Source organism: Chryseobacterium ginsenosidimutans (assembly GCF_024807225.1).
Taxonomy (GTDB): Bacteria; Bacteroidota; Bacteroidia; order Flavobacteriales; family Weeksellaceae; genus Chryseobacterium; species Chryseobacterium ginsenosidimutans.
Genome location: NZ_JANUCO010000001.1, coordinates 1,211,104 through 1,672,476 on the forward strand (window position 1 = coordinate 1,211,104; position 461,373 = coordinate 1,672,476).

Here is a 461,373-nt window from a genome sequence, read left to right on the forward strand (position 1 = left end):
TGGGTCATTTACTTTTACCCCGGCATCATCGAACCATCTCCATCTGTCGGCTACTTCTGCCAACATATTGTTGTCTTTGTATAAATATTGTGTTGAATATTCAATTTTGTTGGCGTTATACACTTTGTTTCCAACTGAGAAGTTGAATAGTAAGCTCATATCCCAGTTTTTGTAACGGAAAGTCTGGTTGAAACCACCGTAGAATTTAGGCTGGGCATTTCCTAAGTCGGTCATATCCTTATTGTCGATAATACCGTCACCATTCAGATCCTGAAGTTTAAGATCTCCCGGCTGTATAGCTTTTGCTCCGTTTGCTGCAGATGCAGAACTTGGAATACCTGCTTTTAATGTATAAACCTGTGTTGTCGTGTTATAATCAAAATCACTTATTTCATATCTTCCTGCTGTCACATATCCCCAGAAAGTTCCTACGGGTTTACCAACCTGTACTAAGAAATCATTTAAGCTGTTTTGCCATCCTGAAGGATATAAGTAAGAATAAGAACTTGGAGATGCATTATTTCCTAAGCTTTTGATGGTATTTTTGTTTGATGAAATATTGGCATCCATCTTCCATGTGAAGTTATCTTTGTTGATAATAGTCGTTCCTATGGAGAATTCAATCCCTTTATTTGTGGTACTTCCGGAATTTTGATATTGATATTCGTACCCTCTGTCTTTAGGGATTTGTGCTAAAAGCAACAAGTCTTTTGTATCTGTTTGATATACATCTAAACTACCGTAAACTCTTCCTTTAAACAACCCAAAATCTAAACCGATATTTTTAGAAGTTGCCGTTTCCCATTTTACGTTTTTATTGGCTAAGATATTTCCGGTTGTAGCACCCGGAGTTACATTAGTTCCGAACGCATATCCGTAGTCAGAAGATGTCGTAAAGAAGGTGTCGTATAAGAAAGATCCTATTCTGTTGTTTCCGGATAAACCATATCCTAAACGAAGTTTTAATTCGCTGATTGTTTTGCTGTCTTTTAAGAAATTTTCTTCAGTAATTTTCCATGCGGCAGAAGCTGCAGGGAAGTATCCCCATCTGTTTCCCGGTCCGAAAACACTAGAACCATCCGCTCTCATTGAAGCTGTAAGGATATATTTATTTTTGAAAATATAGTTGGCTCTACCAAAAAATGAAGCCAATCGATCTGGTAATCTTCCTGCTTTTGGAGCGTCTTGTACCAAACCGGATGGTGGAGAAGCCGACTGAATGTTGGCAAATGCTTCCTCAGCATTGATAGATTTTGGAAACCATTTAACCGTCATCGCCAATGATTCTCCATCTGTTTTCACAATTTCTTGTCCCGCCAGTAAGTCTAGCTTATGATTTCCAAATGTTTTTCTGAAATTTAAAGTATTGGTATTCGTAATTCTTCTCGTTTGAGCTTTACTTAAAAATACCACAGGCTGGTCATTATTCTGTCTTGCCAAAGTGGTTACAGTACCGGAAAATTGATTGACATATTCATCTCTCTGTACATAGCCGATGACACTTCTGAAGGTAAAATCTTTGTTGATTTTATATTCCAAAGTTCCATTTAGCAATAAGTCATTTCTTCCGTTTTCCTTGATCTCATTATTAGCTAAAAGAACAGGATTTACAAGATTGGTTTCATTGGCAAACAAAGGATCAAATTCATCCACATTTACGGTAGAACCTCCTTCAAATGGTTGATATCTTACCGCATTTCTTAATCTGTTAGTACCTTGTGAACCGGTAGAAGATGTTCCTGCTCCGAAGATGGTTTGTCGGCTGTATCTTGCATTCAATGTCATGCTTACTTTCTTTGAAAGTTCATAATCATATTTGAAGTTGGCCATATTTCTTTTAAACCCTGAACCTATCATAATTCCGTCTTCCTGTACATTATTCAATGATAATGAGAAAGATGAATTATCAGTTCCTCCTGTCACAGAAAGGTTATGGGTGAAGTTGAATGCTTCTCTGCCAAAAACCTCATCCTGCCAATCTCTTTTCTTGATATCTTTGTATTTACCCAATTCTTGGTAAGTACCATATCTTGTTGCAAAGGCATCGATATCCGTTTGTACACCGCCTTTGTTGTACAATTCGTACTGATAAAGCACGTATTGATACGGATCTAATACATCAATAGTATTCTGAATCTTTCTTACTCCTAAAAATGCATTGTAATTAATCGATGTTTTAGCCCTTTTACGACCTCCTTTTGTAGTGATCAAAACTACCCCGTTTGCTCCTCTGGCTCCATAAATATTGGTAGAAGATGCATCTTTTAAAACCTCAATAGATTCAATCTCTTTTGGTGATAAAATTGATAGGGCATTATCCATCTGAACACCGTCTACGATGTAGAGTGGGGCATTACTTCCCGTAATAGAATTTCCTCCTCTGATGACAATGTCTACATCTGCTCCGGGCGAACCTTCGCTTAGCGAAACCTGTACTCCGGCCATCCTTCCCTGAATAGCTTCTGCAGCATTGGTTGATGGCATATCCTTGATTGCATCTGCCTTTACGGAAGCAACAGAGTTGGTAACATCTTTTTTAGAAACCTTAGTATATCCCACCAAAACAACCTCGTCGATTTTGGTTTCTTTTTCCTTTTTAGTTTCTTTTTCTTGAGCCATTGCAAGGACAGGAAGTAGAAAAACAGTTAGATATAACCACTTTATTGAATGTACTTTTTTATCCATTTTGTATCCTTATAGTTTTAATTTTTGGTTGAAAGTTTTTTCTCAGTCTTTTGTTCTTTGTGTGGATTTTGTTAAGTATTCTAATGTTTTTTAGCGGCAAATATTTTTAGAAAGAGTTACGCTTTTTAGAGTGCAATCGATTGCGTAATTTTTCATTATAAATATCTTGGCTTCTAAACTAATATTATTTTCCAATATGCAAAGAAAAAAATATTATTTTTTCATTAATTTGATTACTCAATCTATTCATTTTCATAGAACATAAGTTTGTTGTTTTTGCTTAAAATATTGATAATTAATGATTTGTTTGTATTGATATCATTCCATAATCTTATAATAAAATTTAGCATTTTTTTATTATTTACCATTTTTAAACTTAAAATTTTCTTAAAATTACCCCTTTTTTGAGTTGAATAAATTCCCCAAATTGATGCTCAAGAATAAAAAATTTGTTCATTTCCTGATTTTTGTCATCTTTTTGAACTGATATTTAAGTAGTATTTTATACTTAATAAGGTTTGATCTTATTATCTATAATATATAGAATGAATTTTAGTTATTTTTATTAAATCAGTATTGAATTTTCAGGGTTTTGTTTTGGCACGATTTTATATTTAAATTAATGTTCAGTATTAATTTTGGTTAATTCAAAACACAAAATCGTATTAAATTTGCGTCTTATTTTACTCTTTTTTTAATTTTATTTTATTGTAAATCAGAGGAGTGTAAATAAAAATTAATTTTTTGTTAACTAATTGAAGAATAATTATATATTTATCACGTAAGTATTTCTATTAAAATTTAGTGTAATTTAATGCAATCGATTACGCAATGTTTAACAGGTTTGAGAAAACCGTAATTTATTTAAAAATCCAGAGTATGACAAAATCAGAATTTCGATACGCCCATCATCCTGAAGATGTAAAAAAATATACAACTGAAGAGCTGAGAAGGGAGTTTTTGATCAATGATTTATTTAATGAAGATCAGATCAATGTAGTGTATTCTATGTACGACAGAATGATCGTAGGTGGTGCAATGCCTGTAAAAAGTGCATTGAAACTGGAGCCTACTGATGATTTGAAAGCACAAAACTTCTTAGACAGAAGAGAATTGGGGATTATCAACGTGGGCGCTGCCGGAAAGGTAACCGTTGACGGAGAGGTTTTCGAGCTTGGAAATAAAGAAGCTTTATACATCGGAAAAGGTGCAAAAGATGTTGTTTTTGAAAACGGAAATGAAGGTCAGACTTTATTTTATTTCAATTCGGCTCCCGCGCATCACACTTTTCCTACAAAGAAAATCACTAAAAACGAAGCTGAAATTGTAGAATTAGGTGAAGCAAAATACGCAAACAGACGTACGATCAACAAATTGATTGTCAACAGCGTTTTAGAAACTTGCCAGCTACAAATGGGAATGACCGAGTTGCACGAAGGAAGTGTTTGGAACACGATGCCTTCTCATACTCACACCCGAAGAATGGAAGCATACTTTTATTTTGATTTGGAAGAAGGGCAGACTGTAAGTCATTTCTTAGGACAACCTCAGGAAACCCGTCATATTTTCATGCAAAATAATCAGGCGGTTTTGTCTCCGGAATGGTCTATTCACTCAGGAGTTGGTACTTCCAACTACACATTTATCTGGGGAATGGCAGGAGAAAATATGGATTATGGCGATATGGACGCTGTTAAAACTAACGAACTAAAGTAATTTTTTCTACATGAATTTATTCGATTTATCCGGAAAAGTAGCCGTTGTAACCGGCGGTACTCACGGATTAGGAATGGCAATGGCTGAAGGTCTTGCCGCTGCAGGTGCTGAACTGGCAATTACAAGTACAACTCCCTCAAAATTAGATGAAGCTTTAGCATATTATCACAGCAAAGGATATAGTGCGACAGGTTATCTTTTTGATGTGACAGACGAATTGGAAGCCGCTCAGAAAGTAGCATTAATGCTTGCTACACATGGGAAAATAGACATCCTGGTCAATAATGCAGGAATTATCAAGCGTGTTCCGGCTTTGGAGATGGATGTTGCAGACTTTAGAAAAGTAATCGATGTAGATCTTACCGGTCCTTTCATTATGTCTCAACTGGTTGGGAAACACATGATTAAAAGAAAATCCGGTAAAATTATCAATATTTGCTCTATGATGAGTGAGCTTGGCCGCGATAATGTAGTAGCATACGCTTCTGCAAAAGGCGGTCTGAAAATGCTTACCAAAAATTTAGCAACAGAATGGGCAAAACATAATATTCAGGTGAACGGAATCGGTCCCGGATATTTTGCAACGTCGCAGACAGAAACCAATCAGAGTAGACGGTCATCCGTTCAACGATTTTATCATTAGCAGAACTCCGGAAGGAAGATGGGGAAATCCCGAAGATCTTGCAGGTACGGCTATTTTCTTAGCTTCAGATGCGAGCAGATTTATCAACGGACAGATTATTTACGTTGATGGCGGAATTTTGGCGACCATCGGGAAACCGGCTAATGAATAACACAAGAATTTTACTAGAATGAAATCTTTTATTACAGATAATTTTTTATTACAAAATAAATACGCGGAAGAATTATATTTCAACTTCGCAGAAAAACAGCCGATCATCGATTATCATAATCATTTGATTCCTAAAGATATTGCTGAAGATACGGTTTTCGAAAATATTTCTAAAGTGTGGATTGCGGGCGATCATTACAAATGGCGTGCAATGCGTACGATGGGAGTGAACGAAAAGTTTATCACAGGTGATGCTTCTGACAAAGAAAAATTCGAGGCTTGGGCAAAAACGGTTCCTTATACGTTGAGAAATCCTTTGTACCACTGGACGCATTTAGAATTAAAGCGTTATTTCGGAATTGATGAATTGTTAAACGAAAAAAACGCATCAGATATTTACGACAACATCACGGCACAGCTTCAGACTCCGGAAAAGTCGACAAGAGGTTTGCTTAAAATGATGAACGTAGAATCTTTGTGCACCACAGAAGATCCGATTGATGTTTTAAATTACCATCAGGATTTGGCGAAAAGTGATTTCAGCATTAAAGTGAGCACCGCTTTCCGTCCTGATAAAGCAATTTTAATTGAAAACCACAACTTCGCAGATTATATTTCTAAATTGGGCGAATCGGCTGGACTTGAAATCAATTCTTACCAGACTTTGTGCGATGCTTTATTAAAAAGAGTAGAATATTTCCACGAAAACGGATGCAGATTATGCGACCACGGATTGAACAATATTTCTTTCGAAGAAGCTACAGAAGCAGAAATAATTGCGATTTTTAATGATAAAATTTCAGGAAAAGTAATTGCTGAAAAGCAGGTAAATCAGTTCAAAACTGCGATTTTGCTGTTCTTGGGAGAAACTTACCATAAATTCGGATGGGTTCAGCAGTTCCACTTGGGAGCTTTGAGAAACAACAACGAAAGAATGCACAGAATTTTAGGTCCGGATACGGGATGGGATTCTATCGGTGACTTCGTACAGGCTGAAACTTTGTCTAAATTGTTAAACGCTTTAGACGGAAAAGATAAACTGACCAAAACAATTCTATATAACTTAAATCCTGCCGACAACGAAATTTTCGCGACGATGATCGGGAATTTCAATGACGGAAGTATCAAAGGAAAAGTACAATTCGGTTCCGGATGGTGGTTTTTGGATCAAAAAGATGGAATGATCAAGCAGATGAATGCCCTTTCAAACATGGGATTAATCAGCTGTTTCGTTGGAATGTTGACAGATTCAAGAAGTTTCTTATCTTACCCAAGACACGAATACTTCAGAAGAGTATTGTGTAATCTTTTCGGAGAAGAAATGAAAAACGGCGAATTGCCGGATGATATGGAAACTGATCGGGAAAACCATTTCCGATATCTGTTATCATAATGCTAAAAATTATTTTGATTTTTAAATTTCGAATGATATAAAGGCTCTCTCAGATTGAGCTGATTACGCAGATCATTTTTAAATCTGCCAAATTTGCTCAATCTGAGAGAGATAAAAAAAAATTTGAAACATTAAGGAGTTAAGTTTTAAAGCTTAAAATTTTAATGGTTCAAAAAAACAATAATTTTCATATCTGCAATTTTTCTCAACTTGAAAATCTTTGTGAGCTTGGCTGAGTGAAACGCCTTTGCGCACTTAAAAATATACATCAAGTTTTAAAAAAATCTTAGCGCACTTTGCGTTTAAATAAAAACAGATATTAAACAGAGTATTTAAAATATGGCTAGCAAAATACTTACTTTCGGTGAAGTAATCATGAGGCTTTCACCTCCCGGAAACAAAACAATGAAACAGAGCCACGAGATGGAATTCTTTTTCGGCGGAACTGAACTCAACGTAGCTTCCTCATTGGCAACAATGGGTTGCGACGTAACGCACATCAGTAATGTTTCTGACGATTTTGTGGGAGAATCTGCATTGTCTTTCATCAAAAGCTTTGGGATTGATACAACTTTCATCAATAAAAACGAACATCCTTTAGGTTTATATTTCCTTGAAGTTGGGGCATCCGTTCGTGCGAGCAGAATTGCTTACAACAGACTGAACGGTTCTTTTGCCAACATCAAACCCGAGCAGATAGACTGGAAAAAAGCTTTGGAAGGTTGCGACTATTTCCACTGGACAGGCATCAGCCCGGGAATTTCGGAAGGTGCGTACGAAACTTTGAATGAAGGTTTGTTAACGGCTCGTGAAATGGGAATCGAGGTTACAACTGATCCTGCTTACCGCTCGAACCTTTGGAAATACGGCAAAAACGGAAATGAGGTTTTAAAAGAATTGGTTTCTTACTCAACGATTTTCATTGGTGGAGTGAATGAAATTAATGAAATTTTGGGAACTCAGTTTTCATCAGATCAACAAGGTTTCTTAGAAGCTTGTGAAGAATTAAAAAAACAATGTCCATCCGTTCATAAAATTTTCGACAAAATAAGAATCGGGGTTACAGCGAGTTCTCAGCAAACACAGGGAAGAGCTTTGATTAACGGAAATTATGTTGAAACTAAATTTATAGAAATAGACAACGTAGTCGATAGAATCGGAACGGGAGATGCCTTTGCCGCAGGTCTTATTTATGGTTTATTAAATTTCGATGACGAAAAAGCTTTAAATTTTGCCAACGCAGCCTGCGCCATCAAACACACTATTTTAGGCGACATCAATTACTGCAGCGCAGAAGATATTCTCGAAGTAATGGCCGGTAATTCCGGAGGAAGAATCAAAAGGTAGTTTTTCGCTTTTGGCTTCTTGCTGATGGCAATTAGCTTAAGATGTTTTTCAAAATAAAAGAAGTCATCATATAAACATTCGGTGTCTTATATAAGCGAAGCGGCTTTGTGAAACTAAAAAAAAGTAAGCAGAAAAAAAACTTTGTGAACTCTGTGTTCAAAAAATAAAGCATAAAAAGTCCCAAAGGGACGATTTAGCAAAGGATAGGATAAAATCCTATCAAATAAAATTTAAAAAAGAGAAAAATTCAATTTTCTTCTTTTCCCCAACCCTAATGGGTGGAAGAAAACCATATTTTAATAATGTCCTCAACAGGACAGTATACCAAAGGATGGATAAAACCCCATCAAAGATTATTTTAACAAAATAATTAAAACAAAATGACAAAAATTCAATTGGTTACAAACACCATCATCAATCAGGGAGCTTTGCCTCTGTATTACAATGCTGATGAAACGGTAACTTTAGAAATATTAAAATCGCTTTACAAAGCAGGAATCCGTGCGGTGGAATACACCAGCCGGGGAGAGGCTGCGTTGAGTAATTTTACAAAAATGGTAGAAGTCCGTAACGCCGAAATGCCTGAAATGCTTCTCGGAATCGGGACGATCAAAAATGTAAAGCAAGCAGAAGAATATTACAAAGCGGGTGCTGATTTTTTTATCAGTCCGGGTTTTGTAGCGGAAGTTGCAGCATTTTTAATTCCGAAAGATTTGTTGTACAGTCCGGGTTGTATGACACCTACAGAAATTATCGCAGCTGAAACTGCAGGCGTAACTTTCATTAAATTATTTCCGGGGAATGCTTTAGGACCAGGATTTATGAGTGCCATCAAAGATGTTTTCCCTAATCTGAAATTTATGCCGACCGGAGGCGTTGATACTACAAAAGAAAGCATCGACAGCTGGTTCAAAGCAGGTGTTTCTGCTGTGGGAATGGGAAGCAAGTTGGTAAGCAAAGAATTGATGCTTGCCAAAGACTATGCAACGATAGAAAGTGAAACTAAGAAAGTTCTGGATATCATTCAGACTTTAAAATAATAACTAAATTCTAAAAATTAATATGAGTTCAGTTAAATCTCTTAAGCCGACTACATACAGATGGACGATATGTTTGCTGCTATTTTTAGCTACAACGATCAATTATCTGGATCGTCAGGTTTTATCATTAACGTGGAAAGATTTTATCGCACCAGAATTTCATTGGAACAATAATGATTACGGAAATATCACTGCATTATTTTCTATATTTTATGCAGTAGGAATGCTTTTCGCAGGAAAATTCGTAGACTTTATGGATACCAAAAAAGGTTTCCTTTGGGCAATCGGAGTTTGGTCTATTGGTGCCGTTTTACATGCATTCTGTGGTGTTGCTACTTCAGGAATTCTTACAGGAAGTTGGACAGCTGGTTTTCATGGTTCTAAAGAATTGATAGGTACAGTTTCCAACACATCTGCAATTATTAGTACGAGTGTAACGCTATTCATTTTTGCACGTTTTGTACTGGCAATTGGTGAAGCAGGAAATTTTCCGGCAGCAATCAAAACCACAGCAGAATATTTTCCTAAAAAAGACAGAGCATTTTCTACAAGTATCTGGAATGCAGGAGCAACGGTGGGAGCTTTGGCAGCACCACTTACAATCCCTTTTATTGCAAAATCAATGGGTTGGGAATGGGCATTTATCATCATTGGTGCTTTAGGATTTATCTGGATGGGACTTTGGGTATTTGTTTACAAAAAACCTCATTTACATAAAAGAGTTAATGAACATGAATTAACGTATATCAATCAGGATCAGGACGATCTTCCGAATGAAGATACTTCAGTTCCGGAAAAAGTATTTACGTTCAGAGAATGTTTCAGCTACAGACAAACTTGGGCTTTTGCCTTTGGAAAGTTCATGACAGACGGAGTTTGGTGGTTCTTTTTATTCTGGACTCCCGCGTATTTAAGTTCGGTTTACGGGATGGATTCCACACAAAGTGCATTGCCATTATTCGTATTGTACATGATTACTTTGCTGTCAATCATTGGAGGATGGCTTCCAAAATATTTTGTTGAAAAGAAAGGAATGAACGCCTACAACGGAAGAATGAAAGCGATGTTGATTTTCGCATTTTTCCCTTTATTGGCACTTTTAGCGCAGCCTTTAGGAACAGCAACGTACTGGATTCCTGTTTTAATTATCGGCGTCGCAGGAGCAGCTCACCAAGCTTGGTCAGCAAATATTTTCTCTACAGTAGGAGATATGTTCCCGAAAAAAGCCATTGCCACTATCACAGGAATTGGCGGAATGGCAGGTGGAATCGGATCATTTTTAATTAATAAATCTTCAGGAGTTTTATTTGATCATGCACACAAAGCTTGGTCGACGGTTGATGGAGTTCCTTTGTTGGAAAAATATCCGCAATATATTGATGATCGTTTACCGGACGGTTTCTTTGAGCAGTTAGAAAAGTCAGGAGCAGTAGTTTCAGACGGAATTGATAAAGGATATATGATCATTTTCTCAGTTTGTGCAGTCGCTTATCTGATTGCTTGGGTCGTAATGAAGTCATTGGTTCCAAAATATAAAGTGATTAGTAAATAACAATAATAAAAATTTAAACCTTCAAAGTTTCAAAAACCTTGAAGGTTTGAAAATAACTTTGAGTTCTTTTTTAAGTGAAACGCCTTTGCGAACTTAAAAATATACAGCATTTTGTCCAAAAATCTTTGCGGACTTTGCGTTAAAAAAATCATCAAGAAGAAGATGGAAAATCAGACAAAACAGAAATTAAACCGCCAGAATAGCGGACTCGATACAAAATTACCAATCAAAATCGTACAGTTCGGTGGAGGAAACTTCATGCGCGGATTTACAGATTATGTGATTGATAAACTAAATAATGAAGCAGGTTTCAATGCAGGAATTGTCAATATACAACCTACTCCGAATGGCTCAGTTCATAAATTGGAAGAACAGGGGAATTTGTATACTTTATTTTCAAGAGGAATTAAAAAAGGAGAAATCATCGATGAGAAATGCGTGATTTCAGCGATTCAAAAATCGATTAATCCTTATGTAGATTACAGTGATTTTTTAGAATTAGCAAAAGAAGAAGAGCTTGAATTTGTTTTTTCAAATACAACCGAAACCGGAATTGCTTACGACGAAACTGAAAATACCTACGAAGGTCCGCACAAAAATTTCCCTGCGAAAGTAGCGGTTTTACTTCATGAAAGATATAAGTATTTTAATGGAGCAGCAGATAAAGGGTTGAGAATTATTCCTTGCGAACTGATCGAAGAAAATGCGATTGTTTTAAAAGGTATTATTTTAAAATATGCCCAACTTTGGAATTTAGAAGATGGTTTTGCGCAATGGATTGAACAAAGCAATTATTTTCATAATACATTGGTAGACAGAATCGTTCCGGGATATCCAAAAGATGATGCTGCAACATATGAAGACCAACTGGATTACGAAGATCCGATGATGGTGGTTTCTGAAACATTCCTTTTATGGGTGATTCAGGGAGGTGAAGATTTAAAACAGAGAATTCCATTCGATAAAATCAACGAACAGATTTTGGTGGTGGATGATATTCAGCCATACCGTTTGAGAAAAGTAAGAATTCTGAATGGCGGACATACTTTGATGTTGGCTCCGGCCATTTTAGCAGGAAAAGAAATCGTAAAAGAAGCAATCGATGACCAGTTTATCGGAACATTTTTGAGCGAATCGATATTCAATGAAGTCAATCAGACTTTAGGTTTAGATGAAACTGAACTGAAAGAATTTGCAGAAGAAGTTTTCGACCGTTTCAGAAACCCTTTCATCAAGCATCATTTGGCGAGCATCGCTTTATATTTTGTATCTAAATTTAAAGTAAGAGTGGTTCCGAGTTTGTTGACGTATGCTGAAAGAAATAACAGACTTCCGTTGAACTTAACGTTCTCTCTGGCAAGTTTAATTAGATTCTATCAGGGAAGTTTTGGTGAAAAATCTCTTCCTCTGAATGACGAAGAAGCGATCGTGAACAGATTCAAAGAAATCTGGAAAAACGAAGATTACGAAATAGTTTCAGAACAGGCATTGAGCGAAAAATTGTTCTGGGATACCGACCTTACACAAGTTGAAGGTCTGAAAGCCGCAGTTGCAAAAGCATTGTACGAAATCGACCACAATGATATGGAAACTGCCTACAAAAACTTTATTCAATTTTATTCTTAAAAAATCATGCAAAAGAAAGTACTGAAAGTAAATCCCAAAGACAACGTGATTGTAGCGCTGTTGGATTTGCCAGCCGGAGAATCGGTGCACTTAGACGGTACAGATTATACGATTCTTAAAGATATTAAAGCAAAACATAAATTCGCTGCCGTAGATTTTGAGGATGGCGACCATATTTTAATGTATGGCGTAATCGTTGGGAAAGCCAACCAGTCCATCAAAAAGGGCGAAGTGATTACCACCGAAAACGTAAAACACCAAAGTGCAAAAGTAGTCGGGAAAACCGAAACTTTGGGATGGACTCCACCCAATGTAGACAAGTGGAAAGACCGTACTTTTATGGGCTATCACCGTGAAGACGGACAGGTAGGTACAGAAAACGTGTGGCTGTTTTTCCCGTTGGTATTCTGCGAAAACAAAAATATTGAAACACTGAAAGATATTTTTGAAAAAGAATTGCTTCACGATAAAGCCAGCAAACATCAGTTATTACTGCGTTCGTTATTAAACGGCGGTGCAACTGTTGAAGTTGAAGAAGAAGAACCGGATACAAGAATATTTAAAAACATCGACGCAAGATTCATCACGCACCAAGGCGGTTGTGGCGGAATTCGTCAGGACGCTGAAGCATTGGGAAGATTGTTTGCAGGATATGTCAACAACCCGAATGTTGCAGGAGCTACGGTTCTCAGCTTAGGTTGTCAGAATCTTCAGGTTCAGATTTTCATGGATTCATTGCATGCATTGGCTCCAAATAATAAAAAACCGATCGTCGTTTACGAACAGCAAAAATCGGGTACTATCGATGAAATGTTGACAGGCGTTATCAAAGATTCTTATGAAGGCATTAAAAAAGCCAATGAAATAGAGAGAAAACCAGCTTCTATCACTAAACTGAACATAGGTTTGGAATGCGGTGGTTCAGACGGTTTCTCAGGAATTTCTGCAAACCCTGTTTTGGGTGAAGTTTCAGATATTATGGCGGCAGTTGGCGGAACAACCATGCTTGCTGAGTTCCCCGAATTGTGTGGAGTAGAGCAGGAGTTGGTCAACCGTTGCATCAACGATGAAGACGGTGTAAAATTCCTGAAACTGATGAAAGATTTTGAAGCCTCTGTTGTTGCGGCAGGATCAGGATTTGATATGAATCCGTCTCCCGGAAATATCAAGGATGGTTTAATTACCGACGCCATGAAATCTGCAGGAGCATCCAAAAAAGGAGGAGCAGCACCAATTGTGGAAGTTCTCGATTTTACAGAATACGCCACAAAACCAGGTCTGAATCTTTTGTGTACACCAGGAAATGATGCCGAATGTACAACGGCTTTAGTCGGTTCAGGTGCAACAGTGGTGCTTTTCACCACAGGTCTTGGAACTCCGATGGGAAATCCTATTACGCCGGTTGTGAAGATTTCTTCCAACACAATTTTGGCAGAAAAAATGTCAGACATCATTGATTTCAATGCAGGTACTGTCATCAGCGGAGAAAAAACTATTCCCGAAGCTGCAGACGAACTTCTGGAACTCATCATCAACGTAGCCAGCGGCGAAGTAAAAACCAAAGCGGACGTTCTTAATCAGAATGATTTCATTCCATGGAGACGAGGTGTCTCTTTGTAATGGGTTAATTATATTAAATATTAGGGTTGAAAATGCTTTCTACATCGTGTAGGGAGCATTTTCTTTTTTGTGGATAGCGCGGATTGGATAGCGCGGATTTACAATCCATGCTTATTCTTCGTCTTATAATAGGTTTACAATCAATAACTCTAACATGTTGATACCAGATTGGCGCTTAGAATATCGTCATAAAGTCACGGATTACAAATCCGCGACATCGGTTTTTTACATATATTTTAGATTTCGATAGCGCGGATTTGTAATCCGTGCTTATTATTTTCAATCCGTGACGGTAACACACAAGAAGTCACCCCATAAAAACCACAAACACATCCAAAGCATTATCTAATTCTGCATAATTTCTGGCGCTACTAAAATAGTAATGTTCAGGTTCTGCCACGATTTTTTGCTTTACAGGATTTTGATGAATGTAGTTAATTTTTTCTTTAATCCATTTATTAGAAAAAATTTCTTCTGCATGATAACCATCTTGCCATACTTTAAAATTTTGACCTCTGGAAAGATGTTCACAGGTCTTTTTAAAATAATCCAGCATCCATTCTTTGCGGCTTTCAGGTTCAGATTGTATTGTTTCAATAATTTTTTTTGAAGTGAATTTTTTTAAATCTCTCATGATCTCAGATAATGTATATTTTCCATCAGCTCGACAGAATAAATGGATATGATTTGACATGATGCAATATGCAAAAATTGAGAGACCTTTTTGAGACTGACAATATTTCAAAGAATCGATAATAACTATTTTTTGTGATAATCTTGTAAACACATCGATCCATCCTACAGTTGTAATGGTAATAAAGTATGCTTTGTCAATTTCTAACGCTTTATATTTTGTAGACATTTGTGTTTTTATTAAAAATACAAAATATTTTTATAATTGAATCATTAGAAGATTTGTAACCATACTTTGCATTCAATAAAAAAGTCACGGATTATAAATCCGCGACATCGGTTAATAAAATGGAGAGGTTTTAATGGTGGTTGCTGATTGTACTTTCAAAGGAGTTGCTGCCTGCAAATCTTTTAATCTTCATTAAAAAAGTAAAGTTGTCAGGAAGGGTAAAATTAAAGTTAGTATTGTGAAAAAAGCATCTCCTATGTGTAATCTTCTGTACTCGCCTTGTTCCCAGCTTGATTGCATATAACCTGTCATAAGAGGTTCGTTTCCGAAAATCATACGGAATAAATTTCTTAATATCCAGTAATAAATCATGAAAAATAACGGTAAGAAAGCCCATGTAGCAGCATTACCATTTGCCATTTTTAATGATTCACGGTTGATATTAAGACACCCAAGCAAGGCAATTAAGATTGTAAACACTAATATTATCAAATATATTTTTGTGTTTTTCAATGTTTTATAAAACAGCGATAAAATAATTTGACCTATACTGCCAAGAAGAATGTAAAGTGATTGATCGTCTAAATTCATTTTATATCACTTTAGTCATATTTATTTGTTATTAATTCCCCACTATCGCGAGCATCATGCTCGTGCTCATAAATATTCAATTTCAAAATACATCAGGAAAGACACAAGCAAGACGCTTGCGCCAGCAAATAGTTTTATTTCAAGACAAAATAAACTATCTCCTTTTCGATGACTTTCTAATATAAAGCTGCGGAGCCAATACCACTTTTTTCTCTGTAGAAACTCCGGAACCGTTTTCTTTTACACTTTGCAAAAAGACCTGTCCTGCCATTTTTCCCATTGTAACGGGAGTCTGGTCGACAGAACTTATCGGAAGCTCCATAAATTGAGTAAAAGGTTCATTAGAAAAGCCGATCACTGCTACTTCCTGCGGAATTTTAATCTTACGTTTTTTTAGTTCCTGACAAGCGCCTAAAGCTGCAAAGTCACTCGCAGAAAAGATGGCATCAGGAATAGATTTTTGATCCCAAAGTGTTTTAATCGCTTCTATTCCGGCATCAATCGAACTTCCGGTTGCAATAATGTTATCCTCTTTTACAGCCAGATTATGATCAATTAAAGCCTGTTTGTAGCCATTTAAACGATTCTGATAAATTTCAAGATTCAGGTCACCCGAAAAATGGCAGATATTTTTATAGCCTTCTTGAATTAAATGTTCAGTCGCCATATAACCGCCACGATAATCATCAATCGTCACAGTGCTGATTCCCGGAATATCTTTTTTACGGTCGAAAAAGATAATGGGAGTATTGGTCGTATCCAAAATATGCTGAATATGATCTGTATCTAAAGTCGTTTTTGAAACCGACATGAAAATCCCGTCAACCTGAGCGTTCAGCAAAGTATTAAGATGCTTTTTTTCAATAGTTACATCTTCATGACTTTGGCAGATGATCACATGATAGCCAAATGGCGAAAGCTCCTCTTCAATTCCGCGGATGACCGACGAAAAGAAATTGGTATTGACGAAAGGAACGATGATTCCTACGTTTTTTGTTTCACCGCTTTTTAAAGCTTTGGCAAGATTATTCTGCTTATAGTTCATTTCTTTAGCAGTTTTCTTCACCAAATCTTTTGTAGCCTGGCTTATTCTTGGATGATCGTTTAGCGCTCTGGAAACAGTAGCCACACTTACATTAATTTTTTTCGAAATATCGTATATCGTGGCACTTTTTTTATTCATACAAGTTGTTTTGAAGCTGTTGCTGTACATCAGAATGAAGTACATTATTGACGTAAATTTAATCAAATTATACCTATCAAAAACGAAATAATATGCATTTTATACAATATTATAGATGATTAAATTTAAATTAAATATTGAATTTATCTAAATAATTGATTTCATTATATTTAAGGTTAAAATTTACTTAAGATAAAAGGTAACAAGAGCTGAAAATCAAATTGATTTATACGGAAAAGTAAGCTTAATTATCATAAAAATAAGCGATTTATTCTACCAAAAAGGGCACCGAAAATCGATGCCCTTTATGTAACTAATTATTGAGATAAAAAATATTTACTTTTTCCAAAGTTTTTCAATTTCTTCTAAAGATTTTCCTTTGGTTTCGGGAACCATTTTCCAGACAAAGAATAATGACAAAACACTCATCACTCCGTAAAAACCATAGGTAAAAGCTCCACTGAATTCCATCATAAACGGATAAGTGGAAGAAATTAAATAATTTGCCGCCCATTGTGCCGCAACTGCAATCGCAATCGCCGATCCTCTGATTTTATTAGGGAAAAGTTCTGAGATTAAAACCCAGCAAATCGGTCCCCAAGACATCATAAAAGAGGCTGTATAAACGATAATGAAAACCAAAGTTGCAATCCCGATGATGTGTAAATATGAGAAAATTGCGATCGCAAACATACCGATTGCCATACCGACAGAACCGACAATCAGAAGTGGTTTTCTTCCCCATTTATCAACGGTAAAGATGGCTACAACCGTGAAAACTACATTCACCAATCCCATTACCACAGTCTGCAGCATGGAAGCGTCTTTGTGAACTCCCATACTTTCGAAAATTCTCGGCGCGTAATATAAAGCGACATTAATTCCCACAAACTGTTGAAAAACAGAGAGTAAAATTCCAATGACGATCACTGTTTTTCCGAAAGCGAAAATCTCACTTTTATGTTCGGCAACGGTTCCTTTTATTTCACTAAAAATCTGATGTCCACGAAGCTGTCCATTAATTTTGGTTAAAATTTTAAGCGCCTCATCATCTTTTTTAATTAAAGTTAAATATCTCGGAGTTTCCGGTACAAAGAACAACAAAATCCCGAATAATGCAGCAGGAATCGTTAACGATAAAAACATATAACGCCATCCGATTTCGTTGATCCATTCTACCGATTTTCCGTCGGCAATTCCCCAGTTTACAAAATACACGACGAGCATTCCGAAAATAATGGCAAACTGGTTCAGAGAAACCAATCTTCCACGAACTTCTGCAGGAGCAATTTCTCCAATATACATCGGACAAACCGCTGAAGCCAATCCGACTCCGATGCCGCCGATAATTCTGTAAAAATTAAATGCCAGTAAAACTCCCATTGAATGTTCACCTTGTTTAAAGAACAAAAATTCCGGATAAGCCGCTCCCAAAGCACTGATGAAAAATAAAAACGCCGAAACCATCAACGATTTTTTTCTTCCCAATCTGCTTGAAAAATATCCTGAAACAGCGCCACCAATGATACATCCGATCAATGCACTTGAAATGGTTGCTCCGTGAACGAGAGAGCTTAATCCCAACGGAATAATCAGATATTCCTGAAGAGATTTTTCTGCTCCGGAAATTACCGCGGTGTCATATCCGAACAATAGTCCGCCTAAAGTCGCTACCAAAGTCAATACCGTGACGTAGGTCATATTTATTTCTGCCTTTACTCCTGAGGAATGTTTCGGCCCGGAATCTATTATTTGCATAATTTCATGTAGTTTTAATTGTGTGAAAGGTTTTATATTAAACACAAATAGGACTAATTTTTTCACAACTATCACAATTGTTTATTCGTGTGATATTTGTGCTAATTATTAGTGTTATCAGTGTTTAAATTATAAATATTGATTAATCAAACTCTCCAGATACTCCTGTTTTCCGCTTTCTCTACCAACTTCTCCAAGTCCTTCTGCATGAGAAGCCAGATCTAAAAGTGATAATTTTCCTTCTTCGAAATCTTTTCCTTTTCCGTTGTCAAAAGAAGAATATCTGTTGGTTCTGATTTCTGTATATTTTGATTTTTCTAAAATAGCATCTGCAGCCATGAAAGCTCTTGCAAAATTGTCCATTCCGCTGATATGAGCTACAAAAATATCTTCCAGATCCGTTGAATTTCTTCTGATTTTAGCATCAAAATTTACTCCTCCTCCTTGGAAACCTCCAGCCTGAATGATGACCAACATCGCTTGTGTCATTTCATATAAATCTACCGGAAACTGATCTGTATCCCAACCATTTTGGTAGTCTCCGCGATTGGCGTCGATGCTTCCCAAAACGTTATTATCAGCAGCAACCTGAAGTTCGTGCTCAAAAGTATGCTGCGCTAAAGTAGCGTGATTAACTTCAATATTTAATTTAAAATCACCCAATAAATCGTATTGACGAAGGAAATTCAGACACGTTGCAGCATCAAAATCATACTGATGTTTTGTAGGTTCCATCGGTTTTGGTTCGATAAAGAAAGTTCCTTTGAAACCTTGTGAACGGGCGTAATCTTTAGCTACATGTAAAAATTTTGCCATATGTTCCTGCTCACGTTTCATATTGGTATTCAACAAAGACATATACCCTTCACGACCGCCCCAGAAAACGTAATTTTCGCCGCCTAATTTGATGGTGGCATCCAATGCATTTTTCACCTGACCTCCTGCATAAGCCAAAACATCAAAAGATGGATTGGTTGCCGCACCGTTCATGAATCTTGGATTGGAGAAACAGTTTGAAGTTCCCCAAAGTAATTTTACGCCTGAAGCTGCCTGTTTTTCTTTCGCATAATCTGTGATGAATTCCAGTCTTTTTGTAGATTCTGTGAAATTATTTGCTTCATCAATTAAGTCATAATCATGGAAGCAGTAATAAGGAACGCCTAATTTTGTGAAAAATTCGAAAGCGGCATCCATTTTTTCGGTAGCTCTTTGTTGGGCATCAGAAGATGACAACCAATCAAATTGTTGTGTGGGTGCTCCGAACGGATCTCCTCCTGTTGCGCAGAATGTATGCCAGTAAGCGGTCGCGAATTTGAAATATTCTTTCATTGTTTTTCCGCGGACTACTTTATTTTCGTCGTAGAATTTGAAAGCTAACGGATTATCGGATTCTCTGCCTTCAAACTGAATTTTTTCAATGCCTTTAAAATACTCTTTATTGCCAATTGTAACAGCCATTTTTTATTTATTTTTTGTTGATTAATGCAATCGATTGCGCTTTTGAATAAAAAATATTGATATAAATAGAAATTAGAATTCTATACTCTATTTTTTATAAATGATCGCTTCTAAATGTAATAATTTTACACAATATGAGATGAATTTTTATTAATATCTTATTATATATGATAAGGTAAGGTTTATCTATTTGTTTTTCATTGGTTTGAATGGATTTTTTAAGGTTGATTTTTACGATAAAATTCAATTAAAATTAATGGTTTTGAAAATTAACTTACCCAAAAAGTACTTCCGGAAAACAAAATCAGGACTAATGTTTCGAAAACAAAAAAGACCTTCCATGATGGAAAGCCAGATAATAAAAAATAATCAATTTAAATGTAGGAAAATAATTTTAATATGAGACTGTTTGTTTACATTTATTTTCGATTATTTTATAATATAATAGGAATAGTTCGTTAATTCTGAAAATATTTTAACAATTTGAAATCAAAAATTAAAATAATCTGCACAAAATCAATATTATAAGGTAGAGATAAAATTGACATTGAAATATCGAGTAATTTGCAGGCAAAATTATTATAATTATTCTGAAAAATAACTTCTACATTTGAGCATGAACAACAGAAACCGTGGAAAAAATACAGGCGATGACACATTATTTGGCTCTGAAAAGCAAATTGAGAAGCTGAAACTGGCAGTTCAGGATATGTATTATTTGTTGAGTAAGAATTATGCCGAAAAGGCTTCTTCGGAATTGGTTGGAAATCATTATCGTTTAAAAACCCGACAAATTCAGGTGATTCGTGGGGCTTCCGCTTCGGAAAATCAAATTCAGAACAGGAAATCGAAGCAACTTGCAATTTCAGATGTAAGAGATAAAACGGTGTATTTGGACGGTTTTAATGTTTTGATTCTATTGGAAAGCTTGCTTTCTGAAGCGTATATTTTTGAAGGTGTTGATGGTTGTTTTCGGGATCTTTCGGGTGTTCACGGAACGTATAAAAGAGTGAATCAGACTCAAACTTCCATTGAACTGGTTGCCACATTTTATCAAAAATCTAAAGCAGAAAAGTTAGTCTGGATTTTCGATAAACCTGTTTCCAACAGTGGAAGAATCAAACAAATTATTTTGGATTTTGCTACTGAAAATAGCCTTAATTGGGAAGTGGAATTAGAATTTAATCCGGATAAATATTTAGTCGAAAACAAAGGAATAATCGTTTCTTCCGATGCCTGGATTTTAGATCATTGTAAAAATTGGTTTAATCTTGTAGGATATTTAATTGGTGAAGAAAAGCTTTCTGGTAATCTGATAAAAATGGTTTAATCATGAACTTATTTGAGAGATATATTCCATTATTTTCGGATGAATGGAAAGAAAAATATCATGTAATTCTGGCTGAAGAACATTTAAAAAGTTTGAGTGAAAATATTCAGAAATTTAAAGATCAACATTTAGATTGGGAACTGCCTTTTTTTAATGAAGAACTCAACATCGACCGCGATGAAAGTTTTAATAAATTCATTGTCATTTTTGAAAGTCAAAGTTCAGATGAAGTTAGAACGAAAGAATTAGAAGAAATTCCCTTTGAACATTGGTTGAATATATTAGGACAAAGATTAACGTCTGCAAGTTTGCGTGATGAAACGGCAATTCCTCCGCTTCAAAATAAGCTGATGGAAGCTTGTCAAAAATCTTTTAATGATGAAATTACGATTGCGCAAAGAGCGTGGGAAAAGCACGTCGGAAGAATGGAAGATCAATTTTGGGGTGAAGTAAAAGGAAATAACCAACAGAAACAGCAAATCGTAATGGAAAAAATCAATTATATTTTCCAAAATAAAACATGGTGGAATGTTTTCTTTCATTACAAACACGAACTTGTCTACGAAATAAGGGAAAAAGGGGGGCACGGAATCCGATGGAGTCACGGTGGAAAGGAATTGATCGGGTTTCTGGAAGTTTTTATTAATGAATAATTTTAAAAAACTTTTCTCTGCGTAAAAACATTGCGCATTACGCAGGTAATTTTGTCAACGTAAAATAAAAAGCAATGGATTTTTCTAATCAAAACTTTACGCAAAACGAATGGGAATCATGTCTCAAGGTTCTACATGCCTTGAAAGACGAGCCATTTCTTAATCCTGACAATAAAACTTTTTCAGGATTAATTACGAAAATTCATAAGAACGCCAAAAAACAAAATCGTCTCGAAAGTTATTCCGAGATGAAGTCGCACGACTTAGAAATTAATGCTGAATCGGTATTAATGAAAAAGGCTTTGGCGGGAGTTTCTGCTTTTTATGACAATCAAAAAGACGAAACACAGCTTACAAAATTACAGATACCCAAGAAACTGCTACTGCTGTAACCAAAGCTATCAATATGCGCATTCTTTTTATACAAGATTATGCCCGAAATGTGCCGAAGAAAACTATGAAAAACGTTTTCTATCAACAGATTTAACGGGGCGAAACGTAATCTTAACGGGAGGACGTGTAAAGGTAGGATTTGCAACAGCATTAAAATTATTGAGAAACGGAGCCAATTTGGTTTTGACGACCCGTTTTCCGGCTTTGGCATTGGAAACTTTGCAGCAGGAAGCAGATTATGAAGACTGGAAAGACCGACTTTGGGTGTATGGTTTGGATCTTAGAAATTTAAAGGCAATTCAGGATTTTATAGATTTTTATCAATCGAATTTTGATACGCTTGATATTCTGATCAACAATGCAGCACAAACCATCAAATATCCTGATCAGTATTATCTTCCGATCATTAAACGTGAAAACGAAATGTTGGTTGAGTTTAAAAATAATCAAAAATTAATTCCGAATCAGACAGCAATTTCCAAAGAAGTAGGGAAATTGGAATATGCACAAAATGAAGAAACTAAAGTTGAATTAACACGTTTCGGACAACCTGTCGACAACCGTGATAAAACAAGCTGGAATTCTACGCTGGAAGAAGTTTCAATGTATGAATTGGTTGAGGTGAATTTAATTAATCACATCGCTCCTTATTTCTTAATTAAAGAATTGAAACCTTTAATGAAAAACTCATCTTTTAAAGAAAGATTTATCATTAATGTGACATCTTCGGAAGGTATTTTCAGTTACGATAATAAGACGATGTTCCATCCTCACACGAATATGACAAAAGCGGCTTTGAATATGATGACGCTTACTTCTGCGAAAGAATTTGAAGAAGATCAGATTTATATGAGTGCCGTTGATGTGGGCTGGATTTCTACGGGTGCGAAGGAAAGTTTAAGAAAAAAACAATTTGAACAGGGATATATTCCGCCATTGGATTCTGTGGATGGAGCTGCGAGAATTCTGCATCCGATTTTGGAAGGAATCAACGGAAATTATTTCAGTGGAGTTTTATTGAAAAATTATAAAATTAATAACTGGTAAAATATAGAAAGCGTTAGCTCAGCTGGAAGAGCACCTGTCTTACACGCAGGAGGTCGTGGGTTCGAGTCCCACATGCTTTCCAAAACGGAGATAATAGTAATAAATGGAAAAACACATTTTGCTAAGATGAGTTGCAGGTTCGATTCCTGCTTATCTCCCAAAATAGAAACGTTAGCTCAAAGGAAGAGTGCTGACCTTCCAAGTCAGAGGTTGCGGGTTCGAGTCCCGCACGTTTCACAAGGAGTACATAGTTCTAAATATGGAAGAACACTGACCTCACTGATCAGAGGTTGCAGGTTCGAGTCCTGCTGTACTCCCAAAACGGAAGCAGTAATTTAAATGGAAAAATGTCTCAAACCCAGAGAAATTGCGAGTTCAAATCTTGCCTGTTTCCCTTTTTTTTAATTAAAAATCATGGAAGAATTACAATCAATTTTAAAGACTATACTTAAAGAAAAACAAGGATATATCACTTTTCTTACCGGAGCCGGAATCTCTGCTGAAAGCGGACTTCCGACCTACAAATCTATCAACGGCACTTGCAAATTGGAAAATATGATGGAGGAAATATGAAATTAACAGTTAAATAAAACGACATAGGAAGCTGAAGCGTTAAGAAAATTCAAATTTGATCCGTTAAAAAATTCCCACTGTTCGAAGCGCGACATAAATGTTGAACCGAAGAGCAAATATTTAATTCGCGCAAGTTTTGGGGATTTTAGGATTAAATTTTAATTTTTAGCATTCAGATTCCAAGTCTTGAATTTTTGTTTCAAGACAAAAGAAAAATATATAAAAACAATTAAAAAATGAACACATTTATCGATATTGGTATCAATTTAACCAATAAACAATTCTACAACGAACACGAAGAAATCATCAATCGGGCTCTCGACAATGGAGTAGAACAAATGATCCTCACAGGAACGAGCGTGCGTGGAAGCAAAGAATCGGCTGAAATTGCAGAAGATTATCCTGAAATTTTATTTTCAACGGCGGGAATTCATCCTCATGATGCAAAATCTTTTAACAATGAAAGTATTGATGAGCTTCGAAAATTATTAAGGCAAGATCACGTCATTTCCGTCGGAGAATGCGGACTTGATTTTGACAGAGATTTTTCACCAAGACCAGTTCAGGAAAAATGTTATCGCGCTCAATTGGAATTAGCAATCGAAATTAATAAACCTCTTTTTCTCCACGAAAGATCGGCTTTTAAAAGGTTTAATGAAATTACGGATGAATATTTATCAGAACTTCCAAAAGCCGTTGTTCATTGTTTTACCGGAACTTTGGATGAAGCAAAAACATATCTGGATAAAGGATTTTATTTGGGATTTACCGGAGCAATTAGCGATCAAAATAGATTCAGGCATTTGGAAGAAGTTATAAAATACGTTCCGCTCGACAGAATGATGATCGAAACCGATGCGCCTTTTATGCTTCCGAAAAATATGCCACGAATGCAAAACCGCAGAAACGAACCGTCTTTTCTTCCTTATGTTGCACAAACGATCGCACATATAAAGAAAATAAGTATTTCCGAAGTCGCTGATGAAACAACAGAAGTTGCCAGAAATTTTTTCAGAATATAAAAAAGAGCTCTACTGATCAAGTAAAGCTCTTTTTAATTATATAAATTGATTCTTATTAAATCACTTTCAATGCCGATTCTAAAGCCAGCTCTATCATTGGTTTCAACGCTTTTTCTCTTTCGTCCGCCGAAATAAATTCTTTGGTAGGAATAATATCTGAAACCGTAAGAATAGTCGCAGCATTTTTACCCAAATGTTTAGCATTAGCAAACAATCCGAAGGCTTCCATTTCTACTGCAGGACAGTTGTATTTTGTTGCAATGGCAGGAACTGCAGGATCTTTTCTGTAAAAAATATCACTGCTGTGAATGTTGGTTGCATTAGCTTTTAAAGATAATTCTTCAGCCGTTTCGTTGATGATGTTAAAAATATTTCCCTGGTGAGGAAGCAGTTCTTCATCAAAACCCCATGCAAATTTTGCGTACGTACTTTCGCTGGCTGCGTTTTCTACATTTAAAATATCAAATAATTTCACGTCACTCGAATATCCGCCACAAGTTCCGATTCTGATGATCGTTTCCACTTCATATTCTGTATACAGCTCAAAAGAATAAATCCCGATGCTCGGAAAGCCCATTCCGCTTGCTCCCACAGAGATTTCTTTCCCTTTATAAAGACCTGTATAATAGAAAATCCCTCTTGTTTTACTTACTAATTTTGCATCTTCCAAAAAGTTTTCGGCAATATATTGTGCACGAAGTGGATCTCCCGGCTGCAACACAACTTTAGCAATTTCTCCTTTTTTTGCACTAATGTGGATACTCATAATTTTTTATTTGAAAGCGCAAAGATAATAAATATGTGAATAGTGAAAATTCGATCTGTTATGAGTATAAAATTTTATGGATAATTAACAACAATGGATTTGCAAAGCAAAACCGACATGATTACCTTTATTTAAAATTAAATAAAAATGAAGATAGAGCATATTGCCTTTTGGGTAAAAGATTTGGAGAAAATGAGAGCTTTTTACGAAAAATATTTCGGAGCAGTTTCCAACGAAAAATACCATAATCCGGTAAAGAATTTTGAATCTTATTTTTTGAGTTTTGAAGATGGAAGCAGATTAGAAATCATGACCAGACCAGATATTAAGGAAGGGAATAATTCTTTTGACGCTCAGAAATTCGGAATTATTCACCTTGCATTTTCAGCGGGAAGTAAAGAGAAAGTAGATGAATTAACCGAAACTTTAAGAAATGACGGCTACAAAGTAGCAGGAGAAACCTAGAACTTCCGGCGACGGATATTATGAAAGCGTAATTCTCGATCCGGAAAACAATATTATCGAGATTATAAGATAATTTTAATTCTCAAAGTGAAACTTATGTTTGCTTTGGCTCGGCTCAGATCGAAGATCTGAGCCGATTTTTTATTTAAAAAAGAACAAGTCCCGACTTAAATTAAAACTGGATGAAGTAGGATTAAAATCAACATAATTTTACCAATAATTAATCCCTTTCATAAGTTTCTTAATCAATTGTATTTAATTGACTTATTAACTTGCAAACAAAATTGAAAATTCACAAATAATATTTTTATTTTTGTTAGATGATGGAAAACAAATCCCCATTCTTAGACACGTTATTTTTACTTCGGAAGGATGAATGCATTACCATTTTCACAGATCTTCATGAGATCTCCAAAAAGGAAGAACAGGATGCGGCAGATTATTTTGAATCCGAATTTGAAAAAGAAAGATTAGAATTTCTGTCCGATCAAATCAACTGTGATCGTGAAACGGCAGTTTGGGCTGCAAAAGTTTTCTATCACAGTGCTCAATTATATTTGATCCGAAAAGATACCGCAAAGAATCTGGAGAAATTAATTCCACAATTTAATGGGAAAAGAAATGTTTCCTCCATATTGTCGGCAGATTTATCATTAAGATTTTTGCCGGAAATTATGAATGCCTTACAAAACGCAGATCCGGAAGATCCTTTGATTAAAATGCTGGAAAATATTCTACAACAGTTTCATTATTCGGGAATCGGCTTTGATCTGGATTTAGCAAAAATCAATTGGGAAGAAGAATTAAAAGACAAAACATACAGAAAACAATATCTCGAAAGAATTGTAGAAAAGAAAGCCTATCAATTGGCTGAAATTCCTTATATCAATCAACTATTGATCGCTGAATTTGGGATGTATAAAGATGTTTTTTGGAAAGAATTAAAAATTAATAACACGCAAGAAAATGAAAGAAAAGACAGTATTTGATTTTGTGGCAGACCCTACAAAAGAAAATTTTCTGAAACATAGAGAACTAATTATAACCAATCCTGATTATGATCCTTATTCTGATGATTTAGACATCATGGAAAAATTGTTTGAGGATAAAGAATATGATAAACTGAATTATTATGTTACGATTAATGTGCTGTTAAGTCCTAGAGCACATTTTATAAAATATTTTTCTTTAAAGCAGATTGGAAATACAAAAGCTGCAGAAAGTGTAATGTTTATCTGTCATAATATTCTGAGTTGTATGGAGAAAACGGGAGATGGAACAATACAGAATCCATATATTGTTATTAGAGTTTCTGATGAAAAGGATCTTATGGAACTTCATTTGAGAAAAAAATATATTCAACAAAGATTAATTCAACATGAAGATAAATATTTGGATGTTTTAACACTGGAAGACGGATCTGAATTGCATTTTGATATTACTGATGCTTACCAGAGGCTGATTTTTCTCTCTAAAAAAAGAGATGAAGAAGCTGGAAACAATGAAGAAGAAAAGCCGGAAAAGAAAAAATGGTGGAAATTTTAAAACTAAATTAATGACTCAAAATATAGAAAAATTAAACACAGTTCTTACCTACGTCAAAGACACATTTGTCGGAAAAAATGATGTAGTCGATTTGTTGGGAATCTGTTTATTGGCAAGAGAAAATGCTTTTTTATACGGACCTCCCGGAACAGCAAAATCTGCCATTGTAAGAACGTTGGCAAAAACTTTAAAAGACGGCAAAAATTTCGAATATTTGTTGACACGTTTTACAGAACCGAACGAGATTTTTGGTCCTTTCGACATCAGAAAATTAAAAGAAGGGGAATTGTTGACCAACACAGAAGGTATGATGCCTGAAGCGTCGATGGTTTTTCTGGATGAGATTTTTAATGCAAATTCGGCGATTTTGAATTCCCTTTTGATGGCTTTGAATGAAAAGATTTTCAAAAGAGGAAAAGAAACGAAAAACCTTCCTGCGTTGATGTTTGTGGGAGCGAGTAACGTTCTTCCCGAAGACGAAGCTTTGAATGCGCTGTTCGACCGTTTTCTAATCAGAATTAATGTAGATTACGTACATCCCGATCTTCTTCAGCAGGTACTTTTAGCCGGAAGAAAACTGGAAAATAATATCGAAACAGAAACTCCCGAAATCCTTTCAAACGAAATCAGAGAGCTTCAAAATTTGTGTAAAACGATCGACTTAAAACCGATTTACGAAGTATATTTAAATACAATTATCAATCTTCGAAATACAGGAATTGCGATTTCCGACCGTAGAGCTGTGAAATTGCAGAATCTTATCGCTGCAAGTGCTTTAATTTGTGGCAGAAACGAAGCCATTCTTTCGGATTTATGGGTGTTAAAACATATTTGGGATACGGAAGAGCAGATCGAAATTCTGGAAGGAATCATCAACAGAACGATTGAAAAAGACGATAACCCGAAGTCGCATCCACAAGCTTTACAAAACAAAACTCCGAATCCGGAAGAAGTGATGAAAGATGTGAAAATTCTGGTTGAAAAATGGAATAGCGAAACTTTGAGTTTTGAAGAGCAAAATGTAATCAAAGATAAATTGAGATACCTTCAAACCCGTTGCGACTGGATCAGAAATCCTGAACAAAAACAGTACATTCAACAAGAAATCGAAAGTCTATGGCAAAAGATTCTTCAAACGGTATAAAAGAATTTTGGGCAGAAATTCCCCGAATTGACGAAGATTTTTTAGGTTCGATTCGTGACTGGAAAAATGTTCAGATCACTTTGGAAGAAGATATAATCTGGCTGAAAAATTTTACTGATGAACAGGCTGTTTCGTCGGAAATTCAGCAGTTGCCGAATTTCTTATTGTATGAATTAAGAGAAGGACTTTTATTTCGAAAAGATGCGTTGGTTCCAAGTAAAAAAGTGAGAACGGCTTTGCTTTGGACGCCGATTGATAAAGCATTGCGATTAACTTTTCCTCCATCAAACCAAAATTTTTTCGGAATTGATGAAAAGATTGAAGTTCAGTTAAAACCAAGCGAAGAAGAGCAACCTGCAATTGCTTTATTAATTTCAATGACTGAAATTAAGGAAACGATTATTGCTTTACCAAAATTCAAAATAGAAAAATTGGATTGGATTGTCATTAATGATAAAGCATTATTTCTGGGAAACCCTTTATTAGGCTTTCCGGGAAAAACGTATTGGACGAAAGACGGACATCTTTTGCCGACAGGTTTTGATTTTGAGTTTAAAAATTTGAGTTCTTTATTGCAAAGAAAATATAATGCAAGTCAGGATCAATGGCTTTTATGGAATGAAAACGGAAGTGTTTTGCATCTTAATAAAGATGATTTCCGAAAATTGTCTGTAAGTTCATTTCGTCTGACTGAAAAATCACAAGAATGGATGTAAAAGATTATTTCCAATCATACGAAGATTATTTCTGGGAGTGGACAACTGATGAAGATGTTCCGGATGTTTCCGGATATAATGAAAATAATCTTATTTCGATTCCGAATGTAGGACCGATTGTTTACAGGTCTTACTTAATAGAAGTTTTAAAAGAATTTAGTCAGGATTTTCCGCATTTTGGTTCAATGCTTCTTGTTTTATATGCTCTTCAGGATGGACATTGTATTATAGAAGATGCCATTTTTTCTTTAAAGAAAGAAAAAAATAGAATGTTCGCAAGGAATATCAGTGATGATATTGAGTTGACATTAAAACTTTTAAAATCACTCAATGCTTTACCTAATTATTTTAAAAGAAAGCAAAATAAAATATTGCTTTTACAAACAATTTTTAAAAATTGTCACAATAGATTTTCATGGGAAACATCAGATTATATTCTAAGAAAATATGAAAGAAATCCACAGAAATTATCAGAATGTGCTGAAAAAAAACAGTTGACTCAATCCATAGTTAATTACGATTTTAAAACTTTAGCAGTAATTTGTAAGAAATTCCCGACAACAGAATCCATCATCGAAGCAATGAAAGGAATCGTTGATATTCCCGAACTGGAAGACGAAGTTGTACAGGAAGAAACGACCGTAGAAACCGACAAAGATTTTATTCAGGAATTAATTGAAGAACCAAAAACTTTCCAGATCGGAAGTTTAATTAAAAGAATCTGGAGCGGTCTGAAAATCCCGATGCGTCATCTTTCTCCCGGCGAACAGCCGATTGGAGGGATTTCTGATATGACCAATAAAGGCGATTTCAACAGAATGCTTTTGTCCGAATTTGCCAATGAAGATGAGGTTTTCATGAACCGTGTTGCGAATAATGAAGCGTTGTACATTCAACGTGAAATTCCGCCTGAAGAAAATATTTTTGAAAGAATTATTCTCATAGATACTTCCCTGAAAAACTGGGGAACTCCGAAGGTTTTGGCGTTTGCATCGGCGATTGCGGTAATTAAACATCCGAAAGCGCATTCCGAATGTAAGGTTTTTGCGTTGGGACAAACCAATATCCCGATTTCGTTGGATAAAGTAGATGAAGTGATAGAAAACCTGAATCAGGTGAGTCCGGTTTTGGAAGTTTCTCATGCACTGGAAAAGTTTTTTAATGAAGAACATACTGAAAAAGATCTGGAAGTTTTCTTTATCACGCATCAGGAAAATGTAGTCAACCAAAATCTTCAGAAAGTCATTCATGAAAACAGAGACCGACTGAAATTTTTGGTCACAACTTCTTCCGATGGCGAACTAAATTTCTACAAACATCATAAGGGAACAAGAAAACATATTCAAAAAATTATTCTTCCGTTAAAAGAATTGTGGGCAAATCCGCCGCAACGACGACAGAAAGGAGATAATAATTCATCAAAAAATTGGAAAAGGACAGATGTTCCTATTAATTATCCGATTCTATTTCCGACCCCGGTTAATAAAATGGCGACATTTTTATATGAAGGAGAGTTTTATATTTTAAGCAATAAAAAGCAATTATTGAGAACATATCTGTCTGATAATTATTACAATAAAAGCTATTATGATTATTATAAAATTCATCATGGCTGTGAGGTTTTAATTGAAGATATTTCCTTGAAACCGAAAGGACAATTTGCATTGGCGAGAAATAAGCAGCAGGAATTTATTCTGTGTCAGTATCAACCGGATAAAAAGTTGATTTCTAAATTAAATTTAAATACAAAAGAATATTCTGAGTTGAATTTGACGGGGAAAAGAGTTCCTAATGATTTTAAATTGACTTATTTTAATAAAAGTTTTTATTTATATAGTGCTTCTTCTGTTTGGATTCATGAAATTAATATAGAAGGAAATATTTCAGTTGAAGAATCAAAAAACGATCATGATATTGCAAAAAATGATTCAAAAGTTGAGACTGAAATTAAAAAACTATCCAACAGCGGAATCAAGATTCTAAACAATTTCAGCAATATAGGAATCAATGCAGAAAAAAATCTCGTGATTTCGAATAATGAATTGAATAAACTACACGATGATTCATTAACGTTATACAGAAACAGGCATCAGATAAAGATTTTTGCGAATCAGAATAAAAACAGGTTTACTTTTTCTGATGGAAGCGAGGTTATCACAGATTCTCGCGGAATGTTAACTTTCAAAAGCAGCAACAAAAATATCCCGGAATTCTATATTCCATCAACAGAATATGGGTTTTTGGCGTTGGCAACACATACGGAATTTGGAGGTTCAGAATATTATCTGCCGCAAAGCACATTATTAAAAATGAAAAAAATGGAAGATATGTATGCTGAATGTTTAAAAAGATTTATTGATCAAATCTGGGAATATGGAGCTTAGAATAAAACCTTTTCCGAAAAATAATTTTCCTAAAAAAGCACTTTTAATAAAAGGTTCTTCACCTTCGACGTGGCTTCATGAGATGGAAATGTTGGGGATAAATTTAGATCAGGTTCAATCTTTTCCGATTCCTTCCAACGAGCCGAATGTTTTGTACGGATGCTTTTTAATTTTTCAAAATAATTCTCCCAACGAAATAGGAAGAAATTCTTATTTTCAATGTGTTGACAATAAATTTTTTATTCCTGAAAACACTACTTTTTATCCAAAACTCAATCCTGAAGACTGGCAAAATGTTGAGGCCGAATTTCTGATTATGCATCCTGAATTTGGATTGGTAAAATTAAATGAAGAAATCGATTGGATCTCCATCATTCAAAATCCAAAACAATCAGAAGATAAAATCCGAAAGCCATCAAACGGAGTGAAAATCCCTCAGAAAATTGAGAGCTATACGGTGGAAATGGATGATGAAAAAGTTTTAGAATCACTTCAAAAGCCACAAACCGAAGAAGAATGGATGAAAAATCTTCCTTTTGATATGAAAAAGGTGATGGCGGGAAATAAAAAAGAGATCGAAAAATATCTAGATTATATCGAAAAATATCCTGACAGAGCAGTAGATCTTGGAGTTCCGCTTGATGTGATGGGAACTTCAAGAGGTGATGGTTTTGCAAAATTTAAGTTTGAAAATACCTGGCTCGGAAAATTTTTCAGTGGAAACTCTTCAGATGGAACAAATTCTACGTATTCTCAAAAATACCGATGGATATTCTGGGTGTTTTTAATTGCTATCGGATTGGTAAGATTATTCATGTTTTTGAATAAAAAAGAACCTGTACAAAACGCTCCGATGGCTTCATCCGGAAAGGTTTCGGATGTGGATAAAAATATGATGAAACCTATCGTTGCTTATCAATCCGGCGTTACGGATATTGATATGAAGATTGATTCGATGTATGGAAAAAAGAGGCGTGAACTGACGGACGAGCACATGAAAGCATCATTATATCTTAGCGATCGAGATAACGGGAAAAGCTATGAAGAATATATAAAGAAAGGCGGAAGACCGATTAATAAAATTCAGGAAGATATTTTTAAATTTAATGATAAAAAAGATATTGCAACAGATTCTTTAAAAACAGTTTACAGTAAAAAAATCGTAAAATATTTAGCTCAAAACGAAGAAAGATATAAGAAAAAAATTACAGATTCTCTTAATGAAATAAGTTCCGGAAAACCTGCAGATCAGGGAATTGTAAAAACCATCTTGAAAAAGAAACAGATGTTGATTGAAGATTCATTGGGACGTCTTTACGGAACAAAAGAATATATCGAACCGCCAATTGATCCGAATAAAGCAAAAAAAGTGGAAACACTGGAAAAGGAAAAACCTTACTCAAAACATAACATTTCTTTTTCGGAAATTATTTGGTTAATCATTTTCATGACAGGTGTTGTCGGACTGTATAATTTCATCATAAAAAGAAAATCTTTGAATATCGGAGGAAATAATGTTCCGAGTGGAATTAAAATTTTTCTTGTCATTGTACTTGTTGCCATGTTGGCGTATATTTTCTATCCTTTGATCGAAATGTTCGGCTACAACTGGTTTGTATGGATTCTTATTATCGGTGTTGTGTTGCTTCTTTACCGTCTTTTTAGCGAAGATAAAACCATTTTAAAAACAGATAAAGATGAATAGGCAGAAGTTTATAGACAAATTTATGGCGGCATTTTTTATTCTGGTGATCATAAAGGTTATCGGGATTTTGGCGCAGCTTTTTCATCAGAGTTTTTGGAGTGTTCTCGGTACGTTGGCGATTTTTGCTATCGTTGCTTTCATTATTTTTATGGTGCTTCTTCGCTTGGAAGACAAAGAAAAAACAGGAAATTCATCTGGAAGAAAAGGCAGCGGAGGAAGTTCTTATATTGAGACCTCACTTTTCGACAGAATCAGAAATAAATATGAAGATCTCGCCCAAAAGTATCTCGATGAAAAGGATTATAAAAAGGCAGCAAAAGTATATATGAATCTTCTTCGGGACAATTATCGTGGTGCAAAAACTCTGGAAGAAGGAGGTTTTTATAATGAAGCCGCTGTGATTTATCTTAAAAAATTAAAAAACAAATCTGAAGCAGCAAACTGTTACGAAAAAGCAAAACAATACAGAAAAGCAATTGATTTGTATAAAGAGCTCGAACAAAAAGAAAAAGTAGGAGATCTGTACAGACAAATTAATGATGCAAAAAACGCAAACACTTATTATCAAATGGTTGTAGACGATTATGTGAGCAATAATCAAATGGTAAAAGGCTCATTGATTTATCGTAAAAAAATGGAAATGCCGGAGGAAGCACAGAAGATTTTGTTGAAAGGTTGGGAAGAAGATCGGGATTCATTCAATTGTCTGAATAATTATTTTGCGAATATTTTTGATGTTAAAAAACTCGATCAGCAGATTCAGGAATTGTACGAGAAAACACCTTCGGATAAGAAGATCACTTATCTTGAAGCCATAAAATATGAATTTAAAAAAGATCCGAAACTTCAAAATACAACAAGAAATATCGCCTACGAAATCATCGCCGAAAAAGTAGCCACCCGTTCTGAAATTGTCAATGAATTAAAATATTTTAATCCCGATGATGAGGTGATTTTAAAAGATATTTCGCGGTATAAAACAGGGAGGAATAGGATGTTTCGGAATTGATTATAAAACTTATTTAAACTTTTTTTGGAGCAATTTCCCGCTTTCCACTGTATCTTTTTGGTTACGGCTTCACTTCGCTCCGCCGCAACCAAAAAGGATGTCGTTTCAATCGGGGCTATCGTTATTGTCGTCTATTTAAGCATTAAAAAATATTTACAGAGTTTGTCATTCCGTAGGAATCTAGACTCGAATCTTTCCTTCTTATTTTTTAATACTTTGCCTAGATTCCTACGGAATGACAAATTTTCAAAATAAAAATTTAAACAGATTTCTTCTAGATCTTGAGGAATTAGATAAATCAATAAATGAAGAAAACGGAAATAAAAAACTTTGAAAATGTTGATAACTAAGGTTCTCGAAGTCACCAATTTTTTCTTCATCACTCACAAAATATGTTAAAATTTAAGAAAAACATTTATCTTTGCACCAATATAATTATGACAATACAAAGAGCACATATCAGTTTAAATCTATGCGATCGCCCTGCAATAAAGGGATCGTTTGGATATGAATGGATGATATTGGATGAGGCGAAATGTGCTTGCTTTGAAAATTATTTACTGTAAACTCGTAAAAATTTAATCAAAATACTGCAGAAACGCCTCGATGATCGGGGCGTTTTTTGCGTTTTTAGGGCAGAAATTATTTAGAATGAAAAAAAATAACCATAAAAGTGAAAATTATTTAATCAATAATGAACAATTAATAAGAAAATAAAGCGTGATAAGTAACCCGATGAGAGACAGTCATTTAGGTAATTAAGATATCTGTAAAATATTACGGACAGAAATTCTCTATGCTGAAAATTAAACATAATTAATTTATTTTCAAATAGTTAATTAAAAAATAAATTTGTGAGTTAAAAAATTTCATACTTACTTTGCAACCGAAAATTAAAAGCAACACGTTTTTAATCTTTTCAAAAAAACAATTTTAAACAAGAATATAATGAAACAATTACATAACATATCTAATCAGTATTCAAGACGACACGGACAAGAGCCGATGGGACTTGCATGTGTTCTTGATAGTGAATTTGTGGATAAAAGGTGCTTATATAAATGGGGTCAGCTAATGTAGCGACACGTCAAAATATATAAAGCGCCTCCCGAAAAGAGGCGCTTTTTTTTATGGTTTCTTTAGCTTATTTGGTAAAGCGCCGGTCTGTGGAACCGGAGAACAGGGTTCGATCCCCGGAGATACCCAAAGTGAAAATCTCATAGCTCAAATGGTTAGAGCACCGGTCTTTTAAACCGGGGGTTGAAAGTTCAAATCTTTCTGGGGTTACAAAGATCTCGTAGCTCAATTGGATAGAGCATCGGTTTTCTAAACCGAGGGTTACGGGTTCGAACCCTGTCGAGGTCACAAAAGGAGAGTAGGCAAATATTGGTTTGTTGCGGCTTACTGCTAATGAGTTCTACGACAGTAGTGAAGGTTCGATTCCTTTGCTCTCCGCAAAAAAACGGTCTATTGAGGTAATGGTAACCTGTCCGACTGTCTCTTGGACACCGCGAGTTCGATTCTCGCATAGACCGCAACGATTCACGGAAAAATTTCCGATCCGACTGTCTCTCGGAAAAGAATTTTGAAGTGAATCTGCAAAACTGGAAAGATAACGGTGGTTGTTTCCCCGCCTTGGACGCGGGAGGTCGCAAGTTCGAATCTTGCTTTCCAGACAATTTGCTCCATTCGTCTAATGGTTTAGGACGGCTGCCTTTCGAGCAGTAAATAAGAGTTCGATTCTCTTATGGAGTGCAATAATGTGAATGGTCAATAGTGAATTTCACTTCGTAAGTGAATTTGAAAATTGATAGCAAAGGGAATTGATAATTGGCAGTTCACATAAAAGATTTCGTAGCTCAATGGGTTAGAGTATCGGTTTCATAAGCCGAAGGTTGAAGGTTCGAGTCCTTCCGAAATTACAAAAAATGATTCTGTAGCCCAATGGTAGAGCGCCGGTCTGTTAAACCGGAAGTTGAAAGTTCGAGCCTTTCCAGAATCGCAAAAAACTAAATGTTAATTGTTTCAAAGAGAAAGAAAAAGTTTGTCGAGAGCAGAAGATCTTTACGCCAAAAACACAATATAGACAGGCTTTTTCTTAACTCAAAAAATGAAAATTAATAGATGAAGGTTGGAAGAAGGAAGTTTTAAACATAATATAAATTTTTTAGGTGAAAATAAAGTTTGTCAAAGCGAAGAAGTTCTTATATCAAACAAAAAATTAAGACAGGCTTTATTTTTTTAATGAAAATTAAATATAAAAAATTAGGAGTTGGGAAATTGCTTATTACCAATTACTTATTATTCATAAAACTTGATGGTTCGCCGAAGTGGAAGAGTCGGGACGGTCTGCAAAACCGTTGTGAAAACTGAGTGGGTTTGACTCCCATAACCATCTCAAATAACTAAAATGAGATTAGTTCCGAAGAAAAAGTAAAAGTTTGTCGAGCGCAGAAGTTCTTATATCAAACTAAAAAAATAATGACAGGCTTTGTTTTTCTTCACAAAAGAAATTGGGTTAAAAATTAGTTGGAAAATTACTCATTACCAATTATTTATTACCCATGAAAAAAGGGAAGTACGCCGAAGTTGGAGAGTCGGGGCAGACTGTAAATCTGTTGCTTTATTGCTAAGTAGGTTCGAATCCTACTACTTCCACAACCGCTGATAATGTAATGGCAGCATGCAGGAAATGTACTCTTGTTGTTTAGGTTCGATTCCTAGTCAGTTTGTTTTTAATCGCTCTATTCGTCTAACGGTTCAGGACGCCTGCCTTTCGAGCAGAAAACAAGGGTTCGATTCCCTTATAGAGTACAAAATATGAGTAATGTGCAATGAGTAATTATTGTCAGCATAAATTATTAAGTATGAATTTATATTATTAATTACACATTACTTATTACTCATAAAAACTTGCGGGAATGGTGGAAATGGTAGACACACTTGATTTAGGCTCAAGGTTTTGGGGGTTCGACTCCCTCTTTCCGCACAAAATTGCCTCTCTATTCCAATTGGCAGAGAAAAGGGTCTTAAACTCCGTAAAGTCCCAGTTCGAATCTGGGAGAGGTACAAAATATAAATAATGGGTAATGAGCGATGAGTAATTATTGCAAATACTAATTGAAATATGATTTTAATATTACTAATTACCGATTATTCATTACTTATAAAATTGGAAGAGTGGTGTAGAAGGTCTGCACGTTAGTCTGAAAAACTAAAGGTACAGGTTCGATTCCTGTCTGTTCCACAAGAATATGGGTAATAAATAAATGTGCAATAAGTAATTATTACAGATGTAAATTATTAAGTACGATTTTAATATTACTAATTACCGATTATTCATTACTCATAAAACTGATTCATAGTGTAATTGGTCAGCACACAAGACTTTGACTCTTGTTGTTCAGGTTCGAGTCCTGATGAATCAACAAATTAATATTTAAACAAAACAAATTTAAAACATGTAGAAAAAATGGAAACGCAACAACAAACATGGCAAAACATGACCGGAAAAATTTTCCAACACTCTATCACACAGTTGGTAGAAGAAGCCATCATCCGCGAACAGGCAAATGGATACCGACTGAAAGTGTGTGTGGGATCAGACTCCCACGTTTATGGTGACGCCATTAATTATGCTACTGCAGTTGTCTTTATTCGTGAGGGAAAAGGAGCGTTTACCTTTATCAGAAAAGAAAGAGAAATACAGAATATCAGTATCAAAGAGCGAATGTTGAACGAAGTCAACAAATCCGTAGAAATTGCCTATGCCATTTGCTCTATTCTGGAAACATATGATGTGGAAATGGAGGTACACGCAGATATTAACACCGATCCGGATTTTAAATCCAACGTCGCTTTGAAAGACGCAATGGGATATATTCTGGGAATGGGTTATATATTTAAAGCAAAACCTTACGCATTCGCAAGTTCCAATTGTGCTGATATGATGGTGTAATAAAGAGGGAAGCGGGATGTAGGAAGATGAAAGTTTTTTGAAATACGTGTATAAACTTCCCGCATCCAGCTTCCAACTTCCATCCAAAAAAATAAAAACCTTTAAAAACCAATAACCATGTATTTTTTAGTTCAGGCTAATGTATATTTAGATCCCGATCATTACAAAATTTTTGATGCGTTGGAAGAATTAAATATTGATTATCATGTAATTAATATTCCGCCAACAGCAGAAAAAATAGACTTCGAAACAGACAGAAAAGATGTTTTCGTGTATGGTTCGGTGACGATTGCAAGATTGGCAAAACAAAATACCGACTGGTTTCCCGGTTCTTTTTACGGAGGAAATCACCTGTATGAAGTGTATTCTAAATATTATGGTGAAAACCTTTTGAATCCCAAAGTTTCCGTTCACAAAATTTCAGAAGAATTGATTTGGAAAAAAGATGAACTAAAATTCATTAAACCCTACAATGAAGCGAAAATTTTTACAGGAAAAGTTTTTAACGAAACAGAATGGAAAGATTTCGTTTTTGAATCATTAAAAAATCAATTAAACAGAATTACAGAAGATTCTTTGGTTCAGATTTCTGAAGCAAAACGAACGATAAAAGAAGCAAGACTTTGGATTGTTGGCGGACAAATTACCGATGCAGGATATTATAAATTTAATGATAATGCGCCTTTCGAAGAAAATGTGTCAGAAGACGGATTGAATTTCGCCAATGAAATGATCCAACTTTTCAATCTTGAACAAGCCTTTGTAATGGATATTTGTTTAACGGATGAAGGCTGGAAAATCGTTGAAATAAATTGTATCAACAGTTCTGGATTTTATCCGAACACCAACGTGAAAAGTATCATCAAAGCATTGAATATTTACTTTTCTAATTAAAATTTAAAAAAATGTAATGGATATTTTTAGATTAATTCAAGATATAAAAACGCATTTGAAACTCAGTTTTGTTGAGGTTGATAAATGGTTTGATAAAGATAAAGAAACGTTGAATTTTCAGCCTTCAAACGAAGGTTGGACGATTCAACAGATTTTAGAGCACATTTATCTGACGAACTTTTATTTGTTTATTCTCATTGAAAAAGGTTCAAAAAAAGCAATGCGAAATTATCTTAATCTTGATTTAAATCTTGAATTACAACATTACAGTTTCGATAAAGAAAAATTTGAAAAAGTAGGTGAGTACGGAGCTTTTAAATGGATAAGACCAGAACATATGGAGCCTAAAGGAGAATTAAATTTAAGTGAAATCAGAAATTTAATTTCTCAGCAATATCATGAATGTTTAAATTATTTAGACTTGATGAAAAACGGCGAAGGTCTCCTCTGCAAAACAACCATGACAGTGAATGGATTAGGAAAAATTAATGTGTATGAATACATTTATTTCCTTTCACTTCACGCGCAAAGACACGTTACTCAGATGAAGAATAGCGAATTAGAAACAATTAAAAAACTAAAAAAATGATTTTCAAAACATATAACTCTATAGAAAATGCTTACCAAACCCGCGTGATCGATCAGATCAGGTTGCAGGGTTTTGGGGATGAGGTTTTCATTGTACAGGAAAAGGTTCACGGTGCAAATTTCTCTTTCTTTACCGATGGAAAGGAAATTAAAATCGCAAAAAGAACCGCTTTCATCGAGAAGGATGAAAAATTCTATAACGCCCATCAAATGTTGGAACGTTACAGAAAAAAAGTAATTGATTTGTTCGAAAAAGTGAAAACTATCCATCCGGATTTAGAAACTGTAGTGATCTATGGTGAATTATTTGGTGGAGGTTACAAACATAAAGAAGTAGAGCCCGTAAAAGATGCGATAAAAGTTCAAAAAGGTGTTGAATATGCACCTTACAACGAATTTTACGGATTCGATATTAAGTTGAACGGCACTACTTATTTGGATACAGATTTGGTCAACCAGATTTTCGAGGAAACCAGATTTTTCTATGCGAAAATCTTATTTCAAGGAACTTTGGAAGAGGCTTTGAAATTCCCGAATGTTTTCGATTCTAAAATTCCGGCTTGGTTGGGATTACCGGAAATTGAAAATAATAGGTGTGAAGGAACGATCGTTAAAACTTTGAAAACCAAATATTTTGGAAACGGCTCAAGGGTCATTTTAAAAAATAAAAATGAAAAATGGGTCGAAAAATCTAAAATGGTTAAAAAAGATAGACCTATTCAGAAAGAAGTTCATTTCAGTGAAAATGCCAAAAATATTTGGGAAGAAATCCAAAAATATGCAACTGCAAACCGACTGAACAATGTTGTGAGCAAGATTGGTGAATTCGAACCCAAAATGATTGGGAAAGTGATCGGTCTTTTTTCACAGGATATTTTGGAGGATTGTGAAAAAGATTTCCCGAAAGTTTTCACAACCATAGAAAAAGAAGAACAAAAAAGAATCAACAAAAAGTTGAATTCTTTAGTCATTGACGTTGTAAAAGAAGAGTTGATGACTCTAAAAGTATAGTTTCGGTAATTTATTATCGAAACTTTTTTATATGTTTAATTAAACAACAAAAATCGCAAAAATTTTATTTATTAAACGCTCACTTTGTCTTCCCGTAGGGATCTAAGCAAAGCTTGTAGAAATAATGATTAAAAAAATACAAGCTTAGATTCTTTCAGAATGACAAACAGAGAGCAAAATTTTTGTGATTAAAAAAAAATTAGAAAAAATGTTACAGGCAGAAATAAAAAGTCTTTTAAAAGAAGACATCAGTATATTAATAAAAATTCCGAATTCAGCAAAGCATTATTTGTGTGATTGCGGGGAAGCTAGTTTATTGACGGTAAAAGAAGTACAGTCGGTTTCAACGATATTCATCAGTCATACCCACATTGATCATTTTTCAAATTTCGATGGAATTTTCAGACATCAAATTGGAAGCGGAGAAAAAATCGTGATTTGCGGACCGAAAAATATTCATCAACAAGTTGAATCCAGGTTAAAATCTTACACTTGGAATTTAATTGATGAAAATGCAATTGAATATGAAATTCGTGAGATTGTTTCAAAAGAAGAAATTAATGTCTATAAAATCCGACCACCACACTGGAAACTTGAATTGATAACCACTCAAAATTTCCTTTTTGAAGACGAAAATGTGAACGTTGATTTTGCGATTCTCGATCACAAAACAGATTCTATCGCTTATCTGTTTAAAGAAAAAGATTCGATCACTTTTAATGAAAACGCTTCCGAATTTAAAAAAGGAAAATGGATCAGTGAATTGAAATCAGCTTTTGAAAACAACGATTCAGACAAAGAAATTGAGATCGAAAATACAGTTTACAAAGCTTCGGATTTGTTTCATTTTTTAACAAGAAATGAAGGTTACAAATTAGGGATAATTATGGATCATGCCGTTTGTGAAAACAATTATGAAAAAATTAAAACTGTTTTCAACTCAGCAGATATGGTGTACATCGAAACATTTTACAAAGACGAAGATCAGGAATTTGCAAAGATCAATTATCACAGTTTTGCGTCTGCATCAGGAAAAATAATGAAGGATTGTGAGGTGAAAGAAGCCATCCCGATTCACTTTTCAAGAAGATATGTGGAAAGCGATAAACTGGAAATTCAAACGGCTTTTTATAAAGCATTTCGAGGAAATTAATTAAAAATATTTATTAAACTAAAACCAAAAGAGATTTAACACTTAAGTTATTTTTAAGTTTAAATATAGATGTGAAAAAGAACACTTAAGTTTTTGAAAATCTTTGATTTTCATCTCATGTGAACTAAAATGTTTTCAAAGAATTTAACTAAAAACTAATGTGTTCTTAAGTGTTAAAAAAAATGTCTTTTGTGGTTAAACAAAATCAAAAAAATGAAACCCAATATATTTTTCACAGCAGACCACCATTTTGGTCACGAAAATATTATAAAATTCTCCGAAAGGCCTTTTGAGTCTTTGGAACACATGAATGAAGAACTCATCAAAAGATGGAATGAGAAAATTGCAGATGGCGATACAGTCTACCATTTGGGTGATATCAGTTTGGGAAAACCAGACTGTACGAGAGAAATTTTGGATCGATTAAATGGAAATATTCATTTGATAAAAGGAAATCACGAAGGGGCAGCTTTGACGTATCCTAAAAGATTTGCTTCCATAAGAGATTATCATGAATTGAAAATTGATGAACCGGAAAATAGCAATGGAAAACAAAAAATCATCCTCTTTCATTACGCAATGCGCACCTGGAATGGTTCACATCGCGGAGTTTGGCAACTCTACGGTCATTCTCACGGAACTTTACCGGATGACGAAATGGCTTTAAGTATTGACGTTGGAGTAGATTGTCACAATTTTTGTCCAATCTCTTATGAGGAAGTTAAGGAATTAATGAAGAAGAAAAAATGGACGCCACCGTTTGCGCCGAGAAATTAGTATGATGGAAGCTGGATGCGGGAAGAAGGAAGTTTTGCAGTGTGTGATTTACTTCCATCCTCCAACTTCCTGCTTCCATCCTTTAAACCAAAAATCATGAAAACAACAAACAAAATAGTAATCATCGACTTAGAAGCTACGTGTTGGGAAAACGACAGAATTCCTGCCGGACAAAAAGTCGATATCATAGAAATAGGAATTTGCGAATTAAACAGAACAACAGGAGCAATTTCCAAGAAACAAAGCATTTACGTTATTCCGGAAAGGTCTAAAATCAGCAAATTTTGTACAGATCTTACAGGAATAACTCCAAAACTGATAAAAGAAAAAGGAATTAATTTCGAAGAAGCCTGCGAGAAAATAAGGGATGAATACGATTCAGCTTCGCTTACTTGGGCAGGTTTTGGAAATTTTGATAAAGAGCAGATCATGGAACAATGTGATTATCTCGGTATCGAAAATCCTTTTTCCGAAAATTATATTAACATTATGCATCAGTTCAAAGCCCATAATGGACTTTACAAAATGATGGGTTTAAAAAGAGCTCTTAAAGCTATGAATATGGATTTTGAAGGAAATCATCACAGCGGAGCAGACGATGCATATAATGCCGCCAAAATTTTAAGGAAGATTTTGGAATAATCTTGGACTGGAAGTCTGAAGCTGGAGGCTGGAAGGGAATGTACGACTGTGATAAACTTCCATCTTCCCGCTCCCCACTTCCAGCCCTTTAAAACATTTAAAAAAGTGAAAACAACAGACAACATATTAATTATAGACCTCGAAGCCACGTGTTGGGAAGACCAACCGCCGAGAGGTCAGGAAAGTGAAATCATAGAAATCGGAGTTTGTATTATGGATGCAAAAACTGGTAAGATTTCGCAAAATGAAGGGATCTTAGTGAAACCTCAATTTTCAAAAGTGAGTCCGTTTTGTACGGAACTTACTTCCATTACTCAACAAATGCTTGATGATGAGGGCGTTTTATTAGAAGATGCTTTAGATATTCTGAGAGCAGAATACGATTCCGAAGACATGACTTGGGCAAGTTATGGAAACTATGACTTGAATATGCTTCAGAATCAGGCAAGACGCTTCAATGTCGATTATCCTTTGAGTGACGATCATATCAATGTGAAAACGTTATTCGGAGAACTGCATCCGACCGTCAGAAAAAGTGTCGGAATGGCAAGAGCTTTAGGCGAACTGAATTTCAAACTTGAAGGAACGCATCACAGAGGTGTGGATGATGCGAAAAATATTGCGAAGATTTTGTATTGGTGTCTTCAAAAAGCCAAGTAAAAAAGTAGATAAATCCCTTTAGAATTCGTATATTTAAGAGTATTTGAATTTTATTTATGGATGAAAAATATAATGCTTTAACGCATATCAGAAGTCGACCTGGAATGTATATTGGTTCAATAGATCATTCTGGTTTTAATGAACTAATTTACTATTTGATTCAGGATTTTGTAAAAGCAGAGACTTATGAAATAGTTTTTTCATTAAAAGAGAATAATCGATTAATTATTGAATGTGTTACTCATGAAAACTCTTCTTTCGTTTTAGATGCAATCAACAACATTAATCATTATAATAATGAACATTTCTATTTATCAATTGCCGGTATTATTGCTTTGGCAGATACTTTAACAATTGAAATTAACGATGTGCCTATTTTACATTCTAAGAAAGGAGTATGTGAAATTGTTAGTCAAATTACTGATGATGTCAACAAAATAAAGCTCGATTTTACGGCGGATAAAGATATTTTTAAAGATTTAAACTTGAGCTATCAACATTTGAATAGTTTATTCAGGAGGTTTTCTTTTTTGAACGCTAAACTTAAAATCAAGAGTATTGATGCATCAACCGATGAATTACAAATCAATATTTTTCATTATCCAAAAGGGTTATCAGAGATAATTGACTTTGAATTAGTGAAAAACTTTAGATATGATTCTCCTTTTTTTAAGATAAATTTTAATAAAAAAACAAATTTTTCGTATTCACTATCATTAGCTTTTGTGGGAGGTTGGAGTCTAAAACCTAAAATTAAAGTTTATGCTAATTATAAAGAAACAATTTTAGGAGGATCTCTGTTGGATGGAATTTTACAAGGGTTCAAAAAATTCTTAAAAGAAGAAGCTTTAAAGAAAAATTTAAACTTAAATATTTCAAATGCTAAGCTTAAAAAACATCTTTTACTTTATGCTTCAGTCAACGGAGAGTTATCTTATTTAGGGTCAACTCGATGGAAATTAGGAACTCCAAAAGTTCAAAGTGAAATTAAAGAATTCATTTATCAGGAATTGAAATCCTATTTTACAGATAAGGAAAATACAATTACAGATATTTTAGATGTCTTACAAGATCAATAGTAAGCTCTCTTTTATAGGGGGCTTTTTTTATTTTAAATTATATTCTTCCGATAAATTTTCGGAGTAAGCTGTTGGTTTTTCTTAAAGAAATTAATAAAGTGAGAGAGATCCTCAAAACCAAGACTCCATGCGATTTCCGAAATATTCCAATTGGTGTGCTGAAGTAGGCTTCTTGCTTCCTGCATGATTCTTTCGCTGATTACCTGTGACGTTGTTTTTTCGGTCACCGATTTCATCACATGATTAAGATGATTGACGTGAATTGATAATTGGTTGGCAAATTCTGTAGGATGCTTCAATTCCATACGCTGCATGGTGGATTCAATCGGGAATTGTCTTTCCAATAACTCTAAAAAAATAGATACAATTCTCTGAGATCCGTTTGAATCTTTATATTGTTGATAAGCTGCAGGTTCCAGTTTTAATGCTTTAAAAATAAGTTGAAGAACAAGAGTTCGTAAAGTATCATATTTATAGTTAAATTCAAGCGTAATTTCATGAAGCATCTGATCAAAAATATCTTTGAAACTATCAAATTGTTCCGGATCTAAATGATATAAAGGAACACTTCCGGGTCTGAAAACAGGATATTCTTTAAAATTGTTCATAAAAGGATTAAAAAAATCTTCCGTAAAAACACAAAAATAGGCGGTTTGATCAGACTCCAGATGTTCCCAGGAATATGGAATATTCGGATTTGAAAAAAGCAAAGCACAATCAAATTCTATTGTTTTATCAGCATAATACAATTTTGTTTTTCCTTTTAACAGGCTTATTTTATAGAGTGCTTTACGATTAAAAGGCTTGCAGTTGAATCTTTCATCATTATTATGTTTTACATGAAAAACATTGAAGTTATTGATGTCTTTTTCTACGGTTCCGGGCATAAAAACTCGGGTGTCCGTTTTTAAATCTTCGTGCAAATTCATTTCAGGATTATTAAATATTTTACATTAATAATTAATACAATATTACATTAATTAAAGGCCAGAAATACTGCTTTTTTCAAACATAAAGTTGTAAAAATCAAACATTTTCTATTATAAATGTAAGGAATAATAATTATTCTATTCTTTGATTTTTACAGTTTTTGATTTGATAAATGCACATTCAATAATGTAATGTTGAGATAATTTTGTGCCAATAAATTATACTATTATGATAAAAGCTAAAGCGTATGCGGCGCAAAATCCAAACGAGACACTTGCACCGTGGGATTTTGCAAGAAGAGATGTTGGTAATCATGATGTGCAGATTGAAATTTTATATTGTGGAGTATGTCATTCTGATCTGGCACAAATTAATAATGAATGGTTTCCCGGAGTATTTCCAATGGTTCCCGGCCATGAAATTGTAGGTCGGGTGACAAAAGTGGGAGATCATGTAAAGAAATTTAAAGTTGGTGATCTTGCAGGTGTGGGAACTCTTGCGAATTCTTGCGGTCATTGTCAACATTGTGAAGATGGTCTTGAAGTGTACTGTGAAAATGGAGTTATCCCGACTTATAATGCGATTGACAAATACCGAGACAATTTGCCGACGTATGGAGGATATTCGAATACAATTGTTTCGGATGAATCATTCGCAGTAAGTATTCCTGAAAATTTAGATCTTGCAGCTACAGCTCCATTATTGTGTGCAGGAATCACGACTTATTCTCCGCTTAAACACTGGAAAGTAGGAAAAGGACATAAACTTGCAGTATTAGGATTGGGCGGTTTAGGACATATGGCGGTTAAATTCGCTGTGGCTTTAGGCGCTGAAGTCACTATTTTAAGTACTTCCCCTCATAAAGCTGCAGATGCGGAAAAATTGGGAGCTCATCATTTTGTAGTGACAAGCGATGCAGAAGCGGTGGAAAAAGTTAAAGCATCATTTGATTTCATTGTTGATACAGTAAGTGCAGAACATGACTTTGATTTTTATCTTTCTTTGTTAAAGCTTGACGGGATTCATATTGTTGTAGGAATTCCACCGGAAGGAATATTGCTGAAAAATGTTGGAATGCTTCAACTGGGTCGTAAAAGCATTGTAGGATCTGCTTCTGGAGGTATTGCTGAAACTCAGGAAATGTTAGATTTCTGCGCAGAACACCAGATTGTTGCCGATATTGAGATGATAGAGATGAAAAATATTCACTCCGCTTTTGATAGAATGGCAAAAGGAGACGTAAAGTATCGTTTTGTTATCGATATGTCTACTTTATAAACAAACAGGATCAGGAAAAATTATTAAATTTTTTATACAGGGAAATTAATACGGGCTGCCTTTCGAGGTAGCCTGTTTTTTATTTTAATTAAATTTTTTTAAATCTAAAACAACAACGCAAAAAGGTTGCGTAATAGTGTTATTACTTTGCATCATCAAAATGAAACAATACTAAAATTTTGAAAAATAGATTTTAGTCAAAATATCAGGCGAGTCTTGTTGGGTGTTTCTGTATATCACCATTGCAGAATATTTTGTTGAGAAACATGATATTATTCTGTTCAACTTGATCTGAAGGTTTCAGAGGTTTTCCAAAAAATCTCACACGGCTCTATCGGTTGGAGGTTCGAGTCCTCCTATCTCCAAAATGGGGATATAGTTCAAGTGGTAGAACAATAGATTTTTAGCACAGGTTCGAATCCTGTCTTCACTTCGGGTGAAGTAGCTCAGTTGGTTAGAGCACTACACTTTTAATGTAGTTTGAAAATAGACTCAAAATCTATTTTTTATTAGAGTTTGAATATCTCGTTAAAAATATTCTTCATGGAAAGTCTGGGATTTTTTCAGTTGTTGAATCAACATTTTGAAAAAGCCTGTAAGAAAAGTTTTTTCTGAAAATGAAATTCAGTTGATGAATACATGATTATTGGACAAATTTTTCTAAAAATGACGGTTTTCCGCGTGAGCGATGGTAATGGATATCCTTTTTTGTCACATTGAGCAGAGTCGAAATGTGAACAAAAAAGATAGAAATGAACGTAGCGACCCAAGCTGTTGCTTTCAGCGATGGAAAGGGACACGCCCAAAATCTGATTGATTAGAAAATAAGTTTATAGTATTCGGAAATGAATAGACTTTTTTGCAATACTTTACTTCCGCCATTTTTGGAAGAAAGAATCTTGGTTTTTCCTTTTTTAATTAAAATTAATAACACTAAAAATAAAATATGATGGTAAAAAATGTACAAATTAAAGCATATCAAGTGGGTTTGGTTTTTAAAAACCGAAACCTGATTACTATTTTGAAAGAAGGTAATTACTGGCTTTTCGGAAACAAATCTGTAGAAGTTTTTGAAACGAAAGCTCAGTTTAAAACCGGAGAAGATTTGAATCTTTTATTGAAAAATACAGATTTAGCTTCTATGATTGATGTTGTTGAGGTAAAAGACGGCGAAATTGTTTTGGTTTATGAAAACGGAATTTTTAAAGAAGTTCTAAATGTTGGTCAATATGCTTTCTGGAAAGGTGTTTTGAAAAGAGAATTTCAAAAAATCGACCTGACAAAAGTTGAGATTACAGAAAAAATTTCTAAAACAATTTTGGAAAATTTGAAACTCAAAAGCTTCGTAAGAAAGTTTGTTGTAGCTAATCAATATAAAGGTCTTTTGTTGATAGACGGTAAACTGACCCAGATTTTAGAAGCCGGAACCTATTATTTCTGGAACAACGAAACTTCTGTAGAAACCAAAACTATCGATACAAGAATGCAACAAATGGAAATTGCAGGTCAGGAACTTTTGACGAAAGATAAAGCGATGCTTCGTATCAACTTTTACGTGCGTTATCAGGTGGAAGATGTTGTGAAAGCTTTGATGGATAATAAAGAATACGACAAACAACTTTACATTTTAATGCAATTGGCTTTGCGTGAATTTGTTGGAGCTTTAACGTTGGATGAGTTGCTGTTGAAAAAAGATTCTGTAGGCAAAGAAATCCTTGAAAATCTTGGTCACAAAGCTGAAGACTTAGGTTTAAAAGCTTCCGATGCGGGAATCCGTGATGTGATTTTGACTGGAGAAATGAAGGAAATTATGAATCAGGTTTTGATTGCTGAGAAAAAAGCTCAGGCAAACAGTATTATGAGACGTGAAGAAACCGCTTCCACAAGAAGTTTACTGAATACGGCCAAATTAATGGAAGAAAATGAAACGCTTTGGAAACTGAAAGAAATGGAATATATGGAGAAAATCGCCGAAAAAATTGGAGATATCACCGTTTCCGGAAATAGCAATATCGTTTCTCAGCTAAAAGAGATTTTTACGAAATAATCAAAGACAGGTTTTCATTTTTGAAAATCTGTCTTTACTTGTTATAACCAAGAAAGAGTCCCGAAGGGACGATTTAGCAAAGGATTGGATAAAATCCAATTAAAATCAACATACAAATCGTAAGATTTTTTTAATTTTCTTTCAACCACTCCTCATAAGAAAGCACACCCAATTCAGGTTTTGCATCAGCTTCCAAAATCGAAATAAATTCCAGTTGATTTCCATCAGGATCATTAAAATAAATTGCCAAAGCGGGCATCCAAGCAAAAACCATCGGCTTATCAATTCCGTCTTTTAAAAAGTTGTAAGGTTTTAAATCTTTATCTTTCAAAAACTCAACCGAATAATTCAAAATGTCTTCTTTATCAGCCGTAAAAGCAAAATGTCTTGTCTGTAAATTTTCTTTCTGCTCCCACAAACCAAGCATGGATTCTTTATTTTTTCCAATCCATAAAAATGCAATCGGACGGTTTTCATCTTTGTGAGCAAATTCCAATCCTAAAACTTCAGTATAAAATTGAATAGCATTTTCCAGATTACTTACCTGGACGTGAGTTTCATATAATCCTTTAATCATAGTTTTAATTTTAATCAAAACAAAGCTAGAAAAGAGATTTTCAAAAATTTTACATTGTTGATTCCTTTATATTAAATGAATGATAGACAAATTGTATTTGGTTGTTAGTGATAGTTGTTTGTTATTAGATTTAACGTTATTTTTTGTCATTCAGAGCGGAACGCAGTGAAGCGTGGAATCTAAATTATCACTACCACTTTGCTTAGATTCCTACGGAATGACAAAATTCGTGGATATATCTTTTTAAAATCATTTCATTCCTCACAACGGCAACACAATCAATTTTTCGCAGATAAAATCCTTGCGTCTTAAAAACAGTTTGTAACAAAATAAAGCTTTGCGTCTTTGCGATTTTCCAACAAAAAATAAAAACTTTTTCAGAAATCTTTTCACTACGCAAAAACACTGCGCAACACCACTCTTACTTTGCATAAGAAATCAGAGAGGAAGTGATAATCCTCCAAAAATGTTTAACAATAAAAACAGTAACCATGAAATTTAATTTTTTAAGAAAATCAAATAACGTAGTAATGAATTACGAAGGTGCAAAAGCTTACAAAATGACACCTGCAGAAGAATTGTATAGTGCTGTTGTTACAACAGGATTATCAAACACAACTTATGAAAAAGGAAATGAAAGATTGGCGAGAATCCAGTCTCTGATTCAAAAAAACGATCCAGATTTCGTTGCAAAATTGGCAGTTTATGCGAGAAAAGAGATGTATTTGCGTTCAGTTCCATTGGTTTTGACGACCGAATTGGCAAAGCAGACTTCAGGTACAGACTTGGTAAGCAAAACAGTTGACGGAGTGATCCAAAGAGCTGATGAAATCACAGAATTGCTAGCGTATTACCAATTAGCAAACGAAAGAAAGGATATTAAAAAATTGAACAAACTTTCAAAACAAATCCAAAAAGGTTTGGTGAAGTCTTTCAATAAATTTGATGAATACCAGTTTGCAAAATACAATAGAAAAGCTGAGGTTACACTGAAAGACGCTTTGTTTTTGGTTCACCCAAAAGCAAAAGATGAAAATCAACAGGCAATTTTCAACAAAATCGTCAACGATGCGTTGGAAACTCCATACACTTGGGAAGTTGAACTTTCGGTTTTGGGTCAGACAAAATTTGCGGACGAAGCAGAAAGAAAATCAGCTTTCAAAAACAAATGGGAAGAATTGATTTTCAGTAACAAGTTGGGTTATATGGCAACGTTGAGAAACTTGCGAAACATCTTGGAAGCCAACGTTTCATCAGATGCAATGTACAAAGTGTGCAACTATTTGTCGGATGAAAAAGCGGTGAGGAACTCAAAACAATTGCCATTTAGATTTTTGTCGGCGTATAGAGAATTGAAAACGATCGATTCACCCTATTTGTCCTCAATTTTGGAAGCATTGGAAGATGCCGTGATGGTGAGTGCAAAAAATATCAAAGGTTTTGGTTTCGATACTTCGGTGGTGATTGCGGCAGACGTTTCGGGTTCGATGCAACAGCCGGTTTCTGCGAAATCTAAGGTCTTGTTGTACGATATCGGTTTGCTAATGTCGATGATGTTGCAGTCACAGTGCAAAAATGTGGTTTCAGGTATGTTTGGTGACACTTGGAAGAGAGTTCCGATGCCTAAAAACGGTATCCTGAGAAACGTAGATGCGTTCTACAAGCGGGAAGGTGAAGTGGGTTACTCCACAAACGGTTATTTGGTGATCGAAGATTTGCTGAACAGACGCGAAAAAGTGGATAAAGTCATGCTGTTCACCGATACTCAGCTTTGGGATAGCAACGGAGGTAGAAATTCCTTTGAAAATTCATGGAATCAATACAAAAGTTTCAACCCAAATGCAAAATTGTATATTTTTGATTTGGCAGGTTACGGAAAACAGCCGTTGGATGTCAGAAAAAATGATGTATATCTTATCGCAGGTTGGTCCGACAAAATTTTCGATGTACTGAATGCCTTGGAAGACCGAAAATCTGCAGTAGAAATGATTAAAAAAGTAGTGCTGTAAAAGACACTGCTTTAATTAATTATAAATTATAAGTGATTAATTATAAATGATTTTCATACCGAATATTACTATAATTTAGGAGCTATTTCCCGCTTTCCACTATATCTTTTTCGCCAACGCTTTTTTCAAGCCATTTCAGAAAAAGGATTTTCATTGCAATGGGCTAAGAAAAAACAAACTGCAGAAAATGATACAACTTTTTAATGTTATTGAAATTAATCCTTTTAGATATTCGAAGGAAGAATATGAATTACCCGAACTGTCAGATTCACCAAGCTCTGAAGCTCTGCATGAAAGATGGCAAAACGCTATAGCAACATTAAATCTGGACTTGAATCCAATTAAAAAAGGTTCTTATTTTGTGGATATTGAAACTGTGGATGATGAAAATTTGAAAATTATTTTAAAAGTAGTTTTTAATGATATTGAAACTGAAGACGAAGATTATCTGATGTTATTTAATGGTGGGTTGATTTTAAAAAAAGATGATGAGATTCTTCTTGAACCAACTTGCTGTGTAGATCTTGCAGATTTAAAGGATTGGGAGTATATTTTTGAAAACGATTCATTAGAATGGTCACAATTATGGATTGGGCATCCTTATGTTTTTTATAGAAAAAATAAAGGTAAAATTGAGTTTTCAGAATATACGGAGTTAATGTTGAGTGAATTAGAAAATATACAACCTGTTTTTGAAGTTGATGAATCAGAATTAAAAACTGAAGTTAATAAAATGAAAACACAACAAATAAATTTCAATCATAGAGTTATCGAACTTTTGAAAGAAATATAATTTAAACATTCTTATTGTCATTCAGAACGGAACGCAGTGAAGAATCTATTTACAAATTGCTTCGTCATTTCCTTCCTCGCAATGACTAAAAAATAACCGATGCCGTAAGAAAAGAAATCCTTCGACTTCCAATTGACACAGAGTCTTTTCGCTATATTGCTCGGTTTTATAAATCAATGTCGTGACCTTAAGAGTTTCATCGTCAAACTTCCAATTTGAATAACATTCAAAACTCTTATAAATTGTTACTTGGTTTTTAAAATAAATTTCAACTGCGTAAAAAGAATGCGCACTAACGTAATAATTTTGCAGTAACAAAAAAGTAATAACCATAAAAATTTAAAAAAAGTAAGTGTCGTAAAACAGAATTTCTTCGTTTAAGGGACAGCAATACAGGTTCGAGTCCTGTTCCCGAAAATCGGGATGGCGTAATTGGTATCGCTCTGTCAGTAAGTCTCTGTTTGATTTTTTACCTTACTTTAAAAAATAATCGATGCCGTAAGAAAGAGTTCCTTCGAATCCAAATTGAAAAAAGCCTCTTTCAAATTTTTTGCTCGATTTTAAAATTATTTAAAGATAAAAATCAAGTGTCGTCCTAGAATCATACTTCGATATTAAATCATTCGGTCGCAGGTTCGATTCCTGCCTTTTCTGTTGTAAACGAAATGTAGCTCAGTTGGTAGAGCAAATGAACTGAAAGATTCTGCAATTTTTACCTTGATTTAAAACAAAAGAGTGCCGTAGAGAAGGCTTACTTCGAGTCAGAATTTAGACCTCAAAAATCTAAGAAAAGTGCAATTTCCCGAATAATAGTAAGGAGCGGGTGCATGTCTGTCTTTTCGCCTTTTGCCTCTTTTTTATTTAAAAAATTTACAGATAAGTGTCGTAGAGAAGGGTTCCTTCGTATTAACGGTCCTAAGGTAGCGTAATTCGGGCGACCGAACTAGCGAGGTTGGGTTGAAAACCAACTGGGCAAAAGTTTTCGAAAGAAAATGTAAGTCTCTAGCAGATGTAGAATTGCCGGCTCACTGCCCAAAATGGGTAAGAGCGGCGCTCATGAAAATGAGCAAACTCTTTTTCGCCTGTTGCCTTATATTTGTATTAAAAATAAAAACAAGTGCCGTAGAATAGTGTTACTTCGCTCATTACGACGAGGTCGCGGGTTCGAGTCCCGCCTTTTCCACACTTTCAAAACACAAAATTTCTATAGGAAAAGTAGCTCAGTTGGTAGAGCACGACATACGCTTTTTGGTTATAGCCTTGTTTTAAAATATAAAGTGTCGTAGAGAAAAGTTACTTCGTCAACATTTGAAGGGGAGGAATAATGAAGCAGATCATTCCTGCAAGATTATCCGGTTCGATTCCGGCAAACGCTGCCCCGCTTTCTTTTCTCGCTTATTACCTTTAAAAAAAATCCGATGAACTTTTTGCTTCATCGGATTTTTTATTTTCAGAATATTTCATTCAAAAATTAATTCTTGGATGCTATTTTTTCGTATTCTTCTTCAAATGTCTTTTTCCATTTTGCAATGGTCGTTCTGCTTATTTTATATTTTTTAGACATATAATTGGTAGAAAGATTATGTTTTTGCTGATACTCAAGGAGCTTAAGCATTGTTTTCTTATCGTAGGTTTTTAATTTCTGATTGTTTTCTGAGCTTTCTTTGGATTGTTTAAAAACCAAATCATTAAAATTCAATACGTCTTCCGTCGTTTTTAAATTCTTTATAAGGCGTTGAACTTTAGGATCTTTTAATTTTTCAGGATCCTTCTCTTTCAACATATCCTGATAAATTTTTGTATAATTAGGGCGCATGAGATTCTTAATTTTAGATTTTTTGAAGCCAGCGATGCAGCGTACTTTTAGGAATTGAGTATTCGCTGATGATTTCATTGTGTGTCATTTCACCAGACTGGATTTTCTCAATAATAAAATCCTTAATTTCCTGTGTATAAATGTTTTTTCTGAAATAAGGAATTTTACCCGATTTTGGTTTCTTTTCCTTATCAACAGCCGAAGGTGGTGAGTACAAAATAAGGTGCGAACTGTAAAGCCTGAAAAAATCGTATTCCAGTAGCTTTGAGCATCTTAGAAGAATTTCTGTACTTACAGATTCACTTTTGTAAATCTCTTCCACAGCTTGTTCATCTTTCTTTAAAAAACTGCATACTCTATCGATGCTGATCTCCAGTTCGTCGACTCTATCTTTGATAAACTGCCCTATATGTATTTCTTTGTATAACATGTGATTAAATAACCTTAGTATTTAGTAAACAATTTGCATGCAAAACCCAACAGAAAGTATATTATTTGTCTGAAAATAAAAAATATATTAAAAAGACTTTTAATGAAAGTAAACGTGTGTGAAGTGTAAAAGAATGTATATAAGAATCAGAATTTCAGATTTTTATCTTCTTGATTCCTGTTTACATAAAGAGTTTTTGCATTCTCATTTTACATTTCATCATGTTTTCAGTGGTCATTTTGTTTCCTCCTTGTTATTTTGCCGAGTAACGTATTTTATTCCATGACTTTCTTTGCAGAAGTATGAATAATACCCTTACCTGTTAAAATTTTTCGTGCAATTCCTTATATAATTTTAATTGTTGTTTTAGATTTGATTTAAAATTTTAGTTAATTGTTATCAATTAGCTTAAAATTTTATAGAAATTAATTGGCTTCTCTAATCTCAAATATAGAAAAATTAGAAATAAAACCCAACAAAGGAATGAAAAAAAATTGTTAAATATGGTTTTTAATTAAAATTAAATCAAATAAACACGTTATGTGGCAGAATACTGTAATGTTTTATGTTTGGAAAACACACAACGTATATAAGAATGTATTGTGAAATACTAAATAGAGGTACCACAAAAATTGTGTAAAAAAATTCAAGTGCATACCTTTGCCACGAAATGAAAAATACTATTGCCTTATTCGATTTTTCAAAAAAAATCAACTACAAAAACGAACTTTTAGCCGGATTTACCGTTGCAATGACCATGATTCCAGAGTCGCTTTCGTTTGCAATTCTGGCAGGGCTTTCTCCGTTGACAGGGCTTTACGCAGCTTTTATGATGGGATTGGTTACTGCAATTTTAGGCGGTCGCCCCGGAATGGTTTCCGGTGGAGCAGGAGCTACGATTGTTGTTTTAATTGCTTTAATAAAAACTCACGGTATAGAATATCTGTTTGCAACTGTAGTTCTCGCAGGGATTTTTCAATTATTGGTTGGTGTTTTCAAGCTCGGAAAATTCGTAAGATTAATTCCGCAACCCGTAATGTATGGTTTCCTGAATGGTTTGGCGGTCATTATTTTTATGGCTCAGGTCGAACAGTTTAAAGTTACCGATGCAAACGGAGTTGTCGGCTGGCTTCAGGGAACATCCTTATATATAATGTCTGGTTTAACGGTTTTAACGATTGCGATTGTGTATTTCTTTCCAAAAATAACGAAAGTCATTCCGGCTTCTTTAGTCGCCATTTTAATCGTTTTCGGAATTGTTTTGGGATTTGGAATTAATACTAAAACTGTTGCAGATATTGCCCACATCAGCGGAAGTTTACCGAGTTTTCATGTTCCGATGATTCCTTTTTCTCTGGAAACCTTACAGATTATTTTTCCTTATGCTTTAATTATGGCTGGAGTTGGCTTAATTGAATCATTGTTGACATTATCAATGGTCGATGAAATCACCAATTCAAAAGGAAATGCCAACAAAGAATCTGTTGCTCAAGGTTTAGCGAATATTACCAATGGTTTTTTTGGTGGAATGGGAGGTTGTGCGATGGTTGCCCAAACTTTGGTGAACTTAAATGCCGGTTCAAGAGCCAGACTTTCGGGAATAATTGCATCAATAACAATTTTAATAATCATTCTGGTCGGTGCTCCTTTTATTGAAAGAATTCCAATGGCTGCTTTGGTTGGAGTAATGATGATGGTCGCAATCAGTACATTTCAATGGGTTTCGATTCGCATTATTAACAAAATGCCGAAATCTGATATTTTTGTCGGAATGACGGTGGCTTTAATTACCATTGTTCTTCACAATTTGGCTTTGGCAGTTTTGGTGGGAGTCATTATTGCAGCCTTAGTCTTTGCTTGGGATAATGCAAAAAGAATTCGTGCCAGAAAATATATTGATGAAAATGGTGTGAAATATTATGAGATTTTCGGACCTCTATTCTTCGGTTCAGTCACTGCTTTTACAGAAAAATTTGATCCTGCAAACGATCCCGAACAAGTGGTCATCGATTTCAAAGAAAGCCGAATCGTTGATATGAGCGCCATCGACGCGTTGGATAAATTATCAAAAAAATACAACGAACTCAATAAAAAGCTGCATTTAAAACATTTAAGTGAAGATTCTATAAAATTATTAAAAAACGCAGAAGCCGTAATCGAAATCAATATTCAAGACGATCCAACCTACAAAGTAATGCCGGAGAAGTAGGAGGGTTTTGAGTGAGAGAGTTTTAGAGTAGGAGTATTTTAGGGTTTAGCGTTGTGAAAAAAAATCTGTGCAAATTCGTGAAATCCGTGGGAAATAAAATCAATTCAAAGAATATAGCACACAATATGAGAAGAAAAGATCCGGGTAATCAGCAAAATCAGGGAGAAAAATAAAAAAATCCTCATTCATCATAAGCACTATAACCCAAACAAGGACCGCAAAATAAAATTCGCAGCCCTCGTTTTTTTAGGTCATTAATGTATTCGCAATGAAATCGGGCACTAAAGCATAGTGCGACAACTTCATGCTGATCGAAGCTCTACCGCTCGTCAACGTTCTCAGATCAGAAATATATCCGAAAGTAGAAGCCAAGGGAACTTCTGCCGCGAAGATTTTTCTACCTGATCTTTCATCAATCGAAGTAATAATTCCTCTTCTTTTATTGATGTCAGCAGTCACAGCTCCGGTATATTCTTCAATACTTTGAATCTCAACTTGCATAATGGGTTCCAATAATTTTGGTTTGCACTGTTTTGCAATTGCTCTGAAGCCATCTCTTGCAGCAATTTCAAAATCTAAAGCATGAGAATCATTACTGTGAGTCGATCCGTCGAGAAGTGTAATTTTCATACTTTCTAAAGGATTTCCGCTCAAAGCTCCATTTTCCATTGCCTCTCTGAAACCTTTTTCAATCGAAGGAATAAATTCATTTGGAATTACTCCGCCTTTAATTTGATTAATGAATTCCAAACCGATTTCGTTATTTTCACGAGGTCCGATTTCAAAAGTGATATCTGCAAATTGTCCGCTTCCACCGTTTTGTTTTGAAAGTTTTTCTCTGTGTCTTCTGGTTTCGGTTAAAATTTCTCTGTAAGAAACTTTAGGTTTTCCCTGATTGATTTCAATTCCGTGATTCAATCGGATCTTTTCTAACGTAACTTCAAGATGCAATTCTCCCAAACCACTCAACAAAGTTTCACCTGTTTGTCGGTCTCTTTCGACAACCAACGACGGATCTTCTTCCTGAATTTTCGCTAAAACCAAACCGAAAGATTTCTCATCAGCATTTGTTTTCGGCTCAATCGAAACTCGGATAACCGGAGCAGGAATCGTGATGGATTCAAGCAAGACAGGTTTTTCAATGGAAGATAAAGAATCGCCTGTTTTTGCGTCTTTTATTCCGGTTAAAGCGACGATATCACCCGCTTTTCCTTCTTCAATTGTTAACGTTTTGTCCGACTGCATCTGCAAAATCCTCGAAATTCGGAAATTTTCATTCGTTCTCACATTTAAAATTGTGTCTCCGGATTTTATCTTTCCTGAATAGATTCTAAGCATGGCAAGTTTTCCCATGTGTTTGTCAATCAACACTTTGAAAACCAATCCTGTAAAAGTTTCTTCTTCATTTCTTTCCAATTCAATGTTTTCTTCTGTTGCAGGATTTTTTCCTTTAATTGAAGTTAATTGATTTGGAGCGGGAAGATAACTTACAATTGCATCGAGTAAAGGCTGAACTCCTTTATTCTTAAAAGCAGAACCACATAAAACAGGAACTAAACTTCTGGATCCACAAGCTCTTTTTATCGCTTCAACAATCATTTCTTCAGAAATTTCAGTTTCAGCATTCATGAATTTTTCAAAGAAAGTTTCATCAAATTCGGCTAATGTTTCCATTAATTTGAGTCTGAATTCCTCAGCTTCGACTTTATAATTTTCAGGAATATCCTTTTCAATAATGGTTTCTCCGTTTTCATCGATCCAATACAACGCTTTTTGCTTAATTAAATCAATAACGCCTTCAAAATTATCTTCAGAACCAATAGGGATTTGCAAAGCCAAAGGAAACTGCATTCAACTTAGTTTTTATTTCATTTAAAACCGCAAAGAAATCAGCCCCGATTCTGTCCATTTTATTTATGAAACAGATCTTGGAAATCCCATGTTTTTCTGCTTGAAACCAGACGTTTTCCGTTTGTGGCTGAACTCCCGAAGAAGCACAGAAAACCGCAACAACGCTGTCTAAAACTCTTAAAGAACGTTCAACTTCCACCGCAAAATCAATGTGACCGGGAGTATCAATAATGTTGATATTAAAGACATTCTGATCTTTTTTCCATTGCGTGGAAATCGCTGCAGATGAAATGGTAATTCCTCGGTTTTTCTCCTGAATGTCTTTATCCATCGTGGTATTTCTTTCGTCTACGTTTCCTATTTTGTGGATCATCCCTGTGTAATAAAGCAGTCTTTCCGTGAGTGTTGTTTTTCCTGCATCGACGTGTGCTATGATCCCTATATTTCGTGTGTTGTATTTCATTTTTTTTAATTTAAATTGTTGATTTTTAAGGTTGTGCTGATATTTTAAACGCAAAGCTATTTTTAAAAACTGTTTTTATTTAAGAGCGCAAAGAGTTGCGACAAAGTCGCTGATGAAGCAAGCTTCTTACAATCAATTTATTGATTAGAACTTTGCTCACTCTCTTATTCAGTAAGAAAATTTTTCTTTGCGTTAAAAATTTAGGACAACCAACTTGAATTTTCGAAAGCTGGAAATAGGGTAGCAAAAAAGACCTATCTGAACAGATAGGCCTTCGTTATATTTTTGTTTTATAAAGGTCGATCGTTATTCAGATAAATATTGAGTGCTACCAAAGTACACCGCTCTGATAGGATTGCTTAAATTGATTATATTTATCATTTTTGTTGACATTGTTGATTGTTAATCGGTTGCGAAATTATAAAAAATATTTAAATGACCAAAATTTTTTTTAAACAATTGAGAATTTAAAAGACTTTGCTTGATTTATATTATTTTAACGCCAAAGCCGCAAAGTTTTATTTAATTCTTCGGAAATATTCATCCATTTAATCCAAAAAAAACTTGGCGATCATAGCTTTAAGAAAAAAGATTTTCTTTCACTGAATTGCGCTTAGTCATTAAATTCAAATTAGGGGAAATCATAAAAATATCTTAAAACATAAAACTACATTTATACATTAATTTAAAAATTCTATCTTTGGAAATAATAGATGAATTCGAACACAATTGATCATGAAAAAATTAAAGTCTTTTTCAAGAAAAAGCTAATGAAACTTTTAACTTGTAACCGTTTTGAAAACAGATATCGACATTCGCAACCATAGTCATTTTTCTTTTGATTTATGGCTTACCTTAATAAAATCTCACCCTGAATTTAAATCAAAAAGAGTTGAGCTGTTCTCCTCGTTTTTTGATGTCAACAAACCGATTGATGAAGTTACGAAAGTCGTAAAATATTACGATGATCTTTGTAATTCTATTAATGAAGTAATTGGTGGAAATGTAGATACTTTTGAAATTTATTTATTGATTTTAAATGCTTTAGAAGTAGATTTAAAACAATTAAATAGAGATCAATTAAATGAGTTTTATTTGAAAAGCGAAGAATTATTTCTGGAATATAAACCTGTTGTGATTTTCGAAAATTTGCATCAGTTTTTTGATGAAATTAAAAATCAAGGAAAAACGATTAATATTTTGAGTAATACTGGTTTTATCAAAGGGAAAACGATGAGAAAATTCCTGATGAATGAAAACTTGGATCAGTACATCGATTTTCATATTTATTCTGATGAAATTAATTGTTCAAAACCGAATCCTCAGATATTTCAGGAGGTGAAAAATTTAATTAAAAACCAAGATTTAGACTTAAAGCAGATTTTGCATATTGGTGACAATCCGATTGCTGATTACAAAGGGGCAAAAGATTTTGGTTTCAACGCACATTTACTTAAACACCAACTATAATTATGAATAAAAGGTACAGCTTACACCACATTCATTCGGCGGATGAGTTTACTTTTTCACCCGCAGAATACAGCTTTTTCAAGTATGGCGATAAGTCGTATGCTGAAAAATTTGCAAAAGAATTATTCGAAGGATTTATTTCCGGACATGAAGATATTTTAAATACAGATAAAGAAATTGTGATTCTTCCAAGTCCTTATATGGCGATTCCGACGGCTTCCAATTTTTTATGTTTTTATTTTAAGAAACAACTGGATTATTATTTGTTTCAGAAAGGAAAAAAATCAAGCATTTTATCGAAAATCAATAGAAATCATACCTATACAACAGATTATGGGAATCTAAGTTTTGAGGATCGTAAAAATTTAATTGCGAACGATACTTATTATCTGGATAAAGATTTTCTTAGAGGAAAACTTTGTATTTTTATAGACGATATAAAAATCACGGGAAGCCACGAATTTACAGTGAATAAAATCTTGAATGAATACGATGTAGAAGCAGATTTTTTGTTCATGTATTATGCTGAATTGATGAATTTTAACCTCGATCCAAAGATTGAAAACTATTTTAATTACTACGCTGTTAAAAATGTAGAACACATCGCAGAAGTAATGGTAAAGCCTAGTTTTCAATTCAATACGAGAATCGTGAAATATATTTTAGGCTTAGATTCAAGTAATTTTGAGTATATTACGTCTAAAGTAACAAAGGAGCATATGGATAATCTGCTGGAACTGGCAATCAGCAACAATTATCATTTAATAAAAGAATACGAAAACAATATAAACACTTTAACGCAAACCGAACTATATTATGGCTATTAACTTACAAAAAGGACAGAGAGAAAATATAAATGCACCTAAATTCACGGTAGGTTTAGGATGGGATACCAACAATACATCTACGGGAACAGGATTTGACTTAGATGCGTCTTTATTTTTATTGGGCGAGAACAAAAAGTTAGTTTCTGATAATCACTTTATTTTTTACAATAATCTTGAGTCTCCGGACAAAGCGGTGATTCATTCGGGTGATAATTTAACGGGTGACGGAGCAGGAGATGATGAGCAAATTAAAATCGATTTAACTAAAATTGATGACGCTATAAAAGAAATCACAGTTGTAGTAACGATTCACGATGCAGATGCAAGAAGACAAAACTTCGGACAGGTAAGAAATTCTTTTATCAGAATTTTCAATACAGATACCAATGAAGAAATTTTAAAATACGAATTAGACGAAGATTTCTCTATCGAAACAGCAGTAGAATTCGGAAGAATCTACAACAGAAACGGAGAATGGAAATTCGAAGCAGTAGGAGCAGGACAGAGAGACGGTCTTGAAAAATTTGTATCAATTTATCAATAATTTACCATGGATAATCAAGAAAATCAACCAATAGACCCTCTTGGATCGATCGAACCTTTAAAGACTTTCGAACCAACTCCGATGGCGGCACCGAGTCAGCCTGTTCAGAATGCAGCTCCGGCGGTTCTTGTGGACAGAGACGGAAATGTAAATTTGACGCAATTACAGGTAGAAGAACGTAAAAAATACGAAGTTCTTGCAGATTCTATCGATGAAACAAACCCGGGAGCGATCGTTAACTTTGGAGCAGATCTTCAGAGAACATTATCGAACCAGAGTGATAGTTTCTTAGGAAATGTAAGAAGATCAAATTCTGGTGAAGTAGGTGAATTGATTAATAATTTACTTGTCGAGCTTAATTATGTAGATGTTGAAGAATTAAATCAAAATAAATTCAAAAGTTTCTTAAGCAAATTGCCTTTCATGAAAGGGGTAATGACGCAGATTGAGAATTTATTTGCAAAATATGATAAGATCGTTAACAATATCGATCAGATCGCTTATAAAGTAAATGCAGGAATCATTACTTCCACGAAGGATAATGCTGTTTTACAGACGATTTTTGAAAGCAACGTAAACGCCATCAAACAAATCGAAGAATTAGTGATTGTCGGAAATCTGAGAATGGAAAAAGCAGGAGTAGAATTGGCTGAAATGGAAGCCGCTCCACAGAATTTCCAGGATTATCAGATTGCAGATAAGAGAGATTTTATCGCGAGATTAGACAGAAGATTGGCGGATCTTAAAGTGGTTCGTTTAATTATGATGCAGTCTCTTCCGCAGATCAGATTGGTTCAAAACAACAATGTTTCGATCGCTGAAAAAGCACAAACCATTTTGACGACAACGTTGCCACTTTGGAAAAACCAGCTTTCACTGGCGGTTGCGATGTACAGACAGCAGCAAAGTATTGAAATTCAGCAGAAAGTTTCGGCTACGACTGAGGAAATTTTAAGAAAAAATGCAGAACGTTTGGGTCAGAATTCTGTGAATGTAGCAAGAGCAAACGAGCAGACTATCGTTTCTGTTGATGTCTTGAGAGAAACGACGGCAAAACTGATCAGTACATTGAATGAAGTGAAACAAATCCAGAAACAAGGTGCAGAAGGAAGAAGAAAACTGGATCAGGATTTGATGACTTTGGAACACGAATTAAAAGCAAACGTAAGAGGATAATAACAGGATAAAAAGGTGAATGATGATGCTGTAAACATAATGTCCCAGAGCAAAAGAAGATTAACGAAACTTAAACTTCTGGCGAATTTTTTTGAAAATGTTGATATAATTTCGATCTACATTAAGACCGATATTATCCATAATCTTTTTCAGGAAAAAAATAATGGACTCGATTACAGTAAACTCGAACTTTTTCACCTTCAGTTCACCGACAGTCTCATCGAACTTTTAACTAAAATTAAAAGGCAAAAGGAAAATGATATGTTGGCTGTTATTAACGAAATTGATATCAACAGCAAATATATTTCCGGTTTCGAAGAAAAGCGTGTAGACGGTTTTGAAACAGACCGGAAAATGTACAGCAGTATTTTTTCAAATCAATTAAAAAGTCTGTATAAAGATCTTACGGAAGACAAATTCCGTTTGAATTGGGATAATGTTTTGTATTTCTATAAAAAATATGCAACAGAATTCTACAGATCGAATGTTGATGAGGAATTATTAAAATCAGGTTCGTTTCCGGCGTATCAATATCAGGAATATCAGATAGAAAGGAAATTGTTGGGAAGGCTTAATATTCAGAACTTTAAAGTTCGTTTTGTTTGCGGATACGTGATTACAGGAAATGAATATGAATTGTTTAAGATTTTTCAATCCGATGATCAGTTTATTTTTGATCTCGAAGGCAAAAAAATGTATTTAATTGATCCGAAAAAGTTGGAAAAACTTGATACGATGCCCAATGAATCGAATCAGGGAATGATTGTTAATCAGCTGAAAAAGAAGAATGAACAGCTGGAAGAAACAATGAACGAAAGGAAAAAAACGTTGCCGGATCAGGTAATTGGTGTTTTAAAAGATTATATTAAAAATCTTGAAAATACGGATGTCATGAGCAAAATGTTTGATATCAATGAAGAAACGAATATTCTTCGCGCAATGCTTAATTTAAATTTAAATAATAACTAAAAAGCAGAAAGCTAATTGCTGGTTTGCTAAACAAAATAATAATATTAAACATAAAAAGATGGCTATTAACTTACAAAAAGGTCAAAGAATAAATCTTACAAAAGAAAACGGAACAACGCTTTCACAAGCTTGCGTAGGAATCAACTGGGGAGCAATTGAGAAAAAAGGGTTCTTCGGCGGAGTTACAAAAGAAGCGGTAGACTTGGATGGAAGCTGTATTTTATATGATTCTAATAAAAATGCAACTGAAATCATCTATTTCGGAAACCTGAAATCTAAAAACGGTGCTGTAAAACACAGTGGAGATGATTTAACAGGTGACGTAAACGGAGATGACGGATTGGATAACGAAGTAATTACAATAGATTTCAGCAATCTGGAGTCAAATGTAGAACACGTTGCATTGGTTCTGAACAGCTATAAAGGTCAGGATTTCGGAACAATTCCTTTTGCTTCAATCAGAATTTATGAAGGAACTCCAACCAATGTAAGAGAAGTTTTTGCTAAATATGATATTGGAAACGATGCTTCTTTCAAAGGACACGTTGCCATGGTAATGGGAGTTTTTTACAAGAAAAACGGAGAATGGAAATTCAACGCAATCGGAGATCCTACCGCTGACAAAAAATTACAGGAAACAATCGAAACTGTAAAGCAAAAATATTTGTAAGAATTGATATTCAATAGGAACGGACTTTAGTCCGTTTACATAAAAAAATAGATTCCCATTCGGCTTTAGCCGAAACTTATCTATATTGAATAAAAATATAAAAAATTAGCAATAATTGTATTCTGTACAGCTATTGCTTTTATCATATAATAACACAAAATAAAAAGTGGACAAACATCAAAGTATTATAGATCTTCATCCCGGTTTGGTTTGGGGATTTGCCATTACGGTGGTTATCATGTTGCTCCTTGACTTAGGGGTTTTCAACAAAAAAAGTCACGAAGTTTCTTCCAAAGAAGCTACAATTTGGTCGATTGTCTGGATCTCGCTGTCTATGATCTTTTCCGGCGTTGTGTATTGGGTTTTCAATACAGACGGTACGGCGGGAAGTCATGCTATTGCAGTAGAAAAATTCACACAATATCAAGCGGCATATTGGGTGGAAAAAGCATTGTCGGTAGATAATTTATTTGTATTTATCCTGGTTTTCGGTTTCTTTAAAGTTCCGAAATATCTTCACCACAAAGTTCTTTTCTGGGGAATTATCGGAGCATTGATTTTCAGGGCAGTTTTCATTTTTGCAGGTGTTGGTTTGATTAATTTAACCTATTTACCTGAAATGAATGTCTTCGGAAAAGCTGTTCAGATCAATATTGTCATGGTTCTTTTCGGTTTGTTTCTCATTTACGCGGGGATCAAATCTTGGGGAGACGGCGACGGAGACGATGATGAAGACTACAGCAATACAGCCGGAGCAAGGTTGATCAAAAGATTCTGGAAAGTTTCTGATAATTACGTTGGAGACAAATTCTTCACCATTCAGAATGGGATCAAAATGGCAACTCCGCTTTTGGTGGTGGTGGCTGTAATTGAATTTACAGACGTACTTTTTGCGGTAGATTCTATTCCTGCAATTTTTGCGATTTCCGATGACCCGTTTATCCTTTATACATCGAATATTTTTGCCATTTTAGGGCTTAGATCTTTGTATTTCCTATTGGCGAACTTCATTCATATGTTTAGCAAATTACCTTACGGATTGGCGGTTATTCTGTCTTTTATCGGAGTGAAAATGTTGATCGCACCATGGATTCACATTTCATCACCACTTTCATTAGGAATTGTGGGTGGAGTATTGGTCATTTCGGTACTTTTATCCCTTATTTTCCCTGATAAAAAAGAGGAAGAAGGAAAAGATAAAATTGAAGAATAATATCAATTACACTTAAAAATAGAAAGGCTTTACAAATTGTAGAGCCTTTTTTATTTGATTTAAAATAAATTTTTATTTAATCATCATCATTTAACTTAGCTGAGTGAAACGCCTTAGCGACCGAAAAATATCCTCAATCAATTAAAAAAAGCTTAGCGCCCATTGCGTTAAAAATAAAATAGATTTCTCCTTTGTCAAAATAACAGAGAAGATTTCAAAGTCTTTTATTTGATTTAAAATGAATTTATCATCATCAATCATCATTGAACTTTGCTGAGTGAAACGCCTTAGCGCCCGAAAAATATTCTCAATCAATAAAAAAAACTTAGCGCCCATTGCGTTAAAAATAAAATAGATTTCCCCTTTCCTCAAAATGACAACAGAATAAAAAACTCAGAACACGAATCCCTAAACACGAAACACGAATCCCGAACCTCATCAAAACCTACTTATACTTCAGCAATTTGTTAATCTTAAGCCTCGTCTGCAGAGAAACCTTATACGCTTCATCGCGAAGTTTCTGAATCTTTCCTACAGGCTGAAAAAATAGTTTGTTTTCAAAAGGATTAAACGACAACATTTCATTATCACAGGCGGTTGGACTTAAAATTGAATCTTTTCCAATTTTTACTTCACCGATTTTAATGTAAGGTGAATTTTTCCACTCTACATTCAGTCTGTTAATCGGCTGGTCTTTTAGGTTATAACAAAGCTGAACCAGAACATCGGCGGTGAAATCATTTGTTTTAAAATAATTTCCAAGCGCAATTTTTGTATTTGATTTTTTACCGAAATGTTTGTCGACAGATTTTGGGCTCAGCTTTATTTTCATCATATTTTCTCCCAATCGGTAAGCTCCGACAGAATGATAATCGAATGATAAAAAGAAATCATTCCTTTTGCTGATTAATTTTACAATATTCATTAAAAAAGACCCCGTAAAAATGGATGGAGTAATTCTTAAAATTTGAATCATTAACGAAAATGAGCTCCATTTTTTCACAAAAAAGCGATTGACGGAAGTAAATAATTTCAAAAAAGTACTCACAGAATTAATAGGGAACAAAGGGAAATTAACCAAAGGATAATTCGCGAGCAGATCTCCGTTTTCATCTTTTATTTTTACAGAAAACCCATATGCAGGAACATCTTTCTTGCTTTTATTAATCTTTAAATGCGCATTTGAAAAACGAATCGTTAAATCATATTTCTCTTTATCAAAAAACTGCTGAAGCTCTTCGGGAACGCTTTTATTGATTAAAAATTCACCCTTTGCAACTGCATACGTTTTCGCATGAGCATTTCTGGTGGCGTAGTTGACATCGCTGATGGAAGTTGACTGTTCAACAAAGTCTGCAATGCTTTTTTTGTTGATCTCCAGAAGTTCTTTTTCTTCGTCGGTTAGCTTGTCGTATTTCTTATTATATTTTAGTGGACTTGGCATTTAGTTTTTAAAACCCAATTATAACGCCAAGTTGCGAGAATTGTGTTAACCCAACATTAAGGTTCTTTGAATTAATTTCATAGAAACAATTAAATGTTTGAATATATGATAAATGCGATTTGTTTTTAGGTTGAAAAATACTTCCTTATCCGATTTATGATCTTCCGGAAAGAAGAATTATCTTTGTAAAAAAATTAATTATGGGAGTAGCAGATATGTTATTTAAGCGTAAAAAAGAATTGGCAGAAAAGAACCTGAAAGACGGTAAAGAATACATGGAGGAATACGGGAAGAGAGAAAGCGTAGTTCAATTGCCAAGCGGTTTGCAGTACGAGATCATTACGGAAGGAGACGGTGAAAAACCAGGTCCAAAATCTACTGTAAAATGCCATTATCACGGAACTACAATTTCAGGAAAAGTTTTCGACAGCTCTGTAAAAAGAGGAACGCCGGCTTCATTTCCTTTAAACAGAGTAATTTCAGGATGGACAGAAGCGCTTCAGTTAATGCCTGTAGGAAGCAAATGGAGATTGATTCTTCCTCCAAATTTAGCTTACGGAGAACAGGAAGTAAGTAAAGAAATAGGACCAAACAGTACCCTTGTTTTCGAAGTGGAATTGTTGGGAATTAAATAATTTCCTCGTTAAAAATAGCTTAAAAATTTACCTGATTTTCGGGTAAATTTTTTTATTTGTACTATATTCGTGTTAATTAAAACATTCAATTGTGTACAAAGTTTGTCGTTCCGTAGGAATCTCAGCAAAGTTTTATAATTAACAGTTTAGATTCCTGCAGAATGACAAAAAGTGAGGCAATAATCAATCCATTTTTATTGAAAACGAATTCACAAAAAATGAAAAAACTACTTTACTTTTTCGCATTTTTAACAGTATTGACTTCCTGTGTTTCAAAGAAAAATCAGGTGATCAAACAAAATATATTGATATTAAAAGACAGCTATTGCAAAGCACCTTTTAAATACAATTACACCAACAAGCTTCCGTCTTACAATTCGGATTCCATTATTGCCGCGAATCGGGAATTGAGAGAAACATTTTCAGATCAGAGTATTTTGATTTTAAATGCATTGGATAATCTGGATGAAGTTCATCAGATCATGGAACTTAAAAAAGACACTTCCCTTGAATCTCAGGTGAAAGTTTTACAGTTAAAAAGTAAAATTAATAGTAAAATAACCATCGCTTTGACAGAATTGGATGCTGTTGCGGCTGAGTTTGATTGCGAAGGTGAAAGAGTGGCACAAATCGGAAATTATGTTGATAATTTAAACGATTCGAGAAATAATAAACTGATTTTATATTCGATTGTAACGGGAGCTGCAGCTTCTATTGCAGGAGGAATTATTAAAGATAATGCATGGAGCAATGCAGTGGATATCGGCGGTGGAGTTTTAGGAGCAGGTTTTGGTTTGTCAACTTTAAATCCTAAAGGAAAAAAAGTGGAATTTATTCATCAAAGAAATCTTTTGAGAGATGTCTGGAAAGAAAAACTGGAGTCTTCTAATTTTCCACCTTTCGTATGGTATATGTATACGGAGAAGAGATTTTCCAATAAAGAAGAGGTACCGGTGATCCAAAGTATTAAGAAAAGATGGCTTCATTTTCAGTTTGATAATAATTTGGAAGCTGCGGAGAAATCAGTCATCTTCAGTGATGGAGGGTTTTATCGCGCAGATGATCTTCACAATCGTGCTGCGATGCTGAATCAGATGCAGTCGGCAACGAGAACGATTAATCAGAATATTAACTATTTATTGTTGGATCTGGATAAATTAATTCTTTAAGAAAAATTTAACTGTAATAAAGTTTGTTACATTAAAAGGTTTATTTACCTTTGCCATGTAATTACGATGAACAATACAAGATTTGCTACGGCAATACATATCATGACTTTATTAGCGGAAAGTCCGCAGGATTGGCTCACTTCCGAATGGATGGCGGGAAGTATCAATATTAATCCTGTCGTTGTCCGTAAAGAATTGAGTGTTTTAAGAGAAGCAGGTTTAGTGACAAGCAGACAGGGAAAAGAAGGAGGAAGTCAGTTGGCAAAAAATGCAGATTCGATCAATATTTCAGATATCTATTTAGCGGTTAAAAACACGGAGGTTTTAGGTAAAAAAAATCAAAACCCGAATCCGGCTTGTAGCGTAGGAAGAGATATTAACGATCATTTGAATACCTTATTTGTAGAAACTGATCAATTGGTTTTAAATTTTTTAGGTGATAAATCATTAAAGGAATTTAGTGATCAATTCAAATAAAATTTTTTAACTATAAATGTAACAATATTTATTACAATTTAATTAAAAATAAAATAATATGAAAAAAGTAGCAGTAATCGGTGCGACAGGTTTTGTGGGAACACAATTGGTAAATGAATTATCAAACAGAGGATACAAAGTGGAAGCTATCGTAAGAGATGCTTCAAAAGTTCAGGAAAATGAAAAAGTAACAGCAAAAAGTGTTGATGTAAATAATGTTGAGGAATTGGCAGAAGCTTTACAGGGAAATGATGCGGTAATCAGTGCTTTCAACGCAGGATGGACAAACCCAAATCTGTATAATGATTTCTTAAACGGATCCATAAACATCGAAAAAGCGGTGGAAAAATCTGGCGTAAAAAGATTTATTACTGTTGGTGGAGCAGGAAGTTTATTTATCGAAGGAAATCAATTGGTTGATGGTCCTGATTTCCCCGCCGATTATAAAGCGGGTGCAACGGCGGCGAGAGATTATTTAAATAAAATTAAAGAAAACAACACATTAGATTGGACATTCTTTAGCCCCGCAATCGAAATGCACCAGGGAAACTGCAGGTGTAAGGGTTGGAAAATATAGGACAGCATTGGAAAATCCGGTGTTTAATGAAGAGGGAAGAAGCATTCTTTCTGTGGAAGATGTTGCAGTAGCTTTGGTGGATGAATTGGAACAAAATAATCATATCCGTCAACGTTTTACAGCGGCTTACTAATTTTTTTAGTATGGGTTAAAAAGTTTCGGCGGCACCAAAGATGCCGCCGAAACTCTATTATATTGTATAAAATTTACAGATTCATAAACAACTTCGGATTCACCGGAGTGTTATTTTTGTGTACTTCATAATGAAGGTGAGGTCCTGTAGAACGTCCTGTATTCCCGGATTTTGCAATTACCTGACCTACTTTTATCTTTTCATTCACTTTAGCAACCAATTGAGACAGATGTCCGTAAAGTGTTGCCAAACCATTTCCGTGAGAAACAATCACACAGTTTCCGTATCCACCTTTCTGACCTGAGAAAATGACGGTTCCTGCAGCAGTGGCAATCACATCAGATCCAAAAGGAACGGCAATGTCCAATCCTTTATGAAACTGCATCTGATCAGCTTCGGCAGGAGCATTATTTTTTTCTGTAGGTTTATTTGATGTATTGCTTGCGATAGATTTTGATGCTGTAGAAGATGTTGGAGTAGAAGCCGGAGCAGCTGAACTCGCAACTTTCGGTGTTACCATTACTTTTACCTGTCTTTTTTCGCCATAGCTGTCTGTCACCTCGATGATTCTTTCTACCGGCTCAGCTTTTACTTCGGGAGCAGCGGCTGCAACTGTCGGTTTTGCTGTACCTGCACTAGATTTTACAGAAGCGAAAACTGTTTTAAAAGGAATTGGGTTTTTTCTGATCCCGAAATTAGAAGAAATGTATCCTTCCGTCGGCATTCCCAGAGGAACCTGCATCAGTTTCTTTTGTAGATCATTTAAATATTGGCTGTATCTGTTCGATTGTTTTGCCAGATAAATAGAATTTGAAATACTGTCTTTGCTTAGAGCCACCACCTTTTCGCTTGCTACGTCTTTAGATTTTAAGAACGAATTCAGCTGTGCTACAGTTTGATCTACCAAGGTGAGATCTGTTTTCATTTTTAGATAATCTACACTATCTTTTTCGGTATTTATTTTTACAAGGTTCACTTCATAATTTTTGTCGTCCTTTGAAGAGTACAACTTTGCAATGAAAATGCCTTGTGCAAAAACGACTAGTAAAAGTGCTCCCAGAAGCAGGTTTACATTCTTTTTGCTGCTTAGAAAATTCTTCATTTTTCTTCTCTTAGTATAATTACAAAACGGTTTTGAAGGTGCAAATTTAAATTAAAAATAAACTTTATGGGATATTTTTAACAAAAAATTAGTTATTTCTGTAATTAACGGCTAATTAAACATTTAATTGTGTTGAAGTGTTAATTTTATCTAAAAATAGGCTTTATCATGTCTTGAAGGGCTTTGTTGAATCTTTGTTTTAATATATTTGCAGTTCACATTTCTATTATGGCTAAAAATAAAACGAATACAGAATCGAATCCGAAAAAAAGCAAAAATGATGTTGCAGTGGGCGTTGTTGGAAGCGGAAGTTTCGCAACTGCTATCGTGAAAATGCTTGTTGAAAACTGCAAAACAGTACATTGGTGCGTCAGAAGTGAGTTTGTAAAAGGAGCGATAGAACTTCGCGGACACAATCCCACTTATCTTACAGCAGTTAATTTTAACCTTAAAAATTTAAAGCTTACAACAGATATCAACGAATTGGTTTCTGCTTGTGATGTTATTGTTTTGGCAACTCCATCGATCTATCTTTCAGATACTTTGGAGAAAATGACGTGTGATTATAAAGATAAAATTTTCGTTTCTGCGATCAAAGGGATTATTCCTAAAGTGAATGATGTGGTGGCACATTATTTAAGAGACGAATTTAAAATAGGTTTTAGAAATCAGGCAGTAATTGCCGGACCTTGTCACGCTGAAGAAGTTGCCATGGAAAGACTTTCTTACCTTACTGTTGCTGCGGTTGAAGAAGAAACAGCTCAGAAATTGGTTGATATTTTCAATTCTGATTTTATTAAAATGCACTCCAGCAAAGATATTTTGGGAAATGAATATAGTGCCATTCTTAAAAATATTTTCGCCATCGGAGCCGGAATCGCAAGCGGTTTAGGATACGGCGATAACTTCACTGCCGTTTTTGTTTCCAATGCGATCCGTGAAATGGAAACTTTCCTCGAAGCAATTTATGAAGCACCGAGAGATGTTAATGAAAGCGCCTATTTAGGAGATTTATTGGTTACTGCGTATTCATTATTTTCAAGAAACAGAAACTTAGGAAACCTTATCGGAAAAGGATACACCGTGAAATCCGCAATCCAGTCGATGAATATGATTGCAGAAGGATATTACGCTGCAGATTCCATCTATAAAACCTCAAAAGAAAAAGGCTTAAAACTTCCAATCGTAGACACAATCTACGGAATTTTATACGAAGGAAAAAATGCAGAAAAACAGTTCAAAAAACTGACGACAAAATTGAATTAATTTTTAAATAAAATTATGCTTCGAGATCTTCAGCATAACACTCTAATACTATCTGCTTATTTTAACAGCATATTTTTAGTATTATCTGGTAAGGTTCTCGAAGCATCTTTCTTTATCATCTTATATTTTAACCGGGTTCTTAATAGTTTAATTTCAATTTTAAATCATACCCTCAATCAATCAAAATTGATAATTTCCATCACATTTTTTAGCTCAATAAAAACTTTGAATTTGACTAAAATTTAACCTGTTAAAATTCTCAAACCATTACTTATTGTAAGAACTTTTCCCGAACTTTGATATAATAAAATTTAAATTATGTCACAATCGCTTACAAGCAGAACGCCGAAACCAAAATACGACGTTGTTCTAATAGGTGGCGGAATTATGAGTGCCACTTTAGCTACATTATTACATGAATTTGATCCTAATCTCGAGATCGCAATTTTCGAAAGACTGGGCAGGTTTGCAAAAGAAAGTACAGCAGCCTGGAATAATGCGGGAACAGGTCACTCAGCGTTTTGTGAGCTCAATTATACTCCCGAAAAACCGGACGGAACCATCGAGATTTCCAAAGCGGAAAGTATTGCTGAACAGTTTGAAATTTCAAAGCAATTCTGGTCTTATTTAATCACAAAAGGATATATTAGCGAGCCTAAAGATTTCATTAATTCTTGTGCGCACATGAGTCTGGTTTTTGGTGAAAAAGATGCTGAATACTTAAGAAAGCGTCATGATACAATGTCAGAATCTGCTTTGTTCAAAGGCATGGAATTCTCTACAGACCACGAAAAACTGAAAGAATGGATTCCTTTGGTGATGAGCAAAAGAAATAAATCTGAAGTAATGGCTGCAACCAGAATGAAGTTGGGAACAGATGTGAATTTCGGGACTCTCACAAGAAAAATGGGAAGACATTTACTGGAAGATTCCAATGTTGAGGTTTTTCTTTATCATGAAGTGAAAGACGTTGATCCAAAAGAAGACGGAACTTGGGAAATGAAGGTGAAAGACAGAATTCATAATCATAAACAGGAAGTTGAGGCAGATTTTGTATTCATCGGAGCGGGAGGTTATGCGTTGCAGTTGCTGGAGAGTTCAGATATTAAAGAAAGTGAAGGTTACGGAGGTTTTCCGGTTTCCGGACAGTGGTTGGTCACTCACAATCAGGAATTGGTAGAAAAACATCACGCAAAAGTGTATACACAGGCGACTGTTGATGCGCCGCCAATGTCTGTGCCGCATTTGGATTTAAGAATTATTGATGGCGAAAAAGCACTTCTTTTCGGTCCTTTTGCAGGGTTTTCAACAAAATTTTTAAAAGAAGGAAGCTATCTTGATTTGCCGGAAAGTGTCAATACAAAAAATTTAAGATCACTTTTCGGAGCTTGGTGGCACAATATTCCTTTAACGAAATATCTGATTCAGCAGGTTGCCATGACGAAATCCCAAAGAATGCAGCATTTGAGAGAGTTTATTAAAGACGCAAAAGAAGAAGATTGGGAATTGAAAGTTGCAGGACAAAGAGTACAGGTCATCAAAAAAGATGAAAAAGACGGCGGAAAATTAGAATTCGGGACAGAAGTTGTTGTGAATAAAAATGGAACAATTGCTTCGTTATTGGGAGCTTCTCCGGGAGCTTCAACAGCAGTTTACGCCATGTTAAATGTTCTTGAAAAATGCTTTCCGGAAAAACTTCACGGTGAATGGAAAGACAAATTATTGGAAATGATTCCTTCTTACGGACAAAAACTGGCAGAACATCCCGAACTTACAGAGAAAGTAAGAAGTTATTCAAAAGAAAAATTAGAGCTGGAATATTAAACATAAATAATGAGATTGGGTAATGAGTAATATTAGATTATCTTTGCAAATTACTTATTACCCAATACTTATTACTCATCATTTGTATGTCAGAAACAATAGCAAAACCTGTTATCGTAAAAGAACTTTTAGAATCTCTTCAAACTAAAGTTGAGGAAGAAAAACAGGTGATTGTACATTGCTGCTTTCCCGCATCGCCGTTTTTGGGAAATCTGATCAGAATCTGGCATTCTACCTACCTTTTTGATAATCAGTCGGAGCATAAAAGCAAGTTGATTCACGCCGAAAATATCAGCATTTCTCCGAATTGGACAACCGTTCCTTTCATGAGAGATTTCTGGTTTACACTGGTGTTTTCCGGACTTCCCAGAGATTGCAAAAGTTTCGATTTAAAAGAAGTTATCCCCGAAGAAGGAGGTTTTTTTGTAGAATCAATCAAGAGAAATTCCTCAGACGTTTATCGCGTAAAAATTTCTGAATCTTATTAAATTAAATATTTTTTTCTCGCAGATTGAGCAGATTTAAAATTATGCAAAAACATCTGCGTGATTTGCTTAATCTGCGAGAGAAAAATATAATTGAATCTATTAGAAAATTTTTCGAAGCAATTTTAGAGCTTACAAAAAAGTTAAAAATCCATAATTTTAAAAATCAATGAAAAAATATATATTCATCTTTTTACTATTGCCTTTGCTGGTCTTTTCACAAAAGATTTCTAAAGAAGAATCAGACGTTAAAAAATTTCAGAAAGAGCTTAACGAAGAATATTTAAATCCTAAAGAAACACCTTTACGTGGAGATAATTTCACGAATTTTAAAGCGCATCCTTTCTTTCCGATTAATTCAAAATATAGAGTGACCGCGAAGTTTACAAAAACAGAAAACGCAGAAACCATTTGAATTACCCACATCTTCAGGAAAAACAAAATCTTACAAAGAATATGGTAAAGCAACTTTTGAATTAGACGGAAAATCTTACACTTTAACGCTGTATCAAAGTTTAACTTTAATCAAACAGAAAAAATATAAGGATTATTTATTCCTGCCTTTCCGTGATGCAACCAACGAAAAAGAAACCTACGGCGGCGGAAAATATATGGATTTAACAATTCCGAAGGGAAACACAATCATTCTCGATTTCAACAAATCTTACCAACCTTATTGTGCTTACAATGCGTACGATTACAACTGTCCCATTGTTCCGGAAGAAAATAAATTACCGATCGAAATTCGCGCCGGAGTAATGTATGAAGATATTTATCATCACTAAGCTAAATAAATATGACTCATTTACAATTTTACAAACCCGAAGATTTTCCGGAATTAGATTATGTTTTAGACGATATTCAGTCGCAATATACAGCAACGGCAAAACAATCGCTGGAAAAAATTGAAGAAAGAAACCAAAACGAAGACTTTTTTGCTTACCCGATTACGATTTTTCATGATGAAAAAGTAGCAGGTTTTTTTGTACTTGATTTTGGCGACGATAAATTGGAACTTACCGAAAATCCTGATTCCGTACTCATTCGCTCATTATCAGTAAACCCGGATTTTCAGGGAAAAGGAATCGGAAAATCGGCGATGATTGAAGTAGATCATTTTATAAAAGAACATTTTTCAGATTGTAACGAAATTGTTTTGGCGGTGAACGAGCAAAATACATCAGCTTTTCAGCTTTACAAAAACACAGGCTATATTTTCGATGGTAAAACAAGAGACTGGAGAAACGGATTACAATATTTAATGTACAAAAAATTGTAAAATTTATTTTCCGGCACTTATACAGGTTGATTTAAACGCAAACATCTGCGTAATCAGCAAAATCCGCGAGAGAAAATAAAAACTTTAAGAAATTTTTAATTAAAATTTTCATGTTTGGCGTGATACTTTCAACTAAATTTGGGTAACATCAAATCATAAAACATGGAAATATCACTTCGTAATCAGGTTGCTGTAGTCACAGGAGCGTCCAGCGGAATAGGTTCAGGAATCGCAAAATCTTTAGCTTCAGCGGGCGCGACAATCATTGTCAATCATTCTTCGGAAAGATCTACAGACGAAGCAAAGGCTGTTTTAAAAGAAATCACCGATGCAGGCGGAACCGGAATCACCTATCAATGCGATGTTTCCAAAGAAGATCAGGTGGTGAAAATGTTTCAGGACGTCGTTTCACAATTTGGAACAGTTGATATTCTCATCAATAACGCAGGAGTTCAAAAAGATTCAAAATTCACAGAAATGACGCTCGATCAATGGAATACCGTGATTGGGATCAATCTTACAGGGCAATTTCTTTGCGCGCGAGAAGCCATCAAAGAATTTCTCCGCCGAGGAATCGATACTTCACGTTCCGTTGCTTGTGGAAAAATCATTCATATCAGTTCGGTTCACGAGATTATTCCTTGGGCGGGTCACGCGAATTATGCGTCGAGCAAAGGAGCAATCAGAATGTTGATGCAGACATTGGCTCAGGAATACGGCGCAGACAAAATTCGTGTGAATTCTATTTGTCCGGGAGCGATTCAAACGCCGATCAACAAAGACGCTTGGAGCACTCCCGAAGCTTTAGATTCATTATTAAAACTGATTCCTTACAACAGAATCGGTCAACCTCAAGACATCGGAAATCTGGCTGCTTTTATCGCGAGCGATTTGGCGGATTACATTACCGGAACGAGTATTTTCGTCGATGGCGGAATGACAACTTTTGAAAGTTTTTCTACCGGAGGATAATTTTTGGGCGCACAATTCCGGCTTTCACTACTCGCTTTTTTGTGCCTTTGCTTATTCCAAAGCTTACAAAAAGAGCTCAGACATGCCGTTCAATCCGGGGCGCAAAACAGTCAAAGTACAAACGAAAGTCGTTTGAAACTCAGTTTATAAGTCGATTCAATAATTTGTATTTCAAAAATAAGCGAAGCGGCTTTGTTTATCTTAATTTAGAAGAAAATATCAAAAAAAACTTTGTCTGACTTTGCGATAAAATTTTTTAGTTTAAATAAGAAAGTCACAATTCACAATTAAAAAATAACCATGCAGTTTGTCATTCCGATTTCTATGACAAACTAGATGAAAAATTGGATTGTGAAATTTTTACGCATTCAAACCTATAAGGTTTATCCAGCCATTGTCGGCTTTTGACGATATTTATAAAATCATTATCAATCATCATTTATAAAAACATGAAAGAAAAAGAAAGATTATCCGACGTTACATGGAAAAAATGGGGCTCTTACGTCAGCAACCGTGAATGGGGATTGGTACGCGAAGATTACAGCGAAAATGGTGACGCTTGGAATTACACCACTCACGACACAGCCGAAGCAAAAACCTATCGTTGGGGCGAAGAAGGAATTTGCGGAATTTGTGACGATCTCCAAAAGCTAGTTTTTTCAGTCGGATTCTGGAATAAAAAAGATAAAATGGTGAAAGAGCGTTTCTTTGGTCTCACCAACGGACAAGGAAATCACGGGGAAGATGTAAAAGAATATTTTTATTATTTGGATTCCACACCGACGCATTCTTACATGAAGATGCTGTACAAATATCCTCAAAATGCTTTTCCTTACGAAGATCTCATAAAAACAAACGCACAAAAAAGCAAAGAAGAACCCGAATACGAATTAATAGACACCGGAATTTTCGATAAAAATGAATATTTCGATATCTTTATTGAATATGCCAAAGAAAGTCAGAATGATATTTTAATCAAATTGACAATCGTCAATAAATCTGAAACGGAAGCTCCGTTGATAATTCTACCGACAATTTGGTTTAGAAATATATGGAATTGGGGGTATGATGATTACAAACCTCAGATGAATTCTGAAGAATCGACTTCCATTACAATCAATCATAAAGAATTAGAAACAAAAAATATCTATGCAAAACAATCTGAAAAAGTTCTGTTTTGTGATAATGAAACCAATAACGAAAGGCTTTATCAATCTCCAAACAAATCAAACTATACCAAAGACGGAATCAATGATTTTGTAATTAACGGAAATTCTCAATCTATAAATCCAAAAGATTTCGGAACAAAAGCTTCGTTTTTTATCGACGAAAATTTTAACCCTAAAGAATCAAAAATCTTTGAGTTTAGGCTTTCTGACAAAGATTTAAAAGAACCTTTTAAAGATTTTAATGAAATTTTTAATTCAAGACAAAAAGAAGCCGACGAATTTTACGAAGAAATCCAGGACGGAATAAAAACGGATGATGAAAAATTGGTTCAGAGACAGGCTTTCGCAGGAATGCTCTGGAACAAAATGTTTTATCATTACAACGTAGAAAAATGGCTCAAAGGTGATCCTGCAGAAATAAAACCATCAAAATCTCGCGAAAAAATCCGCAATTACGAATGGAAACATCTCAATAATTACCATATTATTTCAATGCCCGATAAATGGGAATATCCGTGGTATGCGACTTGGGATCTGGCTTTTCATACGATAAGTTTTTCTTTAATTGATCCCGATTTTGCAAAGCATCAGTTAAAATTGTTCCTTTTTGAATGGTATATGCATCCGAACGGACAACTTCCTGCTTACGAATGGAATTTGAGCGATGTGAATCCGCCGGTTCATGCATGGGCGGTTTTCAGGGTTTTTAAAATCGATGAATATTTAAATGATAAACCAGATATTGAGTTTCTGGAAAGTGCTTTTCAAAAACTGTTGATGAATTTCACTTGGTGGGTCAACAAAAAAGATAACAACGGAAATAATATTTTTGAAGGAGGGTTTTTAGGACTCGATAATATTGGTGTTTTCGACAGAAATTTACCGCTTCCGAATGGCGAACATTTGGAACAGTCGGACGGAACAAGCTGGATGGCAATGTTTTCTCTGAATATGATGAGAATTGCCCTGGAATTGGCTCTTTATAACAAGGTGTATGAAGAAATGGCGATGAAATTTTTTGAACATTTTCTTGCAATTGCCAATTCTCTCGACAATATGGGTGACGAATGTTTCAGCTTGTGGGACGAGGAAGACGAATTCTTCTATGACGCCCTTTCTTCCAGCGACGGAAGCCACATGTATCTGAAATTGAGAACGGCGGTTGGATTAATTCCTATGTTTGCTGTTGAAGTGATCGATGATGAAATGATTGAGAAATTGCCTAATTTCAAAAAAAGAATGAAATGGGTGATGGAAAATAAACCTGAATTGGCGGCTTTGGTTTCCCATTGGGAAGTAAAAGGGGAGGATTCTAAACATTTGCTTTCGCTTTTGCGTGGTCATCGTTTAAAAAGATTATTAAGTCGAATGCTTGATCCTGAGCAGTTTTTGAGTGATTTCGGAGTTCGTGCTTTGTCGAAAGAGTATGAAAAGAATCCTTTTATGTTAAATTTAAACGAAATAAATTACACGGTAAAATATACTCCTGCAGAAAGTGATAGTGGGCTTTTTGGAGGAAACAGCAATTGGCGCGGTCCGATTTGGTTTCCTATTAATTTTTTAATTATTGAAAGTCTGCAACGGTTTTTCTTTTATTACAGCCCCGATTTTATGGTGGAATATCCTACAGGAAGCGGAAATTATTCAAATCTGGATGAGATTGCAGATGCTTTAAGTAAAAGATTATCTAAAATATTTTTGGAAGATGAAAACGGGAAACGTCCTGTCAACGGACAGTATCCAAGATTTCAAACTGATCCTGATTTTAAAGATTATGTTCCGTTCTACGAATATTTTCACGGTGACAGCGGACGTGGAGTAGGCGCTTCTCATCAAACGGGATGGACCGGTTTGATTGCGAAAATTCTTCAGCCAAGATTTACCAAAAAAGAAATTGCAGAATCAGAAACCGAAATGCCGGATGACACGAAGTAACAAAAGTATGTAACGGAGGTATTTATTTTAGATCAAAAGCTATAAAAGTAAACTGGATGTGTAATGAAAATCAATAATTTTTACTCAAATATCTGTTGTAGAACTTCCAATGAAGCGGGAGTTTTAAAATCTGTAATGTGATAATGATAATACACCAAAAGGCTGTCTAGAAAATCTTTCCGGAATGTTGAATGCACTTTTATCAGATAAGGATTTTCCACAGAAAGAACGGCTTTCCAAATGGTTGAAATGTCTTCGGTGAAAAGTTGATGAGTGATGTGGGGTGAAAAGGTTCCGGTTTCGGGATCGAGATAATTTCCATCATTAATTAATGGAGCAACTCCCTGAATTGTTAAAATTTTAATTAAAAATATTAAATGAGACTGGTAATTTTGGTTTTCCAGTTCATCTATAAATTCTTCAAGACAAAAGAAAATATTGTGATTTTTGTTCTCGTGTCTTAAGTTTTGATTCAAAAAATCTGAAACGAAAAAAACGACAGAATTACATTTAATATCACTGTAAATATCATTGCTTTTTACCATCTCAAATTTTGAAATGGTTTGTATTCCGTTTCCTTTTAATGGATTTAAAGAAAAACTAAGCTTACTCAACGGGAGAAGCAAGGCTTTTTTCTTATTTCTTTTGGCATAAATACCTTTTAAAAAATAAGACTGAAAGCCATCCTCTTCTGTGAAACAATGCAAAACTGCATCATTTTCTCCGTACTTTATGTATGATAATAGAAACCCGTTTTGTGAATTCATTAATTAACCACAGCTATCTTTGCAGTCGCTTTGTCAGAGCCGTCTTCGTTGGTCATTAGGACAAAATAAATCCCTGAAGCTACTCTTGTTCCTCTCATATTGTTTAGATCCCACTCATAATATCCACCTCTTGCGACAGCAGAATGAACTACGTTTCCAGCTGCATCTGCAATCCTGATATTGGTAACTTCTGCTAATCCTTTAATCGTAACTTTTCCTTTGAAATTAGAATAAACCACAGGATTTGGATACACTAAAACATTTCCAAAATCTGAAGTTACATCTGAAACATCACCTTGATAAGTCACAATTCCGTCATAAGAAACGAAATAGACTTTTCCTGTTTTTCTGTCTACTTTAATATCTGTAATGCTGTTTGTAGGAAGCGGAGAATTTTCTTTTGTAAAATGTTTGATGGTTTGCTGTCCGTCCGCAGAAAGGTAATAAACACCACCACCATCTACAGAAACCCACTTATGATCTCCTGCATCTACCTCAATCTGCAAAATCTGCCCATCTCTGAAAAGCTCTTCACCAAGACCATTTTGCTCAATGATAATGGGCTCAACGGTTACACTTGCAGGAGTTTTAATGGCTGAAACAGCATTTGGTAGAATTCTTAATCCGACATCTCCACCAATCCATGCGTCACCGGATTTATCAAATGCTACTGATAGGGTACCTCCGGAAGTCGCTGCAAAGCCGTTTGCCTGACTCAAAATATATGCTGTATCGTCGGACGTATTTACTGTATTTTTTGCGTCATAGGTTATAAAACCATTAATTCTTGGAATAGGTATCCATAGTAGACCTTCATAAAACAAAGGTTTTTGAGCACCTCCAAAACTTGAAGTTGTATTTTTTATAAGAAAATCATCAGTTGCTCTATCATATGCTCCTATTGCAGTGAAAGGACCTTGTGCTGCACCTTCTCCCGAAAATGGTATTGTTGCAAATAAATTGTTTGAATCATCAAAAGCAAAACCTACGGGGCGGCGTGTATTTAAATCATTAGTACCTAAATTATAACTTTTAGTAAACGTAAAGTCTTTACTACCTGCATTATATTTCATTTTATAAATACCTTGACCTGGAGCAAGAGTATAATTGGTAAAGAAAATATCATTAGGATTTACCGGGTCTGAAACTACATCTAAAACATTAAATCTTGTTGTACTCCCTACAAAGTATGAAGGATAGATCCATTCCACTCCGTTGAAATAATAGAACCCGGGATTCTTTGGATTAAGAGTTGCGGTATTAAATCTGTTTTCCCTTCCACCACTGGAAACTAATATTTGATTTTCACCATACAAACTTATTTTGTAAGCATAGTTAAAATAAGGTCCGTCTGGTTTGAAAGAATTACTGGCTTCATTTTTTATTCCGGATAAAATTGTTCCGCCATAAACGCTGCTTCCGACAGTTGTTGCAGTATTACATTCTTCTCCGAAACTAACGGTATTATTGAAATTTCCATTGGTGTTGAATGTATAAACTCTGTTGAGATCTGTTACCGTAATATTCGTACTGGTGACAACCAGATCATGAACGTTGGTAAACGTCTGTGAAAGAGCAACAGGAGCTCCTCCGTTATATAAATAACCTGTTGTTGCCGATGAAAAACTTAAAACGCCTTCAGAATCAATATGCTTAAAAGAACCTGCCATTTCATTAACCCATGTTGTGAAAACTGGGAAAGTGGTGTTCATATCATGAGTTTTCAAACCTGTATTGGTTACAGAATATACCTTGTTCCCAAAAATGGTCGCTTCATTACTTGCTTCGTAAACTCCACCTGATAAGAAAAATGCAGAATCTTTAAACTCTTTCTTTTTAAGATCAAAAATAGAAACTCCGTATCCTACAGAAATAACAGCCAGATCTCCTGTAATAGAGATATGATTAATTTTTTTACTTCCGTTATAGCCTGTTGCAATCGGGATATCCACCACATATTTTACGCCATCTGGAGAAATCACATCCAACGAACCGTTTTGATATCCTATAAGTCCTATTTTGTTTTGAGGATTATAATCGAAAGCTGAAATTTTCACCTCGTGCAAGCCGTTTGCTTTAGACAGCTTGGTAATTTCGCCTGTTGAAATTGTATAATAGAATATCCCATTTTCTGCGGCTGCCACTATTTTTCCATTATCTTCTTTCATAGCAAGAACGTTGTTGTAAGAAAACAGATCTGCCCATTTTTTTGAAGAAATAGTCTGTGCATTTGCTACTTGCAGGGATGCCAAAATACCAAGGGAAATTAAAGAGAGTTTTTTCATGCTTATGCTATTATGCTGCTGTCAATTGCCTGATTGTTCCAGGAAATATGTTTTACGTTTTTATTTGAGTCGAAGAAGAAATCTATTCTGCCTAAAAGAAGACCTGCCCAACCAACCTGATTCACCAGAACATTTTTACCTTGTCTGTTGGTAAATTTTTGAGGTTCCGGTAAGAAAGTATGAGTGTGACCACCCAGAATAATATCAATATTTTCTGTTTTGGCGGCTAAAATTTTATCACATACTTTATTGGGTTCATCTTTATATTCGTAGCCGATGTGTGAAAGGCAGATTACCAGATCACATTTTTGTTCGTTTTTAAGGAAGTTGGAATAATGCTGAGCAACATCAATCGGGTCAGAATACACCGTTTCTCCATATTGTTTTTTGCCAACCAATCCGTCTAATTGAATTCCTACCGCAAAAATCCCGACTTTGATTCCGTTTTTGTTGAAAATCTTGTATTGAGAAGTTTTTCCGTCAAGAATTGTATTTTTAAAATCATAATTCGAACAGATAAAAGGAAATTGCGCATTTGGCAAAACCTTTAAAAATCCATCTAAACTATTATCAAAATCATGGTTTCCCATAGTTGAAGCATCATACTTCATCATAGACATTAATTTAAACTCCAGTTCACCCCCAAAGAAGTTAAAATAAGGAGTTCCCTGAAAAATATCGCCTGAATCAAGAAGCAAAACATTAGATTCCTGACTTCTGATTTGCTGAATTAAACTTGCCCTTCTCGCAAAACCTCCTTGATTAGGATTTTTGGTATAACTTGCATCAAAAGGTTCTATTCTGCTGTGTTGATCGTTGGTATGAAGAATTGTCAGTTTGTTTTCGGATTTAAAATCTAAGATTTTTAATTCCTCCGCCATCATCATATTCGGAGCTAAAGCCATTGCTAAAGTTCCGCCACCTATTGCTTTTAAAAACTTTTTTCTATCCATTACTTCTTACCGATAAAATTTAAACGAACATCTGTATTTGCTACAACTTCAGGATTTTTCTTAAAATAATCGATGAAAAGATCTCTTAATTTAATTCCTGTAGAGATAGATTCTCCTTTTGCGAAGAATTTCATGTTGTCACCACCCAAAGCCAGATAATCAGACGTTGCGATGTAATAATCCTGAGTCGGATTTACTGCTTTTCCGTTAATTAAAGACTTTGTAAGTTGTCCGCCGTTTGTTTCAATGTATAAATGAGAAACGGGATTGTTCACCTGAGTTTTTGCATAATAATCAAAAAGCCCCTGCAAATCTGATCCTTTCATTTTAACAATAATCACTTCATTTTCGAACGGCATTACTTCAAACACACTTTTAAGTAAAATATCGCCTTGTCCGATTGTTGTACGGATTCCTCCGATATTAATCAATGCGGCATCTACATTTTTTTGAAGGTTTGCTTTCGTCCATTCATCAGCTCCATCGAATGTATAATCTGCTAAAAGATTGCCCAAATTACTATTGTCCCCCTGTTTTGTGAGGTCTACATTGGTGTGAGAGATCTTCTGATTCATCTCTTTATCCAGTTTTTGCTTATAAGGTTCAATAATTTTTACAAACTCCTCGTCATTCTTTAGCTCATTATTAATAGAAATATTCTTCTGAGTCTCCACATTCGCCACCTGCAACGGAGAAGCCGTCTTACAAGCGGAAAGTGTAGCCAGAACAATTCCTAGTAACAAGAATTTATTTTTCATATGCAACAAATTATCTTTTAGTATATGCAAATATAATTATATGTATAATAAAACATTATTATTTATTGTAAATTCTTAGCTTAAATTATTAAATTTGGCAAAAATAATTCTAACAGATGAGCATTTTAAAAGGAGTAGGTGTTGCGTTGGTAACGCCCTTTAATGAAGATTTATCCGTTGATTTCGAGAGTTTAACAAAACTTATTGACTACAATATCGAAAACGGAACCAATTATTTAGTTGTTTTGGGAACTACGGCAGAAGCTGCAACGCTTTCTGAAGAGGAGAAGAAACAGGTGATTGAGCATATCATTAAGGTTAATAATAAACGTCTTCCTTTAGTATTGGGAATTGGCGGCAATAATACTCTTGAAGTAAAGAAACAAATCGAAGAAGCAGATTTATCCGCATTTGAAGCGGTACTTTCTGTGTCTCCATATTATAATAAACCTAATCAGGAAGGGCTTTATCAGCATTATAAAATGTTGGCTTCTACAGGAAAAAATATCATTATTTATAACGTTCCAGGAAGAACGGGGCAAAATGTGGAAGCAGAAACTACTTTACGTTTGGCAAATGAATTCCCGAATTTGTTCTTAATTAAAGAAGCTGCACCCAATATTCTTCAGTATTTTGATATTTTAAGAAAAAAGCCGGAAGGTTTCAATTTGGTTTCTGGTGATGATGAATTCACGCTTCCTGTAACTTTAGCAGGTGGAAATGGGGTGATTTCTGTTATCGGACAAGGGTATCCGAAAGAATTTTCTACAATGGTTCAGTTGGCTTTTGACGGAAAAGTGAAAGAAGCATATGAAATCCACAACAAATTGGTTGAGATCACAAGATTGATTTTTGCAGAAGGAAACCCTTGCGGAATTAAAGTGATACTAACTGAAAAAGGAATCATTAAAAATTATTTAAGACTTCCTCTTGTTGCTGCTTCAGAAGGATTGTATGCTAAAATTAAAGCTGAAATGGCGAACATTTAAAAGTAAAATTTACAATACATATAAAGTGGAAAGTTTAGGCTTTTCACTTTTTTTAATCATAAAAATCAAAATATGAAATTCATAAAAGCCACAGAAAACGATATCCCCTTGATTCAGGATTTGGCGAGAAGATCCTGGGAAAATGCTTATGCAGAAATACTTTCCGGCGAACAGATGGAATATATGTTGTCGACAATGTATTCTCAGGAAGAAATTGCGGATCATTTAAAGAAATCAAATTATCATTATTTTTTAATTAAAGATGAAACCAACGATTCTTTTGAAGGATTTATCGGGTATGAAAATAACTATGAAGAAGGAACTACAAAACTTCACAGAATTTATCTGATTCCGGAAAGTAAAGGAAAAGGTTTCGGAAAAGGAGCATTAGAATTTTTAAATGAGAAAGTAAAAGAGAGTGGAGATGAAAGAATTATTTTAAATGTAAATAAGCATAATTCAGCAAAAAAATTCTACGAATCACAAGGTTACAGCGTATATGATGAAGGTATTTTTGATATAGGGAATAATTTTTTCATGGACGATTATTTAATGGAATTTTTAATTCACAAGTAAATGACTTAAAATTCTGTAACATTTACCTGTAATTCTATAAGAGGTGATGTATTTTTTTTCTTCATCTTTGCAATAGAACCAAATCACATAAATATAATACATTCATATGCTTGGTCTTAAGCTGTTTGGCTTTTTATCAGTATATTTTTTTTCATCCTTAGTGTTTAAATTCCTGTATTCATCAATACAGGGATTTTTTTGTATGTATGCTTTGAATAGAGAATTTGCACTATTTCACCTATAATTGAAATAAAAAAATTATATTTACATCAACATTAAATACATTAATAGGATGAAAATGTATGTGAAATTTGATTTCAATACGCTTTGTAAGAAGATATTGGATGAAAAACTAAAGGAACAGGGCTTGAAATACCGATTGGTAAACGTCGGTGAAGTAGAGTTTTACGAATCTTTTACGGAAGAACAGCATAAGACTTTTAAGAAAAGCCTTGAAGATTACGGGATAGAAATTATAGAGAGCCAGAAAACAGCGTTGGTGCAAAAAATCAAAGATGTGATTGTAGAATTGGTTTTCTCTAACGAAATTATTCCCGTAAAGGCATCGATCTATATTGCAGAAAAACTGAATCACAGCTACGGTTATCTGTCTAATCTTTTTTCTGAGGTTACGTATACTTCAATAGAAAATTTCATTATTATTCAAAAAATAGAACATGCGAAAGAACTGATGATCAGAAAAAAGCAAAATCTTACGGAAATTGCTCACCGACTGAATTATTCCAGTGTGGCTCATTTAAGCACTCAATTTAAAAACACAACAGGAATTACACCTTCCCAGTTTCAGAAAATCGTGATGATGAGAAGGAAAACCCAGCATTTTGATCAGCAATATCGTAAGGTTGTATGAATAAAGAATATGTTAATGTGATCTTGGCAGATTCTGATGAAGGCAGCCACGTGCTTTTTAAAAATATATTTCAGGATTTGAAAATGGGAATCAAAGTTCGGACATTTTTTAGTGGTGAAGATCTTATGAATTACCTGAACAGCGAAGAGGCAATGATCCCCGAAATTTTATTTATGAACTATGATATTCCCTCAAAAAGCAGTTTAGAATGTTTGGTTGAGATTAAATCTGATTTTAAGTTTGATCATATGGTAACGGCAATTTATTCGGATCGTCTTTCGGTTGAGGAAGAGGAAGAAGTTTTTGTAAAAGAAGCAAATATTTTTATGAAACAGCCTGATAACTACAAAGATCTGAAAAAAGTGCTTACCGAAATAATGACAATTAATTGGCAATATCATACTTCAGGACTGAACAAAAATAATTTTATCATGAAAGTGTGAAAAAAAGTTAATTAACTATTTTGCAATTGAAATTAATGTTTTATATTTGTAAGGTAATACTCACATAAGGGTGATAATTAACATTTAAAATAAAACGGATTTTTTCCAAAAAAATTATTTTTAAATGTAAAATTAGGAACACAGATTTATTATATAGAAAACAATAAATGAATAGGGAATAATTGTTTCGGATAAGAAACTAAATTATATAAAATCACAATGTTAGTTAAACAAAATGAATTATATCATTTCCAATTATAAAGCGAAGAAGATCTTTAAACAAAACGGTACAATCATGAAAACTTAAAAAGTAACCCGAGGATATATTCGTTTCATTAAAAAAATCCTTTGGTGAAATCTCAGTTAGTTTTTATAATAATTAAGTTGGAAACATAATTCATTTTGTTATTTTTTACTTTATTTGAGCTTAATAATCAAATCACATTTTTAGATATTTTCATACCAAACACCACATCACAAAATATTAAGCAAAAAATTAGAGTAAATTATTTTACTGAAGCAAAGTAATTTCTTCAAAAAAAACAGTTTTATAAGGGGGAAACCGCGTGAAGATTAAATTCTTTTCGCGGTTTTTTTATGAAATTTTACTCCATTTATTTTTCCCGTTGTAATTTCTCAGATAATAATTTTTAATAATCAGATTATCCGGTCTTGATAATAAAGGATCGGCTTCAAGGATCTTTTCTACCGTATTTTTAGTTGTTTTAATGATCGCCGCGTCATTTACAAGATCAAGCCTTTTAAAATCTACCACACCACTTTGCTGCGTTCCCAGAATATCTCCCGGACCACGAAGTTGCATATCGACTTCAGAAATTTTAAATCCGTCATTCGTCTCAACCATTGTTTTGATGCGCGTTCTGCTGTCACTCGACAATTTATCGGAAGTCATCAGAATACAATAGCTCTGTTCAGCGCCACGACCGACACGGCCACGAAGCTGATGAAGCTGTGATAAGCCGAATCTTTCCGCACTTTCTATCACCATTACCGAAGCATTAGGAACATTTACACCAACTTCAATTACCGTTGTGGCTACCATTATTTCTGCTTTTCCGGAAGCAAAATAATTCATGGCAGCATCTTTTTCATCGGGTTTCATTTTCCCGTGAAGCATCGTGACGTTGTAATGCGTGAAATTTTCCATCACATGTTCAAGTCCTTCCATTAAATTTTTATAATCTAATGTTTCAGATTCTTCAATTAAAGGATAAACGAAATAAACCTGTCGCCCTTTTTGAATTTCTTCACGGCAAAAATTATAGACATACGCTCTGTCTTTTTCTCGTCTATGAGCGGTAATAATCGGTTTTCTTCCGACCGGCATTTCATCAATCACAGAAACATCGAGATCAGAATAAAAGCTCATCGCCAAAGTCCTAGGAATCGGAGTGGCAGTCATTACCAGAATATGCGGCGGAATTATATTTTTTGCCCAAAGTTTAGCTCTCTGCGCAACACCAAATCTGTGTTGTTCGTCGATGATTGCTAAACCAAGGTTTTTAAACTTCACTTTATCTTCCAAAATAGCATGAGTTCCCACCAAAATAGAAAGTTCACCATTTTCGAGTTCTTCATGAATGATTTTTCGTTCAGATTTTTTGGTAGAACCGGTAAGAATACGAATATTGACTTCAGTTCCATTTAATAAATCTTTAATTCCGTTATAATGCTGTTGCGCAAGAATTTCCGTGGGAGCCATCAGACAGCTTTGGAAACCGTTGTCTTTCGCGATAAGCATCGTCAATAAAGCTACCATTGTCTTTCCGGAACCAACATCTCCCTGCAGCAAACGATTCATCTGGATCGGTCGTTTCATATCCAGACGGATTTCTTTTAAAACCCTTTTTTGAGCACCCGTTAAATCAAACGGAAGATGATTATTATAAAAATCATTAAAAAAATCGCCGACAACGGGAAACGGATTTCCTGCGGTATGACTTTTATGATGAAGCTTTTTTAAAGCATATCCTAACTGGAAAAAGAAAGATTCTTCAAATTTTAAACGATAATTTGCCTTCTCAAAATGTTCCATATCTTTTGGGAAATGAATGTTGAGATACGTATGCTGTCTGGACAAAAATTTAAAAGCTTTCATCAGATAATCCGGGAAATTTTCATGAAGAAGATTCGGGATTTCTTTGCAGATATTTCTTAAAACAGTTTGAAAGAATCTTTGATTCAACCCTCTTTTCGTTAACTTTTCAGAGCTTGGATAAATGGGTTTTAAACGATTTTCGGTATCCTTTTTTTCCTCAACTTCTATTTCCGGATGTGGCATAGAAAATTGATTATTAAAAACATTGATCTTCCCGAAAATATAAACTTCCTGATTAATTGGAAGCTGCTCCTTAAGCCATTTTGAATACTGAAACCAAACCAGATCCATTGCTCCTGTATCATCATTGAATTTCGCGGTAAGTCGTTTGATCTTTCCGGTCTGTATTTCCTGAACGCTCGTTATTTTCCCTTTTAACTGAACATCAGTAGTAACATCTCGAAGTTGATAAACCTTATGAACCTTGCTTTTATCCAAATAACGAAGTGGGAAAAAGTTCAGAAGATCATCCACAGTAGAAATTCCCAACACAGTTTTGATGAGTTTGGCTTTTTCAGGACCGATTCCTTTTACGTATTCTATGGAGGTTTCGAGATTCATTTTTAGGGTTTCAGGATGCGGGTTTCTAGTTTTTAATGGATATTTTGGATGAAAAAATAAAAGTCCGAATTTCGGGAAAATAAAAAAGACTTCCAAAAAAATGAAAGCCTTAATTATAGTTTGTAAATCCGTAATTCGAAACTCGAATCCAGATTAATCTTTTATTTTCGATTTAAACTTTTTCTGATAATCTTCCCATTGGTCTCTTGTTCTTATTTTCCGAAATAAATTTTTTGAAATTAATTCTAAATAAGGTTCCAGTTCTTTGGCAGATAATTCTCCTTGTAAAATTGTCAGCTGATCACCTTTTTCATCCAAAAAAACAGTACTCGGAACAGCTCCTACATTCATATATTGCGTGAATTCGTGCAATGAGTTTCTTCCTTTTTTCTGTTCTGTATTTGGGTTTGAGAATGTTCTTCCGAAAATTTCAAAGGTATTTTTTTCTTCTGCATTAAATTTTACAGGATAATAATTTTCATTTAAAATATCAGCAATAACCTGATTTCCATAAGTTTTTTTATCCATAATCTTACACGGACCACACCAGTCTGCATAAAAATCGATTAATATTTTCTTAGGATTCTCTTTCTGGGCTTTCAAAGCTTCTTCAATCGTCATCCACTTTACCTGCGCAAAGTTGAAAGTCAAGAAAAAGAGACAGATTATGCTTATAATTTTTTTCATGATTTGATCGTTTACGTAAAAATAAGCAATTCCTTATCTTTATTTTACCTCCTGCATTAATTTTTTTACAAATGGAGAGATCAAAATTAGCACAACTCCGGCAATTACAGCATATAATCCCAATTGTTTATATCCATCGGTATAAGTGATTAAAGCATCATAGTTGGTAGAGCCTTCTTTTGCCGTCGCTAAACCGGCTCCGATGATTCCTGCAACATATTGCCCGTAAGCTGAAGCCAAAAACCACATTCCCATCATCATACCCTGAAGATTTTTTGTCGAAAGCTTCGTCATGATCGATAATCCGATAGGAGAGAGACAAAGTTCTCCCAAAGTAATGACCAGTAAAGCAATTGTAAAGAAATTAAGTGAAGTAATTCCCTGAAGATTTGCAAAAAGTTTTGTGGCAAATAAAACATAATATCCAAGTCCCAAGAAAATAAATCCTAATCCGAATTTGATGATTGTATTCGGCTCAACTTTTCTTTTATTTAACCAAATCCAAAGCAATCCAAGTAACGGAGCAAGGAAAATAATAAAAAATGCACCTCCGGAATTGTTTACCCCATTCGGATCTAAACCAAGCAGATCTTTATTTAAATTTTTTGCTGCGAAAATACTTAAAGAACCTCCACTTTGCTCATAGATTCCCCAGAATAGAATTGAGAATAAGATGAAAACCAAAGCTGCCCAAAGTTTTTTACGCTCCGCAGACGTTACTTTTGTCATTTCGTAGAATAAATAGATCAATGTTAATGGTCCGATTGTCCACATAAAATAATCTGTGTATTCTGTTTTTGCCACCATTACCATGATGATCGGAACGAAGATTAATGATAAAACATAAACTCCGTATTCCTGCCATTTTGGAATTGGGGCAGATTTTATTTCGTGATCTGGATGTCCGGGTTGAAGACCGATTGTTCCTAATCTTTTTTGAGTAAATATAAAATTAATTAAGCTTATCACCATTACAACAGCTGCCAATCCGAAAGCTACATTCCATCTTGATGCTTCAGAAATTACACTTGATAGAATTTCTCCTTTTCCGATGGCAATACAAAAATATCCACCAAGCAAAGCTCCAAGATTGATTCCAGCATAAAATAATGAAAAACCGGCATCGGCTCTTGAATCATTTGGTTTATAAAGTTGCCCAACCATTGATGAAATATTGGGCTTGAAGAAACCTGTTCCTACAACGGTAAATGCGATTCCCAAGAAAAAGAATTTGTGAGGATCTGTTGCCAGAATTAAACTTCCGATAATCATTAAAATTCCTCCCCAAAAAAGAGATTTTCTGAAACCTAAGATTTTATCGGCAAATAACCCACCAATAAAAGTGAAAGCATAAACGAATGCCTGTGTTGCACCGTATTGTAAATTGGCTTCTTTTTCGTGGAAATTAAGCTGGGAGATCATAAAGAAAACCAACATTCCGCGCATTCCGTAGAAACAAAAACGTTCCCACATTTCAGAGAAAAAAAGGCTCCAGATTTGCCTAGGGTATTTTCCTTTGAAATTTTGTATTTCATCTAAAGTTAAGCTCATAATTGTATATGATTGAATTTAATTTAAGTCGTTTTTATTATCATCCTGATCCAATTCGAAACGAATTCTATCCTGATCTATGATTTGTTTTAATTCTTCTTCTTTCGGAAGGTACAACAAATATTTGCTGGCAAAAAGATTATTTTTATCGTTTAAAACCGAATATTTTACGATAGTTTCATCTTTTTCAGAACATAGTAAAATCCCGATGGTAGGATTGTCTCCTTCACCACGTTTCAGATCGTCGTACATTCTGACATACATATCGATCTGCCCGATATCCTGATGAGAAAGTTCTCCGGTTTTTAAATCAATAATGACAAAACATTTTAAAATATAATTGTAGAAAACGAGATCGATGTAAAAATCTGAAGTATCGGTAGAAATATGCTGTTGCCTGCCGACGAAGGCAAAACCTTTTCCGAATTCAAGCAAGAATTTTTGAATATGATCTATAATTGCTGTTTCAATATCTTTTTCTGATATTTTTTCGTCGGTTTTCAAGCCCAGAAATTCAAAGATATAGGGATCTTTTAATACGCTGTGAATGGTTTCGGTGGGTGATTTTTTATGATCTAAAACTCTTTCGAAAGCAAGGGAATTGATTTGTCGTTTTAAATCTCTGTAATTCCAGTTATTTTGGATGGATTCATTAATATAATAATTCATTTTTTCTGAACTATCAAGTCTTATTAATAATCTATAATGTGTCCAGCTCAATTCATGACGCAATGCGTCACATATTGGAAATGAATGATAAAAAGATCGCATATTCCTTAGATTGCTTTCATCAAACCCTTTTCCAAATTCCAGAGTCAATTTTTTAGAAAGATTTTTTAAGGTGTATTTTCCGTATTCGGCGCGCTCTTTTCCTTGCTGTTCATCTTCAACAATCAGTTTTCCGATTTGCCAATACGTTAGCAATAGAGTAGAATTCGCTATTCGAAAAACTTTTTCGCGCGAATGAGCAATAATCTCTTTTACTGATTGAAATAAAGAATCTTCGGAAATTTCCATCACACGAAAATAAAAAAAACCTCCGAATTAACAGAGGTTTTAATTATATTTTATTGATGTGAATTAGTTTACACCGTGCATCATTTTCTTTAAGATTGGTGAAATTAATGCCAAAATAACAGCAGCAATACCACAAAGAACTACGAATACCATGAAGAATTCAAATAAGTTGTGGATTTCAAATCCTACAAAAGTTGGGTTTGCTAAAGGTAATTGAGCCTTTTCAAAAGCTGCAGCCTGATCAGCTGTTAATGTTACTTTTTTATCTAAAACTTCTTGAAGATTTACTCCGATTTCCTGTGCTTTAGAGAATTTATCTCCTGTAGCCGGAATCAATGCTCCCAATGAACCTGCCAAAGCATACCCTGCAGCATTAGAAATGAAGAAAACTCCGTATAATAATGAAGCAAATCTCTTAGGAGCCAATTTACCAACCAACGATAAACCGATTGGAGATAAACAAAGCTCACCACAAGTCTGAATGAAATATAAAAGCATTAACCATTTGATAGCCAATAATCCTGAATTTCCAAGATCTTTTACATTGTGTGCAATGATGAAATAACTTAAAGCGATTAAAGCAAGACCAATTGCCTGTTTCATAGGAGAAACCGGCTCTTTACCTTTTGCTCTTAATTTATCCCAACATAAACTGAAAGGAACTGCCAAAGCAACAACGAAAATACCGTTGAAGATCTGAACCATTGAAGGTGGCATATTCCATCCGAAGATATTTCTGTCTGTCTGGTTATCGGCAATAAACGTTAATGAAGATCCTGCCTGCTCAAAAGCTGCCCAGAAGAAAATAATAAAGAATGATACGATATAGATTACCCAGATTCTGTGTCTTTCAATTTTGTTTTCGGCAGAACTCATAATTAAGAATGCCAAAGAAATACCGGCTGCATAAATGAAAGGATAAATTACCCCTTTAATTAATTGCCCCATTTCCACAGCTTTGAATCCGAATTCGCCAACCAATAAATATCTAAAAACGAAGAATAAAACAACGAACATACCTCCTGTAATCCCTAATGATGCTCCAGTGAATTTTGCTGTTTGTGTTTCACCTTCTTCAAAATCTGCGCTTGTATTATTTTTTGGTAAACCACCGATAGGTCTTCCTTCCGGTGTTACTACGTATTTATTTTTAAGAATAAAGAATGTGATCGTTCCGATTACCATTGCAATAGAAGCCGCTAAGAATCCCCATTTGAAAGCGAAAATATCTCTTACTCCCGTTGTAGCATCTTTCACATCTCCTACGTATGGACAAATAAACTGTCCTAAGAATGCACCAATGTTGATTCCCATATAGAAAATCGTAAAAGCCGAGTCTAATTTAGACTTTTCCTGTTTAGGATAAAGACTTCCCACCATTGATGAGATATTGGGTTTGAAGAATCCGTTACCAAAAATAATAACGAATAATGCGCCCCACATGATCATTTTTGCACTTCCTAAATCTGCGGAAAACGATGACGCACTGATGAACAGTAAAAACTGACCAATCGCCATTAATGATCCTCCAATTAAGATCGCATTTCTGTTTCCGATGTATTTATCGGCAATGAAACCTCCCAAAAGAGGAGTAAGATAACATAAAGCTAAAAATCCACCATAGATGATTGCTGCATCAGCTTCTTTTATTAATAGGGAATTTACCATAAAGAGCGTCAAAAGTGCTCTCATCCCATAAAAGTTGAAACGCTCCCACATTTCTGTTCCGAAAAGAACCCATAATCCTTTTGGATGTCTGGAACCTTTACCCTCTACAAATTCATCCGGTTTCGGACTTAATGCTTCAATATTATCCATTTTTATTGTTAATTTTTGTTAAGACTGACAAATATAGTTTTTTTTGTGTTTTCGGCAAGGTTTTAATTTTTTTTTTAAATAAAAAAGCTGCAGAACAATTCTACAGCTTCATATTCTTTATGAAAATTGAGGATTAATGCCCTTTTTCTTTCATGATTTTGTTTAATCTTTTCAACATTGATAAACCTAAAAGGGTAGCAAATATCAACAATCCGAAGTTTACAAGGAAATAATTCATTTTGTTATCATAGCTGTACCATGTGCTTGCCAAAATTCCGGAAAGTTTGTTCCCGACTGAATTGGCTAAGAAAAAACCGCCCATCATTAAGGCTGTAATTCTTGCAGGAGAAAGTTTTGAAACAAAAGAAAGTCCCATCGGCGAAAGGCATAATTCCCCGACTGTTATGACACCATAACTTGCAACCAGCCACCAAGGCGAAACTTTTATAGCGCCGTTATCTCCCGCCCAAACTGCTAAAACCATCACCAAACAGGATAATCCCGAAATAAATAATCCCAAGACAATTTTCGTAGGCGTCAAAGGTTCTTTGCCTTTTCTTCTTAATAAAGCCCAGAACCCCACAATAATAGGTGTCAAAGCAATGACCCAAAACGGATTGATCGACTGGAATAATTCTGTATTGTACAAATAAGTTTTGCTTTCCGGATTTTTCTCTAATCTGGCTTTTTGTTCAGGAGAAATATTCTTGAAATAGATGTCTTTTCCGGTTTGTTTAATAGGTTTTCCGTCTTTATCTTTTTGAGATTGATATTGATCGTCGTAAACAGGAACTTCTTTATTTTCATAGCTTTTTCCTTCCACCATGTAAATTCCTTCCAGAGGTTTTTCCATTGAGGCAGGAACACTTCTGTCGGTGTAATAATTTGCCCATCTCGTTAAAGCGGTACCGTTTTGCTTGAAAACTGCCCAGAAAAACATACTGATTAAAAACACCGATAACAAAGCTCCGATGGATGATTTCTCTTCCGGTTTTGCTTTAAAATAAAGAGAAGCATAAAAATAAATTACAGGAATACATGCAAAAATAAACGCATCCGTACTGTCACTTCCAAAAATATTTTTAGGAATAAACCAACCGATAATTCCTGCAATAATTGCTGGTAAGAAAACTTTAAGCATAATTTCAGAAAGCTTTGTATCGCCTTCCTGTACAGGTTTCATCTGAGCTGCATGAATGTAGTGCTTTCTACCAATCGTAAAAATGACCATTCCAATCAACATTCCGACTCCGGCGGTAATAAAAGCTTCACCCCAACCGAATTTATTTCGCATAAAAGCGGCAATAATATTACAAATAAACGCTCCAATATTGATTCCCATGTAGAAAATATTGTACCCCGAATCTTTATTTGCTTTATAAGGTTCTTCGGAATACAGATTTCCTAATAAGGTAGAAATTGTCGGTTTAAAGAAACCGTTTCCGATAATAATTAATGCTAACGAAGAATAAAATAGAGTAAGATCTTTGAAAATACCCATCCCGATATATCCGGCTGCCATTAAAACTCCACCTAAATAAATGGATTTGATATACCCTAAAACTCTGTCCGCCAAAAATCCGCCAATAAAAGGTGTCAAATAAGTCAACGCGATATACGTACCGAAAATGTCGTCTGCAGTTTTATCAGGAAGTCCGAGACCGCCCTTCATTCCGGTTGGTTCTATGACGTAAAGAACAAAAATTCCGAGAATTAAATAGTACCCGAAACGCTCCCACATTTCAGTAAAGAAGAGGAAAGGCAACCCTTTAGGATGTTTAGTCTTCATAGTTGATAAATTTCAAATTTCACAAATATAGAATTTTAAAAATAATAATTGAATTTTACTAACTTTGATAAAATAAAGGTGAGAAAAATGGAAATTACATTAAAAGATTTAGAAAATAATATCAAAACACTTCCCGAAAATTTTTACGAAGAAGTGAATGATTTTATCGACTTTTTGAAGCATAAACATTTTAAAGGAAAACAATATGAAGTTCCGGAATGGCAGAAAGAAGAGACAAAAAGGAGGATGGAATATGCACAAAATAATCCTCAAAGTTTTGTTTCTGAATCTGAAATGGATGACTATTTAAATGATTTAGAAAGTGGGGATTAAATTAATTTATAGCCATTTTGTTAAAAATGATTTAAAGGCAATCAACGATTGGTACAAGAAAATTGATAAAAAACTAGGAAACAATTTTATTAAAGAATTTCGTTTGAAAATCAATTTTATTAAAGAAAATCCTTTGTCGTTTGAACTTAGATATGACCATAACAGAATTGTATTCCTCAAGAAGTTTCCCTACGGAATTCATTATTTTTATAATGAAGAGAAAAATATAATTGAAATATATTCCGTTTTCCACACTTCCAGAGATCCTGAAGAATGGAAAACAAGAAAATAAAAATCCGAATCTCATACATAAGATTCGGATTTTTTTATGGTTAAATTTTGATTGAACTTTTACAAATTATTCAAAATAAAATCAGTCATTTTCTGATACAATTGCGGTCTTGTCTGTCCACCGTAAATTCCGTGGTTTTTGTCAGGATAAGCCATGAAATCAAACTGTTTTTTATTTTGAATCAAAGCTTCTGAGAATTCCATAGAATTTTGGAAATGTACGTTATCATCGGCAGTTCCATGGATTAATAAGAATTTTCCTTTCAATAAATTTGCATATTCAGTAGGAGAGTTTTTATCGTATCCATCGGCATTTTCCTGAGGTGTTCTCATGAATCTTTCCGTATAAACCGAATCATAATATCTCCAGTTGGTAACCGGCGCCACTGCGATTCCCATTTTGAAAACATCAGCTCCTTTCGTCATCGCCAAGCTCGTCATATAACCTCCGAAACTCCATCCGAACATTCCAATTCTTGATTTATCGATGTATGATTGGTTTCCGAACCATTTTGCAGCGGTAATCTGATCTTCGATTTCGTATTTTCCTAAATTCATATAAGTCACTTTCTTGAATTTAGTTCCTTTATAACCCGTTCCACGTCCGTCAACACAAGCTACAACATACCCTTTTTGCGCCAACATTTCAAACCAAGTTCCGTTTCCGTTGTCCCAAGAATTTGAAACCTGTTGAGAACCAGGACCTGAATATTGGAACATGAATAATGGATATTTCTTGTTCGGATCAAAGTTTTTAGGCTTAATAATCCAAGCATTCATCTGATCTCCCGCATCGTTTGGAATGGTGATGAATTCTTTTGCAACAAAATTATCAGTCTTAAATTTTTGAAGCTGTTCGTTGTTATTCTGAAGCTCTTTTACCACTTTGCCGTTTCCGTCTTTTAAAACATAAGTGTAAGGTTTTGCTGCGGTAGAAGATGTTTCGATGAAATAATTATAGTTTTTGCTGAAACTTGCAGAATTGTTTCCGTCTGCGTTGGAGATCAGCTGAGATTTTCCGTTTTCGATATTGATTTTAGAAACTACTTTATTGATGCTTCCTTTTTCTGTTGTCTGAACGTAAATTTCTTTAGATTTAGGATTAAATCCATAATAATCGGTTACTTCCCAGTTTCCTTTTGTGATTTGCTTTTTCAGCTTTCCATCTTTGTCGTACCAGTACAAATGGCGGTTTCCGTCTCTCTCAGAACCCCAAAGGAAAGAATTATCATCTAAAAATTCTAAGGTCGGACTGTCTGTATCGATCCATTTTTCGTCAGTTTCTGTGAATAATTTCTGAACAGCTCCTGTTTTTGTATTCACTTTTAAAACATCAGAAGCATTTTGGATTCTGTCTGAAGTGATCAAAACAATTTCGTCCGGTTTTGCCGTCTGAATAACGTTTGGAATATAATAATTTTTGAAATTATCTAAATTAACTTTCGTTTTTTTACCATCACTTAATTGATAAATATGCGCTGAAGCCACAGAGTTTTTTTCTCCTGCTTTTGGGTATTTGTAACGCATTTCACTTGGATAAAGCGTTTTCCCGTAAATCGGAATGTAGATTTCCGGAACTTCAGTTTCGTCTAATGTTACGAAAAGAATCGCGTCAGAGTTTTTCGTCCATTCATACAACCTTGCATGCCCAAATTCTTCTTCATATACCCAGTCTGCAAGACCGTTTAAGATTTTATTTTTAACGCCTTGTTCAGTTATTTGAGTGATTTTTCCTGAATTTAAATCTTGGTAGAATAAATTATTATCAACAATGAAAGAAATTTTCGTCGCATCAGGAGAAAATCTCGGTTTCCTGAACAGATTTTCCTTCATTTAGACTGATTGTTTTTCCTGATTTTAAATCTTTAACATCATATTTCCCTAAGAAAGAATGTCTGTAAATCGGCTGGCTGTCTTTTAGCAAAAGGATTTTAGACTCGTCATCAGAAAATTCATAGCTTTGAAATTGTCCGTCTACAAGGTTTCCTTCTTTTTGAGAAGTTTTGTAAGAATATTTTGCGATTCCACCTTGTTCGATAACCAAATAGTTTTCACCGTTTTTCATGGAAGTGATTCCGGCAATGCCTTTTCCACGGTAATATCCTGAATATATTTTATCTAAAGTGATCTCCTGAGCGGATAAACTTTGAAATGCAGCTGCTACTGTTAGCGTTAGTAAGAATTTTTTCATTTCTAATTTTAATGGAGTCAAATTTAATAATTCTTGATAATATTTTAGCATAAATAAAAAAAAACAGAACTCTTACGAATTCTGCTTTATTTAATCGTTTTTAAGATTTTAAGGCTGTGGAGGAAGACATACAGGTAAATCTGTAGCACAAGGACTGTTTATTACACTTAGAGCATAGTAAATTGTAACTTGGCAAGTTGTTTCATCATAACATCTTTTCATTCCTGGTAGAGCTCCACCTATTACTTCTTTTAATTGTTCTCTTGAGATTTTTTTTAGATTTTTCATAGTGATTATAATTTTTTAAAATTAAGGCTCTAAAGTAATGAAAAATATCATACAATGGTGATATTTTTTAATGGAATATAATTTGGCAACAAAATTGAATGTCATTAAGAATAATCAATCAAATAATAATTATGGAAACGAATGCCTTTAACCAAAAGCTGAATCGTTACGTTCTCGACGATCAGATCGTATATACCGGATTTTCAAGTTTTAAAGATGCTGAAGAATGTGCTCAGAAAAAAGATGGAAATTTGGTGGAAGTAGGTTTTAAAGACGGAAATGACAATCCTGAAATTTGTCAGGATGCAGGTTTAATAGATAAAAAACTTCATTTTTTTGTGGATGCAGGTGACGAGTATAAATTTATCCATTCATCAAATCCGGGATTTAGAAAATATGCCGATGAACTCCAGAAAATAAAAGCGAGTAATGATAAAACAAGTCCGGATGAGCGATATTTTGCCAATTTTGAAATAGAAAATATAGAAGACCCGATCATTGTGTTGAAAAATGACCATTTGGAATCGGTGACATCGAGAGAGCGTTCAAAATATTTGAAGCACGCTAAAGTTTATGAATTAGGAGTTTCCTTACCAAAATCTTAAAAAATCACCATCATGAGCAAGACAAAATATTCGGAAAAAGCTCAGGACAAAGTAGGAAAAGTAATGCACGAATTCAAGGAAGGAAAGTTGAAATCTTCCTCCGGAGAAAAAAGTGAAAAGCAGAAAACAGGCAGTTGCCATCGGTATTTCTGAAGCCAGAGAAAAAGGGTTGAAAACACCCAAAAAGAAAAATTGATTAATACATAAAGATAAAATCGGTCTGAAAATTTTTTCAAACCGATTTTGTTATTTTAAATGAAGATTTTCTTCGCAATTAATCTTTATGATTATACATAATTCTATAGTACTCATCCGCCATTCTATCACTGTTGAATTGGTCTTTCACATCATTCATCGAGTTATACTGCACTTTTCTCCACTGAGTTGGATTGTCGTAATAAGCCGGAAGAATTTCGTTTTCAAGGATTTCATATAATTTGTTTAAATCATAATTATCCTGCTCGTAAATACTCATATTGTGATAATCTGCATTTGGAACCACGAAAGAATTTTCGCCGTGTTTTGCAAATTCAGGAATCCATCCATCATCTGTCGAAAGATTCACCGAACCGTTCATTGCGGCGGTCATTCCCGAAGTTCCTGAAGCTTCTCTCGGAACTCTCGGATTGTTCAACCAAAGATCTGAACCTTGTTTTAAAGACTTGCTTAATGACAATTCATACCCTGTAAGAACTGCCATATTTTTATGATTTTTGCTTTCTTCAACCAATAAATTGAATGTGGAGATCGCAGAATAATCCATCGGATAGGGTTTTCCTGCCCAGATAATTTGTACAGGATATTTCGGATGGTTTAATAATTTATAAAATCGGTCTTTGTCGTGTAAAAGCAAATCGGCGCGTTTGTAACCCGCAAATCTTCTCGCCCAGACAATCGTAAAAATATTCGGATTAAATAAATTTCCCGTCTGATCGGCTACAATCTTGAATAATCTCTTTTTTAAATGTTTTTTACGGTAATCGAAAACAGTTTCATCATTTTCATCTTTCGCATTGTAAAGCGGTTTATCCGACCAATATTTAAATTCCTGAGCGTTGGTAATGGAAGTAATTTCACAAATTCCCGGATATTTGCTCCACATCGCTCGTGAAACGACACCGTGAAGTTGGGAAACTCCATTGGCAATTCTTGCCATTTTCAAAGCACAAAGCGAGTGATTGAAACGTTCTTCATCTGTACCTTCAATGTTTTTCACATCTTCCATGCTGAAACCTGAAAAATAAGACATGTCGTAGCACAGTTTTAAGTTATGCTTTTCATTTCCGGCTTCTTCAGGAGTGTGGGTCGTGAAAACCAGTTTTTCCTTAACTTTATTCAGATCTCCATTATATTTTTTCAACAAATGAAAAGCAGCAGGAAGTCCGTGAGCTTCATTTAAATGATAAATATCTCTTTCAGCATTTATTTCATCCAGTAATTTTGCACCGCCTTTTCCCAGTAAAATGTATTGCGCCAGTTTTGTAGATTCGTTGGCATCATAGAGTTTATGGGAAATTGTCTTTGAAACATGATCATTTTCAGGAACATCCGTCGAAAGAAAAAACATCGGAGCGGTGTGAAAAATTTCAGGATCAAGGTAATATACCTTCACCCAAACCGGCGCACTGTGAATTTCAATCTGAAATTTTATCCCTGTATCTTCCAGAAAGCTGTACATCTTTCTTGTCCATGTCGGTTGTAAAGTCTGATCGTGATTTCTTGCCTGATCGTAGTAACCGAATTTCCAGAGAATTCCGATTCCGATAAGATCCTGTTTCAGGTTGTAAGCGCTTCTCATGTGAGAACCTGCCAAGAATCCCAAACCTCCCGAATATATTTTTAAAACCTGCTCAATGGCAAATTCCATCGAGAAATAGGCTACTTTTTTAGAATATTGTGGATTTACACTAAAGGGTACTTTAAAATTTTTAAAATCCATACATAAGAGTTTTATAATGAAACCAAAGGTATCGATTATGAAAATAAACTCCAGATTAATTATTTTATAAATTAACATTAAAAATAGATTTCACGCCTTTTTTTTGTTTACCTTTAATAGGTAAAATTTTGAAAATCAAAACTTTCGTGATGTGAAACCATAGGTTTTATGCGTGCCATAACGATAATAAAAATTAACAAATGAAAAAGGCATTTTCTGATGAAGATTTAATTAAAAATCTAAGCTTATATCACCTGAATCGACATTTGAAAAAAAAGCCGATGGAGAAGTATCATCGTAAAATAGATGAATCTCCGCTTCATGACCGTGAAAAATATAAGAAGAAAGCTGAGATTTTACTCCTCAATTCTTTTATGCACCATTTTCCGGACGTACAATTTGAAAACCTTACCTGCGAAAGTCCAGACTTTATCGCCAAATTCAACGACAAAAAGATCGGAATAGAATTAACTGAAGTCATTAACCATCTGGAAATGAAAAAGGTTGAAAGCAATTTGAACAAGATTTTCCGTCAGGCTGAAATATTATTAGAACAAGAGGACACTACGAAATATCGTGGTGTTTATTTTTTAGAATTCTTCCCGAATATTAAAATGGATACGCTGGAAAGTCATGAAGAAATTATTCTGAATATCTATAAAAGCATTAAAAAAGGAAAACCTGTGGGATATGTGAAAAGCATTAGAAAATCTTCCCATCGCAGAAATGTTTTCATCACTCATGAATATAATATGAATCTGTTTGATGAGCTTTGTTCGGAGAAAATTTTAGAGCTAATTGAAAAGAAAAACGAGAAATTTCCTTACTACGACAATACGGTTGATGAATGTTGGCTGGTTATTGTTTCAGACATGAATTCTCTTGCTTCCCGATACACTTTTATTCAGGATAAAGAACATTTGAATGAAGTGAAAAGTCCGTTTCATAAAATCTTTCATTTAGAAAATCTTTGCGGAAATATGACAAGTATAAAGTGATTTGTTATTAAAATTATACTATTTTTCCTTTTTTATTGAATTATTCTTTCTTAGATAAGTTATTTTTGATGTAAAATGTTTACATTTGATATACACACAGTTACATTACTAAATTAATAATCAAAATGAAAGGATATGAAAAAACATCTACTACTTTTTTTGTTGCTTTTATCGGGAACTCTTTTTTCTCAGGCAGATTGTTCTACTGCACTTACGGTTTGCGGAAATTCTAATATTACTTATTCTCCATCGGGAATTGGCGCAGTTAATGAAAATTTGGGAGGATGTCTCATCTCGGGTGAACATAATTCGATATGGTACAAAATTACCATCGCAACCGGCGGAACCCTTACTTTTGATCTTACTCCAAGCGATCCGAATGCAGATTATGACTGGGCAGTTTACGGCCCGAATGTTACCTGCGGAAGTTTAGGTGCAGCAATACGATGTAACGCTGCAACCGTGATCGGAGTGGGAGCCGCAACCGGACTCAATATGACGAGCACCATTATAAGTGCTGCAGGAGGTTCATTGACGCCTTACTGTAAATATCTGGATGTTTTACCGGGACAAACTTATTATTTGTATATAGATAACTGGGTTGATGTATTTAATCCTACATTGGCTCCATTTTCTTTAACTTGGGGAGGAACGGCTACTTTGGCTTCACCATTTACGAATCCTACTATACAGACTCAGCCGTTTATTGTACCGGGAGTTCCTGCTGCAAATCCTGCAGATCCAAGGGAAATAATTGTTTGCGAAGATCCTATGATTTTTAATTTTAATACGTTGTCTGCGGGTATTCTGAATGGTAACGCTAATTTTGTAATAAGCTATCATACTTCTCAGAATGATGCGCTTTCGGGAGCAAATCCTATTTTAGCACCTCAAACAGTTAATACAACTTCTACGTACTATTACAGCATACATTATGAAGATCCTGCCAATCCGAATAATCCTATAAATTCTTGTAAACAGGTCGGTTCTTTTAAATTTAAACATGGAAATATTTCGGGAAATAATGTTATTCTATACAGTTGTAATAATAACAATGCGGGGGTGGGAACATTTGATCTTACTTCTGCGGCGGTATTTGCCGATCCTACGGCGGTTAAAAAATATTATAATTCATTGGGTGATCTTAATGCCGGAATTAATGAAATTATCAATCCTGCAGCTTTTGTATCTGCAGAAGGTACAGTGTATGTGAGTATTACTTCTCAATACGGATGTAAGGCAGTTGCCGAAATTTCATTAAAATTTTATCCGGTAGTTATTGTCAATGAGGCAACTTTGAGATCATGTTTTATTGAATCAAAACCTTCGACAGCGTCATTCAACCTTACCCTTGCGCAGGTTACAACACAAACAGGAACTAAAAAATATTATCCGTCTTTAGCAGATGCAGAGAACGGAACAAATGAAATTCCTACTCCGACAGCTTATATCGCTCCAAACGGCGTGATTTTTATAAAAGTATTTAATGGGAACGGCTGTTATGCTATCGCCAAAGTGACTTTAATTGTGCTTGCTCCGGTATATTCAAGTATTCTGGAAGATAAAATAATCTGTATGGAAGATAAGACCACATTAGATGCCGGTCCCGGTTTTACAAGCTACGAATGGAGTACAGGAGCAACGACTCAGGTAATTAATAATGTAGGAGTCGGAACATATTGGGTTAAACTTAAAACAGGAGAATGTATCACAAAACAAGACGTAAAAGTGTATGCTTCCGAGCAGCCTGTAATTTCAAACGTTGATATTTCGAATAATAGTTTTACGGTAAATGTTACCGGAGGAACGCCACCTTATAAATATTCGATAGATGGAATTAACTGGCAGGATTCTAATGCATTTACTAATATTCCTCGTGGTGACAGTCATATTTTGGTGAAAGATGCGTACGATTGTGATCCTATTGATATTACGATTGTTGTTCCGAACTTGGTGAATGTAATTACGCCAAACGGAGATGGTATTAATGATGTTATCGATTATTCTGCATTGGGAAGCAAGCAAAATTTAGTATTCAATATTTTTGACAGATACGGAACAAAAATTTTCCAGGCAGATAAGTTTAACGGTTATAAATGGGACGGAAACCATCGCAGGAAAAAAAGTAGCGACAGGTACTTATTGGTATTCCGTAACATGGAATGAGAATGATAAAAAGAACACCTTATTCAAGTATTCCGGATGGGTAATGGTGAAAAACAGAGAATAAAAATAATTTTAATACATAATAAAACCATCTTGAAAGAGATGGTTTTTTAGTTGAAGGATCTTGTATCTTTAAAATAATCAGAAAGGTATACTATTTTTCCACTTTCCGAAAAATGAATGATGGTGCAGATTTCATTTTCATAAGTTCCTTTTCCGTTCATGTTTCCTAAAGAATTGGTTTGATAAAAATACTTATCATTTCCTAAAGCAAAGATCTCAGAAACACGCCATTCGATCTTTTCATAACGTCTGAAAATAGCTCTGAATAATGCTAAGATTCTTGTCTTCCCGGAAATTTCTTTGGCGGGCGGAATCCAGATTACAGTTTCATCAGTAAACCATTTTTCAAGATGCTCAATGTTTAAGGAATTCAAATCCTGCATAAAATGGCTAATCTTACAATTCATAGGCTGCAATTTACATTTATATACGCGAAAAATAGTAAATTGGTTTTTATTAAAATATTAAATTGCCAGTATGAAAGACTTATTTATAAAACGTTTTGAGTATTACAAATCTCTTGGTGACAAAACTTTTGAACAGCTTTCTGAGGAGCAGATCTTTTGGAAATACAATGAAGAAAGTAATTCCATAGCGATTATTGTAAAACATATTGCAGGAAATATGCTGTCGCGATGGACTAATTTTTTAACGGAAGACGGCGAAAAAAGCTGGCGCAATCGTGACGAAGAGTTTATTAATACTTTTACCACCAAAAAAGAAGTTTTAGATTATTGGGAAGAAGGCTGGAAGTGTTTATTTGATGCTTTAAATCAAGTCAATGAGGATAATTTATATTCTACACTTTATATCAGAAATGAACCACAGTTGGTGATAGATGCTGTTTTTCGTCAATTGGCACATTACCCTTATCATATCGGTCAGATCGTTTATCTTGCAAAAATGATGAAAAATGATGATTGGAAAACGCTTTCCATTGCAAGAAATGCATCGCAGGAATTTAATTCTGAAATGAAAAATCAATTCTCTGAAAAATGAAGAATTTCACCGTACATAAAAACAAAGGAGTTATTTCTGAGGAATTTTTAAATAGAAATATTTCAGATTTTCATACTGCCTGCAAATTTGTTACAGAATTGCCATATAAAAGGAATGCTGATAAAAATAATATCAAATGTATTTTTGATGATTTGGGTGGTACTTGCAGCACAAAACATGCAACACTGAGAAAATTGGCACTTGAAAATCATCAGTCGGATGTGATATTAATTCTTGGAATTTTTAAAATGGATGCGGAATATACTTTTAAAATTAAAAATACTTTAGACAAGTTTAGTTTAAATTATATACCTGAAGCTCACAATTATCTCAAAATTAATGACGAATACTTTGATTTTACAAAACCCAATTCGGAATATTCACAATTTAAAAATAAATTACTGGTTGAAAAGGAGATAGAATACAATGAAATTATGACCGAAAAAGTTTTGTTTCATAAACGTTTTCTGGAAGATTGGATTTCTGATGAAAATGTTTCTTACAGTTTGGATGAAATTTGGGAGATAAGAGAGCAGTGTATCAGAGATTTACAAAAAAGTGATGAGACAGAGATTCAAAATTTATCTTCTGTTTGTTTTGCAAATAGTCCTGATGTCAGAGACGATTATAAACTATAGACCAAATCAATTTAAAATTCATATTAAATTGATTATCTTTGCACCCACAAAATTCAGGAAAATAAATGTCTCACTTTCACAGAACTGCCGCATTTCACACCCTTGGCTGCAAATTAAATTTTGCGGAAACATCTACCATTGCCCGTCAATTGACAGATGCAGGGTACGACAAGGTGGGTTTTGATGAAAGTGCAAATATTTACGTTATCAATACGTGTTCGGTAACTGAAAACGCCGACCGTGAGTGCAAACTTCACGTAAAAAGAGCCATGAAAGCCAATCCTGAAGGTTTGGTGGTAATTGTCGGATGTTACGCACAGTTGAAACCTGAAGAAATTTCACAGATTGAAGGCGTTGATTTGGTTCTTGGAGCCAAAGAAAAATTCAATATTTTAAGTTATCTTGATGATTTGGAGAAATCTGATAATGAGGGTATCGTTCATTCTTGTGAAATTGAAGAAACTGATTTCTTTATTGGAAGTTACTCGATCGGCGACAGAACCAGAGCTTTTCTGAAAGTTCAGGATGGTTGCGATTACAAATGTACGTACTGTACGATTCCTTTAGCAAGAGGGATTTCGCGTTCCGATACCATCGAAAATGTCATTAATAACGCCAAAGAAATTGCCGGAAGAGACATCAAAGAAATTGTTTTAACGGGTGTAAACATCGGTGATTACGGTAAAGGCGAATTCGGAAACAAACGACACGAACATACTTTTTTAGACCTAATTTCAGAGCTTGATCAGGTGGAAGGAATCGAAAGAATACGTATTTCTTCTATCGAACCCAATCTTTTGAAGGATGAAAGCATCGAACTGGTTTCTAAAAGCAAGAGTTTTGTTCCGCATTTTCATATTCCGTTGCAATCAGGAAGCGATGATTTATTGAAAAAAATGAAGCGTCGTTATCTTACGAAATTATACAACGACAGAGTCAATAAAATCCGTGAGGTAATGCCCGATGCGGCAATTGGTGTTGATGTAATCGTTGGTTTTCCGGGAGAAACTGAAGAGTTATTCATGGAAACGTATAATTTCTTGAATGATCTTCCTATCACTTATCTGCACGTTTTCACATATTCTGAAAGAGAAAATACGGAAGCTGTAGGAATGGAAGGCGTTGTGCCAATTCCTGAAAGAAAAAAACGCAACAAAATGCTTAGAATTCTTTCTGAAAAGAAGAAAATGGCATTTTATCAAACCCAACTGGGAAAGACACTTCCTGTTCTTTGGGAGCACGAAAATAAAGACGGCAAAATGTACGGCTTCACAGAAAATTATGTGAGAGTGCAAAAAGATTTTGACCCATCGTCTGTAAACCAGATCGAATTCTTGAAATTAGAAAGAATTGAAGCCGACGGAACGGTTTCTGTGATGAATTCTTTTGAAAGCTTTTTAGAAAAGATTTAATAGAAAATCATTTATTTCTTTCTGCTTTTTCTAATAAAGAATATAATAATCCCAATAATTAAGGCATAAACCAATAATCGACCAATAACTTCACCTGTTTTATAAGCAGTTAATTTTACTTCATCATTATTAAATTGATTTTGAAGAGTTATTCCTTTGCCGAATTTTATGGATGATATTATTTTCTGTTCCAGATCGGTGAAATTTTTATCTGTTTCATTTGATCTGATAAATATGAATGAATGGGGATAATTATTTAAAAGGACAGTAAAATTATCCCATATTTTAGGTTCACCACTGATGGTTGTATTAAAACTTGCCTGCAAGAATTTTAAGCCATTAATTTCTGTGATTTTTTTATCGATTATTTTTCCTTTAGTTTTTTCTAACATTCCTTTTTGGAAACCGTTATAAAATTTAATTAAATCTTCTTCGCTTTCCATATCATATGAAATTCCCTTTTTAGGTTTAATAATCATGATAATATCATCTCCGACAAACGCCTTTACGACATTTTGCTGTAATGTATCTTCTACGTTAAAGTTATCCGGAATTTTAATGGAAATATTTTCACTTACATCATATCGAATTAAATTTTGAGCAAAATTATTGATCGAAAAAAACGCGAAAGGAATTATGATTAATAAACGCTGAAATGTGAAAAGTTGCTTATATTTTGGATAATTTACTTTGTTTTTTTGTGGTGGCATGATTTTAATAGTTTGGTTGAAAGATACAGAATTTCTACTCTCATTTGATAAAGTAAAAATCAAAAATGACCGGAAATTCATCGTTTTTAATGACTGGAATGTGGGAAAGTCTCCTGTATTTTTTTAACTTTGAGAAAATTCAAAATGATATGAGAGATAAATTTTTATCTTGGGGAATTGTGGTGGTAATTGTCGCTTGGACTATAGCATTACTAATTAGAGCAGATTATTGGATACCGATTTCGTTGTCTGCCTTCTATGCATTGGGCGTTTACAACGCCTACCAGTCGAAACACGCTATTTTAAGAAATTTTCCTGTTGTTGGGTATTTCAGATACTTTTTTGAAAGTATTTCGCCCGAAATGCAGCAATATTTCATCGAAAGGGAAACAGATGGAAAACCATTTCCAAGAAATCAGCGTTCTGCAGTCTACAGACGTGCAAAAAACCTGAGTGATACAGTTCCTTTTGGAACTCAGTTGGAAGTGAATCATAGAAAATATGAAGGAATCAAGCATTCGATTTATGCTAAATCTCCTTCAGAAGAACTGCCGAGAGTCTGGGTAGGAGGCGAACAATGTACGCAGCCTTATCATGCTTCATTATTTAATATTTCAGCGATGAGTTTTGGTGCATTAAGCGACAGAGCTCAGATTTCCTTAAACAGAGGGGCAAAAAAAGGTAATTTCTACCATAATACAGGTGAAGGAGGTATTTCTCCGCATCATTTGGAAGGTGGTGATCTTTGCTGGCAAATCGGGACAGGATATTTTGGTTGCAGAGATAACGAAGGGAAATTTAATGCTGAATTATTTACAAAATATTCCAATCTTCCGAATGTAAAAATGATTGAAATTAAATTATCTCAAGGCGCAAAACCAGGTCACGGAGGAGTTTTGCCAGGCGTAAAAAATACCCCTGAAATTGCAAAAATCCGTCACGTCACACCGGGAATTACAATTATTTCTCCGCCGTCACATTCTTCTTTTTCCAGTGCAGCAGGACTGTTGAGATTTGTTCAGCAATTGAGAGAACTTTCGGGCGGAAAACCGGTTGGATTTAAATTGTGTATCGGTGATACCAAAGAGTTTGAAGATATCTGTGTTCAGATGAACGTCTTAAAAATTTATCCTGATTTTATCACCATCGACGGAGCAGAAGGAGGAACCGGAGCTGCACCACCTGAGTTTTCAGATGGAGTAGGGATGCCTTTGGAACCGGCTCTGATTTTTGTTAACAAAACATTGAATAATTATAATGTAAGAGATAAGTTAAGAGTCATTGCCAGCGGAAAAGTCTTAACAAGTCTGGATATTTTGAGAGCAGTTGCAATGGGTGCCGATATGTGTAACAATGCGAGAGGGTTTATGTTTTCTTTAGGCTGTATTCAGGCGTTGAGATGTAACAATAACAAATGCCCGACCGGAGTTGCCACACAAGATAAAATGTTGATCAAAGGGCTTGATGTTACAGATAAAGCAGAAAGAGTGTATCATTTTCATAAAAACACGCTACACACTTGTAATGAACTAATTGCCGCAGCCGGAAGAAGTTCTTATGAAGAAGTAGATGCTACTATGTTTATGAGAGGTGACGAATTTGATCATTTGGCAGATCTTTACTTCCCGGATATTTTGGGGAATGTGAAACAGAAATCGAGATCTTAAATTTTAAGCATAAAAAAGCGCTTCGTTTTGAAGCGCTTTTTTTATTTATCTTATGTCTAGTCCTGAAATAGCGATACAAAAAAAAGAATCGTTATGAAAGAACATTTAGAAACGCTTTATTTAAAGCGCACACAAAAAGATTACAGTTTGAGTTTGAAACTTCAGATTGTAAAAGAAATTGAGTCTGGTAAGTTGGGAATTACCGAATGTCGTAAGAAATATGCGATACAATCTCGTTCTACTATTTTAAATTGGCTCAGAAAATATGGTAACTTTGATTGGGACAATCAAACACCGGATTCTATGCAAAAAACTCCTGAACAAAGAATTATGGAATTGGAGGCTGAAGTAAAAGTGCTCGAAAAACAAAAAGCACTCCTGGAAAGCCAAGCCTACATTGCCGATAAAAAAGCAATTTTCTTCGATATGATGATCGATCTTGCGGAGAGTGAATATCAGATTGATATACGAAAAAACTCCGCATCCGCACAATCAGCAACTTCCGCAGAACAGAAAAAGAAACTTTAGTTTTCACCTGCGGATTGTCCGGATTGGATAGACAAGTCTATTATCGAAGTTTAAAACGAAGCACCGTGCGCATTAGCAAAGCTCAGCAGGTAGTCGCCTTGGTGAAGGAAAAGCGTATAATGCAGCCAAAAATTGGTGGTAAGAAATTGTATTTTATGTTAAAAGAACCTCTGAAATTATTGAATATTGGCAGAGATAAATTCTTTGACATTTTGCGAGCCAATCATTTACTGATTATTCCCAAGAGAAGTTATCACGTCACGACAAATTCGCATCATCGCTTCAGAAAGCATAAAAACATGATATTGGATTATCAGATCACCAAACCGAATCAAGTTTGGGTTGCAGACATTACCTATATTGGAAACAGGGCAAATCCCAGTTATTTAAGTCTGATAACAGATGCTTATTCCAAGAAAATCGTAGGACATCACGTTGCAGACAATTTGAATACAGAAAGTAGTTTGATTGCTTTAAAGAAAGCTTTGAAAAATAAAAAAGTGAATGTAGAATCGCTGATACACCATTCTGACCGTGGTCTACAATATTGCTCGAACGAATACCAAAAAATATTGGAAAGAAACGACATCAAATGCAGTATGACGCAAAACTCAGATCCTTATGAGAATGCCGTAGCAGAAAGGATAAACGGTATTTTAAAACAAGAATTTGATATTGATAAATATGATCTTAAAACACCGTTGAGAAGAAAAATAGTAGATGAATCAATAGAGATTTACAATGAATTGCGTCCTCACTTTTCAAACCATTACCTAACTCCAAACCAAATGCACCAACAACAAACATTGCAAATGAAAACCTATAAAACAAAAAACCAAAGCAAAAACGTTGTTGCTTTGGTTTAATTAATTATTTTTGACCTATAATCTGTATCGGATTTTTAGGACGGGACATTAATTTTTTATTCCTGATTGGTAGGTCTTGTTTGTGCATTATAAACTTCAAAATTAAATACAAAACATCTGTTTTGAAGAGTATATCCAGTGTAATTATAATGTGGGTCTCTGGCAAAAGCTGCTTTTGAAGGGACAAGAATTACCCCTTGTAAGTTGTAAGTATCACCATCAGGTTTATTATCATATGCTTTAAAATACTTTAAACCTTCTTGAAGACCTTCAATTTCGTAGTAACTTCTTAGTTTTGCTGCATCTGTTGTTGCATCTGTTAAAACAGATTTTTTAACATAATAAAATGATGGATCCGTAACAGGAGATCCTGAACCATCAACTGTATTAAGAAGAGATCCTGTATAAGCTGGATTAAAAGCGATACCATCACTGTTCGTTGCAAGATAATAGTTGGCTTTGATCATTGTTCTTATCTGACTGTTAGATTCAATTGTTTTACCGGGAGAAGGCTGTGCTCCGTCTCTCACAATATAAATAACACCAGACGGAAGTTTTACAGGATTAAGTTCAGATAATTTTTTGTAATTATCGTCAGTAGTATCTGTTGAACTGAATGCTTTTATATTTCCTTGAGTATCCAGATAATTATCATCCATGAACTTCTGAATCGCCTGTTCATCATATGAATTTCTTGTTGCGATATCATCCGGCTCTGTAAAAGTTGCCACTTCATCATCATCCTTTTTACAAGCAGAAAAACATAAAGATCCTGCAAGGATATATAAAAATATTTTTTTCATTTCAAAAACTTTAATTACTTTACAAATAATATAACGACAAAAGTATAAAAAATTATGAGAATAGATAAATTTTTATGGAGTATTCGTTTTTATAAGACCAGAACCATTGCTACTGAGGAGATTAAAAAGAACAGAGTTTCTATCGGTACATCGGTTGTGAAGTCTTCTAAAGAGGTAAAAGAAGGAGATGTAATTAAGATCCGTAAAAATCAGATTGATTATAAAATTAAAGTGATTCAGATCCCTAAAAGCAGGATGGGAGCCAAACTTGTACCGCTTCACATAAAAGATGTGACGGATAAAGAGCAGTATGAAATCCTCAAAATGAGAAAAGCATCACAGGATTATTACAGAATCAAAGGAGAGGGTAGGCCAACCAAGAGAGACCGAAGAGATATGGATGATTATGTAGAAAATGAGAACGATGTGGCATCAGATTTTACAGATTGGGATGATTTCTTTGGCGAAACAGGCGATGATTCTGAAAACAAAGATTAATTTGAAAAATAAAAAGCTCTAGAGATAGAGCTTTTCTATTATTTCGTCGACAATTTTTTCAGGTTCTTTCGCATCCGTACTTACAATAAATTGTGCTTTGCTGTAATATTCATTCCTTTCGAATAAATGTTTTGCAATAAATTCAGGAAGATCCTCTTCGGAAATGTTCGCAATCAAAGGTCTTTTTTCTTTTTGTTTCGAAATTCTTTCGGCTAAAGTCGCAATTGAAGCCCTCAAAAAAATACTTTTTGAGTTGTGGTTGATGATTTCCATATTATTATAATAAACCGGAGTTCCCCCACCAAGGCTTAAAACCAAGTTTTCCTGTGTTGCCAAGAGCTCTTCCAAAGTCTCTCTTTCCAGCTTTCTAAAGTAGATTTCCCCCTTTTTCTCGAAGATTTCCGGGATCGTTAATTTATTTCTTTTAGAAATCTCTTTATCTAAGTCAATTAATTTAAAATTGATTTTTTCGCTTAATATTTTGGAAATGTGAGATTTGCCACTTCCCATGTATCCGACTAGTGAAATTATCATGAATTTTTTTAAACAAATGTGCGAAAAAGTTTTGAGATAAAGAAAAAACTCATATCTTTGCACCACTAAAAACGAGGGACATTATCACAGTGTTAATCGTTGATAAAGTGACCGACTCGGTAGCTCAGCTGGTAGAGCAATACACTTTTAATGTATGGGTCCTGGGTTCGAATCCCAGCCGGGTCACTAGCAAGAAAATTACTAGATTTTGTAATTTATTGCCTGCGTGGTGAAATTGGTAGACACGCCATCTTGAGGGGGTGGTTTCCTAAGGATGTGCTGGTTCGAATCCAGTCGCAGGCACACTGCAGAAAAATTGAAATAATTAATGTGATTTATTAGAATTTAATTTTATATTTATCATATAATTGTGACCGACTCGGTAGCTCAGCTGGTAGAGCAATACACTTTTAATGTATGGGTCCTGGGTTCGAATCCCAGCCGGGTCACAAGTTTACTGAAAAGTAAATTTTTTTCATATTAATATTTTGTGATTTGGTGTTTTAAAGGCTTCCGCAAGAAGCCTTTAATTTTTAAAATAAATTTTTGCAGGTACAAAAAAATAGTGTATCTTTGCAGCTCTTAAAAATGGAAATCGTTTTTTTAAATGTTTTTCGTCGATAAGTGACCGACTCGGTAGCTCAGCTGGTAGAGCAATACACTTTTAATGTATGGGTCCTGGGTTCGAATCCCAGCCGGGTCACAAGTTTACTGAAAAGTAAATTTTTTTCATATTAATATTTTGTGATTTGGTGTTTCGAAGGCTTTCTCAAGAAGCCTTCGATTTTTTTATTGTATACATCTTAATTTTTCAATTTTAATAATTCAGTTATTTAAATTCCAAAACAAAACTCTTTTACATTAAATAAAAAAGTGCTGCTTAATAATTAAACAACACTGATTTTTATCTTGAAAAATAATTTAAAATATTTAAATTAATCCAAATGCATATTGTCAATTAATCTCACTCCATCTACAATCACGACAATAAATGCTCTGAAACTTCTACCTTTATAGAAAAAATCTGTTTCTTTTAAAGTGTCTTCGTCTGCAATTAAGAAATATTCCAATTGCATTCCTCTTTGCTGGTCGAAAATATCCTGTACTTTTTCTTTAATTTCTGAAATTGGCTTTACTCTGAACCATTCATTCACCTTTTTTAATGTTTCATAGATAACTTTTGAGTCCTCTTTTCTGTCTTCGTGTAATCTTTGATTTCTTGAGCTCAATGCCAATCCGTTTTCACCTCTGTAAATAGAAACGCCTATTATTTTAACCGGAAGTTTTTTCTTTTCAACCATTTTCTTGATAATGGCTAATTGCTGGAAATCTTTTTCACCAAAATAAGCGGTATCTGGTTTTACCTGATTAAAAAGCTCTTCGACAACCGTTCCGACCCCATCAAAATGTCCCGGTCTCGATTTTCCTTCCATTTCATTTTCCAAACCATCGAAATTATAGCTCTGGCTTTCAGTTTTTTCGGGATAGATATCGGTAACTTCAGGAATATAAACGGCATCTACTAATCCTGAATTTTTAAGGATTAAAATATCTCTATTAATATCTCGCGGATATTTGTTAAGATCCTCAGGATTGTTAAATTGGGTAGGATTAACAAAAATTGACGATACTACCAGATCATTTTCTTCTTTTGCCTTTTCATACAGGGATAAATGCCCATTATGAAGAGCACCCATTGTAGGTGCAAAACCTATTTTTTTGCCCATTTCTTTCTGTCTTTCAATGAAATCCTGAAGAACTTTCTTACTTTTTAAAACTTCCATAGTTTATTTTAATAGTATTTCAAAAATACTAAAAATATCATATAATTAGGTGTGGTTTTGATAATTTGGAAAAGGGAATTATCGTAAAAAAATGTTAATTAAATTAATGTTGGATGTTTTTTTGTAATTTTGCACATTAAAGCATTTTTACAAAAAATTAGATAGAAGTTTATGCCGAATCAAAAAATACTGTACATTACTACAGAAATGTATCCATATCAGGAAGATACCAATATGGCTGCAGTGGTAAACAAAATGGCACTTAAGATGCACAATGAAGGCAATGATGTAAGAGTTTTTATGCCAAGATTTGGACAAATTAGTGAGAGAAAATTCCAGCTTCATGAGGTAATTCGCCTTTCAGGAATGAATATTATTATTAATGATCTAGATCAACCTCTTATTATTAAAGTAGCATCTCTTCCTGGGGAAAGACTTCAGGTTTACTTTATTGACAACGAAGAATACTTCAAAAGAAAACAATATTATTTTGATGACGAAGGACAACCCTTCGAGGATAACGACGAAAGAGCAATCTTCTTTGCAAGAGGGGTAATTGAAACAATCAAGAAACTAAACTGGGTTCCTGATGTAATTCACCTAAATGGATGGATGGCTTCTTTCGTTCCAATTTATCTGAAAACTTATTACGAGTCTGATACTTATTTCAAAGACGCTAAAATTGTTCTTTCTCTATACAACGAAAAAGACGCTCCTTTGGCAAAAAATATTAACGAAAAACTTAAGTTTGATAATATTTCAGGATTAAAAGCGTTAGATAATCCAACGGTTAAAACTTTTGTCATGGAAAGCATGAACTACGTAAATATGGTAGTAAAAGGAGATGAATTCTTAGATGAAGACTTGGATAAAGCTTTCAATGAAACATCTACTGAGAAATCAGAATATCTTGACGTAGATTCTATAAATCAACTTTATTAAAAAACACGTTTTTAATGATTCATACTATTAAAAAAGCGATCACCGTTTTATCTTTGGTGATTTTTGGAAGTGCATTACTTTATAATTGTGAGCCGGATGCAGATACGCTTGGTGAACAGTTATTTTTAGACGGAGCAGCACAGGGAAATGAGGTATCTTTTGATGTTACTGCCTATAATATTAATAATAACGATAGTATTCGTAGTGATGCAAGTAAATTAACTTATGGTGTGCTTGGTGCTTTTGATGAAGATCAGTTCGGTATGCAGAAGGCATCTTATCTTACACAATTAAGATTATCAACTTATGATCCTGATTTTGGAGCGAATGCTGTTGTAGACTCTGTTGTATTGGTTATGAAACCAACTTATGCTTCTGATTCTATTACTACTAATACTGTAGATGATAATTTTACATATACAACAGATGCCGATGGAACTGTAAATGCTAAAAAAGTAGTGAATACTTATCCGGTTTTAAAATTTGGTAAGGCAAAAAGGACATTTCATATAACAGTTAATGAAGTTAATGATTTCTTAAAAGGACCTTCAGACAGTGTGAAGTCTAATCAGGTATTTCCTCCAGGTGCTGTTTTAGGATCAAAAGAATTTAAAGGTAGCATTAGTTCTGTAGCAATTACAAAAGATGATGGTGGAGCTGCACTATTCACAACTACTGCTCCGGGAATTAGAATTCCGTTAGATAAAACTTTTTTCCAGAATAAAATTATAGCAAAGAAAGATCAGCCTGAGCTTCAGGATGCTTCTAACTTTATCAGATATTTTAAAGGACTTAAAATTTCTGTTGACGAAAGTGACGGATATTTGTTCCAGTTCTCTCCAAACGACATGGAGCTTATTATGTATTATAAATATGATAAGACAGATGTAACACCGGCAACAAAACCTCAAACAACGTATACATTTGCTTTAGGTTCTGCAAATACACATATTGGTCAATACCAATATGCCAGAGCGGGGTCTGCATTAGGAAGTGCTACAATTGGAGATAAGACAAATGGAGATAAGAAATTATTTACACAAGGAATGGGAGGACCTTCTATTGGGATAAAAATTCCTCAAGCTACAATCGATGAACTTAAAAAACGTTATGCAGATAATAAAGCTGCGATCATCACCGCTAAAATTAGAATTTACACAGATCCTTCTTGGAAGAATGGATATGCTAAACCTACAGCATTTACTTTCTTACAAAAATATATAGATCATAAACCTAACCCAGCAAAAACATTAATGGGCTTTACAGCAGATGTATTAAACTTAGCCGGAGCAAATGGGTATACTATTTATAAATCTTATGATTTAGATAAAGATGCTGCCCACTACGATTTTGTTGTTACACAATCTATAAAAAAACTTATAGAACCGCTAACTGCAAATTCTGTTTATGATGATAAAAAAGAGTTATTATATTTCAGAATTGACATGGGTTCTTTCCAAACTAATACTGACGGAACAGGATTAGCTGGATATAAATTTACATCTACTCCTTATAACACGAGTAGAGCCGTATTTGTAGGAACAGAAGCAGGTAATGTAAACAGAGTACAGCTTAAAGTAATCTACGGTACAAAATAAAAACTTAAAAAACACTTGATAAAGATATGTGCGGAATTGTAGGATATACAGGTTTTCAAGACGCTTACGATATAGTAATCAATGGTCTTAGAAGACTGGAATATAGAGGATATGACAGTGCCGGAATTGTTCTGGAAGATGGAAACAACAAACTTGAAGTTGAGAAAACGAAAGGTAAGGTTGAAGATCTTGTTAATATTTCTCGTCAATTAAAAGGAAAGGCAAAAATCGGGATGGGACACACACGGTGGGCAACTCACGGTGTGCCTAGTGATAGAAATTCTCACCCGCATTTGTCTAATAATAATAAGATTGCAATTATTCATAATGGTATTATTGAGAATTATGATACGATTAAAAAAATGCTTTCTGAAAAAGGATTTACATTTAAATCTGAGACAGATACTGAAGTTTTAGTGAATCTAATTCAGTATTTTATGGATCTGAAGGCTGAAACGGATTTCCCCACGGCTGTAAGATACGCTCTGAATGAAGTTTATGGTGCTTACGCTATTACTGTAATGCATGAGGATCACCCTGGAGTATTAGTGGTGGCAAGATTAGGTTCTCCTTTAGCAATCGGTATTGGTGATAAAGAATATTTCATCGCATCTGATGCTTCTCCTTTTGTTGAATTTACAAAAGAGGCGATTTATTTGGAAGAAGGTCACATGGCTACTATTTCATTGGAAAATGGAGTAGACATCAGAACAATTAATGATAATTCGAAAATTGAACCTGAAATTCAGGAACTTAAGTTGAGTTTGGAGCAGATTGAAAAAGGAGGCTACGAACATTTTATGCTTAAAGAAATTTTTGAACAGCCAAAATCTATTCATGATACAATGAGAGGAAGACTTATTGTTGATGAAGGAGTTATCAAAATGGCTGGGATTTGGGATCACATTGAAAAATTCAAAAATGCCAACAGAATCATCATTATCGCTTGCGGAACTTCTTGGCATGCAGGGTTGATCGGTGAATATCTTATTGAAGAATATGCAAGAATTCCTGTTGAGGTAGAATATGCATCAGAATTTAGATATAGAAATCCTATTATTACAGATAAAGATGTCGTTATTGCTATTTCTCAATCTGGAGAAACTGCCGATACAATGGCTGCTCTGAAGCTTGCAAAAGAAAAAGGTGCATTTATATATGGTATATGTAATGTTGTAGATTCTTCTATCGCAAGAATTACGGATGCAGGTTCATATACTCACGCAGGTCCTGAAATTGGCGTGGCTTCTACAAAAGCTTTCACGGCACAGCTTACAATTCTTACCTTAATTGCCTTTAAACTAGGTAAACATAACGGTAATTTAGGAAATGCTGAATTTATGAGCTTAATTTCGGAACTAGACGCTATTCCTAAAAGAATAGAAGAAGTTCTGAATTCTACGCACGAATTGGTACAAAATATCGCAAAAGATTTTGTAACTACGACAAATTTCCTATATTTAGGGAGAGGATATAATTATCCTGCAGCACTTGAGGGTGCATTGAAATTGAAAGAAATCTCTTATATTCATGCTGAAGGATATCCGGCTGCTGAAATGAAGCACGGACCTATTGCATTAATTGATGAAAACATGCCTATTGTTATCATTGCTCCAAGAAAAGGACATTATGATAAGATTGTTAGCAACGTTCAGGAAATTAAAGCAAGAAGAGGGAAAATTATTGCTGTTGTAAATAAAGGAGATACACAAGTAAGTGAGATGGCAGATTATGTTATCGAAATTCCGGAAACATCAGAGTGTTTCTCGCCGATCGTGGCATCAGTACCTTTACAGCTATTAGCTTACTATATTGCTGTATACAGAGGTGCTAATGTAGATCAGCCGAGGAACTTGGCGAAATCTGTAACTGTCGAATAAAAAATACTTGTAAATAAAATAAATTTAGATTTCTTTCGTTATTTCAAAAAAAATCTTAAAAGTTTCTTAAAAAAATTATATATTTACGGCTTAATTATAAAAATTAACATGAAAAGGATATTTCTTTTATTATTGTCTGCGTCAGTAGCGTCGGTATCTTGTTCAGGTGGTGGTACTTCTTCTGTGGGGAAACCAGGAACAAAAGGAGAGTTGATACCAAGAGAAAAAACAAAATCATTTGTTGCGGAAAGACCATACGGCATGGTTGCAATTCCTGCAGGATCTTTTGTGGCTGGTCTTACCGATCAGGATTTCACAAACAGTCCTGAGAAAGCACAAGCAAAAACTGTTACTGTTTCTTCTTTCTTCATTGATGAAGCAGAAACTACTAATGCAGAATACAGGGTATTTATCAATTACGTAAGAGATTCTATTGCTAGAACTTTACTTGCTGAAGCTGCCGGAGAAGGTGGTGACGGTAAAGGAAAGGGTACAGCAATCGGAGATTATACATACCTTGCCCAAAAAGAAGAAAATTTAACACCATATCAAGAGTACTTGGAAGGACAAGGTGGCGGAGATGAAGCTACTTTCGATCCAACTAAAAAAATTGATTGGAAAGTTCCATTGCATTGGAATACATCTAAATATCCTGACGTAGAATACGCAGAGGTTTTAGAATCAATGTATTTACCTGCTTCTTCTAGAATTGGTAATGAAAGAATCCTGGATGTTAGTAAACTTAAATACACATACAGATGGGGAGATATGGATGCTGCTGTAGCTGAAAAAGAAAGAGGTGTAAACTACCTTAGAAGCGAAAGTATTGCCATTTATCCTGATACAACTGTTTGGGTAAAAGATTTCCACTTTGCTTACAACGAACCATTGTTCGAACAATATTTCTGGCACAAAGCTTACAAAGATTATCCTGTTGTTGGGGTAACTTGGGATCAGGCAAGAGCTTACTGTAACTTCAGATCAAAATTGAAGTCAGATTACAACGAAAGTTTAAAAAGAAGAAAACAAAGACCATTGCAGTTCAGACTTCCTACAGAAGTTGAATGGGAATATGCTGCAAGAGGTGGAATGCAAAACGCTACTTATCCTTGGGGAGGTCCTTATTTAATGGATGACAGAGGTTGCTACTTAGCAAACTTCAAACCGAAGAGAGGTAACTATATGGAAGACGATAAGAAAGGTACTTATACATATACAGCTCCAGTAAAGAAATTTAAGAAAAATGGTTATGGGTTATTTGATATGGCTGGAAACGTTTCTGAATGGACATTATCTGCTTATAACAACTCTTCATACGGGTTCTCATCTACTTTAAATCCTTCTACTAAAGATATAGCCGATACAAAAAGATCTGTAAGAGGTGGTTCTTGGAAAGATGTAGGATATATGTTGATGACGGGTGCAAGAGATTGGGAAAGAAAAGATTCAGCGAGAAGCTATATCGGATTTAGAACCGTACAGGATATTCCTGAAGCTGCTGTTAAGCCAAGAAAAGTTAACAGATAATTATAAAACCATTATTTTCAATAACAATTTTATTTAACATTAAAAAAAACTAACTTATATGTTTAAGACTAAAGATGCTTGGATGAATTTCTTCTATTCATTCGGTGCTGCAATTGTAATTCTTGGAGCTTGGCTTAAAATTACTCACATTACTTTGGGACCAATTAACGGTAACATCGCTCTTACAGTGGGACTTATCACGGAAGCTATCATCTTCATTATCTTCGCTTTCGACCCGCCAAAATCTGAAGAGTCTTACGCTTGGGAAAATGTTTATCCTGAATTATTAGATAAGCATGCAAACCCAAATCCATTACACTCAAATGCATCTAAAAACAATGCTGCTGCTCAGTTTGCAGAATTAGAAAATTCTCTTTCTACTAAACTAGACAAAATGCTTCAAGATGCTAAACTTGATGTTCAATTATTCGAAAGATTAAGAACAGGTATCGATAAATTCTCTAATTCAGTAGACCAGATCAACCAAACTGTTGACGTATCGGCTTCTACTCATAAATATAATGAGCAATTAAACAAAGCTGCTCAACATATGGAAAGTATGAATGCATTATATAATATGCAGTTGGAGAACGGTAAAAAGCAATCAGAATATGCTAACAAGTATGTTGCTGATATGCAGAAATCTGCTGAGCATTCAGAAAAATTCAACCAGGAGTTACAAGGTTTAACTTCAAACTTAAATAACTTAAACAGAGTTTACGGAGGTATGTTGACTGCTATGAAGTCTTAATTCCTACACCATTTCTAAATTTAACTACTTAATCAAAAAACAAAGAAAAGAGAATGGCAGCAGGAAAACAGACACCTCGTCAGAAGATGATCAACCTAATGTATTTGGTGTTCATCGCTATGATGGCCCTAAATATTGATGCAGAAATCATCAGGTCATATTATGACTCAACAATCTCATTAAAAGAAACTCGATTTTTAACAGAAAGAAGAAACGAGGATATTTTTGAGAAAACTTTAGAAGCTAAAGCTCAGCAAGTGCCTGATACTTACTCACAACCGTGGGCTCAATATCAAGTATTAAAGCAAAAAATTAATGATTTGGTTTCTCATGCCCAAAAAATTAAAGATGGGTTGAAAAAAGAATCTGAATTTGTTGAGATAGACCCAGTAACAAAAAAACTTGTTGATGTTAGTGAGAATTTCTCAGCATTAAACAACAATGAGGCTACAACAAAATATTTCTTTAAAGAAGGAGAAGAAAATACGCCGTCAAAAGGTGCGTTGGATTTGAAAGCGAAAATGGATGATGTAAGAAATTATATCAATACAACTTTTGGTAATAATCCTCAGTTAAAATCTTTGGTAGACAGAGCAAACAAATCTTTGATTGCTGAATATGCTAAAGGTCAGTCTCCGAATAATAAAACTTGGTTTCAAAACAAGTTTTATCATCAGCCGTTAATTGCAGCAATTTCTAATATAGAAATTATTCAGAATGATGCAAGAAACGTACAATCTGATGCCTTGGCTTTAATGCTACAGGAAAAAGTAGATGCGAGTATCAAATTCTCAAGCTATGAAGCGATTGTTTCAGCGCCTGTGGATGTTGTTACTGGTAAACCTGCTGAAGCAGTTGTGATGTTAGGAAATTATTCTAACAGTAACAAAATTGTGATGTCAGGAGTGAACAGACAAGAAAACGGAAAAGGGTATGCAGCACTTAATACAAGTGGAATTGGAGAACATACTTTAAGTGGTAATATTGCTTTGGCAGATGCAACAGGTAAAGTTACAAACTATCCGTTCACACATACATATAATGTTATCGCAGGTCCTCTAGAAGTTAAACTTCAAAAAGGATTATTACTTTCTGCTGATAAAATGAATGTAATGTACAGAGGTCTTGATAATCCTGTTACTGGTTCAATCTTAGGTGCTGATAATGCAAAACTTTCATTATCTGCTCCAGGTGCGACTGTTAAGAGTACAGGACCAGGTAAATGGGATGTAAAACCTGGTTCAGGAAGTATATTAAAAATTACTTTATCTGGAACAGATCCTTATGGTAAATCACTTACTCAGGTATTTGAGTACAGAATTAAAAATGTACCACCTCCACAAGGACAGATCAGAGGTAAAAACATGTTGACATTACCAGTAGGTTCGGTAGAGAATCAAAATCTACAGGCTGTAATTCCTGACTTCGACTTCCCGGTATCGTTTAACGTAACTTCGTTCATGGTAAGAATACCTGGTAGAGCTTCAATGCAGATTCAAGGAAGTAGTTTACAAGGTGCGGCTGGTATGTTTAGAAGTTTAAGACCTGGTGATCCTGTTTATATCTTTGATATTAAAGCATCTGCTGTAGGATTAGGAACTATGCAGGTTCCGAATATTTCACCTGTATTAATTAATACTCAATAATAAAGAATTATGAAAAAATATATTAGCAGTTTTTTAGTATTAGTTTCGGGGTTCGTGTTTTCCCAAACTATCCTGAATGCTTCTTCTCCGGAAGACTTCAGAAAAATGAGAGCTGAGAACAAAATGAAAGTAGGAGATACGATTATCGACAAGAAAGTTAAGCCTTTGGAATACGGATTTGTTGATGATAAAGATATCCTTAAAAGCATGTTTGTTTGGGAAGTTATCGATATGAATGATAAGATCAATCAGCCATTCTATTATAACAATCCTGATGGTTTATTAGCTACAGAAACCAAATCTCTATACAAATTACTATTGGATGGGGCGTTCAATGGAGATATCAAAGAAGTTTATGACGATGAAAATTTCGTTCAAAGACTTACTCCTGAGCAGATCAAAGCAAGATTAGTTGACGTAAGAGTTGATGACGAAGCGATCAATATTTTGAACAGCGGTCGTCAATTAACTGAGCAAGAGAAAAAAGAGCTTACTGACGTTTATGAAACTACAACTGAGAAAGTTAAAGTTTTAAAAGTTTTCGGTATGTGGTTTATCGATAAAAGAGACGGACAATTGAAGTACAGACCGTTAGGAATTGCTGCAATGGGTCCAGATCCAAAATTGATTGGTAGATTAGGTCCTGATAATCTACCTATACCTGGAGCTAATGATTTAATTGATCTTTTCTGGGTGTATTATCCAAATGCGAGAGATGTTTTAGCGAATAACTACGTATACAATAGAAAAAATACATCTGCAGATTTATCTTTTGATGATTTGATCAACGCTAGAAGATTCTCTTCTGTAATCTTTAAATCTTCAACAGGTTTAGGAGACGGTGTTATCAAAGACTATATTCCAAGAGATTCTGAAGATCAGATTGATGAGAGCGACAGAATTAAGGCGCAAATCCTTCAAATGGAAAATGATATGTGGAATTACTAAGATTTGACTTGATAATTATAGAAAACCTGAGTATTTTTACTCAGGTTTTTTTATTATGGAAAATGTAGATTATATAATTGTAGGAGATGGATATGCAGGGCTTTTTTTCGCGCATCAGTTAATCAGAAACAACAAGTCTTTTGTGATGTTTTCGGAGGGCAGGAAGAGTGCTTCTCAGGTTTCAGCAGGAATTATTAACCCTGTTGTGCTTAAAAAATTTACCACCTTCTGGAAAGCTCAGGAACAAATAGATTTCTTAAAAAGTTCATTAAAGGAGATTGAAGAATATACCGGTAAAAATTATTTAATAGAATCTAGTATTCATAGAATCTTTCATGATGAAAATGAACAGAAGCTTTGGCTTAAAAAATCCGAAAATGATGATCTTGCTGGTTTTTTAGATAAAAAATTCGATCATTTAGAGGTAGTAAAAAACGATTTTCTGTCAGGAAAGGTTAATCAATCTGCAAGACTTGACGTAAATGGATTTTTCACAGGTTTATTTGTTTTTTTGGAAAATAAAGGTCATTTGATTAAAGATAAATTTGATTATTCTCAATTGAATACTTCCGATTCTGTTTATAAAGATTTTAAATTTAAAAATATCTTATTTTGTGAAGGAATGAGAGTAAAGGAAAACCCTTATTTTTCAGATATTCCTGTCATTCCAAATAAAGGGCATCATATGAAAGTAAAACTTTCTAAGCCCATCCCGGAAAATATTACGATTAAAAAGAAACATTTTCTATTTCCCGTTCAAGATGAGCTGTATTTTTATGGCGGAACGTATGACAGGGAACAACTGCATCATCATATTGACGATTCTGCGGTAGAACAGCTAACAAAAGGGTTATCAGAATTTTATCCTTATAATTTTGAAATAAATGAGGTCAATTTTGGTTTTAGACCTACAGTGAAAGATAGAAGACCAATTATCGGGAGACATTCTGAGCATAAAAACTTATATGTTTTCAATGGCTTAGGAGCAAGAGGGATTCTTAACGGATGTTATTTTTCTAAAAATTTGTATGAATTTATAGAGCAGAATATTCCTTTGCATGAAGAGATTTCTTTAGAGAGATTTAATAAAGTAAAATAATTGACAAAAAAATAAAATCGTTTCAATGGAAACGATTTTTATTTTTCTTCAAAATTTGTGTTTTGTTTCAAAAAGCAGGAAGCAAGTATTGAATAGGATTGAATGAATTCCAGATACTTGCTTTCCTACCAACCAATTTATTATGAATATTACGTGTACTCCAAAATTTAAAACTAGAATACAAATTCCCGAAAATCAGGATAGGATGAGCTTCTGGCTTCGGAAATTTGTAATAACTAGTGACTATTTTCTTACCTCCAAAATAAAATTTTAGGTTGGTAAGAAAACCCCTTACTGAATTTAAAAACTAAAAAAAATTAAAGAGTGGACATTTGGAGATCCACTCTTTAGAAGTTTATTTTAGGAACATCATTTGTGTTTTTAATGTTAACTTCTAACTTTTAATTTCTGGTCAAATTTAGATCAATTTTCAAATAAGAATACTACTGCAATAGTACTTGAAATAATTAATTAATTGAATTTCAGATTACTGTAGGCTGAATTGAAGTATGATTGATGTAGGTGAAAAATTAAATTATTTCTCCAAGTAGTAAAATTTTATAAAATGTAAGGCTACTATTTTATAATTCCATCATCCATTTATTAAGATCTACATCAGAAGGCAGGTTTAGTTTTTTTCTAAGTCTGTACTTTCTGGATTCAATAGTACGTATGGAAATGTTTTTATACTGAGCAATAGTTTTTGTGGAAAGATTAAGCTTCAGAAAAGCAGAGAATTTAATATCATTTGCTGAAAGTTGAGGGTGTTTTTCGGTTAGTGTTTCGTAAAATTCAGGATAGATTTCCTTGAAACGGGTTAGGAAAAACGGATCATTGGTCATTGCCAGTTTTGAAAGCTCATCAAAGCCTGTCGTGTTTAATCTTTGCTTTAGCTCCTGTGTTTCGGATAATTTTTCATCAATTATTTCGTCTTTCAGTTTTTGTTTTTTCTGATAAGCCTTAATGAGCAGAAATAAAGCAATCCCTGCAGCCGCAACAATGATTGTAATGATAATGTAATATTTTGTTCTTTCCTTCTGTTCTTTTTGATTCTCTTTTTTAATGATTTTTTTTACAGGAATATCAAGCGCTTTTCTTTCATCCTTTTCAATACTGTCGCTTAAATTGGAATATTTTTCTAGATATTCATTCTTTTTTTCAATATTATTAAGCTGCTTGTAAGTGATGGAAATTATTTTATAAGCATTTTTAATATCTTTAATTCTGCTCAGTTGTTTCGAAATAGCTAAAGATTGAAGATAATATTCTAAGGCTCTATCGTAATTTTTCTTCTGGCTATGAAGCTTTCCGAAGGTAAGTAAAGTCATAGATTTTTGATAAAGATTATAATCTCCTGTGAGTAGCATTGCTTTGTTAAGATAATGTTCTGTAGAGTGTAATTGTTTGTTTTTCAGATGTTTTTCTGCGATATGAACGTATGTTAAAGGCTGTGGATCCATTTCCAAAAGCTTTTTTTGGATTACAGTAATGGAATCCGGGAGATGATCTTCTTCGAAATTCTCAAGTTTCCAGGTGTAATAAAAATAAAGGAGTTTTTCTCTTTTTTTCTTATCAGGTATTTGTTTTGCAAAATAAATCGAAATATTTAAGTTGGAATTTGATTGCTCAAGAAATCCCAAAGAAGAATAGTTTCTACCATATTCACCATAAAGTTTTGCATGCAACTCTATATTTTTCACCGTTTTGAGTTTATTTTCTGCTTTTTCCAGATATTCCAGACTTTCTTTATGCTTATGAATATACCAGAGCAAATCGCTCATATTGATGTACGCTGAGATGAGGCCAATTGTATTCTTTTGTTTCTCAAACTTTTGAATTGCGTTTTTATTCAATGCAATACTTTCATTGATGTTTCCGCCCATTCTTAAACTATCGGTCAGATAATCAAGTTCGTCAAAATTATAAGAAGACTGTGCGCTGAAGAGTGTTGCAAAAAGTAGAAATATCGAATAGGATATTTTTTTTAGAAAATAACTTAAAAGCATAATTTGTGGTTTTGTAATACAAAATTAGGTTTTATAAAATGGTGTTATGTAACATATAGAAAATAATTAATATTATTATTTATTCTGAATATAAATAATTTTTTAGTAATATATTGTTTTTACTGAAAAATAATATATAAATAATTTTGTTTATTTCTATTAAATAATAAATATATTTTCTAATATCTCATGAAAATTCTTATCTTCATAGGGATTAGAATACAATACGATGAATGAAAATATTCTGGGTATTATTGCCGGTATTTTAACTTCGGCAGCGATGGTTTCCGCAACTCATAAAAGTTTTAAAAGAAAAAAATGCAGACGACATTTCCTGGGTAATGTTGCTCGTGCTGATTTCCGGACTTTCTTTGTGGGTTTGGTATGGTTTCTTACAAGACGAATTACCCATTATTCTTTCAAATTCTTTTTCAGTAATTCTTAATATTACCCTTTTAATTTGCTGTGTTATTTATAAAAAATCTTAGCAAATATAGTCTTGATATTATCTTTTTTCCAGTATTAAAATTATTTTTTAGACGTGAAATAATAAATAACTCTAAAAAACACATCTTTTTCAAAATCCTTTTTTATACTTCAAACGTACTTTAAATTTAATTTTAATTAATTGATTTTAAATTACTTATTTTTTTGGGTGAAATTGCAGTACTCTTTTTTCTATTGTTTAATTCTACATTTGTACCAAGTTCAAAGAATAATTTAATTCTGATAAAGCATTCAAAATACAATGTTTCAATTTTAAAGAATACAGAATTTTTTCAAGACAACTTACGTAAAATTCTATACTTAATTAATATTCTAAATTGTATGAAAATTAAACAATTGTTTAGTGATTAACAAGATGGATAATATTAATAAAAACACTTAAAAAATGAAAAACAAAATTACTTTGGCTTGTACCGCTCTGCTATTTGCGGGTTTTACTCAGGCACAAGTGGGTGTTAATACCCTAAATCCAGCTTCAACTTTTGATATTGTTGCTAAAAATGCAACAGGAACTTCTACACTTCCCGAAGGGCTTCTTGTTCCGAGAATTGACAGAGCGCGAGCAGGAGCAATGGATAATATTGCTATATCTACTTTAATCTATGTCAATAACAGCGTAACAGGTACACAAACCGGTAAAGCATTGAATATCAATTCGACTGGATATTATTATTTTAATGGAAATAGTTGGATCAAGTTAAATGCAAATATCTATAACGCAGACGGAGTACTTACTGGAAACCGTACTGTAAAGCAGTATACCAATACTTTAGCCTTCACAGGTTCGGCTGTTAACGCATTTTCTGTAGACGGAAACTACTCTTTCTGTGGATGCAGCCCATAACAGAGTGGGTGTAGGAATGACAAACCCACAAGCCAATTTTCATGTAAAAGGGACGAGAAGATTTGAAAATGCTACTGCCGGTTCCGTTACGGTAGGATCTGTATTATCTGCAACAGACACCAATGGAACGGCAGAATGGAAGACGCCTGCTACAGAAACAATTGTAGGAGCTTTAACGGGTAATGGAATTGATATTCCTTTTGTTACTAGCCTAGATTATAAATATACAGGACGATCTATTGTATTGCCTCCGGGGAAATGGGCGGTTACCATTACTCAGCTTACCAGAACGGAAGGAACCTTAGGTAATAGTGATTGGTTGTTTGTAAGAAGTACCTTTAGCGATCAGAATATTGCTGTGGGAGAGGTGGGTACAATGTCTTCTGATCTTAACCTTAACATAGGACCTACTCTAATGAGTTTTAGGGTAAAAGGTTTTAGTGATGGTAGTCCTCAACAGTTTGATGTATTTCAAGGCACAATTATTATTAATAACACTTCCGGTGGAAATAAAACATACAGATATATGGCAGGAAATACAGTAATAGGTCAAGGAAATCCTAATCCAATAAATGCTACCATTAAAAACTTTGGTGGCGCTTGGGCAGAAACTAACATTTATGCCACTGCAATTAAATAAACATAACTGTTCTCTCAATTAACAACAAGGTAAAGATGAAAAAAATGAGGTGTCTGTATAACTATACAGGCACCTCTATGGTAATGTGTTTTATTTAGTTATTGTAAAACAAATTTTGCCAGAGGAGCCATTCTTGCTTTATTCAGCGTTAATGTATTTCCGTTTACAGAATAGTTGTCTGCAGCCAACAATGCTTGCGTAAAAGCATGCTCTGTTTCAAGATCTTCACAGGCGATCATGGTAGACATTCCCTGATTAAATTTTATACGCATTACATCTTGCTTGATTTCAAAAGTTCCGCTAACACCGTTGCACCCTCCATGTCCTTCATATCTCATATCAGACATATTGAGCTTAAAATAGGGGTTAGATTTTGGGTTTTTCAGTTGGATAGGCTGCCCGTTTATTTCCGTTAACTTCCAGGTTTTTCCCGTGATATCGGTAGTTTTTTCAGATGGAGTAGAAGCTGTTGGCTTACTCATGCATGAAGCAATGCAAATTATCAGCAATAATGAGCAAAAATAGATGAATGATTTTTTCATAGGTTTTCCATTTTAAGTGTACCGTTTATAAATAATCTAAGGATTAATAAGAAGCCATTTTCGTATTTGAAGTAGCAGATTTATTTTTTTTATGATGAAACAACACCATATTATAATCCTTTTTCAGGAAATTAACCTCACCTCGGATATCCGAATATTGATAATCTGCGTCACTTGCGGTATATTCCGGTAATTCTTCATTTTTTTTCAGCTCATAAGATTTCCCGTCCAAATGTACAATTACCGTATTTTGAGTTTCATTAATCGCCACTTCCAGTTGATCTCCATATTCGTCTTTATAGACATCTTTAGTAATTTTATCAATATCTTGAATTTCAGGTACATTTTGCAGGTCGATTTCTTCTTCTTTTGCCTGATGTTTACATGCTGTTATGGTAAGCGCAAATACAGCGGTAATGGTGAAAATTTGTAATAACTTTTTCATAATAATAAGTGAGTTGTGAGTATTTCATTGATTTGTAAGTGTTAATTTTCTATAAATTTACAAATTATAATAAAGATAATGTGTTAATTTTGTATAAATTAATTGAATATTTTTATATTTAGTATATTATGCTTGAAATTATTTTGTACAAAACTAGCATTAGATAGTCATTGATAGCTAAGTTTGGTCGAAACATGTAATTATTTTCATTTTTCACCAAAACTTAATGAAAATTTGTTTTAAACTATTAAATCCTGTTGTAGCATCTATTTTTAGTTACTAAATAACGATTTTTATACAATAAAAAGAGACTGTTTTCTAAAGCAGTCTCTTTTAAAATCAATATTTTTTTTCTAAAATTTTAAGGCGCCGTAATCTGGTCGATCGTGAAAAATGCCTTTGTAGAAGAACATGTTCCACTTGGGCAAGTTGTTGCGTTTCCTGCACTACCGGGAGTTGATGAGCCCATCATGTAGTATAATTTATAAAACGTCATATCTGCTCCGTTGTTGGTCGTCCAGGAATATAAACGTTGTTCCGGCATACCTCCTGCATATGTTTCAGGATCTCCCCAGGACGGATTGGTCGAAGCTGTTTGTATTCTTAGCCCTGTTGTAGCATCAATTAAAGCAGAGTCTGAAGTGGCATTATCTCCAGCCCATGCTCCGGGAGGTAGTCTCAATTGGTTTTGCTGATATCCACCGGCTCCATTCCAAAGATAATGACCATTAGAGATGATGTCCACAGTTCCTGTACTATTATTTCGGATCTGTAAGTTGACCTGTGAAAAGTTATTACCTGTTGGGATAAAAGTTCTTACCGAGAATTTTTTGTCTGGCGTAGTGATGGAGGGTGCATATCCGTTTTTTCCGTTTTCTGTTGTAGATACCAAAGGTCCCATTACGGCAATAGTTTCCACATTTGCAAGGTTGTTTCCTCCCCCACTATTACCTCCTGATGAGGTAGAGAATATTCTCCATTCTACTCCGTTCCAGAAATAATATCCTGCGCTTAAAGTAGGTCCTGTATTATAAATTAACAGCCCTGTTGCGTTAGGGGATGTATTTAGCTTCATAGTAGAAGATGTAAGGCTTATTCTTGGTGCCAAAATACCCTTGTCAGACGATGTTAAGTCTAAAATAGCGGATGGATGGGGAGTTGTCGTGCCTATACCTACCGATCCTGTTGAAGTAACAGCAAAATCATTGGCTTGTTGAGTAGCGGTAGGTGTTCCTGTTGCTGGGTTATCCTTTGCATTGTCGATATGAAAGGCAGTTTGGGGATTGCTGGTATTAATACCGATCTGAGCAAATGATAAAGTTGATGCAAAGAAAATCCCTGTTAGAAAAAGTTTGTTGTACATGATTGTTTTCATTATTTGTTAATGTAAAAACACTTTTATCGTGATGTTAGATAAAAGGTAATAAACGGTTGAAAGTTGTTATCTCTATACCTACCGATGCAATGTAAATAACATAAAAATCATGGTTTGTTGAGTAACATAAAGTGCTTTTGTTGCTGGATTGTGCTTTGCGCGACTAGTGTGAAAGGTGTGTTGGAATCTGTGTATTAATATTTGTCTGAGCAAAAAATAGAGCTAATGCAAAGAAAATCCTCTATTAGAAAGTTTGTTGTTTGTGCTTAATTTCATTATTTGTTAATTTCTTTTTAATTTAAAAATACCCTTGTCGGTGATGTTACATCTAGATATAGAATGAGTCATAATTTTTATCTCTATACCTACCAATACAACTTAAATAACAGCTAAAAATTGACTTGTTTAACAATATTAAGGCGTTCTTCTTGTTGAATTGTAGCTTACGCAGCTGGTGTGAAAGATGTTTTTGGGATTTGTAGATTGATATCAATCTAAGTAAGCTGTCAAATCCTTTGTTAGAAAGGGTTTGTAATTGATATTTAATTCATTATGTGGTTTTCTTTTTTTATAAATTAAAACTAAGTTTTTACTTGAACTTAGTTTTTGCAAATATATGAAGAAATCTGATATGATTGATAATATTTATAAAGAATATTTATTTGTGATCGGATAACCTTAAAGATACCCTTATAAATACTAGTGTTTTAACGAAAATTGGTTGAATATAGAGGCGATTATTCTTTTTTTCATAAAGCCTAAATTTTAAATAAATAAAGACGAATCTCCTTACAATAAAAGAGACAGCTTTCTAAAGCAGTCTCTTGTAAAGTCAAAAAATGTGTTTCTAGAATCTATGGCGCTGTAATCTGATCTACAGTAAAAAATGCTTTTGTAGTGGAACATGTTCCGCCTGGACATGTTGTGGTATTTCCTAAACTCGCTGGTGTTGATGAACCCATCATAAAATACATTTTATAAAAAGATTTGTCGGCTCCGTCATTTGTTGTCCATGAGTAAATTCTTTGCTCAGGCATCCCACCTGCATAAACTCCTGGATCTCCCCAATACGGATTGGTACTTGCTGTTTGTATATTCGCTCCTGTTGTAGCATTAATTAAAGATGCACTCGAAACAGCATTATCTCCTGCCCAAGCTGCAATTGGTAATCTTAGCTGATTTTGCATGTAACCTCCGGCTCCTCCCCATAAATAATGTCCGTTTGAAATAACGTCAACAGTAGCTGTACTGTTATTTCTGATTTGTAAATTTACATCTGCAAACGCACTTCCTGTAGGGATAAAACAGCGTATAGAAAATTTCCCGTCGGGTGTTGTTATAGAAATAGCATATCCCGCTCTTCCGTTTTCTGTGGTAGCTACTAAAGGTCCCATTACCGCAATACTCTCAATATTTGCAAGGTTTGTGTTCTGTACACTACTGGAACCGGAAGCTGTATTGAAAACTCTCCATTCGAGGCCATTCCAGAAATAATATCCTAAACTCAGCGTGGGTCCTGTATTGTAGATTAATAATCCTGTTGCATTTGGAGATGCGCTCAGTTGCATTGTGGTCGAAGTAAGACTTATTCTTGGTCCCAGAATACCCTTATTGCTTGAAGTGATATCCAATACGGCAGATGCATTAGGAGTTGTAGTTCCTATACCGACAGATCCTGCTGGAGTAACAGCGAAATCATTGGCTTGTTGAATGGTTGTAGGAGTTCCTGTTGTCGGGTTATCTTTTGCCCCGTCTATGTGGAAAGTGGCTTGAGGATTAGGTGTGTTTATACCTACCTGAGCAAATGCTAGAGTTGAGGCAAAGAGAATCCCTGCCAGAGAAAGTTTTTTGTTCATGTTTATTTTGTTATTTGGCTGTTGATTTAGTTTTTTAAAAATTAATTTGGTTGAAATTAAATTTTCAATGAAATTAATTGTAGTAAATGTAATCATTATTATGATATTATTGTTAATAATTTAAAAATATTTAATTTTATTTTTAATATTTGTAATAAAAATATCTTATTTATGATGAGTTAACTTTTAATGCGAGATTTTAAAAATTTTCTTCTTAAAAAAACTTAGTTTAAATAAAAATATAAAATCTTTTTGGTATTTGTAATTATTTGTTAATTAGTAAGATAAATTATTTTTCATCTGTGTTAAATGGTGAAATATTACTATTTTCAGCTTATTTAAAGGAGCGTTAAATATTGTTAATATATGTCATTAATCATACAATTGTTTTGAAATGTATTCAAACTAAGACCTACATTTGCAGCAACAAAATGAGAACGTATATCACCTATTTTTTGACATCCCTTTTTCTGCTTTTCGTAGTGGAAAGTAAGATCAATGTCAAAACGTTGAAAAATGATTACAACAGTCATACGTCTCAGAATTTACCCAAAAAAGCAAACCGCTTAAATCAAACCTACGAAAAACTGACGATTCAGCAGGCTCCGGATGATTCTGGAAATGCCTTTTCTTTTGAACTCGCAGAAGACGATTTTCAGTTTTCGGATACCTTGCAGGAAATTGTTTTCTTTGCTAGTGTTTTCACTTTGGTGTATGTTTTTGGTTTAAAAAGCTTCAAAAGACTAAAGCCAACTATTCACGGCTTTTTATCAGAATTTTCTTCCGTAAAAAGATTCATTCTGATTCGTTCTATCAGAATTTAAAATTTCATTTTCCGATTTATTTTCTGCTGATCCGTTCGGCGGGAAATATCATGCGTTGTGTTTGTTGGTAATCATCACATCGCCCGTTTTCTCATTACCATTTTCATATTAAAACATTAACGATTTATATAAACTCCAGAATTATGATCAAGAGAGTTGTCGCAAGCATTGCGCTAAGCAGTCTTTTATTGTTCAGTTGTAACAAGAAAAAAGAAGAAAAAGAAGAAGTATCAGTCTATCCGGTAACAACTCCGGTGGTGATGGATACCGTGATTGACAAAGAATTTGTAGCTCAGATCCGGTCTGTAAAGAACATTGAGGTTCGTGCACAGGAAAAAGGTTTCCTTGAGAAGATTTATGTAGATGAAGGGCAGTACGTTCACCAAGGACAGGTATTGTTCCAGATCATGCCTAAACTGTATCAGGCAGAATTATTGAAAGCTCAGGCAGAAGTAGCACAGGCTACGATCGAGCTGAAAAACGCAAGTACGTTAGCAAACAACAACATTGTTTCTAAAAACGAAAGATCAATGGCAAAAGCTAAATTGGATGCAGCCAATGCAGAAGCAAACCTGGCTCAGACGCATTTGTCATTTACAAACATTAAAGCTCCTTTTTCCGGAATTATCGACAGGCTGCCTTTGAAATTAGGAAGTTTGGTAGATGAAGGAGATTTGTTAACCTCTTTATCGGATAACAATGATATTTACACGTACTTCAACGTTTCAGAACCTGAATATCTGAATTATCAAATGCATACAGCCGACAGAGGAAGCAATCAAGTGGCATTGGTAATGGCAAATGGAGATGTTTTCCCTCAAAAAGGTGAAGTTCAAACCATTGAAGGACAGTTTGATAATGAAACAGGAAATATCGCTTTCAGAGCAAAATTCCCGAATCCTAATAAATTATTGAGAAACGGAGAAACAGGAAAAGTAAGAATGACTTTACCGCTGAAAAATGCCATGATTATTCCTCAAAAAGCAACGTATGAAATCCAAGATCAGAAATATGTTTTCGTAGTTGGAAAAGACGGCGTGGCGAGATCTAAAAATATTAAAGTAGCTTATGAGCTTCCGGATGTTTACGTAGTAAGTTCAGGGCTTTCAAAAGGCGATCAGATATTACTGGAAGGGGTTCAGAAAGTGAAAGACGATCAGAAAGTTCAGACGAAAGCGCAAGATCCGAAAAAAGTTCTTCAATCATTGAAATTAAAAGCAGAGTAGGACTCTATAAATGAAGCAGTATTATGTTTAAGAAATTCATTCGCAGACCTGTTCTGTCTATCGTAATCTCATTGATTATTGTATTTATGGGAGTGCTTTCTCTGGTAAAATTACCGATTACGCAGTTCCCTTCGATTTCACCGCCAAAAGTAAACATCACCGCAGAATATCCGGGAGCCAACAACGAATTGTTGATTAAATCCGTGGTTATTCCGTTGGAAAGAGGTTTAAATGGAGTACCGGGAATGAAATATATGACTTCCGATGCCGGAAACGACGGGGAAGCTTCTATTCAGGTGGTTTTCGACTTAGGAACCGACCCGAATGTAGCAGCCGTAAACGTTCAAAACCGTGTTTCTTCGGTAGTAAATAAACTTCCGCCGTTGGTAGTTCGTGAAGGGGTAAAAATCACTCGTGAAGAACCTAACATGTTGATGTATATTAACTTGTATAGTGATGATCCTAAAGCCGACCAAAAATTCCTTTTCAACTATGCAGATATCAATGTGATGTCCGAATTGAGAAGGGTAAGTGGGGTTGGTTTCGCAGATATCTTGGGAACAAGAGAATATGCAATGCGTGTTTGGCTTAAACCTGACAGATTAACGGCTTACAGTATTTCAGCAGATGAAGTAATGGAAGCGTTAAACGAGCAGAGTTTGGAAGCATCTCCTGGTAAAACTGGGGAAAGTTCCGGGAAAAGATCGCAGTCATTTGAATATATTTTAAAATATCCGGGTCGTTATAATAATGAAAAGGATTACGGAAATATTATCCTTAAAGCTAAAACAGACGGTGAATTTGTAAGGTTAAAAGATGTTGCAGATATAGAATTCGGTTCTTCCATGTATGATATTTATTCTACATTAAACGGAAAACCTTCTGCAGCGATCACTGTAAAACAGTCTTACGGTTCCAATGCAAGTGACGTTATCAAAAATGTAAAAACGTTGATGGCAGAACTGCAGAAAACCAGCTTCCCGAAAGGAATGCATTACGACATCAGTTATGACGTTTCAAGATTCTTGGATGCATCGATTGAGAAAGTTATCCATACCTTATTTGAGGCCTTTATTTTGGTGGCAATTGTGGTATTCCTTTTCTTGGGAGACTGGCGTTCAACGCTGATTCCGGCGATTGCAGTTCCGGTTTCATTGATCGGTACTTTTGCGATCATGTCGGCTTTCGGAATTACATTAAACATGATTTCACTTTTTGCCTTGGTAATGGCAATCGGGGTCGTCGTCGATGATGCGATTGTAGTAATTGAAGCCGTTCACGCCAAGATGGAAGAAAAACATTTATCTCCGTTAAAGGCAACAGAAGAAGCAATGCACGAGATCAGTGGAGCGATTATCGCGATTACTTTGGTAATGGCATCCGTATTCATTCCGATTGCATTTATGTCCGGTCCGGTTGGGGTATTTTACCGTCAGTTCTCAATTACAATGGCTTCTGCAATTATCCTTTCGGGGGTTGTAGCCTTGACATTGACTCCAGCTTTATGTGCTTTAATTTTAAAGAACAATCACGGAAAAGCGAAGAAGAGAACTCCGATCACTATTTTCTTAGATAAATTCAACAATTTATTTACGAAAGGAGCAGGGAAATATGAGAAAATGTTGCATAAAACAGTTAAAAAGAAAACATTCACACTTCCGTTATTATTAGCGTTTTGTGCTTGTACATTCTTCTTGAGTAACTCGCTTCCTTCAGGATTTATTCCGGCGGAAGATCAGGGGATGATTTATGCGATTATTCAGACACCTCCGGGTTCTACACTGGAAAGAACGAATCAGATTGCTAAAGAATTATTGCGAGAATCTGAAGGTATTGATGGGGTACAATCTGTTTCTTCATTGGCTGGTTACGAAATTTTGACCGAAGGTACAGGTTCCAACTCAGGTACGTGTTTGATTAACCTTAAAAGTTGGGATGAACGTAAAGAATCTGCCGCGGAAATTATTGAAAAACTTGAAGAAAAAGCCAAAAATATTCCGGGTGCGAATATAGAATTCTTCCAGCCGCCTTCAATTCCGGGTTATGGTGCAGCCGGAGGTTTCGAACTTCGTTTACTGGATAAAGCTGGAAGTGGTGATTACCAGAAAATGGAGAAAGTAAGTAATGACTTTGTGAGCGAATTGAAAAAACGTCCTGAATTGGGTTCTGCATTTACCTTCTATTCGGCGAGTTTCCCACAATATATGCTGAAGATTGATAATGATCTTGCCGAGCAAAAAGGGGTTACCATCGAAAAAGCAATGGATAATTTATCCACGTTGATTGGTTCGAATTATGAAACAAGTTTCATCCGTTTCGACAGACCTTATAAAGTGATTGTTCAGGCAGGACCTCAATATCGAGCGTTACCGACGGATTTATTGAAGTTATATGTTAAAAATGATAAAGATCAGATGGTTCCGTACTCAGATTTTATGCATTTGGAAAAAGTTTATGGTTTATCAGAGATCACGAGACATAATATGTATAATTCTGCCGAGGTAAGTGGAACTCCTGCACCGGGTTATAGCTCCGGACAGGCGATTGCAGCGATTCAGGAAGTTGCGGATAAAACGCTTCCGAGAGGTTTCGGTATCGACTGGGCGGGTATTTCCAAAGATGAGGTAAGCCGTGGAAATGAAGCCATATTTATCTTCTTAGTGTGTTTGGGATTTGTTTATCTAATTCTTGCGGCACAGTATGAAAGTTTCATTCTTCCGTTACCGGTAATTTTATCGTTGCCGACGGGTATTTTCGGAGCATTCTTATGCTTAAAGTTATTAGGATTAGAAAACAACATTTATGCGCAGGTTGCGATGGTCATGTTGATTGGTTTATTAGGTAAAAACGCCGTATTGATTGTCGAGTTTGCCGTACAGAAGAAGGCTGAAGAAGGTATTCCGGTGGCGCAGGCTGCCATTGAAGGAGCTGCGATCCGTTTCCGTCCGATTTTGATGACCTCATTTGCATTCATTGCAGGTTTGATTCCTTTGGTGATGGCGACAGGACCGGGAGCGGTTGGTAACCGAACCATTGGTACAGCTGCAGCGGGAGGTATGTTGATCGGAACTATTTTCGGATTAATGATTATCCCAGGATTGTACTACATCTTCGGAACGATCGCTGAAAAGTCGAAACTGGCGAAATATGAAGAAGAAAATCCTTTAACAGAACAAACAGAACCTTATCAACACGATGATAAACATGAAGACTTATAATAAATATATAGCAGCCATTGCCTTATCGCTTGTTTTAGCAAGCTGTAAGGCGCCGATGGCGACCGTCATAAAAGATGAGGTGAAAGAAAATGTACCTCAAAACTTTAATCAGGAAGAACAGGGAGACGCAAATAATAACAGCGGAACAACTCCTTGGAGACAGTTTTTCACAGATCCGAACTTGGTTTCTTTAATTGAAACAGCTTTAAAGAACAATCAGGAACTGATGATCACTTTGCAGGAAATCGAGATTGCAAAAAGTGGTGTTTTAGCGAAAAAAGGAAGATTAACGCCGACTGTTACTGCAGGAATCGGAGCCGGAGCAACAAAAGCAGGTCGCTACACAAGCGAAGGAGCAGGTGATGCAAGTACGGAAATAGAACCCGGTAAAGAAGTACCCGATATTCTTGGGAATTTCGAAGGCGGTTTAATGGCAAACTGGGAAGTCGATATCTGGAAAAAGCTGAGAACAGAGAAAGAATCTGCAGTTGCACATTATCTTTCAACGGTTGAAGGGAAGAATTTTGTTCTTTCAAATTTAATTGAAGAAGTTGCGGATAATTATTATGAATTGCTGGCTTTGGATAATCAGTTGGATATTATTCAGCAGTATACAAAACTTCAGGAGAAAGCGTTGGAAATATCAAAAATTCAGAAAGAAGCTGCGGCTGCAACTGAATTGGCGGTGAAAAAGTTTGAAGCAGAATTAGCAAAATCAAAAGCATCAGCATATACAATCCGTCAGGAAATCACCGAAAAAGAGAATCAGATTAATGCTCTTTGTGGTCGTTATCCGCAGACGATTGTAAGATCTAAAGATGATTTTATGACAACCATTCCGCAAACAGTTTATACAGGAATTCCGTCACAGTTATTGGCGAAACCGTCCTGATATCAAACAAGCAGAATTAGAATTAAAATCAACAAAACTAGACGTAGAAGCAGCAAGAAAAGAGTTTTATCCTTCACTGGAAATTTCTGCAACATTAGGATTGGAAGCTTTTAAACCTTCTTATCTTGTGAAATTGCCGGAATCTATTGCGACAAGTTTAGTGGGAGAATTGGCTGGTCCGCTTATTAATAAAAGTGCGATAAAAGCGAATTTTCAAACGGCAGATGCAAGACAGATTCAGTCTTTGTATGAATATGACAAAACGATTCTTAATGCGTATTTAGACGTTGCCAATTTAATGTCTAAAGTGAAAAACATAGATCAGTATTATCAACTGAAGTCTGAGGAAACAAAGGCTTTGGAACAATCTATCGATATTGCTAATCAGTTATTTAGAAATTCAAGAGCAGATTATCTGGAAGTTCTTCTGAACCAGAGAGATGCTTTGGATGCGAAAATGGAACTGGTTGAAGCAAAACAAAAACAGCTGAGTACAGTTGTTGATATTTATAAGAGCTTAGGCGGAGGCTGGAAGTGATTGTAAATCCTTAATGTTTTAAAAAGAAAAGAGGCTGCCCGTAAGGAACAGTCTCTTTTCGATTAAAACTGAAAACTCTAATAAAAAAGGTTTGTTTTGCGAAACCTTTCTTGATCTACCTGTAGGAAATGACCACAATTAATTTGTGTTTTAATGGCTATTAGTTTCTTAAAAATGGTTATTAGTTTTTTTTCAAAAATCAACTCTAAAAAAAACCTGCCTTCCCGAAAAAGTAGTTTCCCCGATCAAAGGAAGGTGGTCTGTTGTATGAATAGAATCATCATGTTTTTATATTAATCTTTCTCAAAATTTATCTTAACATGCTTTTTTAGTACTTCATTTACATTCTGATTCTCTTCAAAAAATGTCTCAGTTAGTTTGTTTTATATTCGATTTCTGAGCCCGAAATTATAACCTTGCCTTGATATAAAAAAATACTTGTTGTCTCTATTCGTAAATTATGACGTCCTAATTTGTGAATTGGATAAATTTAAAGTATTGATAATTAGATTGTTATTTTGTAAACTAGAAATAATTCTATTCTCCGTATTAATTCATTATTCTATGATAAAAACTAACGTATTTTATGTACTTTTGAGCACAACTAGATACGGAATAACTCATAAAGGTGATTAAAAAACTCTTCTTTGTACTTTTTATAGGATTTTTTAAACTTCTTCTGTCTCAGGAAGGATACAGTGAATATTATAAATTGAGACAGAAATTCGAGAATTTAGCAGAAAATGACTCCAAAGCTTTCCCGTTTCTTCAACCTTACATTAATAAAGCAAAAAAAGAAAAGAACTACGAAAAATTAGTTCAGGGATATAAAGACGGTGTGTTTTATTCTCCTGAAAATCATATTAAATTAAAATATTCAGACAGTATGATTTGGGCGGCAAATCAGTCCAAAGACGGTGATCTGAAAAGTATAGCTTATCTTGAGAAAGGAATTATATATTACTACCATTATAAAAAATTCCAACAAGCACTTAATGAATATCTTAAAGCTTATGAATATTCTAAAAATACAAAAAACAATTACCTAAAATATCAGAATCTATACCATATTGGTGTGGTGAAAAGCTATTTGGGATATTATGAGGATGCTTCAGAATTATTTAAAAAAAGTCTTGAGTATTACGAGGTACAAAAATCCAGATCTGATCTTGGCCCGAACGCCATTTATAACAGTAAAAAAGGCTATCTGAACAGTCTTCATCAGCTGATAATTTGTGATAGAAATTTAGGAAAATACAAAGAAGCTGACTCGAAGATAAAAATTGGGCTTTCGGAAGTAGGAAATGACCCTGATTATACCTTAGAAAAGGGATATTTTCTTTTATCTAAAGGGATTTCTGAATATCGGAACAATCGGTATGAATCGGCTTTAAAAAATTTAAATGAATCTCTTCCTTCTGTAAAAAACGGCAGAGATTTCGCCAGACTTTCGGTTGATTATTTTTATATCGGAAAAAGCTATTTTGGACTGAAAAACACTAAAGAATCAATTCATTATTTCAAAAAAGTAGATTCCATTTTTCAGGAGCACCAATTCATTCTTCCCGAGCTTAGAGAGAACTATGAAATTCTGATCGATCATTCTAAAAAAGAGAAAAATCAGTCGCAACAATTATACTATACGAGCCAGCTTTTAAAAGCGGACAGTGTTATTTCGAAAGATTTTATGTATCTCTCTTCAAAAATCCATAAAGAATACGACACAAAAACGTTATTGGATGAAAAGGATAACCTGCAGAAAATAAATTATTTAGGGATTATTGTTATTATCATTTTAATTGTTTGGGCGGTTGGTCTGGTGGTTTTATTGACTAAGAGACATAAAAAAGCGAAAGAAATTCAGCAAAAATATATTTTGGTGGAAGAAAAATTTACTTCACATCAACATATTATTGAAAAAGAAATTCCCGTTCCTGAGGAAAAGAAAATTGGTCTCCATGAGAATAAAGTAGGAGAATTGCTTCGAAAACTGAAATCTTTTGAAGAGAAACAAGAATTTACCCAAAAAGGACTTACCATCAGTAAACTGGCGACTCAATTGGGAACGAATTCCAATTATCTTTCCCAAGTCATTAACGAATATAAAAAAGTAAATTTTAACAAATATTTAAGTGAACTCCGCATCAATTACATTACAAATTTACTTTTCGAAAACAAAGAATACCTAAAATACAACATCGAAACGCTCGCCAAAGAATGCGGCATCGCTTCCCGACAAAACTTCTCCGATCTCTTCTATGAAATCAACGGGATTCGCCCGACGGATTTTATTAAGAAGAGGAGACAGGAGCTGGATAATAAAGAATAATTTTTTAAATTTTAAAGAGAGTTTAAATATTCTATTGTTTTGATATGTATAGGTTTAGATATGTGATTTAATGAAAATCAATTACTTATATTAATTAAAAGTAAGAAATCTCTTTGTCGGGAAATTTATTTTTTTTAGTTTTACGAAAATTGAAACGATAACAAATGATGAATAAATTACTTACTTCTCCTAAGAAGTACATTTCCTACGGGCACATCAAAACACTTAAAAATAATACGAGAGCTTTTGTTGCTTTGCGAAAATATGTTTGCAAAAGGATGGTAATATTACATTAGATATTACTAATGAATATCTCTACCGTGAAGTAGAAATGAACTTTATAACTACGCTTAATTTTAATATATTTTAACTTTTATGAAAACAAAATTATTACCACTAGCTCTATTAGTATCAACATTTATGTTTGGCCAATGGAGCTTAACAGGAAACTCAGGAACAACACCTATCAATAATTTTTTAGGTACCTCGGATGATCAAGATGTTGTCTTTAAGACAAATAATATAGAGAGAATGAGAATTTTCGGTGGTCCTTATGTGAATGGAATTGTAATAGGAAACCAAAGTGCTGCAGGAAACTCCTGCAGGTGGAAGATTAGAGATTACAAGTGTACTTTGTAATGGTTGCGCTTCTACATGGGCTAAAGTATCAGATATTGTTATTCGAAATGTGGGAAGTAGCAATATGGAATTCCTAATGCCTAACGATAATGCAACAGATCCCAATGCAGATGTAAGTACACCAAATTCATCAGGTATTACAAAAATAAAATTTACTGATGCCGTTCACAAAAGTAATCTTGTGGTTTTTAATACAGGAAAAGTGACTATAGGAACAGACCAGTATGACAATGATCCAAATTATATTTTTTATGTAAGAAAAGGAATAAAAGCAGAGCAAATAAAAGTTGAAAACCCTGCTACTAACGGATGGGCAGATTATGTATTTAAAAAAGATTACCAACTTAGGAGCTTAGAAGAAGTTGAAAAACATATCGTCGATAAGGGTCACTTACCTAATATTCCCTCTGCTTCTGAAGTAGAAAAAGATGGAATTAATCTTGGGGAAATGGATGCAAAGCTTTTAGAAAAAATTGAAGAATTAACACTTTATTCAATCGAACAGAATAAACAAATTAAGTGGCTCCTAGAAGAAAATAAAGTTTTAAAATCCCAATCTGAGGATATTAAACAACTTCAACAGCAAGTTCAGGAATTAATTTCAACAAACAAATAAACACAAATGAAAAGAAAAATACTATCTCTGTTTTCTTTATTAATAGGATTTTTAGGATTTTCTCAGGCAACTGAAGTTTACTTTAAATACGATGAAGCGGGAAACCAACGCTACAGAGGAACAAATTCGGCTGGGAAACAAGCTCCTGAGCAAACTCAAGAAGCAAAAAAAGTTGAGGAAATAAAAACCATAGCAACTGTAAAACAAGACCTTGTTATAGATGAAAAAGCTTTCTGGAAACAGTTAAGACTATATCCTGTTCCTGTCAATGATTATCTTACAATTGACTGGACAGAGGAAGTTGATGGTCTTATTGAATCTGTAGCACTTTATCAGCACAGTACGGCGCACTGGAAATTCCAACAACAAAATATTCCTAGTTTGAATAAGCAGTTAAAAATTAATATGACTGGCTATGACTGGGGTGTTTATGTATTACACTTTACTTTGAAAGATGGAAGAGTGTTCAGTAAAAATATTACAAAACGATAAAAACTTTTAACCCAAAATAATTATTAACAAATATGAAATTATTTTCATCATTTATACTGTCATTGTGTTCAGTCATGGGCTTTTCGCAGACCATACTATATCAGGCAGAAAGTACAACCCGAACGGTGCAAGATCCGCAAGCGGTTGTTTTAGCACAAGGGTTTCATGCTTCAGGAAGCGTGTCGAATCCTTTTATTGCTAAGATTGGTGCTGCTACTGGAAATTCGGGAGGTGGACCTGTTGATTCCGGAGCAGGAGCTGGTAATCCAACAGGGACTATTGAAACAACTGACAATAAGTTTCATGACACTAAGGGGAATATTGAGGTCAATGGTGTAGGACAATTACAGTTTACTTTACCTGTTGCTCTACCTCCGGGAGTGAAAAGTGTTGCCCCTCAGGTTAATCTAATTTACATTAGTGGCTCTGGAAACGGAATTGCTGGTTATGGTTGGAATTTAGCAGAATCACCACAATTTCAAGGATTGGTAAAAACATTGAAAAAGACAATGAGATTAAAGGAGTTCAATTAAACGACTCCGATTATTACAGTTTTAATGGGCAAAGGCTAATTTTAAAGACTGGGGAATATGGAAAAGATGGTGCAGAATATGTGACTGACAAGTATTCTAATGTTAAAATTAAATCAATTGGAGCAATTACAGGACAGGCATGGCAGGGTCCGGAATATTGGGAATTAACTTTTGAGGATGGCTCTCAAGCTTGGTATGGTACAGTTGCTTCAGGAAATAGCACTGCAAGAACTCCTTTGGAATATAATATTGTCAAGTGGAAGGATGCACAAGGGAATTATATTACCTATAATTACTCTCAGGCTGCTTCTACTAATGTGGCTGTTATATCAAGCATAGAATGGGGAGGAAATGAAAAAGCAAGCAAACCAAACTTTAATAAGATTGAATTCAATTACTTTAATGAAAGAATCTTAAACGAAATCAATTATTTAAGTGGAATTAAATTTGTACAAAATAAGCTGCTAAAAGAAATTATTGTAAAAACTAATGGCAATCAATTTAAAAGATATGCTGTAGAATATATTGATAATGGAACAAGCTATCAATTTGCAAATAAAATAACAGAATATAATTCCAATGATCAAGCAGCTAATCCCATTGCAATAGGATATGAGCTATACCAATCAAGTAATGAAGAAACTACCAAAGAAAATAGTATCGCTACTAATAATACAAAAAAATATGGCGATTTTGATATGGATGGTATTACCGATTATCTTGAATTTATACCTAATCCAGGAACCTCTCCATCTGGTCCGGTAGGAATTATAAATTTAAAAAATTCAGTTTATAAAGATGTACCAATTATGCCATTACAATATGAGCTTAATAGGTTTACATCTGACGAATTTGCGAAAGCTACAGCTGTAACCTTTAAAAAAGATGGTTATGTAAAAAATAAGGTAGGTATAGTAATACCACACAAAGTAGGAACTTCGGATTCTAATAAACCAAATTATGAATTACTGGTGTATACGGTAGATATTTCTGACTTTAAATTTAAATTAGAATACTCAAAAGTAATACCTTATAGTATATTTAATCCCGGTGGTGAGCTGAGTGGTGGTTCCGAATGTACTGCATCCGTACCAATTAATGTAAGCTATTTGGACAGTTATGACTATGACGGGGATGGTATTTCAGAGCTGATGATAGGATTCAACAAGAGAAATCGATGCACAAGTCCGCCATATCCTAATATATCTTCTAATCTTGGCAATTCTGACACAGAAGAACCTGTTAACAACCAGTTACCTGTCTTAGAGCCCCGAATTAATTCTTCGAATGTAGAACATGGAGATGATCTTTCAGGCATAGAGTTAGAAGATCCTGAGGTTAACATAGTACAACCTGGCGGTACAATAGATATTTTCACATACTATTCATCATTTTTGGTAGATATTGATGAAAACACAGATATTAATAACAGTATCTATAAGTACGATGAAGGAGTAAATATGAATAATTCATTGGATAATAATAAAAATAACCGTTTTGCTGATTTAAATGGGGACGGAATACAAGATATTATCCAGATAAAATTTGACGGAACGATCAGTGATGTTTATAATTATCGTAAACAGCCTTCCGGGAACTATTTAAAAGTAAGTATCGGGAATTTTTCAGGGCAAAAGCTCCAAGGTGTTTCCTCTGGAGCTTTATTTGGTGACTTCAACGGAGATGGTAAAGTAGATATTTTAGTTCCTCAGGCTAATAAATCTTATAACTGGAATTTATATACCTCTGATGGGAAAAAATTCAATCAATCCGAGATAAATAATTTTATTTATTATAGTTCTGGAAGTGAAATATTGATGGAAAGTAGCCATAATGTATGGGAAGCAGGAGGAGGATGTTCATTTTCGGAGAGTAGATATTTTCAATATAATATTGCAGATCTCGATGCAGACGGCAAATCAGATATTGTTGTGAGCTATGTTTTTATCAATAATCATGAATGGAGTTCCCATCATGACCAGGAGAAAACTGTTTTGCGAACTTTTGTTTATTCAGTTAATAAAACGACAACAGATAATTCTGCAAATTTTGCCAAGAAATTTTTATCAAGCGCAGGAGGAGATTATAATGTGAGTCTATTAGATTCACCTATCCAAACAAACGGAGATTTAAACTTTTATAGAGTAAGAGATTGGAGAAGAGAATATGCTAAAAAGGTTATTCCTTTCGGAACTCTGAGTTTAAACAGAACTAATCAACAAATTATATCAATAGGCAGACCAGACGATTGTTCAGGGGTAATTGGTTGTGACTATAACTATGTGACTCAGTATGGGTATACTTATATTCCTACTTTAGCAAGAGTAAAGTTTATTAAACAAGGTGGTGTTACAACAGATATTTCTTACCAAGATCTTGATTCTAAAGCGGATGCTAATTTCTACAAACCAATCAAAAAGGAATTATTTCCTTATTTTGAACTAGAACAAATCCCATTATCAGTAGCGGTATCAAAGCTTAAACAAAATACTCTTAATGGAATATTAATTCAGGATTTCAAATACAGAGGTTTTATAAGCCATTTTACAGGCAAAGGCATGATAGGTTTTCGTCAAGCAGCCCATTCCTCATGGTATGCTGAAGGTTTTGAAAACACTAAAGTCTGGTCAGGAGCAGAGATTGACCCATTAAACGATGGGATGCCTGTAAAAGAATGGTCAATTAGAACGAATAATGAAAATCTAATTTTCCCTGCAGATATTTCTGAGAATAATACACAATTATTGAGTTTCAAGTCTACTGTTTATAAGGCTGATAAACTGGTAAACGGTCAAGTTGTAACTGCTGTTACAAATGCTGACAAAGCCAAGGTAGTTACTGCTCTTGTTCCTATAAGTACAAGTACAAAAGATTTTTTAACAGGTACTAGTATGACAGGAAGTATTACTTATGGTGATTATTATCTTCCGGTACAAAGTATCTCCAATATCAATAATGGATATGCCATAACTACTTCTACCTTTGAGTATGTTCATAATATATCAGCAGCAGGTTCTGATTATTATGTTGGTCGTTCGAAGATTAAAACAGATGCTATACAGGCTTACGGAGATACCAAATCTGCTAAAGAAGAATATGTATATGAAAACAATCTGTTAAAAACCTTAAAAACGTGGAACAGGGACAATACAGGTTATTCACAGGAAACCTATAATTATGACGATTTTGGGAATGTAACGCAGAAAACGATCAGCAACAGTGTAGACTCCCAAACTCAAAACACAACTGCTGAATATGATACGAAAGGAAGGTTTGTGGTAAAGAAAATAGATAATTTAGGCTTAATTACCCAAATTATATATAATGACTGGGGACAGATTGAGAAACAAACCGATCCGCTAGGCAATACTTTAGTTAATGAATATGATAAGTGGGGCAAACTGATCAAATCTAAAACCAATTTAGAAGGAACAACTACCTATACTTATGAAAAAGATAGCAATTCTAATGTCATTGTTACCCAATATGAGTCTGATGGGGGTGTATCTAAGAAATTTACGAATAAATTAGGACAAGACTATAAAACATTTATCAAAGCATTTAGCCAAGGGCAATATATTTCCAAAGAAATTCAATATGATATTTTAGGAAGGAAACTGAAAGAGTCAGAACCATATTTTGAAGGTCAGAGTATTAGCCAATGGAATACAATTGCTTATAATGATAATTTTTTCCCTGCTAAAGTAACTACTACTTCATTTAATGGTAAGCAGATGGAAACCACAATTTCCGGAAATATTACTACTGTTAAAGAAATAAACCCTTCTGATTATGGAAGAACTAATTCCAAAACCACAGATGCATTAGGAAATGTAATTTCTACGACAGATAAAGGAGGAACTATTACATTTTCTTACAATGCGGCAGGAGAACAAATTAAAGCACAATATGCAGAGAATATTGTTACAACAAAATATGATTCTTGGGGAAGAAAATCTGAATTTAATGATCCTTCCAACGGATTGTATAAATATGAATATGACGGTTTCGGACAACCGAAGAAGGTTATCAGTCCAAAAGGTACTAAGGAATTTACATATAACAATTTTGGACAGTTAATTTCCCAAAAAGAACTTTCTATCACTGATGGCGGACAGGCTACTAATAAAATGATTTCTTATTCCTATGATGACAAGGGGAGAGTAATTTCAAAATCTGGAACATCTAAAGGGAAAGCATATAGTTCTAACGTGGTTTATGACATTCAGGGAAGGGTTCTATCCTCCTCGGAAAACAGTAATGGCAAGTATTACATGCAGAAAGATATGACTTATGATGATAAAGCTAGAGTTATTTCTTATGAAAAACAGCTATACTCTTCGGGTGTTTTGACTAAAGTTCAGATAGAAAATGTATACAGTGCGTGGAATGGCAAATTGTATCAGGTTAAAGATAAAACTTCAGGAAAAATATTATGGGAGCTTCAGGAGACCAATGCCAAAGGTCAGGTGTTAAAAGCAAAGCTGGGAGCTGTGAATGTCAATAATACTTATGATAGCAATGGATTCTTGACCAATGTTAACCATTCATCGGCAGTAAAACCAAGCATTCTCCAAATCTCGTACTCATTCAATGCTATTAAAAATGAACTCAAGAGCAGAACAACCGGAGGTGATTTTAATATTACAGAACTTTTCGATTATGATGATAATAACAGACTGATAAGTTGGACAGATCCTGTAACGGGTGCTAAGCCTCTAAACCGAAACGTTTATGATGTGAAAGGTAGAATCATGGAGAATGATGAGGTGGGTATCATGAAGTATGAAAACTCTGCAAAGATCTATCAACCAACAGGAATGACCCTGAATGCCGCAGGAACTCAAAATTATAATAATGATCTAATCCAGAGTATTGCATATAACGAGAATAATGATCCTGTTTTCATTGATGGAATAAAAGGAGATGTTGCTTTCCAGTATGGTTTAACTTCAATGAGACAGAGAGTTACTTATGGAGGGAACTTTAGTATTGATGGAGACGGCAAGTTTACCAAGTTCTACAGTGAAGATGGAAGTTTTGAAATAGTAAAAGATAATATTACAGGTAAAGAAAAACATATTTTGTATATCGGAGGAACTCCTTATGAAAGCAGTATTATTTATCTTAAAAATTATAGTGAGACTACAGGTTCATATAAATTCTTACATAAAGATTATTTAGGAAGTGTTTTAGCTATCACTGATGAAACAGGTTACAAATTAGAGCAAAGACATTTTGATGCATGGGGTAATATGACCCATTTCATGAAAGGAACGAAAACTGCTATTACAAATCGTGATCAGATTAATAATTTTATTGCGAGCGGAGGCTTATTATTAGATAGAGGATACACCAGCCATGAGCATTTTGCAGAAGTGGGGATTATTCATATGAACGGAAGGTTATATGATCCACTATTAAGGAGATTTTTAAATGCTGATGAGAATATTCAGGATCCTACCAATACCCAGAACTACAATAAGTATGGGTATGTGATGAATAATCCATTGATGTTTAATGACCCGAATGGCGAGTGGATTGTTGAATCTGCATTGTTATCAGCCGTAATTATCGGAGCTATGGTAGCCTCATTTAGTTATACTATTATGGTTTCCATTACGGGACAAAATTGGGATTTGGGAGGCTTCTTTAAATCTACCTTATTTGGTGCTGCATCCGCTGCTGTGACGTATGGTATAGGGAGCGTATTTGTCACCTCTGCCGGTACGGCTACTCAAATTGCAAAAGAACTTGGGAGGTTCGGAACTATTTTAGTACAGGGAACTGCACATGCTTTGGCACAGGGCGTATTGTCTTTAGTACAAGGGCAAGGCTTTGGAAGTGCTTTTACTTCTGGATTTTTAGGAAGCGTAGGTGCTTCTGCTTTTAGTGCAGCAGCAGGAAAGTTTGCAAGCAGTGCAGTAGGAACCATTGCTTCTGGAGCCGTTTTGGGAGGAGTTGGCTCTGAATTGACAGGAGGGAACTTCTGGCAAGGGGCTTTAATTGGAGGATTTGTAGCAGGGTTTAATCATATAATGCACAGAATGAATGAATTTAGTTTTGGAGATGATGATAAACCGAAAATTCAGAAACAAAAAGTTCGAATAAAGCTAGCAAGGGAAACCTTAGAAAGCTTGAAAAATGTAGATAGTTGGTTGTATGAACCTATTAAAGGAAGCTCTTTTATTGGTAAGTTTGGAACTCCACTTGATTTCATAGATGCTGGGGGAGAAATATATCTGACGAAGTTAGAATACCAGGATGGAACTCTAACAAAAGCAGAATATCAATTTAAGATGACAAAAACTGTTGTTAAGTCATTTGCTACAATCGGTGCAGGGCTAGGTTTAGCAACAGGAGCAAATCTTGGAAGATTAGGAGGACCTATAGGAGCTTTAGTAGGAGTGGCTGTGGGAGGTATGGTTGATGGTGCATTCTTCTTGTCTTCTGAAGGTGAAAAGTGGCTAAATAAATGGGGTACACATATTAGAAACAAAGCATATAATGCTAGAACAGCTTGGTGAAAATTATGGCAAAAAGAAATATACTGGAAAAAATGACAACTAAGGAGCTTGAAAAATATATTAGTTCAGATTCTCCTTTTGTTTATGAAGCGATTGAAATAGCTTATGATATTTTGAAAAATAGAGGTGTTAATTTTTCTGATATTAAGAAAAATAGTATTGAAGGGTTAATTAAAATAAAAAAAGAAGAAGACTTAAAATATACTGAGAATAATACTTGGGATATTAATGCTGATAATGAAAATTCAGATATTGAATTATATTCTCAAAAATCTATTTGGTTTTTTAGTATTTTTTTGGGGATACATATAGGAGCAATTTTACTTGCGATTAATTTATTTAGTTTAACAAAAAATAGAAAAGGACTAATTATTATTATATTTGGTATTATTTATTCTGTCTTTTTGTATATTACTTATACGATTACCAAAATTTATATTATTAACTATTATATTTTAATACTTATATTTATGACAGCTATCGGAGCATCAATTCTTCAATTTTATTTTTGGGATAAGTATTTGCCTAATATTAAGTATAGAAAGAAAAGTATTGTATTTCCTTTTATCTTATGTATTGTTTTTTATTCTCTAGTACTATTAGGGATAATATATTAAAATAATAAATATATTATAAACAGTCTTCCGCTGTCGCGAGCACAATGTCATTAAGTTAAGCTCTTATTTATCATTTTCGCCAATAAGATACCTCATTTAACCCTCATCATTACTGAAATTAAATAGTAATGTTAAACATTTCTATCCTTAACTTAATGACATTGTGCGCGAGCATCTTGCTCGTGCCACTTAAACAAAAAACCACTGCAGAATAGCAGTGGTTTTTTTATCCCTTAAAATAATTCTATAAAATCTCAAAAAACAAAGAATTCCATTACAACAAAAATAATTTTAATTTAAAATTTTATAATAAACTGAATGTTAAATGATTAATTTTCGTTTCTAAGAAAATAATCGTTTAAAAATATATATTTGTTTTACAAAAAAAATTCAAATATGAAAAACACAAAAAGCTCTGTGAGCGAAACAGGTCATGCAAAAAACATTGCCAACCTGCAGGATGTAATCTCTTTTTGCAAAGGATATGGCGAAAAGTATAATCCGGTAAAAGAAGAATTAAAAATTACAGGTCTCGAAACTCTTTATCAGGATGCATTTCAGAAACTTTCAGAAACGCAAACCAAAAAGACGGTCTTTGATAATGCTACCAATCAGAGGGCGGAGATTTTTAAGGAACTCAATCCTTTAGCTACAAAAATCATTAATGCCTTGGCTGTTTCAGAAACCAATCCGATTATGCTTAGTAATGCAAAATCTTACAACAAAAAGTTGCAGGGTAAAACAAAAGCGAAAACTTCTGAACCTTCTTCTGAGGAAAATCCAGAACCTGTAACAAAAACGATTTCCACTTCACAACAAAGCTACGACAGTAAGATTAATAACTTCTCTAACTTAATACAGGTTTTGGAACAAAGTGAAGCGTATAATCCCAACGAAGAAGAGTTGAAAATTGTTTCATTACAAGCTAAGCTGACGGATATGAAAGGTAAGAACACAACTCTTATTCATGCTTACACAGAATATTCCAATGCCAGATTATCCAGAGATCAGGTATTGTACAATGATTTTACGGGTCTTTGTCAGGTGGCGAAAGAGATCAAGCAATATGTAAAGTCCGTTTTTGGAGCAACAAGTCCCCAATACAAACAAATTTCTGGGATATTGTTTAGTAAAGTGAAATCGTGATCTGAAAATTTGAGAAAGATTAAAATAACTCCTGCAATGAATTAGAAAGCTCATACAGGAGTTTTTATTTTGTTGAACTCTAAAATAGATTTTAGAAACTTTGGTTAATATTTTTTAAACTATATTATTACTGTTGTTGACTTTAGCTAAGCTTTTTATAACTTCAAAAAGAATTTTAACAACTTTAATGAGTAAATAAGCAACTTCGGTTATGCTTCTTCAAACTTTGAATAAGATTTTTATTACTTTGATTTAAATTGTAATAACTATTAAAATACTTTTTGCAACTTCAAGCAGTATTTTAATAACTTCGGGAATAGAATTCCAAATCAAAATCAGCTTTATTTATATTTATTATTAAATAAAATCATCATCAAAATATTTACTCAAATAAAAAATCTGCGTAATCCGCAAAATCAGAGAGAAATAAAAAACATCAAACATAAATATTCCATGAAAAAACTCCTCTTCATCATCCTAAGCCTATTTATCATATTAATAATCATTATCTTAATCAAAACCTTCACCTATCCTTTCAAAAAAATAAATTCAGCAACTTCCCAAGGGTGGAAATTCGTTAAAAACGACTCTGCTGTCCAAAGATTTTCAGGCGGACTGAAAATTCCCACAGTTTCTTCAGGCGAATTGGGCAAATTTGATTACTCAACATTTGATACAATAAAAGAATATCTGAAAACTTCTTATCCATTGATTTATGAAAATACAGAGTTCACCGAGGTTAATAAATACGGGTTAGTTTTTAAGCTAAAAGGCAGCAACCCTTCTCTCGATCCGATTTTATTTCTTTCCCACACCGACGTTGTTCCTCCCGGAGATGCAGATATAAAAGATAAAAGTGAAAATATTTTCAGACCGGATGACAAACCTATGACTCCGGTTTCAAAAGTTTCTGAAGACTGGGATTTCGGACCGTTTTCCGGAGCAGTTGCCAATGGCAGAATCTACGGTAGAGGAGCAATCGATATGAAAGGAATGCTTTTCTCTCTGATGGAATCTATGAATAATTTAATTAAAAATAAACACATTCCTCAGCGGGATATTTATCTGGCTTTCGGATTTGATGAAGAAGTTGGCGGACAACAAGGTGCTGCAAAAATTGCAGAGTATTTTAAAAGTAAAAACATAAACTTTGATGCTGTTTATGATGAAGGCGGATTAATTTTAGAAAAGGGAAGCGTTGCCGGAATCGATTCTGATGTTGCAGTGATCGGCTGTGCAGAAAAAGGTTTTCTATCCGTTAAAATTAAAGTAAAAGGGTTGGGTGGACACGCTTCGATGCCTCCGATGGAAAGCGCCATCGGAAAAGCTGCCGTCATTATGCAAAGATTGGAACACGATCAGATGAAACCAATGATCACCCCGTTAATTAATCAGTTTTTCACCAATATCGGTGGATCAATGTCTTTTGTGAATCGAATGGGAATTTCCAATCAATGGTTATTGAAACCTGTGCTTTTATCGCAGCTGACCAAGAATAATTCCACCAATGCTTTAGTGAGAAACGACAACCGCTTTAACGATGATGAAAGGAAGTGATGCACCGAATGTCCTCTCGCCGGAAGTTGAATTTGTGGTCAATTTCAGGCTTCTTCCTGGAAATACGGTTAAAGATGTGAAAATACACATTGCAAACGCAACCAAAGGATTCGATGTCGAAATTGAAGATATCGATAGTGTAAAAGAAGCTTCCGCCGTTTCTCCGACCAATACTAAAGCCTTTAAATTAATTGAAGCTGCGATCAAAGAAATTCATCCGACAGCGATTGCGACGCCTTATCTCACGGTTGGCGCCACAGACGCGTACAAATATCAGATCGTAAGCAAAAATATTTACCGCTTCATGCCGATCAAGATTAACGATGCCGAAAAACAATCCATCCACAGCACCAACGAATATCTCAGCATCGAAAACTACATGAAAATGATTCACTATTTTGAATTTATCATGTCGAACTACGATAAGTAATTGTTTATAAATGATGAATGATGAATGATGAATGATGAATGATGAATGATGAATGATGAATGATTTTGTTGATAAGTTCCTATTTTCAACTTATAACGACCTTAGAAAATGGAGCGTTAAGAAAATTAATTCTGTGAACGTTAAGAAAATTCTTCTGTTCGAAGCGCGAAACAAATGCTGAACCGAAGAATAAATATTGAACTCGCGCAAGTTTTAGAATTTTTAGAGAACGGAAATAATTTTTAGCGGAAGTTTCTCAGTCTTGAATTTTTGTTTCTTTTGTTTCAAGACAAAAGAAATTTTAAAACAAAATATATTACGTCAAGTTTTGTCGTATTACGCCATTAGTTTTGTCATATCAAAAATACAAAGCTATGGAACTGCCATTATATTTAAGTTTTAATGAATTTGAAAACCGCTATTACGACAACCTTGAAAAATGGTTTGAAGAATATCAGAACACCAATGAGATAGATTATCTCAAAGAGCTTTCGAAATTATACAGTCCGTATTTGTATTACAATTTTGAGAATGACAGATTGCAGGCGGATGTTTCGATTCAGATTAAAGATTGCTTTTTTCCATATCATGAAAAGATCGGGATTTCCTTTTGTACAAGCTGCGAAAACGGAAAATCTACAAAAAATTCCAACAGCATAAACCATATATTCGAATGGAAAACTATCACGATGATGGAATATGCGCAACATATTTTAGATAAAATCAACAAATATCTTTCTAAAAATAACGACAAAGAAGGTAAAAATATCCTTGATTTTATAAACAATCATGAAATAATTACTTCAAGAAATGGAGCAGGGTATTGTGTGAATTACAATCAGCATCAATCGACGATTCCGTTCCTGAAAGCTTATCTTCCGGTTTACGGACAAACAGTGAACATCGCTGTTTACAGAGATTTTATTTTCTCCATTGTTCAGATCGCGGAATTTATTGATCAGAAATTAAAAGATGTTTGCGCTTTTGAAAGTACGATTTACATAAAATTAAAATCAGACGCCAGATTCAAAGTCCAGATGAGTCATCAGTTTCTGACGATGTGCAATTAATTTTTACACCACAAAACATTCATATAGCTAAATTGTAGTTTGAAAACTAGTTGGTACTTTTTTCAAACAGAAATCCCGGTCTTTTGGCTGGGATTTTTTATACTATCTGTTAAATATTTTTAATATTTTCTTCATAATCCCGTGATTGAAAAATTCTTCCTTAAAGTTAAAAAAATTATATTTGCCCAAACAAAATGTATGAAGTTTAGAAATGACATTTCCCTTTTAAGAGCTATATCTGTATTAGCCGTTTTATTATTTCATTTCAAATTTAAATTTTTCTCAGGAGGATTCGTCGGAGTAGATATATTTTTTGTTATTTCGGGGTATTTAATGACTAGAATTATACTTTCTGGTTTTAAAAATGAAAATTTTAATCTCTTGTCATTTTATAAAAAAAGAGTTGTAAGAATATTTCCAGCATTGCTTGCCATGATTTCGTTTTTTGTATTGGTTGTAGGAATCCTTGTGCCAACTCAAATTATTAATTATCTGAAAGGGTTCTATTCCAGCAGTTTGTTTTTTTCTAATATTTTCTATTATTTAAATACTAATTACTTTGGTACTGCCTCACAGTTTAATTTTCTTTTGCATACATGGTCTTTATCCGTAGAGTGGCAGTTTTACATGATATTTCCACTAATATTGATGTTAATAAGAAAATATTATTTAAATCATAAAAAGAAGTTTATATTATTGTATTGTCTGATAATGGCTTTTTCATTCATATCTATGCTATTCCATACGCATTCAGATAAATCATTTTCTTTTTATATTTTCTATCCAAGGGCTTGGGAGATGATGTTTGGAGGGTTAGCATTTATATTTGAGGATAAATTTAAGCGAATAAGTCTGAATGTGAAAAAAGTAATGTTTTTCTTATGCTTATTGGTTATTTTTAGCTGTATTTATTTAATTAAAGAATATAAAGTTCTTTGGCCATCTTTACTGACAGTCATTCCAATTATATCAACCACAGTCATTCTTTTATTAAATATAGATTTCAAATTTTTAGAAAATAAAATTGTTAAATTCATTGGAAATATCTCATATTCTCTTTATTTATGGCATTGGCCTTTTTGGGTATTGAGCGTATATTTTAATGTAAATGATAGATTAAGGTATAAAATATTTTTCATCTGCCTGTCATTTATATTAGCAATAATTTCTTATTATGTAATTGAGAAAAAAACCAATGATAAAAAAATAAGACCTGTTTTAATTTTAAGTTTGATTCTTTTCAGTATATCTTTTTTTATTACTAAGTTTTATCAAAAAATTCCGATAGACAGTTCTGTGAAAAATTTAATATTTTTTACGTCAGATTATAAATTTAGTGAACAGGCAACCCTGCAATATAATTTTGATAAAGAGCATAAAAATGGAGAAAAAAGTTTTGATGAATATGATTTGTCAAATCTTAAAGTAAAAAAAGATTCTGTTGTAATTCTTTTGGGAGACAGTCATGCAGGAATGATGTCTGGGATGATAAAGGAAATAATTAATAGGGATAATTATCAGTTAATACAAGTAACAACAGATGGCACATACCCAATGGTAAATTCAGATACTCCTTTTGAAGGTCCAAAAAAGTATTTTAATTATTTCTATTTGGATTATTTTCCTAAAATAAGAAATAAGGTGAAATTAGTAATAATCAATTCTAATTATTCAGGATATACAACTGAAGAGTTAGCTGAAAAGCTTAAATTTAGTGTAGATTATTTTGCTAAATATAATATTAAAACATTGTACTTAGGGCAAACAGATACATTTTATTTTGATTATCCAACGACATATTATTTACAGCAAAAATATAATATAATTCAGCCTTCTAATATAGAATGGAAAGAAAAAAATGAGAAAGTAAATGATTTTCTAAATACTAATTTGAAAAATGATTATATAGATTTATTAAATGTTCATATTCAAAAAGTAAATACATCTGGCATTCCCTATATATACGACACCCATCATTTAACAAAATATGGCAGTGATCAGTATAAAAACATTATTATGAAAAGAATAAATAAGTATCTATATTGAATATATAAAAAAATCTGATCATAATTGATCAGATTTTTTTTGCAGAGAGGAAGGGATTCGAACCCTCGATACAGTTACCCGCATACTACCTTTCCAGGGTAGCTCCTTCAACCACTCGGACACCTCTCTATATTTGAGATTGCAAAAATAGCGTATTTTCTGGAATGTGCAAACTCAAAATGCAATTACTCGGAAATTTCTCCACAAAGGCTTTTGGCGAAGTTATCGGCAAAGCTTGCTTTATAACTTGGATTGTCGATTAAATGCATCGCTTTTGTAATCGCACTTTCCGCAGTCATATCTTTTCCGCTGATGGCTCCGATTCTTGAGAAAATATTGCTGTTCTCATATTTTCCAAACGATATTCCGCCTGAAATACACTGACTTACAACGACGATTTCAGTTCCGTTGTTTCTGATTTGTTGAAGCGTTTCCACTGTTTTTTCACTACTGAAAATGGTTCCTGAACCGAAAACCTGAAGAATCAGAACCTTCATTTTGGGGATTTCTTTGAAATGATTCAGTCGCATTCCCGGAAAAATTCTCCAAAATAAAACATCTTCTGAAATATGATCGTCTACATGAAATTCAATGTTGGGGTCGCAACGGTGAAGATTGTCTTTAATAATATTTAAATGTACTCCAGATTGCCCAAGAATAGGGTAGTTCGGACTGGAATAAGCATCAAAATACTCCGCAGAATATTTCAGTGTTCGGTTTCCTCTCAATAATTTATATTCAAAATAAATGGAAACCTCTTGAATCACGGCTTCATCATTTTCATACAAACTGGCGTAATACAAACTCGTCAGAAGATTTTCTTTTGCATCTGTTCGTAAATCTCCAATTGGAAGTTGAGAACCTGTTAAGATCACAGGTTTTTTTAATCCTTTCAACATGAAACTCAATGCGGAAGCTGTATAAGACATCGTATCTGTTCCGTGAAGAATTAAAAATCCGTCGAATTGATCGTAGTTTTTATGGATGTAATGCGCGATAATTTTCCATTCTTCCGGTCCCATATCTGAAGAGTCGAGCGGTTTTGAGAAAGGATGAACAAAAACTTCACATTCCATGAGTTTCATTTCGGGCATTTTTTCAAAAATATTTCCAAAATCAAAGGCGCGAAGGCTTCCGGTTTCATAATCTTTCTCCATACCGATGGTTCCACCGGTATATATTAGCAGGACTTTTCTTTTCATACAGGACTTTTCTTAGATTTTTATCCTCATTTCAGGATCATTTCTCAAAATTACGTTAATTTGCAAAGATTTGAAAATGAATGAAAGATTTAGCACAAACTTATGAGTATTTAAAACAGTTTTTAACGGATGAAAGACTGGCAAAAATTGAACATTTCTCGCCCGAAAGTTCAGATTTTGTACTTCCTGTTTTAGAAGACGTTTATCAGTTCCGAAATGCAGCAGCCATCGTGCGTTCCGTGGAAGCTTGTGGTTTTCATAAAGTAGTGGCTTTGCAGGAGGAAAATAATTTTGAGCCCAATCTTCGCGTGACGAAAGGTGCAGATACGTGGGTTGAGGTGGAAAAGCTTCCCAGAAATATGGAATCTTTTCAGAAGATTAAGGATAAAGGCTATAAAATTGTCGCCGTTTCTTTAGAAAATGATGCTAAAATGCTTCCGGATTACGAAATTACCGAACCGATTGCCTTAGTTTTCGGAACTGAAATGGAAGGTGTTTCTCAGGAGATTTTAGATTTTGCAGATGAAACATTGGCGATTCCGATGTACGGTTTTACGAGAAGTTTTAATGTTTCGGTTGCCGCTTCAATCTGTATGTATGAGCTGAAACAGAAGCTTATGAAATCTAATATTGAGTATAAACTTAATGAAGAAAAATTATTAAGAATGAAAATACGTTGGGCGGTAAATTCATTGACAAGCGGACAGCAGATTTTTGATAAATATTTGAGGGATAATCATATTGAAATATCATTATAAATATCAATAGGAGCGGGCTTTAGCCCGCTTTCTTTCGAACGGATTAATTGGCTTTAGCCAAAACCTAAATGTATTCTAATTTTGAAGCAAATAATTCCAAGCTGCCACAAAAACTCCCGCAGTTTCCGTTCTGAGCCTTTGGTTTCCAAGCGACATCGCTTTTATTTTATTCTCAGACAAATAATTAATTTCTTTCTCAGAAAAATCCCCTTCCGGACCTATTAGAAAAGTAATTTCCTCCAGTTTAGGAATTTTATTCAATTCAATTCTTTCCAGATTCTCGTGGCAATGCGCCACAAAAGTATGTTCCGGATTAATATTTTTAAGAAAATCCTGAAGTTTTACAGAATCATTTATTACAGGAAAATGAAATCGTAAGCTTTGTTTTGAAGCGGAAATTGCCTGTTTTCTTAATTTATCAATATTAATATTTTTACGCTCTGTTTTTTCAGTCTGTAAAATGGTGATCTCAGAAATTCCCATTTCCACGGCTTTTTCTACAAAAAACTCAATACGGTCAATATTTTTCGTCGGAGCAATCGCAATATGAAGTTTCGGATTGAAATTCGGGTAGTCGCTTTTAATTTCAGAAACCTCGATATTGGCTTTTTTTCCTTCAATCATCAGTTTTCCGGAAGCCAGATTTCCTTTTCCATCTGTAACGTGGATTTCTTCACCATTTTTCATGCGAAGAACTTTTACGATATGCTGTTGTTCTTCGTCGTTGATTATTACTTGATTTCCGTTGATTTCTCCGTAAAAAAGTTTCATATATTGATGTTTATAATCTGCCTGAATTGTATTGATAAGTGATTATTAAAACGTAATTTCATTATCGCTTAAAAATGCCACACCGGTTTTTATCGTGGTATAAATATCGCCTTCACAATCTCTGTATGAACATGCGTAGATTTCTTCAATCCACTTATTATTCATGAAAATTAAATTCAGATATTCGTTTTTTCTTAAATTATTTTTGATGGATAAATAATCTCCTTCTTTGGGTTCGTAAGTAAAACTAAATACATTTTCTGAATTGATTTTTTCTACAATCTCTTCCTTTATATTTTGAACATATCCGATTTCCGAACTTATCATTAAATAATCTTCGTCTTCAGATGTTTCTGTCACTTCATTTTTCCCAATAATGGTTTCTAAAACCCAGTAATATTTTGAGTTCTTTTTAGATTGTGTACCAAGTATTTTTTCTTCTAAAAGAATTTTCATAAATCGTATTTTGCTGTTGCAGAAGTTCTGAGATCGGTAAATTCTCCTCTCTCAAATTTTAATTGAGCCACCATGGCAATCATTGCGGCGTTATCGGTTGTATATTCAAATTTCGGGATGTAGATATTCCAGCCCAGTTTTTCATTGTTATCTTGCATCGCCTGTCTTAATGCCGAATTGGCAGAAACTCCACCTGCAATGGCAACTTCTTTGATGTCTAAATCTTTTGCCGCTTTTTCCAGTTTAGCCATCAAAATTTCAATGATGGTTTTCTGAACGGATGCACAAAGATCATTCAAATTATTTTTAATAAAATCAGGATCTTTTTTAACTTCTTTTTGTATAAAATATAATACAGAAGTCTTAATTCCGCTGAAAGAATAATCGTAATTCTCTAATTTTGGTTTATTAAATTTATATGAATCAGGATTTCCTTCTTTTGCCAGTCTGTCGATAATAGGACCTGCCGGATAATCCAGATCAAAGATTTTTCCGATCTTGTCGAATGCTTCTCCTGCCGCATCATCAATGGTTTTTCCGATAATTTCCATATCAAAATAATCCTTCACCAAAACAATCATCGTATGACCACCACTCACGGTAAGACACAAAAAAGGAAATTTGGGCGGCATAGGATTTGCATCTTCAATGAAATGCGCTAAAATGTGCGCCTGCAAGTGGTTTACTTCAATTAAAGGAACATCCAGACTCATTGCCAAAGATTTAGCAAATGAAGTTCCCACAAGAAGCGAACCCAAAAGTCCGGGTCCACGTGTAAATCCTATAGCTGAAATTGCATTTTGTTGTATATTTGCTTTAGTTAGAGATTTTTCAACAACGGGGATGATATTTTGCTGATGCGCACGCGACGCAAGCTCAGGAACAACACCGCCATATTCTTTATGGATAGCCTGATTTGCAGCGATGTTCGACAAAATAGAATTTCCCTTGATGATAGCTGCTGATGTGTCGTCGCAAGACGATTCAATACCTAAAATTATAGAGTCGCTCATAATAATGGCAAAGTTAGAGAATAATAACGAGAATGAGAACAAAAAATCAGTAGCTGGAAACTTAAGTGATCAGGTACAGAAAACTGTTGAAAATGTAGAAGGCGTTGTAAAGGAGACAGTTAAAGAAGCATCTGAGTTGGCATCAGATGCGATTCATCATCCCATTGAAACTGCTGAAGAGTTTGGAAAACAGGCTGTAAAAGATGTTACAAGTTATTCTTGGTGGGCAAGACTTTTATTGATCCTTTTTTGGCTTGTATTGGGTCTTGTTGCTGCGGTTTTCATTATTATTAATCTTCCTGTAACGAAACAATGGGCTGCAGATCAGGCTTTACAAATTGTAAATAAAGACTTCAAAGCACAAATGTCAACAGAAAGTGTAGAAGTTAATTTCTTTGGAAATGTAAAAATTAAAGGTTTAAAAATAAAAGATTACAAAGGTTTTGATTTTATCCAGTCAAAAGAATTTACTGCTAATTCAGATTGGTTTTCTTTGGCGACGAATATTGGTAAAAACAATTCTTTAAGTTTTAATTCTCTTACTTTAAAAAATGCTGACATAAAAGTCATTACCTATAAAGGCGACAGTATTTCAAATTTTATCCGTTTTACGCAATTATTTGATAGCGGAAAAAAAAGAGATCCTAGTAAACCGCCTTTTCAGTTGAATTCAAGGTTACAGATTCTAGATTCTAAAGTTTCTATTATTAATCTCAATTCTCCCGGAGAAGCTGGAAAATGGCTTACTGCAATGAATTTTAATCTTAAAGCACCGAATGTAAAAGTCAACGGACGAAATGTTACCGCTTTAATCAACAATATGTCCTTCACGACAAAAAGATGGGGCAAATCTCATTTTGTAGATACTTTTTCCACGGAATTGTCGATGACGAAAGATTTTCTTGCATTAAAAGACCTGACTTTCAATACAGATCACTCGCTTTTGCAAGGAGATATTAAATTTAATCTTCATAACGATGGATCTTGGGCAGATTTTGCTGACAAAGTGAAATGGGAAATGAATATTAAGCAGGGAAGTCAGTTGAGCGGTTATGATATCAGTTATTTCGTGACGAATTGGGATAATTTTATACCATTCAATATCGCGGGAAAAATGACGGGTCCGTTAAATAATTTTAAGCTGGATAATTTCCTTATCAGAAATCCTGACGTGAATATCGCCACCAAAACAATGAAGGTGAATAAATTGCTTAAAGGAGGTAAGTTTTTGATTGAAACCAATGATCTTTCGGCAGACTTCACCTACAAAGATCTGAAAGCGATGATGCCTTCTTTTATCTCTAAAAAGATGAAGAATTTTGCTGATGATTTTGGAAAGCTTAAATATAACGGAACGGCAAGTGTAAACTCGAATCGGGTATATGTTTCAAGTGGAAATTTAATGACAGGAATCGGTCAGGCAAAAATCACAAAATTTTCTTTGACGGATTACAGTACTCCAATGCCGAAATATGCCGGAATTGCTGAGGTTAAAGATTTAAATACATCCGTAATCACTAAAAATAAATCGGTTGGGTTAATTTCAGGAAGATTTGATATTAATGGACAAAGTTTCGATGTCAATACAATGAAACTTACTACTAAATCTCAGATCACAAGTGTCGAAATTATGAATAAAGAGATCAATAATCTTTACCTCGATGGATTATTGGATCATAAAAAATACAACGGTTTGATTACCGTAAACGACGAACAGGCAAAAGCGACGATAAAAGGTTTAATTGATTTTAGCACTCCAAGAATTTCTATGAATGTAGATGCGGATGTTAATTATTTAAACATGAATTATTTTACCGATAAACCAGGAAACCAGATTGTAAGCGGAAAGGTAAATGGTAAAATGTCGATGTCTTCTATTAATGATCTGACGTTGGATGTTGAAGCGAATAACATCAATTTTGCAACCGCAACTCAAAAATATATTATTCCAAGTGCCAAAATTAAAACTTTCATTGAAAACGGAGGTCGTGTCATTGATGTCGATGCTCCGGGCGCAGTAAACGGGAAAATTTCAGGAAGATACAATCTTGCAGATCTTGCCGGAATGGTAGAAAACGGATTGAATAAAATTTTAGTCGGTCCGGCTCCGAGAAAATTATACAGAAGTCAGAATTTTGCGATGAATTTTGATGTTCAGCAAGGTTTGGTAAGTTACTTTTTACCGGATCTGAAAATTCCTCAAGGCGCAAAAGTAGAAGGTCAATACGATGGAAACTCGAATAATTTGATTTTAAATCTTGATGCGGCATCCTTAAAATACATCATGACCAAAAAACAGGAAATTACAGAAGCCGATAAAGCATTGGCAGCTTCCAATCCTGCGTATAAAATTAATGAAAGAGACAATATCATCAGAGACAGCGCAATGGTCGACAGTGTGATGGTGAGAATTAATACGGCCAATCTTGATGAGCAGATTTATGCTAAAATCAACAGGGTTTTGTATAATAAAAATGTCATTAAAGACATTACTTTAAGCGGAAGAAACGAAAATAATACAATTCTTCATTTAGCTACAAAATTCAAACACGGAAGTCCTGAAGATGAAGTGGATGATAATCTGAAAGAATATGCCATCAATGTCAATCAATCCACCAATGCGGGAGGAGATTTTGTATTCAGATTTGAGCCGACGGAAGTTAAATTTAATGAGGTGACTTGGGCGATTGATACCAATCCGGAGCTCAATCATTCTATTACGTATCGGAAAAAAGAAGGTGATTTTGATATTCAGAATCTGAGGGTTTATTCTGATAACAGTGCTTTGTTTATTAAGGAAGCTCAGTTTAAATCAGCTAAAGATTTTTACGTTGATGCAGAAGTGAACAATTTCGCGATCGAGAAACTGCTGGAAATGCAAGCCGGAGGAAATACAATGAATATTAAAGGTCTTGCCAACGGAAGTGTAAAAATCAAAATGGATAAAAGCACGCTCCAACCTTTGGTAGACATGACGATTGATGATATCATGATGAATGGAAATGACATGGGAGATATTACCATTTCTGCGACCAACGGATTTTCTTTAAATGTATATGATGTCGATGTAAAGGTAAATTCTGCCGGTATAATTGGAAATAACAGCCTTCATGTAACCGGAACAGTTAATAATAATACTTCTTCGCCGACGATTGATCTTACGGCGGAAATGAGAGATTTTGACGTGGCTTTTGCTCAGCAGTTTGTAACGACTGTTTTTGGAAATTTAAGAGGAAAAGCAACCGGAGATCTTAAAATTGCCGGGAAATTCAATAATCTGGATTACAGCGGGGATATTGCGTTAAAAGATTTTGGATTAAAACTGTTATTCACAGGAGTGGATTATTCTTTTGATGATACGGTAATTCCGCTTACGAAAGGGTTGGCGATTCTTAATAATGTTAAAGTTCATGACGGAAGAACGAATTCTAAAGGAAATATTTCCGGGGCGATTCAGTTTGAAACCATTTCTTCAATGGGGGTCAACTTGGTAATGAGAGCCGATAATTTATTAATGTTAAATACCACTCAGAAAGATTTTGATCTTTTCTGGGGAAGAGTTTACGGACAAGGGGATTTATATGTTGACGGACCTGTTTCAGGGTTAAATATAACGACTCCGAATATGAAAGCACTGAGTGGAAGTACCTTCACATTCAATTCCGGATCTACGTCTAATGTGGAAGAATTTAAAATGCTGAGGTTCTTAAAAGAAGGAAAAGACGGATTGGTAACGCTGGAAGACAAGAAAAAATCCGGAGCCAATATGAATATCGATTTCTCTCTGGATGTAGATAAAGCAACCACGGTAAATGTTTTAATCGGTGATGATGTCGGAAGTATCATGGTAAAAGGTGCTGCCGAAAAACTGCGTTTCCAGATGAGCAGACAAGGAAATATCGCGATGAACGGAACGTATAGAGTAGACAACGGAACATTTATTTCAAAAGCTATTCTGAATAAAACGTTCCAGATTGAAAAAGGAAGCAGCATTCGTTGGGATGGTGACGCGATGAAGCCTGCTTTGGATATTACCGCCAATTATGTAAGGATGGTTTCCAACGCCGGAGAATATCTGAATATGGGAAGTTTGCAGCCGATCAGTATTTTGCTTCAGGCGAATATTACCCAGTCTCTTATCGATCCAAAAGTAGATCTTAATGTTACGGCATTGGATGTTTCCAGTCAGGTTAAAGAAACTTTGGCAGCAAAAATGAGTCAGGACGGGGAAAAGGTTCTTCAGTTTGGTTCAGTATTGTTGTTGAGTAGTTTTAATGTTTCCAACACGGGTGGGGTAGATGTAGACGTTGCAGGTGTGGCGGAATCTTCCGGTTATAATTTGTTGTTGAAGCAATTGGGTTCTGTTCTTAATACAATGAGCAACGAGTTCCAGATTGACCTTAATTATGTGAAAGGTGACCAATATTCCAACACAGGAGACAGAGCAAATGCAGGGGTAAGTTTTGCGCTTTCACCGAGAATTAAAGTGAAAACCGGATTGGGAATTCCTTTAACTAAAACCGAAAATACAGAAACCAATTATCTTTCCGGAGAAGGAACAATAGAGTACGATATTTCAAAGAAAAACGACGGAAGTCTTATTCTGAGAGGATATTCTAAACCTTCCAATATCGGGATGGTAAATGGAGCCGGCTCAAACGGAACTGCAAATCAAGCGTATGGAGGAGGTATTGTTTGGAGTAAGAGTTTCAATTCTTTGTTTAAAAAGAAGAGAAAAGATAAAAAACAACCTGCTGCGCAAACCCCAATAAAAACAGATTCTATAAAATCTGAGGCTAAATAGCCGTAAATTTTTAATGATTTTTATCATCTGTGTTAATTATTGTTAATGTTTTATATAATTTTTTTAGTTAAATAATTTTTCATAAATTTGCAAAAAAGATATAAGTTTTTTAAGAAAAATGTAATTTAACTAATATGAACTATCAACTGGACGAAATAGACAAGAAAATTCTTGATTTCTTAGTAGAAAACACAAGAATGCCTTTTACTGAAATTGCAAAACAGATGGATGTATCTGCTGGAACAATTCACGTAAGAGTGAAAAAGATGGAAGATGCGGGTATTATTTTGGGATCATCTCTTAATATCGATTACGGAAAGCTAGACTATCACTTTACTGCTTTCATAGGAATTCTATTAACAAAATCTAACAGAACTCAAGAGGTTCTGAAAGAATTATCAACTCTTCCTAACGTAATTGAAGCTAGCGTTATTTCAGGAAAATATAACATTTTCTGTAAAGTAAGAGCGAAGAATACGGAAGACGCTAAGAAAATAATCTATCAAATTGATGATATTCAGGATGTAATGAGAACTGAAAGTATGATTTCTATGGAAGAATACCTAAGCGACAAAAACAGACTGATCAACGCGATCTCGATATAATCAAATTTTAAACGAATTATATAAAAGAACTTATGAAATCTCTCATAAGTTCTTTATTTTTGTACCTATGGAAGAATACAGCTATTTTGACGAAGATCCGAAGAAAGGATGGGGATTTATTCTGGCTTTTGCAGCATTGTTGCTGTTTACGATTATGGGATTTGGGATCGATCTTGATGAATATTTACAGCACGAATATCTTAACATTCCGGAGTGGTATTCCTTCGCTATTTTTACGATCGATGCATTAATGGTGGTGAGTTTAATTCTGATGTTTTTTTACAGAAAAATCGGGATTTTTTCTTTTCCGGCATTATTGGTTTTGCATTTCTTTATGCACAATTATTATCTCTCAACTTTCCTTTATACAGACGTGACAAACCTTTTCCTTTTTACAGGTTTTGGGATGTTGGCGATTATTCCCAAGTGGAAGTTTTTTAAATAGTTTTATTTGAGTTAAAGGAATAAAGATTTGAATTAAATACAATATCAATTATATTCAATAGGAACGGGCTTTAGCCCGTTTTTGTTTTTTAGCACCATCAATGGCTTTAGCCGAAATTTAAAATCATTAAAACCTAATCATTCATTTTATAAAAATAATTATAGACAGAAAAGTCTGTCTGTTTTAAAATTTTAAATATACCTTTACATCGTTAAAGAAATAAAAAATGTCATCTCCAAAAGAAAGAATTGTAGCGACCACATTTGAGCTGTTTTCTAAACAGGGATATAACTCCACGGGAATCAATCAAATTGTTTCTGAAGCCAATGTGGCCAAAGCAAGTTTTTATCAGTATTTTAAGTCCAAAGAAGACCTGTGTGTCGAGTTCCTGAATGTTAGACATGAATATTGGTTTAATGAACTTAATAAGTTTACATCAAAAGAAAAAAATATAAAGTCTAAAATCATTTCTTCATTTGATTTTTTAGTATTTATGAATGAGAAAGAGAATTTCCGAGGTTGCAGTTTCCTGAATATTTTGTCTGAAATTCCTTCAGATAATGTGAAAATCTTAAGTGTAATTCAAAATCATAAAACGGATTTGAGGAATTATTTTTCAGAATTAATAGACGATAAGAACCTTTCGGATCATGTTTATTTACTTTTTGAAGGCAGTATTATTGAAAGTCAGCTTTTCAGATCCAATGAATTAATAGAAAGATCAAAAAAAATAATCAACACCTTAATCAATTAAAAATGGAACAAAAACATCCGCTTCCGCCTTTCACATTAGAAACGGCATTAGAAAAGATTCAATTGGCAGAAGATGCCTGGAACAGTCAGGATCCTGAAAGAGTTTCCAAAGCATACACCATCGACAGCGAATGGAGAAATAGAGATCAGTTTGTAAACGGAAGAGAAGAAATCGTAAAATTTCTCAGTGGCAAATGGGAAAGAGAATTGAATTATAAGCTTAAAAAAGAATATTGGGCACACACAGAAAATCGCATCGCCGTTCGCTTCGAATACGAATATCAAACGAAAGATGGCAATTGGTTCAGAGCCTACGGAAATGAAAACTGGGAATTCGATGAAAATGGGTTGATGCAAAAAAGATATGCAAGCATCAATGATTTGGCGATAAAAGAGGAAGAAAGGAAGTTTAAATAGAAATATACAGGATTTTAGAATTATTCCAGAAGGTGTTTAAGTTAAAAATTTAAGGCTTAAATTTTATAATCTGACCTTTATTTAAAAAAGATAATAAGATCATTTTTCAGAAATAGCATTCATAATTTTTTTCTTAAACTCTTCATAGCTCATTTTATAGTTTTCCGGCAATGGAGTTCCATAGATATAATAATTATAATAAAGAGGAGGAAGATTAATTTCTTCTCTTAAGTTGTCTACATTTTTTATATCTTCAATTGTAATTGAGTTGTCCCATGCGGTGCCATATTTTTGCTTTTCAGAGTGCATGCTTTCAACAGCATCTTCAAATTGAGCAAAAAAAGATTTCTCAACGTTACCAACTTTTATTTGATCTTGGATAAATGGCTTAAAATAACTCCAAAAATAATCATTAGTAGTATAAGTGGTTCTATGATGCCAAAGTAATAACCAAGAATTCTTTTGATAGCCGCGTTTTTTAGTTATTTCAATAAGTCGCACAGCATTTAAAGAATCTGTTTTATTCGTAAGCTGATCTCTAAACTTTAGATAATCTTTATTGCTGATTTCTTTTGGATGACGGCTTTCGTCCAACTGATTAAAATCGTCAAGATTATATCCCGAATAATAAGCATCTATCTTTCTGGTATATTGATCATAATGTTTCAATTCTTCAACTTCTAAAAATATATCTAAATCTTTTTTATTGTTATAAAATTTGCGATAAAGAATATCATAATTATTGATTACTTTCTTGAAAAGTTCATTATTTTGAAACTCTTTCAACTTGCCGTATGTCTTTAAAAACTCTAAAGGTATTTTGTAATCTGTTATTGATTGTTCTAAAAAAGTGTAAGCAATTTTGTCTTTTTTTAACTTAAAAGCCGAACACGCAGCATCTAATAAATAATTTGGATTGTCTGTGTACGCCAATTTAAATGACTTTTCAAAATAAGTTAAAGCTTCATTGTATTTTTTTTCTTTAAGCATTACTTCCGCTGCATAAATATAGTTATGCGCTTTTGAAATTGCAGTTTGACCGAAAAATAGAGTAGATGTGAATAAAAGACTTAATAAAACGAGTTTTAATTTCATCATATTTTATAGGTGTTGTGTTTATTCAAATATAATTAAAATGCCGAACAAAAAAAGCACCCTCAAAAAGGATGCTTTTCATTTATATTTTAAAAGAAATTATTTCTCTAAAATTCTCTTCACTGCTTCTTTTACAGCAGCAGCGTCGATTTTATATTTCTTCATCAATTCAGCAGGAGTTGCAGATTCTCCGAAAGTATCATTTACAGCCACAAACTCTTGTCTTGTCGGTCTTTTTCTAGCCAACATTCCCGCAATAGATTCACCTAAACCACCAAGATAGTTGTGTTCTTCAGCAGTGACGATCTTTCCTGTTTTTTCAACCGATTTTAAGATGATTTCCTCATCCAAAGGTTTAATTGTATGGATGTTGATCACTTCACAAGAAATACCTTCTTTTTCAAGCTCATCTGCAGCTACAAGAGATTCCCAAACAAGGTGACCTGTTGCTACGATCGTTACATCAGTTCCTTCTTGAAGCATAATACCTTTTCCGATCTCGAAAGGCATATCTTCCGGAATGAAAACAGGAACTACCGGTCTTCCGAATCTAAGATAAACAGGACCTTCAAAATCAGCAATGGCAAGCGTTGCAGCTTTGGTCTGGTTGTAATCACAAGGATTGATAACCGTCATTCCTGGAAGCATTTTCATCATCCCGATATCTTCCAAAACCTGGTGAGTGGCACCATCTTCGCCCAAAGTAAGACCTGCGTGAGAAGCACAGATTTTTACGTTTTTGTTAGAATAAGCAACAGACTGACGGATTTGGTCATACACTCTTGAAGTAGAGAAATTAGCAAAAGTTCCCGTAAAAGGAATTTTTCCTGTGATGCTAAGACCTGCAGCAAGACCGATCATATTCGCTTCTGCGATACCCACCTGGAAGAATCTTTCAGGAGCTTTTTCAATGAATTTCTCCATCTTCAAAGAACCGATAAGGTCTGCACAAAGTGCTACAACATTAGGATTTTTATCTGCCAATTCAGCTAATCCGGCTCCGAATCCTGAACGTGTATCTTTTTTTTCTGTATATGTAAATTTCATTTTGTTCTAATTATTAATTAAAGATTACTTATTACCAATTAATTACTCGTACTTATAATTAATAATCAGCAGGAGCTTCTAAATATAATTGTTTGAATGCAGTATCCAATTGTTCGTCATTAGGAGCTTTTCCGTGCCAAGCGTGAGAACCCATCATAAAATCTACACCATTCCCCATTTGAGTATGAAGGATAATTACAACTGGTTTTTCTTTTCCTGTTTCCGTTTTTGCTCTCTCAAGGATGGCAATTACCGCTTCAAGATCGTTCCCGTTTTTCTCTTCCAAAACTGTCCATCCGAAAGCTTCCAGTTTTGCATGAAGATTTCCTAGTGAAAGTACATTATTTGTGCTTCCGTCGATTTGTTGTCCGTTATAGTCGATAGTAGAAATAATGTTATCCACTTTTTTAGCAGCAGCATACATTAAAGCTTCCCAATTCTGACCTTCCTGCAATTCCCCGTCTCCATGTAAAGTATATACCAAAGAGCTGTCTCCGTCTAATTTTTTACCTTGAGCTACACCCAAAGCCACAGAAAGTCCTTGTCCCAAAGAACCTGAAGCTACTCTGATTCCCGGAAGTCCTTCATGAGTGGTAGGGTGACCTTGTAATCTGGAATTTAATTTTCTGAAAGTACCCAGTTCTTGTACCGGAAAAAAGCCGAATCTAGCCAAAGTAGAATAGAATACCGGAGAAATGTGTCCGTTCGACAGATAGAAATGATCTTCATTTTTACCTTCCATCGTGAAAGGAAGTTTATAGTTCATTACTTTTCCGTAAAGGGCTGTGAAGAATTCAGTACAACCTAAACTTCCACCTGGGTGACCAGAATTTACAGCATGAACCATTCTTAAAATGTCTCTTCTGATTTGCGTAGTAAGAGATTTTAACTCTTCGATACTTTTACTCATTATTTAAGATTTATATACATGCGAATTTACAATTTTTTGCTGGCTTATGGAAATACAAAAATCCGGATTTTACGTCCGGATTTTGAAATTATTTGATTATTTTTTAATGTTTTAGCAACCTTCATTGATGAAAATCGATATTTCTGTGACGATATTATTCACAAGTGTGAAAGTAAGTGTCTTTCCGGTATTTTACTATTTAGGTTTAAATATTTTGTGCTAAAAGTTTTTGTTTAAAATGATCCCAATAAAAAGCTTGTCATTACTGAGGAATCTCGGCATTGTAATTTTTAGTTTTAATTAAAAAATAGATTCTTCACTCAGCTTTGTTCCGTTCTGAATGACAAACAAAACGCATTATTTTAATAATAAAAAATCTGTGTCAATCTGTGAAAATTCGTGATTAAAAATTCAATAGGAATGGGCTTTAGCCAAAACTTAAAAATAAACCTATTTCTTTCTAATCAACCACAATCCAAAGAACGTCAGCAATCCATTAATAATCAATAACTCCAATCCGATTTTGAAATCTCCGAAAATAGTAGCTTGATATTTATCGATAAAATAAGAAATAATGGGGGCTGCAATACAAACGTAAGGAACCAATTTATCCTGAACTTTATATTTAGTAAAAATTCCAAAAGCAAAAAGTCCTAAAAGAGGTCCGTACGTAAATCCAGCCATTTTTAAGATCAATCCGATCATAGAATTATCATTAATAAGCTTAAAGATAACCACCATTATCAGGAAAGAAAATGCAACAATTAAATGGGTGTTTTTTCTGAATTTTTCCTTTTTCTTATCGTCCCAGTCTTTCTTTTCCTTCATCCCGAAAATATCGATGCATAAAGAAGACGTTAATGCCGTCATCGCGCCATCTGCACTCGGAAATAAAGCCGAAATCAAAGCAATGATAAAGATGATGGAAATAAATCCGGGCATATGATTTAAAGCAACTTCAGGGAAAATTTTATCCCCAAAAATATCTTTTCCATTGATTAAAAACTCCTTTTTAGGAATTCCGTCTTTAATAATTTCTGTTAAATGACCACCCTGGCTTTCTCCAAAAAGATATAAAAGTCCACCCATATATAAGAACAGAGAAATTACACCCAACAAAATAAAACCAAGCGTCACCATGTTTTTCTGAGAATCTTTAAGCTTCGTTACAGAAAGACTTTTCTGCATCATTTCTTGGTCGATTCCTGTCATGGTAATGGTAATAAATGCTCCGGCAAGAATTTGTTTAATGAAAAATCCGGGGGAATTAAAATCCATTTCAAATATTTTGGTGTAGCCTTTATCGCTCATGGCGGTTAAACTTTGTCCAACACTCAGATCTAAGTGATTCAGCATATAAACCGTACAGATAATCAATCCCAAAAGCATGCATGAAGTCTGCAAAGTATCCGTCCAAACGATGGTTTTTACGCCGCCTTCATAGGTATAAAGGATGATCATTGCTAAAATAATCAAGGTCGTTACAATAAACGGAACTCCCAAACTATCCAAAATCGTGATCTGAAGAATATTCACTACCAAATATAATCTCGCTGTAGCTCCAACCAACCTTGAAACAATGAAAATCCACGCTCCTGATTTATAGGAAAGCGAACCCATTCTTTGCTGAAGATAGCCGTAAATTGAGGTTAATTTTAATCGATAATATAAAGGAAGAAGAACATAGGCAACCACAATATAACCAATAAGATAGCCTAAAGTAATCTGCAGATAAGAAAAACTGTCTTTCCCGACTGCACCCGGAACGCTCACAAAAGTCACGCCCGAAAGCGAAGTTCCGATCATTCCGAAAGCAACAAGCATCCAATTACTTTTTCGGTTTCCGATGAAGAAACTTTCATTATCACTGCCTTTTCCCGTTTTGTAAGCTACCCAAAGCAGCAATGCAAAATAGACGATAATGATGGACAATAATACAATTGGAGACATATTTTATTCGATTAAAATTTTACAAATATAGTTTTTTTATGGTCTGTTTAAAAAGAAAAAACCTTCCGGATGTATGTTCCGAAAGGTTTGTATATTTTATTCTAAGATTAAAATTTAGATATAGCTTTAAATCATCAATTTCAACCTTAATCTTAGCCTAAAAACTAAGCCTGAGTCTGATTTACCAATACATCCTGAAGCTCCTCATGTTTCTGGAAGCTCGCTTTTGCAAAAGGACAAAGCGGAATAATCGTTTTTCCGTTTTTTCTTGCAAAATCTACTGCCGCCAAAAGCATTTCTTTGCCTACACCTTTTCCGTTGTATTCTTCTTCTACTTCAGTATGGTCTATAATGAATCTTTCTTCTCCAGCCCAAGTATAAGTCATTAAACCTGCGCGGTTCCCTTCTATGAATGCTTCAAAATTTCCGTGTTTTTCGTCGTTGTTTTGCTTTATTTCAATCATATTATGAAAATTTGGTTAATATTTCGATATCGTTTGTTAGTATTTTATGAACGGGACATGCCTTTGCAATCGTATGAAGCCTGCTGATTTGTTCATCATCCAGATTGGCTCCTTCAAAGCTGATATCCGTATTGAAAATCGTTCTTTTTGTTAAAGGGAAGACTTCAAGTTCTACTTGTACATTTATCTTTTCTACATCCCATTCTTTTCTGTCGATGTACATTCTTAGTGTTGCTGCGGTACAGCTTGCCAGAGAAGTAGCAAGGATTTCGAAAGGGTTGAATCCTTTATTTTGTCCGCCTTTATCTACGGGTTCGTCGGTTATCAGAGTGTTTTCACCAGCGACAACTTCAGTATAATATTTTTCTTTTCCAAGACTTGCTTTTGCTATAATTGACATTGGTTATTTGTTTTTAATTGATGATTTATGATTCCTCTTCTAATGATTTTTCAATTCTTTTGTCAGGAATCAGCCATATCATAGCTGCAAGATAATATAAAGCTACAGCAAGATAAGGATAATAAAATGAGATAATAATCCCAGAAGCATACAAAACAATAGACCCGTATTCTTTATATTTTGAATGTATCGCTTGTGTAAGTTTAGAATTTTCGCAATCGCATTTTATAATGGCATTTTCCAGAATTGTATAGGCAACGGCGCACATTACCAGTGCGCCACCATAAGCTGCGACAGGGTTTTCTGCAAAATGTGTTGCACCGATCCACTCTGTGGCAATTGGCATTAATGAAAGCCAGAACAGCAGATGAAGATTTGCCCAAAGAACACTTCCGTTCACTTTTCTTACCGCCTGAAACAAATGATGATGATTGTTCCAATAAATTCCGACATAGATAAAGCTGAAAATATAAGCTAAAAACTTGGGTAGCATTGGTTTTAGACTTGCCCAGTTTCCGCCTTCGGGTACTTTCAATTCAAGAACCATGATGGTAATGATAATGGCCAAAACACCGTCGCTGAAAGCTTCTAATCTTCCTTTAGTCATTGTTTTTAATTTGACTTTTAAAATTTTCGATCTTATCTTTCAAATCTTTCAGCATATCCGGATTGATAACACCACTTTCAAAATCAAAATTTTCATAAAATTTAGGAAGTGAAAAGGTATCTTTAAGATCGGCTCCGAAATTTGGAAAAAATGTTTTTGCAGTATTCATCACATTTCCGCCGCCGTAACCTCCCGGAGAAGTTGACAGTAAAAGCATCGGCTTGTTTTGAAAAACCTTTACGTTAATTCTTGAAGCCCAGTCGAAAACGTTTTTAAAAGCCGCGCTGTACGATTTGTTATGTTCAGCAAGCGAACAAATGATAACATCGCATTCTTCAATGACTTTTAAAAATTGATGCGCTTCATCGGGGAAGCCTTTCTTTTCGCGATCAACGGAGAAAACGGGCATGTCGAAATCATTCAGATCAATTAAATTAATCTCTTCATTCTGAAAGTCTTTTAAAACAAATTTTACCAGTTCTTTGTTGATCGAAGTGGAAGAGGTGCTTCCTGCAAATGCCAATATCTTCATCATTTATTTTTAAATATCTTAAGGTTTTCTGTTTAAAATTGCTTTTGGAAGCGGAACATATTCTTCTTCATCTCCCGGAACCAAAGGAAAAGCATCGTGATTTTGGTCATTCCAATCTACTTTTGCTTTATCAATTAATTCTTTGTCTGAATTTACAAAATTCCAGAATATAAAACGTTCTTCATCGAAAGGTTCGCCTCCGAAAAGATAAACCGTTCCGTTTTCACTCATATCAAATTCACAAAGTTGCGTTTGTTTTGCGATCAGCAATTGTTTTGAACCGTAAGAATTTCCGTCTGTCGTCACTGTTCCGTCCAAAACATACATCGCAGCTTCTCCGTAAAGATCTTTTCCGATGCTGATTTTTTTGCGTCTTTTGTTTTAATTTCAATAAAAAACAATTTGCTGTGAACAGGAACCGGAGATTTTCTTCCGAATGCTTCTCCTGCAATTAATTTATACTGAATTCCGTCTTCTTCCCAAACCGGAATTTCATCGGCTTCAATATGACTGAAAGTAGGTTCAGACTGCTCTAGATGTTTCGGAAGCCCTACCCAAATCTGGAAACCGTGAAGCTTTTTATCGGTATGTCTCAAATATTCCGGAGTTCTTTCCGAATGTACGACACCTTTTCCGGCAGTCATCCAATTCACTGCTCCCGGTTTGATTTCAAGAGCGCTTCCAATACTGTCTCTATGGAAAATTGAGCCTTCCAAAAGATACGTTAACGTCGAAAGCCCGATGTGCGGATGTGGCGGAACGTCCAGATTTTGATAATCTTTAAGCTCAGAAGGTCCCATATGATCTATAAAAACGAATGGTCCGACTGCTCTTTTTTCGCGGAAAGGCAACAGTCTTCCCACTAAAAAGTTTCCTATATCTGCTGATTTTTCTTCAATGATAAGTCCGATGTTTGACATGATAGGTAAAGTAGTTTTTTAAATTTTATGTAAGCTAATGTAATCAATTTTTTCAATGTTTATGGCGCTTTAATGAAAATTAAAGTTGCTCATATCCATGAAATCTTTCGTCGACAACACGTTTCCATTCTGGATTTTTTTTGATGAATGACAGAACGTACGGACAAAATGGGAGTGCTTTCTTTTTATGTTCTTCGACATAATTCAACGTTTTTTCCACGACTGCGGCAGCTGCGCCTGTTCCTGAAATGAGTAAATCTACTTCTGTATGGTTTAAAACAATTTGACTTCCCATTTCCCGATAGTCGATAAATGCAATATTTCCGTTGAATTCTATTTCGAATCGTGTTTCTGTTTTTATTAAAGGGATATTTTCAAATTCTGGTTTCATGGTTTTGGGTTTCAGATTATGTTGGATTCTCGCAAAGACGCAAAGTTTTTTATCTTAATACAGTTTTAAGGTGCAAGAAAATCAAAGATTTTCGTTGTATGCATCATCAATTTTATCGCAGATAAAATCCTTGCGTCTTACAACATGAGATTAGTAATTAACTTTGCGTCTTTGCGAAAACCAACTAAAGCATAATCATATAAAATTAAGAAAAAGAATAATTCAAATTTTATTTAACTTAAATTAATCTGCCAAATACCCAAATCTTCCCAAATTATAATCTTCGAAAGCCTGCATAATTTCCTCTTTGGAATTCATCACAAAAGGTCCGTGAGGATAAATCGGTTCGTCTAAAGGCATTCCGCTGATGAGTAAAACAACCGAATCTTCAGTAGCTTCAACGGTAAAAGTTTCGCCTTCATTTTTAAATAAAACCAAATGATCGGTCGAAGCTTTTTCTTCACCGTTTATGATAATATTTCCTTCAATGATCAAAGCTGCAGTATTGAAATTTGCAGGGAAATCAAATTCTGCTTTTCCCCCTTTTTTCAGTTTTGCATTCATCATATTTACGGGACTGAAAGTGAAAGCGGGACCTTTTTGATCTTTATAAGTTCCGGCAATCAATTCGATATATCCGTTTTCACCAAGATCAACTTTTTCCATATCAGAATTTTTGATGGACTGATATTTTGGACAGCTCATTTTATAAACCGACGGAAGATTCACCCAAAGCTGAACCATCTGAAAAATTCCGCCTTCTTTTGCCCACTCCGTTTCATGATATTCTTTGTGAAGAACACCTTTTGCGGCCGTCATCCATTGTACATCGCCTTCACCGATAATTCCGCCTCCACCTGCGCTGTCGTGATGCTGAACTTTGCCATGGTAAGCTATCGTCACGGTTTCAAAACCTCGGTGAGGATGCACTCCGACACCGCGTGGATTATCTGTCCCGTTAAAATGAAATTTCGAATTATAATCAAGCATAATGAAAGGATCCATTCTCTTCATATCCAATCCCTGAACTCCCGGAATAAAATTGTGAACCCGAAATCCATCGCCCACAAAATGAGCGGGTTTCGGAGATACCACGATTTCTACTTTTTTAGTTGCCATAATATTGTTGGTATTATGAAACAAATGTAAGTGAGTTGGAAATCAGGTGCATTGATCTGTGGTAAGTAAGAGAGGGGTGTTGGTTTTTGGTTGATTGTTGTCAGTTTTTTATGGTATATTTTACGTGGTCAAACCTCATAGGTTTTTAAAACCTATGAGGTTTATTTCACTAAGAAATATTGGAAAGGGCTAAAATTTCAATGAGGGTTGAGGTTTCGGAAGTCATCAATTTTACAACAATAGCCCCGATTGTCGCGACATCCTTTTTGGTTGCAGACGGAGCGAAGCGAAGTCCGTGACCAAAAAGATACAGCAGAAAGCGGGAAATAGCTCCGAAAAAGAAAAATTAATCATTTATAATTAATCATTCATTTACTCTTCTTTTGATTTCATATTTTTTCCGTCTGAAATGTGAAGTCTTCGGAAAACCAGTCCTGAAACGATGGTAAGAAGACCAATTGATAAAAATGTAAGTCTGAAAGCATTGTGAATTTCGCCTTTGATAAGATCGGTGTTTTCAAATATTTTTAAAACAATTAATCCGAAAGCAATTCCGAAACCAATGGCAAGTTGTTGATTGACTGATATTAATGAATTTCCGCTACTGGTCTGGAAGTTTCTGAGATCGGCAATGGAAATGGTATTCATTGAGGTAAACTGAATCGAGTTGAAAAATCCTAATACCGCAATAATCGGGACGAACCAATAGAGAGAATTGTGGATATTCGGGATGGCTAAAAGACAAATCAATGTTCCGATGATGAAGGTATTGAGCATCAAGGTTTGTCTGTAACCGAATTTATCTAAAATTTTAATAACATACGATTTTCCAAACATCGCTGTTAATGCCATTGGAGCGATGATCCAACCGGAAGTTACGGCGGATTGTTTATACGCAATCTGAATCATTAATGGTAATAATAACGGAACGGAACTGATTCCTAATCTTGTGGCAAGATTTCCGACAATTCCAACGCGGAAAGTTCGAACTTGGAATAAATTCAGTGGAAAGATCGGGCTTTCGTCTTTTTTGGCATGTCTGTAATAATAGTACATACAAAGGAAACCCAAAATGAAAACGACCAAAACGGGCGTTGTATTCTGCATGTCTCCGAAAAGTTCTAACGAAACCGAAAGTAGGAGAGAAGCTGCTGCGAAAATCAGGAAGCCTTTTAAATCAAAATCTACAGCGGCGGATTTGTAATTGGGCATATATTTCAGTCCTAAAACAATTCCCAGAATTCCAATTGGGATATTAATTAAAAAAATCCAGTGCCAGGAAAGATAATCTACCATATAACCTCCAACCAAAGGTCCTAGAACCGGCCCGATTAAAGCGGGAATGATGGCGAAATTCATGGCTTTTAATAATTCGCTTTTATCGAAAGTTTTTATCAATGCTAATTTTCCGACAGGTGTCATCAAACTTCCTCCAACTCCCTGAATAACGCGGGAAATAACAAGGTGCGTAAGGTTTTGTGATAAAGAACAAAACAGTGATCCTAAACTAAAAAGTACCAAAGAAAAAATGAAAACCTTTTTCGTCCCAAATCTATCCGCCAAAAATCCGCTTGCAGGCATGAAAACCGCTAAAGTAAGAACATAACTGATAATGGCGTTCTGCATATTGAGCGGAGATTCTTGTAAATCTTTTGCAATAGAGGGCAAAGAAGTATTCAGAATGGTAGAATCCAGCATCTGCATGAAAATTGCTGTCGCAAGAATCAGTGGGAGAATTTTTTTTATTGAATTGGGTTGCGAAATTACTTCTGACATGTGATGGTACTGGAAATTAAATAGTCCAGATTTGTTTTAGTTTAAGGAATAAGGATAGTTGTTGAAAGCAATATTTATTCCTTAAATAGGTTTTTAAATTTAAAATTTCAGATATCTTAAACTAAGCCTAGATTTCTACGGAAAGACAAACCGGCGCTGGTTTTTTAGATTAAAAAAAGTCCTGTGAAATTTCACAAGACTTTTTAATTTATTTTCTAGGCTTTTCTACTCCTTTCCATTCGTCGCCTGCTTTTCTGTACTGGCTCAATTCGAAAGTTTTGAAATCTGTTGTTTTGTACTCAATGTTATCAGTGTTTTGTTCAAACGGCATGATGTAGTAGAAATCTGCATCTGTTCTGTCTGTTTTTGTACCTTTTTTTACTGATGGAACATATTTAGAGAATTTGTAGCTTGGAAGATACTGCTTCACTCTTGCATAGAAAGCTTTATTTTCTTTCTCTTCAGGAATGATGTCTACGATATTGAAATCGTCTTTTGCCTTATTAATCCAAAGATAGTATGTTTTCTCTTCTCCTTTATTTCTGTTCTCAGAGTTGAAAGCGTAAAGTTCTTTCGGAACCAGTTCCTTGATTTTTTCCGGATCAACTTTTGTGTAATATTCACCTTTTGAAGGATCAACATAGGTTTCAATATTATACATTAAGACAGAATTGTTCTCCAAATTTTTATTTTTGAAATATTGATTTAAAGATAATTCTGCAGTTGCTCTCAATTCTTTTCCTCTTGCATCAAGCTTTTTCGTCAGGTTCTGAGGATTTACTTTTTTTACAAACTCATATAAAACTTTAGGCTTTACATCTTTCAGGTGAGGATACGTTTTCAGTTGCTCAGCTTTTACCAGCCAGTAATATTGTTGGTAAAAGTCGTCTTTATCGCCATCTTTTACGTTTTTATACACCATTGCAAGTTTCTTGGAGCTAAGATATTTACCATATTTTCCCTGTCCAAAAGCAAAAGTCATGGCTAATAAAGCAAATAAGATAGTAATGTTTCTTCTCATTTTTTTATAATTGATATTTTCGTTTTCCAAATATAATTATTTATTAGATATTATTTTTGATTAACAGTTAAAATCTCATAATATTATTATCGTTAATTCAAAAGAAAATCCTGTATTGCTACAGGATTAATAAATTTATTTTTTAAATCGCAGATTTCAGAGCTTAAAAATTAGTGTAATTAAAGATCGTAAACTCATCATTTATCATTTATAAATCATCATTATTTGTCGTACGATGTTTCATGTACTTTCACGGCTCTGCCACTCGGATCGTTCATGTTTTTGAAAGCTTCGTCCCATTCCAAAGCGATTGGCGTAGAACACGCGACTGAAGGAACAGATGGAACCGTTGCCGCAGAAGTTTCACTTGGGAAATGTTCTTCAAAAATCGTTCTGTAGCGATATTCTTCTTTGTTTTGAGGAGTATTTAATGGAAATCTGAATTTTGCACTGGTCATCATTTCATCGGTCACTTCTTTTTCGGCAACAGCTTTTAAATTATCAATCCATGAATATCCAACGCCGTCAGAAAACTGTTCTTTCTGTCTCCAGACAATCGATTCCGGAAGAATATCTTCAAAAGCTTTTCTCAATACCCACTTTTCAATTTTTCTTTCGTTGGCTTGTACCATTTTATCTTTTGGATTAATGCACATCGCAATATCCATAAATTCTTTATCTAAAAACGGAACACGACCTTCAATTCCCCAACTCATCAAAGCTTTATTGGCTCTTAAACAATCGTAAAGGTGAAGTTTTCCTAATTTTCTTACCGTTTCATCATGAAACTCTTTTGCATTCGGAGCTTTATGGAAATATAAATACCCGCCGAATAATTCATCAGAACCTTCTCCGGAAAGCACCATTTTTATCCCCATTGATTTAATAACTCTCGCCAAAAGATACATCGGAGTGGAAGCTCTGATTGTCGTTACGTCATACGTTTCCAGATGATAAATAACATCGCGAACCGCATCCAAACCTTCCTGAACGGTGAAATTAACTTCATGGTGAACCGAACCAATATGTTCTGCCGCTTTTTGTGCCGCCGCCAAATCCGGAGAACCTTCCAGACCAACTGCAAAACTGTGCAATCTCGGATACCAAGCTTCCTGAGTGTCGCCACTTTCTACTCTCTGTCTTGCATATTTTGCTGTAATGGCAGAAATTACGGAAGAATCCAGACCGCCGGAAAGAAGAACTCCATAAGGAACATCGCTCATCAATTGTCTGTGAACTGCGTCTTCAAGCCCTTTTCTTATTTTATCAATATCAGTTTCGTTGTCTTTTACGTTATCAAAACTCTCCCAGTCTCTTTTGTACCATTGTTGTAACTCGCTTCCGTCTTTGCTGTACACAAGATGTCCCGGCAAAAATGTTTCGATGGTTTTGCAAACGCCTTCCAACGCTTTTAATTCTGAAGCTACATAATAGTTTCCGTTTTTGTCCCAACCCTGATAAAGAGGGCAAATTCCCATATGATCGCGGGCAATTAAATACACATCATTTTCTGTATCGTATAGAGAGAAAGCAAAAATTCCGTTTAATTTTTCAATAAAATCTTTTCCGTATTTTCTGTAAAGTGCTAAAATAACTTCGCAGTCAGATTGAGTCTGAAATTCGTAATCAGGAAATTCTTCTTTTAATTCTCTGTGATTATAAATTTCACCATTTACGGCCAACACTACTTTTCCATCTTTTGTAAATAAAGGCTGTTTTCCTGAGGTAGGATCTACAATTGCCAGTCTTTCATGAGAGAAAACTACTTTATCATCCTGAAATACACCGCTCCAATCCGGACCTCTGTGACGGATTTTTTTTGACATCTCAAGAACTTGAGGTCTTAATGTTTCTGTTTTTTGTTTGGCATCAAACAAGCATACGATTCCACACATTTTTTATTATTTAATTTTAAACAAAATTAGATTAGTGGTTTAAAAATAACAATAAAAATTTCAATTAAGTTAATATTTTTAATTAAATTGATTAAATAAGAGAAAATTTTTAACTTTGGTTGGTAAAAAATGTCATTTTAGTTAATTTTTTTCGTTGGGCAGTTGTGCAATCGAATTCATTGCCCTCATACGAAATAAAAAATTAATATTTCTTAATCTATGGTAATTTATTATACGAATTTTTGCCTTTCCTTTGTGGCTCGAAATAATTTTTTTTCATCATTTGTGTTTTTACCTTCTTGCAATTCAGTTTGCGAGAAGGTTTTGTTTTATTCAGACCCTAGTAAAGCTCCTGAGACGTTCCACGAACTGAAACTTGTTCCTTCCGTAGGACCTTGAGGAATCTTCGCCTGAATGGTATGTTTGCCGGCTTTTAAGTCTCCAAGAGGAATAAAATTAGGATTGGTAACTGTTCCGGGACACCAGTTTGATCTGCTTAAATCTGATGATGAAAGTCCGTCCGCGAAATTTCCTGAAGCAGGATTGTAAAGACGGTAAGAACCGCAGTCTGATCTCCACGGTATAAAAGAATAGGTCATTTTCCCGTCAAGAAAGATAGAATTGGCTTTAGGAACGAACTCGTCGCCGTTTTCCCAACCACCGTGACCGGTTGTAATATATTTCAGTTGTGCGTTTTTCAGGTCTTTTTTTAATGTAAATTCTACCCATAATCCTTTATCGTTATTGAACATGGTAGAATAATCCTGTCCCGCCATTTCCATAATATTTAAAGTATTGAATAAAGGAATCACGGTATTGTTCTTGTAAATAGTCTGATCGCTTTTGTGAATCGTAATTTCCAGACTCACTTTGTGACCGCCTTTGTCGTAGTTTCCGATGAATGTCCCTATCCATAATTCTTTTTCGCTTAAAGCGGGTTTTAAGTCAGTAATATCCTGTCGATACGGACTTATCGTTTGCCAGTTTTTATCTTTTAATTGAATATGATTGAATTTATTGATCCCGAAAGCCGTGAAAAAACGCATCATTTCAATGGTCGGATTGTAGTTGTCGGTCGCGGTTATTCCGTAATATTGCTTTCCGTTTCCGTTGTCATAAATCGGGAGTGTTTTTACACCTTTTTCCAGCCCGTCGAAGAAAGACTGAGATTTGTCTTGTGGAACGAAAAATACGGTTCCGGTTTCTGTCGTAAGCATCTCCGTTAGATTGTTGCTTTAATTCAGCGAAAATATTTTCACCCTTCGAAATTTTCGGAAACTTAATTTTTTTAAGAATAATCGTTCCGTTGCCAAATCTTTTTATAGTTTCATCAGATTTTGATTCATCAGAAAAGTTGATCGTTTCATTATCAAAAACTTTCAAAGTAGTGAATCGGCTTTTCCATAAAAGATCTTTATATCCTAGTTGATCTGTCGAATTAATAGAACCTTTAAGAAGGTTTTCAATATCTGTTTTCTTAACTTTTTTAATGGAATTGGCTGTAATTAAAGAATTTTTATTTCTCTCAATTTCCAGAACAAAACCCAAATTTTGTCCGATACTTGAAGGTCCGCCTTGAATTTTTAAATCATTCGTGTACCAAACTTCAATGGTGTTTGAATTGATTTTAGTGACTGCTTTTTTACAGTTATAACCTAATATTTTCTTGGTCTCGTTGGTGAATTCGAAAGTTTGCTTTCCGATCGCTTCTGCATCAGAAGTTGAAATAATTTCTGAAGGTTTCAAAAATGCATAAGAAATGATCGTGTTGGATGGCTTTTCAATTTTCGTTATTTCGAACGGAAGATCGGCTTTTTGTTCTCTGATTTTATTATTTAGGATAAAATTTTCCTTTTCATTTGCCCAAACCAAAGTAGGAGACTGGTCGGTCAAAACTTTTCCGTTGGAAGAGCTGATGTATTGAATTTCATAAGTCTGCGCAAAAGACAGACAAAATAAAAAGGTAAAGAAACTTAATAAAATTCTCTGATGCATAATGAATGATGGTTTTTTCACAAAGATAAATGTTAGTTAACAGACTATCAACTTTGCAAAATTTTATATAGCTTTCATTGTATAGGTAGGAAATATTCTGTAAAAGTTACACTTGTTTCAAAAATAGTTTAATAAGTATTTGATATTCAGGTTTTTGTTTTGATTTGTCTGATGTGATTTAACAAAAAAAACTACCCTAAAAATAGAGTAGTTTGTATGATTTAATATTGTTAATTTTCGTTTAAGAAAGTCTTTCGATTAACGCCATGTAGAATCCGTCGTAGCCTTGACTTGGCATTACTTTGTCGTCTTTCACCATTTTGAAATTCGGATTGTTTTTTACGAATTCTTCTACCTGCTCATTGTTTTCTGAAGGTAAAATAGAACACGTTGCATACACCATTTTTCCTCCTACTTTAAGCATTTTAGAATAGTCCTGAATAATCTGCTGTTGTTCTTTTTTAATTCTGTCGATAAAATCTTGATCGATTTTCCATTTGCTGTCCGGATTTCTTTTCAAAACTCCAAGACCAGAACATGGTGCGTCGATCAATAATCTGTCAACTTTATCGTGAAGTCTTTTAATCACTTTCGTATCAGAAATCATTCGTGTTTCGATGTTATGAGCTCCGGCTCTTTTTGCACGACGTTTCAGCTCAGCCAATTTCCATTCGAAAATATCTAAAGCGATGATTTGTCCTTTATTTCCCATCAAAGCAGCTAAGTGAAGTGTTTTTCCACCTGCACCTGCACAAGCATCCACAACTCTCTGTCCTTCTTTTACATCAAGAAAATATCCGATTTTTTGTGAAGACGCATCCTGAACTTCAAATAAACCTTCTTTAAAAGCAGTCGTAAGAAAAACGTTCTTTTTTTCCTCCAATTGTACTGCATCCGGATAAGTTTTGATAGGATAAGCAACCACACCTTCAGCAGAAAGATCAGCAATAAGCTCTCGTGGAGTAGTTCTTAGAGAATTTGCTCTTAAAACCGTTGGAGCCCGCTCATTCAAAGCCTGCATTTCCTTCTCCCATTTCGGACCTAATTCTTTTTCCAAAGTTTCAGCCAACCATTCAGGAATAGAATACTCGATCGCTTTTGTAGGAACGGTATTTTTTTTAAGCTTCGTAAGGATATCGGCGATTTTTATTCCGTCGAATTCCTCGAATTTTTTATAATTTGTTTTGCTCCAAAGCAGATATGCGATGATAAGTTTGTAAATGTTATTAGGTTTTACACCTTCTCCCATATAATATTCCAAACGTTTTTTCCAACGGATGATGTTATAGAAAATCTCAGAAACAACAGCTCTGTCCTGGCTTCCCCATTTTCTGTGTGCTTTTAAAAGTCTTTCGATTACTTTATCAGCATATTTATTTTTCTCGAAAAATGTTTCTTGTAAAGCATCGTGAATTCCGATGGCTAAGTTTCTGTGAATAAGTTCCATAAATTGGGTTCTGCTATTTTGAATCTGCAAAAATACGAATTTAAGTTGAGAGATACGAGTTTCGTGTTTTGAGTTTCAATTTTTCCCTTTCCACCATAGTTTGAACCTCGTTTTGTGAACCTCGGAACTCATTTTAAAATCTTACCTTTGCAAAAAATATAATATGAGTGATGTAGTACTTTGTCCGAAATGTAGTTCCGAATTTACTTATCCAAGTGATAATGTAATGGTTTGTTCGCAATGTTTCTACGAATGGAATCCGGAAGAAACTGTGGCAGAAGTTTCAAATTCAGGACAAATTTTAGATTCAAACGGAAATGAATTGCAGGACGGAGATTCTGTGGTTGTCATCAAAGATTTGCCCGTAAAAGGTGCTCCAAAACCCGTAAAAGCAGGAACTAAAGTTAAAAATATTCGTTTAAGACCAGATAGCGACCATAATATTGATTGTAAAATTGATGGTTTCGGTTCAATGGCTCTGAAATCAGAATTTGTGAAAAAGGCATAAAAAAAGGAAAGAATTGGACAGGGTAATCTTTCAAAAGACTAGATTGCTTCGTTTGACCGATACTAATTTTCATCTTAGGAGGCAGAAAGAGTATTAACCAAAAATTTCCTTATGCTGTGGATATACAAATGTAAGAAAAAGTTTTACACGGCATTCTTATGTTTGTATTTTTTTTATCCACAAATTTACAATAAGTGTTAGTAAATGTGATGTTTAAAGCGAAAGAGATAAGAATTTGCGACGATTACAAATCAAACCTTGAAGGTTTAAATTCACAAAATCTGTCATCCTGATAAAGCACGAATCTTTCCAAATCAATTTTTAAAATCCTGCTTAGATTTATTTCAAAATGATAAATATGATGGAAACCTTTGCTGAGTGAAATGCCTTCGCAACCGAAAAATATTCTCAATCATTTCAAAAAAAACTTAGCGAGCTTAGCGTTAAAAATAAATTTTCCCACCAGCAAAATGGCAAAAGAAATTCATTACACAAAAGAAATTCTAACCAAATTTTCAATCTTTTGATCCGTAAAAACAATCAACTCTTTATTCATTGCTTTCACTTTATTCCAATAATGATTTCCTGCGAATCGGCTTTCTAAAACCTCGGCTTCAAAACCATTTTCAGAGATTTTTATTTCTTTGGGATAATAAGAAAACTTCGGAAGCTGGAAATTGGCAACTTCCGTTTCGTTGAAAATATTTACTTCACCAAAAAGCTTGGCAACATAAAAATTATACGGATTTCTGAATGTTTCTTCCGGATTGTCATTCTGAATTAATCTTCCGTTCTGAAGCACAATAATCTGATCCAGCCACGGAATAACATCCTGCAGTTCATGCGTAGAAATAATGAGAGAAATATTCTGCTGTTTTACATATCGGAATAATTTTTCTCGCAATTCTATTTTTCTCGGAAAATCCAGATTACTGAAAGGTTCATCAAGAATCAAAAGTTTCGGAAGTACCGAAAGAGCTCTTGCAATGGCAACTCTCTGCTGTTGTCCGCCACTTAAATATTTAGGTAAAACATTTGCGAAATCTTCCAGACCTACGACTTCCAGAAGTTCGGCAACGGTTTCTTTTTTCTGGGCTAAATTAATATTAGAAATAAATTTCCCTACATTTTCGGCAACGGTTGCATAAGGCATCAAATCAAAATTTTGAGCCACAAACTTCATTTGAGATTCTCCGGGAACAAGGTTTGATTTTGGTCCCAATAATCTTTCTCCGTTAAAAATAATGTCTCCGCTTTCCCAATCCAGAAGTCCGTAAATTAAGCTTAATAAAGTAGATTTTCCGCACCCGCTTTCTCCGGCTAATGCTATGGTTTTTCCTTCTTCAAACCTTAGGTTAAGGTTCTGAAACAGGGGTTTTTCTTTGGAATATGAAAAGTATAAATTGTTTATTTCTAATAGCATAATACAAATGTAATGAAATGAAATGTTTTTAGGAAAAAACAATTTTTTTTATTATATTAGCAGTAGTAATAAAATTTTAATTAATGATGAAAAGAAAGCTCTTTTTACTGGTTATTCCTGCATTTTTTGCGGCAGCAACGGTAATTTCCTGTAATAAGGATAAACCTCTTTCCAGTGAAAGTAATGAAGTGACCACAACGAAAGACGGAAACGAATTTGTAGTGGATACTATGAACAGTAAAGTGGAATGGAAGGGCTATAAAATTTTTAAATCTGAAAATACAAGCCATTTCGGAACCATTAAATTTGAAAGTGGTGATGTCACAGTAAAAGAAGGAAAACTGGAAAGCGGAAAATTCGTGGCAGATATGAATTCTTTAACGTCTGAAGATTTAAAGAATGATACCGAAAATTTAGAAAAACTAAACAGACACCTGAAAAGCGGAGATTTTTTTGAAGTAGAAAAATTCCCGACAGCTTCTTATGAAATTACAAAAGTGACTCCTTCCGCGGAAGGCGACTATAATACGGTTTTGGAGGGTAATTTAACCGTGAAAGGAATTACAAAACCAGTGCAGTTCAAAGCTAATGTTTCGGTGAAAGAAGGATTGGTAAGTATTGCCACCGAACCGAAAGATATTAAAAGAGAAGAGTTTGGAGTGAAATTTCAGGCTCCTGCTGAAAACGGTGTGATCAAGGATGAGGTAACTCTTCAGATCAACGTGAAAGCTTTAGAAAAAAAATAATTTTTTTATTTAAGTGAAATAAGTGATTGAAGTCTGCCTCCCGAAAAAGAGGCAGATTTTTTTAACATAATTAGGAAAATTATTCAATTGAAAAACCGTATTTTTGCAAAACATTTTGAAAGGGTAAAACAATGATAGAAAAGATAGAAGAGTTACTGGTTGAGGTAAACGGCTTCAATGCTACATCTAAAGAGGATATTGAAAACTTCCGAATCAAGTATAATGGTAAAAAAGGAATTCTGAACGATTTTTTTGAAAAATTTAAAGAAGTTCCGAACGATCAGAAAAAAGATTTTGGTCAGAAAATCAATACTTTGAAGCAGGCTGTTAACGTAAAATTGGAGGATCTTAAAAGTTCTTCCGAGTCTTCTCTTATCTTAGAAAAAGAAGATCTTACAAGACCTGCTTTTCCGTTGGATCTGGGTTCCAGACATCCAATCAATTTAGTGAAAAATAGAATTATCGAGATTTTCAAATCGATCGGTTTTGCTGTTGCAGACGGACCGGAAATCGAGGACGACTGGCACAATTTTACTGCGCTGAATCTTCCGGAATATCATCCGGCAAGAGATATGCAGGATACTTTCTTTATCGAGCAGAATCCTGATATTTTGTTGAGAACGCATACTTCTTCGGTACAGATTCGTTATATGGAGGAAAATCAGCCGCCAATAAGGATTTTATCTCCGGGCAGAGTGTTCAGAAATGAAGCGGTTTCTTCTCGTTCTCATTGTATTTTCCACCAGATTGAAGGGTTGTATATCGATGAAAATGTAAGTTTCGCAGATTTAAAACAAACGATTCAGTTTTTTACAACAGAACTTTTCGGAAAGTCGAAAATCAGATTAAGACCTTCTTATTTCCCGTTTACTGAGCCAAGTGCAGAAATTGATGTGTATTGGGGATTAAACTCTGAAACAGATTACAGAATCACGAAAGGAACAGGCTGGTTGGAAATTATGGGTTGCGGAATGGTAGATCCTGCTGTTTTGAAAAATGTAAATATAGATTCTGAAAAATATTCGGGATATGCTTTCGGCATGGGAATTGAAAGAATTGTAATGCTTCTTTATCAAATGAGTGACATCAGAATGTTCTTCGAAAATGATATCAGAACGCTGGAACAGTTTAAAACTTTATAAATGATTTTAAACTAAAATAAAACTAATCCTGTAAAAAAATACTTTACAGGATTTTTTTTATTAATTTTATGACATAACACACACGGAATGGTTAAAAAATTACTGAATTTTAGATCAAGGAAAATTGTACATTATTCACTCATTATATGTATTTTATTAATCCAAATGCTTATTGCGGTATTCTTTTATAATGAATTTACCGGTAAGAAAAATCTAGCTTTTATTGAAGGTCAATTAAAAGAGCTTCATTCCTTGGAAGATCTAACAGATAATTCTCAAAAAGAGCTTTTAAGTGCGCAAGATTATTTTCAGAAATATGTAGCGACAGAAGATAATAAATTCTTAGAATCTTACTTTGGATCGTTAAATAAGCTTGGGGAAAATTTAGACAGCATCGGTCATTATCAAAATAAATATCCGAGATTAAAGAATATTTTAGAATTACATAAAACCGATCCATTAGAGGTTAAAAAGCTGAAAGTATTGATTGATTCTACGTATCAGTTTTCTACGAACTCAAACTTTAAAGCTAATAATGAGCTACCAGAGTTGAAAAAATATAGTCTGGATTATGATTTCAACAAATTCAATGTAGAATCTAAAACCTTTTCGGATACTGTTAAGAAAAAAGGCTTATTCGGACGTTTGGGAGATGCAATATCTGGAAAGCAAAATGTACGTAAAGACAGCACCGTAATTACTGTAAAACAGGGCACGGTACCCAATGCTAAAAATATAAAAAGGGAATTCGACAGTCTTTTCAGTTTAGTTAATAATCACTATTCGGGACAGATAAAAAAAATTCAGGTAAACGTTACCAAAAACGTTACTAACAACGAAAACAACAACCGTAAATTTTACACCATATTTGGTCATTTGCTGGTTTACAGCAACGGTTTGATGAATGTTTATGAAGGAGCTATTAAAGACTCTAAATCTGATCTGGAAAAAGAATACGATAAGCAAAATTCGAAAAATAATAAGACCCGGATGAATCTGATATTCGGAGCCATGTTCCTAATGTTCATTGTATCGATATTGATTATGTTTTTAACAAGAATAGCATTTATATATGAAAAGAAACTGAATGCTGCCAATAAACAGATTAATGAAAACCTGAATTTTAAAAACAGAATTTTGGGTATGCTGAGCCACGAATTGAGATCACCCTTAAAAATCATTGGTATTTTTATTAAAAAAATTAATAATAAAACGGATGATGAAAATGTAAAAGGATATCTTAAATCGATAAGCTTCACCAATAATACTTTATTGATGCAGGCAAACCAGATTTTAGAATATACAAAAAACCAGCAGGTAGAAAACAAATTGATTCCAGTGGTTTTTAATCTTAAAAATGAAATAACGTCCATATTGACTTCGATTCAGCCTTATATTGAAACGAGAAATAATACATTCGTCATTAATGAAAATATAAATCCGGATATTGTCGTTTATTCCGATAATACAAAGATTAATCAGGTTTTTATGAATATTCTCGGGAATGCCAATAAGTTCACGGAGAATGGGCAAATTACTGTAGTTACATCTGCAGAAACCTATCAATAAAAATACAATTTCCTTAACCACGCAAATAAGCGATACCGGTGCCGGAATCTCCCAATCTGATTTAGAAAAGATATTTGAGCCTTATTATCAGGGCATATTATCTGAAGATGTAGAAAATCTTGGCGCAGGTTTGGGATTAAGCTTGTGTAAAGAAATTGTGGAATTATACGGTGGAACTATTTCCGTTACAAGTGAGGTGAATAAAGGGACAACCGTTAATTTCGCTATTAATTTAAATATTAATACATGAATGAGCTAGATAATAAATCGATCAATTTTTTACTTGCAGATGATCACAGTCTTATACGGCAGGGAGTTCTTTTTGTCTTAGAAGACATTGGTTTTGATTATGAAGTTTTCCAGGCATCCACTCTTCAGCAGGCTTTGGAAGCTGTGAGAACTCATGCAATAGATATAGCTATAATAGATGCCCATTTTCCCGATGGAAACAGCCTTTCCATTTTACCTGAAATTAAAAAAATCAGCCCTGAAATTAAAGTTTTGATCTTTACAGGGATCGATGAAAATGTACATTCGCTTAAATATATTAATGCAGGTGCAAACGGTTTTCTAAGTAAAATGAATGAAGAAGATGAAATAGAGCAGGCCATTCTTAAAATAAAAAATGAAGGGGAATATATTTCTCCCGTAACGCAGGCTTTATTAATGAATTCGCTGCACAACGGTAAACAGATAGACCCTTTGTCATCCTTGACGGAGAGAGAACTACAAATTGCAAGAATGTACGCAGAAGGTCATGGAAACCTTGAAATTGCAGGAAAGCTGGATGTTAAACAGAATACCGTAAGTACAATTAAAAAGAGAATATTCGATAAATTGAAAATTGAAAATATTGTCGAACTTATTGAATTAATAAAAGACCATTCTTAAGGTTATAATAAAATTATTATTAATCACTTTTAAGGGAAATAAGTAAAATTTTCCGAAAATATCTTATTGTGCTTGTCTTAACGAAGATTATTCGTCTTTTTGTAGAAAAATATCTACAATCCCATCGATATATATCTACAGGAAATACTATGAATATATACCTATATGTTGGTATTTTTGTAACAGATAATAAAAGTGATTTCAAACAATTATTAGTCAATAATTAGAAATGATCTTTGGTTCTGAAAACACAAATGATGAAATTAAATCAGGATCAAAGATCTTTTAAACACAAATGATGAGGTATCATGATTGCGAAGCTGAAAACATCGTAAGAGATACTAAAAAACACACAAGCTTTAAAAAGCAGCCTAAAAAAACACACTTATTGAAAATTAAACCTCTGAAAATTTCGGAGGTTTGATTGTTTTTAATTACGAACCTAAAAAACAAAACGTAATTATAAATAAGATTCTATTGAAAAATTTTCTACAATCTAATTGTTCTTCTCATGTCATTTTGATGAAGGAGAAACCTATCTTAATATTAAAAAATCAATTTTTCAGAAAACTATGGAAATTTTGATTAAACAAAATACAATAAGTACAAGTAAAAAAGATTCCGATAAATTGAAAATATTGTAGAACTTATTGAATTAATAAGAAAATATTCTCAGATTATATTAAAAGTATTATTAATCACTTTTTAGGGAAATTAGTAAAATTTTCCGTGAATATATTATTATGATTGTATTAGCAAAGATGATTCATCTTTTTGTAGAAAAATATCTACAATTTCATCGATATATATCTACAGGAAATAATATGAATATATACCTATATGTTGCTATTTTTGTAATAGATAATAAAGATGATTTCAAACAATTATTAACTAATCATTACAAAAGATCTTTGATTCTGAAAACACAAATGATGAAAATTAATCCAGAATCAAAGATCTTTTAAACACAAATGATAAGGTATCATGATTGCGAAACTGAAAACCTCGTAACAGATACTGGAAAAAAATGAAGCCTTCGGGCAGCCTAAAAAAACACAAACAATCAAACCTCTGAAATTTTCGGAGGTTTGATCGTTTTTAATTACTGTTCCAAAAATAAAATGTAATTAAAAACCAGTTTCTATTGAAAAATTTTCTGCGGTTTTTCTGCCTTTCTCATCGTCATTTCCACGAAGGGGAAATTTACCTCAATATTCTTAACAACTAAAAAATCTTACTATTAAAATGTAAATAATCAATTTTTTGCAAGATGCCATAGAAATTTAAAAATTAACATCCAACTGGATATTAAGCGGAATACAATAAGTACAAATAAAAAATATTCCGAAAAATTGAAAATATTATCAAACTTATTGAATTAATAAAAAATCATTCTTAGGATATATTAAAATTATTCTTAATCACTTTTGTGGAAAAATAGTAAAGTTTTGTAATAGATACTGGAAAAAACCCCTCATGAAAGATCAAACCTCTGAAAATTTCGGAGGTTTGATCGTTTTTAATTACTGACCTAAGAAACAAAACGTAATTAAAAACTAAATTCTATTGAAAAATTTTCTACAGTTTTCTGTCTTTCTCACTGTCATTTCGACGAAGGAGAAATTTATCTTACTATTTTTAAGTGTAAACTTCGTTTAGGTTAATTTTTTACAGCTTTTTCTTCGTCCAGCTTTTCACACGGTTATAGTCTAAAAAGTAAGTCAGCTTCAGAGAAAAATTGTTTACCGTCGGTTGACTGAAAAGCATATCGTAGTTTTTTGTCACATTCAACCTCGAAAATTCGAGATAATTGGAAGTTGCATTTCGGTATAACAAAGTCAGTTGACTTCCCGGAGCAAACCACCATGAAAATCTTAAATCAACATTCCAGGCATTGTAAGTTCCATTTAGATTTTTGTCAAAAAGATTGGTTTCAGCCAAGCTTCCATCCTGATTTAAAGTGTAAAACTGCTTATAAGTAACATCCGAAAAATAATGTCTGAAAGTTAATGACAGAGCCGTTTTTTCATTAAATGTATATTTTGAAGTTAAAGCATTTTCGTAGGTATTTCTCTGTCTTCTTCCGATGAAAATATCCGTGTCGCTTTTTCCTGCAAAACCTGTTTCGTTGTTGCTGAAACTCGGATTGAAAGTCCAGTTTACATTAAATCGATCCGAAAATCTGTAACGCAGTCCGAAATTAGTAATAATTTGATTTCTTCCTTTTTCATCAAAAGCATAATAATCAAACTCAAAATTATACTGCAGTTTTTTTCTGCTGTCACTTTCAAACCAAACCCAAGAATCAAAATATCCGGGAACTTTAAGATGTCTTCCGAATGTTCTCGGCTCATAAATATCATTCTGAGTCATTGGTGAAAACTCAATTCCGCCACCAAAAGTTCTGAATTGTTTATCGGTAAAACTATTGTTATTATTAAAAACAAGATTCTGGAAAATAAATGGCTCTAATCTGTGGAAATAATTCAGATTAAAATTCATAAATATATTGTTGAAATTCTTCGTCGGCTGCAAAATTCTGTAACCGTACCAAGCATTATAATTTCCTAAATTGGTCTTTGTAGAAAACCCGACATCATTGATATCCCAGTCTTTTGTCGTCATATTTCCGTTGATGCTGAAACGGTGTTTTCCTGCAATTTTTTCCACTCCGGCTTCCGCTTTTGTCCCGAATTTCGTACCTTCATCCATCACCCAACTCCCTTTTAAACTTCCAAAAGTTTTATACGTATTTTTCTTGTTACTGATATCCCAAAGAATCCCTGTAGCGTTTGCATCGCGGAAACTTCCGTCTCTTGTAACATTGGTGTTGACTAATGACACAGAAGAGTTTCCATGAAATCTCTGATCGAAAACCAACACATTATAATTCGCCCAGGGTTCTACAACTTCTTTTCTCACTTCACCTGTTTCATGGTTTACAATCGTGGCTTCCATTTGTTGTGTGACTCCATTGAAAAACCCGATTCCGAGACCTTTTTTCGTTCTTCCCGAAATTTTAAAAGCATTAAATAATTTTACTTTTGAAGGATATTCCGTGACTTCTTCATTTTCATTGATTGTTGGATATCTTGAAGGCTCTCCGCCGACTCTTCTTGAATAAAACATTCCGCCTTTGCTGAACAATTCAGTTCCTTCTGTGAAGAATGTTCGCTGCTCGGAAAACTGTTGTTCAAATGGAGTTAAATTTAAAATTGAATTATCAAAATTCGCCTGTCCGAAATCCGGAAACCAACGTCATATCGAAGGTGAAAGCATCATTAATTCCATATTTTAAATCCATTCCACCATTAAAGCTTGAGGTTGTTTTCCCGTCATAACTATTCACATATGTTGAAAAATAAGGCGTGAAAGACAATCGGGTAGGAGGATTAATATTTTCAATTCCCTGTAAAACACCATCGAAAAGGGTGTACGAATTTTTAGCATTATCCACAAAATTCCAGTCATAAGAAGCTTTAATTCTCTGGATTCTTCGGAACATATTCATTCCCCATTCCTGCACATTGCTTTTCGGAAACCTTAATTCTGAATAAGGAATTTTCATTTCAACAGACCATCCTTTTTCATTCAGTTTTGCACCGCTGTACCAGATCGAATTCCAGGTATCATCTTCACCGTCTGTCGTCAATTTCGCATCAAACTGAACTCCTGCTGCCGTTACCATGAATTCAAGACTTTGCTGTTTATCATTATAACCATTTAAAGCTACTCCGAAAAAATCGTCATTACCAACGCCGTCCCTTTCCGTTAATTCTTTTGCAATTTTGTTGGGAGTCGGATCATACATTTGCGCCCCGAAATAAATTCCGGTGTCATCATACAAAATTCTGACCTCAGTTTTTATAGAATCAGCTTGTAACTTTCCGTTGTTTGGAGCTCTTTCAATAAAGCCTGTTGCAATCGGAGCATTCTGCCATTGCGCATCATCGAGAATTCCATCAATTTTTGGTGATGATGAGGTTTTTGTGATTAATATTTTCTTTCTGACGATATTATCATCTTCTTTTTTCTGTCCGTAGGTAAAAACTGAACATAATATAATGCAGATGGTCAGTAACTGAGTTTTCATGATCTTAGGTCTTAACGTTTAAAGCAAAGACAACCGAGATTTGAAATGTATTACATCAAAAAATAAAAAATGTCTGTAAATTTTACAGACATTCTTCAAATTAAAAACTAATTATATGTTTTATTTTGTGAATTTTAAGGGATATTTCACATTTTTATAATCATCGATACTTGCCTTTAAAGAACCAACCGCCAACTCTGCTTTTAATAGCATTGGGACGTGGTTTGCATCGTTTGAAACCCACATGGTAACACCTTCTTTTTGCTTAAAAACCCTTCCGCTTTTTACAGATGGGATAATTTTTAAACAATTGATTTTTCCGAATTTCGTATCTAGATTTTCTGTTCCTACTACTTTTAGCTGAAAAGGAAACATTTCATCATCGATCCAGACATTCATATTAATAACCGTTCCCGTTTTTAGTTCTGCAGAACTTTTACTTCTTAAATAATAAAAGCAAGAAAGCATATCTTGGATGCCTTTCACCGACTTAATTACTTTTGATCCGTTTGCCGGAGTTTTTTTATCGGTTAAAACTAACGTATTGTTATCGTGGTTAAAAACTGTTTCAAAATGTTGTCGATAGCTTCCTTCCTTCACATTTCTTACATAGAAACTGGGAAGTTTCTGTCTGCATATTGATATAGCTTTCATAAAAATCTTCTACTTTGAAAAATGCTTTTACAGCTCCGGTTGTCTGTCCGGTTCCTCTTACATGAAGGTGAGGAGCTCCTTTATAAGTCGTTTTCTGTGCTGTAAGATTGGCGGTTCCGGCATTGAAAAACCCGTAATGGATTCTTAATGTAATAGATTCTCCGTCTGCAATATTATCGATCTGACCGAAGCCTAAAAAGAATACAAAGAGGGTTAAAAAATTTAAAATTTTCTTCATAACTAGAATTTTACAAAAACACTGCCAAATTTAAAATCGACAGAATTTTAAAGATATTTGATAAATCTCAGTTTTTTATTTAGACTGAATTAAATATGCTTCGCATTAAAATTAGTAAATTTGCAGCCACAAGTATAATTAAATTATCTTATTATTATGATAACGACCGATATATTGATCATAGGAGCCGGCCCAACCGGACTTTTTGCTGTATTTGAAGCAGGCTTATTAAAAATGAAGTGTCACATTATTGATGCACTTCCTCAACCGGGAGGACAATTGGCTGAGCTTTATCCTAAAAAACCTATTTTCGATATTCCGGGGTATCCGTCTGTAAATGCAGGGGAATTAGTAGATAATTTGATGGAGCAGATCAAGCAGTTTCAACCGGGGTTTACTTTAGGCGAAACGGCTGTTTCTTATACTAAAGTGGATGACGAATGGTTCGAAGTTGTTACCAACAAAGGAACTGTTCACAGATGTAAAGCAATTGCTATTGCAGGTGGTTTGGGAACTTTTGAGCCTAGAAAACCGGCATTTGAAAATATTGCTGATTATGAAGAAAAAGGTCTTGAATATTTCGTAAAAGAACCTGAACATTTCAGAAATAAAAAAGTAGTAATCGCCGGAGGTGGAGATTCTGCGCTTGACTGGAGTGTTTTCTTATCAAATGTGGCAAGTGAAGTGACCTTGATCCACAGAAGAAATGAGTTCCGTGGAGCTTTGGATTCTGTAGAAAAAGTTCAGGATTTAAAAAATCAGGGGAAAATAAAATTAATTACTCCTGCAGAAGTTACAGCAATTAAAGGTGACGGAAAAGTAGAAGCAATTACTGTGGTAAAAGACGGTGAAGAACCTCTTGATATTGAAACAGATTATTTTATTCCATTATTCGGATTAACTCCAAAATTGGGTGAAATTGCTCAATGGGGATTAAATATCGAGAAAAATGCAATCGTTGTAAATAACGCTTTGGATTATCAAACTAACATTGAAGGGATTTACGCGATCGGAGATATCAATACTTATCCGGGGAAATTAAAGTTGATTCTTTGTGGTTTCCACGAGGCAACGCTAATGTGTCAAAGTGTTTATAACAGATTGAATCCGGGTAAAAAATTCGTATTGAAATATACAACAGTAAGTGGTGTAGATGGTTTCGACGGAAGCCGTAAAGAAGCAGAAAAAGCTGTTGTGAAAAAAATTGATTAAATTTGTTGCCAGTTGACGGTTATTAGTTGTTAGTTAAAACGAGCTGTTACCATCAACTATAAACAATCAACCATCAACTAAATGAACGATATAAATATAAAAATCACCGATAGGGAAGGTGTAACTCACGATGTTGTAGCGCCAACGGACATGTCCATGAATTTAATGGAAATCATTCGTTCGTATGAATTGGCAGAAGAAGGCACGATCGGGGTTTGTGGAGGAATGGCGATGTGCGCTTCATGTCAGGTTTATGTAATTGCAGATCCGGGACTTGAGCCGATTGGTGATGAAGAAGATGCCATGCTTGCCGAAGCTTTCCATGTGAAAGAAAACAGCAGATTGGGTTGCCAATTACATATGGCAATGGAAATGGAAGGTCTTGAAGTGGAAATTGCTCCTTATCCTTAGAAAATTTTATTTAAAATATAAAAAAACTCCTGAAGATGGTTCTTCGGGAGTTTTTTTGTTTTTAATTGAAATTATTTTGTTTCGTTTAATTTTACAGGATTTTGTCTTGTATCGAAAACATTTGCAATGATAATCTTACTTGTTTCTGAGTTGATGTAATAAATAATTTTATAATTGTTTGAAACTAAATATCTAAACTCATATTCTCTTTCAGTTAATAATTCTTCGATCTGTCCGATTTTATAATTCTGATCTAAAATTAAAGTTTTATCGACAATTTCATTAATTATTTTTCCTGCAATTTTTACTCCAGCTTTAAATTTGTAGTATTGGAAAATGTCTTGTAATTGATCTTCTGCAAATTGTGACCAAAAAATTTCTAATCCCATTTTTGGATTTTATTTTTTAAATCTTTTGCATTGATTAATCTGTCATTATTTTCATCTTCAATAGCTTTATCTATTTCGCTATTCAATTGATCTAAAGACTTTGGTTTTAAATTTTCATCAAAAATTTCAGACTTACTTTTATGAAGTAAATTTTCCAAAGCACTGATGATTTTCTCATTATCAATTCTCAAAAATTCCTGAACAAGCGATATTTTACGTGCTTCTAAATTCATAATTTTTAATATTTACTTCAAATTTAATAATTTTTTTGATACAAGGATTTTATAAGTCGCGAGCTTTTGTATGATTTTAAATATCTTAATTTTTTAAAGGCTGAAACTTCGGATGTCCCACTTGCCACAATGCAAACGAATAAATATCTGCATATTCATTGAAAACAACATCCATATCACTGGTAAAATGACCATTTTCGTAGTTTACATACAATAAAACAGGTTTTCCCGAACCTGAATCTTTTTGCAAAGCCGCCGCGAATTTTCCGGGTTCCCAAGGTACAATTCTGGAATCATTCATTCCGGTGCGGATGATTACTGCGGGATATTTTACTCCTTTTTTTACTTTACTCTGAGCGTCCATTTCAAGTAAATTTTTTGCGTCTTCTGCATTTTGAATGCTTCCAATTTCAGGAATTTGGTTGGGTCCGTTTGCGGTAGTTTCAGAACGTAATGTGTTGGTCATCCCTACTTCGGCAATCGCGACTGCATATAAATCGGGTCTTTCGGTGATGGCTCTTCCGATAAGAATTCCACCTGCGCTTACTCCGTTTCCGATTAGTTTTGATGGAGAAGTGTATTTTTGATCAATCAAATATTCTGAGCATGCGATGAAATCTTTCCAGGTATTTGGTTTGGTGGCTTTCATTCCTGCTTTGTGCCAGTTTTCGCCTTTTTCGCCGCCGCCTCTTACGTGAGCTATTGCCAATACGACCCCTTGTTCCAGTAACACAGAAAGTCTCGCTGAAAAACGAGGTTCATATGAAAATCCATAACCGCCGTAACCTGTGATATAAGCGGGATTATTACCATCCATTTTCATATTTTTAGGATAAATAATCGAAAGAGGAACCATGACACCATCGTGACTTTTTATTTCAATTTCTTTTACGGTGTAAAGTGTATTATAATCAGGATAATTGGTTTCAGAATTGAGATATTTGCTTTTTACGGGTGCTCCTTTTTCAGGATTGTATTCATACGTCGTGAGTGGAGTTAGCCAATTCATATTTCCGCAAAAAATGTTGTCATTTTCACGTTGATTTAATGATAATGAAGTATTGACACCGGTTGGAAGATCTACTTTTTTCGTCGATAAAGTTGCAAGGTTTACTTGATATTTATCTCTCGTAATACCGTTTCCTAACGAATAATACAGATAGTTTTTAGAATTATGAATAGAAACGATAACGTTATCTTTACTTTCAGGAACAACTACTTTTGCAGTTTTAAAATCAGGCTTTGAAAGACTGGTAAGGATGATCTTGTAATTTGGCGCATCTTTATGGGTAAGAAGGAAAAGTTGGTCTCCTGTAATGTACAAGCTGGTAATTTCATCCGAAGGTTTTATAATCTGTTTCCACTTTATTTTCTTGTTTTTTAATTCTGAATAAGGCGCAACAAAAATTGGGGTTTCCGATTTTACAGAACTTAATCTTAAGATAATATGTTTATAATCGTCAGTAAATGAAATGTCTGCAAACTGCTCTGTTAAAGCATTCAGTTCCGGATATTCTTCTCTTGAAGCTAATATTTTATCTGTTTTTGAATCTGTCCCGATTACGTGCATCATTGCTTTCATATCTTTTAAAAGCATATTGCTATTCGGATCTGCGGTGCTCATTTTAGTATAAATAATTGCTTGGTCGTCCTGTGTAAAATCGAAGGCAAATTCACTCCAGATCGGTCCGATTTCATCATTCAGCAATTTTTTTGTCGTAAGATCCAAAATTCTAAGGTCGCAAATTTCACCACCTGATTTTGATAACAAAATAGCGATCTTTTTTGCTTTTGAATCAACATTAAAATTGGTGATTTGTGTATTTTTACCAAGAGTTTCAGGATCAAAGAGTAACGTTTCCTTTCCTGTAGAAAGATCTCTGGAATACAATTTAGAAAGGTTTTCGCTTTTTTTCGTTTTTGTATAAAAATAAACGTTTTGCCTTTCCATAATAACGCCAAAAGAATCTCCGTTCATTTTCTGCACCTCTTTCATACGGTTGAAAAGATCTTCTCGATGAGGAATTTTATCAATAATAGTATGACTGTAATCTGACTGATTCTTAAACCAAGACTGTACTTCAGGACTTTTGAGGTCTTCCATCCATCTGAAATTGTCTGTGATTTTTGTTCCGAAATAATCATCAACAACTGCTTTTTCAGGAGTCGTGGGATAACTGTATTGCGCGGAAATTATTTGGCTTAAGAATAAACCCGCAAGTAAAAAGAGATTTTTCATTACTATATTTCTTTTAGGTGTGATAAATTTAATACTATAAATGTACTAAACTTCATCCTTCGAAATCCATTTTCCAACGGTCGGAGCCTGATAATTTTTCATCTTCTCCAAAAGTTCATCGATATTGTCACTCATCAAAAGCATTTCCCTATTGATTTGTTTTAAAAATCCTTTGTCAACCATGGTTTGAATTAATTTAATCAAATCATCATAAAATCCGTCAATATTCAAAACAGCGATCGGTTTTTTATGAAGTCCCAACTGAGCCCAGGTTATCATCTCGAAAAACTCTTCCAACGTTCCAAAACCTCCGGGAAGCACGATCACACCGTCGCAAAGTTCATTCATCTTGGTTTTTCTTTCGTGCATAGTTTCGACCAAAATCAATTCGGTCAATTCTTTATGGGCAATTTCTTTGGATTGTAAAAAGTGGGGAAGAACTCCGGTTACTTTTCCACCGGAATTCAAAGCGCCGTCTGCAACAGCCTTCATTAAACCGGTATTTGAACCGCCATAAACCAACCCGATATTTTGTTTTGCTAAAGTCTGCCCAAGCAAAGTCGCCTGTTCTTCAAAAATGCTATCCGAACCGAAGCTTGAACCGCAGAATACTGTGATACTTTTCATTATCTTTTATAATAAAATATTTTAAATTTTTCTTTTAGTTGGAGATTGTCTGTTTGAGAAAAAGGATAAGATTTCTACATTCTCATTTTTTACACGGTAATACATTGTATTGAATTTGAGAATGACTGCCTTGTGAATATTTTTGCCTTCAGATTTCGGAAATATGTATGGATTTTGAGAAATAATTTTAGTGAGATTCTCGATTTTATCGGCAAGTTTTTTTATTTCCTGATCAGTAAAGTTTTTTTGAAGATATTTTATGGTTTCCTCCAATTCGCTTAAAGCATTGGGAGTCCAAAAGACGCTATAACCATTTTTCATACAGCTTTCTGGCTTCAGAATGTGGTTTTAATTCATTATTATCAGCTTCTGATATTCCTTTTTCAATCGATTTTTTTTCTTCTTCTGAAATTGAATCCCACCAATCCTTAGTTTCTTCTTTTTTGAACTGCATTAATTTCTTGATAATAGAAGCATCCTCCAATGTTGATAACCATTGAATTAATTCAAGCTTTTCATTTAGAATTTGTGTGTTCATAATTTGTATAACTTACTCAAATTTATGACTTTTATGTGAATTGATTAATAGATATTGTTTAAATATCAGAAGATTTAAAAATAAAAATATCCAAAATCAAACGACTTTGGATATTCAATATAGCAATTTTGTATTCTTATTTTAAAGGAATATTCGCTAAAATATCTTTCGTAAAACTCCAGAATTTCTGTGTAGAAGAGATATTTGCTTTTTCGTCGGGAGAGTGAGCTCCGCGGATTGTTGGTCCGAAACTTACCATTTCCATTTCAGGATAATTAGCTCCGATAATTCCGCATTCCAAACCTGCGTGACAAGCTACAACGTGTGGTTTTTCTGTGAATTTTTCAGTGTAGATTTTCTCCATTAGCTGAACGATTTCAGAACCCGGTTTTGGTTTCCATCCCGGATAAGAACCGCTGAAAACCGTATTCATTCCTGCTAATTCTGCCACAGATTTCAATTGTTCTGCTACAGAATCTTTTGAAGAATCTACCGATGATCTTGAAAGGTTTAAGATTTTCAATTCGCTCCCTTTTAATTCTACTCTTGCCACGTTATTTGAAGATTCTACAAGATCTTTTACATCCGGACTCATTCTGTAAACGCCGTTGTGAAGAGATTTCAATGTTAAAATAATTTTCTTCGAATCTGCTTCAGAAATAGCTTTGTCAGAAGAAGTAGCATTTTCAATATTGATTTGAAGATTCGGTTCTACGGTCGCAAATTCTTCTAAAATTTCTTTTTTAAGTCCGTTCGTTAATTCTTCGATGAATTCCTGAGCATTTCTCACGGAAGCAATCGCAACACCTTCTCTCGGAATTGCATTTCTCAATCCGCCTCCATCAATAGAAATTAGTTGGATATTCTCTTTTTCCAACGCTTTATAAAGCAATCTTCCCAAGATAACATTTGCATTTCCGAAACCTTTATGGATATCCATTCCTGAATGACCGCCTTGAAGACCTTTTACCTCAAATCTTATAATTTGTCCGTTCGAATCTTCTTTTTCATAGTTTTGAGTAATCGTAACGTCAATTCCTCCTGCACAACCGATATCGATCTCATCGTCTTCTTCTGTGTCAAGATTTAATAAGATTTGTCCGGTTAATTGTCCTGGTTTTAAGCCTAAAGCTCCCGTCATTCCGGTTTCTTCATCAATCGTAAAAAGCGCTTCCAAATCAGGATGCGGAATGTCTGAACTTTCTAAAATCGACATGATCGTAGCAACTCCCAAACCGTTATCAGCTCCCAAAGTTGTCCCTTTTGCTTTTACCCAGTCTCCATCGATTTCCATTTTGATTCCTTCGGTTTCAAAATCAAAATTTATATCGTTGTTTTTCTGACAAACCATGTCTAAATGTGATTGTAAGACAATAGATTTACGGTTTTCCATTCCCGCTGTTGCAGGTTTTTTGATGATCACGTTTCCTACTTCATCAACGGTAGTTTCCAATCCTAGGTTTTCACCGAATTCTTTGATGAAAGCAATTACTTTTTCTTCTTTTTTTGATGGTCTTGGAACAGCATTTAATTTGGAGAAATTTTTCCAGATTATTTGCGGTTCTATATTAGATAATTCCATGAAATTTATTTTTATCAAAATTACGAAATAAAAAATGCTTCCGATAATTCAGAAGCATTCTTTTTATTGTTTTAAGGAGATTTTTAACATCCACATTCACCGTAAATTGGCATTGTTACCACTGTTCCGTCCGGTTTTTCGATCGTCAGTGTACCTTTGAACAATAAGGCTTCTTCGGCCTTTATTTTCTTGCCTTTTACAGAGATTTTATAGTTATCATTTTCAATTTCTTTGTTCAGTTCTTCATCAGCTTCCATGTCGCTTGAAGAGATCAGATTCATTGCCAATCTTTTTCCGTCAAGTTTCATATAAGCGGTTTTTCCGGCATCATCTGCGTAAATATATTTTTCTGCTTCAAAGTCTGCTTTATTTTTTGCAAAATAGCACGAACATTCTTTAATCTCTTTTGGAAAAGGAAAGTTTTCAACTAAAATTTCCCCTGAAGAAGTCTCGGTAGCCGCAGAATCCTGAACTACTTGTACAGAATCTGCAGATGCGGAATTCGGAACTGTCTGTTGTTCCTTTTTACAGGAAACCAACAGAATGGCAGAAAAGAAAATGATTACATATTTCATTGCGTATGGTTTATTTATTATCCTCTTGCTCTTTCAAGAAGGGTCATCATTAATAATGAAAGGATTACTGCACTTTCATCATCGTCATCAATATCAATTAATCTGTCTAGTTGGAATCTTCTTCCGAAGAAAGAGGGCATTTTTTTAAGTTTAAAATAAGCTTTTCCGTCAATTCCCGAAACAGTGTAAGTCGGGTTCAGGAAATACCCTGTAAACATTCCGACAACGGGAATTTCTCCCACCATTCCGTCGAAAAATCTTACCCAAGCGTTATCTTCCTGAATTTTGAATTTAGGTTGATCATTACCATCCAAAATGTCGTAGCTCGCTTTCCAGATAGAACGCATTCCTTTTCTGGCAAGTCTTCCGAAGCTTTTTCCGGTAGCTACTTCGTTTAGAGAATAAGATGAATTAAAATCGATCCATTTGTTGGCTCTGATTCTGAAAAGTTCTTTGGATTTGCTTTCGTCATTAAAAACGATTACATCTTCCTTTAATTTAAACATTTTCTGACGAACGTAAGCTACGTAATTGCCTTGCCTGTCGGTGATGTTGAAATCACTTGCGAAGGTTGAAATTTTAAATTTAAAATCCAGCGGATAATTTAAATTGTTAAGTGCCATTTAGTTTTTTTTTCAAGTTAATATTGAGGTTCTCAAAGATAAGATTTTTAATTTAAGATCGAAGTCTGAAAATGGGATCTCAAAGTCTTTTTTTGACTTTCAGGAAACGGGATTCCGGATGTGTCTTTTAATTGAATTTTTACTTTAAAACTAACAAAAAGTACCTATAAATTATCAACAATAATCACTATTTTTGTCTTATGGATTACCCAAGTAAAGTGTTGGCAAAAGCAGTGGATGAAATTGCCGGATTACCCGGAATAGGGAGGAAAACGGCTTTGCGTTTAGCATTACATTTATTGAAACAGCCCAATTCCAGAGCAACAAGCCTGGGAAATTCGCTGATTAATCTCGTGAATGAAATAAAATACTGTAAAGATTGTCATAATTTTTCTGATTTTGAGATCTGTGAAATCTGCAGTAACGAAAAAAGAATCGATGAGGTGATCTGTATTGTAGAAGATGTTCGTGACGTGATCGCGATTGAAAATACAGGGAAATACACAGGGAAATATTTGATTTTAGGAGGGAAAATTTCGCCGATGGAAGGAGTAGGACCCAATCAACTTAATATTCCGAGTATTGAAAAGAAGTTGAATGAAGGAAGGGTAAAAGAATTTATTTTTGCGCTGAGTGCGACGATGGAAGGCGATACCACGGCGTATTATATTTATAAAAAGTTCAAAAATTTTAATATCAATTTTTCGAGCATTGCAAGAGGAATTTCGGTAGGAGACGAGCTAGAATATGCAGATGAAATTTCTTTGGGAAGATCGATCATGAATAGGTTGCCGTATAATGAAGGGAACTCTTAAACAAAGTAAAAACGATTTAGCTCTTCATGGAAAACACCAAATTATCATCAACTCCGACTTTACATACGATTAAAAATTACCAAGTTTTTTTTATTTATCTGATTGTAAATTCTTTGTTTATCGTAAAATATGGCGAGAATTATAATGTACCGCTTTTGATAGGATATTTGATTGTGCTTTTCGGGTTGAGTATTTTTTACGTTAAAATAAACCTGAAAGACCTTTTTTATAAATCATTTTTCTGGATCGGGGTCATTTTGTTTTTCTTTTTCAGCATTTATCTAAATTATAAAGTTGACGGAAATTCTCTGAACGTCGATCGTTGGTCTGCCATGGAAATTGGGGTAAAAGCTATTTTCAACGGGCAATATCCTTACAATATTCCGGATCATATGGGACAAGAATCTTCTAATCTTCCGATGTTGATTGTTTTGGGAATGCCTTTTTACCTGCTTTTTGGGAGCGTCGGTTATTTGCAGTGTTTCAGTTTTTTGCTTTTTTCTTTTTTGATTTTTAAAATTTTCGATGATTATAAACAAAGATTGGCAGTATTAATTTTACTTTTTCTTTCACCAAGTTATCTGTGGGAAGTCTACGTCAAAAGCGATTTATTCTCCAATTTCATTATTATTGCAGGATTTACGTACTTAATCTGGAACAAATTTTTGAAGGAAAAAGCCATGAAATATGAATTTGTTTCGTTTTTGGTAGCTCTGATTTTATTGACGCGTCTTTCTTCAGTTATTCCATTGACAATTTTGTTATTCAAAAGATTTTGTGATTTTTCGATAAAAGAAAAAATAAGTTTTCTATTGGTTTTTATCGTTACAGTTTCTATTACGGTTTATTTATTTTTTCATAATGCGCCAAATTATGATGTTTTTATGAAACATAATCCGTTTATGATTCAGGGAGCGAAACAACCACTACTATTAAGTATTTCATATATTGCAGTGGCTTTTATATTGTCATTTAAAGTGAAATCATTTTATGAGACTGTATTTTGGTCGGGGACTTTGTTATTTATTTGTGTTTTTGTCCCTTTTCTCATGTTTTTTGTTGAATATGGATACACAGATATGATTACAAATTCGTTTTTTGATCTTAGCTTTTTCAATATGGGTATGCCTTTTGTGATGATCACTTTGGTTTGGGGAATTTTTAAAAATAATATAAAGAATTAAATGATTTCCGTAATTATTCCAATGTATAATGCAGAGCAGTTTATCGTTTCTACTTTAGATTCTGTGAAAAATCAAACTTTTCCTCAGGAAGAATTTGAAATTATCATTGTGAATGACGGTTCTACAGACAACAGTTCGGCGATTGTAGAAAATTATCACAAAGAAAATCCTCAAATGAAGATTACGCTGCTTCATCAAAAGAACGGCGGAGTTTCAAAAGCTAGAAATACGGGCTTAAAAATAGCAAAAGGAGATTACATTGCTCTCTTAGATGCGGATGATGAATGGTATTCGACAAAAATTGAAAAACAAATACGATATTTTGAAAATAAGGATTTGAAAATTGATTTTCTAGCAACTGCCAGAAATAATAATAAAATTCTTTTCCCGTATCATATAAAAAATGGATTGGCAGAAATTACTTTTAGTAAACTTCTGATCAGGAATGAAGCACAGCCTTCAACCGTAATGTTCAGGAAAAAAGTCCTTGAAAACACAGGGTATTTTGATGATGAGCAGAGATATGCGGAAGACGTTAATTACTGGATGAAAGTGGCATTAAATAATAAAATGTACATCTTGAGCGACAATTTGGTGATTGTAGGAAAAGGAAAAAGGAGTTTCGGGGTTTCTGGTTTATCTGCAAACCTTCCGGAAATGGCGAAAGGTTTTAAGAAGAACCTGAAGGAAATGCATACGTTAGGAAAAATAAATTATCTCCAATATGTCTTATTCAGGCTGTTTTACAAAGCAAAATATTTACTTTTGCTGTTCCGAACTTTTTATTATAATTTAAACAAAACAAAAAAATAATCATTTCACAACTATAAGCATGAAAATACTCATCACAGGAGGAGCCGGATTTATTGGGAGTAAGTTATCTTTAGAACTTATGAAGAAGGGATATGAAATTACGGTTTTAGATAATCTTTCTTCCCAGATTCACGGGGAAAATCCGGATGAAGATTCGCCTTTGTACAGGAGTATTTTGGGTAAAGTGAATTTTATTAAAGGTGATGTTGCCAATTTTGAAGATTGGGAAAAAGCAATTGATGAACAAGAAGTTATCGTACATTTTGCAGCAGAAACAGGAACAGGGCAATCGATGTATCAGATCGAAAAATATACCGATGTTAATGTTTCCGGGACGGCAAAAATGCTGGATCTTCTGGTAAATAAACCTCATGATGTAAAAAAAGTAGTCATTGCCTCTTCGCGAGCAGTGTATGGGGAAGGAAAATATTTGCATCCTGAATTGGGATTGATTTTTCCCAGACCCAGAAATGTTGAAGAAATGCGAAGCGGGAAATTCGAAATAATTTATCCCGATGGACAAATGCTTCGGGCTTTACCGACCGACGAAGAATCAAAAATACACCCGACTTCGATCTACGGAATTACGAAATACACTCAGGAACAGATGGTTATGACCGCATGTTCTTCAATGGGAGTTGCTCCGGTTGCGGTGAGATTTCAAAATGTGTATGGTGAAGGACAATCTTTATTGAATCCGTATACAGGGATTTTATCCATTTTTTCATCACAGATTCTTAATGGAAATGATATTAATGTTTTTGAAGACGGAAACGAATCGAGAGACTTTATTCACGTTGATGATGCGGTGGAAGCTACCATCAAATGTATCGAAAATGATGCAGCAAACGGAGAGATTTTCAATGTAGGAACGGGAGTTTCAACTTCGGTGACTACTGTTGCAGAGAATTTGCGCAAATTTTATAATATTGATTTTGAAATTAATGTTTCCGGACAGTTTCGTCTGGGAGACATCAGACACAATTTTGCCGATATCAGCAAAATAAAATCGAGGTTGAATTTTCAGCCTAAAATATCTTTTGAAGAAGGAATGTCAAAGTTTACAAATTGGGTATTACAACAGAATATTCAGGATGTAAAATTCAAAGAATCGTTGGATGAAATGAAAGTAAAAGGACTTTTAAAATGATTAGTTTAAAAGGCAAAAAAATTCTTTTCTTATCAGTCAGTTTTTTTAAATATGAAAAAGCCATAGCAAAAAGACTTGCTGAAATTGGTGCTGAAGTAGATTTTTACGACGAAAGACCTTCCAATTCCAACCTTTCAAAGGGAATTATCCGTCTGAATAAGAATTTTTATCATTTAAAAATAAACAAGTATTATAACCGGATTTTAAATGAAATTCAAGGTAAAAAATATGATTATTTCTTTTTAATTAAAGGAGAAGCTATTCCTACCTTCTTTCTTGAAAAAATAAAGGAAAACAACCCTGAAATGGGGATGATTTACTACAATTTTGATCCATTATCAGAATACCCGAACCTTATCGCTCATCTTAAATATTTTGATAAAAAATTTACTTTCGAATATAATGATTCGGTGAAATATAATATAGGTTTCAGACCGTTGTTTTATCTTGATGAGTACAAGAATTTAAGTCGAAATCATCAACCCTCGGATTATGATTTCGTATTCATCGGAAGTGCACATACGGATCGCTATATTGTAGGGGAGAAAATAAGAGCTGCTGCTGATCAACTTCATTTGAAATCTTATTTTTATTATTATGCGATGGGAAGAATTGCATTTAGATTAAAAAAGATGATCGATAAAAGTCTGAAGCAGTTTGATATTACAAAAGTAAGTTTCGATAAATTAAATCATCATCAGATCATCGATTTTTATAAGAGAACAAAATCTGTACTTGATATTAATAAACCTTTTCAGAATGGTTTGACGATCAGAACATTTGAAGTGTTGGCTTCCGGCAGAAAACTGATTACAACAAATTTTGATATTAAAAACTATCCGTTTTACTGTCCGAATAACATTTTGGTTATCGACAGGGAAAATATTCACTTAGATCCTGATTTCTTTACAACCGATTTTATGGAAGTAGATCAGGAAATTCTTTACAAAATGTCTTTGGATTCTTTTATAGAATGTCTTTTCGACCACAATCAGGATGAATACTGGAATTCTTTCAGGAAAAATTAAAAATCAAATTCAATCACAAAAAATAAAAAAGCAACTCTTTTGGAGTTGCTTTTATTATGTAAAAATAGTATTTGCTTATTTAGCTGGCGCAGGATCCTGAGCCGGTCTTGTTGTAGAAGAAGGAGCGGCAGATTGCTTAGCCGGAACTTCTTTTTGTGCAGGTACCTGAACTGGTGCAGCTGCTGCTGGTTTACCTGTAAGTACAACGCTTAAAAGGATTAGAACAATGATAGTTGCTCCTAAAGTCCATGTTGCTTTTTCCATGAAGTCATTAGTTCTTTGTACTCCAAACTGAGCAGGAGAAGCTCCCCCGAAAGTACTGGAAAGACCTCCACCTTTTGGGTTTTGAGCCATAACAACGATCACTAATAAAACACTAGCAATCATAATAAGAACCATCAATAGTATAAATATAGTATCCATTAATTTTGATATCTTTTTGAATGGGCAAATTTAATCTTTTTTTGCTGAACAACAAAGAAAGATGTCGCCAAATGTTGATAAAAATAAAAACGGCAACCATTGTTGCCGTTTTTTCTATAGAAATAAGATGTTCTTATTTGAAATCAGCATCAGTAGCTTTGTTTACGTCGTATGATTTTACATTCATCGTCATATCCATTCCCATTTGGTTTACAGAGATGGTGTAGGGCATTTTCACACCGTTTACATCTTTGTAGTTAGAGAATGTTTGAGGGATCGTCACTTCCTGACCCTGAGCTTTTACTTTCTTAGTTTCTCCGGTTTTAAGACCTGTTGCAACACTGTAGTAATACGTTGTATCATATCCTTTGATTGCATAAGAATCTTCACCACCGATTTTCTCAATTCCCCCTAATTTGTAATCAGAAGATTTTGCAAAGCTTAATTCTTCGAAAAGTTCAGTGTCTTTTTGTCTTTTAGCAATTTCCTCTTGGGTCATTGGTACTTTTTTTCCACCTTGCTCAGAGAATCCTGTTTTTCCGTCAAAAACCTGTTTCTGAAGAGTCATGGCTCCCATAGAAACAACTTGGAGTTCTTTCCCGCCTTGAGCTTTTGTTGCTTTAATATCAATATTTTGCCCTTGCATAGACATTGAAGCGTTCATTGTATAAGAAGAAATTTTAGCCAAATTAGCTTTTCCTCCGATGGCAGCAATATATTTATCTGCGATAGAAGCTACACTTACACTAGCGTCAACTTTTTGTACAGTTGGCTTTGCTACAGGGTTTGCTTCTTTATCGAAATATTTTACAGGGTAACCTAATTTTTCCAATCCTTCAGAAATATCAGACGCTTTACCAGCGATGAAAATTCTGCTTTGGTTTGGTAAAATAGTAGCTTTTACAGCGTTTGAAACATCTGCAGCAGTTACTTTATCAATAGATTTTAAGTAGTTTGTATAAAAATCAGAAGGAAGATCCTGAACTTTTTGGTTTAAAGCAAATCTTGCGATCGTTGCAGGCTGCTCCAAAGACATAATAAAAGAACCTTTCAACTTAGCTTTAGCATTTTCCAATTCTTCCGGTTTTACCGTAGAAATTGCGTTAAGTTCATTCATGAATTCCTTAACAGCTTTGTCTGTAACTTCATTTCTTACACTTGCACTTGCAGAAAACTGCGGAGAGTATTTGCTTGCGCTCATGCTTGAATAAGCACCATAAGTAAATCCGTTTTTCTCACGAAGGTTCATGAAAAGTCTCGCTTCACCACCACCTCCAAGGATGTAGTTGGCAATAGTTGCAGGGAAGTAGTTTGCATCTTTCATTTTCAGTGTAGTCAGGTTGTTTAAAGAAACAACAGACTGTACAGCAGAAGGTACATCTACAACATTGATCTCAGTTTTAGCAACATTTCCAGACGGCTCTAATGGAGCGATCGGAGTATTTGCTTTTTTCCAGCCACTGAAAGCTTTTTCGATTAATGGCTTTACCTGATCCAATTTCACGTCTCCTACGATTACTAAATAAGCATTATCCGGAGCGTAATATTTTTTATAAGTACTTTGTACGTCAGCTAATTGAATTTTGTTGATAGACTCAACTGTTTCAAATTCACCTCTTGAAGTATTTTTCCCATACATCAAAGCGTTAGAAACTTTTCCTGCGATAGAAGAAGCATTTTTTTCGTCAGATTTTAATCCTTCAATGGCTCTTTCTTTAGAATTTTGAATTTCTTCAGCAGAAAATTTAGGATTGATAATCGCATCAGATAATAAACCTAAAACTTCAGGGAAATATTTTGAAAGCGAGTTTGCAGAAGCACCGTTTGAAGAGAAATTAAGATTAGCACCAAGATAATCAACTTTTTTGTTGAAATCATCTTTGCTCATGCTCATTGTTCCGTTTTCGAACTGTTCAGCCATGATTTCGCTTACACCCGTTACGCTGCCTTCGTTGTATGGTGCTCTGTCCATAGAAAGACTTGCGCTTACTCTTGGCAATTTGTTGTTTTCAACAACCATTACCGTAAGACCGTTACTTAGTTGGAAAGTCTTTGGCTTCGCAATGTTGATCGCAGGAGTTGGTCCTGGTTTTGGCATTGCATTAATATCTATTTTTTGTGCTGAAATCGTTCCCGCGAATAAAAACGCTACAGCTATATATGTTAATTGCTTTTTCATTTGTAAAAATTTAATTTTTAATAATCATATTTTAAACCTAAAAAGTTTAATTGATTACTTTTTTTCAGGTACGTAATTAATGATTATTCTTTGGTTAGAATTAAGATACTTTTTAGCCGCATTTTGAAGATCCTGTCTTGTGATTCCTCTGTAAATGTCGATTTCTTTGTTAATCAAATTCGTGTTACCCATCAATACGTGGTTTGTTGCCAATGAAGCGGCAATTCCCTGAATGCTTGAGTTTGCGTTTACAAACTGGTTTTCGTACTGGTTTTGAAGTTTCTGATAATCGTCCTCAGAAATTAAAGTCGTCTGAAGTTTTTTAATTTCAGCATCGATGTCAGTCTGCAAAGCTTGTTTTGTAGTCTGTCCCATTGGGATCGCGAAGAATGCGAAAATACTGTAATCTTCAAGACCTTGGTTGAAAGCTGCTACCTGAAGCGCTTTTTTGTCTTGGTCAACCAATTTTTTGTATAAAACTGAAGATTTACCATTACTTAAATAAGAAGAAAGCATATCCAAAACATAAGCATCTTTCTCTTTGTTACCCGGAGTTTCTGTATGCGAAAATATAAGCCGGAAGCTGAATATTCGGGTCAGTTGCCGTTACTTCTTTTTCCTGAGTGATAGGAGCGTCTTTCGGGAAATCTTTTGGATAAACCGTTCCTTTAGGAATTCCTCCGTAATAAGTTTCGATCCACTTTTTAGTTTCCTCGGGTTTGATATCTCCTGCAACGACCAAAGTCGCGTTATTCGGAACGTAATATTTTTTATAGAACGCCTGGAATTCTTCTAATTTTGCAGAGTTCAGATCTTCCATAGAACCGATTGTTGGCCAGTTGTACGGGTGATTGGTGAATAAGTTTTTCTGAATTGTTGTGAAAAGATTTCCATAAGGTTGGTTATCCATTCTCAATCTTTTTTCTTCTTTTACAACCTCTCTTTGAGTATCTACACCTACTTGGTTGATTAAAGCGTGACGCATTCTTTCAGATTCCATCCAAAGACCCAATTGCTCATTGTTTGAAGGGAAAGTTTCGTAGTAATACGTTCTGTCATTCGTTGTGTTAGCGTTGTTTTGTCCTCCGTTTGAAGAAACAATTTTGAACCAGTCACCTCTTTTAATGTTGGGTGTTCCTTCAAATAAAAGGTGCTCGAAGAAGTGAGCGAAACCTGTTCTTCCCCTTACTTCATCTTTTGCACCAACGTGGTACATTACACCTGTTGTAACTACCGGTGCAGAATTATCCTGATGAAGAATTACGTGAAGACCGTTTGGTAAGTCATACTCTTCGAATTTAATTTGTTGTGCGTTCAAAGCCATTCCGAAGAAAGCCGCTGCAGCAACAGAAAGAAGTCGCTTTTTCATAAAAGTAGAAATTGTTTTGTCAATTAGTGTTATATTTTCTTTAAATGTTACAATCTTAAGCAGGTTTTTGAAAAAAATCAGTAAGTGTTATTGATTGCTAAACACATACTTTTTAGAATGATAAGGGAAATAATTCGCATACTTTTTCATCTGAGTTGAATTTATTAATGATAAAATTTTAATATCGGTAAAATGTATAAATATTTTCCTTAAATGTTTAATTTTAATACTCTGAAACTGTGGAACTTTGTCCTATAAAAATCAAGTCTTATGGAAACAAACAATCAAAATCAGAAAATCGCGGTCATTACAGGTGGAAGCCGCGGAATTGGAAAAAGTATAGCCATTAACACCGCAAAACGCGGAATTGCTGTTATTTTAACCTACAACAACAATCCTGAACAGGGAAATGCAGTTGCAGAAGAAATCAATAAAAATGGAGGAAAAGCAGTTGCTTTAAAACTCAATGTAGCCGAAGTCGGATCATTTGCAGGTTTTTCGGAAGAAGTTTCAAAAACAGTAAAAAATTGGGGAAGAGATTCTTTCGATTATCTCGTTAATAATGCAGGAATTGCCCAAAGAACATTGATAAAAGATACTACAGAAGCGATTTTTGATGAATTGGTGAATGTTAATTTTAAAGGCGTATTTTTTCTTACCCAACAATTGGTTCCCTTAATGGCGGAAGGTGGTCAAATCGTGAATATTTCTTCCGGCTTAGCAAGATTTGCTTTTCCGACGGTTGCTGTTTATGGGGCTATAAAAGCAGGAATTGATTCCTTAACAAGATATTTTGCCAAAGAATTCGCAGACAAGAAAATCCGAGCCAATTCTGTAGCTCCGGGAGCGATTGATACCGAATTCGGAGGTGGAAAAGGAGACGAAAGTCACCGTCTGCAAATCGCAGGAATGACTGCTTTGGGAAGATTGGGAGAAGCCGATGATATCGGACTATTCGTAGCTTCTTTGCTTTCTGATGACAGCCGATTTGTGAACGCACAACGTATTGAGATAAGCGGCGGAATTTATATTTAAAATAATTTGGAGAAATTCAAATATCTCATCTTGTGTTGCTTAAATAAACGAAGTGTCCTTGTTTTTCTTTAATGAAAAGTTTTTCTTTTCTAAATCTTTGTTTAACCTTGCGATAACTAAACGCAAAGTAAGACAAAGATCTATTGAATAATTTTTAATAATTAAGCTAAACAAAGGCGTTTCACTTATTTTTGAAAGACAAATTTTAATTTCACTATTTTTAAAATAAAAAGTTGCAAAATGGATTACGTAGACATCAACTCAATTTCGGAACTGCATGATTTTTTCAGGTACGAAAAGCCTTTGCATCCGCTTGTTACTGTTGTTGATCTGGCTAAAGTAGACAGAAGTCAGAGAAAACCCGATGCTGTTTATAGATTGGATTTATATTCCATTGCCTGCAAAAAAATAGAAGGAAGTTTTCAATATGGAAGAACGAATTACGATTTTTCCGAAGGAACATTGATGTTTACAGCACCACACCAAACTTTGTCTCCCGGAATGGAAAACAAAGTAAGCGGATGGGGAATTTACATTCATCCCGATTTCCTGAATGCCGTTGCAAAAGGTCGTGAATTAACAGAATATTCCTTTTTCGGGTATGATACCAATGAAGGACTGCATATTTCGGAAGCGGAAAGGTTGGTTTTGGAAGATTGCGTGAAAAATATTCAGAAAGAAATATCTTTGAACCTTGACAAGCATTCCTATAATATCATTCTTACTAATCTGGAGCTGCTTTTATCATATTGCGAAAGATTTTACGAACGTCAGTTTTTTACCCGGACAAAGGCAAGTAATGATGTTGTAGCCAATTTTGAACGGTTATTAAACGATTATTTTTCTCAGCAAACATTAATACAGTCAGGAATTCCGGATGTCAATTATTTTGCAGGAAAACTGAATATGTCGCCCAATTATTTATCCGATTTATTGAAAAAATATACAGGGAAATCTTCTCAGGAATATATTCATTTAAAATTGATAGATAAGGCGAAATCATTATTATGGAGCACCGACGAATCCATCAGTGGAATAGCGTATGATCTGGGTTTTGAGCATCCTTCCCATTTCACAAAACTCTTTAAAAATAAGACAGGAATGTCTCCCAAAGCCTACAGAAATTTAAATTAATCAAACCAAATCTTATATAAATATGGATTCTAAAAAATTAAAAATTATTGTCATCGGTTCAAGCGGAAACCATCGGAAAAGAAGTTTCAAAAGGACTGGAAAAAAGCGGACATGAAGTAATCCGTGTTTCCCGAAGTTCAGGAGATTTTAACGCCGATATTCAGGATAAAAGCAGTCTGGAAAAACTTTTTAAATCCGTCGGAAATTTTGATGCTGTAGCAAACGCAGCCGGAGACGTGAAATTCGGACCTTTGGAAAACTCTACCGATCAGGATTTTGAATTTTCTTTCGGAAGTAAATTAATGGGGCAGATTAATATCGTTCGCACCGCTTTACCTTTCATTAATGACAACGGTTCGTTTACTCTAATTTCAGGGATTTTAACGGACGAACCCATTGCCGGAGGAATCATCGGAACCACAGTGAATGGTGCCGTTGAAGGTTTTGTAAAAGCAAGTTCTTACGAATTGCCAAGAAATATCAGAATTAATTGTATCAGTCCGACCGTTTTAGCAGAAGCTGTAGATTATCATCCGTTTTTCCCCGGTTTTATTCCTGTTGAAGCATGGAAAGTAGCAAAAGCATATGAAAAATCTATTGCTGGAGTTTTTAACGGAAGAATTATAAAAGTTTAAAATTTTTTAGGAGCAATTTCCCAGAAAGCGAGGCTAGAATTTGCGACTGTTACAAATCAAACCAAACCTTCAAGGTTTTTAAAACCTTGAAGGTTTAAATCTCATCTATTTTTAATCCTAATTTCAAACTTCTACAATCTAAGTTCTAAATACAAATTTGAATTCTCCATATAATACACTAATTTTGTATTCCTAATTTTTTTTGCAGCATGGAGGATTATTTGAAAGGACTGAATGAATCACAATTTGAAGCCGTTACCACTTTACAGGGGCCATTAATGGTTCTTGCGGGAGCAGGTTCCGGAAAGACACGTGTACTGACGATGCGTATCGCTCATCTGATCACAAATGGAGTAGACCCTTTCAACATTCTGGCTCTTACTTTTACCAATAAAGCGGCGAAAGAAATGAAAGAACGTATTGCAAAAGTGGTGGGACAAAGCAATGCGAGAAGCCTTTGGATGGGAACTTTTCACTCGGTTTTTGCAAGAATTCTGAGAAGTGAAGGGCATTATTTGGGGTATCCGTCCAATTTTACCATTTACGATCAACAGGATGCCTTGAATGTCATCAGAAAAGTGATCAAAGACATGAATATCGACGCTGATCTTTACAAACCTAAAAAAGTTCAGTCAAGAATATCGACGTATAAAAACAACCTGATTACGGTAAAAGCATATTTCAACAACCCTGAATTAATGGAAGCTGACGAAAAAGCCAACATGAAATTCATCGGACAGATTTATCAGAAATATGTAGAACAGTGCTTCAAAAACGGAGCGATGGATTTTGATGATTTATTGTTAAAAACCAATGAGCTATTAACGCGTTTTCCGGAAGTGTTGGCAAAATATCAGGATAGATTCAGATATATTCTGGTAGATGAGTACCAAGATACGAACCACTCTCAGTATTTGATTGTAAAAGCTTTAGCTTCAAAATTTGAAAATATTTGCGTGGTAGGAGATGATGCACAGTCTATTTATTCTTTCCGTGGGGCGAATATCTATAATATTTTAAACTTTAAAAAAGATTATCCCGACGCAATTACAGTTTCTTTGGAGCAGAATTACCGTTCTACACAGACGATTGTAAATGCTGCAAATGCGGTAATCGCAAAAAACCTTCAGCAGTTCAAGAAAAATGTTTTCAGTGAAAATGAAGAAGGGGAAAAAATTAAAGTGTACCGTTCGCTTTCTGATGCCGATGAAGCCAATTTCGTAGCCGGAAATATCTGGGAACTGAGAAACAGGGATCAGAGAAAATATAGTGATTTCGCAATTTTATATAGAACAAACTCTCAGACGCGTGCTTTTGAAGATTCTTTAAGACGTAAAAATATTCCGTACAAAGTGTATGGAGGTCTATCTTTCTACCAAAGAAAAGAAGTAAAAGATTTAATCGGTTATCTTCGATTGTTGGTGAATGAAAATGACTCGGAAGCATTGATGAGAATCATTAATTATCCAACAAGAGGAATTGGAGAAACAACTCAAAATAAATTGATCGTTTTTGCAGATTCTCATAATGTGGCGGTTTCAAAAGTTCTGGAAAATCTTCCGATGTATGCTCCGCAATTGGGCTTTAATAATGGGGTTTTAAATAAGTTGAACGATTTTTGGTTGATGATCAAAGCATTTCAGGTATTGCTAAAAACTGAAACAGCCTACAGCGTTGCCATGGAAGTTGCAAAACGAAGCGGATTAATTAAATTTTTAAAAGACGACCAGACTCCGGAAGGAATTTCGCGTGTAGAAAACGTTCAGGAATTAATGAACTCCATGCAGGGTTTCATCGAAGAACAGATGCAGCTGGAAGACGGAGATCCGAGTTTACCGAATTTCCTTGAAAACATTGCCCTTTCCGCGGATACTCAAAAGAAAGATGATGAGGAAGAAATGGTTTCTTTAATGACGATTCACTTGTCAAAAGGACTGGAATTTCCGGTTGTTCACTTGGTTGGTCTGGAAGAAAATCTTTTCCCGAGTTTCATGAGTTCTACAACCAGAGAAGATCTGGAAGAAGAAAGACGTTTGTTTTATGTTGCTTTAACGAGAGCCGAAAAACAAGCATTTTTCTCGTATGCGATTTCCCGTTTTCAGTGGGGGAAAATCACCGATGCGGAACCTTCGAGATTTTTAAGTGAAATTGATGAGGAATTTATTGAATTCGTAAATCCGGCAATTGAAAAGCGATTCATTAATAATGCAGGAGTAAAATCAAATATTTTCGATGAGCATCCTTCTGAACTGAAAGGATTCAAAAGGGTTGAAAAGAAAACCATCGAAAGAGCAGAAGGTTCAAAACCAATTGCTGAACCAAAAAAGCTGAAACCTGTTGCTACTGCAAGAATTATTAATCCAAGCGGAGCTTCTTCACAGGATATTGAAGTAGGTGATAAAGTGAGACACGACCGTTTCGGAATCGGAGAAGTTGCTTTCCTTGACGGAACCGACCCGCAAAATATCAAAGCAAAAGTGATTTTCATGCATGAAGGTGAGAAAAACTTAATCTTGAAATATGCTAAATTGACGAAGATTTAATCCATCATTGCGAGGAGCGAAGCGACGAGAAGCAATCTAAAAATATTTACTGCAAATTATACCAATTATCCTTGTCAAGGTTCAAAAACCTTGACAAGGATAAAACTGGAAAAGAACTATACAAAATCATCTGTGCAATCCATGAAACTGTGGGAATTATCAATTTAAAATTCAGATAAAAATTAATGATAACTCAAAATGAGACAATATTAATTTTGTATATTTAGCTATTAAAAAGTTTACAAAAATGAAGAAGATTCTGATATTTTTAATTGTAATTCTATTTTCAAATCCACTTTTCTCTCAGGAATATCGCACGGAAAATAATATTCATTATTACGATGAAAAAACCAATACATCTGATGCCTACATTAATGAAAGATGTGTATTGGATATTTATATTCCGAAAAATGTGAAAAATTTTCCGACAGTAATTTGGTTTCATGGAGGAGGTTTAACGGGCGGACAAAAAGAAATTCCGGAAGGATTAAAAAACAAAGGAATCGCTGTAATCGGCGTGAATTACAGACTTTCACCAAAAGTAAATGCTCCGAAATACATTGAAGATGCAGCAGCGGCTACAGCATGGGTTTTTAAAAATATTAAAAATTATGGAGGAAGTGAAGATTTAGTCTTTATTTCAGGTCATTCTGCAGGAGGTTATCTTGCGATTATGGTTGGTTTAAACAAATCTTATTTAAATAAATACGGAATCGATGCCAATCAATTTGCCGGAATTATCCCTTTCAGTGGACAAATGATTTCCCATTTTACAGCCAGAAAAGAAAAAGGTATTGATGAATTGGATGCAAGAATTGATGATTTTGCACCGCTTCATTTTATCAGAGCCGATGCACCACCTTTGCTTCTGATAACGGGCGATCGTGAGAAAGAGTTGTTGGGAAGATATGAAGAAAACGCTTATATGGCTCGAATGATGAAGCTGAAAGGTCATAAAGAAACAACTTTGTATGAACTTCAGGGTTTTGATCACGGCGGAATGGCGCAACCCGCATTTCCGTTATTAATAAACGAAATAAAAAGAGTGGAAAAGCTGAAAAACAAATAATTTTAATAAATAGTTGTCAATTTTATACAATAATTACTTTGCAGGTTTTATCTTGCAAAGTTTTTTATTTTAAGTGAATTAAATGATCTCGAAAATATGTTTTATAACAATGCTGTCTGTGATATTTATATAGGAAAAAGTGCCGGTGCAAAGATGATGCAGGACATAAGGAATGCTCAGAAAAATGTGAAAATTGTTTCGCCCTATCTTTCGCCTTTTTTAATTAAAGAACTCATTCATCTTCATTCAAGAGGGATAAAAATCAGATTGATTACCACCGATGAAATTGAAGATTTTTATGGATATGAAAAAAATATTCACAAACTTATCATTCAGCATAAACGTATCGATGAGAAGGCAAAACAGACAAGAGATAATCTTCTCAGCCTGTCCGGAACGTTACTTTTTGCCATGATTGGAGTTGGAGTAGTTTTGCTTCCGTTGATGTATCTTTTACATAATTTTAAATTTGCCTTTGGGTTTATCCTCGTTGTTTTGATGTTCCTTGTGAGAGATTCTGTTGTGAAAAAAATTAAAAAAACGAAAGTTTATCATTACACCTATAAACAGCTTTTTCCGTTTAAAGTTTTTGTTTCTCCCAATAGCGGAAATTCTACTAATAAAACCTTCATTCATAGTAAAATTTACATTATTGATGATGAGATTGCTTATCTGGGTTCTCTTAATTTCACAGGAAGTGGGGTAAAAGACAATCATGAAACAAGAATCAGAACATCCGACCCGAATGCAGTTGCTCAAATTATAGAAGAAGTAAAGGAGATCTTTTATCATTCAGGTTTGCCCGAAAGAGATATTCAGTTTTGGGGAAGCCAGTTGTATGATGAGCCGATTAATTAAAAATCTACTTCTTTTGGGAATCAATAAAATTCACCATTTCGTCTGTAAGCTGATTCATGTAAGTTTTATCCGTTGTTCCGAAACCATGTACACCGTCTTTCACAACGATCAATGAAGTTTCAATATTTGCTTTTTTAAGCTTTTTTTCTAATTTTTTTGACTGTTTTAAAGGAGCAACCTTATCTTTATCTCCATGAAGAATAAAGGTAGGAACTGCATTTTGAACATCATTGATCGGAGAAACTGTTGCTAAATAATCAACGGCTTTTCTTTTCTCTTCTTTAATGTCATATCCTGAAATTCCAAAGACTAACTTTTGTCTGATTTCCACGATCGGTTTCAGGAAAAGTCCGACAATAGATACGGGAAACTTGCCCCAATCTTGTATGCAAAAGATTATTTAAATCTGTCGGTCCAAAATTACTAACCACGTAATTTACCTTTCCGGAATATGGTGAAAGTTCGGGGCTTCCTACATATTCATTATCGGTTGAATAAGCGGCAAGCATTGATAGATGAGCTCCCGATGAAGCTCCAAAATAACCGATATTCTTATCGTCAAAATTATATTTTCCTGCATTTTTTCTTACCCATTTTACAACATCTTTCGTATCCTGAATCGGTTCTGGAAAATGCACCATTTCACTCACTAAAGTATAATCAATACTAATGACAGCGTAGTTTTTTTCTATTAATTTTAAAATAAAGCCTTCAATATAACTATCAGTTCTCACCGATTTATCACCTTTTGCCCATGCTCCGCCGTGAACATAAATTACCACGGGAAGTTTTTCTGTAGTCAATTTTTTCGGTTCGTAAATATCTAAGAGAACAGGATTTCCTGCGTTGTCATTTTTATAGGAAATATCTTTTAAAAAAGTTGTTTTCTCAGGAAGAACGGTACTTGGAGGAGTTTGTGGCTCAAGAGGAGGTTGAGAATAACTTAGATTGAATAAAGATAAAAGTAAAATAAAAAACAGGCTCAAAGAAAACCTGTAAATTATACCGTGATTAGATGATTTCATAGAATATTATTTTGAAGAGTGTTATTTTACTAACTCCTCAAAAAGTTTACCAAAAGTCTTTTCCAGATCCTTAGATTTTCCCGGATGAGGTCTTGAAGTCTGAACAACAGAGCTTCGAACCGCCGTCAACCAACGGAAACGTTCCGGAATTTCAAATTGCGAGATAGGTCCGCCTTCTTTATTTCCTTCTCCTATTTTTTTGAAGCTTTCCAAATTCTGAATGACATCGTCATAATCAAGTTTACTGTGCATTAATTTGAATTTATCCGGACATAAATAAAATTCAACCTTAATGAATTTCTCTTTTTTAGAAAACATCACCAATCCTATGTTGAAAAATTCTTCTCTCTCAATCTTAGGAACCAAGCGTATTACAGCGTATTCGTAAATTTTATCCTCTTGCATTTTTGGCTTCATTTAAAAAGATTTCAGAATTTTCCAAGCGTGTTTTCAGGAAGTTGAAATAGATTTCACGAATCTCTTCCGGACTTTCATCTGCGTCGTTCCACTGCAACCAGTTTTCAGGAATTAAATTAATAATTTCCCGGAATAGATTTTCATTTAAAATTTCTTTTGCAAATGTATCCGCTTCATTCAATTTTGTAGCTTGAGGAAGTAGAACGTGATCTTTCACATATTTAAAAGGAGTTTTCGCTGCCGTATCAAAATTCTGCCACGAATGGTGAAAGTAAAAAGATGCACCGTTATCAATTACCCATAATTCTTTATTCCACATCAAAAGATTGGTATTCTTGAAAGTACGGTCGATATTGGTGATAAATGCATCCAGCCAGACGATTTTTGAAGCCAAAAGCGGATCAATTTTCACACCCGGATCGTAAGTAATCGAACCTGAAAGATAATGTAATCCCAAATTCAATCCTTCAGAATTTTTTAATAGATCCTGAATTTCCTCATCGGCTTCTGTTCTTCCGAAGTCTACATCAAGATTTGCAAAAACCAATTCAGGAATTTTTAATCCTAAAGCTTCCGTTATTTTTCCGCCTAATAACTCGGATATCAACATTTTAACTCCATGACCGGCGCCACGGAATTTTAAGACATATTTAAAATCATCATCAGCTTCTGCCAAAGCCGGAAGCGAACCTCCCTCGCGAAGCGGCAGAATGTAACGCATCACGGTTACCGTTCTTAAATCCAACATGAAGCAAAAATAAGGTTTTCCTTTGTGTTTAATTCTATTTTTAATATTTTTAAGTGAAAAATCAAATTCGATTAATTATAAATCGTGAATTTTTTTAGCCTATCATTTTAACACTAAGTTTGTCATTCCGTAGGAATCTCAGCAATTAAAGATATTAAAAACAGTATAGATTCCTGCGGAATGACAAAGTGCATGCAAAATGTGGTTACCAATTAAAAAATAAAAAATATGAAAGTCACCAAAAAACAAAATATTATCATCTCAAATCCGGAAACAAGAGATTTTCTTGCCGATGCCTACTATCCTGAAACGGAACAAAAATTACCGTTAGTTATTTTCGTTCACGGCTATAAAGGCTATAAAGATTGGGGAGCTTGGAATTTAATGGCTGAAAAGTTCGCAGAAGCCGGATTTTTCTTTGTTAAATTCAATTTTTCCCATAATGGAACGACGGTTGAAGATCCTCATAATTTTGCTGATCTGGAGGCTTTTGGAAACAATAATTATTCTAAAGAGCTTTCTGATTTGGGAGTTGTGATTGATTATTTTGTTAAAGATGCTACAATTGATGATCAGAAAATAGTTTTGATCGGTCATAGTCGAGGAGGAGGGATTTCTATCATTAAAACCTATGAAGACGAAAGAATCAATGGGTTGATAACGTTGGCAAGTATTGATACACTGGAACGTTTTCCGAGAAATGATGCCTTTGAAAAGTGGAAGGAAGCCGGAGTTTATTATGTCACAAACGGACGGACAAAACAGGAAATGCCGCATTATTATCAGTTTTATGAAGACTTTGAAAAAGATGCACACCGATTTGATGTAGAAAGAGCCACGGAAATGGCAAAAGCTCATGTTTTAATTATTCATGGGACAAATGACGAATCTGTGAGTGTGAAAAATGCGGAACATCTTCATCTTTTGAATCCGAATTCTGAACTGTATTTAATTGAAAATGCAAACCATACTTTTGGAGCAAAAGAACCATGGGAAGAAGATAATTTACCAAAAGATCTGAACGAAGTTGTTGAGAAATCTATAGAATTTATCAACAAAAAAATTGTCAATGAATAAGGCTTGAAGCTAGAAGCAGGAAGGTGGAAGTTATCATTGTAACGTTTATTTTCACAGTTTGAAAACTTCCAACCTCCAGCTTCCGACTTCAAGCCAGAATTATTTAATTAAAACCTTCCAGGCTTCGTCAATTTTACTTTCCAGTAATAATTTTTGCGCATTCTGGTGAATATTTTCATCATCATGACAGTTTTCTGAAGGTAAAATTTCTACGTTTGCCAACATTCCCAAATCGTTTCCTGTAAAGACTTTGCTGTATTTTATGGCATCAGGAAGAAGATCAAAACCGATTCCTTTTGTTACCAAAGGTTTTGGAACTTCAAAAAGAGTTGCTTCATTATTTCTGGAATACCAGTTTCCGCCTAAACGAGAGACCATATCGAGTTTTGCCTGATCCAAATTTCCTTGCTCATCCAAATATTCTTCTCTGATATGAATTTTCTGAACTTCACAAATTATCAGATTTCCTGCACCTCCCTGATCTCCTAAATGTTTTATTTCTAAAACTTTACATTCAAAATTAACGGGGCATTCTTCGATTAATTTAGGCTTAACCAAATCTGCATCTTTCATGGTCAATCCGGATTTGATGAACTCATTGACGCCGTCTCCATATTCTGTGGAGGCCAAAGAAATCTGTTGTACAATCGGGAAATTTACGGTTCCGATTACGACTTCAGAAGTTTCCAAAACGTTTTCCAATGTATGTTTTGTCGTATTATCGCGCACTCTTCTTGCCGGTGAAAAAATCAAAATCGGAGGAACTGTACTGAACATATTAAAAAAACTGAACGGTGATAAATTGCTGTTTCCTTCTTTATCAACCGTCGAAGCCAACGCAATCGGACGCGGTGAAACGGCAGTTTGCATGACGAGTTGTAGTTGTACGGGAGTTATTTCGGATGGGATTACTGTTTTCATTATTACATTATTTCTTTTAGCACATAAGTCACATTAGTTTTAAAGTTTAATACTTTGAAAATATTTTACAACGCACGAAAAACGAATTTTCTTTGTGACTTATGTGTTAAAATTTAAAGTTTATCACTTATTTCGTAGGAATAATTTTCCCGGAAACTTCACCGAAACCAACTCTTACACCGTCTTTTTCAGCCCAAGCTTTCATGGTTACGGTATCGTTGTCATCGATGAATTTTCTTTCCTGTCCGTTGTTTAACTGGATTGGATTCTGCCCTCTCCAAGTTAATTCAAGCATAGAACCGAAAGATTTTGGATCGCTTCCTGAAATTGTTCCACTTGCGTACATATCTCCAACTTCAACATTGCAACCGTTTACTGTGTGATGAGCCAATTGCTGAGTCATATTCCAGTACATATGTTTGTAATTGCTTTCGGAAATTAAATTTTCTTCACCATTTTCCGGCTGTAAATACACCTCAAGATTGATATCGTAATTTTTATCTCCTTCAAATTTTAAGTAATCTAAAACTTCAGGATCTTGCGTAGGAGAAGCTGTTCTGAATGGTTCTAAAGCTTCCATAGTCACAACCCAAGGAGAAACTGATGAACCGAAATTTTTACCCAAAAACGGTCCTAGCGGAACATATTCCCAAGATTGGATGTCTCTTGCAGACCAGTCGTTGAAAACTACCATTCCGAAAATAGCACCTTCCGCTTCTTTTGTAGAAATACTTTCGCCCATTTCGGTGTTTTGATTGATGATAAAAGCCATTTCCAGTTCAAAATCCAATTGTTTTGAAGGTCCGAAAACCGGTTTTTCTGCATCTGCAGGTTTCATCTGACCTTTCGGACGGTTGATATCTGTTCCTGAAACTACGATCGATGAAGCTCTACCGTGATACCCTACAGGCAAATGTTTCCAGTTTGGAAGCAGCGCATTTGCAGGATCTCTGAACATTTTTCCAACGTTGGTTGCATGTTCGATGCTGCTGTAAAAATCTGTGTAATTCGGGATGTGAACAGGCATCATCATGCTTACTTTATCTAAGTCGTAGAAAGCGTCTTCAATTGTTTTTTCGTCTTTAGACAATATTGAACCTTCCTGTAATAATTCCTGAATTTTCAAACGAACGGCATTCGTGATTGGTTTTCCTAATTCGATGAACTCATTTAAGGTATAAGCTTCGAAAAAGTTATCGTCAAGACCTTCTATCTCTTCAAAATAACCAAGATCGAACAATGCTGCAAGATCAACAATCTGATCTCCGATTCTTGTACAACATGCGATATATTCTTTGTTGAAAACCGCTACTCCAAACGGAATATTATGTATTGAAAAATCTGAATTTGATGAATACTCTACAAATGATTTCATAATTTTTTGAATTTGATTTGGATTTACAATGAAAATCCGTTAAAATTTTAGTTTTAAATATTTTTTGAAGTTAAACACAAATTCCACTAATTTTTACATGAATAGACACAAATTTAATATTGTTTTAATATTGTGAAAATACTTGAGTTATTTTTGTTGGAATGAGATTGCTTTGTCGCTTTCACTCCTCGCAATGACGTTTCAAAATATTTATTTTTTAGTTTTAGCCTTAGTTTTAGAAAAAGATTCTTCGTCGATCCATCTGGCTCTCGTATTAATATCAATAAGGTATAGAATATTATCCTGTCTTGTTAATAATAACGTTTTGGTAACAGGAATGGGGACTTTTTGATTTTCCAGCATATCCGCTCTTAAAGAAATAATATTTTTCTTGTTTCGTACAATATCGCCCGAAAAAACATTGGAATTTGTTTCTCCCGTAGCTTTGTCATCGAAAACTTCTACGTAAGTAGCTTTGTTTCCTTTAATAACAATAAAATCTCTTTCCGTGTGATCGGTCTCGTCTTTTATGAAGACAAATTTCTTGTTATTGATATCAACCGTTTCCAGATTCTGATTGACTCCTTTTCTTTCTTCAAGTCGGGTAAGAATGTCATTTAATGAACCATATTGCGCTTTTAAGCCAAATGTTGCTCCAAAAAATAAAACTCCAACGAAAATTTTCTTCATAATAATGTGTTTATAAAAAAGTTTTGTCAAGATTTTTCATCCTGACAAAACTCTGTATTGTATTTTAAATTAAAGATTTCCTCTTTTGTCTTGCTCTTTTTCTAATGCTTCGAACAATGCTTTGAAGTTACCCGCACCAAAACTTTGTGCTCCGTGTCTTTCGATGATTTCAAAGAATAGAGTAGGACGGTCTTCTACCGGTTTTGTAAAGATCTGTAACAAATATCCTTCTTCATCATGATCGATAAGGATACCCAAATCCTGAAGCTTTTTAAGATCTTCGTCGATATGACCCACTCTTTCAGGAACCATGTTGTAATAAGCTTCCGGTGGAGCAGAAAGGAACTCTACGCCACGTTTTTTAAGCTCAGTTACCGTATGAATGATGTCTTTTGTAGCAACAGCGATGTGTTGTACACCTTCACCTTCGTAGAAATCAAGATATTCTTCTACCTGAGATTTTTTCTTACCTTCTGCAGGCTCGTTGATCGGGAATTTTGCAAATCCGTTTCCGTTTGACATTACTTTAGACATCAAAGCAGAATATTCTGTGTTGATCTGTTTGTCGTCAAAAGAAAGGATGTTTACAAATCCCATTACTTTTTCGTACCATTCTACCGTTGGGATCATTCTGTCCCAACCTACATTTCCTACACAATGGTCTACATATAATAACCCTGCATCTTCAGGCTGATAAGCACTTTCCCATTTTTCGTAACCAGGCATGAAAGGACCTGTATAGTTTTTTCTTTCGATAAACATGTGAACCGTTTCTCCGTATGTGTAGATTCCGGACATTCTTACTTCACCGTGTTCGTCCGTCAAAGTTACCGGCTCCATATAAGGTTTTCCGCCTCTTTTTGTCGTTTCTTCGAAAGCTGCATAAGCATCATCTACCCAAAGTGCCAAAATTTTCACTCCATCACCGTGTTTTTTTACGTGCTCGCTGATTGGTGAATCAGATTTAAGACCAGTTGTTAAGATCAATCTGATTTTTCCTTGTTGAAGAACATAAGATGCGCGGTCTCTTACTCCTGTTTCAGGACCAGCGTATGCTACAGACTGAAAACCGAAAGCGGTTTTATAAAAATGAGCAGACTGTTTAGCATTTCCTACATAAAACTCAATGTAATCTGTACCATTAATTGGCAAAAAATTCTCTGCTTGAGCAATTTTTTCGGCAAATGTAAGTGTTGACATATTTTCTATTTTTACTTTATATTTATGGGTATGCAAATTACGAATTTCTTACTAATACGAAAAATATAAACAAACAAACGTTAGGAAAGTTTAATCAAAATTTAAAGAAGAGTTTATTTAAGTATGCTTAAGTTTATTGTATTGGGGTTAAGATGTATACTTTTGTCATTACAACAAGTGAGAAAAAGAATATTTCGAAAAATGAAAGCCATAGGAATCTCCTGCGGCTTTCTCTTATTTTATATTATTAAGTCTTCCTGCATTGGGATTATAGTTGTCCCAAATTTTCCAGACATTATCAATTTTACGGATGAAATATATCTGTGTGTTCAGTTGATTTACGAAATGTTCTTCACCAGTTTCACCGACTTTAAATAAAAGATTCCAGAATTCCTGAGATTCTAATATTTTTTTATCAGGCTCATCAGTCACAAGATGAATATCAAAAACTTCAAAATTGGAACGGTTGTTTTTTGTAACTAACTGAAAATCTCTGTCACACAGTTCTTTACTAAATTGTGAAGCCCGTTCTAGAAATGGAGAATCATCAAAAACCAAATCTTTGAAGAATTCTGTTTTGTGATTAGGAAAATTTTTATAAAATTCAAAAACGGTGGTGCAATAATCGTACACTATTTTTGTGATAAATGCAATGCCACTGTCGTTTTCTTTTTCCTGTTTTTTCTCTTTTACAAACTGGATGTATGAGTTTAAATCTTTGTAACCCAAAAATATACAGATCTTGTCTAATGTTTTCAGAAACCTTAGATCATTATGGGTTTTGTCTTGATAATCATTCTCGAAAAAACGCTGTAATGTAACGTGCGAAATAGTATTTCCTATCTCGAATTTTTTTCCGCCTTTCAGTTCTTCGGCTTCGGATAATTCATCTTTTATAATTTCGGAAAGAATGATATAATGGCTTCTCTTCCATTCTCCTACATTCCCCAAAACCGAATTCTTCACCTTAGAATGCTTTATTACCTCCTCTCTTATCGAATTATATATAGTTTTCAATTTCCTATGTTTAAAAAGCTTTTTAGCAAAAATACTGCCAAATGATTGAATTTTTAATGCTATTTCTTTATGTTAAATTAAAAGTACGTTTTTTTTGGATTAAACAAAGAATTAAAAATAAAAAATTTAATAACAAAATCGATTAATGCTTAAACCTTTCATAAGCAGCTCTTTCCAGCGTTTCTCTGTCATCAGGATGAGCAATACTTATTAATTCCTGAGCTCTCTGACGAAGGTTTTTCCCGTATAAATAAGCCGTTCCGTATTCTGTAACCACCCAATGAATGTGTCCTCTTGTCGTTACAACTCCTGCTCCTTGTTTTAAAAACGGTACAATTCTGGAAACTCCTTTTTTCGTTCTTGAAGTAATGGCAATAATGGGTTTTCCGTCGTCGCTTAAAGCGGCACCGCGCATAAAATCCATCTGTCCGCCGATTCCGCTGTATTGCATGGTTCCGATAGAATCTGCGCAGACTTGTCCGGTTAAATCAATTTCAATGGCAGAATTAATGGCAACCATTTTTTTGTTTCTCATAATATTAATCGGAAAATTGACGTTACTCACATCATCGAATGAAAACACGGTATTGTCATCCACATAATCGTATAATTTCCTTGTTCCGAAACAAAAACTTGTGATCGTTTTATTGTCGTTGTAGCCTTTATATTTGTTATTAATGACATCATTTTGAATCAAATCAATCACTCCGTCGCTCAGCATTTCGGTATGAACGCCAAGATCTTTGTGATTTCCCAAACATTTTAAAACGGCATCCGGAATAGTTCCGATTCCCATTTGGAGGGTAGATCTGTCGTCAATTAATTCAGCCACATTTTTTCCGACAAGCATTTCATCGGGACCTACTTTTGCACCATAATCTATCGTCGGAAGCTCTTCTTCATGCCAAACCAATTTGTTAATTCTGCTGATGTGAATCATTCCGTCGCCGTGAGTTCTCGGCATTAACGGATTCACGATGGCAACGATGATTTTTGCTGTATCAACCGCCGCTCTCGCAACATCTACCGAAGTTCCCAATGTACAAAAACCATGTTTGTCAGGCGGAGAAACGGTAATTAAAGCCACATCCAACGGTAAAATATTTTTTCTAAATAAAATCGGGATTTCACTTAAAAAGACAGGAACAAAATCGCCACGGTCAGAATTTACCGCATCACGAACCGGAGTGGAAACGAATAATGAATTAACGAAAAATTTGTTCTTATATTCAGGTTTGGCGATTTCTACATTTCCTTGTTGCGTAATGGAAACCATTTCTACATTATCCAAACGATGGGATTGTCTTGCCAATTCGTTGATTAAATAATTCGGAGTACATGCACTTCCGTGGAAGAAAACACGGTTTCCGCTTTTGATGGTATAAATAGCTTCTTCTGCACTGATATAATTGTACATATTAATGTTTTAAGTGATTATTATTTACGATTTTTATCACTTAAAGATACTTCATATTGCGTTTATTTGATCTAAAATGGAGTTGCTTTTTTTCAAAACATTTATCATGTTTTAGGTAAAATAAAAGGACTAAATGAATCACATCTAGCCCTTTTTTATCTTTTTTTATTAAAATAACTTATTCCTGAGAACGGTCTTCCATCGTTTTATCCTGCTCTTCCAACCAAGAAGTTTTGTATGACGGATCTTCCACTTTCAACGCTTCTTCTGTAAGTTTTAAAGGACGGAAAGGATCTACCATTACCGCATATTCTTCAGTGAATTTTTTACCAATACTTCTTTCCATTGCTCCCGGATGAGGTCCGTGTACTATTCCTCCCGGGTGAAGTGTAAAGTCCATTAAATCAATATGATTACGGCTCATGAAATCACCTTCTGTGTAGAATAAAACCTCATCAGAATCAATATTCGAGTGATTGTAAGGTGCAGGAATTGCCATCGGATGATAATCGTACATTCTTGCACAGAACGAACAAACCACAAAATTGTGTGCCTCAAAAGTCTGGTGAACCGGTGGCGGTTGGTGAATTCTACCCGTAATCGGTTCGAAATTTTTAATATTAAATTTATAAGGATAAAAATACCCGTCCCAACCTACAACATCGAATGGATGCGTTGCGTAGATGAAATCCGTGATCTGATTTTCTTTTTTTACTTTAATTAAAAATTCCCCTTTTTCGTCTTTTGGTTCAACAAAAGTTGGTGCAATGATGTCTCTTTCGCAAAACGGAGAATGCTCCAAAAGCTGCCCGAATTCGTTTCTATATCTTTTTGGCGTATAAATCGGGGAATGACTTTCCACGACAAAGAAAACAGTGTCGTCTGAATTTAATTCAACCTGATAAATCGTACCTCTAGGAATAATCAAATAATCACCAACAGAAAAATCAAGATTTCCTACAAAAGTTTTTAAAATTCCGCTTCCATTATGAACGTATAAAAGTTCGTCGCATTCGGCATTTTTATAGAAATAATCCATTGATTTTCTAGGCTTCGATAATCCCATTTTCAGGTCATTGTTCACCATTAGAAATTTACGGCTATCCATAAAATCGTCTTCAGGAGTCACATTCATGCCTTTAAACATTCTTGGAGTTACGTTTTTTTCAACCGCAATTTTCGGGGTTACGTCTTTTGCTTCGCCGATAGATTTTATCTGAGTCGGACGGTGAGTATGGTACAACAGGGAAGAAATCCCGTGAAAACCTTCCGTTCCGAAAAGCTGTTCATAGTAGAATTTATCTTCCGGAGATTTGAAAATCGTATGTCTTTTTGGTGGGATATTTCCCGACTGATGATATCTCATTTTACTTTTATATCTAGATTCTCAAATTTAATAAATTTTCATGAATTGAATTTAATAAAGATTTTCAGATAGTTTTGCTATTCTAAAAATAAATGTTAGTTTTGTCTAACAATTTTAATTTCATGAAGCGAATATTATTTTCTGCCATCTTTTTTTCAAGCTATTGTTTCTCACAGGAATCGGATAGTTTGAATGTAAATCCATCAAAAAAACTGGATTCGGTGAAAATTTCAGACAGAAAAGAGATGAAAACCAAACTGATCGACGATATTGTGATTACCGGAACGATAAAACCGATTAGCAGATCGAAAAGTCCGGTTGCGGTGGAGATTTACAGTCAAAAATTTTTCCAGAAAAACCCGACTCCGAATATTTTTGAAGCAATTGCGATGGTAAACGGAGTAAAACCTCAACTGAATTGTTCGGTTTGTAACACGGGAGATATTCACATCAATGGATTGGAAGGACCTTATACGATGATTTTGATCGACGGAATGCCGATTGTAAGTTCGCTTTCCACCGTTTACGGATTAAGCGGAATTCCTAATAGTTTGATTGATAGAGTTGAGGTTGTAAAAGGTCCGGCTTCCTCTCTTTACGGTTCTGAAGCGATGGGCGGAGTTATTAATATTATCACTAAAAATGCTTTGACCGCTCCGAAATTGAGTGTTGACTTGATGACAACGACTTGGAGTGAAAATAATATTGATTTATCAACGAAATTTAATTTTGGAAAAAATGTAGCTTCTTTATTAAGCTTAAATTATTTCAGCTTTGAAAGAAAAATTGATGAAAATAAAGACAATTTCACCGATTCTGCTTTACAAAACAGGATTTCTGTATTCAATAAATGGAATTTTCAACGTAAGGAAAACAGAATGGCGAGTTTTGCTTTGCGATATTTATATGAAGACCGTTTTGGCGGAGAAATGCAGTGGGATAAATCGTATCGTGGAAGCAATCAGGTGTACGGAGAAAGTATTTATACCAATAGAGTAGAGGCTTTCGGGATGTATCAGTGGCCGATGAAAGAAAATATTATCACTCAGTTTTCTTATAATTTTCATGATCAGAATTCTTTTTATGGAAGTAATCCTTTTAATGCGACACAGAAAGTAGCTTTTGTGCAGACCTATTGGGATAAAAAACTGGGCAGCCACGATTTGATTTCGGGAATTACGTACAAAAAAACATTTTATGACGACAATACACCCGGAACTTCATCCGCAGACGGGTTTACAAACGAGCCGATGAAGTCACCTATTTTTGGAGCGTTTATTCAGGATCAATGGGAAATTAACGAGAAAAATACGTTGTTATTAGGGTACAGATTTGATTATGATAAAATCCATCATTCTGTACATTCACCGCGTTTTGCATGGAAATTTTCTCCGAATCCTTATCATACGTTGCGTTTTAATTTTGGGACTGGTTTCCGGGTTGTGAATTTATTTACGGAAGATCACGCTGCTTTGACGGGTTCGCGTGACGTTGTGATTCAATCAAATTTAAAACCTGAAAGATCCGTCAATGGGAATTTAAATTATGTCTGGAAAATCCCTGTCGGAGATCGTTTGATTAATATTGATGCTTCTGTGTTTTACACATATTTCAGCAATAAAATTGTCGGTAATTTTGATACCGATCCTGAGAAAATTATTTACGATAATCTTCATGGGTACGGAATTTCACGAGGATCTTCAATGAATGTAGACTATAGTTTTAGCTTTCCTTTGAGTATTAATTTAGGGGTGACTTATTTGGATGTCTATCAGAAATTTGATGGAGATAATGAAAAAGTGCAGCAGCTTCATGCCCCAAAATGGAGCGGAACATACAGTTTGACCTATAAATTTCCCAAGAATCTGACGGTAGATTTTACAGGACAGTTTTACGGACCGATGCGATTGCCTGTTTTGCCGAATGATTACCGACCTGAATATTCTCCGTTTTATTCTTTGGCGAATATTCAGGTTTCAAAAAGTTTCAAATCGGGATTTGAAGTGTATTGCGGAATTAAAAACCTGCTTAATTTTACTCCGAAAGATCCATTGATGAGACCGTTTGATCCGTTTGATCAACATGTGAATGATCCGATCAATAACCCGAATCATTATACTTTTGATACGACTTACGGATATGCTCCGATGCAGAAAATCAGAGGTTTTTTGGGGGTAAAATATACTTTGAAATAAAGATTGGTGAACATTAATTTCAAGTATAAATGAGTTTTTTTTGACGCAAAGATTTATACTTAAACTTTAGTTTTTAGAAAGCAAAGGCAAATGAATTTGCTTCGCGAAGCTTGGAAATATCGCTTCATCAAATCAACTTGTTGATTCATCTTGGCTCACTTTTATAAATAGAGAAAATTAAAACTTTGCGTTTAAAATAACATTTTTGAAGTAAGAAATAATTGGAAACAAAAATTACTGAAAATGAAGAATTTAACGATATTTTTATTTTTAATGTTAGTGCCTTGTTTTTGTCTTTCGCAGATGAAAACAGGCACTTTTTCTGAACTTGAGAATTTACAAAAAACACATCAAAAACCTGTTATCATTCACATTTATACAAGTTGGTGTTCGGTTTGTAAGATTGAATCTTTTCAATTAAATAAAAATAAAGAGTTGGTTAAAATGATCAATGAAGATTTTTATTTCATCAATTTTGAAGCGGAAAAAACAAAGGATACAATCAATTTTCAAGGGCAGGAATTTAATTATTTACCCAATGGAAATTCAGGAATTCATGAATTGGCGCTGGCTTTCGCTAAAAATAAAAACCAGCCGGTTTATCCTTTGTGGATTATTTTAGATAAAAATCAGAATTTGATTGAGTATCATGAAGGAGAATTTAAACCTGAAAAAATGAAACAGAAACTGTTGGAGATTTCTGCTTTGTGATTTTATTTTGGTATTGATTTATCATAAAAAGTTAATAAGTTCTTTAAAAGATAAATTTAGGGATTAAAAAATCCCCAAACTCGAGAAGAGCAGAGGATTTTAATTCGACTGATTTTAGTGAAAATTAATTTTTATCCAACCATGAGTTGATTAATTGAGGGTGATCTTCAGCCCATTTCTTGGCGGTTGCTTCTTTGTCTTTGGTATCTGCCATTTTGGTTAGTAGATCCGTAAGATCTTCGTCTTCAAAGTGTAATTTAGAAAAGAATTTTGCCACATCGGGGTGATCTTTACCAAAACTTTTTCTACCGTACGTTTTAATTTGTTCTGCTTCCCCAAATATTTTTTTTGGGTCATCCAGAAATTTAAGTTTCATCTTACCAAACATCCAATGGGGTTGCCATCCGGTGACAACAATCCATTCTTTCTGCCTGATCGCGTTTTGTAATTCGGTAAGCATGGCAATGGTTGAGGAGCTGATTTGTTTATAATTCAGCTTATAATCTATAATCGCTTTATCGGTTGCAGAGGTCAGTCCTGCCCCCTTTTCAATACCAATAATTTTTTTATTAAATTGCTTCTGATGTTGATTTAATTCTTCCACCGACTGAATGGTAACATATTCAGGCACAACCAAACCGATGCGCCCGTTGTTGTAGCTGGTTTCCAAGTTCAGTTAATTCCGGAAATTTGGCGATTTTCGCAGCATGTGTATGAGGTAGCCAGACTCCCATAAAAAGGTCTGTGTCTTCGTTATTCATCGACGCTAAAATCATATCTGCAGATGCTTTCTGAATAATGATATGGTATCCTTGTTTGTCTAAAATGGCTTTTGCAACGTGGGTCATGGCAATATCTTCTGCCCATCCATCTACCATTCCGATGGTGATATATTTAGAGTTTTTTAATTTTTCGCATGAGTTTAGTATACCAAATAGGATTATTAAAACTGGAAATATCAGATATTTTAATTTTTTCATTTTATTGTTTTTTCTTTATAAATCCTTGGGTAATACGGTCTAGAATAATGGCTAAAATCACAACCGATAAACCACTTTCAAATCCTAATCCAATATCCAGATTACTGATTCCTTCTAATACCTTTTCTCCAAGACCACCTGCGGCAATCATTCCTGCAATGACGACCATTGATAACGATAATAAAATAGTTTGATTGACTCCGGCTAAAATAGTTTGCGTCGCTAAAGGAAGCTCTACTTTAAATAAAATCTGGCGACTGTTGGCTCCGAAAGCACGGGCTGCTTCCACAATATCTTTTGGTACGCCTTCAATTCCCAATGTTGTTAAACGAACCGCCGGTGGCATTGCAAAAATAATGGTTGCAAAAGCACCCGGAACTTTACCGATACTGAAAAATAATACCGCAGGAATCAGGTAAACAAAAGCAGGCATGGTTTGCATTAAATCTAATAAAGGACGGATGATTTTCGCGGCAAATTTGTTTTTAGCTGCCCAAATCCCTAAAGGTACAGATAGGATAAGTGCTGTAAGAGTGGAGACAAAAACAAGCGCAAGTGTTTCCATGGTTTCTCTCCAGAATCCCATTAAAAATATGAGAGAAAGCCCGCCAAGCGTCATAATTGTAGTGCCTTTTCCGGCTTTCCAAAAAGCTAATAAGGTGAAAAATAAAATGACAATGTAAAAAGGAGTATTTACTAAAAGCCATTCAATTCCCAAGATGGAAGAGTTTCCTACATTTTTTATGACATCAAACAAGGGTTTTGCGTTTTCTACCAGCCAATTGACGGCAGTTTCTACATATTGACCTATATCTATAATTTTATTCATCTTATTGGTTGTTTGCGATTTCTTTTAATTCGATAATTTCTTCTTCATTAAACTTTGTAGCTTCTATGATAAGGGATAATTGCGTTACTAGTCCTAAAAACTTATTGTTTTGGTCCACAACGGCGATTGAGGATTTACTTTCGGAAATCAACGGCAACATTTCTTCTACTGTAGCATCCGGATAAACGGAAGGAACATTGCTATTGATGATAGATTCTACAGTAGTTGCTTTCTTCTTCGCAATTTGTACAATATCATTAAGAGTCACAAAACCCATAAATTTATGATGTAAATCAACAACCGGTAAATTTTCCAGCGCTGAAGCTCTCATTTTTCTCAATGCACCTTCGGGACCGTCTTTTCTGAAACGCACCACAAACGGTTTATCGAACATCAGAGATTTTGCTGTAATAATAGTTTTACGGTCTACTTTCTCCACAAAAGCTTTTACATAATCGCTTGCAGGGTTGGTTAAAATGTCCTCCGCAGTCCCTATCTGTTCTATTACGCCGTCTTTCATAATGGCGATCCTGTCACCAATCTTAATGGCTTCATCCAAATCATGCGTAATAAAAACAATTGTTTTTTGAAGGGTATCCTGTAATTCCAGCATCTGATCTTGCATTTCAGATTTTATTAAGGGGTCAAGTGCTGAAAAAGCCTCATCCATCAATAAAACTTCGGGGTCATTTGCCAAAGCTCTTGCTAATCCCACTCTTTGTTGCATACCACCGGAAAGTTGAGAGGGAAACTGATGTTCAAAACCGCTTAACCCAACGATATCTAATGTTTTTTGTGCTTTTTCTTCACGCGAAACTTTGTCTTCACCTCTTATTTCCAGCCCGAAAGCGGCATTACTCAGAACAGTATGATGCGGCAATAAACCGAATTTTTGAAATACCATACTCATTTCAGTTCTTCTTACTTGCAGAAGCTCTTTATTATTTTTCTCGGTAATATTATCGTTATTGATGTATACTTTTCCCGAAGTGGGTTCATTCAATCGGTTAAGACAACGAAGCAAGGTTGATTTTCCGCTTCCTGATAACCCCATGATCACAAAGAATTCACCTTCGTAAATTTCAAAACTAGCTTTATTGATTCCTACTGTGCAACCTGTTTTTTCAAGAATTTCTTTTTTTGAGACGCCCTTGTTGAGAAGTTCCAATGCTTTTTCTTTATGTTTTCCGAAAATAATTGTTAAATCTTCTACTTTCAGTTTTACTTTTCTACTGTTTTCGATTTTTTCCATATTTTAATTAATTGTATTTTTTTGTACATAAAAGTAAAGTTGTAATTATACGTTTAATCTATATTGCTTTATTGTTTCGAAAAGCACAAGTAATCACTACAGTATTTAAGAATAAAACAATATAAAAAACTAAAACACACAAAAGACATAAAGCCTTATGTTTATCTTTTAAATATTTTCAAATAGGTTTTTACTCTTATCTAAAAGAGTATCATGTAAAAAGAAATTAATCTTTTAAAATAGATTCAAAAATTAAATTATCCGTTCAGATAATTTACAGGTATTTTGTACAGAACAACTTGAATTTCTACAGATTATCAACATGTAGAACAGCGTAAAAAAAACTACGCATTTATTTTTTATGATGATACAAATTTACGGATTTTATATTTAATGGAATTTCCAGTATTTTATGAATTGATATTCAGGGTTTTATGCGAGAGGGTTTTTCGTAAACTCTAAAATGAATTTGTAGACTACTTTAATAAAACTGCGATAATTGCCAATATAGCGGGCAAAGCCTGAACAAAAAATATTCTTTTCGTCGCAGAAATTCCACCATAAATGCCTGCAATTGCGACACAACTCAAGAAAAATAAAGCAATATTCGTCTGCCATTTCGGATCTTCAATGAAGAAAGACCAGAGTAATCCTGCTGCAAGAAAACCATTGTAAAGTCCCTGATTCGCTGCCAAACCTTTTGTGGGTTTAAACATTTCTGCAGGAAGCGCTTTTTTGAAAACTTCTTTTCCTTTGGTTTCCCACGCAAACATTTCCATCCAAAGAATGTAGATATGTTCTATTGCGACGAATGCAATTAAAATTTTGGCAACGATTTCCATGATTTATTGTTTTGTCATTGTAAAACTAAAAAAATAAAGTTAAGTTTGGTTACACAATTTCAGAAATGGATACTTTCAAGATACATTTAACTAAATTCATCGATATTAGTGAAGAAGAATACAACTCTGTTCTCTCTTTTTTTCAAGTTTTGGAAGTAAAGAAAAAACAAGATTTGATGCTCGATGGAGAGGTTTGTAAGTCTATGTATTTTGTGTTGAAAGGTTGTTTAAGAAAATTTTTCACCAATGAAAAAGGAGTAGAACAAACGACAGAATTTGCCATAGAAAACTGGTGGATTACAGATACTTTCGCGTATGAAAGACAGATGAAATCAGATTTTTGTATTCAGGCGGTGGAACGTTCTACTATTTTGATGATCGATTTTCAGACTCAGGAAGACCTCTTGAAAAAGCATCCTGTAATGGAACGGTATTTCAGAATGATTTATCAAAGAGCTTATGCCGCTTCAGAACGGAGAATCCGTTATTTGTACGAAATGAGCAGGGAAGAGCTGTATGTACATTTTAGCACACAATATCCCGAATTTATTCAAAGAATCCCACAATATCTTATTGCTTCTTTTCTGGGTTTTACTCCCGAATATTTAAGTGAAATAAGAGCAAAATTACGTTCTTAAACCAGTTTAAGATTTTTACAATCTATAAACCGCAACTTTGTCATGTAATTAAAAGCCAATATCATGACAGACAAAAAAGATTTATTTCCACAGTTATTTTTAAGACTAGCGATTGCTGTAACGATGCTTTCCGCAGTTGCCGACAGATTCGGGTTGTGGGGGAAAAATTCAACTTGGGGAAACTGGGAGAATTTTGAAAAATATACGAGGCAGATCACTTCTTTTCTTCCGGAAAGTTTAAGTGTTTTTTCTGCTTATTCAGCGACTTTTTTCGAAATACTTTTTCCGTTGCTGTTGGTATTGGGATTTAAAACTAAAATTGCAGCGTACGGAGCAGGGTTTTTATTATTGATTTTTGCTTTATCCATGACCATTGCTTTGGGTGCAAAAGCTCCCCTTGATTATTCGGTTTGGGTGGGAAGTGCAGGTGCTTTCTTATTAGCAACTCAGCAAAAATATTCATTTACAATAGATAATTTAACAAACAATATATAAAATAGTATGAGCACAAGATTCAACATGGCAACTACGGATGCCGCAGCTTACAAAGCATTATTGGGATTAGAAGGATATCTTCAGAATATTTCTTTAAACAAGATTCAGAAAGAATTAATTAAAATCAGAACTTCACAGATCAACGGATGTGCTTACTGTCTTGATATGCACACGAAAGATGCCATGAAGTATGGTGAAACGCCACAAAGAATCTTCCTTTTGAACGCTTGGAGAGACGCTAAAGAATTGTTCACAGAAGAAGAACAGGTGATTTTGGAAATGACTGAAGAAATTACTTTAATCAGTCAAAAAGGGTTAACAGACGAGACATATTACAAAGCAAAACAGGTTTTTGACGAACTTACTATTGCTCAAATCATCATGGCAATCATCACGATCAATGCGTGGAAACCGAATCGGGATCAGTACACATTTGCCCATTGCAAAATAATTTTTTTTGAATTCGTTATTTACTAAAAGCGCTTCCCAATGTTGAGAAGCGCTTTATTTATAATTGAAAAACAGCCTGAAAACTATTTTTTTAATTCCTTTAAAATAGCCTCACCCACACTTTTTGCAGATTGAGGATTTTGTCCGGTAATCACTCTTTGATCTGTCACGACATGATTCTGCCAAAGTCCTGATTTTTCAAATTTTGCGCCTCTTTCTTTCAATTTATCTTCTAAGAGGAAAGGAACAACATTGGTTAATTTCACTTCAGATTCTTCTTCATTTGTAAAAGCATTGATCTTTTTACCATCTACCAAATATTTTCCGTTGTTCAATTTAATATTCACCAAACCAGCCGGACCGTGACAAACTGCAGCTACAATTCCACCGTTTTCATATATTTTTGAAGCGATTGTTGATAATTCTGTATTGTCTGCAAAATCCCACATCGCACCGTGACCTCCTGCATAAAATATGGTAGAATAATCGTTTGGATTAACTTGTGAAGGCTGTAAAGAATGATCAATTTTACTTTTGTCTTTACTTTCCCAGAATTCTTTGTTTACGGGATCTTTCAAATCAAATCCGTCAACGGGAGGAGTTCCACCTTTCGGGCTTACAAAATCGATTTCGTAACCTGCGTTGTGAAGAACTTCCCAAGGATGCGAAACTTCCCCAAGATAATATCCCGTATTTTCGCCGGTATCTCCTTTTTTGTCATGACTGGTAACGACAAATAAAATTTTCTTTTTCATATTTTTAGATTTTTTGGTTTGTCCGTGAATCAATCCTATCGTGAAGATGGCAAGAAGTAATAATGTTAATTTTTTCATGATTTTGATGAATTATATTATTTTTAAACCGCAAAAGAAGCAAAAGATTTCAATATGTTATAAGACTTTCAAAAGCGGGCAAAATTGAATTACTTCATTTGTTTGCTTTTGTAATTCTTTTCTCAATCATTTCTTTTGTCGCTTTTGCGGTTTAAAAATTTTTCTCGTTTTGTATTAAATATTTAAATAATTTCAGTCAAATAAATCTGTGGTTTTTCCTGCAATTTTTCATCAACCAAAGCTCCAAAAGCTTTAATATAAGGTTGCTGATTGTGTTGCGCCAAACCTTCTTCACTTTTCCAGATTTCATAGAAAACGAATTGATTTTTATCCTCAATTCCCTGATGAAGCGTGTATAATTCGTTCGCTTCTTCTTTTCTGGTTTCTTTTACCATGTTTTGAAGAACTTCCAAGACTTCAGTTCTGTATTCTTCTTTGGCTTTTATAACGGCTGTAAGATAAATTTTCATTAGGCTAATTGTGGTTTTAATTCTTGTTGAAAAATAGTGGTAAGATGATCTTTATAAATTTTCATATCACGTTCTACATCTGCATTTTTTTCTACATCATGGAAGTGAAAACTTTCCATTTTTTCCAGAGAAACAAAGGCATTCATTCTATGGAAACCAAATAACGGTCCATTATCTACACTTGTTTCATTGAAAAATTCTCCGGGAAGCGTAAAAGCCGTTTCCGGGGCGTTCCAGCTTGTTGTCACCATATATTTTCTTCCGCCAAGCATTCCGCCGGTTCCGTAATTTATTTTTGGGTTTTCAGCATTTCTGCCGTCGCTCATATAAATTCCTTTTGCATGACCGGCTGTGAAAACTTCATCGATATATTTTTTCAAACCATTCGGCAACTGAAACCACCAGATTGGCGTGTGATAAATAATATAATCTGCCCAAACAAATTTTTCTACCTCTTCATTTTTATCGTAACCAGCCCCAACATTTGTTATTTTTATTTCTACATTTTCAAACTCTTTTAGAACATCCAAAGTACTTTCTGCGATTGTCTGATTATATTTTCCTCCCGAATGTCCGAAGTTTTGTCCGCCATTAATGATTAATACTTTTTTCATTGTTTTATGATTGTTTAAATTTTATGATGCAAAGTTAGGGTGGGAATTTGTATTATAAAAATAATATAAATTATAATTAATTATCAGAATAATGATAGTTAGACTATCGGTTATAAATAATTAATGATTTTCATTTTATCATTATTAAATTCTATTATCATGGTTAAAAGTCATATTCTGACGGAGTTGAATTTATTTTCTGTCCCGTAAATTTGTTTGAGAAATTGAAGGATAATGATAAAAATTGCGATTTTTAGTGATGTACACGGAAATCTTCCCGCGTTGGAAACGGTTTTAAATGATATGGAGCAAAGGAGAATTCACCAGAAATTCTGTTTAGGAGATCTTGTAGATTTTGCGCCGTGGGGAAATGAAGTCATTGAAAAGATAAAAACCTTGAATATCCCTTGCTTAATGGGAAATCATGATGAAAGAATTGCTTTTGATGTGCCTGTAATTCCTTTAAGTAAGCATTCTGAAGAAGAAACTGCGGCAAGATTTTCAGCGATAGATCATTCCAAAAAAAACATTACGAAAGAGAATAAAATATTTTTATCAGAATTGCCTTTTCATTTAAAATTAAACTATAAAATTGGGAAAAAGCATTGGAATATTCAGTTGGTCCACTCAAGTCTGGAAAGCAATGATACGTATCTGTACGAAGGCAAAGATGATGAGGTTTTTCTTAATATGCTGCATGAATCTCAATCAGATGTTGTCATTATGGGACACACTCATTTGTCTTTTAAAAAATATTGTGATGGAAAATGGGCGATTAACAGCGGTTTCTGTCGGTCGTTCAAGAGAAGAGAACCGATTGGCTTCTTATGTAATTCTGACTTTAGATGAAGAAAAAATTACTCCCGAAATTATTCAATTAAACTATCCGATTGAAAAAGTTGCTCAGGAAATCGAGAAAAGTGAAATTCCCAATTATTATGCTTCGTTTCTAAGAAATGAAAAATTATCAGTACTCTGAAATCATTTATAATTCATCATTAATAATTTATAATTTTTTCAGGAGCTTTTTCCCGCTATCCACTGTATCTTTTTTGTTACGGTCTCCGCTTCGCTCCGATCGCAACACAAAAGGATGTCGTTTCTATCGGGGCTAGAATTATAGCTGCTTATTTAAACATTAGAAAAATATCCACAAAGTTTGTCATCCTGAAAAAGAATCTGGACATTATTTTTTCCCTATTATTTTCTACAGCCGAAGCCTTGTCAAGGCTGAGTTTCTCATTTTGAAAGCATCTCAATAGTATTTTTAAAATCTCAAATTGACTTTGATTGATAATGTAAATGAAGAAGATAATTAATTATTAGTATTGTGATTATTTTGTAATTTTGTATCAGAAAAATAATATATCAATTGTCTATTTTTTCGAATTTAGTTAACAATTAATAATTAGCAACTCACAATTTTACAACATGGTTAATTTAGAATGGTATCGAACTTTTAAAGCAATTTACAAGACCGGAACTTTAACTGGAGCCGCAGATTCGTTATTTATCTCACAACCCGGAGTAAGTCTTCACTTAAGTTCTTTGGAAGCTTATGTAGGATATAAATTGTTCGACAGAACCGGCAGGAAAATGATGCCTACAGAAAGAGGAAAAGTTCTTTTCAACGCGATTTCTGAACCCTTAACAAAACTGGAAGACGTAGAAAAAAACTTCCAGAAATCTACCGAAAAACATACACCGACAATCAGTGTAGGAATGTGTTTTGAGACTTTTCAGACAACTTTGGAACAGTATGTTTCGACCTTGCCTTTTAATTTAATTATCAGTTTTGGAGAATATCCTGAAATGCTCGATCAATTGGATAAAGGGATTTTAGATTTAATTATTACGCCCAAAAAAGGAGTTTCACCCAATATTTTACATGAAGCTTTCTCTTCCGAACAGATTATTTTGGTGGGTGGAAAAGATATTGATACCGAAAGTTTTCTTGAAACCTTACAATCGAAAGGCATCGAACACGCCGAAGAATGGCTGAAACAGGAAAAATGGTACGGAACTACAGGAGATATGGAGCATCTTTTTCAGTTTTGGATTCTGAATTTCGGACATAAACCCAATTTCCGTCCGAATTATATTGTCCCGAATTTAAATTCTATCATCCGTTGCTTAAAAGGCGGAACAGGTTTAGCCGTCGTTCCCGATTTTTTATGTAAAAACGAGATCGAAAACGGCGAAGTAAAATTGATCTGGGAAGGTGAGAAAAAGTTAGAAAATACGCTGTATTTCGGGTGTAGAAAAAATACCAATTATCAAACTGAAATTGATCATATCAAAGGCTTATTCAGAAAAATGATGAGCAAGAAAGAAGGCGAGAATTCAGAGATCAAAATTTAAAAATTAGTATTAGAAACACCATAATTTCCCTTCTTTGAAGGGGGTGATTTTTACAAAGCAAAAAGACGAGGTAGTTAATCATAAATCAGCAAATATTCCACAATAAAACGGTGAAAATTTTATCGCAGATAAAATCCTTGCGCCTTAAAACAGTGTCATAAATATTATTTTGCGCCTTTGTGATTTCCAACCATCAGAACAAAATTTAAACAGATTTGTTAAGAAAATTTCTAATTTCAGTAAAAATGGTAACCTGAGATTTCAAAATTTTATCGGAAATTTGTTTGACTTTACATTAAATTTTAAACCATCAATTATGCAACAAAAAACATATGCAGGACAACCTGTGATTACATTAAATAACGGAGTAGACATCCCGGCTTTAGGTTTCGGAGTTTGGCAAATGGAAGACATGCAGGAATGCGAAAACGCTGTGATAAAGGCGATCGAGACAGGATATAGAATGATTGACACGGCTTCTATTTATCAAAATGAAACCGCTGTTGGAAAAGCAATAAAAAACAGTGGAGTAGACAGAGAAGACCTGTTTGTGACTTCAAAATTATGGGTTCAGGATACGACGTATGAGAAAGCGAAAGGAGCTTTTCAGAGAACTTTAGACAGATTACAGCTGGATTATCTGGATATGTATCTTATTCACTGGCCGTATTCGGATTTTACTGGAGCTTGGAAGGCATTGGAAGAATTGTATCGTGAAGGAAAAATAAAGGCAATTGGTGTTTGTAATTTTACGGTTGAAAAAATGGAGGAATTAAAGGCAAATTCAACGGTTCTTCCTGTGATAAATCAGATTGAGCTGCACCCGATTTTCCAACAAAAAGAGCTTCAGGTTTACGACCGAGAAAATAATATCGTTACACAACCTTGGAGTCCACTTGGAAACGGAAATGCCGGATTGTTGGATAATGAAGAATTAAAAAATATTGCTTCAAAATACCATAAAACGGTTGCTCAGGTTATCTTGAGATGGCATTTACAGGAAGGTTTCTGTGTAATTCCGAAATCTGTGACGCCTTCAAGAATTGAAGAAAATTTCAATGTGTTTGATTTTGAATTATCGGAAGACGAAATGAATGTTGTCCGTTCTTTAGACACAGGAAAAAGACTGTTCTTTGATCCAAAAGATCCGGCTTGGGAAGAGAAAATGCTGAATGCTGTTGCGGATATTTAATAATAATATTTATCTCTCGCAGATTTGGCAGATAACGCAGATTTTTACCACAATCATCGGCTAAATCAGCTCAATCTGCGAGAGGTTTTTAAAAAATTATTTCGAGAAAAACATGACTGCACAACAATTCATAGAAAAACTTTCAACATTTATCAACGATAAGGAAATCGACAAAGTTGAAAAATTCTTCAAAGGAAATGATGGCGTTACAAAACATTTCGGAGTGAAATTCGGGGATGTTTTTACGACAGCGAAGGAATTTTCTGCAATGCCTTTAGATGAAATCAATACGTTGTTAGACAGCGATTTCTACGAAGTAAGAATGGGAGCGGTGAGTATCATGGATTTTCAGGCAGGGAATAAAAAGACTTCTGAGGAAAAGAGAAAACAGCTTTTCAATTTATATTTAATTCGTCATGATCGTCTCAATAACTGGGATTTTGTCGATCGTGCTGCCCGAAATGTGATCGGAGAATATTTAATGGATAAGCCGCGAGATATTTTGTATCAACTGGCAATTTCTGAAAATCTTTGGGAAAGGAGAAACCGCGATGGTCGCAACTCATGCTTTTATCCGGAAAAATGAAATAGATGATACTTTCAACATTGCAGAAATTCTCGTTCATGATCCTGAAGAATTGGTGAATAAAGCAGTCGGAAGTTGGGTGCGGGAAGCAGGAAAGAAAGATGAAAAAAGACTTTTTGATTTTCTCGATACATATATCAAAACAATGCCTTCAACTACATTTTCTTACACCACAGAAAGGCTTGATGCAGAGAAGAAAAAATATTACAAAGAACTAAGGAAGCAATGAATTTTGCTTCTTTTTTTATGTGTTTTAATTAAAATTTTTAAAATAAATCTTAGAGCCTTTTTAAATTTTATATTACAAATTTTGTAACCTGTTTGAAAATCTATTTTTTTGAAAGTGAAAGTTTTTACATTGAAAGACTTAAGATCTTTTCAAACAGAATTTGTTATTGTTTTTAACGCAAAGATTCTATTTACATTACGCATTATTTTTAGAAGGCAAAGGCAAATAAAATTTGCTTCGCGAAGCGTGGAAACAGCGCTTCATCAAATCAACTTGTGGATTCATCTTTGCTCCCTTCATAATAAGTACTATTGAATTAAAGCTTTGCGTCAAAAAAATTAGTATTACTTTTTAAAATATTAAAAAAAAATTAAACAGACTCTAAAATTGAGGAATCTCATTATAACAGCATAACAAGCTTAATTAAAATTGTTTTAATTTTGTAGACTTACAACATCTAATGTTAATTATGAAAAAAATTATTCTGCCATTAATGCTATTTTCCTTTTTTGGTTGCAACAACAATGATGAAGATCAGAATTTCAGCAATAAAGCTTCAATTGTCGGAAAGTGGTATATTGAAAAATCTGAGATATACCGGTCTTTAAATCAGCAGACCCAAACTACTTTCTCTACGGATTGCCAGAAAATGAGCACGCATGAATTTACTTCTTCCCATGTTATTTCGATTTCTTTTGCCCAGAACAATAGTACCTGCGTAAAAACAGATGCTGTAACAAAGAAATATACGTTCGAAAAAGGAAATGGTAAATTCTGGTTCGAAGGTGAGGAAAATTATCCGTATTTCGTGACTCAGCTTACTTTCACCGATATGGCTATGGAAGACAGGACTCAGGATTTGGACGGCGATGGTACCAATGACGTAGTAAGGCGTTTTTATAAAAGAATTAATTAAAAAACTTTTTATTTGAAGTTGTTTGACTTAGTAGAATTGTACTTTTATTTTTTTTTGAAGCTATTTCCCGCTTTCCACTGTATCTTTTTGGTTACGGTCTCCGCTTCGCTCCGACCGCAACCAAAAAGGATGTCGTTACAATCGGGGCTAGGAATTTGCGACTGTTACAAAAAACGAAACCTGTTAAGTTTAAATCCATAACATTTGTCACCCTGAAAGAATCCATGCGCGAATCTTCTCAGGCTATTTTCTAATACTATGCTTAGATCCTTTCAGGATGACAAACTTTGTGGGAAATTATAACGTAAAATAATAAAACCTCCTTTCGACTTGAAAGGAGGTTTTATTTTATTATAAGTGAAATTATTTCGTTAAATCCAGTCCGCCAAAATTTCCCGAACTCATCATCAGATAAACGTCTTGCGCTTTATCCAGCGTATTCCAGTACGCGTGAAGCTCTTCAGCGTTTGTGAAAACTCTTAGATTTTCATTTTTGAATTTTTCTTTAATCAATTCCGGTGAAATAGGATCCATTCTTTTGATCTTTAAAGCATCTTCAGAATAGAAAACAATGGCTTCATCCAAACCATCCATCGCATGATCGTATTGTTCTAAAAATATTGGATTTAAACTTGAATACGTATGTAATTCAAGAAAACCGTATTTTTTATCTTTTTTAAATTGTTCGTTAAAGGCTTTCACAGCCGCTTTCACCTTGCTTGGAGCGTGTGCAAAATCTTTGTAAAGCGTTCCTTTATCGTCTCTTTCTATTTTTTCAAGACGTTTTGAAGCACCTTTGAAACTCATGATCGCTTCATAGAAATCTTCATCCATAATGCCTAAATGCTGACAAATATGTCTTGCTCCTTCAAGATTTAATAGATTATGAGCTCCAAAAACAGAGAGCGGAACATCGCCCATTTCGGTTTTTAAATGAACTTGTCCATTAATAATCTCATATTCAGGAGTTTTATAAGGTATTTTTCTGAAAAAATTCTCTGCAGCTTCTACTACTTTTACTACTTCTGTATCTTCTTCATTATATACCAAAATTCCGCCCGGAGTAATACTTGCAACGAATTTTCTAAACTGCTCGATATAATCGTCAAAAGTTTTAAAAACATTGATGTGATCCCACGCAATTCCGCTCAATAAAGCGATATTCGGTTGATACAGCAAAAATTTTGAACGCAAATCGATAGGAGAAGAAAGATATTCATCACCTTCCAGTACCATAAAATCATTGTCCTGCGTCAGTTTTACCATACAGTCGAAACCTTCCAGCTGAGCTCCCACCATGAAATCCACATCTTTTTGATGGAAATTCAAAACGTGAAGAATCATCGAAGTGATCGTCGTTTTCCCATGAGAACCGGCGATGACAACTCTGGTTTTATTTTTCGATTGTTCGTAAAGAAATTCAGGATAAGAATATATTTTTAAGCCCAGTTCTTTTGCTTTTGCCAACTCAGGATTGTCCTGATGAGCGTGCATTCCAAGGATTATAGCATCAATATCGGAGGTTATTTTCTCAGGAAACCAACCCATTTCTTCGGGTAAAATTCCTTTCTTTTCCAGTCTTGATTTTGAGGGCTCGAAAATAGCATCATCCGAACCTGTCACCTGATATCCTTTATCTTTTAACGCAATCGCAAGATTATGCATGGCGCTTCCGCCGATAGCAATGAAATGGGTCTTCAATTTTATTTATTGTTTTTTACGTTGTTATTAATAATCTCCTGAAACGCATTGGTGATATTCGTCCAATTTGTTTTATACTTCGGCATAATTGAACTCGCATCCGTTTTGTTTCCTTCATTAGCACCACTTTTCACGTTGATGGAAGTGGAAACAATATCGTATATTTTCTTTCGGTCTTCCTCAATTTTCCTGAAATTGTTTTGGGAAAGTGTAAGATCCAGTTTCTTCAGGTCTTCATTGGAGATTTTAAAATCCTGTTTTACTTTTTCTCCATGACCTTCAAAAGAATAATGTGCATTATTCCCTTTGATAAGCAGATTCTCATAAATCGGGGCAAAACCTCCGCTTTTGGAATAACTGATGTCAAAATCCGAATATACTTTCTGGCTGTTACACGAAACTAATACTATGATGGCGAATAGAATTCCTAATATCCTGTTCATAATTTTCTACTTTAATTATCTGAGTCCTTTTGTTCTAATTTTTTAGCTTTAAGTTCTTCATCATAATTGTGTAGTACATTGAAATCCTCAGTTTGCTCAATGGCAGTCATTATTTTAAGCAAAATTTGGTGAGCATTTTCTTTGTCGTAATCTATATCGAGAGGTGCTTTGAATTCCATGGTAGGTTTTACGCCTGTTACCTTTACACGCAGACCTTTTTTATCAAACGCTCTTCGGAATCCGTTGATTTTTATCGGGATCACGATCGGGCGCTGATTTTTGATCAGTTTCGCGGTACCTCTTCTTCCTTGCGCAAAAGCCGATGTAGTTCCTTGAGGGAAAGTCGCTACCCAGCCGTTGTCCAGGGCTTTCATAATATTATCAACCTCTGTAAGATCTACCATTCTGTTGACATTTTTGCCTTCAGCTCTCCAGGTTCTTTTTACTGTTACAGCACCTGCAATTTTAAAAATTTTCGGAAGAATCCCTTTATTCATGGTTTCTTCGGCTGCAACGTAGTAAAAATCGATCTTTGGATTCAGCAGATAGATCGGGTTTTTTATGGTGTCTAAATATCCGTTATTCACGGCACAGAATGCATGATACATTGCTGCTACATCCGCAAAATAAGTTTGATGGTTGCATACAAAAAGCACATTGGAATCCGGAAGATCCACAAGGTGTTCTGTACCAGTTATTTTCAGTTTATTAAAGCCATTGAATCTTCTGTAAGACACAAGTCCTAAAATAAAAATAATTAACCTTTTTAAAAAATAAGGAGTTCCGAACGCGTCGGTGAAAATATTTTTCTTCGCCATCTCTCAATTAAACACAGTACTGCAAAGTTACATTTTTTTCAGCAACTGGCTGAATTCACTCAATATCATTGCTGTAGCTCCCCAAATAATATATCCGTTAAAATTTATCACAGGAACTTCATTTCCTCCAGCAGTTGGCAACGCCATTATTTCAGGCTGATCGGGAAGATTCAGGAAGCAGGTGATAGGAAATTCTATAACTTCTACCGCTTCACTTTGCTGCAAAATAAATTCGGGGTTCTTTTTGGTATATGAAATGTAGGGATAAACGTAAAAATTACTCGGCGGAATGTAGATTGGAGACATTTCTCTGATGATTCTCACATAATGTTTATCGATCCCGATTTCTTCTGAGGTCTCACGAACAGCCGTTTCAGCGAAATCTTTATCCATCTCTTCGCGTTTTCCGCCGGGTAAAGAGATTTGCCCGCTGTGTCTGTCGTGTTCGTTGATTGTTCTTTGAATTAAAGGAAAATGCCATTCATCATTTTTAAGGTACAAAACGATATTTACAGCAGCAAATTTGGGGTTTTTCTCCAAAACTTCGTCATACGTGAAAACGGGGCGGGAAGGCAGTGAAAAAACTCCGTGAGCGTTTATTCCCGGCAATTCTGCGATTTTTATTTTCTGTAATAAATCTTTTCCAAAACTCATTCTCAAATTTAATAATATATTTTGAAGAAAGAAATAGCGTGAAGTGTTAATTAATGATAAAGGTGGAAGAAGAGAAAGAACCACTAGAAATTAACCTAAATTCGAGATAAGATTAGTTAAAAATACTTTATTGAGACATATTATTTTAAACGCAATATCCGCAAAGTTCTATAAATAGCTATTTTTAGTTTTCCGGTCGCAATGGCACTCTGTTCAGCAAAGGGTGATTGCGATTTTAGCTGAGTGAAACGCCCTTGCGAACGAAAATATTTTCAAGTTTAATTAAAAACTTTGCGATCATAGCGTTTAAAAGATATATGAGATTTTCTAAATCTGAACTGAGGTTAAATGAACAAAATCTTTAAAAATAAAAAAGGACTACCGTATTTTCCCCTAATCAAATCCAGTGATGCCGTAAAAACTGTAATTAGTGACAATTTGGAACCGTAATTGGTGATTTTAAAAATTTACGTGTTTATCGTGGTTCGCGCAATTGGTTTAGAATCTACCTTTGTCTCACTATTAACCAATTAATTTTTACGACTATGAAAAACTTCATTACAGGTGTGTTTACACTAATGGCCATGGGTTTCACTTTTGCACAATCAAATATTGACGTGAGTACTCAAAACGGAAACATGAACGTTGCTACTGTTGACCAAACAGGTCTTCTCAACGTAAATCAATTAACACAAGATGGAAACAGAAACACAGCAGATATCGATCAGGTCGGTATCCTGAACACGAACGATGCTCAAAGTATCGGAAACAGAAACTCTATCGATGTAGACCAAACAGGTATCGGAAACTCTAATACTACAACTCAAACAGGAAACCGTAATGTAGCTTCTACTTGGCAAGTTGGTTTGCTAAACTCTACTGAACAAATTCAGATGGGAAATAGAAATGAAGTTTCTTCAACTCAGTGGGGAAGCGGAAATACAGCTTATCAATATCAAGATGGAAGAAGAAATGATGCTTCATCTTTCCAATTGGGTGATAATAATGCTGCTTTACAATTCCAGATCGGAAGAAGAAATGATGCTTCCTCTACCCAAGTTGGTGACGGAAACCTTGTGGTACAATATCAACAAGGAAATGACAATAGTGCAACCAATGTACAAGTAGGCGACGGTAATATTGGTACAGCTTTCCAGGTAGGAGATGATAATATGGCTATAGGAAATCAGGTGGGTGATGCGAACCTTTTGGTTCAATTACAAATCGGAGATGGAAATATTGCCTTAGATGCTCAAACTGGTGACGGAAACATCGCTGTAATCAATCAAAACGGAGACTCTCACATCCATGTTGGAAACTCAAATGGGAAACAACAACTCTTTAATGGTTAATCAATCAAATTAGTACTTCTGTAATCTGAAGTATGGGAGGGACTGAGGTCTCTCCCTTTTTTGTTTTTCATTAAAATTTTAGAGTAACGGTAAACCGTGATTTTGGATGATTACCAATTAGACGTGTTTTATGCAATACTCTAATCTGTTAACTTTAATAAAAATTAATACCATGTTTAATCTGGGATGGAGTGTCTTTACACTTTTACTTTTCATGTCTGTAAAATCACAGCAGATCGATTGGGACAAGATCAACAGCAATAGTGCTCTTAGTATTATCGCGGCTCAGAATCCCGATCAGGCTACTTCCTACTCTAATATCATTCAAATGGGTAATGGCAACAATGCCGAGCTTTCCATTAATACAAAAACAGATATTGCGGTGAAGCAATTGGGAGATTACAACTCGCTTTATTTTGTGAATTCATTTACCGATACGGAAACTAAAACCGCAGTTACTACCCAAGGAAATAACAATATTATTGATATTACAGGAAGCAACAGTGTCTCTGAAGGATTACAGATTAATGTAAAAGGAGATAACAAAACCATCTTCATGAGAAATTATTAAAAACAATACGTGATGAAAAACTTTCCCTTTTTGACTTTGTGTACTCTTTTTATCTTCTTGTCTGCCGCGGTTTACGGACAAGAAGATAAAAAAGTCACAGCCAAAATAGAAAGTACCACTTTGGAAAATCAGATCAAACTCAAAGCGGTTGTCACAAATAACACAACGATTTACAAAGAGCTTAATTATCTTTTGATTTCCATTAAAAAAGGCAGCGGAGGAAACCTTTCAAACAATCAGCAAAGTGGTAAATTTTCTCTTAATCCTAATGAAGTAAAGGTGTTGTCGGAGATTAATGTTAACCTTGAAAAAAAAGATGCTTTAAAAGCTTTTCTCTATATAAAAGATGAAGAAACCCAGAAATTAATATCAAAAGACAGCCTTGAACTGAATACCGATTTGTTTAAAAAGAAAGTTGCCAAAATAGAAGAAGATGTTTTCTTCGAACTAAAAGGGTTAACAATAGATGAAACAAAAAGCAAAGTGGGCAAAGATTTCTACGATCTGTTTTATATACAATACAGCCAGATTCCGGACAAGAGTAATTCTGCGATCACCGTATCAGAACTTCCGGTTCGGGGAACAAGCGGACAGATCAATATAGAGATCGACGACAAAGTAGTCTACAGTTTTGTAACAAACCCCAGCGAAGATTATTTGAAAGACCAATTGGTCGCTACCTTAAAATATATTAAAGACTTTAATGCCAAGAAAAACTTAATTAAAAATGAATTTATATACTAAAAACGCTAGCCATGAAAACTTTTATACTAATTTTCACCATTATTGCGGGAACTTTCTTCGGGAAATCCCAACAGTTCGTTTATAAGCCTATCAATCCGGCTTTCGGTGGCGATACCTTTAATTATCAATGGCTTTTGAGCTCTGCCAATGCTCAGAATCAGTTTGATGATAAGAAGGACTATAACAGTTTACTGGATAATTTAAATTCTCTCGACAGTTTCAGCCAAAGTCTCAACCGTCAGGTTTTGAGTGAATTGTCCAGAAAATTGTTTGAAGATCAGTTCGGAGAAGGAAGTGTGCAGCCCGGAAATTATCTTTTCGGTACCATGTATCTGCAGATTACCACTACCGCTCAAGGACTGTTGATTAATATTTTGGATACCAGTACAGGCGATCAGTCTGAGATTATTATTCCAAAATAAAGAAAAAACAAAAAACTAATTTTTTAACCATGAGATCCAAAACCTACACCAGAATTTTTTTCTGTGCCATTATTCTGTGTATTTTCCAGGCCTGTAGTTCTTTATTCGGGTTGCCTTCCAACCCTGAAAGATCTACTCTTGGCGAAAACACAGTCTACACCACAGAATTGAAAAGTATGCCTTTACCCAAAGAAAAAATTGTAATCGGAGTTTACAAATTCAGGGATCAGACAGGGCAGTATAAACCATCAGAAAACGGAAACAACTGGAGTACAGCTGTTCCGCAAGGTACTACAACCATTTTGATCAAAGCTTTAGAAGACAGCAAATGGTTCATCCCTATCGAAAGAGAAAACATTGCCAATCTTTTAAACGAAAGACAGATCATCCGCTCCACAAGACAGGAATATCTGAAAGATGCCGATAAAAACAGCCAGGCTTTGCCGCCGCTTTTATACGCCGGAATTTTATTGGAAGGAGGCGTAATTTCCTACGACAGCAATATCATGACGGGCGGTTTGGGAGCAAGATATTTTGGCATCGGTGCTTCTACGCAATACAGACAGGATAGAATTACGATCTATCTTCGTGCGGTTTCTACTTTGAACGGTGAAATTCTAAAAACCGTTTATACCTCAAAAACAATTCTTTCAACAAGTGTTAACGGAAGTTTCTTCAGATATATTGATACCGAAAGACTTTTGGAAGCTGAAGTTGGTTTAACTCAAAACGAACCGGTACAGCTTGCCGTGACAGAAGCCATCGAAAAAGCCGTAAAATCGCTGATCGTGGAAGGAATTAAAGATAAAATCTGGGGCAAATCTGTAGAAGATACTACCAATTATCAGGCGATAATCGATGAATACGACAGAGAGCAGAAAGATAATACCAACAGAGTTATCGGAAATAAATTCCCAAGCAATTACAGACAAAATTTTGCCATTTTTGGAAATGTGGAAGCACAAAAAATCAAAGATGATTATGTGAATCCTAAAACGAATATTGGAGGGAAATTAGGCTTTAAATATTTTATGAGTCCAAGTTTTAACCTTGAATTTAATTCCAATGTTTTCACGTTAGAAAATCAAAATATCGTTAAACGTACTTTCTTCGTCCCTGAAGTTAATCTTGAATTTCTTCTTTTTCCGAAATATAAATTCAGTCCGTATATCTATGGCGGTGGAGGAATAATGCTTTCGCAGATTAAACCTCAATATAAAGGGCAGATTGGCGGCGGTTTCGAGTATATATTTGCCAAAAATGTCGGCATCAGAGCTTCTTCACAATATGATCTTGGTTTTAAAGACAAATGGGAAGGATTGATAAATGGTCAAAGAAAAGATCAGGCATTACGATTCGCAATAGGTCTCAATTTTTACATTGGTAACAAATAAAACATGAACTATGAAAACTTTACTAAAAATTCTCAGCATATTCATCTTTTCTCTGTTTTTGTTTTCCTGTAATGAAGAGCTTGTAGATCAGGCTCAGACAGGAAGTCTGAAAGGGAAAGTAGTAAAAAGAGGAACCAACCAGCCAATTGCCAATGTGAAAGTCTTTACTTCACCAAGCACGCAAACAGTTTTTACGGGAGCAGACGGTTCTTTTGAAATCGCAGGAATGCCGATCGGAAATTATTCTGTAAAAGCAGAACTTACGGGGTATGTCACCAATTATCAGGCGGTGAATATTCAGACGCAAAATCAGGCGGTGAGCGTGGTTTTTGAAATGGATGATGATGAATCATTAAATTCTCCTCCGACTGCACCATTATTATTAAGTCCGGTAGATAATGCCGTCAATCAGCCTTTGAGTGTAGAATTAACTTGGAGTTCCACAGATCCTGATGCAACGGATGTTTTAAAATATAATTTAACTGTAAAAAATAATGTCAACACGAATATCATTCAGATTAATGATCTTACGGCGACGCATTATACTTTGTCAAATTTAAATTATGGAGTAAGCTACTTTTGGCAGGTTTCCGTTTCGGATGAAATTCATTCTCCGGTTCTGAGTGCGATCAGTAAATTTACGACCAATACAGTTCCTACCAATCGTTATCATTATGTTCAGAAACAAAGCGGAAACCTCGTTATTATTTCGAGTGATGCTTCGGGAACCAATTTTCAGTTTACAAATCCGTCTTACAATAGTTGGAGACCGAGAAAAAATAACAATTCGGGATTGGTCGCTTTTTTAAGAACAGAAGGGGGAAGCAACCATATTTATACGGCAAATCCGGATGGTTCGAATCCTTTTAAAGTAACCACAGTTCCGGTTGCAGGATTTAGAAATGATGAGCTCGATTTTTCTTGGAGTACAAACGGACAGGAAATTCTTTATGCCAATTTTAATAAATTATACAGAATCAATAAAGATGGAAGTGGATTAAACTTAGTCTACACAACTCCCGACGGAAGCATGATTTCCGAATGTGACTGGAGCTACGACGGAAGTAAGATTGCTTTAAAAACAAACGACTTCAACGGTTACAATACCAAAATATACGTCATAGACATGATGGGAAATGTTCTGAAAACAGTTCTCACCGGTACTCTTGGAGCAAGTGGCGGACTTAACTTCTCTGTCGACGGACAAATGTTGGTGTATACACGCGATATGTCCGGTTATCAGGACAGTTCGGGAAATTACAGACAGCTTGATTCTCATATTTTTGTTTATAATTTAACAACAAATACGAACTACGATATTTCGTTAGAAAGCGAAAAAGTACTAGGGACGAATGATCTAGATCCAAGATTTTCTCCGAATAATGCACAGGTAATTTTCATGAATACTTCTAATGATAACATCTCCCAGCGGAATGTTATGGTTGTTGATTTGAACAGTTCGATGACGGATCTCACTAGAGCTGCTCTTTTCAGCAATGCGGAAATGCCGGATTATGAGTAATCGGATATTTTATCTGCAAAAGTGGTCAATCATGGCAAGTGAATCGCGAATTTTATTATTTGCGATTCACAATTGACCATCGACTTCAATTTTAAAAATCAGATTTTGATTTTTTTCATGGTAATTAAAAGAAATTCCAAACCCGTAGGTTTGGAATTTCTCAGCTAATTAAGGATGGTTATATATCAGTCTATGATATGATTTTCTAATGCGTATTTTACAACTCCTACCGAGTTTTTTACGTTGAGTTTTAAAAGGATTCTTTTTCTGTGCGTTTCCACCGTATTGATGCTTATGAACAGCTTTTCTGAGATGTCTTTGCTGCTGAATCCGTCACAGATAAGTCTTAGGATTTCCATTTCACGTTTCGTGAGCGGATCTTTGATGTGTATCTTACTGTTGTCGTTTTCGTTGCTGATGAAATTAATCATTCTGTCTTTGGCATGGTTGCAAACATAAACCTCGTTGAGAAGCAGCGCCTGGATTGATTTTATAAATTCGTCGTAGCTGCTGTTTTTGTCCAGATAGCTTTTGATTCCTTTGTTGAATAGTTTTCGGATATCAATAATATCATAATCATTTCCGATAATAATGATCTTTATTGATTTGTTTTCTGAGGTAATATTTTCTATTGATTTGTAAAGATCCGTAAAGATCAACATATTTGAGCTTATCATAAGAAACTCCGGAGGATCATCTCTTAGAAGTATTTTAAGGGCTTCAGGACAATTGCAAATATCAATTGTAGTGAAAATACCACTTTGGTCGAGAAGTCTTGAAAGTCCTTCTGTGTACAATAGAGGCTCGTCAAAGATGGTTAATCTGGGTCTCATCATGATTAGTTTTGTTTATATAAAAATAAGAAAAATAATTGAACTTTTGCATTAAATAATTAAAATAATCGCATTATTTGTGTTGAAATAATTAAAATAATCTAAAAATTAATGCTGATTTCATAAATAATTCCCTTTGAGTGGAGTTTTGATGCCGAAAAATAGAATTATTGCCTTAAAAAGTCAGTATTAATCGTTATTTTGAATAGGTAAAAATTTAATTAAATTTACTTAACTAACACTTTTGGGATATGTTTTACAATGAAGTTTACAGAATTGGCGATGAAACAAAATTCATTTGCTTTATGATGAAGTTCCGTTGCTTTTTCAATCATCGATTCTTCTGAAACGGTAACAGTCGGATGTAAGGTAATTTCAGTGAAACGACCGCTTCCATTTTCTGTTTCTTCCATAATTCCGGTGGCGCGATCGGTATAATCTGTCACTATAATTCCTGCTTCCGAGCAAAAATGCAAATACCACAACATATGACAAGAGGAAAGCGAAGACAAAAACAGTTCTTCAGGATTGTATTTCGTTTTGTCACCACGAAAAGCCGGATCAGAAGAACCTTCAATAACAGGTTTGTTTTCTACAGAAATCGTATGACTTCTTTCGTAATCACGATAATTGCTGGTTCCTGTTCCTTTATTGCCCGTCCATTCGATGATGGTTTTGTAATGGTGCTCTTTGCTCATTTTTTTATTTTAAATGAAGTTTTATAGATTTTGCTTAATCCATTTTCGCCTTCATTAATGTATTGCTGAAAATCTGAAATCGTATTGAATTTTCTGGGATTCAGGTTATTTCTTTTGCTTGTAAAATACAGGATTTCATTTTTCTCATCGTAAAAAGGGCAATATTCCATGTATTTTGTGTTGATGGGAATTCCCAGATTTTGTGCTTTTTGCCATTTTCCGGTAGTATCTTTCTTTGAAATATAAAGATCACCACTTCCAAATCCTCCTTTTTCATTGTATTTCGTGAAAAGGATAAAGTCCTCTTTTTTAGAAATAAAGGCATTAAATTCATAACCGGAACTGTTGATGTTTTCATCTAAAAGCTGAGGTTCCGTATATTTTCCGTTTTCCCATTTGCTGAAATAGAGGTCGTCTTTTCCTATTCCTTTTGGAGGTTCCATCGTGGAATATAGATTTCCGTTGTCGGAAAGGGTAGGGTAAAATTCATTTAAATCAGAATTAACAGGTTTTCCCATATTGATTGGTTCAGACCAAGAAGAGTTTTTATTTTTCCTTTCAATAAACCAGATGTCGAAATCTTTTTTGTCGGTCTTTGTTTTGTCTAAAGGCTGATCCGATACAAAATAAAGGCGATTTCCGTTTTGTGCTAAAAAGGGTTCTAAATAGGAATAAGCTCCGTTAAATGACATCAATTGCGGCTCAAGCCAAGTGTTGTTGCTCTTTTTTATATAAGCAATCTGCGAAATATCCTGATTCGGACTTTGAATCGTAAAAAATGCCTCACTTCCGTCTTCAGAAATCGAAAAATCTCTCACATTTAAAAACTGATTCAGCTTTTGATCAAACAAGGTAATCTCACCTGAATCCTGAGCGGAGATAAAAACCGTACAAAAAATAAAGAGGGAAGTGAATATATTTTTCATGGTTTGTGTTTTATTTGGATAAGAGGGCGTAGAATTTTAAGGAATTGAGGATTTCCTTCTGAACGCGAATGAAATTTTTAGAATTTAAAGAATCCTCAATTGCAGATATTTTACTAAAAGCAATAGAATCTTTCTTTTGTCCAAAAACAGAAAAAGAAACCATAAATAGAATAAAAGAAAATATAATTTTCATCTCGGTACATTAGTTTTATAAGAAAGATAAAATTATGAAAATCATATTACGTGTGAAAACGAAAAACCCCCGTATTTTTACGGAGATTTTGAATTTCAATATATTAGAATATTCTATTGCTAATTTTTTATTATCTTTTTTGTTACAGCTTTTCCATTTTCAAATTTTACGTTTAAGATGTACATACTTTTTGAAAGTTCAGAAAGATTCGTGTTGTTTTCTTTAATTGTTTTCACAAGCTTTCCATCAACAGAATACATTTCTATGCTGCTTACTTTTTTTTTGTGCTGAAAACTAAGTTTTGCTTTACAGGATTCTCAAATTCAATAGAAGAGGTATTTGTTTTTACTTCATTGGAAACAGATAATGTAGAAGTATTCAACATGAATTTTAAAATCTTATTTACGCCTTTTGTAGCAATAATACTGTTGTCGTTAATGATCATTTCGCCAATAAAATCAACTGTTCCTGTTGTCTCAGAATAATAATTAAAGATAGGGTCAATAGCTCCGGTTGAGGTAATTTTAGATATAAAGAAGGTTTCGCCTAATGATCCGGTTAATCCTGAAATATAATAATTTCCGTTTTTTTCGGTAATTGCGGCTAATGCCATTATATTGAAGGGGAAAGAATTACTGTCGAAGACAAAAGTAGTATCGTGATCTCCGTTGGGTTTTATTCTAAAGATTTCATTATTAATATTCGAACATACAATATTGTTATTGCTATCCATAAAAGTAGAACCAACGGCTCCCGGATTTGAGGTAAAAGCTAAAACACCGTTATTTCCAAAACCTGTAAGAGGTTGCCCGTTATTGTTGTATTTTTCTAAAGCACCGTATGGATATATATTGGTGTTATTTTGATTGCTGATAAAGCTAGTAATGTTGGATTGATTATCTAAGAATATAAAATTTCCCGGAGTGTTGAAAGAACCATTATTTCCGAAAGTTGTATCAATGCTTCCATTGCTGTTTAATCTGTAAATACTTTTATAATGAATATATGGACCAGGATCGGATGTTGCTTGTCCGTAAACTATTATTTTATTGTTTTGAAGGTAGAAACCATAGCCTACGCTGTTGTAATCTGTTCCGATGTTGTCAATTTTAGCAATTCCATTTATTCCAAAAGTCGTATCGAGCAGTCCGTTTGGAAGTAATCTCACAATTGCAGATCCGTTAGAATAAAAACACATGACGAGAATTTTGCCGTCTGTTTGTTTTTTTAGCTCACTTTGTACAGCGCTGAAATAATTATTAATTATGGTTTCTCCGTTATTTCCGAAAGAGGTGTCAACTGTTCCGTTCGCATTAAGTTTAGATACAACACATTCGGAACCTCCTAATGAAGGATTATCTTTTGCGTAAGTAAAATAAATGCTGTTGTCTGAATTTTGAATAATTCTGTTCTCATAATAATTATTAGAACCGGTGACAGTATATTTCCCGTTTGAAGCAAAAGAATTGTCGTAGGATAGAATTTGTGCAAAAGCAGAATGTACTACAGTAAGTAGCACAAGAAATAGGAGTTTTCTCATTTGTGTTTAAAGTTTTTTTGTGTATTTTGGTGCAAATATATAAAAAAACCTCTAGTAAAAACTAGAGGTTTAAAATTTTGTATTAATTAGAATATCCAATCAATTCTTCTTTTTTAGAATTATAAATTTTGTATTCTAAGTACTTAAAAGAATCCCGCGGAATAATGTTTACCCATTTTTTGTATTTGATGAACCATTTCATCTGGATGCTTTTGATACCTTTCGTAAGGTAAGCTTCCACAAATGGATGTACATGCAGGTAAAGCTTTCCTTTTTCCTTTTGCATGATGGTTCTTAGGTTTTCTTCCATTCTTTCAACAATGACGATTGGAGCTACAATTTCTCCGTCTTTGTTGGGGTTTTCTTCTTTGGTGTCGATCTGTTTTTCCGGGCGGTTTCTTTGTCTGGTGATTTGTATTAATCCAAACTTGCTCGGTGGAAGGATTTTGTGGCGTGCTTTATCGCGGCCCATTTCTGCCTTCAGATGTTCGTACAGATCTCTTCTGTGTTCGGGGTTGGTCATATCGATGAAGTCGATCACGATGATGCCACCCATATCACGGAGACGCAATTGTCTTGCGATCTCGGTTGCTGCCATTTTGTTCACATTTAGTGCGTGTTCTTTATTGACAGCGGCTCCGGTTGTGATATTATTTCCGGAATTTACGTCGACTACGTGCAGTGCTTCTGTATGTTCTATGACAAGATAGGCACCTTTTGAGCTTGGGATATTGACGTGTTTTCCAAAGCTTTGCTTGAGCTGTTTTTCAACATTGTAATATTCCAGAAGAGGAATATGAGAATTATAAAAGTGGACAATATTCTTTCTTTCCGGAGCAATAACCTCCAGATAGTTTTTCATTTCTTCAACCATTTGTTCGTCATCACAAGTAATGCTCACAAAATCCTGGTTAAAATTGTCTCTTAAAATAGCTGAAGCTTTATCATCTTCGCTTAAGATTCTAGACGGAACTTTATTTTTCTGTATATTTTTAAAAGCAGTTTCCCATTTCTGAATCAGCTGATTCATGTCGTTGTGCAGGTCGGCTACTTTTTTACCTTCGGCTACGGTTCTTATAATGACTCCGAATCCTTCAGGTTTAATACTTTCGATCAACGTTCTCAGTCTTTCTTTTTCCTCAAAGCTTCTTACTTTTTTGGAAATCGAAACTTTGTTGTCGAAAGGTATTAACACCAAGAAACGCCCCGTTAAAGAAACCTGAGTAGAAATTCTCGGTCCTTTTGTAGAGATCGGCTCTTTGGTGATTTGTAATAAAACAAGGTCATCTTTTACGATTACTTTGTCTACGGTTCCGTTTTTATCTATTTCGGGTTGTATTTCGAAATTTTTTAAGCTTGAAGTGCTCTGTTTTTTGGAAATAGTGTCTCTTAGAAACTTTCTGTAAGTAAGATACTGTGGTCCCAGATCCTGATAATGAAGGAATGCATCCTTGTCATATCCGATGTTTACGAATGCGGCATTCAGGTTGGGTGCCAGTTTTTTTACTTTTCCAACGAACAGATCTCCAACTATAAAATCGCTTTTGTCCTCTTGCTCATGAAGTTCACATAGTCTTCCGTCTTCCAGCAGTACAATCTTTGTAAGATCGTCTTCATGCGAAACTATTAGTTCTTTCTTCATTTTGTTGTAAGATAAAATTGTTAAGATGGTGGGAAATTGATGTCTTTTTCATCAATATAAATTTCTCCTTAAGATAAGAAATACTCTTGAAAGAATAAACTTTTTTGATAAAAAATAAATTCATCTTTTCCTTCGACATCTCATAGTTGCAAAACAAAATATAGTCGGTGAGTTTTTAAAACTAAAATCACCAACTATATTGTATATTGTAAATCTCAAAAAAAGAGATTATTTTTTCTTATGTCTGTTCGCTCTTCTTCTTTTCTTTCTTTTGTGAGTTGCAACCTTGTGTCTTTTTCTTTTCTTTCCGCTTGGCATAATTATAATTTTTTAGTAACTAGTTAATATTCAGTTAATGTCTTATTTTACTGTAACTTTCGTTTTTACTTTCTCCACAAAAGATTTTGAGGGCTTGAAAGCAGGAATGTTATGAGCAGGGATTTCAATTGCAGTATTCTTAGAAATGTTTCTTCCCGTTTTAGCTGCCCTTGTTTTAATGATAAAAGATCCAAAACCTCTTAGATAAACGTTATCTCCATTATACATAGAAGTCCTGATTTCTTGCATAAAAGCCTCTACAACTTTCTGTGTTTCATTCTTTTCGGTTCCCAACTTATTTGAGATGGTGTTTACCAATTCTGCCTTTGTCATTTCCTTTTTAAATTTTAAATTTTAGGTGTGCAAATTTAGTTAAAAAAATTGAATATTAGCAAATTAGTGATAAAATATTTTTCGATAAGAGGTTGAAAATTTAATGTTTACTTTATATTAAAACAATATTAACTCACCTTTACATGCTGGAATTGTAATATCCGTTCTCTACGCAGAAGCGGATAAGGTGGAGTTTTGTCTTCAGTCCGAGCTTTTCTGTAAGTCGGTTGATATAGGTATCAATTGTTCTTGTACTGAGGTTCAGTTTTTCTCCGATTTCCTTGTTGCTGAAGCCTTCATAGCAGAATTTCATCAGTTGGATCTCGGTGGAAGAAAGCTCTTCCTGGCTCTTTTTTTGTCTGTCCATATAGTCCTGAACTGCCAAAGGCTGCTGTTCCCATTCTTTGGTATAAGCTGCATAATCGAAACTGTCTGAAGTTATTTTTCCCTTAATAACATCTTTGATGATATTGCTTTTTTTCTCGCAATAAAATATATTCGGGATTTTCGAAAGAATTTCTGCCATATCTTCCTGATAAGTTCCGGAATAAGTGATTATGGGGGTTTCCGTATTGCTTTTTCGGATGTATTTGATGGCTTCAAGACCACTTAATACCGGCATGAAAAGTTCTACGATGAACACGTCTTCCTGTCTTCTGTAATTTCTGCTAATAAGCTCGTGGCCGTTGTTGCAGTCATTAAGAAGCATGTAAAACGGATTTTCGGTAAGCGTCTTAATCATTATTTTTTTAAAATAAAAATCACTGTCTGCTATAGAGAATCGCACAGTATTAGTTAGTATTTTGCTCACTTTAATATCGATTTGGTGTAGAATAATTAGAATTCCGGGACTAAATTATGAAAATATAGCGAAAGTGAAAATTAATCTTAAATTAATTAAAAGTATGGTGTTATTTCCTTAAAAATCGTAAATTTTGTGCATAAATTATTTTTTTATAATTTCACAGACCCAAACAAATCACAAACATATGTCTTCGAACAGGGAGAAAAAACTAAACAAAACGGACGTCAGAGTAGGCATTTGGAAATTTATTCTATCGTTTATCGCATTATCAGGTGTTGCTTTCATCTGTGTGTTCTTCTTTTTCAAAAGTTATGATATACAGAGAGAAGGAATTAAAAAACAAGCAGATGACTACCGCGAACTGCTTACCAGAAGCGACTTACTGAGAACTCATGTAGACAGCATCATGTACCGGATGGATCAGCTTGATATCAGCAAGGTGGACAATGATATTTTTCTTAGGAATTATATCATGGATAACGTGCGGGATGCCAAAAATATCATGGGAAAAGATAGTGCAGATAATTTTAAACATTATTCGATCTTAATGAAACAGATTGAGCCGATGCTGGCTTTAAAAAATCAAATTATTAATATTTCTTACAAAGAACAGACTGCTCTGAGGAATTTGAGCGAGTGCAGAGGAAGAGTAGGAGTGGCAAACGACGAATTGAGGGTAGATCCTACAAGAAAATTCTCAGGAAGCAGACGTAGAAGATAAAAACGAAAATTATGCAGGAACAAATCACACTATCAAAAAAAGAAAGGCATTATCAGTTTTTATATTTGATTTTAATGCTTTTGGCGGCACTTCTATTTTTAGGAATTATATTTTTAAAAGGATTTGAATCACCGTTTTCCGATGAAGACATGATTTCTGTTCAGAATCTTGAAGAAAAAGCAAAATTCGATCAGAAACAGAGATATTCTTACAAAACGTTAGACAGTACATTTTCAATGATTAATAAGCTTACGGACGAAACACCGGAGCCTTTTGTGGAAAACAATATCATGTACGGAATCAACGATGTCGCTAATTATTTCCAAAACGGAGACAATATTTCCGACATCAGAAAAGATGCTTATCCGCAGATCGCGAAATTTTACAAAATGTACTTCAACGACAAGAAAATTATTTCAAGCAAAACAGAAAATATTAAAAGTTTTACAAAACAGTTTGAAGAATGCTCAATCGGTTTTAAAGAAAAGAAAAGCCAGCTTTTCCAGCGTGAAACAGCGTTGAAATCTAGAACCCAGTAAAACTGAAAATTTTACGCTAAGGAAAAATTACCCATCACACAATTATTAACTATGAATTACTTTCAAAAAAACAAAAAGAACATTATTATTGGTGTTATTGCAACTTTGCTCATCGCAGCGCTGGTTGCATTATGGTTGCAGAAGAAGGTGATACACTCCGCAGACGATATTGTAGGAGTTGTAAACCCATCTTCCATTGCCGTAGGAGATACCCTTTTGTTTGAAGACATGACCCAATTTGCAAAAACCAGAAGATGGAACTTTGGAGACGGACAATCATCGGATAAAAACAGAGGTATCCACTTTTACAATAGACCGGGATATTATCAGGTGACATTGATTATCGATAACAAATATTCCAAATCTTTTCCGGTAATGGTCTCCGCCAGAAGCGTTCCAAAGCCGCAAGATTCAACAAAATCTAAAACTTTAATCGATGCACAGACACAGGCAATGCAGTTTGAAAACGTGCAGTTTCCGTGCGATTTCTGAAGGAAAACAGTTCACATGGAAATTTGGGGAAACCGGAAATATCGATTCCAAAGACAAAATGGCGATTTATTCTTACAAAAAACCGGGAGATTACATCGTAACACTTTATACAGACGAAAGCGAAGAGCCGATTTTGCATCAGATCAAGATTCTTCCTGCTTACGACGCTTTGGAAGAAGAAGTGAGTGTAGAAGATTCTTATGCTAAAATTGATAACGATTTTAAATATCACTTGCAGCAAATTGCCAACGGAAACAGCTTCAATATGCATTACAATTATCTGTTGAAAACATATCTGTGCAACAACGAAAATACTGTGGTAAAGGTAAACGACAGCAAAGTAAATAACTTTTACATGTATTGTGCAGGTCTTCAGTTTGATAAAAATATGGTTATCCAGACCGTAAAAGTGAACTTCGATGATACGCAAAACTGTGTAACCAAAGTTGATATAAACCAAAGTAAATAATTTCTCGTTCAGAATTTTTTTTGAACGCACCAAATCATTAAATAAATTAGGATGAAAAATAAATTTCCTCTAGCAGCATATTACGTAGGAGTTTCGGTTTTATTGGTAAGTTGCCAAGTAAAACTGCCGTCGAAAAAAACTCCGGAGCCATCGCAGTACGGTCAGGTTGATACCTCACCTGTCGTGAATGGTTTTCCTAAAAAATCAGCTCCATGGATCGCTATTTCAGACAGATCCAGAAATACGGCTTATCTAGATAAAAATGACGAAAAATCTTACAAAGAAGTTAAGTTTTTAGAGCCTTTAATGGTCATAAAAAACAGAGACGGAATGGTAAAAGTAGCAGAATATATTCCTGATGCTTTAATGAAAAAAGTTTCGTCGAAACAGATCAAAACATACGGCTGGATCCCAGAATCTGAACTTCTTCTCTGGAGCAATTCTCTGAAAAGCGAAAAAACAGGTTTTCCCGTGAGAGTAGCAGTTTTACCGAGTAACAGCGAAGTCATCAGAAGCTCAGAAAGATATTATAAAAACGATTCGATCATGGTGTTTAATTCACCGAGTCTTATCGAGCAGGCCAACGTGAAAATCCCGAACGGACAAGTCGTTTACGTTTACAAACAAGCCGAAAACAACAAAAGATTCTTGGTCGGAAAGAAACCGACCATCGATATGGACAGCATCAGTACGAGTTTGTACGGTTGGGTAAGTTCCAATGTAGTTTCAGCTTGGGGAGAGCGTTCTGCGGTTAAAATGAAAAATACAACAGGCGTTACAGAAACAGCTTTAGGGCTTCACGAAGGTTCTCCGGGGAAAAACGAAACGGGAGACAGAACCTCAATTCTTTTGACAGATGTGAATAAAAGAACGCCTCTTGAAAATATTTACCCTGTAACTTTACCGTTAAATGAAGCTCCGACTCCGGATTCAAAAACAAAATATTTTACGAATGTTTTAGATTACAGTAAAAATTATGTTTTCAATGTATTGGGAGAACAGATTTATTTTGACCGTTACAGAGAGATTACGGAGAGAAATAAGAGAATTAATATCGTTTTCGCTTTAGACATCAGTGCTCCGAATGCGCCTTATGCTCCGATTGTGAAGTCTTTATTACAGGATTTGCAATTGAGATTCGAAAAACCGTCTTATTTTAATCAGGTGAAATATGGAGTTGTTTTGTATAAAAATAATTCTTGTGGAGACAATGTAGCAGTTTCAAATTTAAGTACAGATTACAGCAAGATCACCAAATTCATTGATGATAAAACTAATGAGATGAACTGTCCGAGCAACAGCGGTTATCAACCTGTAAATGAAGGTTTAATGGCAGCCGGAAATCTTTTGTCAAATGTTCCTGATGAAACCAATATCGTTGTAACGGTAGGAACTTCGGCGAACCAAAGCGGAAACATGTATGGTGTGATTAATTCTCTGACGCAAGCTCAGGCAAGAGTAATTATGTTTCAGACAAGTGCAAGAACATCAGATACGTATAACGATTTTGTCTTAATGGCTGAAAATGTAGTGACGAATACTGCAAAAAATATCGCTGAATTAAAGAAACAGAAAATCATTAACCAAAATGATGTTTTAACTAAAAATAATTTCAGTCTGGTTGAAGGCGACGAAGGTTTCTTCTCATTAAATTATCCGAAACAAAGTATGTCTCAAGGTTTTGTGATCTTCCCTAAAAAAGGCGACATCGCAACTCCCGGTTATCTTAAAAAATCTGTAGACAGCTTAATTTCTCAGGTTACGTTGGATAATACCACGTTGGATAAATCTTTAAATGATTATTTCCATTCATCAGTAGGAGCGGGAAGAACGGATGTTGATGTGAAGTATAAATATCTTTATCCGGGGCTTACAAACCCAGTTCCTGCTGGAATTGCAGCACAGTTGATCAATTATGGAAGTCCGTTTTTAGCGAAAGGTTATATCCCGAAAGAACTGAAAGATTACAAACCGGGATTAGAAAAAGGGATCTTAATTTCTGAAGCTGAATACGATAATTTAAAAATGTTCTATACCGAAGTTTACAAAAATACGGGAGCAGAAAGATCAGATTTCAAACAGTCAAGCGCCATCAATGAATACGTAAGATTGTTGAAAAAATATAATCCGACCATAAAATTCCTTGACAAAAGCGAGCTTTACAAACAGCCAATGTCTTATGCAGTGGGAATCAGCACTGGTTTTGATAATTCTGAAGAAGAATTAATGACAAAATATATGCTGAAAGGCTGGAAAAAATCGAAAATTGTGACGAATGAAACCGTAAGGTCATACTTCCGTCATTACAAAGATTTGGTAGAAAGAATGTTGACACACAGAAACGATCCTGCCGTGAAAATTCAGCAGAACGGACAGACTTTCTATTGGTTGAATGAGTATTTCATGCCGACAATGGCACCAACAGAAGAACCTGAATATACTAAGCATTAATAACTTATAATACGAAAAAGCGGAAATTTATTTCCGCTTTTTCTATTTTTTAGTGTAAATTTTTTATCTTTGATATTACCCAAATTACAGTATTATGTCACAGCAATCATCACCTCATGATGGCAAATATTTTGTTATCCAGAAAGGTAAAGCCCAGTGCAATCAGGGTGATAAATTCCCACAATATAAAGTTACTTCACATCAGAAACATTTTTGGAATGATTCTGATGGAAACGCAGATTTTCTTGGTGTCACCGAAGACGACCTTCAGTTTACTCCTCCCGGTCCAAGTTTCGGACAATGCAAATTGAAGCCTACTTCCGGCGGATATTTACCATGTTCTTACGCTCCTGCCGGAAAATGGCAGAAAACCTATGACAAAGTAAAGATCATGGGTAAAAAGATTGTAACAGAGCTTTCTGAACTGCAATGTACCATCGGTGGAAAAATTACGATCAATGATCACGGACAGCGCGGACAAATGAGCAAAAAAAACGTGAAGAATGCCGACAATAAAACGGTACAGCACATCAATCCGCTGGTGAAAATGCAGGACTTCAAAGAGACGGTCTTGGAAAGTGAATTAGACGCTTATTAACTGTAAACGCTTTCGATTATGTCAAAAATAGGAGTTGCAAAAATTGCCGGGAATCCTTCACCAAAAATAGGAGAGAAAACGGTATACGCTGTTACAGATTGGTATCCTTCAACTCCTGCGAGTGAAAGAAATCCGGCTTTGGTTACTTGGGAATTGTTTAAAAAACGTTCCAACGGAAGTTTTACCACCACCAATATCAAAAAAATAGGTGACGGAAATTTTACGTTCGGAGAAGTGGCTCTTAAAAATACCTACCGTTTGGAAGCTTACCTTCATGAGCCGGAAGGAAAAGGTTCTACAACAATTGATATCACTCCGCAATCAATAGAAATTCCAAAAATTAATAAGGTTGAATTACGCTATGTTGATGATTCTCCGGGAACGGTTTTCAGTTATACCGAAAAAATGATTGCTAAAGCTCAGTGCGTAAATCTTACAGGCGAAAAATTGACTTTTACACTTTGGGAAGATGATGCAAAAGGCGAAGATCATAATGCCAATAATTTATTTGTCGACAGTAAAGAAGGCATTGTAGACAGAACCGGAAATGCAACCGCTGAATTTGTTTTAACAAAAGCTTTAATGCAGAAAGCGGCAAAAGGAGAAAGAGATCCTAAAGAACTGGAATTTTACGTAACAGTAGAATATTATAAAAATAAAAAACATGCTACAGCTAATGTAGATGTTAAAAATCCGGATTATAAAGAGCCTGTACAGCAACCGAAACCTGCTGCAACACCGCCCAAAAGCAGTACTCCTGCTCAACCTTCCAAAACTCCCCCTAAAGCAAACGGTTCCCCCGCTGCTTCTAAACCTGCCTCCCAAAAAGAAGAAAAAGGGATTATGGATAAAGCTGCAGAATGGTGGGATGAGCTTTGGGATTGGGGAGAATCTAAGGGTACCGTAAAGCCTGAGAAAAAACCGACGGTGCAGAAACCGGAGGGGAAGACTGTAAGTCAGGTTGGCGGAACAAAAAAAGAAATATTCGAAAAAGTAGTAGGCTTAGGAAAAGAAGCTGTTATCTATATTTCAAGTGAAATTGCAACTGAAATAAAGGTTGATAAAGCTGGCAAAATAACTTCTCATCCTGACTACGGTGGATATAATGGAATGACCGAATATAAAGAAGGAGATAAATTATATGCCAAGAAGCTTCCAAACGGGAAAAGTGCCTTTCCTCTTTATAAAATGTATATTTATAGAGGGAATAAAGTAGGAGAAGCAGTAAAAAAATTAAAACAGGATCTTGAATTTAAAACTCACGAAAATGCAGAATCTACAGTTTTAACGGTTGCAAGACACGCGCAAACCAATAATAAAGATTATGGTAAAAGTGGTCCACTACCGCCAAATACTATGACCACATTATATCGTGTAAGGTATATGCAAGCTTGGAATCATGCGAACAAAGAAAGTTTCAGATATAGGATTGTAAGTGATAATACTTCCAATTTAAAACCTGTAAAAGAATTGGCAAAAGAAGTTTCCAGTGGTGCAATGGCACTCGGCAGTAGAGGCTCAATTTCTCTTGACCCTTGGAGATCTTCTGGTTTGATAGGTTGTGTGGGAATAAGAAACTCTGATGGTGAAACACATTCAAGTTGTGCAAAAGAATATCCTAACCAAGATAAAGTAAACTATAAATTCATCTACCATGCTCTAAATAATTATTTAGAAACCGTAATTCCAGAACTTACAGGAGTGTATGGCAGAAGAGGTTATTCTAGTAGTGGAACAGTTGATGTAGCAGCTTCGGAGTTTAAGGAAGAGGTGAAAGTCTTTGTTTTAGTAGATCCACTTCCAGAATTGAGTGCTTGTAAATTAAACCTTAAAAAAGATGGCAGAGAAGAGTTTTACAATGAGTTTGGAAAAGCTGCAATAGATCTTGTAGGAAGTAAAGGAAAATCGAATAAATTCAAAGGACTTTATATGGTTGCACAAAGAAGACAGGAAAATGGCTTCAAATTAGCTGTACCCAATAATAACCCAATGAATATAAAAGGTAAAGGTGACCTTGGTTCATCTCCTTTAAAAACGCATGAATATGAAGATGGAAAAAAAATTAATATTACAGATGGTTTTGCTAATTTCTCTACTGTAGAAAAAGGATTTGAAGGATATTTGGGGCTTTTGAATAAAAATTATAATGAGGCTTACAATGCAATTCTGGATGATTCAAAAACTATTGATGACTTTTTAGTAGGTATGCAGGATAAAGGGAAATTAGGAGCTTATGCCACAGATCCCAATTATAAAACATTAATTAAGGGTATTTTCAATGGAGTAATTAAAGATTATAAGGAGATTTTAAATTATAAACTATGTCGCGAAAAGAAAGAAGAAGAAAAAAATAAGATTAAAAAAGATATTGAACTTCTTAATAAACTTAAATAAATCATAATATGTACTTTAAAAATAAATTGCTCTTTTCTTTACTCATCATACTTTTCTATTGTTGTGAAGGACAAAAATCTAATACCAAAAATTGCAATATCAACGAAGCTATGAAGACTATAAATACTCTTCCAGAAGTAAAAAAACAGAGTAAATATGTAGATTCATTATCTTCTAATAAGAAACATTTATCGTTTATGATCGATTCTTTGGATATTAAAAAACAACCGTATTATAGAATTAAAACCGGGTATGACGGAGCCACTCATTGGGAGACATACACCATTTTTTATGTTGATAAGAACAACTGCGGCAAAATATTGATTGATGAGGTGATTTCAGGAGAAATCATTTCTTTGGAAAAGTGGAGAACATTAAATAAAAAAAAAACTAAAATGAGTGAAAATACCACGGATACTAAAAATATCACATTCTCAGATTTATTCGATGAAGGCAGTAATATAGAATTTACGCCAACGGATCTCAATAAAACAGAACCCGAAATTCAAGCATTTAAGTCAAAATTGTCAAGCTTTGAATCGTCAAAACCAGAAGCAAGCGATTTCAATATTGATGACTTGTCATTATTGATTAATAATGAAACATTCAGTAATAATGAAAGATTTATAAACAGTTTCTTGGCTGGAATATTTTATCGGAAAATATTCATTTAAACAAAATATCATTGATAAATTAATGAATTCCGCTCTGGAACAGGAAGACTTTGCAGCAGTAAAAATATTAAGTAAATATTATATCTTTTCTCAAAAACAAATCGATCAGGCAAAAGCCAAGCAAGCTTATAAAAACTCTTTACATGGGAAGTTGGATATCGAAGAGTATTATGATCCAGAGTTTTCTAAAATTGATAATATTTTGACATTTATTACCGCTTTATGTTCAAAAAATTATATTCAGGATCCTGATGGATATACAAATCTTAGAAAAGATAAAACAACAACATCAGAAGTTTTACAAAAAATAAATTCTGGACAGCATATTGATATCTTAGATAATTCAGGAGACTGGTTTTTAATAAAAACTAAAGAGGGAAAGACAGGATATGTGCATAAAAGCAGAATAAAATCGAGTTAAGATATGAAGTCATTATTGTGTTTTTTCATTCTTTCCATTAATATATTTCTTATAGGATGTAAGAAAGGAGAAATTAGTGCACAAATTAACAATTCTAAAAAAACACCAGATAGTGTACAAAGTAAAATACAAGAAGAGGAGAATAAAACGGTAACTAATGATTCTCAATCATTTGTATTAAGCTGCGGCTCGGGATGCGCAATGACGTATGTGTCAGAAAACATAACAGGTAATCTTCCTGAACTAAAAGTTAAATTCAAAGTAGAAATGTATGTTGACGAAAAATTATCGGATACTTATAACGAAGTTTATATATTTTCCTATGATCAATCAAATCAAATAGAGGATGTACATCTTGAAGGGAAAAATGAGAACGTTCTCAAAACATTACTACCCACTGCACAAATATCGTTCAGGGATTTTGCAAAAGAGTTGGTGAAAAAAAATAGTAATAAAGAATCATCAACAGCATTAAAAATTATTTATAACAAAAAAAATGATCCCAAAACAGCTTCATACGAGACCATAGAAACATCTTCTGTTAAAGGATTGGAAAAATATAGTTGTAACGAACAGAAAACAAGATACATATCGATTCCTAGTAAATCGGATATAAAGCTTTTTTTAATCCCTCAGGACTGCGGAGATTTTCAGTACAGATATTATTTGATTGCTATTAAAGATAATAAGGTAACTGGTAATCTATATGTTGATGGCGAATGGTATGAACCAGATAACGAAGAAGATAAAGAATTGCGATCTTTTTCAATAGACAGTCAATACAATATATTGGTGAAAATTCAAACAGCCGATTCTTCGAAATCAGAAAATTACAGTATTAAAGATAACGGTAGCTTTATTAAAAATTAAATTTGTAAAAAATGTAACCTATTTTGCCAGCCTACAAAGCAAAAACAAGCTAATTATTTTATCAAGAATGAATAGAATCTCTTTATTAATATTAATTACTATTTTATTTTCTTGTAAGGCTTTATCACAGGAAAAGACAGGAAATACGTTTGAAACATACGTAAACAACAAAGCCTACTTCATCAAAACTTTTGACATCAATAAAGATGGAATTCCAGATAAAATTGTGAGCAGTGTGGCTTATCAAGGGGAAGATTTATTTGTGTTTTTCAGCGAAAAATCTGGTGGTTATCATCTTTCTTTGGAAGCGACGAACTTTTCTGAAGATGGAGGGAATATAATTAAAGATATTTATGAAATTCCTAATAGTAAAGGTTTTACTGTAAAAACGTATTTTCCGGATCGTGGATATTCCGAAAAAGAATTCAATATTATCCCTGAAAATAATACGTGGGTTCTTAAAAATATTATTTATAAAACAATGTCTGATGTTTCAGAGAATGCCGTGAAATATATTTGTGATGTTACTCAGAATATTAATATTACAAAATCCGGATGGTCAGGTAAACTTAATTCCATTCCTGAAGAAAACGAAAGAAGTAAAAAATGTCGCACAGAAAATGTTTCCAGCGCTGCAATAGTGAACAGTGTACGAAATAATGTGGCAATAACTGCAAAAATAGCTCAGTCGGACAAGGAGTGGATTGGCAACTACACAGGTCGTTTTCTTAGAATGAAAGAAGAATCCGGTGATCCTCGGGGTTGGGGGCAGATTTCGGTTAAAATTGATGGTAATTCGGCTAAGTTTCAGTTAGACAGTTATATAGAAAATATCAAAAAAGATTTAATAGTAATAAATACAACGGCAGATGAGATAACACTTGCTGAAAAAGATAATAAAAAATCGACATTTACAATTTCCAAAAAACAAAATAAATATATACTAAAAAGCGCTTTTATCGATCAAACCGTAGGGGAAAAAAGCGCATATGAGCTGGAAAAGAAATAAAATAAAGCGAACAAGAAAATAACAAAAAGAGGTTGTGCTTGCTGCATGATCTCTTTTTAGCTTTCAGAATTATTTTTTTGAATTAAATTAAAATAAAAATATTTTAGATTAAAATTTATGGTATTTTTGATCAAATAATCACATTAAAAAGTAACCCTTTATGATTAGAAAAAACTTTATTGGTCTTTGTCTTTTGGCAGGACTTTCTGTGATCTCATGTAATAAAAACGAATCAAAGCATGGAAAAAACAAAGCCGATTCGTCTATTGTTTCTCAATCTGAAAATCATACTTCAGAGGCTGTTAAGAAACAGGATTCTGCCGAAAACGATCCTGAAAAGATTGAAAATGCAGAAGAAAAAGATCCGAAATCCACAGTTTCCAAAACGCTGGTTGAAGGGAAATTTGTTGCAAATACCTGTGATGGCGGAAGATTTTCTATGGAATTTAAAAATGTAGACGGGAAACCGACTTTTAAAATTTTCGATAAGACAAAAATAATTGCTGCAGGCAATGTTTCCTCCGAAAGTGATGAAAAAACAGGCGAAATAACTGCCGTTACCATGGGAGAAATCGGTGGTTTGTATGAAGGAGATAAAATTGTGGTTCAGAATTCAGGAAATTCAATGAACGAATTTGAGCATTTTTCGCAATGTGGCGACAAATATCTCGAATTTATTAAACAGAAATAATTAGTAATGGTTTATAAGTAAGCAGCATGCGGTTTTGTGTGCTGTTTTTTTTTGCTTAAAAATAATTAACAGAAAACTTTATTAGAAGCTATTTCCCGCTTTCCGCACTCGCTATTTTGTTTGTTTCGTTGCGGCGGCTTTGCCGCCGCAACGAAACAAACAAAATGAGCTCAAACAATTGCTCCAATCGGGGCTAGGAATTTTGTTGTTCTTTCAACAGTTGGAAATAAACCCGTAGTTTGTCATTCGATAGGAATCCAGGCGCGAATCTTCCATAATTATTTTCTAAAGCAACCGAAGCCTTGACAAGGCTCATTCAACACCCTGTTTGTCATTCTTAAATAACTTTACACCAAATCTAAAAGAAAAAAAGAGCTAAAACTAATTTTAAAAAAGCTTAAAATTAAATCCCTAAAAACTATTTTGTAAAATAGAATTTTTAGCCTAAATTAGGTAGAGCCAAAAAAACAAAAATATATGATTGTTCATTTTATCCTTTCCGGAGAAACGCTGGAAAGTATATCTGAAGAAATTAATCTCGAAAACCCACAATATCTTAAAGAATTTCACAATACACATTGTGCAAGAGAAGATCTTATATCCGATCAGTTAATTCCGCGTAGAAAACTTTTGATTCCCGATCTCAATAAAATAAAGGAGTATAACAGTAAAAATGATGCGCCCTTCAAAAATCCCAGATTAAATCCCGAAATCCCTTTCAATCCTGAAAATTTCAGCAAAATATATTCAGTTATAAACACAGAAATTACAGAGAACGAACTGGAAAAAAGAAGCAATATTCTTTCGTACACGGTTTCTGTAAAATGGATCAAAAAAGAAGGATCTTTCCATATTTTTCACTTATTTAAAAACAATTTTTCCGACGAACATGGAAGTATGATGGCAGATCTTGCGTCACAATCCATCCGTTCTCTCCATCCGATTGAGGTAAAAACAGATGATAAAGGTGAAATTGTAAGTGTTACATTAACTCAGGAAACGATCAGTAATTTTGGGAAGATCAAGGAACGATTATACGATCTTTTCTCCGATAAATACGCGAAAATTTATCTTGAGGAGTTTGAATTTGCTGTTTTAGATAAAGACTTATTTAATGACAGAATGAAAGAAGATGTTTTTATTAAAACCTATTTTGCATCTTTGAGAAATAAGTTTACCAATGGAAAATCTTACTTTACACAAACGATCGGAGAAGAAAATATTCCTATTGTTATTCATCAAAAAGTTGAAAATCCGGAATATGATGAGGAAATTGTTCTCCAACAAAACATAATTTTCCCTGAAAAAGATAAAAGCTTCACAGGAAAATATACGCTTTACATAGAAACAGGAATGGTAAAAGAATTTGAAATTCAGTACAATATTTCTCAGTTTGGTGCGAAAAATTCTAGCTTTTTTATTGTTAAAGAATTGTCTTAGACTCCTTTAAACAAAAGAAATATTACATAAATGTTAAATCTATTGTCGTAGAATTACTACATCAAATCGTAGAAATACTACAAAAATTAAGATTGAGGTTGAAAAGCTTTCAGAAAGAAATTCCCTGTCCTATCTTTGTTAAACAATCACCGAATCACAAAATATTATTAACGATTAAAATTTACCAATCATGGCAGCAAATTCAAGAGGAATCTTAAAATTCAACGGAGGCGAAGGTCAAAAATTATTAAAGCTAAACTACAGTGTATCAAGATCTACGGATGTATCTGGTAGAGTGGCTTCAGACCCATCAAACGCATTGATCAAACTTACAGTAGAAGCTACTGAAAAATCAGACATCTTAGAAAGTTTACTAAACGGAAAGTATAAACCTACAACAGGAGAAATTACTTTCAACAAATCTCACGAAGAAGGTACTTTAATTACTCTGAAGTGGACAAACGGATACGTTATTCAGCATGAAGTAGACTTCGACGCAGTAGACGAAAACAGTATGTTGATCAGCTTTATCGTAAGCGCCGAAACAATTGACTACGGAAATTCTAATTTCGACGGTTTTTGGCCAACAGCTTAGAAAAATTTTACAAGTTAACATTCATAAAAAGAAAGACTGTCCCTTTAAGACGGTCTTTTTTTACCACCAACATATGGTATATCTGATGGTAATTTGTTATGCTAAGAATAAAATTGGTTTGTCACATTATCAAGACATATTATTATGTTCTGAAAAAAAACTAATATCTTAGTAAACAATAAAAGTTCAGACGATTATGGATTAATTTTTGCTGATATTTAGCCAAAACATAATCGATGAAGCCACCAAAATCAGAGATAATATTAATTTTGAGAAAAAATACACATGGGAGTACTAGTAACCAATGAGACTGTAAAACAGCTTTTTCATATTGCACAATCCATCGCGAGGGAAAATTATAACGGAACTTACGGCGGACCGCATATTTTGCAGGCTTTAATGCATAAAGATATTGGTCTTAATGAGTTTTTGAAAAGTATTGATAAAGATCCGGGATATTTCTACGAATGGGCAGATGTACGAATCGAAGATTATCCCAAAACAACACATCTTCCCAACGATATTGGTGAGGATGAATTTGTTGATAATATCGTTGAAGAAGCAGATGATATCCGTTTAAAATTAGGATTGGATGAGATTACTCCGGTTTGTATTTTAACGGCTATTGTAAAACCTCAGGTTGCTTTTACACTGCAACAGCTTAAATCTCTGCCGCTTAGAGAGCATGAGATTTTCAATTTATACAGAAAAGATACACCCTACGAAACTTCGGATAACGGAGAATTTTCTTCAATTTTTTCAAACGGATCAGAGTATTCGGATAATTCTTTTCCGTCTATTAAAAGTTATTGTGTCGACAGAACGGCTCAGGCAAGAAAGGGCGAGTTGGAAAACATTATCGGAAGAGATAAAGAACTCAGAATGTTGGTTGAAATTCTTTGCCGAAGAACCAAACCGAATGTCATCATCATCGGAGAACCGGGAGTTGGAAAAACGGCTTTAGTAGAAGGTTTCGCTACCGAAATTATTAAAGGAAACGTGCCTGAAATGTTGAAAAACGGAACGCTTTTAGAGCTTGACACAGGAGCCTTATTAGCCGGAACTTCTTATAAAGGCGAAATTGAAGATCGTCTTAAAAAAGTAATTAATGAATGTAAAAAGATCGAAAAAGCCATTCTTTTTATTGATGAAATTCACACGCTTTTAGATCCGAAAGGAAGCATCGGAAATGTTGCTAATTTGTTGAAGCCTGAATTGGCAAGAGGTGAAATCACCGTAATCGGAGCAACAACTCAGGAAGAATATAGAAAAATTATAGAGCCGGAACAGGCTTTCAATCGTCGTTTTGAAGTTTTAACAGTGAATGAGCCGGATGAAAAAACCTGCGTTAAAATGATCGACGTTTTATTAGACGGCTACAAAAAACACCACGGAATTGAAGTGGAGAAAAACGCTATTCCGGAATGTGTTCGTTTGGCAAAAAGGTATGCAAAAGGTAAAAAATTGCCTGATGCAGCAATCGACTTGCTAGACAGAACAATGGCGGCGATCAAAATGCTTGATGAACTTTCAGAAAAAGAACTGGAAAGCTGGAAAGTAACCTATGAAGCGCTTCAAAACGAAGAATATTTCGACGAAAAAGATAAAGCCGACGAATTGGTCTGGAATTATAATTTGTTGAGAGATAAGATCAGCCCGATTTTGTGGGGATCTTTGAGTGAACAGCCGCAAATTGACAATTCAATGCCGGTTGATCAGATTCAAAAAATTATTGAAGACAGCTACGCAGAACTATTACAGCATGCATCAAAAAAGAGAGAAAAGGTTGACCGTTTGGAATTAGCGGCTGTAATGGCGGCAAAAACAAACATTCCGATCGGTAAAATCCAAGCTCAGGAAAAAGAAAAGCTTCTGAATATGGAAGGGCTTTTACTAAACAGAGTTGTCGGTCAGGATCACGCATTAAAAATTCTTTCTGATGCCATCGTTGAAAATCGAAGCGGATTGAATAAACCGGGACAGCCAATCGGTTCGTTCTTCCTTTTAGGACCGACAGGAACAGGAAAAACGGAACTGGCAAAATCTATGGCAGAGTTGCTTTTTAATGATGAAAAAGCGATGGTTCGTTTCGATATGTCAGAATTTAAAGAAGAACATTCAGCGGCGCTTTTATACGGTGCTCCTCCGGGATATGTCGGTTATGAGGAAGGAGGAATGTTGGTGAATAAAATCCGTCAGCAGCCTTATACGGTTGTTTTATTTGATGAAATTGAAAAAGCGCATCATTCTGTTTTTGATGTCTTTTTACAGATCATGGATGAAGGGAAAGTGCATGATAAGCTTGGAAAAGAAGGTGATTTCAGCAATGCAATTATTTTATTTACGTCAAATATCGGAAGCGAGGAAATTGTAAAGCAGTTTGAAGAAGGTAAAATCCCGGAATCAAAATCATTAATGCAGATTATGTCTAATTCAGGGCGTTTTAGACCGGAATTTTTGGCAAGAATTACAGAAATTATTCCTTTTGCACCAATTACAGAATCTATTGCGGAGAGAATTTTTAATATTCAGTTAAAATCACTTCATACTTCATTGATGAGATTAGGAATGAGCTTAAAAATCAGTGATGAAGCAGTGAAAAACTTAGCTTTAGGAGGATTTAGCAGTAAATATGGAGCAAGACAAATTTCCGGAGTGATAAGATCTCAACTGGCAAGACCGATCTCCAAAATGATTGTAAGAGAAGAAGTAAAATCCGGACAGACCCTTCATGTAGACTGGAATTCGGAAGAGGAAAAACTTAACTGGAAAGTAGATTAAAGTAAAAAAAATTAAGATAAACAGGTAAAGAAAGCAAGAATTAACCTTCTTTGCCAAAACTAAAAATAATGAAACCAAATCTCAAAAATATCTTATTAACAGCAGTTTTACTGATGGGTTCACAACTCGTGAATGCACAGTTTCTTTCGGCTTCTGATACTTCGGAAAGCAGTGTTAAAAGATATAAGAATATCATTAATGCCAATAAAGATATTGTAGATTTTATAGAATATTCTTTGGTGGAAAAAGGTTTGCCGAGACATCTGAGAAATCTAGCTTTAATTGAATCTCATTTTGACAGGAAAATCACTTCCGGAGCCGGAGCAGTCGGAGTGTGGCAGTTTATGACCTCTCATGCCAATCATTATGGATTAACGGAACAAAACAGAACCGATCTTTATAAAAGTACCAAAACAGCAGCAATTTCCCTGACCAATTTGTATAAAAAATATAACAATTGGGTAACGGTAGTTGCAGCTTACAATTGTGGTGAAGGAAATATCGCCAAAGCAATGGCAGCGGCAAATTCTACTCAATATCATATTTTTTATAAATATCTTCCTGAAGAAACCATTAATCATGTTAAAAAATACCTGAACGCGTGTTACGCAACCGGAGAATTACAAAGCGTTTTGAGTGATTACAATTCGTCCAGAATGAATACGGTTTTCTTTGTAAATGGAGGAAGCAATAAAGATCTGGGAGGGTTTTCTGAAACTGAAATTAATGCAGGTTTTAGTTTAAATATCATTGCAGACGAACTGGATGTGGAAGTAAACAAACTCCTTTCATGGAATCCTGGAATTCAGGAAGAACTGCAACAGACAGGCGAAAGTACATTGCATCTGCCAATAGATCTGATGCCTGATTTTTTATTAAGAAAGACAAAAATACTTTCAAGATCAATGAAAGAAGGAAATACAACAAACACCAAATAATACGAACACTAAGCGATAATGTTTAACCTATCCAAATCACAGGTAATATGAAAACAGAATCACAAAATATACTAAAAAGCCCTTCATTCCGTCCATCTCAGAATGCCGACGGAATCTCGGAAAATCAACATGCCGGAATCAACAGATTGGTAAAACTTTCTTTGGTTATTGAAGGAAAAGTAATCAAGTATTACAAACATTTTAAACTGACTCAAAGCTCAAGGCGACACCATGAATTCAGTCTTGCGTTGGCTCATGATGCTTTGGGAGACCGACAAACTCACACGTTGGAGGAAGCGAATAAATTCCTTGGAAAACGTCTGACTGTCGTAATTTCTTATAAAGATATTGAAAGCAGTCCCGAAAGAACTTTTGTGGGAGTCATCACCGGAGTAGGATTCAGTCAGGAAAAAATGAGTCTCGGAAATATTGTTTTAACAGGATACAGTCCTACTATTTTGCTGGATGGAGCTCCTCATATTCAAAGTTTTGGAGGCGGATCGCCTGTCAATATGGGAATTATTGCCAATGAAGTCATTAAACAAGGTCTTGATTCCAGTCGTTTCGACGTGAGAGTTGATACGAATGATTATTCTCAGATTATTTACAGCAGCCAATACGACGAAACACATTACAATTATCTGGCGAGAATGGCTGAAGCGTATGGCGAACAGTTTTATTATGATGGTGAAGTGCTGCATTTCGGAAAGCTTCCGCAACAGAATAAACCTATTAAATTAACCTACGGAAGCAGCGCAAACGATATTAAAGTTGAATTAAAAGCTGTCCATACAAAACCACAATTTTACGGCTACAACAGCAATAAAAATGAAAAACTAACATCGGCGGAAACTCCTGTTCAGCATGTGGGAGACTTAGCAAAAACGGCGTATGCCCACAATGATAAAATTTATAAAACTCCGGCTTTACAAGTCGCACCGATAAAAGCATCTACGCATCTTGATGTAGAATATTCTCAAAAAAGCACATCTGGAAGTGAAGCGGTGAATGTATTTTTATTATCAGGAAATACAACAGTTCCGTTTTTGCATCCGGGTTGTGTGGTAGATGTTCAGATGCGAAAAGTAGATACCAACGAATCTTCTTATTTTACAAGAATCATGGTGACGGAAGTTACTCATGAGATCGATACGATTGGTCATTACACCGGAAGTTTTGAAGGGATTGCTTCAGACACCGGATTTTTACCGAAACCGGAATTTAAAACTCCCAAAGCGGAACCACAGATTGCAACGGTAATTTCCAATGCAGATCCGGAAGGTCAGGGAAGAATTCAGGTAAGATTTGACTGGCAGACCAATGATACGACACATTTTATCAGAATGATGAGTCCTGATGCGGGAGGAACAGATCAGGTGAACCAAAACAGAGGATACGTCGCGATTCCAGAAATCGGAGATCAGGTGATGGTGAATTTCGTTCACAGTCATCCCGACAGACCTTTCGTGATGGGCGGAATGTTCCACGGAGGAATCGGTCTTGGCGGCGGAATGGATAACAGAGTAAAATCTATCCAAACAAGAAGCGGTCACAGAGTGATTTTTACGGAAGATGAAAGTATCATTATCACCGATAAATCAGGAAACGAAATACATTTAGATACAACAGGAAGCAACATTACTATTACCGCTCCGGAAACTATGACCTTGAATTGTAGGAATATGAATATCAATGTTGGAGAAAATATGACAACCAACGTTGGTGTAAATAAATCTGATACTATTCTGGCAAATCATACTGAAAGTGTGGGTGCAATGAAAATGACTTCTGTTCTAGGTGATACAAGTATGTTTATTACAGGAAAACTGACTGAAATGATTGAAGGAGATGTGCATAGTGAAACGAAAAAAGAGAGAGTAGAGCTATCACATGATGATATTCAGTTTTCATCAAATAAAAGTATTAACAAAAATGCTCAATTGGAGATAAAGAATAATAGCGGAGAAATTAGTAAAAACCATTAATTATGTCGCGAACAAGAATTATTAAAGGTAAGTACATTAAAACAGTTGGTGAAAATTATAATATAACATCAGAAGGAAATATTTTTTCTACTGCAGGATCTCAAGTGCAGGAAAAAGGTGTTGATAATGGTGTTCAGTATGGGAATTTTGAAAGATTGGGAAGTAATATAAATGATGATTTTGAAATTTCATTTTCACTTAAGAAAGATGGAATGTATTCAACAGTAGTACCTTTCGGAATACTTGATTTTGAAGGGAATTATGAAAATGCCAATTTTGCTTTTAATTATTCTTTATCATTAAGTAATATAGACACTTTAGAATTTAAGATATTAAATGAAGATGGCAGTACACTTTATGCCATTACCAATTTGCCGGAATTCGTTGTAACGGCTAGAAGGCTTCCATTATTAGCAGAAGATATTATAAAACAAAAACTACAATATAATCCTTTAAAACCCGTAAATGTATGGGACTGGAAAAGCGTTTTTGATCCTTACAACATTACATCGGGTGATTATACTAAGATTGGTTCTTATATTATTTTTTGGGATGGTTTCGATAATAATGGTATATATGACAGCACAAAATTTAATGATAAGAAATTAAAAGCAGTTATCATTGCTAAAAAGAATGGCAAAGAAAAAACAAAAGAAGTTGAGTTTTCTACAAATTATGAAAAGGTTGATTGGGTAGATGTAAAGATTGATAAAAATAATAAAAGAATTGATACAACATTACGTGTTAACTTAAAAGATGGTGGAGCGGAAGGGTTGGAGTGTTCTTCATATTTAACAGGAGCTAGAGATGAAACACATTGGGAAGAAAGATGTCCTTGGGATAAGATACCTAAAAAAGATATTATAGCAGGTAAATCACCTATTAAAGAAAGAACAAGAAGCTTTGGAGACTTGGAAAAGTTAGCTCTTGATGGTCTTAATTATCATTGGGGACGAAATAAAAATCACGCAGCTGCTAAAGATGTTAAAATTATTGGAGAAGGGTATGAAGTGTACGTGAGTACAATAAATACTCAAGAAAAGTCTATGGATGATGTGAGCTTAATTTATAATACTAATGGAGCTTGGAAGAGATCGGGTAATCCTGGTTCTTTTACGTTGAATCCTATTACTTGGATAGGAAATTTAATATCTCGAGAAGCTATTTGTTATAATGTGGGCTATTTAAAAGGAAATACATGGAGATATAGAGAAGAAATGAATGAGGATATTGACTTTAAATTTACATCTGCTCACGAAATTGGTCACGAAATATTAAAATCTTTTGGAGGAACGGGTTACTCTTATGGTCATAAGGGAAGTGTTAATGTTGTTACTCAATCCATGAAAGATAATGCACCGGAATATCCTTCTTCTGGGGAAATAGATATTATGCCATATTATCCGAGTGATCCACCTATTTCTATTTATAATAGATATGCTGCAGCAGAAAAAGATGTTTTAAGTTTAATATGGTTAACTAAAATAAAAATTAATTAAAATCATGAAAATTCTTTTAATATTATTTGTAACATTCATTAGTTCATGTACTAAAACTACACCAAAATACATGCATGGTTATATATATAATTCACAAAAAAAACCCTTAAAAGGAATCAAAATCGAAGATCCTTATAACATCAGTTTATCCACATTTACTAATTCTAAAGGATATTTCAAAATCAATGCTTTATCAAAAGGAGAATTTTTATATGTGAAAAAAAATAATATAAAATTAGACTCAATTTATATAGTAAGAACCCATCCAGAACGAGGAGTTAGTTATGCTTTCGTTGAAGGAAGAAATGACACATTGTTTATTGACTTAAAAAAATAAAAATTATTCAAGAGAGATTTAATTTTTTTATGCAGAATCTGAAAAATATTAAAAAAATAGTTTTTGTAGCCTTATTGTATTCTTGTACAACACCAAAATTTTATCAAGGCTATATTTATAGTAATGAAAAACAACCTTTATCTGATGTCAAAGTCTGTGAAATAAATAAAAACAACTGTGCAATTACAGATAGCAAAGGTTTTTTTTAATGCAGAAAGATAAAAATTCAATTAATGATCTTCTTGTGTTTTTTTAAAATAAGCCTATAGATACAATAAAAACAGTTTGGAGCCAACATGGAGAAAAGCTGAACTATTCATTTCTTGAAGGTAAAAAAGATACATTATTTATTGATTTAAAATAACTAGAATTGATATCTTGAGGTTACTATCTTTCTAAAATAATGGATGTTAGAGTTTAGATAAGGCAAAAGAAATATACAAGATGGATAAATCCCTAATTAAAATAATAATCTATTTTTTATTCATAACCCAAAACCTCAGCTGCCAAGATATGAAACAAAAAAACCTGCCTGAATTTCAAGTAGAGATTTGTTCTCCTACTAATGATTACTTAATAGAATTTGTAAGCGATAAAATTTTTACATTAGAAGGCAATGGCGCAAGTTTACCTTATGGAGGTACTTCGGGAGAATGGGGCTATTCTGGATCTGGTTGGACTGAGCAACATGGGACACCAATAGGTGCAGATATTACCTATTACGCAGGTTATGAAGATACTTTTTATCATTTGAAAGTTGATTTTCCGTTAGATAAGATCAAAGATTATATGGAACGAGCCTACGCACAAGATGGAGGAACAACAGAGGATAAAGCCCCTTTGGAAGAATACAAGCGACTGGGTAGAAATGAACGTTTCAGTGCAAATTATAATTCTTATAATAGTTTTTCTAACTTGGTTTTTGGTTTTGCTCCCAAAGGAATGGTTGTCGTATGGTTGCGTTATGGGATGGGTGTTCGGATAGAATTGGGTCGTTATCAAGCCGAAGTTATTAAAGAGGATAAAGAATTGGAGAAAAAACTATTTGCTAATTGGAGTATGAATCGTCAGGAAGTTAGAGCGAGAGATTTTAATCCAGAAGCATCACCTCAAGAATGGGACAATTATCGGATAAGATATGCTTACAAACCAGCAATTACCGGTGAAAATAAATCACTTCGATTATTTGAAATGAATTTCCACTACTATAATGCAGAGTTAGAAATTATGCTTCGCCCTTGGATTAATAATATTCCGGTAAAAGAAAGAGCTATTCCGAAAGAAATTAGCTTCGTTTGGGAAACGGGAAAAGATCAGCAATTTGTGGGGAGAGCTTATTTCAGTTGGGAAAAGACCAATGAAGCATTTAAGAAAGCAGGGAAAAATGCAAAATTAGAATTCAAAATAGCATCGGATAACAGCAATTTTGAAATATTATTAAACAATCAACCTTTAGAATCTGACAGTACAAGAGTTTTCAAAACTGAGAATGAATATAAAGATTCTTATAATGATTATAATTAAGAATAAAACTTACTCCAATAATAGAATGGATTTGAGATTATAAAGAATTGTACAAGTGATTCCACAAGTTTTATAAAAAAAGATTCCGGAAGATTTTAAATTTCCCGGAATTTTTTTTGCCTGAAAATCAATTTAAGATATGTTAACAATTATTAAAAATATCTTAAATAAATCTTAATATTTCCCTATTAAGTGTGAAAATAAAGTAGAATTATTTCAAAAATTATCAATTTAATTATTTGATTTTTAAATAAATATAAAATTAATTATTTCTATTGTCGTAGAATTACTACACCGAATCGTAGAACTACTACAAAAAATAAAATTGCCATTTAAAAACTTTCAGATTAAAAAAAGGTGATCTATCTTTGACTCAACAAATCACACACACCACATCAAATCACAAAATATTAACGATTAAAATTTACAAATCATGGCAGCAAATTCAAGAGGAATCTTAAAATTCAACGGAGGAGAAGGTCAAAAATTATTAAAACTGAACTACAGTGTATCAAGATCTACAGACGTTTCTGGTAGAGTAGCTTCAGATCCTTCCAATGCATTGATCAAGGTTACCGTAGAAGCTACTGAAAAATCAGACATTCTAGAGAGCTTACTAAACGGAAAATACAAGCCTACAACTGGCGAAATCACTTTCAACAAATCTCACGAAGAAGGTACTTTAATTACTCTTGGATGGAAAAACGGATATGTGATCCAACATGAAGTAGACTTCGACGCGGTAGACGAAAACAGTATGTTGATCAGTTTTATCGTAAGCGCTGAAACTATTGATTACGGAAACTCTAGCTACAAAGGTCTTTGGCCAGGAGGAAACTGGGGATAACTAAAATTTACAATCATCTTAGTAAAAATAAAATTGGTAAACAGAATAGTGCAGCTCTCAGAGAGTCAGCTATTCTGTTTTTTTCTTTTTTGAAACTAAATTATTCTATTTTTTCAATTTAATGAGTTGAAAATTCAGTCTTTAAATTGAAATTTGATTAATGAGAATTTATTTGATTTTTATCGAATAAATTTTAGCGTTTAAAAACAAAACACCCACAAATCAAGCAAAATCTTAAGGCTATGTTTCAAGATAACAATACGCCAAAAATGCCTTCTCCCGCAGGAAAATCTTCTATGACAAAACAAATGGGAGAGATGGCAAAAGATCAGGCGGTAAACAAAGCTACAGAAAAAATTCAGCAACAAACAAGCGGAACGGTTCAGAAAACAACACATAAACTGACGCAGGTTCAGGCTTACACTGGTGTTGTTCAGGGCGCTTCCGGAATGTTGATGAATCAAAATCTGCAGCCCAATTCGCCCACTTTGGTAGAAGATAAAGTTTGGTCTCAACAGCCCACTTCAAAAATACATAATGCCAATACAATTCCCGAAAACCAGATTCAGGGGATCAACCGTGTCGTAAAGTTAGACATTGTTGTAGAAGGCAAAACATTAAAACATTTTAAGCACTTTCAGTTAAAACAAAGCGCAAGCAAGCATCATGAATTCAGTCTGATGCTGTCTCACGATACATTGGGAAGCGCAGAAAATCACAATCTTGAGGAAGCTCAGAACTTTTTGGGCAAAAGAATTACGGTTGTTTTTAAATATAAAGACGTAGAAGACGGTCCCGAAAGAAGTTTTGTAGGAGTCATTACCGAAGTAGGTTTCAGCCAGGAAAAAGGCAGTTTAGGAAATATTGTTCTTACAGGTTGCAGTCCCACAGTTCTGTTGGATGCTGCTCCACATATTCAAAGTTTTGGAGGAGCGCAGGAAATTAGTTTAAATAATATTGCAGATCAGGTAATTAAAGAAGGTCTCGGACAAGGAAAATACGATTTTAGAGTAGATTCTCAACACGGGAATGTTTCTTACAGCTCGCAATACGAAGAAACCCACTACAATTACTTGGCTCGAATGGCTGAAGCATATGGCGAACAGTTTTATTATGACGGAGAAGTGCTGCATTTCGGAAAACTTCCACCTCAGGAACAGCCGATAAAATTAACTTACGGAAGCAGTGTCAATGATGTTAAAATTAGAATGAAAGCGCAACATGTTAATCCAAGTTTCTACGGTTACAACAGCAGTAAAAATGAAAAATTAACAACAGGAAATTCAAAAATTTCTCACACTTCCGATATTGCGAAACGCGCTTACGAAATTTCAGAAAAAACATTCACAACGCCTTCATTAAGAGTTGCTCCGATTAAAGCGGCATCTTTTATGGATGTTGAAACTTCACAAAAAGGAACGGCAGGAAGTAAAGCTTCCGACGTGTTTGTAACATCCGGAACGACCACGGTTTCCGTTTTTATATCCGGGTTGCATCGCAGATATTGAGATGCGAAAAACTGACAGTAATGAAACCTCTTATTTCACAAAATTAATGATTCTTGAAGTGAATCATGAAGTGGATGCAAGAGGATATTATACAGGAACTTTCGACGCGATTGCTTCTGACACAGGTTTTATCCCGCGTCCGGAATTTCAGACTCCAAAAGCGGATGCACAGTTCGCAAAAGTAATTTCCAATACCGATCCTTTAAATCAGGGAAGAGTTCAGGTACAATTTGACTGGCAAAATGGTTCTACCACTACAGAATATATCCGTGTCATGACTCCCGATGCAGGAGGAAGTGATAAAGTAAGCAAAAACCGAGGATTCATGGCGATTCCCGAAGTTGGAGATCAAGTTGTGGTCAATTTTGCGCATCAACATCCCGACAGACCTTTCGTCATGGGAGGAATGTTTCACGGTGGAGTTGGCGGCGGAGGCGGAGCCGGAAATAACATTAAAAGTTTAAGCAGTAAAAGCGGTCACACCGTAAGTTTGGACGATGGTGGCGGAATTACCATAAAAGATAAAGACCAAAACAATATGTTTTTGGATGGAGCTGGGAAGATCAGTGTTGAAAGCAAAGTTTCAATCACATTAACCTGCGGAAGCAGCTCTATTTTCATGGATAAAGATGGAAATATTGTGATTAAAGGAAAAGAAATTATGGTTCAGGGTGATAATATCGGAGTAAGCGGAACGGCAAGCGTCGGAATCGGCGTTGGTCAGGAAGGTGCAGATCCTACTTCAGGAATCGGAATCGAATCGAGTACTTTAGATATTGGAACGACGACACTTTCAATGGGTGCAAAAACCGAAGCCAATCTTAGTAGCGCGAAAATCAACATCGGCGGCGGAAGTGAAACGAATATCGTAAGCGGAACTGTAAAACTGAATTAAAGTCTGTTTAAAGTTTAGTTGAAAATTTTTTTAAAGTTTCCCTTAAATAATCTTAATTAAATAAACTTGTTTATTTTCTTTTAACATTAAGAGCCTGTTTAAAAAATTAATAAAAAAAAAGAGTAAGGGTAAGAAGTTGAATAAAAATTGTCATTTTAGAGTTGCAAAACAAAAAACTTCAATGTATCCAACAGACTTAACCCAAACTCAGTGGCAATTTATAAAAAAAGCATTAGATTTTGATGACAGAAAACGAAAATATGATTTGATTATCATTTGGAATGCTATTAATTATTTGGTAAAAACAGGCTGCCAATGGAGACTTTTGCCTCATGATTTTCCAAAATGGCAATTGGTTTATTACTATTATTCAAAATGGTCAAATCTGGAGATTTTCGATTTATTATTATCAAAATTAAGAGAGAAAGTACGTCGGGATAGAGGCCAGAAATCGCAGGCAAGTTTAGGAATTATGGACAGCCAGAGTGTTCGTTGGGGAAATAACCGTTCACTCAATGGCTTTGACGGAGCCAAAAAAGTAAAAGGAATCAAAAGACACGTCGTGGTAGATAAAAACGGGTTTTTGTTAGCCGTAATGGTAAGTGTAGCCAATATTCATGACAGTAAAGCGGCATTATTGCTGATGAAAACATTGCGATATTTACTAATTCCGCTTCAGGTAATCTTAGCGGACGGAGGTTACAGAGGGGGTATTATTGAGGAAATAAAAACTAAATTAGGCTATATCATTCAAATCGTTATGCGGAGTGACAAAAAAGAAAAAGGATTTGAGCCACTCCATAAAAGATGGATTGTTGAACGTACTTTTTCATGGTTTGATAATGATAGAAGGCTATGCAGAAATTATGAACTCCTAATGGAAACTTCCGAAAATATGGTCAAATTATCCGCTATAAAATTATTACTTAATAAAATTTAAACAGGCTCTAAGTAATTCAGGTTTTTAAAGGTGGATTTTTAAGAAATCTATAAATTGATTTTAAATTAAAATTGTTAAGAAAAATGAACTTAATTTCTTAATGTTAAAAATAATATCAAAATTTAAACAAGCTCTTAAAATTAAACTAATGAATCCTGTAGATCTGGAGTTGGTAAAATTAAAAAGACAATGGCATAATGTCGTTAAAGCAAACGCAGAAAAGCCAATGTTGATCTGTCTTGGCGAAAAACATGAAACCGATCTTTTTGATGGATTTATAAAATCAAGATTGGCTGAAGATTATGATGGTGAAGATGTTTTTTTGATTCATTATCAAGAATTTAACGGGATGGATTCTTTCGGACAGACTTTATTTGACGATTGGAAAGAATATTACGAATTACTGGAAAAAAGCGAAGAAAATATTCCTCAATGGGAACTGAACGGTTTTGATGAAAAGTTTAAGACAGATGCGTACAAAGCTTTTTTTCCTTTATTGGAATTAAAGAAAAACTTTCCCAATCTTAAAAATTCTAATATTTATTTGTACATCGCTCCGGTCCGAATCAGTGATATTAAAGAATTATCAATTTGGATAAAAGAATGGTGTAAACTCTGTGAGAAATCAGGAAACCAAGATATTAAACTGATTTGGGCAGAACATCACACCTACAAAACCTTACCTGAGAATTCTTCGGCGCACAGTTTCAGAGTTGAGGTTGATATTCATCAGTTGATGCAAAACACAGCTGCTCATACCAATCGAAAGAAAAACAGTGTAGACACAGATTTTCAGCAGCAGATTCTTACGGCAAGTAATCATTTAAGCAAAGGAAGATTCAGGGAAGCTGAATTTGCATTAAAAAACGCTGTTAAATTAGCTAAAGAACAAAAAAATAAAAAAGGAGAAATTTCTGCCTATTTTATGCTTACTCAGGCTTTTATCGCTGATAGAAAAAAGGAAAAAGCAGAAGATACATATCGAACAATATTTGAAGAAGTAGAACCCAATTCACCGCTGGAAGTTCAGATGTACATGAATTACGGAAGTTATTTATTGGGAAATTCAAAAAAATCAAAGGCAGAAAAAGCTTTCGAAAAAGCGGCAGAAGTCGCTCAGGAAATTGGCGAATATGCAATGGCAATCGAATGTTACAGGATCATCGGAACATTAAACGATACTGTTTTAACAAAAGATAAGATGATCGAATATTTCGAAAAATGCCTCAACATCGCAAAAGTAATGGAACCTTCGGCAAGAGAATCAAGCAGTTTGAAATTTATAGCCTCCATGCTTTTTATTAAATATGAAGGTGACAAAGACAAAAAAACAACATTGGATAACGAAATGAAAAATTATTTTGGTGATGATTGGAAGGTAAGCGTTGAAAAGCCAAAATATAGTTAAATCTGAAAAATAATTTAACCATTAAGATTTTGATTAAGAAGTTAAGATTATTAAGCGTTTGATGCTTTTAAATAAAAATCTATTTGATTTTTCTTAATAAAACTTAATTCCTTAAATATCCTTAATGGTTCAAAAAATTTTGAAAGGTTCTGCGATAAATTAAAACACACCAAATCTCAAACTAAAAGTATCATGGCAGATCAAAATAAAAATATAAAAAAGATAAAGGTTGCAAAGCCAGATATGAATCCGGATAGGTCTCTGAGTGTTTCTGCGGACGTTACTTCGTTCAGCATGGAAAAAACTACTCAAGGCTGGAAAAACGGAATGAAAAATAATTTTGACTCCCTGAATCCTGTTTCTATGGTAAAATCTATAGTGGGAGGAGAAAATGAGCAGCCAAAATCAAGCGGTGATGGAGGTGGAGGAACTTCTGTAACGGCAGAAAATGCTTCACCAAAAAGTAAAATTAAATTAATCAAGGTGAATACACCTGCAATTGTTCCCACGGCATTTCAGCACACGAGTAAACATTTTGATATTGTATTGGCGATCGATATCCACTGGACTTTGATTCCGCCACCGCCGTCATTTATGTTGATTCCGTTGCCGTTGCCGCATCCGTTTATCGGGATCGTTTTCGACGTGATGGATTATATCAAATTCACCATTCCGATTCCGCAATTTATCAGAAATTTAAAACCAGACCTTCCGGAAGGAATTCCGATGGGAGGTTCGATATACGTTCACGGAAGACACAAAGCCACGACCACGACGTCTGTAATGGGTGTTGTGATTCCTTTTAAACATGTTACTTCTTTGATTCCGGTTTACACCATTCCTTTTCCGCAGGAAGCTCCGCATGAAGGGGAAGTATATTATGGTGCTCAAACCGTTTTGGGACAGGGAAGTAAAATGAGCGGAAACCTGCCTCAACAGGTTCTTACTTGCATGGGATTACCTTTTGGCATGACGATGCTTCCTGCAATGCCCGACAAACCGAAGAAAAATCCGCTGGCTTATTTTGCTTTTTATAATAATTTTTCAAGTTTATATATCCAAATCAATACGGGAGGTCCTGTTTTGGTGGGCGGTGCTTTTGTTCCTCACGTTTATACGCCGGGAGAAATGCTGATGCGTTTTGCGGGAATGGCTTTGATGAGAGGGTTGACGAAAAGTTTAGGAAAAGGAGTTACCAAATTTAATCACTTTTTGCAGGGGAAATTCGGAAAGACAAATCCTGTTTCAAGAGTTTTGTGTAAAGTTGGTTTAGAACCTGTAAATTTCGCTTCCGGAGCAATGCTATTCGAGTGGGATGATTTTGAAATCGAAGCCGGAACTCCTTTAACATGGACAAATATTTGGTACAGCGACCGACCTTACAAAAATGGAATATTAGGAAACGGAATTTTCAATTCTCACGATTTATATATCGTTCCTGATGAAGAAGATGAGGTTGCAGCGTGGATTCATCCCGAAGAATTGCAGCCGATGCCGATTCCTGTTCCGCCGGTTGGGGAAGAATTAACGTATTACAGAAGTCAGAAAATCTGGCAATACCGTCCGAATGATACTATCTGGATCATCAGAAAAGAAACGGATATTTATACTTATAAACGTTTTCATCATATTACCGAAGGAAGTATTTTTAAAGTTATTCACATTGAATATGGTGACGGTACGATCCGGGAATACGATTATCAGGACAGAAATATTGTGTTGAAAAGCATTAAAGATGTTAAAAGCGGTTTCAGCATAGAAACGCTTCTTCATCCTGAACTTAAAAAAATTAGTGAGGTTTATTATTGTTATAAAAATAAAAAAGATCTGCAGGTTCGTTATGATTATGATGAACAAGGAAATCTTACGCATGTTTGGGATATTCATAAAAAAGCTATTGTTTTTGAATATGACGATCTTAATCGGGTGATCCGAAGAACCAACAGAAACGAGATGAGCTATCACTGGGAATATGATAAAAAAGACAGGGTAGTTCATACAAGAGGTCTGGAAGGTTTCATGGAAGGATTTTTAAATTATAATGATGAAGAAGGCTACACAGAAGTTATTTACCCAAAACAAAATAATAAAACCGAAAGATATTATTACGACGAAGATCTTTTAGTATACAAACAAGTCGATGGCGAAGGCGGAGAAACATGGTACGATTACACTTCCCACAACGAATTGAAAATGACCGGAACTCCGGAAGGAAGAGTTCAGGGATATACTTACGATGAATTTGGAAATATTAAAATTTTCCATACTCCGGATGGAGAAGAATATCATTATCAATACAATGAATTGGGACAGATTATTGCCCGATTTTCACCTTCAGGAACTTCAGAAATCTGGAATTATGATGAAGAAGGAAGACTATTAAGTTACACCGATCCGACTGAAGAAAGTGTTTATTATGAATATTTTAATGATGAAAAACTTCCTGAGAAAAGCACAAGACAGGAAATTGAAACTCGTTACGAATACAATAACAGGAATCAAATCGTTGGACTAACTAACAATATCGGCAATGAACAATACTGGAAATATGACGATTACGGGAGACTGTTGATTTTCAGTCCGAAACCTTTAAACAAAACGGTTTGGAACAGAGACAACATGGGAAGAGTGGTTGAGGTTAATGAACAAGGACAATTGCCACTAAAAATTCGTTACGACGCTTACGATCTTCCGGTGTATGCGACCGACGGAAAAGCGGAATGGCTCATGAGCTACACACCGATGGGAAGTTTGAAACGCCAGGTTCGTCGGAATGCTTCAACGTATAAAAAAGAAGAAACCTTAGTTTTCGGCTACAATGCGTATGAAAATCTAATGAGTATTACCAATGAAAAAGGTGAAGTTTATCGTTTTGAAAGAAATAATAACGACGATATTGTCGCTGAAACAGGTTTCGACGGACAGCAAAAATTCTTTGTAAGAGACAAAGACGGATTGGTCACTCAAACCCGAAATCCGCAAGGAAAAAATATCTTTTATGAATATGATTTAGGCGCAAGATTGACGCAGACTCATTATCCCGACGGAACCTGGGAAGCTTATCAATACGATACTTCAGGAATGTTGATGAAAGCTGATAATGAAAACAGCAGTGTAAGTTTCCAAAGAAATAAATTGGGATTGGTAACCAGCGAAAAGCAGGGCGAACATTCCATTAATTATGAATACGACGATCAGGGAAATCTGATAGGCTTAAAAAGTAGTTTAGGTGCAGAAATAGACTATTCTTACAACGATCTTGGTCAGCTTAACAATGTAAAAGCAACGACAAAAGATATTCATCAGCCTTGGCAAATGAATCTTGACATCAGCAGAAACGGAGAAGTTTTTTCCCGTAAAATGACGGGCGGTGTCGAAAGTACTTTCGAGTTCGATCATATCGGAATGCCGATCAGCCAAAAAGTAACGGTGAATAAAACCAATACCGCTTTTCATAAAGAGTATCATTGGGCAGCCGGAAGCCGATTGCTACAGGTTTTAGATCGTGTGACAGGTGGAAGAACCAGATTCGATTATGATGCTTTCGGAAGTCTTGTTGCTGCAGAATATTCAAATGGCGAAATTCAGTATAAAAATCCTGATGAAACAGGCTGTCTATACGAAAGCACAAAAAGAACCGACCGTATTTATGACAAAGGCGGAAAGTTGATGCGCGATAAAAATTGGTTTTATCATTACGATGAAGAAGGAAATTTATTGTTAAAAAGTAAAAGACCGATTAATAATATAAAATCAGATCAAAAAGAAGAAGAAAACAGTGCTCATCCTTACTATAAATCCATCGCCGAAGATTGGTTAAATGAACCGAAATTACAGGAAGGAAATATTCTGCCAAACGTTAACGAAAATTCTTCAACAGAGATTCAAAATCCTGAATGGGAGTCCGGAGATTGGGCATATTCATGGAACGCAAACGGAATGTTGCAGAAAGTAAAACGACCGGATGGAAAAGAGGTGGCTTTTGAATATGATGCACTCGGAAGAAGAATTTCAAAAATTGGAAATAGGGAAATAACTCGTTATATTTGGGATGATAATCTTCTTTTACATGAATGGAGCTATGATCTGGCTGGAGAGCCAAAAACTCTTGTCGATGATGAAGGAAATGTAATTATTAAAAAAGAACCTGTCGAAAATGTTGTTACCTGGATTTATGATAACAGTGATCAGGATGTACTTACTCCCATTGCTAAACTGATTAACGATAGGAAATATTCTGTAATAAGTGATTATCTGGGAACCCCGATTCAGGCTTTTGATGAAACCGGAAATATTGTCTGGGAAAGAGAACTGGATATTTACGGAAATGTAAAAAAGGAAAAAGGAGATTTTAATTTTATACCTTTCCAGTATCAAGGGCAGTATTTTGATCCTGAAATAGACTTAAGTTATAACAGATTCAGATATTATGACCGGTATTCCGGAGTTTATATAAGTCAGGATCCGATAGGTTTAATGGGAGGTCTGGCATTTTACAGTTATGTAGACGATGTCAATCTTCTTATAGACCCTTTTGGATTGGCTCCGTGGCCAAGAGGAGGTTTTAATGAATGGTTTAATAATGCTTCAGTTGCAGATATTGTTAAAAATAAATCGGCTGTATCAAGAGCGTTGAGAAATGGAGGAGGTATGCATGAGATGTTCCCGGTTTGTTTGGCTCCAAAATTAAAAGCTTTAGGTTTTACGGCAGAAGACATAAAAAATGCAAGTGTTCCTACAAAAGGATTGGTATTTAAAGATGTACCTGATCCTAAAACTGGCGAACTGCTTACAGGAGCACACCATAAAAGTGCTGCAAGTAAAATTTTCCATGATAATCTGATTGGTGATTTATCAGTAGCCAAAACAAAAATAGGAGCCAAGAGAATATCAAAACGACATCACACAAAACATGTGAAAGTGAAAAAAGTTTATAAATAAAATTAATATACTATGAGTAAATTGCATATATGGCTGGGAAATTTCGGATCAGAAAAGGAATTTGAAAAATATCTGAATCAGAAAAAATATTTGGAAGCATGGGCTGTTTATGACAATGAACCTCCCACGGGAAATGAAGAAGAGGATGCAGAAACCCAGTCCGGAATTACGTTGCGATTTCTGTAAGGAGGTTGATTTAGATACTTATGATGAAGATTTTATGATCATGAAGTATTACAAAAAATCTGTTGACATCAAAACTGTTGCTCACGATATTCTTGTGGATGAAAAAGAATTGGAAGCCTTATGTAAAAAACATAAAATCAGTGATTTTAATTCAGCGATTGCTTATGAAGATAATAATTTAAGTGAAAAAAAAGCTTCCGGTTCTACAACTGTGAAATATATTGGTCAGTTACAACAAGCTTCTGATGAAAATTTATCTGATGATTCCACCGTTCATCATTTATGGGTAGGCGAAAATAAATTGGATAAAAAAAATATTCTCAAACAGGCGGGAATTGATAAAGACAAAGTCATGAAGCTTAATTATTATCATACAGCCAAAAGCGGAAAACTTGATGAAATATTGATTCTTCAGGTTGAAGATTATAATGTTGCCGAAAAGATGATTCTGAAAGTTGATACAATGAAAATCACTACAGCTAATTCAATGCTTGATCTTGTTGTAAAGGGAAATATTAAAATAGAAGGAGATAAGATAGGAAACAATTTAAATATGAATTATATAGGGAAATTCGAGTTTTAATAATTAATGATATGTCACAATTAAATTTAGTAATGTCATTAAAGGATTTTTATCCGTACATACAAGAAATTATAGAAAAAAACAATGCTGTTTTTTATATTGAATACAAAAAAAGTGAAGAGGAAATTTTTATTGAAAAGGTAAATGACGATGATTTCGTTGATAAAATTGATGATAATAGAGGGAAATTCTTAAAATTTTTTATTCTCTCTGAAGATACAGAAGTTACAAAAAGTAAGATTTATAAAGATGATATTGCTCCAATTGTTATTGTGGGAGAAGGAGGGCGTGTGAAAAAAGACAGTATTGAGCGTATCAATTTGAGAGTTCTTTCAAAAACACCTGAAAAAAACACAACCAAAATTTTCAATGCGATAAAAAATAAACTGAAAAAAGACGACGAAATCGGAATGGGTGTAGAAGGAGGTTCAAAACTTCATGACGATTACTTTTATCAGAAAGAATATGTTGGAAAAAAAGTATTTAAAACAGATTTTCATAACGATAAAGCTCCTATTATTGAAGTGAAATAAAAACTTGATTAAAAAATTCCGGACATAATTTTACTTAGAAAAAAGTTAATAAATGTTATAAAAAATCTAGGAAAACAGAAATTTATTACCTTTAATAATCAATTAAAATTAATAAAAAACAGTATGGAAGCCTACAATTTTGAAACAGCGATAAAGCCCTTTTTTTGGGTGGCCTCGGAAAAAACGTATTCAGTATGTTTAAATGCGGGAACTTACAAACCAGATATTTTCGAGTGGCGAAAAGACGAAGGTTTTGAAGGCAACGGGTACGACTGGACATCTCTGGCAAAAGTTTTTGTGAACGAAAAAAAGCCCCATTTGTCAAACGACGTCAAGTTCGATCCGGAAGCCGACATGTTTTGCGCATACTCCACGAATCCGGAGAGTTTAAAAGAGTTCGTTTCTGACTTTAAAAAAGCCTGTGAAGATGAAATGTTGATTCAGGATCTATTCTCAAAAGCCGAATTAGATTAAAAATATTCTATACCATCCAAGACCTCAAAACGAGGTCTTTTTCTTTTTTCATTGCGAGAAGTGAAGAGTCAATCGCTTCTTCAAAATATTAAATTAGCAGAATTTTCCAGTCTTGAATTTTTGTTTCTTTTGTTTTAAGACAAAAGAAAAATAGTAACTCAGGACCATAGATTCTTCCAGAATGACAAAGATTGTGAACAACTTATAAACTTGTTTTAAATTGCCATGTTTTAAAATAAAAGAAAACACTTTTTCTTATATTTGTTCCTTATGGAAAATATAGACGCAACTCAAGATAAAAGGCTATTTCTCATCGATGCTTATGCGATGATTTTCAGGGGATATTACGCATTAATCAGAAGTCCGAGGATTACCAGCAAAGGATTAGACACTTCCGCTATTTTTGGTTTTACGAATTCTTTAATCGAATTGATCAGAAGAGAAAGACCAACTCATTTGGCGGTGGTTTTTGATGTCGGACAGGCAAGTGTAAGAACGAACGACTTTGCAGAGTACAAAGCAAATAGAAGCGAAACCCCGGAAGCCATAAAAATTGCAGTTCCATATATTCACAGGATTTTGGAGGCGATGCATATTCCGTATCTTGGTGTGGAAGGATATGAAGCAGATGACGTGATCGGAACTATTGCCTGTAAAGCTGAAAAAGAAGGATATACCACTTTTATGGTAACTCCCGATAAAGACTTTGCACAGCTTGTTACGGATAAAATTAAAATGTATAAACCGGGTTTAAAGGGTGGAGATATTGAAATTCTTGGCGTAGAAGAAGTCAAAGCTAAATATGAAATTGAAGATCCAAAACAAGTGATCGATTTTCTCGCAATGATGGGAGATGCGGTGGATAATATTCCGGGATTAGATGGAGTTGGAGAAAAAACAGCCATGAAATTCCTTAAAGAATTCGGAAATATTGAAAATCTTTTAGCAAATACTCATCAGTTAAAAGGAAAAATAAAAGAAAAGATTGAAGCCTCTGCAGAACGCGGAATTTTATCTAAAAAATTAGCAACGATTATTTGCGATGCTCCCATCGAATTCCATCAGGAACAATATGACCTTGAAACACCGGATTTTGAGCAGGCAAAAAAGGTTTTTGATGAAATAGAATTCACAAGATTATACGAAAATCTTTACAGGGCATTTGCTCCGGCTGCGGGAACTAAAGTTGTTGCAGAAGTTGAAGTCACGGTAACTGAGACTTCCCAGCAAAAAGTTGTACAGGCAGTTGGTCAGTTGGATCTTTTTGCAACTTATGAAGAAACTGGATCAGGCGACTTCCACAAAATCAAGCATCGAACAAAATGATCATTTGTATCAATTTGTAAATAATCCGAGAGCTCAGAAAATATTAGTTCAAAATTTATTAAAGCAAAAAGTAGTTTGTTTTGATACAGAAACCACTTCTTTAAACGAATTGGAAGCCGAATTGGTTGGAATGAGTTTCTCCTATAAAAAAGGGTTGGCTTACTATATTCCTTTGTCGGAAGATAAAGGTGAAGTATTGCAGACGTTGGAAATTTTCAGACCGTTTTTCGAAAAAGAAGATTTGCTGAAAGTAGCTCACAATTTAAAATTCGATTATAAAATCCTTAAACAATACGGTATTGTTGTAAAAGGAGCAATGTTCGACACGATGATCGCACATTACCTTTTAAATCCCGACGGAAGACACGGAATGGATTATCTTTCAGAGGTTTATTTAAATTATAAACCGGTTTCCATCGAAACGATTATCGGTAAAAAAGGGAAAAATCAAGGAACTTTCAGAGATGCAGACCTAAGAACCCAAACCGATTATGCAGCAGAAGATGCGGATGTAACTTTCCAGTTGTATGAGTTGTTTGCGCCTCAATTAAAAAAGGAAAATTTAGAAGATCTGTTTTTCAATATCGAAATGCCTTTAATGGAAGTGTTGGCAAAAATGGAACTTTCCGGAATTTCTTTGGACGAAAAATGGCTGGCTCAGGAAAGTATCGATCTTGAAAATGATTTAAGAGCACTTGAATCCACGATTTTTGAGATTTCAGGGGAAGAATTCAACATGAATTCACCTAAACAATTGGGCGAGATTTTATTTGAAAAAATGCAGCTCGATCCGAAAGCAAAAAAGACAAAAACAGGTCAGTACGCGACTTCAGAAGATGTGCTACAAAAATTATCTTCAAAACACGAAATCATCAAGCATATTCTGGAATACAGAACTTACCAGAAGCTGAAATCGACCTACGTTGATGCATTGCCGTCACAGATTGAAAAAACAGATAACCGTGTTCATACCAATTTCTCCCAAACAACGGCTGCAACAGGTCGTTTGGCGAGTGTAAATCCGAATTTGCAGAATATTCCGATCCGAACATTGAGAGGTCAGCAAATTCGTGGAGCGTTTGTTTCTGCGGAAGGAAAGAAGATTATTTCTGCCGATTATTCACAGATCGAACTTCGTTTAATTGCCGAAATTTCGGGGGAAGATAATATGATTAAAGCGTTCCAGGATGGTGAAGATATTCACGCTTCGACGGCTGCAAAATTATTTAAAATTCCTTTAGAAGAGGTTTCAAAAACGCAGAGAAGTCAGGCAAAAACAGTGAATTTCGGGATCATTTACGGACAAGGTGCTTTTGCTTTGGCAGAACAAACCGGATTGTCAAGATCGGAAGCCAAACAAATGATCGAAGCGTATTTTGATACCTATCCGAAATTAAAGGAATATATGGCGGAACAGGTAAGAAAAGCACGTGAAATAGGCTATGTAGAAACTATTTTGGGAAGAAAGCGTCATTTAAAAGATATTAATTCCGGAAACTTTGTGGTGAGAGGTCACGCCGAAAGAAATGCTGTGAATGCGCCTGTTCAGGGAAGTGCAGCAGATGTTGTAAAAATGGCGATGATTAAAATTCAAAAACAACTTGAAAAAGAAAAGCTGCAAACAAGAATGCTGCTTCAGGTTCATGACGAATTGGTATTCGAATCTCCGATCGATGAGGTAGAATTAGCCACCAATATTATTAAAATGGAAATGGAAAGCGCGATTGAAACGCAGGTTCCGCTATTAGTGGAAGTTGGAGTAGGAGATAACTGGCTGGAAGCACATTGATTTTAAAATAATATAGATGCTTCGACTTCGCTCAGCATGACATCGCTACAAAATAACCGTAAAAAGCAGTTAGTATTAGAGTTGTCATGCTGAGGTTTCTCGAAGCATTTTTTGATTATCTCCTTCTCGAAGATTTACTTCTTGTATGCGAGCTTACATAAGTTCCATTTTTTCGAGTATACCCTTTAACGTGAACTGTACCACCAGAAGAAGATGATCTACTTGATCTGTAAGAAGATGTTCCTGAATAGGTGCGAACAGGAGTATAATTACTATCGGTTTTATAAACAGGATTATACGCCCAACCCGAATAGTTTCCCCACTTTATTTTTTTGTAATTCTTTTTATTAGATTCAGAAGAAACAAATACTTGAGTGTTTTTAGGAATTGTTGTAACTAAGTTAGATGAATCACTTGAAGCATAAATTTTTGCGTCTTCGGTTAATAATACTGTATAACCATTTGAAGAGCAAGAGACTATAATAATACAGATGATTAATAAATAGATTAGTTTTTTAATTGTATTCATAGTTATTAGTTATTTTGTTGTTTCAAATTTACACTGAATAACTAAAATAAGCTTACGGTTTTCCGTAATTAATAATCCAATTTACCATCAATTTTTTTATACGCATTTTGAATAACCTCTTCAGGAGATACGTTTTCAAATAAAAAACGCTCTTTTTTCAGATGCAACGTTTTGGTTTCTGATGGCATTTCTTCTTTCATCGTATTAATGATTTCCTGCTTGAAAATTCCTTTCATTACTTCATAATAAAGAGCTTGATGGCTTCCCGCTCCCGTATTATAGGTTTTTACAAAAAAAGGATAATTGTTTTCAAGTAATCCTTTCAAGTGTCTTTTGGTCTATTGGAATTTGCTATAAACATATAGTAACTTTATAATGTGCTAATTGAAATGATCGGCATAAATATTTTTAGACCTAGGTTATTTAAAGAAGACTTTTTAGAAATAAATATTTAGATATTACGTAAATTTAATATTAATCACAATTTTGAGATTTATTTTTTTGTTTTATATTTGTAATCATAATTATAAATAAATGAAAAAAATTCTTTTAATTATTCCTTTAATCATCACTATATCTTGTTCACAAGATGATGAATTAATTGAAAAGCCAAAGGTTGAAGTAAGTAAAATTGCTTCGGATAATAGTTTAGTGCAGAAAGCCCCATTTTATCCTTCAAATAATGGCGATTTTGTAAAAACATATTACAATCCACCTGGTAGTTCTATTAACTTAACAATGTATTATGTTAAATTTCAAGGGGTTTGGAGACATATCGATTCGCAAGTGACATGGGATGGATTGTTTGCTGATCATACATTCAGATATGAATTTCCATCAATTGAGACTATGGTTGATGTTACTCAAACATCTGTGGGGGGACCAATCTATGCGGATAATGGTTTATTGCAAAATCCTACTACAGGTGAAATATTTTTTAGGGAAGGAAATACTTTAAGATGGATTCCGTCAATGGCTATTTTTAATCAATATAAATTCAATCCAGCAGCAGTAATTCAAACAACAAATACAGGAGCGAATTATATTCACTATCCTGATTTATGGTAAAAATGAGGTTTTCAATTTAGATTGATACTTCAAAAAATATATGCGAATTTAAAATTAATATTATAAATGAGTCCGACATTATATCGGACTTTTTATTTTGTTGCTAATTTTAGAAAGATGTTCTAAATATTAATAATTTTTATTTTGAAATTAATATTTTGATTAAATTTTTATGATTCTGATCATCGCCAAATCATCCGTTGGTTTTATGCCGTAATGATGTTGCAGTTTCTTCAGTTTTATCAAAAGCATTTCTTCGGAATCAGAGTTTGATTGATTGGTCAAAAGATAACTAATAGGATCTATTATTTCATCATGAACTGTTTTTTTAATAGGCATAAATGTAGAAATCCCGTCTGTAGCAATAGAAATATCTTCAAGATTATTGAAAAATATTTTCTGAGTCTGATTTCCGTACCAGTTTTCGAAATTTTCTTTCAAATGATAAGCAAGATAATCCGGTTTGTTATCTCTTTCGAATTCCGTGATTTCACCATTAATACAGACCAAACCATCTCCGATACTTAAAATAATTCCTTCATTTTCTTTTTCGTTGTAAAGAAGGATGATTAATGTCGTTAATAATTCCTTTTCATCAAGCATCAACTGATTTTTGATCGAAATTATTTCCTTGAAAAGATCCTTTACAATTGATTTTAAATCTTCTTCAATATTGTTAATCCGTTTTGTTTCGTATAATTCTTTATAACCTTTTTCAATACAAATTTTTCGTAAAATCTTGCCAATTAATGTTGATGCAAACTGGCTTTCCATCGCGGTTGAACAACCATCCATTACGGCACACAATATTTTATCGCTGTCAATTTTCTTGGTAACCAGAAAATCTTCGCAATGATTCAGATGATAATCGCCAATTTGTAATGCGGTATGAATATTCATTAATTATTTTAACAGGGAATAGAAATTTTAAACACTAAATTCAATCCCGCCAATATAAACCAAAGAAAATAAGTCGTCCTCCACAGAAACAGGGTTGGGAAACTTGACCTTTGTTTAGGAAAATAATAGAATTGATATCGAATTTTAAATCAATTTCATTCAATCTGTTCACTAAAATCGGAAGCCATTGTTCGGCAAAAGAATATTCTGAAAATTTTTCGTAAATGGTTCTGTTACCATCTTCAAAGCCATATTCTACAAAATCATGATCCAGCCAGATCGTGTCCTGAGATTCTGCAAATTTTGAAATATAGGTTTCGTCAGATTCTTCTTCCAGATAAAAATCTTCATCTTCCTCCACAAATCCATAAAAAACCTCTTCACTGTTGAAATTTCCTACCCAAAAATCTAATGTTTCTGTATTCATAATTGATTGATTGCTGTTATCTTTTTTTTCCAGTCCCAAATTTAGGATAATATTGATAAATTTTTATTCCTGAATCGCTCGATTATGAAAATATTAGGCAAAATAATTTTTCAGCTCATGTAGGAGTTGAATTTGTTCAGAAATATTTTTGATATTTAATTCAGGATTAATAATGACTTGATTTAAACTACTTAAATATTTTTGAGCATTATCTTTACCTTCTTGTTCTTCAATTATTTGAGCAATTTGGATATTTCTTATTTTAGAAATTTCGCCCCGACTTTCCAACATTTTATTCCATTGATTAAGATGTTTTGAAAGATTATTAGTGTTATTTACGGTATCGAGATAGGCAATAGCTTCTAAAACACTTTCCTGATCAAAATAAAGTTCAGGTTTTTGTAAATAATATTCTAAATATTGATTCAAATATTCAATTGTTTTTGGCTTATTGTAAAATGCAAATATCAAAGCATAAAGATCTCCAGCATAACATACCTCACTTTTAAGTAAATGAATACCAATGATATCTATTTGATTTTCATAGTTTTTTAATGCTGAAAGATAAGCTCCTACAGTTCTTGTTCTCCAGTTGAAATCGCCCAAAAGTGCTAATGTAACTTCTTCTGTTATTTCATCTTTAATTTGTTTAAGATAATCAATCCATGAATTATCACCTATATGTCTGATTTTCATGTATAAAGGAAGTGCCCATTTATCAATAAATTCTTGACTTAACTGAAAATCATTTCGGTACGTTTCCAAATGATTAAAAACAGAAGCATGTCTTACTGTTGCTCCTGCGGAATGTAAGTTCATTTGATTTTTTAGATCATCATTCATATATTATATTTATTTATGAGAACTTAAAATTATTAAAAATAATCTAAGGTTAAAGTCATTATAAAAAACATACAGATTAAATAATAGATTATAGTAGAAAAAATATCAACACTGAAAATATAACATTGTAAGAAAAATAACCTCGAATAATGAGAATGTTTTCCAAGAATGAGTTTATACCCAAAAGCATTAAAAAATAACCCGGAATTAGAATGTTGATGAAAAGGATAAACAAAAGAGATTTTGAAGCGTCATCAACGAATGCTACTGGATTTTTTACAATTAGAAATATGCTCCATAATATGGTGATTCCGAGAATAACCGCAAAAAATAATTTTAATTTTTGTTTTTTATTTTCTTCTCTAAAAAATAGAAAAAAATACAAATTTGACGTAAGAAAAATGATTGAGATGATAAGAAAAAATTCAAGCATATTACAGAACTCTTTTACCAGATTCACTTTCCCCAATCGTCTTTTCCAATCTCGACAACCTCGTCTTCTCCTGTTTCGCAGTCATAATCCAGTGAAGCATGACTTTTTTGTAGGATGGAGCTTGATTACTGAAGAATTCCCAAGCTTTTTTGTTGGCTTTAAACTGTTTTTCAAATTCAGGATCGAGAACTGAAGGTTTTTTTTCGTGAGAATAAATGGCAGATTTTTCTTCTTTTCTTAATTCAAAAGCTTTTTTACCTTCCAAAGTCATCAATCCGGCTTTGGTTAATTCCTCAATCTTTTTAATGTTAATGGCGCTCCAAATACTTGTCGGTTTTCTTGGAGTAAAACGAATGCTGTAGCTTTCTTCGTCAATGGATTTCCTGACCCCGTCAATCCAGCCAAAACACAATGCCTGATCTACAGATTGCGACCATGACATTGAAGGTTTTTTTGTCCCGACTTTCCAGAATCCGACCAATAATTCAGTTTCTTTTTGATGGTTTTTCTCCAGCCACTCGCGGAATTTTTCCTGTGTTTCGAAAAAAGTTGCTGACATTTTTTTATCTTTTTGAATGTATAATAAACCTTTTTTAAACGAATAAAAATACCTCTATTTTTGGGTATTCATTAAAATAATTTTATCGGTTTTGAGTTTATTGGCGAGCCATAGCTTTAGTTTTTCTTCGTCAAGCGGATTTTCAGACTGATAGATAATGGCTGTTTCAACTCCTGTAGAATCAGGTTTATAGAAGGTTTGCAGTTTTCCTAATGAGATTTCTTTTATTTCCGGAAATAGTATTTTAATTTCTTTTACCAACTCCGGATTTTCCGTTTTATAAATGTTTAATTCTCCTTTTAAAAGATTGATTTGGAGGTCCTTTTCACTTACACTGCTTTTCTGTAGATTGATCTCGTTCAGGATTTCAGATTTCAGATCAGAAGTATTTTGTTTAATCACCAAATTGGTATTACTGATTCCGAAATCTTTCAAATCATTATTCAGCTTCTTGATTTCAAGACTGTCTAAATTTTTGGATAAAAAGGCAAGCTCAATAGATTTGGGATTAGAATTATAATTTATTTTTTTATAAATAACTGTATATCCGTTGTTTATAAATTCGGTATTAATGTAATTTTCTACATTTTGAGTATATCTTTTTTCATTAAGCAAATTATAGGCAAGATAACAGCTCGGTACAATCATTACGACAATCAGAATCGAAATTCCGTAACGGATTCTTTTTTCCAGCGTTTTATCTGCCCATTGTACAGGTCTGTATTTTAGGAATTTAATGATAAGAAAAGTGGAAATACAAATGAAAAAACAATTGATGGTGTACAAATAAAAAGCGCCCAGAAAGAAAGAAAAATTTCCTGTGGCAATTCCGAAACCGGCTGTACAAAGAGGTGGCATTAAAGCTGTTGCAATGGCAACTCCGGGAATAGGATTTCCTTTTGCAACCCTTGTAATAGAAATCGCCCCAACAATTCCTCCAAAAAACGCGATAAGAACGTCATAAATATTGGGTGCGGTTTCTTGCCAGTAATTCTGATTGTACTTCCTTAAACGGACTTAAATAAAAGTATAAAACAGAGACCGTTAAACTAACAGCTGTTGCTATAAGAAGGTTCTTAATGGATTTTTTTAATAAGCTGAAATTATACGTTGCTAAAGCAAAACCTGCGCCTACAATCGGCCCCATTAAAGGAGAAATAAGCATGGCTCCAATAATTACAGCAGTAGAATTTACATTCAAACCCACGGAAGCGATGAGAATGGCACAAGCCAGAATCCAGAGGTTTGCTCCTCTGAAAGAAACGTTTTGCGTTACGTTTTCTACAACCAATTTAGGATCTTCTTCACCGGTGTGCAGATTTAAAAAATCAGAAATAGTTTTTTTCATGTGTTTTCAATATATTGTGTTAAGTGAATGTAAAATATTTTCCTGTAAGTGATTATCAGTAAACTTGTTTGGTTTTTTTATTTTAACGATAAAAGATACAAAATATGAACGCATTAGTTCTTAAAAATCTTTGATTTTTATTCTTTTATAAATTTTTCATCATAGACGAATTTTAAATAACTTTTGTATCTCGTATGTTTGTATTTATAAATATAAGTTACTTTAAATAATAAAACTAAGAGGCAGCAGAAATATTTTGTGAGAGGTAATTTTTATTAATATACCGGAAAAAGAAAGATTCTCTGTCTCTAAGTTTCTTTAAAATCTGAACAGTACTTAGGAAGTTTTTACATTCCGTATAAATGCGAGAAAAGATTACAAGAAACTGCAGTTTTTTCACTTAAAATTAAACATCATGGAAAAGCAATGTATCGGTATTGATATTTCAAAAGATTATCTAGACTGTTGTTTTGGAACTTCAGACAGCTTTCAAAATCAAAAATTTGGGAAGAGTAAAAGATTTAAAAATGACTATTGTGGATATAAAGAATTATTGCAGTGGTCGGATGAACAGAATGCCTCAAGAGAAGTATTTTATGTAATGGAAGCCACGGGCGTTTATTATGAGCATTTGGCTTATTTTTTAAATGAGCATCATTGTAAATTATCTGTGCTATTACCCAATATGGTGAAGCATTATTCCCGCAGTCTTAATGTGAAAACCAAGACAGATCAAAAGGATTCAGAGGTTTTATGCAGGTTAGGATTGGAAAGGAAATTAAGAACCTGGAATATGCCTACTAAAATTATGCGTGATTTAAAATTTTTAAGCCGTGAATACCGTGAAGTAAAAGCTAAAATCAATCAGGCTAAGAATCAGCTTCATGCAAAACATCACAGTCATGACTGCCCTGTCTCCACTCAAAAAAGGTTAAAAACACAGGTTTCCTTATTAGAAGTACAGGTATCGGAGATCGAGTCGGAACTTAGGCTTTTAGTAATGTCTGATACAGAGTTTTCTGATAAAGTTAAAAAAATATGCAGTATTCCGGGAGTAAGTTTTATTACAACAATATGTATTATTGCAGAAACCAATGCCTTTGCGTTAATAACAAATGGAAGACAACTGGCAAGTTATGCAGGTTTAGATATTCAGCACAATCAGTCTGGGAATAAGGAAGGGAAGACAAGAATATCTAAAAAGGGAAACAGTTTTATCCGCCATTCTTTATATATGCCCGCTTTATGTGCAACCAGATTCAATCCGTTAATGAAAGAGTTTTATAACAATCTAAAAGACAGAAAACCTGTGAAAAAAATAGCAGTAATAGCAGTCGCAAGAAAGTTGCTCATTTTAATTTATAAACTTTGGAAAAGCAATATGGAATTTGATCCTAATTATATAGAAAATAAAAAAATAGACAGGGTTGCGCCTGCCTACACAGGATGAATAAATATTCTCCTTAAATAGTTTATACAAATATCTGAAAATATTTGGAAATGAACACAGTATCTTTTGGGATTAAATTTTTCTGGTTTAAACCGGTTTCATGAAATAATTTAACAAAAAAAAACGAAATCTGCAAAAACGATTTGTAATAAGTTGCCGCTTATCAATTATTATATTCCTGAATTTTCTTTTTCAAACGATCTTCCAGATATTCATTTCCGCCACGAAGTTCCTCAAGAATAATGATTGCTTCTTCTTTATATTTTTTGATTTTTTCTGCTGTCCAGAAGTGAGGAGGACGTTGCAGATTAGTAATTCGATCCGCGAGTTTTACTGCCCAAACTTCTTTCGGCTGTTGTTTGATTCTTTGTAGGCTGTCCATCATTTTTTGATCTTTTTCAAGATCAGAATTTTTGGTTAAAGCCAAAACTGCATCGGCAACGGGTTTTCCAAATTCATTTTCAAGTTCCTTGAAAGTTATATCCGTATCTTCCAGCGTATCATGAAGTAAAGCTACCTGAACAGCAAATTTACCATCAAAATTCTCCGACTTTTCGATAGCTATCAGAATTTCCATCGCAACATTGCTGAGATGAACGACATAAGGAAGATTGCTTCCAGGAATGGTCTGGTTTTTATCAGTGTGTTTCTGAGCGGCAAATTTTATCGTTTTTTGATAAATGTCTTGGAGGGTCATATTTCGTGATTGAAAATCGAATTTACATAAAACGAATGAATTTTAATTATTAAATTGATTTCGTTAAAAAGTTTCGGGCGGGAGCAAAGCTCCCGCCCGAAACCTACGTAACCCAAAAATACAAAACATTATTCTCCTTGAAACATCCTCAGTAGAACTTCAATTGCATTTTCAGAATGTAACATTTCGGTATTTTCTAAGGTGATTTTTGTAATTTCAGACGCTCTTTTCAGCATTTTTTGTTCGTAATTTAAAATGGCGGATTTTACATCTTTACATTCACTTCTCGTGAGAGATTCAGCAAGCTCAAAAGCATCCTGCATTGCCATATTGACGCCTTCACCGGCATAAGGCGGCATTCTGTGAGCAGCATCACCGAGTAACGTCAGATTCGATAAAGTTTCCCAATTTTGATCAAGAGGATAATGGTATTGCGGTCTTGGAATAATCGAAATTTCATCACTTTCAAACAGTTCCTGCCAATTTTTATCCCATGAACCAAACTCTTTTTTAAACCAATCGAAAACCTGATTTTTATTTTTAAAATCAATTCCTGAATTTTGCACCCAGTTTTCATCCGTTTTACAGCCGGTGTAGAAAGTCAGTGTTCCGTCTTCTTTTGTACTGAAAAGCAAAGATTTTTCTTCATCCAAAGTGAAAATTTTCCCAACGTTCACCAATTCCCAAAGTTTTGGAGTATTGGATTGCGCATGGTAGATATTACCTTCCACCATTGTTATTCCAGAATAAATGGGTTTAATATCAGTAAGATAAGATCGGATTTTTGAATTGGCTCCGTCTGCAGCAATCACAAGATCTGCATAATAAGAATTTCCGTTTTTGAAATGCAATAACCAGCCTTCATTTTGCTTTTCCATAGAAACAAACTGACTGTCCCAAACCACAGTTTCAGGTTGTAAAGACTCCAATAATATTTTTCGAAGCGGCGTTCTGTCGATTTCAGGGCGGTCTTCAGAATGAGAATCTCCGGAAGAATGTTCATCGAGGTAGATGTTTAAATTTTTATCTAAAACTTTTAATTTTCCTGCATTCGGACGAAAATTGGCTTTAAATTCATCCATCAATCCTGCTCTTCGAAGCGCTTCCAACCCTGATTCTTCATGAAGATCGAGGGTTGCACCTTGTACGCGAACGTCTTTATTTTCGTCTCGTTCGTACACTTTTACCTCTGCGTTTTTTAATTGTAAAAGTCTTGCCAACGTCAATCCGCCGGGACCGCCGCCAACGATGGCTATTTTTTTATTTTGTATCACCATAATTTTAAATTTTATGGTACAAAATTACTTTTCAGGCAGCACGGAAAATTGTATAAATCGGTCGTTTTTGTTTTGATTGAGTTCTTTGGGAAGAAATCCCGAAAGTTTTTTGATTTCTTTGATGAAATGGGATTGATCGGTAAAATTCTGTTCAGGAAATAATTTTCCTTCTTTAATATGCTGAAAAGAAGCTCTGAAACGGAGAATTCCGCAGTAAGATTTTAATGAAATTCCGAATTGCTGATTGAAATAACGATTGATCTGTCTTTCACTCCAAATTACTTTTTCGGAAAGTTCTTTTACCGTTAAACTTCCTTTTGCTGAATAGATTAAATCAAATAGTTTTAGTTTTCTTTCATCAATTTTTAGTGTAAGTTCTTTTTTAATTTTAAGTGAAATTTTTTCGCAGAATTTCTCAAAATCATTTAAATCATCAACATTGAAATTCCAGAAATCAATGGGTAAAACTTTAGCACTATTTAATAATTCGGAAACACTTTGATGGAGAATGTATTCTGTTGCCAACAAGTTAAAACTTACCGAAAAAATCTTGGTCTTTTCTGCAATAACGATTTGTTCAGGGTGAGTGCCGATTCCCAGTAACACGACATCAAACGGCTCTTTTGCAGATTGAGAAAAGATAAGATCAATCCTTCCATCAGGTAAAAGAATGACTTCCTTATTTTCCGAAGGATTATCCAGCATCCAGAAACTTTCAACGTAATCTGAAATGGAGGAATCTGGTTTTTGGGATTGATAGATAAGGTTGGACATTCTTTATTCTAATTTGTAATTTCTACAACGGGAATAAGTTCTCTTTTCATATTAATAAAATCTTCTGCTTTTGCCATCTAATAAATTTTCTAATAACGAAATCTGATCTTGAGTAAGATTTTTCCAGAGTAATCTTTTTTGGTCTGCTAATTAAATCGTCTGGATAATAAATTAGTTCAATACTATTGTTATTAATTTTATATTCTCTGAGAAGCGTTGGTTTTCGTGTATTTTTTCTGTTTTTATTTGAAAACAGAAGATTGATAGTTTTGAATGGAATATAGCTGAAACTTGTTGAAAAAAGAAAAATTGAATTTTCATTAATTAAAAGATTAAACGAGCACCATTCAAACTTTTTTTTAGTTCCCTCATCTGTAAAAATCGTACCGCTAATATTTTTTAATTCTATTGAACTTGCCAGTTTACAACTTGCCAGAATTTTTCTTTTTTCAATAAAAAAATAAATGTTGATAGCGATAACAAATACGATTAATCCCGTAATGAAACAAGGAAATATAATATTAGACATTCTTAAATTTTATTTTCATTTTCTATACTTCTTTTAAGGGATTCAAGTTTCGGATTCGGTGGATTTTTTAATCCGAAACTTGACCAAAAATTATTATAATCTAAAATGATTTCCTGCCAAATTGGGATCACTTTATCTTTATCATATTTAAAATCATCATCGGAGATTTTTTTAGCTTCATTATTAAGATGAGAATAATATTGCTGATCTTCTTCATTGTAAACATTTTTCCAAATATCCAAATAGTACTTTAATTCGTTTATTAAATAAGTTCTTAACGTCCATCCATAAATGATAGTATCTGTTCCCCAAATTGATAATACAGGATTAAATTTTAAAGAAGTATCACTTACTAAAAAACGGTGATTATAAAGAGGAAGTAATGGTGGAGATTGGTGATAAATTTCTGTGAATTTCTCTATTTGTTCATTTTTATCTTTAGGCTTTTCACCCCAGGATTTTAGCCACATTGAACGTTTTTTTATGTCATATAATATACATTCAAAAGGATATTTTAATCTATAAATAATATCTTCATGATCCTTTAGCCAATTATAGAAATAAGGATATTCATGTATCACAATTTGCCCGTCGTCAGTAGTGTCTTCTATTTTTTCTTTTCTGTCGACGGTATGTAAAATTCTTAAAAATTCTTTATGTTCAGGAGTAAACTTTATGGAATATTTTTCTTCAGCTTTAGCTATCTGACTATCGGTCATTCCAATCCATTTAGCACCGTGAAGCCATTTTTCAAAATGAAAAATTTCGGGATCTTGGCTCCATAAAGTTTCGGTTTCATTTTTTATCCAATAAAGAAATTCGATAAAATCTTCAGGTATTGTTTTCATGCACGTTTTAAAACCAAATATATTAAATAACTACGCCCAAGGCAACCTAAAATAAAAAGTACTTCCCTGATTCAAAGAACTTCTCACGCCGATTTCGCCATGCTGTTTTTCGATGAAATTTTTAGAAATTGCTAAGCCTAAACCTGTCCCGTTTTGATGTTCTCCAGGAACTTGGAAATAGCGGTCAAAAACCTGACGATGATATTTTTCATCAATCCCATTTCCGGAATCTGTGACGCTGAACTGTATAAAATCACCGAGTTTATCAACTATCACTTGAATTTTTTCGTCCTGAAAAGAATGCTTAATCGCATTACCCAAGAAGTTATTCATGACCCAGACTGTTTTATCAAAATCTGCGATAATCATATCATTTTCAGAAATATTGAGCTCTGTTGTGATGCTGATGTTTTTTTGTTCGGCAAGAATTTCTACATTTTTTATCGCAGTTTGCACAATTTTTTCGGGGGAACAATTTTCTATAGTTAAACGAATATTTCCGCTTTCAACCTGCGAAAGATTGAGCAGTTCGCTCGTAATATCCAGCAAACGCTGTCCGTCTTCATTGATGCTTTTTAATAATTCTTGTTGTTGATCATTCAATGCTCCGAATTTTTGATTTCCAAGCAATTGAACGCCCATTTTTATGGCAGAAATAGGAGTTTTTAATTCATGAGAAATCGTTGCAATAAAATTAGTTTTAGCAAAGTCAAGTTCTTTGAAAGGCGTAATATTTCTTAATAAAATAACTTTTCCGATGTATTTTTTTTCCTTTTCGCCCGTTTTTACAATATTGATAGGAACGATTTCCTGATCAAAATAATTTTCTTTATTATCGGCTGCAATCTTTAAAGATTCTTTGGAAGGATTATCGATGTTTTTCAGTAATTCTCTTATCAGATCGTTGTTGATAGCGACTTCATGTACCGTTTTTCCGATGATTTCTTCTTTATTGAGATTGGTAATTTTCAAGGCCTCATCATTAATCATATAGATGAAATTATTCTCATCCAGACCGATCACGGCATCGTGCATATTGTTCACCAATGTTTCGATACGCTTTTTATCCATCAACTGTTTCGAGAGATTGCTGCTCTCATATTCCTGCAGTTTTTCCGCCATAATATTGAAGGAATTGGCAAGATCATTAAACTCTTCGCTTCCTTTAAAATGAACTCTTTCGTTATAATTTTTATTCGCAATCTGTCGGATACTGAACGTAAGTTGATTGATGGGTTCTGCAATGGTTTGAGGAAGATTAAACAGCAAAATAAAAGAAATTAAAAAACAAACCGTTCCCAAACTAACGATCCAAAAAGTGGCATTTTCTGCAGTGATAATGGCGATATCGCTTTTTCGTTCGATGCTTTTCATGTTTATCGACATGATTTTAACCAAATCTTCACGAATCAGTTTTTCTTTTTGCGGATTGGGCTGTTTTAAATAGCTTTCGAAATGTAAATTAAGATTTTGAGTGGCTTCTTTTTCACCAAATTCAGTTAAGTTTTTTTCCTGTAAAATATTATTTTTCCTGAAATCTTTAACAGCAATCGCACTGTCGGTATTTATTTTATCTAAAGCGAGCAACATATTTTGAGAAAATTCCAGACTGTTGTAATTGGCGGTAAGGATTTTTTCTGTGTCGGATTTTAATTTGTTGATATACACAGAGCCAATCACCGAAAGTAAAACGATCAGTACGAACAAAAGACCTACTCCCAATGTGAGTTTTGTTTTGATTTTCATTGTTTTAAGATAAAATAATAATGTCTATTTGCCTTTCATTCAATCGGTTCATCAACGTATAAATCCAGCTGTATCCGGAAAGTCTCTGCCAAAGTTTTGCGTGGGGTTTTCCGATGCAGACTGTGGTCATGTTGTTTTCGATCACATACTCCAAAATCCCTTTATGGACGCTGTTTTCCTTTATCCGAATTACTTTGGCTCCCAATTCTTGTGCTAAATTAAAATTATTAATCAAATATCGCTGTTTATCCAATGCTATTTTTTCAGGATTTTCAGACGGTCGCTGAATATACAAAACCGTCCACGGACTGTTGTAATAACTTGCCAGTCGCGCCGTTTTACGGATAATATTCTTGGCAATTTTCTCGTTGCTGCTTATACAGGCAAGGAATTTTATGGGTTTAAAATTTTCAGTTTTAATTTCCGTTTCTACTTTTCTTTCGACATGAGTGGCGACTTCTTTTAACGCTAATTCACGGAGCTGTAAAATATGTCCGCTTTGAAAAAAATTATTTAAAGCCGTCTGAATTTTCTCTTTTTTGTAGATTTTTCCTTCTTTTAAACGGGTCAACAATTCATCTGCCGTTAAATCGATATTCACCAGTTTCATCAGCAAGTCCTAAAATTTTATCGGGAACACGTTCTGCAACTTCAATTCCGGTTATTTTTTTGACTTCTTCATTTAAACTTTCAATATGCTGAATATTCATCGCACTGATGACATTGATTCCGTTGTCTAGGATTTCCAGAACATCCTGCCATCTTTTTTTATTTTTTGAGCCTTCGATGTTTGTATGCGCCAATTCATCCACGAGAACAACTTCGGGATGAATGTTAATAATAGTCTGAAGATCCATTTCCTCCAGATTTTTACCTTTATAAAAAGACGATCTCCTCGGAATATCAGGAATTCCTTCAACCAGAGCTACCGTTTCTTCTCTTCCATGCGTTTCAATGTAGCCGATTTTTACATCAATTCCGTTTCGCAAAAGAGCATGAGCTTCCTGAAGCATTCGGAAGGTTTTTCCGACACCTGCGCTCATTCCGATGTAAATTTTAAATTTCCCTTTTCGGGATTTTTGAATGAGTTCTAAAAAATGTTCTGCTTCTTTTTTGTCGGCTTTCACTGGATTTTGTTTTTAATTAAAGTTAATGCAAAGGCGTAAAGAAAGTATTGAAGAGTATACTATTTTAGCTGTTTTCAATTTTACATTAAGTTTGTCATAGAAATCGGAATGACAACTTTGTGGATATTTTTCTGGATTAAAAAATACGCCTCTGCAATTAACTTCAAATTATCTAATCAAAAAAATTATAATCTAAACATCACCGCCAAAGTTAATCTGCTGTCAGATTTTCTTAAATCTGGTCTCCAAGAGTCAACCGGTGTATCAATCCATCCATCCGGACTTGTTGTTCCTTGAGGACCTGCGAAATAAGGGATATTACTTTTTCTGAATCCGTATTCTAATCTGAAAGTTACGAATTGATTCGGCATAATATCAACGGTTGCCGTTCCCTGAAACATCTTTAGTTTTTCACCTTTTGCAATGGCATCATTAAAATCATTATTGGCAACCGGAGAAGGGGAGAACGCCAGATAAGCTCCCGGATTTGAAACGGCATCGGCTCTTAAAGACAAGGCAATTTTATTCTGATGAAACCAAAGCCTGTTTGAAATAGAAGTACCGATCATATAATTGTCTTTTGCCTTCACACCGCCACCACTTTGGAATCCGTAATGGTTGTTGATACTGAACGCAGCCTGTGACAATCCGTTGCTTTCCTTATTGTGGAAATATCTCGCGACAATACTGTGGTCATGGTGGAAACGGCGAACTCCAGAGTTATTTCTCGTATCTTGTCCGTTTAAATAAAAATTGGCAACCAACTGAAGATTTTCATTCGGACGGTAATAGTTGGAAACGCCCAATCCAAGACCTTTATTCCATGAATTATAACTTTGCCATCCGTTTAAAACCCAAAGTTCAACTTTATATTTTTTTGAAGGATATGCCTGAATTCTCGCTCCCTGAAAATAGAAAGGCGTAAAATCGCAGACCAAACTTCTCTGGTAATTCCAGTTTTCGCCCAACACATAACTTTCCAAACCGATGTAGCTCATGAAAATCCCTGCTTCTACATTCAATCCGTGCATTACGTCGAAATGATAACCCGCCGCAGCTTCTCTGATGTTTTTTAAATTACTAACGCTGGTATTTTTACCATGATTTACCGTTCCGTCCAAATCCTGAACAATAGAACCCATTTGCCCGTATTGCAGCCATAAACGACCAATCATATTTTTGTAGTTGGTTTCCAAACCGATACTTGCCATATTGATTGTAAACTCATTGGAACGACCGATTGCTGACGAAATCGTGTGTGTATTATCTTTCGGATTACGGAAATCGTGATTGTAATAAGCATCTACATAGGTTACACCTGTTAAAATCGTTTCTCCGTCTTTATCTTTTAAGGTTAAAGGAAAGTCGGTTTGGCGGTTTTGTCCGTTAATCCAAGTCAGATCATAGCCTTCAAAAGGGATTTTAGAATCGGTTTTTGTGGTTAAAGAATCTTTAGGTTGTAAGGAAACAGAATCTTTCTGAATTTCCTGAGCTTTCATGGGAGCTAAAGCAAAAAGTCCCAATAAAAAAATAGCCTGAATAGTTGTTGATTTCATTATATAAATATTGATAACAATGTGTTATTTAAATTTTTTTTAGGATAAATATCCACTCACTTTTAATCGACCTAGGAGTTGGAGGCGTTGAATTTTTGTTTCTTTTATTTCAAGACAAAAGAAATTATCTCATTTGATCCAAAGCAATATTCAATTTCAAAACATTGACTTTAGATGGTCCGAAAAGCGGTTTCTCGGTATGATTTGTAATCAAATTTTCAAGTTTTTCAACAGATAGAGTTCTCACTTTTGCAATTCTTTTGATTTGATATAAAGCGCCTTCCTCTGAAATATCAGGATCAAGACCACTTCCGCTTGCCGTGACCAATTCTACAGGAACTTTCACGTTTTCCATTTCTGGATTTTGCATTCTCAGCGTGTCAATTCTTTTTTGAACCGTTTGAAGATATTCTTCATTACTCGGTGCTTTATTGCTTCCTGCGCTTCCTGCAGCATTGTAATCCACTGCGGATGGACGACCGTGAAAGTATTTTTCAGATTTAAAATCCTGTCCAATATTAGCATAGAATTTTTGACCTTTATAATTGATGATTTCAGCATTTCCCTGAGTTGGTAAAACTTTTGAACCTGCATAAACAATCGTTAAATAAATTCCAACGATAACCAACATAACAAGTGTCAATCTGAATGCTGATAGAATATGATTTTTCATTTTTTAATTAAATTTTTTGAATTAATTGGATGGAAGAGAGAGATGACAGAAGTTTTTGCAGTACGTTTTAAACTTCGAGCCTCCAGCTTCAAACTTCCAGCTTAAAAGAACAAACTGATAAATAAATCGATAAGCTTAATCCCGATAAATGGCACGATAACTCCGCCTAAACCATAGATTAAAAGGTTTCTTCTTAATAATGCACTCGCTCCGATCGGTTTGTAAGCCACTCCTTTTAAAGCCAATGGAATTAAGAAAGGAATAATCACCGCATTGAAAATAATTGCCGATAAAATCGCAGATTCCGGACTGTGAAGATTCATGATGTTCAGCTTTTGAAGCGCCGGAATAAACGTTATAAACAACGCCGGAATAATGGCAAAATATTTAGCAACGTCATTCGCAATACTGAAAGTTGTCAATGTTCCGCGAGTCATTAATAACTGTTTTCCGATTTCTACAATTTCAATTAATTTCGTTGGGTCATTATCCAAATCCACCATGTTTCCAGCTTCTTTGGCAGCTTGAGTTCCGCTGTTCATGGCAACTCCGACATCGGCTTGAGCAAGAGCGGGAGCATCATTTGTTCCGTCGCCCATCATCGCCACCAATTTTCCTTCCTGCTGTTCTTTTTTGATGTAATTCATCTTATCTTCAGGTTTGGCTTCGGCAATAAAATCATCAACACCAGCTTTTTCCGCGATAAATTTTGCGGTTAAAGGATTATCTCCCGTCACCATCACGGTTTTCACCCCCATTTTTCTCAATCGTTGAAAACGCTCCTGAATTCCTGTTTTGATGATATCCTGAAGTTCAATTACGCCCCAAACTTTATCATTAACAGAAACAACTAATGGAGTTCCGCCGTTTTCAGAGATTTTAGTGGTTGCTTCCTGAGTTTCGGGAGGAAAAATATTTCCGGCTTTTTCAGTCAGTTTTTTAATCGTGTCATAAGCTCCTTTCCTGATTCTTGTGTTTTCAAAATCAATACCTGAAGTTCTGGTTTCAGCGGTAAAATCAATATAAACAGGGTTTGGAACAAGTAGATCTTCTGATTTTAACTGGCTTAATTCAATAATAGACTTTCCTTCCGGAGTTTCGTCGGCAACAGAACTCAATGCCGAAGCTTTTATAAATTCATTAAGTTCAATAGTATTGGAAGGATGAAAATGCGTCGCTTTACGGTTTCCGATGGTAATTGTTCCTGTTTTATCAAGAAGCAAAACATCGATGTCTCCTGCGGTCTCAACGGCTTTACCGCTTTTTGTGATAACGTTCGCTCTCAAAGCTCTGTCCATTCCCGCAATTCCGATTGCAGAAAGCAGACCGCCAATCGTTGTGGGGATCAAACAAACGAAAAGTGATATAAATGCCGCAATGGTGATCGGCGTCTGCGAATAATCTGCAAAGGGTTTTAAAGTAACTGTAACTATTATGAAAGTGAGGGTAAACCCTGCTAAAAGTATGGTTAATGCGATTTCGTTGGGTGTTTTTTGTCTTGAAGCACCTTCTACAAGCGCGATCATTTTATCAAGAAAAGATTCTCCGGGTTTGGTGGTGACTTTCACTTTTATTCTGTCCGAAAGTACTTTGGTACCGCCTGTTACCGAACTTTTATCACCTCCCGATTCTCTGATGACGGGTGCGCTTTCTCCGGTGATGGCGGATTCATCGATTGTCGCTAAACCTTCGATAATTTCACCATCCATCGGGATTTGATCGCCTGTTTCGCAAAGGAAAATATCTCCTAATTTCATTTCGGCAGACATTTTTAATGATGTTTCTACCTGAAATCCGGGTTTGTTGTCTATGATTAATTTTGCAGGCGTTTCTTCACGCGTTTTTCTCAATGTATCTGCCTGAGCTTTTCCTCTTGCTTCAGCGATGGCTTCGGCGAAATTGGCAAATAAAACAGTGAAAAATAAGATGATAAATACTGAAAAATTATAAGCAAAACTTCCCTGTGATTTGTCTCCCGCTAAGCTGAATAAACTTACGATAAACATGACGGCTGTTCCGATCTCTACCAGAAACATAACAGGATTTTTAAACATGATTTTCGGATTTAGCTTAACGAAAGACTGTTTAATCGCTTCGTTTACCAAATCTTTTTGAAACAATGTCTGTGATTGATTTTTCATTGCTTTGAATGATTTTTATTTGAACCATTAAGATTTATTTAAGGACTTAAGTTGAGTTAAGGAAATATTCTTGGAATATTTTTAAGCTTAATAATGTGTTAGCTTAATATTCTTAACATCTTAAATAAATCTTAATGGTTTAATTATTTAATTTTAATTATTTAGAAAAATATTGAAGTTGCTCCGCGATCGGTCCCAAAGTAAGCGCAGGGAAGAAAGACAACGCAGCGATTAAAAGAATGACGGCCAACGTCATAAATCCAAAAGTTGCAGTATCCGTTTTTAAAGTTCCTGAGCTTTCCGGAATATATTTTTTCTGAGCTAAACATCCTGCAATCGCGATCGGACCAATGATTGGGATAAATCTTGAGAATAATAAAATAATTCCTGTTGAGATATTCCACCAAGGCGTGTTGTCGCCCAATCCTTCGAATCCTGAACCGTTGTTGGCTGATGATGAAGTGAATTCATATAACATTTCACTAAAGCCGTGAAAGCTTGGATTATTCAATGTTTTTGCTCCGAATTCCGGAAAATAAGCAGTTAAAGCTGTTCCTACAAGAATTAAAAACGGGTGAAATAATGCGACGATCATCGCGATTTTCATTTCCTTAGCTTCTATCTTTTTACCCATAAATTCTGGGGTTCTTCCGACCATCAAACCACTCATGAATACCGCAAGAATGATGAATATGAAGTAGTTCAGAATTCCGACCCCGCAACCGCCGTAGAAGCAGTTAATCATCATTGCCAACATTTGATTCATCCCCGAAAGCGGCATCATACTGTCGTGCATAGCGTTCACAGAACCTGTGGAAATTACCGTCGTTGCAATACTCCAATAAGCCGAAGCTGCACTTCCGAAACGGATTTCCTTGCCTTCCAGCGCTCCCAAATGATGATCTGCTCCCATTTGTGTAATCAAAGGATTTCCGTTGGTTTCATTAATGATGGTTGGAACGGTCAATGCCAGAAAACCAATGGTCATAACGGTGAAAATCGTCCATGAAAGTTTTCTTTTCTTTAAATAAAATCCAAGCGCAAAAACCAATGCAAAAGGAATAATCATCTGAGTAACCATTTCGGTCATATTCGTCAGATAATTAGGGTTTTCAAGTGGGTGCGCCGAATTGGCTCCGAAAAATCCACCTCCGTTTGTTCCTAAATGTTTGATCGCCACAAAAGCTGCAGCAGGACCTCTGGAAACATCAACTTTTTGTCCTTCCAATGTTGTGATATGGTCTTTTCCTTCAAAAGTCATCGGAGTTTCCGTTCGCAGATAGGATAAAAGCCACCACAATGCTGATCGGAATTAAAATTCTGATGATTGACTTGGTAAAAAAATCGTAGAAATTCCCTAATTCTGTAGTCGTTTTTTCTTTAAATGCTTTGAAAAGTACCGCCATTGCAGCCATTCCGGTTGCTGCCGTTACAAATTGTAAAAACATTAAATATAACTGACTTAAATAACTGACTCCCGTTTCTCCCGAATAATGCTGTAAATTACAGTTCACCAGGAAAGAAATTGCCGTATTAAAAGCAAGATCGGGAGACATATTCTGGTTTCCGTCGGGATTTAAAGGAAGCCATGATTGATTTAATAAAATAAAAAATCCAAGGATAAACCAAACCAGATTAATGGTTAACATGGCAAACATATTCTGTTTCCATGTCATTTGTTTATGAGGATTGATGCCTGAAATTTTATAAATTAAATTTTCAATCGGCTGAAAAATTGTATCTAAAAAAGTCTTTTTGTAGCCGTAAACACCGGCAATATATTTTCCTAAAAAAACACCAATGACGAGTGTGATGGCAAACATCATGATGATGCCTAAAATTTCTGTATTCATGGTAATTGGTTAAAATTTTTCAGGTTTTATTAAAACATAGCAGATGTACACAAATGCAAGGATCGAAAGGAAAAATAAGCTCCACATAATTTATATTTTATCAAAAAATTCAACGGATTTATATAAAAGCCAAAACATGAGCACACATAATAAACTTAAAGCGATGATTATCATATTGTTGCTATTAATGTTAAAATGGTGAAGACTACATACGAAACCATCAGCAAACTCAATGTTGAGTGCTTCGGTTTTTTGAACGTTTTTCTTGAGATTGTCATTTTTGAAATATTTATTCTAAGACCATAATGCCAAAAGAAAGTCCAAGTTGTCGAAATACGATTTAAATGATTAGAAGATAATGTGTTGCGGGGTTTTGAGGTGATGCCAAAAAACAAGAAAGCCTATCATTTTGATAGGCTCGTTATTATTATGATAGGATTGTGAATTCTGAATTATTTTTAAACCATTAAGAGTCTGTTTAAATTTGATTCAAACATTTTAAAATTTACTGCTCATTTTTTAACGCAAAGATTTAATTCAATAGTACTTATTATGAAGTGAGCAAAGATGAATCAACAAGTTGATTTGATGAAGCGTTGTTTTCACGTTTTGTGAAGCAAATTTTATTTGCCTTTGCTTTCTAAAATAATGCGGAATGTAAATATAATCTTTGCGTTAAAAAAAATAGCGTATTCTGTTTGAAAAGATCTTAAGTCTTTCAATACAAAGCTTTCAGTTTCAAAAAATATAAAACCCATATTTCAAATAAGGTTACAAAAATTTGTAATATAAAATTTAAACAGGCTCTAAGATTTATTTAAAGAGTTAAGCTTAATTAATCCTTAATGGTTCAATAGGAACGGGCTTTAGCCAAAACCTAAAGATTTAATTTATCTCAAATTATACTCTTCCAATTTACGATACAGCGTTGCAATGCCGATTTCCAGCAATCTAGAAGCTTCAGCTTTGTTTCCTTTCGTGTATTGAAGAACTTTTAAAATATGTTCTTTTTCCAAAGATCTCATGCTTAAAGAATCTTTTTCTGTAGCAGCAATTTTTTCAGAATAATGAGGAAGACTTTCGATATCTAAAACATTATCGTTCATTAAGATAAGACTTCTTTCAATCGTGTTTCTCAATTCACGGATATTTCCTTTCCAGTCGTTTTTTTCCAACGCTTTATAATATTCCGGAGCGACCTGAACAGAGGTTAAATGAAGTTTTTGTGAGAAAACATCAATAAAATTCTTAGCCAAAGCTTTTAAATCGTCTTTTCGTTCACGAAGAGAAGGAAGTGTAATTTCAAAAACATTTAATCTGAAATAGAGATCCTCACGGAAATGTCCCTGTTTTATTTCATCTTCCAAATTTCTGTTGGTTGCAGCAATCAGCCTGAAATCGGACTTTGAGACTTTCGTTTCACCCATTTTGATGAACTCTTTGGTTTCCAGGACGCGGAGTAATTTTGCCTGCAATTCGATGGGCATTTCACCGATTTCGTCTAAGAATAAAGTTCCGTTATTGGCTTCTTCAATAAGCCCTTTTTTATCTTTTATAGCTCCGGTAAAAGATCCCTGTTTGTGTCCGAAAAGTTCGCTTTCCAGAATTTCTTTGCTAAATGCAGAGCAATTGATGGCGACAAAATTATTTTTCTTGTGTTCACTTCCTTCATGAATGGCATTTGCAAAAACCTCTTTTCCGGTTCCGGTTTCTCCTGTCAGAAGAACAGTTGCATCGGTTAAAGCAACTTTTTCCGCAAGTTTTTTAGCCTGAAGAATTAAGGGTGAATTTCCGATAATTTTATCAAATCCCTTTTGATCACTGCTTTTTTGAACGATCTTAGATTTGTTATCTTTTGATTTTTCAAGTGCTTTGTACACCAACGGAATAATTTTCTCGTTATCATCACCTTTCACCAAATAATCATAAGTTCCGTTTTTCATCGCCTGAACGGCATCAGGAATATTCCCGAAAGCTGTCATCAAAATGATTTCCAGATGAGGATATTTTGCTTTAATAGACTTCACAAGATCAACTCCGAAAGCATCGGGAAGCCGTACATCGCTTAAAACGACATCAAAATCGTGCTGTTCCAGCATCGTCATTGCAGAACGCGCTGTGGAAGCTTCTTTTACGTTAAAATTTTCTTGGGAAAGGATCATTCCTAACAGTTTTAGGAGCTTGATCTCATCATCGATGATCAGAATGTTTCCGGACATGGTTGTAATTTTTGGAAAACCATTGCAAACTTATCGAATTTATTTGGTAAAAAAACGAATAAGCAATTATTGCTCATTATCGATTATTCATAATTGATATTTTTTTGGAGCTTTTTCCAGCTTTCCGTTGCAATCTTTTTTTTCAAAAAAGGATTTCCACTGCAATCCGGGCTAGGATATTTGTCGTTTTTTGAATCTATTAGGATAATTCAACATTCTGTTTATCATCCTGAAAAATCTTCTATAGCAAACCAAAAGCCTTGTCAGGTTTAAACCTTGACAAGGCTCAGTCCATTCTGGAGGAATTTCAACAGCATCATTTCCTAGCCCAGATAGAAACGGTTACCCCACAGCTTGAGTGGGAGAGTTGCAGGGTTTGAAGTTGGAAAGCATTGGCGCGAGGAGTAGGAGTGGATAGCTGGAAATAGCTTCTAAAAAAATAAATAATTGGTAATGAGTAATTTTTTATATTTTCATTCAACAATCGTTACAATAGATGTAATAGTAATAAAATTGTAAATCGTTACTTTTCGATTCCTTACATTTGTATACATTTTGATCTTTAAAGAATGAAAATGGATTTATTTATGATAGATATAAGATACGGCGAGACGATTCATACAGATAAAAATAATTACGAATATATCACGATTTCCAACGACGAAAATAAAGTAAGAACTTACACTTTAAAAAATGGGTTAAAGGTTTTTCTTGCCCAAAATTTTGATGCTCCGAGAATTCAAACCTACATTCCGGTAAGAACGGGAAGTAATAATGACCCTTCTGATAATACGGGTTTGGCGCATTATCTTGAACATATGATGTTTAAAGGAACATCGAAATTAGGAACTCATAACTGGGAAAAAGAAAGTGAATTATTAAACCAGATTTCAGATTTATACGAGCAACATAAAGCGGAACAGGATGCCGAAAAAAAGAAAGCGATCTATAAGAAAATAGATGAAATTTCTCAGGAAGCAAGTCAGTTTGCGATTGCCAATGAATATGATAAGGCGATTTCTTCATTGGGAGCTACGGGAACAAATGCTCACACTTGGTTTGACGAGACGGTTTATAAAAATAACGTCCCAAACAATGAACTTGAAAAATGGCTTAAAATCGAGAAAGAAAGGTTTTCTGAATTGACGTTAAGGCTTTTTCATACCGAGTTAGAATCTGTTTATGAAGAATTCAACAGAGCGCAGGATAACGATTCGAGATTGGTGAATTATGAGTTGATGGATGCTCTTTTTCCAACGCATCCGAATGGTCAACAAACGACTTTAGGAGATCCCGATCATCTGAAAAACCCTTCAATGAAGGCTATTCATAAATATTTTGACGAATATTATGTTCCAAATAATTATGCAGTGGTTTTGGTGGGAGATTTTGATTTTGAAGAAACCATTCAGCTTGTTGATGAATATTTTGGATCGATTCCTTACAGAGAATTGCCGGAAAAAACTGCAATTATCGAAAAACCCATCACTGAAATTGTAAAAAGAACAGTGAAAAGCCCGACTACACCAAGAGTTCAATTGGCTTGGAGAACGGAAAGCTATGGAACACGAGAAGCCATGTTGGCGGATATTGTTGTGAATATTTTGAGCAACAGGGGAGAAGCCGGATTGATCGATTTAAATATTAATCAGACTCAAAAATTACTTTGGGGACAGGCTTATTCGGTAGGTTTGAAAGAATACGGATTCTTTTCAATTGTTGCTGTTCCGAAGGAAACGCAGACTTTGGATGAAGCCAAGGAAATGGTTCTGGAGCAGATTGAATTGGTGAAAAAAGGAGAGTTTCCAGACTGGATGCTTCCTGCGATCATCAATGATTTCAAACTGCAGAGAATGAAGGGATTGGAAACTGCAGACGGATTGGCGACCAACCTTTATGATACCTACATCAAAGGCAGAACCTGGGAACAGGAACTTAACGAGATGGAAGAATATGCAGAATTCACAAAAGATGATGTTATTGCTTTTGCCAATGAGTTTTTCCAGAATAATTATGTGATTGTTTACAAAGAAAAAGGAGTTAATGATAAATTAATCAGAGTTGAAAATCCGGGAATTACGCCTGTTAAAATCAATCGTGAAGCACAATCTGAGTTTTTACAGGAAATTTTAGCCGAAAAAACAAAAGATATTCAGCCGGAATTTATTGATTATCAGAAAGAAATTAAGACAGATTTAATTAAAGATAAAAAAGTAAGTTTCGTTAAAAATAAATATAATGATATCGCACAGGTTCATTTTATTTTCCCTTTCGGAAGCGATTCTGACAGAGATTTAGGAACTGCCACCCAGATTTTGCAATATATGGGAACTGATCAATTTTCACCGGAAGATTTAAAAGAAGAATTTTTTAAAATTGGAGTAAGCAATGATTTTAAAACAGGAAGCGATCAGCTTTCGATTTCTTTAAGCGGATTGGAGGAAAATATTGAAAAAGGTATCCAACTGCTTCAACATTGGATGTATGAGGTAAAACCGGATCAGGAAATTTACGGTCAGTTTGTAGAAACTGTTTTGGAAAACCGTGCTGCGATGAAGAAAGATAAAGGTCGTATCATGACGGCTTTAACGAATTATACAAAATTGGGTGAATTCTCTCGTTTTACGAATATTATTTCGAAAGAAGAGCTTGAAAACAGCAACGTTGAGGTTTTCACAGACCGAATGAAAAAATTATTCAAATTTCCTTATCAGATATTTTTCTATGGAAAGGATTTTGAAAACTTTAAAGAATATATCGGAAATTACGTTGAAAATGCAAGCCTTGAGGCTTCTGAACCGAGAAAATATCCTGAACAGGAAACAAGCGGAAACGTTTATTTTACCAGCTACGATATGGTGCAGATGGAAATGAGCAAAGTCGGAAAAGGGCATGATGTAAACACCGGAAACTTTGGTAAAATCAATGTTTTTAATGAGTATTTCGGACGAGGATTGTCGTCGATTGTTTTTCAGGAAATCCGTGAGAGCAAGAGTTTGGCGTATTCTGCGTACGTTTCTTATTCAGCGAATTCTGAGCTTCATCATCCCGATTATATCACAACATACATCGGAACGCAGCCAGATAAACTGCAAATCGCTGTCGATACCATGATGGAATTGATGGATGAACTTCCTGAAGTTCCTACTCAATTTGAGAATGCTAAAAATGCGGCTTTAAAACAAATTGCCTCAACAAGAATTACCAGAACAAATACCTTTTTTAATATTTTAAGATTGAAAAAACTGAATATTACATATGATTTCAGAAAAGATATTTATCAGCAGATTGAAGGATTGAAATTTGAAGATTTAAGACAGTTTTATCAGACAGAAATTAAGCCGATCCATTTCAACACCGCCATTATCGGGAAAAAAGAAAACCTGAATATGGAGGCTGTGAATCAGATGGGGACGTTTAAAGAATTAAGTTTGAAAGATATTTTTGGATATTAAAAATTATATTCAAATTCAGCAAAAAAACAAATCCCGAAAGATAGCTTTCGGGATTTGTTTTATATTTTAATTGAATTACTTTACAATTTTCATTTCATCAACCAGCCATTTAGAATCGGCGTATTTATCGATAATGAAAAGGATGTATTTTGTATCCACCATGATATTTCTGCTGAAACGAGGATCGTAATTAATGTCGCTCATCGTTCCTTCCCATTGTCTGTCGAAGTTTAATCCAACAAGATTTCCGTTGGCATCAAGAGCCGGACTTCCGGAGTTTCCTCCCGTTGTGTGGTTTGTCGCCGTGAATCCTACAGGAACGTCACCTGTTTTGTCTTTATAATTTCCGAAATCTTTTTTGTTGTAAAGATCGATCAGTTTTTTAGGAACATCAAACTCATAATCTCCCGGAACATATTTTTCTAAAACTCCCGCCAAATGCGTCTGATAACTGTAAGAAACAGCATCTCTCGGTGAAGAACCTTTTACTTTTCCATACGTTACACGAAGCGTAGAATTGGCATCCGGGAAGAATTTTCTGTCTTTATCGGTTGCCATTTGCTGTGCCATAAACGTTTTCTGAAGGGCATCAATTTTCGTCTGTAAAGAAGTAAATTGTGGATCTGCAGCCTTCATATAAGTATCTCTCATGGAAACGAAAAGCTGATAAACACCGTCTTTTTTCAATGTTTTGATCAGTTTATCCTGATTAGAGAATGCTTTTTCGATGTCTTTGCTTAAAGAAGCGCCATTCACTTCAGCTCTTCCTGTAATGATCGAGTTTTTAGAAAGATCTTCAATCGACTGGATGTTTTGAGTCTCATTTTTAAGCTTATCAAAACCTACAGGTAAAAATTGTGGAGCGGTTTTGTTGGCATAAAGCGCCAATAATTTTGCCGTTACTTTTGCATCAAGTTCTGCGCTGTAATCTTTGTAGAAAGAAATAAGTCTGCTTTTGAAAGCAGCCGTTCCTTTTTCATCCATTCTTCCTGCTTCTACTGCGGTAATGTAGTTGTAGTAAAGATTTGCCAACATCAAAGTCTCTGCATTTCTCAGCGTTTCCGTGTAATAAGCATTATTTAAAGCAAATGGAGCTTGGTCGTTATAAAGTTTATTTAATTGATCTAAAGTTGTTTTAACCTCAGAGTTTTTAGCAACTAAAGAACCTTCATACATTACTTTTTTCTCCACCGCATTAGATTTTTTCAAACCTTCCACTTCACCGATCCATTTTTTCCAATAGTTAGCTACAGAAGCGTATTTTGCAGAATACTGAATGCGGGTTGCATCATCCGTACGCATTTTTTCGTCCAAAGTTTTTAAGGCAACATCTCTTACCGCAATTCTCGCAGGATCAATCTCTTTCATGATTTTTTCAACCGCGATTGCCGGAAGATATTCGGTTGTTCTTCCCGGAAATCCAAAAACGAAAGTGAAGTCATTTTCATTTTTATCTTTAATGGAAACCGGCAGATAATGTTTCGGCACATAAGGAACATTGTCCTTTGAATATTCCGCAGGTTTATTGTCTTTTCCTGCATAAATTCTGAACATCGAGAAATCTCCCGTATGTCTTGGCCAAACCCAGTTGTCGGTATCGGAGCCGAATTTCCCGATGCTTTGCGGCGGTGCTCCTACCAAACGAATGTCTTTGTAAGTTTCGATGGTGTAAGCATAAAATTTATTTCCGTAATACATTGATTTTACAGAAATTGACTGATAAGATTCAATTTTCTGAGAGTTTTTATAAATCTCAATGTTTTTAGCAATTTGTTTTGAAAGTTCAGGTTCCGTAAGGTTGTCCGTTCCTTCTAAAATCTGATTGGAAACTTCTTTAATATCAACAATAAAATCTACTGTCACACCCGGATTCGGAAGTTCGCCTTCAGGATTTTTTGCCCAGAAACCGTTTGATAAAAGGTCATTCTGAACCGTTGAATGCGCCTGAATCTGCCCGAAACCACAGTGGTGATTCGTTAATAATAATCCTTTTGGAGAAATAATTTCCGCGGTACAACCTCCGTTGAATTGTACTACAGCATCTTTTATGCTTGCTTTCTGAGGATTGAAGATGTCTTTCGCAGAAATTTTCATTCCCAAGTCTTTCATTTCCTTCTCATTAAGCTCTGTTGGAATCCACATTCCACCGTATTGCTGCGCAAACGTCATTACAGCCGGCAAAAGAAATACAGATAGAAGTATCTTTTTTGTCATAATCAAAATTTTGCCCAATTTACAAAGAAAAACGGAGATGTAGGTTATGAAAATGGTGAAATTGATAATCGAAAAATCACGATTAATTTTTTTATTTTAAAACTGGTAAGCAATGATTTTTTCATCTTCCATCAGGCTTTTGATTAATGCTTCATGATTACTATTATTTCCTGTGATAACCCATGATGTAGCGAGATTTCCCTGTGTATATTGTTGTTTTGACATGATAAATCTAAGATGATTTTTTTGAAAAAGCTCTTCACAATGTTTGATATCATGATAATTGACGACTGCAATTTTGTATTCCCTGATTTTGTGTTTTCTGTCGATAAATCTTTCAAAAAGAGTAAGGGTATTGAGAACCAATAAAATTAAAATAGTTCCTAAAAGTGCAATGTAAAAATATCCCGAACCGACCGCCATTCCGATGGAAGCAGTTGCCCAGATTGTAGTTGCTGTGGTAATTCCGTCGATTTTATTATCGCCTTTAAAAATAACTCCAGCTCCCAAAAAACCGATTCCCGTAATGATATTTGCAGCCAGTCGATCAGGATTTGCCACCCCGATTTTAATGGAAAGAATCGTAAACAGGCAAGACCCGAAACAGACCAAAATAAAGGTACGCAATCCCGCAGATTTGTTTCTGTACTCTCGTTCCGTACCGATCATGATGCCAAGAATTACAGAAATAAATATCAGTAATAATTCATTTTCAATGACGTAATGATCCTTTAAAAATTCCATTTTTTATATTTTAAACTTCTTTGAATAAAATTACGATAAAATCTTCATCTCAGGATATTTTAAACAAAAAAGACTGCCCGAAAAGACAGTCTTTAATTTGATATAATAAAAATTTACTGCTTCTCAACAAGATCCAAAAACTGCTGTTCATCTAGTATTTCAATCGTTCCGATGTCTTGTGCTTTTTTCAGTTTGCTTCCTGCTTTTTCACCGACCACAAGGAAATTCAGGTTTTTTGAAACGGCAGAAATATTTTTTCCACCGTGTTTTTCTACCATTTCTTCCGCTGCTTCTCTGGTAAATAAAGATAATTTTCCGGTGAAAAGGAATGTTTTCCCTTCCAGAACATTGGATAAAACTTCGTTCGTGCTTTCGCCTTTAATCAGCTGAACTCCATAAGATTTTAACCTTTCGATCATTAAAATGTTTTCAGGATTGGCGAAGAAATCCACGATGCTTACTGCGATTTTTGTTCCGATATCTTCAACTTGGCAGAGTTCTTCAACGGTAGCATTTTTCAGTTCTTCGATGGTGGCGAAATTCTTAACTAATTTCTTTGCAACCGTTTCTCCGACGTGTTTTATCCCAATTCCGTACAAAACTTTTTCAAAAGCAATTTCTTTAGATTTTTCAATTCCTGAGATGATATTCTGAGCAGATTTTTCCGCCATTCTTTCCAGTGGAAGAAGCTGTTCTTTCGTTAAAACATAAAAATCAGCAGGATTTTCTACCAGTTTTTCTCTGTAAAGCTGTTCGATCGTTTCGCTTCCTAAATTATCAATATTTAAAGCTTTTCTGGATACATAATGAATCATTCTTCCCACAACCTGTGGCGGACAATGAAGGTCATTCGGACAAAAATGAATGGCCTGATCTTCAACTTTTACAAGCTCGGTTCCGCATTCAGGGCAATGTTTGATATATTCAATTTCTTTGCTCTCTTCGGTTCTTTTTTCCGTATTTACGCCGACGATTTTCGGGATAATTTCGCCTCCTTTTTCTACATAAACAAAATCATGCTCATGTAAATCAAGCTTTTTAATAATATCTTCATTGTGCAGAGATGCTCTTTTTACAATCGTTCCTGCCAATAAAACGGGTTTCAGATTGGCAACAGGAGTGATTGCGCCGGTTCTTCCGACCTGATAAGAAACACTTTGCAGTTCGGTTTCTACTTTTTCGGCTTTAAATTTATAAGCCATTGCCCAACGTGGAGATTTTGCAGTATATCCCAGTTGTCTTTGCTGTTTTAATGAATTGACTTTTAGTACGATACCATCAATTTCAAAAGGTAAATTATGACGCTCTACATCCCAAAAATTAATAAATTCTTTAACCTCATCCAACGTCGTGCACAATTTTGCCTGTTGAGAAGTTTTGAAACCCCAACCTTGCGCCTTTTGAAGCAGTTTCCCAATGCGATTCTGCAGGAATATTTTCGGAAATAAATTGGTAGAGAACAGATGAAAGTCCGCGTTTTCTCACTTCGCCACTGTCCTGCATTTTCAGACTTCCGCTTGCTGTATTTCTTGGATTCATGAAGGGATCAAGACCTTCTTCTTCACGAAGTTTATTAAGATTATTAAAGTTTTTTCTGGTTAAATAAATTTCTCCACGCATGAAAAAATGCTCAGGAAAATCACCTTTTAATTTTAAAGGAATATCCGAAATCGTACGAACATTCGCTGTAATTTCGTCACCCTGAAAACCGTCGCCACGAGTAACGGCCTGAACGAGTTTTCCGTTTTCATATAAAATAGAAATCGATGCGCCGTCGTATTTTAGCTCTGCTACGAATTCTACGGGTTCATCAATGGTTTTAATAATTCTCTTTTCCCAGTCTTCAAGATCATCAAAATCGTAAGAATTATCCAAAGAATACATTCTGAATTTGTGCTGAACAGTCGGAAAAACCTTTGTAATTCCTCCACCGACACGCACGGTAGGAGAATTTTCATCGTAAAATTCCGGATGTTTTGCTTCCAGATCACGAAGTTCTTCCAGCAGCATATCAAAATCAAAATCTGAAATCGTCGGAATATCAAGAAGATAATAATTTTCGTTGTGCTGATGAAGCTCTTTGCGGAGTTGTTCTATTTTTTGTTGAATGTTTTCGGACATTGGGTTTCTATCTTTTGAGCAAAAATAACTAAAGTAATTTCATTTAAAAAAATAAGGCTAAAAAATATTCTGGGAAAATTAAAATCGCGTAACATATTCCAACAAACTGGTTCTGTATGGGATAAATGTGTTGTTAAGGTTTATTTAACATAATGTTCCAAGATAATTAAAAAAATGTTAAAATTCCCGTAAACACACGGTCCTCAAAGTCGAGATACCTTTGCACAGCTAATTTGATAAAATGAGAAAAGTAAAGATTGTATTGGGATTATTGTTCTTGAGTTTTGGAACACTGGCGTATGCACAGACAACACAGGCATCGATTACGGGAAAGGTAACCGGCGTTGGGAAAACAGCTCAGGAAAAAGTGAAAGTAACGATTGTAAACGAATCGACAGGTTTTAAAACTGAGACTGAAACGAACTCAAGAGGCGAATATATTTTCAAAGAAATTCCTCTTGGCGGACCTTATACGGTAATCATAAACGATGAAAAAAGAGAAGGCTACACGGTGAATTTCGGAGATCAGGTAACGGTGAACATGGATTTGGGAAGCGAAAAAACGATCGAAGAAGTTGTAGTCGTAGGAAATCTTAAAAATAAAATCGGAAACCTTGGTGCTGCAACAGCCATTACAACAAAAAACATTGGGATATTGCCTGTAAACGGAAGAAATTTTGCCAATCTTGCAGAATTGTCTCCTTTAAGCGGTAAAAACGGAAGTATTTCCGGACAGTTAGGTTCTTCTACCAATTTTACGATCGACGGGATGACGGCGAAAAACCCGACTTCTGCGGGAGCTACAACAAGCCGAAGTGGTGCTCCGTTCTCTATTTCCATCGAAGCGGTTCGTGAATTTAAAGTGACGACCAACCAATATGATGTGACATTGGGAAGAAGTGGTGGTGGAACGATAAGTGCCGTTACAAAATCCGGAACCAACAAATTTTCAGGGAGCGCTTGGGAATATTTGAGAACAAATTGGCTTTCTAGCAAATATGACATCAGAGGAAATAAAATCAATAATGATTTCTCTACTTCTCAATTTGGTTTCTCTTTGGGTGGACCGATCATTAAAAATAAACTGCATTTCTTCATGGCATGGGATCATCAGTTAGATTCTAGGCCATTGCAAATTGCAGACATCAAATCTCATGATGACGAATTGAGATTGAATACAACAAATGCTACTTTAAATAAATTCTTAGACATCGCAAGAGCAAAATATGGAGTTGGAAATACGCCTCAGTTTGGAAGCTTCGATAAAGTAAGAAATTCTGATGCTGCATTTTTACGTTTAGACTGGCAGATTAATGATAAAAACTTATTGACATTAAGAAACAACTTTACTTACGATTTAAATAAAAACGGATTAGGAGACAATACGGCAATTAATGCATTTGAGTCTTATGGGAATGATAAAAACTTAGATAACAGTTTATTATTGACTTTAAGATCGAACTTAAAGCCGAACATGACCAATGAATTGAAAGCTCAATATCTTTACACCGCACAAGACAGTTATCAGAATGACGAGTTGGGACACGCTATTCCGAGAGCGATTGTTGAGAATATTGTTTCCAGCATAGACGGAAAAGATAAAGCAACGAATATCCAAATCGGGGGTCACCGTTTCGGGCAGGAAAGTTTTAGAAATAATGTTTTCCAGATTGTTGATAACTTATATTACAACACCGATAAAATTAAATATACTTTCGGAGCAGATTTAATGTACACGATGGCAAAATCTATCTACGGAAGTGAGGTGAACGGAAGATTCCATTTCAGAGAGAATCCTACGGCGAATGGTGGTGATAATCTATTTAATTTTAATAATCTTATCGCTTACAGATTTTACAGAGAAGTTCCTTTGATGGAAGATCCTTCAGTGAAATCTAATATTTATAATCTAGGAGTTTACGGGCAGATTCAGACTAAAATTGCAAAAGGTCTGGATTTAATGGCTGGTTTAAGATTGGATTACGGAGGATACCCGAAAGCAGGATTTAATCAGAAATTGTATGATGAGATGGGAATCAGAACCGATAATCAGATCAAATCATTCATCATTCAGCCAAGATTCCAGTTTGACTGGAATATTAATGAAGGAAACAAAGATTTCTTGAAATTCGGAGCAGGTATTTTCTCTTCAGATATCAACAATTATATGATTATCAACAATTTGGTGTTTGATGGAAGACATTTGGCAACAGTTGACGTTAATCCTTCACAGATTGGTCTTACTCCAGATTTTAACAGCTATAGAAACGATTACGGAACAGTTCCTACATTGTCTCAATATCAGCTTCCAACCATTAATTACACAGGAAAAGATGCGAAAATTCCTGTCGTTTATAAAGCAAATGTATCTTATACCCACTTCTTCAACGAGAGATTCAGAGCGGGACTTGCAGGATATATGGCTTTAGGCAGAAACAACTACTTCTATTATGACAGAAATATGGTTTCAAATCCTTATTTCACGTTGGATAATGAAGGAGGAAGAGGAGTTTACGTTTCTGCAGCGACAATTGCGGCAAACGGAACAATGGATTGGAAAAACGGAAGAATCAATAAAAATTTCGGAAGAGTTCTTGAATTGGTAAGTGACGGAAAAGTAAATCAGTTTCTCATTCGTAGCCGATACAAGTTACCGTTATTGGAAAGATGGGGAAATTACAGCAAGTTATACTTGGGCAGATATTAAAGATAACACTTCTTACAACGGAAACGTAGCAAATTCTGCGACATTGTCTACATTGGTTTCAGGTGATCCGAGAAATTTAAGAATGTCATATTCTGATAATCAGTTCAGAAATAAAGTGGTAATTTATGGTAACTCACCTACGATTGCAGGATTTACGTTGGGAATCAGATATGCGGGAATGGGAGGAACGCGTTTCTCTGTGACTGCAGGTGGAAACGTAAACGGAGATTTCGTTGATTCTAATGATTTAGCTTACATTTTCCCGAATCTTACACAGACTTTAATTGACAATCCGGAAGTTGGACAGGCGTTGAAAAACTACATCACCGATTACAACAACAAAATTGCAGAAAGAAACGGCGGAAAGAATGGATTCTACGGAGTTTGGGACGTTCGTGTGGCGAAAAAAATCAAGTTTGAAAAAATCGGAGCGTTCGAGCTTTCTGTTGATATTTTCAACGTGGCGAATTTGCTTAACAAAGAATGGGGCGTGAATAAATCGTACAGCAATATGTCGCTTTATAGAATTACAGGATTCGATCAGGTTACAAAACAGCTTAAATATAGCTTAAATACAAGCGGTTTAGAGCCATTAACAGGGAATCCTTATCAGATTCAGATCGGAGCAAAATATTCTTTTTAACAATAAAATATTACCTTTATCTAAAAGTCGAAAGGCTTTTGATTTAAATATCTAATTTATATTATGAAAAACTTTATCTTAGGGTTAGCAGTTTTAAGCACAGTAGTAATGAAGGCACAAACCCAGATTGTCGCGCACAGAGGTTATTGGCAGACGCAGCCACCAACAACAGAAAACTCCTTGAAATCTTTGGAGAATGCACAGAATTTGAAGATCTACGGATCCGAATTTGATGTGAGAATGACGAAAGATGGCGTTTTGGTGATCAACCATGACGAACATCACGCGAAAATGGAAATTTCTGAAACCGATTTTAAAGATTTAAAGAAAGAGAAATTATCAAACGGTGAAGATTTTCCTACATTGAAAGATTATTTAAAGCAAGGAAAAAAAGATAAATCATTAAAGCTGGTTGTTGAAATAAAGCCTGATAAAACGAAGGAAAAAGAAGATGAATTGACGGCAAAAACAATCAAAATGATTAAAGACATGAAACTTGAATCTCAATGTGATTTTATTTCTTTCAGCTTAAATATCTGTAAGGAAATTAAAAGACTTGCACCGACTTTTAAAGTTCAGTATTTGAAAGGCGAATTATCTCCGCAACAAATCAAAGACGAAGGCTTAGACGGGATCGATTATCACTACAGTATTTTCCAGAAAAATCCAACTTGGATTGCTGATGCAAAAGCGTTGGGATTAATCACAAATGCTTGGACGGTAAATGATGTTGCAGTTTCAGACGAATTAAAAGCTCAGGGAATCGGGTTTATCACGACCAATATTCCGGATCAGTTGAAGAATAAATAATTTTCAAGAAAATTTCAACTTATTATAAAGCCTGTCTCTTCATTGAGATAGGCTTTTTTTATGATTGATGATTAAGCTATTGCTTAAAACTTAATCTGTTCTAAACTCTTACTAATAAAGGAAAAATTTTATTTTATCATGAAAAGACAATAAAGTTATGTAAATAAATTTAACCTTTAATATTAATAATCCTTAATGGTTTTAACCTGTTATTAACCAGTTGAGTGTCTATTTTTGTTAATCATAAGTTCATATAGCGTTTAATAATTATTTAATAAATGTTAAAACCATGTTAAAACCATAGCCATAATGTCTTTCTAATTTTGCGCAAACAAAAAAGGATATGCGTAAAGAGACACAAAAGTTATTTATTTTATCACTATTGGGACTGGTCAGTGTCAATGTGGTGGCTCAACAAAAGGCAAAAAGAGACACCATTAAAAACATTGACGAAGTAGTGGTAACTGCTCTGGGGATCAAAAGGCAAGACAGATCTTTGGGGTACGTTGCGGAAACTATTAAGTCAGAAGAATTATTAAAAACCCAGAACAACAACTGGTCGCAGGCGTTGGAAGGGAAAGTTGCAGGTCTGAAAATTCAGACAGCAGGAGCGGGACCTTTGGGAAGCTCAATCATCAAATTACGTGGTGATATTTCTATGAATCCCGATCAGAATAATGCCCTTATCGTTGTAGATGGTGTTCCGATGAATAATAGTACGACAGGAACAGGATTCTCAGCTTATGGTGCGGGTTCTAAGGCAGATTTACCGATCGATTACGGAAACGGGATCAATACCATCAATCCTGACGATATCGAGTCTGTTACTATCCTGAAAGGTTCTACAGCATCGGCTTTGTATGGTTCTAGAGGTGCAGGTGGAGCGGTAATGATCACCACAAAATCCGGAAAAGGCAAGAAAGGGAAAGTACAGGTTAGCTTAAACTCTTATTCTAGCTACGATACGGTATTAAAATGGCCCGATTATCAGTACGAATACGGACAGGGAACAATGCAGAAAGACACCAATGGAAATTACTTTTATTCTTACGGAGCTTCTGCAGACGGGATAAGTACAGGAGGAACGAGTAGTGCTTTCGGACCGAAATTCGAAGGTCAGTATTACTACCAATACGATCCTACAGTTGAAGGGCAGAGCAAAACAAGACAATTGTGGCAGCCTTATAAAAATAATATCAAAGATTTTTGGCAGACAGGAACTACTTTCTCAAACAATATTGCACTAGAAGCTTCTAACGAAAATACATCTTTCAGATCATCTTTAACGTATTTAAAGAATGAATGGATGATGCCTAATACAGGTTTCGACAGATTGAATGCAGCTTTCTCAGTCGATCATAAATTAAATGAGAAACTGAAAATCGGTATTAAATTAAATTACAACAAAACAAAGAGTGACAATTTACCTGCAACAGGATACAGCAACCAGTCGATCTCTTATTTCATGATCTTCCAGAATCCGAATGTAGATTTGTCATGGTATAAGCCAATTTGGAAAGCAGGGAAAGATCAGATCGAGCAGATTCACCCGTTCAGTTCGTTCATCGATAATCCTTATATGATCGCTTACGAAATGCTGAATGGCGTTGATAAAAACTTCATCACAGGAAACGTTAACCTTAATTATAAAATTACCAAGAACTTCGACGTAATGTTGAGGTCTGGAATGGAATTAACGAATGAAGAACGTACCCAAAAAAGACCTTGGAATACAGCAAATTACCTTCAGGGGATGTACAGAGAACAGCACGTGAAGCTGATGGATTTAAATAATGACATTTTATTTACGTATAAAAATAAGATCAACGATTTTGATTTCAGTGCATCTGCCGGAGGAAATATCCGTTACACAGAATACACAATGAATGATTATTTGGCAGACGGACTTCTAAAACCGGGTATTTATACGATGCCAAATGGTATTTCAAATATTATAAAATTTGCAAGACCAAATGATAAGCAGGTGAACAGTGCATATGGTTTAGCAAATGTAAGTTACCAAAATAAAATTTTCTTAGATTTTACGGCAAGAAACGACTGGAGCAGTACGCTTCCTAAAGAAAACCGTTCATATTTCTATCCGTCGGTTTCTTCGTCTTTCGTTCTTTCAGATATTTTCAATTTAACATCGGATAAATTTAATTACTGGAAATTAAGAGCTTCTTGGTCTAAAGTAGGGAATGATACAAATCCTTATCAGTTAATTAAATATTATAACAACAGTGATTTTGCGGGTTCTGTAGAATCTCCGGCAACCTTTCCGAATCCGAATCTGAGACCCAACATGATTACCAATATAGAAGCAGGGATGGATTTCACGATTCTTAAAAACAGAATTACTTATACGGTAACAGCTTATCAGAATAATTCTAAAGATCAGATTGTTACAATTCCTGCATTATGGGAAACAGGGTATAGCGGAAGAGTAATCAACGCAGGAGAAGTAAGAAACAGAGGTCTTGAAATGACTTTAAATACGTATCCTATAAAAAATAAAAATTTCTCATGGAGCGTAAACGCAAACTGGTCGTTGAACAGAAACAAGATCCTTTCTATTCCTGCAGAATTTCAGGGAGAGCCTTACACAATGGGAAGTGTAGGAGGTGTTGTTTACTTTAATGCAGTTGTAGGCGGTTCATTGGGAGATATGTACGGTTACGGATTGATGTATTCTCCAGACGGACAGGTGATTTACGGAAGCGATGGTTTGACGGGAAAACCTACTCAGATGAAGAAAATAGGAAATGCATATCCGTCATGGAGAGCAGGTCTTCAAAACGAATTCAGATATAAAGGATTTACAGTAAGCTTCTCATTTGACGGACAGTACAAAGGGATAGCGTATTCACAATCTCACCACAAAATGACGGAACAAGGAAAGCTTGAGCATACGTTAATCGGAAGAGATAATCCTGGAGGTTTAATCGTAGGAGAAGGAGTGGTGCAAAATCCTGACGGTTCATTCTCTCCGAATACAAAAGGAGTGTTGGTGTCGGCTTATTACGCAGATTACTACAGAAGAGCCAACGTAGAAACGAATACGTTCGATACGTCTTTCATCAAATTAAGAGATGCGAGAATTGCCTATACTTTCCCGAAAACTTTTACTGAGCAGCTTAAAATTACAGATTTAACGATCGCATTATTCGGAAGAAATCTTTGGATGTGGACGAAATATCCATTATTCGATCCGGAAGCAGCAACGTTGAACGACAACCAGATCACTCCGGGTGTGGAAATGGGACAGTTGCCGACAGCAAGAACGGTAGGTATTCAGCTTAATGTTAAATTTTAAAATTTAAAATCATGAAAAAATTACTTTTAAATACATTGTTAATCGCAGGAATTGGATTGGTTTCAGTCTCTTGTGACAGAAATCTGGATGAGGTAAACGTCGACGAAAGTAGAATCAGCGAGCCTGTAGCTTCAAAATTATTGGTGCCGATTCAGTACAATATGTCTTCTATCAACTACATGCGTGCAAACGATTTCACGTTCGATATCATGCAGGTTTCTCTTGACTTTCCTAATGAAGGAAACTCTTTGAGCCGTTATTATATTACTGAAAATACAGGTGCCGGTTTCTGGAACAACAGCTACAAATGGCTGATGCAGATCAACGATATGAAAAAAGCGGCAATAAGAGATAATGATATTAATTATCAGGCGATCGCAATGGTTCTTAATGCTTGGGTTTATTCAAATCTTACCGATACGTATGGCGATGTACCGTTCAGTGAAGCATCAAAATTGGATGAAGCTGTTTCTAAGCCTAAGTTTGATAAGCAGAAAGATATTTATGTTCAATTATTGGATGATTTAAAGGCTGCAAACTCACTTTTCATCACGACAAAACCGTTAACGGGAACTGATCTTTTTTATAAAGCAGAAAGCGATGTAAACGGAATTGTTAACTGGAAAAAATTCTGTAATTCTCTTTCATTAAGGTTGTTAACAAGAATTTTAGCCAAAAACGGCGACGTTAATGTGAATCAAAGAATTGTAGAGATCATCAGTGATCCTGTAAAATATCCGATTTTCCAGAGCAATGCAGAAACAGCAAAAGTGAATGTAACAGGAGTTTCACCACTTCTGCCTCCAATTGCAAGACCACAGGATTTTACAACAAGCAGAGCGGCTTCAGCATTTTTTGTGGAAACTTTAAAGGCAAATAATGATCCTCGTATGGCATTGTTTTTTAGTCAGGCGAAAGATATTGCGCCACCTCAACCAAATATCGGCTACAAAGGTGTTCCGACAGGATATGCATATGGAACGGTTTTCACTTACCAACCTTCCAATATGAATCAGAACCTTGCCAAAGCTCCTTTAAATATTCTTGTTTTTCCTTACGCTGAATTACAGTTTATCCTTTCAGAATTAGCTTACAAAGGAATTATCCCGGGAAGCGCACAAACCTTCTACGAAAACGGAGTAAAAGCAACGATTGAGCAATGGGGTTCTACGATGCCAGCAACGTATTTAACAAATCCAAACGTGGCTTATAACGGAAGTTTAGAGAGAATTATGCTTCAGAAATATGTGGCTTTATTCTTCGTAGATCAGCAACAGTGGTTTGAAAAAAGAAGAACCGGTTTCCCAGTACTTCCAAATAACGGAGGACTTTTAAACAACGGAAATATGCCTTCAAGATTAATGTATCCTCCGAACCCGAGAGTGTTGAATACAACAAATTATCAGGCTGCAGTTCAGCAAATGGGCGGTGATAATATCAATGTAAAAGTTTGGTGGAATAAGCCATAATTAAAAATCACCAAATCACAATTAATCATAAAGATTGCTGAGTGTTAACGCCCTTGCGAATGAAAAAAAACACTCAGCAACAAAACAATTTAATAAAGTAAAATGAATATAAAATTCTTAATGCCGTGTCTGCTAATTTCAGCAATGGCATTCTCTCAAACCTCTGTCTCAGGATATGTGTTTGAAGACAGCAACAAAAATCTTAAAAAAGAAAATAAAGAAAAAGGAATCGAAGGAGTTTCTGTTTCAAACGGAAATCAGGTTGTTTTAACGGACAAAAGCGGAAGATACAGCTTGCCAATTCAGGAAGGTCAGACAGTTTTTGTGATCAAACCTTCAGGATATATGACGCCTGTAAACGGGAATAATCTTCCTCAATATTACTATCAATATAAGCCAAAAGGTTCTCCTACAGATTTCAAATACAAAGGATCTGCACCGACTGGAGAGCTTCCGAAAGAATTAAATTTTGCATTAAATAAACAAAACGAAAGCAAAAATTTCGACATTTTAGTGTTCGGAGATCCGCAACCTTACACAGAAAAGGAGTTGGATTATTTCAAAAGATCTATTGTAAACGAGGTTAAAAATACCAAGAAAAATGCGGTGTTGGGAATCAGTTTGGGTGACTTGGTTGGAGATAATTTAAGTTTACAAAAACCTTATGCAGACGTGATGAAAGAAGTTGGTTTACCTTGGTACAACGTCATGGGTAATCACGATATGAATTACGAGGCGAAAGAAGATATGCTTTCAGATGAAACATTTGAATCCAACTTCGGACCTGCCAATTATTCTTTCAATTATGGAAATGTTCACTTCATTATTTTGGATGACATCTTATATCCGGATCCGAGAGATGGAAAAGGATATTGGGGCGGTTTCCGTGAAGATCAATTAAAATTCGTTGAAAATGATTTGAAATTGGTTGATAAAAGCAAATTGGTTGTCGTTTCTTTCCACATTCCGTTGGAGCATAAAAACGAAGACAACTTCAGAAATGCAGACCGTCAAAAATTATTTGATTACTTAACGCCTTTCCAAAATGCTTTGATTTTATCAGCTCATACACACATTCAACAACAGATTTTCTACGGAAAACAAGCAGGTTGGAACGGTTCAAAAGATCTTCATGAATACAACGCAGGAACTACTTGCGGCGATTGGTGGTCTGGAACTGCAGATGGTGCAGGATTACCGACTTCTACGATGAGAGACGGTACGGCAAAAGGATATTCTTTTATCAGTTTTAATGATAATCAATATAAAGTTAAGTACAAAACTGCCGGAAAACCGGAAGATTATCAGATCGGTTTATATGTTCCGAAAGCAATTCCCGGAAGAACTTCTGCAAAAATCTTGGCGAATTTCTTCATGGGAAGCAAAAAAGACAAGGTAGAATATAGAATCGACGGCGATCAGTGGGAAGCAATGGAGTACGACGAAACGTTGGATCCAAGCTTTGTAATGTCGGTTTTCAAATGGGACGTTACTCCGAATCTTTTACCAGGAAGAAGACCTTCAAACCCGGAAATGTCAAAACACATCTGGACAGGTGCTTTCCCGAAAAAACTTTCTCTAGGAAAACATAAGGTTGAGGTAAGAACAGTGGATATGTATGGAAATCAGTTCTCAACATCAGAAGAATTTGAGGTGCAAACTCCTGTTCTCATTCCTTAATTTTCATTTTTACTATACTTTCAAAGAAACCGACTTCATGTGGAGTCGGTTTCGTTTTTATTTAAATCTGTCTGTAAACACTAATAATCACAAATGTTTTTCACGAGTAAACACAAATAAATTATGCTGTAAATAAAAAGTATGCTATTATCAATAGGAACGGGCATGTTATCCTGAGCTTGTCGAAGGAAGCCCGTTTTTCATTTAACACAATGAGATTGGCTTTAGCCAAAACTTAAAAAAATAATTAAAATTGTATGCTTAAAAATTCGTGTCATTTGTGAAAAACATTTGCGGCATTTGTGTTTCAATCAAAAATCACTTTCGTAAATTTGCTTAAACGAATAAATACTATTTACATATGAACATAAACGGAAAAAACGCCATCGTTACAGGTGGAGGAAGAGGTCTTGGTAAAGCCGTTGCTTTGGCTTTGGCGAATGAAGGGGTAAACGTGGCGATCACAGGAAGAAACGAAGAAAATCTTAAAAATACCGTTGAAGAAATCAAAAATCTTGGAGTAAATTCTGCGTATGCCGTTTTCTCGGTAGATGTTGAAGCAGAAGTAAAATCGGGAATCGAATCTTTGGCAGAACAATTAGGCGGAGTTGATATTTTAATCAATAATGCAGGAATCGGAGATTTTGGTTCGATCGAAGAAATGCCTTCCGAAACTTGGGAACAGGTGATTAAAACCAATCTTTTCGGAGTTTATTATGCTGCAAAAGCGGTTCATCCTTTTATGAAAGCAAAAGGGGAAGGAGATATCGTTAACGTCGCATCAACAGCAGGTTTGAAGGGCGGACCAAATATGTCGGCGTATGCAGCATCAAAAGCAGCGGTAGTTTCTTTATCTCAATCGATGATGGCGGAATGGAGAAAGCAAAACATCCGTGTCATCACTTTGACACCAAGTACAATTGCTTCCGACATGTCTATTCAAGGTGGTTTAACAGATGGAAACCCGGAAACAGTTCTTCAGCCGGAAGATTTCGCAGAATGGGTAAGAGATATTCTGAAAATGAACAGAAGAGCTTTGATTGCCAACGGTTCTATTTTCTCTACAAATCCATAATGAGAGATTGATTAAAATCAGAATTTTCAAACATCAATAGGAGCGGACTTTAGTCCGCTTTCTTTATACAAAGTCTGTCACTTCAATATTCAGGTTTTCATCTGTAGGAATCGATTCAACAATAATTTAAGAAACGTAGCCTAGATCTCTACGAGATGACAAACTTTGTGGTAACTTTAATGTTGCATAAATTCTTCCTTCGTCAGAATGACAAAGGTTGTTAAAAGATTCGTGTTCTTCGCTGAGTGAAACGCCTTTGTGAACGAAAATATGCAGGATGATTTTAATAAAAATTTTGCGCTCTTTGCGTTTAAAAAAACACTTCGACTTCGCCTAGTGTGACATTTCTACTACTAACTGTTTGTCAAACTATCCTATTAATTCGCTATTTTTGCAACAAATTATTCACATGCAAAATTATTTAGAATTCGATTTCAAGATTTCTCCGCTTCAGCCTTGGAGTGATATATTGATGGCGGAGCTTATTGAGATAGGTTTCGACAGTTTTACGGAAGAACACGAAGGTATTTTAGGATATATTCAGGCAGATCTTTTTAAGGAAGAAGAGTTGAAAACGCTTCCGCTTTTCCAGAACGAAGAAGTGAAAATAGAATATTCTTTCACCGAAATGCCGAATATCAACTGGAATGAAGAATGGGAAAAGAATTTTGAACCTATTAATATTGATGATAAAGTTTTGATCAGAGCAGAATTCCATGAATCTGTTCCGGGAATGCACGAGATTATCATTCAGCCGAAAATGTCTTTCGGAACGGGACATCATCCGACAACGCACTTGATGATCCAACAGATGATGGATATCGATTTCAATGGCAAAAAAGTATTGGATATGGGTTGCGGAACTTCGGTGTTGGCGATTTATGCAAAACAAATTGGAGCCGGAGAAACAAAAGCGATCGATATTGATGAATGGTCGGTAGAAAATTCAAAAGAAAACGCTGCAAGAAACAATGTTGAACTGGATATTGAACTGGGAACTGCCGAAAATTTAGGAAAAGAAAATTACGATATTATTTTAGCGAATATCAATAGAAATATTTTGATTTCAGACATTCCAACGTATGTTTCTGTGTTGAATGACGGCGGAAAATTATTGCTTTCGGGCTTATGTTTCTTTGATGTTGATGATATTTTAGAAATTTGCAAAGAAAACGGATTAGAATTAAAAAAGAAACTTCAACGCGAAGAATGGGTAAGTTTATTGCTTGAAAAATAGAGTGATTTAATCAGGAGTCTTTTTGTAAACTTTGCTGAGTGTAACGCCTTTGCGAACGAAAAATATTCCCAATTATTTTAAAGAAAAACCTTGCGAGCTTTGCGTTAAAAAACTGAATTCAAAAATAGTATCATGAAATCTTTATTAACAGTTTTATTTTTATTCGTTGTACAGATTTTTTCTGCTCAGGAAGAAGCTTACGCCAACGGAATTTTCGATTTTGAGGAAAATAAAACGCAGAAAATTTTCACAGACTGGGCAAGAATCCGACAATCACCAAATGTGAGTTCTCAAGTTGTAGATTCATTGCCAACGAATCAGCAGATTTTAATTCTTAAAAAAGAGAAAACTGTCTTGCAGTTAGGTGAAAGAAGTGCAAACTGGTATCAAATCTCTTATCAAAAAGGCGATAAAACCTCCGAAGGTTATGTTTGGGGCGGAAATCTGGCTGTTGGTTATAGAAATAAAAACGGATTTGATTTTCTTTTCGGATTAACAAAAACAGTTGATAAAAAGGACAAACAATTCAATCAAAACTATAAGCAGAACATCGCAGGTATAAAAATGGTTGAAGGAAATCTTTTGATCGATGAGGTTTCTTTTGAGACGGGTTTCCGGTGAAAGTTTAAATTTCAGAAGTTTCAATATTGAAAGCAATCATAAGCTTAAAGATGTTGAATTTACTTTAAAAGCAACAGTTTCCGGTGAGGCTTGTGGAATTGCGGGGTATGACCAATATATTTTGTTTAAAGACAGGAAATTGATCGCTCTTCCTCAATTAATGAATGTAGGCGATGCTGATGTTTATTATCATACCGAAGAATTTATTTTCCCGAATGATAAAGGCGGAATTCCTAGCGCTTTTATCTTTAAAATGGAAGAAATGGAAAAGGATGAGAAAGATCGGGAAAAGAAGAAAAAAGCTTCTAAAACCTATCTTTGGAACGGAAATTCTTATAAATTGAAATAGAGAATTTTTAATATAAATATGAAAACCACTGTATATTTACGGTGGTTTTTAATTTTTATGCAATGACAAAAGGAGAGCTTTATGATTTAAAATTATTACAAAAGAATTTCGAAGAAAATGAAGTGAAGGTTTTTCCTGCTGATTTTGGTGAAATTAAAGCTTTTCAAAATAAATATAACATTGAAATTCCTCTCGATTTACAAAACTATTATTTGGAATTGAATGGAAGTGGAAACGCTGCCTTGAATAATCTATATGAATTTTACAGCATTAACCGTACAAAGAAAATTTCTGAAGAATTAATAAATTGGAAGGGAATTCCGGATTACAGTAAACTTAATTTCGAAGGAATCGAAAATGTTTTCGTTTTTGGAGAATATCAGTTCAATTTATATGTCTTTGGAATTGAATTACATCCCGATCTGTCTTTAAACAATAGGATTTTTATTTTGTGTGGTGAAGATTTTAAAATCATTGCCGATAGTTTTACAGAATTTATCGATTTATATTTAAATAAACCGGAAGAAATCTATATTTAAATTATTAGATAGATACTTGCTATTCTTAATTCCTAAACTTGCTTCAGCTTTCTGACCTTTTTTCAACTTCTTAATGCCAAAACTTCTTTGTAAGAAAATTTTAAACAGGTTCTTAGAATAGGATTAAAAAAACAATAAATAATGAATGTTGAGAATTTTATATAGAGAGAAAAATTAAAAAAAATAGAATATTTTGGGATAAATACTAATTCTAATAACAGAAAATTGGTTTCTTTTTTTGTAAGTTTTTAGATATAATATGCAAATTTAGTCTAACAGAAAAGTTGTGAAATTCTAATAGCTGTTTTTTTGTAAACTTACTGATTTTTAATTTTTTATATTTTCTGTTACTAATGATTTTTTTTTGAAAATACTGACGGCTGCTAATAGTTATTAAGGGTTAAATTATCTGATGCTTTTGATTTTGAGAATAAATTTGCAAACAAGAAACGAATAGATATTAAGATTCGCTTTAAATATTTATAAAACAGTAAACATGTTTTATATGGTAAACACAAAATCAAGGATAATGAAAAAATTAGTAAACTCTTTTTTAGGTTTCGAGATTCCCAAACACACGTCGATACCTATTGATTCTAAAAACACAAATCATTAACGCTGCGTAATTGAAGAACAAGACGGTGTACTGTAAATACCATAAATCTATCGGTATTTTTTCTGAATTCAATATATAAATATATCAAATATGCTTGGGATCTGTATGTAAAATTCCCTCAAAAGACAATGATATATCACTGCTTCTGTTCTCTCTTGTACAAGAAAATTAAACAACTAAGAAAAACATATAATACATTAAGAAATGAAAAAATTATTTTTATTATTAACGATATCGCTTTCCATATCGGTATCCTCACAAATTGGAGTAGGAACAGCTAATGCAGATCCTTCTGCTATGGTAGACATCAATTCTACCGACAAGGGGTTATTAATACCTAGAATTTCTTTGGCTGGCAAAAACGATGTCTCTACCATCCCTTCTCCCGCAAATGGGTTAATGGTCTACAATCTGGCTACCGCAGGAACTTCACCCAACAACGTAATTGCAAATAATATTTATAAATTCAACACCACTTCAAATCAATGGGAGTTACTTCTATCTCAAGATGCTTTGGATGATCTAGCGATCCCACTTCCTGCAGTATTTAAATTGACAAGCGACATGCACAATTTTTTGAATGGAGTAGCACCAGGATTCTTGCAAATTACTCCCATGACAGAAATTAAGAATAACATTCCTGGGTTATCGTACAACAGCTCAACATCTACTGTAACTTTTGGAAAAGGCGGAACCTATAAATTTGATTTTATTTATGAAGGCGATCATCAAGCAGCGTGTACCTTAAGTTCCTATTTTGTTGATTTTCCATATCAAACCGGTATTACAAGAATCCACAGTACAGCTAGTCACGGTCAAGGTTTATTCAGCAACCATGGAGGTACTATATCTTATACAGGAGTAATTCCTGCTAATAAAACTTGGCAAATCAAATTAGGAAGAGGGCAAAGCGGAAACTGTGAAGGTCCGGGAAATACCTTACGTGCAGGATCCACCCATGTTTTTATATATAAGATAGGTTCTTAATATAATGTATAATTAACTTACATACAGTAAAAAAAACCATTACTAAATTAATGATAATCAACTCCTTTTGTCTCCGGACTTAAGGAGTTTTTGTGTTAAATTTTTGTCATTTTTTAAAGAACCTTTACTGCAAAAAAAATCAGCTTTTATCTAAACGGGAAGTAAAGTTTTCATGAAGATAATGAGTTATATTTTGAAAAAGCATACTTCTGTATACATTTTCATCTAAAGAAAGGAGTGACAAAAGATTAATTAAAATTCTAATATGTGTTTTTTTGAAACGTATTGATTTTAAATAGGTTAATTTTATAAATAATAATGATTTATATGAAAAATATTAACTTTTGCTAACATTTATTAACGATAAAATTACTTATAGTTTTGATTTAACGAAATAAATTCACCCCATAATAAGGATGAAGATTTTCAATGAGTTGAACCGGTAGGTATTAATTTTATAAATACACAAATACAAATACAAATACAAATACAAATCCTTCGCTCAGTATAATTAAAGTACAAAATTATGTATTGTAAATACAGCAAATCTATTGGTAATTTTTCTAAATAGAGGAGTAATGCCAGAATGCTTAAGAGGTGTATTTAAAAACTTCTTCAAAAAAATGATAAAAAAATTAAAATCATTAAAAAATTATTCACCTCCTTTTTAATGTTAGTATTAGGTATTATTAGAGTTTATTCAATTGACATCAATATTATACATTCTCTGTCAGTATATTGATAGGATTAAGAAACCCTTCAGTTTCTATTCAATATCTACTTTTGATAAAATAGTTTAAAAGTAACTGCGGAGTAGCTACATTTTAACCAAACAATTTAAACGTATAAATTTTTAAAAAATGAAAAAATTATTTTTATTATTAGCGATCTCACTTTCAATGTCGATATCCTCACAAATTGGAATAGGAACAGCGAATGCAGATCCTTCTGCCATGCTGGATATCAATTCTGCCAACAAGGGGTTATTAATACCTAGAACTTCTTTGACGGGCAAACAAGATGTCTCTACCATCCCTTCTCCGGCAAATGGGTTAATGGTCTACAATCTGGCTACTGCAGGAACTTCACCCGACAATGTAATTGCAAATAATATGTATAAATTCAACGGTGCTTCAAATCAATGGGAATTACTTCTTTCTCAAGAAGCTTTGGATGATCTAGCGATCCCACTTCCTGCAGTATTTATATTGACAAGCGACATAAACAATTTTTTGAATGGGATTGGAGCAGGAGAAGAACAACTTACTCCTATGACAGAAATTAAGAATAACATTCCTGGGTTATCGTACAACATCTCAACATCTACTGTAACTTTTGGAAAAGGGGGAACTTATAAAATTGATTATATTTATGAAGGCGATCATCAAGCAGCGTGTACCTTAAGTTCTTATTTTGTGGATTTTCCCTATCAAACTAGTAGTACTACAAGAATCCACAGTACATCTTCTCACAATGAAGGTTTATTCAGTAACCATGGAGGTACTATATCTTATACAGGAGTAATTCCTGCTAATAGAACTTGGGACATCAAATTAGGAAGAGGGCAAAGCGGAAATTGTAGTGGTCCAGGAAATAGCTTACATGCAGGATCCACCCATGTTTTTATATATAAGATAGGTTCTTAATACAATGTATAATTAACTTAAATACAGTAAAAAAGCTATTACTGAATTAATGATAATCAACTCCTTTTGTCTCCGGACTTAAGGAGTTTTTGTGTTAAATTTTTGTCATTCTTTAAAGAAAATTTGTAATCTAAAAATACCTGCTGTTCGAATAATAGCTTGAATAGCTGCTGCTTTCTTATCTATTTCGATTAATCATAGAAAAGTATTGATGTGATTAATAGAAGCAAGAGAGCTATATCTTTTGAGTTTTAAGTAAGTTTTATAAATCAGGTAAGGATTGTATAAAGAAATAAATAAGATTTGAAATATTTTAAAAAAAACAACAGAAGATATAAAAACAAAAAAACTCACAATTTCTTGTGAGTTTTAAGTGAGCGCGTCAGGATTCGAACCTGAGACCGTCTGCTTAGAAGGCAGATGCTCTATCCAGCTGAGCTACGCACCCATTGCATAATTTTGAGAAAACTATGAAAACAGTCGGGGCGGCAGGATTCGAACCTGCGACCTCCTGGTCCCAAACCAGGCGCGATGACCGGACTACGCTACGCCCCGATTAAAGGTCATCTTTAACAAGAATTACCTTGTTTTTTGTGGGTGCAAAGATAGAATATTTTTTTATAATTCAAAATAAAATATGCAATAATTTTTAATGAATATTTTTAGACCGCTTTTTTATTGACTTTACATAATTAATAACCAAAAGATTAGATTGAATTTTCCCAAAATAAAAATTTTTAAAAAAAAGACCGAAATTTTATAGCTTGGGCGAAAAAGAGTCTATTTTTATAAGGTTGACAAAATTGTTATATAAAATCATAACTGTTATTCAAATGCCCAATAAGCTATATGTTATTTAAAAAATCAGTAAAATTCATTTCTTTTGTAAGCCCTATTTTAGCTTTTATTTTTGCTTTATAAACAGTTGCCGTTACTTCTGCAATATTTTCTAATAAAGATATTTCTCTTGCAGACAGGTTTAATTTGAAGTAGACACAAAGTTTAAGTTCTTTATTAGTTAAAAAAGGGAATTTTTTGGAAACCTTTTCAATAAACACTTTATTTTCCAGAGAACTTTCACTTATTAATTCATTATTTTTTTTATCAATCTCGATTAGATTATTAATTTTAAAAAAGAGGTCTCTCAAGGTCTGTTCTATATCAATGTTTTTTAATTTTTTAATTTTTTTTAGGTTTTCCAGAAATGCTTTTTCTGTTTCCATTTTCAGATTGAGATTAAGTTGTAAATTCTCAATTTTATTTTTTTGCAGCTTTATATCACTCTCGAGCTTTTGTTTGTGATATTCTAAGATCTCTTTTTCTTTTTTCTTTTTCTTTACTTTCAGAGATACTGCTATTAAAGGAACAATCGATCCCAAAACTATTGAAATTATGATGATTAGGTTTTTCTTCTTTTCAATATTAGCTTTATACTCATTTTTTTGATTAGTATTTTTTATCCTGTAATTATTGAGAAGATCAGAAAGAGTAGCAAGTTTCTTGCTCGATTGTTCGCTGTAATCGTTATTGAGTTTCGTTAATTCTTTTGAAACGACCTTTAGGTTTTTAAGATCATCGTTCTTTAAATAATATTTCTGCAGAACTTTATGAACTAAAATTTTATCCGAAATAATTTTTAAATTTTTTTCGGTTTTTAAGAAAAAAGCAATCATATTTTTCTTCTCGGCAGACTGATTGGTGACTTCATAAATATTCAATAATATTTTTGCAGTAGAAATCAATTCTGTAGGGTATTTTCCGCTATTCAAATAAAAATCAAATTCTTGTTTGAATATATTTTCAGATGCCTTGTAATCTTTTAATTTAAAATAATATTCTCCTTGATTACTTTTCATATAATGGAAAAACAATAATTCTTCAGATGTAAGATTTTTCTTGTTTCCTAATATTGTGATACCGGTATTTATCTCTTCGGCGGCCAGTTTTATATTATTTAGTTTATCATTACATAATGCGAAATTATTGTGCATTGATGCAATATAAAGCGTGTCTTCTTTTTTATAATTCTGTAAGGCTTTGTTAAAATAAAACATAGCTTTAGGATATTTTTTTTCATTGTAAAGCCATCTTCCTTTTGCATGATACAAATGAGGGAGATAGTATTTTTTTTCTGTTTTTTGGGAGACCAGAATAGCTTTATCGAGATATCTTAGTCCCAGCTTAGGAGAATTTTTTTCAAAATAAAGAGCAAGATGAAAATTGCAGATGATTGTTATATAATCATATTCCTCTTTATTAATGCTTAATAACTCGTAAACAAGAGGGATTTGTAATAAAGGATCATTTTTAGCTCTTGAAAGAGATAAATCTATGTATTTTACTCCTAAAAGGTATTTTTTAGCATGAGTTTGATTGTATTTTTCTAATTCTTTATTCTTAATAATATTAACTTTTGACTGGTTTTCTAAGTCTAAACGAATTCTTTTATCAAGATTATAAAAGTAATCGTTGTCTTTAGCACTATTGCAAGAAGTCACCATAAAAAGAACAAAAAATAGAATACAGATAGAAGGCTTCACGGGGGGATATTTGTGTTTTTAAAAAAAATATTACCTATTTAGATAGTCAAATTTAGAACTAACTGAATAACTAATAGCAAATTAACGACTTATTATTTATACAAATTACTAATTTAAAGAATTTTATTTTCTTTTCAAAAATTAATAATATTGATTCTTTAAATGTTTATTTATCAATGTCTTGGATATTTAAATTCTAATGTTTTTTTACAATTCTGTTTATGTGTACTAATGTTTTTCAATATTTAATTTTTTAGAGTTATGAAGAGAATACAACTATTTTTGATAAAAATTTTGCTCGAAAATAGTTTTTATAAGTCTTTCAAATTATATCTGAATTGATAGACAATATAGAATTTTTTCAAGTGCTTCTTAAGAATGAAAAAAAATTAATTATGAAAAGAATATTATTTATGACATTGTTAGATGTTGAAACCAGGGGAGTGCGTATGTACTACCCTTTAATTGGGGAATGGAGCGAAAGACTGGGTAATGAATAATACAAAGGAGTATGTAAACTCTCAGTTAACTTTAGTGCAAATCCGATTATTTATCATATGAATTTGTTTAAAAAGTTTTGGAATTTTGTTTCCAATTATCATATTCCGAAAGATGTAAATAACTTAAAAAGAATACAATTACAGATACTTAATCAGTATAACTTTCTTATTTCAATATTTTTTTTTATTGATTCTGTCAGGGATCTGTTGTTTGGATTTTGGATTAATTTTTATGTTCTGTTTGCTTTAGGAGTTATTTTTCTCCTTTTATTTTTATTTACAAAGGTCCGTTTCAATTCTTTTATTTTACTAGGGTGTTGTTTACTATTATTATTGTTAATTTTTTATTTTTCCTGTATTGGTGGTTTTAATAATGGGATTGCCTTATATTATTTCGCGGTTTTATCGGCTGTTTTATTTATTTTCAATGGGAAAAACGAATTTTTTTTTAGGATTATTATTTATGTCATGATTACTATTCTGTTTTCTATAAGTCATTTTTATGATTTTAATATTTTCAGATTGAAAGACCACGAAGATGAGTTGTTAACTAAAAACCAACGGATTATCACTTTCTTTCAAGTTTTCATGATAACGATTCTTAATGGATACTTTATTGCAAGAAAAAATTATGTAACGGCTAAACTTTACCATAAAACAATTAGAAGCGAAAATATGATTCAAGCTCTGAAACGAAAATTGAATACAGATACTATTAATAACAATATAGAAGATCTCGTTAAACTTGCGATAAATAATGATGTTTCTTTTATGCCGGCATTTAGAAATTTCTTCCCGAACTTTTATAATAATCTAATCGTAATAAACCCTGATATGACTTTTGATGAGCTAAAATTTTGTGCTTTACTTAAATTAGGCTTCACCACAAAAGATATTGCCGAATATGCACATCTTACATTTCGTACCGTTCAGACCAAAAAAAGCCGTTTAAGAAAATCTTTCAATATCCCGTCTGAAATTGATCTTTATAAATGGGTGGATGAGATATAATCTATTTGAAAATGTATCATTTTTTATTATGCTTTTGATTCATGTTATTGATTTTCAGTTGGGTGTATTCGTGTAGTATACGTCTGTTGTACCAGTGATGTATGTATTTCTTTTAAAACAAACAAAATGTTAGATACTTTTAAAATTCAATTCTTGATTTGAAGATTAAAAAAATCAAAATTGTAAAATGAGAAAAAAACACAATATCATTATATCAAAGAAAGAATGAGCATCTACTTATTCAAGTATTTCGTAGAATAGAGGTATAATTCTAAAATGATAATACCTCTTTTCTTTTTTTATTGAAAATGAAAAAAAATCTTTAAGAAAATATATTCTTCTCTTACAGTCATTTTTACAATGTCTTTGTGTGTGAAATTTAAACATCTAATAAATGTATATATAGAATAAAAAAAACAATTTTATCAATGACTTTTTTAAACCTTTTACATCTGTATTTAATATATGATTGTAAGAACTTATTTCATAAACAGAAAATAATCTAATATATATTATTTCAGAGACCTCTTTCTATTCAACCCTACCAACACAAATGATGGGAGAGAAAAATTCCCAAGAGGTCTCTATAATAAATACCTTATCAAAATTAAGTTAAGTTCGTCTTTTGATAAGCACGGTGATAAAACTCTAGTTTTTAGCCAGGCAATTTTTGATTTAATTTTTTTTGTACATCTTTTTATCATCGCGTGTGTTTTCAGTTGCCTGGCTTTTTAATTTGATTGATCTAAAAATGTTTAAAATTTAACGATAGAAATAAAAGAATAATGAGTTGATTACAATGAATGTAAAAAATATACACATAGGAAGTTTAATTAAACAAAAAGTTTTAGAAAATGAAATAGATCAAGTTCGTATCTGTAATACTCTAAAATGTTCTGAAACTGAAATAGAAGCAATGTATAAGGAAGAAAATATCTCGACGGCTTTTTTGCTGAAATGGAGTAAGCTCTTGAAATACGATTTTTTCAGACTCTATTCTCAGCATATTATTTTATATGCACCCCAATCTAATACGGGGTATAATCAGATAGGAAAAGTGAAAAAATCTAAAATGCCCCAGTTTCGAAAAAATATTTATACTAAAAATATTATAGATTTTATTTTAGAATTGTTGGAAAAAGGAGAAAAAACGGAACTTCAAATTATACAAGAATATAGAATTCCTAAGACAACACTTCATAGCTGGTTGAATAAATATAGTAAGCAAAATTCGGAAAATTAAAAATTAATGAGTCTTAATAAAATAATGAAAACAGATTACAAGTATCTTGTAGAGAAAAGCAAGAAAGAGGTTATACTGGAAATGGGGGAGGAATACAATTTTTTTCCGTCCGATGTATGGACCTATACCTTAAATAGAATTTGGATTATTAAAAGCAAAGTATTATTTGTTTATTTTAAAGATCACAAAGTTGTAAACGTAGAAATAAAAAACTGTTATGGAAAATTTAGCACCTGATTATAAAAGAATTTATACAGATATTTTAATCAAACGGTTTCCCGAAAAGATAGAATTCTGCAAGTTATTGCTAAAAAAACCTTCTCTCTCGGTATTGGATATAATAAGTCTTAATGAAACAATTTTCGGAAAAGCGAGCTTGGCGGATAATACCTTTAATCAAAGGCATCGTTCCTATCAAAAACCCAGTATTATGTATATTCTGAAGTATCAGAAAGATCACAACCTCAATAATGTACAATTGGCGAATCATTTCCAGCTGAGTAGAAACACGGTGGCAAAATGGAAAAAAATGTTTTTGGTATAAATAAAACTATATCTTTTAAGATTCAACAGATTAATAAATAAGTATAAGCCCGTTTTAATTGAAATTAATTAAGGTATCAATTTTTTAATCCCAATTAGTTATGATTTCAGTCTTTCTTGTTGTTGAAATAGAGAATAAACTTCGTGTAGTTACGGCAAGAAAATTCAGATTATAAAATGTAAACGGGCTTTTGAATATGATTTTTAGTGAAATTTAGGCATATTTTTAAGGTTTTAGTCATAAATTTAATTTCACTAAATGATGATTTATATTTATTTTATTAGCTTTTCTATTGTATCATGAGTCAAAATATCGCTAGTTTATCTAATTGCATTGATTATTTTACCTTTTCGCAATATTTCTCATTAATAATGTATATTTGAATAGGAATCATTTAAAATATTATAATATGAAAATGAAATTTAGAATTTTTACGTTATTAATTTTCAGTTTTTGTCTTTTTTACGGCCAGAATCTACCCGATAAGGCTGATAAGCAAAATCATAACATAACTCTTCAAAGGTTTCCGGAAGTGGAAGATGTTTCTGTGATGAACAATACTCCTATCGAACCTCCATTTATCAAAGCGTTTATAGCTACCCCTGATTTAGAAATCGGTCAAGCCTACCTCAATGATGATTATTCTGGAATAGCTGCAAAATATGCCTGGTCAAGAGAGATCACGGGGCAAAATATTAAAATTCATGATGTAGAAATGGTTTAAATTAAAATACAAAGCAGGATAGGGGTCTTAGGTACAATATGATGGCGACAGCAACAGAACTTACCATAGGTTTAACGGAACAAGTTCTACAACTGCCATAATAGCTTCTGCAGCGGCAGAAATGATTAGAGGTCGTGAAACTGAATGCTCTTCAAAAAATCATCTAATTTTGTTTCTCTGTCTAAGCTCATTTTGGCTTTTATTTTTGTTTTATATACTCTTACGGTACCTGTAGTTGTATTTTCTAATGACGAAATTTCTTTTGAAGAAAGATTCATTCTGAAATAAGCACACATTTTTAATTCCTTATTCGTTAAAAGAGGATAAGTTTCGGACATTTTTTGTATAAATCTCTGAGATTCAATATCGCTTTCATTAATGATGATGTTTCGTTTATTAATTTGTATGAGATTATTAATATTTAAAAACAAATCCTTTATTATTTCTTCTCCACCTGCGTTATTTGTTTTTTTTATCTTTTTTAAATTTTCTAAAAATACTTTTTCAGTTTCAGTCTTCAGATGAAGATTTTGATGCAGGTTTTTAATTTTTTCATTTTGAAATCCAATATCCTGTTCAAGAATTTTTTTATCTTTTTCTAATAATAATTTTTCTTTCTCCATGATTTTCCTTTTGTTCAGGTGTTTTATTCTCACAAAAATAAATATCAGAATAAAAATAAGGATCAGGGCAAGAACTGATATTAATAAAATGGTAGTTCTTTTTTTTTGAATACGAATCTGCTGTTCCGTCTTTTGATTAATTTTTTCTATTGCGGAAGTGTTCAGAACACCAGAGATTTGCTTAAAAATCCTGTCGTTTTCGTTAACAAAATCATGATTTAAGTGCAGAAGTTTTGCAGACGTAAGCTTTAGATTCTTAAGATCATTTTGATTAGAATAATATTGCTGAATGATTTCGTTAGCAAGAATTTTGTCATGAATAGTTTTAAGTTTAGGCTCGAGATCAATTAAATACTCAATAAGTAATTTCTTTTTGTTAGTCTCCTTAATGTCATTATATAAATTAAAAAGACTTTCCGCACTTGCTACGTTTTGTGAATAATATAAGGGTTTGTTTTTGGTAAATTCAAACTGTTGAAGCAATAGTTTTTCTGCAGACGAAAATTCTTTCAGCTTATAATAGTACAAACCTAATGTACTTCTCATATAATTAAGAAAAGCAATTTCCTGTTCGTTATAATTATTTTTACCCTCTAAGATTTTAATTCCCTTTTGTGTTTCCCGCATTGCAGGGGCAATTTGGTTTAATTTATCATACACCAACCCGAAATTATTATGCATAGACGCGATATAAAGTAAATCCTTTTGGTTATAATTTTGTAAAGCTTTATTAAAATAAAACATAGCTTTCGGGTAATTCTTTTCATTAAAATATAACCTTCCTTTTATATGGTATAAATGAGGTAAGAAATATTTTTTGCCCAATTTTTCATTAATTTTTATAGCATCATTAAGAAATTTCATGGCGAGCTTCGGCGAATTATGCTCGCAGTAAAAAGTCAGATTGAAGTTACAGGCAATAGAGATATATTCATATCTGTTATTGTTTAATTTCAAAAGTTCATAGGTAGCAGGAGCTTGTTTTATACTTTCAATATTATTTAAAGTATTCTCGGGAGCATATAAAAATAGTCCTATATATTTACTGCTTATAAGATATTTTTCATCATGTGTGTCTTTATATTTCCCAAGCTCTCTGATCTCTAGAGCTGCTATTTTTTTTGGTTCAAATCTAATGGGAGCAATCTCTTTACTTATTCCAAAAAAATAGTCATTATCATCCTTGCCTTTTTCAGTCGGTGAGATTGAAAAAAGTATAATCAATAAAAAAATTAATCTCATACCTGAGTGTGTGTGTAATTAAAATGATCAAATTTTTTTTCAAAAATAATTTAATTTATCGTGAAAAGGTATTAAGATTAAAATTATTAATAGCTTTTAAATGTTAATAATTTGATTTTAAATATTTTAAGATCTGGATTAATAATGATTTATAAGTGTTAAAATTTATTTTGCTAACATTTATTAACGGTAAAAATGCGTGGTATTCAATATTTTGCTAATAAATTTGAACAAAGATGAAAAGAACAAACCAATATTATATCACTAATGCTTGATGATTTCATTATATGACTTTAGAGGGTATTTGAAAAGTAATTTATAATTTTTCTAATTAATCATATAATAAGGTCAACAAAAACTCGAATATAATTTGGTATTGATTTTTGAAATTCTACATCAAACAAAAAAGAAAACAAATGAAAAAATTATTATTAACCACCTATCTGGATTTTGGGATTCCTATTCGATGTAGGAATATAGAGTGTAGCATCTATACTACACATTCCCAAAACAAATACTGCATGTAACAATCTAGTATTATTTTGAAGGTTTTTTGAAATCGAAGCGACAATCCGGACTACAAATTTTGTAGTAGATAAGAATGTCGCTCAATGGGATTGAGATCGCTATGATTTCAGGTAAAGTCTTTTTATTAACAATCATAAATCTTAGCTACTGCTGTTAAGATTTGACAAGTATTATCTAAACATCATTAACAGAAAAATAAGATTTAAACGATTGAAGTTTAAAATTTAATCAAAATTAATTTATATATAATCTATTGATCCCCTGTGTTTTACCAGAATTTACAAATGCTGGAAAAGAATTATTTCCAGGGGATCTCTTTTATAAATATAATAAATGCAATCAATAAAAACAGCCGTTTTTATTGATTGTGACTAATAATGTTCTAGTATTTCTCTACCAGGCAGTATTGCTTGTTTTTCATAATTGGATAGTCTCTACAATAATGTTTTGTTGAACTGCCTGGTAATTTATTAATACGTAATAACATACGAAAATATTGTTTCGAAAATGAATTTAAAGAATATACACATAGGAAGTCTAATTAGACAAAAGGTTTCTAGAGAACGAAATAGATCAAGTCCGTCTTTGTAAATATCTTAAATGTTCTGAAAAAGAGGTGGATGCGATGTATAAAGAAGAGAATTTATCTACGGCTTTTTTGCTGAAATGGAGTAAGCTTTTGGAGTATGATTTTTTCAGACTCTATTCGCAACACCTTATTTTATATGCACCCCAATCTAATATGGGATACAAGCAGATCGAAAAAGGCAAAAAATCTAAGCTGCCCCAGTTTCGGAAAAATATTTATACCAAAGATGTTATAGATTTTATTTTAGAATTGCTGGAAAAGGGAGAGAAAACGAAACTTCAAGTCATAGAAGAATATAAAATTCCTAAAACAACACTGTATAACTGGATAAATAAATATCGTAAGCAAAATACAAGCGATTAATTTAGAAATTAATGATTCAGAAAATCTTATGAAAAAAGATTACAGCTATCTTATAGGAAAAAACAGGAAAGAGATTCTAGAGGAAATGGGGGAAGAGTACAATTTTTTTCCAGCTGAGGTATGGACATATACCCTAAAAAAATTACTATTTAAAAGCAGAGTGTTGTTTCTGTTTTTTAAAGATGATAAAGTATTAAACGTAAAAATAAAAAACTGTTATGGAAAATGTAATGCCTGATTACAAAAGGATTTATTCGGATATTTTAATCAAAAGGTTTCCTGAAAAAAAGGCATCTTGTAAAAAAATATTGGAGAAAAACTTTCTTTCGGTATTGGATATAATACGTCTTAATGAAACAATTTTCGGAAAAGCGAGCTTGGCGGATAATATCTTTAATCAAAGACATCGCTCTTATCAAAAATCCAGTATTATAGATATTCTGAAGTATCAGAAAGATAACAATCTAAATAATACTCAATTAGCACTTCATTTTAAACTGAGTAGAAACACGGTGGCAAAATGGAAAAAAATATTTTTGGTATAGATAAAACCTGATCTCATAAGGTGTAAGGGCTAAAAAACAGACAGAAGTCGATTTTTAATTAATAGATCATTTCAGAATTAAACCCTTATGGAAAAATTATTTTGGTGTTTCTTGTGTTTTTCTTACATCACAAATTATCCATGAACTTAACAGAGGTGGAAATGCCCAAATTCTAGGAGTACGATAGTAAATGATCAGGATCTATAACCTACATCAGGGTAAAAAGATTAAAATAGTTTTTATATAAAGTTTTGGTTATGAATAGTTAGCTTCTTATTTAAGTTATTTTAACTTTTAAAGTTGTTAACTATTTTTTTTATACCTAATTACCAAATAAGAATAGATTGTCATTTGCCCTCTATTCTCAAATACAATTTCTTAACACAAAAAAATGAAAATTTCTGTAATAATTCCCGTTTATAATGCCGAAAAATATGTTACTCAAGCTGTAGAATCTGCACTACAATGCGAAGCAGAAGTAGGTGAAGTTATTTTAATTGAAGATAAATCTCCGGATAATGCTCTTGAGGTTTGTAAGGAATTAGAAATAAAATACGACAAAGTAAAATTATTCCGGCATTCGGACAAAGATAATCATGGAGCAGGAGCAAGCAGAAATCTTGGAATTCTAAAAGCCACCTGCGATTTTATTGCTTTTTTGGATGCCGATGATTATTATTTGCCAAACCGTTTTGAGGCCGAGAAAAAACTTTTTAAAGACCCAAAAGTAGACGGTATCTATGGTGCGCTTGGCGTAGAGTATTACTCTCGAAAGGCAAAAGAACAATATTTTAGCCTTTTTGAAAACCGACTTACCACTGTATATAGAAAATATCATCCCAAAGATGTATTTCCAGGGCAATTGAATATGCTGGGAAGTTTTGGGCTGTTCACTATGAATGCATTAACGGTAAGACGAGAAGCCTTGATAAAAAAAATGAAGCCTTTATTTAAACCCAAATTAAAGTTTCATGAAGATACTGAATTTCTATTCCGATTATCGTATTATTTAGATCTCCATCCAGGGATTTTAGATCAAGCAGTTGCCATAAGAGGGGTACATGAAGAAAACAGAATAACCAAAGTAGATACGGGAAGGATAAATCCTGCATCTACACGGGTTTTACTTTGGAAAGAGATCCATGAATGGGCTCAGAATGAAAGCGGAATCCACGATGATGTCAAAGTACATATCAAAAGAATGCATCGTAGCTTTGAAATTGCTAATGCTCCTATATTGAAAAAAATAAAAATGATCATAAAGTATTCAATCAAAGATTATCCAAGTATTCGCTCAGGGCTTTACAATGTAAATTTCAGATCATAAATTAGCTACATCAATAGTCTATAAGAAAAGGATTTAGATTTACAGGCATAAAGTGTGTAAGAAGAATTCCTATAAAATATTTAGTAATATTGTGAATAATACTTCTTAGTACATGACAAAAACATAACCTGTTAAAAATCAGCAAATTAAGCTGGGTTAAATTTTCATAAATAACTGATATTCAGTAAATTAGAAGATGTTTCCTAGGCAATCAACTAAGCACACGAATACCAGTCAAGAGTATAAAAGTAAAGATTTAAGTTCAATGTTAGCCCTAAATTTTGAACAAAAAATCAATAAAGCAAGATTGAATCTTATTTCGATGATGATTCTGGCTTTATGCAAAGTAAGAACAGTAAATTACATGGCTTTAGCTAATGTTTTTGACAGTTGTGCAAATACTGAAAGCTCACTGCGAAGAATACAGCGTTTTATGGCAGATTTTGACTTGCCCATGAAGCTTGTTTCTAGTTTTATATTCGGAATTATGCCAGAGAAAAAGAACCTTGTATTAATCTTGGATAGAACGAATTGGAAGTTTGGGAAAGCTACTATTAACATTCTGATGCTTGGGATTTGCTATAAAAACATTGCCTTCCCGATTATGTTCAAAATGTTGGATAAAAGAGGGAATTCTGATACGCTTGAAAGAATTGAATTAATACGGCAATTTGTAAACTGGTTCGGTAAGGACTGCATTGATTGTTTGCTCGCGGACAGAGAGTTTATAGGTCATATTTGGTTGGATTTTTTGACTCAAAACAAAATTAAATACCACATTCGGCTTAGGAATAATTTTAAAGTTTTTTGTTTTGACAAGAATGCAGAAAAACCTGTTTTTTGGCTATTCAATAAGTTGCAAAAAGGAGAGTTTTATCATCATCCGAAAATCGTGAAAATCAATGGTGTAAAGTGTTACATTTCCGGATTGAAAAATTATGACAGACAAGGAAAAATAGATTTTCTGATTTTAGTTTCCTTTAATAAGCCTGAAAAATCTTTGGAATATTATAAGAAAAGATGGCAGATTGAGACATTGTTTAAAGCTTTTAAGAGCAGTGGATTCAATATAGAAAGTACTCACGTTACAGACCAAAAAAGGCTGGAAAAATTATTTATGATTGTAATGATTGCCTTGGTTTGGTGTTACAAAATTGGAGATTATGTGGATGAAAACATCAAGCCAATAAAAATAAAAAAACACCAAAGGAAAGCCTACAGTGTTTTCAAATATGGTTTGAATTTTTTGAATAATATTCTCTCTAATCATTTTAATAAACTAAATATCAATATATTAAATTTTTTGTCATGTACTTAGTTATTTATTGTTTTAAAATGTGTGTAGGTTTTCTGATTTTCGCATAAGAGAAACTGAAAATACTGTGTTGGTAAGCACTTACCAACACGGCATTTGTTAGATTAAAATGAAAAGAGCATCGGTTAGGGGTACTTAGCTCTGTTAATAGAAATAGATTCAGTTGAATAAGCTTTTATCAATACCAAATACTGATATCGAGCTTGAGGGGATAATTTTTTTTCATCTTTTTGATAATATTAATTATTATTTCATTTCTAAATATACCTGTTCATACTTTTGTGTAATATTTAGAAAATTTTTTAATTGTAGTACTGAATTTATAATATTAGTATTGCAATTATGATAACTTATAATTTTGTGTTTTTAGAATTTGTTTCCCAGCCTTATTTAGCTTTTAATTGAAAATAAAACATTAAGTAAGAATGTTCCTCCCCATTGTGAGGCTAAATTATCGGCTCTCGTCACAGAGACAGTCATTCTCGTTTTTCCTCCAACATTAGCTAATTTAATAAACGCCGGCGAAAATATATCCGGAAAAGATGAATCGTTTCCTGCTGCGAGTTGAGGGAAAATCTTTTGTACATCAGGAAAAGGAGTGCCTTGGTATTCGTATACAATAGTCATTCTGGCAGGTACGTTTGTGGTGGGATTTACAGAAGTTTTTGATATCACCCACCAATTATCAAAATCAAAAGTGGCATTGGTATGATTGCTAAAATCTGCATTACTCATACCATGAGGAGGTATTTTCAACTGAAAGCTCTGCACCGACACATTGCTTACTTTATCATTAAACTTCACCCAAACAGTGCCATCGAAATAATAGTATCCTATATTATCTATATTTACGGCATTACCTGTTGCTGTTCCTGTTGCAATACTATTTACATAGATCAGTGTAGAAGTAGGGATTGCACTCATATTTTGAGCTCGCTCCCTGTCAACTCTGGGGAGTAGAATACCGTCTACATTTGTAGAATTACCGGTTGCGTTTTTAGCAACTACATCTAAAGAAGTTTGAGGATTTGCTGTGTTAACTCCCACTTGGGAATGTGCTGCTGTAGAAAATAGTACAGCTAATAATAGTAAATTTTTCATTTTTTTTAATTTTAATATGAATGTCCGTAATTACTAATATTTTAATTTTCAACGGTTTGTTTGTCATTCCGTAGGAATCTAAACTTCCTTATTTTCAGTCTGTTGAGATTCCTACGGAATGACAAAATGAATGCTGATTTTAGTGTTATGATTAAAAACGGACATTCATAAATTTTAATGATTACTTTTTTAATTTCTAAATAGAATCCTAAGTATATTTTATACTTAATTTATCAAATTTAGAAAGATTATTGATCGATTCGCAGATTGATGGTACGGCATTAGTACTGCATCTATAAAAAATATTGTGTTTTTAGAATCGCGCTTATTAAAATGCACATTAATTAAAAATTCCGGAAAGCTAAGTGAGAGTGTAAATAATAATTTTTTTCATCATTTAATAATTTTTACCTTATATACCATTTGTTTTTTTTGAGAGAATTTCTAAATAAAAATTCAAGCATACTAATGCATATTCATTGTACTTAGAATTCCTGATAAATTTGTAACGTGTAATATTGCAAAATACTACACTTGTGAAAAGATGATGAATTTGTGTTTATAGAATCGTTTACTAGTTTCGGTGATTGAAACTCTTGAACCTCGAGAAGGGTTTTGATAATAATTTTTTCATGTGTTTAGATTTTGTGTTATTTTAAGACTAATTTATACTATAAATGTGTTTATGTTTCTTAGTATAGAATAATTTTATTAAGTTTTAAAAAACAGGTGATTATTTTGTCTGTTATATCAAAACTTATTAAAACAAAATAATATTATAATCAGAAATTTGCTAACTTAAATCGTTAATAAATGTTAGCAAAAGATAATTTTTTTTATATAAATGATTAATATTATGAAAAATAAAGTATTGAAAATCAGTATTTAATGAATTAAAAGCTATTAGAGTTATGCTTATAATGATCTTTGTTAGATTTTCTATTAATTTGTTAGATATCAATGTGTAAAAAGGAAGTAATTACATAATTATTAATCTTAACAAGAATTTTAAATGAATCTATATTGTAATTATGAAATTTTTTGACAAATAAAATCGTAATTTTTAGGTATTCTTATTCAAATCTATAAATCAGATAAATGAATTATTTTGATAAAAGTTGCTTTCTAAAACAAAAGTTTTGGATTTTCAGAAAATGAAATAATTAAATATATAAAACAAAAAAAACTCACAAGAAATTGTGAGTTTTAAGTGAGCGCGTCAGGATTCGAACCTGAGACCGTCTGCTTAGAAGGCAGATGCTCTATCCAGCTGAGCTACGCACCCATTTGTAATTTTTAAGAAATTACTAAAAACTTTTAAGAGATCGTTTCAGCCTTGACCGTTCCGAAAATCGGAATGCTCTATCCAGCTGAGCTACGAACCCATTAAAGGTTTTTTTTGATTCCCGCTTAGTTATTAAAATAATAAAGCTTTTGTGTCGGGGCGGCAGGATTCGAACCTGCGACCTCCTGGTCCCAAACCAGGCGCGATGACCGGACTACGCTACGCCCCGAAAAGATATATAGAAAAGCGGAGGGTAAGGGATTCGAACCCTTGCGACACTTTCGCGTCGACAGTTTAGCAAACTGCTCCATTAACCACTCTGGCAACCCTCCTGTTTATCTTATTTTTTAATGATCGTTGTTCCGTTATTGCGAGTGCAAATATAGAACAGATTTCTTTATTTACCAAATATTTTTCAAGAAAAATTTGTGTATTTTTGAGGTTATAACTGATAAAAAAAACAAACAAATGCGTAAGACATTATATATCATCGGATTAAGCGTTTTTGTTTTTTCTTGTACTTCACAACAGAATGCGAAAAAAAAACAATACATCCCCAGAACTCCCGTGGTACAGCCAAAAACAGCAGTAAAGACACCGGGTTCTGAAAAGCCAAAACCTCAAATAACTACCGAACACGGAGTAGAGTTTTTTACCACCAATATATCAGATCTCACAAAGAATGATAATAGTGTGAGTTATGGTTCTATAGTTTCTGCAAAACCGGTAGGGTATAAAGTGGTAAAAACATATTTTCCTGCAATTGCACAAAATTTCAGACAGAGATATTTAATCTTACATTATACCGCATTGCCGGATGATAAATCGATTACGGTTTTGACACAGCAGGGAGTAAGCGCTCATTATTTAGTAAACAATACAGGAGATAATGAAATTTATCAATTGGTTGACGAAAATAAACGTGCTTATCATGCAGGAGTAAGTTCTTGGAGATCAGATAAAAATCTTAATGATAATTCAATAGGAATTGAGATTGTAAATGCAGGTTTCACAGCTGATGCGGAAGGAAAAAGAACTTTTATGGCTTTTGATGATGCTCAGGTGAAAAAAGTGGCTGCTTTGGTAAAAGATATTGCAACGAGGTATAATATTCCGGCGACGAATATTTTGGCACATTCGGATATTGCGCCGACCAGAAAACAAGATCCGGGACCTTTATTTCCTTGGAAAAAACTGTACGACGAATATCAAATCGGGATGTGGTATGACGAAGCAATGAAACAAAACTTTTATGATTTCGAGACTTCTACAGATTTTCAGATTAAATACAACGATCCAGCATTTATATCCAATGTTCAGACGCAATTGCAAAAATTCGGGTACGGATTGGATATGAGCGGAAAATGGGACGATGCCACAAAGACAACAATAGAAGCTTTCCAGTATCACTTCCGTCCACAAAATTATGACGGAATCATGGATGCGGAAACATTCTCAATATTGCAGGCTTTACTGCAAAAATATCCGGTAAAATAAATGAACAAAAGCGCATCGGCTTCGGTGCGTTTTTGCTTATATTTAGAGCTTTAAAATACTTAAAAAACCTGTATGGAAAATTTCAGAAAAGAGAGTGATTTATTGGGTGAATTAGACGTTCCGGTAAATGCTTATTATGGAGTACAGACGCAGAGAGCGATCAACAATTTCAAAATTTCGGGACAACTTTTATCTTCGTATCCCGAATTCATCAAAGGCTTGGCTTTCGTAAAAAAAGCTGCTGCAAAAACCAATTACGAATTGGGTTTACTTGATGAAAATTTATACTTTAAAATCGCTGAAGTTTGTGATGAATTAGTTAATGGCGAACTTCACGAGCAGTTTCCGGTGGATATGATTCAGGGAGGAGCGGGAACTTCGATCAATATGAATGCGAATGAGGTAATTGCCAACAGAGTTTTAGAAAAATTAGGTAAAAATAAAGGGGAATACGAATTCTGTTCGCCAAACGATCATATCAACCTTTCTCAATCTACAAATGATGCTTATCCTACGGCAATTAAAATGGGATTGCTTCAGATGAACGACGCTCTGGTTGAAAAACTTGAGAAAATCGTTGGTGCTTTTAGGGCAAAAGGAGAGGAGTTTCAGGATGTAATCAAAATGGGACGAACGCAGCTTCAGGACGCGGTTCCTATGACGATGGGACAGGAGTTTGAAGCATTTGCAGCCACTTTGGAAGAAGATATTTCTAAATTAAATAACAACGCCAATCTTTTCGTAGAAGTAAATATGGGCGCAACCGCCATCGGAACGGGAATCAATGCTCCGGTTGGATATGCGACATTGTGTGCGAAAAATTTGGCTCAATTAACAGGTTTTCCTGTAATTTCTGCACCGAATTTGGTTGAAGCAACACCGGATACAGGTTCTTACGTCATTTATTCTTCAGCAATGAAGCGTCTTGCCGTAAAATTATCGAAAATTTGTAATGATTTACGATTACTTTCTTCAGGACCAAGAGCCGGACTTTCCGAAATAAATTTGCCACCAATGCAGCCGGGATCGTCAATTATGCCGGGAAAAGTGAATCCTGTAATTCCGGAAGTGGTGAATCAGGTTTGTTTTAAAGTGTTCGGAAATGATTTGACAGTGACTTTCGCTGCAGAAGCCGGACAATTACAGTTAAACGTAATGGAACCTGTACTTTCTCATGCCATTATGGAAAATATTCACTTCCTGGGTAATGCGCTGGACACGCTTCGTGAAAAATGTATTGTCGGAATCACGGCGAACAGAGACGTTTGTTTAAACATGGTAAAACACAGCATCGGAATTGTAACAGCTCTGAACCCATATATTGGTTACAAACAATCAACGGCAATTGCAAAAGAAGCGTTGGAAACAGGGAAAAGTGTTTATAATTTAGTATTGGAAAAAGAGCTTCTTTCTCAGGAAAGATTAGACGAAATTCTTGATCCTAAAAACATGCTCAAACCCCATAACAAATAAAATAAACGATAAGTGATAATCTGTAGGTTAAAATTTTAACCTGCAGATTATCATTCATCATTCATCATTCATCATTTATAATTAAAAAGTGAGGTTTTTAATCATAATTCCTGCACATAACGAGGAAAATAATCTTTCATTCACTCTGGATTCTTTACAACAGCAAAGTTATAAGGATTTCAAAGTTGTGGTTGTCAACGACGGATCGACGGATAAAACTCCCGAAGTCATCAAAAAATATACAGATAACGATTCACGGTTTGAAACTGTTAATCTTGAAAAATCGGCGCATCAACCGGGTTCAAAAGTAGTTAATGCTTTTAAAAATGGCTTAAACACTCAAAATATTAATGAGTTTGAAATCATTTGTAAGTTCGATGCAGATATTATTTTGTCTGAAAATTATCTGAAAACCATTGAAGAATCTTTTCAAAATAACCCCAATTATGGCTTAATTGGCGGGCTTTTATATGTTGAAAAAGAAGGGAATTGGGTGTATGAAGGAAATTCTAATAAACATCACGTTCGAGGTCCGATGAAAGCATACCGGAAGGAAAGTTTTCTTGAAATGGGCGGTTTGCGCGAAACATTGGGTTGGGATAATATCGATTCTATTCTGCTTGAAAATTTGGGCTGGAAAGAAATTGTACTCCCTGAATTACACGTAAAATTACTCAAAGTAAAAGGCGCAGATTATACGATAAAACCTGCAGATTATTACGGGAGATACTTTTATTTTTTAGGGTTAAACAGATTTTTAGCCTACATCGCATCTTCAAAAGAAGCTATGAAAAGCAAATCGGTTTCTTTTTTCTTTAAAATTATTACATCTTACGAAAAATGCCGTTCTCAAAAATTAGAATTAAAAATATCAAAAGACGAACAGAAAATCATTAACGATAAACGCTGGAAAGCCTTTAAGAAAAAGTGGTTTCCCATTTGATTTCGGAGTTTTATATTTGCTAAAAATTATCAGTTGAAGAAAATTGCCTACATCGAAATAGATAATCATCATGCGGAAGTTGCGTTGTCTTTTATGGATATAATGGACGATTCGCAAGAGTTTTCCGTGGATTATTATTTCTCTGAAAAAATCAAAAGTCAGGTGGCGAGAGGAGAGTCGGTCTTTATTTGCGACAGCTCAATGATTTTGGATCACTTGAAAACGAAGAAGTATGACCTGATTATTATCGGGACTGTTCATCGCTATTTTAATACTTTTCAGGCAATTACGGAGAAATATAATACAGCGGTTATTGTTCATAATCTTAATTTCATCCATACTTCAAAATGGGATCTGATTAAAAATATCTTCAAAGGAGATGTTATTTACAGACTAAAATTGTGGTGGAAAGAAGGTTTATTTTATTCGCCAAAAGTGTATCAGAAAGCGAAAAATATTTTGGTTTTGGATGAAGGATTTGCTTCTGGTAAATTGAAGTTTTTGCCTGTTTTTTATACTAAAAACTACAAAAAAGAATCAAATAACGGTTCAATTATCGTTATTCCGGGTGGAGTTTCTCAACAAAGAAGAGATTATAATCATGTTTTTAAAATCATTGAAAGTTTAAAAACTGACGAAAAATTTACATTTGTATTTCTTGGAAGAGCAAAAGGTAACGAACTGGAACATTTGGAAAAATTATCTAAAAATTTACCTCAAAATATCAGTATTAAATATTTTCCGGAAAGAGTTTCAGCAACCGATTTTGAATTCTGGATGGAAAAAGCCGACATTTTGTGGTGTCCGATTCAGCAGGAAATAGATTTTTTTAGCCAAAAAGAAATTTATGGTAAAACAAAAATGACGGGAAACTTAGGCGACGCCATTAAGTTTGGGAAATTAGCCGTTTTCCCTGAAAATTATTCGTCCGTATTGGAGTTTATTGTTCCTGAACAAAAAAATATCATTGAGCAATTTAAACAGCTTAAAAACAGTGATTTTGACTTCCAGGAAAAGTATAACAAAAAATCGGTTCAGAAAAATCTGGAAAACGTTTTAAATAACCTCATTTCAAAATAAGAAAATCTCAAATATCTTTTAAACGCTAGGATCGCGAAGCTTTTTTAATTAAACTTGAAAATATTTTCGTTCGCAAGGGCGTTTCACTCAGCTAAAATCGCAATCAGCCTTTGCTGAACAGAGTGCCTTTGCGACCGGAAAAATAAAATGAGTTATGAATAGAACTTTGTGGACGTTGCGTTTAAAATAAAATATATCAACAAAATATTTCAGCCAATCTTATCTCAAACTCATGTTAAACAGCTTGATTTCTACTTAAATTTAAAAATACTTTTAATAAAATTTTTGTTCAGATAATCTTCAAGCGGGAAGACTTTGGTGAAATAATTCCCAATAAAAATCAAGATCAGAAACTACGGCAGGTTTGTACATTAAATTGATGAAATTATTGTCGAAATTCGGTAAAACAATCGCTACAGTAATCGCTAAAGTACAGATTATGGAAACGAAAATCATCTCAATACTTAAAGGCGAAACCTTGAACATAAAGTAATTGAAAGCAATTTTAATCACGTTGTAGGTTGTAAGAGAAATCGCGGTGGATAAAGCAATTCCGATCAGTTTTAAGTCTGTATTTTTTAGGAAATAAAAATTTAAACTAATTGTTAGTCCTGCCAATAAAAGCATCACTATAATATTGAATTTGTAATACTTTGAAAGCGAAATGATGTTTCCGTTGAATCCGGTTGCCAAATCTACCAAAACAGCTGATCCCCAAATCCATATCACAGGTTCATATTCTCTCAGCATAACTCCGCTTTTCGGCATAAAATAAGTCAGATAAGGAAATCCGACCATGATGCAGGAAAACAAAACAGCTCCCAGAAAATAGAGCGTCAATGAGGTTTTTTTGTGGAATTTATCTAATCCTTCCATATCACCATCAGCAAGATTTTTACTGATAATCGGTGCAGAAATATTGAATAAACCCAATTGCGGAATAGAAATTAAAGAAATCAATGCATACAATATAGAATAGATTCCGTTTTCTTCCATTCCCAGAAATTCCCCAATCATGAAACTATTGATCGCGAGATAATTACCGAAAGTTCCTAGAAAGCCAAAAAAACTGTAAGCCGCAAATTCTTTATAAAGTTTATCTTTTTTAAAATAGTCTGTACTGAAATCCAGTGTAATCTTTTCCAGTTTATTGGTGTAGAAAATATATCCGACAAACATTAGGAAAAACATCCCAAAGAAAAACATCAATGCTGCTTTTTCGGGTATTGGTGAGGCTTCTGTGTAGTGTGAAACCAGAAATATGAAGATCAGAAAAGCGCCTAGGTTAGCGATTTTCGGGAAGAGATTATCGAAAATATTTGAAACAACAATTCTTTTGTAATTTGAAATATATTTATTGAAAATAGCACAGAATGAAAGCATTAAAGTAAGAGGAAGGATAACTTCTTTGATTTTCCAGGCTTTCATATTTTTGAATCCCGGAAAAATATAGGGAAGCAGGAAAAAAACAGCCAAAAACAAAATAAAATTGATAAGAACGGCAGCCAATGAAAGCGAAAGCATATTTTGCCTTTTCCCATCTTGATCTACTCGATTAAAAAATTTTACATTAGAATAAGAAATCCCGAAAACTACGAAGGGCACGAGCATTTCGGCAGTGGGCATGATGTATCTTAATGTTCCGTAAAACTCAAGATTATTTGTGAAAATAAAAATCGAAAAGGTGCCCAATAAAAAGCCAATATAGCCAATGATAGAGTATTTGAATCCTTGCCTTGCTACTACGCTCATGACTTTTTTATTAGTTTTTTGGAATAAAAATAACGTTGTTAATGTATTCCGTTTTATTTTTTTCGTCGTTTGTATTTTTTAATAGTATTTCTTCCGTTAATTTTTCAAGCTCGAAATTGTGTCTGTTTAAATATTTTGCGTCGTATCCCCAAGATTCAACTTCAGAAATTTCTTTCCAGATGGGTGTTTCATGGTGTCTCTGTTCCATTTCGACCATCAAAGTCGGTGCGAATTGTTTGATGATTTGTTTTGCTCCCTGCAATGTTTTCATTTCGTTTCCTTCAACATCTATCTTGATGAAATCCAGCTTGTTAAAATGTTCAATTGCAGCCCAATCGTCGAGTTTTATTACTTTTACCTTTTCTGTATAGCTTTTTTCCTCGCCATTTTCTTTGAAATCGGTGTTAAGTGTTCCTCTCGATGCCACTATTTTTCCGTTGATCACAGGAACTTTGAATTCTGCAGTTGTATTCTCATCAGAAAGCGCCAAAGGAAGAACTGTCATGGTAGGAAAAAGCCTTTTCAGACGTCTGTACAATTTTTTGTTGGGTTCAAAAGCATAAATATTTTCATGATTCAGCCGATTTTGAAGTTGGTATAAAAAAGTTCCTACATTTGCACCAATATCCAGAATAACAGCATTTTTAGGCAAAAAATCTTTAATCCAGACCAATTCAGGTTCTACATTTCTTGCAGAGAAATTATCTTTATTAAGGTTATTTAAGCTCTTAAAATATCTTTTTTTATAAAAACCTGGGGTGATATATTGTAGCTTTTCGGCGATTTTTTGGTACAGCGACATTCTTACTTTTTTGACAAGAAGCAAATATAAGCAAAAATGTTAAACTCATGTTAAATTTAACTAATTCTAATGGTTTGATTATCAATCAGAAATGTAAAATTAATTTTTCGGTGAAATATTTATTTATGTCCTTTGTTTAGGGATTTATGGGTTTAAATAAACGGTGCATTCAGAAAGTCGTTCAAAGGTTTCATTAATTTGAAAATTTTTGTCAGATTTTTCACCGCATTTTTATCCAGAATTTCTTCGTCTTTCAGGTAATAAATGACGATGAAATTTTTCAGTTTTAAATATTCTCCCATCGGATCTTCTTTTTCAAACCCTTGCGGAATTTTTTTAAGCTTATCATCCTGATCAAGCTCCGGAAAGTGTTTCTTGAAATCTTTATGATTTAAAATTGTAAGAAAATCTTCTCCATACAACGAAATCTCTTTTCTTAATTCTTTTAAAACAGAAGATTCAGGCATGTAAATTCCTCCTGCGATGAACGATTTTCCGGGTTCCATATGAAGATAATAACCGCCTTTCTGGCTTCCTTTTCCCATTCCCAGCGATGCTCCGAAATTGGTTTTGTATGGGATTTTGTCTTTTGAAAATCTCGTGTCGCGATAAATTCTGAACAATGATTTTTTAGCATCAATTTTTCTTAATTCTTCATCAAATTCAGACATTTCGATAAGCAAATCTCCAAGAAACGCAACTATATTTTCCTGAGAATCGGTATAAAGGCTTTTGTTTTCGTTGAACCATTCGCGGTTGTTGTTCGTGGTTAGCTTTTTTAGAAAATCAAAAACTTTCGGAGAAACAGTTGCAGACATATTTTTATTTTAAATCAAATTTAAATAATTCTGCTTACAAATCAAATTGCGGTTGTTTTTTTGACAATTCATAATTTTAAGTATTAAAACTGCAAAATTTGATAAATGAGATTGTTTTTGAACAATCATTAAATTAAAAATAAAAAAATTACGTTTTTTCTGTTGAAATTTGAAAATGATTATGGTTTTACAAAATAAAATTATTATATCCGTAATATTATATAAAACGAAATCCAAATATTTGTTGTATCTTTGCAAAAATTTTAAAATATTTAATGAATTTATTTACGGAGACCAATTTAAGTCCTGACATCCTTAAGGCCATTGGCGAACTGGGTTACGAAAGCCCGACAGAAATCCAAAAACAGACTATCCCTTTCATTCTTACAGATATTCGCGACTTGATCGCACTTGCGCAGACGGGGACAGGCAAAACAGCAGCGTTTTCGCTTCCGATTTTGGATATGATTGACGCAACGAGTCGCAAAATCCAATTTTTGGTGCTTTGCCCGACTCGAGAATTATGTCTTCAGATTACAAAAGACATTAAAAACTATTCTAAGTACATGAGAGACATCAAAACTACAGCAGTTTATGGTGGAAGCAGTATTATGGATCAAATGAGGTCTCTTAAGGACAAACCGCAAATCATTGTGGGAACTCCGGGTAGAGTGATCGACCTTATTAACAGAAAAGCTCTGGACTTTTCAGAAATTCGATGGTTGGTTTTGGATGAAGCAGATGAGATGCTTTCAATGGGTTTCAAAGACGAATTGGAAACAATTTTAAGTGAAACTCCTGAAACAAAACAAACTTTCTTATTCTCGGCAACGATGAGTAAAGAAGTGGAGAGAATTACGAAAAACTACCTGACAAAACCGCACAGAATTTCTGTAGGTTCTATTAACGAGGTTAAGAAGAACATTAAGCATGAATATTATGTGGCAGGTTACCGTCATAAAAAAGAAGCGCTTAAGAGATTAATTGATTCCAACCCGAATCAGTATTCTATTATCTTCTGTAGAACAAGAATGGAAACTCAGGAAGTTGCCGATTTCTTGATGCAGAATGGGTATGCAGCAGATGCTCTTCACGGTGATTTGTCTCAGGCTCAGAGAGATACGGTAATGAAGAAATTCAGACTGAAAAACATCGATATCCTTGTAGCGACAGACGTTGCAGCAAGAGGACTGGATGTGGATTCTTTGACGCACGTTGTACATTACTCTTTACCTGATGATCCGGAAGTATTCGTTCACAGAAGTGGAAGAACGGGTAGAGCAGGAAAAGACGGTATTTCTATTTCTTTAATTAAACCTGAAGAAAGCAGAAAACTAAAACAAATAAAATCTGTTACCAAAATTGAGATCAACGAAGCGAGAATTCCTACGGGAGAAGATATCGTGAAAGCTCAGGTTGGTGGTGTTTTTGAAAGTTTATTCGAAGTACATCAAGACTTCTTTGAATTTGATGATTCATTAATTCCAGATTTATCTGCCTTTACAAAAGAAGAATTGGTACACAAGCTACTTCAGTTCCAGCTTAAAGATCTTGCGTTGTTCTACAAAGACAAACAAGACCTTGTAGACATGAAACTAAGCAGCCGTGACGATGACAGAGGCGGTAGAGATCGTGACAGAGGTAGAGACCGTGATGGTAGAGGAAGAGACCGCGAGAGAGGAGAGAGAAACGAAAGAAGCGGAGACAGAAGAGAGCGTAGTGCAAAACCAAGAAGAAAGAACGAAGATATGGTAAGATTCTTCTTCAATCTTGGTAAAAAAGATCAATTGAAAAAACTTGATGTTTTGGATATTATCAACAAAGCTACCTCAAACAGTAAAAGCAAAAAAAGAGCAGAAATTGGAGATATTGAAATTTTAGAGAAGTTTTCTTTCTTTGAGATCGAGAAATCATTCAAAGGAGATCTTTTGAGCAACATTTCTACAATGAAATTCAGAGGAAAAGATATGAGAGCTGAAGAAGCTAACTAAACTCATTATCAAGTATATAAGCCGGCTTTTAAGCCGGCTTTTTTATTTTAAAAGCATAGGTTAATTCAATGTTAACAAAACTTAACGTCATATGCTTTTTGGTAAGGCTCTTTTTTAAGAAATTTGCACGAAATTATAAAAACTTAAAAATGGGAATTGGTAATATTTTCCACGCTTTTCAACCCAAAGATAAAATCTTCTTTGTACTTTTCGAAAAAGTAACTGAAAACCTTGTAGCAATGTCTGAGGAATTCAACCACGGGATTAAAGATTTCGATCTTAACGACGATTCCATGTTGAAAAAGATGAGCGATTACGAACATAAAAATGATGAGCTTACGCATGAGATTTTCATTGAACTGGGTAAGAATTTCATTACTCCTTTCGACAGGGAAGACATCCACACGCTTGCAACAGGATTAGACGATATCGCAGATTATATCTACGCTTCTACAAAATATATCTTCTTATACAAGTCGCCTGAAATGAAGGCATACTCAGATTTCTCTTTATTGATCCACAAAGCATGTCTTGAAATTCAGAATGCTATGAAAAACCTTAAAGGTTTCAAAAACATGGAGCAGGTAAAAGAAGCTTGTATCAAAGTAAACTCAATTGAAAATATCGCAGACGATTTGCTTTCAAATTCAATGGTAGAATTGTTCGAAACAAACGATGCAATCAACATTATCAAAATTTCATCTGTACTTAATTATCTTGAAATAGTAACTGACAAAGCAGAAGATGTTGCCAATACGATTGAGAACATCATGATTAAATACGCTTAATTAATAATTATAATTAACAAATGGAATTTCCGATTTTACTTATAGTTATTATTGCGCTGGCTTTGATTTTTGATTACATTAATGGTTTTCATGATGCAGCCAACTCAATTGCGACTATTGTTTCTACAAAAGTTTTAACTCCATTCCAGGCTGTACTTTGGGCAGCACTTTGGAACTTTGCGGCTTTCTTTATCGCTGCTTACATTATTGGAGAATTCAAAATTGGTAATACAATTGCCAAAACAGTTAATGAGAATTTTATCACCCTAGAAGTTATATTTTCAGGTCTTATTGCGGCAATCGCTTGGAACCTTTTAACATGGTGGTTTGGGATTCCTTCTTCTTCTTCACATACATTAATTGGTGGTTTCCTTGGAGCAGCATTAATGCACGCTTTTATGACAGATTATCATGATGTTGTTGCAACTCAGCCGAATTTGGGTCTTTGGGACACATTTAAAGCTGCAGCCAGTCAGGTTAGTCATCAAAGTGTTGTGAAATTTGATAAAGTAATTCCTATCTTCTTATTCATTTTCATGGCACCGATTATAGGAATGATTATTTCGATTATTATTACCTTAATAATTGTTCACCTTTATAAAAAATCAAACCCTCATAAAGCTGATAAATCTTTCAAAAGATTGCAGTTGGGTTCTTCAGCTTTGTTCAGTTTAGGACACGGTTTGAATGATGCACAGAAAGTAATGGGTATTATTGGAGCTGCAATGATCTATTATCACGTTCAGATGCTTCACGATCCTGAATATTTAAATATTCCTGCTGCGGGGAGGTTTGACCACTTTGCACAGCATTATATCTGGGTTCCTTTGGTTTCCTTTATTGCTATTGCATTGGGAACAATGAGCGGTGGTTGGAAGATCATCAAGACAATGGGTACTAAAATCACGAAAGTGACTTCATTAGAAGGAGTAAGTGCTGAAACTGCAGGTGCAATTACCTTGTTCATCACAGATCACTTTGGTATTCCTGTTTCTACGACACACACGATTACAGGTTCTATCATTGGGGTTGGTTTAACGAAAAGAATTTCTGCCGTACGATGGGGAATTACCGTAAGTCTTCTTTGGGCTTGGGTTCTTACCATTCCTATTTCAGCAATTGTTGCAGGACTTACTTATCTTGCAGTAATGTTTCTAACTTAAAAATAGAAATTTAAATTTATCATATAAACTTTGCTCGCTTGGGCAAAGTTTTTTTTTGTTTTATAAGATTGGTAAAATTTGAAGCTATTTCCTGCTTTCCGCACTCGCTATTTTTTTGGGTTTCGGTGCGGCGGCAAAGCCACCGCACCGAAACCCAAAAAAATGAGCTCAAACAAATGCTTCAATCAGGGCTAAAATTGTAGTCTCCTGTTTAAACATTTGAAAAATATCTACAACGTTTGTCATCCCGTAGGGATCTAGGCGAGAATCTTTCCAAAACTTTTCTAATACTAAACTTAGATCCCTACGGGATGACAAATGTTATGGGAATAAATTAACAATAAAAGAAAAGCTTAAACAATCGAACTAAATAAAAAACTTTAATATTTAAGTAGATTTAAAGTAAATAGTTACAAATATCACAAACATAAAATTTTGAATCCTCACTTCATAAAAACGGTGAGGATTTTTGTTTTATAAAGCCTCGAAAAATCGTATTTTTGCTTAAACTATTAGAATTTATGGAATTTTTAGACAAGTACCAACAGATTGTTGCTGATGCCATTACCAAATATACTTTTAAAGATAAACCTGAGGAACTGTATGAGCCGATGAACTACATCATTTCTCACGGTGGAAAACGCCTTCGTCCGATCATGGTTTTAATGGCTTGTGACTTGTTTGGAGGTGATTTAAAAGAAGCAATCAAGCCTGCTTTGGCGATCGAGTTTTTCCATAATTTTACGCTGATTCATGATGATATTATGGATGAAGCGCCTTTGAGAAGAAACAAACCTACCATCCATACTTTACACGGGATCAACGTGGGAATTCTTTCCGGAGACGGATTGATGTTAAAGGCTTACAAGTTTTTCGAAGATCTTGAACCTGAGACTTTTAAAGCTTGTATCAGAATTTTCACGCACACAGGATTGCTTTTATGCGAAGGTCAGCAATATGACATCAATTTTGAAACTCAGAAAGATGTAACTTTTGATGATTATATCAGAATGATTACTTACAAAACAGGGGTTTTAAGCGCTTCTTCATTTGAGATTGGAGCATTGATCGCAAAAGCAAATTTTAAAGATGCAAAAGCGATTTTCAATTTTGGAAAACATATCGGAATTGCCTTCCAGATTATGGATGATTATTTGGACGTATTCGGAGATCAGGCGCAATTTGGTAAGAAACATGCAGGAGATATTTACGAAAATAAAAAAACAGTTCTTTACTTAATGGCGAGAGAACATGCGACAGATGAAGAAAGAAAAGAGCTTGATTACTGGTATTCTAAAAAGACCGACAACATCGATAAAGTCTACGGAGTTGAGAAGATTTTCAGAAGAACAAAAGTAGACGAAAAAGCCTTGCGTTTAATTGAAAAACACAACGAAATCGGACAAAGCTACCTTCAGAAAATAGATATTCCGGAAGATAAGAAAAAGCCGTTTGCAGAGCTTGCCAATTATTTATTGAGAAGAGAAAGCTAATCAGATTGTAGCTATAAAGTCGCAGGTCGCAGCGTTGTTACCTGCAACCTTACAACTGCAGCCTCATACCTATATAATGAAATTCAGGACAGAAGTTGCCATAAAAGAATCGCAGAAGAAGATTGAAGTTGAGGATAAAATATTTTCAATAGGTTCTTGTTTTGCTTCCGAAATGTCGGATCTGTTTCAGCAGGGGCAATTGCAAAGTATTCATAACCCTTTTGGAACGATTTTTAACCCTTTTTCTATCAATAATTCCATTAAAAGGCTTCATGATGCCGAGTTTTATCATGAAGAGGAATTAATTACTTTTAATGACGAATTTATTTCTCTGGATCATCACACAAGCTTTGATACACGATACATTCATCAGACTTTAAATAAAATCAATTCGAAGTTGGAAGAAGGAAACTCTTTTCTTCAAAATTCAAATTGGATTATTGTAACATACGGAACGTCATTTATTTATGAGTTCGTTCCCAAGCAAAAACTGGTTGCCAATTGTCACAAAATTCCGCAAAAATTCTTCGAAAAAAGATTGTTGACGCATCAGGAACTTACAGATTCTATTTACAATACGATTTTAAATTTGGATGATATTTGTAAGGATGATGTTCAGATTTTGTTTACGGTTTCTCCGGTTCGTCATACAAAAGACGGAATGATTGAAAATCAGCTAAGTAAGTCGAAATTAATCACGGCAATTCATGAAATTATTCCTCAGTTTGAAAACTGTCACTATCTTCCAATTTATGAGATTTTAATGGACGATTTGCGGGATTATCGTTTTTATAAAGAAGATATGATTCATCCTAATAATCAGGCGGTTAATTATATTTTTGATCAATTCGGAACTGCTTATTTTTCTGAAGAAACGAAAGGTTTTATTAAAGAAAATTTTAAAATTAATAAGGCTTTAGAACATAGAACGGATGACGAAAAAGATCCGAAATACATTGAGTTTAAAGAAAAATTAAACGAGAAAATCGAAGCTCAGCGACAAAAAGTAAAACATAAAATATTTTTAAATGATTGATTTTACTACCATCGATTATTTGAAGAACGGAAATGAAAAACAGAAAAGAGCCTTTCAAGTTCTTACCAAACATGGTTTATTTGAAAAACTGAAATATTATTCACCAATTTTAGCCGGAACAATTCCGATTGAAATTGATATTGAAGGAAGCGATCTGGATATAATTTGTGAGGTTGATCTTAGATTTGAGGAAGATTTTTTGGATGATTTAATGTTCAGTAAATTTATTCCTCATGATGCAGAAGTTAAAGTTGAATATCCAATTTTAAACGGTGAAAATTGTATTACATTAAATTTTATTCTGGAAGAATTTCCCATCGAAATTTTTGGACAAAATAATCCGACAACCGAACAAAACGCTTATCGTCACATGATTGCCGAGTACAAAATAGTACAGGAAAAAGGAGAAGATTTTAAGCAAAAAATAATAGAATTAAAGAAGAAAGGGATAAAAACAGAACCTGCATTCGGAATATTGCTGGGTTTGGAAAATCCTTATGAAGATCTGTTAAAATTTTAAGAAAAATGATTGACACACATACACATTTATACGCAGAAGAATTTGATGAAGATAGAAAAGAAGCCATTCAGAGAGCTTTAGATAAAGGAATTACAGAATTTTATCTTCCTGCCATCGATTCAGAATCTCACGAAAAAATGCTTCAGTTGGAGGCAGAATATCCCGATCAGATTTTCTCAATGATGGGTTTGCATCCTTGTTATGTAAAGCCTGAAAATTGGGAAAATGAACTGGAAATCGTGAAAAATTACCTTGATCAAAGAGCTTTTCCGGCAATCGGAGAAATCGGAATTGATCTGTATTGGGATAAAACGACTTTGGATATTCAGGTGAAAGCTTTTGAGCAGCAAATCGATTGGGCGATTGAAAAAGACTTGCCGATTGTAATTCATACAAGAGAAAGTTTTGATGAAACTTTTGAAGTACTGGAAAGAAAAAAACATCCGAAATTACGCGGAATTTTCCATTGTTTTTCTGGGAATCTCGAACAGGCAAAACATGCGATCGATCTGAATTTTTTGTTGGGAATTGGTGGAGTAGTGACGTTTAAAAACGGGAAAATCGATCAGTTTTTAAATGAAATCCCATTAGAAAAAATCGTTTTGGAAACAGATTCTCCTTATTTAGCACCGGTTCCGTACAGAGGAAAGAGAAATGAAAGTTCTTACCTTGATTTGGTCTTAGGAAAACTGGTTGATATTTACGGAAAAGATTTTGCGGAAATCGACAAGATTACTACTGAAAATGCAAAGAAAGTGTTTGTTCAAATTTAAAATATAAAAGCCTTCCGATTTGGAAGGCTTATTTTTATTTCTTTCTGGTGAAATTCTTATTCTTAGGCTTTTTTAAACCAGCTGATGACGTTGAACCGGCAGGTTTTTTATTGTTGCTGTTCTGCGGTCTGGAGTTTGACGATTGAGGTCTTCCACCGCCTGAGTGAGAAGGTTTGTTATTAGAATCTCTTTTCTGAACAACCAGATTGTCTGTATGGAAAGGGTGATTTTTTTCCACAGGAATTTTCATTCCGATCAGTTTCTCCGTGTTTTTCAGATTTAATAGATCTAATCCGTCAACAAAAGAAATTGAATTTCCTTCTGCTCCCGCTCTTCCCGTTCTTCCGATTCTGTGAACATAGGTTTCAGAAACGTCGGAAAGCTCAAAATTAACGACATATTTCAATTCGTCGATATCAATTCCTCTCGCAGCAATATCTGTCGCCACAAGAACCCTTGTTTTCCCCGATTTAAAGTTACTCAAGGCATTCTGACGAGCATTCTGAGATTTATTCCCGTGAATCGCCTCTGTTGAGATGCTGCTTGACTGTAGTTTTCTGGCAATTTTGTCAGCTCCGTGTTTCGTTCTTGCAAAAACTAATACAGAATCTGAAATATCATTTTTTAAAATATGGGTAAGAAGATCCAGTTTATCGTCTCTTTCTACAAAATATACCGATTGGTTGATCGTTTCTGCAGTAGATGAAACGGGTGTAACTTCCACTTTCACCGGATTATTCAGAATAGAATCTGCCAATTTCTGAATTTCAGAAGGCATTGTTGCTGAGAAAAACAGAGTTTGTCTTCTTGGTGGCAAAAGTTTGATGACTCTTTTCACATCATGTACAAATCCCATATCAAGCATTCTGTCAGCTTCATCAAGAACGAAAATTTCAAGATTTTTCAGGCTGATGATTCCCTGAGCAATAAAGTCTAGAAGTCTTCCGGGAGTTGCCACCAAAATATCAACACCTTTTTTCAAAGCTGCTTCTTGGTTACCTTGTTTTACACCTCCGAAAATTACCAAATGTTTTAATGGCAAAAATTTTCCGTACGCTTTAATATTTTCCTCGATTTGAATCGCCAATTCTCTTGTAGGCGTTAATATTAAGGCTCTTATATTTTTATTTGAAGGTTTGTTCTTAGAAAGATTCTGTAGAATAGGAATAGCAAATGCTGCCGTTTTTCCTGTTCCTGTCTGTGCACATCCCAGAAAATCTCTACCGTTAATAATATCCGGAATTGATCTTTCTTGAATGGGAGTTGGGTTTGTATATCCTTGTTCCTGAATTGCCTTTGCAATAGGGTCGATTAAGTTTAAATCTGTGAAATTCAAATTGAATTGTTTTTTAATTAACTAAAAATTCCTTCAAAAGGAAGGAATTATATTTTGCAAAGGTAGTCTAAATATTTTTAAATAGATTATTTCACTTTCGTCCATTGTTGGTTCGTTCTCAGATCCTCAAAAAACTTGTAGGCTGCAGCTAATTTTTCAGTTCCTTTTTTACCGTAATCTTCTACATGCTTTGAAGTTCCGTCCGCAAAATTGATTCTTAAATGTGAAGTCGGAAGATCGGTAACATTTCTTTCACCGTATTTTTCGTTCAGATTTTTCACGTCTAAACCGTCCAATAAAGCAACTAATTTATTGTAATCTTCTTCTTTAATTGTTCCCTTAAAAGTTCCTTCACGAGGCTTGTCGAATTCTCCTTTTGAAAATCCTTTCGAGAAATTAAAATGTTCTGCTTCAAGTACAGCTGTTCTGTCCGGATTGATTGTAATTTTGAAAATAGGGCAAGATCCGAAACAAGCTCCTGCTTCATATTCAATTGTAGAGTATTTTGAATTCATTTTTTGAGAGTTGCATGAAAACAAAAAGACAAATGCACAAAGGGCTAATAAATATTTCATAGTTTAAAATTTCGTTTGGAGTCACTCAAGAATTGTTCCAAAAATAGAGGCAAAAAAGAATTAAACAAAAATTTAATATTCGGAAAAAGTATTTCGGAGAAATTTTTGTTATTTTGAGGATTGTAATTTACTATTTACTATGTACAATTTCCTAAAGTCGGTTGCTAAGAATATTATTCCTCAAAAAGCTCTTGTCAATAATGAAGAAAAATTTAGAAGATTTTTAATTCCTTTTTATAAGGGCAAAAACCATGAATGTAATGTTTGTGGGACAAAGCTTAAGAATTTTGCTCAACTGAACAATGGAGATCTTATCTGTCCCATCTGCGGAAGCATTTCGAGAGCGAGAAGACTGTATCAGCTTCTTACAGAAGAGTTTTTCAAGCCGGGAATTGCCGTTCTGGATTTTTCACCTTTCAGAATTTTATATAAAAAATGGAAAAAGAAAAATGACATCCAATATTTTGCCACAGATTTTGGAAATGACTTTATAGCAGATTATCGTTACGATATTACAAATATTGACTGTAAAGATGAAACTTTTGATCTTATTATCTGTTACCATATTTTAGAACATATCATTGATGATAGAAAAGCAATGTCTGAATTGATAAGGGTTCTTAAAAAAGATGGAAAAGTTCTGATTCAGACTCCTTTTAAAGAAGGTGAAATTTATGAGGACTATTCTATTGTGACTGATGAAGAGCGATTAAAACATTTTGGGCAGGAAGATCATGTAAGAATTTATTCAGTCGAAGGTTTGGAAAATAGATTACGAGAAGCCGGTTTTCAGGTGGAAGTAAGAACTTTTGAAGGAGATAAATATTGTGGATTTGCACAAAATGAAAAAGTTTTGGTTTGTATGAAATAATTTATTTCATCTTTTTCCAATCGTGAGTTATCTTACATAAAATTTCAAACGATAACTCTTGATAGATCTTAAGCTTGGATTTTCATGGATTAATAGTATAATCAGCCTGACTTTCCAAATAAATTGAATTAAGACTTCTTCAACAATATGACTTTTCGGATTTAAAATATTTTGAATCTGTTTTCTGAGAATTGCGCGAAAAATAGTAATTCAAGTTAGAAAGATGTAAAAACGTTATAAATATTTCACAATTTAAAATTTGTGATGTTCTTCGGTCTTCGATCAAACAAAATTAAGTAATAAGTTAATTCAGATATATAAAAGTTATCTCTTGCATAGGAAAAATATAACAAAAAGCTGTAATTACATAAAATTGCTCTACTTATCCAAGTTTATATTTGTTCGAATCAAAAAAATAACTTTTTAATCATGAAAAAAACTATCATCTTAATTGGTGCTGTAATAGGGTTTACAGCAAACGCTCAATGGAATCTTACCGGAAATGCAGGTACAAATCCACCAACTAATTTTTTAGGAACTCTTGACAATCAACCATTAGTTTTTAAAACAAATAATGTGGAGAAGATGAGAATTAATCCTGATGGAAGATTCATATTCTTAAATCTTTCTTCAACAGGTCAGGTTTGGGATAAAAATCTATTCTTCGCTGGTGGAGTGAATAATGCGACAAGTATTCTTAATACTGTTTTTGGAATCGGAGCTTTTACTCAAAATACGACAGGAGCAGGTAATACTGCGATCGGAAGTAATGTAATGTCAATATTATCAAGTGGAGATGGTAATACGGCTCTTGGCTCAGGGGCGATGACTTCGGCGCAATCAGGTTCACATAATGTGGCGATAGGAGCAAATGCATTAGAATCTTTTCTTTCCGGTACCGGAAATACTGTTGTAGGATCTCATGCAATGGCTTACGGATCGACAGGTACCAATAATACAGCTGTAGGTCTTAGTGTTTTACGATATTTAAAAACAGGAAATGCAAACATATCTGTAGGTGGGGAATCTTTCAGAGCATTAGATAACGGTTCAAATAATATTAATTTAGGTTATTCCAATGCAAAAAATATTATATCGGGAAATAATAATGTTTTTATAGGAACCAATATCAATCCTTATTCGGCAACACCAGAAAGTGAACTAAACATAGGCAACTGGATCATAGGCAACAACGGAACCATTGGAATTGGTCAATTTACCAATCAGCTTCCTGCAGACGGAATTGCAGCAGACGGTGAAAAGTACAAACTTTTTGTGAAAGACGGTATCAAAACCGAAAAAGTAAAAGTAGATATTGCTGCAAGTAACGGTTGGGCAGATTATGTTTTTGAAAAAGATTATAAATTGATGCCATTGAATAAAGTAGAAAAATTCATCAATGAAAATGGTCATCTTCCTGAAGTTCCTACAACAGAAGAAGCCATCAAAAACGGAATTGAACTAAAGGAAATGAATATCCTTCTTTTGAAGAAAATTGAAGAACTTACACTTTATACCATTGAGCAACAAAAAAGAATAGAAGCTCTTGAGAAAAAAGTAAAATAATTAATTATATAAAATGAATAATATGAAAAAGTTTTATATAACAATTATAATGGCATTATTGCCAATACTTATGTTTTCGCAGGGCGAAAATGATAATTGGTATTTTGGAAATTATGCAGGTGTAAATTTTTCTAACCCTTCTCCTACAGCACTTACAAATAGTCAAATGTATACGGAGGAAGCTTCTGGAGCAGTCAGTGATAGTAATGGAAACCTTTTATTTTATACCAATGGAGAAACTATATGGACAAGGGAGCATCAACCAATGCAAAATGGGACGGGTCTTACGGGGCATACTTATTCAACACAGCAACTGGCAATAGCAAAAAATCCTGCAAATCCTAAACAATATTATGTATTTACTGCTGCACTTACGGAGCCAACCAGTAGCTTTATTGCATACTCAATTGTTGATATGACACAAGGAAATATTGTAAATGGACAGCCACTTGGTAAAGTATTGACTAATTATAAAAATATTCCTATTGTTGATCAGAATGGAAATCAGTTTCAAACAGAGGCTATCACACTCGTTATGCATTCAGATGGTGTTTCTTTTTGGGTTTTAGTTCCAAATGGTAATAATTTATATAGTTACAGAGTTACTGCTGCGGGCTTTAATCCAATTCCGGTTGTTAGTAGTGTAAATATGTTATCAGAGCTTATTCCTACGAGTTATTTTGGAATAAGAGCATCTCCAAAAATTGATAGTGGAAGTGGATTTACAAACTATATTTCAATAAGTTTATGGAGGCCGGCTCCTAATGCCAGTTATTTTTACAGAAATAAAGTGATGTCTTTTAATGATACTACAGGACAAATAACTTCTCATTACTCAATAGATTTTTATACCGAAAAGTCATATATTTCAGAATTTAATAAGGACGGAAAAATATTGTATTTAGGTCAAAATAGAATTTATGCAGTAGATCTTTCGGCCTCCTCCTCATCGGTAGTATATAATCTTATCTATAATGGTTATAATACTGGTAAATCTTTTTGGGGAATTCAGAGGAATAGCAAAAATGAAATTTATATTAGTAGCCCACTTTATGGATATTTAAGTAAAATTACCAATCCTGATACGTATGGTGGGAGCGGGTTGAATTTAGATGAAATTTATCTGCAAGGAAAGACAACTTATTTAGGACTTCCACAACAATTACTGATAACAAACGCAAATACCCCAGAATGTTTTCCAAATAAGATTCTACAAAATGCTGAAACTAATGTTGATTATATACATGCAGTAAGTGACTATATCATAACTTTAGACAACTATTCTACAGATGCAAGTAACAATTCGATCACATTGCAGGCAAATAATTATGTTTTGTTAAAACCAAATACATCTATTAAATTTGGTTCTGATTTCTTAGCTAAAATTGAACCATGTAATAATAGCAAAAATCAAGAAAGAAAAGATATTATCACTCCTACTGAACAAAAGAGAGTTTCCTTAACTTTAGATTTAAGAGAAAAAATAGGTGATGACAATTCAATAAAAATCTATCCGAATCCAACTTCTGATATTTTATATATAAAATCCAATTCGAAAATTAATAGAGTAGAGGTGTTTGATATTTCTGGTAAAAAGATTATTACAATATTAAATGATAATAAAATTGATGTGAAAAACTTTCCGGCAGGATCTTATATTATTAATATAGAAACAAAAGAAGGGAAAATAACTGAGAAATTTATTAAGAAATAAAATAATAGTATTTAAAATTTTTTAATTGTAAAACGAAAGGAGAAACATTATTGCTTCTCCTTTTATTTTTTTTGAATATTTATTTAAACCTATACCCTACACCGGCTTGTAAAAAGCCAATTTTGGTTTCTAAAGCTCCTTTATTAGCTTCAATAAAATTAAAATGGTATCTCGCATCAGCAAAGAAGTGATCTGTAATCTTATATTCTGCACCTAAAAATGGAAATAAATTTAATGTTTTGATATTTTTATAATTTTGAGAATCCCTTGCATTCATTGTCTGGTCTGTATTTTCTTTTTCAGAAACATTAATCCCGAAATTCATACCAATCGATGCCGATAATTTTGGAATAAAATAGTATTTAAGAGAAACAGGAATTTGTATTTGTGTAAATTTGAAATAAGTTTCAATATTTCCTGAAAAAGAATTTAATAAAGGGTCGTCACTTTCAACTTCATACCAATATGATTCTTTTCCACCAAGTTGTGTATAAAGTGCTTCTGCCTGTACGCTCACTTTGGAAGATATAGGTTGTTCTGCAACGATTCCCACATAGAAAGAAGATTTTGAATCTAATTTGGTGTCGAAAAACTTCATATTCGATAAAGAATATCCTCCTTTTACTCCAAAACTCAATTTTGAATCTTTCGAATCTGATTTTACAGGTTTTTGAGTGTCTTGTGCACTTACAATTGTTGAAATTGATAATAACAGAACAAATAAAAAGTTCTTTTTCATGGTTTTAAATTTGATGGTTTTTAATTTTTATGATAATAAAAAAGTACACGAAAAGTGTACTTTAATATATTTTGATAAATGCTTATATTTTATCCGTGAAGCTGCTTCCAAATGGCATCCTTCAATTCCACAAGACCTTCTCCGGTGACTCCTGAGAAAAACAGAGGTTGTTTGTTTTCAGGGAATTCGGCGGCGATTTCTTTTCTAAGTTCATCATCCACAAGATCGGATTTTGAAATAGAAACAATGAAATCTTTATCCAGTAATTCAGGATTATATTCTTTCAATTCGTTTTCCAGAATCTTAAACTCTTGGAAATGACTTTCAGAATCAGCAGGAATTAAGAACAAAAGAATAGAATTTCTTTCGATGTGTCTTAAGAATCTGTGACCAAGACCTTTTCCTTCTGCAGCTCCTTCAATAATTCCCGGAATATCTGCCATTACAAAAGATTTGTAATTTCTGTAATCTACAATTCCTAAGTTCGGAGTTAAAGTGGTAAATGCATAATTGTCAATTTTCGGTTTGGCAGCAGAAACAGATGCCAACAAAGTAGATTTTCCAGCATTCGGGAAACCGACAAGACCTACATCCGCTAAGATTTTAAGCTCGAAAACCACGAAACCTTCCTGCCCGTCCATTCCTGGTTGTGCAAAACGTGGAGTCTGGTTGGTAGAAGATTTGAAATGCTCATTTCCTTTTCCACCTTTTCCACCTTCCATCAGGATGATTTCCTGACCATCTTCCATGATTTCGCCAATGATTTCTCCTTCTTCATTTTTAGCGATGGTTCCGATAGGAACTTCAATATAAACATCAGCTCCGTAAGCTCCTGTTAACTGGTTTTTTGCTCCGCTTTCACCACGGTCAGCTTTTACGTGACGGGTATAACGAAGCGGAAGTAAAGTCCATTCTTGTGCATTTCCTTTCATGATAACATGACCGCCTCGACCTCCGTCTCCACCATCAGGACCACCTTTAGGAATATACTTTTCACGGCGAAGATGGGCAGAACCTGCACCTCCATGACCGCTTTTACAATGAATCTTTACGTAATCTACAAAATTTGACATAATTTTTTTAGTTGTTAGTTTTCAGTTGTCGGTTGTTGGTTAATGGTATTTTATTTTCTATTAACCATCAACCATTAACTATAAACTAATTTTTTCTACTTCAGCAAAAAGTTTTTCGGAGATCTCGTTGATTTCTCCTACACCGTTAATCTCTACATATTTGTTTTGTTGTTTGTAAAGCTCGGCTACTTCTGCTGTTTTTGCGTAGTATTCTTTTATTCTGTTTTCGATGATCTCAACATTGCTGTCATCAGATCTTCCGCTGATCTCACCTCTTTTTAGTAATCTTTCAACCAAAATGGTATCTTCCACGATTAATGAAAGACAAACATCGATCTCATCATTCAGTTCTTCTTTTACGATTTTTTCTAACGCTGCCGTCTGAACCGCAGTTCTAGGATATCCGTCGAAAATAAATCCTGCAGCATCCGTCGGTTTTCTGATTTCGTCAACCAGCATATCTGTCGTTACCTGATCCGGAACCAATTCTCCTTTATCGATGTAAGATTTGGCTAATTTCCCAAGTTCAGTATCATTTTTCATGTTGAATCTGAAAAGGTCACCTGTTGAGATTTGTTTTAAATTAAATTTCTCGATCAGATTCTGAGCTTGAGTTCCTTTTCCACTTCCTGGAGGGCCGAACAGAACAATGTTTATCATAATGTTGATTCGCTTTTGGCTTTAAAATAAAGTTTTACGCCGTTAGCTTTTTTAGTTAATATTTACTTTTTACTTAGATATAATTTTTAAAAGCCAATAGCCGGAAGCTAAAAGCTCATAGCAATTTTAATGGTTGATTTGCCCGTCAGATAATTGATATAAATTCGGTAAATTTCTACCTAATTCATCATAATCCAATCCGTAACCCAAAACAAATTTATTTGGAATTTCTTTTCCGATATAATCCAGCTTGAAATCTTTTTTGTAAACATCAGGTTTCAATAGGAAAGAAGCAATTTTTACAGATTTCGGACGTTGCGTTTCGTTAAAATATTTGAAAAGACTTTCAACCGTATTTCCTGTGTCTACAATATCTTCTACCAAGATAATGTGACGGTCTTTTACGTCTTTCGTAAGTTCCATTTTCTGGTACACGATTCCTGTAGATTCGGTTCCTGCATAAGAACTCATCTGGATAAAAGCAATCTCACATTCTCCCGGATAATGCTTCAAAAGGTCTGAGAAGAACATGATAACTCCGTTCAAAACACCAATGAAAACAGGAACTTCATCCTTGTAATCTTCATAGATTTTTAAAGCCGTAGCTTTTACAATCTCCTGAATCTCGGCGTCCTCCAAATAAGGAACAAAAGTTTTGTCGTGAACTTTAATACTTTCCATAAAATTTTTAGTAGGCGGCAAAGTTACGGATTTTTGATGAAAGTTTTTTGTGAGGTTTTTCAGTTTAGTAAAAACATTTGATACAAAACATTTTTATTAAAATGAAACAAATGCTTCGACGGGCTCAGCATGACAACTCTAATACTAACTGTCTTATTAGCGATTCATTTGTAACGGTGTCATGCTGAGGCTCTCGAAGCATATTCAAATTTATTAAAATTCTTTATTGAAAAACTTCTTTTTATACTAAAAACGAGTTTAAATATTAGAAAATTCCCCTCCTTGGAGGGGTGGCGAAAATTCTTGGGATTTTGACGGGTGGTTTTCAACAGCAGGATTTCCTAGCCCAGATTGCAACGACATCCTTTTTCTGATTGGGCTTTGAAAAAAAGAATTGGCGAAAAAGATATAGTGGAAAGCTGGAAATAGCTTCTGAGAAAATTATTAATTATTAATGATGAATTATAAATGATTTTGGATTTTTCCTTTGTCGAAATGACAGAACGTAGAATTGTGAAGTAAAAAATAAAATTTTATTATCTTTGCAGTTCACAAAACCCCAAACGACAAGCATGTAGGATATAATTTCTTTCAGATTTAATTGAAACAATAACGACAAATGTTATTGAAGTTTAACCTTACTTAAGAAAGAAATCATGCTTTTTTTACACAATATATCCTTTGGGTTTCCGGCGGGAAATCTGCTATTTAATTCTATTAATGTAACGATACAAACTCACACAAAATCGGCTCTGGTCGGAAGTAACGGCATGGGAAAATCTACCTTGCTGAAAATTATTGCGAACGAAATTGAGCCTTTGGAAGGAAGCGTCAATATTCGGGGTGATGTTTTCTATGTTCCGCAGATGTTCGGGAATTTTAATCATTTAACGGTTGCGGAATGTTTAAAAATTGACAAAAAATTAGATGCACTTCAAAAAATAACGAATGGGGAAGTGGATGAAATGTATTTTGAAATTTTAAATGACGATTGGGACATTGAAGAACGTTGTCAAACTGCTTTACAACACTGGAAACTGGAGAATTTAGATTTAAATCAAACCTTAGAAAGCCTGAGTGGCGGACAAAAAACGAAAGTTTTTCTTGCCGGAATTCAGATCAATCAACCCGAAATTATTTTATTGGATGAACCGACGAATCATCTCGATTTGGAAGGCAGAAATCTGCTGTATGATTTGATTGAAAAGACAAATTCGACCGTTGTTATCGTGAGTCATGATCGTACTTTACTGAATTTGGTTGATACCATTTTTGAATTGAGCAATCAGGGAATTTCAACCTACGGCGGGAATTTTGATTTTTATGCCGAACAGAAAGAAATCGAAAATGAAGCGTTGCAAAACGATATTCATTCGAAAGAACGAGCGTTGAAAAAGGCGAAAGAAAAGGAACGCGAAACCTTGGAACGCAAGCAAAAACTCGATGCAAGAGGAAAAGGAAAACAGGAAAAATCGGGTGTGGCGAGAATTATGATGAATACGCTGCGAAATAATGCGGAGAAAAATTCGTCTAAATTAAAAGGCATTCATGCCGAGAAAATCAATGATATTTCGGGTGATTTGCGGGATTTGCGTTCGTCTGTGAGAAATGCAGATCAGATGAAAGTGAATTTTAATGATTCGAATCTGCATTCGGGGAAAATTTTGATTTCGGCAGAAGAAATTAATTATACCTATGATGAAGAAAATCTTTGGAAAGAAAATCTTAATCTTGAAATTAGAAGTGGTGACAGAATTTCCATTAAAGGTTCGAACGGTTCGGGAAAAACAACTTTGATAAAGCTTTTGCTGGGAGATTTGCAACCTTTTGTGGGGACAATTTCGAAAGCAGATTTTCAGACGATTTATATTGATCAGGAATATTCTTTGATTGATAGAAATGCAACGGTTTATGATTTTGCGCAACAGTTCAACGATACTGCGTTGCAGGAATCTGAAGTGAAAACCTTACTGTCAAGATTTTTATTCGGAAAGGAAAGTTGGGATAAAATAGGTGATGTTCTGAGTGGCGGCGAACGTCTCCGACTTCTTCTGTGCGGACTTTCCATCAGTAATAAAGCTCCCGATATGATTATTCTCGATGAACCGACGAATAATTTAGACCTTCAAAATGTAGAAATTCTGACGAATTCTATTAAAGATTATCATGGGACTTTGGTGGTGATTTCGCATGATGGGGTGTTTTTGGATGGGATTGGGGTGATGGGTGAGGTTTTGTTAGAGTAGGGAATATCCATACTGTTTGTCATTCCGCAGGAATCTAAGCGGTTGAAAGGTTTCTGCGGAATGATATTTATTTAACCTCTGATAATGTCCAATCAAGATATATATCTTGATTGATAATATCGACAAGAAGATCTTCCAAATTCTCGCAAAAATTTCTTTTTAGTATTAATGGAGATTTTATTAGAGTTTCTTTTAATTCTTTTTCAGTGTAGTAATAGGCGTTTGGATTATCACTATCGTATTGATTAGCTTTCCAGATTTTGTGTTTTAGTAAAACACTGACTAAGTTTTCAATAATTACGTCTTCCAATCCACAAGCTTCATCTTCCACTTTATTAATTATTAAATCATATTTTCCATCCCAAATATCAAAATCTTTATAGTAAACCCTTATTAATCTTTCTTTATTCAATTGATTAATTATATGAATAAGACCAGATTTTTCTCCTGTTGCGCTTCCGTAAGAAATTATTTTTTTACTTCTTTTTAAAATGAATAAAGGACCTTGTCCGACAAATTGGTGTTCAAATTTTAATGTTTCAAAAAACTTTTTAGATTGATAATGGAAGCAAAATGTGTCATCAGTTTCACTTATATCGTCTTCGAATATTTGAACAATATCTCCATATTCATTTAAAAGATATTCTTTAGCTATTTTTAAATATTCATCTTTTGAGTTTTCTTGCATTTTATTTTAAATATTTTACAGTAATTATTTAATCTTTCTTGGCAAATCTTTTTCTAAATTCTTTTTTCTCAAATGACTGAAGAATATTATAGTTTAAATTGCACTTACAAAAACGAAATTCTCCATCATGTCTTTTGGATATTCGAATATGTCCAAGTCCATTGAGACTTAAACTTTCTTGTATAGCATTTATAGCATAATCACCAACAGACATTTCTCCTCCTGCTTTTACATTAACTAATAATTTAGGTATGTCTATTTCAATTGAATGTAAAAATTTATTTAATTTAATTTCATTATTAGGAGATCTAATTGTAAACATGATTCTCGAGTCTACTTTTTTTCCAGTTAAATAATCACGATTTACCTCTTCTGCTGATTTATAAAATTTTTCGTCTGGTTTTGTATAATCTTTCCAATACCAAGGATTATTTTTAGTTACATAAATTCCTTGAATAAAAGGAGAGTTTAAAATTTCTAATTTAAGTTTAAATAAAATTGGACCATATCTATTGGCTTGATTATATCTTTTGTGTAAATCTTCTCCATCCAAAAACACTGAATCCCAAACATCATATTTTTTATCTTCACTATCTGATTTTTGAGGAGTTTGATAGTAGCCATTAGCTTCTACATAATGTCTTGATAATAAAGCTCTATTCTCAATAAATGTTATGGAAGTTGCCACTGTATTTGCATGATGAAGATATTCAATACCTTTATTCTTTAGTATTTGGTATATTTCTTTAGGGGATAATTTGTATTCATCCATTGTTATTAGTTTGAAATCAAATGTATATATAATTATTAAAAATGCAAATGATTAATTATAATTAGTTGTTTTTTAATGAATGATTTCCACCCCACCCCAAAAATAAAATCCACCACAAATTTGCGCACCCAATTTTTTAAAAGTAATTTTGCATGAATCTAAAAACAAAAGTAAAATATGTCAACTTACGTAGTTGTAGGTCTTCAGTATGGAGATGAAGGTAAAGGAAAAATCACGGATGTTTTATCGGCAAAATCAGATTATGTTGTTCGTTTCCAAGGGGGAGACAACGCTGGTCACACGGTTTATGTGGGTGAAGAGAAGTTTGTTTTACACCTTCTTCCATCGGGAGTGCTTCAGTGCAAAGGGAAGTGTATCATTGCAAACGGAGTAGTGGTAAATCCTAAATCTTTCATTAAAGAAGTGAACCAAATCGAAAGCAAAGGCTTAAGAACTGACCACATTTTTATCAGCAGAAGAGCGCATGTCATCATGCCTTACCACATTCTTTTGGATACTTACCGTGAAGAAGAGCACGGAGGAACACAAATCGGGACTACCAAAAAAGGAATCGGACCATGTTATGAAGATAAGATCGCAAGAATCGGTATCAGAATGGTAGACCTTTTGAATCCTGAGATTTTAAGAGATAAAATTGAGAAAAACTTAAAAGTTAAAAACTCACTTTTCGAAAAATATTACGACAAGCCGACATTAGACGTTGAAGAAATCTACAACGAGTATTTAGAAATCGGAAAACAACTTCAGGAAAGAATCGTTGATACTGAATTAGAATTAAACGAGGCCATCAGAGACGGTAAAAACGTGTTGTTCGAGGGAGCGCAAGCTTTGATGTTGGATATCGACTTCGGAACATATCCTTACGTAACATCATCATCTCCGTCTACAGGAGGAGTTTGTACAGGAGCAGGAGTTCCGCCAACATCTCTTCAAAACCTGATCGGTGTTGCAAAAGCATATTGCACAAGAGTAGGAAACGGACCTTTCCCTTCCGAATTGGACAACGAATTAGGAGAAAGCATTAGACAAATCGGTGGTGAATTCGGAGCGACTACAGGAAGACCGAGAAGAACAGGTTGGTTAGACTTAGTTTCTTTGAAGCACGCTTGTATGATCAACGGTATCAATAACTTAGTAATTACAAAATTAGACGTTCTTACAGGCATTGAAAACCTTAAAATCGTTACACATTACAAAACTGAAGACGGAAAAATTATCGATTATTTCACTTCTTCAACAGAAAAATTGTACAACTACGAACCAATCTATCAAGATTTACCGGGTTGGAACGAAGATCTTACAAAAGTAAGAAGCTACGACGAACTTCCAGATACGGCTCAGAAATACATCGAGTTTATCGAAAAGTATTTAGGAATCAACGTTTACTTGGTTTCTGTAGGTCCGGAAAGAAGCCAGAACATTATCAGAAAAGAATTATTCTAAGAAATAATTTATTTAAATACAAAAGAGACTGTCAATTCGATGGTCTCTTTTTTTTTTTGTAGCTTTTTCCCGCTTTCCACTATATCTTTTTTGCCAATCCTTTTGCCATTGCAAAAAAGGATGTCGTTGCAATCGGGGCTAGTTCTTCATTGTCATTTCAATCTATCCCGACCAATTCAACACTCAGTTTATCATATTTTTTAAACATAATTATCTGTATAAATCCGAGGTAAAAAAACAAAAGATCTCCCACAGATTTCACAAATCCCACAGATAAAATAAACATAAACATCTGTGAAAATCCGTGAAATCCGTGGGAAATAATAAAAAACGCAAAGGGAATTTTAAACTCAATGCGTCGAAAATATTAATCGATTATAAAAAAAATCCCACAGATTCCACAAATCCCACAGATAAAATAAACATAACATCTGTGAAAATCCGTGAAATCCGTGGGAAATAATAAAAACGCAAAGGGAACTTTAAATTCAATGCGTCGAAAATATTAATCGATTATAAAAAAACTCCCACAGATTTCACAAATCCCACAGATAAAGTAAACATAAACATCTGTGAAAATCCGTGAAATCTGTGGGAAATAATAAAAAAGACAAAAGGAACTTTAAAATTCAATGGTCGAAAATACTAATCGATTATAAAAAAATTCCTACAGATTTCACAAATCCCACAGATAGAATAAACATAAACATCTGTGAAAATCCGTGAAATCAGTGGGAAATAATAAAAAACGCAAAGGGAACTTTAAACTCAATGCGTCGAAAATACTAATCGATTATAAAAAAATTCCCACAGATTCCACAAATCCCACAGATAAAATAAACATAAACCTCTGTGAAAATCCGTGAAATCCGTGGGAAATAATAAAAAACGCAAAGGGAACTTTAAACTCAATGCGTTAAAATATTAATTGGTTATTAGTTTTTAGCATATTTAGCGTAAGCTTTCGCCAGTTTTTCATCATATTTATTCTGCTTGTAACCCGCTCCGTTGTAAGCTTTTGCGAAACTCGCCCAGTTTTTATTTTTCAAATGGGTCAGAATTTTATTCACTTCCAAGAATCTTCCGAAAGCTTTCAAATGTTCACCTTCATTCAATTCCATTTTTGAAACAAAATCAGCTGTATCAGTATAGCCAAGAGGTTTTGCATGAAATCCCATGATCTGGAAACTTCCCCATGAAGCAGAAGACAACGCCGCATCCTTGAATTTCGGATCAATTCCCAAAGCGATGGCTTCATTCAGTCTGTCGTATTCTTTTACACCACCTTGATAATAGATCTTCGTCCATTTCGGATACAGAACATCTTTATGATTGGCGTTGTAGTAAGCATTTGGATCGATACCTCGTTTTTTCAGTTCGCTCCAGAAAATATGTCCTTCAAACAAAATTTTAGGCTTATTATTAATTAGAAATCCTTTTCCGCTGCTTTCGATTTCGTTTACGGCTTTTACGGCAGCCAATTCCAATCCATATTGATGGGCAAAATTCGCAAGATCGCTTTCTTTTAAAAACTTATCTGTTGAATTTGTAGGAGCGGGAGCTGCATTCTTTTGAAGCAAAACAGTCCAGGTTTTCATTCCGACAATTCCATCGACGACCAAAGAGTTTTTTCTTTGAAAATCTTTCACGGCAACATCAACTTCCAGAGAAAAAGAATCTGAAATTTTAATGTTATATCCTTGTTGATGAAGAAGCTCACAAAGGGTAGTGACTTCCGGTGATTTTGTGTAATATTTTAAAAGTTTCATGGCTGTTGGTTTTTAGTTATTCTTTTCAGTTTTCGGTGTCACCTATTTTTCATAATGCAAATATCTATCACAGAATCAATAAATTCGGTAGTGATTTTCCTGTTTTGAGATGTGGTTTTTACGATAATTTTGTTTTTATTATATATTTTAAACTGATATGATATTATTGCTGTGATTGCTTTGATTTATATTTCACTTATATGGAGAGTTATTATTTTTAAGAGTGTTAATTTTTAAGATTATTATAATTATTTTTAAAATGTTATCATTTTAACAAATTTTTGGCAAATATTTTGATATTGAAACAATGCTTATCGATAAGAGCTATAAAAACTAATAATCACATTTTTTTAACAGTTTAAATATTTATAGTGATGAAACACATACATCAAAATCAAGAATTTCGCTTTAATGAAGTTCTTTTCGAGCACCGTAATAAAGAATATGGTGCCTATGTTCTGAGAAACGAATCAGACAAAATATTAACAAAAGCTCTTTTTATAGGCGTAAGTTTATTAGCTGCAATTTCTTTGACACCACTTGCTATTAATGCATTTAAAAGCGATGTTGTAAAAGAACGGGAAGGGGTAATTATAGATCTTGTAGATCCGGTTTTACCACCCGATGTTGTTGTAGTTCCTCCAAAAGTTAATCCTGTTCCTCAAACGACATCTCCAAATGTAAAAACGGTTGATGATAGATTACCTGAGCCAAAAGCTAATGTAACAAATGAAAAAGTGGTTGAAAAAATTGAAGGTGCAGTTTCAGGGATTAAAAACAATTCGGATGGAGAAACGGCTCCTACAAATACTTATATTCCAATAACTGCTCCCACTATTAAAACAGGTCCGCCTGTACAACCTACAGCAGAGCCTAAAAAAGAAGATCCAAACGCGATTCCGACAGTAGTAGATGTAGAAGCAACTTTTCCTGGCGGGATTGATTTTTTTAGAAATAAAGTAATCAATAACTTTGATGGTTCAGGAATGTCATCTGATGACGTAGTGAAAACGATTATTACATTTATCGTAGAAAAAGACGGAACGATCTCCGGAATTAAAGCTAATGGGAAAGATGCCGATTTTAATAGTGAAGCATTAAGAACTGTAAAAGCGATTAAAGGAAAATGGATTCCGGCCAAAGTTAAAGGTCAACCTGTAAGAAGTTACTTCAAATTTCCAATATCAATGAAGTTTGATTAATCAATAGTTAAAAACAAATTTTGAATAGTTATCCACAAAGAATTTTTTTTGTGGATAATTTTTTTTATTGTTAAAATGCTTATTAACAATATTTTAACTCAAATTTCGTTTTATCCATTCATTTAGAGCAAGGAAAAATGTGTACTTTTGAGGCATAAAGTTCTAATAATGGCAAAAATCATAGGTATCGCTAATCAGAAAGGAGGAGTTGGAAAAACTACAACAGCTGTCAATTTAGCAGCAGCATTGGGGGTATTGGAAAAGAAAATCTTAATTATTGATGCTGATCCTCAGGCAAATGCAACCTCAGGTTTGGGTGTTGAAGACGTTCAGTATTCTACATATAATTTGTTGGAGCACAGCATGGATACGAGAAGTTGTATCAAGCAAACGGCTACACCAAATTTGGATATCGTTCCTTCTCACATCGATTTGGTAGCTGCGGAGATCGAATTGGTAGACAAGCAAGACCGTGAGTATATGTTGAAAAAAGCATTGGCAACGGTAAGAGATGATTACGATTACATCATTATCGACTGTGCACCGAGTTTAGGTTTGATTACGGTGAACGCTCTTACGGCGGCAGATTCTGTAATTATCCCGATTCAGTGTGAGTATTTTGCATTGGAAGGTCTTGGGAAATTATTGAATACCATTAAAAACGTTCAGAAAATTCACAATAAAGATCTGGATATCGAAGGTTTGCTTCTTACAATGTACGATAGCAGATTGAGATTGTCTAATCAGGTTGTGGAAGAGGTAAATTCACACTTCCCGGAAATGGTTTTTGAAACAATTATCAGCAGAAACGTTAGATTGAGTGAAGCGCCGAGCTTCGGAGAAAGCATCCTGAATTACGATGCAGAAAGTAAGGGAGCGATTCAGTATATTCAATTGGCAGAAGAAGTTTTGCTGAACAACGAAAATTTAGTAAAAAATTAAAAAAGCTTAAGTCATAAACTTAAAGTTTAAAGCATAATATGAAGGACAGAAAAAGAGCGATGGGACGTGGTTTGGGTGCAATTTTAAGTGCTGAATCCAAAGCAACGATCAACTCTGCGACTGATGAAGGCGCAGACAAATTTGTAGGAAATATTGTAGAAATAGCACTGGAAGACATATATCCCAACGCAACCCAGCCAAGAACTTATTTTGACGAAAAAGCATTAAACGAACTTGCTCAGTCCATCAAAAACTTAGGCGTAATTCAACCGATTACGTTAAGAAAAGATGGCGAAAAGTTCGAAATTATATCTGGGGAAAGACGTTTCAGAGCGAGTAAAATTGCAGGATTAGAGTCTATTCCTTCTTATATCCGTTTGGTAAATGATCAGGAGCTTCTTGAGATGGCTCTTGTAGAAAACATCCAAAGGGAAGATCTTGATGCGATCGAAATTGCATTAACATATCAGAGATTAATGGATGAGATCGGTCTTACTCAGGAAAATCTTAGCCAGAGAGTTGGGAAGGACAGAAGTACGATTACCAACTCGATCAGATTATTAAGATTAAATCCGGATATTCAGAACGCGATCAGAAGCGGCGAGATTTCTGCAGGTCATGGTAGAGCGATCATCAGTCTTGAAAATGAAGAACATCAGCAGATTTTATTTGATTTAATTATTAAAGAAAAACTAAATGTTCGTCAGGCTGAACAAGCGGCTACAGCATTGAAAAATCCAACATCTCCGGCTGCAAAAAAAGCAAAAGCCGAGCTTTCTAATAATTATAAGAGAGTACAAAAAACGATTTCAGATATTTTAGATGTAAAAGTGGAGATTAAAGCCTCCGGAAATGGTAAAAAAGGAAAAATTGTTCTGGATTTCAAAAATGAAGATGAGCTGGAATATATTTTATCTCATATTAAATAAATGAAGAAAATACTTTTCACATTTTTCTTGTGTCTGTTTGCGGTTGCATATTCGCAAGTAAATCCTAATGATACGATTCGGGTAGAACACCATCCGAAAGACAGTGTGTCTGTGGAAAAAAACAATACAAAGACTGAAGCGAAAGTAGTTTCGGATCTTGAAAATGCAAACGGGCCAACAAGGAAAACCTTAAAACTAAATCCTACAAAAGCGGGATTATATTCTGCTGTTTTGCCGGGATTAGGACAGGTTTACAATAAAAAATACTGGAAAGTGCCTATCGTTTTGGGAGCTGTAGGAGCAGGAGTCGGGATCGCAGTCTGGAATGACACTCAGTACAAAAAATATCGTGAATATTATATTGCGAAGCTCAACGGAAACTCCAAATGAATTCGTAGACAGCCATCCTTGGTTGGATAAAGTAGCCTTGGGAAATGCTCAGGACAGATCAAAAAGACAGAGAGATTATGCAATTGCCATCACAGGTTTAATTTATATTTTAAATATTGTGGATGCAGTGGTAGACGCGCAGTTGTACGAACCTCGTCATGACCCGGATTTGTCTTTCGCGCCAACAGTTGTTCAGGATCAATACGGATTCGCACCTCCAAAAACAGGATTAAGTTTAAGTTATAGATTTTAAAAATAATCAACGCGATCTTAGCTGAGTAAAACGCCTTTGCGAACGAAAAATAGGCAGGAAAATTTAAAATAAAATCTTTGCGGACTTTGCGTTAAATTATAAAATTAAATATAAAGAAGTACATGAAAATAGCATTAGTTGGATACGGTAAAATGGGCAAGATTATTGATGAAATTGCCACAAAAAGAGGTCACGAAATCGTTGCCCGATTAAAAGAAACCCCAACTGCTGAAAATCTTAATAATCCGGATGTTGTTATTGAATTTTCTTTGCCGGAAGTAGCTTACAATAATATTAAAGCTTGTCTTGAAAACAAAATTCCGGTGATCTGCGGAACAACAGGTTGGCTGGAAAAGAAAGAAGAAATTGAAAAACTGGCTGTTGATAATGATACAGCTTTTTTATATGGTTCAAACTTCAGTTTGGGAGTAAATTTATTTTTTGCTTTAAACGAAAAGTTGGCAGATTTAATGAAAAATGTGGATGAATATTCTTGTCAATTAGAAGAGATTCATCACGTTCATAAGCTTGATGCACCGAGTGGGACAGCGATTTCCATTGCAGAAGGTATTTTTAAACACAATCCAAAATTCAACGCTTGGAAATTAGAAGAAACGCAAGGAAAGGAACTGGGTATTTTTGCGATCCGTGAAGATGAGGTTCCGGGAACGCACAGCGTTTTTTATAAAAGCGAGGTGGATGAGATTGAAATCAAACATACAGCCTTCAACAGAAACGGTTTTGCATTAGGAGCTGTGGTTGCAGCAGAATGGATTAAAGATAAAAAAGGAAATTTCGCAATGAAGGATGTTTTGGGACTTTAATTTGTAACAAAATCGCTACATTGCAAACTAATAGTAGAAAATAACGGGCAGTAAAAATTACTCATTGCTCTTTACAAATTACTCATATTATAGATTAGGCACAAAAATTTATGAATTATTTTTTAACTTATACAGTTTATGTTCTCATTTTATCAGTATTGATGGGGATTTCCAGTTGGAAGCTGTTCAAGAAATTGGGGTATAATCCGATATTCGCTTTTATCCCTTTCTACAATTACTTCATTATTTTAAAAGAAACAAAACATCCGAAATGGTGGGCAATTTTATCGTATTTGCCAATCGTGGGACCGATCATGATGTCTGTTTTCCATTTGTATTTGGTTAAGAAATTCGGTAAAACTCTTTTTAAAGATCAGTTTCTTACAGTAATTTTGCCGTTCATCTATATGGCGACGATAAATTATGGTAAAGACGTAGAGTTAGAAGATGAAAATGATTTGTTCTTAACAGACGAAGAAAAAAAGGCAAAAAAGAAAGATTCTTTCTTAGGATCGGTGACTTTTGCAGTCGTTTTCGCAACCATTATCCACGTTTTTGTAACGCAGCCTTTCGGGATTCCTACAGGATCTATGGAAAGAACGTTGTTGGTGGGTGATTTCCTTTTTGTAAACAAATGGAGCTACGGATACAGACTTCCGATGCGTCCTTTAGCAATACCTTTCTTACAGGGAAACCATTATGGATACCGGTGAAAAAGGAAACCCGAAAGATGATCCGAAATCTTATGTTGACGGAGTGAAATTGCCTTATGCAAGATTGCTTCAATTCAATAAACCTCAGAAAAAAGATATCGTTGTTTTCAATTATCCTCAAGATTCTGTGCATACTGCGATTGACAGAAAAGATCCTTATGTAAAAAGATGTGTGGCTGTAGCAGGAGATACCTTCGAAATGAGAGCGGGAAGACTTTTCGTTAATGGAAAAGCGGAAACGTTTTTAGGAGATCAGGAAGTTCAGCATGCTTATACTGTAAATACAGGAACTCAATTAGATATTCCGGGATTATATAACACTTTCGGATTCTTACCTGTAAGAGAAATGCAGGGAGATAAAGGGTTTGTTTACATGTTCCAGGGTCTTACGGATAAAACGGCAAAAGAGATCAAAGCATTGCCAAGCGTACTGAGCATGGAAGAAAATATCTATCCTAAGGATTCTGCTACGATTTCATATAAATTAAATGCTGATAAAACAGCTTACACAAAAAGTATTGATACCACTCAATCTATTTTCCCGATCAACAAACCGTGGAATCAAGACTGGTATGGTCCTTTGAAAATTCCTAAAAAAGGTGATGTTGTTACGATTGATAAAGAATCTTTCCCAATGTATCAGTGGGTGATTTCTAAATACGAACACAACACGTTAGAAAACAAAAACGGGAAATTTTTCATTAACGGGAAAGAAACGAATCAATATACAATTCAACAGGATTATTATATGATGATCGGAGACAACAGAGATGCTTCACTAGATGCAAGATTCTTTGGTTTCGTTCCTGAAGAAAATATTGTCGGAAAACCAATTTTCACTTGGATGAGTGTACAAGGTGCTTTTTCAGATGCCAGTTCAACATACCAAGCTCCTAAAAAGATCCGTTGGGAAAGAATGTTTAAAGCTACAAACACAGGGGAAGCCAACAAAACTTCTTACTGGTGGGTTGCAGTGATGATTCTTATCTTATTCTTCGGATGGGAATATTTCATGAAAATGTTTGGAAAGAAAAAGAAAGAAGAAGATTTATAAAATTAAAATAAACTATAATAAATGAAGTATTTGAGAGAATACTTCATTTTTGCGTTATGAATATGAAGAATGTATTATTACCGGTATTTTATTTACCGCCGATTTCATGGTTTTCAGTGTTTTTAAATGCCGAAAATGAGGTTTTATTTGAGCAGTTTGAAAGTTTTCCGAAACAAACATATAGAAGCAGAACGAATATTTATGGAGCCAACGGAAAATTATTATTAATTGTTCCCACTGTTCATAATGGTAAAAGAGAGTTTAAGGATATCGAGATTTCTTACAGTGAAGATTGGAGAAGCCTTCATTGGAAATCTATTAAAACAGCCTATCGAAGTTCTCCTTATTTCGAGTTTTATGAAGATAAATTCAAGAAGATATTTGATTTAAAAGAAAAATATTTATTAGATTTTAATTTAAAAGGTCTTGAAATCCTTCAGCAAATTCTGAAAACGGAAAAGGCACACTCTTTGAATGAAGAATATATCAAAAATCCGGAACAGATTAATTTTAGAGAAAAATTTTCCGCAAAAATTCCTTCAGAATTTGAAATGGAAGAATATTATCAGACTTTTTCAGATAAATTAGGATTTATAGAAGATTTATCGATTTTAGACTTAATTTGTAACAAAGGACCGGAAACTTTAACATATATTAAAAATATTAAACAATCATACTAACATGAAAAAGGTATTATTAGCTGCTGTTTTTTTAGTGGGATTTAGTTTTTCTTACGCTCAGGAAGCGCAAGGAGTAAAAGCTGACCAAAATGAAGATAAAGATCTTATGACTTGGTATCATAAAGATTTTGCTACGACGAAAGTTTATGGGGTTAACACTGAAAATGCATATAAATTTTTAGAATCTAAAGGTCTTAAACCGAAAACTGTAGTCGTTGGAGTTTTGGATAGTGGAGTTCAGGTGGATCATCCGGGATTAGCAAAAAACATTTGGACAAATCCTAATGAAGTTCCGAATAATGGGAAAGATGATGACGGAAACGGATACATCGACGATATTCACGGATGGAATTTTATCGGTGGTAAAAACGGAGACATCGGAGTCGATAATATGGAAGTAACGAGAGTTGTTGCTAAATATAAACCTGTTTTCGAAGGTGATGATTCTGCTAAAAACAAAGCAAATCAAGCTAAAATGCCTGAAGAATTTGCAATGTATATGAAGTCTAAAGAATTGTTTGCCAAGAAAAGTGTTGAAGCTAGACAAGGTGCGCAAACGTATACAATGATCAACGAGCTTATTCCAGATATGGTAAGATTATTGGATGGAAAAAACGTAACACCTGAGAATGTTGCAACTCTTAAACCATCGGTTCAGAAAGATGCAATTGCTGTTCAGATTTTAACTCAGGTTGCTCAAAGTCCAGATTTTAAAGGGAAATCTCCTGCAGAATTTGAAAAAACAATGAAAGAGCAAATGAAAGAAGCTCTTGATGAAGTAGGTCCTCAAGCAAAACAATACGATCTTAGCTATGATCCTAGAAAAGAAATTGTAGGTGATAACTATGATGATTATTCTGAGAAATCTTACGGAAACAATCATTATGAAGGTTCTGATGCAATGCACGGAACTCACGTTGCAGGTATCATTGCAGGTCTTCCCCAAGGAAAAGAAATTCAGTATGGGGTAGCTTCAAAGGTGGCAAAAATCATGTCTGTAAGAACCGTTCCAAACGGTGACGAAAGAGATAAAGATGTTGCCAATGCAATAAGATACGCAGTAGATAACGGTGCAAAAGTTTTGAATATGAGCTTTGGTAAGCCTGTTTCTCCAGGTAAAACTGTAGTTTGGGATGCCTTCAAATATGCTCAGGATAAAGGCGTTCTTTTGGTAAAAGCTGCCGGTAACGAAAACGAAGATGTTGCAGAACATCTTGCATATCCTACCAACTTTAAGAATGTTACCGATGAAAAACCATTTGTAAACAACGTTTTGGTTGTTGGAGCAAGTACAAATAAAAATGATGCATTAAGAGCGAGCTTCTCTAACTTCAATAAAAAAATGGTAAATGTTTTCGCTCCGGGTGAAGAAATTTACTCTACAGTTCCTCACAATGAGTACAAATATTTACAGGGAACTTCAATGGCCTCTCCGGTTGTAGCGGGAGCTGCAGCAGTTTTATTGGCTTATATGCCCAATTTAACTCCGGCTCAGATCATTGAATCTTTAGTTAAATCTAGCAATCCGAGTACGACAAATCAGTTTGGCGATTTTTCTCAGGCTGGAGGTGTAATTGATGTGAAAAAAGCTGCAGAATATGCGTACACCAACTTTTACAACGGAAAATCTGGTGCTGTAAAAAAGGCTGAAAGATCCGTAAAAAAGGGTGTTAAAAAATAATATATCTTCCTGTAATTAAGGTTGAAACATATAAAGTCCGAAATTTTCGGACTTTTTTTATTTTTATTATTGAATTTTGGCACGGTTTTTTGTAACTTTATTGTAACAGAATAATAAACAACAAAATGAAAAAGTTACTTATTGCAGGGATGTTGGGAACATCACTTTTTGCAGTCTCTTGTTCCGCCGTTAATAACGCAAAAACAGCCCAAAGCCAAAGATCAGAATTCCTTAAAATGAAGGGAGACTGGCAAATTGTGAGTGTAAACTACGATAAGCAATTTAAAATCAAACCATTCGATGATGGTATAGATGCACAGTGTTTTGTAGGAAGTCATTGGAGATTAATCCCAAATAACTACACCGGAGCTTATACGGTAAATGGAGGAGGAACGTGTGGTGCAGGATTTAATCAGCCGATTAAAGTAGATGTAGTAAGCGGAAATACTTTCAATTTCAAAAAAATTGCCGATGGTACAAAAGCTAAACAAAATACAGCAGGATATACTTTAACATTGACTAATCAGACTACAGATCAGTTCTCGCTTGAACAAAACGTTGCTTTCGACGGAGAAAACGTAAGAGTTGTTTACAACTTCGAAAGAGCGGGAATGAAATAATAATAAACTTAAAAAAAATAAAAGATGAAATTTAGTAAAACATATATCGGAGCTCTTTTCTTATCATCAGCTTTATTACTTACGAGTTGTGAAGCGGTGCAAAATTCTAACCATCAGCAAAGAGGTACAGCAGTAGGTGTTGCCTCCGGAGCGGTACTTGGTGGGATTCTTGGAAACAATGTAGGAAAAGGGAAAAATGCAGCATTAGGAGCTGTTCTAGGAGGTATTATCGGTGGTGTTGCAGGTAACGTTATCGGTAACAAAATGGATAAGCAGGCCAAAGAAATTAAAGAAACTTTACCCGGAGCCCAAGTAGAAAGAGTAGGAGACGGTATCAAAATTACTTTGAATGAAAGTATCGTAAACTTTGATTTTAATTCTACAGCGCTTTCAAGTACTGCTAAAACAAATCTTGATAAATTGGCTCAGATTCTTATCAATAATCCTGATACAAACATCAATATTTATGGTCATACAGACAGCAAAGGTACAGATGCTTACAACCAGACACTTTCTGAAAACAGAGCAAGTTCTGTGAAATCTTATCTTTCTGGTAAAGGGATTGCTGCAAGCAGATTATTCGCTTTAGGAGAAGGGGAAAGTATGCCGGTTGCTACCAACGACACAGATGAAGGCAGAGCTAAAAACAGAAGAGTAGAATTTGCCATCACTGCAAATGAAAAAATGATTAACGAAGCTCAGCAAGGGCAGTAATTAATTAACATATAAATATTTTCCTAAATAACCGCCAACAGCGGTTATTTTTGTATTTTTATGGTGGGTATTTTTTTAATTCTTATTTTTGCATTTGAAACCACATAAATGAAGAAATATTTTAAGCTGCTCCGCGTGGAGCAATGGGTGAAGAACCTGTTTGTTTTTGTTCCCCTATTTTTCTCAGGTAATATCAAAAATCTTGATTTACTTACCAAAAGTATTTTTGCTTTTATCATTTTCTCGTTGGCGGCGAGCGTTGTTTATATTTTAAATGACTATAATGACATCGAAGCAGATAGACAGCATCCCGAAAAAAGAAGAAGACCATTGGCAAGTGGTGCGATTTCCAAACCACAGGCGATTGGGATTTTTATAGGTCTTATTGCCGCAGATATTGCGCTTGTATTTTTTGCTCAAACCTATTTTCACGAAAACTTATGGAAGTTTGCAACAATCGTAGGATTTTATTTTGTAATGAATGTAGCATATACTTTTAAGCTAAAACACGTTCCTATTATTGATATTTCCATCATTGCAGTAGGATTTGTCTTAAGAGTTTTAGCCGGAGGTTACATGACGGGAATCAGCATTTCTCAATGGGCAATCTTATTGACTTTCGTCTTGGCGTTGGTTTTGGCGATTGGAAAAAGACGTGGAGAACTTATCAATGCGCAGGTTTCCGGGAAAACAAGAAAAGCTTTGGATGGTTATAACGTTCAGTTTGCAGACATTGCCCTTTCAATTTCTGTTACTTTAGCGATTATGTGTTACTTAATGTTTACCCTGTCACCAGAAGTTCAGGCAAGATTTCACGAAAGAGTTTTTTATACGGTAATCTTTGTTGTATTTGCTTTTTTAAGATATTTACAGCAGACTTTGGTGTACAACAGAACAGAATCTCCAACGAAAATCGTTTACAGAGACAGATATATTCAAATTACATTAATATTGTGGGTAGCTACATTTTTAATTCAAATTTACTTTAAAAAATGAAGCCGAATTTTATACAGAAAGTTACCAATTGGGGAAATTTCCCGATAGTGGAAAAAGAAATGAAGTCTGAAGACAGCTTCAAAAAAATAAAAGAATTTGTACTCAATCACAATGAAGTTATCGCAAGAGGAAACGGAAGATGTTACGGAGATGCTTCATTGGGTGAACATATATTTTCAACAAAAAAATTAAATAAATTCATCAGTTTCGACCGTCTGAATGGGATTATTGAATGCGAATCAGGAGTTTTACTTTCAGAAGTACTGGAAATTTCTGTTCCGCAGGGATATTTTCTTTACGTAACTCCGGGAACGAAATTTGTTTCTGTCGGAGGGGCAATTGCATCCGATGTTCACGGTAAAAATCATCATGCAGAAGGTTGTTTTTCAGAATATGTGATTGAATTTAAATTAATGACCGAAAACGGCGACATTATCACTTGCTCAAGAGAACAAAACATTGAAAAATTCTGGGCTACCATCGGTGGAATGGGATTGACGGGAATTATTCTTACGGCAAAATTTAAGCTTAAAAATATAGAATCTGCATACATTCGTCAGGAAAGCATCAAAGCAGAAAATCTGGATGAAATTTTCAGGTTATTCGACGAAAGCGAAAGCTGGACGTACACCGTTGCCTGGATCGACTGCCTTCAAAAAGGAAAAGATATCGGAAGAAGTATTTTGATGAGAGGAGAACACGCTTTTCAACATGAGCTTCCTCAAAATTTGAAGGAGAAATCTTTAAGATTAAAGACGAAATTTAAGCCTACTGTTCCTTTTTATTTCCCCGGATTTGTTTTAAATGCTTTGACGGTTAAAATTTTTAACTTGTTATATTATAAAAAACAATCAAAAAAAGAGGTTAAAAATTTCATCGATTACGAAACATTTTTCTATCCTTTGGATGTGGTAAATGATTGGAATAAAATCTACGGAAAATCCGGATTCATCCAATATCAAATGGTGATTCCAAAAGAAACCGGAAAAGAAGGCATGAAAAAAATCCTTGAAACGATTGCCAATAGTGGAAATGGTTCGTTCTTGGCGGTTTTAAAATTGTTCGGAAAACACAATCCTGAAGCCTATAATTCTTTCCCGGTTGAAGGCTATACGTTGGCTTTAGACTTTAAAGTGAATTCAAAATTGAAGAAACTGGTAGATCAGTTGGATCAGATCGTTCAGGAATATGGTGGAAGAATTTATCTTACGAAAGACAGCATGAGCAGATCGTCTCTTACCAATTATCTTAAAAATACACAGAGTTCGAAATTTGTGTCTTTACAGCACAAAAGAATCTTAAATAATAATTAACACAAATGATCGTTTTAGGAAGTACATCGGAAGTAGCACAGGCTTTTGTAGAAGAAGCATTGCAGAAAGGGGAAAAGTTTGAGAAAATCTATCTTTTCACCTCCAGCAAAGAAACGACCGAAAGATTTGCAAGACATATTGATGTGAAATTTCTTCAGCAGGCAGAAGTTATCGAGCTTGATTTAATGAAAGAAATCGATTATAATCAATTTGAAAATATCAATTCTAATTTGTTATTTTGTGCAACAGGATATTTGGGCGAAGGAACAGAAGAAGGCTTGTACGACAATAAAAATACAGAGCGAATTATTGATATTAATTATTCAAAACTGGTTCCTGTGATGAATTATTTTGCTCAGAAATTTGAAAGCAGAAGATCGGGAACGATCATCGGTTTGTCGTCTGTAGCGGGAGATCGAGGAAGGCAGAGTAATTTTATTTATGGAAGTGCAAAAGCGGCTTTCACGGCATATTTGAGCGGTTTGAGAAATTATCTTTTCGAAAAGAAAGTACATGTGATGACTGTAAAACCGGGATTCATGGCAACCAAAATGACAGAAGGTTTACCATTAAATCCAAAATTAACGGCAACTCCAAAGCAGGCTGCTGCATGTATTTTTAAGGCTTACAAAAAGCAGAAAAACGAGGTGTATGTTTTACCGGTTTGGGGGATTATTATGATGATTATCAGGAATATACCTGAATTTATATTTAAAAAATTAAAACTTTAATAAAAATGAAAAAACTGTATTGTTTTGATTTTGACGGAACTCTGACTTACAAGGATACCATGTTTATGTATCTGAAATTCTATGATCCAATAAAGTTCCAAATTCAGTTTTTGAAACATGTTCCGCTTTTTGTTTTATTAAAATTAAAGCTTGCTGAAACAGAAAAGGTGAAAAAAAGTTTCATCGGTTCTATCTTAAAAGGACAAACTCAGGAGAAAATTGAAAAAAAATCTAAACAGTTTTTTGAAGAACATTATCCTAAGATCATCAGAGAAAATGCGCTCGACTTTATTCAAAATATAGATAGAGATAATACGCAGAGTCTATTGGTAACAGCTTCGCTTGACATCTGGGCAAAACCTTTCGCTGATGCTTTTAAAATGCAGTTGGTTTCCACGAAAGCCGAGTTTCAGAACGGTGTTTTCACAGGAAATTTCATTGGAAAAAACTGTAATGGAAAAGAAAAACTGGTAAGAATAGAAGCCGAAATCAGCAATCATAAATACGACAAAATCATCGCTTTCGGAGATACTTCAGGAGACAAGCCGATGTTGAAATGGGCAAATGAAGGTCATTATCAATTTTTTCACTAATTTTGGGTGTTAAAAATAAAGAATGAACAAGGGTCGTTTGGGTTTTCAAATGATAACTTATTTTTCTTTGTTTTTACGTAATATTACCTATTCCAAAGAATTAAAATATTCAAAGTAAAATGAATAAAATATATTTAGATAACGCTGCAACAACGCCTCTTTCAGAAGAAGTTATCGATGCAATGGTGAGTACCATGAAAATGAATTTTGGAAATCCTTCCTCAACGCACAGCTTTGGGCAGGAGGCAAAAATTCTTATCGAAAACGTCAGAAGACAGGTTGCAGATTATCTTCACGTGACACCCGCTGAAATTATCTTCACATCTTGCGGTACAGAATCCAACAACATGATCATCAAATCCAGTGTAGAACACCTTGGAGTTGAAAGAATCATCAGTTCTCCTTTAGAGCACAAATGTGTTTCTGAGAGTATTTTGGATATGAAAAGCAGAAAAGGAGTAGAAGTAAACTACATCCGTCCGAATGAAAAAGGAGATATTGATCTTAATAAATTAGAAGAATTATTAAAATCTTCCGATAAGAAAACGTTGGTAAGCTTAATGCACGTCAACAACGAGATCGGGAATATTTATGATATTAAAAAGATCGCAGAATTATGCAAGGCAAATAATGCGATTTTCCATTCCGATACAGTGCAGACAATGGCACACATGAATTTGGATTTTTCTGATATTCAGGTTGATTTTGCGTCTTGCAGTGCTCATAAATTCCACGGACCGAAAGGTGTCGGTTTTGCTTTCATCAGAAAATCAAGCGGATTGAAAGGGATTATTACTGGTGGACCTCAGGAAAGAAGCTTAAGAGCAGGAACCGAAAATGTTGCAGGAATCGTAGGATTAGGCAAAGCATTAGAAATTTCTCTTAAAAATCTTGAAGCTTATACAAACCATATGCAGGAAATCAAAAGTTATGCTGCAGAAAGGCTTACAGAAGAAATTCCTGGTATTAAATTCAACGGAAGAAGTTCTGAGAAGGAAAATAGTTTGTATACGGTTTTAAGCGCTTTATTGCCTTATAAAAATCCTTTAATAGGTCTTCAGCTGGATATGAAAGGAATTGCAATTTCTCAGGGAAGCGCATGTTCTTCTGGGGCTACAAAACCTTCGATGGTAATGATGATGGTTTTATCTGAGGATGAAGCAGATCATTGTACGCCGCTTCGTATTTCGTTCAGTCATATGACTACTAAACAGGATATCGACGCTTTGGTAACGGCTTTGAAAGAGATTTCAAAAGATTTCGTTATAGAAAATACAAATGTTGAGCATAGATAGTCTTATTACTCAAAAAGCGTAATTTTGAATATCGAATCAAGAGTAAAAAAAATATAATATTAATTTAAAATAAAAGAAAAAAATGGCTTTAGAAATTACAGATAGCTCATTCGCGGAAATACTTTCAAAATCAAAAGAACAACCGGTATTGGTTGATTTTTGGGCAGTATGGTGTGGACCATGTAGAACATTGGGACCAATCATCGAAGAAGTAGCAAACGATTTCGAAGGAAAAGCGGTAGTAGGAAAGGTAGATGTAGACAACAATCAGGAAATTTCTATGAAATATGGTATTAGAAATATCCCTACAGTTCTAATTTTCAGAAACGGTGAGGTTGTTGATAAAATCGTTGGAGTATCTCCAAAAGAGGTGATTGCTGAGAAATTAAGCGCACACTTATAAAAATAATTACTTTAGTAATGAACGCTTTCCGTTTTTGGAAGGCGTTTTTTTTGGAAATAATTTGCACGTAACGAAAAAAGTTGTACTTTTGCAATCACAAAAAAGAAACGACGTTCTTTAACAAGAAACAACATTTATAAAAAATTTGATCCGGTAGTTCAGCTGGTTAGAATGCCGCCCTGTCACGGCGGAGGTCGCGGGTTCGAGTCCCGTCCGGATCGCAAAAGTTTTTTTCAATTTACTTTTAAAACAAAATTGATCCGGTAGTTCAGCTGGTTAGAATGCCGCCCTGTCACGGCGGAGGTCGCGGGTTCGAGTCCCGTCCGGATCGCAAAAGTTTTCGTCAATTTACTTTTAAAACAAAATTGATCCGGTAGTTCAGCTGGTTAGAATGCCGCCCTGTCACGGCGGAGGTCGCGGGTTCGAGTCCCGTCCGGATCGCAGAAAGTTTTCATCAATTTACTTTTAAAATAAAATTGATCCGGTAGTTCAGCTGGTTAGAATGCCGCCCTGTCACGGCGGAGGTCGCGGGTTCGAGTCCCGTCCGGATCGCAAAAAAGTCTCTTATTTTTAAGAGACTTTTTTCGTTTTTAGAGTTTACTTGAAGTTTTTGACTTCATCGAATTGTACTTTTATTATTTTTTAAGGAGCTATTTGATTACATCGAAAAGTTATTTATTTTTTATTTGAAGCTATTTCCCGCTCTCCGCACTCGCTATTTTGAGATTGTATCGGCGCGGCGGCAAAGCCGCCGCGCCGATACAATCTCAAAATGAGCTCAAACAAATGCTGCGATCGGGGCTAGAAACTGCAGGTATTTATTAGAACATTGGAAACAACCACAAAGTTTGTCATACCGGAAGAACATCTATCCACAAATCTGTCCCGACTATTTTTGGATTTATAGTTAGATTAAAAAGTGGAGACAACTTCAAAATAAAATCTACTTGAATTTTAAAAACGCCTGACTTCACGCATCATTTTAAAAATATCCTTATTTTTATCAAAAACATTTGTGAAAAATAATTATTTAATATCTTGTTTGGGGTATTAAGTATTTATTTTGATTTAGAGTCTGTTTAAATTTGATTCAAACATTTAAAATTTACTGCTGATTTTTAACGCAAAGATTTATTCAACAGTGCTTAGTATAAAGTGAGCAAAGATGAATCAACAAGTTGATTTGATGAAGCGTTGTTTTCACGCTTCTCGAAGCAAATTTTATTTGCCTTTGCCTTCTAAAAATAATGCGTAATGTAAATAGAATCTTTGCGTTAAAAAGAATAACAGATTCTGTTTGAAAAGATCTTAAGTCTTTCAATGTAAAAACTTTCACTTTCAAAAAAATAGATTTTCAAACAGGTTACAAAATTTGTAATATAAAATTTAAACAGGCTCTTAATACTAATCAATTTTAATAAAATACTTTCTTCCACTAATGCATAGTATATTACCCTTTTTATTGGCTATGGTCGCTGTGATCGTGCTTTTGGAAATGTTGGCGACAAAACTCAGAGTTGCATATCCGATCATATTGGTTTTGGCAGGTCTCGCGGTGAGTTTTATTCCCGGGCTTCCTCAGGTTCGTATTAATCCGGATCTTATATTCTTTATTTTCCTTCCGCCATTACTGTGTGAAGCAGCTTGGACGGTTTCCTTTAAAGAAATGAAAAAATGGTGGCGCATCATCACGAGTTTTGCTTTTCTGGTGGTATTTTTTACGGCTTTATCGGTGGCAATAGCTGCGAATTATTTTATTCCGGGGTTCACTTTGGCTTTAGGATTTTTGTTGGGAGGAATCGTTTCTCCGCCCGATGCAGTGAGTACGGGAGCGATCATGAAGTTTGTAAAAATTCCAAAATCAACTTCTGCGATTCTTGAAGGAGAAAGTCTGCTGAATGATGCATCTTCTTTAATTATTTTCCGATTTGCATTAATTGCGGTAGGAACGGGACAATTTATCTGGCAGGAAGCCATTACAGAATTTTCGTGGATGGTTTTCAGTGGGGTAGGAATCGGTCTTTTGTTGGGATGGATATTCATGCAGGCTCATAAAAGATTACCGACAGATGCGCCTTCAGACATTGCTTTTACGCTTATTGAACCTTATATTTTGTATTGGGTCGCAGAATACTTTCACAGTTCGGGAGTTCTTGCAGTGGTTGCCGGAGGTTTATTAATGTCAAATCAGCGTTTAAAATTTTTAAATAGTACCAGCAGAATTCGGGCATACAGTGTTTGGGAAAGTTTTACTTTTATTTTAAATGGAGTCGTATTTTTAATCATCGGTCTCGAACTTCCGGAAATTACAGAAGGACTTCGATCAAAAGGAATTCCTTTGGAAACAGCCATTGGATATGGCGTTTTGGTAACCGGAGTTTTAATTTTAATCAGAATTGTGAGTTCGTATATAGCGATGTTTGCTACCATGATTTTCAGGCGTAATATTATTCAGATTTCACAAGCTAGCCGAAGAAGAAGATTCTTTTTGCCGCTTTTATTGGGTTGGACAGGGATGAGAGGCGTTGTTTCTTTGGCTGCCGCACTTACAATCCCGATACATTTGGAAAACGGGGCAGAATTTCCTCATAGAAACCTGATTTTATTTGTGACTTTCGTGGTTATTCTTCTTACGCTTTTGATGCAGGGACTTACGTTACCGTATTTTATAAAACATGGAAATCTTTTTGATAATGCTGCCATGGAAGAATCTGAGGAAACAACCAAACGAAAAGTAAAAAGCGGATTAAGAGCTGAAACCTACAAGTTCCTTCGAAATAAATACGACAACGAACTTCACGATCATGCCGGATTTAAAAAAATGCTCGATCATTGGGAAGATAAAATGAAAGCCAATGATGAAGAATGGATGAATGAAAAGGCAAAAGGGATATTCATAGAAATGCTCGAATTTCAGAGAGATTATCTCTCAGACCTTAATAAGAATCGCGAAATAGACGAAGAGGTGATCAGAGAACAGCTTTTCCTTATTGATCTGGAAGAAGAAAGGATAAGAATGCTGTAAGTTTTTAAGTTTAATTATTATTTAGAGCCTGTTTAAATTTTATATTACAAATTTTTGCAACCTTATTTGAAATATGGTTTTTATATTTTTTGAAACTGAAAGCTTTGTATTGAAAGACTTAAGATCTTTTCAAACAGAATACGTTATTCTTTTTAACGCAAAGATTCTATTTACATTACGCATTATTTTTAGAAGGCAAAGGCAAATAAAATTTGCTTCGCAAAGCGTGAAAACAACACTTCATTAAATCAACTTGTTGATTGATCTTTGCTCACTTCAATTAAAGTACTATTGAATTAAAACTTTGCGTTAAAAAATGAGCAGTAAATTTTAAAATGTTTGAATCAAATTTAAACAGACTCTTAAGCCCATAAAATTATTCTCCTGTTAAAAGTGAATTGATCGTCGTTTTTATCCTTTCTGAGAAAATGCGTGTACCATCTTCTGTCACGGTTTCCCCGTATTTTTACGGTAATTGCATTAAGTATTTTTATAATTCAATTTTAGGTCTGATATTTGTACTGGGTAGAAAAATTAATCGCCCAAGTTATTTATGAAAAACATATTTTTGAAAAAATCATTTCTATACGTACTATTCATTTCGTTAATGGTACTTTCTTGTAAAAAGGAAATAGAAAAGATAAATGATAAGATGAACGATACGGCTTCTTCTGTAACAGAAAACGAAGAAGTTGAACAAGATTCAATAAAAAAAGATTCTGTTATCCAAAAAGAATCAATACCTCCTACTATGCAGGAAGATGGTTTCTACAATGCTTTTATCCTTCCGAAGGACAAAAAGATGAGAGATTCTATCTATTCTGTTTTCAGTAAAAAATATTCTGAAAAAGAGCGTTATGCAATTTTAGCTTTAAACAGATTAGACTCAAAAAATAGATGGAATGCCGATACATTGGTTGTTCCCGCGAAAATCGACACTACTTTAATGGAATATTCACCTTTCCCGATGCAATTGGATGTATTGAGCCCGGTGAAAAAGTTTGTGGTTTTTTCGTATCCTATTCAGGCTTATGGCGTGTATTCAAACGGAAGTTTAGTAAAATGGGGACCGACAAGTATGGGTAAAAAAGCGGCTAAGACAAAAACAGGTCTTACGTTTGCGAACTGGAAAAAAACACTGGCTATTTCTACCGTAAGCAGCGAATGGAAATTACCTTATAATTTTAATATTTTTAATCTCGACGGAATTGGATGGCATCAATATGATCTTCCGGGTTATCCTGCATCGCATTCATGTTTAAGATTATTGCTGAAAGATGCAAAATGGCTGTACAGTTATGCAGATACATGGGTTTTAAATCCTGGAGGAGCAACGACAAAAGCAAAAGGAACGGCTGTTTTGGTTTACGGAGATTATGGTTGGGGTAAAAGAAAACCTTGGAGGAAATTGTTGAGCGATCCTAATGCAAATAGCGTTTCTGTAGAAGAAATGACAAAAATGATCGAACCGAATATCGAGAAAATATTAAGAGAGCAGGACAACAGAGAAAAAGTGGTAGATTCTATCAGAGCTGCAAAAGCAGTGCTTGAGCAAATGCCACAAACTCCGAAAACGGTAGCTCCTTAATTAATCTTTCTTTTCACAGTGTAAAGTAGATTCTTCGGCAAATCTTCTTAGTTTCAGCATTTCTGCTTTTCCTTTATGACGTCCGAATCTTGCAGCAGCGTAAGTGAAAGCAATACAGATCAGCATAAGGAAAGAAGCGTGAATTGCCCAAGGAAAATCGTGGCTGTTGATTTGTTTTTCGACATAATACATCGAGAAAAAAGTCATCCACAAAATCGAGAAGGAGAAATACAAAAACATAAAGAATGTCCAAACTGCGGAAACTGGGTCCAAAAACACCTCGTATCGCAGTTTTTTCGTCTTCAATTTCTATTCTTAAGGCTAATGTTGGTTTCCAATAATTGTCATATTCACTTTCTACACAAATAGTTGCGACTTCTTTGTTGATGTTTCCTGAAAATTCGTCTTTATGTTCTGCGAGATATATTTTTAAATTTTCGGCATATTCTTCTTTGGTAAGATGGGTAAACATTTTGAACCTCGGTCGGCTTCTAATCTTATCTAAAGTAGTTTCTTCTGTATTCATACGATTAATCTTGATAGGGTATTGGATCTTCTAAAGTAAAACTCAGAGTCATTTGCTTATTTTTTCTTTCAATGAGGATTTCTATTGTTTTTCCTTCTTCCGATTTCATCATTTCCATGATCTTTTGTAACGTCATATCTGCAGTTTTCCTGCCATTAATCGTGATGAGTCTGTCATCTTTCTGTAAACCCGATTTTGCACCCGGCGAATCTTTACGAACTCCCGCAATAGAAAAAATAGGTTTTAAAACAAAATTATACTGCAGACTGTTATTAATGACTTCCACTCCGCTGGATGCGTTTTCTTTATTTTTTGTGGAAAGAGTTACCATATCTTTTGTCCATTCCATGCCGTCTTGTTTGAAATCAAGACCACTCATATTAAAATGAAAAGGATCATCAAAATTTCGGTTTTTCTTTAAATATATTTTCTGATTGGCATAATCAAAAGCTACCGTAAAACGTCTCATAATATCGCCGCCGATAGAGCCTTTTCTGCTTTCAACCATATTTACATGTTGAATAGAATATTCATCGGGCATTGCCGTAAGTGGCTTTTCAAATTTATAATCACCTAAATAAAAATTGTGAATTCTGCTTCTTTTCCCGTAAACATCGCCATTGAAACCTCTTCCTAAAAAATCATCAATATTGGGACGATTATAAACGAAATCTTTAATTAAAGTAGGGAAAAGCCAAATCGGATCACTGTTTCCCAAATCGATTAATAATTTCGAACTTTTTCGGTCCTTGGTCATTTCTACATCAGCAAAGATGTAAGGTTTATTTCTTTCGATACTGATATTAAGTTCACTGAAATTTCTTACTTTTTTCTTAAATAAAGTTTCATCATTATAAATAGTGATTTTCTTTGATGCATAATCGATGACAACAGGGTGATTCTTAAAAAAATGATACCCGATGATACCGTTTACCGGAATTCCTACATGTGAAGAAATATTAAAATCCTGATCTACAATAATATAAAGCGACAGAGAATAGTTTACATAATCTTTTCCGCTTCTTGCAATATTATTTTCTGAAATAAAACCATCGATACTCGCACTTCCGCCCAAACCGGAAAACTTTATTTTTTCGAGATTGGTAAGTTGTAATTCCGTGTTTTCCAGACTGAAAAGGGAGGTTTCTGCAACGCCTGTATCAAGTAAAAATGTGAGATTTACACCGTTGATAGTAATAGGAATAAAAATTAAATTACTGATTAATTTAAAAGGAATTACCGTTTTTTTTGCATCCTGAACTTCAAATGAATTTTGAGCATTCATAAAAATGCTTATAAAAAAAATCCAAAAAAAATACTTCAGTTTCATTTACTGAATTTACTGAATTTATCCTTATCATAAATAAAAAACATTCCCAAAATTGAGAATGCTTGTCTATTTTATAGTGAATTAAAATAAAAAATTAACTTTTCGTAAAATTATTTCGAAAAGAAATCCATCAGATCCATGTAATTTTTCTGGTTCACGCCATGTCCGCTCATGTATTCTCTGAAAGTAAAATAACAGCTCAAATCATACAGCAGATCCGCCGCTTTTTTGCCCCATTCAAAAGGAATTACAGCGTCATCAGTTCCGTGAGAAACGAAGAAACGAAGTCTCTCTAGTTTTTTCTTGTCTTTTATAATATCAGTTAATAATTTTTCTTCAGGATAACTGCTTAAACAAGCCACAAGATTGAACATTTCAGGATATTTCAACGCCAAAGCATAACATAAAATCCCCCCCTGACTGAAACCGCAAAGATGAGTTTTTCCTTCTGTGATTCCGTAATGATTTACTATTTTTAAAATGTTTTCCAAAACGCTGTTCAACGATTCCGTTGCCTGTGGAAGATCTATAAAGTTATCAGGATTGTTAAAATCTATGTCATACCAAGAATATCCCTCAAACTGGGTTTCTCTCGGTGCTCTGAAACTCACAATAATCCAGTCTTTAGGAAGCGTTTCTCTAAAGCTGAAAAGGTCTTGCTCATTGCTGCCATAACCATGAAGCAGAAAAAGGATAGAGGTATTTGGAGTAATATTTTCGGGTTCTCTTACGATGTAATCTAAATTCATAAAGCAAAGATAAAATAATAATGATTTATTTTAATGAGTAGTATCAAAATGAGACCAATTGAAATATTGTGACAATTTGTCTAATTCTACATCCTTGAATCTTGAAATATTTACACAGAAATTACGTTATATACATTTATTGATTTGATATTATTTGCAAATCATTGTTGGAAAATTTTCATAAAAGTTATTTTTATATTGATAAAAAACCTATATTTGAAACATTAAAAATCTATTTGGAGAAATGAAGCAATTTTACAAATCAAAAAGTTTACTTAGACTTTCTTTTTTATTCGCCGTATTATTTTCAGTACTTTCAGTTGTTACTTCTTGTAAAGATGACGACGAGGACGAATATACGGATCACATTGTTCAGTTTGAAGCAAAAATCAATAACGGAACAGGTACAGGAACAGGTGCTTTTCAAGCTGTTGTTACTCAAGTAGGAACTGCTCAGGCGACAACTTTTAACCCTACAGGATTAACCTGGACGAGTGGTGAGCAATTTATCAGCTCAAGCCAGTCTCAGTTGAATTTGTCTGCAAACGCAGTTCTTCCGAATACCGATTCTAAATTGACGGTTAATATTTGGATTGATGGTGAGATTGCTAAAACAATGACTGTTAATGGTAATGGTTCTAATGTAGTAAGTGTTGCAGTGGCTCACAGCTTCTTAGAATTATAAGAAATTAGTTTACTTAAAAATATAAAAGATCGTCTGAAAAGATGATCTTTTTTTGTGTCTATTAGTAAAAAAATAATTGCGCGAAATTGAAAATTTCGCGCAATCTTTTATATTATTAATCTGTTTAAACGAATAAAAACTTAACCACAAATATTATGATATTAAAAATAAAATCCAAGATTTTTAAAAACTAAAGTGTTCTTATTTGTAGTTTAATAATATCTTAAGACCTCTAATGTGGTAAAATCTTTGTGTCAAAAGTAAAAATTAAATCACTTTTACAATAAAGTAACTTTTCTTACCTTTTTGCAGCAGCAAAAACTTTCCATCGATTAAATCAGACTCGTTTGCAGTATAAACATCGTTGATTTTTTCTTTGTTTACAGAGATTGCATTTCCTTTCAATTCTCTTGTTGCTTCGCTTTTAGATTTCAGAAAACCTGATTTTTCGGAAAGAAGATCAACGATATTCACTCCCAAAACATCCGATTTTGCGACTTCTTTTTGTGGAACTCCGTCAAAAATTTCCAGAAAAATTTCTTCATCAAGACTTACCAGATCTTCTGCTGTAGAACGTCCGAAAAGAATTTCAGAAGCTTTCAGAGCTTTTTCATACTCTTCTCTTCCATGAACCCAAACAGTGACTTCTTCAGCCAATTTCTTCTGAAGTTTTCTTTCGTGCGGGGCTGTTTTGTGCTCTTCCACTAAGGCATCAATTTCTTCTTTGCTTAAAAAAGTATAAAATTTGATGAATCTTTCAGCATCATCATCCGTTGCATTCAGCCAAAATTGGTAGAATTTGTAAGGTGAAGTTTTCTTACGGTCTAGCCAATAGTTTTCTCCGCTTTCAGACTTTCCGAATTTCGAACCGTCTGCTTTTGTAATCAAAGGAACTGTTAATGCAAAAGCTTCTCCTTTAGCTTTTCTACGAATCAATTCTGTACCAGTAGTGATGTTTCCCCATTGGTCAGAACCGCCCATTTGAAGCTTCACATTATTATTTTGGTATAAATGCAAAAAATCATATCCCTGAATCAGTTGGTACGTAAATTCCGTAAAGCTCATTCCGTCAACACTTGCGTCTCCTGAAAGTCTTTTCTTCACAGAATCCTTTGCCATCATATAATTTACGGTAATATTTTTCCCTACGTTTTTAGCAAAATCAAGGAAAGAAATATTTTTCATCCAGTCGTAATTGTTCACCAATTCCGCTTTGTTGGTTTCATTACCATCAAAATTTAAAAATCTTGAAAGCTGGTTTTTTAAGCACTCCACATAATGCAGAAGCGTTTCTTCGTCCAAAAGATTTCTCTCTGCAGACTTTCCGGAAGGATCACCAATCATCCCTGTAGCGCCACCTACCAAAGCAATCGGTTTGTGACCGTGCTGTTGAAAATGAGCCAAAATTTTAATCTGAATAAGACTTCCGATATGTAAAGAATCTGCGGTAGGATCGAACCCGATATAGGCAGTTGTCATTTCCTTATCCAGTTGCTCATCCGTTCCGGGCATCATGTCGGCAAAAAGCCCGCGCCATTTCAGTTCTTCAATAAAAGAGTTCATTATTTTTAACTTTAAAATTTAATGTGCAAAGATAATAAATTCAGGGTTATAAAGGTGGGAAGCAGAAAAGGGAAATGTGCGAATATTTTCAGGAGCTTTGATTACATCGAAAAGCTGTTTTGTTTTTTTTATTTGAAGCTTTTTCCCGCTTTCTGCTGTATCTTTTTGGTTACGGTCTCCGCTTCGCTCCGTCCGCAACCAAAAAGGATGTCGCGACAATCGGGGCTAGGAACTTGCGACTGATAACATATACTATAAAACTAAACCTTCAAGGTTTTTAAAACCTTGAAGGTTTGATGAAAATAAAGCCAATTCACATATTGTTCTTTTCTACAAAATCAATTATATTTGTTACTAATGAACGACGAACAATTATTCCTGCTCATCAGCAACGCAAAAATAAAAGACCAGAAAGCGCAGACCAAGCTCATCAACATTTTTTGGGTTGATGTTTTTTCTTTTGTGATGAAAAAAGTGAGGGATGAAAACGATGCAGACGAAATCACGGTAAATGTTTTCTCAAAAGTTTTGTCGAAATTGGATATGTACGACCCGCATTTCCAGTTTAAAACATGGGTTTTAACGATTGCTCAAAATACAATCATCGATTTTTGGAGGAAAAAAGCAAGGGAAAATCAAGATCCGACGGAAAATTTAGATGAGGTAAAAAATCAGTACGCAAAATCTCCTGAAGAACTAATGATTTCCGATGAAGAACAGAAGAAAATCATTAAAACAATTGAATCTTTGGATGCCAATTATCAGGATATTATTAAATTAAGATTTTTCGAGGAAAAAAGTATTAAAGAAATCGCTGAAGAACTGGGAATTTCCGTTGCCAACACCAAAGTTCGTGTGATGCGCGCCAAAAAAGTTCTAGCGGAACTGTTGAAAAATAATGACTTTGATGATATTGATTATAAATAAAAATCAACTTTTGTCTTAGGGAAAGTAAGAATTTTCCTTGATTTTTCCATATGCCTGTTTTGTAGATTAATTTTCACTCCTTTTTTTATAAAACTTTCACTTTCATCTTTACCGTTTTCAGGATCGTTAGTATTTTCAACTTCTTTTGTATAAAGAATTTGTCCCGTGGATAGATTAAAATCTATCGTTTTCCAAAACTCAAATACTTTTCCGGATTCTGAAATATGTCCGATAAGCTCAAAATGACCGTTTTGAAATCTATATTTATCAGTATTTCCCCATCTCCAATTACTTCCTCCGTAATCTTGAATAATTAAAATATAGTTAAATCAGAATAAAATGTCACAAATCTGCGTAAATAAAAAGCTCTTCTGGTGTATATCCGAATTTTCTTCTTATGCTTTTTGCTTGTGCCCACTTTTTTTCAATTGGATTTAGGTCTGGACTGTAAGGCGGAAGAAATAGCAAAATATGACTTTGTTCTTGAACCTTCAATAGAGCATCTTCTCTTTTGTGAAAAGTAGCATTATCCAGCACAATAACTGAATTAGGAGCAATAGAAGGTAACAATTCTTGCGTAAGCCAGGCGAAGAATACATCAGCATCTATATTACAATTGAATAAGCAAACATTGAATAGTTTGAAGTCCGTTATTGCTCCGATAGCATTTACCCTTCCTCTGGCATGCCAATCTTTACTTGCATAACATTTTTCTCCTTTTTGACTGTAACCATTTTCTCTTGGCATATCTAATGCAAAGCCACTTTCATCCAGATAAATAATAGATCGTTTTTCTATAAACTCGTATCGGAATAATTTTAATTGAAAGATAAGCCTAGAGAGTTGATCAGTTTTTGGATGGAATAGCGTTTTTTTTATTACTTATTCCCAAACGCTTTAAAGCATAGAATATCGTGCTTTGACCTACTCCAAATTTCTTGGCTCGTTCATATTGGTAATGGTCAGGGTTTTCTACAACATCTTGTCGTAAAGCTTCGACATCAACTTTTGTTGATGGTTTGTTGCGTTTTATTTTGGGCTCTATACAATTATTCCATCTGAAAAGTGTTCTTATTGGAACGCCAAATCGTTCACTGGCTTCTTGATAAGTAAGATTGTCTTGATCTTTAATCTTAAATAATTGCTTGCGAAAATCTATTGAATAGCACATGCTCAAAGATATAAAATATTATGACAAATTATAATGATTTAACTATACCATTTTTAATGGTTGTACTTTGATAAGGATCGCCCATTACTCCTCCTTCATCACTTCGATAAATTGCATTTCTGGATTTTTCTAAAACCGTCCATTTATTATTAACTTTTTTCAAAATCTGAATTTCGCGAATATCCCCAGAATCTTTGCCAGTCGGAATATTATAAATAATTACTTTTTCAGGAACTTTATCGCCATCTAAATCACCTTCAACCATTTCATTAACATTTGAACCTTTCGGTTGAAATTCTTTTTGAGCAAAACAAAATATACTGAAAATAAGAGCTAAAAAACAAAATGTAGTCTTCATGAAAAAATATTGATCCTTAAAATTACGAAATTATCTGTTTCATCAATGCCTGTCTTTGATTGTTTCGATAAAAAATTCACTAACTTTGAACCTCAATTTGAGAAATAAATGGAGAATTTAGTTCAAGATACAACCGTTCAAAAACCAAAATGGATTCGTGTAAAACTTCCTACAGGTAAAAATTACAGAGAATTAAGGACTTTGGTTGATAAATATAAATTAAATACGATTTGCCAAAGCGGAAGCTGCCCAAACATGGGAGAATGTTGGGGAGAAGGTACAGCCACTTTCATGATTCTTGGGAATATCTGTACGAGAAGCTGTGGATTTTGTGGTGTAAAAACCGGAAAACCGCTTGACGTAAACTGGGATGAACCTGAAAAAGTAGCCCGTTCGATCAAATTAATGAAAATCAAACACGCCGTTTTAACTTCGGTTGACCGTGATGATTTGAAAGATATGGGTTCAATTCTTTGGGGTGAAACAGTGAATGCTGTAAGAAGAATTTCTCCGGGAACAACCATGGAAACTTTGATTCCTGATTTCCAAGGACTGACAAAACACCTTGACAGAATGGTAGATGTTGCACCGGAAGTGATCTCTCACAACATGGAAACGGTAAAACGTCTGACAAGAGAAGTGAGAATTCAGGCAAAATACGAAAGAAGTCTTGAGGTATTAAGATATTTAAAAGAAGCAGGGCAAAATCGTACAAAAACCGGATTAATGCTTGGTTTGGGAGAAGAAAAGCATGAAGTTTTTCAGACGATTGAAGACATCAGAAATGCCAATGTAGATGTTATTACAATGGGGCAGTATTTGCAGCCGACGAAAAAACATTTACCCGTAAAAAAATTCATTACACCGGAAGAGTTTGATGAATTCGGGGATTTTGCAAGAAGTTTAGGCTTCAGACATGTTGAAAGTTCGCCTTTGGTGAGAAGTTTCTTACCACGCAGAAAAACATATTCATTAAAAATATAAATCGCTTCAATTTTTGGAGCGATTTTTTTTTATTGTCATTGCGAGGAGTGAAGCTAGCCTGTGCTGAGTTTGTCGAAGTAAAGCATAGGCGTTTGGTTGTCATTCCGTAGGAATCTAAGCAGTGATTTTAAAATTTTATCTCTAATAAATTCGCTTAGATTCCTACGGAATGACAAACTTTGTGTGTTGTATAAAAAGCTTTAGTAAAAAGTGAGATTAATTAAAAAAAAGCACAAAAATCTTTGTACATCTGTGAAATCAGTGGGAGAAAATAATTATTCCACCTTACTCAAATGTTTTTTCTTAAATGCAGAAGGAGTTTCACCAATGTATTTTTTAAATAATTTATTAAAATAAGAAAGGCTTTCAAAACCCACCTGAAAACACACATCTGTTATGCAGGAATTTTGCAGAAGCAACAATTTCGCCTGATTAATTCTGTAATTATTCACAAAATCGGTGAACGTCATATTCGTTTGTTTTTTGAAGTAGCGACAAAAAGCGGGAGTGCTTAAACTCACATTTTCAGCGATAATATTTACATTCGGATTTTTATCATAATTCTCGTGAATGTAGTCGTAGATGGTTCCCATTCGGATTTTGTCATTCAGAAACCATTTAATTCGGGTATCTTCATCATTCAATTCTTTCACTTCATTTGAATTAGCGAGAATCTGTAAAATTTCGATCAAACCGATAAAAGATGCGAAGGATTTTTCATTTTTTATCTGATGAAGTTTTTCGACCACTATTTTCTTCGTTTCTCCCGAAAATGATAAACCAAGGTAAGAACGATCCAGCAATTTTTTAATATCATCAAATTCAGGAATCGGAAAAATAAGTTCGTGGAGAAAATTTTCACGCATTTGAAGCACCAATTGCTTGCATTCTGTCTGAATCCGATAATCAAAATTAAGATGCGGAACATTTGCACCAATCAACAACAGATCACTTTCCTTAAAATCAGAAATGTTTTTTCCGACATGGCGGATTCCGTTTGAAGCTTCTACGTAAACGAGCTCTATTTCAGGGTGATAATGCCAAAAAAAACAATTTTTCAGAGAGGGAGAAAACAGCTTGAAAGATTTACCTTCTTCAAACTCAATGATTTCTTTCTGGATTTTCATTATGTTCTCATTTGATTAATAATTAATTTAAATTTAATTAAAAAGGTTAATACAGAGCAAATTTATATCATTTCTGTTAAAGTATAAATGATTATTTCTATCGAATTTTGCACTTTCAAAAGATGGAATTAATTATTCCTTCTAAAAATAAACAAAAGGAACTAAAAATGAAGATAGATAAAAGAATTATCCCTTTGGCAATAGGCGGTTTGGGAATCGGGACTACCGAATTTACGATTATGGGATTGCTTCCGGATGTGGCAAGAAGTCTGCAGATCAGTATTCCTGAAGCGGGACATTTAATTTCTGCCTATGCTTTTGGAGTTGTGGTCGGAGCGCCGCTTTTAATAGGATATTCTGTGAAATTTCCTCCTAAAAAGGTTTTGATGGCGTTGATGGTGATTTTTACATTATTCAATGCGTTGTCTGCTATTGCACCGGGTTATAACACCATGTTGGTTATCCGTTTTCTGTCAGGACTTCCTCATGGAGCATTTTTTGGAGTGGGAACGGTGGTTGCGACCAGAATGGCGGCAAAAGGGAAGGAGGCATTTTATATTTCATTAATGTTTACGGGACTTACCGTTGCCAATCTTGCGATGGTTCCTTTGGTAACATACATTGGGCACGCTTTCCATTGGAGATGGTATTTTGCGATTGTTGCAGTGATTGGGTTGGTTGCTTTGGCTTTTATAAAATTTTGGCTTCCTGCTTTAGAAACGAATCCGGACACGCATTTTATGGAAGAACTGAAATTTCTGAAGAAAAAACAGGCGTGGTTGGTTTTGATGATTACGGCGATTGGTTTTGGCGGACTTTTCACTTGGTTTAGTTATATAACTCCTTTGATGACTGTTATTTCAGGGATAAAAGAAAGTCAGATGGCTTACGTGATGATTCTCGCAGGAGCCGGAATGGTGGTAGGAAATCTTGTTGGAGGATATTTGTCGGACAGATTGAGTCCTGAAAAAACGTGTGTTTTACTCTTATTTTTAATGATGTTTTCTTTGGGAGGTGTATTTTTCCTTTCAGAATATCAGAATGTATCATTGGTTTTAACATTTATTTGTGGAGCATTATCAATGTCTGTGGCGGCGCCGATTAATATTATGATGATGAAAGCAGCACCGAAAAGTGAAATGATGGCTGCAGCATTTATGCAGGCGGCTTTCAACTGTGCCAATGCAATGGGAGCATTTTTGGGCGGAATTCCTTTGGAAAAAGGATATTCTTTCAATTATCCTTCGTTGGTAGGTGTTTTTATGACCCTTATCGGGTTGATTATTGCTTTCAGATATAAACAATTATACAGTTCTCAAGTACCGAATAAAGAAGAAATTAATAATGCTATTTCTTGATTAATAAAAATAAATAGGCTGTTTCAAACGAGGCAGCCTGTTTTTCTTAATTATTTAAAATAAAAAAGACTGCCATAAGACAGTCCTCAGTTGTTTTTATAATAAGCTGATTACGCTTCTACTTCATTACCGTTTTTGCACCAATAGAGAGCATTGTAAAGATTTTCTTTTGGAAAAGATTTAAATTCTCCCGGCATTAAAACGCTAAAAATATCTGTGAAATTCTGAACTCCTTCTTTGTCTGTGACAATGGCGGTTTCTGTTCCAATTGGTTAAATTTTTTAATCCCAAAAGCGCATCCTGAAACCATGCCCCAATTGTAAAATTATCAAGATCAGTATCCAGATACAATAAGTAATTCAGTTCATTGTACTGATCTACTTTTGATTTTACGTGTGGAACAACAAGGTTTTCAAAATCTTCTTTCGTCACTTCGCCCGTTGCATTGAAAGCCACAACATTCTCCGGAGCATCTGGAATAATCGTTATCATATCATTATTTTTAATTTGGTTTGGTTTTAGGATGAAAACAAAAATTAAACCATTATTTAATTTTTTATGAATGGAAAGGCGTAATTATTGATTATTTACAGAAAAATTATCCTATGAATCTTAAATCTAACGAACCTTTTTGGCTTTTAAAAAACGGATTGATTGCTTCATATCCTTCTTTAAAATCAAACGAAGAATGTGATGTTTTAGTGATCGGAGGCGGAATTACCGGAAGCTTAATTGCCCATCAAATGGTAACGGAAGGCTACAAAACGATTCTTATCGATAAACGTGAAATCTGTAACGGAAGTACTTCGGCGACAACTTCAATGCTTCAATACGAAATCGATGTTCCTCTTTTTGAATTGATTGAACAAATTGGCGAAAAAGGAGCGGTGGAAAGCTATAAAGCATGTTCGGATTCTATTGATACGATTGAAAAACTTTCAAAAGAAATTAAATCAACTTCAGGTTTTAAAAGAAAAAAATCACTGTATTATGCTTCGAAAAAGAAAGATGTTGAATGGTTAAAAAAAGAATATAAAGCGAGAAAAGATGCTGGTTTTGATGTTAAATGGCTTGAATCGAAAGATATTTTAAAGCAATTTGGTTTTGAAAATACGTTTGGCGGAATTTTGTCTAAACAAGGCGCAAGTATCGATGCATTCAAGTTTTCTCATGAATTATTTAAATTAAATGAAAAAGAAGGTTTGCAAATTTTCGATAAAACGGAAATGACAAAAGTTGAATATTTTAAGGGATATAACTTGGTTACAGTTGATTCCGGATTTGAGATTAAGGCTAAAAAAATAATTTACTGTATCGGATACGAAAGTAAAAACCTCATCAAAGAAAATTTTGTCAATTTAAAAAGTACCTACGCAATCGTCTCTGAAATCGATCACGATAAATTCAAAAACATCACCAACACATTGGTCTGGAACACCGATGAACCTTACATGTACATGCGTACAACCGATGACGGAAGGCTTTTAATCGGTGGTGGCGACGAAGATTTCTATGATGCCGAAAAACGGGATAATCTTCTTGATAAAAAAGAAAAAGAAATTTTAAAAACCTTAAAAAAAATAAAACCCGACTATCATTTCTACACAGATTTTGTCTGGGCAGGAACTTTCGGGGAAACAAAAGATGGACTTCCTTACATCGGCGATCATAAAAATTTTAAGAATTCTTACTTTGTTCTTGGCTTCGGAGGAAACGGAATTACATTTTCCGTTACAGGAATGGAAATGGCATCCCAATTTATGAAAGGTAAAAAACATCTTCTTTCAAGATATTTTAAGTTTGGAAGATAGATTAAAAGAGAAAGCGGCATTTCCCAATGGAAATGCCGCTTTACAACTATAAAAATTCATGGTTATAGTTTTTAATCACATCACGTTTTAGATATAAAAAATTGGTGACTTCAAAATTTTCGGTTACCAATAAAATTTCTAACAATTTATAGGCTGTATCCGTTTTTCTTAGCCAGTTCATGAACCGATTTTTCAATTGCTTTTCCAAGATCATCAGAATCTGAACTTCCGCGTTTTTTCATTTCTGCATCGATGAAATCTTGTCTTTTTTTCGACAATTCTTCAATTTCTTTCTGAATTTTATCTCGATCAGCAGACTTTTGAGTGACAATTTTCTGAATTTCCGTTTTGCTTTTTCCCTTTAATTCAGAAGGCAATTCCTCTTGTCTAATGGTTGAAATATAGCCTTGATCTTTCTCTGCTTTATCCACCAAATCCCAATGATCGTTTTTGTAAGCATTCTTTTTCGACTTTGCCACCGTTCTTTCCACAGCATTGGAAGCCGATTGTACTTCTGCGTTTTCATCTTGGGCAATTTGTTTGCTTTTATATTCAGAACCACGAGTTTCCGTAGTAAATGTAGGTGTCATTCAGCTTTGCATTACATTCGGAAATTCTCACGTCATAAGGCGTTTCAATGTAAATTACTTTTCTGTCGCTGTCGATATTGAAGTATTTTCCGTCTCCCAACGAAGCTCCGTTTTGCCAGAAAGTTTGAATTCCTTCATTTCTGTCACCACAGAAAATGGTATTGGTATAAATATTCTTCTTTTTTGCACCTGAAATCACTTCTTGATACTTGATTTTTCCCTGATCAAAAGATTCATTTCCTGCGATATAAATCAGTTTCATACTTTTATCATTTCCATCCCAATTTAGATTCATGGAAGCATCACGAATTACCGCACCGCAATATTCACTTCCGCCGTTGGTTCTCAAAGCAAACAATTTTTCTGAAATTAAATCTAAATCCTGAGTCAATGGAGCAACCTGTCGGATGTAATTTTCATCTTTCAGTCCGTCATTTCCGTATTCGTACAAAGCAATTTCTACTTGTGGCGCTTTTCCGTTATATTTTAAGGTAGTCAGCGTATTCACAATGTTCCAAAGTCTGGATTTTGCCTGATCGATCAGTCCATCCATACTGTTGGAAGTGTCCAGAAGCAACGCAACTTGAATTTTATTTTCTTTCAAAATATCATCAGAAGGCTTTGTCTGAACAATAATTTGAGGTTCTTTTTTATCCGTGGCTTTAGCTCCACAGCTTAGATTAGGTACATTGGGACTTAAAAAAGCTGCGCCCAATACGAGTGTTAAAATTTTTGTAGTCATTGTAGTATTTTTTTTAGTTATCTGCTGTAATATTGTATTTGTAAATCCTTTGGATATTTTATTTCGTAGGAGAAATTTATTTTTTCTGAGCCTCCGCTGCTTACTGTTCTGTTCCAGAGCAGACTTCCGGTCTTATCATCATAATTTCCGCCATTAATGTCTGTTGCTTTCACCGAAATTTTAGAATTCTCACTGATTGGAAGCTGGTCGAGAATTTCCAGATTGATACTTTCTTTTGTATTATTTCTGATATCGATCTGATACTTTTCTGTTTCCGATTTATTAGAATTGTAGGTTTTTTGAGATGTTTTATCTTCTAATTTTGTTCTTTTTACAACAATTCTTTCATCTACGCCCAGAGAAATCGGGAATTCATCTTTTATATAATTACTCATGATAGTAGTTTTTCCGATATAATTATCTTCAAAATAAATATTGGCTTCTCCTGAAATAAGATTAAGATTCTGCCAGTTTTTAACAAATGCCATGAGAAAAACCTGGTTGCTGAGTTTGGGAACTGTGTGATATTTGTAAGTGGCATCGACTTGTTTTTTATCGAGAATTACATACTGTTCTTTTTCCTGACTTATAATATTCTGGCTGTATTTTAATTCATACAAAATATTCATCTGGCTTTCGGAAACGGTCGCAACAGGAATCTGGCTCGGTTTTGCAGCTTCATCTCGCATTTGATAAGAATTCATTTTTGCAGCGCTTTCTTTCAGTTTATAATCCTGTGTTTCGGCTTGTGCATTATAGGGAGAATATTCTGCTACATAAAGTGGCGACAAAATTGGTCGGTTTTGATTATATGAAGGTCTGTACGTTGACACAAAAAGCTTTATATTATTCCAATTCTGACCTGTTTTCTGATAAATTTTTCCTTTATAAACAATTTCCAGTGGATTTTTTACAGATTCTGCTCTCAGATCATAAGTAGGAATCCATCCGGCATTGGCAACGATATAACTTATTCCAAGGTTTAAATTAATTTCGTTTTCGGCTAATATTTCCAATAAAAGTTCCTTGGTATTTGCACTTTGATGAGGTTGGTTTTCTGCAAATGTTTGATTGATTTTTGCAACGCCTTCATCGAAATTACTTTTCTGTTCATTGAGAAGAAAAACTTCATTATCAATTTCAAGCATTCTTTTTCTGTAAAATTCAGTAAGCTTTATCAATTGTTTTTGTGGAGTTTCTCTGTCATTGGTTGAAATTTTCAGATTATCATTGATGATCTTTTTTTCGCCTTCGAGAGTATTAATTTTAATACTTAACAGATCTGCCTGTCTTTGGATTTTCTTTTTTTCAATATCAAGTTTCTTGTCACTCTCAGACATTTCACCGTTTTTTAAAACAGCCGTTTGTGGAGTGATAGAAAGAAGGGTTGTATTTTTTTCAAGATTAATTTTATACGTATTTTCATCAAGATCATTCGGAAGGTTGGTGATTCTTACCATGTTTTTTCCTTTCTGAAGACTCACATTAGTACTCCCGAAAACTTTAGCGCCCTGCAAAAATACAGTGGCCTGTTTTACATCGATTTCTTTCTTTATTTCCTGGGCTTTAAAAACTGAAGCGCAGAATATAAGAAGTATTACAAAGTGTTTCATAGTTTATTATTTATCTTTCTTGAAATAAAATTACACCTAATCAGAAGCCGATTTTTGGAGACTTGGTGAAGTTGAACTTTGACTTGGTGAAGATTGTAGCGAAGAAAAAAAGACAGCCTTTTCAAACTGTCTTTATCTATTTTTAAAGGATTTCGTATTTTGTTTTAATGCTGTATTTCAGCTTGATGTTTTCGATATTGTCAAACGAAAAATCAATTCCTGCATCTGCAGTTTCGAGCTGTACATTGCTTAGTCTTGCAGATTTATAAGCCATCGGAACAACGGTATCACTCATATAATCTTCAATTTCTACGATTTCAAGAGGAGTTCCTGCTTTTTTACCGATACTTTCCAACAGATAATCTGCTTTTGCTTTTGCCGCTTTCAATGCGTTGATCTTAACGGTTTTTCTAAAGTCTGCGATTTTTGTGTTCTTTACTTCAGAAATGTTTAAAGTCGTTATCCATTTTTGATTTAAATCTTCGAAAAGCTTACTCACATTGGTTTTAGCATTTACTTTAAACTGAAAACTCTTCGTAAATTTTGCTGTTTTTGAATATAAATTCTGATACATCGATTTAAACTTAATATCTTCGTTTTTCACTCCATTGCTTTTCAAGGTTTCAAACAACAGTTTTTCGTTGTCGGCAAGCTGGTTTTTATTGTCGCCTTTTATTCCGACGTTGAAAATAATTTCGTCCGGCTCTACTTCCATTTCGGCAACTCCCGTTACTTCAATTGAATTTTTCTTGATTTCCTGTGCGTTGATCAGACTTCCAAATGTTACTAATCCGATCAATAAAAAATGTCTCAATTTCATAATTTCCTTTTTTAATTTTAAACTTCTAGAGTAAAATTACTATGATTTAAAACCAAAAATCGGGAGACTTGGTGAAAAGGAAGTTTGACTTGGTGAAATGATGAAAATAAAAAACAGTTCAAAAAGAACTGTTATCTGTTGGTCAAAATGATTGATTTTCCGCTTCTGGTGACGAGTTTTTTCACTTCCGAAAAAAGCTTTGTCTTTATAATAAGTTCATCCTCATTTTCCGAAATATGATAAGTGTTTGATGTAAAAAGGGCATCATTGATATAATGCTCAAACAATTTAGTAGAATCAGATTTATGAACGGAGTAAAAATCAACTTTATAATTATCGAATCCGGTCTGATAATATTTATAAATGATTTTTTCGTTGAGGTCGCTCGAAATGATTTTGGTTTCAATAAAATCGCTTTGCTCAAGAAACGAGCAACTGTTCAGTAACAGAACAGAGAAGAATAAAAAGTAAAAATGTTTTTTCATGGTTATGGTGTGTTTACAAATTTAATCATTGCTAATCTGTTGATTGTTAACTCAGTTTCAATTTGTGTTAAGGTTTTGTGAGCAGGTTTAAATTTTTAACTTCTCCATTGGGAGTTACTAAAATATAATTGTTGATTTCCTTGGCTTCAGTTTTCTTTTCTTTCTCCTTTTCGCGGTTAATCGTAAGTTTTATCTCATACATCACCTGAATTACGGGTTCATGAATCACAGGATTGATCACAAAATCAAATTCTTTATCCAAAATAGGTTGGTAATAGGACGTTGTTGCCTTATTCACTTGATTTACATTGGCCATTTTATTCAATGCCAGTGAAGAACTGTTATACGCTTCGTAAGATTTATACATTTCTGTGGGAAGAGCGGTTCTGTAGCCATCACTGATATTTTTCGTTGCGGTAGTAAAGCTTTCTCCTAATATGGTTTCGAAATTTTTTACTTTTTCCTGTAATGCAAGTTTTGCTTTATTCATCAGTTCTTTTCTGATATTTTCGATAGTGCTGGAAAAATAATCAACACGAACCAGATCATAGATTTCATTTTTGGATAAAATAGAAATGAAATCATTGAGCTGAGAAGGATTTGTAAACTTAATATGTAAATTTTTCTTCAGCTCAAATCCGGCAGGAACTTCATTGTACGTTTTTTTACTGAATATTTTTTTCTCCACATTATATTGATAAACAGGGACAAAAGAAATCATATCAACGTAGGTTTCGGCGGCTTTATTAAGTTTTATTTGAGCTAAAGAAGTATTGATACGTTTATCCATCAATTCATTCACTTCCTCCGCACTTTCACCTATTTGAGTAATGCTGAAAATGGCAACATATTGCTCGGCTTTTACATTGGCCAATCCTTTTACGGTAATGATATTTTCGTTGACGACAGGAGTTGCGATACTGATATTATTATCCGAATACTGAACCTGATTTCTATAATTAATATTTCCTGAAACCTGTGAAAATGAAAGTTGAAAGAATAAAACGGATGCTAATAATGTAATGTTTTTCATGATAATTAAGTTTGAATTATGGCACAAACTTAGCCTCATAATCACAGCACGAAACAGGAAACTTGGTGAATCGGGAATTTCACTTGGTGAATAGTTTTTTACAGATTATATATATGTATATCTTTGTTTTATGAAAATATTTCATCTTTTTACGATCTTCTTATTAATGATTTTTGGGAATATTGCATATTCTCAAACAACAAATACTGCGTGGGAAGTTCAGAATCAAAGTAAAAAATTGCAAAAAGCAGTTGATAATAAAGATGAAAACGCACAAGCCGATTCTTATTACAACATCGGTGAAACATTTTTCAATGGCGGGAATTTCCAGAAAAGTGAAGAATATTATACAAAAGCAAAAACGATCTACGAGAAATTAAATGATAAACCCAATATCGAAAAAACGAGTAGAAAATTAGCTCAATCTCAGGAAAAACAGAATAAAATTTCACCCGCAATCAGTAATTACAGCCGAGCCGCAGAAGTAAGTTATTCTAAAAGTAAAACGGTTAATTCTAACGATGCAGTAAGGCTTTCAACAAATTCTGCTGAAACTAAAGAAGAGGCAATTCTTAGCAATATTCAACTCAACGAGAAGGATAAAGACAAAGGCGATTTGGCAGCAGGTTACAGCCAAATGGCGGATGTGAATATTCAGCAGAACAATATTCCAAAAGCGGAGGAAAACCTGAATAATGCTTATAAAATTTCCAAGAAAGGAGCTCCTCAACAGGCGTTGGAAATTAATAAAAAGCTTACGGATTTTTATGTTGATAATAAAAACTTTGATAAAGCCATTGAAGCTCAGAAAAAGGTGTTGAAGGAAGATTTTGTTAAAGATAATTCTGAGGAAAAAGTCAATCAGATTCAGGAATTAGCAGATATTTATATTAAGAAAAATGATATTGGTGAAGCTATTAATTTATTAAAAAAATCCTACGGAATTGCGCTTGAAAAAGGGCATACACTGGAAGCTCAAAAGAGCGTTAAAAAACTAGACAGTCTTTATAATGTATCAAAAAATACAGAGGCATCGGTTCAGTTGTATCGTGATTTTCTCGGAAAATTGCCTGATTTGGTTTCAAAGGACAGAAGTTTGGTCGATAATAAAATTCTGGAAGATACGGAGCAGAGAATTACTCAATTGGAACAGGAAAAAAAGCTGAAAGATGAGTTAATCCGAAAGAAAAATGTCTTTAATTACAGCTTAATTGTGGCTTTGATTATACTAATTGGTTTGATTATTTTCATTTTCAGAACCTTAAAAAAAGTTCAGATCAAGAACAAAAAAATTGCGTTGCAGTCGCTTCGTCGTGAGATGAATCCGCATTTTATTTTTAACAGCTTAAATTCTGTGAATCATTTCATTGCCATGAATAATGAACTGGAAGCGAATCAATATTTAACCAAATTTTCAAAGCTAATGCGCGGTGTGATGGAAAATTCTACCGACGATTTTATTCCGTTTCAGCAGGAACTGGATTTGCTTCAGAATTATTTAGCATTAGAAAAAACGCGTTTCACAGATAAATTCGATTATGAAATTGAGGTCGACGAAAGCCTGAATACGCAAAGCCTGAAAGTTCCGGGAATGCTTGTACAGCCGTTTCTGGAAAATGCAATATGGCACGGACTTCGTTACAGAACCACGAAAGGATTTCTCAAATTAAGTTTTGAAAAAGGAAATCAACATCTTAAAATCACGATCGAAGACAACGGAATCGGAATTGAGGAAAGCAAAAAATTGAAAACGGAACATCAGAAAAACAGAGAAGGTCGCGGCATGAAAAATACGCTGGAAAGAATTCAGTTGCTGAATGATTTGTATAAAAAAGAAATCACTTGCTCGATTAAGAATAAAGAAAATAATTCCGGAGTTTTGGTTGAGGTGAAAATTAATTTAACGTAAAAATACAATGAAGAAAATTTTATTACTGATTATTTTGTCTTTCGTAAATATTATTAATGCTCAGGAAATCGAATCTGTTCGTTTTGAAAATATTGTAAAGACTTTAAAATTGAATAAATCAAGAATTAAAAATGAGTTTTGCACAGAAAAGAAAATGCCGAATGCGGAAGATTCTTACATTGTTGTGATTCCGATTTTAGTAGGAGAATATGAAGAAGATTTTTTCACAATCAAAAATTATATCTTGATTACTGATGAAAAAGGAAGTATTAAAAACCAATATCTTGATCCGCGAGAAATTACTTCGGATGCTATAAGGTTGTATAGCTTAGTTATAGACACCGGTTTGTATACGATCGGTTCAAATATCCGGGCTTTTGGATTGAAAGTTATTTTCGAAGGAAGCAGCAGACCAAATCCGTATTCTTCGGAAGATATTTCCCTGTATTATCCTTCTGGAAAAACATTTAAAAAAGTTCTTAATGAGTTTAATTTGAGCTCGAGCAGTGGAGAATGGGATACCAATTGTGCGGGAGAATTTGAAGATGAAACTTCTGTAATTATGCTTGACAAGACAAAAACAAATAATTTCACCGACCTTAAAATCAAGACCAAAATAACCGCTACAATAAATAAAGTAGTGAATGATGACTGCAAAAATGAAGAAAAAGTAAGGACGACTTTTAAAATCTTAAAATTCAACAACGGAATTTACAAATAAAGCTGCAACCTAAACCTAAAGAAACATGAAAATCACCTCCGTAATTGTAGACGACGAAATTATTGCAAGAGATGTTTTAAGGAATTATCTTACAAAATATTGTCCGCAAATAGAAATTTTAGGGGAAGCGGAAAACATCAAAGAAGCAGTTCCTCTGATTGCAGAAAAGCAACCGCAGTTGGTTTTTCTGGATGTAGAAATGCCTTTCGGAAACGCTTTTGATGTATTGGAAGCAACGAAGGATTTCTCTTACGAAACGATTTTTATTACTGCATTTTCGCAATATTCTTTGCAGGCTCTGAATAAATCGGCGAGTTATTATATTTTAAAACCGATTGATATCCAAGAATTAATTTTGGCAGTTAATAAAGTGGCTGAAAGTCTTGAGAAAAAAGAAGAACTCAACCGAAATAAAATTCTCCTTGAAAATTTAAAATTAAAACCCGAAAAACAACAGCTCATTCTCCCGACTTTGCAAGGTTTTGATGTGGTAAAAACAGAAGACATTGTAAGACTTCAGGCAGATGGAAATTTTACGCAGGTGTATCTTACAGACGGTTCAAAGAAAATGGTCTGCCGATTTTTGAAACATTTTGACGATTTGCTTGAAAACCCTTTTGTACGAGTTCACCGTTCGCATATTATCAACACCAATTTTGTAAAATCTTACCATAAAAGCGGAACGGCAACACTTTCAGACAGCACAGAAATTGAGGTTTCCGGAAGCTTTAAAGATAATTTTCTAAAGGTGTTTTCATAAACTAACCTCAGTTCGGGATAAGAAAATCTTATACATCTTTTAAACGCTACGCTCGTAAATTTTTTTTAAATAGACTTGAAAATATTTTCGTTCGCAAGGGCGTTTTACTCAGCTAAAATCGCAATCAGTCTTTGCTGAACAGAGTGCCTTTACGACCGAAAAATATCCATAATAATTTTAAAAAAAACTTAGCGCTCCTTGCGTTAAAAACCAAATCCTGAAACTTAAAATTTCAGGCATTATTTTTGAACTTTTCATTCCATCACAAAAAATATTCTACTATGAAAACGTTTCAAAAAATCGCAATCCCCGTCTCATTAGGTGTTTTGGGATTAATCATTTTAAATTCCTTTTCGGTTGGAATTCCAAAAGGTGCAATTGCTGTTCAACATTTTAATGCAGAAAAATATCTTGGAAAATGGTATGAAATCGCCCGTTTCGACTATAAATTTGAGAAAAATATGGACAATGTAACAGCAACCTATTCACAAAATCCAAACGGAACAATTCGCGTCGATAATAAAGGCTACAATTATATCAAAAAAGAATGGAAGGAATCAATCGGAGAAGCAAAATTTGTGAATGAAAAAACAGAAGCCCGATTAAAAGTTTCATTTTTTAAACCTATTTGGGCAGGCTATAATGTAATCGATATCGATGATGATTATCACTATGCTTTGGTTGCCGGAAGCAGTTTGAAATACCTTTGGATTCTCTCCAGAACCAAAGAAATCCCCGAAAGTATCCGACAGAGATTCTTAGAAAAAGCTAAGAAAATTGGTTACAATACACACGAATTAATTTGGGTGAAACATAATTAAAGTTATTGCGAAGAGCGATTGTAAGTTTATACTAAGCTTGTCGAAGCCCCATATAATAGCACACAATTTGTCATTCCGTAGGAATCTAAGCATCATTATTATAAAAATTATTGCTGAGATTCCTACGGAATGATCTGTGTTAATATGCAAGTTATTTAGCAGAAATCTGTCTGATATTTTTCTTTGCTTTTTCCAATGGCAAATATCTGTTTTATCAGTTTGTTGGCGATGGCTATTTTTATAACACGCTCGGGTTTGCCTTTTGCTTTTAGACGTTCATACATTTCCTTACATTTGGCATTCCATCTTTTTGCACTCCAACTACATAAATAAAGCAGTTTTCTGATTTGAGCATTACCCATTTTGCAGATATGGCCTCTTCCTTTTACGCTTGTTCCGCTTTGATAGATCCTGGGACTGAATCCCACAAAGGCAATCAGCTGCTTGTAATGTTCGAATTTCTCAAAATTGTCTGTAATCAGACACATCATCATCGCTGTTTGTTTTCCTACTCCCGGAATAGTCTGTAGATTTTCCATCGTTTCAGAATATTCCTCCATCGAGAGTCTGTCCATTTCCTTCTCCAGTTTTAATATCTTATTTTCCAAATATTTGATGGAATTATTGATCTCCATTCTCAAAAATTTGTCCAAAAATCCACTAGAACCAAAGGCTTCCAACTGTCTTTGATTCTGATGAACCTGTTTTATGAGCATTTCTTTCCGACTATACAATTGGCGGAGTTTATTGGCGTTTTCACTCGCCGGATTCCACTTCCTCAATTCATATTTTTCTGCATATTCCGCAATGGTCTGGGCATCTTTCTTGTCCGTTTTTGCCCGATAAAGATTGGTCTGGGAAAATCGCTTGATCACCAAAGGATTCATCACAGATATCTGCATTCCCATTTTGGATAAAAACTCTGCCAAAGGAAGATAGTAACTTCCCGAAGCTTCCATTACAACCCAGTCTTCCGGCTTTATAAGTTTTAATAATTTCTTAAATCCTGAAACATTGTTCTCAAAAACGTAATGCTTCCAGATTTTATTTTCTAAAAAACCCACATCAAATGTTTGTTTACTAATGTCAATTCCTATAAATTTACACATACAATATTTTTTACCGAGAAGAAATACTACATTAGCTTATCTATCCTGAATGCAGGCTTTATAACCTAATGATCTGTTCAAGCTTTTGTAGCAAAGGGTAAAGGAACTTACATTCCGTTCTGTCTGTGAGACTAATGACAATTTGTAGCTTTTTTCTTTACCCTAACTTCTCTTTGTTTATTCATTAAAGTTATTACTTTGCAAACATAGGATGACAAACTACATATTTAACTCAAATTCTTATACTCCTTCCATTCTTCAAAACGATAATCGATAACTTGTTTCATCAGATCATAATTTTCGTAAGTATCTTCAATATGATAGAATGTTTCGTATTCATAATCGTTTTCTTCTGCTTTGGTATCAAAAAGATTGATGTAATCATCGGCAAATGAACTGAATCTGTTTGCAAAATCTGTTTCATCTTTATAATAATCTTTTGCGAAACTGTTTCCTAGTTCATTCAGGTCGTTTTCAGAGAATTTTCCGTCCAAAGAATCAATCACAAATTCTGCACCCGTTATTTCCCTTCTCTTTAATTTTCCGATTTCTTCTTCGGCATCTTCTTTTAATTCATCGGAAATCAAATCTTTATTAATGCACCAATTCAGGAACATTCCTGTGTGTGTAGCGCCGTTTTTTTCAGGAAGTTCTTCGGGAAAATCACCGCCATAATGCCATGAAGCATCATCGTATTTAGACATAGTTTTTAATTATAGTTTTAGACAATATTCGTCAAAAATAGAAAAAATCAATTTATATTGCCCGTCACAGAGATTTTTCCGTCATTTGTAAAAGAATTTTTTCGAAAATAAAATATGGAAAATGCTGTTCTGATTACTATTGGTGACGAAATCCTTTCTGGAAACACGGTTGATACCAATTCTAACTTCATCGCCACCGAACTTAAAAATATAGGAATTAAAGTTTCACAGATCTTTACGATTTCAGATGAAATTGAAACCATCAAAAATACTATTAAATCTGCTTTTGAAATAGGAAATTTAATTATTACAACGGGTGGTTTAGGACCAACAAGAGACGACAAAACGAAAAAAGCCATCGCCGAATTTTTTAATGATGAAATTGCTTTGGATGAGGTGACTTTTAATCATCTTAAAAATTATATGGAAAAACGCGGTCGTCTGGAAATTCTGGAAAGAAACCGAGAACAGGCTTTTGTTCCTACAAAATCTAAAGTTTTTCAGAATCATTTCGGGACAGCACCTTGTATGATGATGGAAGAGGACGGGAAATTGTTATTCAGTCTTCCGGGCGTTCCTTACGAAGTAAAACCGCTGATAAAAGACCAGATTGTTCCTTATTTACACGAAAAATTTAGTCTAAATTATATTTCCACAAGAATTGTTTCCGTTGTCGGAATTCCTGAAAGTATTTTGGCAGATACTATTGAAAACTGGGAACTCGCTTTACCTCAAAATTTAGCATTATCATATCTTCCGGTGGGAACTCGTGTGAAATTAAGGTTGACTGCGACAGGCGAAAACGAAAGCTTTTTACAAGAACAGTTAGAAGAAGAAATTCAAAAATTATTGCCTTTAATTAAAGATAATGTCATCGCCACTTCCGAAGATAAAATCGAGAAAATTCTGGCTGAAATTCTAACGGAAAGAAAACTGACCATTTCAACTGCAGAAAGCTGTACAGGCGGAGAATTGGCAAAAATGATCACGTCAGTTTCAGGAAGTTCAAAATATTTTCTTGGCGGAATTATTCCTTATGCAGCCGAAAAGAAAATTGAGATTTTAAAGGTTAAAAAAGAAACGATAGAAGAGTTTTCTGTTGTCAGCGAACAGGTCGCAGCGGAAATGGCAGAAGGTTGTCAGAAATTATTTAATACCGATATTTCACTGTCAACGACCGGAGTTGCAGGTCCTGGAAAAGGTGAGGACGGGAAAGAAGTCGGAACGATTTTTTATACCATTAGAATTGATGATCAAGAAGTCACGTCAAAATTATACATGCCGCATTTAGAAAGACTGGATTTTATGAATTTTGTTTCACAGAAGATTATTCAGGATTTGGTGGGGATTCTTATTAATAATTAAATGATAATTTCAATTTTAATATTTTTTTAATTAAATCTAAGGTAGTTTTTCACGGTTTTTGTAATCCATTCAAAAAATATTATAATCGTGGAAAACTCAAAACAGATTTTTCAGACAGACAACAAAAAACGCTGGAGAAATGTGCAGTGGGGAAGTCGTGTTTTCATCTTCGTTGCCGTATTGCTTTTCTTGGCTTTAGGTCTGATGATGAAACTGGATAAAAGCCCTAAAATTCCTTTTAAAGAAGACTATAAAGCCGTTATTACAGCGAGCAAACCGTATCTTCAGGAAAATAAGATCTCTAAAGAATACAAAGGTTTCCGGAACTTTATTTCTGAAAAAACAATCCACACAAGTCTTGCTAAAATCGAGAAAGCTAAAGCCGAAAGACTTAAAAATCAAAACAGAAACTGGGCACAATTTCCGGGCGGAATCCGTTCTGCATTTTATGTTGCATGGGATCCGCAGTCTTTGATGTCTTTAAAAAGAAATATCAAACACATCAATCTGGTTTTTCCCGAATGGTTTTTCCTTGATCCCAAAACTGGAGATCTGAAAACCAATGTCGATCCTGAAGGCTATAAAGTCATTAAAAGAACAGGAGTTGCTGCAATGCCAATTTTGAGTAATAACTTTCAACAGGAATTCCATTCTGAAGGATTGGGAAAAGTATTGAAAGATCCACAAAAAAGAACAAAGCTGATCCAGAAACTGACGCAGCAATGCCAGAAACTTCATTTTAAAGGCATCAATATCGACTTTGAAGACATGAATATGGATTCTGATGAATATCTGATTGCTTTCATGCAAGAGCTTTCCCTGACATTCAAACAAAATAATTTATTGGTTTCGATGGATATTATGACCGATAATGACGATTATAATGTTGAGAAACTGAATCCTTATGTAGATTATTTTGTGTTGATGGCATATGACGAATATTCTGCTGACAGCGATGCGGGACCTGTTTCTTCACAAAAATGGATCGAAGCACAAACCGATAAAATTTTAGAAAAAACGACTCCCAACAAGATCATTTTAGGATTGGGAGCTTACGGTTACGATTGGAGTACAAACAAAGACAACAATACTTCTGTGACGTATATGCAGGCGATTACGAAAGCAAGTGCAAGTAAAGCGGTGATTAATTTTGATGATAATACTTTTAATTTAAATTATTCTTACACAGACTCAAAAAAGAATACCCATACTGTGTTTTTTAATGATGCGGCGTCTATTTTTAACACCATGCGTTTTTCTTCGGAATATCCTTTGGCGGGAACAGCGCTTTGGAGATTGGGAAGCGAAGACAGCCGTGTCTGGAATTTTTATGATAAAGACTTAACTTTTGCAGGATTATCAAAATTAAATTTAAAAACACTTGAAAATGTAAAAGGTCAGACAATGGTAGATTACATCGGTGACGGCGAAGTTTTGGATGTCTTAAATACACCACACGACGGAAAAATAGCATTAGAAATTGATCCTAAAGAAAAGATTATCACTGATGAAAATTATGTGACCTATCCAAGTTCTTATGAAGTGAAAAAATATGGAGAAGCGCCTCAGAAAGAGTTGGTTTTAACCTTTGATGATGGTCCGGATGAAACGTATACTCCGCAGGTTTTGGATATTCTTTCAAAATATCATGTTCCGGCTGCATTCTTTTTGGTAGGATTAAATGCGGAGAGAAATCTTCCTTTGGTTAAAAGAATTTATCGTGAAGGTCACGAAATAGGAAATCATACATTTACCCACGAAAACGTAGCGAAAGTAAGTCCGCAAAGAGCCTTGCTTGAAATGAAGCTGACAAGATTGCTGATTGAATGTATAACAGGACACAGCACGATATTGTTCAGAGCGCCTTACAATGCGGATTCTGAACCTACAACTTCCGAAGAAATTATTCCTGTAGCGTTGGCGAGACAGCAAAATTATCTGGATATCGGTGAAAGCATCGATCCTGAAGATTGGCAACCCGGAATAAAAGCCAACGAAATTGTAAAACGCGTAATGGCTGGAATAAAACTAGAAAGAGGAAACATCATACTTCTTCACGATGCAGGTGGAGAAACGCGCGAGGAAACTATTAAAGCACTAAAAATTCTAATTCCGACGTTACAGAAACAAGGCTATCATTTCACAAATTTAGCAAGCATTCTTCATAAAAGTAAAAACGAACTGATGCCGGAAATTCCGAAAACAAGATCGTATTATGTGATGCAGCTTAATTTGGTTTTGGCAACGATTATTTATGGAATCAGTCATTTTCTGGTGGCACTTTTTACGATTTTTATTGGTTTAGGATTGATAAGATTAATCGTAATGTTGTATTGGGCTTTTAAAGAAAGAAAAAAAGAGAAAAAACTGGAAAATTTCCCTGTGTTAGAATCTTATCCGAAAGTTTCCATCATCGTTCCGGCATATAATGAGGAAGTAAATATTATTTCTTCTTTACATAATTTATTAAAACAGACGTATCCGAATTTCGATGTGATTATGGTGGATGACGGAAGTAAAGATTCAACCTATGAAAAGGCAAAAGCAGAATTTCCTAATCATCCTAAATTGAAAATTTTCACAAAACCGAATGGTGGAAAAGCAACCGCTTTAAATTTCGGAATTTCTCACACCGATGCAGAATATGTAGTTTGTATTGATGCCGATACAAAACTGGAGCAAAATGCTGTAAAATATTTAATAGCAAGATTTTTAAACTCAAATTCAGAAGAAAAAATTGCCGCGGTTGCAGGAAATGTAAAAGTTGGAAATACGGTAAATTGGTTGACGAAATGGCAATCTATAGAATACACGACCAGTCAGAATTTTGATCGATTGGCGTATGCAAATATCAATGCGATTACGGTAATTCCGGGTGCGATCGGAGCGTTTAAAACATCGGTAATTGATGAGGTTGGAGGATATTCTTCCGATACATTGGCGGAAGATTGCGACATTACTGTGAAAATTTTAAAAGCAGGATATACCGTTGCCAATGAAAACAGAGCAGTTGCCGTAACCGAAGCTCCGGAAAGTGTAAAACAGTTTTTAAAACAGCGTTTCAGATGGACGTACGGAATCATGCAGATGTTCTGGAAACAGCGACAAACATTCCTTAATCCAAAATATAAAGGTCTCGGACTTTGGGCAATGCCGAATATTTTGCTTTTTCAGTATATTATTCCGTTTTTCTCTCCTTTGGCGGATGTGATTATGTTTTTCGGGATTTTATCAGGAAACGGCGAGAAAATATTTAGTTATTATTTGCTATTTCTTTTGGTAGATGCTTCGTTGGCTTTAATCGCATTTATCATGCAGAAAGAAAAATTAGTGAATATTTTGTACGTCATTCCGCAAAGATTCGGGTACAGATGGTTGATGTATATAGTGTTGTTCAGAAGTTTAAGAAAGGCTCTGAAAGGCGAAATGCAGTCTTGGGGATTCTTAAAAAGAACAGGAAATGTAAAAGAAATTGCAACTTCTTAAAATATATTTAATTTTCAATAGTAAGAAATTAAGATTATAAAATTTTGTTTTTCGAAAATAAGTGAAACGCCTTTGTTATCTTAAATTTCAAGGATAATTTGGATGACGCTTTGTCTTGCTTTGCGTTTAATTATCGCAAGGATAAACAAATTTTTTTGAAATTGGATTACTTGATTTAAAGAAAAACATAGGCACTTCATTTATAAAAGTAATACAAACCAATAGCCTGTTTAAATTTCTTATAAATGTTTTTCAACATTAAGAAGTTAAGATTTTAAGGGGATTGAGGCTTAAAAAACTTAAAAATCAATTTATTGATTTCTCAATTCTTAGAAGTTGGCAGATTTCTTAAATTCTTAATAGTTAAATAAAGAATAAACTCCGTTTATTTAGATTAAGAAAATTTAGATGATAAATTTAAACAGGTTCTTACTATTGAAAAGTGTGAATAAATAAGGTTTATTCAAATTAAGAAACTTAAATTAAACAGAATCTTAATATTTAATTAAATTTGTTTTCATAAAAAAGTAACAAATAATATAAGTGATATACTTATTGTATAAATTGTAATTATAATGAAAAAATTAACGCTTTCTTTGTTTTTATTAGCAGGGATTTGTTCACAAACAGTGAACGCGCAAGCTACAGACAAAGGTCTAGACATTAGCTTGATGGATAAATCAGTTCGTCCACAAGATGACTTTTATAACTACGTGAGTGGAACTTGGATGAAAACTGCCAAAATCCCTTCTGATAAACCAACTTGGGGAAGTTTCAACAAATTGGCTGATGATACAGACAATAACTCAATGACAATTTTGAACTCTCTTTTGAAGGACAAATTTGCAGACGGAACTGAAGGCAAAAAGATTCAGGATTTGTACGCAACGTACATGAACATGACGAAGAGAAATGCAGACGGAATCAAGCCTATTCAAGCAAATATCAACAAAATTGATGCTATTAAAAACCTTACGGACCTTCAGAATTATCTGACTTCTGTAACGAAAGAAGGTGAAAATACGTTGTACGGATGGGGAGTAGATGCAGATTTGAAAGATTCTAAAATGAATGCAGTTTATTTAGGAAATGCATCTCTAGGTTTAGGAAGAGATTATTACCAGAAAGTAAACGAAAAAAACACGGAAGCTTTAGCTGAATATACAAAATATGTAGCTTCAATGTTGAAAGAATTAGGCTACAAAAATGCTGACGCTGCTGCAAAAGGTATCGTAGATTACGAGAAAAGTATTGCAAAAACGTATCTTACCAACGAGCAAAGCCGTGATAATACACTTCAGTACAACCCAAGAACAATGGCTGAGCTTAAGACATTGGTAAAAGGGGTTGATATTCCTGCTTATCTTAAAAAAGTTGGGGTAAATACAGATAAAGTAATCATCGGAGAAATCGGTTATTACAAAGATTTCGATAAATTGGTGAATGCTCAGAATCTTCCTGTAATTAAGGATTATTTGAAATTCCACATAATCCACGGAAGTGCTTCTTACCTAAGCGAAAAATTGGGTGACATGAAGTTTGCTTTCTATGGTAAATATTTAAGAGGTCAACAAGAGCAAAGAGCGCTTAACAAGAGAGGTTATGAGTTGATTAACGGATCTTTAGGTGAAGCTTTTGGAAAATTATATGTTGAAAAATATTTCCCTGCTGAAGCAAAAGCTCAAATGGTAGAATTGATCGATTACTTAAAGAAAAGTTTCGCAGTTCATATCAACAATTTAGCTTGGATGTCTTCTACAACGAAGGAAAAAGCAATGACAAAGTTGAATAAATTCACTGTAAAAGTTGCTTATCCAGACAAATGGAAAGATTATTCTAAACTAAATATTGTTTCTGAAGCTAAAGGTGGAAATTTATATTCAAACCTTCAAGGTATCGGAGAATGGCAGTACAACAAAGATTTAGCTAAAATCGGAAAAGCTGTTGACAAAACAGAATGGGGAATGACTCCACAAACGGTAAATGCTTACTACAACCCGGTAAACAACGAAATCGTTTTCCCAGCTGCAATCTTACAGCCGCCTTTCTTTAACCCTAAAGCTGATGCTGCTGTGAATTTCGGTGGAATTGGTGCAGTTATCGGTCACGAAATGAGCCACGGATTTGATGATTCAGGAGCGCAATTCGATGCAGACGGAAACTTGGTAGACTGGTGGACTCCGGAAGATAAAGCGAACTTCGAAAAAGCTACAAAAGCTCTTGCTGCTCAATATGACAAATATGAGCCGGTAAAAGGAACTAATGTAAACGGAACTTTCACAAACGGTGAAAATATCGCTGACTTAGGGGGTGTAAACATCGCTTACGACGCACTTCAAATGTATTTAAAAGATAAAGGAAACCCGGGATCAATTAGCGGTTATACTCAAGATCAGAGATTTTTCCTAAGCTGGGCAACAGTTTGGAGAACTTTATCTAGTGAAAAATACATGGTAAACCAAGTGAAAACAGATCCACACTCTCCTGGATATTTCAGAAGTTTTGGTCCTTTAACAAACGTTGATGCTTTCTACAAAGCATTTGACGTAAAACAAGGAGATAAATTATACAAAGCTCCTGCAGACAGAATTAAAATCTGGTAATAACTACCAAAAAATAGTAAAACCGTTCAGAAATGAGCGGTTTTTTTGTGAATAATAATTGAATTTAAAATTGCGAAAATCCTGAACGAAGTCGAAGAATCTGTACATGATTTTTATCAATAGGAACGGGCTTTAGCCCGTTTTTCAATTAAACAAAATCAAAAGGCTTTAGCCAAAACTTAGACTTTTCATATACTGTTTTCACTCATAATTCATAACTTATAACTCATAATTTTAAATAAAATCAAATTTCGTATATTTGGTAAGTTTGTGTAAAATCAAAAACAATCGTTAATGAAAAAGCTAAATATCGGAATACTTGCCTTTTCAGGTTTGGTATTTTTTAATTCTTGTGGAACAACCAAAACTGCCAATACTCAAAAACCTGAGACAATGAAAGCTGTTGAAATTGTAGAACCGGAAAAAATGGAAGCAAAAGAGGAGGGAATCAATTTATCTTATATGGATAAAAGCGTTCGTCCGCAAGATGATTTTTTTAGCTACGTAAACGGAAATTGGGTGAAAACGACTCAGATTCCTTCTGATAAAGCAAGTTGGGGATCTTTCAATGCGTTGAGAGAAAATGTGGATGATGCTTCTCTGGATATTTTAAACAAAATTTTATCCGAAAAATATCAAACAGGTTCTGAAGGGCAAAAAATTCAGAATTTGTACGCATCTTTTATGGATACGAGTAAAAGAAATGCAGATGGTTTAGCTCCGATTAAAGGTGATTTAGCAAAAATTGATGCTATTAAAAACATCAATGATCTTCAAAAATATTTGTTAGAAGCAACAAAATTAGGCGATAATTCTTTTTATGGATGGAGAGTGAGCGCAGATATGAAGAATTCTAAGATGAATGCGGTCTATCTTGGCGGTCCGTATCTTGGTTTGGGAAGAGATTATTATCAAAAAGTAAATGAAGCCAACACAAAAACTTTAGCAGAATATCAAACTTACGTTGGGAAATTATTCGGCGTTTTAGGATACAAAAATTCGGATGCTGCTGCAAAAAATGTTGTTGATTTTGAGAAACAACTGGCAAATTATTTATTGACGCTTGAGCAGAACAGAGATGCTAATTTAAGATACAATCCAAAAAATATATCTGAATTACCTGCTTTAGTTAAAAATATCAACCTTGCAAAATACTTAACTGATGCGGGAGTAAATACCGATAAAGTGATTGTTGGCGAATTGAAATATTACCAGAACATGGATTCGTTCCTTACTCAAAAGAACCTTCCGTTGTTGAAAGATTATTTGAAATATCATTTAATTAATGGTAATGCAAGCAATTTGGATGAAAATTTAGAGCAGATCAGATTTGATTTCTATTCTAAATACCTTCAAGGTCAAAAAGAACAGCGACCAATGAATAAAAGAGGTCTTTCTCTTGTAAACAGTGTTCTTGGTGAGGCTTTCGGGAAATTGTATGTTGAAAAATATTTCACTCCTGAAGCAAAACAGCAGATGGAAACTTATATTGATTATATTTTAAAATCATTTAAGACGCACATCAACGATATGGATTGGATGTCTCCTGAAACGAAAGTAAAAGCTCAGGAAAAGCTATCGAAATTCACAGTAAAAATCGCATATCCTGACAAATGGAAAGACTACACTCAGTTGAAAGTAGAATCTCCGAGTGCAGGTGCAAATCTATATTCAAACCTTCAGAATGTTTCCGCTTGGCAATATCAGAGAAGCTTAGACAAAATAGGAAAACCTGTTGACAGAACAGAATGGGGAATGACTCCGCAAACGGTAAATGCATACTACAACGGTTCAAATAACGAGATTGTTTTCCCTGCTGCCATTCTTCAACCGCCTTTCTACAATCCAAAAGCGGATGCTGCAGTTAATTTTGGTGGAATCGGAGCAGTTATCGGTCACGAAATTTCTCACGGATTTGATGACAGCGGTTCGAGATTCGACGGAGACGGTAACTTAAATAATTGGTGGACCGATGCAGACAGAAAGAATTTTGATGCGAAAGTAGGGCAGTTAGCGGCTCAATACAGCGGTTATGAACCTGTGAAAGGAAGTTTTGTAAACGGTAAATTTACAAGCGGTGAAAATATCGGTGATTTGGGTGGTGTAGCGGTTGCTTACGATGCGCTTCAAATGTATTTAAAGGATAACGGAAACCCGGGATTAATCAGTGGTTTCAATCAGGATCAGAGATTTTTCATGAGCTGGGCTACAGTTTGGAGAACTAAATCTACCGATCAGTATATGACGAATCAGGTGAAAACAGACCCGCATTCTCCGGGAGTTTTCAGAGCATTTGGTCCGTTGGTGAATCAGGATTCTTTCATCAAAGCATTCGATATAAAGCCTGGAGACAAAATGTATAAAGCTCCTCAGGACAGAATAAAAATTTGGTAAGACAAGCCAAAAATTGTTAGAAACGAAAAACGCGTCAGATAATGATGCGTTTTTTTATTTATTTTTCCTAGTTTAGTAATACCATAAAATAGAGTTTTCATTAATATTTAACTATTTATATTAAATATTTCAAGAAAATTCTTAACAAAATTTTGTATGTTACAGTTTTTTTTTAAATTTAAACATTGGATTGGTCAGTTATTTGATGCTGATAAATACGGTCCACACCAAAATATAAAATCTCAAAATAATAATAATATGGCAATGTTTAATTATGGCGTTGGCGGAAACGAAGTAAAAGTAGACGCTAATGAAGCTATCCAGGAAATTCAGGAGAATAAGTCGCTGATTGTTAGCCAGCTTACGACAGACGAATCTTATGTTCCTGAAATTGTAACAGGATTAAAGACTGTGGACGACGTCTTCAAACATTTCCAACCTTCTGTGGCGGTACAACACGAAACGGAGGACGGTAATGTAGTAGAAGAGGAGTTCCGTTTTCAGAATCTTGCGGACTTCACCCCGAAAAATCTTACTCAGAAATCAGATTATTTACAACAGCTCAGCATGGAGCAGGAACAATACAACAAAATTGTCCGTCAGTTGAAAACGAATAAAATTCTGCGTAATATGTTGGAAAACGATCAGACAAGAGCTGCGTTTGTCGAAGTATTGAAAGAAGTGGCACAAGAACTTGAAAAATAATCTAAAGACTTTACATTAATCATGGATAGTAAATTACAGGCAGCTGAGAACCAACAACAAGGGCAGCAACAACAAACAGGGCAACCGAAAGGTAATCCGCTTGCCGAGCTCAATAAAATAGGTGGTTTTGGTTTTGTAGAATCCGTTGTAGACGGCATCGCAAACATGAACCCGACGAGAAAAGCCAGAAAGGAAATCTTCCTTACTGACGGAAATAAAGCAGACGAAAGAAAAGAGCTTCTTCAAAAAATCAACCTTTGGATGAATCTTTTGGAAGGAAACGAATCTGCTGATAAAATGGCTGATGTGTGCAAAACAAAAGCACAGTCTGCTGATCAAAATTTAAAATCAAATTTAAAAAATACATTGGACGCGGTTCGTCAGATGGAAACCAACTACAGAAACCGTCGCTCAATTCTACAAAAATACCGAGCTTGATAAAGTAGACAATGTAAGCATTGTGAATGCAAGTCTAGATCAGGTTTCAGACTTGGATAATCCTATTTTTATCGATGCTATTGCAGACGAATTTAAGAACTATTACGACCGTTTAGATCTTAGAGATAACTATTCTATCTTGGCAATTCCGGGATATTTGGGATCTAATAAAGTCATTGAAAAATGGGCGAAGATCTGTAACGAAAACAAAGTAATGATGGTGACAGATTTCGCAAATCTTGATAAACCGGACGACGTTGTAGACTTATTCCACTCTGCAAATCTTACAGGTGGCGAATTGCACAGAAGTAACGTGATTATGACGTGTAACTGGTTGGTTGGTCGTGGAAGAGCTGAAGAAGTAGGTGAAGAAGAAAACGTAGAACTTCCGCCTTCAACTTCATTGGCAGGAAAAATCCATAAAACATTGATGTCGCAGGTTGCTGCAGGTAAAAAACATGGTAACATTAACGAGGTTGATGCCGTAAAATTCGAATTGAAGAAAAGCGAAATTTCTCAGTTGGAAAAAATGGGATTGGTTCCGATGGTAAATGAATACGGAAAAATCATGGCTTTCTCTGCAAAAACATTGTTTACAGGAGACAACATTGGGCTTCAGACGTATTCTGTGGTTCGTGTATTCGATTATGTAACGAAAGTTTTGCTTGATTTCTTAAACAGAAGAGCCTTTGAAAACTGGAATGCAAGAAACGAAGACGATTTAAGAAGACAGATCGTAACTTTCTTAGACGGTATTAAAGGAGCCGATAAACTGATCGAAAAGTTCAAGATTGTTCGTTTCGAGCAGGATAAAGTGAACAAAGACAGAGTTTGGCTGGATATTCGTTTAACACCTTATTTCCCTACAAAAAGTTTCGTTATTAAATTAGACGGACACAAAGGAGATGACGGTAACGAATGGGATGCTGAATATATCCAAGATTAATTTAATCTAAATCGAAAGGTTATTTGAAAATTTTAACCATTAAGAAAATTTAAGTTGTTAAGGTTGATTAAGGCATAAAGCTTATTATTTGACTTTGTTAAATTTCTTAATACTTCTTTATAGCAGATAGAACTTTTTAACTTCTTAATGTTTAAAATAAATTTAAATAAACTCTAAAATATTAAAACCGGTGCAATTTCACATCGGTTTTTTTTCTACCAAATCATTAAAAAATATGAATATGAAAGGCAGGCTGCTCTACTTTTTGCCAATAATTCTCATTATTTTCAGTTGTGAAGAGAAAAAACTTCAGCAAGATCATCCGATTGACCTTTTTTCAGACGAAAGACAGCAAGGAAAAGCGTACATCATGAATGAAAAAGAATGTCTTGATGCAAGCGATATGGTTGTTTCTTCTTCGAATATTAAACTGATTGACCGGTCTTCAGGACGAGGAAAATCGATTTTTATTTACAGAGTGAATGAAGGAAAAGTTTTGAAGACAACAAGAGATTCTATTGTCGTTTTTCCGTTTAATTTTGTATCTAATCAGCAACTCATGTTTAAAAGAAATTCTGAATTTTACATTTACCTTAAAAAACTGGAAGGTTATCGTTTTATTGCAGAGCAAAAGCATCTTAAATATCAATGGTTGAAGGGCGCTCCGGTTTATTCTGTGAAAAAAGAAAATTAAATTATCTTTGCACAATATTATAACGTGCTCAAACCTTCATGGTTTAAATGAGAACATATAATTTTCTCAAAATTAAAGCAAGCAATTTTTGAAAAATACAGAAAATCCGAACTTCAGACAAGTCGGCAACAAACTCCTGAACTGGTATAAAGAAAACGCCAGAGATCTCCCTTTCAGACAGACAAAAGATCCGTATAAAATCTGGATTTGCGAGATTGTTTTTCAGCAGACGAGAATCAATCAGGGATTAGGTCATTATAATAATTTTATTAAAAGATTTCCGGACGTAAAAACCTTGGCTGAAGCTCAGGAAGATGAAGTTTTGCTGTATTGGAAAGGATTGGGATATTATTCGAGAGCGATCAATATTCATAAAGCATCACAGCAGATTATGAATGATTATCATGGAGTTTTCCCTCATGAATACGAAGAGATTTTAAAATTAAAAGGAGTCGGGAAATATACGGCAGCAGCGGTTTCCAGTATTTGTTTTGATGGAAAAATGCCTGCCGTTGACGGTAATTTTTATCGTGTTTTAAGCCGCGTTTTTGCAGACGATTTTGATATTTCAAATTCCAGAGCTTTCAATTATTTTTCTGAACTGGCGCATCTGGTTTTACCCGAAAATGTCGGAGATTTTAATCAGGCGATGATGGATTTGGGTTCTGAAATCTGTAAACCAAAAAATCCTTTTTGCAACGAATGTCCTTTAAACGAAGACTGTCTGGCTTTTTCAATGAATAAAGTTTCTGAATTTCCTGTTAAAACAAAAAAAGTAAAAGCGCAGGATTTAGGGTTGAAATATTATTTCGTACACAGAAACGGTGATTTTTTAATTCAGCAAAGAAAAGATGATTTTATCTGGAAAAAACTATTCGAATTTCCGCCTGAGATTTC

At 34.3% G+C, this 461,373-nt stretch carries 383 protein-coding genes, 34 tRNA genes and 25 pseudogenes (2 of these 442 cut by a window edge); 275 read left to right on the top strand and 167 right to left on the bottom strand.

What is annotated here, in order from left to right:
- Window positions 1–2,685, bottom strand: the 5' portion of a protein-coding gene (locus J3D55_RS05875) for a SusC/RagA family TonB-linked outer membrane protein (RefSeq protein ID WP_259129104.1). The gene continues 330 nt to the left of window position 1, outside the view; only the first 2,685 of its 3,015 coding nucleotides appear in the window; its start codon is at window positions 2,683–2,685; its stop codon lies off the left edge, out of view.
- An 879-nt stretch (window positions 2,686–3,564) separates the two neighbouring features.
- Here J3D55_RS05875 and kduI point away from each other — a divergent pair.
- The 8 genes and pseudogenes from kduI (at window position 3,565) to J3D55_RS05915 (ending at window position 13,772) form a co-directional block, all read left to right on the top strand.
- The gene (gene kduI, locus J3D55_RS05880; protein ID WP_259129108.1) at window positions 3,565–4,401 is read left to right on the top strand and encodes a 5-dehydro-4-deoxy-D-glucuronate isomerase; all 837 of its coding nucleotides are present in this window, start codon (window positions 3,565–3,567) and stop codon (window positions 4,399–4,401) included.
- 10 nt (window positions 4,402–4,411) lie between these two features.
- Window positions 4,412–5,195: pseudogene (locus tag J3D55_RS05885) on the top strand (gluconate 5-dehydrogenase).
- Window positions 5,196–5,213: 18 nt separating this feature from the next.
- Window positions 5,214–6,612, top strand: a pseudogene (gene uxaC, locus J3D55_RS05890) (glucuronate isomerase).
- A gap of 314 nt (window positions 6,613–6,926) precedes the next feature.
- The gene (locus J3D55_RS05895; RefSeq protein ID WP_259129111.1) at window positions 6,927–7,934 is read left to right on the top strand and encodes a sugar kinase; all 1,008 of its coding nucleotides are present in this window, start codon (window positions 6,927–6,929) and stop codon (window positions 7,932–7,934) included.
- A 380-nt stretch (window positions 7,935–8,314) separates the two neighbouring features.
- Window positions 8,315–8,974 carry a beta/alpha barrel domain-containing protein gene (locus tag J3D55_RS05900; RefSeq protein WP_259129113.1) on the top strand — a complete coding sequence of 220 codons (660 nt, stop codon included), beginning with the start codon at window positions 8,315–8,317 and terminating at the stop codon, window positions 8,972–8,974.
- A 22-nt stretch (window positions 8,975–8,996) separates the two neighbouring features.
- Window positions 8,997–10,526: an MFS transporter gene (locus J3D55_RS05905; protein WP_259129119.1), complete on the top strand. Its 1,530-nt coding sequence runs from the start codon at window positions 8,997–8,999 to the stop codon at window positions 10,524–10,526.
- Between the two features lie 162 nt (window positions 10,527–10,688).
- The gene (locus J3D55_RS05910; protein WP_259129121.1) at window positions 10,689–12,152 is read left to right on the top strand and encodes a tagaturonate reductase; all 1,464 of its coding nucleotides are present in this window, start codon (window positions 10,689–10,691) and stop codon (window positions 12,150–12,152) included.
- A 6-nt stretch (window positions 12,153–12,158) separates the two neighbouring features.
- Window positions 12,159–13,772: a UxaA family hydrolase gene (locus J3D55_RS05915; protein ID WP_259129123.1), complete on the top strand. Its 1,614-nt coding sequence runs from the start codon at window positions 12,159–12,161 to the stop codon at window positions 13,770–13,772.
- Between the two features lie 307 nt (window positions 13,773–14,079).
- Here the strand turns inward: J3D55_RS05915 and J3D55_RS05920 are convergent, their stop codons facing one another.
- The 5 genes from J3D55_RS05920 to xylA form a co-directional block, all read right to left on the bottom strand.
- Complete coding sequence (locus tag J3D55_RS05920) at window positions 14,080–14,634, bottom strand: REP-associated tyrosine transposase (RefSeq protein ID WP_259129124.1); 555 nt, start codon at window positions 14,632–14,634, stop codon at window positions 14,080–14,082.
- 192 nt (window positions 14,635–14,826) lie between these two features.
- A complete protein-coding gene (locus J3D55_RS05925) occupies window positions 14,827–15,225 on the bottom strand; it encodes a hypothetical protein (protein ID WP_259129126.1) in 399 nt (132 codons plus the stop codon).
- A 154-nt stretch (window positions 15,226–15,379) separates the two neighbouring features.
- Window positions 15,380–16,408: a LacI family DNA-binding transcriptional regulator gene (locus J3D55_RS05930; RefSeq protein ID WP_259129128.1), complete on the bottom strand. Its 1,029-nt coding sequence runs from the start codon at window positions 16,406–16,408 to the stop codon at window positions 15,380–15,382.
- A gap of 336 nt (window positions 16,409–16,744) precedes the next feature.
- Entirely contained in the window at window positions 16,745–18,166 is a 1,422-nt protein-coding gene (gene xylE, locus J3D55_RS05935; RefSeq protein WP_259129129.1) for a D-xylose transporter XylE, read from the bottom strand.
- Window positions 18,167–18,295: 129 nt separating this feature from the next.
- A complete protein-coding gene (xylA, locus tag J3D55_RS05940; protein WP_259129131.1) occupies window positions 18,296–19,624 on the bottom strand; it encodes a xylose isomerase in 1,329 nt (442 codons plus the stop codon).
- Between the two features lie 616 nt (window positions 19,625–20,240).
- On the opposite strand from xylA, the gene J3D55_RS05945 reads away from it, so the two are divergent.
- The 10 genes from J3D55_RS05945 to J3D55_RS05990 all read left to right on the top strand — a co-directional run bounded on the left by J3D55_RS05945 (window position 20,241) and on the right by J3D55_RS05990 (window position 24,642).
- Window positions 20,241–20,954, top strand: coding sequence for a DUF434 domain-containing protein (locus J3D55_RS05945; protein ID WP_259129133.1), 714 nt, complete (start codon window positions 20,241–20,243; stop codon window positions 20,952–20,954).
- A gap of 2 nt (window positions 20,955–20,956) precedes the next feature.
- Window positions 20,957–21,607 (top strand): tRNase toxin domain-containing protein, encoded by a 651-nt coding sequence (locus J3D55_RS05950; RefSeq protein WP_259129135.1) that lies wholly within the window; start codon window positions 20,957–20,959, stop codon window positions 21,605–21,607.
- Between the two features lie 74 nt (window positions 21,608–21,681).
- Window positions 21,682–21,999, top strand: a complete 318-nt coding sequence (locus J3D55_RS05955) for a hypothetical protein (RefSeq protein WP_259129141.1) — start codon at window positions 21,682–21,684, stop codon at window positions 21,997–21,999.
- A complete protein-coding gene (locus J3D55_RS05960) occupies window positions 21,932–23,047 on the top strand; it encodes an SDR family NAD(P)-dependent oxidoreductase (protein WP_259129143.1) in 1,116 nt (371 codons plus the stop codon). Before J3D55_RS05955 ends, J3D55_RS05960 begins: the two co-directional genes overlap by 68 nt.
- A 7-nt stretch (window positions 23,048–23,054) precedes the next feature.
- Window positions 23,055–23,125 (top strand) — tRNA-Val (locus J3D55_RS05965).
- Between the two features lie 9 nt (window positions 23,126–23,134).
- Window positions 23,135–23,205: transfer RNA gene (locus tag J3D55_RS05970), tRNA-Ser, on the top strand.
- Between the two features lie 7 nt (window positions 23,206–23,212).
- Window positions 23,213–23,284: transfer RNA gene (locus tag J3D55_RS05975), tRNA-Gly, on the top strand.
- Between the two features lie 87 nt (window positions 23,285–23,371).
- Window positions 23,372–23,441: transfer RNA gene (locus tag J3D55_RS05980), tRNA-Val, on the top strand.
- A 20-nt stretch (window positions 23,442–23,461) separates the two neighbouring features.
- Window positions 23,462–23,620, top strand: a complete 159-nt coding sequence (locus J3D55_RS05985; RefSeq protein ID WP_259129144.1) for a hypothetical protein — start codon at window positions 23,462–23,464, stop codon at window positions 23,618–23,620.
- Between the two features lie 236 nt (window positions 23,621–23,856).
- A complete protein-coding gene (locus J3D55_RS05990; RefSeq protein WP_259129146.1) occupies window positions 23,857–24,642 on the top strand; it encodes a TatD family hydrolase in 786 nt (261 codons plus the stop codon).
- A 55-nt stretch (window positions 24,643–24,697) separates the two neighbouring features.
- Here the strand turns inward: J3D55_RS05990 and deoD are convergent, their stop codons facing one another.
- Window positions 24,698–25,408 carry a purine-nucleoside phosphorylase gene (gene deoD / locus J3D55_RS05995; protein ID WP_259129151.1) on the bottom strand — a complete coding sequence of 237 codons (711 nt, stop codon included), beginning with the start codon at window positions 25,406–25,408 and terminating at the stop codon, window positions 24,698–24,700.
- Between the two features lie 147 nt (window positions 25,409–25,555).
- Between deoD and J3D55_RS06000 the strand changes: the two are divergent.
- From J3D55_RS06000 to J3D55_RS06150, 31 genes and pseudogenes are all read left to right on the top strand, one after another.
- Window positions 25,556–25,946: pseudogene (locus J3D55_RS06000) on the top strand (VOC family protein).
- A gap of 247 nt (window positions 25,947–26,193) precedes the next feature.
- On the top strand, window positions 26,194–26,862 hold the full coding sequence (locus J3D55_RS06005) for a conflict system bpX4 domain-containing protein (RefSeq protein ID WP_510185680.1): 669 nt from the start codon (window positions 26,194–26,196) through the stop codon (window positions 26,860–26,862).
- A complete protein-coding gene (locus tag J3D55_RS06010; protein ID WP_259129171.1) occupies window positions 26,840–27,418 on the top strand; it encodes a DUF4919 domain-containing protein in 579 nt (192 codons plus the stop codon). The genes J3D55_RS06005 and J3D55_RS06010 overlap by 23 nt, the downstream gene beginning before the upstream one ends.
- Window positions 27,357–28,562, top strand: coding sequence for an AAA family ATPase (locus J3D55_RS06015; protein ID WP_259129173.1), 1,206 nt, complete (start codon window positions 27,357–27,359; stop codon window positions 28,560–28,562). The genes J3D55_RS06010 and J3D55_RS06015 overlap by 62 nt, the downstream gene beginning before the upstream one ends.
- Complete coding sequence (locus J3D55_RS06020) at window positions 28,535–29,278, top strand: hypothetical protein (RefSeq protein WP_259129175.1); 744 nt, start codon at window positions 28,535–28,537, stop codon at window positions 29,276–29,278. The genes J3D55_RS06015 and J3D55_RS06020 overlap by 28 nt, the downstream gene beginning before the upstream one ends.
- Window positions 29,269–31,662, top strand: a complete 2,394-nt coding sequence (locus J3D55_RS06025) for a hypothetical protein (RefSeq protein ID WP_259129177.1) — start codon at window positions 29,269–29,271, stop codon at window positions 31,660–31,662. Before J3D55_RS06020 ends, J3D55_RS06025 begins: the two co-directional genes overlap by 10 nt.
- On the top strand, window positions 31,652–33,367 hold the full coding sequence (locus J3D55_RS06030) for a bpX3 domain-containing protein (RefSeq protein ID WP_259129179.1): 1,716 nt from the start codon (window positions 31,652–31,654) through the stop codon (window positions 33,365–33,367). Before J3D55_RS06025 ends, J3D55_RS06030 begins: the two co-directional genes overlap by 11 nt.
- Entirely contained in the window at window positions 33,360–34,376 is a 1,017-nt protein-coding gene (locus tag J3D55_RS06035; protein ID WP_259129188.1) for a soluble NSF attachment family protein, read from the top strand. Before J3D55_RS06030 ends, J3D55_RS06035 begins: the two co-directional genes overlap by 8 nt.
- A gap of 1,138 nt (window positions 34,377–35,514) precedes the next feature.
- Window positions 35,515–35,582, top strand: a tRNA-His gene (locus J3D55_RS06040).
- A gap of 7 nt (window positions 35,583–35,589) precedes the next feature.
- A tRNA-Lys gene (locus J3D55_RS06045) sits at window positions 35,590–35,663 on the top strand.
- Window positions 35,664–35,667: 4 nt separating this feature from the next.
- A tRNA-Arg gene (locus J3D55_RS06050) sits at window positions 35,668–35,741 on the top strand.
- 5 nt (window positions 35,742–35,746) lie between these two features.
- A tRNA-Ser gene (locus J3D55_RS06055) sits at window positions 35,747–35,831 on the top strand.
- 9 nt (window positions 35,832–35,840) lie between these two features.
- A tRNA-Asp gene (locus J3D55_RS06060) sits at window positions 35,841–35,911 on the top strand.
- Window positions 35,912–35,980: 69 nt separating this feature from the next.
- A tRNA-Pro gene (locus J3D55_RS06065) sits at window positions 35,981–36,052 on the top strand.
- Window positions 36,053–36,058: 6 nt separating this feature from the next.
- Window positions 36,059–36,131, top strand: a tRNA-Glu gene (locus J3D55_RS06070).
- Between the two features lie 93 nt (window positions 36,132–36,224).
- A tRNA-Met gene (locus tag J3D55_RS06075) sits at window positions 36,225–36,298 on the top strand.
- A gap of 8 nt (window positions 36,299–36,306) precedes the next feature.
- A tRNA-Asn gene (locus J3D55_RS06080) sits at window positions 36,307–36,378 on the top strand.
- A gap of 572 nt (window positions 36,379–36,950) precedes the next feature.
- Window positions 36,951–37,034 (top strand) — tRNA-Tyr (locus tag J3D55_RS06085).
- Window positions 37,035–37,117: 83 nt separating this feature from the next.
- Window positions 37,118–37,190 (top strand) — tRNA-Glu (locus J3D55_RS06090).
- 101 nt (window positions 37,191–37,291) lie between these two features.
- Window positions 37,292–37,365 (top strand) — tRNA-Leu (locus J3D55_RS06095).
- Window positions 37,366–37,550: 185 nt separating this feature from the next.
- A tRNA-Phe gene (locus J3D55_RS06100) sits at window positions 37,551–37,623 on the top strand.
- Window positions 37,624–37,731: 108 nt separating this feature from the next.
- A tRNA-Gln gene (locus tag J3D55_RS06105) sits at window positions 37,732–37,804 on the top strand.
- Window positions 37,805–37,848: 44 nt separating this feature from the next.
- Window positions 37,849–38,334, top strand: coding sequence for a ribonuclease H-like YkuK family protein (locus J3D55_RS06110; RefSeq protein WP_204537090.1), 486 nt, complete (start codon window positions 37,849–37,851; stop codon window positions 38,332–38,334).
- Between the two features lie 117 nt (window positions 38,335–38,451).
- Window positions 38,452–39,228, top strand: a complete 777-nt coding sequence (locus J3D55_RS06115) for an ATP-grasp domain-containing protein (RefSeq protein ID WP_259129191.1) — start codon at window positions 38,452–38,454, stop codon at window positions 39,226–39,228.
- A gap of 16 nt (window positions 39,229–39,244) precedes the next feature.
- Window positions 39,245–39,817 (top strand): DinB family protein, encoded by a 573-nt coding sequence (locus tag J3D55_RS06120; protein ID WP_259129193.1) that lies wholly within the window; start codon window positions 39,245–39,247, stop codon window positions 39,815–39,817.
- A complete protein-coding gene (locus tag J3D55_RS06125) occupies window positions 39,814–40,827 on the top strand; it encodes an RNA ligase, Rnl2 family (protein ID WP_259129194.1) in 1,014 nt (337 codons plus the stop codon). The genes J3D55_RS06120 and J3D55_RS06125 overlap by 4 nt, the downstream gene beginning before the upstream one ends.
- Window positions 40,828–41,035: 208 nt before the next feature.
- Complete coding sequence (locus J3D55_RS06130; RefSeq protein ID WP_259129197.1) at window positions 41,036–41,980, top strand: MBL fold metallo-hydrolase; 945 nt, start codon at window positions 41,036–41,038, stop codon at window positions 41,978–41,980.
- Window positions 41,981–42,193: 213 nt separating this feature from the next.
- Complete coding sequence (locus J3D55_RS06135; protein WP_259129199.1) at window positions 42,194–42,757, top strand: metallophosphoesterase family protein; 564 nt, start codon at window positions 42,194–42,196, stop codon at window positions 42,755–42,757.
- A gap of 96 nt (window positions 42,758–42,853) precedes the next feature.
- Entirely contained in the window at window positions 42,854–43,399 is a 546-nt protein-coding gene (locus tag J3D55_RS06140) for a 3'-5' exonuclease (RefSeq protein WP_259129201.1), read from the top strand.
- Window positions 43,400–43,504: 105 nt separating this feature from the next.
- The gene (locus J3D55_RS06145; protein ID WP_259129202.1) at window positions 43,505–44,059 is read left to right on the top strand and encodes a 3'-5' exonuclease; all 555 of its coding nucleotides are present in this window, start codon (window positions 43,505–43,507) and stop codon (window positions 44,057–44,059) included.
- A gap of 56 nt (window positions 44,060–44,115) precedes the next feature.
- Window positions 44,116–45,138: a DNA topoisomerase IV subunit B family protein gene (locus tag J3D55_RS06150; protein WP_259129204.1), complete on the top strand. Its 1,023-nt coding sequence runs from the start codon at window positions 44,116–44,118 to the stop codon at window positions 45,136–45,138.
- A gap of 32 nt (window positions 45,139–45,170) precedes the next feature.
- Here J3D55_RS06150 and J3D55_RS06155 read toward each other — a convergent pair whose 3' ends face one another.
- Entirely contained in the window at window positions 45,171–46,067 is an 897-nt protein-coding gene (locus J3D55_RS06155) for a helix-turn-helix domain-containing protein (protein ID WP_259129212.1), read from the bottom strand.
- A gap of 229 nt (window positions 46,068–46,296) precedes the next feature.
- On the opposite strand from J3D55_RS06155, the gene J3D55_RS06160 reads away from it, so the two are divergent.
- The 4 genes from J3D55_RS06160 (at window position 46,297) to J3D55_RS06175 (ending at window position 49,393) form a co-directional block, all read left to right on the top strand.
- Window positions 46,297–47,346, top strand: a complete 1,050-nt coding sequence (locus J3D55_RS06160; RefSeq protein WP_259129223.1) for an NAD(P)-dependent alcohol dehydrogenase — start codon at window positions 46,297–46,299, stop codon at window positions 47,344–47,346.
- Between the two features lie 369 nt (window positions 47,347–47,715).
- Window positions 47,716–47,776: transfer RNA gene (locus J3D55_RS06165), tRNA-OTHER, on the top strand.
- Between the two features lie 5 nt (window positions 47,777–47,781).
- A tRNA-Lys gene (locus J3D55_RS06170) sits at window positions 47,782–47,858 on the top strand.
- Window positions 47,859–48,292: 434 nt separating this feature from the next.
- A complete protein-coding gene (locus J3D55_RS06175) occupies window positions 48,293–49,393 on the top strand; it encodes a slipin family protein (RefSeq protein WP_259129225.1) in 1,101 nt (366 codons plus the stop codon).
- A gap of 130 nt (window positions 49,394–49,523) precedes the next feature.
- Here the strand turns inward: J3D55_RS06175 and J3D55_RS06180 are convergent, their stop codons facing one another.
- Window positions 49,524–49,970: a VOC family protein gene (locus J3D55_RS06180; protein ID WP_259129237.1), complete on the bottom strand. Its 447-nt coding sequence runs from the start codon at window positions 49,968–49,970 to the stop codon at window positions 49,524–49,526.
- Window positions 49,971–50,461: 491 nt separating this feature from the next.
- On the opposite strand from J3D55_RS06180, the gene J3D55_RS06185 reads away from it, so the two are divergent.
- Both J3D55_RS06185 and J3D55_RS06190 read left to right on the top strand, forming a co-directional pair.
- The gene (locus J3D55_RS06185; protein WP_259129239.1) at window positions 50,462–51,979 is read left to right on the top strand and encodes a TROVE domain-containing protein; all 1,518 of its coding nucleotides are present in this window, start codon (window positions 50,462–50,464) and stop codon (window positions 51,977–51,979) included.
- A 187-nt stretch (window positions 51,980–52,166) separates the two neighbouring features.
- Entirely contained in the window at window positions 52,167–52,772 is a 606-nt protein-coding gene (locus J3D55_RS06190; RefSeq protein ID WP_259129244.1) for a hypothetical protein, read from the top strand.
- 1,471 nt (window positions 52,773–54,243) lie between these two features.
- On the opposite strand, the gene J3D55_RS06195 is transcribed toward J3D55_RS06190, so the two are convergent.
- Both J3D55_RS06195 and J3D55_RS06200 read right to left on the bottom strand, forming a co-directional pair.
- The gene (locus tag J3D55_RS06195) at window positions 54,244–54,588 is read right to left on the bottom strand and encodes a helix-turn-helix domain-containing protein (RefSeq protein WP_259129245.1); all 345 of its coding nucleotides are present in this window, start codon (window positions 54,586–54,588) and stop codon (window positions 54,244–54,246) included.
- A gap of 13 nt (window positions 54,589–54,601) precedes the next feature.
- Complete coding sequence (locus J3D55_RS06200) at window positions 54,602–55,018, bottom strand: transposase (protein WP_259129247.1); 417 nt, start codon at window positions 55,016–55,018, stop codon at window positions 54,602–54,604.
- Window positions 55,019–55,688: 670 nt separating this feature from the next.
- On the opposite strand from J3D55_RS06200, the gene J3D55_RS06205 reads away from it, so the two are divergent.
- Window positions 55,689–57,227, top strand: coding sequence for a SulP family inorganic anion transporter (locus tag J3D55_RS06205; protein ID WP_259129254.1), 1,539 nt, complete (start codon window positions 55,689–55,691; stop codon window positions 57,225–57,227).
- A 246-nt stretch (window positions 57,228–57,473) separates the two neighbouring features.
- Here the strand turns inward: J3D55_RS06205 and J3D55_RS06210 are convergent, their stop codons facing one another.
- Both J3D55_RS06210 and J3D55_RS22300 read right to left on the bottom strand, forming a co-directional pair.
- On the bottom strand, window positions 57,474–59,078 hold the full coding sequence (locus tag J3D55_RS06210) for an elongation factor G (RefSeq protein ID WP_310466823.1): 1,605 nt from the start codon (window positions 59,076–59,078) through the stop codon (window positions 57,474–57,476).
- On the bottom strand, window positions 59,038–59,541 hold the full coding sequence (locus J3D55_RS22300; protein ID WP_310466825.1) for a GTP-binding protein: 504 nt from the start codon (window positions 59,539–59,541) through the stop codon (window positions 59,038–59,040). Before J3D55_RS22300 ends, J3D55_RS06210 begins: the two co-directional genes overlap by 41 nt.
- A gap of 795 nt (window positions 59,542–60,336) precedes the next feature.
- Here J3D55_RS22300 and J3D55_RS06215 point away from each other — a divergent pair.
- The 7 genes from J3D55_RS06215 (at window position 60,337) to J3D55_RS06245 (ending at window position 66,410) form a co-directional block, all read left to right on the top strand.
- On the top strand, window positions 60,337–61,011 hold the full coding sequence (locus J3D55_RS06215) for an HAD family hydrolase (protein WP_259129261.1): 675 nt from the start codon (window positions 60,337–60,339) through the stop codon (window positions 61,009–61,011).
- Between the two features lie 2 nt (window positions 61,012–61,013).
- Window positions 61,014–61,838 carry a phosphoribosyltransferase family protein gene (locus J3D55_RS06220; RefSeq protein ID WP_259129268.1) on the top strand — a complete coding sequence of 275 codons (825 nt, stop codon included), beginning with the start codon at window positions 61,014–61,016 and terminating at the stop codon, window positions 61,836–61,838.
- The gene (locus J3D55_RS06225) at window positions 61,828–62,382 is read left to right on the top strand and encodes a TerD family protein (protein WP_259129275.1); all 555 of its coding nucleotides are present in this window, start codon (window positions 61,828–61,830) and stop codon (window positions 62,380–62,382) included. Before J3D55_RS06220 ends, J3D55_RS06225 begins: the two co-directional genes overlap by 11 nt.
- Before the next feature lie 6 nt (window positions 62,383–62,388).
- Window positions 62,389–63,558: a toxic anion resistance protein gene (locus tag J3D55_RS06230; RefSeq protein ID WP_259129277.1), complete on the top strand. Its 1,170-nt coding sequence runs from the start codon at window positions 62,389–62,391 to the stop codon at window positions 63,556–63,558.
- Between the two features lie 39 nt (window positions 63,559–63,597).
- Window positions 63,598–64,527, top strand: a complete 930-nt coding sequence (locus J3D55_RS06235) for a hypothetical protein (RefSeq protein WP_259129279.1) — start codon at window positions 63,598–63,600, stop codon at window positions 64,525–64,527.
- A 58-nt stretch (window positions 64,528–64,585) separates the two neighbouring features.
- Window positions 64,586–65,197 (top strand): TerD family protein, encoded by a 612-nt coding sequence (locus J3D55_RS06240; protein WP_259129287.1) that lies wholly within the window; start codon window positions 64,586–64,588, stop codon window positions 65,195–65,197.
- Window positions 65,198–65,363: 166 nt separating this feature from the next.
- On the top strand, window positions 65,364–66,410 hold the full coding sequence (locus J3D55_RS06245) for a TerC/Alx family metal homeostasis membrane protein (protein ID WP_259129294.1): 1,047 nt from the start codon (window positions 65,364–65,366) through the stop codon (window positions 66,408–66,410).
- 445 nt (window positions 66,411–66,855) lie between these two features.
- On the opposite strand, the gene J3D55_RS06250 is transcribed toward J3D55_RS06245, so the two are convergent.
- Window positions 66,856–67,854, bottom strand: a complete 999-nt coding sequence (locus tag J3D55_RS06250) for a catalase family protein (protein ID WP_259129307.1) — start codon at window positions 67,852–67,854, stop codon at window positions 66,856–66,858.
- A gap of 200 nt (window positions 67,855–68,054) precedes the next feature.
- On the opposite strand from J3D55_RS06250, the gene bamJ reads away from it, so the two are divergent.
- The 4 genes and pseudogenes from bamJ to J3D55_RS06270 all read left to right on the top strand — a co-directional run bounded on the left by bamJ (window position 68,055) and on the right by J3D55_RS06270 (window position 70,845).
- Window positions 68,055–68,489: a BamJ family beta-barrel-assembly machinery protein gene (gene bamJ, locus J3D55_RS06255; protein ID WP_259129308.1), complete on the top strand. Its 435-nt coding sequence runs from the start codon at window positions 68,055–68,057 to the stop codon at window positions 68,487–68,489.
- A 218-nt stretch (window positions 68,490–68,707) separates the two neighbouring features.
- Window positions 68,708–69,658, top strand: a complete 951-nt coding sequence (locus tag J3D55_RS06260) for a hypothetical protein (RefSeq protein WP_259129310.1) — start codon at window positions 68,708–68,710, stop codon at window positions 69,656–69,658.
- A 66-nt stretch (window positions 69,659–69,724) separates the two neighbouring features.
- The gene (locus J3D55_RS06265) at window positions 69,725–70,135 is read left to right on the top strand and encodes an Rrf2 family transcriptional regulator (protein WP_259129316.1); all 411 of its coding nucleotides are present in this window, start codon (window positions 69,725–69,727) and stop codon (window positions 70,133–70,135) included.
- A gap of 58 nt (window positions 70,136–70,193) precedes the next feature.
- Window positions 70,194–70,845, top strand: a pseudogene (locus J3D55_RS06270) (NAD(P)-dependent oxidoreductase).
- Between the two features lie 73 nt (window positions 70,846–70,918).
- Here J3D55_RS06270 and J3D55_RS06275 read toward each other — a convergent pair.
- The gene (locus J3D55_RS06275; RefSeq protein WP_259129317.1) at window positions 70,919–71,947 is read right to left on the bottom strand and encodes a M23 family metallopeptidase; all 1,029 of its coding nucleotides are present in this window, start codon (window positions 71,945–71,947) and stop codon (window positions 70,919–70,921) included.
- Between the two features lie 228 nt (window positions 71,948–72,175).
- Between J3D55_RS06275 and J3D55_RS06280 the strand changes: the two genes are divergently transcribed.
- The 8 genes and pseudogenes from J3D55_RS06280 (at window position 72,176) to J3D55_RS06315 (ending at window position 80,877) form a co-directional block, all read left to right on the top strand.
- Window positions 72,176–73,213, top strand: a complete 1,038-nt coding sequence (locus tag J3D55_RS06280; protein ID WP_259129319.1) for an NAD(P)H-dependent glycerol-3-phosphate dehydrogenase — start codon at window positions 72,176–72,178, stop codon at window positions 73,211–73,213.
- Window positions 73,214–73,531: 318 nt separating this feature from the next.
- A complete protein-coding gene (gene mqo, locus J3D55_RS06285) occupies window positions 73,532–75,037 on the top strand; it encodes a malate dehydrogenase (quinone) (protein ID WP_259129321.1) in 1,506 nt (501 codons plus the stop codon).
- Between the two features lie 86 nt (window positions 75,038–75,123).
- Window positions 75,124–75,525, top strand: a complete 402-nt coding sequence (locus J3D55_RS06290) for a hypothetical protein (protein ID WP_259129324.1) — start codon at window positions 75,124–75,126, stop codon at window positions 75,523–75,525.
- Window positions 75,526–75,691: 166 nt separating this feature from the next.
- On the top strand, window positions 75,692–75,937 hold the full coding sequence (locus J3D55_RS06295) for a hypothetical protein (protein WP_259129325.1): 246 nt from the start codon (window positions 75,692–75,694) through the stop codon (window positions 75,935–75,937).
- Between the two features lie 28 nt (window positions 75,938–75,965).
- Window positions 75,966–76,307: pseudogene (locus J3D55_RS06300) on the top strand (DUF1684 domain-containing protein); the annotation flags it as partial.
- A gap of 11 nt (window positions 76,308–76,318) precedes the next feature.
- Window positions 76,319–76,801: a GNAT family N-acetyltransferase gene (locus tag J3D55_RS06305; RefSeq protein ID WP_259129326.1), complete on the top strand. Its 483-nt coding sequence runs from the start codon at window positions 76,319–76,321 to the stop codon at window positions 76,799–76,801.
- A 162-nt stretch (window positions 76,802–76,963) separates the two neighbouring features.
- Window positions 76,964–77,773 (top strand): glucose 1-dehydrogenase, encoded by an 810-nt coding sequence (locus J3D55_RS06310; RefSeq protein ID WP_259129327.1) that lies wholly within the window; start codon window positions 76,964–76,966, stop codon window positions 77,771–77,773.
- Window positions 77,774–78,222: 449 nt separating this feature from the next.
- Complete coding sequence (locus J3D55_RS06315) at window positions 78,223–80,877, top strand: MGH1-like glycoside hydrolase domain-containing protein (protein WP_259129328.1); 2,655 nt, start codon at window positions 78,223–78,225, stop codon at window positions 80,875–80,877.
- Window positions 80,878–80,957: 80 nt separating this feature from the next.
- Here J3D55_RS06315 and recO read toward each other — a convergent pair whose 3' ends face one another.
- The 4 genes from recO to J3D55_RS06335 are packed head-to-tail and all read right to left on the bottom strand — an operon-like array spanning window position 80,958 to window position 85,640.
- Window positions 80,958–81,644 carry a DNA repair protein RecO gene (gene recO, locus J3D55_RS06320; protein WP_259129329.1) on the bottom strand — a complete coding sequence of 229 codons (687 nt, stop codon included), beginning with the start codon at window positions 81,642–81,644 and terminating at the stop codon, window positions 80,958–80,960.
- Window positions 81,644–83,929, bottom strand: a complete 2,286-nt coding sequence (gene porZ, locus J3D55_RS06325; protein WP_259129330.1) for a type IX secretion system anionic LPS delivery protein PorZ — start codon at window positions 83,927–83,929, stop codon at window positions 81,644–81,646. The genes recO and porZ overlap by 1 nt, the downstream gene beginning before the upstream one ends.
- A gap of 2 nt (window positions 83,930–83,931) precedes the next feature.
- Window positions 83,932–84,882 (bottom strand): bifunctional metallophosphatase/5'-nucleotidase, encoded by a 951-nt coding sequence (locus J3D55_RS06330; protein ID WP_259129331.1) that lies wholly within the window; start codon window positions 84,880–84,882, stop codon window positions 83,932–83,934.
- Entirely contained in the window at window positions 84,882–85,640 is a 759-nt protein-coding gene (locus tag J3D55_RS06335; protein WP_259129332.1) for a 5'-nucleotidase C-terminal domain-containing protein, read from the bottom strand. Before J3D55_RS06335 ends, J3D55_RS06330 begins: the two co-directional genes overlap by 1 nt.
- Window positions 85,641–85,756: 116 nt before the next feature.
- On the opposite strand from J3D55_RS06335, the gene dapA reads away from it, so the two are divergent.
- The 4 genes from dapA to J3D55_RS06355 all read left to right on the top strand — a co-directional run bounded on the left by dapA (window position 85,757) and on the right by J3D55_RS06355 (window position 88,519).
- Entirely contained in the window at window positions 85,757–86,629 is an 873-nt protein-coding gene (gene dapA / locus J3D55_RS06340) for a 4-hydroxy-tetrahydrodipicolinate synthase (protein ID WP_259129334.1), read from the top strand.
- Between the two features lie 72 nt (window positions 86,630–86,701).
- Window positions 86,702–87,205 carry a GNAT family N-acetyltransferase gene (locus J3D55_RS06345; protein ID WP_259129335.1) on the top strand — a complete coding sequence of 168 codons (504 nt, stop codon included), beginning with the start codon at window positions 86,702–86,704 and terminating at the stop codon, window positions 87,203–87,205.
- 292 nt (window positions 87,206–87,497) lie between these two features.
- Window positions 87,498–88,076 carry a helix-turn-helix domain-containing protein gene (locus J3D55_RS06350; RefSeq protein WP_259129336.1) on the top strand — a complete coding sequence of 193 codons (579 nt, stop codon included), beginning with the start codon at window positions 87,498–87,500 and terminating at the stop codon, window positions 88,074–88,076.
- A complete protein-coding gene (locus J3D55_RS06355; protein ID WP_259129337.1) occupies window positions 88,073–88,519 on the top strand; it encodes a response regulator in 447 nt (148 codons plus the stop codon). Before J3D55_RS06350 ends, J3D55_RS06355 begins: the two co-directional genes overlap by 4 nt.
- Before the next feature lie 595 nt (window positions 88,520–89,114).
- Here J3D55_RS06355 and recG read toward each other — a convergent pair.
- From recG to J3D55_RS06385, 6 genes and pseudogenes are all read right to left on the bottom strand, one after another.
- Window positions 89,115–91,205: pseudogene (recG, locus tag J3D55_RS06360) on the bottom strand (ATP-dependent DNA helicase RecG); the annotation flags it as partial.
- Window positions 91,206–91,352: 147 nt separating this feature from the next.
- On the bottom strand, window positions 91,353–91,886 hold the full coding sequence (locus tag J3D55_RS06365; RefSeq protein ID WP_259129338.1) for a thioredoxin family protein: 534 nt from the start codon (window positions 91,884–91,886) through the stop codon (window positions 91,353–91,355).
- 39 nt (window positions 91,887–91,925) lie between these two features.
- Window positions 91,926–93,437 (bottom strand): peptide MFS transporter, encoded by a 1,512-nt coding sequence (locus J3D55_RS06370; RefSeq protein WP_259129339.1) that lies wholly within the window; start codon window positions 93,435–93,437, stop codon window positions 91,926–91,928.
- Window positions 93,438–93,455: 18 nt separating this feature from the next.
- Window positions 93,456–94,454 (bottom strand): PDDEXK nuclease domain-containing protein, encoded by a 999-nt coding sequence (locus tag J3D55_RS06375; protein WP_259129340.1) that lies wholly within the window; start codon window positions 94,452–94,454, stop codon window positions 93,456–93,458.
- A 63-nt stretch (window positions 94,455–94,517) separates the two neighbouring features.
- Entirely contained in the window at window positions 94,518–96,272 is a 1,755-nt protein-coding gene (locus J3D55_RS06380; protein WP_259129341.1) for a peptide MFS transporter, read from the bottom strand.
- A 133-nt stretch (window positions 96,273–96,405) separates the two neighbouring features.
- Window positions 96,406–98,061 carry a peptide MFS transporter gene (locus J3D55_RS06385; RefSeq protein WP_259129343.1) on the bottom strand — a complete coding sequence of 552 codons (1,656 nt, stop codon included), beginning with the start codon at window positions 98,059–98,061 and terminating at the stop codon, window positions 96,406–96,408.
- Between the two features lie 87 nt (window positions 98,062–98,148).
- Between J3D55_RS06385 and J3D55_RS06390 the strand changes: the two genes are divergently transcribed.
- Both J3D55_RS06390 and J3D55_RS06395 read left to right on the top strand, forming a co-directional pair.
- Window positions 98,149–98,394 carry a DUF2281 domain-containing protein gene (locus J3D55_RS06390; RefSeq protein WP_259129345.1) on the top strand — a complete coding sequence of 82 codons (246 nt, stop codon included), beginning with the start codon at window positions 98,149–98,151 and terminating at the stop codon, window positions 98,392–98,394.
- A complete protein-coding gene (locus J3D55_RS06395) occupies window positions 98,384–98,686 on the top strand; it encodes a type II toxin-antitoxin system RelE/ParE family toxin (protein WP_259129347.1) in 303 nt (100 codons plus the stop codon). Before J3D55_RS06390 ends, J3D55_RS06395 begins: the two co-directional genes overlap by 11 nt.
- A gap of 59 nt (window positions 98,687–98,745) precedes the next feature.
- Here J3D55_RS06395 and J3D55_RS06400 read toward each other — a convergent pair.
- Window positions 98,746–100,876: pseudogene (locus J3D55_RS06400) on the bottom strand (S9 family peptidase).
- Between the two features lie 108 nt (window positions 100,877–100,984).
- Window positions 100,985–101,164: a bacteriocin-like protein gene (locus J3D55_RS06405; RefSeq protein ID WP_259129349.1), complete on the bottom strand. Its 180-nt coding sequence runs from the start codon at window positions 101,162–101,164 to the stop codon at window positions 100,985–100,987.
- Between the two features lie 131 nt (window positions 101,165–101,295).
- On the opposite strand from J3D55_RS06405, the gene J3D55_RS06410 reads away from it, so the two are divergent.
- Window positions 101,296–101,769, top strand: a complete 474-nt coding sequence (locus J3D55_RS06410) for a hypothetical protein (protein ID WP_259129351.1) — start codon at window positions 101,296–101,298, stop codon at window positions 101,767–101,769.
- 63 nt (window positions 101,770–101,832) lie between these two features.
- Window positions 101,833–101,965 (top strand): annotated as a pseudogene (locus tag J3D55_RS06415) (DUF6496 domain-containing protein).
- Between the two features lie 78 nt (window positions 101,966–102,043).
- Here J3D55_RS06415 and glgP read toward each other — a convergent pair.
- Window positions 102,044–103,708, bottom strand: coding sequence for an alpha-glucan family phosphorylase (gene glgP / locus J3D55_RS06420; protein WP_259129353.1), 1,665 nt, complete (start codon window positions 103,706–103,708; stop codon window positions 102,044–102,046).
- Window positions 103,709–103,908: 200 nt separating this feature from the next.
- Between glgP and J3D55_RS06425 the strand changes: the two genes are divergently transcribed.
- On the top strand, window positions 103,909–104,706 hold the full coding sequence (locus J3D55_RS06425) for a hypothetical protein (RefSeq protein WP_259129355.1): 798 nt from the start codon (window positions 103,909–103,911) through the stop codon (window positions 104,704–104,706).
- A gap of 135 nt (window positions 104,707–104,841) precedes the next feature.
- Entirely contained in the window at window positions 104,842–106,872 is a 2,031-nt protein-coding gene (locus J3D55_RS06430) for an FIDD domain-containing protein (RefSeq protein WP_259129357.1), read from the top strand.
- Window positions 106,873–106,982: 110 nt separating this feature from the next.
- On the opposite strand, the gene J3D55_RS06435 is transcribed toward J3D55_RS06430, so the two are convergent.
- On the bottom strand, window positions 106,983–107,342 hold the full coding sequence (locus tag J3D55_RS06435; RefSeq protein ID WP_259129358.1) for a nuclear transport factor 2 family protein: 360 nt from the start codon (window positions 107,340–107,342) through the stop codon (window positions 106,983–106,985).
- Between the two features lie 70 nt (window positions 107,343–107,412).
- Between J3D55_RS06435 and J3D55_RS06440 the strand changes: the two genes are divergently transcribed.
- From J3D55_RS06440 to mtaB, 3 genes are all read left to right on the top strand, one after another.
- Window positions 107,413–107,934, top strand: a complete 522-nt coding sequence (locus J3D55_RS06440) for a DUF1572 family protein (protein WP_259129359.1) — start codon at window positions 107,413–107,415, stop codon at window positions 107,932–107,934.
- Entirely contained in the window at window positions 107,931–108,572 is a 642-nt protein-coding gene (locus J3D55_RS06445; RefSeq protein ID WP_259129360.1) for a hypothetical protein, read from the top strand. Before J3D55_RS06440 ends, J3D55_RS06445 begins: the two co-directional genes overlap by 4 nt.
- 65 nt (window positions 108,573–108,637) lie before the next feature.
- Entirely contained in the window at window positions 108,638–109,984 is a 1,347-nt protein-coding gene (mtaB, locus tag J3D55_RS06450; RefSeq protein ID WP_259129362.1) for a tRNA (N(6)-L-threonylcarbamoyladenosine(37)-C(2))-methylthiotransferase MtaB, read from the top strand.
- Window positions 109,985–109,995: 11 nt separating this feature from the next.
- Here the strand turns inward: mtaB and J3D55_RS06455 are convergent, their stop codons facing one another.
- The gene (locus J3D55_RS06455) at window positions 109,996–110,694 is read right to left on the bottom strand and encodes a hypothetical protein (RefSeq protein ID WP_259129363.1); all 699 of its coding nucleotides are present in this window, start codon (window positions 110,692–110,694) and stop codon (window positions 109,996–109,998) included.
- A 149-nt stretch (window positions 110,695–110,843) separates the two neighbouring features.
- Between J3D55_RS06455 and J3D55_RS06460 the strand changes: the two genes are divergently transcribed.
- From J3D55_RS06460 to J3D55_RS06470, 3 genes are all read left to right on the top strand, one after another.
- Complete coding sequence (locus J3D55_RS06460; RefSeq protein WP_259129365.1) at window positions 110,844–112,361, top strand: FMN-binding glutamate synthase family protein; 1,518 nt, start codon at window positions 110,844–110,846, stop codon at window positions 112,359–112,361.
- Between the two features lie 93 nt (window positions 112,362–112,454).
- The gene (locus J3D55_RS06465; RefSeq protein ID WP_259128546.1) at window positions 112,455–112,889 is read left to right on the top strand and encodes an IS630 transposase-related protein; all 435 of its coding nucleotides are present in this window, start codon (window positions 112,455–112,457) and stop codon (window positions 112,887–112,889) included.
- 23 nt (window positions 112,890–112,912) lie between these two features.
- Complete coding sequence (locus J3D55_RS06470; RefSeq protein WP_259128545.1) at window positions 112,913–113,755, top strand: IS3 family transposase; 843 nt, start codon at window positions 112,913–112,915, stop codon at window positions 113,753–113,755.
- A 56-nt stretch (window positions 113,756–113,811) separates the two neighbouring features.
- Here the strand turns inward: J3D55_RS06470 and J3D55_RS06475 are convergent, their stop codons facing one another.
- Entirely contained in the window at window positions 113,812–114,558 is a 747-nt protein-coding gene (locus J3D55_RS06475) for a hypothetical protein (RefSeq protein ID WP_259129369.1), read from the bottom strand.
- A gap of 54 nt (window positions 114,559–114,612) precedes the next feature.
- Between J3D55_RS06475 and J3D55_RS06480 the strand changes: the two genes are divergently transcribed.
- Window positions 114,613–115,056 carry an RNA-binding S4 domain-containing protein gene (locus tag J3D55_RS06480; RefSeq protein WP_259129371.1) on the top strand — a complete coding sequence of 148 codons (444 nt, stop codon included), beginning with the start codon at window positions 114,613–114,615 and terminating at the stop codon, window positions 115,054–115,056.
- Between the two features lie 18 nt (window positions 115,057–115,074).
- On the opposite strand, the gene J3D55_RS06485 is transcribed toward J3D55_RS06480, so the two are convergent.
- On the bottom strand, window positions 115,075–115,590 hold the full coding sequence (locus tag J3D55_RS06485) for a shikimate kinase (protein WP_259129372.1): 516 nt from the start codon (window positions 115,588–115,590) through the stop codon (window positions 115,075–115,077).
- A 113-nt stretch (window positions 115,591–115,703) separates the two neighbouring features.
- Here J3D55_RS06485 and J3D55_RS06490 point away from each other — a divergent pair.
- The 4 genes from J3D55_RS06490 to J3D55_RS06505 all read left to right on the top strand — a co-directional run bounded on the left by J3D55_RS06490 (window position 115,704) and on the right by J3D55_RS06505 (window position 116,293).
- Window positions 115,704–115,776, top strand: a tRNA-Lys gene (locus tag J3D55_RS06490).
- Window positions 115,777–115,810: 34 nt separating this feature from the next.
- A tRNA-Leu gene (locus tag J3D55_RS06495) sits at window positions 115,811–115,893 on the top strand.
- Window positions 115,894–115,966: 73 nt separating this feature from the next.
- Window positions 115,967–116,039, top strand: a tRNA-Lys gene (locus J3D55_RS06500).
- Between the two features lie 181 nt (window positions 116,040–116,220).
- Window positions 116,221–116,293, top strand: a tRNA-Lys gene (locus J3D55_RS06505).
- A 232-nt stretch (window positions 116,294–116,525) separates the two neighbouring features.
- On the opposite strand, the gene panC is transcribed toward J3D55_RS06505, so the two are convergent.
- The gene (panC, locus tag J3D55_RS06510) at window positions 116,526–117,374 is read right to left on the bottom strand and encodes a pantoate--beta-alanine ligase (RefSeq protein WP_259129373.1); all 849 of its coding nucleotides are present in this window, start codon (window positions 117,372–117,374) and stop codon (window positions 116,526–116,528) included.
- 171 nt (window positions 117,375–117,545) lie between these two features.
- On the opposite strand from panC, the gene J3D55_RS06515 reads away from it, so the two are divergent.
- The 8 genes from J3D55_RS06515 to J3D55_RS06550 all read left to right on the top strand — a co-directional run bounded on the left by J3D55_RS06515 (window position 117,546) and on the right by J3D55_RS06550 (window position 127,765).
- Complete coding sequence (locus J3D55_RS06515; protein ID WP_259129374.1) at window positions 117,546–118,316, top strand: glycogen/starch synthase; 771 nt, start codon at window positions 117,546–117,548, stop codon at window positions 118,314–118,316.
- Window positions 118,317–118,330: 14 nt separating this feature from the next.
- On the top strand, window positions 118,331–119,914 hold the full coding sequence (locus J3D55_RS06520; protein ID WP_259129375.1) for a DUF4270 family protein: 1,584 nt from the start codon (window positions 118,331–118,333) through the stop codon (window positions 119,912–119,914).
- A 26-nt stretch (window positions 119,915–119,940) separates the two neighbouring features.
- On the top strand, window positions 119,941–121,794 hold the full coding sequence (gene glmS / locus J3D55_RS06525) for a glutamine--fructose-6-phosphate transaminase (isomerizing) (RefSeq protein WP_259129376.1): 1,854 nt from the start codon (window positions 119,941–119,943) through the stop codon (window positions 121,792–121,794).
- A 108-nt stretch (window positions 121,795–121,902) separates the two neighbouring features.
- Window positions 121,903–123,321 (top strand): T9SS ring complex lipoprotein PorK/GldK, encoded by a 1,419-nt coding sequence (porK, locus tag J3D55_RS06530; protein WP_259129377.1) that lies wholly within the window; start codon window positions 121,903–121,905, stop codon window positions 123,319–123,321.
- A 58-nt stretch (window positions 123,322–123,379) separates the two neighbouring features.
- Complete coding sequence (gene porL / locus J3D55_RS06535) at window positions 123,380–124,072, top strand: type IX secretion system motor protein PorL/GldL (protein WP_259129378.1); 693 nt, start codon at window positions 123,380–123,382, stop codon at window positions 124,070–124,072.
- 53 nt (window positions 124,073–124,125) lie between these two features.
- Window positions 124,126–125,718, top strand: a complete 1,593-nt coding sequence (gene porM / locus J3D55_RS06540; RefSeq protein ID WP_259129379.1) for a type IX secretion system motor protein PorM/GldM — start codon at window positions 124,126–124,128, stop codon at window positions 125,716–125,718.
- A gap of 9 nt (window positions 125,719–125,727) precedes the next feature.
- Complete coding sequence (porN, locus tag J3D55_RS06545; RefSeq protein ID WP_259129380.1) at window positions 125,728–126,666, top strand: type IX secretion system ring subunit PorN/GldN; 939 nt, start codon at window positions 125,728–125,730, stop codon at window positions 126,664–126,666.
- A gap of 55 nt (window positions 126,667–126,721) precedes the next feature.
- Window positions 126,722–127,765, top strand: a complete 1,044-nt coding sequence (locus J3D55_RS06550; RefSeq protein ID WP_259129381.1) for an NAD(P)/FAD-dependent oxidoreductase — start codon at window positions 126,722–126,724, stop codon at window positions 127,763–127,765.
- 581 nt (window positions 127,766–128,346) lie between these two features.
- Here J3D55_RS06550 and J3D55_RS06555 read toward each other — a convergent pair.
- Window positions 128,347–129,771, bottom strand: coding sequence for a transcriptional regulator (locus J3D55_RS06555; RefSeq protein WP_259129382.1), 1,425 nt, complete (start codon window positions 129,769–129,771; stop codon window positions 128,347–128,349).
- A 341-nt stretch (window positions 129,772–130,112) separates the two neighbouring features.
- Between J3D55_RS06555 and J3D55_RS06560 the strand changes: the two genes are divergently transcribed.
- The 3 genes from J3D55_RS06560 to J3D55_RS06570 all read left to right on the top strand — a co-directional run bounded on the left by J3D55_RS06560 (window position 130,113) and on the right by J3D55_RS06570 (window position 131,762).
- Window positions 130,113–130,259, top strand: coding sequence for a PQ-loop repeat-containing protein (locus J3D55_RS06560; protein ID WP_259129383.1), 147 nt, complete (start codon window positions 130,113–130,115; stop codon window positions 130,257–130,259).
- A gap of 404 nt (window positions 130,260–130,663) precedes the next feature.
- Window positions 130,664–131,122 (top strand): phage tail-like protein, encoded by a 459-nt coding sequence (locus J3D55_RS06565; protein WP_259129384.1) that lies wholly within the window; start codon window positions 130,664–130,666, stop codon window positions 131,120–131,122.
- On the top strand, window positions 131,106–131,762 hold the full coding sequence (locus J3D55_RS06570; protein ID WP_259129385.1) for a hypothetical protein: 657 nt from the start codon (window positions 131,106–131,108) through the stop codon (window positions 131,760–131,762). The genes J3D55_RS06565 and J3D55_RS06570 overlap by 17 nt, the downstream gene beginning before the upstream one ends.
- 98 nt (window positions 131,763–131,860) lie before the next feature.
- On the opposite strand, the gene J3D55_RS06575 is transcribed toward J3D55_RS06570, so the two are convergent.
- The 4 genes from J3D55_RS06575 to J3D55_RS06590 all read right to left on the bottom strand — a co-directional run bounded on the left by J3D55_RS06575 (window position 131,861) and on the right by J3D55_RS06590 (window position 135,980).
- On the bottom strand, window positions 131,861–132,304 hold the full coding sequence (locus tag J3D55_RS06575; RefSeq protein ID WP_259129386.1) for an META domain-containing protein: 444 nt from the start codon (window positions 132,302–132,304) through the stop codon (window positions 131,861–131,863).
- Between the two features lie 43 nt (window positions 132,305–132,347).
- Window positions 132,348–132,749, bottom strand: coding sequence for a hypothetical protein (locus tag J3D55_RS06580; protein ID WP_259129387.1), 402 nt, complete (start codon window positions 132,747–132,749; stop codon window positions 132,348–132,350).
- A 361-nt stretch (window positions 132,750–133,110) separates the two neighbouring features.
- Window positions 133,111–134,124, bottom strand: a complete 1,014-nt coding sequence (locus J3D55_RS06585; RefSeq protein ID WP_259129389.1) for a phage tail-like protein — start codon at window positions 134,122–134,124, stop codon at window positions 133,111–133,113.
- A gap of 854 nt (window positions 134,125–134,978) precedes the next feature.
- Window positions 134,979–135,980: a phage tail-like protein gene (locus tag J3D55_RS06590; protein ID WP_259129390.1), complete on the bottom strand. Its 1,002-nt coding sequence runs from the start codon at window positions 135,978–135,980 to the stop codon at window positions 134,979–134,981.
- 431 nt (window positions 135,981–136,411) lie between these two features.
- Here J3D55_RS06590 and J3D55_RS06595 point away from each other — a divergent pair, with 431 nt between their 5' ends.
- The 16 genes and pseudogenes from J3D55_RS06595 to J3D55_RS06670 all read left to right on the top strand — a co-directional run bounded on the left by J3D55_RS06595 (window position 136,412) and on the right by J3D55_RS06670 (window position 160,680).
- Complete coding sequence (locus J3D55_RS06595; protein WP_259129391.1) at window positions 136,412–136,804, top strand: hypothetical protein; 393 nt, start codon at window positions 136,412–136,414, stop codon at window positions 136,802–136,804.
- Between the two features lie 143 nt (window positions 136,805–136,947).
- Window positions 136,948–138,030 (top strand): efflux RND transporter periplasmic adaptor subunit, encoded by a 1,083-nt coding sequence (locus J3D55_RS06600; protein WP_259129392.1) that lies wholly within the window; start codon window positions 136,948–136,950, stop codon window positions 138,028–138,030.
- A 23-nt stretch (window positions 138,031–138,053) separates the two neighbouring features.
- Window positions 138,054–141,248 (top strand): efflux RND transporter permease subunit, encoded by a 3,195-nt coding sequence (locus J3D55_RS06605; protein ID WP_259129393.1) that lies wholly within the window; start codon window positions 138,054–138,056, stop codon window positions 141,246–141,248.
- Window positions 141,235–142,678 (top strand): annotated as a pseudogene (locus tag J3D55_RS06610) (TolC family protein). The gene J3D55_RS06605 and the pseudogene J3D55_RS06610 overlap by 14 nt, the downstream one beginning before the upstream one ends.
- Before the next feature lie 628 nt (window positions 142,679–143,306).
- The gene (locus J3D55_RS06615) at window positions 143,307–145,007 is read left to right on the top strand and encodes a helix-turn-helix domain-containing protein (protein ID WP_259129394.1); all 1,701 of its coding nucleotides are present in this window, start codon (window positions 143,307–143,309) and stop codon (window positions 145,005–145,007) included.
- Window positions 145,008–145,427: 420 nt separating this feature from the next.
- Window positions 145,428–145,646, top strand: a complete 219-nt coding sequence (locus J3D55_RS06620) for a hypothetical protein (RefSeq protein ID WP_259129397.1) — start codon at window positions 145,428–145,430, stop codon at window positions 145,644–145,646.
- A complete protein-coding gene (locus J3D55_RS06625) occupies window positions 145,591–146,262 on the top strand; it encodes a hypothetical protein (protein ID WP_259129398.1) in 672 nt (223 codons plus the stop codon). The genes J3D55_RS06620 and J3D55_RS06625 overlap by 56 nt, the downstream gene beginning before the upstream one ends.
- A 6-nt stretch (window positions 146,263–146,268) precedes the next feature.
- Window positions 146,269–146,754, top strand: coding sequence for a T9SS type A sorting domain-containing protein (locus tag J3D55_RS06630; RefSeq protein WP_259129399.1), 486 nt, complete (start codon window positions 146,269–146,271; stop codon window positions 146,752–146,754).
- A 32-nt stretch (window positions 146,755–146,786) separates the two neighbouring features.
- Window positions 146,787–147,287, top strand: a complete 501-nt coding sequence (locus J3D55_RS06635; RefSeq protein ID WP_259129400.1) for a SpvB/TcaC N-terminal domain-containing protein — start codon at window positions 146,787–146,789, stop codon at window positions 147,285–147,287.
- Between the two features lie 809 nt (window positions 147,288–148,096).
- A complete protein-coding gene (locus J3D55_RS06640; RefSeq protein WP_259129402.1) occupies window positions 148,097–153,814 on the top strand; it encodes an RHS repeat-associated core domain-containing protein in 5,718 nt (1,905 codons plus the stop codon).
- A 5-nt stretch (window positions 153,815–153,819) separates the two neighbouring features.
- Window positions 153,820–154,431: a hypothetical protein gene (locus J3D55_RS06645; RefSeq protein WP_259129403.1), complete on the top strand. Its 612-nt coding sequence runs from the start codon at window positions 153,820–153,822 to the stop codon at window positions 154,429–154,431.
- A 396-nt stretch (window positions 154,432–154,827) separates the two neighbouring features.
- A complete protein-coding gene (locus tag J3D55_RS06650) occupies window positions 154,828–155,577 on the top strand; it encodes a hypothetical protein (protein WP_259129405.1) in 750 nt (249 codons plus the stop codon).
- 453 nt (window positions 155,578–156,030) lie between these two features.
- Window positions 156,031–157,134: a M20/M25/M40 family metallo-hydrolase gene (locus J3D55_RS06655; RefSeq protein ID WP_259129407.1), complete on the top strand. Its 1,104-nt coding sequence runs from the start codon at window positions 156,031–156,033 to the stop codon at window positions 157,132–157,134.
- Window positions 157,118–157,564: a zinc-binding metallopeptidase family protein gene (locus J3D55_RS06660; RefSeq protein WP_259129408.1), complete on the top strand. Its 447-nt coding sequence runs from the start codon at window positions 157,118–157,120 to the stop codon at window positions 157,562–157,564. The genes J3D55_RS06655 and J3D55_RS06660 overlap by 17 nt, the downstream gene beginning before the upstream one ends.
- A gap of 374 nt (window positions 157,565–157,938) precedes the next feature.
- The gene (locus tag J3D55_RS06665) at window positions 157,939–158,634 is read left to right on the top strand and encodes a hypothetical protein (RefSeq protein WP_259129409.1); all 696 of its coding nucleotides are present in this window, start codon (window positions 157,939–157,941) and stop codon (window positions 158,632–158,634) included.
- Between the two features lie 198 nt (window positions 158,635–158,832).
- Window positions 158,833–160,680, top strand: coding sequence for an acyltransferase family protein (locus J3D55_RS06670; protein ID WP_259129410.1), 1,848 nt, complete (start codon window positions 158,833–158,835; stop codon window positions 160,678–160,680).
- Window positions 160,681–160,722: 42 nt separating this feature from the next.
- On the opposite strand, the gene J3D55_RS06675 is transcribed toward J3D55_RS06670, so the two are convergent.
- Window positions 160,723–160,809, bottom strand: a tRNA-Ser gene (locus J3D55_RS06675).
- A gap of 56 nt (window positions 160,810–160,865) precedes the next feature.
- Window positions 160,866–161,882, bottom strand: a complete 1,017-nt coding sequence (locus J3D55_RS06680; protein ID WP_259129412.1) for an asparaginase — start codon at window positions 161,880–161,882, stop codon at window positions 160,866–160,868.
- 80 nt (window positions 161,883–161,962) lie between these two features.
- On the opposite strand from J3D55_RS06680, the gene J3D55_RS06685 reads away from it, so the two are divergent.
- A complete protein-coding gene (locus tag J3D55_RS06685) occupies window positions 161,963–162,640 on the top strand; it encodes a TrmH family RNA methyltransferase (protein WP_259129413.1) in 678 nt (225 codons plus the stop codon).
- A 75-nt stretch (window positions 162,641–162,715) separates the two neighbouring features.
- Here J3D55_RS06685 and J3D55_RS06690 read toward each other — a convergent pair whose 3' ends face one another.
- The 3 genes from J3D55_RS06690 to tsaD are packed head-to-tail and all read right to left on the bottom strand — an operon-like array spanning window position 162,716 to window position 164,880.
- The gene (locus J3D55_RS06690) at window positions 162,716–163,411 is read right to left on the bottom strand and encodes an RsmE family RNA methyltransferase (protein ID WP_259129414.1); all 696 of its coding nucleotides are present in this window, start codon (window positions 163,409–163,411) and stop codon (window positions 162,716–162,718) included.
- A gap of 45 nt (window positions 163,412–163,456) precedes the next feature.
- Complete coding sequence (locus tag J3D55_RS06695; protein ID WP_259129416.1) at window positions 163,457–163,867, bottom strand: hypothetical protein; 411 nt, start codon at window positions 163,865–163,867, stop codon at window positions 163,457–163,459.
- Window positions 163,864–164,880: a tRNA (adenosine(37)-N6)-threonylcarbamoyltransferase complex transferase subunit TsaD gene (gene tsaD, locus J3D55_RS06700; protein ID WP_259129417.1), complete on the bottom strand. Its 1,017-nt coding sequence runs from the start codon at window positions 164,878–164,880 to the stop codon at window positions 163,864–163,866. The genes J3D55_RS06695 and tsaD overlap by 4 nt, the downstream gene beginning before the upstream one ends.
- Before the next feature lie 4 nt (window positions 164,881–164,884).
- Here tsaD and J3D55_RS06705 point away from each other — a divergent pair, with 4 nt between their 5' ends.
- From J3D55_RS06705 to J3D55_RS06725, 5 genes are all read left to right on the top strand, one after another.
- Window positions 164,885–169,684: a translocation/assembly module TamB gene (locus J3D55_RS06705; RefSeq protein ID WP_259129419.1), complete on the top strand. Its 4,800-nt coding sequence runs from the start codon at window positions 164,885–164,887 to the stop codon at window positions 169,682–169,684.
- Window positions 169,685–169,818: 134 nt separating this feature from the next.
- Entirely contained in the window at window positions 169,819–170,289 is a 471-nt protein-coding gene (locus J3D55_RS06710) for an Lrp/AsnC family transcriptional regulator (protein WP_259129420.1), read from the top strand.
- Between the two features lie 67 nt (window positions 170,290–170,356).
- A complete protein-coding gene (locus J3D55_RS06715) occupies window positions 170,357–170,734 on the top strand; it encodes a hypothetical protein (protein WP_259129425.1) in 378 nt (125 codons plus the stop codon).
- Window positions 170,735–170,960: 226 nt separating this feature from the next.
- A complete protein-coding gene (locus J3D55_RS06720; RefSeq protein WP_259129426.1) occupies window positions 170,961–171,488 on the top strand; it encodes a TetR/AcrR family transcriptional regulator in 528 nt (175 codons plus the stop codon).
- A gap of 2 nt (window positions 171,489–171,490) precedes the next feature.
- Window positions 171,491–171,904 carry a nuclear transport factor 2 family protein gene (locus tag J3D55_RS06725; RefSeq protein WP_259129428.1) on the top strand — a complete coding sequence of 138 codons (414 nt, stop codon included), beginning with the start codon at window positions 171,491–171,493 and terminating at the stop codon, window positions 171,902–171,904.
- 99 nt (window positions 171,905–172,003) lie between these two features.
- On the opposite strand, the gene J3D55_RS06730 is transcribed toward J3D55_RS06725, so the two are convergent.
- From J3D55_RS06730 to J3D55_RS06810, 17 genes and pseudogenes are all read right to left on the bottom strand, one after another.
- Window positions 172,004–173,002: a hypothetical protein gene (locus J3D55_RS06730; protein ID WP_259129429.1), complete on the bottom strand. Its 999-nt coding sequence runs from the start codon at window positions 173,000–173,002 to the stop codon at window positions 172,004–172,006.
- 96 nt (window positions 173,003–173,098) lie between these two features.
- The gene (locus tag J3D55_RS06735) at window positions 173,099–174,046 is read right to left on the bottom strand and encodes a transketolase family protein (RefSeq protein ID WP_259129435.1); all 948 of its coding nucleotides are present in this window, start codon (window positions 174,044–174,046) and stop codon (window positions 173,099–173,101) included.
- 58 nt (window positions 174,047–174,104) lie between these two features.
- Window positions 174,105–174,956, bottom strand: a complete 852-nt coding sequence (locus tag J3D55_RS06740) for a transketolase (RefSeq protein ID WP_259129437.1) — start codon at window positions 174,954–174,956, stop codon at window positions 174,105–174,107.
- 450 nt (window positions 174,957–175,406) lie between these two features.
- Complete coding sequence (locus J3D55_RS06745; protein ID WP_259129439.1) at window positions 175,407–176,906, bottom strand: sodium:solute symporter; 1,500 nt, start codon at window positions 176,904–176,906, stop codon at window positions 175,407–175,409.
- Between the two features lie 164 nt (window positions 176,907–177,070).
- Window positions 177,071–177,370: a GNAT family N-acetyltransferase gene (locus J3D55_RS06750; protein ID WP_259129440.1), complete on the bottom strand. Its 300-nt coding sequence runs from the start codon at window positions 177,368–177,370 to the stop codon at window positions 177,071–177,073.
- Window position 177,371: 1 nt separating this feature from the next.
- Entirely contained in the window at window positions 177,372–177,770 is a 399-nt protein-coding gene (locus J3D55_RS06755) for an OsmC family protein (protein ID WP_259129442.1), read from the bottom strand.
- A 25-nt stretch (window positions 177,771–177,795) separates the two neighbouring features.
- On the bottom strand, window positions 177,796–178,377 hold the full coding sequence (locus J3D55_RS06760; protein WP_259129444.1) for a TMEM175 family protein: 582 nt from the start codon (window positions 178,375–178,377) through the stop codon (window positions 177,796–177,798).
- Window positions 178,370–178,909 (bottom strand): NADPH-dependent FMN reductase, encoded by a 540-nt coding sequence (locus J3D55_RS06765; RefSeq protein WP_259135043.1) that lies wholly within the window; start codon window positions 178,907–178,909, stop codon window positions 178,370–178,372. The genes J3D55_RS06760 and J3D55_RS06765 overlap by 8 nt, the downstream gene beginning before the upstream one ends.
- Window positions 178,910–178,927: 18 nt before the next feature.
- Window positions 178,928–179,829: pseudogene (locus J3D55_RS06770) on the bottom strand (pirin family protein).
- 79 nt (window positions 179,830–179,908) lie between these two features.
- Window positions 179,909–180,220 (bottom strand): GNAT family N-acetyltransferase, encoded by a 312-nt coding sequence (locus tag J3D55_RS06775; RefSeq protein WP_259129446.1) that lies wholly within the window; start codon window positions 180,218–180,220, stop codon window positions 179,909–179,911.
- Between the two features lie 243 nt (window positions 180,221–180,463).
- Window positions 180,464–181,339, bottom strand: a complete 876-nt coding sequence (locus J3D55_RS06780; protein WP_259129449.1) for a pirin family protein — start codon at window positions 181,337–181,339, stop codon at window positions 180,464–180,466.
- A gap of 372 nt (window positions 181,340–181,711) precedes the next feature.
- Window positions 181,712–183,115, bottom strand: a complete 1,404-nt coding sequence (locus tag J3D55_RS06785; protein WP_259129450.1) for a DHA2 family efflux MFS transporter permease subunit — start codon at window positions 183,113–183,115, stop codon at window positions 181,712–181,714.
- Between the two features lie 208 nt (window positions 183,116–183,323).
- A complete protein-coding gene (locus J3D55_RS06790; RefSeq protein WP_259129451.1) occupies window positions 183,324–184,136 on the bottom strand; it encodes a hypothetical protein in 813 nt (270 codons plus the stop codon).
- A gap of 221 nt (window positions 184,137–184,357) precedes the next feature.
- Complete coding sequence (asnB, locus tag J3D55_RS06795; RefSeq protein ID WP_259129452.1) at window positions 184,358–186,031, bottom strand: asparagine synthase B; 1,674 nt, start codon at window positions 186,029–186,031, stop codon at window positions 184,358–184,360.
- Between the two features lie 329 nt (window positions 186,032–186,360).
- Window positions 186,361–187,248, bottom strand: a complete 888-nt coding sequence (locus J3D55_RS06800) for a peptide-N-glycosidase F-related protein (protein WP_259129454.1) — start codon at window positions 187,246–187,248, stop codon at window positions 186,361–186,363.
- Window positions 187,145–188,026: a GLPGLI family protein gene (locus tag J3D55_RS06805; RefSeq protein WP_259129457.1), complete on the bottom strand. Its 882-nt coding sequence runs from the start codon at window positions 188,024–188,026 to the stop codon at window positions 187,145–187,147. Before J3D55_RS06805 ends, J3D55_RS06800 begins: the two co-directional genes overlap by 104 nt.
- Before the next feature lie 241 nt (window positions 188,027–188,267).
- Window positions 188,268–189,473 (bottom strand): RsmB/NOP family class I SAM-dependent RNA methyltransferase, encoded by a 1,206-nt coding sequence (locus J3D55_RS06810; protein WP_259129459.1) that lies wholly within the window; start codon window positions 189,471–189,473, stop codon window positions 188,268–188,270.
- 163 nt (window positions 189,474–189,636) lie between these two features.
- Between J3D55_RS06810 and J3D55_RS06815 the strand changes: the two genes are divergently transcribed.
- A complete protein-coding gene (locus J3D55_RS06815; protein ID WP_259129460.1) occupies window positions 189,637–189,981 on the top strand; it encodes a zinc ribbon domain-containing protein YjdM in 345 nt (114 codons plus the stop codon).
- A gap of 487 nt (window positions 189,982–190,468) precedes the next feature.
- Here J3D55_RS06815 and J3D55_RS06820 read toward each other — a convergent pair whose 3' ends face one another.
- On the bottom strand, window positions 190,469–191,404 hold the full coding sequence (locus tag J3D55_RS06820) for a sulfate/molybdate ABC transporter ATP-binding protein (protein WP_259129461.1): 936 nt from the start codon (window positions 191,402–191,404) through the stop codon (window positions 190,469–190,471).
- Window positions 191,405–191,490: 86 nt separating this feature from the next.
- On the opposite strand from J3D55_RS06820, the gene J3D55_RS06825 reads away from it, so the two are divergent.
- From J3D55_RS06825 to J3D55_RS06845, 5 genes are all read left to right on the top strand, one after another.
- Window positions 191,491–192,150 carry a YceI family protein gene (locus J3D55_RS06825; protein ID WP_259135045.1) on the top strand — a complete coding sequence of 220 codons (660 nt, stop codon included), beginning with the start codon at window positions 191,491–191,493 and terminating at the stop codon, window positions 192,148–192,150.
- Between the two features lie 131 nt (window positions 192,151–192,281).
- The gene (pheS, locus tag J3D55_RS06830) at window positions 192,282–193,292 is read left to right on the top strand and encodes a phenylalanine--tRNA ligase subunit alpha (protein ID WP_259129463.1); all 1,011 of its coding nucleotides are present in this window, start codon (window positions 192,282–192,284) and stop codon (window positions 193,290–193,292) included.
- Between the two features lie 165 nt (window positions 193,293–193,457).
- Complete coding sequence (locus J3D55_RS06835; protein ID WP_259129464.1) at window positions 193,458–194,861, top strand: sensor histidine kinase; 1,404 nt, start codon at window positions 193,458–193,460, stop codon at window positions 194,859–194,861.
- Window positions 194,862–194,931: 70 nt separating this feature from the next.
- Window positions 194,932–195,111, top strand: a complete 180-nt coding sequence (locus J3D55_RS06840; RefSeq protein ID WP_259135048.1) for an ATP-binding protein — start codon at window positions 194,932–194,934, stop codon at window positions 195,109–195,111.
- Window positions 195,108–195,752 (top strand): response regulator, encoded by a 645-nt coding sequence (locus tag J3D55_RS06845; RefSeq protein ID WP_259129465.1) that lies wholly within the window; start codon window positions 195,108–195,110, stop codon window positions 195,750–195,752. Before J3D55_RS06840 ends, J3D55_RS06845 begins: the two co-directional genes overlap by 4 nt.
- 1,668 nt (window positions 195,753–197,420) lie before the next feature.
- Here J3D55_RS06845 and J3D55_RS06850 read toward each other — a convergent pair.
- The 3 genes and pseudogenes from J3D55_RS06850 to J3D55_RS06860 all read right to left on the bottom strand — a co-directional run bounded on the left by J3D55_RS06850 (window position 197,421) and on the right by J3D55_RS06860 (window position 200,737).
- Complete coding sequence (locus J3D55_RS06850; protein ID WP_259135050.1) at window positions 197,421–198,968, bottom strand: DUF5916 domain-containing protein; 1,548 nt, start codon at window positions 198,966–198,968, stop codon at window positions 197,421–197,423.
- Between the two features lie 7 nt (window positions 198,969–198,975).
- On the bottom strand, window positions 198,976–199,845 hold the full coding sequence (locus tag J3D55_RS06855) for a carbohydrate binding family 9 domain-containing protein (RefSeq protein WP_259129467.1): 870 nt from the start codon (window positions 199,843–199,845) through the stop codon (window positions 198,976–198,978).
- A 120-nt stretch (window positions 199,846–199,965) separates the two neighbouring features.
- Window positions 199,966–200,737: pseudogene (locus J3D55_RS06860) on the bottom strand (DUF3108 domain-containing protein).
- 156 nt (window positions 200,738–200,893) lie between these two features.
- On the opposite strand from J3D55_RS06860, the gene J3D55_RS06865 reads away from it, so the two are divergent.
- Both J3D55_RS06865 and J3D55_RS06870 read left to right on the top strand, forming a co-directional pair.
- The gene (locus J3D55_RS06865) at window positions 200,894–201,949 is read left to right on the top strand and encodes an NAD(P)/FAD-dependent oxidoreductase (RefSeq protein WP_259129468.1); all 1,056 of its coding nucleotides are present in this window, start codon (window positions 200,894–200,896) and stop codon (window positions 201,947–201,949) included.
- Window positions 201,950–202,030: 81 nt separating this feature from the next.
- Entirely contained in the window at window positions 202,031–202,360 is a 330-nt protein-coding gene (locus tag J3D55_RS06870) for a 2Fe-2S iron-sulfur cluster-binding family protein (RefSeq protein WP_259129469.1), read from the top strand.
- Between the two features lie 71 nt (window positions 202,361–202,431).
- On the opposite strand, the gene J3D55_RS06875 is transcribed toward J3D55_RS06870, so the two are convergent.
- From J3D55_RS06875 to J3D55_RS06915, 9 genes are all read right to left on the bottom strand, one after another.
- Window positions 202,432–202,749 (bottom strand): type II toxin-antitoxin system RelE/ParE family toxin, encoded by a 318-nt coding sequence (locus J3D55_RS06875; RefSeq protein WP_259129470.1) that lies wholly within the window; start codon window positions 202,747–202,749, stop codon window positions 202,432–202,434.
- On the bottom strand, window positions 202,740–202,982 hold the full coding sequence (locus J3D55_RS06880) for a hypothetical protein (protein ID WP_259129477.1): 243 nt from the start codon (window positions 202,980–202,982) through the stop codon (window positions 202,740–202,742). The genes J3D55_RS06875 and J3D55_RS06880 overlap by 10 nt, the downstream gene beginning before the upstream one ends.
- A gap of 85 nt (window positions 202,983–203,067) precedes the next feature.
- Window positions 203,068–205,221, bottom strand: a complete 2,154-nt coding sequence (locus tag J3D55_RS06885; RefSeq protein ID WP_259129481.1) for a prolyl oligopeptidase family serine peptidase — start codon at window positions 205,219–205,221, stop codon at window positions 203,068–203,070.
- Between the two features lie 45 nt (window positions 205,222–205,266).
- Window positions 205,267–205,848: an LOG family protein gene (locus tag J3D55_RS06890; protein ID WP_259129486.1), complete on the bottom strand. Its 582-nt coding sequence runs from the start codon at window positions 205,846–205,848 to the stop codon at window positions 205,267–205,269.
- A gap of 21 nt (window positions 205,849–205,869) precedes the next feature.
- Window positions 205,870–206,169 carry a type II toxin-antitoxin system RelE/ParE family toxin gene (locus J3D55_RS06895; protein WP_259129490.1) on the bottom strand — a complete coding sequence of 100 codons (300 nt, stop codon included), beginning with the start codon at window positions 206,167–206,169 and terminating at the stop codon, window positions 205,870–205,872.
- On the bottom strand, window positions 206,153–206,386 hold the full coding sequence (locus tag J3D55_RS06900; RefSeq protein ID WP_259129492.1) for a hypothetical protein: 234 nt from the start codon (window positions 206,384–206,386) through the stop codon (window positions 206,153–206,155). The genes J3D55_RS06895 and J3D55_RS06900 overlap by 17 nt, the downstream gene beginning before the upstream one ends.
- Window positions 206,387–206,522: 136 nt before the next feature.
- On the bottom strand, window positions 206,523–207,968 hold the full coding sequence (locus J3D55_RS06905) for an aminoacyl-histidine dipeptidase (protein WP_259129497.1): 1,446 nt from the start codon (window positions 207,966–207,968) through the stop codon (window positions 206,523–206,525).
- An 83-nt stretch (window positions 207,969–208,051) separates the two neighbouring features.
- Window positions 208,052–208,543 (bottom strand): hypothetical protein, encoded by a 492-nt coding sequence (locus J3D55_RS06910; RefSeq protein ID WP_259129500.1) that lies wholly within the window; start codon window positions 208,541–208,543, stop codon window positions 208,052–208,054.
- Window positions 208,544–208,560: 17 nt separating this feature from the next.
- Window positions 208,561–209,166: an LURP-one-related/scramblase family protein gene (locus tag J3D55_RS06915; protein WP_259129504.1), complete on the bottom strand. Its 606-nt coding sequence runs from the start codon at window positions 209,164–209,166 to the stop codon at window positions 208,561–208,563.
- A gap of 200 nt (window positions 209,167–209,366) precedes the next feature.
- Between J3D55_RS06915 and recR the strand changes: the two genes are divergently transcribed.
- The 5 genes from recR to J3D55_RS06940 are packed head-to-tail and all read left to right on the top strand — an operon-like array spanning window position 209,367 to window position 214,156.
- Entirely contained in the window at window positions 209,367–209,981 is a 615-nt protein-coding gene (gene recR, locus J3D55_RS06920) for a recombination mediator RecR (protein ID WP_259129522.1), read from the top strand.
- 26 nt (window positions 209,982–210,007) lie between these two features.
- Entirely contained in the window at window positions 210,008–211,165 is a 1,158-nt protein-coding gene (locus J3D55_RS06925) for a hypothetical protein (protein WP_259129524.1), read from the top strand.
- Window positions 211,166–211,978 carry a glycosyltransferase family 2 protein gene (locus J3D55_RS06930; RefSeq protein WP_259129527.1) on the top strand — a complete coding sequence of 271 codons (813 nt, stop codon included), beginning with the start codon at window positions 211,166–211,168 and terminating at the stop codon, window positions 211,976–211,978.
- Between the two features lie 19 nt (window positions 211,979–211,997).
- Window positions 211,998–213,128 (top strand): NAD-dependent epimerase/dehydratase family protein, encoded by a 1,131-nt coding sequence (locus tag J3D55_RS06935; protein WP_259129530.1) that lies wholly within the window; start codon window positions 211,998–212,000, stop codon window positions 213,126–213,128.
- The gene (locus J3D55_RS06940; RefSeq protein WP_259129532.1) at window positions 213,125–214,156 is read left to right on the top strand and encodes a WaaS/CpsH family glycosyltransferase; all 1,032 of its coding nucleotides are present in this window, start codon (window positions 213,125–213,127) and stop codon (window positions 214,154–214,156) included. Before J3D55_RS06935 ends, J3D55_RS06940 begins: the two co-directional genes overlap by 4 nt.
- A 75-nt stretch (window positions 214,157–214,231) precedes the next feature.
- Here J3D55_RS06940 and secG read toward each other — a convergent pair whose 3' ends face one another.
- From secG to J3D55_RS06955, 3 genes and pseudogenes are all read right to left on the bottom strand, one after another.
- On the bottom strand, window positions 214,232–214,579 hold the full coding sequence (secG, locus tag J3D55_RS06945) for a preprotein translocase subunit SecG (RefSeq protein WP_259129535.1): 348 nt from the start codon (window positions 214,577–214,579) through the stop codon (window positions 214,232–214,234).
- Window positions 214,580–214,712: 133 nt separating this feature from the next.
- Window positions 214,713–216,758, bottom strand: coding sequence for a M16 family metallopeptidase (locus tag J3D55_RS06950; RefSeq protein WP_259129539.1), 2,046 nt, complete (start codon window positions 216,756–216,758; stop codon window positions 214,713–214,715).
- A gap of 54 nt (window positions 216,759–216,812) precedes the next feature.
- Window positions 216,813–218,127: pseudogene (locus tag J3D55_RS06955) on the bottom strand (M16 family metallopeptidase).
- A 270-nt stretch (window positions 218,128–218,397) separates the two neighbouring features.
- On the opposite strand from J3D55_RS06955, the gene J3D55_RS06960 reads away from it, so the two are divergent.
- The 6 genes from J3D55_RS06960 (at window position 218,398) to J3D55_RS06985 (ending at window position 225,401) form a co-directional block, all read left to right on the top strand.
- Window positions 218,398–219,162: an SDR family NAD(P)-dependent oxidoreductase gene (locus J3D55_RS06960; protein WP_259129542.1), complete on the top strand. Its 765-nt coding sequence runs from the start codon at window positions 218,398–218,400 to the stop codon at window positions 219,160–219,162.
- 240 nt (window positions 219,163–219,402) lie between these two features.
- Window positions 219,403–220,296, top strand: coding sequence for a helix-turn-helix domain-containing protein (locus J3D55_RS06965; protein ID WP_259129548.1), 894 nt, complete (start codon window positions 219,403–219,405; stop codon window positions 220,294–220,296).
- A gap of 47 nt (window positions 220,297–220,343) precedes the next feature.
- Window positions 220,344–220,931, top strand: coding sequence for a short chain dehydrogenase (locus J3D55_RS06970; RefSeq protein WP_259129556.1), 588 nt, complete (start codon window positions 220,344–220,346; stop codon window positions 220,929–220,931).
- Between the two features lie 209 nt (window positions 220,932–221,140).
- Window positions 221,141–223,474, top strand: coding sequence for an ATP-dependent helicase (locus J3D55_RS06975; RefSeq protein WP_259129558.1), 2,334 nt, complete (start codon window positions 221,141–221,143; stop codon window positions 223,472–223,474).
- 247 nt (window positions 223,475–223,721) lie between these two features.
- Window positions 223,722–224,543: an alpha/beta hydrolase gene (locus J3D55_RS06980; protein ID WP_259129559.1), complete on the top strand. Its 822-nt coding sequence runs from the start codon at window positions 223,722–223,724 to the stop codon at window positions 224,541–224,543.
- Between the two features lie 96 nt (window positions 224,544–224,639).
- Window positions 224,640–225,401 (top strand): phospholipase D-like domain-containing protein, encoded by a 762-nt coding sequence (locus J3D55_RS06985; protein WP_259129569.1) that lies wholly within the window; start codon window positions 224,640–224,642, stop codon window positions 225,399–225,401.
- Between the two features lie 4 nt (window positions 225,402–225,405).
- Here J3D55_RS06985 and J3D55_RS06990 read toward each other — a convergent pair whose 3' ends face one another.
- From J3D55_RS06990 to J3D55_RS07005, 4 genes are read right to left on the bottom strand one after another with little or no spacing between them, the layout of a single operon-like run.
- Window positions 225,406–225,732 carry an alpha/beta hydrolase family protein gene (locus tag J3D55_RS06990; RefSeq protein ID WP_259129571.1) on the bottom strand — a complete coding sequence of 109 codons (327 nt, stop codon included), beginning with the start codon at window positions 225,730–225,732 and terminating at the stop codon, window positions 225,406–225,408.
- On the bottom strand, window positions 225,689–226,426 hold the full coding sequence (locus J3D55_RS06995; protein ID WP_259129572.1) for an alpha/beta hydrolase: 738 nt from the start codon (window positions 226,424–226,426) through the stop codon (window positions 225,689–225,691). Before J3D55_RS06995 ends, J3D55_RS06990 begins: the two co-directional genes overlap by 44 nt.
- Before the next feature lie 21 nt (window positions 226,427–226,447).
- Window positions 226,448–226,831, bottom strand: coding sequence for a DUF3037 domain-containing protein (locus J3D55_RS07000; RefSeq protein WP_259129574.1), 384 nt, complete (start codon window positions 226,829–226,831; stop codon window positions 226,448–226,450).
- Entirely contained in the window at window positions 226,818–227,591 is a 774-nt protein-coding gene (locus J3D55_RS07005) for a HipA family kinase (protein WP_259129576.1), read from the bottom strand. The genes J3D55_RS07000 and J3D55_RS07005 overlap by 14 nt, the downstream gene beginning before the upstream one ends.
- 228 nt (window positions 227,592–227,819) lie before the next feature.
- On the opposite strand from J3D55_RS07005, the gene J3D55_RS07010 reads away from it, so the two are divergent.
- A complete protein-coding gene (locus tag J3D55_RS07010) occupies window positions 227,820–228,668 on the top strand; it encodes an alpha/beta hydrolase family protein (RefSeq protein WP_259129587.1) in 849 nt (282 codons plus the stop codon).
- Between the two features lie 99 nt (window positions 228,669–228,767).
- Here the strand turns inward: J3D55_RS07010 and J3D55_RS07015 are convergent, their stop codons facing one another.
- The 7 genes from J3D55_RS07015 to J3D55_RS07045 form a co-directional block, all read right to left on the bottom strand.
- Window positions 228,768–229,589: a flavin reductase family protein gene (locus J3D55_RS07015; protein ID WP_259129588.1), complete on the bottom strand. Its 822-nt coding sequence runs from the start codon at window positions 229,587–229,589 to the stop codon at window positions 228,768–228,770.
- 127 nt (window positions 229,590–229,716) lie between these two features.
- Window positions 229,717–230,964, bottom strand: a complete 1,248-nt coding sequence (gene fahA, locus J3D55_RS07020) for a fumarylacetoacetase (RefSeq protein ID WP_259129598.1) — start codon at window positions 230,962–230,964, stop codon at window positions 229,717–229,719.
- Window positions 230,965–231,174: 210 nt separating this feature from the next.
- Window positions 231,175–231,654, bottom strand: coding sequence for a hypothetical protein (locus J3D55_RS07025; protein WP_259129600.1), 480 nt, complete (start codon window positions 231,652–231,654; stop codon window positions 231,175–231,177).
- Window positions 231,655–231,723: 69 nt separating this feature from the next.
- Window positions 231,724–232,854, bottom strand: coding sequence for a 4-hydroxyphenylpyruvate dioxygenase (gene hppD, locus J3D55_RS07030; RefSeq protein ID WP_259129602.1), 1,131 nt, complete (start codon window positions 232,852–232,854; stop codon window positions 231,724–231,726).
- A 234-nt stretch (window positions 232,855–233,088) separates the two neighbouring features.
- Complete coding sequence (locus J3D55_RS07035) at window positions 233,089–233,871, bottom strand: hypothetical protein (protein WP_259129603.1); 783 nt, start codon at window positions 233,869–233,871, stop codon at window positions 233,089–233,091.
- A gap of 142 nt (window positions 233,872–234,013) precedes the next feature.
- A complete protein-coding gene (locus J3D55_RS07040) occupies window positions 234,014–235,288 on the bottom strand; it encodes an acetyl-CoA hydrolase/transferase family protein (RefSeq protein ID WP_259129605.1) in 1,275 nt (424 codons plus the stop codon).
- 178 nt (window positions 235,289–235,466) lie between these two features.
- Window positions 235,467–236,654, bottom strand: a complete 1,188-nt coding sequence (locus J3D55_RS07045; RefSeq protein ID WP_259129610.1) for a homogentisate 1,2-dioxygenase — start codon at window positions 236,652–236,654, stop codon at window positions 235,467–235,469.
- Window positions 236,655–236,776: 122 nt separating this feature from the next.
- Here J3D55_RS07045 and J3D55_RS07050 point away from each other — a divergent pair, with 122 nt between their 5' ends.
- Window positions 236,777–238,849, top strand: a complete 2,073-nt coding sequence (locus J3D55_RS07050) for a TonB-dependent receptor plug domain-containing protein (RefSeq protein WP_259129613.1) — start codon at window positions 236,777–236,779, stop codon at window positions 238,847–238,849.
- Window positions 238,850–239,092: 243 nt separating this feature from the next.
- Window positions 239,093–239,560 (top strand): thioredoxin family protein, encoded by a 468-nt coding sequence (locus J3D55_RS07055; RefSeq protein WP_259129614.1) that lies wholly within the window; start codon window positions 239,093–239,095, stop codon window positions 239,558–239,560.
- Between the two features lie 124 nt (window positions 239,561–239,684).
- Here J3D55_RS07055 and J3D55_RS07060 read toward each other — a convergent pair whose 3' ends face one another.
- The 5 genes from J3D55_RS07060 to J3D55_RS07080 form a co-directional block, all read right to left on the bottom strand.
- A complete protein-coding gene (locus J3D55_RS07060) occupies window positions 239,685–240,230 on the bottom strand; it encodes a glycine betaine ABC transporter substrate-binding protein (protein WP_259129616.1) in 546 nt (181 codons plus the stop codon).
- Complete coding sequence (locus J3D55_RS07065; protein WP_259129619.1) at window positions 240,184–240,438, bottom strand: glycine betaine ABC transporter substrate-binding protein; 255 nt, start codon at window positions 240,436–240,438, stop codon at window positions 240,184–240,186. Before J3D55_RS07065 ends, J3D55_RS07060 begins: the two co-directional genes overlap by 47 nt.
- A 103-nt stretch (window positions 240,439–240,541) precedes the next feature.
- Entirely contained in the window at window positions 240,542–241,369 is an 828-nt protein-coding gene (locus tag J3D55_RS07070; protein WP_259129623.1) for an ABC transporter permease, read from the bottom strand.
- 1 nt (window position 241,370) lies between these two features.
- Entirely contained in the window at window positions 241,371–242,621 is a 1,251-nt protein-coding gene (locus tag J3D55_RS07075; RefSeq protein ID WP_259129655.1) for a quaternary amine ABC transporter ATP-binding protein, read from the bottom strand.
- A 476-nt stretch (window positions 242,622–243,097) separates the two neighbouring features.
- Entirely contained in the window at window positions 243,098–243,463 is a 366-nt protein-coding gene (locus tag J3D55_RS07080; RefSeq protein WP_259129657.1) for a DUF1304 domain-containing protein, read from the bottom strand.
- Between the two features lie 65 nt (window positions 243,464–243,528).
- Here J3D55_RS07080 and J3D55_RS07085 point away from each other — a divergent pair, with 65 nt between their 5' ends.
- From J3D55_RS07085 to J3D55_RS07095, 3 genes and pseudogenes are all read left to right on the top strand, one after another.
- A complete protein-coding gene (locus tag J3D55_RS07085) occupies window positions 243,529–244,101 on the top strand; it encodes a Crp/Fnr family transcriptional regulator (RefSeq protein ID WP_259129659.1) in 573 nt (190 codons plus the stop codon).
- Window positions 244,102–244,164: 63 nt separating this feature from the next.
- Window positions 244,165–244,596, top strand: a complete 432-nt coding sequence (locus J3D55_RS07090; protein ID WP_259129660.1) for a DoxX family protein — start codon at window positions 244,165–244,167, stop codon at window positions 244,594–244,596.
- 6 nt (window positions 244,597–244,602) lie between these two features.
- Window positions 244,603–245,047: pseudogene (locus J3D55_RS07095) on the top strand (carboxymuconolactone decarboxylase family protein).
- Between the two features lie 82 nt (window positions 245,048–245,129).
- Here J3D55_RS07095 and J3D55_RS07100 read toward each other — a convergent pair.
- The 3 genes from J3D55_RS07100 to J3D55_RS07110 form a co-directional block, all read right to left on the bottom strand.
- The gene (locus J3D55_RS07100) at window positions 245,130–245,879 is read right to left on the bottom strand and encodes a type 1 glutamine amidotransferase domain-containing protein (protein ID WP_259129663.1); all 750 of its coding nucleotides are present in this window, start codon (window positions 245,877–245,879) and stop codon (window positions 245,130–245,132) included.
- Window positions 245,880–246,061: 182 nt separating this feature from the next.
- Window positions 246,062–246,349: a putative quinol monooxygenase gene (locus J3D55_RS07105; protein ID WP_259129665.1), complete on the bottom strand. Its 288-nt coding sequence runs from the start codon at window positions 246,347–246,349 to the stop codon at window positions 246,062–246,064.
- A complete protein-coding gene (locus J3D55_RS07110; RefSeq protein ID WP_259129667.1) occupies window positions 246,349–246,963 on the bottom strand; it encodes an NAD(P)H-dependent oxidoreductase in 615 nt (204 codons plus the stop codon). The genes J3D55_RS07105 and J3D55_RS07110 overlap by 1 nt, the downstream gene beginning before the upstream one ends.
- A 234-nt stretch (window positions 246,964–247,197) precedes the next feature.
- On the opposite strand from J3D55_RS07110, the gene J3D55_RS07115 reads away from it, so the two are divergent.
- The 6 genes from J3D55_RS07115 to J3D55_RS07140 all read left to right on the top strand — a co-directional run bounded on the left by J3D55_RS07115 (window position 247,198) and on the right by J3D55_RS07140 (window position 252,247).
- Window positions 247,198–247,812 carry a metallophosphoesterase family protein gene (locus J3D55_RS07115; protein WP_259129670.1) on the top strand — a complete coding sequence of 205 codons (615 nt, stop codon included), beginning with the start codon at window positions 247,198–247,200 and terminating at the stop codon, window positions 247,810–247,812.
- A 582-nt stretch (window positions 247,813–248,394) separates the two neighbouring features.
- Window positions 248,395–249,324, top strand: coding sequence for a LysR family transcriptional regulator (locus tag J3D55_RS07120; RefSeq protein WP_259129673.1), 930 nt, complete (start codon window positions 248,395–248,397; stop codon window positions 249,322–249,324).
- Window positions 249,325–249,640: 316 nt separating this feature from the next.
- Window positions 249,641–250,516, top strand: coding sequence for an aldo/keto reductase (locus J3D55_RS07125; RefSeq protein WP_259129677.1), 876 nt, complete (start codon window positions 249,641–249,643; stop codon window positions 250,514–250,516).
- A gap of 112 nt (window positions 250,517–250,628) precedes the next feature.
- A complete protein-coding gene (locus J3D55_RS07130; RefSeq protein WP_259129680.1) occupies window positions 250,629–251,102 on the top strand; it encodes a DNA alkylation repair protein in 474 nt (157 codons plus the stop codon).
- Complete coding sequence (locus tag J3D55_RS07135) at window positions 251,068–251,331, top strand: DNA alkylation repair protein (RefSeq protein ID WP_259129682.1); 264 nt, start codon at window positions 251,068–251,070, stop codon at window positions 251,329–251,331. Before J3D55_RS07130 ends, J3D55_RS07135 begins: the two co-directional genes overlap by 35 nt.
- Window positions 251,332–251,800: 469 nt before the next feature.
- Window positions 251,801–252,247, top strand: coding sequence for a lipocalin family protein (locus J3D55_RS07140; RefSeq protein ID WP_259129683.1), 447 nt, complete (start codon window positions 251,801–251,803; stop codon window positions 252,245–252,247).
- Between the two features lie 363 nt (window positions 252,248–252,610).
- Here J3D55_RS07140 and J3D55_RS07145 read toward each other — a convergent pair whose 3' ends face one another.
- From J3D55_RS07145 to J3D55_RS07160, 4 genes are read right to left on the bottom strand one after another with little or no spacing between them, the layout of a single operon-like run.
- On the bottom strand, window positions 252,611–253,948 hold the full coding sequence (locus tag J3D55_RS07145; RefSeq protein WP_259129685.1) for a UDP-N-acetylmuramate--L-alanine ligase: 1,338 nt from the start codon (window positions 253,946–253,948) through the stop codon (window positions 252,611–252,613).
- A gap of 2 nt (window positions 253,949–253,950) precedes the next feature.
- Window positions 253,951–254,391 (bottom strand): hypothetical protein, encoded by a 441-nt coding sequence (locus tag J3D55_RS07150; protein WP_259129687.1) that lies wholly within the window; start codon window positions 254,389–254,391, stop codon window positions 253,951–253,953.
- An 11-nt stretch (window positions 254,392–254,402) separates the two neighbouring features.
- Window positions 254,403–255,209, bottom strand: coding sequence for a lysophospholipid acyltransferase family protein (locus J3D55_RS07155; RefSeq protein ID WP_259129690.1), 807 nt, complete (start codon window positions 255,207–255,209; stop codon window positions 254,403–254,405).
- 27 nt (window positions 255,210–255,236) lie between these two features.
- Window positions 255,237–255,863 carry an NUDIX hydrolase gene (locus J3D55_RS07160; RefSeq protein WP_259129698.1) on the bottom strand — a complete coding sequence of 209 codons (627 nt, stop codon included), beginning with the start codon at window positions 255,861–255,863 and terminating at the stop codon, window positions 255,237–255,239.
- Window positions 255,864–256,408: 545 nt separating this feature from the next.
- Here J3D55_RS07160 and J3D55_RS07165 point away from each other — a divergent pair.
- From J3D55_RS07165 to J3D55_RS07190, 6 genes are all read left to right on the top strand, one after another.
- Window positions 256,409–257,215 (top strand): hypothetical protein, encoded by an 807-nt coding sequence (locus J3D55_RS07165; protein ID WP_259129700.1) that lies wholly within the window; start codon window positions 256,409–256,411, stop codon window positions 257,213–257,215.
- A 172-nt stretch (window positions 257,216–257,387) separates the two neighbouring features.
- Entirely contained in the window at window positions 257,388–257,786 is a 399-nt protein-coding gene (locus J3D55_RS07170) for a hypothetical protein (RefSeq protein WP_259129701.1), read from the top strand.
- Window positions 257,787–257,798: 12 nt separating this feature from the next.
- Window positions 257,799–258,530 (top strand): curli-like amyloid fiber formation chaperone CsgH, encoded by a 732-nt coding sequence (gene csgH, locus J3D55_RS07175; RefSeq protein ID WP_259129703.1) that lies wholly within the window; start codon window positions 257,799–257,801, stop codon window positions 258,528–258,530.
- 11 nt (window positions 258,531–258,541) lie between these two features.
- Window positions 258,542–258,952, top strand: a complete 411-nt coding sequence (locus J3D55_RS07180) for a curli production assembly/transport component CsgF (protein ID WP_259129704.1) — start codon at window positions 258,542–258,544, stop codon at window positions 258,950–258,952.
- Between the two features lie 29 nt (window positions 258,953–258,981).
- Complete coding sequence (locus J3D55_RS07185) at window positions 258,982–260,346, top strand: CsgG/HfaB family protein (RefSeq protein ID WP_259129707.1); 1,365 nt, start codon at window positions 258,982–258,984, stop codon at window positions 260,344–260,346.
- A gap of 10 nt (window positions 260,347–260,356) precedes the next feature.
- The gene (locus tag J3D55_RS07190) at window positions 260,357–261,868 is read left to right on the top strand and encodes a carboxypeptidase-like regulatory domain-containing protein (protein ID WP_259129708.1); all 1,512 of its coding nucleotides are present in this window, start codon (window positions 260,357–260,359) and stop codon (window positions 261,866–261,868) included.
- A 185-nt stretch (window positions 261,869–262,053) separates the two neighbouring features.
- On the opposite strand, the gene J3D55_RS07195 is transcribed toward J3D55_RS07190, so the two are convergent.
- The 8 genes from J3D55_RS07195 to J3D55_RS07225 all read right to left on the bottom strand — a co-directional run bounded on the left by J3D55_RS07195 (window position 262,054) and on the right by J3D55_RS07225 (window position 269,162).
- Window positions 262,054–262,704, bottom strand: a complete 651-nt coding sequence (locus J3D55_RS07195; RefSeq protein ID WP_259129711.1) for a response regulator transcription factor — start codon at window positions 262,702–262,704, stop codon at window positions 262,054–262,056.
- Window positions 262,705–262,928: 224 nt separating this feature from the next.
- Window positions 262,929–263,399, bottom strand: a complete 471-nt coding sequence (locus tag J3D55_RS07200; RefSeq protein WP_259129713.1) for an OsmC family protein — start codon at window positions 263,397–263,399, stop codon at window positions 262,929–262,931.
- Entirely contained in the window at window positions 263,396–264,325 is a 930-nt protein-coding gene (locus J3D55_RS07205; RefSeq protein ID WP_259129714.1) for a hypothetical protein, read from the bottom strand. The genes J3D55_RS07200 and J3D55_RS07205 overlap by 4 nt, the downstream gene beginning before the upstream one ends.
- 312 nt (window positions 264,326–264,637) lie before the next feature.
- Entirely contained in the window at window positions 264,638–264,778 is a 141-nt protein-coding gene (locus J3D55_RS22495) for a T9SS type A sorting domain-containing protein (protein WP_374759466.1), read from the bottom strand.
- A gap of 11 nt (window positions 264,779–264,789) precedes the next feature.
- On the bottom strand, window positions 264,790–266,058 hold the full coding sequence (locus J3D55_RS07210) for a hypothetical protein (RefSeq protein WP_259129717.1): 1,269 nt from the start codon (window positions 266,056–266,058) through the stop codon (window positions 264,790–264,792).
- A gap of 82 nt (window positions 266,059–266,140) precedes the next feature.
- Complete coding sequence (locus J3D55_RS07215; RefSeq protein WP_259129720.1) at window positions 266,141–267,700, bottom strand: Rne/Rng family ribonuclease; 1,560 nt, start codon at window positions 267,698–267,700, stop codon at window positions 266,141–266,143.
- 360 nt (window positions 267,701–268,060) lie between these two features.
- A complete protein-coding gene (locus tag J3D55_RS07220) occupies window positions 268,061–268,351 on the bottom strand; it encodes an HU family DNA-binding protein (RefSeq protein ID WP_027388329.1) in 291 nt (96 codons plus the stop codon).
- 139 nt (window positions 268,352–268,490) lie between these two features.
- Window positions 268,491–269,162, bottom strand: a complete 672-nt coding sequence (locus J3D55_RS07225) for a response regulator transcription factor (protein WP_259129726.1) — start codon at window positions 269,160–269,162, stop codon at window positions 268,491–268,493.
- Between the two features lie 178 nt (window positions 269,163–269,340).
- On the opposite strand from J3D55_RS07225, the gene tssO (J3D55_RS07230) reads away from it, so the two are divergent.
- The 30 genes and pseudogenes from tssO (J3D55_RS07230) to polA all read left to right on the top strand — a co-directional run bounded on the left by tssO (J3D55_RS07230) (window position 269,341) and on the right by polA (window position 307,014).
- Window positions 269,341–269,877, top strand: a complete 537-nt coding sequence (gene tssO, locus J3D55_RS07230; RefSeq protein ID WP_259129731.1) for a type VI secretion system TssO — start codon at window positions 269,341–269,343, stop codon at window positions 269,875–269,877.
- Between the two features lie 11 nt (window positions 269,878–269,888).
- Entirely contained in the window at window positions 269,889–270,416 is a 528-nt protein-coding gene (gene tssO / locus J3D55_RS07235) for a type VI secretion system TssO (protein WP_259129733.1), read from the top strand.
- Between the two features lie 51 nt (window positions 270,417–270,467).
- Window positions 270,468–270,908: a PKD domain-containing protein gene (locus J3D55_RS07240; RefSeq protein WP_259129735.1), complete on the top strand. Its 441-nt coding sequence runs from the start codon at window positions 270,468–270,470 to the stop codon at window positions 270,906–270,908.
- Entirely contained in the window at window positions 270,853–271,377 is a 525-nt protein-coding gene (locus tag J3D55_RS07245) for a hypothetical protein (RefSeq protein ID WP_259129739.1), read from the top strand. Before J3D55_RS07240 ends, J3D55_RS07245 begins: the two co-directional genes overlap by 56 nt.
- Window positions 271,378–271,428: 51 nt before the next feature.
- Window positions 271,429–273,828 carry a type VI secretion system protein TssR domain-containing protein gene (tssR, locus tag J3D55_RS07250; RefSeq protein WP_259129753.1) on the top strand — a complete coding sequence of 800 codons (2,400 nt, stop codon included), beginning with the start codon at window positions 271,429–271,431 and terminating at the stop codon, window positions 273,826–273,828.
- 94 nt (window positions 273,829–273,922) lie between these two features.
- Window positions 273,923–274,426: a DUF4280 domain-containing protein gene (locus J3D55_RS07255; RefSeq protein ID WP_259129756.1), complete on the top strand. Its 504-nt coding sequence runs from the start codon at window positions 273,923–273,925 to the stop codon at window positions 274,424–274,426.
- Between the two features lie 18 nt (window positions 274,427–274,444).
- The gene (locus tag J3D55_RS07260; protein WP_259129758.1) at window positions 274,445–276,820 is read left to right on the top strand and encodes a glucosaminidase domain-containing protein; all 2,376 of its coding nucleotides are present in this window, start codon (window positions 274,445–274,447) and stop codon (window positions 276,818–276,820) included.
- An 8-nt stretch (window positions 276,821–276,828) separates the two neighbouring features.
- Complete coding sequence (locus J3D55_RS07265; RefSeq protein WP_259129761.1) at window positions 276,829–277,494, top strand: hypothetical protein; 666 nt, start codon at window positions 276,829–276,831, stop codon at window positions 277,492–277,494.
- A gap of 22 nt (window positions 277,495–277,516) precedes the next feature.
- Window positions 277,517–277,915 (top strand): SH3 domain-containing protein, encoded by a 399-nt coding sequence (locus J3D55_RS07270; RefSeq protein ID WP_259129764.1) that lies wholly within the window; start codon window positions 277,517–277,519, stop codon window positions 277,913–277,915.
- A gap of 3 nt (window positions 277,916–277,918) precedes the next feature.
- Window positions 277,919–278,785 (top strand): hypothetical protein, encoded by an 867-nt coding sequence (locus J3D55_RS07275; protein ID WP_259129766.1) that lies wholly within the window; start codon window positions 277,919–277,921, stop codon window positions 278,783–278,785.
- Window positions 278,786–278,852: 67 nt separating this feature from the next.
- Window positions 278,853–279,794, top strand: coding sequence for a hypothetical protein (locus tag J3D55_RS07280; RefSeq protein ID WP_259129769.1), 942 nt, complete (start codon window positions 278,853–278,855; stop codon window positions 279,792–279,794).
- A 160-nt stretch (window positions 279,795–279,954) separates the two neighbouring features.
- The gene (locus J3D55_RS07285; RefSeq protein ID WP_259129785.1) at window positions 279,955–280,485 is read left to right on the top strand and encodes a hypothetical protein; all 531 of its coding nucleotides are present in this window, start codon (window positions 279,955–279,957) and stop codon (window positions 280,483–280,485) included.
- A 477-nt stretch (window positions 280,486–280,962) separates the two neighbouring features.
- Window positions 280,963–281,925 carry a hypothetical protein gene (locus J3D55_RS07290; RefSeq protein ID WP_259129801.1) on the top strand — a complete coding sequence of 321 codons (963 nt, stop codon included), beginning with the start codon at window positions 280,963–280,965 and terminating at the stop codon, window positions 281,923–281,925.
- 190 nt (window positions 281,926–282,115) lie between these two features.
- Entirely contained in the window at window positions 282,116–282,520 is a 405-nt protein-coding gene (tssD, locus tag J3D55_RS07295) for a type VI secretion system tube protein TssD (RefSeq protein ID WP_259129802.1), read from the top strand.
- 285 nt (window positions 282,521–282,805) lie between these two features.
- On the top strand, window positions 282,806–285,301 hold the full coding sequence (locus J3D55_RS07300; protein ID WP_259129805.1) for an ATP-dependent Clp protease ATP-binding subunit: 2,496 nt from the start codon (window positions 282,806–282,808) through the stop codon (window positions 285,299–285,301).
- A 68-nt stretch (window positions 285,302–285,369) separates the two neighbouring features.
- Window positions 285,370–286,239, top strand: coding sequence for a lytic transglycosylase domain-containing protein (locus J3D55_RS07305; protein WP_259129817.1), 870 nt, complete (start codon window positions 285,370–285,372; stop codon window positions 286,237–286,239).
- A gap of 47 nt (window positions 286,240–286,286) precedes the next feature.
- Entirely contained in the window at window positions 286,287–288,224 is a 1,938-nt protein-coding gene (locus J3D55_RS07310; RefSeq protein WP_259129826.1) for a type VI secretion system Vgr family protein, read from the top strand.
- 2 nt (window positions 288,225–288,226) lie between these two features.
- The gene (locus J3D55_RS07315; RefSeq protein ID WP_259129829.1) at window positions 288,227–289,723 is read left to right on the top strand and encodes a hypothetical protein; all 1,497 of its coding nucleotides are present in this window, start codon (window positions 288,227–288,229) and stop codon (window positions 289,721–289,723) included.
- 4 nt (window positions 289,724–289,727) lie between these two features.
- The gene (locus tag J3D55_RS07320) at window positions 289,728–290,060 is read left to right on the top strand and encodes a hypothetical protein (RefSeq protein ID WP_259129831.1); all 333 of its coding nucleotides are present in this window, start codon (window positions 289,728–289,730) and stop codon (window positions 290,058–290,060) included.
- A gap of 513 nt (window positions 290,061–290,573) precedes the next feature.
- On the top strand, window positions 290,574–291,584 hold the full coding sequence (locus J3D55_RS07325) for a DUF2931 family protein (RefSeq protein ID WP_259129834.1): 1,011 nt from the start codon (window positions 290,574–290,576) through the stop codon (window positions 291,582–291,584).
- Window positions 291,585–292,017: 433 nt separating this feature from the next.
- Window positions 292,018–292,431 carry a type VI secretion system tube protein TssD gene (gene tssD / locus J3D55_RS07330; protein ID WP_259129836.1) on the top strand — a complete coding sequence of 138 codons (414 nt, stop codon included), beginning with the start codon at window positions 292,018–292,020 and terminating at the stop codon, window positions 292,429–292,431.
- Between the two features lie 242 nt (window positions 292,432–292,673).
- A pseudogene (locus J3D55_RS22670) lies at window positions 292,674–294,834 on the top strand (type VI secretion system Vgr family protein).
- 181 nt (window positions 294,835–295,015) lie between these two features.
- Window positions 295,016–295,774, top strand: coding sequence for an IS5 family transposase (locus tag J3D55_RS07340; protein WP_259127825.1), 759 nt, complete (start codon window positions 295,016–295,018; stop codon window positions 295,772–295,774).
- Window positions 295,775–295,922: 148 nt separating this feature from the next.
- Window positions 295,923–297,182, top strand: a complete 1,260-nt coding sequence (locus tag J3D55_RS07345) for a tetratricopeptide repeat protein (protein ID WP_259129837.1) — start codon at window positions 295,923–295,925, stop codon at window positions 297,180–297,182.
- A gap of 192 nt (window positions 297,183–297,374) precedes the next feature.
- The gene (locus J3D55_RS07350; protein ID WP_259129840.1) at window positions 297,375–302,123 is read left to right on the top strand and encodes an RHS repeat-associated core domain-containing protein; all 4,749 of its coding nucleotides are present in this window, start codon (window positions 297,375–297,377) and stop codon (window positions 302,121–302,123) included.
- 12 nt (window positions 302,124–302,135) lie between these two features.
- Entirely contained in the window at window positions 302,136–302,309 is a 174-nt protein-coding gene (locus tag J3D55_RS07355; protein WP_259129843.1) for an immunity 22 family protein, read from the top strand.
- Window positions 302,269–302,892 (top strand): immunity 22 family protein, encoded by a 624-nt coding sequence (locus tag J3D55_RS07360; RefSeq protein WP_259129846.1) that lies wholly within the window; start codon window positions 302,269–302,271, stop codon window positions 302,890–302,892. The genes J3D55_RS07355 and J3D55_RS07360 overlap by 41 nt, the downstream gene beginning before the upstream one ends.
- Window positions 302,893–302,903: 11 nt before the next feature.
- Complete coding sequence (locus J3D55_RS07365; protein ID WP_259129849.1) at window positions 302,904–303,425, top strand: hypothetical protein; 522 nt, start codon at window positions 302,904–302,906, stop codon at window positions 303,423–303,425.
- 123 nt (window positions 303,426–303,548) lie between these two features.
- Window positions 303,549–303,899 (top strand): immunity 51 family protein, encoded by a 351-nt coding sequence (locus J3D55_RS07370; RefSeq protein ID WP_259129850.1) that lies wholly within the window; start codon window positions 303,549–303,551, stop codon window positions 303,897–303,899.
- A gap of 270 nt (window positions 303,900–304,169) precedes the next feature.
- Window positions 304,170–307,014: pseudogene (polA, locus tag J3D55_RS07375) on the top strand (DNA polymerase I).
- A 115-nt stretch (window positions 307,015–307,129) separates the two neighbouring features.
- Here polA and J3D55_RS07380 read toward each other — a convergent pair.
- Window positions 307,130–307,543: a hypothetical protein gene (locus J3D55_RS07380; RefSeq protein WP_259129853.1), complete on the bottom strand. Its 414-nt coding sequence runs from the start codon at window positions 307,541–307,543 to the stop codon at window positions 307,130–307,132.
- A 68-nt stretch (window positions 307,544–307,611) separates the two neighbouring features.
- Window positions 307,612–307,869, bottom strand: coding sequence for a hypothetical protein (locus tag J3D55_RS07385; RefSeq protein ID WP_259129856.1), 258 nt, complete (start codon window positions 307,867–307,869; stop codon window positions 307,612–307,614).
- A gap of 208 nt (window positions 307,870–308,077) precedes the next feature.
- On the opposite strand from J3D55_RS07385, the gene J3D55_RS07390 reads away from it, so the two are divergent.
- Window positions 308,078–308,611 (top strand): hypothetical protein, encoded by a 534-nt coding sequence (locus tag J3D55_RS07390; protein WP_259129884.1) that lies wholly within the window; start codon window positions 308,078–308,080, stop codon window positions 308,609–308,611.
- 162 nt (window positions 308,612–308,773) lie between these two features.
- On the opposite strand, the gene J3D55_RS07395 is transcribed toward J3D55_RS07390, so the two are convergent.
- The 5 genes and pseudogenes from J3D55_RS07395 to J3D55_RS07415 form a co-directional block, all read right to left on the bottom strand.
- Window positions 308,774–309,511 (bottom strand): protein phosphatase 2C domain-containing protein, encoded by a 738-nt coding sequence (locus J3D55_RS07395; RefSeq protein ID WP_259129900.1) that lies wholly within the window; start codon window positions 309,509–309,511, stop codon window positions 308,774–308,776.
- Window positions 309,512–309,551: 40 nt separating this feature from the next.
- The gene (locus J3D55_RS07400) at window positions 309,552–309,938 is read right to left on the bottom strand and encodes an immunity 22 family protein (protein WP_259129924.1); all 387 of its coding nucleotides are present in this window, start codon (window positions 309,936–309,938) and stop codon (window positions 309,552–309,554) included.
- 93 nt (window positions 309,939–310,031) lie between these two features.
- Window positions 310,032–310,757, bottom strand: a complete 726-nt coding sequence (locus J3D55_RS07405) for a DUF6000 family protein (RefSeq protein ID WP_259129927.1) — start codon at window positions 310,755–310,757, stop codon at window positions 310,032–310,034.
- A 458-nt stretch (window positions 310,758–311,215) separates the two neighbouring features.
- Window positions 311,216–311,773, bottom strand: coding sequence for a YdeI/OmpD-associated family protein (locus J3D55_RS07410; protein WP_259129929.1), 558 nt, complete (start codon window positions 311,771–311,773; stop codon window positions 311,216–311,218).
- 54 nt (window positions 311,774–311,827) lie between these two features.
- Window positions 311,828–313,121: pseudogene (locus J3D55_RS07415) on the bottom strand (DUF389 domain-containing protein).
- A 415-nt stretch (window positions 313,122–313,536) separates the two neighbouring features.
- Between J3D55_RS07415 and J3D55_RS07420 the strand changes: the two are divergent.
- Entirely contained in the window at window positions 313,537–314,571 is a 1,035-nt protein-coding gene (locus tag J3D55_RS07420; protein WP_259127999.1) for an IS110 family RNA-guided transposase, read from the top strand.
- Window positions 314,572–314,734: 163 nt separating this feature from the next.
- Here J3D55_RS07420 and J3D55_RS07425 read toward each other — a convergent pair whose 3' ends face one another.
- From J3D55_RS07425 to J3D55_RS07480, 13 genes and pseudogenes are all read right to left on the bottom strand, one after another.
- Window positions 314,735–315,268 (bottom strand): HD domain-containing protein, encoded by a 534-nt coding sequence (locus J3D55_RS07425; RefSeq protein WP_259129932.1) that lies wholly within the window; start codon window positions 315,266–315,268, stop codon window positions 314,735–314,737.
- A 128-nt stretch (window positions 315,269–315,396) separates the two neighbouring features.
- Window positions 315,397–316,545, bottom strand: coding sequence for an FAD-dependent oxidoreductase (locus J3D55_RS07430; protein WP_259129934.1), 1,149 nt, complete (start codon window positions 316,543–316,545; stop codon window positions 315,397–315,399).
- A 24-nt stretch (window positions 316,546–316,569) separates the two neighbouring features.
- Window positions 316,570–317,319 (bottom strand): helix-turn-helix domain-containing protein, encoded by a 750-nt coding sequence (locus J3D55_RS07435; protein WP_259129945.1) that lies wholly within the window; start codon window positions 317,317–317,319, stop codon window positions 316,570–316,572.
- Window positions 317,320–317,365: 46 nt separating this feature from the next.
- Complete coding sequence (locus J3D55_RS07440) at window positions 317,366–317,848, bottom strand: hypothetical protein (RefSeq protein ID WP_259129946.1); 483 nt, start codon at window positions 317,846–317,848, stop codon at window positions 317,366–317,368.
- 2 nt (window positions 317,849–317,850) lie between these two features.
- Entirely contained in the window at window positions 317,851–318,696 is an 846-nt protein-coding gene (locus J3D55_RS07445) for a hypothetical protein (RefSeq protein ID WP_259129948.1), read from the bottom strand.
- 30 nt (window positions 318,697–318,726) lie between these two features.
- Window positions 318,727–320,442, bottom strand: coding sequence for a HAMP domain-containing sensor histidine kinase (locus tag J3D55_RS07450; RefSeq protein WP_259129968.1), 1,716 nt, complete (start codon window positions 320,440–320,442; stop codon window positions 318,727–318,729).
- 4 nt (window positions 320,443–320,446) lie between these two features.
- Window positions 320,447–321,569, bottom strand: a pseudogene (locus tag J3D55_RS07455) (sensor protein KdpD).
- Between the two features lie 185 nt (window positions 321,570–321,754).
- Window positions 321,755–323,125: an outer membrane beta-barrel protein gene (locus J3D55_RS07460; protein WP_259129971.1), complete on the bottom strand. Its 1,371-nt coding sequence runs from the start codon at window positions 323,123–323,125 to the stop codon at window positions 321,755–321,757.
- Window positions 323,126–323,249: 124 nt separating this feature from the next.
- Window positions 323,250–323,798 (bottom strand): K(+)-transporting ATPase subunit C, encoded by a 549-nt coding sequence (gene kdpC / locus J3D55_RS07465; RefSeq protein WP_259129974.1) that lies wholly within the window; start codon window positions 323,796–323,798, stop codon window positions 323,250–323,252.
- A gap of 101 nt (window positions 323,799–323,899) precedes the next feature.
- Window positions 323,900–325,939: a potassium-transporting ATPase subunit KdpB gene (kdpB, locus tag J3D55_RS07470; RefSeq protein ID WP_259129975.1), complete on the bottom strand. Its 2,040-nt coding sequence runs from the start codon at window positions 325,937–325,939 to the stop codon at window positions 323,900–323,902.
- Window positions 325,940–326,096: 157 nt separating this feature from the next.
- A pseudogene (gene kdpA / locus J3D55_RS07475) lies at window positions 326,097–327,792 on the bottom strand (potassium-transporting ATPase subunit KdpA).
- Window positions 327,793–327,801: 9 nt separating this feature from the next.
- Window positions 327,802–327,879 carry a potassium-transporting ATPase subunit F gene (locus J3D55_RS22510; RefSeq protein WP_077415921.1) on the bottom strand — a complete coding sequence of 26 codons (78 nt, stop codon included), beginning with the start codon at window positions 327,877–327,879 and terminating at the stop codon, window positions 327,802–327,804.
- An 803-nt stretch (window positions 327,880–328,682) separates the two neighbouring features.
- Window positions 328,683–330,011, bottom strand: coding sequence for a sigma-54-dependent transcriptional regulator (locus J3D55_RS07480; protein WP_259129978.1), 1,329 nt, complete (start codon window positions 330,009–330,011; stop codon window positions 328,683–328,685).
- 587 nt (window positions 330,012–330,598) lie between these two features.
- Here J3D55_RS07480 and J3D55_RS07485 point away from each other — a divergent pair.
- On the top strand, window positions 330,599–333,466 hold the full coding sequence (locus J3D55_RS07485; RefSeq protein WP_259129979.1) for a M16 family metallopeptidase: 2,868 nt from the start codon (window positions 330,599–330,601) through the stop codon (window positions 333,464–333,466).
- A 75-nt stretch (window positions 333,467–333,541) separates the two neighbouring features.
- Here J3D55_RS07485 and J3D55_RS07490 read toward each other — a convergent pair whose 3' ends face one another.
- From J3D55_RS07490 to ligA, 3 genes and pseudogenes are all read right to left on the bottom strand, one after another.
- On the bottom strand, window positions 333,542–335,680 hold the full coding sequence (locus J3D55_RS07490) for a S46 family peptidase (RefSeq protein ID WP_259129982.1): 2,139 nt from the start codon (window positions 335,678–335,680) through the stop codon (window positions 333,542–333,544).
- 96 nt (window positions 335,681–335,776) lie between these two features.
- Window positions 335,777–336,424 (bottom strand): MgtC/SapB family protein, encoded by a 648-nt coding sequence (locus J3D55_RS07495; RefSeq protein ID WP_259129984.1) that lies wholly within the window; start codon window positions 336,422–336,424, stop codon window positions 335,777–335,779.
- Between the two features lie 113 nt (window positions 336,425–336,537).
- Window positions 336,538–338,545 (bottom strand): annotated as a pseudogene (gene ligA / locus J3D55_RS07500) (NAD-dependent DNA ligase LigA).
- 241 nt (window positions 338,546–338,786) lie between these two features.
- Between ligA and J3D55_RS07505 the strand changes: the two are divergent.
- The 12 genes and pseudogenes from J3D55_RS07505 (at window position 338,787) to J3D55_RS07560 (ending at window position 356,240) form a co-directional block, all read left to right on the top strand.
- Window positions 338,787–341,895, top strand: a pseudogene (locus tag J3D55_RS07505) (TonB-dependent receptor).
- A gap of 63 nt (window positions 341,896–341,958) precedes the next feature.
- Window positions 341,959–342,705, top strand: a complete 747-nt coding sequence (locus J3D55_RS07510; protein ID WP_259129986.1) for a glycerophosphodiester phosphodiesterase family protein — start codon at window positions 341,959–341,961, stop codon at window positions 342,703–342,705.
- A 343-nt stretch (window positions 342,706–343,048) separates the two neighbouring features.
- Window positions 343,049–346,021, top strand: coding sequence for a SusC/RagA family TonB-linked outer membrane protein (locus J3D55_RS07515; RefSeq protein ID WP_259129989.1), 2,973 nt, complete (start codon window positions 343,049–343,051; stop codon window positions 346,019–346,021).
- Window positions 346,022–346,032: 11 nt separating this feature from the next.
- Window positions 346,033–347,490 carry a SusD/RagB family nutrient-binding outer membrane lipoprotein gene (locus J3D55_RS07520; protein ID WP_259129992.1) on the top strand — a complete coding sequence of 486 codons (1,458 nt, stop codon included), beginning with the start codon at window positions 346,033–346,035 and terminating at the stop codon, window positions 347,488–347,490.
- A 102-nt stretch (window positions 347,491–347,592) separates the two neighbouring features.
- A complete protein-coding gene (locus J3D55_RS07525; protein ID WP_259129994.1) occupies window positions 347,593–349,170 on the top strand; it encodes a calcineurin-like phosphoesterase C-terminal domain-containing protein in 1,578 nt (525 codons plus the stop codon).
- A gap of 361 nt (window positions 349,171–349,531) precedes the next feature.
- Window positions 349,532–350,245: a 3-ketoacyl-ACP reductase gene (locus J3D55_RS07530; RefSeq protein ID WP_259129996.1), complete on the top strand. Its 714-nt coding sequence runs from the start codon at window positions 349,532–349,534 to the stop codon at window positions 350,243–350,245.
- Between the two features lie 409 nt (window positions 350,246–350,654).
- On the top strand, window positions 350,655–351,482 hold the full coding sequence (gene prmA / locus J3D55_RS07535; protein ID WP_259129999.1) for a 50S ribosomal protein L11 methyltransferase: 828 nt from the start codon (window positions 350,655–350,657) through the stop codon (window positions 351,480–351,482).
- Between the two features lie 132 nt (window positions 351,483–351,614).
- Window positions 351,615–352,103: an SH3 domain-containing protein gene (locus J3D55_RS07540; protein ID WP_259130001.1), complete on the top strand. Its 489-nt coding sequence runs from the start codon at window positions 351,615–351,617 to the stop codon at window positions 352,101–352,103.
- The gene (locus J3D55_RS07545) at window positions 352,072–352,452 is read left to right on the top strand and encodes a hypothetical protein (RefSeq protein ID WP_259130015.1); all 381 of its coding nucleotides are present in this window, start codon (window positions 352,072–352,074) and stop codon (window positions 352,450–352,452) included. Before J3D55_RS07540 ends, J3D55_RS07545 begins: the two co-directional genes overlap by 32 nt.
- Window positions 352,453–352,514: 62 nt before the next feature.
- Window positions 352,515–352,991, top strand: coding sequence for an SMI1/KNR4 family protein (locus J3D55_RS07550; protein ID WP_259130018.1), 477 nt, complete (start codon window positions 352,515–352,517; stop codon window positions 352,989–352,991).
- A gap of 913 nt (window positions 352,992–353,904) precedes the next feature.
- Window positions 353,905–354,594, top strand: coding sequence for a phage tail-like protein (locus tag J3D55_RS07555; RefSeq protein WP_259130020.1), 690 nt, complete (start codon window positions 353,905–353,907; stop codon window positions 354,592–354,594).
- An 860-nt stretch (window positions 354,595–355,454) separates the two neighbouring features.
- Complete coding sequence (locus J3D55_RS07560) at window positions 355,455–356,240, top strand: phage tail-like protein (protein ID WP_259130022.1); 786 nt, start codon at window positions 355,455–355,457, stop codon at window positions 356,238–356,240.
- Window positions 356,241–356,614: 374 nt separating this feature from the next.
- Here J3D55_RS07560 and J3D55_RS07565 read toward each other — a convergent pair.
- The 3 genes from J3D55_RS07565 to J3D55_RS07575 all read right to left on the bottom strand — a co-directional run bounded on the left by J3D55_RS07565 (window position 356,615) and on the right by J3D55_RS07575 (window position 358,780).
- Window positions 356,615–356,688, bottom strand: a tRNA-Arg gene (locus J3D55_RS07565).
- A gap of 32 nt (window positions 356,689–356,720) precedes the next feature.
- Window positions 356,721–356,795, bottom strand: a tRNA-Pro gene (locus tag J3D55_RS07570).
- 290 nt (window positions 356,796–357,085) lie between these two features.
- Window positions 357,086–358,780 carry a helix-turn-helix transcriptional regulator gene (locus J3D55_RS07575; RefSeq protein WP_259130025.1) on the bottom strand — a complete coding sequence of 565 codons (1,695 nt, stop codon included), beginning with the start codon at window positions 358,778–358,780 and terminating at the stop codon, window positions 357,086–357,088.
- 968 nt (window positions 358,781–359,748) lie between these two features.
- On the opposite strand from J3D55_RS07575, the gene J3D55_RS07580 reads away from it, so the two are divergent.
- From J3D55_RS07580 to J3D55_RS07595, 4 genes are all read left to right on the top strand, one after another.
- Window positions 359,749–360,291, top strand: coding sequence for a helix-turn-helix transcriptional regulator (locus tag J3D55_RS07580; protein ID WP_259130027.1), 543 nt, complete (start codon window positions 359,749–359,751; stop codon window positions 360,289–360,291).
- Window positions 360,292–361,090: 799 nt separating this feature from the next.
- Window positions 361,091–361,534, top strand: a complete 444-nt coding sequence (locus J3D55_RS07585; RefSeq protein WP_259130029.1) for a transposase — start codon at window positions 361,091–361,093, stop codon at window positions 361,532–361,534.
- A 217-nt stretch (window positions 361,535–361,751) separates the two neighbouring features.
- Window positions 361,752–362,078: a helix-turn-helix domain-containing protein gene (locus J3D55_RS07590; RefSeq protein ID WP_259130032.1), complete on the top strand. Its 327-nt coding sequence runs from the start codon at window positions 361,752–361,754 to the stop codon at window positions 362,076–362,078.
- A 409-nt stretch (window positions 362,079–362,487) separates the two neighbouring features.
- Window positions 362,488–362,802, top strand: a complete 315-nt coding sequence (locus J3D55_RS07595; RefSeq protein ID WP_259130033.1) for a hypothetical protein — start codon at window positions 362,488–362,490, stop codon at window positions 362,800–362,802.
- A 125-nt stretch (window positions 362,803–362,927) separates the two neighbouring features.
- Here the strand turns inward: J3D55_RS07595 and J3D55_RS07600 are convergent, their stop codons facing one another.
- Window positions 362,928–364,667, bottom strand: coding sequence for a helix-turn-helix domain-containing protein (locus J3D55_RS07600; protein WP_259130036.1), 1,740 nt, complete (start codon window positions 364,665–364,667; stop codon window positions 362,928–362,930).
- A gap of 1,153 nt (window positions 364,668–365,820) precedes the next feature.
- Here J3D55_RS07600 and J3D55_RS07605 point away from each other — a divergent pair.
- From J3D55_RS07605 to J3D55_RS07620, 4 genes are all read left to right on the top strand, one after another.
- Window positions 365,821–366,147, top strand: coding sequence for a hypothetical protein (locus J3D55_RS07605; protein ID WP_310466856.1), 327 nt, complete (start codon window positions 365,821–365,823; stop codon window positions 366,145–366,147).
- Window positions 366,148–366,365: 218 nt separating this feature from the next.
- Window positions 366,366–366,692 (top strand): helix-turn-helix domain-containing protein, encoded by a 327-nt coding sequence (locus J3D55_RS07610; protein ID WP_259130038.1) that lies wholly within the window; start codon window positions 366,366–366,368, stop codon window positions 366,690–366,692.
- A gap of 391 nt (window positions 366,693–367,083) precedes the next feature.
- On the top strand, window positions 367,084–368,019 hold the full coding sequence (locus J3D55_RS07615) for a glycosyltransferase family 2 protein (protein WP_259130041.1): 936 nt from the start codon (window positions 367,084–367,086) through the stop codon (window positions 368,017–368,019).
- 265 nt (window positions 368,020–368,284) lie between these two features.
- Window positions 368,285–369,337 carry an IS4 family transposase gene (locus J3D55_RS07620; protein ID WP_259130044.1) on the top strand — a complete coding sequence of 351 codons (1,053 nt, stop codon included), beginning with the start codon at window positions 368,285–368,287 and terminating at the stop codon, window positions 369,335–369,337.
- Window positions 369,338–369,724: 387 nt separating this feature from the next.
- On the opposite strand, the gene J3D55_RS07625 is transcribed toward J3D55_RS07620, so the two are convergent.
- The 4 genes from J3D55_RS07625 to J3D55_RS07640 all read right to left on the bottom strand — a co-directional run bounded on the left by J3D55_RS07625 (window position 369,725) and on the right by J3D55_RS07640 (window position 372,052).
- Window positions 369,725–370,435, bottom strand: a complete 711-nt coding sequence (locus tag J3D55_RS07625; RefSeq protein WP_259130058.1) for a phage tail-like protein — start codon at window positions 370,433–370,435, stop codon at window positions 369,725–369,727.
- A gap of 1,211 nt (window positions 370,436–371,646) precedes the next feature.
- Window positions 371,647–371,720 (bottom strand) — tRNA-Arg (locus J3D55_RS07630).
- A gap of 154 nt (window positions 371,721–371,874) precedes the next feature.
- A tRNA-Pro gene (locus tag J3D55_RS07635) sits at window positions 371,875–371,949 on the bottom strand.
- A gap of 18 nt (window positions 371,950–371,967) precedes the next feature.
- Window positions 371,968–372,052, bottom strand: a tRNA-Ser gene (locus J3D55_RS07640).
- A 136-nt stretch (window positions 372,053–372,188) separates the two neighbouring features.
- On the opposite strand from J3D55_RS07640, the gene J3D55_RS07645 reads away from it, so the two are divergent.
- The 4 genes from J3D55_RS07645 to J3D55_RS07660 all read left to right on the top strand — a co-directional run bounded on the left by J3D55_RS07645 (window position 372,189) and on the right by J3D55_RS07660 (window position 376,713).
- The gene (locus J3D55_RS07645) at window positions 372,189–373,217 is read left to right on the top strand and encodes an N-acetylmuramoyl-L-alanine amidase (RefSeq protein ID WP_259130061.1); all 1,029 of its coding nucleotides are present in this window, start codon (window positions 372,189–372,191) and stop codon (window positions 373,215–373,217) included.
- A gap of 72 nt (window positions 373,218–373,289) precedes the next feature.
- Entirely contained in the window at window positions 373,290–374,690 is a 1,401-nt protein-coding gene (gene aspA / locus J3D55_RS07650) for an aspartate ammonia-lyase (protein WP_259130062.1), read from the top strand.
- Window positions 374,691–374,778: 88 nt separating this feature from the next.
- On the top strand, window positions 374,779–375,633 hold the full coding sequence (locus J3D55_RS07655) for a glycosyltransferase family 2 protein (RefSeq protein WP_259130086.1): 855 nt from the start codon (window positions 374,779–374,781) through the stop codon (window positions 375,631–375,633).
- 33 nt (window positions 375,634–375,666) lie between these two features.
- A complete protein-coding gene (locus J3D55_RS07660; protein ID WP_259130089.1) occupies window positions 375,667–376,713 on the top strand; it encodes a hypothetical protein in 1,047 nt (348 codons plus the stop codon).
- 251 nt (window positions 376,714–376,964) lie between these two features.
- Here the strand turns inward: J3D55_RS07660 and J3D55_RS07665 are convergent.
- From J3D55_RS07665 to J3D55_RS07675, 3 genes and pseudogenes are all read right to left on the bottom strand, one after another.
- Window positions 376,965–378,465, bottom strand: a pseudogene (locus tag J3D55_RS07665) (lipopolysaccharide biosynthesis protein).
- A gap of 10 nt (window positions 378,466–378,475) precedes the next feature.
- Entirely contained in the window at window positions 378,476–379,267 is a 792-nt protein-coding gene (locus tag J3D55_RS07670; RefSeq protein ID WP_259130091.1) for an FkbM family methyltransferase, read from the bottom strand.
- 152 nt (window positions 379,268–379,419) lie between these two features.
- Complete coding sequence (locus J3D55_RS07675; RefSeq protein WP_259130093.1) at window positions 379,420–380,085, bottom strand: DUF2461 domain-containing protein; 666 nt, start codon at window positions 380,083–380,085, stop codon at window positions 379,420–379,422.
- Window positions 380,086–380,360: 275 nt separating this feature from the next.
- Here J3D55_RS07675 and J3D55_RS07680 point away from each other — a divergent pair, with 275 nt between their 5' ends.
- The 7 genes from J3D55_RS07680 (at window position 380,361) to J3D55_RS07710 (ending at window position 387,849) form a co-directional block, all read left to right on the top strand.
- A complete protein-coding gene (locus J3D55_RS07680; protein ID WP_259130094.1) occupies window positions 380,361–382,076 on the top strand; it encodes a DEAD/DEAH box helicase in 1,716 nt (571 codons plus the stop codon).
- Window positions 382,077–382,225: 149 nt separating this feature from the next.
- On the top strand, window positions 382,226–382,864 hold the full coding sequence (locus tag J3D55_RS07685) for a DUF47 domain-containing protein (protein ID WP_259130095.1): 639 nt from the start codon (window positions 382,226–382,228) through the stop codon (window positions 382,862–382,864).
- Between the two features lie 20 nt (window positions 382,865–382,884).
- Window positions 382,885–384,027 carry an inorganic phosphate transporter gene (locus J3D55_RS07690; protein WP_259130098.1) on the top strand — a complete coding sequence of 381 codons (1,143 nt, stop codon included), beginning with the start codon at window positions 382,885–382,887 and terminating at the stop codon, window positions 384,025–384,027.
- 521 nt (window positions 384,028–384,548) lie between these two features.
- A complete protein-coding gene (locus J3D55_RS07695) occupies window positions 384,549–385,520 on the top strand; it encodes a polyprenyl synthetase family protein (RefSeq protein WP_259130100.1) in 972 nt (323 codons plus the stop codon).
- A 76-nt stretch (window positions 385,521–385,596) separates the two neighbouring features.
- Window positions 385,597–386,556 carry a GSCFA domain-containing protein gene (locus J3D55_RS07700; RefSeq protein ID WP_259130102.1) on the top strand — a complete coding sequence of 320 codons (960 nt, stop codon included), beginning with the start codon at window positions 385,597–385,599 and terminating at the stop codon, window positions 386,554–386,556.
- The gene (locus J3D55_RS07705; RefSeq protein ID WP_259130104.1) at window positions 386,549–387,076 is read left to right on the top strand and encodes a DUF4269 domain-containing protein; all 528 of its coding nucleotides are present in this window, start codon (window positions 386,549–386,551) and stop codon (window positions 387,074–387,076) included. The genes J3D55_RS07700 and J3D55_RS07705 overlap by 8 nt, the downstream gene beginning before the upstream one ends.
- Before the next feature lie 5 nt (window positions 387,077–387,081).
- The gene (locus tag J3D55_RS07710) at window positions 387,082–387,849 is read left to right on the top strand and encodes a TatD family hydrolase (protein WP_259130106.1); all 768 of its coding nucleotides are present in this window, start codon (window positions 387,082–387,084) and stop codon (window positions 387,847–387,849) included.
- Between the two features lie 34 nt (window positions 387,850–387,883).
- On the opposite strand, the gene J3D55_RS07715 is transcribed toward J3D55_RS07710, so the two are convergent.
- Window positions 387,884–389,185 (bottom strand): DEAD/DEAH box helicase, encoded by a 1,302-nt coding sequence (locus tag J3D55_RS07715; RefSeq protein WP_259130108.1) that lies wholly within the window; start codon window positions 389,183–389,185, stop codon window positions 387,884–387,886.
- Window positions 389,186–389,271: 86 nt separating this feature from the next.
- Window positions 389,272–389,700, bottom strand: a complete 429-nt coding sequence (locus J3D55_RS07720) for a DUF6438 domain-containing protein (RefSeq protein WP_259130110.1) — start codon at window positions 389,698–389,700, stop codon at window positions 389,272–389,274.
- A 199-nt stretch (window positions 389,701–389,899) separates the two neighbouring features.
- Between J3D55_RS07720 and J3D55_RS07725 the strand changes: the two genes are divergently transcribed.
- The 3 genes from J3D55_RS07725 to J3D55_RS07735 all read left to right on the top strand — a co-directional run bounded on the left by J3D55_RS07725 (window position 389,900) and on the right by J3D55_RS07735 (window position 393,911).
- Window positions 389,900–390,631, top strand: coding sequence for a class I SAM-dependent methyltransferase (locus J3D55_RS07725; RefSeq protein ID WP_259130111.1), 732 nt, complete (start codon window positions 389,900–389,902; stop codon window positions 390,629–390,631).
- 429 nt (window positions 390,632–391,060) lie between these two features.
- Window positions 391,061–392,197 carry an autotransporter outer membrane beta-barrel domain-containing protein gene (locus J3D55_RS07730; protein ID WP_259130114.1) on the top strand — a complete coding sequence of 379 codons (1,137 nt, stop codon included), beginning with the start codon at window positions 391,061–391,063 and terminating at the stop codon, window positions 392,195–392,197.
- A 22-nt stretch (window positions 392,198–392,219) separates the two neighbouring features.
- Complete coding sequence (locus J3D55_RS07735; RefSeq protein WP_259130116.1) at window positions 392,220–393,911, top strand: T9SS type A sorting domain-containing protein; 1,692 nt, start codon at window positions 392,220–392,222, stop codon at window positions 393,909–393,911.
- 79 nt (window positions 393,912–393,990) lie between these two features.
- On the opposite strand, the gene J3D55_RS07740 is transcribed toward J3D55_RS07735, so the two are convergent.
- From J3D55_RS07740 to hpt, 4 genes are all read right to left on the bottom strand, one after another.
- Window positions 393,991–394,650 carry a porin family protein gene (locus J3D55_RS07740; protein ID WP_259130118.1) on the bottom strand — a complete coding sequence of 220 codons (660 nt, stop codon included), beginning with the start codon at window positions 394,648–394,650 and terminating at the stop codon, window positions 393,991–393,993.
- A gap of 89 nt (window positions 394,651–394,739) precedes the next feature.
- The gene (gene obgE / locus J3D55_RS07745; protein ID WP_259130120.1) at window positions 394,740–395,723 is read right to left on the bottom strand and encodes a GTPase ObgE; all 984 of its coding nucleotides are present in this window, start codon (window positions 395,721–395,723) and stop codon (window positions 394,740–394,742) included.
- A gap of 78 nt (window positions 395,724–395,801) precedes the next feature.
- Window positions 395,802–396,383, bottom strand: a complete 582-nt coding sequence (locus J3D55_RS07750) for an adenylate kinase (protein WP_259130123.1) — start codon at window positions 396,381–396,383, stop codon at window positions 395,802–395,804.
- 126 nt (window positions 396,384–396,509) lie between these two features.
- Window positions 396,510–397,064, bottom strand: a complete 555-nt coding sequence (gene hpt, locus J3D55_RS07755) for a hypoxanthine phosphoribosyltransferase (protein WP_259130124.1) — start codon at window positions 397,062–397,064, stop codon at window positions 396,510–396,512.
- Window positions 397,065–397,720: 656 nt separating this feature from the next.
- Here hpt and J3D55_RS07760 point away from each other — a divergent pair.
- Window positions 397,721–399,310, top strand: coding sequence for an ABC-F family ATP-binding cassette domain-containing protein (locus J3D55_RS07760; RefSeq protein WP_259130126.1), 1,590 nt, complete (start codon window positions 397,721–397,723; stop codon window positions 399,308–399,310).
- Between the two features lie 67 nt (window positions 399,311–399,377).
- Here the strand turns inward: J3D55_RS07760 and J3D55_RS07765 are convergent, their stop codons facing one another.
- The gene (locus J3D55_RS07765; RefSeq protein WP_259130129.1) at window positions 399,378–399,998 is read right to left on the bottom strand and encodes a hypothetical protein; all 621 of its coding nucleotides are present in this window, start codon (window positions 399,996–399,998) and stop codon (window positions 399,378–399,380) included.
- Between the two features lie 28 nt (window positions 399,999–400,026).
- Entirely contained in the window at window positions 400,027–400,770 is a 744-nt protein-coding gene (locus J3D55_RS07770) for a hypothetical protein (RefSeq protein ID WP_259130130.1), read from the bottom strand.
- Between the two features lie 177 nt (window positions 400,771–400,947).
- Between J3D55_RS07770 and J3D55_RS07775 the strand changes: the two genes are divergently transcribed.
- Window positions 400,948–402,234 carry an adenylosuccinate synthase gene (locus J3D55_RS07775; RefSeq protein WP_259130133.1) on the top strand — a complete coding sequence of 429 codons (1,287 nt, stop codon included), beginning with the start codon at window positions 400,948–400,950 and terminating at the stop codon, window positions 402,232–402,234.
- A gap of 935 nt (window positions 402,235–403,169) precedes the next feature.
- Here J3D55_RS07775 and J3D55_RS07780 read toward each other — a convergent pair.
- On the bottom strand, window positions 403,170–404,003 hold the full coding sequence (locus J3D55_RS07780) for an N-acetylmuramidase domain-containing protein (protein WP_259130135.1): 834 nt from the start codon (window positions 404,001–404,003) through the stop codon (window positions 403,170–403,172).
- A gap of 374 nt (window positions 404,004–404,377) precedes the next feature.
- Here J3D55_RS07780 and J3D55_RS07785 point away from each other — a divergent pair, with 374 nt between their 5' ends.
- From J3D55_RS07785 to J3D55_RS07895, 23 genes and pseudogenes are all read left to right on the top strand, one after another.
- A complete protein-coding gene (locus J3D55_RS07785; RefSeq protein WP_259130136.1) occupies window positions 404,378–405,205 on the top strand; it encodes an energy transducer TonB in 828 nt (275 codons plus the stop codon).
- A gap of 168 nt (window positions 405,206–405,373) precedes the next feature.
- Window positions 405,374–406,147, top strand: coding sequence for a ParA family protein (locus J3D55_RS07790; RefSeq protein WP_259130140.1), 774 nt, complete (start codon window positions 405,374–405,376; stop codon window positions 406,145–406,147).
- Window positions 406,148–406,185: 38 nt separating this feature from the next.
- Complete coding sequence (locus J3D55_RS07795; protein WP_259130141.1) at window positions 406,186–407,076, top strand: ParB/RepB/Spo0J family partition protein; 891 nt, start codon at window positions 406,186–406,188, stop codon at window positions 407,074–407,076.
- Window positions 407,077–407,466 carry a DUF5683 domain-containing protein gene (locus J3D55_RS07800; protein WP_259130143.1) on the top strand — a complete coding sequence of 130 codons (390 nt, stop codon included), beginning with the start codon at window positions 407,077–407,079 and terminating at the stop codon, window positions 407,464–407,466.
- Window positions 407,426–407,719, top strand: coding sequence for a DUF5683 domain-containing protein (locus J3D55_RS07805; RefSeq protein WP_259130144.1), 294 nt, complete (start codon window positions 407,426–407,428; stop codon window positions 407,717–407,719). The genes J3D55_RS07800 and J3D55_RS07805 overlap by 41 nt, the downstream gene beginning before the upstream one ends.
- A 122-nt stretch (window positions 407,720–407,841) precedes the next feature.
- A complete protein-coding gene (gene dapB / locus J3D55_RS07810; protein WP_259130146.1) occupies window positions 407,842–408,543 on the top strand; it encodes a 4-hydroxy-tetrahydrodipicolinate reductase in 702 nt (233 codons plus the stop codon).
- Window positions 408,544–408,653: 110 nt separating this feature from the next.
- Window positions 408,654–410,310: pseudogene (gene lepB, locus J3D55_RS07815) on the top strand (signal peptidase I).
- A gap of 56 nt (window positions 410,311–410,366) precedes the next feature.
- Window positions 410,367–410,990 (top strand): WbqC family protein, encoded by a 624-nt coding sequence (locus tag J3D55_RS07820; RefSeq protein WP_374759469.1) that lies wholly within the window; start codon window positions 410,367–410,369, stop codon window positions 410,988–410,990.
- 1 nt (window position 410,991) lies between these two features.
- Window positions 410,992–412,671, top strand: coding sequence for a S8 family serine peptidase (locus J3D55_RS07825; RefSeq protein ID WP_259130149.1), 1,680 nt, complete (start codon window positions 410,992–410,994; stop codon window positions 412,669–412,671).
- 125 nt (window positions 412,672–412,796) lie between these two features.
- Window positions 412,797–413,291: a lipocalin family protein gene (locus tag J3D55_RS07830; protein WP_259130151.1), complete on the top strand. Its 495-nt coding sequence runs from the start codon at window positions 412,797–412,799 to the stop codon at window positions 413,289–413,291.
- Window positions 413,292–413,315: 24 nt separating this feature from the next.
- Complete coding sequence (locus J3D55_RS07835) at window positions 413,316–414,005, top strand: YiaD family glycine zipper/OmpA-like lipoprotein (RefSeq protein ID WP_259130153.1); 690 nt, start codon at window positions 413,316–413,318, stop codon at window positions 414,003–414,005.
- Between the two features lie 108 nt (window positions 414,006–414,113).
- Window positions 414,114–415,001 carry a decaprenyl-phosphate phosphoribosyltransferase gene (locus J3D55_RS07840; protein WP_259130154.1) on the top strand — a complete coding sequence of 296 codons (888 nt, stop codon included), beginning with the start codon at window positions 414,114–414,116 and terminating at the stop codon, window positions 414,999–415,001.
- Complete coding sequence (locus J3D55_RS07845) at window positions 414,998–416,314, top strand: FAD-binding oxidoreductase (RefSeq protein ID WP_259130156.1); 1,317 nt, start codon at window positions 414,998–415,000, stop codon at window positions 416,312–416,314. Before J3D55_RS07840 ends, J3D55_RS07845 begins: the two co-directional genes overlap by 4 nt.
- Window positions 416,315–416,319: 5 nt before the next feature.
- Window positions 416,320–417,045 carry an SDR family NAD(P)-dependent oxidoreductase gene (locus J3D55_RS07850; protein WP_259130157.1) on the top strand — a complete coding sequence of 242 codons (726 nt, stop codon included), beginning with the start codon at window positions 416,320–416,322 and terminating at the stop codon, window positions 417,043–417,045.
- Between the two features lie 5 nt (window positions 417,046–417,050).
- Window positions 417,051–417,638: an HAD family hydrolase gene (locus J3D55_RS07855; protein ID WP_259130159.1), complete on the top strand. Its 588-nt coding sequence runs from the start codon at window positions 417,051–417,053 to the stop codon at window positions 417,636–417,638.
- A gap of 119 nt (window positions 417,639–417,757) precedes the next feature.
- Complete coding sequence (locus tag J3D55_RS07860; RefSeq protein ID WP_259130162.1) at window positions 417,758–418,933, top strand: cysteine desulfurase family protein; 1,176 nt, start codon at window positions 417,758–417,760, stop codon at window positions 418,931–418,933.
- Between the two features lie 82 nt (window positions 418,934–419,015).
- Window positions 419,016–419,336: a thioredoxin gene (gene trxA / locus J3D55_RS07865; RefSeq protein ID WP_259130163.1), complete on the top strand. Its 321-nt coding sequence runs from the start codon at window positions 419,016–419,018 to the stop codon at window positions 419,334–419,336.
- 147 nt (window positions 419,337–419,483) lie between these two features.
- Window positions 419,484–419,557, top strand: a tRNA-Asp gene (locus J3D55_RS07870).
- 36 nt (window positions 419,558–419,593) lie between these two features.
- Window positions 419,594–419,667, top strand: a tRNA-Asp gene (locus tag J3D55_RS07875).
- A gap of 36 nt (window positions 419,668–419,703) precedes the next feature.
- Window positions 419,704–419,777, top strand: a tRNA-Asp gene (locus J3D55_RS07880).
- A 37-nt stretch (window positions 419,778–419,814) separates the two neighbouring features.
- Window positions 419,815–419,888: transfer RNA gene (locus J3D55_RS07885), tRNA-Asp, on the top strand.
- Between the two features lie 886 nt (window positions 419,889–420,774).
- On the top strand, window positions 420,775–422,361 hold the full coding sequence (locus tag J3D55_RS07890; RefSeq protein ID WP_259130165.1) for a Na+/H+ antiporter: 1,587 nt from the start codon (window positions 420,775–420,777) through the stop codon (window positions 422,359–422,361).
- 568 nt (window positions 422,362–422,929) lie between these two features.
- The gene (locus J3D55_RS07895; protein ID WP_259130167.1) at window positions 422,930–423,949 is read left to right on the top strand and encodes a L,D-transpeptidase; all 1,020 of its coding nucleotides are present in this window, start codon (window positions 422,930–422,932) and stop codon (window positions 423,947–423,949) included.
- Here J3D55_RS07895 and J3D55_RS07900 read toward each other — a convergent pair whose 3' ends face one another.
- The 3 genes from J3D55_RS07900 to J3D55_RS07910 form a co-directional block, all read right to left on the bottom strand.
- Window positions 423,950–424,222, bottom strand: coding sequence for a hypothetical protein (locus J3D55_RS07900; RefSeq protein ID WP_259130169.1), 273 nt, complete (start codon window positions 424,220–424,222; stop codon window positions 423,950–423,952).
- Between the two features lie 257 nt (window positions 424,223–424,479).
- The gene (locus tag J3D55_RS07905) at window positions 424,480–425,760 is read right to left on the bottom strand and encodes a PDZ domain-containing protein (RefSeq protein ID WP_259130172.1); all 1,281 of its coding nucleotides are present in this window, start codon (window positions 425,758–425,760) and stop codon (window positions 424,480–424,482) included.
- A gap of 155 nt (window positions 425,761–425,915) precedes the next feature.
- Entirely contained in the window at window positions 425,916–426,554 is a 639-nt protein-coding gene (locus tag J3D55_RS07910; protein ID WP_259130174.1) for an alpha/beta hydrolase, read from the bottom strand.
- Window positions 426,555–426,798: 244 nt separating this feature from the next.
- Here J3D55_RS07910 and J3D55_RS07915 point away from each other — a divergent pair, with 244 nt between their 5' ends.
- Window positions 426,799–427,239 (top strand): hypothetical protein, encoded by a 441-nt coding sequence (locus J3D55_RS07915; protein WP_259130175.1) that lies wholly within the window; start codon window positions 426,799–426,801, stop codon window positions 427,237–427,239.
- A gap of 267 nt (window positions 427,240–427,506) precedes the next feature.
- Here the strand turns inward: J3D55_RS07915 and tyrS are convergent, their stop codons facing one another.
- Entirely contained in the window at window positions 427,507–428,802 is a 1,296-nt protein-coding gene (tyrS, locus tag J3D55_RS07920; RefSeq protein WP_259130177.1) for a tyrosine--tRNA ligase, read from the bottom strand.
- A 357-nt stretch (window positions 428,803–429,159) separates the two neighbouring features.
- Between tyrS and J3D55_RS07925 the strand changes: the two genes are divergently transcribed.
- Window positions 429,160–429,729 carry an RNA polymerase sigma factor gene (locus tag J3D55_RS07925; protein WP_259130179.1) on the top strand — a complete coding sequence of 190 codons (570 nt, stop codon included), beginning with the start codon at window positions 429,160–429,162 and terminating at the stop codon, window positions 429,727–429,729.
- A 342-nt stretch (window positions 429,730–430,071) separates the two neighbouring features.
- Here the strand turns inward: J3D55_RS07925 and J3D55_RS07930 are convergent, their stop codons facing one another.
- The 3 genes from J3D55_RS07930 to J3D55_RS07940 are packed head-to-tail and all read right to left on the bottom strand — an operon-like array spanning window position 430,072 to window position 431,258.
- On the bottom strand, window positions 430,072–430,608 hold the full coding sequence (locus J3D55_RS07930) for a transposase (protein WP_310467481.1): 537 nt from the start codon (window positions 430,606–430,608) through the stop codon (window positions 430,072–430,074).
- Window positions 430,577–430,900: an IS630 transposase-related protein gene (locus J3D55_RS07935; RefSeq protein ID WP_259127766.1), complete on the bottom strand. Its 324-nt coding sequence runs from the start codon at window positions 430,898–430,900 to the stop codon at window positions 430,577–430,579. Before J3D55_RS07935 ends, J3D55_RS07930 begins: the two co-directional genes overlap by 32 nt.
- 28 nt (window positions 430,901–430,928) lie before the next feature.
- The gene (locus J3D55_RS07940; RefSeq protein ID WP_259130180.1) at window positions 430,929–431,258 is read right to left on the bottom strand and encodes a hypothetical protein; all 330 of its coding nucleotides are present in this window, start codon (window positions 431,256–431,258) and stop codon (window positions 430,929–430,931) included.
- A gap of 108 nt (window positions 431,259–431,366) precedes the next feature.
- Here J3D55_RS07940 and lipA point away from each other — a divergent pair.
- A pseudogene (gene lipA, locus J3D55_RS07945) lies at window positions 431,367–432,234 on the top strand (lipoyl synthase).
- A 283-nt stretch (window positions 432,235–432,517) separates the two neighbouring features.
- On the opposite strand, the gene J3D55_RS07950 reads toward lipA, so the two are convergent.
- Window positions 432,518–433,369 (bottom strand): AraC family transcriptional regulator, encoded by an 852-nt coding sequence (locus J3D55_RS07950; RefSeq protein WP_259130182.1) that lies wholly within the window; start codon window positions 433,367–433,369, stop codon window positions 432,518–432,520.
- Window positions 433,370–433,536: 167 nt separating this feature from the next.
- Here J3D55_RS07950 and J3D55_RS07955 point away from each other — a divergent pair, with 167 nt between their 5' ends.
- Window positions 433,537–434,727 (top strand): MFS transporter, encoded by a 1,191-nt coding sequence (locus J3D55_RS07955; protein WP_259130183.1) that lies wholly within the window; start codon window positions 433,537–433,539, stop codon window positions 434,725–434,727.
- Between the two features lie 204 nt (window positions 434,728–434,931).
- On the opposite strand, the gene J3D55_RS07960 is transcribed toward J3D55_RS07955, so the two are convergent.
- Window positions 434,932–435,219 carry a SpoIIAA family protein gene (locus J3D55_RS07960; protein ID WP_310466863.1) on the bottom strand — a complete coding sequence of 96 codons (288 nt, stop codon included), beginning with the start codon at window positions 435,217–435,219 and terminating at the stop codon, window positions 434,932–434,934.
- 113 nt (window positions 435,220–435,332) lie between these two features.
- Here J3D55_RS07960 and J3D55_RS07965 point away from each other — a divergent pair, with 113 nt between their 5' ends.
- The gene (locus tag J3D55_RS07965) at window positions 435,333–436,538 is read left to right on the top strand and encodes an NAD(P)/FAD-dependent oxidoreductase (RefSeq protein WP_259130186.1); all 1,206 of its coding nucleotides are present in this window, start codon (window positions 435,333–435,335) and stop codon (window positions 436,536–436,538) included.
- 146 nt (window positions 436,539–436,684) lie between these two features.
- Here J3D55_RS07965 and J3D55_RS07970 read toward each other — a convergent pair whose 3' ends face one another.
- The 6 genes from J3D55_RS07970 to J3D55_RS07995 form a co-directional block, all read right to left on the bottom strand.
- Window positions 436,685–437,128: a hypothetical protein gene (locus J3D55_RS07970; RefSeq protein WP_259130187.1), complete on the bottom strand. Its 444-nt coding sequence runs from the start codon at window positions 437,126–437,128 to the stop codon at window positions 436,685–436,687.
- A complete protein-coding gene (locus J3D55_RS07975; RefSeq protein WP_259130189.1) occupies window positions 437,091–437,870 on the bottom strand; it encodes a VWA domain-containing protein in 780 nt (259 codons plus the stop codon). The genes J3D55_RS07970 and J3D55_RS07975 overlap by 38 nt, the downstream gene beginning before the upstream one ends.
- A 17-nt stretch (window positions 437,871–437,887) precedes the next feature.
- A complete protein-coding gene (locus tag J3D55_RS07980) occupies window positions 437,888–439,483 on the bottom strand; it encodes a DUF4139 domain-containing protein (protein ID WP_259130190.1) in 1,596 nt (531 codons plus the stop codon).
- A gap of 142 nt (window positions 439,484–439,625) precedes the next feature.
- Window positions 439,626–440,303, bottom strand: coding sequence for an SIMPL domain-containing protein (locus J3D55_RS07985; protein WP_259130192.1), 678 nt, complete (start codon window positions 440,301–440,303; stop codon window positions 439,626–439,628).
- Window positions 440,304–440,434: 131 nt separating this feature from the next.
- Window positions 440,435–440,788, bottom strand: a complete 354-nt coding sequence (locus tag J3D55_RS07990; protein ID WP_259130194.1) for a hypothetical protein — start codon at window positions 440,786–440,788, stop codon at window positions 440,435–440,437.
- A 67-nt stretch (window positions 440,789–440,855) separates the two neighbouring features.
- Window positions 440,856–441,821, bottom strand: a complete 966-nt coding sequence (locus J3D55_RS07995; RefSeq protein WP_259130197.1) for an SIMPL domain-containing protein — start codon at window positions 441,819–441,821, stop codon at window positions 440,856–440,858.
- Window positions 441,822–441,951: 130 nt separating this feature from the next.
- On the opposite strand from J3D55_RS07995, the gene J3D55_RS08000 reads away from it, so the two are divergent.
- From J3D55_RS08000 to J3D55_RS08015, 4 genes are all read left to right on the top strand, one after another.
- Window positions 441,952–443,730, top strand: coding sequence for a tetratricopeptide repeat-containing sensor histidine kinase (locus J3D55_RS08000; RefSeq protein ID WP_259130199.1), 1,779 nt, complete (start codon window positions 441,952–441,954; stop codon window positions 443,728–443,730).
- 7 nt (window positions 443,731–443,737) lie between these two features.
- Entirely contained in the window at window positions 443,738–444,451 is a 714-nt protein-coding gene (locus J3D55_RS08005; protein ID WP_259130201.1) for a PA3715 family protein, read from the top strand.
- 25 nt (window positions 444,452–444,476) lie between these two features.
- Window positions 444,477–445,211: a LytR/AlgR family response regulator transcription factor gene (locus J3D55_RS08010; protein WP_259130204.1), complete on the top strand. Its 735-nt coding sequence runs from the start codon at window positions 444,477–444,479 to the stop codon at window positions 445,209–445,211.
- 281 nt (window positions 445,212–445,492) lie between these two features.
- Window positions 445,493–446,032 (top strand): lipocalin family protein, encoded by a 540-nt coding sequence (locus J3D55_RS08015; protein ID WP_259130206.1) that lies wholly within the window; start codon window positions 445,493–445,495, stop codon window positions 446,030–446,032.
- A gap of 155 nt (window positions 446,033–446,187) precedes the next feature.
- On the opposite strand, the gene J3D55_RS08020 is transcribed toward J3D55_RS08015, so the two are convergent.
- Entirely contained in the window at window positions 446,188–447,141 is a 954-nt protein-coding gene (locus J3D55_RS08020) for an IS110 family RNA-guided transposase (RefSeq protein ID WP_259130207.1), read from the bottom strand.
- A gap of 227 nt (window positions 447,142–447,368) precedes the next feature.
- Window positions 447,369–447,845 carry a DUF7832 domain-containing protein gene (locus J3D55_RS08025; protein ID WP_259130209.1) on the bottom strand — a complete coding sequence of 159 codons (477 nt, stop codon included), beginning with the start codon at window positions 447,843–447,845 and terminating at the stop codon, window positions 447,369–447,371.
- A 114-nt stretch (window positions 447,846–447,959) separates the two neighbouring features.
- Between J3D55_RS08025 and J3D55_RS08030 the strand changes: the two genes are divergently transcribed.
- The 8 genes and pseudogenes from J3D55_RS08030 to mutY all read left to right on the top strand — a co-directional run.
- Window positions 447,960–449,210 (top strand): CinA family nicotinamide mononucleotide deamidase-related protein, encoded by a 1,251-nt coding sequence (locus tag J3D55_RS08030; RefSeq protein ID WP_259130211.1) that lies wholly within the window; start codon window positions 447,960–447,962, stop codon window positions 449,208–449,210.
- Between the two features lie 87 nt (window positions 449,211–449,297).
- Window positions 449,298–452,696: a trifunctional glycoside hydrolase family 18/polysaccharide deacetylase/glycosyltransferase family 2 protein gene (locus J3D55_RS08035; RefSeq protein ID WP_259130213.1), complete on the top strand. Its 3,399-nt coding sequence runs from the start codon at window positions 449,298–449,300 to the stop codon at window positions 452,694–452,696.
- Between the two features lie 575 nt (window positions 452,697–453,271).
- The gene (locus J3D55_RS08040) at window positions 453,272–455,299 is read left to right on the top strand and encodes a M13 family metallopeptidase (RefSeq protein ID WP_259130216.1); all 2,028 of its coding nucleotides are present in this window, start codon (window positions 453,272–453,274) and stop codon (window positions 455,297–455,299) included.
- 294 nt (window positions 455,300–455,593) lie between these two features.
- On the top strand, window positions 455,594–457,693 hold the full coding sequence (locus J3D55_RS08045; protein WP_259130217.1) for a M13 family metallopeptidase: 2,100 nt from the start codon (window positions 455,594–455,596) through the stop codon (window positions 457,691–457,693).
- A gap of 156 nt (window positions 457,694–457,849) precedes the next feature.
- On the top strand, window positions 457,850–458,398 hold the full coding sequence (locus tag J3D55_RS08050) for a type VI secretion system contractile sheath small subunit (protein WP_259130219.1): 549 nt from the start codon (window positions 457,850–457,852) through the stop codon (window positions 458,396–458,398).
- 21 nt (window positions 458,399–458,419) lie between these two features.
- Window positions 458,420–459,782, top strand: a pseudogene (locus tag J3D55_RS08055) (DUF5458 family protein).
- 241 nt (window positions 459,783–460,023) lie between these two features.
- Window positions 460,024–460,476, top strand: coding sequence for a hypothetical protein (locus J3D55_RS08060; RefSeq protein ID WP_259130221.1), 453 nt, complete (start codon window positions 460,024–460,026; stop codon window positions 460,474–460,476).
- Window positions 460,477–460,564: 88 nt separating this feature from the next.
- A pseudogene (gene mutY, locus J3D55_RS08065) lies at window positions 460,565–461,373 on the top strand (A/G-specific adenine glycosylase); it runs 236 nt beyond the window's last position.

Excerpts from the sequence above, each read along its gene's own strand:
- J3D55_RS06310 (WP_259129327.1), top strand. The coding sequence starts at position 76,964 with ATGGAAATATCACTTCGTAATCAGGTTGCTGTAGTCACAGGAGCGTCC.
- J3D55_RS06635 (WP_259129400.1), top strand. The coding sequence starts at position 146,787 with ATGAAATTATTTTCATCATTTATACTGTCATTGTGTTCAGTCATGGGC.
- J3D55_RS22510 (WP_077415921.1), bottom strand. The coding sequence starts at position 327,879 with ATGTGGAGCTTATTTTTCCTTTCGATCCTTGCATTTGTGTACATCTGC.
- J3D55_RS07530 (WP_259129996.1), top strand. The coding sequence starts at position 349,532 with ATGAACATAAACGGAAAAAACGCCATCGTTACAGGTGGAGGAAGAGGT.
- J3D55_RS07750 (WP_259130123.1), bottom strand. The coding sequence starts at position 396,383 with ATGATAAACATTGTTCTGTTCGGCCCTCCAGGAAGTGGAAAAGGAACT.
- J3D55_RS08050 (WP_259130219.1), top strand. The coding sequence starts at position 457,850 with ATGTTACAGTTTTTTTTTAAATTTAAACATTGGATTGGTCAGTTATTT.
- J3D55_RS06240 (WP_259129287.1), top strand. The coding sequence starts at position 64,586 with ATGGCTATTAACTTACAAAAAGGTCAAAGAATAAATCTTACAAAAGAA.
- porZ (WP_259129330.1), bottom strand. The coding sequence starts at position 83,929 with ATGAAAAAACTCTCTTTAATTTCCCTTGGTATTTTGGCATCCCTGCAA.
- aspA (WP_259130062.1), top strand. The coding sequence starts at position 373,290 with ATGGAAAATTTCAGAAAAGAGAGTGATTTATTGGGTGAATTAGACGTT.
- J3D55_RS06425 (WP_259129355.1), top strand. The coding sequence starts at position 103,909 with ATGAAAAAGGCATTTTCTGATGAAGATTTAATTAAAAATCTAAGCTTA.
- J3D55_RS07125 (WP_259129677.1), top strand. The coding sequence starts at position 249,641 with ATGCAACAAAAAACATATGCAGGACAACCTGTGATTACATTAAATAAC.
- J3D55_RS07985 (WP_259130192.1), bottom strand. The coding sequence starts at position 440,303 with ATGAAATTGAGACATTTTTTATTGATCGGATTAGTAACATTTGGAAGT.
- J3D55_RS06765 (WP_259135043.1), bottom strand. The coding sequence starts at position 178,909 with ATGAAGATATTGGCATTTGCAGGAAGCACCTCTTCCACTTCGATCAAC.
- J3D55_RS06280 (WP_259129319.1), top strand. The coding sequence starts at position 72,176 with ATGGCTAAAAATAAAACGAATACAGAATCGAATCCGAAAAAAAGCAAA.
- J3D55_RS07955 (WP_259130183.1), top strand. The coding sequence starts at position 433,537 with ATGAAGATAGATAAAAGAATTATCCCTTTGGCAATAGGCGGTTTGGGA.
- J3D55_RS06035 (WP_259129188.1), top strand. The coding sequence starts at position 33,360 with ATGAATAGGCAGAAGTTTATAGACAAATTTATGGCGGCATTTTTTATT.
- J3D55_RS06665 (WP_259129409.1), top strand. The coding sequence starts at position 157,939 with ATGGAACTGCCATTATATTTAAGTTTTAATGAATTTGAAAACCGCTAT.
- J3D55_RS06185 (WP_259129239.1), top strand. The coding sequence starts at position 50,462 with ATGAAATTTAATTTTTTAAGAAAATCAAATAACGTAGTAATGAATTAC.
- J3D55_RS05900 (WP_259129113.1), top strand. The coding sequence starts at position 8,315 with ATGACAAAAATTCAATTGGTTACAAACACCATCATCAATCAGGGAGCT.
- J3D55_RS07515 (WP_259129989.1), top strand. The coding sequence starts at position 343,049 with ATGCGTAAAGAGACACAAAAGTTATTTATTTTATCACTATTGGGACTG.
- J3D55_RS06275 (WP_259129317.1), bottom strand. The coding sequence starts at position 71,947 with ATGAAGAATTTTCTAAGCAGCAAAAAGAATGTAAACCTGCTTCTGGGA.
- J3D55_RS07855 (WP_259130159.1), top strand. The coding sequence starts at position 417,051 with ATGAAAAAACTGTATTGTTTTGATTTTGACGGAACTCTGACTTACAAG.
- J3D55_RS07050 (WP_259129613.1), top strand. The coding sequence starts at position 236,777 with ATGAAGCGAATATTATTTTCTGCCATCTTTTTTTCAAGCTATTGTTTC.
- J3D55_RS06210 (WP_310466823.1), bottom strand. The coding sequence starts at position 59,078 with ATGCAGTTTCCTTTGGCTTTGCAAATCCCTATTGGTTCTGAAGATAAT.
- J3D55_RS07520 (WP_259129992.1), top strand. The coding sequence starts at position 346,033 with ATGAAAAAATTACTTTTAAATACATTGTTAATCGCAGGAATTGGATTG.
- J3D55_RS07910 (WP_259130174.1), bottom strand. The coding sequence starts at position 426,554 with ATGAATTTAGATTACATCGTAAGAGAACCCGAAAATATTACTCCAAAT.
- J3D55_RS06960 (WP_259129542.1), top strand. The coding sequence starts at position 218,398 with ATGGAAACAAACAATCAAAATCAGAAAATCGCGGTCATTACAGGTGGA.
- J3D55_RS07685 (WP_259130095.1), top strand. The coding sequence starts at position 382,226 with ATGGGAATTGGTAATATTTTCCACGCTTTTCAACCCAAAGATAAAATC.
- xylE (WP_259129129.1), bottom strand. The coding sequence starts at position 18,166 with ATGCAAATAATAGATTCCGGGCCGAAACATTCCTCAGGAGTAAAGGCA.
- J3D55_RS06565 (WP_259129384.1), top strand. The coding sequence starts at position 130,664 with ATGAAAAACAAAATTACTTTGGCTTGTACCGCTCTGCTATTTGCGGGT.
- J3D55_RS05895 (WP_259129111.1), top strand. The coding sequence starts at position 6,927 with ATGGCTAGCAAAATACTTACTTTCGGTGAAGTAATCATGAGGCTTTCA.
- J3D55_RS07370 (WP_259129850.1), top strand. The coding sequence starts at position 303,549 with ATGGAAGCCTACAATTTTGAAACAGCGATAAAGCCCTTTTTTTGGGTG.
- tssO (WP_259129731.1), top strand. The coding sequence starts at position 269,341 with ATGTCTTCGAACAGGGAGAAAAAACTAAACAAAACGGACGTCAGAGTA.
- J3D55_RS08010 (WP_259130204.1), top strand. The coding sequence starts at position 444,477 with ATGAAAATCACCTCCGTAATTGTAGACGACGAAATTATTGCAAGAGAT.
- J3D55_RS07540 (WP_259130001.1), top strand. The coding sequence starts at position 351,615 with ATGAAATCTTTATTAACAGTTTTATTTTTATTCGTTGTACAGATTTTT.
- J3D55_RS07320 (WP_259129831.1), top strand. The coding sequence starts at position 289,728 with ATGAAAATTCTTTTAATATTATTTGTAACATTCATTAGTTCATGTACT.
- J3D55_RS07075 (WP_259129655.1), bottom strand. The coding sequence starts at position 242,621 with ATGGAAAAAATCGAAAACAGTAGAAAAGTAAAACTGAAAGTAGAAGAT.
- J3D55_RS07055 (WP_259129614.1), top strand. The coding sequence starts at position 239,093 with ATGAAGAATTTAACGATATTTTTATTTTTAATGTTAGTGCCTTGTTTT.
- J3D55_RS07980 (WP_259130190.1), bottom strand. The coding sequence starts at position 439,483 with ATGAAACACTTTGTAATACTTCTTATATTCTGCGCTTCAGTTTTTAAA.
- J3D55_RS07360 (WP_259129846.1), top strand. The coding sequence starts at position 302,269 with ATGCAGAAACCCAGTCCGGAATTACGTTGCGATTTCTGTAAGGAGGTT.
- J3D55_RS07010 (WP_259129587.1), top strand. The coding sequence starts at position 227,820 with ATGAAAGTCACCAAAAAACAAAATATTATCATCTCAAATCCGGAAACA.
- J3D55_RS07555 (WP_259130020.1), top strand. The coding sequence starts at position 353,905 with ATGGTAGACATCAATTCTACCGACAAGGGGTTATTAATACCTAGAATT.
- J3D55_RS07220 (WP_027388329.1), bottom strand. The coding sequence starts at position 268,351 with ATGACAAAGGCAGAATTGGTAAACACCATCTCAAATAAGTTGGGAACC.
- J3D55_RS07740 (WP_259130118.1), bottom strand. The coding sequence starts at position 394,650 with ATGAAAAAGAACTTTTTATTTGTTCTGTTATTATCAATTTCAACAATT.
- J3D55_RS06925 (WP_259129524.1), top strand. The coding sequence starts at position 210,008 with ATGGAAAACACCAAATTATCATCAACTCCGACTTTACATACGATTAAA.
- J3D55_RS07670 (WP_259130091.1), bottom strand. The coding sequence starts at position 379,267 with ATGTCGCTGTACCAAAAAATCGCCGAAAAGCTACAATATATCACCCCA.
- J3D55_RS06825 (WP_259135045.1), top strand. The coding sequence starts at position 191,491 with ATGAAAAGAAAGCTCTTTTTACTGGTTATTCCTGCATTTTTTGCGGCA.
- J3D55_RS06725 (WP_259129428.1), top strand. The coding sequence starts at position 171,491 with ATGGAACAAAAACATCCGCTTCCGCCTTTCACATTAGAAACGGCATTA.
- J3D55_RS07100 (WP_259129663.1), bottom strand. The coding sequence starts at position 245,879 with ATGAAAAAATTAACATTATTACTTCTTGCCATCTTCACGATAGGATTG.
- J3D55_RS07065 (WP_259129619.1), bottom strand. The coding sequence starts at position 240,438 with ATGGTAGATGGATGGGCAGAAGATATTGCCATGACCCACGTTGCAAAA.
- J3D55_RS07725 (WP_259130111.1), top strand. The coding sequence starts at position 389,900 with ATGTACAATTTCCTAAAGTCGGTTGCTAAGAATATTATTCCTCAAAAA.
- J3D55_RS07525 (WP_259129994.1), top strand. The coding sequence starts at position 347,593 with ATGAATATAAAATTCTTAATGCCGTGTCTGCTAATTTCAGCAATGGCA.
- J3D55_RS06160 (WP_259129223.1), top strand. The coding sequence starts at position 46,297 with ATGATAAAAGCTAAAGCGTATGCGGCGCAAAATCCAAACGAGACACTT.
- J3D55_RS08045 (WP_259130217.1), top strand. The coding sequence starts at position 455,594 with ATGAAAAAGCTAAATATCGGAATACTTGCCTTTTCAGGTTTGGTATTT.
- J3D55_RS06030 (WP_259129179.1), top strand. The coding sequence starts at position 31,652 with ATGGAGCTTAGAATAAAACCTTTTCCGAAAAATAATTTTCCTAAAAAA.
- J3D55_RS06380 (WP_259129341.1), bottom strand. The coding sequence starts at position 96,272 with ATGGATAATATTGAAGCATTAAGTCCGAAACCGGATGAATTTGTAGAG.
- J3D55_RS06575 (WP_259129386.1), bottom strand. The coding sequence starts at position 132,304 with ATGAAAAAATCATTCATCTATTTTTGCTCATTATTGCTGATAATTTGC.
- J3D55_RS07720 (WP_259130110.1), bottom strand. The coding sequence starts at position 389,700 with ATGAATTCAAAATACTCTACAATTGAATATGAAGCAGGAGCTTGTTTC.
- J3D55_RS07300 (WP_259129805.1), top strand. The coding sequence starts at position 282,806 with ATGGGAGTACTAGTAACCAATGAGACTGTAAAACAGCTTTTTCATATT.
- J3D55_RS06730 (WP_259129429.1), bottom strand. The coding sequence starts at position 173,002 with ATGATGAAATTAAAACTCGTTTTATTAAGTCTTTTATTCACATCTACT.
- J3D55_RS08015 (WP_259130206.1), top strand. The coding sequence starts at position 445,493 with ATGAAAACGTTTCAAAAAATCGCAATCCCCGTCTCATTAGGTGTTTTG.
- J3D55_RS07560 (WP_259130022.1), top strand. The coding sequence starts at position 355,455 with ATGAAAAAATTATTTTTATTATTAGCGATCTCACTTTCAATGTCGATA.
- J3D55_RS06805 (WP_259129457.1), bottom strand. The coding sequence starts at position 188,026 with ATGCATCAGAGAATTTTATTAAGTTTCTTTACCTTTTTATTTTGTCTG.
- J3D55_RS06985 (WP_259129569.1), top strand. The coding sequence starts at position 224,640 with ATGTTTTATAACAATGCTGTCTGTGATATTTATATAGGAAAAAGTGCC.
- J3D55_RS06690 (WP_259129414.1), bottom strand. The coding sequence starts at position 163,411 with ATGAAACTTTTTTACGGAGAAATCAACGGAAATCAAGTAATAATCAAC.
- J3D55_RS07760 (WP_259130126.1), top strand. The coding sequence starts at position 397,721 with ATGCTTTTTTTACACAATATATCCTTTGGGTTTCCGGCGGGAAATCTG.
- J3D55_RS06140 (WP_259129201.1), top strand. The coding sequence starts at position 42,854 with ATGAAAACAACAAACAAAATAGTAATCATCGACTTAGAAGCTACGTGT.
- J3D55_RS05925 (WP_259129126.1), bottom strand. The coding sequence starts at position 15,225 with ATGAATTTAGACGATCAATCACTTTACATTCTTCTTGGCAGTATAGGT.
- J3D55_RS06110 (WP_204537090.1), top strand. The coding sequence starts at position 37,849 with ATGGAAACGCAACAACAAACATGGCAAAACATGACCGGAAAAATTTTC.
- J3D55_RS07025 (WP_259129600.1), bottom strand. The coding sequence starts at position 231,654 with ATGAAGAAAATTTTCGTTGGAGTTTTATTTTTTGGAGCAACATTTGGC.
- J3D55_RS05910 (WP_259129121.1), top strand. The coding sequence starts at position 10,689 with ATGGAAAATCAGACAAAACAGAAATTAAACCGCCAGAATAGCGGACTC.
- J3D55_RS07845 (WP_259130156.1), top strand. The coding sequence starts at position 414,998 with ATGAAGCCGAATTTTATACAGAAAGTTACCAATTGGGGAAATTTCCCG.
- J3D55_RS06370 (WP_259129339.1), bottom strand. The coding sequence starts at position 93,437 with ATGAGCTTAACTTTAGATGAAATACAAAATTTCAAAGGAAAATACCCT.
- J3D55_RS06220 (WP_259129268.1), top strand. The coding sequence starts at position 61,014 with ATGAATAAAAGGTACAGCTTACACCACATTCATTCGGCGGATGAGTTT.
- J3D55_RS07485 (WP_259129979.1), top strand. The coding sequence starts at position 330,599 with ATGATAGATATAAGATACGGCGAGACGATTCATACAGATAAAAATAAT.
- J3D55_RS07545 (WP_259130015.1), top strand. The coding sequence starts at position 352,072 with ATGAGGTTTCTTTTGAGACGGGTTTCCGGTGAAAGTTTAAATTTCAGA.
- J3D55_RS05945 (WP_259129133.1), top strand. The coding sequence starts at position 20,241 with ATGAACAACAGAAACCGTGGAAAAAATACAGGCGATGACACATTATTT.
- J3D55_RS06950 (WP_259129539.1), bottom strand. The coding sequence starts at position 216,758 with ATGAAAAAGCAATTAACATATATAGCTGTAGCGTTTTTATTCGCGGGA.
- J3D55_RS06375 (WP_259129340.1), bottom strand. The coding sequence starts at position 94,454 with ATGGAAATTTCCGAAGATTCTTTATTTCAATCAGTAAAAGAGATTATT.
- prmA (WP_259129999.1), top strand. The coding sequence starts at position 350,655 with ATGCAAAATTATTTAGAATTCGATTTCAAGATTTCTCCGCTTCAGCCT.
- J3D55_RS07835 (WP_259130153.1), top strand. The coding sequence starts at position 413,316 with ATGAAATTTAGTAAAACATATATCGGAGCTCTTTTCTTATCATCAGCT.
- J3D55_RS06125 (WP_259129194.1), top strand. The coding sequence starts at position 39,814 with ATGATTTTCAAAACATATAACTCTATAGAAAATGCTTACCAAACCCGC.
- J3D55_RS07185 (WP_259129707.1), top strand. The coding sequence starts at position 258,982 with ATGAGATCCAAAACCTACACCAGAATTTTTTTCTGTGCCATTATTCTG.
- J3D55_RS06590 (WP_259129390.1), bottom strand. The coding sequence starts at position 135,980 with ATGAACAAAAAACTTTCTCTGGCAGGGATTCTCTTTGCCTCAACTCTA.
- J3D55_RS06405 (WP_259129349.1), bottom strand. The coding sequence starts at position 101,164 with ATGAAAAATCTAAAAAAAATCTCAAGAGAACAATTAAAAGAAGTAATA.
- obgE (WP_259130120.1), bottom strand. The coding sequence starts at position 395,723 with ATGTCAAATTTTGTAGATTACGTAAAGATTCATTGTAAAAGCGGTCAT.
- mqo (WP_259129321.1), top strand. The coding sequence starts at position 73,532 with ATGTCACAATCGCTTACAAGCAGAACGCCGAAACCAAAATACGACGTT.
- J3D55_RS06965 (WP_259129548.1), top strand. The coding sequence starts at position 219,403 with ATGGATTACGTAGACATCAACTCAATTTCGGAACTGCATGATTTTTTC.
- hpt (WP_259130124.1), bottom strand. The coding sequence starts at position 397,064 with ATGGAAAGTATTAAAGTTCACGACAAAACTTTTGTTCCTTATTTGGAG.
- porL (WP_259129378.1), top strand. The coding sequence starts at position 123,380 with ATGTTTAAGACTAAAGATGCTTGGATGAATTTCTTCTATTCATTCGGT.
- J3D55_RS07130 (WP_259129680.1), top strand. The coding sequence starts at position 250,629 with ATGACTGCACAACAATTCATAGAAAAACTTTCAACATTTATCAACGAT.
- J3D55_RS05985 (WP_259129144.1), top strand. The coding sequence starts at position 23,462 with ATGGAAGAATTACAATCAATTTTAAAGACTATACTTAAAGAAAAACAA.
- J3D55_RS06390 (WP_259129345.1), top strand. The coding sequence starts at position 98,149 with ATGGAAATTACATTAAAAGATTTAGAAAATAATATCAAAACACTTCCC.
- J3D55_RS06620 (WP_259129397.1), top strand. The coding sequence starts at position 145,428 with ATGTTTGGCCAATGGAGCTTAACAGGAAACTCAGGAACAACACCTATC.
- J3D55_RS07005 (WP_259129576.1), bottom strand. The coding sequence starts at position 227,591 with ATGTTGGATTTAAGAACGGTAACCGTGATGCGTTACATTCTGCCGCTT.
- J3D55_RS07425 (WP_259129932.1), bottom strand. The coding sequence starts at position 315,268 with ATGACCCTCCAAGACATTTATCAAAAAACGATAAAATTTGCCGCTCAG.
- J3D55_RS07090 (WP_259129660.1), top strand. The coding sequence starts at position 244,165 with ATGACAGACAAAAAAGATTTATTTCCACAGTTATTTTTAAGACTAGCG.
- J3D55_RS06720 (WP_259129426.1), top strand. The coding sequence starts at position 170,961 with ATGTCATCTCCAAAAGAAAGAATTGTAGCGACCACATTTGAGCTGTTT.
- J3D55_RS06190 (WP_259129244.1), top strand. The coding sequence starts at position 52,167 with ATGATACAACTTTTTAATGTTATTGAAATTAATCCTTTTAGATATTCG.
- trxA (WP_259130163.1), top strand. The coding sequence starts at position 419,016 with ATGGCTTTAGAAATTACAGATAGCTCATTCGCGGAAATACTTTCAAAA.
- tssR (WP_259129753.1), top strand. The coding sequence starts at position 271,429 with ATGAAAAATAAATTTCCTCTAGCAGCATATTACGTAGGAGTTTCGGTT.
- J3D55_RS07255 (WP_259129756.1), top strand. The coding sequence starts at position 273,923 with ATGTCACAGCAATCATCACCTCATGATGGCAAATATTTTGTTATCCAG.
- J3D55_RS07890 (WP_259130165.1), top strand. The coding sequence starts at position 420,775 with ATGCATAGTATATTACCCTTTTTATTGGCTATGGTCGCTGTGATCGTG.
- J3D55_RS07260 (WP_259129758.1), top strand. The coding sequence starts at position 274,445 with ATGTCAAAAATAGGAGTTGCAAAAATTGCCGGGAATCCTTCACCAAAA.
- tssD (WP_259129836.1), top strand. The coding sequence starts at position 292,018 with ATGGCAGCAAATTCAAGAGGAATCTTAAAATTCAACGGAGGAGAAGGT.
- J3D55_RS07730 (WP_259130114.1), top strand. The coding sequence starts at position 391,061 with ATGAAAAAAACTATCATCTTAATTGGTGCTGTAATAGGGTTTACAGCA.
- tssD (WP_259129802.1), top strand. The coding sequence starts at position 282,116 with ATGGCAGCAAATTCAAGAGGAATCTTAAAATTCAACGGAGGCGAAGGT.
- J3D55_RS06695 (WP_259129416.1), bottom strand. The coding sequence starts at position 163,867 with ATGAAAATTCTTTTAGAAGAAAAAATACTTGGTACACAATCTAAAAAG.
- J3D55_RS07155 (WP_259129690.1), bottom strand. The coding sequence starts at position 255,209 with ATGGCGAAGAAAAATATTTTCACCGACGCGTTCGGAACTCCTTATTTT.
- J3D55_RS07325 (WP_259129834.1), top strand. The coding sequence starts at position 290,574 with ATGAAACAAAAAAACCTGCCTGAATTTCAAGTAGAGATTTGTTCTCCT.
- J3D55_RS06815 (WP_259129460.1), top strand. The coding sequence starts at position 189,637 with ATGAGTGATGTAGTACTTTGTCCGAAATGTAGTTCCGAATTTACTTAT.
- J3D55_RS06385 (WP_259129343.1), bottom strand. The coding sequence starts at position 98,061 with ATGAAGACTAAACATCCTAAAGGGTTGCCTTTCCTCTTCTTTACTGAA.
- J3D55_RS06205 (WP_259129254.1), top strand. The coding sequence starts at position 55,689 with ATGAAAAATACTATTGCCTTATTCGATTTTTCAAAAAAAATCAACTAC.
- mtaB (WP_259129362.1), top strand. The coding sequence starts at position 108,638 with ATGTCTCACTTTCACAGAACTGCCGCATTTCACACCCTTGGCTGCAAA.
- J3D55_RS07995 (WP_259130197.1), bottom strand. The coding sequence starts at position 441,821 with ATGAAAAACATTACATTATTAGCATCCGTTTTATTCTTTCAACTTTCA.
- J3D55_RS07210 (WP_259129717.1), bottom strand. The coding sequence starts at position 266,058 with ATGAGAAAACTCCTATTTCTTGTGCTACTTACTGTAGTACATTCTGCT.
- J3D55_RS06820 (WP_259129461.1), bottom strand. The coding sequence starts at position 191,404 with ATGCTATTAGAAATAAACAATTTATACTTTTCATATTCCAAAGAAAAA.
- J3D55_RS06195 (WP_259129245.1), bottom strand. The coding sequence starts at position 54,588 with ATGCGCCCTAATTATACAAAAATTTATCAGGATATGTTGAAAGAGAAG.
- J3D55_RS06780 (WP_259129449.1), bottom strand. The coding sequence starts at position 181,339 with ATGGCAACTAAAAAAGTAGAAATCGTGGTATCTCCGAAACCCGCTCAT.
- J3D55_RS06905 (WP_259129497.1), bottom strand. The coding sequence starts at position 207,968 with ATGGAATTATCTAATATAGAACCGCAAATAATCTGGAAAAATTTCTCC.
- J3D55_RS07135 (WP_259129682.1), top strand. The coding sequence starts at position 251,068 with ATGGTCGCAACTCATGCTTTTATCCGGAAAAATGAAATAGATGATACT.
- asnB (WP_259129452.1), bottom strand. The coding sequence starts at position 186,031 with ATGTGTGGAATCGTATGCTTGTTTGATGCCAAACAAAAAACAGAAACA.
- J3D55_RS07180 (WP_259129704.1), top strand. The coding sequence starts at position 258,542 with ATGAAAACTTTTATACTAATTTTCACCATTATTGCGGGAACTTTCTTC.
- J3D55_RS06295 (WP_259129325.1), top strand. The coding sequence starts at position 75,692 with ATGAAAAAATATATATTCATCTTTTTACTATTGCCTTTGCTGGTCTTT.
- J3D55_RS07905 (WP_259130172.1), bottom strand. The coding sequence starts at position 425,760 with ATGAATGCTCAAAATTCATTTGAAGTTCAGGATGCAAAAAAAACGGTA.
- J3D55_RS08060 (WP_259130221.1), top strand. The coding sequence starts at position 460,024 with ATGAAAGGCAGGCTGCTCTACTTTTTGCCAATAATTCTCATTATTTTC.
- J3D55_RS06265 (WP_259129316.1), top strand. The coding sequence starts at position 69,725 with ATGAACAATACAAGATTTGCTACGGCAATACATATCATGACTTTATTA.
- J3D55_RS07115 (WP_259129670.1), top strand. The coding sequence starts at position 247,198 with ATGATAAAAATTGCGATTTTTAGTGATGTACACGGAAATCTTCCCGCG.
- J3D55_RS06740 (WP_259129437.1), bottom strand. The coding sequence starts at position 174,956 with ATGAGTAAAAGTATCGAAGAGTTAAAATCTCTTACTACGCAAATCAGA.
- J3D55_RS06120 (WP_259129193.1), top strand. The coding sequence starts at position 39,245 with ATGGATATTTTTAGATTAATTCAAGATATAAAAACGCATTTGAAACTC.
- J3D55_RS06410 (WP_259129351.1), top strand. The coding sequence starts at position 101,296 with ATGGAAACGAATGCCTTTAACCAAAAGCTGAATCGTTACGTTCTCGAC.
- J3D55_RS07435 (WP_259129945.1), bottom strand. The coding sequence starts at position 317,319 with ATGTCCAACCTTATCTATCAATCCCAAAAACCAGATTCCTCCATTTCA.
- J3D55_RS06465 (WP_259128546.1), top strand. The coding sequence starts at position 112,455 with ATGAAAGAACATTTAGAAACGCTTTATTTAAAGCGCACACAAAAAGAT.
- J3D55_RS06775 (WP_259129446.1), bottom strand. The coding sequence starts at position 180,220 with ATGAAACCAGAATTTGAAAATATCCCTTTAATAAAAACAGAAACACGA.
- J3D55_RS06980 (WP_259129559.1), top strand. The coding sequence starts at position 223,722 with ATGAAGAAGATTCTGATATTTTTAATTGTAATTCTATTTTCAAATCCA.
- J3D55_RS08030 (WP_259130211.1), top strand. The coding sequence starts at position 447,960 with ATGGAAAATGCTGTTCTGATTACTATTGGTGACGAAATCCTTTCTGGA.
- J3D55_RS06355 (WP_259129337.1), top strand. The coding sequence starts at position 88,073 with ATGAATAAAGAATATGTTAATGTGATCTTGGCAGATTCTGATGAAGGC.
- J3D55_RS07160 (WP_259129698.1), bottom strand. The coding sequence starts at position 255,863 with ATGAGTTTTGGAAAAGATTTATTACAGAAAATAAAAATCGCAGAATTG.
- J3D55_RS07735 (WP_259130116.1), top strand. The coding sequence starts at position 392,220 with ATGAAAAAGTTTTATATAACAATTATAATGGCATTATTGCCAATACTT.
- recO (WP_259129329.1), bottom strand. The coding sequence starts at position 81,644 with ATGAATTCACAAAACGGGTTTCTATTATCATACATAAAGTACGGAGAA.
- J3D55_RS06130 (WP_259129197.1), top strand. The coding sequence starts at position 41,036 with ATGTTACAGGCAGAAATAAAAAGTCTTTTAAAAGAAGACATCAGTATA.
- J3D55_RS07460 (WP_259129971.1), bottom strand. The coding sequence starts at position 323,125 with ATGAAATCAACAACTATTCAGGCTATTTTTTTATTGGGACTTTTTGCT.
- J3D55_RS07610 (WP_259130038.1), top strand. The coding sequence starts at position 366,366 with ATGGAAAATGTAATGCCTGATTACAAAAGGATTTATTCGGATATTTTA.
- J3D55_RS06755 (WP_259129442.1), bottom strand. The coding sequence starts at position 177,770 with ATGTCAATTATAGCAAAAGCAAGTCTTGGAAAAGAAAAATATTATACT.
- J3D55_RS06250 (WP_259129307.1), bottom strand. The coding sequence starts at position 67,854 with ATGCCAAGTCCACTAAAATATAATAAGAAATACGACAAGCTAACCGAC.
- J3D55_RS06650 (WP_259129405.1), top strand. The coding sequence starts at position 154,828 with ATGAAAAACACAAAAAGCTCTGTGAGCGAAACAGGTCATGCAAAAAAC.
- J3D55_RS07990 (WP_259130194.1), bottom strand. The coding sequence starts at position 440,788 with ATGAAAAAACATTTTTACTTTTTATTCTTCTCTGTTCTGTTACTGAAC.
- J3D55_RS06155 (WP_259129212.1), bottom strand. The coding sequence starts at position 46,067 with ATGAATTTGCACGAAGATTTAAAAACGGACACCCGAGTTTTTATGCCC.
- J3D55_RS06855 (WP_259129467.1), bottom strand. The coding sequence starts at position 199,845 with ATGAAAACTCAGTTACTGACCATCTGCATTATATTATGTTCAGTTTTT.
- J3D55_RS06480 (WP_259129371.1), top strand. The coding sequence starts at position 114,613 with ATGAGAATAGATAAATTTTTATGGAGTATTCGTTTTTATAAGACCAGA.
- csgH (WP_259129703.1), top strand. The coding sequence starts at position 257,799 with ATGAAAAACTTTCCCTTTTTGACTTTGTGTACTCTTTTTATCTTCTTG.
- J3D55_RS06645 (WP_259129403.1), top strand. The coding sequence starts at position 153,820 with ATGGCAAAAAGAAATATACTGGAAAAAATGACAACTAAGGAGCTTGAA.
- J3D55_RS07200 (WP_259129713.1), bottom strand. The coding sequence starts at position 263,399 with ATGAGCAAAGAGCACCATTACAAAACCATCATCGAATGGACGGGCAAT.
- J3D55_RS07680 (WP_259130094.1), top strand. The coding sequence starts at position 380,361 with ATGAATTTATTTACGGAGACCAATTTAAGTCCTGACATCCTTAAGGCC.
- J3D55_RS07965 (WP_259130186.1), top strand. The coding sequence starts at position 435,333 with ATGAATCTTAAATCTAACGAACCTTTTTGGCTTTTAAAAAACGGATTG.
- J3D55_RS06020 (WP_259129175.1), top strand. The coding sequence starts at position 28,535 with ATGGCAAAAGATTCTTCAAACGGTATAAAAGAATTTTGGGCAGAAATT.
- J3D55_RS06910 (WP_259129500.1), bottom strand. The coding sequence starts at position 208,543 with ATGAAATATGTAATCATTTTCTTTTCTGCCATTCTGTTGGTTTCCTGT.
- J3D55_RS07940 (WP_259130180.1), bottom strand. The coding sequence starts at position 431,258 with ATGAAGACTACATTTTGTTTTTTAGCTCTTATTTTCAGTATATTTTGT.
- J3D55_RS05930 (WP_259129128.1), bottom strand. The coding sequence starts at position 16,408 with ATGAATAAAAAAAGTGCCACGATATACGATATTTCGAAAAAAATTAAT.
- J3D55_RS07825 (WP_259130149.1), top strand. The coding sequence starts at position 410,992 with ATGAAAAAGGTATTATTAGCTGCTGTTTTTTTAGTGGGATTTAGTTTT.
- J3D55_RS07355 (WP_259129843.1), top strand. The coding sequence starts at position 302,136 with ATGAGTAAATTGCATATATGGCTGGGAAATTTCGGATCAGAAAAGGAA.
- J3D55_RS07820 (WP_374759469.1), top strand. The coding sequence starts at position 410,367 with ATGAATATGAAGAATGTATTATTACCGGTATTTTATTTACCGCCGATT.
- J3D55_RS05915 (WP_259129123.1), top strand. The coding sequence starts at position 12,159 with ATGCAAAAGAAAGTACTGAAAGTAAATCCCAAAGACAACGTGATTGTA.
- J3D55_RS06685 (WP_259129413.1), top strand. The coding sequence starts at position 161,963 with ATGAAAGATTTAGCACAAACTTATGAGTATTTAAAACAGTTTTTAACG.
- J3D55_RS07595 (WP_259130033.1), top strand. The coding sequence starts at position 362,488 with ATGAAAATGAAATTTAGAATTTTTACGTTATTAATTTTCAGTTTTTGT.
- J3D55_RS06680 (WP_259129412.1), bottom strand. The coding sequence starts at position 161,882 with ATGAAAAGAAAAGTCCTGCTAATATATACCGGTGGAACCATCGGTATG.
- kdpB (WP_259129975.1), bottom strand. The coding sequence starts at position 325,939 with ATGAAAAATCAATCACAGACATTGTTTCAAAAAGATTTGGTAAACGAA.
- J3D55_RS06715 (WP_259129425.1), top strand. The coding sequence starts at position 170,357 with ATGGAAGAATACAGCTATTTTGACGAAGATCCGAAGAAAGGATGGGGA.
- J3D55_RS08040 (WP_259130216.1), top strand. The coding sequence starts at position 453,272 with ATGAAAAAATTAACGCTTTCTTTGTTTTTATTAGCAGGGATTTGTTCA.
- J3D55_RS07380 (WP_259129853.1), bottom strand. The coding sequence starts at position 307,543 with ATGAATACAATTAAAAAACTAATCTATTTATTAATCATCTGTATTATT.
- J3D55_RS07195 (WP_259129711.1), bottom strand. The coding sequence starts at position 262,704 with ATGATGAGACCCAGATTAACCATCTTTGACGAGCCTCTATTGTACACA.
- panC (WP_259129373.1), bottom strand. The coding sequence starts at position 117,374 with ATGGAAGTTTTAAAAAGTAAGAAAGTTCTTCAGGATTTCATTGAAAGA.
- J3D55_RS07315 (WP_259129829.1), top strand. The coding sequence starts at position 288,227 with ATGTCGCGAACAAGAATTATTAAAGGTAAGTACATTAAAACAGTTGGT.
- bamJ (WP_259129308.1), top strand. The coding sequence starts at position 68,055 with ATGGGAGTAGCAGATATGTTATTTAAGCGTAAAAAAGAATTGGCAGAA.
- J3D55_RS07495 (WP_259129984.1), bottom strand. The coding sequence starts at position 336,424 with ATGGAATTTTTAAAGGATCATTACGTCATTGAAAATGAATTATTACTG.
- J3D55_RS07170 (WP_259129701.1), top strand. The coding sequence starts at position 257,388 with ATGTTTAATCTGGGATGGAGTGTCTTTACACTTTTACTTTTCATGTCT.
- J3D55_RS07950 (WP_259130182.1), bottom strand. The coding sequence starts at position 433,369 with ATGAAAATCCAGAAAGAAATCATTGAGTTTGAAGAAGGTAAATCTTTC.
- J3D55_RS07590 (WP_259130032.1), top strand. The coding sequence starts at position 361,752 with ATGGAAAATTTAGCACCTGATTATAAAAGAATTTATACAGATATTTTA.
- J3D55_RS07045 (WP_259129610.1), bottom strand. The coding sequence starts at position 236,654 with ATGAGATATCATCAGTCGGGAAATATCCCACCAAAAAGACATACGATT.
- J3D55_RS06335 (WP_259129332.1), bottom strand. The coding sequence starts at position 85,640 with ATGAAAAATAAATTCTTGTTACTAGGAATTGTTCTGGCTACACTTTCC.
- J3D55_RS06235 (WP_259129279.1), top strand. The coding sequence starts at position 63,598 with ATGTCCCAGAGCAAAAGAAGATTAACGAAACTTAAACTTCTGGCGAAT.
- J3D55_RS07860 (WP_259130162.1), top strand. The coding sequence starts at position 417,758 with ATGAATAAAATATATTTAGATAACGCTGCAACAACGCCTCTTTCAGAA.
- J3D55_RS06670 (WP_259129410.1), top strand. The coding sequence starts at position 158,833 with ATGAAGTTTAGAAATGACATTTCCCTTTTAAGAGCTATATCTGTATTA.
- J3D55_RS06875 (WP_259129470.1), bottom strand. The coding sequence starts at position 202,749 with ATGGGATTAGAAATTTTTTGGTCACAATTTGCAGAAGATCAATTACAA.
- J3D55_RS08025 (WP_259130209.1), bottom strand. The coding sequence starts at position 447,845 with ATGTCTAAATACGATGATGCTTCATGGCATTATGGCGGTGATTTTCCC.
- J3D55_RS06560 (WP_259129383.1), top strand. The coding sequence starts at position 130,113 with ATGTTGCTCGTGCTGATTTCCGGACTTTCTTTGTGGGTTTGGTATGGT.
- J3D55_RS07350 (WP_259129840.1), top strand. The coding sequence starts at position 297,375 with ATGGCAGATCAAAATAAAAATATAAAAAAGATAAAGGTTGCAAAGCCA.
- J3D55_RS06865 (WP_259129468.1), top strand. The coding sequence starts at position 200,894 with ATGATAACGACCGATATATTGATCATAGGAGCCGGCCCAACCGGACTT.
- J3D55_RS07645 (WP_259130061.1), top strand. The coding sequence starts at position 372,189 with ATGCGTAAGACATTATATATCATCGGATTAAGCGTTTTTGTTTTTTCT.
- hppD (WP_259129602.1), bottom strand. The coding sequence starts at position 232,854 with ATGTCAACACTTACATTTGCCGAAAAAATTGCTCAAGCAGAGAATTTT.
- J3D55_RS07915 (WP_259130175.1), top strand. The coding sequence starts at position 426,799 with ATGAAGCAATTTTACAAATCAAAAAGTTTACTTAGACTTTCTTTTTTA.
- J3D55_RS06455 (WP_259129363.1), bottom strand. The coding sequence starts at position 110,694 with ATGCCACCACAAAAAAACAAAGTAAATTATCCAAAATATAAGCAACTT.
- J3D55_RS08020 (WP_259130207.1), bottom strand. The coding sequence starts at position 447,141 with ATGTGTAAATTTATAGGAATTGACATTAGTAAACAAACATTTGATGTG.
- J3D55_RS06175 (WP_259129225.1), top strand. The coding sequence starts at position 48,293 with ATGATGGTAAAAAATGTACAAATTAAAGCATATCAAGTGGGTTTGGTT.
- J3D55_RS06475 (WP_259129369.1), bottom strand. The coding sequence starts at position 114,558 with ATGAAAAAAATATTTTTATATATCCTTGCAGGATCTTTATGTTTTTCT.
- J3D55_RS06800 (WP_259129454.1), bottom strand. The coding sequence starts at position 187,248 with ATGCTTACGACAGAAACCGGAACCGTATTTTTCGTTCCACAAGACAAA.
- J3D55_RS07840 (WP_259130154.1), top strand. The coding sequence starts at position 414,114 with ATGAAGAAATATTTTAAGCTGCTCCGCGTGGAGCAATGGGTGAAGAAC.
- J3D55_RS08005 (WP_259130201.1), top strand. The coding sequence starts at position 443,738 with ATGAAGAAAATTTTATTACTGATTATTTTGTCTTTCGTAAATATTATT.
- J3D55_RS06785 (WP_259129450.1), bottom strand. The coding sequence starts at position 183,115 with ATGTCAGAAGTAATTTCGCAACCCAATTCAATAAAAAAAATTCTCCCA.
- J3D55_RS07040 (WP_259129605.1), bottom strand. The coding sequence starts at position 235,288 with ATGTACAATTATATCAGTGCAGAAGAAGCTATTTATACCATCAAAAGC.
- J3D55_RS07705 (WP_259130104.1), top strand. The coding sequence starts at position 386,549 with ATGATTGATTTTACTACCATCGATTATTTGAAGAACGGAAATGAAAAA.
- J3D55_RS06555 (WP_259129382.1), bottom strand. The coding sequence starts at position 129,771 with ATGCTTTTAAGTTATTTTCTAAAAAAAATATCCTATTCGATATTTCTA.
- J3D55_RS06200 (WP_259129247.1), bottom strand. The coding sequence starts at position 55,018 with ATGTTATACAAAGAAATACATATAGGGCAGTTTATCAAAGATAGAGTC.
- J3D55_RS07365 (WP_259129849.1), top strand. The coding sequence starts at position 302,904 with ATGTCACAATTAAATTTAGTAATGTCATTAAAGGATTTTTATCCGTAC.
- J3D55_RS06845 (WP_259129465.1), top strand. The coding sequence starts at position 195,108 with ATGAATGAGCTAGATAATAAATCGATCAATTTTTTACTTGCAGATGAT.
- J3D55_RS06435 (WP_259129358.1), bottom strand. The coding sequence starts at position 107,342 with ATGAATTGTAAGATTAGCCATTTTATGCAGGATTTGAATTCCTTAAAC.
- J3D55_RS06885 (WP_259129481.1), bottom strand. The coding sequence starts at position 205,221 with ATGAAAAATCTCTTTTTACTTGCGGGTTTATTCTTAAGCCAAATAATT.
- J3D55_RS06890 (WP_259129486.1), bottom strand. The coding sequence starts at position 205,848 with ATGAAAAGTATCACAGTATTCTGCGGTTCAAGCTTCGGTTCGGATAGC.
- kdpC (WP_259129974.1), bottom strand. The coding sequence starts at position 323,798 with ATGAAAAATCATATTCTATCAGCATTCAGATTGACACTTGTTATGTTG.
- J3D55_RS05920 (WP_259129124.1), bottom strand. The coding sequence starts at position 14,634 with ATGTCTACAAAATATAAAGCGTTAGAAATTGACAAAGCATACTTTATT.
- J3D55_RS06315 (WP_259129328.1), top strand. The coding sequence starts at position 78,223 with ATGAAAGAAAAAGAAAGATTATCCGACGTTACATGGAAAAAATGGGGC.
- deoD (WP_259129151.1), bottom strand. The coding sequence starts at position 25,408 with ATGAGTATCCACATTAGTGCAAAAAAAGGAGAAATTGCTAAAGTTGTG.
- J3D55_RS06290 (WP_259129324.1), top strand. The coding sequence starts at position 75,124 with ATGTCAGAAACAATAGCAAAACCTGTTATCGTAAAAGAACTTTTAGAA.
- J3D55_RS07390 (WP_259129884.1), top strand. The coding sequence starts at position 308,078 with ATGAAAAAAATTCTTTTAATTATTCCTTTAATCATCACTATATCTTGT.
- J3D55_RS08000 (WP_259130199.1), top strand. The coding sequence starts at position 441,952 with ATGAAAATATTTCATCTTTTTACGATCTTCTTATTAATGATTTTTGGG.
- J3D55_RS07615 (WP_259130041.1), top strand. The coding sequence starts at position 367,084 with ATGAAAATTTCTGTAATAATTCCCGTTTATAATGCCGAAAAATATGTT.
- J3D55_RS06585 (WP_259129389.1), bottom strand. The coding sequence starts at position 134,124 with ATGAAAACAATCATGTACAACAAACTTTTTCTAACAGGGATTTTCTTT.
- secG (WP_259129535.1), bottom strand. The coding sequence starts at position 214,579 with ATGGATACTATATTTATACTATTGATGGTTCTTATTATGATTGCTAGT.
- J3D55_RS07440 (WP_259129946.1), bottom strand. The coding sequence starts at position 317,848 with ATGTCTAATATTATATTTCCTTGTTTCATTACGGGATTAATCGTATTT.
- J3D55_RS07400 (WP_259129924.1), bottom strand. The coding sequence starts at position 309,938 with ATGAATACAGAAACATTAGATTTTTGGGTAGGAAATTTCAACAGTGAA.
- J3D55_RS07110 (WP_259129667.1), bottom strand. The coding sequence starts at position 246,963 with ATGAAAAAAGTATTAATCATTAATGGCGGACAAAACTTCGGACATTCG.
- J3D55_RS07850 (WP_259130157.1), top strand. The coding sequence starts at position 416,320 with ATGATCGTTTTAGGAAGTACATCGGAAGTAGCACAGGCTTTTGTAGAA.
- J3D55_RS07710 (WP_259130106.1), top strand. The coding sequence starts at position 387,082 with ATGATTGACACACATACACATTTATACGCAGAAGAATTTGATGAAGAT.
- J3D55_RS07140 (WP_259129683.1), top strand. The coding sequence starts at position 251,801 with ATGAAAAAAATTATTCTGCCATTAATGCTATTTTCCTTTTTTGGTTGC.
- J3D55_RS07775 (WP_259130133.1), top strand. The coding sequence starts at position 400,948 with ATGTCAACTTACGTAGTTGTAGGTCTTCAGTATGGAGATGAAGGTAAA.
- pheS (WP_259129463.1), top strand. The coding sequence starts at position 192,282 with ATGATAGAAAAGATAGAAGAGTTACTGGTTGAGGTAAACGGCTTCAAT.
- J3D55_RS06350 (WP_259129336.1), top strand. The coding sequence starts at position 87,498 with ATGAAAATGTATGTGAAATTTGATTTCAATACGCTTTGTAAGAAGATA.
- J3D55_RS06305 (WP_259129326.1), top strand. The coding sequence starts at position 76,319 with ATGACTCATTTACAATTTTACAAACCCGAAGATTTTCCGGAATTAGAT.
- J3D55_RS06940 (WP_259129532.1), top strand. The coding sequence starts at position 213,125 with ATGATTAGTTTAAAAGGCAAAAAAATTCTTTTCTTATCAGTCAGTTTT.
- J3D55_RS07790 (WP_259130140.1), top strand. The coding sequence starts at position 405,374 with ATGGCAAAAATCATAGGTATCGCTAATCAGAAAGGAGGAGTTGGAAAA.
- J3D55_RS06605 (WP_259129393.1), top strand. The coding sequence starts at position 138,054 with ATGTTTAAGAAATTCATTCGCAGACCTGTTCTGTCTATCGTAATCTCA.
- J3D55_RS06630 (WP_259129399.1), top strand. The coding sequence starts at position 146,269 with ATGAAAAGAAAAATACTATCTCTGTTTTCTTTATTAATAGGATTTTTA.
- J3D55_RS07695 (WP_259130100.1), top strand. The coding sequence starts at position 384,549 with ATGGAATTTTTAGACAAGTACCAACAGATTGTTGCTGATGCCATTACC.
- J3D55_RS06900 (WP_259129492.1), bottom strand. The coding sequence starts at position 206,386 with ATGAACACACAAATTCTAAATGAAAAGCTTGAATTAATTCAATGGTTA.
- J3D55_RS06015 (WP_259129173.1), top strand. The coding sequence starts at position 27,357 with ATGAAGAAGCTGGAAACAATGAAGAAGAAAAGCCGGAAAAGAAAAAAT.
- J3D55_RS07280 (WP_259129769.1), top strand. The coding sequence starts at position 278,853 with ATGAATAGAATCTCTTTATTAATATTAATTACTATTTTATTTTCTTGT.
- J3D55_RS07580 (WP_259130027.1), top strand. The coding sequence starts at position 359,749 with ATGATTACTATTCTGTTTTCTATAAGTCATTTTTATGATTTTAATATT.
- J3D55_RS06975 (WP_259129558.1), top strand. The coding sequence starts at position 221,141 with ATGGAGGATTATTTGAAAGGACTGAATGAATCACAATTTGAAGCCGTT.
- J3D55_RS07080 (WP_259129657.1), bottom strand. The coding sequence starts at position 243,463 with ATGGAAATCGTTGCCAAAATTTTAATTGCATTCGTCGCAATAGAACAT.
- J3D55_RS06935 (WP_259129530.1), top strand. The coding sequence starts at position 211,998 with ATGAAAATACTCATCACAGGAGGAGCCGGATTTATTGGGAGTAAGTTA.
- J3D55_RS06595 (WP_259129391.1), top strand. The coding sequence starts at position 136,412 with ATGAGAACGTATATCACCTATTTTTTGACATCCCTTTTTCTGCTTTTC.
- J3D55_RS07490 (WP_259129982.1), bottom strand. The coding sequence starts at position 335,680 with ATGACAAAAAAGATACTTCTATCTGTATTTCTTTTGCCGGCTGTAATG.
- J3D55_RS07000 (WP_259129574.1), bottom strand. The coding sequence starts at position 226,831 with ATGCAAGAGGATAAAATTTACGAATACGCTGTAATACGCTTGGTTCCT.
- J3D55_RS06115 (WP_259129191.1), top strand. The coding sequence starts at position 38,452 with ATGTATTTTTTAGTTCAGGCTAATGTATATTTAGATCCCGATCATTAC.
- J3D55_RS07770 (WP_259130130.1), bottom strand. The coding sequence starts at position 400,770 with ATGGATGAATACAAATTATCCCCTAAAGAAATATACCAAATACTAAAG.
- J3D55_RS06230 (WP_259129277.1), top strand. The coding sequence starts at position 62,389 with ATGGATAATCAAGAAAATCAACCAATAGACCCTCTTGGATCGATCGAA.
- J3D55_RS07405 (WP_259129927.1), bottom strand. The coding sequence starts at position 310,757 with ATGAACTTACATTCCGCAGGAGCAACAGTAAGACATGCTTCTGTTTTT.
- porK (WP_259129377.1), top strand. The coding sequence starts at position 121,903 with ATGAAAAGGATATTTCTTTTATTATTGTCTGCGTCAGTAGCGTCGGTA.
- J3D55_RS07960 (WP_310466863.1), bottom strand. The coding sequence starts at position 435,219 with ATGATAACGATTATTCCAGATGCTCCGGAGAATGTTGTGGCTTTCAAT.
- J3D55_RS06735 (WP_259129435.1), bottom strand. The coding sequence starts at position 174,046 with ATGAAATTTACATATACAGAAAAAAAAGATACACGTTCAGGATTCGGA.
- J3D55_RS07285 (WP_259129785.1), top strand. The coding sequence starts at position 279,955 with ATGATTAGAAAAAACTTTATTGGTCTTTGTCTTTTGGCAGGACTTTCT.
- J3D55_RS07700 (WP_259130102.1), top strand. The coding sequence starts at position 385,597 with ATGAAATTCAGGACAGAAGTTGCCATAAAAGAATCGCAGAAGAAGATT.
- J3D55_RS06150 (WP_259129204.1), top strand. The coding sequence starts at position 44,116 with ATGGATGAAAAATATAATGCTTTAACGCATATCAGAAGTCGACCTGGA.
- J3D55_RS07620 (WP_259130044.1), top strand. The coding sequence starts at position 368,285 with ATGTTAGCCCTAAATTTTGAACAAAAAATCAATAAAGCAAGATTGAAT.
- J3D55_RS06790 (WP_259129451.1), bottom strand. The coding sequence starts at position 184,136 with ATGAGAAGAAACATTACTATCTTATTTGCTTTATTAGCCATGACTTTT.
- J3D55_RS07245 (WP_259129739.1), top strand. The coding sequence starts at position 270,853 with ATGCACAGACACAGGCAATGCAGTTTGAAAACGTGCAGTTTCCGTGCG.
- J3D55_RS07190 (WP_259129708.1), top strand. The coding sequence starts at position 260,357 with ATGAAAACTTTACTAAAAATTCTCAGCATATTCATCTTTTCTCTGTTT.
- fahA (WP_259129598.1), bottom strand. The coding sequence starts at position 230,964 with ATGAAATCATTTGTAGAGTATTCATCAAATTCAGATTTTTCAATACAT.
- J3D55_RS06660 (WP_259129408.1), top strand. The coding sequence starts at position 157,118 with ATGATGAAAGGAAGTGATGCACCGAATGTCCTCTCGCCGGAAGTTGAA.
- J3D55_RS07085 (WP_259129659.1), top strand. The coding sequence starts at position 243,529 with ATGGATACTTTCAAGATACATTTAACTAAATTCATCGATATTAGTGAA.
- J3D55_RS07290 (WP_259129801.1), top strand. The coding sequence starts at position 280,963 with ATGATTGTTCATTTTATCCTTTCCGGAGAAACGCTGGAAAGTATATCT.
- J3D55_RS07780 (WP_259130135.1), bottom strand. The coding sequence starts at position 404,003 with ATGAAACTTTTAAAATATTACACAAAATCACCGGAAGTCACTACCCTT.
- J3D55_RS07070 (WP_259129623.1), bottom strand. The coding sequence starts at position 241,369 with ATGAATAAAATTATAGATATAGGTCAATATGTAGAAACTGCCGTCAAT.
- J3D55_RS06745 (WP_259129439.1), bottom strand. The coding sequence starts at position 176,906 with ATGTCTCCAATTGTATTATTGTCCATCATTATCGTCTATTTTGCATTG.
- recR (WP_259129522.1), top strand. The coding sequence starts at position 209,367 with ATGGATTACCCAAGTAAAGTGTTGGCAAAAGCAGTGGATGAAATTGCC.
- J3D55_RS07105 (WP_259129665.1), bottom strand. The coding sequence starts at position 246,349 with ATGAAAATTTATCTTACAGCCGTTATAAAAGCCAAAGAAGAATACAGA.
- J3D55_RS07120 (WP_259129673.1), top strand. The coding sequence starts at position 248,395 with ATGGTTAATTTAGAATGGTATCGAACTTTTAAAGCAATTTACAAGACC.
- J3D55_RS07150 (WP_259129687.1), bottom strand. The coding sequence starts at position 254,391 with ATGAACAGGATATTAGGAATTCTATTCGCCATCATAGTATTAGTTTCG.
- J3D55_RS07690 (WP_259130098.1), top strand. The coding sequence starts at position 382,885 with ATGGAATTTCCGATTTTACTTATAGTTATTATTGCGCTGGCTTTGATT.
- J3D55_RS07265 (WP_259129761.1), top strand. The coding sequence starts at position 276,829 with ATGTACTTTAAAAATAAATTGCTCTTTTCTTTACTCATCATACTTTTC.
- J3D55_RS06515 (WP_259129374.1), top strand. The coding sequence starts at position 117,546 with ATGCCGAATCAAAAAATACTGTACATTACTACAGAAATGTATCCATAT.
- J3D55_RS06640 (WP_259129402.1), top strand. The coding sequence starts at position 148,097 with ATGCCATTACAATATGAGCTTAATAGGTTTACATCTGACGAATTTGCG.
- J3D55_RS06010 (WP_259129171.1), top strand. The coding sequence starts at position 26,840 with ATGAAAGAAAAGACAGTATTTGATTTTGTGGCAGACCCTACAAAAGAA.
- J3D55_RS06895 (WP_259129490.1), bottom strand. The coding sequence starts at position 206,169 with ATGAAAAATGGTTATAGCGTCTTTTGGACTCCCAATGCTTTAAGCGAA.
- J3D55_RS05990 (WP_259129146.1), top strand. The coding sequence starts at position 23,857 with ATGAACACATTTATCGATATTGGTATCAATTTAACCAATAAACAATTC.
- porM (WP_259129379.1), top strand. The coding sequence starts at position 124,126 with ATGGCAGCAGGAAAACAGACACCTCGTCAGAAGATGATCAACCTAATG.
- xylA (WP_259129131.1), bottom strand. The coding sequence starts at position 19,624 with ATGGCTGTTACAATTGGCAATAAAGAGTATTTTAAAGGCATTGAAAAA.
- J3D55_RS06915 (WP_259129504.1), bottom strand. The coding sequence starts at position 209,166 with ATGGCACTTAACAATTTAAATTATCCGCTGGATTTTAAATTTAAAATT.
- J3D55_RS07935 (WP_259127766.1), bottom strand. The coding sequence starts at position 430,900 with ATGTGCTATTCAATAGATTTTCGCAAGCAATTATTTAAGATTAAAGAT.
- J3D55_RS07600 (WP_259130036.1), bottom strand. The coding sequence starts at position 364,667 with ATGAGATTAATTTTTTTATTGATTATACTTTTTTCAATCTCACCGACT.
- J3D55_RS06995 (WP_259129572.1), bottom strand. The coding sequence starts at position 226,426 with ATGAAATCATCTAATCACGGTATAATTTACAGGTTTTCTTTGAGCCTG.
- J3D55_RS07340 (WP_259127825.1), top strand. The coding sequence starts at position 295,016 with ATGTATCCAACAGACTTAACCCAAACTCAGTGGCAATTTATAAAAAAA.
- porN (WP_259129380.1), top strand. The coding sequence starts at position 125,728 with ATGAAAAAATATATTAGCAGTTTTTTAGTATTAGTTTCGGGGTTCGTG.
- J3D55_RS07765 (WP_259130129.1), bottom strand. The coding sequence starts at position 399,998 with ATGCAAGAAAACTCAAAAGATGAATATTTAAAAATAGCTAAAGAATAT.
- J3D55_RS07345 (WP_259129837.1), top strand. The coding sequence starts at position 295,923 with ATGAATCCTGTAGATCTGGAGTTGGTAAAATTAAAAAGACAATGGCAT.
- kduI (WP_259129108.1), top strand. The coding sequence starts at position 3,565 with ATGACAAAATCAGAATTTCGATACGCCCATCATCCTGAAGATGTAAAA.
- J3D55_RS06810 (WP_259129459.1), bottom strand. The coding sequence starts at position 189,473 with ATGGAACTTATTCACAGAAACTTAGCCATCGGAATTCACGATGCTTTA.
- J3D55_RS06460 (WP_259129365.1), top strand. The coding sequence starts at position 110,844 with ATGAGAGATAAATTTTTATCTTGGGGAATTGTGGTGGTAATTGTCGCT.
- J3D55_RS06655 (WP_259129407.1), top strand. The coding sequence starts at position 156,031 with ATGAAAAAACTCCTCTTCATCATCCTAAGCCTATTTATCATATTAATA.
- J3D55_RS06180 (WP_259129237.1), bottom strand. The coding sequence starts at position 49,970 with ATGATTAAAGGATTATATGAAACTCACGTCCAGGTAAGTAATCTGGAA.
- J3D55_RS06225 (WP_259129275.1), top strand. The coding sequence starts at position 61,828 with ATGGCTATTAACTTACAAAAAGGACAGAGAGAAAATATAAATGCACCT.
- J3D55_RS06705 (WP_259129419.1), top strand. The coding sequence starts at position 164,885 with ATGGCAAAGTTAGAGAATAATAACGAGAATGAGAACAAAAAATCAGTA.
- J3D55_RS07795 (WP_259130141.1), top strand. The coding sequence starts at position 406,186 with ATGAAGGACAGAAAAAGAGCGATGGGACGTGGTTTGGGTGCAATTTTA.
- J3D55_RS07975 (WP_259130189.1), bottom strand. The coding sequence starts at position 437,870 with ATGACTACAAAAATTTTAACACTCGTATTGGGCGCAGCTTTTTTAAGT.
- glmS (WP_259129376.1), top strand. The coding sequence starts at position 119,941 with ATGTGCGGAATTGTAGGATATACAGGTTTTCAAGACGCTTACGATATA.
- J3D55_RS06485 (WP_259129372.1), bottom strand. The coding sequence starts at position 115,590 with ATGATAATTTCACTAGTCGGATACATGGGAAGTGGCAAATCTCACATT.
- J3D55_RS07450 (WP_259129968.1), bottom strand. The coding sequence starts at position 320,442 with ATGAAAATCAAAACAAAACTCACATTGGGAGTAGGTCTTTTGTTCGTA.
- tsaD (WP_259129417.1), bottom strand. The coding sequence starts at position 164,880 with ATGAGCGACTCTATAATTTTAGGTATTGAATCGTCTTGCGACGACACA.
- J3D55_RS06025 (WP_259129177.1), top strand. The coding sequence starts at position 29,269 with ATGGATGTAAAAGATTATTTCCAATCATACGAAGATTATTTCTGGGAG.
- J3D55_RS06760 (WP_259129444.1), bottom strand. The coding sequence starts at position 178,377 with ATGACTAAAGGAAGATTAGAAGCTTTCAGCGACGGTGTTTTGGCCATT.
- J3D55_RS06345 (WP_259129335.1), top strand. The coding sequence starts at position 86,702 with ATGAAATTCATAAAAGCCACAGAAAACGATATCCCCTTGATTCAGGAT.
- J3D55_RS06440 (WP_259129359.1), top strand. The coding sequence starts at position 107,413 with ATGAAAGACTTATTTATAAAACGTTTTGAGTATTACAAATCTCTTGGT.
- J3D55_RS22495 (WP_374759466.1), bottom strand. The coding sequence starts at position 264,778 with ATGTATTCTGTTGATGGAAAGCTTGTGAAAACAATTAAAGAAAACAAC.
- J3D55_RS06005 (WP_510185680.1), top strand. The coding sequence starts at position 26,194 with ATGATGGAAAACAAATCCCCATTCTTAGACACGTTATTTTTACTTCGG.
- glgP (WP_259129353.1), bottom strand. The coding sequence starts at position 103,708 with ATGGATTTTAAAAATTTTAAAGTACCCTTTAGTGTAAATCCACAATAT.
- dapB (WP_259130146.1), top strand. The coding sequence starts at position 407,842 with ATGAAAATAGCATTAGTTGGATACGGTAAAATGGGCAAGATTATTGAT.
- J3D55_RS07510 (WP_259129986.1), top strand. The coding sequence starts at position 341,959 with ATGAAAAACTTTATCTTAGGGTTAGCAGTTTTAAGCACAGTAGTAATG.
- J3D55_RS06550 (WP_259129381.1), top strand. The coding sequence starts at position 126,722 with ATGGAAAATGTAGATTATATAATTGTAGGAGATGGATATGCAGGGCTT.
- J3D55_RS07165 (WP_259129700.1), top strand. The coding sequence starts at position 256,409 with ATGAAAAACTTCATTACAGGTGTGTTTACACTAATGGCCATGGGTTTC.
- J3D55_RS07275 (WP_259129766.1), top strand. The coding sequence starts at position 277,919 with ATGAAGTCATTATTGTGTTTTTTCATTCTTTCCATTAATATATTTCTT.
- J3D55_RS22300 (WP_310466825.1), bottom strand. The coding sequence starts at position 59,541 with ATGAAATACAACACACGAAATATAGGGATCATAGCACACGTCGATGCA.
- J3D55_RS07830 (WP_259130151.1), top strand. The coding sequence starts at position 412,797 with ATGAAAAAGTTACTTATTGCAGGGATGTTGGGAACATCACTTTTTGCA.
- J3D55_RS05960 (WP_259129143.1), top strand. The coding sequence starts at position 21,932 with ATGACAATCAAAAAGACGAAACACAGCTTACAAAATTACAGATACCCA.
- J3D55_RS07605 (WP_310466856.1), top strand. The coding sequence starts at position 365,821 with ATGTATAAAGAAGAGAATTTATCTACGGCTTTTTTGCTGAAATGGAGT.
- J3D55_RS07970 (WP_259130187.1), bottom strand. The coding sequence starts at position 437,128 with ATGACACCTACATTTACTACGGAAACTCGTGGTTCTGAATATAAAAGC.
- J3D55_RS06710 (WP_259129420.1), top strand. The coding sequence starts at position 169,819 with ATGAACTATCAACTGGACGAAATAGACAAGAAAATTCTTGATTTCTTA.
- J3D55_RS06600 (WP_259129392.1), top strand. The coding sequence starts at position 136,948 with ATGATCAAGAGAGTTGTCGCAAGCATTGCGCTAAGCAGTCTTTTATTG.
- J3D55_RS07310 (WP_259129826.1), top strand. The coding sequence starts at position 286,287 with ATGAAAACAGAATCACAAAATATACTAAAAAGCCCTTCATTCCGTCCA.
- J3D55_RS06835 (WP_259129464.1), top strand. The coding sequence starts at position 193,458 with ATGCTTATTGCGGTATTCTTTTATAATGAATTTACCGGTAAGAAAAAT.
- J3D55_RS06580 (WP_259129387.1), bottom strand. The coding sequence starts at position 132,749 with ATGAAAAAGTTATTACAAATTTTCACCATTACCGCTGTATTTGCGCTT.
- J3D55_RS07240 (WP_259129735.1), top strand. The coding sequence starts at position 270,468 with ATGAATTACTTTCAAAAAAACAAAAAGAACATTATTATTGGTGTTATT.
- J3D55_RS06520 (WP_259129375.1), top strand. The coding sequence starts at position 118,331 with ATGATTCATACTATTAAAAAAGCGATCACCGTTTTATCTTTGGTGATT.
- J3D55_RS06260 (WP_259129310.1), top strand. The coding sequence starts at position 68,708 with ATGAAAAAACTACTTTACTTTTTCGCATTTTTAACAGTATTGACTTCC.
- J3D55_RS06870 (WP_259129469.1), top strand. The coding sequence starts at position 202,031 with ATGAACGATATAAATATAAAAATCACCGATAGGGAAGGTGTAACTCAC.
- J3D55_RS07305 (WP_259129817.1), top strand. The coding sequence starts at position 285,370 with ATGAAACCAAATCTCAAAAATATCTTATTAACAGCAGTTTTACTGATG.
- J3D55_RS07800 (WP_259130143.1), top strand. The coding sequence starts at position 407,077 with ATGAAGAAAATACTTTTCACATTTTTCTTGTGTCTGTTTGCGGTTGCA.
- J3D55_RS07785 (WP_259130136.1), top strand. The coding sequence starts at position 404,378 with ATGAAACACATACATCAAAATCAAGAATTTCGCTTTAATGAAGTTCTT.
- J3D55_RS07015 (WP_259129588.1), bottom strand. The coding sequence starts at position 229,589 with ATGAAAACAGTAATCCCATCCGAAATAACTCCCGTACAACTACAACTC.
- tssO (WP_259129733.1), top strand. The coding sequence starts at position 269,889 with ATGCAGGAACAAATCACACTATCAAAAAAAGAAAGGCATTATCAGTTT.
- J3D55_RS07215 (WP_259129720.1), bottom strand. The coding sequence starts at position 267,700 with ATGAAGAAAGAACTAATAGTTTCGCATGAAGACGATCTTACAAAGATT.
- tyrS (WP_259130177.1), bottom strand. The coding sequence starts at position 428,802 with ATGAACTCTTTTATTGAAGAACTGAAATGGCGCGGGCTTTTTGCCGAC.
- J3D55_RS07270 (WP_259129764.1), top strand. The coding sequence starts at position 277,517 with ATGAATTCCGCTCTGGAACAGGAAGACTTTGCAGCAGTAAAAATATTA.
- J3D55_RS06750 (WP_259129440.1), bottom strand. The coding sequence starts at position 177,370 with ATGATTGAAATAAAGCAAAACAACGACGAAAAACACGGAAATTTTGAA.
- dapA (WP_259129334.1), top strand. The coding sequence starts at position 85,757 with ATGAGCATTTTAAAAGGAGTAGGTGTTGCGTTGGTAACGCCCTTTAAT.
- J3D55_RS07430 (WP_259129934.1), bottom strand. The coding sequence starts at position 316,545 with ATGGTGATACAAAATAAAAAAATAGCCATCGTTGGCGGCGGTCCCGGC.
- J3D55_RS06330 (WP_259129331.1), bottom strand. The coding sequence starts at position 84,882 with ATGGATAGAAAAAAGTTTTTAAAAGCAATAGGTGGCGGAACTTTAGCA.
- J3D55_RS07925 (WP_259130179.1), top strand. The coding sequence starts at position 429,160 with ATGAACGACGAACAATTATTCCTGCTCATCAGCAACGCAAAAATAAAA.
- J3D55_RS07420 (WP_259127999.1), top strand. The coding sequence starts at position 313,537 with ATGGAAAAGCAATGTATCGGTATTGATATTTCAAAAGATTATCTAGAC.
- J3D55_RS06365 (WP_259129338.1), bottom strand. The coding sequence starts at position 91,886 with ATGAAAAAAATTATAAGCATAATCTGTCTCTTTTTCTTGACTTTCAAC.
- J3D55_RS05905 (WP_259129119.1), top strand. The coding sequence starts at position 8,997 with ATGAGTTCAGTTAAATCTCTTAAGCCGACTACATACAGATGGACGATA.
- J3D55_RS07480 (WP_259129978.1), bottom strand. The coding sequence starts at position 330,011 with ATGTCCGGAAACATTCTGATCATCGATGATGAGATCAAGCTCCTAAAA.
- J3D55_RS05950 (WP_259129135.1), top strand. The coding sequence starts at position 20,957 with ATGAACTTATTTGAGAGATATATTCCATTATTTTCGGATGAATGGAAA.
- J3D55_RS06445 (WP_259129360.1), top strand. The coding sequence starts at position 107,931 with ATGAAGAATTTCACCGTACATAAAAACAAAGGAGTTATTTCTGAGGAA.
- J3D55_RS07625 (WP_259130058.1), bottom strand. The coding sequence starts at position 370,435 with ATGAAAAATTTACTATTATTAGCTGTACTATTTTCTACAGCAGCACAT.
- J3D55_RS05955 (WP_259129141.1), top strand. The coding sequence starts at position 21,682 with ATGGATTTTTCTAATCAAAACTTTACGCAAAACGAATGGGAATCATGT.
- J3D55_RS07410 (WP_259129929.1), bottom strand. The coding sequence starts at position 311,773 with ATGTCAGCAACTTTTTTCGAAACACAGGAAAAATTCCGCGAGTGGCTG.
- J3D55_RS06880 (WP_259129477.1), bottom strand. The coding sequence starts at position 202,982 with ATGAATTTAGAAGCACGTAAAATATCGCTTGTTCAGGAATTTTTGAGA.
- J3D55_RS07205 (WP_259129714.1), bottom strand. The coding sequence starts at position 264,325 with ATGAAAAATATATTCACTTCCCTCTTTATTTTTTGTACGGTTTTTATC.
- J3D55_RS06430 (WP_259129357.1), top strand. The coding sequence starts at position 104,842 with ATGAAAAAACATCTACTACTTTTTTTGTTGCTTTTATCGGGAACTCTT.
- J3D55_RS06135 (WP_259129199.1), top strand. The coding sequence starts at position 42,194 with ATGAAACCCAATATATTTTTCACAGCAGACCACCATTTTGGTCACGAA.
- J3D55_RS06930 (WP_259129527.1), top strand. The coding sequence starts at position 211,166 with ATGATTTCCGTAATTATTCCAATGTATAATGCAGAGCAGTTTATCGTT.
- J3D55_RS07550 (WP_259130018.1), top strand. The coding sequence starts at position 352,515 with ATGACAAAAGGAGAGCTTTATGATTTAAAATTATTACAAAAGAATTTC.
- J3D55_RS07585 (WP_259130029.1), top strand. The coding sequence starts at position 361,091 with ATGAATGTAAAAAATATACACATAGGAAGTTTAATTAAACAAAAAGTT.
- J3D55_RS07445 (WP_259129948.1), bottom strand. The coding sequence starts at position 318,696 with ATGAAAACAATACCTGAAGATTTTATCGAATTTCTTTATTGGATAAAA.
- J3D55_RS07675 (WP_259130093.1), bottom strand. The coding sequence starts at position 380,085 with ATGTCTGCAACTGTTTCTCCGAAAGTTTTTGATTTTCTAAAAAAGCTA.
- J3D55_RS07395 (WP_259129900.1), bottom strand. The coding sequence starts at position 309,511 with ATGAATATTCATACCGCATTACAAATTGGCGATTATCATCTGAATCAT.